Here is a 461373-nt window from a genome sequence, read left to right on the forward strand (position 1 = left end):
CCGAGTCAAGGGTTTTATAGAACACGGTTCTAGTAGAGTGCGGGCATGTCCTCCGCCAACACCGCGGGGCGTCGTACGCCCGCAGCCCAGATCAAGTCGTCGCTCATCACGGCCGGCCGCCGGATCCTGGAGGAGAAGGGACCGAACGGGCTCACCGTGCGCGACGTCGCCAAGGCCGCGGGTGTCGCACCGATGGGCGTCTACAACCATTTCGACGGCAAGGACGGACTGCTCGACGCCCTGGTCACCGATGGTTTCCGTGAGTTCGGCGAGATGACGGCGGCCACCGACAGCGATCCGACCGAACGGCTGACCGCCGCCGGTGTCGCATATCGCGCGTTCGCGCTCGCCAATCCGACGGTCTACTCGCTGATGTTCGGCGGGTTCTGCAAACCGGACGACGAGGTGGCCGATCGAGCGTTCGAAGGTCTCGTCGAGATCGTGCGGTACGGTCAGGTGGGCGGCATCATCGTCGACGGCGACCCCGCATCGATCGCGATGCAGGTGTGGTCGTGCGTACACGGCGCCGTGAGTCTCCAACTCGCATCGGGATTCCCGAAGAGAATCGAGCTGGACGAGAACTACGACAACGTGATGGCGATGGCGCTCCGCGGTCTCGCGCCGACGGCCTGAAACGACTCGGGCACTCGAAACGACCTCCGCGGTCGTTTCGAGTGCCCGAGTGCGATCAGCCGATCAGAATCAGAGGCTGATCGGCGTCCCGTCGTAGAGGACGTCGAAGAACTGGGTGGCGACGAGCGTCTCTCCCTTGTCCTTGTCCATGCCGAGAGACTTGCGGTACGAGTAGATGTGCTGCAGCGACAGCGCCTGGTACAGCAGCGGAAGCAGGTCATGCTTGCCCGCGTACACGTCCGACGACCCCTTCGCCGCGTGCAGGTCCTCCTTGAGCTTGGACGGGTGCAGGAAGATGTCGCGTACGACGGCCGATTCGACGGCCTTCTTGCGACCGGCCGGGACCACGACCAGCTCGCCCGGATCGAACATCGCGGTGTCGAACTCCTCGGCGGTCGCGATGGTGCAACCCGCCGTGGGACGCGGGTTGCACTCCACCATGTAGTGAGTGCCGTCGTCGGTCTTCATGTAGTCGAAGCTGAGCTGGCCGTGCCAGTTCAACTCCTTCGCGATCTTCTGAGCGGCGGCGAGCGCCTCGGGTGCGTCGATCGACTCGTAGACGATGCCTCCCCGGCCGTCGATGGTCAGCGCGTGCTCGTAGGTCGAATGCAGAACCACTTCACCGTGGTGCACGACGCTCCAGCTGCAACGGTCCACACCCTCCAGGTACTCCTGCACCATCCACGGATCGTCGACGGTCGGCGCGATGTCGTTCACATCGCCCTCGCCGGCGAGCGGCCCCGTGTTGGTGATGATGTCCATGCCGCCGCGGCCGTAGGCCGCACGTGCGAACCAGTGATCCCACTGCTTGGTCGCCTCGATGAACTCTTCGTGAGTCGTCGCCGTGATCGGCTCGGCGACGGGGAGTCCGAGCTGCTTGCACAGCTCGGTGAACGACACCTTGTCGTGCACCTTGAGCAGAGTCTCCAGATCAGGGAAGAACAGTTCGGCGTTCGGGTGCGCCGCCGCGATCTTGTCGCGCCCGGCCGCCAGGTAGAAGACCTCCTCGAACATCGGCACCAACCAGTTGGTGGCGTCCTCGCTCATCAACTCGATCACGGTGTCGACGAAGGCCGCGGGCTCCTGCGTCGGCGGCGGGGTCACCTCGTGTCGAGCCGCACCGCGGCCGTGCATGCCCGGTGACGCCCGGAAGCTGTCGGTGGCGAGCACGTGCCGTCCGGCCTGGCCGAATTTGCGGATCTCGTCCACCGCGAACGGCATCCGAGAGGTGGTGGCGAGAATACGGGGTTCAGCTGGCTTCATAGGCCAAACAGTATCGACGTAACCCGACTTTCCGCCCGTCTGGCACAGCGAGCACGTCTCGGTTGGCACAGACTGGTTCCCGTCTGGCACCACCTGGTCGCCGAACGTCTCGGCGGCTCACGCCGCGGCGTTGGCCCGGGCGATCTCGGCGAGCGGATACGGTGCGTGCTCGGGGATCCAATGTCCGACGTCGGGCAGGACGTGAAGCTCGTACGGCGCATCGACGTATCGTTCGACGAGGTCGGCGCCGCGACGGGCCAGCGCTGTGTCGGCCGCGCCCCAGACGTGGGCGGTCGGCACCTCGATCCGGGCGCGCATCGCGGCCATCGGCAGGAACGGCATCGCGCGGTACCAGTTCAACGCCGCGGTCAGGGCGTCGGCGTCGACGATCTCCCGATGCACCGCACTGATCTGTTCGGGATCCATGCCCGCCGACTCCAGCACCCTGTTGAACACCAGCGGAGCGCGCAGAGCAAGCGCCTCGGTGGCCGCCGGGACCTGGAAGGCCGCCATGTACCAGCTGCGTGCGACCTGATCGCTGCCGAGCATGGATCGCACGAAGGCGCCCGGGTGCGGCACGGACACGGTGGTGAGAGTCCGCACGAGATCCGGCCGAAGCGCGGCCAGACTCCATCCGATCAGCGCGCCCCAGTCGTGGCCGAGCACATGGACGGGCTTGCCGCCCGATTCGTCGATCAGCGCGACCACGTCTTCGACGAGTTCGGGCAACCGGTACGCCCGGCGGCCGTGGGGACGAGCACCGGGCGAGTATCCGCGGAGATCAGGAGCCAGTGTTCGGTACCCGGCCGTATTGAGCAGCGGCGACGTGTAGCGCCAGCACCGGGAGGTCTGAGGAAAGCCGTGCAGGAGCACGAACGTGCCCTGGTCCGGGTCTCCCTGATCGATGACGTCGAAGGTCAGACCTGCGGATTCGAACTGTTGCATGGGGCTGCTCCAAACGTGTTCGAGAAGTTCTCGCATAGAATTGACTTTTGAGTAGGTTAAGCAGCGCAGATCTATGTGTCAATAGTCGATGTAACGGTTTGGGCGCTGGTGTCTGCGGACGCGACCACGCGCTCGGGTACGGTGTCCACGTGGATAAACGCAGGTCAGGAAGCAAAGGGGTGCCGCGCGCCGAGCGCGAGTCCCAGATCCTCGACGCTGCGCGTTACGAGTTCGGGACTCGCGGCTACGCGCTGGTGCACGTCGCCGACGTCGCCGCGCGCGCGGGCATCTCCAAGCCTCTCGTCTACGAGTACTTCGGTTCCAAAGAGGGCCTGCACGCGGCGGCCTGCGCTCTCGCGGGCGCTCGTATCGTCGACGGCATCGCCACCGCGATGACGTCCTGGGCCGACGAACCGATCGACCGCGGGATCGCGGTCCTGCGCGCCGTCTTCGCCGCGCTCGCCGACCGTCCGCACGACTGGAACGTGGTGTTCGACTCCTCCCTGCCTCGCGGCTCCGACGTCCTCGAGACGGCCAAGACGTTTCGCCGTCGGCTCGTCGGCCAGGCCGCGCACGGAATCGGATCGTCGTACGGCGCGGCGCTGTCGGATCCGCTCGATCTGTCCGCGCTGGTCCGCATGTGGACGGCGACCGTCGGCGCACTGGTCGACTGGTGGCTGCAGTATCCGGAGACCACACCCGACGAGATGGCCGCCCGCACCGAGCGGATTCTGCGCGCGCTGCAGTCACCCGGCTGATCGGCGGGCGGAGGGCGCGCTCACCGAGTCCTCGCGCGTCATCGACGGCCGATGAGGTATCGCGCGGTGACGGCCACCCCTTCGTCCGAATCGTCGGCCAGCCGGTTCAGCGCGGATGCCGCCGCCGGACCAACGATCTCGCCGAGCGCCTGCGCGATCCGGCGACGCACCGCCGCATCCGATCCCAGCCGCTCGACCACCGCCGCGACGATCATGTCGGCAGCGCCGTCCGCGGCGATCACGCCGAGCGCCTCCCCCGCGTCGACGTCGGCGACACCGTCCACCACCAGATCGATCAGCGCGGGGACCACATCCGGGTCGCCGCGGTCGGCCAGCCCGAGGACCGCACGGCTTCGCACCGTCGGATCACCGTCGGCGACAGCCGATCTCAACGCGACGACGGCGCGCTCCCCCGGCGTCTCGACGAGCACCGACACGGCTCGACGCCGCACCTGCGCATCACGGTCGGCAAGCGCGGTGATCAGGACCGACGTGGGGTCGTCGCCCGATCTGGCCAGAGCCCACCGCAGCGCACCCGCGACGTTGAGATCGTCCTCGTCCAACAGGGCGCGTGCGAGACGCTCGCCCGACATCGCCTCGGCCGACAGCGCCGCCCGCTGACGACTGGACGCGTCCCCCGACTCCAGCCCCGACAGCAGTGCCACCACCTCGAGGACCTGCTCCCACCGGTCGGCGCCCGCGTCGGCGACCGTCCGTAGGCGCGCGAGCAGGTCCTCCTCACGCGCGATCCGCGCCCGGGTCCTCACCTCCAACTCGGCGACCATCTCCCCCGGCGCGAAGTCCGGATCGTCGAGCGCCTGGCCCACCTCTTTCAGCGAAAGCCCCAGTGCGCGCAGGCTCTCCACATGGAAGATGCGGACGATGTCGTCGGCCGAGTACTCCCGGTACCCGGCCGACGACCGACCGCTGGGAGCCGCCAGCCCCACCGCGTCGTAGTGGCGGAGCATCCGCGCGCTGACCCCCGACCGTCGCGCCACTTCGCCGATCCGCATGGCGGTCCTCACTCTCCGAGCGCAGCCACCCGGCGCGCCTGCTCGACGTCGAACACGAACGCCGACTCCGGGTCGGCGATCACCTGTTCGGTCGCGACGGCGTGTCCGCGGATCACGGGATCCGCCGAACGAGCGGCCCGGTGGACGACGGGCAGCGCCGCCTCGCCGAGCTCGACGAACGCACGGCTCAGACTCCGATGCAGGTCACCGTCGCCGCGGCCGAACTGCGTCGCCAGTATCTCAGCCAACGCGGCCTCCCCGCCACGGGGAACGAGAATCACCGCGGCACGCCACGCGCTGCGCGCGACCTCGTCGTCGGCGTCGGTCAGGAGTTCGCGCGTCACGGACGGCCAGGCCGCGGCGGACCCGATCTTCGACAGCGTGTGCAGCGCCTGACTGCGCGCCTGCGGGATCGGCGAGTCGAGCTCGGCGATCAATGCGGGCACCGTCGACGAGGCCGGCTGCCGGGTGATCGCCCAGGTCAACATGTCCCGGACATAGAAGTCCGGCTCGACGCGGCACCGTCGCAGCAGGGCGTCGAGCAGTCGTGCGTCGGGTTCGGTGCCCGCTGCGAGCGCCGCCCGCAGCCTGATCGCCGTCGTCGGCGCGGCGAGCGCCGCCTGTAGCCCGGCGATGTCGTATCGGGTCATGGTGACCACCTCCTGACCACCATTCGACGGGTTGTCACAGTGTGAAGGTCAAGGCCGTTCCACTGATTCGCGGCGAACATCCGGCCATACTGTCCGAATGGGACATCGCATCGTCGCGCTCGCCACGGCCGTCGCCCTGGCGCTCCTGCTCGCGCCCGCAGCCACCGCCGCCCCGACGCCGAGTGCTCTCCCGGACGACTTCCTGTGGGGTGTCGCATCGTCGGGATTCCAGTCGGAGGGCTCCTCCCCCGACAGCAACTGGACCCGCTACGTCCGCGCGGGAGAGACCGACGACGCGATCGGTTCGTCGGTCGACTTCCGGCACCGCTACCGACAGGACGTCGCACTCGCCGAGGACCTCGGCGTGACGGTGTACCGGGTCGGTATCGAGTGGGCACGCGTCGAGCCCCGACCGGGAGCGGTGGACCAGCGCGAACTGGCCTACTACGACGATCTGATCGCGAGCATCGTCGATGCCGGAATGAAGCCGATGATCACCCTGGATCACTGGGTGTATCCGGGCTGGATCGCCGATCGCGGGGGTTGGGCGTGGTCGGGGACCCCGACGGCCTGGCTGCGGCACAACCGGATGATCGTCGACCGCTACGCGAAGTACCACCCGTTGTGGATCACCATCAATGAGCCGACCGTGTACCTGGAGAAGGAGCTCCAGCACGGCGGCATCGGAGTCGGCGACGTTCCGACGATGATCGACCGACTCGTCCGCGTTCACCGCGCCGTCTACGATCACATCCACCGCCGCGACGCGAACGCGATGGTCTCGTCGAACATCGCCTACATCCCGACCGTGGAACCCCTCATCGATGCGGCGATCGCGGACCGGATGGCCGACAAGCTCGACTTCGTGGGCGTCGACTACTACTACGCCGTGTCGCCGACCGATCCGAGCGCGATCAACGCCGCACTCGGCCGCATGTGGGACGCGTCCATGGCCGCGGACGGCCTCTACTACGCCCTCCGCGACCTGCACCAGCGGTTCCCCGGCAAACCGCTGTACGTGGTGGAGGCCGGACTCGTCACCGAGAACGGCAAACCACGACCCGACCGGTACCGCCGCGCCGACCACCTGCGCGACCTCGTCTACTGGATCCAACGGGCCCGCGGCGACGGAGTTCCGGTGATGGGCTTCAGCTATTGGTCGCTCACCGACAACTACGAGTGGGGCGACTACGCCTCCCGGTTCGGCCTGTACACGGTCGATGTGAAGACCGATCCGAGCCTGACCCGCACGCCGACCGACGGTGTCGCCGCCTACCGGAAGATCACCGCGCGGAACGGCGTCGGGCCGTCGTACCGGCCGAGCCGTCCCGCGCAGTGGTGCTCACTGGTCGCCGCGCCGGACAGCTGCGCGCGGCCGGTGCGCTAACCCTTCGGCGAGCGCCCCGCCTCCTTCAATGCCAGACGCAGGGCGTATTCGAGCTGGGCGTTCACGCTGCGCAGATCGTCGGCCGCCCATTTCGCGATCGCGCTGTGCACGTCCGGATCCAAGCGCAGCAACACCTTCTTGGGAGCACGCTTGGCCGGACGTTCGCCGGCGGCGGTCATGCGTACAGCGACCCCGCGTTCACGACCGGCTGGGTGGCGCGGTCGCCGCACAGCACGACGAGCAGGTTCGACACCATGCCTGCGCGCCGCTCCTCGTCGAGTTCGACGACCCCCTGCTCGGACAGTCGGTCCAACGCCAGACCGACCATGCCGACGGCGCCTTCGACGATCTGCTGGCGGGCGGCGACGACCTGCGCGGCCTGCTGGCGCACGAGCATCGCCTGCGCGATCTCCGGCGCATACGCCAGATGCGTGATTCGTGCCTCGATGACCTCGATGCCCGCGGTCGCCGTGCGTTCGCGCAGCTCCTCGGTCAGCTCTTCGGCGACCGTCGCACCGTCGCGGAGGCTGGTGCGATCCTGCTGGTGCGCATCGTACGGGTGGATGGTCGCCAGGTGCCGGACGGCCGCCTCCGACTGCGTGGCGACGTACTGCTCGTAGTCGTCGACGGCGAACGCCGCCTTGAAGCTGTCGACCACGCGATAGACGACGACCGCCGCGATCTCGACCGGATTGCCGTCCGCGTCGTTCACTTTGAGCATCTGCGTCTCGAAGTTGCGGACCCGCAACGAGATCGACTTCTTGTCCGACAACGGCACCAGCAGCGAGAATCCCGGCTGGTTCACCGATCCGATGTAGCGGCCGAAGAACTGGATCACCTTGGCCTCATTCGGGCCGACGACGGTCAGCCCGGTCAGTCCCAACAACGCCGCGACCCCGATCAGGATCGCGACGACGGCCAGGGCGACCCAGCCGGCCGATCCACCGTCGGACAGCATCGCGATCGAGGCGACGGCCGCGACCGCGCAGACGACGATCAGTACCAGCCCTCCGAGCAGACCGAAGAATCCGTTCGTCCGCCAGGCCTGACGTAGTTCCATGACGCTCCCCTAACTATCGAAGTGATATCACTACGGTATCAGCTTCGCACCGCCGCCACCCGCTGGCCGATTCCGACCAGCGGGGAAGGGAGCGACCGGTAACCGGAGTCAGGACGAGCGCGCCGCCTTGGTCATGCGCCGGGTACCGGACTTCACCTTCCACGACTGCGCGTAGCGCTGCCCGGTCCGGCGATCGGCGAGGTCGTTGACGAAGTACCAGTCCATCTGCGCCGCAGCGGGGGTCACGGTCATGACGCCGTACCCGTGGTCGTCGGTGTTGACCCAGCGGGTGTGGTGATTGGTCACCTTGATGGCTTCGGCGGCGACGTCGCCCACCGTGTGCGGGGGGACGTCGAGGATGTCGTCGATGTTGTTCGACGTGACGGACGGGACGACGAACTCGGTGGCGACGGTGCCCGCTGCCGGATAGTTCGCCGGCGTGCGCGGAATGTCGTTGGCCCAGGACATGTGGATGTCGCCGGTGATGAACACGACGTTCTTCTTGCCGGCGTGGTCGATCGCGTCGAGCAGTCGCTTGCGGTCGGCGACGTAGCCGTTCCAGTCGTCGCCGCCGAAGGCGACACCGTTCTCCGGGATACCGATGAGTTCGGTGAGCGGCTTGGTGGTCTTCGGATCCAACGGCGGGATCAGGAACGGCGAGATCATCACCGAGTTTCCGATGATCTGCCACTTCGCGGTCGACGACGCGATCCCGCCCTGCACCCAGGCCATCTGCTTCGCACCCATGATGGTGCGCGACGGGTCGTCGGACTGACGCGAGAACTGGTCGGCGGAGATGTCGCGGTAGGTCCGCAGGTCGAGCATCGACAACTCGAGCAGCTTCCCGTACGCCAGTCGGCGGTAGATGTGCCGGTTGTCGGCGGACACCACGGGCCGCACCGGCATCCACTCGAAGTACGCCTGGTCCGCGTGCGCCTTGCGCGGCGCCCACGGCCCCTGCGACGGCTTGTGGTTCTCGGCGCCGTGCGCCCACTGGTCGTTGGCCGCCTCGTGGTCGTCCCAGGTGACGATGAACGGATGCCTGCCGTGCACGGCCTGCGTGTCGGGGTCGGACTTGTACTGGCCGTGGCGGATCCGGTAGTCCGCGAGGGAGACGATGTCGTGCGCCGGGGAGTGTCTGCGGACGGCGCCGTTCTTTCCCCCGTACTCGCCGGGGCCGTACTCGTAGATGTAGTCGCCGAGGTGGATCACCGCGTCCAGATCACTGCGACCGGCGAGGAACCGGTAGCTGCTGAAGTAGCCGGCCTCCCAGTTGGAGCAGCTCACGACGCCGAACCTCGCTTCGGCGACATCGGCGCCGGCGGCAGGCGCGGTCTTGGTCCGACCGATCGGTGACATCGCACCGGCGGCGGGACCCCCGGTCACGCGGAAGCGGTAGAAGTAGACGGTCGCCGGGCCCAGGCCCGTCGCGTCCACCTTCACGGTGTGGTCGCGGCCGGCGTCGGTCGAGGTCGATCCGGACGCGACGATCTCGTCGAACGAGCGCGCGGTCGCCACTTCCCAGGTCACCGTCGAGGCGCCTCCGCGGCCCGATCCGGGGGTCGCGTCCGGCGACGGCGTGACGCGGGTCCAGAGGATCACGGCGCCGGACAGCGGATCGCCCGAGGCCACACCGTGGCGGAACGCGGGCGACGCGGCGTCGGCCGAACCCGCGCGAGCGACGAGCGGCAGTCCGACGGCGAGCGCACCGGCGCCCGCGGCACCGATGAAACCGCGGCGGGAGAGTGTGACAGGGGTGGGATTCTCAGACATCGCCGCTCACCGTTCCACACCCCGATGACTCGTCGGTGAACGGTGAACGAACCTCTGATGCCGCCGAGTACCCCTGGTGGACAACGAATGTTCAGAAGACCGTGCCAGTATCGATCGCATGATCGAGAACAGCCCCGAATCGGTCGGAACCACGCCGAACCGTCGAACCTTCCTCGCCGGAGCGGCGACCGTCGCAGGCACGGCCGCCGTCCTGGGCGCATCCGGAACCCTTGCTCCGGAGGCGTCCGCGGCCGCACGCTTCCCCCTTCCGAAGAACGCGGACCGACTGCGAGTCCTGGTGACCGGCGACGCGGGCACCGGCGACCAGGCGCAGTACGCCGTGACCACCGCCGCGCGGAAGCTGCACGCCGCCGCACCGTTCCACATCGCGCTCGGACTCGGCGACAACATCTACGAGAGCGGCCCGAACGGCCCCGACGACGCCCAGTTCCACGCCAAATTCGAGAAGCCGAACGCCGGCTTGGACTTTCCGTGGCTGATGGCCCTCGGCAATCACGACAACACCGCGATCTTCCCCGGCGACGGCGGCTGGCTGCTCCGCGGCGACGACGAGGTGAAGTACCACTCGCGGTCGCGGCGCTGGTACATGCCGTCGCGGTTCTACTCGGTGGATCTCGGCGTCGCCGAGTTCTTCATCGTCGATCTCAACCCGCTGGCGGCCTACATTCCACCGTTCCTGTCGCCGGAGTGGGAGCCGGGTGGACACTACATGACCCGTCAGGCGCGCTGGCTCGACAAGGCTCTCGCGTCGTCGAGTGCCACCTGGAAGTTCGTCTGCACCCATCACCCGTATGCGAACAACGGACCGCACGGTCCGGCCGGCGACTACGACGGCCTGCCCGCGCCGCTCGACGGCGCGGCGGCCAAGACGTTCGTCGAGAGGCACATCGCCGGACGCGCGCAGTTCCTGTTCTCCGGCCACGACCACAGCCAGCAGGTCTTGGAGAACGTCCCGGGCCTGCGCGGCACTCGCCAGATCGTGTCGGGGGCGGCCGCCAAGACGGTGAACAAGGCGTCGTCGAAGCGTTTCCGCGCCCGCTACGAGAACCTGCGCGAGCGCGGCTTCATGGCACTCGACATCACCGAGTCGGCGGTCGGCCTGACCGCGTACGAGGTGTCGCCGGGATCGGGTTCGAGGAAGACGTTCGAGACGACCTACCGACGCTGACTCCCCACACCACGAGCCAGGCGCTCATCCCGCCGACCTGGATCCGCTGGGCCAGACCGAGGAGATGATCGCCGTCGAGCCGATCGGACACGAGCATCCAGCCGGTGCTGAGTGCGACGACGGCGAACACGAGGGCACCGGCGGTCGCCATCGGCGGCCATGCGCCGTCGCGCACGGCCGCCCACGTCGTCGCACCCATCGTCACGAACAGCGCGAACACGGCGAGTGCGCTGGTCACCGCGTGCACGACCGGGACCGCGTCGAGGGGAGACAGCGCGTCGGCCACCGTCGCTGCACCGAAGCAGCCGACGGCGACCGTGGCGATCCGTGCTGCGACGCCCGGCGTTCGCGGCGACCGCTGAAGCAGCATCGCGGCCGTGATCACCAGGACCCCGGTGACGATGTCGCCGTACTCGTACGCCTGATGCCACGGCACACCGGGCTCCTCCAACTGTGACAGGAAGGTGCGGAACCGGTCGAGCCCGGACGGCTCGATCAGGTCGAGCACCCACGACGAGTACGTGATCCCGCCGACCGCCAGGGCGACGGCCGCCGCCCACGCCCCGATGCGAGTGCGGCCGCCCCGCGATCCCCATGCCATCTGACGATTATCACCGAGTTCCGCCGGGTACCGGCGCCGTGCCGCGCCGCGGCGGCACGAGTCCTGCTCGCGCATGGGCGACGACGATCTCCGTCAGCGCGGTCACCAACGACGACCGCAGCTTCCAGTACTGCCAGTAGAGCGGGATGTCGATCGGTCGGCGAGCGAGCGGCACCAGGTCGGCACCGGTCCGCGGATCGGCGATCTCCACTTCCGGCACAGCGCCCCAACCGATTCCCGCCTGGATGGCCCGCCGGTACTCGGCGGCCGCGGGAACGTAGGTCACCGGCGGCGAGATCGGCTCGGCGACCAACCTGTTCAACGCCTTGAGCTGCAGATGGTCGTTGTGGTCGAACATCACCATCGGCGCGTATCGCATGTCACGCGCTCGGACGCCGTGCGGCAGCCAATGATCGATGAACGCCCGCGAGGCCACCGGGAAGTAGCGCAGCGAGCCGAGTCGCACCGTCTCGCAGCCGCGTACCACGGTCGGCTCGGACGTCACCGCACCGACCACGTCGCCCGAGCGAAGCATGGCGGTGGTGACGGACTCGTCGTCGCGATGCAGATCGACGTTCACCGGATGCGCGGCGTGGAACTCGGCGATCACCGGCAGGAACCAGGTGGCGAGGGAGTCGGCGTTGCACGCCACCTGCAGGTCGACGCGCGGCAGTCGACGTGGATCCAGGTCGTCGTCGTGAGCGATGCCGGTCAGTTCGCCCTGCGCTTCGGCGACGAGAAGAGACCACTGCTCGCCGAGGCGCGCCAGAACCTCGCCGTCGGCCGTCGCGGTGACCGGTTTGACACGGCGGACCAGGATTCTGCCCACCGAGTGCTCGAGCGCCTTGATCCGTTGACTCACCGCGGACGGCGTGACGTGCAACGATGCCGCCGCCGCTTCGAAGGTGCCTTCGCGTAGCACCGCAGTGAGGGTCAAGAGGCTCTCCGCCGAGACGTCCATGCCGGTAATCACAATTAGAGATTCTAAACTTTATGAAGGATCACTATCTGGACTAAGTATTTTCCTCTTCTTAACGTCGGTGGACGTGACCACCACTCTGCTTCTCGCCGCGCTCACCGGACTCGTCACCGGCGCCGGCCTCATCATCGCCATCGGCCCGCAGAACGTCTTCATCATCAGGCAGGGCATCAGCGGCGCGCACATAGCACCGGTGATCGCGGTGTGCGTGGTCTCGGACATCGTCCTGATCAGCGCGGGAACCCTCGGTCTCGGTGCGGTCGTCGCCGGACACCCGGCCATCGTGAGCGTGGCGAAGATCGTCGGCGGGGCGTATCTGATCATTCTCGGAGCACTGGCCGCCCGGCGTGCGTGGCGCCCCACCGCGACGTCGATGACCAACGACGACCCGTCGCGCACACGGGGTCTGTGGGCCGCGCTCGGCACCGCCCTGGCCCTCACCTGGCTCAATCCGCACACCTATCTCGACACCGTGTTCACGCTGGGCTCCATCGCGAACAGCCACGCCGACGCCCGCTGGGCCTTCAGCATCGGCGCCTGCGTCGCCAGCCTGATCTGGTTCCTGGCGCTGGGGTTCGGTGCGCGGAAGATGGCTCCGATGTTCGCCTCGGTGCGCGCCTGGCGACTGCTCGACGGCGCGATCGCCGTCGTCATGGCGGCCCTGGGCATCGGCCTGATCGTCATGAGCTGATTTGCAAATCGTGCGAGAGTGATTGCACCGCACCGAATACGCGCAACGAGGAGTGCCGATGACGGACGACCGCACCGAGATGATCGACGTCGGAGACGATGTGCGGATCGCCGCATGCCGGACCGGCGACGGCCCCGCCGTCCTGCTGTCGGCGGGCCTGGGCATGCCCGCGGCCACCTGGCAGTTCAGCGGTCTGCCCGCCGCTCTCGTCGATGCGGGATTCTCGGTCGTCACATACTCCGCGCGCGGGGTGTCGCCGTCATCGGCACCGCCCGCCCCGTACTCGGTCCACGACATCGCCGCCGACGCCGCGGAAGTGCTCGACCACTACGGCGTCGACGAGGCGGTCATCGTCGGCTACTCGATGGGCTGCTACGTCTCGCAGGCGCTCCTGGACGTGTGGGGCGGCACGGTCCGCGGGCTCGCGATGGTGGCCGGGCTGCGGTCGTCGACGATCGGCGTCGTGGTCAATCGGATGGAGCTCGAACTCATCGAGACGTTCGGCCACGTGCCCGCATCGGTCTCGCTGTTCGAGCAGCTGATGACCACACCGTCGCCGTCGATCCTCAAAGACGATACGCAGGTGGCGAATTGGCGCGCGATGCTCGACGGCGCGAGCGACGAGGCGTGGACGTCGATCGACGGTCTGCACGGCTGCACGCGCGCCTCGTACGACTGGATGAGCGCGGGCGAGCCGACCGTGGAGCGACTCGAAGCCATCACGTGTCCGACGCTCGTCGTCGGTTTCGGCGACGATGTGTACTTCCCCGCGACCGGGTCGGCCGAAGCGGCCTCGCACATCCCGAACGCGACCTGGACGCTCCTCGACGGCCCCGGCCACGGCGGCCTGATCTTCGACCCCGAACACCGCGCGACAGCGGCGGTGACGGAGTTCTGCCGAAGCCTGTAGCCCCCGACCGGCTGGACGACTCCGCTAGATCGGCCGACCGTCCCACTCGTGGTCGTGCATGAAGCCGCCGTCGAGACCGACGCGGTACTTGCGGGCGTCGTTCGCGATGTAGGCGTAGGCGAGCGGCATCAGCAGCCCCGGCTTCGGGTCCTTCTTACTGGCGATCACGTCGTCGGCCTTGCGCATCTCGGCGAAGAACTTCCGGAACGTGTTGTTCGGGTACGAGCTCTTCTTCCAGCCGTAGATCGCCATCCCGGCGCCGATCATCGTGGTATGACCCTTCGGCGGGGTGATCAGCTCGGTGTTCTCGCCGAAGAACGCGCGGTCCACCCGGTCCTCGTCCTTGAACATCATGATTCCGCTGGTACCGCGCGGGTTGCACTCGATGGTGACCAGACCGCGTTCGGGGTTGTCGATGAAGTCGAGCCCCATGTGTCCGGTGAAACCGACCTCCTTCACCAGGCGGCGGGTCCACTCGACGATTCCGGGATGCTCCACCTGCTCGAAGGTCAGACACGAGCTGCCGCCGATCGCGTAGGCGACGGGATAGGTGGCGTGCGCGTACATCTCACCGTCGCGGCACACCGAGTACGTGCAGTAGCGGTCGCCCTCGAGCCACTCCTGCGCGATCCACGGATTGGTCGGATCGTAGGTGAGGTAGCTCAAGTCGTCGCCCGGGTACGCCTTGTAGACCTTCTGCGAACCGCGTGAGTACGCCTGTTTGACGGCGAACGGCGTCGTGAAGTCGTTCGCCGCGGCGACGGCGTCCTCCGGTGAGGAGATCTCCCGGAACTTGAGCGTCTCGATGCCGCGGTCGACGAGCGCCTGCTGGTAGGAGAGCTTGTTGTGGAGCATCTCCTCGATCTCGAACGACGAGAGGAACAGCTCGCACGTTGCCGGGAAGAGTCCGGCCATCATCGCGAGGATGTCGGTCTCCTCGTGGATCGGGATGACGATGTCGACCTTCTCGCGTTCGACGATGGCCGCGAGTTCCCGGCAGTACTCCTGCGGCTTGTACTTGGGCGGGCTGACCCGGTGGAACGCCGTCGTGGCGTTCGACCACTTGGAGACCCCGCCCCTCATGCTGTCGACGACCGTCACCTGATGACCGGCCGCGGCCATACGACGGGCCAGGTTGAGGGTCAGAAACGACCTTGCGAACGTAATCAGCACATGTTTGCGCGCACCAGAGACCACTACTACAGAGTAGACACAGGCCGGTACCGGCCGTGTACGGTATTCCTTCGAGTGTTCTCCAAGCCAGCTGAATAGGAATCGGGTTGTTCGCAATCGGCGTCATCGCTGCGGCTATGGCCGCCGTGGCGTACGGGGTTTCGACCGTTTTGCGCGCTCTGGGCGCACGGCGGGTCGCCGTCGAGATGCGAGAGGACGGCAGAACCGGCGCAGACTCGGCGGCGGCGCCGTCGGTCGGTTCGACGATGTCGACCATCGTCGATCCCGCGTTCATTCTCGGCACCCTCATGGTGATCGTCGGTTTCGGCGGCGGCGCGCTCGCCGCACGGTTCCTGCCGTTGTTCCTGGCGCAGTCGATCGTCGCCGCCAATCTCGTGGTCACCGCACTGCTCGGCACCCTGTTGCTGAACATCACCCTCCACACTCGCGACTGGGTCGCCATCTGGCTGGTGGTGCTCTCCCTGTTCATGCTGGGCGTCTCGTCGGCTCCGCATGCCAACGACTACGCGGAGCGCAGCTTCCACTGGGAACTGTTCGGGGCGACGATCGTGGTGGCCGCCGTCGCCCTGGTCGGCGTGTACACGTTCGGCAAGTACGCGGCGGTCGTCGGCGGCGCGGCCGCAGGCCTGTTGTTCGGCATCATCGCGGTGTCGGTCCGCATTCTCGACGGCATGAATCCGTTCGATCTGGCGGCCCTGCTCACCGATCCTGCGGCCTACGCGCTCGCGGTGGCGGGTGCGGTCGGCTTCTACGTGCAGACCGTCGCGCTGCAGGTCGGCGCGGTCAACGGCGTCACCGCGCTGCTGGTGACCGGTGAGACGGCGCTGCCGAGCCTGATCGGCGTCGTGTTCCTCGGTGACATCGCCCGTCCCGGCATGGAGTGGCTGGCGATCGTCGGGTTCATCGGCGCGGTGATCGGCGCGGTCCTCGTCGCCTGGTACTCCACCGGCGACCCCGATCACTTCGGCGAGGCACCGCCCGAGAAGGGCGGCTGGCGCCGCGGCCGCGAAGAGACCGACGACGCCTCCGCCTGACGCGGCCCTGCCGGTCGAGCCCGTCGACTCCGCTCCGGAGAGCCGAAGTCGAGACCGTCAGTCCCGCGCCGGACTCGACGCCTGCGCCCAGAACCTCTTCGGAATCCGTCCGGCTCCGGCCGCGAGACGACCGCCGAGAACGGCGTGCCGCATGGCCGCGGCCATCGCCTCCGGGTCGTTGGCCCGGGTCACCGCACTGGCCAGCAGTACCGCGTCGCATCCGAGTTCCATCGCCAGCGCCGCGTCGCTGGCCGTGCCGATACCCGCGTCGAGCACGACGGGGACGCTCGCCCGGGCCACGATCATCTCGATGTTGTGCGGGTTGGCGATTCCCAGACCGGTGCCGATCGGCGAGCCGAGCGGCATCACGGCCGCCACCCCGACGTCTTCGAGACGCTGCGCGAGGACCGGGTCGTCGTTCGTGTAGGCCATCACGTCGAATCCGTCGTCGACCAACGCATCGGCGGCCTCGACCAGTTCGAGCGGATCGGGCAGCAGCGTGTGGTCGTCGGCCACCACCTCGAGCTTCACCAGGTTCGTCTCGACCGCCTCGCGACCCAGCTGCGCGCACAGCACCGCCTCGGCCGTCGTATGACACCCGGCGGTGTTCGGCAGCACCGCGATGTCCAGGCGACGCAACAGATCCAGGACCCCGGTGCCCGACGCCGGGTCGACGCGACGCATCGCGACGGTCGTCAGCTCGGTGCCGGAGGCGACCAGGGCGCGTTCGAGGACGGCGAGGTTCGACGCCCCGCCGGTGCCGGTGATCAGCCGTGAGGTGAACTCACGACCGGCGACGACGAACTTCTCAGCCACCCTGCACCGCCGTCAGGATGTCGATCTCGGCGTACTCGCCGATCTCCTCGGCCCAGCGCGTCTTGGGGCGGACCACGCCGTCGACCGCGACGGCGACGCCCGTGTCCGGGAGCCCGAGGTGCTCCAACAGACGCGGGACGTCGACGGGGCCGTCGATCCGGATGTCGTCGCCGTTGACGGTGAGTTCCATGTCAGCCTTCTCTCTCGGGGTGGTTCAGGAGTTCTCGGATGCGGGCCGCGGTCCACGGCGACAAGGCGATCCCGTTGCGGCCGTGCCCGGTCGCGATCAGAATCCGCTCGTCGACGCGCCTCACCACCGGCACGCCGTCGACCGACGACGGGCGTATCCCCGCCGCCGCCTCGGCCAGCTCGTAGGTGCTCAGCCCGGGCATCACGGCGATCGCATCGGCGAGCAGTTCGGCGACGCCGATCGCCTGCGGGGCCCGGTCGTCGGGACCGAGGGCCTCGTACTGGGTGGCGCCGACGACGACGCCGTCGGCGCGCGGGACCAGATAGATCGGCCGCCCGTGGCGTCGCCCGCGGATCACGTGGGTCGGCGGCGGCACCGACCAGCGGGTACGCCGCAGGCGCAGGATCTCGCCCTTCTCGCCGCGGAGCGGCACATCGGCGCCGACGAGGCCGGCCAACGCGGTGCTGCCGAGTCCGGCGGCGATGAGGACCTGGTCGCCGGTGAGTGCGGTCGGATCGTCGACGGTGTCGGTGACGATCGTGCCGCCCGCCTGCTCGAATCGTCGGGTCAGCGCCGCGAGGAGCAGCCGATTGTCCACGGCACCTTCGCCTTCGGCGAGATAGCCGCCCGCCGTCCCGCGCGCCAGCGCCGACTCGTGGCGTCGCAGTCGATTCCCGGTGCATCGCGGCAGATCGACGTCGGGCATGCGGCCGCGGACGAAGCGCACCTGTTCGTCGAGGTAGGCCAGATCGGTCGACGACACCCCCAGCAGGATGCTGCTGTCGGCGGTCCTGACCGCCGGATCGCCGAGTCTGGTGAGGAAGTCCGGCCAGAGCGCCGCCGACGCCGCGGCGACGTCGAGGAGTTCACCTTCGCCGGGATGTCCCTCGCCGAAGCAACCGAGCATCCCGCCCGCCACGTGAGCAGCACGTCGACGAGCGCCGGCGTCGTACACGGTGACGGTCCATCCGTCGTCGGCCGCCGCCAGCGCGCACGCCAGTCCGACCACCCCGCCGCCGACGACGGACAGTTCACGTCTCACAGAAATCGTTTCCCTTCGCCGGCATTATCCGGATCAGGTCAGACGGTCAGCGACGGTCCGTGTCGCACTCTCAGCCCGGCGCCGGCGGACTCCCGTGTGTTGTCTCGTTCACGATCAGCTTACCGTTGCTGTCATGAGCGACTCCTCCCGCACCGCGATCGTCGACGCCCGCCTGTACCTGTGCACCGATGCCCGCCGCGAGCGCGGCGACCTTCTCGAGTTCGTCGCCGAGGCCGTCGCGGGCGGGGTCGACATCGTCCAACTGCGCGATAAGGGATCGGCGGGCGAGCAGCGGTTCGGCGAACTGGACGCGTCGGCGGAGCTGGAGATCCTGGCTGGACTGCGCGAGGTGGTCCACGCCGGCGGCGCACTGCTGTCGGTGAACGATCGCGCCGACATCGCGCACGCCGCGCGCGCCGACGTGCTCCACCTCGGCCAGGACGACCTGCCGCCGTCGGCCGCCCGCGCGATCGTCGGCCCCGAGGTGGTGATCGGCCGGTCGACACACGACGCCGACCAGATGCGCGCCGCGGTCGCCGACCGCGACGTCGACTACTTCTGCACCGGCCCGCTGTGGACGACGCCGACCAAACCGGGCCGCGCGGCCACCGGCCTCGATCTGGTCCGCGCCGCGGCCGCCGAGGCGAACGACAAACCCTGGTTCGCGATCGGCGGCGTCGACCTGGAACGAGCCCCCGAGGTCGTCGCGGCGGGAGCGACACGGATCGTCGTCGTCCGCGCGATCACGGCGGCCGACGATCCGCGAGCTGCCTCTTCCGCACTGCGCAGGGCGGTGCTATCGTGATCGCCACTATGACGTGGAAGCTTCTCGTAACCCGCCGCAGCGGGGTCTGATTCGACCGACCCCCCGCTGCGGGTTCGTCGTCTCTCCACTTCTTTACCGTCGGTCACCGAATCTTCGACCGAAATGAACCGACGTGATGCACTCCATTCAGTTCCAGCCGTCAACCTGTATCCGTGACGGGCACGGCGACCACCGTTCCGGCCGATCCTCGGTCGGCCGCCGGATGCCCGCCTGGTTTCCTCAGGAGGCGGCCACGATGACCACGGCACACTTCGACACGACCTACGCCCCGACCGGTTCCATCTCCCTGCAGGCCTTCTCGATCGAGCCCGCCCGAGCCGACGCCGTCCACTGCACCGCGCGCGTCCAGATCTCCTCGCGCACCGTCAGTCTGGAGGCCACCGCATCCGGCGCCATCGGCGCGATGACCTCGATGCTCTACGATCTCGGCGCGGGCGTCGAGATCATCTCGTTCTCGCAGCAGGTCGACGAGGACGAGGTCACCACCTACCTGCTGTGCGAGGCCGACGGCCGCCGCGGCTGGTCGTACGGGATCGGCCGCACAGCCGACGAGTCCGCCGTCTCGGCGTTGATCTCGGGGGCCAATCAGCTCGTCAACGACGGCGCGCGAAAGGCCCCGTGAGACCCGTTCGCGCGCACGCGTCCGGGACCCGCTCAGCCGAGTCGGTCCACCAACCCCGGCCACGCGGCGGCGAGCCCCGGATGCAGCGGAAGCTCGGCCACGTCGGCGGCACGGACCCAGCGGAGTTCGGTCGACTCGCCGTTCGGCGTGGTCGCGATCCGCGACGCGGCGCGGGCGAGGACCGTCGTATAGGTCCAGCCGCTCGACGCACGGTGCGTGACGACCGAGTCGACGACGTCGAGTTGGTCCCCGGTGATGCCGGCCTCCTCGAACGCCTCGCGGACGGCCGCCTGCTCGACGGTCTCGTGCGAGTCGCGGGCTCCGCCGGGCAACCCCCACGTTCCGCCCTGGTGCGACCAGACCGCGCGGTGTTGCAGAAGCACCGCGACCCCGTCGTCGGCGACGGCCGTCAACAGGAGTCCGGCGGCTCCGTGCCGTCCCCAGTACCGTTGACCGTCGGCGTCGAAGACCCAGCCGTCACCGTCACCCTGCACGCGGACCTCCCACTGCACTGACCTTGAAGAAGTACGCCGCCGGTCGGCTCGCGGCGGCTCGACACTCACCGTACCGGGTGTTGCCCGTCACCCGCAGGCGTGCGGACTAGGCTGGGGGTCGACCCAAGCGAAGGGAAAGTCGTGGCCGGGCAGGTTTCGGGTGTGCGCTCCGCGCTCACGCATGCCGGTCGCACGGTGATCCCCGAACGAGGCGGCCCCGGACCCACTCTCCGGCAGGTGATCGCCGACCGTCGAGAACTCGCGGCGATGACTCGCGAACGGGTCAGTTCTCCGCTCGTGGCGTTCCGCTTCTATGCGACCACGACGCCCGGGAAGCTCGTCATCATCCTGTTGGCGATGGTGCTCGCCTGCACACTGACCGGTTGGTACGCGTCGTCGGCGTCCACCACGCGCAGTCAGACGCTCGCATCGCTGATCGATCGCAGCGAGCCGCAAGCCGAGGCGGCCGAGACGCTGTACAGCTCCCTGTCGGTGGCCGACGCCTCCGCGAACTCGGCGTTCATCTCCGGCGGTCGCGAATCACCCTCTCTGCGAAAGAGTTTCACCGACTCGATCGCGAGCGCATCGATGGCGTTGATCGCGGCGACGGACGGCTACCGGGAAGACGCGTCCGCGCACACCGTCGACGAGGAGGGCGCACGCGCCGACCTGAACACCCTCGCGGTCAAGATCCCCGAGTACACCGGTCTCGTCGAGACCGCGCGCACCAACAACCGTCTGGGCTATCCCGTCGGATCGGCGTATCTGTCCGTGGCGTCGACACTCATGCAGGACACGATTCTTCCTGCGGCGCAACGCCTCTACGAGCAGCGTTCCTCGGCCATCTCCGAGCCCCAACGAACACTGACCGTGCCGCCGTGGGGCGTGTACGTCGCGCTGTCCCTCATCATCGGCATGCTCCTCACGACCAGCCGGTATCTGGCCCGCCGTACCCGCCGCCACTTCAACATGGGTCTGCTCGCGGCCCTGACCGCATTGGTGCTGGGGACCGTCTGGCTGTTGGTCTCCGGGCTCACCTCGGTCGCCGCGGCGAACACCGCGAAGGTCTCCGGCGCGGATCCGCTGCACACGTTGACCAGCATGCGCATCCTCACCCAACAGGCCCGGTCGGCCGAGACGTTGTCGTTGGTCCGGCGCTCCGATCCCGGTGAACTGGACCGGACGTTCTCCTCCGCGATGGACCAGATCGTCGACCGCGCCGAATCGCTCCAGCGGGATTCCGATCTCGACAAGCAGTACGGCATCACCGATCCCCTCGACGAGGTGAAGTCGGCCGTCGAACGGTGGCGGTCGGCGCACTCCGAGGTCGGCAGGCTGCTGACGGCGGGCGATTTCACCAGCGCGCGAGCGCTCACCGTCGGCGACGGCTCGATCAGCACCGCCACCGGATACGAGGAGGCGAACACCGCGCTGGTCGCCGCGATCGCCGACGCGCGGAATACGTTCCGCACCAACATCAACACCGCCCAACAGGTCCTCGGATTCACCGGCACCGGCATCGCGGTGCTCTGTTTCGTCGCGGCGGCAGCCGTGTTCGGCGGCCTGTTCCCCCGGATTCGGGAGTACCGATGAGACGTCGACTCGCCGCCGCGTCGTGCGCCGCCCTTCTCACCGTCTGCCTGGCCGCCTGCGGCTCCACCACCCCGAGCACCGGCAATCCGCCGACCACGACCGCCCAGGTGCCGCTCCCCCCGAACGTCTCGTTCGAGAACTCCGTCGACGGCCCGGATTCGCCGACCGAGTCGACCGACTGCGATATGGCGAGCCTGCGACCGGACGCGTCGCTGCCCGTCCCGGGCCGGATGCCGCCCCGCACGGCGATGGCAGACATCCTCCAGCGCGGGCGACTGGTGGTCGGCACCGACCTCGGTTCGAATCCGCTGAGCTTCCGCGACCCGCTGACCGGCGACGTGGTGGGGTTCGACGTCGACGTCGCGCACTGGATCTCCGCTGCCATCTTCGGCGATCCGAACCGGATCGACTATCGGATGGTGTCGACGGACAACCGCGTCGAGGCGTTGGCGACCGGGGCCGTCGACGTCGTCATCAAATCGATGTCGATCACGTGTGAACGGATGGCGTCCGTCGCCTTCTCGACACCGTATTTCGAAGCGTCCCAACGGATCCTCGTCTACCGCCATTCGGGGATCGAGAGCGCGGCCGATCTCGCGGGCAAGCGGGTGTGCGCCACGACGTCGTCCACCTCGCTGAGCCGCGTCCGGCATCTGGCGCCGAAGGCCACGTTCGCGACCACGGTCAGCTGGGCCGACTGCCTGGTGATGATGCAGCAGGGTCAGGTGGACGCGATCACGTCCGACACTCCGATCCTCGCGGGCATCGCCCAACAGGATCCGTGGGTGCAGGTGGTCGGCGACAGCCTCGGCGACGAGTACTACGGCGTCGGCGTCGCCAAGAACCATCCCGAACTGGTCCGTTTCATCAATGGAGTACTCGCACAACGTCGGGCCGACGGCAGCTGGCAGAACTCGTACCAGCGGTGGCTGTCGGTCCTCGGCCCCGGCAGTCCACCCCCGTACACCTACCGCGATTGACACCATGACCGACAAGCCAACCTCCCCCACCCACCAGGCCGAGACGATGCCGACCGTCGACGACGACGGGCCCGCGACTCAGGCGACTCAGGTCGGCACCATGCCTGCGGCCACTCAGGCCACCGACGGAGTGTCGACGGTCGGCACCACACCCGCCGCGACCGGGACGCAGGCCACCCAGGTGCGGCGACTCTTCGAGGACATCGCCGCATCGCGGCGCAAGGTCCGCAAGGGGCCGTCGCACATCCACGACCGGCGGCTCGGCAGCGGTCTGGTGCAGCTGCCCGACGTCACCGACATCGATCCGGCCGACGCCGTGCTGGCCAATCCGCAGATCGTCGAGTCCAAACGCACCTGTTGGCAGTGCGGTGCAGAGGTCGGCCGACGCTCCGGCCCGGGAAAGGGCCCGCTCAAGGGGACCTGTCCGAACTGCGGTTCGCGCTATTCGTTCGTGCCCGGGCTGGCGCGCGGCACGATGGTCGCCGACCAGTACGAGATAGCCGGTGCCATCGCGCACGGCGGCATGGGGTGGATCTATCTCGCGGTCGACCACAACGTGTCCGATCGGCCCGTCGTGTTGAAGGGTCTGTTGAACTCGTCCGACTCGCAGGCGCAGGCGGTCGCCATCGCCGAGCGGCAGTTCCTGGCGTCGGTGAACGACCCGGGCATCGTGAAGATCTTCAACTTCGTCGAGTGGGCCGACGACGACGGCCGACTGTTCGGCTACATCGTGATGGAGTACGTCGGCGGTCACACGCTCAAGCAGCTGACGACCGGTCCCTCGGGCAAGATCAAGCCGATGCCCGTAGAGCAGGCCATGGCCTACATCCTCGAGGTCCTCTCGGCCGTCGGCTATCTGCATTCGGTCGGGCTGGTCTACAACGACGTGAAACCCGACAACATCATGATCACCTCTGATGACGTGAAGCTGATCGACCTGGGCGCGGTGTCTGCGATCAACGGGTACGGAAGACTGTACGGCACACCGGGATTCCAGGCACCGGAGATCACCGAGACCGGACCGCAGGTGGCCACCGACATCTATTCGATCGGTCGGACGCTGGCCGTGCTCACCGTCGACATGCCGATGGAGGACGGCAGGTACCTGGACGGGCTGCCCGATCCGGACACCACCGCGGTGTTCGTGGAGAACCCGTCGTTCTACTTCCTGTTGCACCGCGCGACGTCGCTCGATCCGACCGAGCGATTCGAGTCCGCGGAGGAGATGACGGCGCAAGTCCTCAACGTGCTGCGCGAGACCGTCGCCCTGCACACCGGTGTGCCGCGGCCGTCGTTGTCGACGGTGTTCACCCCGCAACGCTCCACGTTCGGCACCGAGCTGCTGCTGGCGCCGGTCGACGGGTTCTTCGATCCGAAGGACGCCGCGATCCACGACCCCGCCGACATCGCGCGGGCGTTGCCGGTGCCGCTGGTCGATCCGACCGATCCTGCTGCGAACGTCCTGACGTCGGCGGCGCTGTCGTATCCACGACAGACGCTGGACACCATCAAGGCGGCACGCGCCGAAGGCTTCTCGACGCTCATGCCTGCCGACAAGGTGCCCTATCCACGGCAGAACGCCGAGCATCCGTCGCTGGAGATAGACCTCGCCGAGGCGCGCGCCCATCTCGAACTGGGGAATCTCGACACTGCTCTGGAGCTGCTGCGCGAGGTGGCCGACAATCACGGCGAGTCGTGGCGACTGCACTGGTTCCTCGGCATCTGCGCGCTGCTGAACGCCGAACCGGAGCTGGCCTTCGAGCGCTTCCACGAGGTACTCGAGGCGCTGCCCGGCGAGGTGGCGCCCAAGCTGGCCGTCGCAGGTACTGCCGAGCTGATCGGCTACTGGCTGTCGGCCGAGGGCTACTCCACCAATGAACAAGCCGCGCAGGTGGAACGCTGGTACGACATCGCCCGTCAGTCGTACCACGACCTATGGCTCACCGACCACTCCATCGTCACCGCGGCGTTCGGATATGCACGCATGCTGTTGGCCGAAGGAGAGATCGAGCAGGCCATCGAGCCGCTCGACGAGGTTCCGATCACCAGCCGTCACTACGGGACGGCGCAGATCAGTGCGATTCTGGCACTCGTGCACGGGCGGCCGCCCGGGGCGGTGACCCAGGACGAGTTGTTCGAGGCGGCGACCCGCTTCAACCAGATCGGCACTGACGATCCGCGTCGTCGCCGGTTGAAGCTGATCGTGTTGGGCAGCGCACTCGGCTGGATCGACGCGCACCCCGAGCAGGGCGAAGGCGAAGACTTCCTCGGCTTCCCGTTCACCGAGCCCGGGTTGCGCGCAGGCACCGAGCGGTCGTTGCGTGAGCTGGCACGGGCCACGCGCGACAACCGTGCGCACCGCTTCCTGCTGGTGGACCTGGCGAATCTGGTGCGGCCGGCGACCCTGTTCTGACGGCGACCTGTTCCAGTCGGATCGCCCCGCCGCGATATCAGAACCGCAGGTCGATGGTGTCCGCTCCCGTCACCGACACCGCCGCCAGCGAGGTCGGTGTGATGCCTCGCCGGAACCTCGCACTGATTCCGGTGACGTTCTGTCCCGCCGCGAGCCGCGCTGCCTGCCCACGGGTCAGGTCCAGATCGGCGACGGCGATACGGCGCAGGTGATCGTCGCCGTTCATGTCGGTGGACGATGTCTTCATCGACAGGACCGCCCGCGCCCCGTCGACCCTGATGATCGGATCGGCGACAGCGATCTCAAGCAGGTGGAATCGCGTGTAGACGACGACGGTCCCTCGGTAACGGAGCTCGCCCCGGCCGTTGCGTATCGTGTTGTCGGTCAGCTCGAACGACATCCGGTCGGCAGTGTCGACACCGGCACCGCCCGTTCCCGCGAGGGCGCCCTGGGTCGCCTCGATCGCGGCCGGCAGCGTCGACGACCAGCCCCAGACCAGGTTCTTCGGCGCCGGCACGGGCGTGTTCGGCCCGGGCGTGGTCGAGTAGTCGAGCGGGACGAACTTCTCCTGCGCCGCATTGACCGCATTCGCCGCACCGTACGTGTATACGCCCCAGCGCTTGTCGGCCGGGGTCTTCTCCGGCGTCGCGAGGGTCAGGCGGGCGGTGAATCGTCCCCGCGCGTCCAGCCTGACCCACTGCTGCTCGACGGTGCGTCGCAGGTCGAACGGGACATCGGGAATCTTGTTCAGTGCCGACTCAGACAGCGCCCACTTGGTCTTGCTGCGGACTTCTGCGCGCGATGACGCCGGAGCGTTCTTCGACGGCTGCCAGGTCGGCGCGAAGCCGCCGAAAGTGACGAAGGTCCCGTGCGGGACGCCCGGCGGGACGGGCACCGGGAGACCCGAGGTGTTCGCGTTCGGATCGAAACCCGTCCCCTTCACGACGATCTGATCGCCCGGGTGCAACTCGACGCCACCGGCCGGGGTCACTCCGTCGGCGAGGTACACGCTGATCGCGGGCCGGAAGCGATCCGCAGCGGCCGGTCCGGTCGCGACGGCGCCGCCGACGAGCGCGACGACCGTGGCCAGCAGGAGGATGAGGAGACGGCGCAATCCAGACATGAGCAGAGCCTAGCCTGTGTACCCGCCTGGTGATCAGAGTCTTCGGTCCCCAGTCCGTGCCGAAATGTTCAAGACCCGGACGCCCGACTGGAGGGAGGATCGTACGCATGAACACACGACACGACATGAACATCTGGCCCGGACTCACCTGCGACGACGCTCTCGCCGAGCGCGCCTGGCTCGAGAAGGTCGGCTTCACACCCGGCATCCTCGTCGAGGGCGACGGCCCCGGCGAGGTGATCCACTCGGAGATGCTGTGGCCCGACGGCGGTCGGGTCATGGTCAGTTCCTCCGGCAAACAGGATTCGACGTTCGCGACTCCCATCGGTGCGGCGAGCGTCTACGTCGTCGTCACCGATCCGGACGCGGTGTACGCCAGGGCCATCGACCTGGGCGCGAGGATGGTCCGCGACATGGCCGAGGAGGACTATGGATCGCGAGGGTTCTCCATCGCCGATCCGGAGGGCAACGTATGGAGCTTCGGGACGTACGCGGGCTGACCGACGCCGTGCGGAGTGCCGGCGTCGACGTGGTGCCGTATGAGATCACGCATGTCGCACCCGGCACGCATCTGGGCATACCGTCGTCGACGGTCACACTGATCGTGGACCTGTGCGACGGTCTGGACCTGACGGGTCCGGGACTTCCCCGTCGGACCACCTTCACCTGTGGGATCGGCGAACTCCATCGCGAGGCGTTCACCGTTCACCACGACGGCACACAGATCGGCGTCCAGCTCGATCTGACGCCCGGCGCGGTGCGGCGACTGTTCGGCGTGCCCGTCGGCGAGCTGCCGTCGATGCTCGAACTCGACCGGATCGACGCCGGATTCACCCGCCGACTGCGGGACGCCGTCGGCGAGGTGCCGCACCCGGCGAGGCGCCGGGCGGCGTTCGACGTGCTGGTCGACCAGATGTCCGGTCGCCTAGCCGGCCCTGTCGGCGCCGATCCGGACGCGGTCCGCACCTGGCGGCAGATCCTCCGGACGCACGGCACGGTCACGGTGTCCCAGTTGGTCGAGCAGTCCGGCTGGTCGGCCCGTCGGCTGACCGGCGTGTTCACCGCAGAGTTCGGCATGGGTCCGAAACAGGCGGCCCGCCTCGTTCGGTTCGACACGGCACGCCGCCGCCTCGAATCGGGCCGATCCCCGGGCGATGTCGCAGCCGATCTCGGGTTCGCCGACCAGGCCCACCTCACCCGGGAGTTCACCGCGTTCACCGGGCTGCCGCCGACGCGGTTCCTGCGAGTTCGCGCGAGCGAGTTCGCCGCCGAGTGAGGGCGCCCGCCGACGCCCTACGTCTCGATCCGGTTCCCGTCGGAGTCCCAGTGCTCGGCGACCTTCTTGCTCGGCTGGACGCGGGGCGGCTCGCCCGGCATCTTCGGGGTGCCGACCATTTAAGCGGTGTGCATACCCGGGTTTACCGACGTTGATCTCTACCGCTGTGCGCAGGGTAAGGACCGCAACGACGATTGTTCCAACAATCTGACCTGTGAACATCTCTGGGACTGGATCGTGTAATTTAACGTCATCGTGGCTCTTCGCAGTTAACCGGGCAATGCCTGGTCAGGCGCTTGGCGTGTCGTTGACGTGAGCGGCCCCTGGCCTCGGTGATTCTGGATGTTGTCAAGACAGTCAGAGCACCGGAGGAACAGGGGCCGTGGATCATGGTACGTCGTTGTTGTTGGGGTTGGAAGGCGTCGAGGTCGTCGGGGTCAGTGTCGGCGGGCCGGACGGGCGAACGCGGATCGTCGATGTCGGTACCAGTGATCCGGCGGCCTCGTGCTGCCCGGGGTGCGGTGTCCGGTCGACGTCGGTGAAGGAGCGGGTCGTCTGCACGCCCCGCGACATCGGCTACGGGGATGCTCCGATCATGGTGCGGTGGAACAAGATTCGGTGGCGGTGCGTGAACTCAGAGTGCGCGCGTGGGTCGTTCACCGAAGCGATCGGGCAGGTCCCGCGTCGTCGGCGGACCACGACCCGGTTGCGGGAGACGATCGGGCGGGCGATCGGCGATGCCGCTCGGTCGGTCGCCGAGGTCGCTGCCGGGCACGGCGTGTCGTGGCATACCGCGCACGGCGCGTTCGTCGACATCGCCGCCACGGCGTTGACCGATCCGGCCCCGACGTCGGTGCTGGGGATCGACGAGACTCGCCGTGGGAAACCGAGGTGGGTCCGCGGCGGTGATGGTCGGTGGGTGCGGATCGATCCGTGGGATACCGGGTTCGTCGATCTGGCGGGCGATCAGGGACTGTTGGGGCAGGTCACCGGCCGTACCAGTGCGGTGGTGATCGACTGGCTGGCCGCGCAGCCGGCCCCGTTTCGGGATGCGATCGAGTACGTGGCGATCGATCCGGCCGCGTCGTATGCCGCGGCCGTCGCGGTCGCGTTACCGAACGCGCAACTGGTCGTCGATCACTTCCACCTCGTGCAGTTGGCCAACGCGATGGTCACGAAGGTCCGTCGGCGGGTCACGTGGGACCGACGTGGTCGTCGTGGCCGGTCGACGGACCCGGAATGGGCCAACCGCCGCAGACTGTTGATGGGTCGAGAACGGTTGTCGGACAACAAGTATCAGAAGATGATCGCCGATCTGCGAGCGCACGATCCGGGCAACGAGATCTTCGCCGCGTACATCGTCAAAGAGGAACTCCGGGCCTTGTTGGCGATGGCGCGGAGTCGGCCGCGCGTCGACGATAGCCAGATCCGCGAACGCCTCTACCGGTTCCTGGACCTGTGTGCGCAGGTCAACGTTCCCGAAGCCAACACACTGGCCCGTACCATCGAAACATGGTGGCCCGGGATCTGCGCGTTCATCCGCACCCAGGTCACCAACGCCGCCACCGAAGGCACCAACCGGCTGGTCAAGCAGGTGAAACGATCGGCCTGCGGATTCCGCAACATCGAGAACTCACGCCGCAGGATACGATTCCACTGCACCCGCAAACAACGGCGGGCGCGCATCCAGTTCCACTGCTAAAGGAACTGCCCGGTTAACTGCGAAGAGCCGTCATCGTAGATCAAGAAAGCGAGATAGAATCCGGCGGCATTGAACGCGGCCAAGAAGAACTGTTTACCTCCACTGATATCTAGGTTCACAGTAACTTAACCTTTCAGTCGTCCAACGATCAGTGAAATTGCGCCTGACGCAGAACCCTGAAATGGTGCATACGGAGTGCAACTGGTCCGCTTTCTCAGGGAGATTGATAGCTGGATTTGTGGCGGACGGACCGCGACTGCTCCGATTGTCAATTCCGCCCAGTGAGCGTCCGGCCGCCGTGCTGCGTGATAGATTCTCTAACGCTTCCAGCTGGACATGAATAGCTAGCGCCCTTCGAGGATCTTTCCCGCGGTATCCCAGAGTTCATCCTGGTCGATTGACCCCCGCGGATACCCGATCTGAATGAATGCTCGATCTGAGTCGAGTGACCAGACTTCAGTTTCGTCGTCCTTACGAGTGGTGAATGCGAACTCGCCTAGCCTTTCGCGATCCCGCTCCGGCACTCGAGCCACAGTAAACATCGGAGCTCGATAGATCTCATTCTGATTGTCGAAATCCGCAGCGGTGACTGGATGTGTCCGCTGAACGGCCCGAATCCAGGCAGACTGTCCCGACAGCTCACCAGCCCCGTGCATATTGACGCAAATTAGAGTTGTCGAGTCTATGTCCTCTTCGTTGCACTGACGTAAGTATGGTGAGAGGCGTTCGATTCCCGCAGGGACTACCGTCCTTACCTCTTCGTTTGTCCATGGAGCGCCTGAGCTTGCACGCACTGAGGGCATTGATGCTCCATTCCCAGGTTTCTGGTGTTCGTCCGACACTGACGAACAAGACGATGACGGCAGGGACGAGTGGTGTCGCGATACGACGCAACATGGTGACCCCCAAAGTATGAACAGGCCAATCAGCCTGTGTAACAACCGCTCCCGAACCGGCGATACTCACTACAGATCCAGTGTGCGGTGGAAGCGTTATGCTCCCGCACGTGATTGCACCCGCCAAGCAATCAATAAGCAAACACTTCTCTCAGTCTATCGACAAACGACCAGATCAGCCTATGAATCCATTTGTCCGGTCCGGACGCGGACCGCGGTCCGGATGCATGCGCGCCAACCGGTTAGGGCGTTTGGGCAGCCCGTTGGCTTCATCGTCGCGCGTACCTGGTCGTGACCTCCGCACGTTATCGCATCGACAGCTCACTCCTCATGCCCGATCATCGCCGTTCCCGCGGGCATCCGTATGTGAGGCACCGAGGAGGTTTCGCGGGCGTTGCAGATGAGTCAAGCCAGCGTATAGGTAATCCAGCGAACGTGCGCTACGCCAGTTCCAAACAGTAACGGCGATCAACGTTTCACCTCTTCAGATCGGTATTCCGACTCGGTTGCACACGCTTAGGCTCGCCCGGCATCTTCGGGTACGACGGCGGATACGGCAGATCGCCGAGCCCCGTCGCGTCGTCCCGGTGGACCATCTCGAGCAGTGGCTCCAGCCCCGCCGCGTGGTCCGCGATGTCGGCCCACGGATCGCCGCGTCGCTCCACCAGACCCGGCACCGTCGCGATGGTCAACGTGTTCGGGTCCACATCGGTGAGTTCGTCCCACGTGAGCGGTGTGGAGACGCGCGCGTTCGGCGACTTGCGCGCGGAGTACGGTGCGGCCATTGAGCGGTCTCTGGCGTTCTGGTTGTAGTCGATGAAGATGCGGTCGCCACGCTCTTCCTTCCACCACGACGTCGTGACGAGATCCGGTGTGCGACGCTCCAGTTCGCGCCCCAGCGCGATCACGGCGCGGCGGGTCGCGATGAAGTCCCATTCGGGACGGATCGGGACGAAGACGTGCACCCCGCGGCTGCCGGAGGTCTTCACGAAACCGGTGTACCCGAGTTCTTCCAGTAGCGGGCGGACGTGGTCGGCGGCCAACGCGCGCACGTCGTCGAAGGTACGGTTCTCCGTCGGGTCCAGGTCGATGCGCAGCTGATCGGGATGGTCGTTGTCGGGGTCGGCGGTGGGCCAGGTGTGGAAGGTGACGGTGCCGAGGTTGGCCGCCCACACGACGTCGGCCGGGATGCGCGGGCAGAACGCCTGACCGGTTCGCTTGGACGGGAACACGATGCGCGTCGACTCGACATGGTCGGGGTGGTACTTCGTCAGATGCTTCTGGTAGATCTCGTCGCCGGTGACGCCGTCGGGGAATCGCTGCAGGAAGGTCGGGCGGCCGCCGATCGCGTCGAGGATCGGTCCGGTCGTCGCCATGGTGCGGTAGTAGTCGACGAGATCGCCCTTCCGGCCGCCGTCCTCACCGAGTTCGGGGAAGTAGATCTTGTCGGGGTTGGAGAGCTTGACGTCGACGCCGTCGACGTCGAGCATGATCGGCTTGGGCTTCACCACTGTTCAGGAGCCTTCCAGGACGTCGTGGATGTCATAGGTCAACGGGACCTCAAGCTGGTCGTAGCCGCAGCTTTCCGGTTGGCGGTCGGGCCGCCACCGCAGAAACTTCACCGTGTGGCGGAAGCGTCCGGACTCCATCTGGTCGTAGGCCACCTCGACCACCAGTTCCTGTCGGATCGGGATCCACTCGGCACTGCCCGCCGCGCGCCAGCGGGACACCTCGCCCTGGGCGACGCCGTCGGGGTCGAGCCGCATGGACTCGAACAGCTCCTGCAGCTCGAGACGCTTCGCATCCGAGAACGCGCTGGATCCGCCGACCATCCGGATCTGGCCGTCGTCGCCGTGCAGGCCCAGCAGCATCGAGCCGAGTCCGGTGCCGCTCTTGTGGATTCGATAGCCGAGGACGACGCAGTCGGCGGTCCGTTTGTGCTTGATCTTGACCATCTCGCGCTTGTTCGGCACGTACAGTCCGTCGAGCCGTTTGGCGACCACGCCGTCGAGACCGGCGCCCTCGAAAGCGGTGAACCAGTCGCGGGCGACGGCGGGATCCTGTGTCACCCGGCTGACCCGCATCGACGGACCGCCGCCGACCGCGTCCACCAGCGCCGCGCGGCGCACCGGGAACGGCCGCCCCGTCAGATCGTCGTCGCCGCGGGCGAGCGCGTCGAAGCCGATGAAGGTCGCCGGAGTCTCGTGCGCGAGCTTCTCGATCCGGGACACCGCCGGGTGGATGCGCTGGCTCAGCGAGTCCCAATCGAGGCGACGCACCCCGCCGATCTCGCGGACCACGCCGACCTCGCCGTCCACCACGACGCGCTCGGGCAGCTCGGCGCGCGCGGCCTCCACCAACTCGGGAAAGTACCGGGCCAGGTCCTTTCCGCCGCGCGAAGACATGATCACCTCGTCGCGGTCGCGGAAGATCACCGCGCGGAAACCGTCCCACTTCGGCTCGTACGACCAGACGGGGCCGTCGTCGGGCTGGTCGGGCACGGCGGCGACGGCCTTCGCCAGCATCGGGGCGACGGGCGGGTTGATCGGAAGGTCCACTCGTTCATCGTCTACGACGGCACCCGTCCGGGCAACGGCATCGAGACTATCCGTCGTGCGAGTCGGTCGGGGCGACCGTCGACCGACCCCAGCCGGAGTCCTTGGCGAGTTCGGCGAGCGGCGGCACGCCGCGGGCCGGAACCGGATTGGTGAGGGTGAGCCAGGTGCTCGAATGCACGACGCCGGGAAAGCCCACGATGGTCTCGGCGAGTTCGAGCAGCTCCGGCTGCGTCGCTGTCGCGACCCGCACGAGCAGGTCCTCTCGGCCGGTCACCGTGTGCACCTCAAGCACCTGCGGCATCTGTCGGAGCTCCTCGATCACCGCCCGCAGGCTCCCCTGATGGGTCTCGAGGGCGAGGAACGCCTGCACCACCAGACCGGCCTCGCCGAGATCGAGTGTCGGGCGGTATCCCGTGATGAGCCCGCCCTCCTCCATCCGACGGATCCGCGACTGCACGGTGTTACGCGAGACGCCCGCCCGGGCGGCGAGTTCGACGACGCCGGCCCGCGCATCGGCTTCGAGGAGTCGCAGCAGCTCGATGTCCAGCCGGTCGATACTCAACATTTCGCACTCCGTGTCGTCGGATGGCCTCGGTCTGCTGATCAATCCGTTCAGTTGTCGGGCAATCAGCGGAACTGTCGGCACCGTACTGTCCAGAATAGGCGAGCACGGCAACAATGACCTGCATCACACCCTCGGATCCGGCACATCCACCGGATCCGTGGAACCGCGACGGACGAGGACGCGCCCACCGGCGCATCCGACGCCGTCGCTCCATCGGAAGGACACACATGACCACCGCCGACACCGACCGAGCCGTCGAGTTCAGCGTCTTCGCCCACCCCGACCTGACGATCGATCCGCCGCACGAGCAGGTCGTGTTCTGCCGAGACGCGGCGACCGGCCTGCGCGCGATCATCGCGATCCACTCGACGACGCTCGGACCGGCGCTCGGCGGCACCCGCTTCTACCCGTACGCATCCGAGGCCAACGCGCTCGGCGACGTCCTCCGACTGTCCCGCGGCATGACCTTCAAGTCGGCCGCGGCCGGCCTCGACCTCGGCGGCGGCAAAGCCGTGATCATCGGCGATCCGGCGGTCGACAAGACTCCCGAGCTGCTCCGCGCGTACGGCATGTTCGTCGACACGCTCGGCGGCCGGTACATCACCGCGGGCGATGTCGGGACGACGTCGCACGATATGGACGTTATCGGCGAGGGCACCTCGTTCGTCGCATCGAAGACGCGGACCAACGGAGGTTCCGGCGACACCGCCCCGATGACCACACTCGGCGTGTTCAGCGCGCTCGAAGCCGCCGCCCAGCAGGCGTGGGGATCGTCGGACCTGCGCGGACTCCGCGTGGGAGTGGAGGGCGTCGGCAAAGTCGGTGGCGAGCTCACCGGACTGCTGCTCGCGGCCGGTGCGACGGTACTGGCAGCCGATCCGAGTCCGGCGGCCCGCGAAGCGTTCGCCGCCCGCTTCCCGGAGGCGTCGATCGTCGACGACGTGCGATCGGCACGCGTCGACGTGTACGCGCCGTGCGCCATGGGCGGAACGGTGACCGACCGACTCGCGCGCGCGACCGCGGCCACGGTGATCTGCGGCGCCGCCAACAACCAACTGACCTGCCCCGAGGTCGAGACCGTCCTCGGCGAGCGCGGAATCGTCTGGGTGCCGGACTACATCGCCAACGCGGGCGGGGTGATCCAGGCGTTCAGCGAACAGCAGGACTGGACTGGCGAGCAGACGCGCGCAAAGGCGAAGGCGCTCCGCGAGCGCACCGCACAGGTGCTGGCCACCGCCGCGGGCCGGGGCATCACCGCAGGCGACGCAGCACGACTGATCGTCGCGGAACGGTTGACCGCGAAGCGATGACCTACCGTGGTGGGCGTGGTGAACAGTTCTGCGCCCGCCGGCCGATTCGCTCCGTCGCCGTCCGGCGACCTGCACATCGGCAATCTCCGGACCGCCGTCCTCGCGGACCTGTTCGCGCGGACCACCGGCCGACGGTTCCTCATGCGCGTGGAGGACCTCGACCGGGTGCGTCCCGGTGCGGAACGGCGCCAGCTCGCCGACCTCGCGTCGCTCGGTCTGGTCTGGGACGAACCCGTCGTCCACCAGTCGCGGCGACGAGCCGCCTACGACGCCGTGCTCGGCGGGCTCGTCGCCGCGGGCGCCACCTTCGAGTGCTTCTGCACGCGCCGTGAGATCCTGGAGGCTCCGTCCGCACCGCACGCCCCGCAGGGCGCCTACCCGGGGACCTGCCGCGACCTCACCGACGCTCGACGCGAGGAGCGGCGCGCGAGCCGCCCCGCCGCGATCCGGCTGCGGTCCGAGGTCGCGTCCTTCACGATCACCGACGCCCTGCACGGCGAGTTCACCGGCGACGTCGACGACTTCGTTCTGCAGCGGGGCGACGGCACACCCGCCTACAACCTCGCTGTCGTCGTCGACGATGCGGCCGCCGGCGTCGACCAGGTGGTGCGCGGTGACGATCTGCTGACGTCGGCGCCGCGTCAGGCCTATCTCGCCACTCGACTCGGCTACGCACCACCCGAGTACGCCCACGTCCCGATGGTCTTGAACTCCGACCACAAGCGGCTCGCCAAACGCGACGGCGCCGTCACTCTCGCCGACCTCGCCGAGCACGGTGTCGACGCCGCCGCCGCGCTGTCGACGATCGCCGCATCGCTGCGACTGGCCGATCCCGGCGAGTCGATCACGATGGACCGGCTCGCCGAACGCTTCGATCCGACGGCGTTGCCGCGCGAACCCTGGATCTTCGTCCCGCCTTCCTGACCGGCCGCGCCGGTCGAGCGTCCACTGCCGATCGAGCAGGCCCTACTTCTGATTGATCCGCAGCAGATTGCCGGCCGGGTCGCGGAACGCGCAGTCGCGGACGCCGTAGTCCTGGTCGGCGGGTTCGGAGATGACGTCGGCTCCTGCGGCGACGAGCTTGTCGAACAACGCGTCGAGATCGTCGGTGGCCAGGGTGACCGCACCGTACGAGCCCTTCGCGATCAGGTCGAGAACCACCTGCTTCTCGGCATCGGTGACGCCCGGGTCGACGACGGGCGGCCGCAGGACGATCGAGGTCGCCGATCCGACGGGACCGACCGTGATCCAGCGCATGTCGCCGTAACCGACGTCGCGCCGGACCTCGAAGCCGAGCGCGTCGCGGTAGAAGGCCAACGAGGCCTCGGCATCGATGTGCGGGAGGAACGTGTAATGGATGTCGATGTTCATACGGACAACGCTAGGCGCGGCCGCCCGGCTTCGCTTCTCGATTCCTGACCGGTCTGGCGGCCTGCCGAGCCAGGCACGCCGGGACACCCTCCAGGTCTGCGACGTTCTCGCGCTGGTAGACGCTCGGCGGCACCCCGACGAGTTCGGTGAATCGTGTGCTGAACGTGCCCAACGACGACGACCCGACCGCGAAACACACGTCGGTGACCGACATGTCCCCGCGCCGCAGGAGCGTCATGGCTCGTTCGACGCGCCGCGTCATCAGATACGAGTAGGGCGACTCGCCGTAGATCCTCTTGAACTCGCGGCTCAGGTGTCCGGCGGACATGTACGCGCCTCGAGCCAGTTCCTCGACGTCGAGCGGCTTGTCGAATTCACGGTCGATGCGGTCGCGGACCCTCCGGATCGCGACGATCGCCTGTGTGCGTGCCATACGCTCGCGCTCGTCCATCGGCTCAGTTGTTGCGTCCGCGCGCGGCCACCGGCCAGGTGTCGACCACCAACCCGCCCCGGACGACGGCGACCTCGTCGACCAGATTGAGCACCGTGCACACGTGATTCGGCACCACTCGGATTCGCGAGCCTCGCACGGGAAGCGTTGCATCGGAGGGGAATTCGACGGTGGCATGGTGCTCGGACAGCGCCACGATCCGAGCCTGCGGATGATCGATCAGCCGCCCGAAACCGGAGGCGTAGTCGGGGCGGTCGGCGCCGAGTACCTTGCTGCCCGAATCCAACACCACACGGCGACCGACGGGACCGTCGTCGCGGCTGACGACGGTGGCGAGCACGGTGAGCGCGATGTCGGAGGGTTCGATCCGGCCGAGCTCCCACTGCTGTGCGTCACCGAAGACGTAGACTCCCGGCCGCGCCTCGGTGAGGCTCGTGCCGTCGGCGTCGAGGGCGCTCGGCGTGGAGCCCCCGCTGCGGACGTGCTTGCGCGCGCCGACCTCCACAAGCGAGCGCGAGGCCTTCCGCAGCGTCTTCGCCTCGCCGCGCGCGGCGGGAACGGCCTGATCCGTGCCGTAGCTGTGACCGGGGAAGGTGAACACGCCCGCGACGGCGAACCCGGCGTCGATCGCGGCCAGCGCGATCTCGCCGACGTCGTCGGGGTGGACGCCGGTGCGGTGGTGACCGCTGTCGACCTCGATGAGGACCTCGAAGCTGCGCACCGCGTCGCCCAGGCGTGCACCCGCGTTGCGTACGCCGTCGACCGAGTCGACGCCGAAGCGGATCCGCGCGGTCTGGGCCACCGCGACGAGGCGAGCGGCGCTCGATCGCGTGAGCCACAACGGGTACGCGATGAACAGATCGTCGAATCCGGCGGCCGCGAACACCTCGGCCTCGCCGATCGTCGCGACCGTGAGACCGGCGGCGCCCGCATCGACCTGCTTGCGCGCGATCTCGACGATCTTGTGGGTCTTCACATGCGGCCGCAGGGCGATGCCCTTGTCGGCCATGACTCGCGCCATCGCCGCGATGTTGCGGTCCAGGATCTGTTCGTCGACGATCACCGTCGGCGTCGTGAGCATGTCACCCATCGGCCTTCGCCTGCTCTCGCTTGGTGCCCGCGTAGTAGCGGCCGAGGAACTCGTCCCGGTACTCGTAGTAGTTCCCGTCCTCGATCGCCTTGCGGGCGCGGTCGACCAACGTGATCGTGAACGACAGATTGTGCAGCGACGCCAGCGTCGAGGCGAGCCCCTCCTTCGCCTTGAAGAGGTGATGCAGATAGGCGCGCGTGTACTGGGTCGAATAGTTGTCGAGTTCGGCGTCGAGGGGTGCGAAGTCGTCCCGGTATCGCCGGTTGGTCACGTTGTAGCGACCGTCGAAGGAGTAGATCGCGCCGTTGCGTGCCACGCGCGTCGGCGATACGCAGTCGAAGGTGTCGGCGCCGTTCTCGATGGCGGTGAACACGTCGTCCGGTTCGCTGATGCCGAGGAGGTGTCGGGGTGCGTCGTCGGGCAGTTCGTCGGTGACCCATCCGACGATGGTGCCGAGGTTGTCCTTCTCGAGGGCGCCGCCGATGCCGTAGCCGCCGAAGCCCTTGCCGCCGTTCTCCCGGTCGATGCGATTCAGCTCGACGAGGTCGCGGGTGGCCTTGCGACGCAGATCCTCGTACTGCGCGCCCTGCACGACGCCCCACAGTGCCTGCTGCGGGCGGTGCGAGCGCTCGGTGGAGAGCCGATTGTGTTCGGCGAGGCAGCGGATGGCCCACTGGCGCGTGCGTTCGAGCGAGGTCTCCTGGTAGCCGCGCGTGTTCATCAGCGTGGTGAGCTCGTCAAAGGCGAAGATGATGTCGGCGCCAAGCCGGTGCTGGATTCCCATCGACACTTCCGGGGTGAATCGGTGCATCGAGCCGTCGAGGTGCGATTTGAAGGTGACACCGTCGTCGTCGACGTTCGCCAGCCGTTCCTTTCCCTCGGCGATCGCCGAATCATCCTGCGGCCCGGTCGATTCCATCGAGATGACCTTCTTGAAGCCCACACCGAGGGACATGACCTGAAAGCCGCCGCTGTCGGTGTAGGTCGGTCCGGGCCAGTTCATGAACGCGCCGAGACCCCCCGCGCGGTCGACGATCTCGGGGCCGGGCTGCAGGTACAGGTGGTAGGCGTTGGCGAGGACGGCCTGCGCACCGAGGGCGGCAACCGACTCCGGCAGCACGGTCTTGACCGTCGCTTTGGTGCCGACCGGAACGAACGCCGGAGTGTGGATCTCGCCGTGCGGGGTGACGATCGTACCGGTCCGGCCGGACGTGCCGTCGAGGGTCGCCCGCCGGATGAACTCGCTGCTGGTCACATCGTCATAGTGCCCCATCGGGGGCGTCGGTGACGCGATGACCCACGGTATCTGCATTACCGTTGAAGCCATGACGCGCACGATGAAGCTCGCCGCCACCACTGTCCTCGGCCTGTCCCTGGCCCTGACCGCCGCCGCGTGCGGCGACGAGCAGGAGGCGCCGTCCGCCGAGCCGTCGGCCTCGACGACGGTGGCCACGCCGCCGAGCGACCGCAGCGTGCCGGTGGTTCCCGGGCCCAAACCGAAGACCGGATCGACCACCACGACCCACGAGACGGAGACCTCGACCGACGACGCGAAGACCTGCGGCGCGACCAAGGGGCCCGACGGCGCCTTGCAGATCCACCTCGTCGAGGGCGACGTCACCTGCGACACCGCCAAGGCCATCGCCAAGGAGTACGGCCCACTGATCGCGACCGGTCAGCCGCAGGACGTCAAGGGCTGGAACTGCGGACCGTCGACGACACTCGGCGAACTCGCCCGCTGCACCATGGACTCACAGGCGTTCGCCCTGGTCCCGTAGGAATCGGGTCGACGACGCATCCTGCTGACCGCGTCCTCAGCCCAGTGCCGTCGCGACCCGCTCCAACGCCGCGACGCGGCTGCCCTTGACGAGCACGGCGTCGCCCTCGGCGAGTTCGCCGAGCGCGGCGACGGCCTCGTCGACGCCGGACACGTGGGTCGCGGCCGCGCCGTAGGCGGGCTCGTCGACGGCGATCACGGTGATGCCGAGGTCGACGGCCTGCCGAGCGACGTCACGGTGCGCCGAATCGCCGTCGGCGCCGAGTTCGGCCATGGTGCCGACGACGGCGAAGCGGCGACGCGCCTCGAGCCGGGCCAGAGACGACAGTCCGGCCGCCATCGATGTCGGGTTGGCGTTGTACGCGTCGTTGATGACCGTGACGCCGGAGGCGGTGGTGCTCATCTCCATCCGCAGACCCGACAGCACGGCCTCGGACAGTCCGGCGGCGAGCGCCGTGACGGGCACGCCGAGTCCGCATCCCGCGGCCGCCGCGGCCAGTGCGTTGGGAACCTGGTGCTCACCGCGCGCCTGCAGCGCGACCGACGTCGTACCCCACGGGCTGTGCAGGGTGAACGATGCGCGGAGCTGGTCGTCGAGGGTGATGTCGGTGGCGCGGACATCGGCGTCGTCGGCCACACCGTATGTGAGCACGCGGGCCTGCGTGCGAGGGGCCATGGCGCGAACCAGCGGATGGTCGGCGTTGAGGACCGCGACGCCGTCGGCGGGCAGGGATTCGACGAGTTCCCCCTTGGCCTGCGCGACGTCCTCCAGAGTGCCGAACATCTCCAGGTGGACGCCTTCGACGCGGGTGATGACGCCGACCGTGGGCGAGGCGATGTCGCAGAGCAGGGCGATGTGGCCGACGCCGCGCGCCCCCATCTCCAGCACGACGGCCTCGGTGTCGTCCGGGGCTCCGAGCAGTGTGAGCGGCAGACCGAGCTCGTTGTTGAAGCTCTTCTCACTGGCCGACGTCGCGTACGTCGTGGCCAGGACGCCCGCGAGGAGGTCCTTGGTGGAGGTCTTGCCGACCGATCCGGTGACGCCGACGACGCGCGGCGGAAGCCCGGCGCGGACCGCGCGCCCGATGTCGGCGAGCGCGAGGGAGGTGTCGGGCACCTGCACGGCGGTCGCGTTCACGGTCGGGTCCGGTGCGCGATCGGTGAGATAGACCGGTGCACCCGCGGTGACCGCGTTCGCGATGAAGTCGTGGCCGTCACGGGCGGCGACGATCGGCACGAACAGCTGACCGGGACTGATGGAACGCGAGTCGATGCTCGCCGATTCGACGGCGACGTCGGGTCCGTGGAGTGTCCCGCCGGTGGCGGCTGCGATCTGACTGGCCTGAAGGTGCACGGGAAGAAACGGTACAGGCGAACACGTATCCTGGCATCCATGAGCACCCCCCTGCTGCGGCTGGTCGTCCTCTACGGCGGAGTCTCCGCCGAGCACGATGTGTCCCGCGTGAGCGCGGCGCACGTATTGGCAGCCGCGGATCGCGACAAGTACACCCTGATCCCGGTCGGCGTCGACAAGAACGGCGTGTGGCACCGGAACGACGCGATCGCCGCCGCGCTCGCGGCCGGTTCCTCCATTCCCGGTCGACTCGACGTCGAAGGCCCCGAAGTCGATCCCCTGAACGTGGTCCGTGGCGATGCCGGCGACCTGACCGTCGTCCTCCCGCTGCTGCACGGGCCGCACGGTGAGGACGGCACCGTGCAGGGCATGCTCGAGCTGTTCAAAGTCCCGTACGTCGGATGCGGCGTGCTCGGGTCGGCGCTGTGCATGGACAAGGCGATGGCCAAGGAGCTCGCCGCACGCGCGGGAATCCCGCAGTGCCGCTGGGTCACCTTCCGCGACGGCGTCGACGACGCCCGCACCATCGTCGACCGCGCCGTCGACGAACTCGCTCTCCCGATCTTCGTCAAACCCGCCAACATGGGCTCGTCGGTCGGCGTCTCGCGCGCCGCCTCTCCCGACGAACTCGACAAGGCGATCAACGTCGCCCTCCGTTACGACGACGTCGTCGTCCTGGAGGAGGCGGTCACCGCCCGCGAGATCGAGGTCGGAGTGCTGGGCAACAGCGCACCGGACACGACGTTCCCCGGCGAGATCAGATCGGGCAGCGAGTTCTACGACTACGAGGACAAGTACGTCACCGGCACGGCCGAACTGATGATCCCCGCACCGCTCGACGACGACGCGATCGCCGAGGTCCGCGGACTCGCCGCGGACGCGTTCACCGCACTGCGCTGCGCGGGCATGGCGCGCGTCGACTTCTTCTACGAGGAGGGCGGACGCGGCTGGCTGCTCAACGAGATCAACACGATCCCCGGCTTCACCCCGGCGTCGATGTATCCGAAGATGTGGGAGTACTCGGGAATCGCCTACCCGGACCTCATCGACCGTCTGGTGACGCTGGCGTTGGAGGTGCACCGTCGCCGAAGCTCGTTCTCGACCGAGCACTGAGGGGCCACGGGGTCCTCGCTGCGAACCCTGCTCGTGACTCGTCGGGCGGTCGTTCTCGGAAGAAGCCCGGCACGGCGACGGTCTCCCGTGCGAGAGTTGTGGCGTGAATTATCTTCTCGCCGTCGACTCGTCGATCACGGGCCCCGACTCCGTCTCCGTCCCGCTTGTCGCCGAGTTCGCGCAGGCCTGGAGCGACGCGGCGCCCGACCGCACTGTCGTCTCCCGCGACCTCACCGCGAATCCGGTCCCGCATCTGACCACGTCGGGTCAGCACTACGCCGAGGCCATGCGGCGGCCGCACGAGATCGTCGACGATGCCCAGACCGCTCTGCAACGCGAACTGATCGACGAGGTCGCCGGGGCGGCCGCCGTCGTGATTGGCGCACCGATGTACAACTGGTCGATCCCGTCGACGCTCAAAGCGTGGCTCGACCACCTGCACGTCCTCGGCATGACCACCTCGGACGAGTCGGCTCCCGGTCCGCTTCACGGCATCCCGGTGGTCGTCGTGTCCCCGCGCGGTCTCTCCTACGACAACACCGTTCCGGAGCTGGCCGGCGACTACACGGTGCCGGCTATCGAGAAGATCCTCGGCGGGTCGATGGGGATGGACGTCACCAGCGTCGTCGCGGACTACACGCTCGCCGACCGGCTCCCTCCCCTGGCCGAGCATGCGGATGCCGCCGCGCTGTCGCGGGCCGCCGCCTCCGCGCGGCTGCGCGAGTTGGCAGCGGAGCTGTAGCGCCGACCGGTCGATCCGCACAGAGGACACGTCCGCGCGGTGATCACGCATCCTCATGAACGCATGGAAAAGGCCCCTGACCTGCACTGCAGATCAGGGGCCTTGCGCGGTGGCGGAGGGATTTGAACCCCCGGTGCAGGGTCACTACACACGACATTTCGAGTGTCGCACCTTCGGCCGCTCGGACACGCCACCGAGAGAGAACTATACGGTAGGTACTCGCTCGGTGCGAAATCGGCTGGTCAGAAGCAGTTTCCGCGGTGTTCTACTGCTGGCCGCCGGATGATCCCCCGCCGGTGAACTTGTCGGCGATCTCGCCGAACTTCTCCTTGGCCGTGTTCATCGCGCCCTGCACGTTCTCGTTCTTGGCGACCTCGTCGAGCTTCTCCCGGGCGGTCGAGACCGCGCCCTTGACCTGATCGCTGCTCGCGACCTCGTCGAACTTCTCCTTGGCCGAGCTGACCGCACCCTTGACCTGCTCGCTCTCGGCGAACTCGTTGACCTTGCCGATCACCTGACCGGCGAGCTTGGTGACCTTGTCCATCGGATCGGACATTACTTCCCCTTCGGTTGTCGACGCGTGCGGCCGTCGACGGCGCACGCTTCAAGTGTGCCGCAGAATCAGCGACGGCGGGCGGAGAAGAAGCCGGTGACCAGCGACGCGCATTCGGCTTCGAGGACGCCGCCGAGGACTTCGGGCCGATGCACCAGCCGCGGATCGCGCAGCACGTCCCAGAGCGAGCCGACCGCCCCCGTCTTCGGCTCCCACGCACCGAACACCACGCGGGACACGCGCGCCAGCCCGATCGCGCCGGCGCACATCGTGCAGGGTTCGACGGTCACGACGAGCGTGCAGTCCTCCAGGCGCCAGCCGTCGCCGTACCTTCGGGCCGCTTCACGCAGTGCGAGAACTTCGGCGTGGGCGGTCGGATCGCCGTCGGTCTCGCGCCGATTCGCCGCGCGGGCCAGCTCGACTCCGTCCGGGCCGTAGATCACGGCGCCGATCGGCACGTCGCCGGGCGGAGCCGCCCGCGCAGCGTCGACGGCCGATCGCATCATGACTTCGGCGTCGCGCTGAACGCTCCCTCGGTCCACTCCGGGTCAGTGACCGATCTTGTCCAGAACGGCGGAGAGTTCGTCGGCGAATCCGAGTCGTGCGGCGATCATGCCGATCTGCTCGTCGGCGTACAGGTCTGTGTCGCCGACGATCACACTCATCACCGCATCCGGGAGACCGAGGTCCGCGAGTACCGCGAGGTCGCCCTCCTCCCACGGGTCGACGTCGTCGATCTCATCGGGGTCGAGGTCGGGGACCTCGATGTTCAGGGCGTCGAGCACGTCGACGGCGACGTCGTAGTCGACGGCCGCGGTCGCATCGGAGACGAGGAGCCGAGCCCCCGACGGCGAGGGCCGGACGACGACGAAGAACTCGTCGTCGACGTCGAGAAGGCCGAACACCGCACCCGCTGCTCGGAGTTCGCGCAGCTGCAGTTCCGCGTCGTCGAGACTCTCGAGCGCGGACGACTTCAGCGCGGACACCTTCCAGCCCCCGTCTTCACGGACGACGGCCACCGCGAAACCGTCGACATCGGGGTAATCGCTCTGCGCGACAGGCTTCGCCATGACCGCAACGGTAGTCGGTTTTCGGTGCGCTCCCAAGTCGAAATCCTGTTGCGCCCAGGTCAGGACGCTGCCGGATCCATGACCACCGAGCCGAATCCGTACGGCAGGGTCAGAGCAGTCTTCGGGCCGCTGCGCGTGACGAGCACGGCCCGCCCCAGAGAGAGCAGCATCGTGATCGGCGACCACATCACGGTCGGCAGCTGGACGTCGGCTCCGAGACGCCTCTGGATCGTCAGTCGGTCGGTCATTCTCACGGCTCCAATCGGTATCGACGGAAATGCTCGGCACTGATTTTAGAGTGGCATGGATCACTATTCTCGTGTCGGCATTGGGCGAACCCGGACACGGCCGACGATCCAGCGGGCGGCGGTCGCTCCGGCCGCACCGATGTGCCACCGTAGACACATGCCCGCACCGTCGCGCCCCGTCTGCATCCTCGGCCTCGGCCTCATCGGCGGCTCGCTGCTGCGCCGTCTGGCACCCGAGGTTCCCGCCTTCGGCTACAACCGGTCCGCGGCCACCGTCGACGCCGCCGTCGCCGACGGATACGACGCGTCCACCGATCTGGCCGCGACCCTGGCGCGCGCCGCCGAGGTCGACGCCGTCGTCGTGCTGGCCACCCCGGTCACCGTGCTCGGACCGATCGTCGACGCCGTCGCCGAGCACGCCCCCGCCTGCCTGCTCACCGATGTCGTGAGCGTGAAGGAGGAGGCGGCTCGGATCGTCGCCGCACACCATCCGGGTGCCCGCTACGTCGGCGGTCATCCGATGGCCGGCACCGCGCACTCGGGATGGGAGGCGACCGACCCCGCACTGTTCGAGGACGCCATGTGGATGATCACCACCCACGACGACACCGATGCGGACGACTGGCTGGCCGTCGCGGCGATCGCGCGCGCTGCGGGCTCATACGTGGTGCCCGCGGCGAACGACGCCCACGACCGCGCGGCCGCCGCGATCTCACACAATCCGCATCTGACGGCGGCGGTCACCGCCGCGGTGGGCGCGGGAGAGAGCCTGCTTCCGCTTCGGCTGGCGGCCGGCAGCTTCCGGGACGGGACGCGGGTAGCCGGGACCGCGCCCGAGCTTCAGCGCGCCATGCTCGAAGCCAATTCCATCGCGTTGCTCAACACTCTGAGCGAGACGATCGACCGGCTCGTCGCCGCCCGGGATCGGCTCCGGGACCACGGCGACGTCGCCGTGCTCGTCGAGGCGGGTCACCGTGCACGTCTGGCGTATGAGGAGATCGCCGGCGGTGCCGTCATGCCGATCGTCGACGTGCGGATCGGCGACGACGGGTGGGCGCAGGAACTGCGCCGTCAGGCTCACCAGGCACGAGTCTGGATGGGCTAGAGCCCACCCGCACCGGATCGGTCACCGGACGGCTGGGACCGGCTGCGGCGCCGGTCACGCCCGATGCCCGTTCCTCGGACGGGCGACGGCGTCTGCCCAGCCGACAGCGGGCGGGTCGAGAGCAGACAGCTCAGATCCGGGTCGCCACGCCGGGGTAGTCGAGCACGAGTCCGAGCCCGTCGATCGTCACCTCGACCGAACCGGCATCGGTCGTCACGACCGCCCTACCGTCACCGATCTCGTACGAGGCGACACCCGGCTCGATCTCGTAGGTCGGCAGGGTCAGGCTCACCAGCGGCACGTCGGTGAGCGCTCCCTTGCCGAGGTAGGTGTGCCGGAAGATCGGCAGCGCCGACAGGAACGGCGACATCGCCACGTCGACGCCCTCGGCACCGTCGAAGTCGCTCTGGATGGTGCTGTACGGCGTCTGCACCATCCACCGGCCGTCCATGTCGCGGCTCAGGTCGAGCGGCGCCTCACCACCGGACTTCAGTAGTCGGAACGAGAGGCGGCGAGTCACGCCGATGTCGTTGGCGACCAACTCGTAGGACGAGCTGTACGCGTCGGTGTCGGCGGTCTGCGCGGCGATGATGCGCCCGTAGGCGCGGAGCCGTCCGCCCGCGGTGTTGAGCCGCACCTGTTCGAAGCGGCTGCCGTCGACGGAGCGCCACGTGAACATCGTCTTGGCTCCGCTGTCGGGCGCCGCGTCGGTGGAAGTCACACGTCTACGTTAGGGCATCGGCGACGATGCGTCGCCGATCAGCGCGGACTGGAGGACACGCGAATCAGCCGCGCGCCTCGCAGGCGAGGGAGCCGCCGGCGTCGGCGGGCAGTTCGTCGTGCGCGACGGCCTCGCCGTCGACGGTGATGGTGCACGACGCCGGTGCGCCCGGCCCCGGGATCACTCGCAGCTGAAGGAGCCCGGTCGAGGTGCGGATCGTCTCACTCCACTTGCCGTCGACGGGGGTCCGCGCGATCTTCACGCCGTCGCCGTCGATGTACAGGATGGCCGACCCCGGTGCGGCCTCGACGTCGAGGTCCGCTTCGACGGCCGCGGGCGCCGGTCGCGTGGTCTCGCCCGGGACCTCGTCGGTCGGTTCGATGGCCTTCGGCAGATACGGGTCGGTGGTGTTCTGGGACACCGGGGTGTCGTCACGCACCGCGGTGCGGTCGGAGTCGTCGTCTCCGGAGACCAGTTTGAATGCGCCGAACAGCAACAGTACGAGCACGACGACCGACGCCGCGCCCAGGAGAGTGCGGCGTCGCGGATCGCCGGGCGGCGTCGGAGGCGGCGCATACTGCTGGACGGGTTCGTCAGGGGTCTGCTCGGCCGGCGGATCCTGCCGGTACGCGTACCGTGGGGCGCCGTCGGGGCCGTATCCGAGCGCCGGGTACTGCTGGCCGATCGCCATCGGCGGCCGATAGCTCGGCTGCTGCGCGTTCGACCGTGGTGAATCCATCCCTGCCAGCGTACGCGGAACACGGTCCGCATCCGCCACAGAGACGCCGGACGGCCCCGGAGATGATCCCCCGGGGCCGCCCGTCGTGGTCCGCGTCCGACTACCAGCGCGTCCACAGTGTCAGCGGCTTGCCACCGTTGGTGTTGATGCTGACCCAGACGACACCGTTCGGGTGCGCCGCCGCCTCGCGGACCATGCGCGTCGCGAGGCCGTGGCCGTAGTACGCGTTGCGTGACGGGACGTACCAGGTCTGGTACCGCGAGTCGGAGGCGAGCGAGTACGACGTGATGTCGCGCGCCGCGGGCGAGTCGAATACCGACTGGATGCCGCTCGCCGCGATCTGCTTGGTCTCCGCGTGCGTGAACGTCAGGAACACGCGTCCGGGCAGTTGCTGTACGGCGACCGCCGACGCGTCGCCCGCCCCCGCCGTCGCCGTCGCCGAGATGAGCCCGAGGGCGCCGATCGCTGCGAGCGCCAACGCCATGATCTTGTTCTTCATTGCTTCCTCCCCGTACCGGCGAGCGCCGGCGTGCAGATTGTTCACGGCAGCCCCCTGCTGCCGAGCTCAGACTACACCACTATTAGCTGATTGTTTGCTATGGGTCGCGTGTCCGCTTCTTCGGTTGGTCACGAGGCTTGCCGGCGGTGACTACTCGTTGCCGCCCGCCCCGCGCATCCGTCGCGAGTCACCGTGCGGGGACTGATGGGAGGCGGGCTCAAGGTGGCGCAGCGGAGGGTTGGGAGGGGCCTCGGCGACTGGTCGGATGAATTTCTCGTGGGTTCAAGGAGCGGTCGGGCTATGGGTTCGCGAACTACCCGCGGGCAACCGCGGCCTGTTTGGCCGCTTCGACCAGGTGCTCGGCGGCGCGGTTCATCTTCTTCAACTCCGCAGAGGTCAGGTCCTGATGGGTATAGGCGGCCTTGTTCTTGAAGTTGAGCAGAGTGTTCAGGTGCCGCTCAGATCCGCCGTCCGCTCGCTTGAGCAGGGCGACGGCCTCGCTGTGGTTACCGGTGTTCGAATGCACCCCGAGACGCACGCAGCAGAGCACGTCGGCGGCCGCGATACCCGCACCCACGTAGAGGTCGCCCGCGGCGTTCGGGTGCGTATCTTCCCCAAGGTCTGCGAGTTCGAAGAACTCGACCGCCTTGGACAGACGCCCTGCGGTGACCACGGAGTCGCAGTTCCGTTGACTCGACATCAGGACCTCCTCGCTGAGCGCCGCTGCGCGTTGAACCAGGCCCGCGTGCCCGCAACAGTCAGCCCCTGCTTCGACACGTCATCGAGCAGCGGCTCCCCCGCTGCGGCGGCGGCGCGGAATTGGCCCTCGGTGTACTCGACGATGCGTCCGTCGTTTCCGGTCCACGCGGCGACCAGTCGTGCGAGTTCAGTCAATCGCTGCTCCCACGCATCGTCGTCGGAGTCGGCGCCGTGGACCAAGAACAGGTCAATGTCACTGTCGAGACGCATCTTGCCGGTGGCGGCGGAGCCGAACACCGCGGCGTACCGCAGCGTCGGCCCCCACCCGTCCAGGTGCTGTTCGAGACGACTGAGGAACGTGGAGTTCAGCCGAGACAGCGCCATGATCGGCCCGGCCGCGAGGTGCTCGGCGTTGAGTCGGTAGATATGGGTTCGCCCTACCTCATCGTGCAGCACCACACCCTGCGCGGTGAGCCGGTTAAGGACCTTGCGGATGCCTTCCCCCGAGGCGGTGGTGAGGATGCGCTGGACCTGGCTGATTGTGAACGTGACGTCCGCACTCGCCAGGACGGCGAGCACATCACCATCCAGGGTCGGCGTCACCGTGGCGAACGGCTTGTTCAGCTGCATGATCCACCCCATCTCTAACTAAAGTTAGAGTAACACAACTATAGTTGGAGACATCTGGGTCGCGAACCCCGCTCGTCGCACAGCCTGCCGCCTACGACACCGGCTTCAGCCGGGAAGACGGCAACGGCACCCACCACGGATGGGGAGGCCCAAGCAGATGAACCACCCCGACGCCACGCCCGGGCTGTACACACGTTTTGGCCTTTAACCCTTTAACCCCGCATCGAGGCTTGCCCAGGCAGCAGAAACGCCAGGCGAAACATCGTTTCACCTGGCGTTACCGTGGTGCGCCCGTAGGGATTCGAACCCCAAACCTTCTGATCCGTAGTCAGATGCTCTATCCGTTGAGCTACGGGCGCGTGGCCCTGATCGAGTGTACCCGATCAGATATTCAGTTCTACCAAGGGCGTTACCTCGGTCGGCGGAGGCGAGAGGATTTGAACCTCCGGTCCCGTTTTAGCGAGACAATTCATTAGCAGTGAATCCCATTCGGCCGCTCTGGCACGCCTCCTAGCGGGTGTTCGTTTCCGAACTTCCGAGGCAAAACATTACACAGACGGATCCAGCATCTGCAAATCGGCTGGCCGATGTGCATCTCACCGCTGGTCAAGCATACATTCGAGGGGTGACACCGCGTATGAGACCAGATCTGGAGTCCCTGCCCGTCTATGTTCCCGGCAAGACCTACCCGGGAGCGATCAAGTTGGCGAGCAACGAGGTGACTCATCCTCCGCTGCCCAGCGTGATGTCGGCGATAACGGAGGCGGCGGCCACCGCCAACCGCTATCCGGACAACGGAGCGGTGGAGTTGACCGAGGAACTCGCCAAGTCGCTCGGCGTGACCACCGATGAGGTCCAGGCGGGCTGCGGGTCGGTGATCCTCTGTCAGAACCTGATCACTGCGACGTCTGGCCCGGGCGACGAGGTGCTGTTCGCCTGGCGCTCGTTCGAGACGTACCCGCTCGCGACCCAGGTGGCGGGAGCGAGCGCCGTCCAGGTCCCGCTGACCGGCGACGCCGTGCACGATCTCGAGGCGATGGCCGCGGCGATTACCGATCGCACCCGGCTGATCTTCGTGTGCAACCCGAACAACCCGACCGGCACCGTCGTCGAGGCCGCGGCACTGCGCGCGTTCCTCGAGAAGGTGCCGTCCGAGGTGGTCGTCGCCCTCGACGAGGCGTATTTCGAGTACGCGCGCCTCGACGAGGCACACGCCTACGACGGGATCGAGCTGCACCGCGAGTTCGACAACGTGGTGGTGCTGCGCACCTTCTCGAAGGCGTACGGTCTGGCAGCCCTCCGCATCGGCTACGCCGTGGGCCATCCGTCGGTGATCACCGCGCTCGGCAAGATCCACGTGCCGTTCAGTGTCGGCACTCTCTCGCAGGCCGCGGCGGTCGCCTCACTGCACGCGCAGGACGAGTTGCTCGCTCGCACGGACGACGTCGCCGCCGAACGCGCTCGTGTCACGGCGGCACTGCGCGAACTCGGATACTCGGTGCCCGATTCGCAGGCCAACTTCGTCTGGCTCGCCCTCGGCGAGGACGCGGCGCCGTTCGCGGCCGCCTGCACCGAGGGCGGCGTGGTCGTGCGCCCGTTCGCCGGCGACGGCGTCCGCGTCACCGTCACCAAACGCGAGGAGGACGACGCCTTCCTCGCGATCGCACGCGACTGGGCTCAGCGGTAAGAGACGCCTCAGCCCAATGCGGGAGCCAGGGCCTGCCACGCCAGCGGCAGGTCCTGCTTCCAGTAGTCCCACCGGTGCGTGCCGATCAGGCGGAAGTTCGACTGGAACGGCACGTTCTTGGCACGCAGCTGCGCGGCGAACTCCAATGAGCAGCGGTTGGCGCCGACCTCGAGTGCCGATCCGGCCGCCAGCTGGGCGTCCTCGGGGCCTTCTTTCGGGTCGAGTTCGGCGGCCAGGTCGAGCGGGCCGATCGCACCGGACCCGGACGAGAGGAAGAGCGCCTTCCCGCGCAGCGAGTCGATGCGACGCGCCGGATCGTGCGCCGACCAGGTCTTACCCCCGGGGGTGCCCCACATCTTAGTAGCGTCCGCACCGCTCTTGGCCAGAGTGGTCCGCACGTACGCCTCATTGGCCGGACCGGACACCGGTGGGCATCCGCTCAGTGACGCGACGCCCTGGTAGAGCGCCGGATTGCGAGTGGCCAACGCGAACGCCGACTGACCGCCCATCGACAGACCGAGCACACCGTTGCGGCCCGATCCGGAGAACTTCGCGTCGATCAGCGGCGGCAGTTCCTTGGTCAGGAACGTCTCCCACTGCGGCTTGCCGACCTTGGCGTCGGTGTACTCCCAGTTCGTGTAGAACGACGCGGCGCCGCCCGCGGGCAGGACCACGTTGACGTTCCTACCTGCGAAGTAGCGCGCAGCACCGCCCTTGGTGATCCAGTCGCTGACGTCGTCCCCGGCGTCGGCGCCGTCGAGCATGTAGAGCGACGGCCGGGGCGCATCGCCGCCGGGAGTCAGCACCGTGACCTTCATCTTCTCGCCCATCGACGGCGAGTTCACCGTCAGGTCCACTCGGTGTTGGGACACCGTCTTCGCGGCGACGATCCGAGCGACGTTCCGCTTGGACGGCGCCGCGTCGGCGATCGCCGCCGGAATCAGACCTGCGGCGAGAGCGGCTGCGCTGAGCGCCACGAGGACACGAGTCGATCGAATGGACCACATGGTGGTCCAGCGTACCGAAGATTACTGGGGAGTAGGTGAGGACGGGCTTAAGTTCTCCGCACAATCCGGTGATCGACGTGCAGCGCGTTACACTGCGCGAATGGCTGAAATCTCCTACGCGTTCGTCGCTCATGTGCCGGTTCGCTGGTCCGATATGGACGCGTTCGGACACATCAACCACGCGCGTGTGGTGACTCTCATGGAGGAGGCCCGGATCGCGTGGCTGCTGAGCGCGGGCGACGAGTACGCCCCTCTCATCAAGAGCGCGATGATCGTGCACGTCGACATCCGCTATCAGGCGCAGCTGCGGCACGAGGACTCTCCGGTGCGTGTCGGCATGTGGATCAAGGGACACCGTTCGGTCGACTTCACCATCGGCTACGAGATCCGCGGTGCCACTGCGAGCGACGACGATCGCGCCGCCTGCGTCGCGTTCACGCAGATGGCCGTCGTCGACGTCGAGAACCACCGGCTGCGACGGCTCACCGACACCGAGAAGGGGTATCTGAAGGAGTGGGGCCGGGCCGCCTAACGTCCCGGTTCGTACCTCTCGGGCAGTTCCCGCTGCGCACTCGGCCCGAGCTGGGCGATGTTGCCCTGCAGCACGTCCCGGTACACCCGAAGCTGTTCCTCACCGCTGCGCACCTGCTGGGAGAGCCTGCGCGTGTGATCGGCGCCGATCTCGCGATCGCCGGACCGGGACAGCAGGTGGTCGATGCGGGCGTCGATGGTCGACGCCCTGTCGAATTCGTCGAGCAGGCGGAGTTCGATCGAGGCCGACTCGACGGTGGACGCGATCTCGCTGAACGCGTGCACCCGATCGATCAGCTCCGACCAGACCGGGCGCAGCGCGCTCTCCCGCGCCTCGATGTGCTCGATGAAGCCGCGGTCGAATCCACCGTTGTTCTTCGCCTGGTCGAGGTCGACGCGCAGAGCCCGCAGAGCGACGATGTCGGAGGCGATCTCGGCGAGTTCGGCGTGCAGGTTGACCTGTACCCGCTGCATTTCGAAATGATCCGACAGCCACGCCGGATTGTTTCGGATGCGGTCGTAGTAGTGCCCGGCGATGAACAGCAGGGTCTCGTAGCCGTCGGCGAACGACGCACCGCGCGCGGCCGTCCCGCCGCCGATGGCGTCGGGTCCGAAGACCTGCGCGGCCATCTCCTCCACCTGCCGTCGCGGGCCGCGGCCGCCGACCTGCCCGACGACGCCGACGAACTTGTCGAACACATCGGTGCCCGCCTTGCGCGCCCCCGTCGGACGGTCCGGGACCGGAGTGCAGAGCAGGCCCGAGAACAACTGTTCGCGCTCGTCGATCTCCAAGTAGACGTTCTCGCGGCGTTCGCGCCGGACTGCGCGCGTCCCGCTGGGCATCACACCCTTGGCGGTGACCACCGCGCGGTGCGCGTCCTCGCGGCGACGGTTCAAGGTCGCCAGCCGCGACCGCACGATCGGCTGGACCAGGTTCGGCAGCACCGTCGTACCGAGGTATTTCTCGGCGTGCACGATGCTGCGTTGGACTCGTCGGAGTTCGCTGTATCCGTTGGACGGTGACGGCAGCGGGAGGTTCAGGGACGCACGGCGGACCACCACGGAGCGCGCCGTCGGCGCGAGGTAGCCCGCCGCGATCAGGATGCACGCCAGGTCGGAGAGTTCGGGCGGCTGCCCGGGCACCCGGGACTCGTTCGTCCATTGCCGGAGGTCATCGGCGGTGACGGAACGGTTCGGTGCGGACATACGGCCATGTTACCGGCGGTGGCGGACAATCCCCAGGTCATGTCGGCCACACCGTCATCTCGCCCACAGCGGCGACGTGACGCGATGCAGCACCCAGGCGACCGGGACGCTGATCGCCGTCGTCACCGCGAAAGCGATGAGGATCCGACCGGTGAAGACCGGGTAGCCGAGCAGATCCATCACCAGTTCGAGGACCATGACGTGAACCAGGAAGAACTCGTAGGAGATCTCGCCGAACCACACCATCGGTCTGCTGCCGCAGAACCGGGTCCACCAGTCCGCGGATCCGACCACCAGCGGACCGATCAGTCCGAGCGCCACCACCAGGTACAGCGTGTGCTTGGCGATCGCCGCACCCGCGTCGTTCGGCACGATCGTCGGCTCCCCCGCGAATGCGCCGGCAGACGATGCGAAGGCGACGACGGCGATCGCGGTTCCGCCTGCCGCGGACCACGATCGGATCAGCTGCGCGACGACGGCCAACAGCATGCCGGCGATGAACCAGCTCGCGAACGCCGGAGCCCACAGTCGAGCGGTGAGGTCCACCCCGTCGCTGTGCGTGACCAGCGTCCAGATCGGCGAGATGAGCATGAGCCCGCCGAGCACGACGATCAGCAGATCCGGACGCCAACGATCCCGGCACACGTAGCGGGCCAGCGGGTACGCGACGACCGGCAGCGCGATGTAGTAGACCACCTCGGCGGCCAGGCTCCACATCTGGGTCAGCCCGGTGTGCAGGTGTCCGAAGCCGTACACCTGCGTCAACGTGAGATTCCGGATCAGTCCGGAGACGCCCTGTCCCAACTCGGACGTGTCGGCCCGGACCAGGTAGATCAGATACACGGCGACGACGGTGATCCAGTACGCGGGCACGATCCTTCGGATGCGGTGCCAGGCGTACCGCCCCAGCGGCGGGTGCGTCCCGGATTCGGCGCGCAACGCCGCCACCCACGGCCGGAACAGCAGGTATCCGGACAGAACGAAGAAGATCGTCACGCCGACCTCGAACCGCGCGAAGAGCCTGCCGAGGTAGTCGTCGGTGTAGTGCCCGGTCCAGAACGCGGCGTGAGTGAGGCAGACGGTCAGCGCGGCGACTGTGCGGACGCCGGTCAGCGCGGGGCGTCGACCGGTGCCTGTCGACGCGGTCAGATCCAGCCCCGCTCGTGGGCGACGCGGGCGGCCTCGGCGCGTGTGGACGTCCCCGTCTTGCCGATGGCCGACGACAGGTGATTGCGCACGGTGCCCTGCGACAGATGCACCGCGCCCGCGATCGCGGCGACGGTGCCGCCCGCGAGCGCCTCGCGCAGGACGTCGCACTCGCGGGGGGTCAGCGGGTTCTCGCCGCTGGTCAGGCTCTCGGTGGCCAGGGTGGGGTCGATGACGCGGAGTCCGGCGTGGATGCGACGCACGGCGTCGGCGAGTTGAGCGGCGGGCGTGTCCTTGACGACGAAGCCGGAGGCGCCCGCGTCGATCGCACGACGGAGGTAGCCGGGTCGACCGAACGTGGTGACGATCAACGTCCGCACCCCGGGCAGTTGCGCGGTGACCTGCGCGGCCGCGTCGATGCCGTCGAGCCCCGGCATCTCGATGTCGAGCAGGCACACCTGCGCATCGCTCGCGCGCGCCGCGTCGACCACCTCGTCGCCGCGCCCCACCTGGGCGACCACGTCGAGGTCCCCTTCCAGATCGAGGAGGGCGGCGAGTGCACCGCGGACGAGAGCCTGGTCGTCGGCGAGCAGCAGGCGGATGGTCACGATCTACATCCCACCATGCGGTGCCATCGACGCGGTGACGACGGTCCCGTCCTCGTCGGATCGGACGATCAGCTCGCCGCCCGCGTCGGCGACCCGCTCGGACAGACCGCGCAGGCCGTTCCCGTACACGAGCAGCGGCGATCCGGTGCCGTCGTCGCTCACGGCGATCGTGTCCCGCTCGACCGCCACCCGGCACGACGACGCCCCGCTGTGCCGCACCACGTTGGTCACCGATTCGCGCAGCACCCAGGCGAACAGCGTCGCGTGCGGGGTGTCGACATCGTCCGGGTCTGGGACGTCGGCGTCGATGCCCGCGGCGCTCAACGCGCTCGCCGCCGAGGCCAGCCCGCTGGGGAGCTCCGGGGTCCGCAACCGTCCGACGGTGGACCGGACCTCGGCGAGAGCGTCCCGGGACAGCTTGTTGACCTCGGCGATCTCGGCTTTCGCACGCTCCGGGTCGAGGTCGACGAGTCGGCCGGCGAGTTCGGTCTTCACCGAGATGACGGTGAGCGAGTGCCCGAGGATGTCGTGCACATCGCGCGCCACGCTCTCGCGTTCGGCGACGACGGCGAGCTCGGAGTTGAGCTGACGCTGGCGCTCCTCGCCCGCTTCGCGCTCACGCTCGCGTTCGCTGACCGCACGGATCGCGATCATCGTCGTGCCGACGGCCACCATGATGGCGAAGGTTCCGAAGTCGACGTTCCAGCCCGCCAGTTTCGGGACCGCGTAGGTCGCCGCGACCAGAAGGATCACGATGACCACCTGCAGCCGTCGCGGCGCGATGAACGACACGACCGCCATCAGGAACCCGGCGAGACCGAAGGCATCGGCGTGGATGACCGGGAACAGGGCCACCGTCAGTACGACGAGGGTCGCGGTGAACAGCCATCGCGCCCGGTCGTGCTCGCCGGAGGATTCGCGCGGCGGGCTGCTCATCAGTACGATGCACGCCGCGACGTAGACCAGGAAGAACACCCCGAGGTCGACGAAGCCGAGCACCTTGACCAGCGTCGAGTTGTCGGATTTCGCGACCGCGACCAGCGGGTACACCAGGAAGATCAACCAGACGGCGCCGAACGCCCAGCGCCAACTGCGCCAGGGCATCCGGTCGTCGTCGCGGATCCTGTCGATCCGGTCCCGGTCGAGGACGGGGCTCATGGACATCCTTCTACTGGCGGTTGCTACTGCGAGAGTAGAAGAAGGCCGCGGTGGCGGCGAATGTTCCAGCCCAGAAGATGACGTTGACGATCATGATCCAGAGCGCGACGTGGGTGCCGTACATGTTGACGCCCTCGTCGAGCGGGTACCGGGCCAACGAGACCACGCCGTACATGGGAGTGAACTGGGCGATGGTCAGCATGGCGCCGTTGAGCGGGACGAACACATTGCCCGCGAAGGCCAGGAGGGCCAGGATGCCGCCGAGCGCCTGCATCGCGCCGTCGGACTTCAGGATGCTGCCGAGCGCCAACCCCAACGCCGCGAACAGCGACGAGCCGAGCCAGCCGATCAACAGGCAGACGATCCAGATCCAGGCCGGGGCCTCGGCCCCGCTGACCGCTCCGACGACCGCCAGCACGATCACCGGGAGCGCGCTCATCACGAGGGCCAGCGCGATCTTCGTTGCGGTGTAGCCGGACGGTTTGAGCGGAGTCATCATCAGGGTGCGGGTCCAGCCCTCCTTCTGCTCGATCGACACCGACGCCGCATTCGACGCCGCGGCCAGGATCGAGCCGTAGACGGCCATGCCGATCAGGACGTAGAAGGCGACGTTGCCGTCACCGATCCGGTCGTCTCCCGACTGGGTGGCGCCGAAGACGAGGTAGAGCAGGGCGGGCATCGCGATGGTGAAGATCATCGCGCGACGGTTCCGCAGCACGCGGCGGACGTCGAGCTTGAGGTAGGTGGGCGCGATTCCGGCGCCGGTGAGAACGGACATGGTCGTAGCCTTTCTGTGGTCGACGGTCAGGCGTCGGCGGTGAGGGTGACGAAGGCGTCTTCGAGGTTGTGCGCGGCGATCTCGACCTCGCGAGCCTTCGTGCTCGTGAGCAGGTGCCGGGCGAGGCAGTCGGAGTCGGGCAGCGACAGGTACAGACGTCCGCCGCGCCGCTCGCGGACCTCGAGTCCGGGGAACACGCGCAGAAGCCCGGGGACGGCGTCGTCGTCGAGTACCGCGGAGACGACGCGGCGGCTGGCACGGGTCCGGATCTCGGCGGTCGAGCCGTCGGCGACGACGTGCCCGCCCGCGATCATCACGATGCGGTCCGCGAACGCGTCGGCCTCCTCCAGGTAGTGCGTGGCGAACAGGACGGTGCGGCCTCGGGTGGCGTCGGCCCGCATCGCGGCCCAGAATCCGCGGCGGGACTCGACGTCCATGCCCGCGGTCGGCTCGTCGAGGACGATCAGGTCGGGATCGGGCAGCAGCGCCAGCGCGAACTTGAGTCTCTGCTGCTCGCCGCCGGAGCACCGCGACACCTTGCGGTCGCCGATCTCGGCGAGGCCCGCCCGCTCCATGACCGCGGCGACGTCTGCCGTCCGGTGGTGCAGCGAGGCGACGACACCGATGGTCTCGGCGACGGTGAAGTCGGACATCAGTCCGCCGGTCTGCATGACCGCGGCGATCCTGCCGTCCCGGGCGGCCTCCCGGGCGTGTCGGCCGAAGACCCGGACGTCGCCGTTGTCCGGGCTGGTGAGTCCCAGGATCATGTCGATGGTGGTGGTCTTGCCTGCCCCGTTCGGGCCGAGGAAGGCGACGACCTCCCCCGGGCGGACCGTCAGGTCGATCCCTTTCACCGCGTCGACCACGGCGCCCTTGGGCCCGCGGAAGCTCTTGGTCAACTGCGTCGCTTGGATGGCTGGTGTGGCGTTCATGGCTTCTACGATTCCGCCGATCGGGTCGCGGCACCCCGAGCAGATGTCACAACTTCCCCATGACGTCTGTCAGGGGTCGCACCACGACCGGCGAGCACCGAGCCGGGATCGGGCGTTCTCCGTCCGCTCAGGTGTCGCCCGCAGCGGACGACCCCCGAGCGAAACCCGATGCTATGACCCGCGTCACTACGGGATTTGGCACAATCGTAGGCAGAGTGCGACCGGAGGATGCGATGTCGGACGGCAAGTCCACTGCCACCCGGGTGCGGCGCGCGTACGAACAGTTCCTGTCGGGCGTGACCCCACCCGACAACGCCGTGCGATCACTCGTGCGCGAATCGTGGGTGCGCTCGCGCAGCCAGGGGCTCGACGAGGCGCCGGAGGCGACCGCGGGCGACATGTCCGACGCCGATTTCTCCGAGTACCGCGCCGCCCACCGTCTGGCTCGGGTCCGGCCGCTCATCACGTCCCTGATGCTCGACGACATCGCCGACGCCGGCGTGGTGGTGGCGCTCACCGACCGGCGGGGGCGTCTCCTCTGGGTGGACGGCGACCGGTCGACCCGTGGCAAGGCGGCGGCGATCAACTTCGTCGAGGGCACCGTGTGGAGCGAGGACCGGGTGGGCACCAACGCACCGGGACTCGCGCTGAGCCTGAACCGCGGCGTGCAGATCCTCGGCCCCGAACACTATGCGAGTCCGGTGCAGAACTGGAACTGTGCGGCCGCTCCCGTCCACGATCCGGTGTCCGGGGAGGTGATCGGCGCCATCGACGTGACCGGCGGAGACGCCGCGGCCGCGCCGTTCGCCCTCGCCGCAGTCCGCTCCGTAGTGGCCGCGGTGGAACGGGAACTGGCCTCCGGCGCCGTCGACCTCTCGCCGGAGGCGATGTTGACGGCGTCGTCGCAGTCGCATCTGACCGTCCTGTCCGGCGAACCCGTGTGGCGAGCGCCCGGCCGGCCCGCGAAGCTCCTCTCGCCCCGGCACGCCGAGATCCTGCTCCTGTTGCACATGAATCCCGACGGGCTCTCCACCGATCGACTCGCCGACCTGCTGTCCGACGGCGATCTCGGCTCGGTGACGGTCCGCGCCGAGATCTCGCGGCTGCGCCGCGAGGTCGGCGACGTCCTCGCCTCCCGCCCCTACCGACTGACCGGCGAGGTGACCTCCGACGTGTCGGAGGTCCGTGACGCGATCCTGGCCGGCGAGCTGCGTGCGGCGATCGCCGCACTCGGCCGCGGCGGTCTGCTCGCCGACTCGCTCTCCCCCGGCCTCACCGACCTGTTCGACGAGATCCGCGAGGACCTCCGCTCGGCGGTGTTCGGCAGTCGCGACGTGGTCGCCCTGCAGGCGTGGACGCACTCACCGCACGGCCACGACGACTTCCAGGCGTGGACCGCGCTGCAGCGCGCCCTGCCGCAGGGACATCCCGATGCGGCGATCGCCGCCGGGCGAGTGCGACTGATCCATCGGCGTTTCGGAGTGTGAGACGGGTACGGCCGCATCGGGGACCGGAAGTGGAGATCTCATGATGCCCGCCCCAGCGGCCAGATGATCATCCACGCACAGTCGTCCGTCGCGCAACCAGTTCGTCAATGTCGTCGAGGATATCGAGTCGATCCGGACTCGGCATCCACCCCAGTTCCCTCCTCGTCCGAGGTGCGCGCGACCGACTGCACACACTGAACGCTATCAAAGCGGTGAACTTGTCCCAGAACTCAAGCGCCGTGCCGAGATCGACGCTGCGCGTCGACACCGCCAACCTCGCGGCGACAGCCTCGGCCAGCGTCCGGTAGTTCGTCTCACCCGACACAGCGTGGTAGAGCGCACCGGCAACGCCCTTGTCTAACGCAAGCGAATACACCTCGGCGACGTCGTCGACATGCACATTCGAATACAGATTCAGGCCGCGCCCGATGTAGCACACCGCCCCGGTCGCCTCGGCGGACCGGAACAGCCCGCGGATCATCGGACAACCACCGTGCCCCCAGATCATGCCCGGCCGGACGACCATCGCACGCACACCCCGCTCCGCAGCCGCTCGGACGAGGTCTTCGGTGTCTTTTCGCGCACCGACGTACTTCGACGGCACGAACTCGTCGTCCTCGGCGAAGGTGTTCTCGCTCCAATCGCCGTCGGTGCGTTCGGACAACACGCCCGTACCCGAAGTGAAGACCAGGGTCTTTCCTGAGCCCGCCATGCGCTCGATCACCGCCTCCACGACGTCGAACTCCGGCTGGATCAGTAATTGAGCCGCGTAGATCACCGCATCGGCAGCGTCGACATGCGCCACCGCTGCCGAGATGTCGTCGAGGTCGCCGACGACGGCATCGGCGCCGAGCGTCCGGAGATCGTCCGCCGCGTCCGCGCGACGCGCGAATCCGACGACGTCGTGCTCTCCGACGAGCCGACGCACAATCGCTCCTCCGAGGTATCCGGTCGCGCCGTAGATCAGAACTCGCATACGTGCCTTCCTCTAGTCATCATCGCTCACTCATGGACCGATGTCCGATCACTCGCCACATACGGCGTCGATCGCATCAGAATCGATGAACTCCCCAGATTCACCGACTTCAGTGCAATGAGTTAACTATATTCTAGATCACGGGGGGATCGCTGTCCGGGGAACCCGCCGGTCGACGCTGGACCATCATCAATCATTTTAGGTAAATCAGTTCAATTATTGACACATACCGGAAACCTCACTAGGCTCCTGCAACCAGATCGCGTGATCTATGCCATCCCAGACCGAAGGAAGTAACATGCGTCACCTGACACCGCAGATCGGCCGCCGCACCGCGGCAGCTCTCGCCGTTCCTCTGCTCGTCTTCGGCGCCGCTGCGTGCGCCGAGGACACATCCACCGACTCGAACGCCGCGGAAGGGGCCGTCTCGTCCGCTCCCGAGGGAACGTTCCAGGGCACCAAGGCCGAGGGCTCACCGATCAAGATCGGCGTCATCAATTCCGAGGACGGTCCCGCCATCTCGCAACCCGAGGGCAGGCTTGCCGCCGACGCCGCGGTCAAGTACGCCAACGAGAACCTCGGCGGCATCGGCGGTCACCCGATCGAGACGTTCGTCTGCAAGAGCAAGGAGGACACCGCCTCAGCCACCGACTGTGCCAACCAGATGGTCGAGCAGAAGGTCGCCGCCGTCGCCGTCCTGAACACCGCTCACGGCGACGCCATGGCACCGATCATCACCGGCGCGGGCATCCCTTACACCGGTTACAACGGTGCAGGCGGGACCGAACTGCGGTCGGACAAGTCGTTCTTCTGGACCGGCGGATTCCCGAGCGTGCTGATAGGCATGGCGCAGTACGCCGCCGAACACGGCCACAAGACCGCGACCCTGTTCGTCACCGATAACGCCGCCGTCGTCGGCTCCACCGAGGCGATGGGCAAGCCTGCGTTCGAGAAGGCGGGCGTCACTCTGACCGTCGCCCCCATCCCTCTCGGCACCCCGGACGCCTCGTCACAGGTCGCGGCCGGCGTCAAGGACAAGCCCGGAATGGTCGGACTCGTCGGTGATGCGACCATGTGCACCTCGACGCTCAAGGGGCTCACCACCGTCCAGTACTCGGGCGACATGCTGGTGGTCTCCCCGTGCATCGAGGACTCGACCATCGAAGGCGCAGGCGAGGCACTGGGGAAGTCCAAGGTCGTCACCTCGACGAGCGGCGGCGGCAGCGACAAGGAGTCGCTGATCTACCGCGCCGTGATGGCGAAGTACGCACCCGACACCAGCCTCGGCGGCGCCTCCCAGACCGGATTCCAGTCGATGCTCGGCCTCATCCGTGCGGCAGCATCGCTCACCGGCGAGCCGACGGCGGCGAACACCATGACCGCGATCCGGGCGGCGGCCGACGTCCCGATCCCGCTCGGCGGCGGCGCGACGATGACGTGCAACGGAACCGCGCTTGCGGGCCTGAAGGCACCGTGCGCCAATTACGTTCTCGTCGGCGACCTGGACGACAAGGGGAAGAGCTCCGACGTCTCCCTGATCCAGCTCAACAAGTGATCGATGCCGTAACCCGACCGCAGACGATCTGAGAGCGGACTATGACCGACCATCTGTTATTCCTGATTCTGGGCCTCGGCAGCGGTTCAGTGTTCGCGGCGCTCGCCATGGCGCTCGTCGTGACCTATCGCAGTTCTGGGGTGGTGAACTTCGCCACCGGCGCGATCGCCCTGTACGTCGCCTACACATTCGCCTTTCTTCGGAAGGGCAAGCTCCTCATCCCGATTCCGGGGCTGCCGGACAACATCGATCTCGGTGCGCCGCAGACCCTCGCCGCTTCCATGGTGATCTCGCTGGTGATCGCCGCGGTCCTCGGTCTGATCCTTTACGGACTGGTGTTCAGGCCGCTGCGGTCGGCGTCGCCGGTGACCAAGGCCGTCGCCTCGATCGGTGTGATGCTGCTGATTCAGGCCATCATGGCGCAAAAGGTCGGTACAAGTCCGGTGTCGGTGGAACGCATCGTGCCGGAGAACTACTTCACGATCGCCGGTACCCGCGTTCCCACCGACTCGCTGTTCTTCGCCGGGATCATCGTCCTGCTGGGAATCGCCCTGACCCTGCTCATCCGCTTCACCCGATTCGGTCTCGCGACCCGAGCCGTCGCCGAGACCGAGCAGGGAGCACTGGTGTCCGGGTTATCGCCCGACCGGGTTGCGGCGATCAACTGGGCGCTGTCCACCGTCGTGGCGGGTCTCGCAGGCATCCTGATCTCGCCGATAGTTCCACTGATTCCGATGTCGTACACGCTGTTCATCGTGCCCGCGCTGGCGGCCGCACTGTGCGGCAATCTGACAAAGCTCGGGCCTGCCATCATCGCGGGTCTGTTGATCGGCGTCGCGCAGTCCGAGCTCACGTATCTGCAGTCGACCGTCGACTGGTTCCCGGCCTCGGGCACCGCGGAACTCGTTCCGCTGATCCTCATCCTGATCCTGCTGGTCGCCCGACGCGACCGGCTGCCTCAGCGGGGATCCGTCACGGCACCGTCGCTGGGACGTGCGCCGCGACCGCGGAACCTATACGTCCCGCTTCTGGCGGTGATTCCGGCCGCAGTTCTGCTCGTGGCCACGCAGGGCTCGGTGCGTGGCGCGGTGGTCACGACGTTCATCCTCGGCGTGATCGCGCTGTCGCAGGTGGTGGTGACCGGTTACGCCGGGCAGGTCTCCCTCGCCCAGCTGGCGATCGCAGGCGTCGCGGCGTTCACGTTGTCCCGTCTGACCAGCGATCTGGGGATCCCGTTCCCGATCGCACCGATCCTCGCCGCGCTGATCGCCACTGTCGCCGGTGTCGTCGTCGGGCTGCCCGCGCTGCGACTCCGCGGTCTGCCGGTCGCCATCGTCACCCTCGCCATGGCGGTGGCCGTCGAGGCGCTCTGGTTCCGCAACGTCGACTTCAACGGCGGGCTCGACGGCGCACCTGTCAAAGCGCCGAAGCTGTTCGGACTCGACCTGAGCATCGGTGCGGGCGAATCCTATCCGCGGATCGGATTCGGCATCCTGTGCCTGGTGGTCCTCACCGCCGCCGCGTTCGGTGTCGCGTGGCTGCGCACCCATCGGCTCGGCGCGTCCATGCTCGCCGTCCGCGCCAACGAGCGTTCGGCCGCAGCCGCGGGCATCGATGTTCGACGGGTCAAGATCGCCGCGTTCGCGATCGGATCGTTCATCGCGGCGATCGGCGGAACCCTGATGGCGTACCAGCAGAACGGTGCGGCCCCGACGTCGTACACCGCGATCGCCGGAATCAGTCTGTTCGCGATGGTCTATCTCGCAGGCGTGTCGTCGGTGGCGGGTGGCATCCTCGCCGGAGTCATCGGAGCCGGCGGCATCCTGTTCCTCGCGTTGGACCGGTGGATCCATTTCGGTTCATACTTCGGGATCGTCGCAGGCCTGCTGCTCGTCGTCACCATCATTCGGAACCCGGAGGGGGTCGTCGGACCGCTGCACACCCTCGCCGCACGGGTCGGACGAGGACGGCAGGGGCCACAGGTCGCGGCGACTGCAGCCCCATCAACCGCCCCCGATGCACCCGTCATCGGCGGGCCCGTCCTCACCGTGCGCGACATCGGCGTCCGTTACGGTGGCGTCACAGCGCTGGAAGACGTCTCGTTCGATGTGCGCGAGGGCGAGATCCTGGGACTCATCGGCCCCAACGGCGCGGGCAAGACCACCCTCGTCGACGCGATCAGCGGCTACGCCGACTACACCGGATCGGTGAGGCTCGAGGAGCACGCTCTCGACGGCGTCGCTCCGCACCGGCGCAGCCGCGCGGGACTGGGCCGAACCTTCCAGGGAATCGAACTGTACGACGACCTGACCGTGCGGGAGAACGTCGTGGTCGGTACGACCGCCACACTCGGTCGTTTCGATGACGCGCACGAACCGGATCTGGATCGACTGTTCGCCACCCTCGATCTGAGCGAGGTCGCCGACCGTCCGGTCGACGAAATCTCTCAGGGCCGTCGCCAGCTCGTGTCTGTGGCTCGCGCCCTCGCCGGTCGACCGCACGTCGTCCTGCTCGACGAGCCCGCAGCCGGTCTCGACTCCGGCGAGAGCCAGTGGCTCGGCGAACGCCTGCGTGCGGCTCGCGCGGGCGGAGTCACGGTCGTCATGGTCGAGCACGACATGGGGCTGGTCCTCGACGTGTGCGACCGCGTCGTGGTCCTAGACCTCGGCAAGGTCATCGCGGTCGGCACACCCGCCGAGATCCAGTCCGATCCCACGGTCATCGCCGCCTACCTGGGCGGCTCCAGCTCGTCGGAACCAGACGGAGCCGACACCGTCGAAACGAACAACCACGAGGTGAATGTATGAATGCCCGGATCGACGTCACCGGACTGGCCGCGGGCTACGGCGGATCGCCGGTGATCCGAGGAGTGAACTTCTCCCTCGCCCCCGGGGAGATCCTCGCGGTGCTCGGCCCTAACGGCGCTGGAAAGTCGACGACGATGCTGTCACTCGCCGGCCTGATCGGTCGCGCGGCCGGAACCGTGACGATCGACGGCACGGAGCTCTCGGCCGGACACCCGCGCCGAGCCGCGAAACAGGGCGTCGTGCTCGTACCCGACGATCGCTCGCTGTTCACCACGTTGACTACGACCGAGAACCTCCGACTCGCCGCGACCAGCCGAGAAAAGGTCGGCGAGGTGCTCGACCTGTTTCCGCGACTCAAAGAGCGGCTGAAGGTCCCTGCGGGGGTGCTCTCGGGTGGCGAGCAGCAGATGCTCGCAATCGGTCGTGCCCTGGTTCAGGACCCGAAGGTTCTGCTGATCGACGAGTTGTCCATGGGGCTCGCACCCGTCATCGTCGAATCGCTGCTGCCCATTCTGCGCACCGTGGCGCAGACCGGAGTCGCGGTCGTCCTCGTCGAACAGCACGTGTCGCTCGCGTTGCGCACCGCGGACCGCGCTCTCGTGCTCGCACACGGTGAAGAGGTCCTCGCCGGTTCGGCGGACGAACTGCTCGCCGATCCGGCGAGGATCGAAGCCGCGTACATGGGGGCGACGCACGCGGCCTGACGCGCACTCCGGAAGACGTCAGCGCCCGCTGACCGGCCCGTCATACCACGCACCGTCCACCGCTGCGTCCACGGCGACGAGGCGGTGCGCGAACACCCAGCGGTCGCCGTCTCGGACGACGACGTCACGGTATCTGCCCCAATGATCGAGGCCACGCTGGGTGAGCACCTGAAAGTACGCGGACGACGCGATCCGATCCTGCGTCACCGTCGCGAACACGAGACTCGCGACGTAGTGGCGTATCTGCGGGGTCCAGTCCGAATCGTCGGAGCGTGCTCCGGTAAGCATCTCGACGATCGCCTCCCGGCCGGTCGCCCGCGCCCCACCCTTGATCTCCAGCACGCCGTCGGCCGCGAAGCAGGCCGCGAGATCATCGATCCGGAAGCGGTCGCCCGCGTGGTTGTACTCGGCATAGACGTTCCGGACGCCTTCGCGCGCCACTAGTTCCCAATGCTCCATATCCGTCGAACTCCTTCACATGAGTACCTTCTATATGAACTAAATTATTTATCTTAAATAGCATCGAGCACGACCGCCGACCCGAAACAGTCGCCCGGAGCCGCGCACTATGCTGAGACGGTGCAGGTACGGACATCACAGACCGAAGCAGCCGTCCAGCGCGGTCTGAGCCGACGGCGCGCGACGGCCGAGGACGAGGTCGCCCGTCTGATCGCCGCGGGCCGAAAACTGTTCGGCGGGGCAGGCGATCCCCGCATCGCAGACATCGTCGCCATGGCGGGCGTCTCCTTGGAAGCCTTCTATCGGTACTTCGGGAGCAAGTCCGCGTTCATCGCAGCCGTCGCCGACGACGGCACCAGCCGCGTCGTCACATACGTCCGACACAAGACTGAAGGCGCCGACACACCGGAACAGAAGCTCCGCGCCGTGGTCGACGCCGTGATGCGCCAGGCCGCGAGCCCGGAACTCGCAGCGGCGTCCCGGAACCTTCTGGGCACCCGCAGCGACTCGACATCGGTCCTGACGTTCCGGGGTGAGATCGCCGACCTGCTCTCGCCGGTGCTGGGCGGCCTCGGTTCGACCGATGCGCCCCGTGATGCGCGCATCGCCGCCACCGCGGTGATCGGTGCCGTTGAAGATCACATCTGGAGCGACACTCGGCCGACATCCGACGACATCGATCGCCTCGTCGACTTCATCGCTCGCGCCGTGCGTCGCTGAGTATCACGACAGCGCCGCGCGGACCTCCTCCAGAAGCGTCGGCACGCCGTCGATCATCCGCCGCATCGGGGGCGGCAGATCGCCACCTCGGCGAGCCCGCTTCAACAACAGCGCGGTCGCGGCGGCCTCCTTGTACCGCGTCAACGTGTCGAACCAGTCCATGTCCGGAAGCCTGGTCTGCGCGGCGTTCTGATACGCCTCGATCAGCTCGGCCTTGGTCGGCGTGCCCGCCGGCGTTCCCGGCTCGGCCGCCGGATGCTCGGCGTCGTCGGTGAAGAACGTGAGCCAGGTCAGATCCACTCTCGGATCGCCGACCGACCAGATCTCCCAGTCGATGATCGCCGTCACGGAGCCCCCGGCGCAGAGCGTGTTCCCGAGCCGGTAGTCACCGTGGTTCACAACCGGGTCCAGGGGCGCGGGCACCGACGCCAGAAGCAGATCGGCGCACGTTCGATAGTCGTATTGAAGGTCGCCGGGAACTGTCTCGAAGGCTCGTGTCCACCGCGCGATCTCGTCGGCGAGACCGACGACGGGCTCATCGGCCACCACCGCGCCGAGCTCGGCGGGTCGCACCGCGTGCAACTCGGCCATCACCGTCGCTGCGTCATACGCGCGCGCAGCCACCTCAGTCGGCGCCGCGCGGTCCTCCGCCCGGGTGAGCACCGGCTCCTCACAGACCCCGGCGACCATCTCCATCGCGAAGAACGGTGGCACGTCGAGGCCGGCTCCCGGAGTCGCGAACACGACCCGCGGCACACGCACTCCACCGTGACGGTTCAGTGCGCTCATCAACCGGGCCTGCCGAAGCACGTCCCGGTTTCGTACCGGTTCGATGCCCGGCGGCGCGACCTTGACGACCAGGTCGTCGCTCCCGTCCAATCGCGCAACATACGTCAGGCTCGACGACCCGCCGGTCAACGGTTCCAGTCCCACCAGCCGGCATTCCGGCCGCGTCCGAGCCAGTCCGTCGACCACACGCGGCGACATCTCATCGAGTAGATCCGTCACGCTCCACCTCCATAGAATCTTGTTTCTTATATTCAGAATGATATTCTGCCATGGCAATCGACAAGACGGAAATGAAAGCAGGACGTGATGTGGGACTTCTCGACCGATCCCGAGTTCCAGGCCAAGCTCGACTGGATGACCCAGTTCGTACGCGACGAATGCGAGCCGCTCGACGTGCTGTTTCCCCACGGAGGCGACCCGTACGACGTGCACAACGTAGCGAGCCGGGCGATCTTGCGGCCGCTGCAGGCGCGCGTCAAAGAGCAGGGCCTGTGGGCCTGCCACCTCGGCCTGGATCTCGGCGGCCCAGGGTACGGCCAGCTCAAACTCGGGCTGATGAACGAGATCATCGGCAGGTCGTACTGGGCACCGACAGTATTCGGCACCGCGGCCCCGGACACCGGCAACGCCGAGATCCTCGCGATGTTCGGTACGGCCGAACAGAAGGAGCGGTACCTGCAACCACTGCTCGACGGCGAGATCGTATCGTGCTTCTCGATGACCGAGCCGCAGGCCGGAGCGGACCCCAAGGAGTTCACGTGTCGGGCACGGCGCGAGGGCGACGAGTGGGTGATCGAAGGCGAGAAGTGGTTCTCGTCGAACGCGCGGTACGCCGAGTTCCTGATCGTCATGGCGGTGACCGACCCGGACGCGTCGCCGCATCGCCGCATGTCGATGCTCATCGTCCCCGCCGACGCCGACGGCGTCGAGATCCTCCGCAACGTCTCGGTATTGGGTGAGCGAGACGACCTCGACGAGGGAATTCACGGCTACATCCGGTACAACCGTGTGCGCGTCCCGTTGGACGCCATGCTGGGCGGACCGGGCGACGGATTCGCCGTCGCGCAGGCACGCCTCGGCGGCGGCCGAGTCCATCACGCGATGCGCACCGTCGGTCTGTGTCAACGCGCACTCGACATGATGGCCGAACGAGCACTGTCCCGCCGCACACAGGGCGAACCGCTGTACAAGAAGCAGTCGGTGCAGCAGATGCTGGCCGACTCGAAGATCCAACTCGTCCAGTTGCGACTCCTGGTACTGCACACCGCGTGGATCATCGACACCCAGCCGAACGGGACTGCTCGCAGCTCGATCGCGATGTGCAAAGTGCAGATGGCACGAGTGATGCACGACATCGTCGAACGCGCAGTCCACCTGCACGGGTCGCTGGGTGTCACGCTGGAGACCCCGCTCGCCGGATGGTGGGCGAGCGTGCCCCAACTGGCGCTCGCCGACGGGCCGACAGAGGTCCATCAGGGAACGGTCGCGAAGGAACTCCTCAAGGCATACACCGGGACCGACGATCCGTTCCCCACCGAGCACATTCCGGAGCGACTGGCGGCCGCCCGCGACAAGCACTCCGTCGTCCTCGCCGCACACGGCCTCACCTGACACCGCCCGGATCACCAGCCGGGGAAGAGACCCTCGCTATGGGTTACGCAGACCAGTTTTGTCCGACCCGACCGACAAGGCGGCGGTGCACGACCGCCGATGTCATCCAGAAGATGAGACGCCCCGACACATCACCATTAACAGTAAGCTGATCTGACTATTCATCGTGGGGCGCGTATACTGAATTACTCCGAGGATCGGCATGACCGATCGATTCCGACGCACCGGAGGGAACCCAGCATGGCGAAGCTCGACGCGGCACCGCCCATCGGACGTGTAGGCGAGGTGATGCGTGCGCCGAAGACCGCCGAACTGATCGCCGGACATCTCCGCCGTCAGATCGTTCGGGGCGACCTGGCCCCGGGACAGACCCTCCCCGCCGAAGCGGAACTCATGGAACAATTCTCGGTCTCTCGGCCGACTCTACGTGAAGCGTTCCGCATCCTCGAAGCCGAGACTCTGATCGGAGTTCGGCGCGGCGCGCGAGGAGGTGCGCAGGTCCTCGAGCCGGACCCGATGGTCGCGGCCCGCCACGTCGGACTCCTCCTCCAACTGCAGAACACGACGATTCAAGACGTCTACGAGGCCCGGATGATCACCGAACCCGTGTGCGCGGGCATGTTGGCGGCGGCGAGCACCGACGACGACGTTGCGGCCCTGCGCGCGGTGATCACCGACGTCAGAACTCTCGTCGACGGCTGGGTCGAGGCCACCCCCGACATGCACCGATGGAGTGAGATGACCTACCGGTTCCACGAGGTGATTCTGCAACGCTGCGGCAACAAGACCCTCGCCGTCCAGGGAGCGGTCCTCGCGGACATCGTCGGCACGCACCTACAGCAGACGATCTCCCAGGGAATGACCAGCCCCGACCACGAGCAGAAGGATCGGTTCCAACGGACGGTCCGCTCCTATGTCCGGCTCGCCAATCTGGTGGAGAAGCACGACAGCACCGGCGCCGAGAAGCACTGGCGGCGGCACATGGAGGTCGCGGCGCAGTACCTCTTCATGTTCGACGCTGAGAACAAGCCGCTCGTCGACCTGTTCAACTGAGCGAGCGGAGCGAAGTGTCGAAGGCGATCGCCGCGACGATGACGACCAGATGAATTGCATCGTCCAGCGTTCGGTTTCGACTCGCTCCGCTCGCTGAACTGCAGAAACAGGTGGACTATCGTCGGGTATCACTCTCCCAGGTCGCGCTCACCACTCGACCGGCCCGCTCCTTCCGCCGAGCGCGCGGCTCCAGCGGCGACCTCCTGGATCTCGGCGGCGCCGCTCGCAATCAGCGCCTCGACCTCGTCATGGGTGTACCCGGCGACGTCGACGAGGACGTCACGGGTGTGCTCGGCCATCCACGGTGCGCGGCGCAGCGGCACCGTGGCCAGGTTCTCGCTGTGTGCCGGATCCACGTGCACGACGAGCGGCTTCGGGTATCCGGGCTGATCGATAGAGCCGAACTGGCCCCGATCGATCAACTGCGGGTCGCCGACCAGGTCGAACGCGTGAATCGCGGCGCCCGCGGCGACCCCGACCGCCTGCAGCCGATCCTGTACCGCTCGTGCCTGCTGCGGGGCTGTCCACTCCGCGACCAGATCGTCGACCTCCGACCGGTGCTGACATCGCGCTTCGCGCGTGGCATACCGCGCATCGACGGCGAGGTCGGCGCGCCCCATCTCGGCGGCCAGCGCCGCCCACTGTCGATCGTCGGTGACCTCCACCGCGACGAAGCCGTCCTCGCCGAGTGTCGGGTATACCCCGGTGGGTGCATGGAACTCATTGACGTTGCCCCGAGGACGCAGTGTTCCGGGCTCCAGCGACTCACGGGTGTACCCGATGCTGAGCTGCGAGAAGACGACCTCCATCTGGGCGACGCCGATCTTGCAGCCGACCCCGGTGCTCTCCCGACCGACCAGCGCCGCGAGCACCGCGCCGACCCCGACGCGCGCCGCACTCTGGTCAGGGTAGATCGTCATGTCGTCGCCGAACGCATCATCGGTGTCCGGGTGTCGCCACAACGAGGTGAGCCCCACCGTCGACCGGACCAGCGGCCCGTAACCCATGCGTTTGCTCCATGGTCCACGACTGCCGAGCGCACTGTTCTCGACCATGACGATCGCCGGATTCACCGCGCGCAGTTCGTCATATCCCAGGCCGAGAGATTCCATGGTGCCCGGTTTGAAGTTCGTCAGCACCACATCGGATGCCGCTACGAGACGCTTGAACGCCGCCTTGCCGTCGTCGCTCCGGAGATTGAGTCCGACGCTGCGCTTACCGCGGTTGCCGATCGAGAACGGGCGACTCACCCGCTCCACCGAGTCTGATTGGCGCGCACCGTCTTTGAACGACCTGCTCTCGACCTTGACGACATCCGCACCAAGATCGGCCAGCACACGGCCGGTCTCCGCACCGACCACGATGACACCGAGATCGAGGACCCGGAGCCCGGCGAGCGGCAGCCTCGGTCCGGTCTGCGACCCGTCGGGGTCGACCGGTGCACGAGTCGCGCCCTCCCATCGAGCGCCGGCGTGCTCGTCCAGCTCGGGGGCCCGTCGCCGGAAACCGGCACGGACGTCGTCCAACTCGACGAATCCGTTCGCGACCGCAGCGGTCACCCCCGGAGCGATCTCGGCATCCACGAACGACGCGCGTTCGCGCACATGGTCGCTGGCCATCGCCTCGGCGGGCGTGTTAAGGGCCGCCATCGCGATGCCGTGGGCCGCCGCGTACTCCACCACTTCGTCGCAGGTCTTGTCGGCGAACAGTCTCTCCACCGCGAGGCGGATCGCGGTCCAATTCTTGAACCGCGTGGCGATCTGCTGATACGAGTCGTCCGCGAACTCCTCGGGGCGTCCCAACCACTCCCACAGAGCGAGCCACTGTTTGGGAGCCCCGATGAACGTCCGGACGAATCCGTCGGCGCACGGCAGGATCGGATACATCATCCGAACGTCCGGCCGTCCCGGAGGCAGGTCGGTGATCGGTCGGCCCAACGTCGCGGTGCCGGCCATACCGAGGCCGGGATCGAGATCCTGAGCAGCGAGTTCGAAGAGTGACAAGTCGATGTAGTCACCCACCCCCGACTGCCGAGCCGTGCGAAGCGCGGCCAACCCGTAGTACGCCGCACTGACCGCGGCCGTCTGCCGAGCGAGATCGCCCGGCGGAAGCAGCGGTTCGCGATCGGCCGCACCGGACCTGGTCAACGCCGAGCTGAGGGCGGTCGTCACGAGTTCGCCGCCTCGATAGTCGCGGTAGGGTCCGGTCTGGCCGAAATCGGTCAGCGAGACCACGACGAGATCGCTGTTCCGCTCGCGCATCACCGCGGGCCCGACGCCGAGGTCGCCGAGTCGCCCGACCGCCTGCGACTCGAATACCAGATCGGCCGAGTCGGTGAGCCGAAGCAGCTCGTCGCGACCTCCCTCGGTCCCGAGATCCACCGCGACGCCCCTCTTGTTGGCGTGCGTCGACGCGAATACCAGGCTGAGGCCGTCGTGCATCGGCTCGGCACGCCGGGAGTCGACGCCGGCCCGCGGCTCCACCAGGATCACGTCCGCGCCGAGATCTGCGAGAAACCGCGGCGCCACACCGGCGACACCATCGGTCAGGTCGACCACTCGAACGCCGCTCAGCGGCAGTCCATCAGTACTCATCACTTTGTGCTCTCTCGTTCACGCCGTCCGGCCGACGGCTCAGATGCCGATGCGCTGGGCGAGCTTCGCGCGATACGCGTCGGCGTCACCGAACAGCAGCTCCGACGATCGGGCCCGTTTGAAGTACAGGTGTGCCGGGACCTCCCAGGTGAAGCCCATCCCGCCGTGGAACTGGATGTTCTGGTGCGCCGCGGTGACGAAGGCCTCCGCGCAGTACGCCTGCGCGAGCGCCGCCGCCGCCGGGAACTCCTCGTTGTCCTCCGCGGCCGTCGCCACCGCGTAGTAGGCCGCCGACTTCGCCGACTCGACCTCGATCAGCACATCGGCCGCCATATGCTTCAGTGCTTGGAAGGCGCCGATGGCCTGACCGAACTGCACCCGCGTTTTGAGATAGTCGGTCGACGTGTCGAGTACTGCTTGTGCACCACCTGCCTGCTCCGCGGCCAACGCCACGACAGCGAAGTCGAGGAGTCGCTCCAGGATCTGCTGTCCACCGCCTTCGGATCCGATCAACCGGACCGGCACACCCGTGAGCTGGACGTCGGCGAACTTGCGTGTCTGGTCCAGAGTGGTCAAGCGCGTCCGGGGCACGTCGACTTCCGCCGTGTCGACGGCGAACAGCGAGATGCCGCTCGCCGTGCGGGCGGGAACGATGATCAATCGGGCGGTGGCACCGTCGAGGACGAACTTCTGATCACCGGTCACGGTCCAGCCGTCCGGGGTGTGGGTAGCGGTCGCGGAGACCGCCTCCGTTCCCCACCGTCCGCTGTGTTCCGGCACGGCGACGGTGGCGACGAGCGACCCGTCGGCGATCGCGGGCAGGTACCGCTGTTTGGCCTCTTCGTCGCCGGACTCGATCAACGCGGTCGCTGCGAGCACCACGGTCGAGAAGAACGGGGAGCCGAACAGCGCCCGTCCCATCTCTTCCAGGACGATGCCGAGCTCGATCCAGCTCGCGCCGTGCCCGCCGTACTGTTCTGGGATGGCGAGTCCGTGCAGACCGAGGTCCTGCGCCATCTGCTGCCAGAGCGCCGGATCGTATCCGTCGTCGGTCGCCATCAGACGGCGGACCTCCGATTCGGGCGACTTCTCGCGCAGGAAGTCGCGCACGAGCTCCCGCAATTGGTTCTGTTCGTCGGTGAATACGGCGAACTCAGTCATGTCTCTACTTCCCCTCCGCCGCAAGCGTTCCGCCCTTACGGATGTCCCGGAACGGCACGCCGCGATCGGGCTCGTGCCCCTTCGGCAGTCCGAGGATGCGCTCGCCGATGATGTTTCGTTGAATCTGGTCGGTGCCGCCACCGATCGAGTTGATGAACGACCACATGAGCTCGTGGTCGACCTCGTACGCCGCTTTGTCTGCGGCCTCGTCATACATCAGTCCGCGCGCACCGAGCAGCCGGAAGCGCAGCGCCCACGACGAATGCAGAATCCGCGATTTAGCCAGCTTGCCCAGCGACGCCAACGACGATCCCCCGCCCGCGGCGATCTCCTTCTTCGCGCGGACCGAGTTCCAGTCGTTGACGAGCCGCCACGTATGGATGCGCATGATCTCCTGACGCACCGCCTCGTCGTCGAGCCTGCCCGCCTCCCGGGCCGCCGCGATGAGGTCGTCGGCGTCGGTGAAGATCGCGGGCCGGTCCTCGGGGCGACGTTCCTTGGCACCCAGCACGAAGCCCATCGTGCGGCGCTCCTCCTTGAGCGCAGTCTGGAGGACCCGCCAGCCGTCGTTGAGTTCGCCGATCAACGCGCTCGCCGGTACCCGGACATTGTCGAGGAAGACCTCGTTGAAATCCGACTCGCCGGTCATCTGCTTGATCGGGCGGACCTCTATCCCTGGAAGATCCATCGGAATGATGAAGAAGCTGATCCCGGCGTGCTTCGGCTGGTCCCAGTCGGTGCGGGCGAGCAGCAACGCACAGTCCGCCTCGTGCCCGCTGGTGGTCCAGATCTTCTGTCCGTTGACGATGAAGTCGTCGCCGTCCCGCACCGCACGGGTCTGCAGGCCCGCGAGATCCGATCCGTTACTCGGCTCGCTGTACAGCAGGCACCCGATACCCCACTCCCCGGACAGGAGCTTCGGCAGGACATCGTTCTTCATCGCAGGCGAGCCGAACTCAACGATCGTGTTTCCGGCCAGTGCGGGAAACCCCCGTCGTTCGATGTTCGCGCCCTTGGCGCCCGCCGCACGGAACTCCTCACGGACGATCGTCGCATCGGCCGATGACAGGTTCCGACCGAATGCGTCGGCAGGCCACGTCGGTGCGGCCCAGCCTGCCGCGATGACGTGTTCGCGCCACTCTCGGTCGTTCACACCCGCGAAGTTCTCTGCCAGCCAGGTCCGGACGTCGTCGGCGACGCTTCCCGGTGACACGGGCGGTCGTTCGGTGCTCATCGTCATCCCTCTCGAAGTCGGTACAGGTCCTTGCCTTCGAAACTCCCACCCGATGGATCGGGAGTAAACGATCTCTATGCTCACGACTACATGAGCCGGTCGAACATGTGCTGGGTCATAGCGACGAGCGAATCGAGGTCGGCCCGGCGGGGGTCGCCGACCAGTACCGACAGCGTTCGGCAACGGCGATGGCTACCGCGCGGTTTCGCCGTCTGCCACGTCGCGGGCGGCGGCCTCCCGGTCGAGGCCGTGCGGCCCGCCGTCGTACAGCGACATGATCTCGTCGATCGCGGCGTCGCGCGCGACGTGCGGCTGCGGCTGATCCCTGCACCAGGCAAGCGCCAACTGGGCAGGCTTCCAGGTCGGATCCTCAATGGGGACGAGGGTGAACTCCGGTGGCGAGAACAGTTTGCCGAACGACGAATCGGGGGCGTACGCGACCATCAGCACCAGGCGCCGACGACGTACCTGCGCCGCGAGTTCGATCTCGCTGCCACGACTGTGCGCCGCCTCGACGATGTTGTGGATTCCCAACGACCGGAGCCGACGCGTCAGCGAATCGAGCGCGAACTGGTTGGCGCGGGCGATGTCCACGGCCACTTCGCGATCTCGGAGGTCGTCGATGGTCACTGCCGCACGACCGGCGAGCGGATCATCACTGCGGACCGCGATTCCTCCCGCCGATTCGAGGATCACCCGGAACTCGATGCGCGGGTCCGGGCACGGAAGATGGACGAAACCGAGGTCGAGATGTCCGGCGACCAGATGCGCGGCCACCTCCGCGGTGGAACCCGGAAGACTGAAACGCGTCGGCGTACAGTTCAGCCGAGCGATCGCCTCCTCGAACTCGTCCAAGAGGTCCGACCGGGCGAAGGCGGTGGCCCCCACGCTGAGCGGCCCCGCCCGCCCGGTCATCTCGTTCGCCACCGTCTCGAACTCGCGGACCACGGCGAGGATCCGGCGCGCGGGCTCGACGAGCGCCACCCCGAGCGGCGTCAGGCTGACGTCGTGGTACTTGCGGTCGAACAGTTCGCCGCCGACCTCGCGCTCGAGCAGTTTGATCTGTTTGCTCAGGGGAGGCGGCGTGATGTGCAGACGGTCGGCGGCACGTTTGAAATGGAGCTCGTCCGCGACCGCCAGAAAGTATCTGAGCCTCGTGAAGTCGATGTTCATGCGCCCCTCGCCACGCGCAGTTCTCGAAGCACGCGTGACGTCTCGAAGACCGCCACCGCAGAGTGCATGACAAGCCCCGACGGGTGGTTCGCGATCGACATCGTCGGTCCTCCAACTGTCGGCGGACGTCGGATTCCGGTGCCGATATCCACATTAAGTAGTTCTATTATATAGCTATCTATCCGGAGATTGCCGCGTTGGCGTCACCGTCAGTCGTAAGGCGACTCCGACGGAGATGCGAGTACTGGGCGGAACCGGGATCCGGGTGTCGTCGTTGCGGCACCGATCTGACCACCTTGTCGGTGGCCTTCACCATGAACCACCCGGCGGTGACGTCGACGATCATCGGCCCCCGTACCATCGAACAACTCGAAAGCCAGTTGCCCGCAGCAGATCTCGAACTGACCGCGGAGATCCTCGATCGGATCGACGAAGTGGTCGCACCGGGCACCACGTTCGCGACGGACGATCTCCCCTTCACGCCGAAGGCGTTGCGCGAGACGCTCGTCGACGTCGTTGACGCACTCGCGCCCTCGGCGTGAGCACTGCCGAGGGGAGCGAGCGGTGGAGGAGGCTCCCTACTCCGGCGCCACCGACCTCAACGGTTCCGCCACTGCGGTGCACGCTTCTCGGCGAAGGCTCGGATGCCCTCTGCCATGTCCTCGCTGACGAGGAGGTCCTCCAGCGCACTCGACCGCTGCGTGGTGGCGTCGACGACGTCGCCGACCGCCGTCGTCGCGTTCATGATCTGCAACGAGGTACGTACTGACGTCGGCGAGGCCGCGATGATCTCGGCGGCCAGTTCGCGCGCGGCATCGAGCGCACCGCCCGCAGGCGCCACCCGATTGACCAGACCCAGCCGATGAGCCTCGTCCGCATCGATCTGCTTGCCGGTCAGAATCATCTCGGTGGCCAGTTTCTGCGGGATGACGCGCGGCAGTCGCACCAGGCCGCCGGCCCCGGCGACGAGCCCGACTCTGACCTCGCTCAGCGCGAATCGAGCGGTGGCGTCGGCGACGACGAGATGGCATGCGAGGGCGATCTCGCACCCTCCGCCCATCGCGAAACCGTTGACCGCGGCGATGACGGGTTTCGCCATGTCGCGGCGACCCGTCAGCCCGGCGAATCCGTTCTTGGGCACCCAGGACGGCTTCCCGCTCGCGGTATAGCGCAGATCGTTGCCCGCGCTGAACGAGGCGTCGCCCGCCCCGGTGAGTATGGCCACCCAGAGATCCGAGTCGGCGAAGAACGCGTCGAAGATCTCATCGAGTTCCTCGTTCGCCTGGGGCGTCAACGCATTCCGCGCCTCGGGTCGATCGATGGTCACTTCCAGGAGGTGTCCGACGCGACTGACCTGTGCGAACTCGTAGTCGTCACGCAGCTTCGGCTCGGTCCGCGGATACAGCGCGTCCATGCGTCGCCGATCGAGGGCCACCCGGTTCCCTCGGCCGAACGAGCGCGCATAGATCGACCTGCCGAACACATCTCCCTCGCGCAGTGCAGCCAACAGCTCGTCGTCGCCGTCCGCCACAGTCGCGAGGAATCGGCGGCCGTCGCCGAGTCGTCCGACGACGATCCCCGTGAGTCCTGAGCGCCCGTACTTGACGGTGTACGTCTCGACGGTCGCCGGACCGTCCGCGGTGACGGCGACCTCGACCGCGGGCACCGCGTCGAGTTCGGCCTGGATACCCGCGCTGTCGTCGTCGCGCCACGACGCGGGAATCGTCGAGTACACCGCCGTCGAGTACTTGCTGAGCGTGCCGCCGTTGGCACCGACGAACCCGTAGCCGCCGGGCGTCGCCCGCAGGTGGGCCACGGTCTCAGCGATGGCGTGCATCGAATAGTTGTTGCCCGCGCCGCCGAAGAAGGGCAGGCCACCGGTCAGGGTCAGCCCGCGCGGATCGTCCGCGCAAAGTCCGAGTCCGTCCGCGACGACCTCGACCGCGATGGGAAAGCAACTGTACAGGTCGATCGACGAGAGCTGGTCCACCGTGATGCCCGCGACCTCGAGCGCATGCTCGGCCGCCCGCACCAGGGCGGGCGCCCCGCCGAGGTCGGGTCGATCGACCAGTACTTTCTCACGCAGATCCGCGTGTCCGTGCAGGAAGATCCACTTGCCCTCCGGCACACCGAGTTCGCGGGCGACCGCTACGGAGGTCACCACCACGGCAGCGCCCTGGTTCACCTGATCGCGGGCGACCATGAACCGGGGGAAGGGGTCGGCGATCATCCGGTTGCGCTCGGTGACGGTGCTGAGTTCGGCAGCGTCGCGTTCCACCGGCGCCGCGGCGTACGGATTCTTCGCGGCGACACGCGTGAACGGTGCGAACAGTTCGCCCATCGCCCGCCGATACGGCTCCATCGCCATGCCGGTGCGCGCTCGCCGCGCATTCTCCAACAGGGCGTACTGACTCGGGGCGTCGGTGAGCCCATGCCTCTTCGCGTACTGGCTCGACAATCCGGACAGCCCGTAGCCGCGATCGTCGAGGTCGCCTCCGCGCTGCTCGCTGAAGTCGGGACGGGGCTCGGCCGCCACCAGGTGTCGGGCGGTGGAGATCGCCTCGGAGCCGAAGACGACCGCACCGTTCGAATCGCCGCACGCGATATCGCGCGCGAGTTCGTTCACCAGGTGCTGCGGCGACTGTCCGCCGCTCACTTCCAGAATCGCCCGCGCCGGGTCGGCGCCGATGCGATCGGCCACCGACCGCGGGTAGTTGTCCGACCTGCCGAGCGGCGCGGACGCCACCGGCGTCGAGATCTCGAACTGTCGCACCCCGGCGATGGTGTCGATCCGCGCGGCGAGCGCGACCGCATCGACACCTGTGTCCGCGAGTGCCGCACGTGCGGCTTCGGCGGCCAACTCGACCGGCGACAGGCCGCGATAATCGGGACTGTCGATCTGTTCGGCCGCCTGGCCGACACCGATCAGCACCGGGGTCCGGGGGTCAAGGTCATGTACTGAGGTCATCTCTCACTCCTCTTCGGTGACTGCGGGAGCAGTCCAGGTGATAACGGCGTCGAGAGCCTCAATCACGGCGCCGTCGACGCGCAACGGGTTGACTTCCAGCGACTCCAAGTCGTCGCCCAGCGCCGCGGCTAGATCGCCGATACGCGCGATCGCGACGGCGACCGCGTCCAGATCCGCGGGCGCGCGCCCGCGAACGCCGGTCAGGAGGGCGCCGCCGCGCAGTCGTTCGAGCAGTCCGCGAGCGCGATCGACACCGACCGGCACCGTGGCGAGGGCGGAATCGTCCAACACCTCGACGAACACGCCGCCGATCGCGACGGCAAGCACCAGCCCCCACTGTCGGTCCCGGACGACGCCGACCAGGAGTTCAACACTCGCATCGCGCATGGGCGAGATCAGGACCCCTTCGATAGGCGCGTCCGGCGCGTGCTCAGCGGCCGCGTCGATCACGCGGCGGAAGGCGTCCGCGACGGCTTCGGCGCCCTCGACGTCGAGCACCACTCCGCCGATATCGCTCTTGTGCAGGATGTCCGGCGAGGCGATCTTCACGGCGACGGGCCTGCCCAGCGCGGCCGCCGCCGCGATCGCCTCGTCGGCGCTGGAGACTAAGTCGCTGGGAACCACCCCGACACCGGCCTGGGCGAGGACCCCTCGCGCGGTGGCCTCCGACCATGCGCCGCGCCGGGGCGCCGTCTCGGACACGATCACCGGCTCGGCCGTCGCGGGAGCCGCGGCGTTCCGCGTCACCTCCGACCACCAGGCGATGTTCCGTAGGGCGAGCACCGATTGCCGCAGGCCGGGAATCAGATGGCCGATCCCAGCGTCGTCGAGGACCGACGTGGTGTACGAGCTGATCGGCTGGAGTACCTGGTTGACCAGGGTGATCGGCGTGGCGGGCGCCGCCGCGCCGACGCCGTTGAGCACGGCCTGTGCCGCATACGGCCCGTCGCCCTCCCACGGCACGCTGGAGACGGCGGCGACGACGCCGATCGCCGGATCGTCGGCGACGATCTCGATGGCCTTGGTGAACAGTGACGGATCGATGATCGCGGCACCGGTCGTGTCCAGCGGGTTCTGCACGGTTCCGTAGTCGGGCATCACGTCGGTCAGCCGCTGCCGTGTCTGGGCGGAGAACTCCGGCACGACCGCACCGAGGTCGTCGGCTCGGTCCGCGATGATGTCACAGGCACCGCCGGAGACCGACACCCAACCGATCCCTGGCGCGTCGAGACGGCCCAGCGACGCCGCGGCGCTCGCCGTGATCATCATGTCCTCGATCGAGTCGACTCGGATCACCCCGAGCTCCCGGAACACCGTGTCGACGACTCGATCGTCGCCCACCAGTGCGCCGGTGTGCGCCGCCGCGGTGCGAGCCGCCAGTTCACTGCTGCCCGCCTTGAGCACGACGATCGCTTTGCCCGCGGCCGCCGCGCGCCGGGCCGCGGCCGCGAAGACCTCGGGTTCGCGGATCGTCTCCATGAAGACGGCGATCGCCCTGGTCGACTCGTCGTCGACCAGGAAGTCCAAGACGTGCCCGGCGGTGATCATCGCCTCGTTGCCCAGGGTGACCATGTATGACAAGTCGGCGCCGACCATCGTGCCGAAGCTCAGCATCGCCGCCGAGCTGGCACCGGACTGTGAGAGGAGTGCGACCGAACCCGCCTTACGCGGAAGCGACGCCACCGGGGTCACCGGGATCTGGTCGACGAAGTTGGCGAACCCCAGATGATTGGGGCCGAGGACGAGCATGTCCAGCGAACGAGCGTGCTCGACCAGTTCTCGCTGTGCCTGCCGCCCGGCCGGACCTGCTTCACCGTACCCGGACGACAAGATCACCGCGTTCCGGATGCCCGCCGCGGCGGCGTCAGTCAACGCATCGAGGGTGCCCGACTGCGGTACCTGCATGAAGGCGACGTCGACGGGTCGTCCGATCTCCGCACAGGTGGCGACCGATGGCTGCCCGTGCACCACCCCGCCCCGCCGATTGACCAGGAACGTCCGGTCCGCGAATCCGAAATCCGCGAGGTTGCAGTATGCGTTCGCCGAGAACATCGACTTGTCCGACGCACCGACCAGCGCGATCGAGCGAGGGCGGAACAACGTCCGAAGACGGTCCGACGAGATGTGAGTGTTCATGTCTTGGCGACCTCCCGGGTCATCGACAATATTACTAGACGCTGGCGTTCAAGAACGAAACGCGTCCATTATTTGATCGCATACGATTGCCGCGCAGAGTCAGCAATCGATGAAGGAGCCACAGTGAGCACACCGGGGCCCGGCCGACGACGTGACCCCGCCGTGAACCAACGCATTCTGAACGCGGCCGCCGAAATGTTCGGTCGCCGCGGCTGGAAGGGCTTCACGATCGAGGCGGTCGCCAAGTCCGCAGGCGTCGGTAAGGCATCGATCTACCTGCGATGGCCGAACGCCGAAGCGCTCCTGATCGATGCACTCGCGACCCTCGGTCACCTGACCGACATCGACTCCGGCCATGTCCGCACCGATCTCATCCTGCTCGCCGAACAGGTCCACGACTCGTTCCTCGGACCGGTCGGCCAGGCGTCCCGACGCCTGGCGGTCGAAGCCGACGAGATCCCCGCCGTCCGCGAACGGTGGCTCGCCGCTCGCGACGAGCAGGTGAGTATCGCCCGCACGCTGGTCCGCCGGGCGGTCGACCGAGGCGAACTGCCGCCGTCCACCTCGGTGACCCTACTGCTGGACCTGTTGGTCGGAGCGACCACGATGCATCTTCAGGCGACGCCCGCCCACCTTCTCGCCGACTCGCGCGAGTCATCCTCGGCCTACATCCGCCGGGTGGTCGACTTCCTACTCGACGCGTTGACCGCATGACCGGCCGGGCGGTTCCGCGTCACACGCCGACGACCGACCGCTCCGCGAGGTCGGCGATCGCGGCCTCGTCGTAGCCGAGGCTCTGCAGGATCGCCGTCGTGTGCTGACCGAGCGTGCACCCCGCGTCGGCCTTCGTCTGCGACCGCGAGAACCGCGTGATCGGCGCGAGGCGGCGGTGCTCGTCGAAGATCGGGCTGACCGCCGTGACCGAGTAGCCCGCATTGTAGAACTCGTCGCTCTGCATGGCCCACTCCAGATTCTCTTCGACGGCCTCGACGCACCCGACGTCCTGCGCGGTCAGCTCCTTCTCCCAGTCGATCTTCCCGCGGCGCGCGAACACATCGGCCAACACCTCGATCAACGCGTCGTCATTCGCTCGACGCAGCTCGTGACTGGCGAACCGCTCGTCCGCGCCGAGGTCTGCATAGGGGGCCAGTGCCGCGACGAGCGCCGCCCACTCGTGCTCATACGGCGCCGCGAGGAACACCCATCCGTCGGCCGCGGGGTACAGCCGGTACAGCGCGTGCAGCCCGTAGAACTCCTCATCGACGGACATCGTCTCCGGCCGCCCGTCGTACATGGTGTTGACGACCATCATCGACTGCTGGGCGGACCCCAGCATCGTCGTCGTGAGACCGGGGAGGTCGATGCCGCGACGCTTCGCGTAGAGACCGAGGAGCAGACCCGTCCCGACCGCGAGCGCCGCGATGCCGTCGGCCTGGGCACAGTTGACGGCGCCCGCCGCATGCAGCGATGCGGCGCGCAGCTTGGTCTCGGCCAAGTCGGCCGGAGGATGCACGCCGCCACCGTCGGTCGCCGACAGCCCTGCCGCGGCATCTATCGACGGCGCATAAGCCGGCCGCGCCGCATACGGACCGGTGGTCCCGTATCCGGGCGCGTTGAGATAGACCAGATCCTGGTTGATGCCCTTGAGCGTCGCCTCGCCGATGCCGAGCCGCTCCGCCGCATCGCCGCGGAAGCACTGCACGACGAGATCGACGGTCGGCACGAGGCGATGGACGATCGCCAGCCCCTCCGGCGAGGTGATGTCGACGGCGAGGCTCTCCTTGCCCTGCATCACCTTCGCGCCGCCCGCCTCGGGGAAGGCGACGAGACTCCGAATCCCGTCTCCGTCGATGGTTTCGACGTGGATCACGCGCGCACCGAGATCGGTGAGCACCGTCGTGCCGTACGGACCCGCGAACATCACACCGAATTCGAGCACGGTGATTCCGTCCAGCGGGCGTCCCGGCTCCGCGTGCCCAGCGGGATCCGCCGTCGCCCGCCGGGCGGCCGCGGCCTGGATCAGCGCGCCGAGGAACTCGTCGTCGGCGCCGACCGCGGGCGCGGGCCTCAGCTCCGACACCGGACCCGTATTGGTGTGCACCAGGGTGGACGTCTGCCTCACCGGGCCGACACCCGGCTGGTCGAGGACGTGCACTCGCTTCTCGAAGACGGTCTGCGGGTGGGTCAACGAGTCCTCCGGGGTCCGGAAGATCTCGGCGCTGACGTCCTTGTTGCGTTCGAACGTCTCCTGCCATTCGTCGAAGGTGCGCGCCTTGACCCGCTCCAGCATCATCGTCCACCACTCTTCACGCAGCTCCGCGGTGGGAAGCGCCGGGAATCCGGCCCACTTCTCGTCGGCCAGCTCACCCGCAAGCCCCAGTTCGGCGAGCCACGCCTGCATCAGGCGGGGCGCAGTCTGCGCGAACTGCATCCAGGTGCCGTCCTCGGTGGCCGCGATCAGGAGTGCGTAAATGAGATACGCCTGCGGTGCACCGTTTTCGTCGTAGGCGACGTCCATCGGAGTGAACGCACCCGGGTACCTGTGCAGGACGAGCTCGTAGAACCAGTTATAGACCTCCAGGGCGCCGAGCCCTCGGACGAGGTCGGATTCGACGATCTGGCCGAGGCCGCTCTCCTCGCGTTCGAGCAGTGCGGCCAGCACGCCGTGGATGGCGGCCTGCGACGCACCCCAGGACGCATACGGCGCCGTCACCATCGCCGGGCCCGGCCGCAACGTCAGCTGACGCTTGGACCACATGGCTCCTGTCTTGGCGTAGACCAGGCCCTCCCAACCCTTGTAGTCGCGCCACGGACTGTCCGAGCCCCATCCGGTGATATGCGCGGTGACGAGACGGGGATACAGCTCGGCGAGTCGATCGGCCGTCAGTCCGAGCCCCTCTGCTGTTCCGGGCCGCAGTGTGTGTACGAACACGTCGGCGCCCGCGAGGAGTCCGCGCAGACTGTCCCGGCCGTCGTCGGTGCGCAGGTCGAGCGTGATGCTCTTCTTGCCGCGCAGGAGAGCGGGCCAGCCTGCCAATCGCCGGACCGTCGAACCCCCGGGAGGCTCGACCATGATCACCTCGGCGCCACAGTCCGCCAAGAACTGGCTGACCTGCGCACCGGGTAGCGTCGACGACGCGTCGACGACCACGAGCCCCTCGAGTGGTCGTGGCGCGCCGACTGATTCAGCGGGATTCGATGTCACAGGTCCTCCTGTGGTGTGATGAGCGTTACCACGAATAAGTTACCTGATTTAACTAAAAAATCCAGCCTGAAGACATGACGGACCCGATCGGCTTACCATGCGGAATGCGCTCAATTAGTAATCTGATTGATATGCGTCGGGCGCTGCCCCTCCCCTGCCACCAGATCGATGAGGTAACCATCATGGAACGAGGACTCTACGAGGCCGACCACGACCATTTCCGCGAGGTGGTCCGCGAGTTCGTCCGCCGCGAAGTGGAACCCCATATCCAGCAGTGGAACGACGCCCACTCGACCGGCCGCGACATATGGGTGTCGGCGGGCGAGCACGGCATCATCGGCACCTCCGTCCCGGACCAGTACGGCGGCCCCGGTGTGCGCGACTTCCGTTACCGCATGGTGGTCTGCGAGGAGTTCGCCCGCGTCGGCGCAACGTCGCTGAACTCCAGCTTCTCCCTGCAGGACGACATTCTGATCCCGTACGTGACCGCGCTGGGCACCGATGAGCAGAAGTCGCGGTGGCTCCCCGACATGGCGGCGGGCCGCAAGATCATGGCGGTCGCCATGACCGAGCCGGGAACCGGCAGCGATCTCAAGGGCATCACGACCTCCGGCACCAGAACGGACGGCGGTTGGCTCGTCAACGGCTCGAAGACCTTCATCACCAGTGGCATCCAGTCCGACTACGTCGTCGTCGTCGCCAAGACCGATCCGGCGGGCGGGACCGACGCGTTCACCCTGTTCGTCGTCGAAGAGGGCATGCCCGGTTTCGCGCGCGGCCGTCGGCTCGACAAGATCGGACTGCAGGGCCAGGACACCGCCGAACTGTTCTTCGAGGACGTGTTCGTTCCCGACGACGACGTCCTCGGTGTCGTCGGCGGCGGATTCCGCCAACTGATGGCACACCTTCCGCTGGAACGGCTCTCGATCGCGGCCATGGCGTTGGCGTCCGCGGACGCCGCGCTGGCCTGGACGCTGACGTACACGACCGGCCGCGAGGCGTTCGGCCGGTCGGTGGCCGACTTCCAGAACAGTCGGTTCGTGCTCGCCGACATGGCGACCGAACTCGACGTGACCCGCGCCTTCGTCGACAAGTGCGTGCTCGCCTTCAACAAAGGATCCCTCACCGCCGTCGATGCGTCGAAGGCCAAGCTGTGGGCCACCGAAGTGCAGAACCGCGTCGTCGACCGGTGCCTCCAACTCCACGGCGGGTACGGCTACATGATGGAGTACCCGATCGCGCACGCCTACCTGGACGCCCGGGTGCAGAAGATCTACGGCGGGACCAACCAGATCATGCGGCAGATCATCGGCCGAGACCTGGTGGGACGTCGATGAGCACGCTCCCGCTGACCACGACCACATCGTCGTACTGCCGGATCTGCTCGGGCCTGTGCGGCATCAACGTGACGGTCGAGAATGGCCGCGTCACACGTATCCAGGGCGATCGTGATCACCCGCTGAGCAGCGGATTCACCTGTCCCAAGGGTCGACACTGGGGCGATATGCACCACGATCCGCAGCGATTCGTGAACAGTCAGCGCCGCGCGCCCGACGGCGACCTGACCCCGGTACCGGTGACGACGGCGATCGAGGAGATCGCCGGGCGGCTCACCGCGATCATCGACGAGCATGGACCCGACTCGGTCGCGTTCTTCATCGGAACGCAGGCCTACACCGCGACACTCACCTTCCCGTTCGCGAACGCCTGGCAGCGAGCACTGGGCACCCACAAGAACTTCTCGACGAACACCATCGACCAGTCGGCGAAGTTCGTCGCCGCCGAACGCCTCGGCTCGTGGCGCGGTGGCCGCCAGCGGTTCGAGGACTCCGACGTCTGGCTGCTGGCGGGCTCGAACCCGCTGGTGTCCATGCAGGGCGGCGAAGTCAGCGGCATCCCGGTGCACGGCGGTCCGCGCCGACTGCGAGCCGCACAGGACAACGGAATGACGTTCATCGTCGTCGATCCGCGCCGCAGTGAGACCGCCGCGCGGGCCGACATCCACCTCCAGCTCGTCCCCGGCACCGATGCGATGCTCTACGCGGGTCTGATCCGGGAGATCCTGACCAACGGTTGGCACGACCGGGAGTTCTGCGACGAGTACGCCGACCATCTCGCCGACCTGGGCCGCGCCGTGGAAGCAGCGACACCGGAGCGAGTCGCCGCCGCCACCGGCCTTGACGCCGATGAGTTACGCTCTGCCGCAGCCGCTTTCGGATGCGCGGAGCGGGGGATGGCTACCTCGGGTACCGGGGCGAACATGGGGCCGCAGGCCAACCTCGCCGAGCATCTCCTCGAAGCGTTGAACGTGATCTGCGGGCGCTTCCCGCGAGCGGGAGACCGGGCCGCGGGCGGGCGGCTGATCGGCGACGCCAAACCCGGGGGCGCCGCAGTCCGCGAACCGTCGCGCCCCTGGGAGAGAGGCTTCCGGAGTCGTGTGGGATCGCACGGCATGCTGTACGGTAACCAGCTGCCGACCGGGCTCCTCCCGGACGAGATCTTGTCACCGGGTCCGGATCGAGTCCGCGCCCTCGTCGTCTGCGGGGGCAATCCGGCGGCGTGCATTCCCGACCAGGAACGCACCGTCGACGCTCTGCGATCGCTGGATCTGCTCGTCACCGTCGATCCGTACCCCAGCGAGACCGCACGCCTGGCCGACTACGTCATAGCACCGACTCTCGGTCTGGAACGAGCCGATCACACGCGCCCCAACGAGTCATGGTTCAGTGACGACTTCGGACAGTGGACCGATCCGGTGCTGCCCCGGCCGGAGGGCGTGATCGAAGACTGGGAGTTCTGGCTGCGACTCGGCCAGGCCATGCGCTACACCCTCCGTATCGGATCGCGGGAGTACACCCCGGACACGCCGGTCCCCTCCGCCGAAGACGTCCTGATCTCGTTCGGTCATCGGTCACGGATCCCGTTGGACGAGATCCGCTCCCACCCGCACGGCATCGTGTGGGACGACCCGGAGCCGGCCACCGTCCAGCCGAGCGAGGCGGGCGGATTGTTCCGACTTCTTCCGGCCGACGTCGCCGATGAGCTCGCCGCGATGTTCGCCGCCGCCGACCGTCCCGTCGAACGCGGCTTCTTCCTGACCGTTCGACGGATCAAGGAGACGATGAACACCCTCGGCCGACGAATTCCGTCGCTCGACGCGGGTGCCAACCCGCTGCATGTCCATCCCGACGACGCTGCGGCGCTCGGTGTGGCCGAAGGTGATGCGGTGACGGTGACGTCCGACCACGGACAAGTCCGCGCACGCGTGCGCATCGACCGCGCGCACCGGCCGGGCACCGTCTCCATCACGCATTGCTACGGCGATCTGCCAGGCGCCGACGACGATCCAGACTCCGTCGGCGCGAACCCGGCGCGTCTACTGTCGCACACCGTGGGGGTGCAGCCGATCTCGGCGATGCCGCAGATGACGGCGGTACGCGTCGACGTCGCACCGATCGCAGCGGCGGACTCGGCGTGAAGCGCCCGGCGTGTGCTCGGCCGATCAGCGCGTGGGATCGGGCAGCATCCGCCGCGGCACCTTCCCGCTCGGGAGACGCGGGACGTCGGCGAGGACGGTCCATCCACGCGGAACCTTGAACCTCGCGATCCGCTCGCGAACGAACGAGTCGAGGACCGGGATCAGCGTCTCCGGCCGCTGTTCCGGGTCGGCGGGCTGGACATAGGCGTGCACGCTCTGGCCGAACTCGTCGTCGGCCACACCCGCGACCACGACGTCGGCGACCGCCGGATGCAAGATCAGCGCGTCCTCGATCTCGCGGGGATAGATGTTCACTCCCCCGGAGACGATCAGATCGGTCCGGCGGTCGGACAGGTACAGGTATCCGTCGTCGTCGACGTGCCCGAGGTCGCCGAGCGTGTTCCACCCGCGGTCGTTCCATGCGCCCGCGGTCTTGGTCGGGTCGCCGAGGTACTCGAACCGCTTCACGTCGCCGAACCAGACGATGCCGATCTCGCCGTTCGGGAGCTCGTCGCCCGCGTCGTCACAGATGTGGACGGTGCCGAGAACCGCTCGGCCCACCGTGCCCGGGTGCTGCAGCCACGTCGGCGAGTCGACCATGAAGAACCCCGTCGCCTCACTGCCCGAGTAGAACTCGACGAGGATCGGGCCCAGCCAGTCGATCATCCGCTGTTTGACGTCCACCGGACACCGGGCGCCCGCATGGACGACGGTCCGCAACGAGTCGAGCCGATGGGCCGCCCTCTCTTCGGCAGGCAGCTTGAGCAGCCGGACGAACATCGTCGGCACCATCTGCGTCGCCGTGACCTCGTACCGCGCGATACATTCCAGGGCCGCGCGAGCGTCGAACTTCTCCATGACCAACACGGTGCCGCCGTTGCGGATCGTCCCCATCGACCACCCCAGCGGTGCGGCGTGGTAGAGCGGACCAGGGCTCAGATACACCGAATCGCGGCCGAAGCCGAACGACGACCCCATCATGTGATCGATCGTCATCCCGGTCCCGAACCGTTCGCCGGTCAGTGCCGGCATGATCCCCTTGGGCCTGCCGGTGGTCCCCGAGCTGTACAGCATGTAGTAGCCCTCGACCTCGCCGTCGAGCGGTGTGGCGGGTGCCGCAGCCATCGCCGCGTCCAGACTCCCACCGACGGCCAGTTCCACAACGGTCCGAGACGACGTCGCGGCGCACTGCGCGGCGAGGTCCGCGAGCAGCGGGGTGGACACCAGGACCGTGGCTTCGCAGTTGTCGACGATGTACGCCGCCTCGTCGACCGTCAGATGCCAGTTGACCGGCGTGTAGTACAGCCCGGATCGCTGCGCCGCCCACACGACCGGGAAGAGGTCGAGACAGTTCTCCATCAGCAGCGCGATGTGGTCACCCGCCCGCAATCCCAGATCAGCGAAGACGTGCGCTATCCGATTCGACGCGGCCTCGAGGTCGGCGTAGGTCAACGCGTCACCGGTCTCCGCCATGATCACGGCGGGCTTGTCACCGAGTTCGGCGGCGAGAGTAGTCAGGTGCATGATCGGTCTCCTTCGAGGTCAGTCGGTCACGAGCTGCAGACTGCTGCGCGCGTACGCCTGCCTGCGGCGACCGCTCACCAGGAACGACGGCGGCGCCAAGTAGGTGATGTCGCGGGCCAGCGAGCCCTCCGCTCGACGCTGGTCGAGCCGAGTACGGGCATCCGCCGTTGTACCGCAGATCGCGATCTGGTCGAGCATCTCGTCGGTGACCGCCGCGGCGAGTCCGTCCATGTCGCCGGCCTTGAAGGCGACACGCAACGCGTCGACGGCGTCGGTCCACCCGTGGTGTTCGACGTACTGGTCGTAGGTCTTGACGGTGAGATAGAACGCGACCATGCGGCGCGCGTCGGCGATAGCGCGTTCTGAGTCGTCGTCGTCGACGGCGGTGATCAGCCATCCGTGTTCGACCGTCGACTGCTTGTCCGCAGCCGCCAGGCCCTTCTCCTCCGCGGGCCGCACCACGTCGTCCCACCAGCGGCGCGTGAAGAGGCCGTGTCCGATGACGCCGTCCGCCGATTTCACGGCGGCGGCCACCATGCCCTTGTTGAAGCCCGCGAACAGGATCGGCACGTCGAGACGACCGAGGACCGGTGCCGCGACGCGGGCGTCGATCCGATAGAACTCGCCGTCGTAGGTCACGCGCTCGCCGTTCTCCGCGGACAGCCAGGCTCGGACCGCGCCCGCCATATCGCTCATTCGCGCGACGGGGCGGTCGGCCGCGACACCGAACCAGTCACGGTTGATCGAGTACGCACCGGCCCCGAGGCCGACGAACATGCGTCCCGGCGCCTTCGCGTGCAGGGTCCGGACGGCGGACGCGTGCGCGTACGGACTGCGCGAGAAGGCGTAGGCGATACCGGTGCCGACCTGCGCCGTGGACGTCTTGTCGACCATGTCGGCCAGCAGCGCGTACGAATCGTTGTCGACGAAGTCGCCGGTGCAGAACGCCGCGACACCCGCGGCCTCGGCCTCCGCGGCGACCTCGCCATCGGGCCAGGGCAGACCAAACTTCATGACATCTCCTTAATCATCTATCTATTTGTACTATATAGTTGCCGGGACTACACCGATAGGAGTTCAAGAATGAGCGACGTGACAAGCCCAGACCAGGAGGGCTACGGCACACTGACCGATGAGGCCTTCGAGCGATCACGTCGACGGATCGGCATCCCCGAACGGCCGCTCACCCCGCATAACCACGAGGTGACCGTCGACGGCACCCGTCACTTCGCCTACGGCTACGGCGACGCGAACCCCCTCTGGTTCGATCCCGAATACGCCGCAACGACCCGGTGGGGCGGCATCATCGCCCCGCCGAATTTTCTCTACACAATGGGTGAGAACGCCGCGAAACCGGTGACTCCCGAACAGAAGGCCCTCCTCAAGGGCGATCCGTTCGCCGGTCTCGGCTCCTACCAGGCCGTGATGGAGTTCGAGTGGTTCCGCCCGTTGACCGCAGGCGACCGCTGCAAGGTGCTGCGTGCCCAGGTGGGCGTCCAGGAGAAGCCGTCGAAGTTCGGTGGCCGCACCGCGCACGTGACCAATGCGTTCCTGTTCGCCAACGGCGACGGCGACATCCACGCGACGCAGCGCGGCACCTGGATCAACGCCGAGCGCCACACTTCTAAGGCGAATGCGACGAAGACCGACCCGATCGACTTCACCACTCCCTACACCGACGAGCAGCTCGCCGAGATCGACGCCGCCTACGACACCGAGACTCGACGCGGAGCACAGACCCGCTACTGGGAGGACGTCACCGTCGGCGACGAGATCCAGCCGCGCGTGAAGGGGCCGCTGACCGTCACCGACATCGTCGTGTGGCATCTGGGCTGGGGCATGCAGCTCACTCCGCCCGGAGCGTTCGGCATCGCCCGCTCCATCCGCCGCAAGGTCCCCGGCCTGTACCCGCCCAACACACGGAACATCCCCGACACCGTGCAGCGACTGCACTGGGAACCCGAGCGTGCCAAAGAACTCGGCCTTCCGATGAACTACGACTACGGCGCCATGCGCGAGACCTGGCTGACCCACGCGCTCACCGACTGGATGGGCGACGACGGATGGCTCTGGAAACTGTCGTGCCAGCACCGCAAGTTCAACTACATGGGCGACACCACCTGGGTCACCGGCACCGTCGTCGACAAGAAGCAGGTCACCGACGAGCGGGGCACCCGCAACGAGATCCATCTCGAGGTGGCGTGCACCAACCAGCGCGGCGAGGTCTCCACGCCGGGTACCGCGGTCGTCCTGCTGCCGACTCGCGAGGCTGCCGTCGAGCTGCCTAAGCCGCCCGCCGACGACCTCGACGGGCTTCTCGCCCACGAGATCGAACTGCTTCGCACCGAAGACTGAGGAAGAACACGTGACGACTACCGCGACCGACACCACTGTGGTCCCGACGGATCCGTCCCCGGAGACGCTCCGGCTGGTCCTCGACGCGCAACGCGCGGCGCAGCAGGCCGAGGGCATTCCGTCCGCAGACGTCCGCCTGGATCGGATCGACCGATTCATGGCCGCCGTCCTGGAGGCGGCCGAGGAGATCTCCGAATCGTTGGACGCCGACTTCGGAAACCGACCGCGCGCGATCAACCTCAGCACCGATCTCGCGGCCGGGATCGGTGCCGTCTCGACGGTCCGCGCAAGCATCGTCGACTGGATGGCGGCCCGGACCGTCCCCGGATCGGAACAGACGGGCGTTCCCGCATTCGTGCAGACTCGGCCCAAGGGTGTCGTCGGCGTCATCGGTCCGTGGAACTTTCCGGTCTCGCTGGTGGTGCATCCGACGATCGACGCGCTGGCGGCGGGCAATCGTGTGATGATCAAATTCTCCGACGTCCCCGAGCGCACCGCCGAGGTCTTCGCGCGGGCCGTTGGTACCCGGATGAGCCGCGACGAGGTCGCCGTGATCCGCGGCGGGCTCGACACGGCACGCACCTTCTCGGATCTGCCACTCGACCACATCATCTTCACCGGGTCACCGGCGGTCGGTGCGCAAGTCGCCGAGGCCGCGGGGCGCAATCTGGTGCCGGTCACTCTCGAACTCGGCGGCAAGAACCCCGTCGTGGTGTCGGCCGACGCCGATCTGGCCCGGGCCGCGGGACAGATCGCGGACTTCCGATTGACCAACGGCGGGCAGATCTGTCTGTGCCCGGACTATCTGTTCGTGCCGCGGGCGAAGGTCGACGAGTTCGTCGACGCCTACCGGGCGGCGGTGTCCGCGATGTACCCGACCTATCTCGACAACCCCGCCGTCGTCTCGATCGTCAACGATCGCAACTACGATCGGGTCACCGGCCTGATCGACGATGCGGTGGCGAAAGGCGCGCGAGCGGTCACCGTGGCTCCGCCTGACGAACAGCCCCGTCTGCCCGATCGTGCATCGCGGCGGATCGCGCCGACGGTCCTCCTCGATGTGACACCGGAGATGACCATCGCGACCGAGGAGATCTTCGGCCCGGTCGTCGTCGTGTACCCGTACGACGATCTCGACGAGACGATCGACTACATCAACGCCGCACCAAGCCCGTTGGCCGCCTACTGGTTCGGCCCGGACGATGCCGAGTACCGCCGGTATCTCGATCGAGTCACCTCGGGTGGGGTCACCCGCAACGCCATCGGCTCGCACTGGGCGGTCGACGGGGCGCCGTCCGGCGGTATCGGGCGCAGTGGCATGGGCGCCTACACCGGCTACACCGGATTCCTCACCTTCAGTCATCAGCGCACCGTCGCCAGCGACGAGCGGACGAATCCCCGGCGACCGGACGCCGACGCCGTCGCCGCATTCATCGCGAAGACTGCTGCGGAGATCACGGCCCGCATCGACACGGCCTAGCGGTATCGCAGACGACACGTGTCGATCGTCCCCGACAACGGGGATGATCGACACGTGTTGTTTTCGAGTGCCGCGGCAGTGCTCAGTGAGACCGATGGAAGGCGGCGAGCTGGGCCGCCGCGGATACGAGACCGAGTCCGCCCGCGACGGCCGCTGCCCGCGTACCGGCCAGTCTCTGATCGAGCCCGAGCGATCGGTCGACACTCCAGCGGCCGGGGCCGATCGCGGCCAGCGCAATCGCGGACACGGCCAGGTTGGCCACGTATTCCCACCCCTCCGCGGTGATGAAGAACCCGTTCTTCGCGTGAACGGAGCGGCCGGCGACGGCCATCGTGCCGACGACGGCAGCCGCCGCGATCGGTGTCGCGGCACCCGCGACGATCGCCGCACCCGCACCGGCTTCGACGACTGCGCTGGCACCGGCCTGCAGTCTCGGTGATCGGAAGCCGATCGACTCGAACCAGCCCGCGGTGCCGTCGAGACTGCGCCCGTGCTTGATTCCGTGAGCGATCATGGTGCCGCCGACCGCGGCACGGAGCAGCAGTTGAACGGGTAGGTTCCCCGAACCGGAGCAGCCCGGTTTCGTCACTGTCTTCGCCATTGTCTGTTCTATCCTTCCGACCCGCCGACTATCGCAGGGTCCACTTCGGTTTGACGAACCCGTCACGGGAGACCTCGGCCGTGCCGATCGGGTTGCCGACCGCCGGATAATTCCAGGCCACTGCGTACGCGGCGTTCCGGTCCATGTCAAGGGTCTCCCAGACCGCCTTCACTGTGCCCTGCACCGCCGTCGGCGGTTTCGCCGCGATCGTCCGAGCGAGTGCGTCGACCCGCCCCCACAGTTCGGCGGCGGGGACCAGCTCGGACACGAGGCCGATGGTGTGGGCGCGCAGCGCCGACATCCGCTCGTCGAGGCCGATCAGCGCCCAACGCATCGCCTCGCCGAGCGGCACTCGGCGAGCGAGACCGATCGGTTCGAGCGCCGAGGTCATGCCGTAGGAGACATGCGGATCGAAGAACGTCGCATCGTCGGCGGAGACGATGAAGTCGCAGTCGTTCAACCAGTAGAAGGCGCCCCCGGCCACCATCCCGTGCACCGCGGCGATCACCGGCTTCCACACCTTGTTGGCCCGCGGCGACAGCCCCTGACCGGGATCGTCCTGGCTCCACACGTTCTGATGCAGGTGGAGTCCTTCGGCGACGTCGACACCGGTGCAGAACGCCTTGTCTCCCGCGGCCCGCAGGACCACGACGTGGACGTCGTCGTCGTCACGGACGTGCTTCCATACCTGTACGAACTCGTCGATCATCGTGTTGTTGAACGCGTTGAGCTTGTCCGGACGGTTGAGCGTGACGGTGGCGACATGCGCATCCACCGCATATTCGATGGTGTCAAAGTTCATGGGGTCGAGCTCCTTGGTCGATGCCATGCCGGATCACGCGGCAACCCGAGTCCGCGTTCGGCGATGACGTTCTTGAGTACTTCGTTGGTGCCGCCCGCGATCGTCCACGCGCGAGCGTACAGATACGCGTCCTGCCACCACCCGTCGTCGACGGCTGCGGTGTCGCCCTCGGTGGCGATACCGTCGGCGCCTTCCAATCGCATACCGGCCTCGGTCATCGCCAGGTTGGTGTCACTGAAGAAGATCTTGACGGTCGGCGCATCGGTGATCTCGGTCTGACCGGCGAGCATCCGCGACTGCGCTCGCCTGCTCATCAGGTCGACGACCGTCGCGTGCGTCGCGATCCGACCGACCTCCCGACGGACACTCGACTCACCGAACCGCGGACGAGCCAGGTCGACGAGCCGCCCGACGTTGAGCTGCAGTTCCGACGCCATTGCCGCGACGCCGGTCCGTTCGTGTGCGAGACTGGAATTAGCAACGGTCCACCCGTTGTCGACCTCGCCGATGACGGCGGACGCCGGAACCCTCACGCCGTCGAAGAACACCTCGTTGAAGTCAGTGGTACCGGTGATCTCCCGGAGCGGTCGGACATCGATGCCGGGCAGCGTCATGTCGATGGCGAAGGCAGTGATCCCCTTGTGCTTGGGCGCATCCTGATCGGTCCGGGCGAGAAGATAGCCGACGTCGGCATGCTGACCGTTCGTGGTCCACACCTTCTGCCCGTCTACGATGTAGTGGTCGCCGTCGAGTCGAGCGCGTGTTCGCAGCGACGCGAGATCGCTGCCCGCACCCGGCTCACTGAACAACTGGCACCAGATGTCCTCACCGCTGCGGATCCGGGGAAGGTAGTGGTCCTTCTGCGCATCGGTGCCGAAGTCGAGGATTGCGGGGGCGGCGAGCGCGTACGCGCCGATCGGCAGCCAGGTCTGACCGGTCGCCAGTTCCTCGGCGACGACGAACGCCTTTCGCAGGTCCCAATCCGACGACCCGCCGTACTGCTCCGGCCACTCCCCACCCAGGTATCCGGCGGCGAAGAGGTCGGCCGTCCATTTCCGGATCGCCGGAACGAAATCGGCGTCGGGCGCGCGGACGCCCGTATGGTGCTTGACACCGGGGTTACGGTCGGCGATGAATGCGCGCACGCGCGCCCGGAACTCGTCGAGATCGGCATTCGTGTCGGCCCGCATTCGAGACCCTCCTGTCACCCTGTCTTAAATAGTTATATGATCTTACCGTATTTGATAGTAGCGTCGCGACACGACGCGAGCCAGAACAAAGGGCAACCGCATGGATTTCGAACTCAGTGATGAACAAGAGATGCTGCGCGAGGTGTCGCGGAGCATGCTCGCCGCCCACTGCTCGCCGGAGAAGGTGCGCGACGCGGTCGCGATCGACGTCGACGATTCCCTGTGGCAGCTCGGCGCCGACATGGGGTGGACCGGTCTGCCCGTGCCCGAGAAACACGGCGGTGCCGCGATGGGCCTGGTCGAGACGACGATCGTCGCCGAGGAGATCGGCCGAGCCCTCGCCCCCGGCCCGTGGACGGACACCGCGATCGCAGCGTGGGCGGCGTCCTCGGGCGGCGCGCCCGACGATGTGATCGCCGGCCTCGCATCCGGCGATCAGCGCGCCTCGGCCGTCATCGATCCGGGTTTCATCCAGGCCGCGGCGAGCGCCGACTGGCTGCTCGTCGTCGAGGATGCGGTCCGCTTGATCCCGGCGAACGCCACACAGTTCCGGCGACGCACGACGCTCGACGAGACGCGCCGGTTCTACGCGGCCGCCGATCTCGCCGACTCCGGATACGAGCTCGCGATCCCGGCGCAACGGGTGCGGGACGCCGCTGCCGTCATGGTGGCCGCCGACGCCCTCGGCGTCGCCGTAGCGACGATGCGGATGACCATCGACTACGCGACCGTGCGTCAGCAGTTCAATCGGCCGATCGGCTCTTTCCAAGTGGTCAAGCACAAGATCGCGGACATGCTCATCGCGATCGAGGGCCTGCGATCAACCACGTACTACGCCGCCATGGCCCTCGACGTCGACCTCACCGACGCGTCGTTGACCGCGAGCGCAGCCAAGGCGTTCGCCGCCGAGAAGGTCCCGGAGATCACCGGCGAAGCGCTGCAGATCCACGGCGGAATCGGGTTCACCTGGGAACACGACCTGCACCTCTATCTGCGCCGCGCCAAGACCGACGAAGTCCTCGGCGGCGCTGCGGACTTCCATCACGATCGGGTGGCGACGCTGTTGGTGTGACCATCCCGCACGACGCGAATGGAACGGGCGGCGACTCTCAGGTCCGAAAGTCGCCGCCCGTTCGCGTACTCGGGTCGATCACCGGGCGGGCATCGCCGGATCTCGCGGCAGGCCGAGCACCTGCTCGGCGATGGTGTTGCGCTGGATCTCCGACGTGCCCGCACCGATCGTGGAGGCACGGGTGGCAATGAATCCCATCAGCCACCTGCCCTTCTGCACCGCGAGATCGCTGCCGCGCGTCACGATCCCGTCCGCCCCGAGCATCTCCACGGCGAACTCGTGCAATTCCTGCTCGAACATGGTGATGAACAGACGTGACACCGACGACGCGGCACCGGGCTCGCCGCGCACGATGATGTCGTTGATGACGCGGCTCGCGTTGTACTTCATCAACCGCACGCGGATCTCGAAGTCCGCGATACGATCGCGGATGATCAGATCGGAGCCGAGGCCGCGCTCGCGAACGAGGTCGATGAGTTCATCGAGAATCCGGCGATAATTGGTCGCCTGGTTCATCGCTCCGGCCGCGCGCTCGTGCCCCAGCGAGGTCCGGACCAGCGGCCAGCCCTCGTTCTCCTCCCCGATCCGGTTGTCGACCGGCACCTCGACATCGTCGAAGAAGACCTCCGCGAAGTGCGCGGCGCCGGTGATGTCTCGCAGCGGGCGCACGGTGATGCCCGGGGAGTCGGCGTCGATGATCAGATAGGTGATGCCCTTCTGTCGCGACTCCTGCGTTCCCGTGCGCACCAGGGTGAAGAAGACGTCGGCGTCCGAACCGTGTGTCGTCCAGACCTTCTGTCCGTTGACGATGTACATGTCGCCCTCGCGGCGCGCCGTCGTGCGCAGCGCCGGAAGATCCGAACCGGCGCCGGGCTCCGAATAGCCCTGGCACCAGATGAGATCCTGCCGAAGCATCGGTCCCAGCCAGCGCTCCCGCTGCTCGGGGGTGCCGTACTTGATGATCGTCGGGGCGACGATGCCCAGCCCCGTCCCCAACGGGGACGGAACACGGGCGCGTGCCGCCTCCTCCTGGTAGATCACCTGCCGCGCGAACGACAGTCCCATGCCGCCGTACTCGACCGGCCACGAGGGGCCCGTCATCCGCGCGTCGTACATCGACGCGTGGAACGCTCGAACCCAGGCCTTGCGCTCGTTCGGATCACGCGGTCTGCGCCCGGGGGCGTTCTCAGCGAACCAGCGGCGGATCCGCGCCCGGAACTCGTCGTCGGTCTCGGCGTCGTGATCGACCGAAGTCGTCTGCTGCGCCATGGTCATACCTCCATCAGGTCGGCGATGCGGACGCGGTGCGCGGTGGGCGCGCCCAGGACGATGGTCGACACGGTGGCCCGTCGAAGATACAGATGCGCATCGCATTCCCAGGTGTAGCCGATGCCGCCGTGGAACTGAACGTTCTCGCGACTCGACTTCGCGTACGCGGTGGCACACCAGGCAGCGGCGGCAGAGGTGGCGATCGCACCTTCCGGATCACCGTCGGCGAGCAGCGCCGCAGCGTAGAACGCGGCCGAGCGACCGGACTCGATCTGCACCAACAGGTCCGCGCACCGATGCTTGATCGCCTGAAACGACCCGATCGGACGCTCGAACTGCACGCGGATCTTCGCGTACTCCACGGTCATGTCCAGCGCTGCGGACGCACCGCCGATCTGCTCGGCCGCGAATGCGGCCGTGGCGAGGTCGCCGGCACGGGCGATCGCATCGGCGTCGCCGGTGTCGATCCGGGTCGCCGCCGCGTCGGTGAACTCGACCGACGCCACCGCGCGCGTGATGTCGAGCGTCTCGACCGGCGTGGCCCGCACACCGGACTGGTCGGCGTCGACGGCGAACAGACCCACCTCGTCACCGATGCGCGCCGCGACCAGGATCAGGCCCGCCGTCCCGCCGTCGACGACGTAACGCTTGGTGCCCGACACCGTCCACTCCGCGCCGCCGCCTCGCTCAGCCGTCGTCGCGACGTCTGTCGTGTCGAAGCCGAGGTCGGTGTCGCTGACCGCGACCGTCGCGGTCAGTGAACCGTCGGCGATCCGCGGGAGGAACGCGGCCTGCGCGGTCGTGTCCGCACAGGCGGTCAAGGCCTGCGCAGCCAACGCGACCGTCGAGAAGTACGGCCCAACGTAGAGCGCTCGCCCGAGCTCTTCCATGACGACGCCCAGCTCGACCGGCCCCATCCCGGTTCCCCCGTACTGCTCTGGCACGGCCAGACCCTGCAAGCCCAGCTGTTCGGCCATCTGGCGCCACACCGCGGGGTCGCCCGCGGCACCGCCGTCGGCCAGTTCGCGAACCCGCTCGGGGTTCGACTTCTCCAGAAGGAATCGCCGCACCACCTCGCGCAGCTGGTCGTGTTCCTCGGACCATCCGGTGATCATCGTCGTCCTCCGTCGCCTCGCGCGATGCGGAAACGAACATCGCGACTCGTACAGTTTAATCAGTTATCTGATTCTACAGGAAGGCAGAGACCGCGGCCTACGGTTCGCGACGCGCACCGCCGAGGAACACCTCGACGATCGGCCCGACATGGTCCCCTGGGACGGCACGGGCGTGTTCGCGATCTGCGGTACGCAGCGCGAGGACATGCATCAGCACCGCGCCGTAGAACTGCTCGACCATCGCCTGCACGGTCACCGATCGCGACAGGTCGCCCGCGTCGACGTAATGCTGAAACACCGCGGTCGCATCCGTGCGGTGACGCGCGACCACGCGGTCATAGAACTCCGCCACTGGCGGTTCATCCGTCGCCATGTCGACAGAGGCCCGGATCGTCGCCCAGCCCCCCGGATCCAGAAAATGACGCATGAGTGCCGCAGCCAGCGCCACCAGATCGGCTCGCACATCGCCGGCAAGCAACACCGCCGCGCGAGCGGACACCCGCTCGGAACGCAGCTCCAGCGCGTCCAGCAGAAGTCCTTTCTTGTCGGACCAGCGCCGATAGAGCGCCGCCTTTCCCACCCCCGCCTCGCGGGCCACACCGTCCATCGTGAAAGCCGACCATCCGCGCCGGGCGTATACGACCAGCGCGGCATCGACGATGCGACTACTGACGTCCGGATCTCGCGGTCGTCCACGACTCGCCTCATTTCCCACAGCCTCGATTCTGACCGATGTCGACGGACGCGGCAGCAGCGGTCGACTCCTTGCGGACGAAAGTCGTTCCGTATATGTTTCGTGATGCACGACATAGAGATAACTCATTCAGCGATTCAAGTGCCGCTGAGTTCACGATCACGAGGAGTTCTGATGACCGACCGAACACCACCTCCCGTCCACCTCCATATCGGAGACGCCACTCTCGCCACCGGATCGGCCGCCGCCTATGACCACGTCGATCCCGCAACCGGAACCGTGAACGCGCAGATCCCGATGGCTGACGCCGCCGACGTCGACCGCGCGGCGATCGCCGCCCACGAAGCGTTCGACTCGTGGCGTCGAACCACTCCGCAGGAGCGCCGAGCCCTGCTGCACAGGCTCGCCGATCTCATCGACGCCAATGCCGACGAGTTCGGACGACGGGCCGCTCTCGACAACGGCACACCGGCACAGGCGGCGGCCGCCGGCGTGGCCGCGGCAGCGGAGTGGACTCGCTACTACGCGGGCTGGGCGGACAAGCTCACCGGCGAAGTGCAGGGCGATCCCCTCAGTGAGGGAGAGTTCGCCTATTCGCTGGCTCAGCCGTACGGCGTGATCGGCATCATCATCACCTGGAACGGTCCACTGATCTCCCTCTCGATGAAGATTCCCGCCGCGGTCGCGGCGGGCAACACAGTCGTGGTCAAACCGTCCGAGATGACCCCGTTCGCACCCGAACTGTTCGCCGAACTGGTCAAGGAGGCGGGCTTCCCTCCCGGTGTGATCAACATCCTGCCGGGCACGGCCGAAGCGGGCGCACAGCTGGTGACCCACGACCTCGTCAAGAAGGTCTCGTTCACCGGCGGCCCGGTGACCGCCGCGAAGATCCTTCAGGCCTGCGCCCCGTCGATGAAGCCCGCAGTCCTCGAACTCGGCGGAAAGTCGGCGAACATCGTCTTCGACGATGCCGATCCGGCGGCGGTGTGCCCCCACGCCGCGATGATGTCCGTCGGCCTGCTGACCGGCCAGGGCTGCGCCTTCCCGACCCGATTGCTCGTGCAGGAGTCGATATACGACCAGATCGTCGAGGGGGTCGCCGCGGTGGCCCGGACCATCGTCACCGGCGACCCGTTCGACGTGGACACCGTTTCCGGGCCCGTCGTCAACGAGGCCGCCGCCGATCGGATCATGGGTGTGATCGAGCGTGCGAAGAACGACGGCGCGCGCCTGGTCTGCGGCGGCCACCGCGTCGACCGCCCGGGTTTCTTCATCGAGCCCACCGTGTTCGCCGATGTCGATCCCGGATCGGAGCTCGCGCAGAACGAGGTGTTCGGTCCAGTGCTCGCGATCACGAAGTTCCGCACCGAGGCGGAGGCTATCGAGATCGCCAACTCGACCGAGTACGGGCTCTCGGGCTACATCCAGACGGCCGACCTGAAACGCGCGACCCGCGTCGCAGCCGAGTTGGAGACCGGCGAGGTCCTGATCAACGGTGCCGCCAATCTCGCGGCCCGACGGCCGTTCGGCGGCATCGGATTGAGCGGCACCGGCAAGGAAGGCGCCCGTGCGGGCATCGAAGAGTTCTTGCAGGTCAAGAGCGTAGCGATGGGACTGTAGACCATGCTGAACCTCGAAGGACAGAAGCTGCCGCTCGACTCGCTCGTCGACCGGGTCGCGTTCATCACCGGCGCGGGGCGAGGCCAGGGCCGCGCCCACGCCGTGCGTCTGGCAGAACTCGGCGTCGACATCATCGGCGTCGACATCTGCGAAGACATCGCCTCATTCGACTACCCCTGCGCGTCGAGCGACGATCTGTCTGAGACCAAGCGCCTTGTCGAGGCCGCCGGACGACGGATGCACACCGGTGTCGCGGACGTCCGCGACTTCCCGACGCTGAAGGCCGTGTTCGACGCGGGTTATGCCGAGTTCGGCAGGATCGACATCGTCATCGCGAACGCGGGCATGATCCGGTACGGTGCCGAGATCGATCCGCAACAGGAATGGCAGGACACGCTCGACGTCATTCTGACCGGTGCGTTCAACACCGTGCGCGCCTCCATCGACGCTCTGGTCTCCGGCGGCCGCGGCGGATCGATCGTGCTGACGTCGTCGTCCGCCGGACTGAAGGGCACCGCATCGCCCGATGCCAGTCCGCAGGCGTACACCGCAGCCAAGCGCGGTCTCGTCGGCTACATGCAGACGCTGGCGAATCAGTACGCACCGGACATGATCCGAGTCAACACCGTCCATCCGACCGGTGTCGTGTCGGGTATGACCGTGAATGACGCGATAGCGGCCAAGGCCGCCGAGGCGGGCAGCAACATCCAGGCGATGCAGAACGCGCTGCCCATCTCGATCCTCGACGCCGAGGACATCGCGAACGCGGTGGCCTTCCTCGTCTCCGACCAGGCGAAGTTCATCACCGGCACGCAGTGGGCCCTCGACGCGGGATTCTCGGTGCGCTGAGTCATCACGTCACAGTAGAGAAAGAGTCGGCCCGCCGCTTGACCGAGCGGTGGGCCGACTCTTTGCTCTACTGTGTCCGGCTACGCCGTCGGCACGCTGTGATCTGCCTGCTCCGCGATCTTCTGCACCACGTTGCGGCGCACGAGCTTGCCGGTCACCGTGCGCGGAATCTCGTTCCAGAACCAGAAGTGATCGGGAGTCTTGCTCGACCGCAGCCCATCGCGAACGAAGGCGCGAAGCGCGTCTGCGTCGACCGCGTGACCGGTGCGCAACACCACGGCGGCCTCGATGCGCTGCCCCCACTCCTCGTCCGGCACACCGACCACCGCGACGTCGAGGACATCGGGATGGCGCATCAGGACCTCCTCGATCTCCGCGGGCGCGATGTTCTCCGCGCCGCGGATGATCGTGTCGTCGATGCGCCCGCCGACGAACAGATAGCCGTCTGCGTCGAGGTATCCCTGGTCCCGCGTGTCGAAGTATCCGTCGGCGTCCACAGCGCGCCCGATCCCGGCGTACTCGGCGGACACCTGGTCACCGCGCACGCAGATGTGGCCTACGACGCCCGCGGGTACCGGCCGACCGTCGTCGTCGCGGACCTGCACGTCGACGGAGGGCAGGACCTGCCCGACCGATGCCAGTCGCGCGCGCACCGCCGGGTCGTCGGACGCGAGCGCCGCCCGATGGTCGTCCGGGCCGAGAACCGCGACAGTGCTACTCGTCTCGGTCAATCCGTACGCGTTGACGAATCCGACCTCCGGCCACACCGCCAGGGCCTTCTCGATGACCGCACCCGGCATCGGCGCACCACCGTAAGCGAGGGACGTGAGCGACGGCACCGCTCCGTCGACTCCGCCGTGCACGGCCTCGATGATCCGCGCGAGCATCGTCGGAACGACGAGCGCGTTCGTGACGCCTTCCTCCCGCACGGTCTGCAGCCACTGGTCAGGAGTGAACTGCTCGAGGGTGATCGTCCGACGACCCGCGTACAGATTGGAGATCACGTTGGCGACCGCCGCAATGTGGTACGGCGGCACACTCACCAGCGCGGCGTCGTCCGGTGCGGCGTTCATGTACTCGACGGAGCCGAGGACGTACGACACCAGATTGCTGTGCCGCAACAGCACGCCCTTCGGTTCGGACGTCGTTCCACTCGTGTAGATCACCACTGCCGGACCGTCGTCGTCGACGGGTTCGGGCTCGGCAGCGCCGTCCTCGGCGGTGAGTTCCAGCCACTCGTCCATCGTGTGCGCGGACAGGCCGGACTCCGTCAGCAACGCCACACCCCGGTCGTCGCCGATGCCCAGCGCATTCGGATGTTTGGCGATCAACGCCTCGAGCTGTTCGGCCCCGAGACGATAGTTGAGCGGAACCAGCGGGACGCCCGCATACGATGCGGCGAACATGGCGACCGGGAAGGCCGGTCCGTTCGGGCCGAGATAGACGATCGCGTCGGCCTGAACCGCATCGACCACGGCCGCACCGGCCACGGCCCGATCACGCAGATTCGCCGCGTCGAACCCCGTCGCCCGACGGCCGACGACGATGCGCTCACCGAATCCGTCGGCCGCCATGTCGAGAAGCATGGAGAGTCTCACGAGTACGTCCTTCTCAGTCCGACGTCGGCAGCGGCTTGGCCTCCGCGATGACGAGGAGTTCACCGTTCACCGCGAGCGATCCATCGCCGGCCTTGGTGCACAGGACTTCGAACTCACCGGTCGCGTCGACATATCGCTTACCGATCTGCGAGCCCTTCATCTGCTCGGGATCCGCGGTCGCCTCCGGAGCGACCTGACCCTTCTCGACCATCGGCACGCCACCGCAGGTGATCGTCACGTCGGCACCCGACAGTTTCGTCACGATCACGGTCGTGGTGTCCACGGCGCTGGCCAGCGCCAGACCCATCCGAAGTTTCATGTCTTCGTTCCTCGCCTTCGGCTACAGATAAAATGTTGTGGTCCATACTACATTAATCAGTTAGATTAATGTATTGTTTATGGAAGGTGGAGTCGAGCTCGCAACGCCGACTTCTCGACCTTGCCCAGGGCCGTCCGCGGCAGTTCGGCCACCACCCTGATCACCGTCGGCGCCTTCTGGCGAGCCACACCGTGCGCGACGAAGAAGTCGGCGGCCTCGGTCGGTGTCAGGTCGCCGTCGCGCAGCACGACGAAGGCCGCGACAGTCTCGCCGAGCCGAGGGTCGGGCGCCGCGATCACCGCGACGTCCGCCACTCTCGGGTGCGCACCCAACACGTCCTCGACCTCCCGCGACGCGATGTTCTCACCGCCGCGGACGATGATGTCCTTCTTGCGATCGGTGATCGTCAGATACCCCTCGGCATCCAGATGCCCGACGTCGCCGGTGCGAAACCAGCCGGCATCGAACGCCGCGTCGTCGAGAGAACCGTCCCGATACCCCGCGAACAGTTCGTCGCCCGAGGTCAGAATGTCTCCGTCCACACCGACCGGCAGGTCGAGCCCGGCGTCGTCGACGATGCGTACCCGGTTGCCCGGCTGCACGCGACCGTCAGTACCGGCCCGCTTGTCGATCGGGTCGGCTGTCGATCCCGCCGAGACGGTCGGATGCTCGCTCGATCCGTACGCGCGATACGCCACGATGCCCGCCGCGTCCGCCCGAGCGATCAATGCTTCGGGCACCGTCGCTCCGCCCACCAGGTAGTCGCGGAGCGTCCGGAGAGAAACCGAGCCGCGATCGCGGGCGTCGAGGAAGTCCGCCAAATGCACCGGCGCCCCGCCGGTGGCCGTCACCGCGTGCTCGTCGACGAGTCCGGCGGCGCGCTCGGCGTCCCATCGATCCATCAGCACCGTCGGAGTTGCGAGCACGAGGATGCGGAGCAGCCCGTTGACACCGGCCATATGGCCCGGCGGAAACACCGCGAGGTGGCAGGTGCCCGGCCCGGCGTTGCCGGCGACGACGGGCGAGAACGTGTCGGCCAACAGCGACCGGTGCGTATGCCGGACCCCTTTCGGTGATCCAGTGGTCCCCGAGGTGTAGACGAGCAGCGCGCAGTCGTCCGGATCGCGGTCGGGCGCAACGAATGCAGCCTCGTCGGCGTGCGCGTCGGCCCAGGAGACGGCCTCATCGGGGACGTCGTCGCCGAGCACCACGACCGTCTCGACCTCGGCGAGCGCGTCGATCTCGGCCGCGGTGACCGGGCGTCGCCTGCCGAGGAACGACGACGTCAGGGCGACGACCTTCGCGCCGGAGTCACGCAGAATGAACGACAGTTCACGCGGACCGTAGTTCGGCACGATCGGTACGATCGTGGCGCCGACGAGGATCGCGGCGGCTTGCAGCACTATTCCCTCGGACCAGTTCGGCAGTTGCAGCGCGACCACGTCACCGCGTCCGACGCCGATCGACTGCAGCCAAGCGGCGACCACACGCGCCTCCCGCCCGACGCCGCCCAATGACACGATCGCCGGGCGTTCATCGCTGACAATCGTCACAGATGCGTCGGGATGGGCTCGGACCGCCTCCTCGACGGCGTCGCCGAGGGTGGTCGGCATCCGCGCGGCCGCAGCAGTCATACCGCGATCGCCCGTTTCATGTCCCGGGCCACCGACTCCAGCAGTTCGACGCGGCTCACCTTCGACGACGGCGTCCGCGGAAGTTCCGGCAGAACCGATACGTGGACGGGCACCTCATACGGCAGCAACTGCTCTCGACAACGGACCAGCAACTCCTTGACCAATTCCGACGGGTCGTCGACCACGGCGTCGTCGGTCAACTCCACAGCCGCCACCGGGACCTGTCCCAGTCGGTCGTCGGGAAGCGGAGCCACGGCGGCCTCCCCGACCGCCGGATGCGACTCCAGAACTTTACGCACGGTGTCCGGATGCACCTTGAAGCCACCACGTACGATCGCGTCGTCCGCGCGACCCTGGATCCACAAGAATCCGTCCGCGTCGATCATCGCGAGGTCGCTGGTACGCAGCCATTCGTCCGGGCCGACCGGCGACTGCGCGGTGCGGATCTCCAGCCTGCCCGATCGCCCCTGCCCGAGATCTACGCCATCGTCGTCGGCCACCCGGAGAGTCACTCCCGGAATCGCCCGACCGGCGCTGCCCGCCTTCGACGTCCACCACTTCTCGTGCATCGTCTTGGTCCAGTAGGCGACAGCTCCGGCGAACTCGGTGGCCCCGTAGGTCGGCAGCACTCGAATCCCGTAGACCTCCAGGAATTGGTCGATCATTTCGGGCGGGCACGCGGTGGTGCCGGTGGTCACCACCTCGATCGACCTGAGTTTCTCGGCGGGCACCTTCTCGGTGAGAATCGTGCGCAGCAGTGCGGGCACCAGGCCTGTCGCGCGTGGCCGGTGCCGTTCGACAGCTCGAACCCAGGGCTCGAGTTCGAACTTTCGCATGAGGCAGACCCGACGGCCGGCGTACAGCGGCCCGAGTGCACCCCAGAATCCCCCGATGTGCACCAACGGTGTCACCACCATCGTCACGCCGCGCCGAAAGAGCGTGTCGGTCGGCGGTGCGGGCACACTGGACGTGATCGCCGTGTCGAACTGCCGTTCGCGGATCAGCACCCGCTTCGGCGGCCCAGTGGTCCCGGAGGTCAGCATCTCTACGATGACGCCGGGCGACGAGTCGCTCGGCCGGACCTCGCCGAGACCCTTCACCTCCCGCACCCCGTCCACGGACAGTTCGAGAACCGCCGCATCGCCGACTGCTTCCATCACGCCTTCGCCGGCGAGCGCCACACGAGTACCCACCACCACCGGAAGCTCGGCCCGCTGGATGTCGTGGGAGAGACGTCGCGGAGGCTGCAGCCCGCTCAGGGTGACGATGCACCGGTTGCGCGCGATCAACGAGACGAGGACCCCGACATGCTCGGGTCGGTTCTCGAGGACTATGCCGACTCGTGCCCCGTCCGGGAACCCGTTGGCCGTCAGCCACGCGTCCAGTGTCCGGTCGATCGACTGCAGGTCACCCCACGTCCGCCACTGCTCCTCGAACTCGATCGCCTCGGCGTCAGTGGGAGCCTCGTCCAACAACTGTCGGAATCGCGAACGGCTGTCCATGTCAGCGGCCCTTCCAGACCGGTTCGCGCTTCTCCGCGAAGGCGCTGGCCCCTTCGCGCGCGTCCTCAGACGTCATCACCGGTGCGATGAGCGCGTTCTGCTTGTCCCAGCCCTCCGCGAACGTCCAGTCTCCCGCGGTCCGTGCTATCTGCTTGGTCACCGCAACCGCGAGCGGTCCGTTCGCGGCGATGGTCGCCGCGAGCTCGAGAGCACCGTCGATCGCGCCGCCCTCGTCGGTCAGGCGGTTCACCAGGCCGAGAGTGGCGGCGCGTTCGGCGGTGATCGGATCGCCGGTCAACAACATCTCGAGCGCGATCGCCTGCGGGAGTCGTTGCGGCAGCAGCATCGCCGCCCCCGCACCGGCCACCAGCGCCCGCTTCACCTCGGGGACTCCGAACTTCGCGTTGCGCGCGGCCACCACCATGTCGCAGGCGAGTAGAAGCTCGAAACCCCCGGCGACGGCCCATCCCTCGACAGCCCCGATCAGCGGCTTACGAGGAGGTGTCTGGGTGATACCTGCCAGCCCACGGCCGTCAACGGTCGGCGTCTCACCTCGCAGGAACGCCTTGAGGTCCATACCGGCGCAGAACGTCCCGCCCGCACCGGTCAGCACACCGACGCGGAGGTCGTCACTTGCTTCCAGCTCGTCGACGGCGGCGGCTACGCCCTGTGCGACAGCACCGTTGATCGCGTTCTTGGCCTCGGGCCGGTTGATCGTGATGACTTGAACGCCGCCCCGACGCTCGACTAGTACTTCGTTCGACATGCCGTCTCCTTGTGATCTCGCGAATGCGACCGACGCCGCACCGATCGACGGCATCAGAAACTGATTGCCGTAGACGCTAGCACATAATCAGTTTAATCATTAAGCTGTCTAAAGACAGGAACGAGAGGAAAACCATGCCCGCACCCCGTTCGGTGTACACCCCCGAACATGAAGAGTTCCGAGGGGTCGTCCGCGACTTCCTCGCCCGAGAGGTCGCCCCGCATCATGAGCGGTGGGAGGCCGCCGGCCAGGTCGACAAGAGCGTCTACGTGGCAGCCGCGCAGGCCGGTGTCATGGGATTCTCGGTTCCCGACGAGTACGGCGGGCTGGGCGTCGATGACTTCCGATACAACGCGATCGTCGCCGAGGAACTGGCCGCATCCGGACTGAGCGGGCCCGCACTCACCTTGCACAACGACATCATCGCGCCATATCTGCTGCGTCTGACGACCGAAGACCAGCGCAGGCGCTGGCTCACCGGCCTCGCCGCCGGGGAGAAGACCTTCGCCATCGGCATGAGCGAGCCGACCGCCGGATCGGACCTGGCAGGCATCCGAACCTCGGCCGTCCGGGACGGCGACAGGTGGGTGATCAACGGCCAGAAGACATTCATCTCCAACGGGATCCTGTCCGACGTCGTGATCGTCGTGTGCCGCACCGATCCCGACGCGGGCCACAAGGGATTCAGCCTCATCGCGGTCGAGGACGGCACTCCCGGATTCGAGCGCGGTCGCAAACTCGACAAGATGGGCCATCGAGCACAGGACACGGCCGAGCTGTTCTTCGCCGACTGCCGCGTCCCGGCGTCGAACCTGCTCGGCACCGAAGGCCGCGGCTTCTACCACCTGATGGAGAATCTGCCGTCCGAACGACTGTCGATCGCCATCAGCGCGATCGCCGGTGCCCGCGCCGTGTTCGATCAGACCGTGCGGTACGCACATGACCGCCACGCCTTCGGCCAGGAGATCGGGTCGTTCCAGGCCAACCGGTTCGCCATCGCCGAGATGGCCACCGAACTCGACATCGCGCAAGTCTACATCGACAACTGCATCCAGCGGGTCGTGGAGGACACCCTGACGGCCGTGGACGCCGCGAAAGCCAAGTGGTGGTGCACCGAGTTGCACAAGAAGGTCGTCGACCAGTGCCTGCAGCTGCACGGCGGCTACGGCTACATGCTCGAATACCCGGTGGCCAAGGCCTACCAGGACGTGCGAATCAGCACCATCCTGGGCGGCACCACCGAGATCATGAAGGACATCATCGGGCGCGACCTCGGATTCTGACCGCCCTTCCTCGAAACGAAAGAGAGAACCAAGAGTATGGACATCACGGACAAGCGTGCGGTCGTCGTCGGCGGCGCCTCCGGCATGGGCCGGGCCAGTGCTGAACTCCTGGCCGAGCGCGGCGCGAAGGTCGCCATCGTCGATCGGCCAGGCGGCGCGGGTGAGGCGATCGCCTCGGCGATCGGCGGCGTGTTCATCGACGGCGACATCACGGATCACAGCGCGATCGAGGTCCAACTGGCGAAGGCGGTCGAGCAGCTCGGCGGATTGAACATCGCGGTCAACACCGCGGGCGGCGGGATCGTCGGCAAGACTCTCGGCAAGAAGGGTCCGCACACGCTGGAGGATTTCAGCAGCGTCATCGATCTGAATCTGATCTCAACGTTCAACCTGAACCGTCTTCAGGCCGCGCACATGGCCGAGTCGGAGCCCGATGAGGACGGCGAGCGGGGTGTCATCATCAACACGTCGTCGATCGCGGCGTTCGAGGGGCAGATCGGACAGGTCGCGTACAGCGCGGCGAAGGCCGGTATCGCGGGCATGGCACTCACGATGGCCCGCGACCTCGGCCCGTACGGCATCCGCGCGCTCGCCATCGCGCCCAGCCTCTTCGAGACCGGCGCCGTCGCCGGACTGCCCGAGGACGCCGTCGGGCCGCTGGTCGCGGGCAACGCGTTCCCCAAGCGCATGGGCCGCCCGAGCGAGTACGCCAAGCTCGCGGCGGCGATCGTCGAGAATCCTATGCTCAACGGGCAGTGCCTGCGCCTGGACGCCGGTATGCGCTTCGCGCCGCGTTAGAATCCCTCCCAGGAATGACAAGAGGTCGTCGCCGCCGCATTCGCGGCAGCGACGACCTCTTGTCAGATTGAAGACGTACCGAAACGGACTGTCATACCTCACAGCACGCTCACGTCATCCGCAGCCGTTTCGACACGGCTCGTCGCTTATCCAGACGGACCCGTCCTCAGCGCCGCTCGTGGTAGGCCATCTCCTGCGCCAGGTTCGCCACGATCGAGCCGTCAGCGACGATCGACCCTGAATACCATCCGCGCCGCCTCCTCACCAGGCCGGGACTCAGGTCGACGAAGATCCAGTCGTTCCACTGCGGAACCTCGTGGAACCAGATCGCGTGGTCGAGACTGGGGCCGAGGTCTTCGTGGCCGATGCGGCGCACTAGTCCGGTGGAGTAGTCGGAGAGATAGGCGATCGCCGCCGCGTGCATCAACGGATCGTCCCGCACCAACGGCACCGCGGGCCGCGCCCAGAACCTGGTCGGAAACGAATTATCGCGCGCAGACCACTCGTACACCCGGACGTCCATCGCGATCGTCGGTTCGGTGGTTAGCGTTCGACACGCTTCGAGAGGCACCACTGATACCACCGGATCGGGTCCGAACTCCTCACCGCGCACGTCGGTACGGAAAGACACCGACATCGTGGATATGGTCTCCCCGCGTTGCCGGACCGTCGCGCGGCGCGCGGAGTACGACCGCCCGTCGCTGTCGGTGTCGACCCAGATGTCGACCGGCTCGGCGCTGCTCCCGCGCCGCAGAAAGTAACCGTGCAGCGAATGCGGAACGCGGTCGGCCGCGACGGTGGCCCCGCACGCGACCAACGCCTGTGCCATCACTTGGCCGCCGTAGAGCGCTCCGCCGGTCGGCGCGACGTACGTCGACCGGAACGACGCGCGACCGATCCGATCGATCGCCGATACATCCTCGAAAGACGGTGACGCGCACCGTTCGGCCGGCCCACTCGCCGCATCGGACGTTGCCATGGGACCTCCATCCGTCGTATCGACCACTCGCTCCGCCAGATCTTCTTTAATAGTTCTATTATATAACTATGTTTGATGCCACTGAACTCACCGTGAGCGCACCGCCGACCCCGCGCCCTCCACTCGGTCGGATACTCGATCTCGACGACGTACGCACCGACCTGTATGAGGGCCATTCGTACGTCGGTGCGGTGCCGCGGATCTTCGGTGGACAAGCGGTCGGGCAGGCGGTGATAGCGGCGGGTCGGACTGTCGCTCCCGACCGGACGGTTCACTCGATCCGATGCACCTTCGTACACCCCGGTCGACCGGAGACACCGATCGAATACCACGTCGATCGGGTTCGGGACGGCCGCAGCTTCACCACTCGATCCGTTCGCGCCATCCAAGGAGACGACGTGATCCTTCTGGCGACGGTCTCGTTCCAGGCGACCGAGACAGGACTCTCCCATCAGACGCCCACATTCGACGCACCGCCGCCGTCGGCGACCACCGAGTTCGACAACGGCGCCGACGGTTCGAACTCGGCGGGCGCAGACTGGCTCGCCCGCCTCCGTGAGAATGTGGCCGTCGACTTCCAGTTCCCGGACGAGCATCCGCGCATCGCGAATCTCCGCGGTGAGACCCGTCCACCGTTCCAGCAGGCCTGGGTGCGGACGGCCGAACGACTGTCCGACGATCCCCTGTCCCAGGCCGCCGGATTCGCGTACGCGTCCGACCTGTTCCTCCTGTCATCCGTGCTGCCGCCCCACGCACTGACGACCGACCGGCCGGGCCTGCAGCTGGCGAGCCTGGACCACTCGGTGTGGTTTCACGCACCGTTCCGATCCGACATGTGGCACCTGTACGAGCAAGAAGGTGTCTGGACCGGCGGGGGCCGCGCACTCACTCGCGGTCACCTGTTCAGCCGCGACGGAGTTCTCATGGCCAGCACGACCCAGGAAGGCGTAGTGCGGGTACGCGAGACCACGACGTGATCTCCGAGTGTCCCGCAGACGGAACATCCTGCGTGTCGCGGCCCTCAGAGAGTCACGACACGCAGATGTCACGTCGCACGAGACGCGTCAGGGCTGACCCGGCCGCAGTGCGATGAACAGTCCCTCCGCTTCGGCGCACAGGATGTCCTGGTCGTGGATGGTTGCCCGCAACACTCGCTTGCGTCCGTCCTCGCTGACCAGCCAAGCCCGGATGGTCAGCGTCCGGTTGACCGGGGTGATCGACCGGAAATCCGTGTTGAGGTATGCCGTGCGCTGCGGTGGACGCCCGCTCGCGTTGGCCAGTCGTCCGAGGATCTCGTCGAAGACCAGCGGAATCGCCCCGCCGTGCACCGCACCGTTGCCACCCAGGAAGTACGGTCCGAAGTACACCGTTCCGGAGGCCGAACGGTCGTCGACCTCGGCGAGGTCGACCGTCGGGGACATCGTCTGACCACGACTCACCAGATCGGTCCGACGACCGAAGACGCGATCACGCTCGGCGACCGCGAGCGGATCGAGACCACGAGCCAGCTCGGACAACGACTCGGTCATCGACGCGATGAGTTCGGTCTCCGGCCTCGCTTCAGCGAGCCGATCCAAGAAGTCGCCGAGGGCGTTGGTCAACTCGTCGTACGCGGCACTGTACTCATCGCCGCCGTACAGGTTGGCCGATCGCCACGGCCGCTCACCGGTGTCGGTGAGGAGGACCGTGCGGTCGGGCTGCTCGCCTGCGGACGTCAAGCGGGCACACTTCCGGTGTGCACGCGCGCGCCGTGCAGTCCCTCGGCGGTCGACGCGGCCTCCACGCGCCATTCACCGCACGAGCACCAGCAGTCGTAGGTGCCGGACTCGGTCGGGATGATGGCCTGACCGTCGCAACTGCCGCCGGTGTTGGCGATGGACTGCATGAACTCGAGGGGCTTCTCGTGCAGAGAGTTGTCCTCATCGTGATCACTCATCATTCGATCCTTCTTCTGTCGATGCCGGCCGGAACACGGGGAGGAGCCAGCCGTCGGTGATGGGGTGGAAGTCGACCGTCAGCTTCATGCCGATCGAGACGGCCGAGGAGTCGACATCGATCACATTGCTGACCAGCCGGGCACCCGGGGCATCCGGCAGATCGACGACCACCGGGACCAGTGTCACATCGGGGAGTCCCGGAAACCCGTGAACCACCGCGAAGCTGTAGACCTCGGCCTCGCCTGCCAACTCAGTCCAGTCGACCCGGGCCGACTGGCATTCGGGACAGTACGGGGTGGGCGGCAACCGGAACGTGGCGCAGTCGGCGCATTTCGGAGCCACCAGGCGACGTTCCTTCGCGGCCTCCCAGAACGGTTCCGTCGTCGGGCTCGTCGTGATCCGCACGGTCTCGCCGGGCAGCGCTGTCGCTGTCGCCATCAGCTGTCCCTTCCTAGAATGATGCCGGAGACGGGCAGTGACGCCGGCCCGCCCGTGACGAGTGCATGCTCGGCACCCGCGACCTGATTGATCGCCGTACCACGCATCTGCTCCACGCCTTCGACGATGTGCGTCATCCCGATGATGTATGCCTCCGACAGCTGCCCGCCGTGGGTATTGACTGGGATCGTGCCCTTGTTCGGCGTCGGCGAATAGCGGATCGCACCCGACTCGACGAAGGCGCCTCCTTCGCCGCGCTCACAGAAACCATAGTCTTCGAGTTGCATGAGAACCATCGGAGAGAAGTGGTCATAGAGAAGCGCGACATCGATGTCACCGGGCGTCAACCCCGACTGGCGGTACAGCCGATCGGCGATCGGCTTATTGCCCGCCGACGCGAAGTACTCGTCGGGCATACCCATCCAGGCGAATGCTCGCCCCCACTCCTTGGTACCGCCGTGCGCCGCGGCGACGAGCGGTACCGGCTTCTGCTTCAGATCCCGCGCTCGATCGATCGACGTGGTCAGGACGGCCACCGCACCGTCCGTCTCCTGACAGAAGTCGTAGAGGCACAGCGGCTCGGCGATCATGCGTGCCCCGAAGTAGTCCTCCTTGGTCAACGGCGTACCGCGAAAACGCGCCTTCGGACGATTCTGAGCGTTCTGCCGTTCGGCCATCGCGATCTCGCAGAACGCCTCCCGGCGGGTTCCGTACAGATACATGTGCCTGCGTGCGAGGACCGACATCAGGTGTCCCGGACCGGCGAGTCCGCTCGGCTGCAGGAACGAATTGACCGGATCCGGCGCGACCGCCGCGAAGACGGTGCCGAGGCGTTGTCTGGACTGTTGCAGCGCCATCACCGTGACGACCATCGTCGCGTCGCCTGCCACGATCGCTGCGCGGGCGAGTCCGATCGATCCGGCCGAGCCGCCGCCACCCGAGGTCAGCGACGCGGTGAAGGTGACCTCGGGGATGCCCAGAGTCTCCATGAAATCCGCGGTGTCCATCTTCTCGCCGTAGCCTGCGCCCGCACCCGAGTAGTAGGCGAAGCCGTCGATGTCCTTGACCGAGACGCCCGCATCCTCGCACGCGGCGAGAATCGCCTCGCACGCCATCTGCGTCGTCGTCTGCGGCCAACTCTCTCCGCGTTTGTAGTAGGGAGTCGCGCCGACGCCGACGATGGCGACGTCGCGCAGCCCGGTGGACTGTGTCATGGCCGGATCATCCCTCGATGACGTCGGTGCTCGCGGGCACCGACGGGACGTCAGGGAAGAGCTCGTAAAACGCGCCCTGCGTGATCCGCAGGGTGGTCTCGGGCTTCGCGTCGGCGAACAGTCCTTCGAGGGTCTTCTGCGTGTGGCCGAATGTCCCCTCCATGTGCGGGTAGTCCGATCCGAACATGACGTTGTTGTAGCCCATCGCCTCGCATGCGGCGACCGCGGTCTCATCGTGCTGGAACGATGCGTACACCTGCGTCATCAAGATCTCCTTCGGATCCCGACTGAGCTTGGGACGGACCGCCATGTGGTGCTGACGGTAGCCTTCGAGCAGACGGTCGCCGAGGAACGGAATCCACGTCGCGCCGCCCTCGGAGATCAGGACCCGCAGGTTCGGATGCCTGTCGAGCGCACCGGATGCGACGAGCTTCATCGCCGCGCGCTGCCCGGAGAACGTGGTCTCCGTGTAGTTCATGACCGCACCGCCCGGTCCGCGGTAGACCACCCCTGCACCGGCCGCGGCCATGTCGACCGGATCGGTGCCGATGTGAAACGCCGGGATGATGCCTGCCTTATCGCAGATGTCCCAGAACGGCTCCCAGTCGTTGCGGTGCCAGTCCGGTGCCGACGGATGGGGCGTCGTCGGCAGGAAGACGGCCTTGAAATCGTTCTCCGCCAACCACTCGATCTCGCCGACCGCGTCCTCGACGCGCAGGGTGGACACCTGTCCGGTGACGACATAGCGGTCGGAGACGGGCGCCAGTTCGTCACGTGCGTATTCGTTGCTGGCCCGCATGCACGCCTTCAGCAGCTCCGGGGTGCGGAACGTCGACGCCCACATGCCGAGGCTTGGAAAGATGACCTCGCCCCACACACCTTCTTTATCGAGGTCGGCTAGTCGCGCCCGCGGATCGCGGACCCCTTGCGGCCGGTGGCTCTCCTCGAGGAACTCCGCCGCTGCCGACGTCGGAAGCTTGCGACGGAACGTCTGGCCATCGACCGAGACCGTCTCCCACTCTCCGTCTGGATCCTTCTCCGACTTCGGTGTGAGATCGGCCATCTCTTTCGTGAGTCGCGATGTCCACACATCGTCCGGCTCGAGGAAGTGAGAGTCGCCCGAGTTGGTCCACATCTTGGTCATGTGCATTCCTCCACGCATTCCTTGGCTCGCGCTAGTGCGAACCGCTCGTCAAACAGTATATTCGTCTAACGGATTCGAGCAAGACTTTTTAATAACTTTCTATTATATTTTTCGATGGCACACTGATACGGCCGGCGAAGGGACGTGAACCGTGGCCAAACGAGCACACGTGACAGGGGAGGCCACACGGATCGCGCTGATGGAGGCCGCCGAACGGCTGTTCGCCGAGCGCGGCGTCGAGGGTGCGACACTGCGGGAGATCCGCGAGTCGGCGGGGCAGTCGAACACGTCGGTGATTTCGTACCACTTCGGTTCGAAACTCGGCTTGATCCAGGCACTCATCCGTTGGCGTAGCGACGATCTCGTTCGCAGGCGAACCGAGCTTCTGAACGACGCCCGGCACACCGGAACGGAGCACGACCCACGAACCGCCGTGCGGCTCGTCGTCGATCCACTCGTCGAATCGATCGCGTCCGGGTCGATGTTCACGCCGTTCCTCGCGCGCCTGAGCGAGAACCCTCGGGCGACGAAGAACTACTGGCCGCCGGACGTCTACGACTGGACGGCCGACTTGATGGAACTCATCGTCGACGCCGCCGCAGGCGACATACCGGACCGGATCCAGCGGGGACGGACCTTCCAGATGTACAACAGTGTGCTGAACCTGCTGAGCGAGCACGCTCGATCGGGCCACCCGATCAGCGAGGTCCAGCTGAGCAACTCCATCGACGGGTGGGTCCACATGCTCACGGCGCCGATGTCGGCGCAGACCCACCGACTGCTCGACGCGAACGAGGTTCAGGCCAGCTGACTCGACAGATACGGCACGTCAGCGAGGGCACGCAGCGCATCGTTGAGGTGCGTGCATCCCGCCGTTCCGCTCAGCTCGTCGAGCACCGCGCTCCGCAGGTCGGCCATCGGCGTTCCGATCAGACGATCGACGTTGAGCACTGCAAGCGGACACTCGGCGTACGGGAGGACATGGGCTTCGGGCGTCACCGACGCGAGTCGCCCGGTTTCCAGATCTGCGCTCGCGCGTAAACCGTACTCGTGTACTGCGATCCGACTCCCGGTCGGGCGGGTCGCACTGTCTTGGAACATCGCGTCGACGTACGCCGTCGAACCGTCTCGCCACACATCGATCCGCCGTGCCCGCCGCATCGATACCTCGGCGATCTCGGCGAGGTCGTGCCAGGCGAGCGGGTCCGGGACTGAGTCGAGCGGCTCCACCGGCCGCGTGCGATGTGTCCAACGCGAGGTCCCGTCGGGGGCCAGTCCACTCGATCCCGGCATGAAGCCGGTGCAGATACCGACCATCGTGCGCCGGGCGGGCCCGGGCGACCTCGGCACGTCGGCGAGAAGTTGTTCGATCGGGTACCACTGAGCGAAGGCGAACCCCGAGACGAGGGTCGCACCGGGGACGTCGTCGAGCATCAGATCCACCGGATCGTGACCGGTGATCGATGGCACGGCATCGCCGAGCCGTCGACGGAAGCCGCTGCCCGCCCCGCCGCCGACCAGATGCTCGATCCCAGGACGCCCGGGCTCGGCTTCTATCCGCAGAACGTTCCGCCGCGGATCGACGTCGAGACGCATCCGGCTCGTCGCGAGGGTCTTCGTCGAGCGGTCCTCGGCCGTCCGCAGATCTCGCCCGCGACCGTCGAGGTACAGGTCGGTGCCCCACCCGTCCGCCCAGCGCATGTCGATCGTCGTGGTGCGACGAATCGACCCCGGACGTCGTCCCGGTGCAGACTGCCCGGGGCCGTGCACCCGCGCACGCGAATTCGAGAAGTCCGGTGCGGCAACGTCGTTCGAAAATTCCTCGGTCATGTCGACACCTCATCAGCACAATGATTTACTTCTTGACTCTATGCCCGCACGCCCCGGAATCGCGGATGCCCGACGTCGATCGTCGACGCCGGGCTTCTGCATGAGACCGCGCTCAGATGCGCTCGATGATGGTGGCGTTGGCCATGCCGCCGCCCTCGCACATCGTCTGCAGACCGTAGCGACCACCAGTCTGTTCCAGGTAGTTCACCATCGTCGCCATGAGGCGCGTACCCGAGCCGCCGAGCGGATGTCCGAGTGCGATCGCTCCACCGCGCGGATTCAGCTTGGCTTCGTCGGCACCGAACTCACGCGCCCACGCCAGCGGGACCGGCGCAAACGCCTCGTTGACCTCATAGGCGTCGATCTCCCCGATCGACAGCCCCGACTTCGCGAGGGCCTGCTTCGTCGCCGGGATGACGCCATCGAGCATGACCAGCGGGTCCGAACCCGACACTGCGAACGTGTGGAATCGCGCACGCGGCTTGAGACCGAGTTCGGCGGCCTTCTCCTCGCTCATGATGAGTGCGGCCGACGCTCCGTCGGTGAGCGGCGACGAGTTGCCGGGCGTGATGGCCCAGGTGATCTCGGGAAACCGCTTCGCGAACTGCTCGTTGTAGAACGCCGACGTGAGCCCGGCGAGTCCGGCGGCAGTGGTGGTCGGCCGAACCGTCTCGTCGACGAGGTGAGTGGAACCGCCGGGCAGGGTGACCGACACCATCTCGTCGGCGAACGCCCCCTCGGCGAAAGCCACAGCCGCACGCTCATGAGAGCGCGCCGAGAACGCATCCAGCTCTTCACGGCTGATGTTCCGGCGCGCCGCGATGAGCTCGGCGCCGATGCCCTGGTGCGCGAGACCCGCCGGGTAGCGCTCGGCGAGCGGTCCCTGCGGGTCGGTTCCCGGCAGCGCCGCGGCACCCATCGGGACGCGACTCATCGACTCCACACCGCCCGCGATCACGATGTCCTGGGCGCCGGAGATGATCGCCTGGGCCGCGAAGTGGGCGGCCTGCTGGCTCGAACCGCACTGACGATCGATCGTGGTGCCGGGGACGGACTCGGGGAATCCCGCGTGAAGAACTGCGGTCCGCGCGATGTTGAGCGACTGGTCGCCGACCTGCCCGACACAGCCGGCGATCACGTCATCCACCAGCTGAGGATCGAGGCCGTTTCGCTCAACGAGTAGGCGGATGACCTGCGATAACATCACCGCCGGATGCATCTCGGACAGCGCACCGCCCGGCTTTCCTTTACCCGATCCGGTACGGATGATGTCGACGATGACAGCAGAAGTCACGAGTAGCTCCTCGGCTCGAACTTTAATAGTTATCTAATATAACCATTCGAGGGTCTGTGTCGCAACACCGATCCACACTTGAGGTCAGCAGCGAGCGGCCGCACCGATAGCCGATGCGCAGCGGACAAATGCTTCGAAAAGCACGTGATGGTGAGGATCGCGGCCAGCTCGCTGACCGCGATCCGATCTGCGGCGGACATCGTTCACAGATAGTCGACGGTGCCACCGCGCACGACACCGCCCTACTGCACCCACACGTACTGAGCCGGAGCATCGACGCAACCGAGCGTTTCGCCAACCCGTCGGCGATCCCGGCACCCCCTGTTGGTCGTACTTCCACGTCCATCCGCAATCCGCCTCTCGCACCGCGTAGGCCGCAGCCACATCCCGCAAGTCAGGCCGGATATCCGTCGAGAAGAGCAAGACGACACTCGCCCGAGAGCTCTTGCATCACCCCGCGCCACCATCCGTGATGCGCTTGCTGGCCACGCACGAGGACTACGGTTCGATCTCCGCCTCCACGGACATCGAACCAGATCTCGGCGTCGCCGACCTCCACCGAGCGTTCCAGTCCGTCGACACCTCCCGGCGGACCGATGTTGCGCAACTCACTCATATATACAGATAACTGATTGTTATAATTGTGCGGAATATTCTCCCGCCGAGTGTTTTCCACAGCTCGCTTCGAACCCGTCCGCGAGCGTTCGTATCGGCAAGAGCACTCGCCCCTCCGACCACAGGATTGACGAATGAAGATCAAAGCAGCAGTTCTTGAGGGCCCCGGCCACGAGTGGGCGGTCGAAGAGATCGACCTCCTTGAACCCGGGCCGGGCGAGGTGCGCGTCGCGAACAAGTTCGCCGGCATGTGTCACTCCGATGCACATCTGAAGCACATGGGCGGCATGGGAACCTACCCGATCGTCGGCGGCCACGAGGGATCCGGAATCGTCGAAGCGGTCGGCGACGGTGTCGATCGTGTTCAGGTCGGCGACCACGTCGTGTACTCGTTCATTCCGTCGTGCGGCACGTGCCGATACTGTGCCACCGGGCGCTCCTATCTGTGCGACTGGGGCGCAAACGCAGGCACCGGGCTGATGGCCGACGGCACCTACCGCTTTGAACGCAACGGTGAGGGAGTCGGCGGATTCTGCGCTCTGGGGACCTTCTCCGAACGGATGGTCGTCTCGCAGCGCTCGCTCGTCAAGATCGACACGAGCATTCCCCTCGACGTGGCCGCCCTGTTGTCGTGCGGGGTCCCCACCGGGTGGGGTGCGGCAGTCAACGCTGCGGAGGTTGCCCCTGGCGATGTCGTCGTCGTCTTCGGCGCAGGCGGAATCGGCGTCAACGCTGTGCAAGGCGCGGCGCACGCGGGCGCCAGCCACATCATCGTCGTCGATCCGGTGCCCTTTAAACGGGAGTTCGCGCTGAGCGTCGGCGCAACCAGGGCCACCGATGACGCTACGCAGGCCGCTCGGTGGGCGCAGGAACTGTCCGCGGGAACGGGAGCCGACTCCGTGATCGTCTGCTCTGGAGTCATGGACGCTGCGACCGTCGGCCGGGCCGCCGGATGCGCGGGCAAGGGCGCCACGCTCGCCGTGGTCGGCCTCAGCGACGTGCCGACCGACATCGCGGTCGCACTGCCCGTTGGACTCCTGGCGTACAACGTCCTCCGAATTCAAGGTGTTCTGTTCGGCCAGTGCAACCCGCAATCCGACATCCCGCTGTTCCTGCGGCTATGGGCGGAAGGCAGGCTCGAATTAGACCGCCTGATCAGCCACCGGTACACCCTGGACCAAGTCAATCAAGGGTATGTCGACCAAGAGGCCGGCACGATCATTCGCGGACTCATCGAGTTCCCGTGAAGACGGCTCCACCGTAGGACGGCCCCTCCGCCTACCCGACCAGCGGACGGACCTCAGTTCTTGTACGGCCGCATAGGTCCCGGCGTCCAGAGGCCGTTGTGCGGGACCTCGCTGAGGTCGAGCTTCGCGTTCTGCTGCGGGACGAGGGGGACGAACCGGCGCAGGGTGCCCCAGTCCTTGGCCCACGCGTTGCGCAGGTACGCCGGTTTCTGGATCGACTGCAGCATGTTCTCGGTGATGCCGAGCGGGCCGCCGTAGTCTCCCGCCATCCAGCGCTGCGAGTTGACGCGTTCGCCTTCGGCGTCGGGTGTGATCCGCCACTCGGGGACCTCGAGGATCCCGTCGACCGCGGCGGCCGGGCGCTGGCACGGGAACGCCAGGGCGACTTCCCAGTCCAACAGCACCGGGGCGTCGCTGCCGACGAGCGTGTTCAACACGGTCAGATCGGTGACGCGCGGCGGCGTGACCGCCACCCACTGCGCGGGCGCAGGCGAGACGTCGTCGGCGACGATCCGCACCACGCTGGCGCGCGGCGGCGCATCCTTCAACGGGAACCGCAGATTGCGCCATTCGGGCGCGCCGCCGACGTCGAGCGGCGTCATCGAAGCGACCGTCGTGACCTTGCCGTCCGGCTCCACCCGGCCGAACTCGAGACGCACCTTCTGGCCCGGGTTCACCACGTTCCACTCGTCGGTGTACTCGATCGTGCCGGCCACCGACATGGTGACCAGCGGAGCCGCGTCGCTGCGCTCGGGCAGTTGGTACCACCCGGAGGTCAGGTGGCCGCGGCCGTTCGGCGACCCGAAGGTGCCGAGCACCGGCACCTGGCGCTGATCCAGGCCGAACGGCAGTTTGACCGACGATCCGTTCACGCCGCGCGTGCTGACGGTGCCGCCGCTGGTGTCACCCGACGACGAGTCCTGCGAGTCGTCGGTCGCCTGGTCGTCGCCGGTCTGCTGGATGGCGCCGCTCGACTCCTCACCGGAGTCGCTCGAATCCGCCTCCAGGTTCGACGAGACGCCGTCGGGGGTGAAACCCTCCGACTCGCCCGCCAGCGCGGCCGCGACACTCATGTTCCGCTGCCCCGCGACCTCGGCGGGCCGCAGCAGTCCCTGGTTGGGGTCGGCCTCGACGAGCACGTCCTCGGCGAGGGCGCACGGCTTGCCGCGGAACGAGTCGATGTTCGAGCTGGTCCAGGTCCACGAGTCGCTGCGCGCCGCCTTGGCGAACGAGGCGAACGTGAACAGCAGCACGACGGCGCACACGATCGACAGCGAGTACGTCGGGATCCGTCCGAGGAGTCCACCGCTGTCGCGCACCGGTTCGGCACCGGTCTGCTCCCGCTGATCGTCGCGGTAGTACTGCCACGCGCCGTACAGCGCGATGAGGACGGCGACGACGAGGATCGGCCAGAACAGGCCGATGCCGTGGAAGTGGGGGGTGTCGTCCGACCACGGAATGCCGTAGCTGCCGACGTACCACCACTGGTTCCGTCCGGCGAACGAGACGGCGAGCGCGAAGACGGCGGCCGCGGCGAAGAACGTGCGGTTGCAGCGCCGGGTCAGGACGGCCGGGCGGACCATCGCCGTCGCGGCGGCCGCGAGCACACCGGTCAGACAGGCGATGGAGCCCAGCTGGTGGGTGGCCTTGGTCGGCACGAACGCGAGGACCACCACGGCGCCCGCGGTGACGGCGATGAGCCGCCACAGCGGGAAGCTCGGAATGCCCGACACCCGTCGCCTGCTGAGCAGGACCAGGACGATGAGCAGCACGGCGAGGATCGTCACGAACACGCCGATCCGGCGCGCGATGGAGCCGTCCGGTGTCGGGTTGAGCAGCACGTAGTAGCGCATGCCCTCGTTCCACCACTTGTTGGTGGGTCCGACGATGCCCTGGACCTTGACGCCCTCCATGATCGACGCGAGCGTCTGATCGGCGAATATCTCGTAGAGGATCGCCAGGCCGGAGGCCAACAGCGGCATCAGCATCGGCAGCCAGCCGTCGCGGCCGCTGCGCGAGCGGAGCCGGGCGAACAGCGGACGCAGTCCGGCGACCAGTGCGACGACGGCGATCGCCCCGACCGGGTGGATCGTCAACGTCAGGGCGGCGGCCACGATGGCCAGCGCCCACGGCACCAGGCGTCCGGTCGCGATGCCTCGTTCGACGAGGATCCAGGTGGCGAGGATGCCGACGGTGATCGCGGGCTCCACGCGCAGGCCGTTGTTGAACGGCAGCCAGACGGCTAGGAAGGCCAGCGCCGCGGCCCAGTACGCGGCGTGCGAGGTCCGCACCGCGCGTCCCAGACGGGGAAGCGCGAACCGGCTGATCAAGAACCATCCGGCCAGGCCGAACAGCAGCGGGAGCAGACGCAGCCACGGCACCGAGGTGCTGACCTGCATCCACAGTGAGAGGTACTGGTAGTGCCAGCCGAACGGGTCCTGCGGCACGCCGAAGTAACGATAGTAGTTGTCCAGATAGCCCGCGCCGGGCGCGATCCGACCGACCGTCACCTGGTAGCCGTCGTCGGCGGTGTTGCCGCCGATGAACAGCCAGACGATCAGGACCGCGGTGACCAGGACGTCGGGCACCGTCGGGCGCCACCAGCCGCGTGCCAGCATGCGCCGCAGCTTCTTACCGTCACGCGCGTCGAGGACGGCCAACGCGACGATCGACAGCACCGTCATCAGGACGCCGAAGATCAGCAGGGCGCCCTTGAGCGTGGTGGGGGTGGAGATGAACCGCGTGTCGACGGTCGAGTGGTAGCTCAGCCCCTCGGTGTCGGCGGTCTTCGGCAGGTCGGTGTAGACGCCGATGATCTGCGGACGCGACTTCGGATCGTCCGAGGAGAAGGTGGTCTGCGCACCGTCGGCGGTGAATCCCTCGACCGATCCCCGGGTTCCGGAGGTGTCCGCGTGGAAGAGGATGCGGCAGTCGGCCGACGCCTGCGCCGGAGCGCGCGGCACGTTGAGCACGACCGCGTTGCGCTGGGTCACCAGGATCCGGTCGGCGGTCGCGCGGACGAACAATCCGACGGTCCCCGCCTCCTCACCCGCCGCGGGAACCGTCGACAGGAGCACGCCCCCGTTCGCCGGCAGGTCCGCGGCGAGTCGACACGGCACCGACAGGTCCATGTCAACCGGCGCGTACGAGACGTTGGGCGCCGCGACCGACTCGACGACCGGTGTCGAGCTCTGGCCCGTGGCCTGCGGCCAGTTCAGTTCGGTCTGCGTGTACGAGACCGGCAGGATCGGCGCCACGATCGCCAGGAGCACGCCGAGCGCACCGGCGACGACGGCGACGATCTTGGCGATCTTCACGGTCCGGGCGCTGGGCCCAGCCGTCGGTTCGACGACGTCCTGCGGGATTTCCACGTTCTCCACTTCACTCATTCGGCGACACCGCCCTGATCGGTCCGGTCCGGTGCCAGCCCCATGCCTTCGAGGCGCCGGTGCTCACACGCGCGGCCGGTGCGTCCGGCATCAGGGGCGTCAGTTTGATCAACGCACCCCAGTCCTCATGCCAGTCGTTCTTCAGATAGCTGGACGCGGTCGACGGCTTGGTCACCGCGTCGACGGCGCCTTCGACGCCGCCGCCCGAGACGTGCTGCCACGACTTGGACTTGGAACCCGCCGTGATCTGATCGGGCGAGATCTGCCAGCCCGGGACGTCCCAGACACCGTCGCGCGCGGTCATCGGCTGCTGGCACGGGAACTGGGCGCCGACGGACAGGTCGAGCAACACCGGCTGATCGTGGCCGACGAGTGCGTCGAGCGTCTTCAGGCGCGGTGCGCGCGGCGGGGTGAACGCCAGCCACTCGTCCGGATTGACGTTCGAGTCGTCGGCCACGATCCGCATCGCGGTGGCCCCGGCGGGCACCTGGTCCATCGGTACGCGCAGGTTGCGCCACGGACGGTTGGCGCCCCAGTCCGGGTCGATCGGAACGGCCTGCCCGACCTTGGTGAAGCCGCTTCCGTCCTGGCGACCGAACTCGACGATCAGTGATCGTCCGGGACGCTCGGCGTCGTCCCCATCGATGGAGAAGATCGATCCGGCGGCCGAGATCACCAGCAGCGGTGACACGTTCCGGTCGGGCAGCTCGTACCACGAGGAGGTGAGCGTCGCGGTCCCGTCGTCGTACCCGTAGCTGCCGAGCACCGGCGTGGTGGCCGGATTCAGCCCGAACGGCAGTGCTGCGGTGGACCCGTTGACCGTCTCAGGTCCGCGCCCGCCGGTGGTCCCGGGCGTGCCGAGCGTCACCGAGAAGCTCTGCGACACCTTGCGTCCGGTGTGAATGGTGCCCGCGCCGATCCCGATGTTGTCCGGCACCAGGTCGTCGGCGACACCGTTCGGCGTGAACCCGTGCGAGTCGCCCGCCAGCGCCTTCGACGGGTCGTCGGTGCCGATCGGGGTCAGCATGCCGACATTGGAGTCGGGTTCGACGAAGACGTCGTCGGCCATTCCGCAGGTGTCTCCGGTGAGCGACCGCAGGTCGGCGCTGACGTGCGTGTACGTGTCCGAGCGGGCGACGGCCGCGCGCGCGAACAGCGCGAACTCGGCCAGCAGCAGCGCGACGACGATGATCAGCATCGGCGCCGACAGCATCGCGCGTCGCCACCCGGTCGGGTGGGCGGGTTCGCGCGGCGGACGCACATGGCACCAGACGGCCGCGAGGAAGCAGAGGCCGGTCAACACGAGGACGAGGGTGGGCAGCGGCTGTCCGGCCAGGCCCGGGATCTTGTCCGACCAGGAGATGCCCAGGTCGAAGCTCCAGCCCCACGCGTTGGCGCCGGCCGTCGCACCCGCGCAGGCGAGCATCAAGGCGGCGAGGTAGATCCAGAAGTCGCGGGTGGACCGTCCCGCCTGCTGCGCCATGATCACCACGACGACGGCGGCCAGCGCCGACCCGAGCCCGGTGTAGACGCCGAACTGGACGGTCCACTTGGTCGGGGTGAACGCGAGGAGCAGCACGGTCAGCAGTGTGGCACCCACCAGACGCCATACGGGGCCGCGGGCGATGCCCGGAATGTGCTTGCGCCGCAGCAGGACCGCGAGCGTCGCGAGCAGCGCCAAAATGAGCAGCAGCACCGGGAGCCTGCGGGCGAGGGCGCCGTCGTCGTGCGAGAGGGTCAGGAAGTAGAAGCGCAGCAGTTCCTGGTACCAGTCGGCGGTCGGTCCGATCACGTAGCGCACGCGGGTCGCTTCGAGCACGGTGGCGACGGTCTGCTGGCGGAACACGACGAACACCACCAGCGCGCAGGCGGCCAGGACCGGCGCGACCAACGACGCCAGCGCCACATCGCGACGGCGGGCGCGGACCGCGCGCAGCATGGGGCGGCTGCCCGCGATGAGCACGGCCACCGCGATGAGTCCGTGTGGAGCGACGGCCAGAGTGAGTCCGGCGAACAGCGCGGCGAGCGCGGCGGGCAGGAGCTGGCGGGTCGAGACCGTCCGCTCCACCATCCACCAGGTGAGCAGCGAGCCGAGCACGATGATCGTCTCACTGCGCAGACCGCTCGCGAACGGCATCCAGAACGCCACGAAGACGGCGGCCGCGGTGAGGGTCGCGAGCTGGGAGCGACGCAGCGCCACACCCAGTCGTGGCAGGAGCACACGGGAGAGGATGAACCAGGAGACGAGGCCGGCGACCAGCGCGGGCAATCGCATCCAGACGGCGGCGCTCGAGATCTCCGACCAGTGGTGCAGGAACGCGTAGTACCAGTCGAACGGCGCCTCGGGCACGTTGAACCAGCGGTAGTAGTCGCCGAAATAGCCTGCGTCGGAGGCGTTCCGACCCATCGTCAGGATGTAGCCGTCATCGGACGAGCCGGCCCCGAGGAAGTGCCAGACGACCAGCGCGAGGGTCACCAGGACATCTGCCAGACGAGGGATCAGCAGTCGCCAGCGACCGGCCGGGGCGAAACGGTGACGGTACCCGCCGAGGACGTCCAGTCGGTACGCCGCGAACAGGGCGACGACGGCGGCGATCACGCCGATCACCAGCACCAGCCACTTGACGACCGTCGGGGTGACGTCGAACCGGTTGTCGACGTCGACGTGCACGGCGAGGCCGGAGTTCTGCGCGTCCTCGACCTGCGCCGCGTCGAGGGAGGTGAACACGCCCGCGACCAGTGGCTTCTGTGCGTCGTCGGAGGTCACGGCCGGGCCGAGTCCGATGAACCGAGCGAACACCGTGGGCCCGTCGGTCCACACGTGCAGCTCTTTACATCGGGCGAGCTCGTCCCTGCTCGCGCTTGCGACCTCGGTGCCGCGGACGGTCACCGAGGCTCCGGTGCGCGACGCGGTGATCGACAACGCGTTGTCGCGGAACCCCTCGGCCGACGACGGCATCGTCGAGACGATCGTCGCCGGATCGGTCTGTCGGGTGAGCGTGTCGCAGCCGATCGTGATGTCGAGCCCGGCGGGAGTCTGCGTCGTCAGCGGGGCGACGACCGAGCCGTTGGCCGGTTCCAGTTGTTGTCCGGCGGGCCAATCGATCGTCGCATCATGCTGCGTGACCGGCAGAAACGGTGTGGCTATCGCGGCGACGATCGCGATCGCCCCGGCCACGGCCGCGATGATCGCGTACGTCCGAGCGCGCGCTGTGGTCGGAGTAGGCATCAGGGGAATCCTAGTTCGTGGCGATGAGGAAAGCCTGAAGGCCGTCGCCGCATTGCAACGTCACTGCAACCATCCGCGGCCTATCGTGTGCTTCACATCACTCAGTGACCGAAGATGTGACACGACGAAGGAGTCATCAGATGGCCGTCTACGCGAAGCCCGGCACCACCGGTTCCGTCATGAGTTACCAGTCCCGCTACGACAACTGGATCGGCGGCAAGTGGACCCCACCGGTCAAGGGCCAGTACTTCGAGAACCCGTCGCCGGTCGACGGCAAGACGTTCTGCGAGGTCGCGCGCTCGACCGCCGAGGACATCGATCTGGCGCTCGACGCCGCGCACGCCGCCGCACCCGCGTGGGGCAAGAAGTCGGTGGCCGAGCGCGCGCTGATCCTCCACAAGATCGCCGATCGCATGGAGGAGAACCTCGAGAGCATCGCCGTCGCCGAGACCTGGGAGAACGGCAAGGCCGTCCGTGAGACCCTCGCCGCCGACATCCCCCTGGCGATCGATCACTTCCGCTACTTCGCCGGAGCGATCCGCGCGCAGGAGGGCGGCATCTCGGAGATCGACGCCGACACGGTCGCCTACCACTTCCACGAGCCGCTCGGCGTCGTCGGCCAGATCATCCCGTGGAACTTCCCGATCCTGATGGCCACCTGGAAGATCGCTCCGGCGCTCGCCGCGGGCAACGCGATCGTCCTCAAGCCCGCCGAGCAGACCCCGGCGTCGATCCTCTATCTGATGAGTCTCATCAGCGACCTGCTGCCCGACGGCGTGCTGAACATCGTCAACGGCTTCGGTGTGGAGGCCGGCAAACCGCTGGCGTCGAGCCCGCGCATCCGCAAGATCGCGTTCACCGGCGAGACCACGACGGGCCGTCTGATCATGCAGTACGCCACCGAGAATCTGATCCCGGTGACCCTGGAACTCGGCGGCAAGAGCCCGAACATCTTCTTCGACGACGTGATGAGCGCCGACGACGGCTTCCTCGACCGCGCACTCGAAGGCTTCTCGATGTTCGCCCTTAACCAGGGCGAGGTCTGCACCTGCCCGAGCCGCGCCCTCGTCCAGAACGGCATCTACGACGACTTCATGGAGAAGGCCGTCGCCCGGGTCGCGTCGATCAAGCAGGGCAACCCGCTCGACACCGACACGATGATGGGTGCGCAGGCCTCGAGCGACCAGTGGGAGAAGATCCGCTCGTACCTGTCGATCGGCCGCGAGGAGGGCGCCACGGTCCTCACCGGCGGCGAGCCCGCCGACCTCGGCGGCGACCTGTCCGACGGCTTCTACATCCAGCCGACCGTGTTCGCGGGCAGCAACAACATGCGCATCTTCCAGGAGGAGATCTTCGGACCGGTGCTGTCGGTCGCGTCGTTCACCGATTACGACGAGGCGATCTCGATCGCGAACGACACCCTGTACGGTCTCGGTGCCGGCGTGTGGAGCCGCAACGGCGCCACCGCCTACCGCGCGGGCCGCGACATCCAGGCCGGTCGGGTGTGGACCAACACCTACCACGACTACCCGGCGCACGCCGCCTTCGGCGGATACAAGCAGTCGGGCATCGGCCGCGAGAACCATCTGATGATGCTCGAGCACTACCAGCAGACCAAGAACCTCCTGGTCGGTTACGCGCAGAGCGCCAAGGGCTTCTTCTAGTCCCGCCGGTCGAGCGGAATCGAGACCTACTCCACCCCGGTCGACCCACGACAGACCCTCGCCCGGGCCGGCGAACCCGGCCCGGGCGAGCTCCGATCCGCATACGCTCGATACGTACCCACCGATGAAAGGACGACGGCCATGTCCACCGCCCCCGACCGTGTCACGGCGACCCCGGCCGCCGTCGAACTCCTCACGAAACTGACCGAACTGCACGGCGGTCTGATGATCCACCAGTCAGGCGGATGCTGTGACGGGTCGGCCCCGATGTGCTATCCGGTCGGTGAGTTCCGCGTCGGTCAGCGCGATGTGCTGGTCGGCATCGTCGATCTGCCCGCCCCGCTTCCGGAGGTCCGCATCTGGATCAACGGCGACCAGTTCGAACTCTGGAAGCACACGCAGCTGATCCTCGACGTCGTGAAGGGGCGCGGCGCGGGATTCTCCCTCGAGGCCCCGGAGGGCGTACGGTTCCTCTCCCGCAGCCGCGCCTTCGACGACGACGAGATGGCACTGCTGGCGGCGAACCCGCCGAAGGTCGGCGCCGACTTCGAGTAGGTCTGCCCCAGGAGGTGTCAGACCTCCGCACGATCCTCTCCCGGTTCGGCGCCGCTCTCCGCCGACCATCGACTCGTCCGACGCCGAGCGGCCCTTCCGCGGGGTCGTCCTCGCGGCGAAATCCAGCGACACGGCCACCGCACACTGGCTCATATCCCGCATGCCGCGATGCATGGATCGGGGTGGCCCAGAACGACGGCGACCAGGCGCCCTCCTCCGCCAGACGGAGCGCGTGTTCGCGACGCTGTCCGCGCGGCACCGGTGATGAATCCGACCTTGTCCTGCACTCGTTCTGCAATGCACATCACAGCGCTCGGGATTGATGGCCATGCCAGATGATTTCGAGAAGGAAGCACATAGACTCCGACGGACCTCACGTGACGGGGTAGATCGTGCACGTCGATCCGACGCCCGCCGAAGAGATATCGCGGCTGTCGTTTGGCACGACCTCGCACGATAACGGTCTGTGATCGCCGAACGGCCGCGTCGTGAACGGCCGGATCGACCCGCGAGCGCATAGGGTCGGGCGCATGGACATGGTGCGGCACCTGCGGGTCTTCGTCGCCGTCGCCGAGGAGGGACACTTCGGCGACGCGGCGCGACGACTCGACCTGTCGCAGCCCGCCGTCTCCCAGATCCTGCGACGGACCGAGCGAGAACTGGGGGTCGACCTGATCAAGCGGACGCAGCGCGGCGCCGAACTCACCGGGGCGGGACGGGCGCTGCTGGCCCGCGCGCGTCTGTTCGTCGACGATGCGGACCGGCTGATCTCGGACGCACGACGGTCCGCGGGATCGAGCGAGGCGTTGCGGTGGGGCGCGGCCGACGTGTGCGGTCGGATCGTTGCTGCCGAATGCGCCGCCCGCCTCGCCGAGCACGTCGACGAACAGATGCCCGTCGTCGGCTCGACCGTCGAGCTCATCGAACAGGTCGGCTCCGGACAACTCGACCTCGCCGTCGTCGAACACCCCGCGTTGACGGCCGGACTGGAGTCGACGGCGACGATCCGGCTTCCACGACGGGTGATCGTGCCGACGACGCATCCGACGGCGTCGGCCGAGCGGCCGCGTCTGTCGCGCCTGGCCGATCTGTCGTTGGCGTATACGCCGAGATCGGCCGGTCCCCCGGCGTTCGACCAGCTCATCGACGAACTCCGTGCGGCGGGTGTCGATCCGTCGACGACCGTCACCGCGTCGGTTACCGAGTGCGCGGCCCTCGTCGCGGCTGGCGATGCGTTCACCGTGACAGCGGATCCGGGCGCCTTCCGCGAGGTGCCGGGAGTCTCCGTGCTGTCGACCGACCTGCCCCGCATGCGCGTGCGAATCGTCTATCGAACCGTCGCGCATCGCGACCTGGCCGAACAACTCGCATCCGACCTGTGGCGCCTCGCGAAGGCGACGCCGTGACCCGTGCACCTCTAGACCGGGCCGTGACCGACGTCTTCGCCGACGCCGGTTGCGCCGGATGGATCCACGCGAGGTCGCTGGCGCCCGGCGGCGAAGCGTACTCGTGGCGCGGCGACCAGCCGGTGGTTCTGGGTTCGGTGTACAAGACCGCTCTGCTGGTCTCGTTGTGTCGCCTCGCCGACGACGGTCTGGCCGACCTGGGAGCGATCGTCACCACCGATCCGCCGTCCGTCACGGCGGGCCCGACCGGGATCTCGATCCTGCCCGACCCGGTCACCACGACGCTGCGGAATCTGGCGATCTCGATGATGACCGTCTCCGACAACGGCGCCGCCGACCTTCTCCTCGGCGAGGTCGGGGTCGCCCGGCTGACCGCCGATCTCGAAGCGCTCGGTGTACCCGGCATCCGCATCGCGGACGGCGTGCGCGAACACTATCGACGGCTGCGAGCCGAGACCGGCACCACGACGACAGAGGAGGCGTTCGCCGTGCTGGCCGACCCGGACACCGACGTCGAGGTGTCGGCCTACGACGTCGCCTACTCGGCGGCGGGTTCGCCGGAGGACTGCACCCGTCTGCTCGCGCGCATCTGGAACGACACGGCCGCGTCGCCGTCCTCGTGCGCGTTCATCCGCGACACGATGCGCAGACAGGTGGTGCGCTCGCGGCTGGCCGCGGGCTTCCCCGCGCCGATGACGGTCGCCGGGAAGACCGGGTCGATCGGTGTGATCCGCAACGAGATCGGGGTCGTCGAAGCGCCCGGCGAGTACCCGGTCGCGATCGCAGTCTTCACCATGAGCGCCCGCGTCGGCGCCGACATGCCCGTGATCGACCGGGCGATCGGTGACGTCGCGCGGACCGTCGTCACAGAACTGAGGAGACCATGCTGATCCGACTCCGCGGCCCGGCCGCCGCTCTCGTCCTCGCCCTGGTCGCCGGGATCGCCGTCGCCTGCGGGTCCGATTCGCCCGCGGAGCGGTTGGCCGCGGCGCTCACCGCCCACGAGCCGACCACCGCGGCCCCGCTGACCACCGATCCGGTTGCCGCGAGCAAGACGCTGGTCGACACGTTCGACGGCATGGGAGATGCGACCGTCGACGTCGAGGTGAATGACGACGACACCGAGTTCACCTGGACCTGGCACCTGCCGAGGGAGCGCGACGTCTCCTATCGGACGCCCGTCGAGTTGGACGGCGACAAGGTGACGTGGTCGCCGACCCTGATCCACCGCTCGATGTCGGCGGGCGATCGGCTGCTGTACAGCGACGTGAAAGACTACGAGACTCCCGTCACCGACCGACAGAACCGGCCTCTGCTCACCTGGCGGGAGGTCACGGTCGTATCGCTCGACGCTGCGGAGTCGGCGTCGGCGACCGAGCTCGCACGCAAGCTGAGGCCGGTGACCGACGGGGTCACCGCGGCATCGATCCGCGCCGAGCTTCGTGGCAAGCGGGGGCCGCAGACCGTCGTGGCGCTGCGCGCCGCCGACGCCGAGCGGATCGGCTCGCTCGACGGGATCGACGGTGTGACCACACGTGTCGAGGGCAGACTGATCACCGCGTACAAGAACCTCCGTTCACCGACGACGAACGGGCTCGAAGAGCGGTGGCGACAGGTGGTCGACGCCGCGGCTGGTGCGGACGTGAGCATCGTGAACGGCGACGGCGAACCCGTCGCCGAGGTTCAGAAGTTTCCCGGGACCTCGCCCGACCCGGTGCGGACCACGCTCGACGTCGCACTCCAGCAGGCCGCGACCGACGCGGTCGCGGGCGAGAAGCGGCCGACGATGCTCGTGGCGATCCGTCCGTCGACGGGCGGTATTCTCGCCGTCGCACAGAACGACGCCGCGGACGAGGAAGGTCCGATCGCGTTGACCGGCTTGTACGCGCCCGGGTCGACGTTCAAGACGATCACCACCGCCGCCGCTCTGCGGGCCGGGGTGACCACGCCGGACGCGCGTCTCGCCTGTCCGGGGGAGCAGGAGTTCGGCGACCGCGTGATCCCGAACGAGGACGAGTTCGATCTCGGAACCGTGCCGCTGCACACCGCGTTCGCGCAGTCGTGCAACACCACGATGGCCGGCCTGTCGACCGAACTCGGCGACGACGCGCTCACCGACACCGCCCGAGCATTCGGCTTGGGCGTCGACTACACCGTCCCCGGACTCACCACGATCACCGGTGAGGTCCCCGCGGCGTCATCGCCCGCGCAGAAGGTGGAGAGCGGCATCGGACAGGGTGCCGTGACCGCGTCGCCGTTCGGAATGGCCGTCGTCGAGGCCTCGCTGGCGGCCCGAAAGACCGTGGTACCCAGCCTGATCGACGGCCAGAAGACCACCTACGACACCGAACCCGCGACCATCTCGGCTCCGATCGCCGCAGCGATCCGATCCGCGATGCGCGAAGCCGTCTCGTCGGGCACCGCCACGAGCCTGCGCGACATCCCCGGACTGGGCGGGAAGACCGGGACCGCGGAGTTCGGCGACAACAAGCACTCGCACGGCTGGTTCGCCGGCATCGACGGCGACCTCGCCTTCGCGACACTCGTCGTGGGCGGTGACAGCTCCACGCCCGCACTGAAGGTCAGCGGTGACTTCCTACGGGCGGCGCAGGGCGACATGCCACGCTGAGCAGGTCCTCCCCCCTGCGGCGGACGCGGACACCGCGCCGGTGCTGCCCGGCTCTGGAGTCGAGACCCCCACAAACCGAGTCAGGCGGCGTCGAGAAGCGTCGCCAGGAGCGCTTCGACGGCCGAACCGGAGCCGCGGGGTGGACCGTGGGGCAGGAATTCGGGTTCCTGCCCGACATGGTGGAGTGGATTCACCTGCCATGGGCGGGTCGATCCGGACGGTCGCCACCCGACGCGCCCGGCGTGCGGGCCGTCGGTCAGGAGCCGGGTCTCCCATTTCCCGGGTCCCTTCCCCTCGGCCCGATTGTGTTTGCCGCACGCCGCACCCAGGTTGACGATGTCGGTCGTCCCGCCGTCCTCCCACCTCGTGACGTGGTGGGCTTCGGTCCGGGAGAACGGGACATCGCATTCGGGACCGCTGCACCCGCGATCGCGGGCGAACAACGCCAGCCGCTGCGCCTTCGACGCCAACCGTTTACCCCGCCCGAGGTAGAGGATTTCACTGGTATGCGCTTTGAACACGGCCAGATGTGGGGTGGCGTGGGCGGCGACCTCGACCAGATCCTTCACCGGAACCCGCGCCCCGGTCGCCGTATACGCGACACCGGCTTCAGCCGCCAGCTCCTGATCGGTGACGGTCACAACAAGCTCGGCCGGAATCCTATCCGGACGGCCGAGCGCACCGTGTCCCAACACGAAGTCGAGCATCGCGGCCAATGCGTCGTGGTTGCGTTGGGCGGTGCTGCGGGTATCGCGTTCGACGGCGGCGGCGAGAACCTGCGGGTCCAGACCGTCCCGGTCGACGGCCCCGAACACCGGTGATTCATCGTCGGGGTTGTTCATCCCGGGTGCGGCCCATGCGGTGAGTATGACGTCGAGTTTGGCCCGGACCGCCGGGGTGAGTGATCCGCGGAGCGTGGACATCAATCGGGCATCTTGCGGGGCCACGGTGAATCCACGCGTGCGCTTGCGGTCACCGTCGTCGGTGAGTTCCCCGTCGGGGTCGAGGTGACCGAGGAGTCGCTCGCCGACTGCGCGGACTCCGTCCGGGGTGAGGTCCCGCGCCGCGGCCGCGAGGTGTTCTTCGGCCGCGGTGACGGTGTCGGCGTCGATCGCGGCGGGAATCTTGTCGATCACGTCGGCGATAGTGCGGACGTGTGCCCGGTTGATGCCGCCCTCACGAAGTGCGTGGGCGGTAGCCTCGAAACGGGCAGGGAGTCGTTGGCCGCCGATGCCGAGGAACTCGCCGGTGGCGAACATGAGTTTCATCCGGGTGTTGGCTTCGGGTGCACCCACCCGGAGACCGGTGGTCATGTACTTCTGTATGTTCTGGAAACCGCGGGTGTGGAAGGCGTACTGGTCGTTGATCTCGATCATCAGCGAGGTGGTGGCGGCTTCGTGGCGGTTGCGGATGCGTTCGTCGGTTTCCGCGGCGGCCAGGAGGTCCTCTCCGGTGAGGGCGGCGAACTTGGTGTCGTTGAGTTTGGCGAACGCGGCCTCGGCGAGCGCGAGGAGAGCTGCGGGTGAATCCGGGAGTGTCGGGCCGTCGTGGGTGGGTTCGGTCATCGGAGGGCGTGTCAGATGGTGTGTGTAAGCGGTGATGTTCAGTCCTGAAAGGAACTCACCTCGTGACCATCGAAGAGAATGTAGTTGTGGATCAACCTGTTTCGCGTGAAGAACGCCGACGACGCCAGGCAGCGACCGTCGATCAACTCGTCGCTTCCGGGGCGTTGGACGGCGTGTTCGCCCAGATCGACGCCGGCCAGCCGATCGCCGGCGAAGACGGCCTCCTCAACGCCTTGTTGAAGGCCACCCTCGAGCGAGGGCTCAACGTCGAGCTGACCGAGCACCTCGGCTACGAGACTGGTGACGCCGACGCCTCGTCGTTTCCGAACTCGCGCAACGGCTACAGCGCGAAGACGCTGGCGACCGAGGTCGGCGATGTGGAGATCAGCGTCCCGCGTGATCGGGACGGCACCTTCACGCCGATGCTCGTGCGTAAGGGGCAGCGCCGCCTCGACGGGCTCGACGGGATGATCGTGTCCCTGTATGCGGGTGGGATGACGATCCGAGACATTCAGCATCACCTGATCTCGACGATCGGCACCGACTTGTCGCACGAGACGATTTCGAAGATCACCGACGAGGTCTCCGACGAAGTGACCCGGTGGCAGACCCGCGACCTCGACGCCCTGTACCCGGTCATCTACCTGGACGCGATCGTGGTCAAGATCCGTGACGGCGGGCACGTGATCAACAAGGCCGCGCACATTGCCGTCGGCGTCGACATGGACGGGGTCAAACACGTCCTGGGCATCTGGATCCAGGAGCATGAGGGTGCCAAGTTCTGGGCTGGGGTCTGCGCCGAGCTCCGCAACCGCGGAGTCGCGGACGTGCTCATCGTGTGCTGTGACGGGCTGACCGGGTTCGCTGAGGCCGTTGAGGCCACGTGGCCGCAAGCGACGGTCCAAACATGTGTGGTGCACCTGATCCGGGCGTCGATGCGGTTCGTCTCCTACACCGACCGCAAAGCCGTCGTGCGCCTGTTGAAGCCGATCTATCAGGCCTCGACCGAGCAGGCCGCCGCCGACGCATTAGACGCGTTCGAAGACTCCGACATGGGGCGGAAGTATCCATCGGCAGTGAAGTCGTTCCGGGCAGCGTGGGACCGGTTCATCCCGTTCCTGACGTTCCCTCCCGAGTTACGGAAGGTCATCTACACGACCAACGCGATCGAGTCGTTGAACTTCCAGCTGCGCAAGGTCACGAAGAACCGCGGGCAGTTCCCCAACGACGCCGCGGCAGTGAAGCTGTTGTGGCTGGCCATCTGCAACATCGAGGACAAACGCGCCCGCGAACGCGCCAAGGAGCGCGGGAAGAACGCCGCTGATCGACGAGCCTCCGGACGCCTCGTCGAGGGTGCGGTCACCACGAACTGGAAACGCGCTCTCGAACAGTTATCGATGGTCTATCCCGAACGAATCGACCGTCACCTCTAACTCGAACACTAGACCGACTTACACAGAAAACTTGACAGGCTCTCATCGGATTCACCCCCTTGTAAGTGCTGGTCATAGCCGTTTTCGACCTTTGACCACACACTAACAAGCACCTACGACATTCTCGGATCGCTCAGCCCACCAGCAGCACACCGCCCAGCCCGAGCAGTCCCACCAGGACGGTCGCACAAGCCGCGAGGACGAATGGACGCGCGCCCACCGACCGGAACATCGTGATCCGGACGCCGGTGCCGAGTCCGAACATCGCCGCGGTCAGTGCGATCACCTGGATCTGTTTACCCACCGCGAGCACCGGATCGGGGACGACGCCGGTCGAGCGCAGCGCGACGAAGGCCAGGAAGCCGATCACGAACAGCGGTACCAGCGGCGGACGCTTTCCCGTGCCCTGTGCGTGGGTGCGCTGCCGGATGCTCAGTACGGCGAGAACCGGAGCGAGCAGGATCACGCGAGCCAGCTTCACCACCACGGCGACGGCGAGCGCGCCGCCTCCGATCATTCCTCCCGCCGCCACGACCTGGGCGACCTCGTGGATCGATCCGCCCGCCCACATTCCCGCATCGTGGTCGGACAGCCCCATCAGGTGTGCGGCGAACGGGAGCGCGGGGATCAGCACGGTACCGAATACGACGACGCAGGCGACGGCCGCCGCCACGTCCTCGTCATCCGCGTCGATGACACCGTCGACCGCGGCGACCGCGGCCGCCCCGCAGATGGAGCTCCCGCAGGCGATCAGCAGACGCTGAGCGAACGGGATACCGAGGAGCTTCCCGATGTACAGGGTTCCGAGAATGCCGCCGACCACGATGACGACGACCATCGCGATCACACCGAATCCGAGACCCAGGATGTCACCGACGACCAGTTGCAGACCGAGCAGAGCGACGCCGATGCGAAGCACGCTCTTCGAGACGATCGTCAGCCCCGGCCGCACGACATCGGGCAATGCGGTCGCATTGGCGCAGACCGCGCCCAGGACGATCGCGATCAGAAGAGAGCTCACCGCGGGCACGAAGGCGTTGATCCCGACAGCGATCGCAGTGCCGACCGCGGCCAGCGCGAGTCCTGGAACCACGTCGGCCACCTGCGGTTTGAGCATCGTCATGCTTCAAGCTTCGGCGAAGAGACCACCTGCCGGAACCCCGCCGTTCGATATGCCGTCATATCTCCTTGATATGGACGATCCATATCTGAATCGCATCACCGCAGGTTAGAGTCGACCCATGGATCTACGATCGCTCGACCTCGGAGCACTCGAACTGCTCGTCGGCGTCGACGATCACGGCAGCCTCAGCGCGGCCGCCCGCGCATGCGGCGTCGCCCAACCGAACGCGAGCCGGTCCGTCTCGCGTCTCGAACGTCAACTCGGCGTGCCACTGCTCAAACGCGCGACCGTCGGTTCGACGCTCACCGCCCAGGGCACCGTCCTCGTCCACTGGGCACGCAAGATCATCGACGACACCGCGCAGATGCTCGACGTCGCATCCGGGCTCCACACCGACCACACCGCCGAGATGACGGTGGGCGCGTCGATGACCGTCGCCGAACACCTCCTCCCCCGCTGGCTCGGCGTGTTCCGCGCGCGGTTCCCCGAGGTGACCGTGCATCTGCGTGTTCTGAACTCGTCGACGGTCTTCGTCTCCCTGGCCAACGACGCCTGCGATGTCGGCTTCGTCGAGTCGCCGACCGTGCCGTCCACGCTCTGCGACACCGTCGTCGCACGGGACCGACTGGTGCTCGTGGTCCCGCCGGACCATCCCTGGACCAGACGTCGCCGGAAGGTCACCGCCGAGGAACTCGCCGCTACACCGCTCCTCGTCCGGGAGCCCGGATCGGGGACCCGCATCACGCTCGACGAGGCCCTGGCAGGCTATGCGCGCGCCGACCCGATCCTCGAACTCGGCAGCAGCGCGGCGATCCGAACATCCGTCGCCGCGGGGGTGGGCCCCGCGGTGCTCAGTACACTCGCGATCGCGGACGAAGCGCGGTCCGGCGCGGTGCGACCGGTGGAAGTGGACGGCCTGGACCTGACCCGCCGACTCCGCGCGGTGTGGCGACCGCCCCGTGAACTGCGCGGTCCCGCAGCCGAACTCGTCCGCATCGCAAGGAAGTCGACACCGTGACCGATGTACAGCCCGGCTACGACGCCATGGCCGCCGAGTACGCGCGGGTGCTGCCCGACCCGTTCCAGACCCCGCTCGAACGGGGTGCCGTCGACGCGTTCGCCGCGCACGTACGAGCCGCGGACCTCGGTCCGACGATCGTCGACGTCGGCTGCGGCACCGGGCACATCGCCGCGCACCTCACGACCGCGGGATTCTCCGTGACCGCCGTCGACCCGAGTGCAGGCATGCTCGACCAGGCACGACTCGCCTATCGGGATCTGTCGTTCACCCGAGACGACGCGTCGTTGGGCAGCGTCGACCTGGGTGCCGCGGCCGGGGTGATCGCCCGCTACAGCTTGATTCACGTCGCTCCGGAACAGGTTCGAGAGACCTTGCGTGACTGGGCCGCTCGGCTGCGCTCCGGATCGGTGGTCCTGCTCGCGGGACAGTCGACCGATGAATCGGGTACCGCCCCGTTCGACCACGCCGTCGCACCGGCGTGGCGCTGGCATCCCGACGAGGTCGTGCGGGCGCTGTCCGATGCCGGCTTCGCGGAACTCTGGCGCACGGTGAGCCGCCCGTCCGACGGGTACGGCCGTTTTCCCGAGTTCCACGTGTGCGCGCGACGCTGATCGACGACTGATTCCACTCGGCGCTATCGCGGCTTCACCAACGGGAACGCCAGCGACTCCCGGATCGAGCGACCGGTGATCAGCATGACGACGCGGTCCACGCCGATACCGAGTCCACCCGTCGGCGGCATCGCGTATTCGAGTGCGGTGAGGAAGTCCTCGTCGACCTCCATCGCCTCGACGTCGCCGCCCGCCGCCTTGATCGACTGCGCGGTGAGCCTGGCGCGCTGCTCCAACGGATCGGTCAGCTCGGTGTACGCGGTGCCCAGCTCCATGCCCCAGGCCACGAGGTCCCAACGCTCGGCGACCCCGTCGATGCTCCGATGCGCCCTGGTCAGCGGCGACGTCGACGTCGGGAAGTCTCGGTAGAACGTCGGGAACTCGGTCTCCCCCTCGACGAGGTGCTCGTACATCTCGAGCACGATGTGCCCGGCGTCCCAGTCGGGGCGCACCGGGATGTCGTGAACGCGGCAGATCTGGGCGAGCGCATCCGCCGTCGACGACGGCGTGATCTTCGCGCCGCACGCGCGCGACACCGCGTCGTGCACGGACACCACCGGCCACGGCCCGGAGATGTCGACCCGTTCGCGACCGCCGTCGACGATCCGCTCGATCACCGGCTCACCGTGCACCGCTACCGCCGCAGCGATGATCATCTCGCGGGCCAGCCCCCGCATCGACTCGTAGTCCTGGTGCGCCGCATACGCTTCCAGACTCGTGAACTCGGGATTGTGCGAATGGTCGACGCCCTCGTTGCGGAAATTGCGGCCGATCTCGAAGACCTTCTCCACACCGGCGACGCACAACCGCTTCAAATAGAGCTCGGGGGCGATCCGCAGGTACAGGTCGAGGTCGTAGGCGTTGATGTGCGTCCGGAACGGCGCGGCGTTGGCCCCACCGTGCACCGGTTGCAGGATCGGCGTCTCGACGTCGAGGAAACCGTTGTCGGACATGTGTCGACGCAGCGCGCCCACCACCGCCGACCGGGCGACGAGCTGCCGACGCGCCGACGGATCGACGGCGAGGTCGAGGTAGCGTCTGCGCACCTTGGCCTCCGGATCGGACAGACCCGCCCACTTGTCGGGCAGTGGATGCAGGCACTTGCCGTCGAGGTGCCAGCCGTCGATGAGCACCGACAGCTCGCCGCTGCGGCTCGATCCGATCAGCCCCGTCGCACCGATCAGATCGCCGAGATCCAGCGAGGAGGCGAAGTCGGGGCCGTCGATCGCACCCGGTTCGACGAGGAGCTGCACGTCGCCGGACCAGTCGCGGCAGCGCGCGAACACCACGGATCCGAAGTCGCGGAGGGCGACGATCCGTCCCGCGACCGACACCCGGGTCCCCGCCGGCTCCGCGACGGCTGCGGCCACGGTGTGCGTCGGCGCCTGAGCTACCGGGTACGGATCGACGGCGTCGTCGACGAGTCGCTGCAGCTTGGACAGCCGCACCTTGACCTGTTCGGGACGGTGCGGAGCGGAGGCGGACGCCGCGACCTGAGTCGCCTCGACGGCGGCGATCAACTCGTCGACGTCGACGCCGTCGGGGATCGCCGCGGCGCCGCGCGTGTAGTGACGTTCCCGGCGTGCCGCCCCCGGCAACTGCACGAATCCTTCGGCGACGACGGATGCCAAACCGACCCGCGGCAGCGATCGTCCGCCGGCGTAACAGACGTAGCGCGGCACCCAGTCGGGTCGGTACTTCTCGTTCGACCGGTACAGCGACTCCATCTGGTAGTAGCGCGAGACGAAGCCCAGCACTCCGTGGGCCGCCTTGGTGACCGGGCTCGAGCCGATCTCGGCCCCTTTGACGAAGACCCCGCGGAATGTGGCGAAGTTCAGCGAGATCCGCGTGACCCCGACCGTGCCCGCGTTCCGCGCGAACTCGGACACCATCGTCTCGACGACGCCGTTGGGTCCCTGCCGGTCGCGGCGCATGAGGTCCAGCGAGGCGCCGGTGGCGCCCCACGGAACGAATCCGAGCATGCCGATGACCTGTTCGTCGTCGGTGTCGGCGTACTTCACCGCTTCGACGAGCAGGCAGTCGCCGTCCGCGGGGTCGCCGACTCGACTCAGCGCCATCGCGAAGCCGCGCTCGTCCTCGGTGTCGCGCCATTCGTCGGCGCGACGACAGACCTGTACGAGTTCGTCGACGCTCAGCTCGGCGAAGCGTCGGATGCGGACGGTGACGCCGAGACGCTTCACCCGGGCCACCGAACCTCGGACGCTCTTGCGGTCCGGACCGGACAGCGAGTAGTCGGCGACGTGCAGGATCGCCTCGTCGCCGATCGTGAGAGCGGTCAGCCCCGCGGCCTCGAACGTGTGGGCGCCCGCCGCACTGACCCCGAGCGCGGCCGGACGCCATCCGTAGCGTTCGGCGAGCGCCATGAACTCGGCGATCGCGTCGGCCCACGAATCCGGGTCGCCGATCGGGTCGCCGCCCGCGACGGCGGTCGACAACTCCACGCGATACGTGATCGCGGCGCGGCCGTCGGAGGCGAAGACGACCGCCTTGTCTCGTCGGGTCGAGAAGTACGCGAGGGAGTCGTCGTCTCCGTAGGCAGTGATCAACGCGCGGACGAGCCGTTCGTCGGCGGCGGTCATCAGCGAGGCGAGCCGTTGCGAGCGGAACAGGACGACGCCCGCGGCGATCAGCGCGAGCGCGCCGAACAGGCCGAGGAGCCAGGTGATGATGCCGGGCGCGTGGTGGTCACCGAGCCGGTGCAGTTCGAGCGAGGAGAAGGCGACGACGTGATCGAACGCGTACGGCAGCCGCTCCCCCGACCGCAATGTGCCCGGTGCGAGCGTCACCAGACCCCAGCCGACCGCGGTGCCGACGGCGAGACCACCGGTCAGGACGGCGAGTGCGGCCCGGATCGCGCCGCGGCGCACCCTCGTCGAGAACTGCCGGTACGAGGCGACCATCACCAGGAGGGCGAGGACGTCGACGACCAGACCGATCGCGGATGGGACGCGGTCGTCGTAGTAGCGTCTGCCGAGACCTGCGACCAGTACGACGAGGAGATTCACGGTCGCGGAGGCTCCCAACACGCCCACGGTGATCCACCACGCGATTCGTTTGCGCTGCCCCAGCGAGACCGCGAGGAGTCCGAGGACCACCGTCCACGCGAGACTGGTGCTCGGCAACGGGAACAGGTGACTGTCGATGTAGTGCTGCGGCACTCGAATCAGTCGGTGGAACGGCGGAATGACCGCCGACAGCAGCGAGACGACGGCGAGCAGACCGACGAGGGTGCCCGCCTTCTCCGGCACCGTGTGTCCGAAGCCCTGCGGGTGGGTGATCCTGTCGACCGCGCCGCTCGCCCGCCGGACAGCGCTGGCTCGCCGCCCGGCTTCGCGGGAGTTCAGTTCGTCGGGACTGCGCGGAGAACGTGCATCTGCCATGTCGAGAAGTTATGCCCCGATCCTGTGTCCACGCTTATGACCCCTCGCGTGGGAGAATGACTCGCGTGGACGACATCGAGATCCGGGATCAATCAATCCGACTTGGGCAGTTCCTGAAGCTGGCGAATCTCATCGATACCGGGGCGGATGCCAAGGTCGTCGTCGGCGACGGTCTGGTGTCGGTGAACGGCGACGTCGAAACGCGTCGCGGTCGTCAGTTGACGGTCGGCGACGTCGTCGAGGTGGGTGGAGTCAGCGTGCGGGTCGCAGCCGGGTGAGTTCGGCGGTGGTCGCAAGACGCTCGCTCTGCTCGGCCAGTTCCGCCGGGGCCTTCGGCCGCGCACCGAAGATGCGGGTGATGCTCGTGAATGACATGCGGCGTCGTTGACGACTGGACTGCATGAGGTTGTCTCCTCCCCGAGACTCTCTGAATTAGTCTCACTAGATCATCGTCGCTTCGGCCGCGAAACGTTAGCCGCACCGCCGCGAACGAGGGTCATTTCACATTCGGTGCCCGTCGTGGTCGCCGTGCGGGAGAGCCGGATCACGCGCTACCGTGAGACGTCGGCCGATCAGACCACGACGAGAGGCGTCGCGCACATGGCATCAGCGGATTCCGGGGGCCTCGCGGTCGTCGGGCTCAACAAGACCTTCGGTTCCCTCACCGCGTTGTCGGACGTGTCGTTCGAGGTGGGCGCGGGCGAGATCTTCGGTTTCGTGGGATCCAACGGTGCGGGCAAGTCGACCACGATGCGGATCATCCTGGGCGTGCTGGCGGCGAACTCGGGCGAGGCGCTCTTCGACGGCCGCGTGATCGACGCCGACATCCGACGGCGGATCGGCTACATGCCCGAGGAACGCGGCCTGTATCCGAAGATGAAGGTCGGCGACCAGTTGGTCTACCTGGCTCGACTCCACGGTCTGTCGGCGTCCGACGCCGCGGACGCCACCGCGTACTGGACTCAGCGCCTCGGCGTCGAGGCCCGCATCCGCGACAACGTCGGCGACCTGTCCCTCGGCAATCAGCAACGTGTGCAGCTCGCGGCCGCCCTGGTCTTCGCTCCCGACGTCCTCGTCCTGGACGAGCCGTTCTCCGGCCTCGACCCGGTCGCCGTCGACGTCATGAGCGAGGTGATCCTGGAGAAGTCGCGCGACGGCGTGCCCGTCCTGTTCTCCAGCCATCAGTTGGAGCTGGTCCAACGTCTGTGCGACCGCGTCGGCATCATCGCCAAAGGCCGGATGCGTGCGCTGGGAGCCGTCGACGAGCTCCGGGCCCGCGGCGGAGTACGGCTGCGGATCGACGCGCCGAACGCTCCGCACGGCTGGGCCGACACGCTGCCCGGCGTCGTACGCGCCGACTACGGCGGCGAGACCGTGCTGCAGGTGGACGGATCGCACGACGACCAGCGGATCCTGACCGCGGCCCTGGCGACCGGGCCGGTGCACGCGTTCGCGTCCGCCACCCCCGATCTGACCGAGATGTTCCGAGAGGTCGTGACCGCGCAATGAGCACCCCCGAACCAGCCTCCGCGTGGACCTCGGTCCGTCTGATCGCGGCTCGTGAGATCACCACCCGCGTCCGGACCCGCTCGTTCGTCGTCACCAACGTGATCATGCTGCTGGTGGCGATCGTCGGCTGCATCGTCGCCGCACAGTTCGTCGGCGACGACGGTCCGAAGACCGAGACCGTCGCGACGCAGGGTGTCAGCCCCGGGGCCAAGGCGTCGATCACCGCGACCGGCGAGCAGTTGGGCGTCACGTTGAAGCTCACCGACTCGGCCGACGCCCGGACCCAGGCCGCCGACGGCTCAGTGAAGGCCGCCGTCGTCGCCGAGCCGGGCGGCGGATTCCGCGTCTACTCCGAGGACGAACTCGATTCGGACCTCGAGGCGGCGATCAAGGGCGGCATCTCGTCGGCCGCCGTCGACGCCGCCCTGCAGAAGGCCGGCACCGATCCGGCGACGCTGCAGCAGAACACGAGCGTCACCGTCGAACGGACCAAGAAGGTCGCCGACGATCAGGGGCAGCGACTCGCGCTGTCGTACGTCGGCACCCTGCTGATGTTCATGATGGTCTTCGGCGGTGGCATGGCCGTCGCCGTCGGCGTGGTCGAGGAGAAGGTGTCGCGGATCGTCGAGATCCTGCTCGCCACGGTGAAGCCCGGTCATCTGCTGTGGGGCAAGATCCTCGGCATCGGCATCGTGCAGATGGCGTCGACACTGCTGTTCGCCGCCGCCGGGTTCATCACGGCGACCGCGACCGGGCTGCTGACCATACCCAGCGTCGCCGGTGCGATGCTCGGCGTCTCGATCGTCTGGCTGATCCTGGGCTTCCTGTTCTTCGCCGCCCTCTACGCCGCGACGGGCGCGATGGTGTCCCGTCAGGAGGAGATCAACAGCGCCTCATGGCCGTTGATGATCATCGCGATGGCAACCCTGTACGCCGGCATCTTCGGCATCACGTCTCCCGGATCGTCGCTGATGAGCGTCCTGGCATGGATTCCACCGTTCTCGTCGACAGTGATCCCGATGCGCGTGGCGACCGATGAGTCCAGCTGGTTCGAGGTTGCGGGATCATGTGTGGTGATGGCCGTCGTGACCGCGATCGCCGTCTGGGTCGCCGGACGGATCTACCGGCGGTCGGTGCTCCTCACCGGCGCGCGCGTTCCATGGAAGACGGCGTTGGGGAAGTAGGGCGTCGACAACCGCACCGGCGTTGGGTAAGCCTGTGGGATGACCTCCATCGACGTCCTCGCCGACCGCGCCCGAACACTCCTCGCTCTCCACCGCCCCGGCACCCCGGTGATCCTGCCGACCGTCTGGGACGCATGGTCGGCGAAGCTCGCCGTCGACGCGGGCTTCACCGCCCTCACCGTCGGCAGCCATCCGGTCGCCGACTCCATCGGGAAGACCGACAACGAGGGAATGTCCTACGCCGACCTTCTGACCCGCGTCGCACAGATCACCGACGCCGTCGACGTACCGATCTCGGTCGACATCGAGTCGGGCTACGGTGAGAGCCCTCAGCGGCTCGTGTCCGGACTTCTGGACGTCGGTGCGGTCGGCCTCAACATCGAGGACACCGTCCACGGCGACGGAGGCCGACTGCGTTCGTCGACCGAACACGCCGAGTTCGTCCGCGCGCTGCGTGCCGCCGCGGACGAGGCGAAGGTGCACATCGTGATCAACGCTCGCACCGATCTCTTCCTCCGCCAGGACGGCGACGACGCCGACCGCGTCGACCGGGCCATCGCTCGGCTCACGGAGGCCGCCGACGCCGGAGCGGACTGCCTGTACCCGGTGGGCCGCCATGATCCCGACACGGTGAAACGCCTGACCGACGCACTGTCGCTGCCGGTCAACGTGATCGCGCTGCCCGGCGTCGACGACCCGGCGACGTTCGGCCCGCTCGGCGTCGGACGGATCAGTTTCGGGCCGTTCCTGCAGGCCGCGCTCGCGGAGAAGGCGACGGAACTGCTGGGTCGCTGGCGCTGACGACGACGTCGGCCCTCCTCGCCGGACGGGTCCGGTGAGGAGGGCCGAAGCTCTCAGTGACGTGGAACGCTACCTCTGCGCCACCTGCGTCGGAACGATCGGTGCGGGAAGCAGCGTCTGTCCTGCCAGGTAGCGGTCCACACCCGCGGCGGCCGAACGGCCCTCGGCGATGGCCCAGACGATCAGCGACTGTCCGCGACCGGCGTCGCCCGCCACGAACACGCCCGGCAGACCGACCGCACCGAAGTCGGCATCGCGGGCGACGTTGCCACGGGCGTCGTAGGTGGCGCCCAGCTCGTCGAGCAGATCGCCCCGCTCGGGCCCGACGAAGCCCATCGCGAGGAGGACGAGGTCGGCTTCGAGCTCGAAGTCGGAGCCCTCCACCTTCTCGAAGCGGCCGTTCACCATCGTCACTTCGTGCGCCTTCAGTGCGGTCACCGTGCCGTCGGATCCGGTGAACTGCTCGGTGTTCACGCTGTAGACGCGCTCACCGCCCTCCTCATGAGCGGATGCGACACGGTACATGAGCGGGTAGGTCGGCCACGGGGTCGACTCGGCGCGCTCGATCGGCGGCTTCGGCATGATCTCGAACTGGTGGACCTGCTTGGCCCCCTGACGCAGCGCGGTGCCGAGGCAGTCGGCTCCGGTGTCGCCGCCGCCGATGATCACGACGCTCTTGCCCTCGGCGGTGATCTGGTTCTCGACGGTGTCGCCCTGCTGCACGCGGTTGGCCTGCGGCAGGAACTCCATCGCCTGGTGGATGCCGGTCAGCTCGCGGCCCGGGATCGGCAGATCGCGGCCGATCGTGGAGCCGTTGGCCAGGACGACGGCGTCGAAGTCGCCGCGCAACTGCTCGACGGTCACATCGACACCCACGTTGACGCCGGCGCGGAAGACGGTGCCTTCGGCCTCCATCTGCTCCAGACGTCGGTCGATGAACCGCTTCTCCATCTTGAACTCGGGGATGCCGTACCGCATCAGACCGCCGATGCGATCGGCGCGCTCGAAGACGGTCACATCGTGACCGGCCCGCGTCAGCTGCTGGGCCGCGGCCAGACCGGCGGGACCCGAACCCACGACGGCGACCTTGCGGCCCGACTTCTCGGACGGCAGGACCGGCGCGACGGTTCCGGAGTCCCACGCCTTCTCGATCAGCTCCACCTCGACCTGCTTGATGGTCACGGCGGGCTGGTTGATGCCGAGCACGCACGATGCCTCACACGGCGCCGGGCACAGGCGTCCGGTGAACTCCGGGAAGTTGTTGGTCGCGTGCAGCCGGTCGATGCCGGCGTCCCACTGGCCCTTGTAGACCAGGTCGTTCCACTCGGGGATCAGATTCCCGAGCGGACAGCCGTTGTGGCAGAACGGGATTCCGCAGTCCATGCAGCGGCTGGCCTGGGTCTGCAGAGTGGAGTCGGCGAAGTCGTTGTAGACCTCTTTCCAGTCCATGAGCCGCAGGTCCACCGGGCGCCGGGTCGGCGTCTCGCGGTCGGTGTGCTTGAGAAAACCTCTGGGATCAGCCACGAGCCGCCTCCATGATCGCGTCGTTCACATCTCGTCCGGTCTTCTCGGCGACGTCGATGGCGGCGAGAACCTTCTTGTAGTCACGGGGCATCACCTTGACGAAGTGCCCCTGTCGGATCGACCAGTCGTCGAGGACGGCCGCGGCCACCGTCGAACCGGTCTCGTCACGGTGCTCGGTCAGCACGCCCTCCAGGAAGAGGACGTCGTCGGCGTCGAGTTCCTCCAGGTCGACGAGTTCGGCGTTCAGATTCGCCTCGAACGTGTCCTTGGGGTCGTAGACGTACGCGACGCCGCCCGACATGCCTGCCGCGAAGTTGCGGCCCGTCGCGCCGAGCACGACGACGCTGCCACCGGTCATGTACTCGCAACCGTGGTCGCCGACGCCTTCGACGACGGCCTGCACTCCGGAGTTGCGGACGCAGAAGCGCTCGCCCGCGACACCGCGCAGGAAGATCTTTCCGCCGGTGCCGCCGAAGCCGATCACGTTGCCCGCGATGATGTTCTCCTCGGCGACGAAGTCGGCGGGAGCGTTGCGCGGCGGACGGATCACGAGCTTGCCACCCGACAGGCCCTTGCCGACGAAGTCGTTGGCGTCGCCTTCGAGGCGCATCGTGATCCCGCGCGGGACGAACGCGCCGAAACTGTTGCCCGCCGACCCGGTGAAGTCGATCGAGATGGTGCCGTCGGGCAGTCCCTGCGCACCGTACGCCTTGGTGACCTCGTGGCCGAGCATGGTGCCGACCGTCCGGTTCACGTTGGTGATCGGGCTGGTCAGGTTGACGCGGGTGCCGGATTCGACGGCCGCCCGGGCCTTGACGATGAGCTCGTTGTCGAGCGCCTTGTCGAGTCCGTGATCCTGGGTGCCCGTGCAGTACAGGTCCTGGTTCATGAACGGCGACTCCGGGCTGGTCAGAATCGGCGACAGGTCGAGCTTGCCGGCCTTGGTGCCGTTCCAACGCGCCAGCGCCTTGGTGGTGTCGAGCGCGTCGAACCGCCCGATGGCCTCGTTCAGTGTGCGGAAACCGAGGCGCGCCAACAGCTCCCGAACCTCTTCGGCGATGTACAGCATGAAGTTCTCGACGAACTCGGGCTTACCGGAGAAGCGCTCGCGCAGCAGCGGGTTCTGCGTCGCGACACCCACCGGGCAGGTGTCCAGGTGGCAGACGCGCATCATGACACAACCCGAGACGACGAGCGGTGCGGTCGCGAATCCGAACTCCTCGCCGCCGAGGAGTGCCGCGATCATCACATCGCGACCGGTCTTGAGCTGGCCGTCGACCTGCACGACGATGCGGTCGCGCAGACCGTTGAGCAGCAGCGTCTGCTGGGTCTCGGCCAGACCGATCTCCCACGGGGCGCCCGCGTGCTTGAGCGAGGTCAGCGGGCTCGCGCCGGTTCCGCCGTCGTGCCCGGAGATCAGGACGACGTCGGCGTGCGCCTTCGACACACCGGCGGCGACGGTGCCCACGCCGAGTTCGGAGACGAGCTTGACGTGGATGCGCGCGGCCGGATTCGCGTTCTTCAGATCGTGGATCAGCTGCGCGAGGTCCTCGATCGAGTAGATGTCGTGGTGCGGCGGCGGCGAGATGAGGCCGACGCCCGGGGTGGAGCCGCGGACCTCGGCGACCCACGGGTACACCTTGTGCGGCGGCAGCTGCCCGCCCTCACCGGGCTTGGCGCCCTGCGCCATCTTGATCTGGATGTCGGTGCAGTTGCTCAGGTAGTGGCTGGTGACGCCGAACCGACCCGACGCGACCTGCTTGATCGCGCTGCGTCGCCAGTCGCCGTTCTCGTCGTGACTGAAACGACGCGGATCCTCGCCGCCCTCGCCGGAGTTGGAGCGTCCGCCCAACCGGTTCATGGCGATGGCCAGCGTCTCGTGCGCCTCGGCGGAGATGGAGCCGTAGCTCATCGCGCCCGTCGAGAAGCGTTTGACGATCTCACTCGCCGGCTCCACCTTGTCGAGCGGGATCGGGTCCCGGTCGCCGAAGTTGAAGTCGAACAGACCGCGCAGGGTGCCCAGTCTGCTCGACTGGTCGTCGACGAGCTTGGTGTACTCCTTGAACACGCTGTACTGCCCGGTGCGGGTGGCGTGCTGCAGTTTGAACACGGTGTCCGGGTTGAACAGGTGGTACTCGCCCTCGCGGCGCCACTGGTACTCGCCGCTGATCTCGAGTTCACGGTAGGCGCGCTCGCTCGGGCGGTCGGTGAAGGCCACGGAATGCCTGCGCGCCACCTCGCCCGCGATCTCATCGAGTCCGATGCCGTCGAGCTGGCTGTTCAGGCCAGTGAAGAACTCGTCGACCACGTCCTGTGCGATGCCGATCACCTGGAACAGCTGGGCACCGTTGTACGACGGGACCGTGGAGATGCCCATCTTGCTCATCACCTTGAGCACGCCCTTGCCCGCGGCCTTGATGTAGTTGGTGCGGGCCTTGACGAAGCGGGCGGCGTGGTCGAGGTCGTCGGTGCCGGGCACGGTGAGTGAACCCGACTCGAGCATGTCCTCGATGGTCTCGAACGCCATGTACGGGTTGATGCCGCTGGCGCCGAACGCGACGAGCAGCGCCATGTGGTGCACTTCGCGGGCGTCGCCGGACTCGACGACGATGCTCGCGCGGGTGCGGGTCCGCTCACGCACCAGGTGATGGTGGACGGCGGCGGTCAGCAGCAACGACGGGATCGGTGCGAGCGTCTCGTCGGACTCGCGGTCGGACAGCACGATGATCCGCGCACCGTCGGCGATGGCCGCGGACGCCTTCGCTCGCACCTGGTCGAGCGCGGCGCGCAGGCCGGCGCCGCCCTCCGCGACCGGGTACAGGCCGTGAATGTGGACCGATCCGAAACCGGTCGCCTCGCCGTCGATGTCGACCAGACGAGCGAGGTCGTCGTTGTCGAGGATCGGCTGGCTCAGCACGATCTGCTTAGCCGAGTCCGCACCGGGCTTCAGCAGATCGCGCTCGCCGCCGATACGGTGCCGGATGCTGGTGACGATCTCCTCGCGGATCGCGTCCAGCGGCGGGTTGGTGACCTGCGCGAACATCTGCTGGAAGTAGTCGAACAGCATGCGCGGTCGGGACGACAGCACGGCGACAGGCGTGTCGGTGCCCATCGATCCGATGGCCTCGGCTCCGGTCGCCGCCATCGGCGAGATGAGGATGTTCAGGTCCTCGTTGGTGTAGCCGAAGACCTGCTGGCGCAGGGCGACGCGGTCGTGCGCCATATGGCGGTGCGGCGGCGCGGGCAGATCCTCCAGCTTCACCTGGTTGGCGTCGAGCCACTCCTGGTACGGGTGCTCACCGGCGAGGGAGTCCTTGACCTCCTCATCGGCGACGATGCGACCCTGCGCGGTGTCAACCAGGAACATCTTGCCCGGCTGCAGCCGCGTTCGGGTGACGATGTCCTCGGGCGCGATGTCGAGGACGCCGACTTCGGAGCCCAGTACGACGAGACCGTCCTTGGTGACCCAGATGCGGGACGGGCGCAGACCGTTGCGGTCCAGGACCGCGCCGATCACGGTGCCGTCCGTGAAGCACACCGACGCCGGTCCGTCCCAGGCCTCCATGAGGGCCGAGTGGTACTCGTAGAACGCCCGGTGCTCGGGCTTCATGTCCTCGCTGCGCTCCCACGCCTCGGGCACCATCATCAGGACCGCGTGCGGCAGGCTGCGGCCGCCGAGGTGCAGCAGTTCGAGGACCTCGTCGAATCGAGCGGTGTCGGAGGCGCCCGGCGTGCACACCGGGAAGATCTTGTCAGCCAGGCTGCTTCGAGCCGGCTCGCTCGCCGCGCTCCCGGCGCCGCCGAACGCGTCGGTGTCGATCAGCGCTTCACGGGCACGCATCCAGTTCTCGTTACCGGTGACCGTGTTGATCTCGCCGTTGTGGGCGACGCGGCGGAAGGGGTGCGCGAGCGGCCAGGACGGGAACGTGTTGGTGGAGAAGCGCGAGTGGACCATGCCGAGCGCACTCTCGACGCGCTCGTCCTGCAGGTCGAGGTAGAAGTCGCGCAGCTGCGGCGTCGTCAGCATGCCCTTGTAGACCATGGTCTGCCCCGACAGGCTCGGGAAGTAGACGGTGTCGCGGCCCGGGCCGTCCTGACCCGCGCCCTTCTCCCCGAGCTCGTACTGGACCCGCTTGCGGACGACGTAGGCCTTGCGCTCGAGGTCCATCACCTCCGCACTGTCCGGATCGCTCCCGCTCGCGTCGCTCCCGGCGAGCGCCAGGAACACCTGGCGGAACGTCGGCATGGCGTCGCGGGCGAGCGCGCCCAGCGACGATTCGTCGACCGGGACCTCGCGCCAGCCGAGGAGTTCGAGCCCCTCGTCGGCGACGATCTTCTCGACGCCCGCGACGGCGTCGCGCACGTCCTGCGCCGACTGCGGGAGGAAGGCGATGCCGGTGGCGTACGCGCCCTCGGCGGGCAGGTCGAAGTCGACCGCCTCGCGCAGGAAGCGGTCCGGAACCTGAATCATGATGCCCGCGCCGTCGCCCGTGTTGGGCTCGGCACCCGCGGCACCACGGTGTTCGAGGTTGACCAGCACGGTGATCGCCTTCTCGACGATGTCGCGGCTGCGTCGTCCGTGCATGTCGACGACGAACGCCACACCACATGCATCGTGTTCGTTGATCGGATCGTAGAGCCCGACGGGCCCAGGCAAGTGCTTCATGGAAACTGCCATTCCTGCACGCGACGCTGCGTACCGATTCTTCACTCTCGGACCCGGTCGGGCTGATGTGAATCGCACATCACCGGGGATTCAGCGTCGTTGCTGGCGTGCTCGGTCGATGCCGAGCGTGGTGCCGTAATTGTGCCACGGGTGGGCACAGGTCGGCAAAATCGGTTGGACATCCCACAGAAACAGCCGCGTAACGAGCAGGTTGCACCGTATCGTCACAGGTGTGACCGGAGCTACTGCGAGTAACACATATACCTCTTCCGGCGCGAGCGACAGCGGATCCGCCCGCGCCCGTGCACGCGGTGCATACATCTGGCGCACCACGCGTCCGATGATGGGGATCGCCGCACGTGTGCCGTTCCTCGGACCGACGGTGGTTCCGCTGATCCGACCCGCACTGAACTCGTCATTGTCGGCCATCAGTCCGGTTCCACGTGGAACGGTGACGACGACGGTCCGAACACGATCCGGCGACGGCCGGGTGCGCGGCGAGTGGACGCACGAGGGGTCGCGGTTCGGCGGCGGACTCCCGAACCCCGCGAGCGGCCGCAGCATCGTCTACTACCTGCACGGCAGCGGCTACCTGGTGTGCTCGACGCGCACCCACCGCGGACTCGTCGCCCGACTGGTGCGCCGCGAAGGCATCGGCGCCTTCAGCCTCGACTACCGACTCGGCCCCGAACACCGCTTCCCCGCCGGCGGAGACGACGCGATCCGCGGCTATCGCTGGCTCCTGGACCAGGGGTTCTCCGGCGACCAGATCATCGTCGCGGGCGACTCCGCGGGAGGTCACCTGGCGCAGGATCTGATCGCGGCGAACCACGCCGACGGGGTACCGCAGCCCGCGGCGATGATCCTGTTCTCCCCGCTCTACGATCCGCTGTTCGACGTCGCCGTCGCCCTGGAGCGCACCGGTGTCCGCGACCCGCACATCCACGCCGCTGGCGCCAAACGCCTCCTCACCATGTACACCGGCGACGCCGACGCGACTCACCCGCGCATGACGATCGACCTGACGCCCGACATGGACCTGCCCGACACCCTCATCCAGTGCGGCGCCCGCGAGGTGATGGCGGGCGACGCCCGCCGCATTCACGCCAACATCCTTGCCGCAGGCGGGAACTCGACGATCCAGGAATGGCCCGGGCAAGGCCACGTGTTCCAGATGTTCCCGTACTTCACGCCGGAGTCACGCACGGCGATGCGGGAGGCCAAGGACTTCCTGGCGCGACAGGTGCGGTGACGACCCACGGTCCTCTCCCCACTGTCTCATCACGGCGTGGACCGGTCCGTTGATGGTCTCCGACACTCCTCGTGACCGGCACGAGGGCGTGCACGATCGGCGACGGGGCGTCGCGTACCGAGGACCACAGCGCGATCCCGTGCCGTCGTTCGACGCGCGTTGTTCAACACCGCCTCGCATTGCATGACTGTCGCCATCACCCCGCGAACGCATGCAGTTCTGCACGAACCGCATGCGGCTTTGGCCGTTGACCGACCCGACACTCGTCCGCATCATGAGTGTCGACAGACTAGAGGTCCGACATCCGACCACAGGAGGACACCCGGCAATGGCATCGGCCACCGATTCCCCCGCCGTCATCACGACGGTCACCGGCCGCGCAGGCGTCATCACGCTGAACCGACCCCGCTCGATCAACGCGCTCGACCACGAGATGTGCAAGCTCATGGATGCAGCTCTCGTCGCCTGGGCCGACGACGATGCGATCGATCTGGTGATCGTCCGCGGCGCGGGCGATCGCGGCCTCTGCGCCGGAGGCGACATCGTCGCCATCCACACCGACGCGAAGGCGCTCTCGGGGGCGGGCGACGAGGCCGCGGCGGCGTCCGCGTCGGCGGCCTTCTGGCGCGACGAGTACGTGATGAACGCGCGTATCGGCGACTACCCGAAGCCCTATGTGGCGATCATGGACGGCATCGTGATGGGCGGCGGCGTCGGTGTCTCCGGCCACGCCAGCCACCGCATCGTCACCGACAAGACCCGGTTCGCGATGCCCGAGGTCGGCATCGGCCTGGTGCCCGACGTCGGCGGCACCTGGCTGCTCTCGCGCGTCCCGGACGAGCTCGGCACCTACGCGGCGCTCACCACGACGCATCTGCGCGGCGGCGACGTGATCGCTCTCGGTCTGGCCGACCACTTCGTTCCCTCGGACCGGCTCGACGCCTTCGTCGACGCGCTCACCCAGCGCCCGCTCGACGAGGTGCTCGCCGAATTCTCCGAGACCGCACCGGAATCCGACGTCGCCGCCGGACGCGAGTGGATCGCCAAGGCGTTCGCGGCGGACACCGTCGCCGAGATCCTCGAGAACTGCGTCGCCGCGGGCACCGCGGACGGTTTCACGACCGCCGAGACCATCGAGGGCAAGTCGCCCGCTGCACTCGCCGCGGCACTGGCCGCCCTGCGCGCCGCCGCGGACGACGGCTCGTTGCGCGAGTCGCTCACGCGCGAGTACCGGTCGTCGCTGCGCTGCCTGCAGCACCCCGACCTCGCCGAGGGCATCCGCGCACAGGTCATCGACAAGGATCGCAACCCGCAATGGCAGACCGGACCGGTCGACGCGGACTCGTTCCTCGCCCCGCTGCCCGCTCATCTCGAGCTGAAGTTCTGACTCAAGGAGACCCGAGAATGTCTGACACGTACGCGACGATCACCGTCGAGACCCAGGGCCGCGTCGGCGTCATCACGCTGAACCGCCCGAAGGCGCTCAACGCCCTCAACACCGAACTGATGACCGAGGTCGTCGGCGCCGCGAAGGGCTTCGACGCCTCTCCCGAGATCGGCGCGATCGTCATCACCGGCTCCGACCGTGCGTTCGCCGCGGGCGCCGACATCAAGGAGATGTCGTCGAAGAGCTTCGCCGACGTGCAGTCGGAGCGCTTCTTCGGCGACTGGGACGCGCTCGCCGCGCTGAACACGCCGACGATCGCCGCGGTGAACGGCTTCGCGCTCGGCGGCGGCTGCGAGCTCGCGATGCTGTGCGACATCATCATCGCCGGCGACTCCGCGAAGTTCGGTCAGCCCGAGATCAACCTCGGCGTCATTCCCGGCATCGGCGGATCGCAGCGGCTGACCCGCGCCGTCGGCAAGGCCAAGGCGATGGACATGATCCTCACCGGCCGCCAGATGAAGGCCGACGAGGCCGACCGCCTCGGCCTCGTCTCGCGCGTGGTGCCCGCCGACCAGACGCTGTCGACCGCCCTGGAGGTCGCCGCCACGATCGCCGGCAAGTCGGCGATCGCGTCGTCGCTCGCCAAGGAGGCCGTCAACCGCGCCTTCGAGTCGGGGCTGACCGAAGGCGTCCGCACCGAGCGCTCGCTGTTCTACTCCACGTTCGCCTCCGACGATCAGACCGAGGGCATGGCCGCCTTCGTGGAGAAGCGCGAACCGAACTTCCAGCACCGCTGATGCGACGTTGAACTGATCGACGCTCGACCCTCCCGGTGAGATCTGCTCTCCCATCGCGCACCGCAGGCGATATGCCGTCGGTGACCGATGAGAGAGCAGATCTCGTCTGAACTCCCATTCCACTCCGAACCCGAAGGCCGCACCGCTACCGTGAATCACGTGGACGTCCGAGTGAACACCATCGATTCCCTGCTGCGCCGCTCCGCGTCGCGCACCCCGAACACCATCGCCCTCCGGTTCGCCGACCGCGACTGGACCTACCGCGACCTCGACGACGCCGTGACGCGCGCGGCCGCTCGCCTGCTGTCGCTCGACGTGGCACCCGGTGCCCGCATCGCCGCCTTCGGCGTCAACTCCGACGCGTACCTGATCGGCTTCCTCGCGACGATCCGCGCCGGCCTGGTGCACGTGCCGATCAACTTCGCTCTCAAGGCCGGCGAACTGCGCTATCTCCTGGAGGACTCGGGCGCGTCGGTCGTCCTGGTGGATCCGCCGCTGCGTCCCACGCTCGACGAGGTCGCCGGCGAGCTTCCGGTGATCGCTCTGCGCGACGCCGACGACAGTCTCCTGGCCACCGCGTCCGACGGGCCGGTCCCCTCGGTCGAGGCGACCGTCGCGGCCACCGACCTCGCGCAGCTGCTCTACACCTCGGGCACCACATCGGCGCCCAAGGGCGCGATGATGACTCATCAGGCGCTCGTCCACGAGTACGTGTCGTGCCTGGTGGGACTCGACTTCGCCGCCACCGACGCACCGCTGATCGCGATGCCGCTGTACCACTCGGCGGGCATGCACGTGTTCATGCTGCCGTACCTCTCGATCGGTGCGACGATCTCGCTGATCGAGAAGCCCGACGTGAGCGAGATCCTGCGGCTCGTCCAAGAGCGTCGCATCGGTTCGCTGTTCCTCGCGCCGACCGTGTGGGTGCCGTTGGCGAACAGTCCCGACCTCGACTCGCACGACCTCAGTTCCCTGAAGAAAGCACAGTACGGGGCGTCGATCATGCCGGTCACCGTGCTGAACCGGCTCCGTGAGCGGTACCCGGACATCGGCTTCTACAACTGCTTCGGCCAGTCGGAGATCGGACCGCTGGCCTGCATCCTGCGGCCCGAGGAGCACGCCGACCGTCCGGCGTCGGCCGGCAAGGCGGCGTTTTTCGTCGAGACGCGCGTCGTGGACGGCGAGGGCGTCGACGTTCCGGTCGGCGAGCAGGGCGAGGTCTGCTACCGGTCGCCGCAGCTGTGCAGCGGCTACTGGAACAAGCCCGAGGCCACCGAGGAGGCGTTCGCCGGCGGCTGGTTCCATTCCGGCGACCTCGTGACCAGTGACGAGGAGGGCTATCTGACCGTCGTCGATCGCATCAAGGACGTCATCAACACCGGCGGCGTGCTGGTCGCGTCGCGTGAGGTCGAGGACGCGGTCTACCTGCACGACGCGGTGGCCGAGGTCGCCGTGATCGGCACACCGGACGAGAAGTGGATCGAGGCCGTCACCGCCGTCGTCGTCCTCAAGGACGGGCAGTCGGTCGGCGAGGAGGAGCTGATCGCGTTCGTCAAGGAGCGGATCGCACCGTTCAAGGTCCCCAAGTCGGTGCTCTTCGTCGACGAGCTGCCACGCAACCAGAGCGGAAAGCTGTTGAAGAGGGAGCTGCGGGCGAAGGTGTGACGCGGCGGCCGCCCGTCACGTCGTCGCGGCGCATGCTCCGGCGTGAAAAGTGCGATCCATGGAATATCCTCTGACCGATCGATAGCCTCGGTGGTGGGCGCGGCGACGCGCCCACCACAGCCCATAACCGTCACCTCACGAGGAGGACGAGCATGACCGAGGAGCGCAACCACACGACCACCGATTCGGGTGCACCCGCGGGCAGCGACGAACACTCGCTCACCGTCGGAGCCGGCGGCCCGATCGTCCTGCACGATCACTATCTGATCGAGCAGATGGCGCAGTTCAACCGCGAACGCATTCCCGAACGTCAGCCCCACGCGAAGGGCAGCGGTGCGTTCGGCACCTTCGAGACCACCGGCGACGTCACCGGATACACCAGCGCATCGCTGTTCCAGCCGGGCGTCAAGACCGAGATGGTGGCCAGGTTCTCCACCGTCGCCGGCGAGCGCGGCAGCCCCGACACCTGGCGCGACCCGCGCGGATTCGCGCTCAAGTTCTACACCGACGAGGGCGTGTACGACATGGTCGGCAACAACACGCCGGTCTTCTTCATCAAGGACCCGATGAAGTTCCAGCACTTCATCCGGTCGCAGAAGCGGCGCGCCGACAACAACCTCCGCGATCACGACATGCAGTGGGACTTCTGGACGCTCTCCCCCGAGACCGCGCACCAGGTCACCTGGCTGATGGGCGACCGCGGCATCCCGCGCACCTGGCGGCACATGAACGGCTACAGCTCGCACACCTACCTGTGGGTCAACGCCGACGGTGTCAAGCACTGGGTCAAGTATCACTTCATCAGCGATCAAGGCGTCGAGTTCCTCACCCAGGACGAGGCCGACCGACTCGCCGGCGCCGACGGCGACCACCACGTGCGCGATCTGTTCGACGCGATCGCGGCCGGTGATCACCCGAGCTGGACGCTCAAGGTGCAGCTGATGCCGTTCGACGATGCGGCGTCGTACCGCTTCAATCCGTTCGATCTGACCAAGGTGTGGCCGCACGCCGACTATCCGCTCCACGAGGTGGGCCGGATGACGCTGCACACCAACCCGACCGACAATCACGCGCAGATCGAACAGGCCGCGTTCGAGCCGAGCAACGTGGTCCCGGGCATCGGCTTCAGCCCGGACCGCATGCTGCTCGGTCGAGTGTTCGCATACTCGGACGCGCATCGCGCACGGTTGGGCGCCAACTACAAGCAGATCCCGGTCAACCGGCCGCACAACGAGGTCCACAGCTACTCGAAGGACGGTGCGATGCGCATCGATCCGGTGAGCGACCCCGTGTACGCGCCGAACTCCAAGGGCGGCCCGGCCGCCACCTACCCCGGCCAGCCGGAACCGCAGTGGGCCGCCGACGGGGAGATCGTGCGCAGCGCGTATGTCGATCACGCCGAGGACGACGACTGGGGTCAGGCGGGCACGCTGGTCCGCGAGGTGCTCGACGACGCCGCGCGAGATCGGTTGGCGGGCAACGTCGCCGGTCACCTTCTCGACGGAGTGAGCGAACCCGTTCTGCAGCGGGCGTTCGAGTACTGGCGCAATGTGGACGCCGGTCTCGGAGCGGACATCGAACGCCGGGTCCGCGAGGGCTGACCGAGAGGGAGGGTGCACACTTGATCGGTGCGCCCTCCCGCATCGGGCGGGACGGCGGTGACGAGAGGACGACGATGAATCTGCTTCACGCCGCCGGTCGAGCGATGACCGGTGTCCCGTACATCAAGCTCGGGTACGACGCCGCCACGGCTCCGGGAATGCGCGTCGACGCGGCCGCGCCGCTGCTCGACAAGCTGCCGCTCCCGGTCGACAACGAGACCGTCGTCCGTGCGAACGGCGCGGTCCAGGCCCTCGGCGGGGCACTCATCTCCGCAGGCGTCGCACCGCGGTGGGCGGCCGCGGGAGTACTCGCGTCACTGGTGCCGACGACGTTCGCCGGTCACGCCTTCTGGGACTTCGACGACCCTGCGATGCGCGGTCAGCAGCGGATCCAGTTCTTGAAGAACCTCGCGATGGCCGGCGGTCTCGTCACGATCATCGCGGCGGGCAAGAAGTAGCGGCACACCTGAACCGCGCCCGGTGACCTCCCGCGGCACTGCAACCGCACTCGATCACTCCTCCCAGCGCTCGCTCCTGCTCGGGTAGCGCACCCGTAGATGACTGTAGAGGTATGTGCTGACGAGCAGGGTCGCGGCCGATCCGACGGCCCACCACAGCCACGGGTTGAGAAGGTCGTCGCGCACCGCGGCGACGACCCAGATCAGGACGGTGCCGACGGTCATGATCGTGGCGACCAGACGCACGGTCAGTACGATCGTCGCAGCGATCGACCAGAGTGCTTGTCGCCCCGTCGTGCTCATGTCCGCCAGAATAGGGCCTACCGGCGAGTCAGTTGAGCGGTAGGTGTCTACGTGAACCCACGGCGATGGCGCCGAAGGAGACTCCGAGGAACACGATCAGCGCGAGCAGGAGCTCCAGAGTGGTGAACGGTGGAGTCAGGGCGGCAAGGACGGTCGGCATCGCGAACCCGATGTAGGCGACCGCGTAGAAGACGCCGGTGAGGCGGGCCAGTTCGTCCGGCGGCGCGATCCGCTGCACTTCCATCAGTCCCGAGGTGAGGCCGATGCCGAAGCCGACGCCGAACACGATGCTCGCGACGACGCCGACGATGAGGTCCTCCTCGGTCACCGCGACGATCATCACGACGATCCCGACGATGAGCGTGCCGAGCGACACGAGCAGTCCGCGAGCGCTGGACACCGAGTCGATGCGTTTGGCCAGCGGTTGGACGGCCGCACCGGTGCCGAGCGCGATGACGCTGAGCAGGGTGCCGTAGGCGAGCCCGAGGCCGCCCGCCGCGTCCTTCAGCAGGACCGGCTGATAGCCGTACGAGAGTCCGCACGCGATGAACAGCCACGGGCAGCAGATCATCACGATCCGCACGAAGCGACGGTGGCGAGCGGACGCGACGAGGAGCCGACCGCGCCCCGCATCGCGTCGCGTCCTCGCCGGTGCGGTCTCCGTCGGGCGCAGGATCAGCAGCAGGAACGGTATCGCGACGATCAGGTGCAGAAGGAACGGCAGGACGTGTGTCCACGGCCCCCACTGCGCGATGCAGCCCGCGACGAGGGCGCCGACCGCCGATCCGAGCGTGAAGGCCAGCGATGCCCGTCGCGCTCCGGACGACGCATCGGCGTCCTGGTCGAACGGCTCGCGGGAGAGTTCTTTGAGCCACGTCGTACCGACGGCGGTCGCGGTGCCCACGGCGATGCCGGAGAACATGCGACCCAGGAAGATCACCCAGAGGCCGAGGCCGCCGATCGCGATCAGGACGCTCCCGATCAGGGCCGCCACCACCGCCGCGATCATCGGCGGACGACGTCCCACACGGTCGGCGACCGCACCGGAGATCACCAGTGCCGGCACGAGGCCGAGGACGTAGATCCCGAGGAAGGCGGTGACCGTCGACGCGGAGAAGTGGTCCTGCTCCTGGTACATGACCAGGAGCGGACTGAACTGGTTGCCCGCCCACGCGCATACGAAGAGGGCGCCGAAGACGAGCACCCAGTCGCGCGGGGAACGGCGCACACCGCTCGTCGACGCCGCGGTCCGAGTCGTCCCGGCGGTCACAGCGCGCCCTGATAGCGGTCGAAGTGGCTCTGCAGCTGCACCGAATAGCGGTCGGCGTCGCCGCCGCGCAGGCACGCCGCCAACTCTTCGTGGTCGACGAGCGACGACCCGAGATTGGCCGGGTCGATACGCAGCAACAGGTTCCGTAGACGCTGTTGACGTGCCCGAAGCTGGTCGTAGAAGTGCTCGGCGATGGCGTTCCCGGACGCACGCACCACCAGGAGGTGGAAGTGGTCGTCGGCGGCGACGAAACCGTCGACGTCCTCGGCGCCGGCGAACCTCCGCTGACGCGCCAGGTTCTCGTCGAGTTCGGCGCGTATGCGCAGATCGGGTCCACCCGCGGCGAACACCTGCGCGGCCGCCGCCGCCTCGATCGCGTGTCGCATCGTCAGCACGTCCTCGGCCTCCGACGGAGTCATCGGGCGGACGACGGCGCCCCGCCGGGGCTGCAGATCGAGGAGTTGCTCCGTCGACAGACGCAGGAACGCCTCGTGGACGGGCGTGCGGCTGAGCCCGAGCTCTCCGCTCACCGCGACCTCGCTGAGCAGAGTCCCACCGGGCAGATCACCGCTGATGATGCGGTCTTTCGTGGTCTCGTAGGCACGTGCGGCGGCGACGTCGGAGGTGGCTGGCATGACTGCGACGCTACCTTGCGTGCAAGGTTGCATGCAAGATGCCGGATGCGCGTCACACCTGGTCGGATGTACACGAATAGTGGATGATCGACGGTATGCGCTTCTTGCTGAATCTGATCTGGCTGGTGCTGTGCGGCTTCTGGATGGCCATCGGATACGTCGTCGCGGGCATCGTCTGCTGCATCCTGATCGTCACGATCCCGTTCGGCATCGCGTCGTTCCGCATCGCCGCCTACGCGTTGTGGCCGTTCGGTCGGACCACCGTCTCGAAGCCGGACGCCGGTACGGCGTCACTCGTCGGCAACGTCATCTGGATCGTCTTCGCGGGCATCTGGCTCGCGATCGGCCACATCACGACCGGCATCGCCATGTGCATCACGATCATCGGCATTCCGCTGGGCATCGCCAGCTTCAAGATGGTGCCGATCTCGCTGATGCCGCTCGGCGTCGACATCGTCCCGGTGGATGCGGTGCGGCAGGCGTACTGAGCTCAACTCGCCGGATGCGCCTTCGTGAACGCCTTGATCGCGCTGCCCACGCCCGGGTAGAAGCTGTCGGGTGAGATGTCGGCGATGATCTTCGCGGTCTCCAGGGACTTCTTCAGTTCGGGAGTGACGCCGGCGAGCACGAAGTGCGCACCGATCGAGTGGACGAACCCGATCAGGCTGTGCATCGAACGAGCCGCCGAGTAGTCGACGTCCGATGTCGCGGACACGTCCAAGACCAGCCATTTCACCGGATCCGGCGCACCTTTCACCAGCGCGGTCACATCGTCGGCGAAACGGCCGACATTCGCGTAGAACAGGTCGGCGTCGTACCGGAAGACGATGAGCCCGGGCATGGTCTGGCGGCCCGGCGAGGCCTTCTCGTAGGCACGCCGCCCATCGTCGTCGAGGCCGATCACGAACCGTTTGGGCCGATACTGCCGGTGGATCATCTGCAGCAGCGACAGGACCATCGCGGCGACGATGCCGGTCAACACTCCGAAGAACACCACCATGAGCGTCGTCGAGACCGCGACGGCGCACTCGATCGGTCGGATCCGCCAGATGCTCACGAACGCCCGCGCGTGGACCAGCTCCACACCGACGACGAAGACGATGCCCGCGAGCACCGCCTCCGGCAGGTGCTCCAGCAGCGGTGTCGCGAAGGCCACGACGAGCAGCGTCGTGACGGCCATCGTCACGTTCGCCAGCTGCGAGCGCCCCTTCTGCTGGTCGAGGACCGCCGTCTTGGTCGGGCTGGAGTTGACGACGAACGTGCCGGTGAACGCGGCCGCCACATTCGATCCGGCGAGCCCGAGGATGTCCCTGTTCACATCGACGTGGTCGCCGTGGCTCTGCGCGAAGCTGCGCGCCGTCGCCGCGCTCTGCGCCAGGATCACCAGCACGCAGCCGAAGGAGACGGTCAGGATCTGCGGAGCCACCGACCAGACGTCGCTCATCGCCGGGAAACGGACCTGCGGAAGCCCGGTGTCGACGTGTCCGATGGTCTTGACCGATTCCGGGTGGGCGATCATCACGACGGCGATGCCGCCGCTGCGGCCGGAACTTCTTGACGCCGAACATCGCGACGACGGTGATCACCCCGAACACGACGGACGGCCAGGAGATGCGGCCGAGACCGGTCAGGATGTCGATCCACTTCCCGACGACGTGCCGTCCGCGGTCGGTCTCGAGACCGAGGATTCCCGGGATCTGCTCGGTGACGACGAGAAGCCCGATGCCGGCGAGGAACCCGGTGAGCACCGCGGTCGACAGGAAGTCGCCGAGAAAACCGAGCCTGCACACCCAGGCGATCAACAGCATCACCCCGGTGACCAGTGCGATCAACCCCGCCCACGCCAGCCACTGCGCAGAATCCGGGCGCAGTCCGGCGACCCCGAGACCGGCGATGCCCGACGCCAGCAGCGCCGCCGTCGCCGAATCGGCGCCGACGACCATCAGCCGGGACGCACCGATCACCGCGAACACCAGCACCGGGACGATCAGTGAGTACAGACCCGCACCGAGCGGGACCTGTGCGATGGAGCTGTACCCCATCGCCTCGGGAATCGCGACGGCCGCGAGCGAGACTCCCGCGAGCACATCGGCGCGCAGCCATCGGGGACGGTAACCGCGCAGCGACTCCGGAATGAGCAGTGACCTGCTGAAAGGCATACACGAGACTATCCCCGCGAGGCTCGGAGACGACGATGCCCCGCGCACCGGACGGGTGCGCGGGGCGGTGGTCTCGACTCCGCTCGACCGGCGGGCGGGAAGAGAGGACTTCTAGTGGCCTCGGCGAATCCACTCGTCGAGGTCGCCCGCCTCGGCGCCGACAGTCGTCTCGTCGCCGTGACCGGTGCACACGCGCGTGTCGTCGTCGAGCACCAGGATCCGATCGCGGATCGAGGCGATGATGTCGTCGAAACTCGAGAACGAGCGGCCCGTCGCCCCCGGACCGCCCTGGAACAGGGTGTCGCCGGAGAACAGGACCTTGGCCGACGGCGCCCAGATCACGCACGACCCCGGTGAATGGCCGGGCGTGTTGATCACCTGGAGCTCGTCGTCGCCGACCTCGATCACCTGACCGTCGACGAGCTCGCCGTGCGGTACACCGGGATGGGTCTGCTCCCACAGCATCTCGTCGGCCGCGTGCACCAGCATCGGAGCGCCGGTGGCCTCGGCCAATTCGGGTGCGACGCCGATGTGATCGTTGTGCGCGTGCGTCAACACGATCGCCACGACTCTCCGGTCGCCGACCGCGGCGAGAATCGGGGCGGCGTCGTGCGCCGCATCGATGATCACGGCCTCCGTGTCGTCGCCGACCACCCAGACGTTGTTGTCGACGTCCCAGGTACCGCCGTCGAGCGAGAACGTACCCGAGGTCACGACGCGATCGATCCGCAGCGTCACAGGACCACCACCGAACGCAGGACCTTGCCCGCCTCCATGGACGTGAACGCCTCGTCGATGCCGTCGATGCCGATCCGCTCGGTCACGAACTTCTCCAACGGCAACCGCCCCTGCAGATACAGATCCACCAGCATCGGGAAGTCACGCTCGGGCAGGCAGTCGCCGTACCACGACGACTTCAACGCACCGCCGTGGGAGAAGAAGTCGACCAACGGCATCTCCAGACGCATCTCCGGCGTCGGCACACCCACCAGGACCACCGTTCCAGCCAGATCACGCGCGTAGAACGCCGTCTTGTACGTCTCCGGACGGCCCACGGCCTCGACGACGACGTCGGCGCCGTTGCCGCCGGTCAACTCCCGCACCGCCTCGGCGACATCGTCGGTCTTCGACGCGTCGATCGTATGGGTGGCGCCGAGTTCGGTGGCCCACTCGAACTTTCCGGCGTCCCGGTCGATCGCGATGATCGTCGTCGCACCCGCGAGCTCGGCGCCCGCGATGGCCGCATCGCCCACACCACCGCAGCCGATCACGGCGACCGAGTCGCCGCGCGAGACCTGACCGGTGTTCATCGCCGCACCCAGACCGGCCATCACCCCGCAGCCCAGCAGACACGCCACGGCCGGGTCTGCGGACGGATCGACCTTGGTGCACTGTCCCTCGTGGACCAGTGTCTTGTCGGCGAACGCGCCGATGCCCAACGCCGGCGTCAGCTCGGTGCCGTCGGTCAACGTCATCGGAACGCTCGCGTTGTGGGTGTCGAAACACAGGTGCGGCTTGCCCTTACGGCACGCACGGCACTCACCGCACACCGCACGCCAGTTCAGCACGACGAAATCGCCGACCTGGACATGCGAGACGGCCTCGCCCACGGACTCGACGACACCGGCCGCCTCATGGCCCAGCAGGAACGGGTACTCGTCGTTGATTCCACCGGTCGCGTACGCGAGGTCGGTGTGGCAGACACCGCAGGTCTGCACTTTCACGACGACGTCGTGCGCCCCCGGATCGGGGATCACGATGTCGACGAGTTCGGTCGGCGCGTTCTTGGTTCGGGAGATGACTCCCTTGACCACCTCGGACACTCCGGGCTCCTATTCAGTTCGATGCATGTCTGTCCCTGACGATGTTAGGTCACGTGCATCGAACCGGCTTCGGAACTACTTCAGCGCCTCGAGCAGCTGCGCCTTGCTCATCGTCGAATAGCCCTTGACGCCCTTGGCCTTGGCCTCCGCCTTGAGCTGTACGACGGTCTTGTTACCGGTGCCTGCGGGTTTCGCCGCGCCGGTCTTGGCCGCCGTGGTCTTGGCAGTGGCAGTCTTGGCAGTCGCAGTCTTGGCTGCCGTCGGCTTGGCTGCTGCAGTCTTGGCTGCCGCCGGCTTGGCTGCCGCCGGCTTGGCAGTCGCAGTCTTGGCAGTCGCCGGCTTCGGTGTCGCAGCCTTGGGAGCATCAGTCTTGGCCGCATCGGCCTTGGCCGATGCGGCTTCAGCGGGCTTGGCGGGGGTCGGCTTAGCCGCAGCCGGTTTGGCGGGAGTCGCCTTCTTCGCCGGAGCGGCCTTCTTCACCGACGCAGGCTTGGCCGAGGTCGCCTTCTTCGCTGCCGCGGCCTTGGTCGGCGCCTTCTCGGCGGCCGCAGGCTTGGCCGGCGCGGTCTTCTTCGTCGGTGCCGGATTCTCGGCGGCCTTCGGTTCGGCCTTCTTCGGTTCGGCCTTGGCCGCAGTCTTGGCGGCCTTCTTCTCCGGCGCCTTCTCCGCGGGAGCCTTCTTCGCCGGCAGCTTCTTGGTCTCCGACTTCGTCACGGCCGCGACGATCTCGGCGCCCGGCTCGTCCTTCTTGGCCAGCGGCGAGTAGGCGATGAGGAGATCGCGAAGCGCCACGACTTCGTTCGAGAGGCGCTTGATCTCCTCTTCAAGGCGTTTGATCAGAGTCTTCTTGGCAGTCATTCGGCAGGTCCCTCCGAAGATGTCGTGTCGCCCACCGGCGGTTTCCGTGCAGGCTCGCCCAACACCCTACGACGACGAGCCGCGGATCGGGGCACCCGACGCGGTGTTGGCGTGAATTGCGGTCACATGGTCCACCTGCAGTTCTTCATCGAGAACCACGAGATCGGCGCGACGTCCCACTGCGATGAGCCCGATGTCGTCGCGCCCCAGGACACGGGCCGGCGTCGTCGAGCACATGGCCGACGCGGCGAGGAGCGCATCGTCGACGGTGGCGGCGCCGGGTCCGGACAGCAGCCCCCGCACCGTGCGCGCGAAGAGCGCATCCATCGTGGCCGTACTGCCGGCTATGGCATCGGTACTGGTCAGACGCGCGACTCCGTCGCGGACCCGGACATCGAGCGAGCCGAGCATGTAGTCTCCGTCGGCCATTCCCGCGGCGACCATCGCATCGGTCACCAGGGACACCCGTCGCTTCCCGAGGGTCCGCTGCACGTCGGCGACGAGCGCCGGATGCAGGTGGACGCCGTCGCCGATCAGCTCGACGGTCACCCGCGGATCCTCGGTCAGCGCGAGGATCGGCCCGGGTTCGCGGTGGCGCAGCGGAGCCATCGCGTTGAACAGGTGAGTTGCCACACTCGCACCCCGCGCGATCGCTTCGCGGGTCTGGTCGTACGTCGCATCGGTGTGCCCGACAGCCACCCGCACGCCGGCGGCGACGAACCTCTCGACGGCGGCGAGAGCCCCCGGGAGTTCCGGGGCGAGCGTCACCATGGCGATGGCGCCGTCCGCGATCTCGAGGAGATCGTCGATCTCCTCCGGGTCCGGATCACGGAGCCGGTCGGGTGCGTGCGCACCGCAGCGAGCGTGTGCGATCCACGGCCCCTCCAGATGGATTCCAGCACTGGCGCCGGAGCGGACGAACGGCGTCAGTCGTCGCACGATGTCCGCCAACTCGCCGCGGGACGCGCTGACCGTGCTCGTGACGGTCGTCGTCGTTCCGTGAGACCGATGGAATGCCGCGGCCGCGGCGACCTGCGCGGCGTCGCCGTCGGTGTACGAGGCTCCCCCGCCACCGTGGACGTGCGTGTCGACGAATCCGGGTACGACGATCCCGCCGGGCGCCTCCTGATCGGGTGCGGTCGGCGGACGGCCGGCACCGACCCCGTCGATCGTCCCGTCGGTCTCCGACACCCATCCGGGACGGTGCACGACCCCGTCGCCGACGACGGCGTCCGCCGCAATGATCATTCCCAGCTCCCGCCGCCGTCGGACTCCTCGCGTCCGAGCGTATCGACCGCCGGGGCGCGGCACAGTCGACCGGTGTTACTCCGTTCGATGTATTTCCCGGCCGGAACGATGCATAACGACTCTGGCCGACGATCAATCGTTGTACCTCTGCATACAGGCACGCTCGGCGAGGAAGAGACCCATGACCTACCCATCAGGCAATCCGCAGCCCCCGTTCGGATACGGTCCGGACGCCGCCACAGCGGCCTTCCACGCCGCCCGACAGAAGAGTCGACGCCGTTCTGGTCGTCGCCGTCGGCGTCGGCGGATACGCGATGTACAGATCGGCCAAGGGCGAACCGCTGATCCCGGCCCTCGCGCTGCGATCGTCCGACGATCCGGGACCGGATCCGTTCACTCGGCCGGTGCAGCTCACGAACCGGCAGGTCTCGTCCGACTCCGCGCGACGCGGCGGAAGCGAACTGGGCGTCCGTGCCGTCAGCGGCACCGAACCGGGCTTGTACGGGACCACCGGCTCTGCGGCGTGCGACACCGCGGCACTGGGCAATTCACTCGTCAACGATCCCGCCGCGGGCAACGCCTGGGCCAGTGTGTTCGGCATCCGTCGCATCGACATCCCCTGGTATCTGAACACCTTGACGCCGGTGGTCCTGACCGCCGACACGTGGGTCACCAACCACGCCTATCGCAGCGGTGTCGCGAGTCCGTTCCAGTCCGTGCTGCAGGCGGGCACCGCCGTCTACGTCGACGCCGCGGGCGTTCCGCGCGCCGTGTGCACGTGCGGCAACCCGCTGCTGCCGCCCGCCGCGGCCCCGGTCGGCGGCTACCGGGTGGTCGGACACCCGTGGCCCACCTACCGGACCACGAATGTCCAGCGCGTGTCATACACGGTGAACAACACGACGAATAACACGACGGTCGTCCCGTCGACCCCCGCCGGACTCACCGAACTCCAAGTCCGCAACATCGTCACCGACATGATCGAGGCGCTGCGCGTCGGCGACCTCCTCGAGAATCTCGGCCCGGCTCCCGCCGACCAGCACCTGCCCGATCCGTTCACGAGCAACGTCGCGCCGTCGTTCACCGGCGACGCGGCCGCCGAGAACGGCCTGCGGGACGGCAGCCCCGAAGCAGCGCCCGCGGTGCTGTCCGCCGCCCGCGACAACAACGGAGTGCCCGCCGTGGAGGAGCAGGCGGGCGAACAGCAGTCCGCTGTCGATCCGTCGAGCACGGCGAGTGCCTCGTCCGAGTCGACGGAGGCGAGCGAGTCGTCGGCCGCGCCGACACCCACCGACTTCGGGTCGTCCACCGGTGACGCGATCGGTTCGCTGACGTTCTCCGACGACGGCCACGACGTCACGTGCACACTGCCGCCGACGTTCTCGTCGTCGCAGGTCGTCGCCACCTGCGACGACGGCGGCGCACGCGAGTTCGCGGCCGCCGACCTGATGGAGTCCGCGGTCACGCAGATCGTGGCCGCGTCGGCGGACCGCGTGTGGACGGTGTCCACGGTCGCCGGCCAGACGCTGACGGTGACCAGCGCGTCGTGGCAGACGCTGGTGCCGGAGACCACTCAGGAGACGACCACGGCTCCCGAGACGACCGATGAGACGGCTCCGGAGACGACGGCTCCGGACACGACGGCGGCCGAGACCGCATCGGGGACTCCGGAGACCACGGACTCGCCGTCGGCCGAGGCGGAGTAGGGCGCTCCGGCGACACGCCCCGGCGACGAGGTGTTTGAGACGTCTCGTGATGTCAGTCTCAAATACCTTGACCGGGGCGTTCGCGCGCGGTGAGGCTCGATGGTGAACACTGTTCCGTTTACCCTTCGGAGGCACAGATGAGCACCACCGTCACCTCGTGGCTGGTCCCCGTCCGCCACCCGTCACCCGACGACCTCGAGCTGTGGCTGGAGCGCAAGGCGGCCGCCGGCGAGATCCTCAACCGGATCGACGCCGCGAGTCCACTGCGCATGACGTTCGACAAGGGCGAACCCGCCCGATACCGCTACGCGCTCGAGCGCCGCGACCGCCCGATTCCCGAGCTGTACTTCTCAGCGCGCGAGAAGGCCGGATGGGATCGCGTCGGCTCCATCTCGAACGTCCACGTCTGGCGGCGCGCATACGCGGGCGAGCGTCCTCCCGGGTTCATCGGCGAAGATCTGGGGCGCCGCGCGGCACTCGTCGGCGCGGGCCTCGCTGTGATCGCGGCGATCGCCCTGATCGCCGCGGTAGCGCTCGGCCTGGTCGCGGGTCTCACCGACTTCGCGTCGCCGCACGACTTCTGGATCCCCGCCGTCGCACTGGGTGCGATCGGTCTCGGAGCGGGCATCGCCTCGCTCGTCCTCGGGTTGTCACGGCGCTCGGCGGCAGGCGGTGCCACCGCCGCCGATCGGCGTGATCTGGTCAGCGCGAACTAGGCTGCGTTCCCGCCGGGGACGCCCCGGCGAGATAGGCCGGATCCGGTACGTCCCACACCTGGCGGAATGCGTACTCGACGGCGACGGCCGCCGCGTCGACGTGCCTCTCGTCGAAGTCGAGAATCAGCGTGTCGTCTCCGTGCACCAGCCAGCCCTGTCCGCGCAGCAGCGCCACGCGCGATGCGCGGTCGGTCGATGCCGCGGCGAGTGAGGCGATCTCGATGACTGTCCGCAGACGGCCGTCGTCGGTGATGATCGCGGTGACCTGCGGAGGCTCGGCGCCGCTCGGCGACACGGTCTCGTGTACGGCGAACGGAAGCCCGAGCATCAGGTCGGCGAGGAGATCCGCGAGCCGTATCCGGAAGTCCCGCCACCGAGAGTCGAGTTCGGCGTCGAACGAGGACTCGTCGAATCCGTTGACGTGCTTGATGATCGAATCGGTCACAACACACCTCCGCGTCAGGGACACCAGGTCGTGCACCCCACCGTACCGACGGATCCGACGCTACGGGTGACTTTCCTCACTCGGCGTGGCGTCGCCGCAGACGTCGTCGTCGATGCCGGTCCGGTACGTCGCGCGATCCGACTCGGTCATCGGGTCGGTGGCGGCGCAGATCCAGGCTCGTCCCTGCTCCGGATCGATCGACTGCGAGTACAGCTGCCCTGTCCCGTCCCCGCCGGTCACGAAGCGGTCGCCGTCGCGCATCACGGACGGAAGCACCCACTGCGCCGTCGTGGTGCTCGGCCCTGCCAGGACCGGAGTCACGGCCCGGCGGTCGGACAGTCGGCCGTCGTCGCCGAGCGAGTACGCGATGACGTCCTTCGCCGCGGTTCCCGTCAGGATGGTCCCGCTGTCGGCCAGGACGCCCAGGGTGTCGGGGTGATCGTCCGCCGCGCGGTCGACGAGTTCGCCGTCGTCGACGCTCCACACCGTCAGATCGTCGCCCGCGACGACGAGGTGGCGCCCGCTCGGATCGAAGGTCGCCGCGGCGGCCGGGCTCTCGATGGCGAGCGTGTGCAGCAGTCTTCCGTCCGCGACGTCGTACAGGTAGACACGGCCGTCGTCGGAGGCCACCGCCAGTCGTCGGCCGTCGGGGCTGGCCGTGACCGATCGGACGAGGTCGGCCGGTCCCTCGAGGGGTGTCCCGATCTTGCGCGGAACGGCCGGATTCGAGACGTCCCAGAGTTGCACCGACCGGTCTGAGGCTCCGGTCGCCAGCAGGTCCCGGTCGCCGACGAATGCGACCTCGAACGTGTACCGGGTGGCGATCTGCAGTGTGGTCGCGAGTCTCGGCCGGTCCGGGTCGGCGGTGTCCCACAGCTGGACGGTGCCGCCGTTGTTGTTCGCGGTGGCCGCGAGTTCCCCGTCGGCACTCATCGCGACGTGCGGACGGTCGTTCACCCGACGTTCGAGGGCGACGCCGCCCCGCCTGCTCCAGACCTGTCCGTCGCTGGTCCACAGGTCGAGGCGCGTGTCGCCGCCGACGGTGGCGACCCGGCGACCGCTGCCGCTCTGCGCGATGCCCGAGACGACGACTCCTCGGTCTGGGCGCACGCCCGGGGGCAGCCGCCACACGTCGAGTCGTCCGTCGTCGCGCCCGACGATGAGTTCGCCGCCATGCGGATCGAACGCCGCACTGAACGTCCGGACCGCTCCGCGCCCCGCCGAGTCCATCAGGCTCCACACATGCGGAGGCTCGGTCCGCGACAGGGTGTTCCACACCTGGACTGCGCCGTCGATCCCGGCCTGCGCGATCAGCGGTGACGTCGGATCGACGGCGACCGACCACGAGCCGCCGGTGACGCCGGGCAACGCGGCGCTCTCCACACGAGGTGCGGCGGGGTCGGTGACGTTCCACAACTGCACGTTGGGGCCGTCGCCGCCGACGGCGAGCGTCTGGCCGTCGGGCAGGAAGGCCAACGCGTGCGTGATGTTTCCGAAGCCGCCGATCGGTTCGCCGATCGGCGCCGCCGTGTCGCCGGTGATCCGCCAGAGCCGGACCGTCTGGTCCTCGCCGCCCGACGCGAGCAGTGACCCGTTCGGATCGAACGCCAGGGTGCGGACCGCGCTGCGATGACCACGCAGGACTGCCGTCTGGACCGGCGGTGCGGCGTCGCCGTCCACCCGGTAGAGGACGAGAGTCCCGTCGTCCGACGAGGTCGCGAGCAGGCGGCCGTCCGGACTGAATCGGGTGAGGTACGACGTGCCGCGGCCGGGGCGGAGCTCGGCGATCGGGCGCGGTGACGCCGGGTCGGCGATGTTCCACATCCGAACGGTGCCGTCGCCGCTGGCCGCCGCGATGATCGGACGGGCCGAGTTGAACGTCACGGAGGTCACGTAGTCGTCGAATCCGCCGACGGCGGAAATCTGGGTGAGCGGTGTCGGTCCGTCGTCGTGGTGACGCCACAGCCGCACGGTGCGATCGTTTCCCGCGGTGGCGACGAGTTCTCCGTCTTGCGAGTACGCGATGTCGTAGACCGATCCGTCGTGTCCGTCGACGGTGCGCGCCAAGGGCGTCGAGGCGGCCGCGGTCAGCAGCGCGCGGATCTGCGGGTCGTCACCGAAGCGGTGCTCGGCGGCCAGGAGGAGTCTGGACGCCAACGACGGGTCCGACCCGATGAGACCGTCGATGTTCGACATGAGTGCGGTCCGCTCGGCGTTGTTTCGCTGCCGCTCGAGATCGCCTGCCTGTCTGCTGGCGGTGACAGCGGAGACGGCGGCGACCAGAGCCAGGATCACGACGAGCGCTCCGGCCGCGATCAACGTTCCTCGACGGTTCCGTCGCCGCTTCACCGAGGCGTCGAGGAACTCCTGTCCCCCGACCGGTAGGACGTGACGCCGCAGCTCACCGAGTTCGTTGAGGTTGTCGAGCGCGTGTTCGAGTCGTCCGCCGCTGTAGAGGAGTTCGCTGTTGCGCTCGGCGTCGTTCCACGCCTGGGCGTCGACGGCCAGCTGCTGGCGCCATTGGAGCGTGTCGGCGTCCTCGGCGATGCTCCTGCTCAGTCGCGGCCACGAGGTGAGGACGGCGTCATGGATGAACGTGACCGTCTGCCCGGCGGTCAGCAGGCGAGCATCGGCGAAACAGTCGACGATCCGTTCTGCGCGGCCGGGGAATCGGCGGCGGAGATCGTCCATGTCGACCACGGCGCGCATCGGCACCCCGCGCGGTCCGAACTGGACGAGCGACAGCAGGAGCGCCCGCGCCGTGTCCTGGTCGTCGGCGTCGAGGGTGTTCCACGCGGCTTCGGCGGTGTCGGCGATCGCCGAGGCGATACCGCCGAGGCGATTGTAGGTCTCGACGGAGACGGTGCTGCCGGTCCGGTTGGCCCACAGCCGCTCCAGCGTGTGCGCCAGCAACGGCAGTCGGCCGGCCCGTTCGTCACCGAGCGTCGCCTCGTGCAGGTCGCGGATCAGGAGTTCGGCGAGTCCGGAGTCTATTCGTCCGCCGGCCAGACGGATGGGCTCGCGGATCACCTCGCCGAGTTGTTCATCGGTCATCTCGCCGACGATCACCGCGCGCTCCTGCCACGCGTGGGCGAGGAAGGGCACGTCGAGACAGGCGTCGAAGAAGTCGGCCCGAATCGCGAGCAGGACGGGAACCTCGCGGGACACCTCCTCGACGACCGACAGCCGGTCCTCCCGGTCGGCGGCGTCCAGGGCGAACACCTCTTCGAACTGATCGACGACGACGAACTCCGGCCGACCGTCGGCCGTCGAACGGAGCCGCCCGATGTCGGCGACGGCGATCCTCTCCGGTCGGCTCCACCGGTCCGAGGCGCCGGCGAGTCCCGCGCCGAGGACCGACGACTTTCCCGATCCGGACACGCCCGTCACGATCACCACGCGCGGCCCGCCCGCGTCGACCACGCGGTCGAGTTGTGCGGTGAGTGCGGTGAGTGTGGCACCTCGACCGAAGAAGAGGTCGGCGTCGTCCGCGGTCATCGCGTCGAGACCACGGAAGGGGGTGCCGCCTCGCGGTGCGGTCTTCGCATCGCCCGCTGCGCGACCCTGCGCCCGCGCCCACAGCTTCTTCCACTCCGGAAGAGGCATCACATCGGTGGCTCCCGCATCGACGGCCCGCATCGTCAACCAGGTGAGGAGGGGTTCGACCACCGCGTAGTCGTGCGGGATGTGCCGGCCGTTGCGCCAGTCGCTGACCCTCTGCCGGGACACGGTGACGTTCGGCCGGGACACCGCCTTGGCGGCTGACTCGAGTGTGGGCCGCCCGGCCTGAAGGAACAATGCCTTCAGCGCTTCACCGAACGCGTCCCCCGGCGGACTATTGGACACGTGTAGAGAATAGTCGCACCGCGACACCGGATCTGCACCCCTACAGGCGAAGTGGCCTCGCGCTGCGACGCGCGTATGCGGCCAGCAGACGACGCAGCGGGAACGACGCCCCTTCGAGAATCGATGTGATGTGCCACATCGCCCGTACGTTCGATGGATCACGAGCTCGACACATGAATTTCGGAAGAATCTCGCATACGGCCCCGACATGGGTATTCGAGTCACACGAATACGCTCCGGGCGGCGTCACAATCACTGGCCCACAGCAGGATTTCAATGGGATCTCGATGCTGTTTCCACACGGTGTCCAATCCCACATCGAGGGACGAAAGTTTCACGGGATCGTTACACGCCGATAGAGTGTCACGCGGAATCGCCCGACGGTCGACAAGTGTTACGTCGTCTGCCGAGGCCGAGGAACGCCGCAATGGCGGGGCGGACCTCAATTTCGAGTAGAGAGTAGTTTCGTATGAGTGCCTGGGACCCCAAGGTTCAGGAGATCTTCGACGCAGTCGACCACCGCAACCCGGGTGAACCCGAGTTCCAGCAGGCCGTCCGCGAGGTCTTCGACTCGCTGAACCCGGTCATGGCCAAGCATCCCGAGTACATCGACGTGCTCACCCGGATGTGCGAGCCGGAACGACAGATCATCTTCCGTGTGCCGTGGACCGATGCCGAAGGAAACGTTCGCATCAACCGCGGCTTCCGCGTCGAGTTCAACTCGGCGCTCGGCCCTTACAAGGGCGGCCTCCGCTTCCACCCGTCGGTGAACTTGTCGATCATCAAGTTCCTCGGCTTCGAGCAGATCTTCAAGAACTCCCTGACCGGCCTGCCCATCGGCGGCGGCAAGGGCGGCTCTGACTTCGACCCCAAGGGCCTGTCCGACCTGGAGATCATGCGCTTCTGCCAGTCGTTCATGACTGAGCTGTACCGCCACATCGGCGAGTACACCGACGTTCCCGCCGGTGACATCGGCGTCGGCGGCCGCGAGATCGGCTACCTGTTCGGCCAGTACAAGCGCATCACCAACCGCTACGAGTCCGGCGTCCTGACCGGCAAGGGCGTGTCGTGGGGCGGCTCGCTGGTCCGCCCGGAGGCCACCGGCTACGGCACGGTGTTCTTCGTCGACGAGATGCTCAAGAGCAAAGGCGACAGCTTCGAGGGCAAGAAGGTCCTCGTGTCCGGTTCGGGCAACGTCGCGACTTACGCGATCGAGAAGATCCATCAGCTCGGCGGCACCGTGATCGGCTGCTCGGACTCGTCCGGCTACGTCATCGACGAGAAGGGCGTCGACCTCGAGATCCTCAAGGAGGTCAAGGAGGTCCGTCGCGCACGTCTGTCGGAGTACGTCGAGCTGCGCGGCAACGGCACCAAGCTCGGCACCGACGGTTCACTGTGGCACGTCCCCGCCGACATCGCACTTCCGTGTGCGACGCAGAACGAGCTCGACGTCGACGACGCCAAGGCCCTCGTCGCCAACGGTTGCACCATCGTCGGTGAGGGCGCCAACATGCCCACCACCCCGGAGGCCATCAAGGTGCTCCAGTCGGCGGGCGTCGGCTACGCACCGGGCAAGGCCGCCAACGCCGGCGGTGTCGCCACCTCCGCGCTGGAGATGCAGCAGAACGCGTCACGCGACTCCTGGAGCTTCCAGTACGCCGAAGAGCGTTTGAACGCGATCATGCGCGACATCCACAACAACTGCCTCACGACCGCCGACGAGTACGGCGAGCCGGGCAACTACGCGACCGGCGCCAACATCGCCGGCTTCGTGAAGGTCGCCGACGCGATGCAGTCGCTGGGCGTCATCTGATCGATCCGGTCCGCCGCGCTGTCTCAGTGCGCCGACCGACAGGCCGCCGTCCCCTCTCAATGGCGCGAGGGGACGGCGGCCTCCTCTTGTTCCACAGCAGCGCGGTCCGCCCTGTGGAATTCCACCCCGGGGCGACGCCGTTCCGCGTCCTCGGCGCCGATACTTGTCCGGACCGGACAACTCGTCATCGCCCATGACCTGCGATTACACCCCGATTTCGCAATCTTTGTTTGCTGAGGTGTTGCCCCGGCGGTTGAATCGTTCTCGGGGAGACGACCTGCCCCACCCGACGGCTCGAGGGGTGCCGACGAGGGGCGGGGACGCAGTACCGCGAGTCCGAGACGAGTCGAGGGGGAACGATGACGGGACACGTCAAGGATCGTGGCCGAGCTCCGGCGACCGCCGCCCGTGAGGCGACGGTCGCCGACTCGACATCACTGCGCACCGCGATGATCCAAGTCGGCGTCCTGGTGGCCGTCGCGGTCGGAATCGTGCTCGCCGTCCTGGCGGCCCCGCCGCGCGGTGACGACTCCGGAGAGCGCCCCCTGGGCGCGTCCTCGGTCGATCGCATCGCACAGGACAGTCATGCGTGACGACGTCGCGCCGGCTCTGGCGATCGCCGTCCGCGCTCTCCTTCTGTTTCTGACACTGCTCGCGCTCGCCGCGGCCGTACTGATCGGGCTGTAGCGCGGGCCGCTACGCCTTCTCCGCGATCTTGTCGACCGCGGCGGCGAACGCCTTGTCGAATGCGGCCCGGTCGGCTTTCGCACCGGGCGTCAGGGGCGAGAACTGCATGCGGACGACGTACCCGTCGACCGACGCGATCCCGGTGAGCGACTGCGTCCTGCTCGTCTGCCCGGACGCCTTCGTGGTGCTGTCCTGACGGTAGACCAGGATCTGATCGCCTGCCGCGGTGTCGGGGGGATCGAGTACGGTGCTCTTGACCGTCGCCTTGAGACCGGCCATCGGTCCGGACGCGAGCGTCGTCGTGACCTTGGCGCATTTGCCGGTCACCGCCGCTCGGTAGTCCTTGATCGGGCGGTCGAGCGCGGTCACCGACTCCACCAGAGTGCCTTCGGTGCCCTTCATCGCGGCGGCGACGCCCACCTGGTCGGCCTTCACATCGTCGGGCAGCACGCCGCCCTTCGCGCACGATGCGGGCGTCACCTTGCCCGTCGACACCGAGTCCGCAGTCTTGGCCAGCTCGAACGCCGCGTCCTTGTCGAAGTCGAGGGACTCGTATCCCGCGGGGAACTCGCCCTTGGCCAGTACCAACGACTGAGCCTTCGAGCCGTCCGCACCCGCCTCACTCGACGACGCCGCACCGGCGCCGTCGTCCGAACCGCATCCGGCGACCAGCAGTGTCGCCGCCGCGATCCCCGCGATGCCGGTCCCCATCGTCGAACGCTTCACGCCTGCTCCATCACCTTGTCGACTGCTCGCACGAACAGTGCGTCGAAACCCGCCTGGTCGGGTCGGCCGGACGGCGTCAGCGCCGTCGACTGGACCGAGACCGTGTATCCGGCCACTTCGGCGTAGCCGATCAGCACCCGTTGCGTCACCGTCACCGACTGCACGCGCGAGGTGGTCGTCTGCTCGACGAACAGCGACTCCGACGCCGCGGTGGTGGGGCCGGCGACGATCTTCTGGTCCGACTCCGCGTCGACTCGCTGACCGTCGACGTTCATGGTCATCGTCAGGTGCGCGCAGTCGCCGCCCGCCTGCCGCCGGTACTCGTCGACGGGCACGGCCGCCACCATCACCGATTCGGCAAGAGACGATTCGGCGCCCTTCGTCGCGATGACCATTCCGAGTTCGTCGACGTCGATCGAGTCCGGCACGGCGGCGAGTTGGAGGCAGTGCGACGGTGTGACGTCCGCGGTCTTGGTCGTCCGCAGCAGCGTGTCGAGGATCTCCTGCATCTGCCCGCGCGGCACCTCTTGCGCGACGTAGCCGCTGGGAAAGTCGGCGGGAGCGAGCACCAGATCGGGGATGCGCGACGGATCTGCGTTCGATCCGTCGCCGCCGACCACCGCACCGCCCTCGGCACGGACGGGCGTCCCGTCGACGCCGCAGCCCACCACCAGTCCGGTCGCGGCGCAGGCCACGACGATCACTCCCGCGGCCCGCATGAACCTGTTCCTCACGAAGACTCCCCCGATGCGTTCGTTCTGCGAATGTCGTTCGAGAAGAGAGGATACGGCCTCAGCTCGTTGCGGCCACCTTCTGGACCGCCCTGGCCAGGGTCGCGTCGAATGCACCACGGTCCGGGGCGGAGCCGTTCGCGTTCACCGCCTGCACCGTGACGAGGTAACCGTCGACCGGAACACGTCCGATCATCATCTCGCGTCGCTCGCCGCGATCACCGGTGGTCGTCGACACCTGCGTCAGCACCACACCCCGATGTCCCTCGATCGTCGGGGTCGTGACGTCGGTCTGCTCGATCGCGACGGTGGTGCCGTCGGCGGCGCCCGCGGTGATCTCGACCGTGACCTTCGCGCACTCCCCGGTCACCGCGGCCTGCAACGCGGCGACGTCGACCGTCGACTCGGCGACCGACTGGCTGAGCGTCGAGTCGCCGTGGACGGCGACGGCACTGCCGGTGTCCGCGTCGTCGGGAGCCTTCGCATCCGACTTGCACGACGCGGGCGTCACCCTCGCACCCTTGCGGCTGTCGTCGAACTGCTCGGTGATGACGCTCTTGTCCTCCTTGCCGAGCTTCACGACGCTGTACCCGGCCGGGAACTCACCGTCGCCCAGCACCGCGTCGAGCGCGCGCTGGACGCCCGGATCGACGGCCTCCGACGTCGCGCAGCCGAGACCGCCCGCGATGATCGCTGTTCCGATGAGGACGGGGCCGACGGCCCGGAAGGTCTTCTGCGACATGCCGACCAATCTACTCAGGCGGCGTCTTTGTAGTAGACGAGTTGGTGGGTCGTCGCGAGCAGCACGTCGCCGCCCCAGATCTGCCCGTACTGGTCGAAGTGCCCGTTGCCGAACCGCGCACCGCGCGCCGTCGCCAGTACCGGATCCGATCCCTGCGCCGCGAGTTCCTCGTTGGTGGCGTGGAAGTACGTGGTCAGCGAGATGGTTCCGGCGGGAAGGTAGGTGCCCTTCCGCAGGAAGACACGCGGGAAGAACGCGTCGGTCATCGACGTGAGCGCCGGGTAGTCGAGAGGCCGCGCCGGCTCGTCGCGCAGCCACAACGTCGACGTCGAGTCGTCACTCGCCGAATCCAGTCCACCGACGACGAACCGCGTGTCGTAGTTGGCCGCCCAGGCGATGAAGTCCGGGAAGTCGACCGCGGGAACGTCCTCGACCGGCGGCGCAGTCGGTGCGCTCTGCTCGGTGTCGGCCCACGTGTCGCGGCGCACGCCGAAGACGGCGGTGCCCGTCGCCACGGTCTTCTCGTTCTGGTCGATGGTGAACGTCCAGTGCTGGTTGGTCCGGTTGGTGCGGATCACGACCAGGTCCAGGTCCCACTCGCCGTCGGCGATCGGTGCGGCGTAGTTGATGGTCAGCGCGAGCGGCTCGCCCAGCGCGTCGGGGTGATCCATCAGGGAACGGACCACGGTGGCGGCCGTGATTCCGCCGAACGGTCCCACCATGTTGTTGTAGGCGGGATGCGTCGTCGCGCGGACGACGTGACCGTCGCGGGCGTCGACCTTCTGAACTGCGGTGGCTTCATCGAAGACATGGGTCATGCTCCGAAACCATACAGAACGACTGTTCTACCGCGATAGGGTGGACTCATGGCAACCCCTTCCGTCCGTGACCGCCTCGTATCGTCCGCGGTCACCATGCTGCGCACGCACGGCGCCGACGGGTTCGGAATGTCGGCGCTTCTGCAGCACAGCAGCGTCGCCCGGCGGTCCATGTACCAGTACTTCCCCGAGGGGAAGGCGCAACTGCTCAGCGAGGCGACGGCGACCGCGGGCAAAGGCGTGTGCGCGTATCTGAAGGCCGCTCTCGCCGAGCATCACACGCTCGACGCGCTCGACCTGTGGGCCGAGCAGTGGAAGTCCTCGATGGCCGCGAGCGACTATGCGCTCGGCTGTCCCCTCGCCGCGGCATCGCTGTCGGCGCATGAGTATCCGGACGCCGCGGCCGAGTCGGCCACCGCGCTGAGCCGCGCCGCGACACTGATCGCCGAGGCGTTGACCCGCGACGGTCTCGACGCCGACGAGGCTCAGTCCGCGGGCCGCGTCGCGGTGTCGAGCGTCGAGGGCGCCATCATCGTCGCCCGAGCCACCCGCTCGGTGCAGCCGTTCGACGACTTCGCCGCGCATGCCCGCGCGGTATGGGGGCCGCGGCTGACATCTCGCACATCGTAGAGTTCGGGGTATGACTTCCTCGACCACAGTGGTGACCGGCGCCGGCCGGGGCATCGGACTGGCCATCGCCCACGAACTCTGCGCCCGCGGGCATCGACTGGTGATCACCGACGTGGACGGCGAGTCCGCCGAGCGCGCGGCGGCGGAGGTCGGCGGCGGGGCCGTCGGACTCGAACAGAACGTCCGCGAGATCGAGTCGCACCGCCGGATCGCCGCCGAGGCCGAGAGACTGGGCCCGCTGAGCGGCTGGGTCAACAACGCGGGTGTCCTGTTCGCCGGCGATGCGTGGACGCAGACCGACGACGAGCTCGCCGCGATCATCGACATCAACGTCCGCGGGGTGATGGCCGGTTCCGCGGCCGCCGTCGACGCGATGGGCCGACGCGGCGGCGCGATCCTCAACATCGCGTCGCTCTCGGCACTCGGCCCGATCCCCGGTCTCGCGCTCTATGCGGCGTCGAAGGCGGCCGTCCTCTCGTACACGACATCGCTGCAGGGCGATCTCAAGCATGCGGGTCTGCCGATCCGTGCCCGCGCACTGTGCCCCGACGTGGTCGGCACCGCGATGGTGACCGACCGGGAGAAGGACGAGGGCGCCGCGCTCCTGTTCTCGGGTCCGAAGCCGTTGAGCCCGGACGACATCGCACGCACGGGCGTCGACCTGATGGAATCACGCAAGCAGATCTTCCGCGTGGTGCCCCGCTGGCGCGGTGCGCTGGTCCGTTCCACCGACCTGGCGCCGTCGGTCGGCCTCAGCGCGCTCGCGCTGATGCGCCGGTTGGGTGATCGGCGGCAGTCGAAGAGTTGATCGACGCGCTCAGGCGCTCGTCACGCCGCCCCGACCGACTCGCCCCGCGTCCGACCGATCGCGACGTTCGCCCCGAGCGCGACGACCGCGGCGACCAGCAGAAGGACACCGACACAGGCGAGACCGCGGCCCTCATCCGGGGAGACCGTGTAGAGGGCCGCGGCGACGGCCGCCCCCAACGCGCCGCCGAGGTTGTGGAACGTCCACGACGCGCCGATCGCGAACCCGGACTCGGCGGACGGGACCGCCGACAGCGCGGCGAGAGTCGCGGGCGCCAGGATCAGCGCCCAGCCGAGACCGAAGAACACGAAGCCGATCAGGAGAACGGCGAGCGATCCCGTTCCCGCACCGATCAGGACGGTGCCGGCGGTCACCGTGAGCGCGGCGAAACCGTAGCGCAGCGGGCCGACCGGCCCCACGCGGTCTACCCACCGCCCCACCCGTGGAGAGGTGACCGCCATGGTGCCGCTCACCAGCAGCAGCGACGCGCCGACCGCCGGTTCGCCGAGGTCGTGGCGGTCGCCCAGATACGGCGGCAGTACGAGCAGCGCGGACGCGTAGAAGGCCGCGAGGAAGAAGTCCGAGAGGAGCGCGGCCCGGAACCGCGGCTGCTCGAACAGGTCGATCCGCAACAGCGGGTGGCTCGCTCGACGCTCGATGCCGATCAGGGCCGCCGCACCGACGACGGCGACCGTCGCCGCGACGTACACGCCGGCGCTACGCCAACCGAGCGTCTCCGGGAGCGAGACGAAGGCCACGGCTCCGGCCACCGTCCCCGCGAGCGCGATCTGTCCGGCGACGTCGACGCCGATCCCGCTGCTCGGCGGCGGCGACGGCACCGCGGCGACGATCAGGGCGATCGCCGCGATCCCGAACGGCACATTGATCCAGAAGACCGACCCCCATCCGAGCACCGGGACCAGCAGACCGCCGAGCACCGGTCCGATGGCGAGACCGACCCCGTTCACGGCGTACAGCCAGCCGACGGCACGTCCACGCTCTCCCTCCGGGAACAGATGTTCCACCAGCGTGGACGTGCCGGTGTACAGCACCGAGCACGCCGCGCCCTGGACGAACCGCGCCAGGATCAGCCAGCCGATGCTCGGCGCGAGCGCCGCCCCCACCGACGCGGCGACGAAGACGACCAGCCCCGCCAGCAGCATCGGACGACGGCCGTACCGGTCGCCGAGTCGGCCTGCCGTCACCATCAACATGGCCAGCGCGGTCAGGAAGCCGCTGAGCACCAGTTGGCTGGCTCCGATCGTCGTCCGCAGTTCCCGCGTGATCGCAGGCAGCGCCGTCGAGACGATGGTGAGATCGATACAACCCAGGAACGACGCCGTGGCGAGACCGATGAACCCCGCCGCGCGGCGCGGGGCCGCCTCGACCCGGACATCGCTCACCGTGCCGACCTCCGCTTCTTGAATCGCAGCGGCAGCCAGGCGGCACCGTCGTCGACGAATCTGGCCCTCGTGGCCGCCATGGCGGCCGATATCTGTTGCGGGTAGACGACGAAGTCGTATCCTTTCGCCGCCCACAGCGGTTGAATGATCGGGACCTCTTCGAGCAGATACGTGCGGCAGCCGTTCCAGATCCGGTCCTCGTCCGGGCCGCCCTCGCCGCGGCGGGCGACGAACCGATCGATCGTGGCGTCGATCGCAGCGGCGTACTCGTCGTCCGACCGATACGCCTCGCGCACCCGATCGAGGGCGCGAGGATAGTCGGGGTCGCTCAGCGCAGTGTCCCAGCGCAGAACGTCGACGTCGGCGGTGAGGAGATCCAGGAGCGGCCGATTGCGCGCCAGCCACTGATCGCCACGGCGGCGGGACAGTTCATAGGCCTCACCGGGCGCCGCGTCGACATTGTGTCGCTGCAACGTGTCGGCGACGGCGACGGTGACCCGAGCGAAGCCGCTGCGGTTGAGGAGGTCGATCGTCGCACCGAACTTCTCCCCTTCGTGATAGTCGGCGCCGACGCTGACCAGCAGAATGGTCGATCGCCCGGTGTACTCGTACTGGAGTCCCTTCAGGTCGAACGCCGCCTTGTGCGACGTCGATCCGACGGGCGCGATGGTGGTCGCGGTCATCAGCTCCACACCGCCAACGGCTCGTCGCCTCCGCGAACACCGATGAACACGCCGACGGTGACGCGCGGACGGTCGGCGGACGGCGCGACGGCGTGGACCCGGCGCGGATCGATGAAGATCGCATCCCCGATCGTCGGTCGCACGGTCAGCGCCGGTTCGCCGACGTCGGCGCGGTCGATGCCCCAGACCCGCTCGCCGGACAGCCCCCGGTAGTCGTCTTCGCTCGGGTACGCGTCCCAGATCTCCAGCTCACCGCCTGCGTCGGGGACGTCGAGGTACACGTTGACCGACAGCTGCCGTCGGATGCCGAGATCGTCGTCGGGGAGGTTCCGGTGCAGGTTGTCGGTGTGCGGTTCCAGATCGACGCCCGCCTGCTGGTATCGGGCGACTCCGACGAAGAACTTTCGGCTGTGCCACGACAGCAGCGTCGCCCCGGAGGGCCACGCCTCGTCGAGCAGGATACGGACGGTGTCGGACGGATACGGGTACGGCGCAGCGCGAGCCCGCAGGTCCCGACGATGGCCGGCGGCGTGGTCGAAGTACGTCGACTCCGCGCCGTCACGGGTCTCGGAGAACGCCTGACCGATGCGTCGGAACTGCGGATCGGTCGCGAGCGGACCGTGATCGTCACGTCCGACGAGTCTCTCGCGCAGCCCGTCGAGCGCCACCGCGTCGACGAGCCCGGTGACCCGCACCGCGAACACGTCGCCTTTGAGGAGGCGAAGCAGGTGGTCGGCGGAGAATTCCTCCGCCGTCGTCGTCGTGACCAGTTCCGATCTCCGTGTTCGGCGGTCGATGATCGTCGTCATACGCGTTCCTCCCCTGTCGGCATGCGCCGTGTCGATTCGTCTGCCTGTCGGATCATCCGATCCAGCGCACGTCGATCGATCAGGAGCGGGCCGACGAGTCGGCGCGGTTCATCGTCTCTGGCATTAGCACCTTGTGCGTCGCCGCTCCCGGCGGAGTGCGGCCCACGGTTGCTGCGGCGTCGAAGAGCCAGTCTCTCGGCCGCTCGTGATGAATCTGTGTGCAGCGCAAACCTAAGCCCCGCCGCGCCGTCGTATCAACAGATGACATCGACGGGTCTCCGGGCCGCCGCAGGTCGGCGGCTATTAATCACCGGGGGCGCAACCGCGTCGAGTGCTGGGCGGGAACAGACGGTGGCGTCGGCTCAGATCTGGCGCTCGAAGAAGATCAGGGTCCCGTCGGGATCGGTGACAGCGAGCGCGTTCGCATCGTCGACGCGATAGGTGTAGCCGTCGTTGACGGCGGTTACGAATACCGACCGGATCCGTCTCCGGTCAGAACGACGAGCGAGACCTCGATGTCGATCGTGTCGCCGCTGCTCTTGGTGACGCCGCGATAGAAGAGCGATCCGTCGTCGTTCCACCGGCAGACGGTCGCGGCCGCGTCGACGGTGTCGACCGAGGCGACGGCCGTCTGGTCCGCGTAGCACTGCGGAACGTCGGCTGACGCCTGACCGGCTCCGAACATCGCGGCTCCGACGCCGACGCCGGCGATCACCGCGGCGGCCGCACCCGTGCGGAACGTCATGCTGTTCATGTCTGACTCCTGTCGTGACGATCTCCGCACCCGGTGTGCGACGCGTTTGACGATTCCGTGCCCGAGACGGTGTGTCTATGGGGACTACTCCCCATCGACACTGGTCAACGACGGTCTTTGGCGTCGTCCGTACGAAACGCATCGCCGAGGCCGCCGTCATGGCGTCCGTTCGCCGGGCGCGTTCAGAGATCGGTTCGAGGCGTCACCACACACGCGGCCGGAATGTCGTGGACGCGTTCGGCGAGCCGACGTTCCGCCGCGGCGAGGAGCCTAGTAGGGCTGCGGCGACCGGACGGTCCGGATGCACGCGTCACGATCGTGACTCCGACGCGGCCGACGTCGTCAGTCTCGACCGCCACGTCTTCCGCGGTAGCGGCCCCATGGGGCCGCAGGAGCCAGCGGGTCGGAAGGGCGTGACGAGTTGTCGAGGATAGCTCGCGGGGTAGTCGGGTTTGGCGGCTATTCCCAGGTCCGAGCTGGTGAACCGCCGGGATCGGTCGTAGGAGAACGTTCCGGCGAGGTGATCCCAGACAAGGGTGAACAGGCCGAAGTTGACGTCACCGTCGCCGGGATGCTTCAGGTGATGGAATCGGTGTCCGGCGTTGAGCGCGAGCACGTATCGCATGGGCCCGACGCGGTAGTCGGCATTCGAATGCTGCATCAGCAGTTGCACGGCTACGCACACCGCCAGGGCGGAGGCGACGGAGGTGGGAATGCCCAGCGCTATCAACGGGACAACTCCGCCGAACATCTCGAGTGTTTGGTGCACAGGGTGCTTCATCAGGCCGTTGAGCCCATAGCAACGGGTGACACTGTGGTGGACCGCGTGCAACCGCCACATCCATCCGAAGCGGTGACTGGCCATGTGGACGACGGTGATACCGAAGTCGGCGACCACGATCGAGACGACCACCTGGGCCCAGAAGGGCCACGACGTCGGCCACCACGTGTGCGGTCCGCGTGCGGCGGCGAGAATGGGGATGATCGCAACGCTGAGCAGGATGAGCGACTCGTTGACGAGACCGTGCAAGGCGTCACGCAGACGATCGTGACGAGGTCTGTTCCAGTCACGCTGGTAAGGGATGAGTCGCTCGGCGCCGAACGAGACGGCGATCGCGACGAGCACGACACCGACGAGCAAGACTCGCGGAGCACCCGATGCCGCGAGGCAGACGGCGGTTCCGTTGACGCCGACCAGCATGACCAGGGGATATCCGTAGCGCAGCAGTGAATTGATCATGGACTCCACGGTGCATCCGCGCCGACGACCGGCGCTTGAACAGATCGATCAGACTATGACGATCGCCCGCGTCAGCTCCAGCGGCGACATGCCGAACATCTCTCGGCAGACTCTGCTGGCGTGTGCACCGTCGGCGAAACCCACCTCGTGGGCCGCATCGGTGATAGACGCACCCGCCCCCACCGAGCGCGCGGCTTGACGCAGCCGTGTCCAGCGGACCCAGGCCGGGAAGGATATCCCCATATCGGCTCGCCAGAGTCTGTTCAGGTGCGGCACGGACACGTTCACAGCCGCGGCGATCTCACCGAGCGACGTCCGCCCGGTGACCCGTTCCGACAGAACGTCGAGTGCGGCACGCACGTAGGGATGCATACCGTCGACCTCGTCGGCGCCGGGCACAGCACTGAGGTGCTCGACGAGCGGTCTGTGACGCGCCCGGTCGTCCAGTGCGTCCAACGGCACCGGCCAGCTCCCGACGACCTCGCCGAACACCTCGCTCCACTCGGCGGGAGGCCGGTCGGCCACCATCTCGCGAGTATCGGCGCCCCGCAGCGTATCGACGTCCAGGTAGATCGTCGTGGCGACCGCCGAACCGGGGCCGGGACGCAATGCGTGGGCGACGCCGCCGGGGATGACGATGCCCGATGTGGGCCCGACCGTCTCCGTTTCGAGTTCGACGGAGACTCGTCCCGTCGTCACGTGCACGATCTGATGTGCGCCGTGGCGGTGGAGATCGGTGGCACCGACGACACCGGAATACGCCAGAGCCCCCACTCCCACGGTGACAGTGCCCGCCCATTTCGCTCCGGCCACGTCGCACGGGTCCTCCGGAAGCGGACTCGGAACCCTCGTCATGAACGCATGCATAACACGAGTAGCCTCATCCGCGGCCGTCCGGCATCGCCTAGACGGTATGGGGTGATGCTCGGCTCCTGTCGGTGTTGCGGGCCTGGGCCTCACATTCGACTGGCACTCGGTGGGCGCCGTCGACGCTCAAGCGCATGCCGCGCAGCGAGACCGTGGTCCCGAAGGGCACCGTCTTCACCATGGCCGTCGTCTTCGGCAGGTCGAGTTCGCGACAGACATCACTCACCGTCCACTCGGGGACATCGGAGGAGAAGAGGTCGAGGACTCGCGTCGCTCGCTCGAGGCCCTCGATCATGGCGTAGTCCGGACAACCATGTCATGCACGATACGCGGACAGCCCTGCAGTCACCGATGTAATGATGTCGATCACCGAGGCGTGCGCTCGAGGGTTCCCATCCGAGTCACCGCCTCGGTCAGGATCGTCTTCGACGTCGCGAGGTTCAGACGCACATGTCCTGATCCACCGGAACCGAACACGTGCCCAGTACTGAGCGCGACGCGCGAGTGCTCGAGGAATGCCTTCGCCGGGCCGGCCAACTCGCTGACGATCCCGGGTCCGTCGGTTCCATCAGCGTCCTCAAAGCCGAGCGGCCGGCAGTCGAACCATGCGAGATACGTTCCCTGGGGAGGCGCGTACCGCACGTCGGGCAGATGCGTGGCGAGCAACCGCCCCAGCAGGTCCCGATTCTCGGTCAATCCAGCAAGCAGTGCGTCGAGCCACTCTCCGCCCTCCGCGAAGGCCGCGGTGTGCGCGAGGACGCCGAAGTGACTCGGCCGGACCGACACACGCCGTATATCCGCTCGGATCGGCGATGACCTGCACGTTCGCGCCATGTTGGCGGTGCTTCCCCGAGTATCAAAGGTCACCGCCGGGTTCGGACTTGGCCGCGCATCGATCAGTCGCGATCAACGTTCCGTTCAGGCATACGATCGTCCAGTTCTCGACAGCCGCGCGGGCGAGGAGGTCGTCGAGCGTCGGGGCGTGGACGGCGATGACGTCGATCGCTTCGTGGAGGTAACGGTACGCAGTGGCGATGCTCCCGCCTGCGTCGGCGGCCAGGATCTTCAGATCCGTCGCTTCGCGAAACCACCGCAGGACCATGATCGCTTGAGGAAACAGCAGTTGCCGCCAGATGGTGATGTGGGTGCCGTGTCGTGCTCGGTGTTGACTAGCCGCAGCACGCCATCGACGACCATGTGAAGACCGGGCGGTGGTCTGCGGGGCACGCCGGAGAGATTCGTGTCCTTCGGAAGTATAGGTCCATCATGAGCAGCCGCTCGTCATCGCGATCAGCCACGGTAGTGCGACTGCCGTGGTGAGCGCGACAAGGGTCATATTCTGTAGAGATGCCGCGACTATCGTGGTTCGTCGGTGTCCTTGAGCGGGTTCGTCACTGTCGAGAAGAGTGCGGATTCGGTTAGGTCCGACGGCGTGAAGTGCGAGATCGCCTGCAGCCGATGGCGCCGAGTTCGCGTCATGGTGGATCAGTTTGAGAAGTGCGGAGGCCAACGGGCGGGCGCCGGTGATCTGCCGAGCAGCGTTGTCGGCGGCGATCTCCAAATACAGCGGGACGGTCGACGCGGAGCGGCTGATGAAGGGTATCGGTTTGAAGACATGCGCGAGTTCGTGACTGATCGCTGCGATCACGTGGTGGTGTTGTGTCAGGTGCGCGCGCTCGTGGGCGAGCACTGCGTCGAGTTCGTCGCCGGAGAGGGCCGCCAGAGTCGCTGTGCTCACAACGATTCCGCCCTGGCGTCGAGGCAACGCGAACGGCGAGGCCCGGCCGTCGGGAAACACGAGTACCCGATACCCGCGAACCGTGGTTGCGTTCGATCTCATGCGGATTTCCGCCCCGGCCCGACGGGCCCGACGTCCCCTGCTGCGCACGCGTAGTACGACCGCGAGTACCGCGATGACCACGAGCAGGGCGGGGCCTGTCATCACGACGATGGTTGGAATTCCCAAACGGAACAGCGGTTCGGTCCACGGATTCGAGGATTCGAGACATCGTCGGCAGATGCCCGCCGATTCTTCACTAGTGTCGCGTGTCGTTAGATAGTTTATGGTTGTGCTTTCTTCAGGATTTCGTCGGCGGTCGTGGTCCAGACGAAGGGGTGTTTGCGGTCGTTCCAGCCGTTGATAAAGGCGCGGATTTTGGCGTTGAGGTCTTTGACTGAGGTGAAGACGCCGCGGCGGATGGCTTGGCGGTCGATGATGCCGAACCAGACTTCGACGAGGTTGAGCCAGGAGCCGGAGGTCGGGGTGAAGTGGATGTGAATGTTCGGGTGCTGCTCGAGCCAGTCGCGGACTTCAGCCTTTTTATGGGTGGCGTAGTTGTCCATCACCAGGTGTAGTTCCCGGTTGCCGTAGGCGCGGTCGATCTGCCGCAGGAACGCCAGGAACTCCTGGTGGCGATGTCGTGGCTTGACGGCTGCGGTGACTTGTCCGGTCGCGATCTCCAACGCGGCGAACAGTGTGGTGGTGCCGTGTCGTTTGTAGTCGTGGGTGCGGCGTTCGATCTGTCCCGGCTGCATCGGGAGCATCGGTGCGGTCCGATCCAGGGCCTGGATCTGGGATTTCTCGTCCACGCACAGTACGATCGCGTTCTCCGGTGGCTCCAGGTACAGGCCGACGACGTCGGTGACCTTGGCGACCAGTTCGGGATCGGTGGAGAACTTGAAGGTTCCCGACCGCCACGGCTGAACCCCGTATTCGCGCCAGGCACGGGCAACGGTGGCGTTCCCGATCCCCAAATGGCCGGCCAACAGGCGTGAGGACCAGTGCGTGACGCCGTACTTCTTCGGCGGTGGCATCAACGTAGCCGAAACGACCTCGGCATGATCGAGATGCCGCGGACGGCCCGGTCGGTCAGCATCGAGGAGGCCGTCCAGGCCGCCATGAAGATAGCGGTCACGCCATTTGAGGACCGTCGGCACCGACGTCCCGACCACCTCGCTGATCCGCGTGTTCGCCACACCCGCAGCCGCCAGCGACACGATCCGCGCACGCCGCACCAGGCCCGCCGACGTCGAGGTCGACCGCAACAGCCGGTCCAGTTCAGCAGCATCGCCCTCACGCAATTGCAGCGCCGGGGCCGGAGAATTCGCCATATCCCATTATCGCAAGCCGCAAACCATCAACTCATTAACGACACGCGACACTAGATCGGCCGGTCGTCATCCATGCGAACAGCGGTCCAGTCGAAGCGAAAGCGACGAGCCACACCGCCACACCACCGATGAGCAGAAGGGTCGCCAGTCGCGGATAGCGTGCCAGTGCGGGCGACGCCACACGGATGAGGCGCGGTCCGGCGACCGCGCTGATCAGCAGAGCAGCGAGGAGCGCGACCGGCAGCACCGCTGGAGTCACGATGATGTATCGGTGTCGTCGGCGTTGGGATCAGTGCGCTGGAGATAGTCCCGAAGCAGGTCGGCATCCTCTGCTGAGATGCGGTCGACGAAGTGCAGGATCGACGCACCGTGATCCCGACTGCTAGCGAGGGCCTGGCTCATCAGGTTGGCGGCGTGCACATCGCGATCATGGCGGGCGTGGTATTGCACGAGCCGCCGACGTCGGTGCGCGCCGACCAGGTTCTTGCGCTCGAGATTCTGCAGCACCGTTGCGATCGTTGTATAGGCGGGCGTGGTCGGCAGGCTCGCGATGATGTCGCGGATCGACGAGGGCCCCCGATCCCAGAGCACGTCCATCACCTGCTGTTCCAGCGGTCCCAGCCGAACCGGCTGTCCAGAGGTCACGACATGCCTCCGCCGACGGCTGGTCGTGGACAACGATCGCGATTATGCAGACGTATCGCCAGCGCCACCCATAGCAGCGTGATGCCGACGAGTGCGAGTACCGGCTGAAGTGGCGCGAACCAGGATTGCGCACCGGCGTACCCGAAGGCCATCAACGCAAACTTGTTGCACACCGGGCAGCCGACCGCGAACCACGACGCCACCGCACCCACCAGGCCGAACCGGCCCGGCGCCGCCCGGTCGTCGCCGGGGCCCGACGCGGGCGCCGAATCCACGTACGTCGCTGCGAGAAGACCCGTCAGCACCGCGGTGATGACGAGTACCGGGTAGTTCCACATGACCGGCGCGATGTCACGACCGAACAAGTTGTTCGGGATGAGAACGGTGACCACACCGATGAACACACCGACAACACCGGTGACGACGACGCCGACGGCACTCTCGCGCAATGACGCCTGCTGGAGGGCATCCACCACGTTCCGTGGAGCACTCCGCAGGGCCAGCCTGATCTGAGAAGACTGCATGCCCCGATTATGCACGACGCTCGACTATTCTGCATAGTAGATTACTATCCAACTTAGTAACTGTGACGACGATCGGAGCATGCGTGAACGACAGTGGGATCTCGTGGGCGAAAGTGCTGATACCGAGTGTGATCGTGGTCATCGCCGCAGCCCTGGTGGCCTTCGTGATCGTCAACGACGCGAGCGACAATCAGCCCGCGGTATCGGCGGACTCCAGCGAGCCGTTCCCCTACGACATCGGGATCGAGCGCCGTTCGGCGGCCGACCCTCTGGCGTTCGGGCGTATCGACGCCCCGATCACGATGGTGGTCTTCAGCGACTACCAGTGCCCCTACTGTGCGCAGTGGTCCCGCGACTCACTTCCGGCCATGTTGGCCAGAGTCGACACCGGGCAACTCCGAATCGAGATGCGGGACGTGAGTGTCTTCGGCGAGCCCTCACGACGAGCCGCCCAGGCCGCTTATGCGGCCGCCCGCCAAGATCGCTATCTCCAGTTCCACGATGCTCTGTTCGCCGGCGGTGAGAAGCGTCCGGCAAGCGAGCTCACCGATCAAGCCCTGATCGACACGGCGACCAGGTTAGGTCTCGACATCACCAGATTCACCGCCGACATGATGTCGGCGTCAACGCGCGTGGCGGTGGATCGCAACGAACACGACGCCACCACCGTGGGCGCATTCTCCACGCCCTCGTTCATCCTCGGTGGCCAACCGATCGCCGGAGCGGGCCCGACCTCACTGTATTTGGACAAGCTCGACGCACTGCTCCCAGGCGGCGAGTAGCGGCGTGGACATCGGAATGGTCGCCGCTTTCGCGGGCGGCGGACTCGCCCTGCTGAGCCCATGTGCGGCATTGCTGCTGCCCGCATCTTCGCATCGACGGTCGGCACCCGAGGCCGACTGCTTGTACACGGCGTCGTGTTCTACATCGGTCTGTTGACTACCCTGATCCCCGTCGGTATAGGCGTCGGCGCGATCGCCGGCCTCGTCGCACGGCATCGTTCGATGATCATCGCGGTCGCCTCCGCCGTGATCATCTTGCTCGGGTTGCTACAGCTGGCCGGGCGCGGGTTCGACATGGGCCGCATGGTCCCGGGAATTGCTCGTCTACAAGAGCAGTCATTGCATCGAGCCGGTTGGGTCAAGACACTCATCCTCGGCGCGGTGAGCGGTGTCGCAGGGTTCTGCACGGGCCCGATTCTCGGCGCGGTGCTGACCATGTCCGCATCGCGCGGGATGAGCGGCGCCGCCGTCCTGCTCGGAATATACGCCCTGGGCATGGTCGTACCGTTGATCGCGATCGCGACCGTATGGAACCGCATGGGCGATCACACCCGGAGACTCCTCCGCGGCCGCGAACTAAGGCTCGGCGCGGTCCGCATCCACACAACGAATCTCATCTCCGGGCTGCTGCTCGTCGCCGTCGGTATCGCGTTCTGGCGTACTAACGGGTTCATCAGCGTTCCCGAGCCCATCGACGCCGACACCCAGCTCAGCCTGCAGGACGCCGTTGCCCTTCTCGCCGATCCGGTCATCGACATCGTCGCCGTCGTCGCGATCGCGGCGGCACTTCTGTTCTGGTGGTGGCGGCGCGACCTCAAGCATTCGACAGACAGCTCAGCCGGGGAGAATCGATCGGGCGAGTGAGGTTGTGTGCACGCCGTCGGACCAGACGGGTTACCCACGAGCCTATGGCGCGAGGATCAGCTGTCGGCACGGTGCAGGGCGTCATCGACCGCCTTGACGAACGTTTGAGTCGGTAGCGCCCCGAGGATCGGGTGCCCGTCGACGACGAATGCCGGTGTCGAGTTCAGTCCGGTGAGTGAACCTTCGCTGGAGCTGTTGGTGATTGCACTGATCGTCGCGTTGGAATTCACGTCTCGGGCGAACCGTGTCATGTCCAAGCCGAGATCGCGCGCAAGATCGAAGAGGGCACCAGAGGTCAGCTGCCGCGCCGGCCGCGTCTGCCCGCCCGCGAACAGGCGATCGTGGTACTCGAGAAAGCGGCCCTGCAGACCAGCGGCATACGCCGCCCTCGAGGCAAGCACCGAAAGCTCCCCGTAGACGTTCAGATCACGGAACTCGATCCTCAACTCGCCGCGCTCGGTATAGCGAAGCAGCGTAGGCAGCGTTCGATCGCTCCACGCTGCACAGAACGGACACTGATAGTCGGAGTAGGCCACCATGACTACCGGCGCGTCGATCGGCCCCACGCTGATCGGATCATCGGAATCGCGACGTTCCAGCGAATCGCCGAACGGTCCCGGCGTCGCCGCTGCTCCCGATGCGGTGACCTCTTCCGAATCTCGGTCGCTGTACACAGCGTGAAGCGCGAAGACACCGACCAGCACGAGACCGACGGCGACTACCGCTAATCGCACTGCGGGTGACCGTGCCACCGTGGCGACCGCAGACATCTATGCACTCCCTACCATCGATGCCCTTGAACGGGCGTTGCCTCCATTACTATGCTGCATAGTAACGGAGAGACTGGAGCTTCCGTGCGACCGAGACGCACAGTCTGGGCTGCCGCACAATCAGGCGGCGGGTTCGGTCAAGCAGCCTGACGGGCTGGTGTGGTCATGATGGTCTCGTATGCGACTGGGGGTCTATCCGCCGAGGCGCGGCTGTCGCCGACGGCGGTGGCAGGTCCGCTCAATCCCGGCGACGATCGCGATCGGCAGTCGCTCGCCGGTCGTCCACGCCCTGCGGTCGAGGACGTCCTTCAGCAGCAGCGCGAAGAACGATTCCATCCGCGGCCGTCCGACATCGCCTAGACCACGATCAACCGATGATCTCCGCCGCCAGCTCACGTGCCTGGTCGAGCACGTCGTCTGCACCGAAGAGTTCACGATGGGTGTTCGCCGCACACAGGAACGCATCCATACGGAACGCGTCACGACGAGGGTTCACGGCGCCCGCGACCGTGAGTTCAGATTCCAACAGATCGAGCCACTCACGTTTGAGCGCGCGAATCGCGTCAGCGACAGGGCCTTCACGGCCCCCGTACTCCGCAGTCCCGGCGACGATGAAGCAGCCGCCGGGAAACACCTCCGCACGCAAGTACGAGCACCAGCGATCGAGTATCGCCCGCAGTCGCTCTCGTCCAGGCTCCCGCATCCAGACGGGCGCGATGACTGCGTCGAGATAGACCCGGCGCGCCTCGGCCACTGCTGCCACCTGGATCGACTCTCGATCACCGAACACCGTGAGGATGCCGCTCTTGCTCAGTCCGGTGGCCTTCGCCAGCGAGCCGACGGTGATCGAGTCGAGCCCGTGCGTGGTAGCGATGTCGGCGGCTTTCCGTGCGACGGTTCGGCGGGTGAGATCTCCTCGCGCGCGCCGCCCGTCAGTTGTGGACTCCGGTGACATCCCTCGATGGTATGCGACCGACTGGACGCACTGCGGGGCGTCGCCTACGATCACTAAACGTCCGATCGATCGTATAGTTTGGAGGGCCGATGACCGCCGCCTATGAAGAGCTCATCGAGGAGACGTGCGACGTCGATGCCGCGCCGGCGCTGGTGTGGGGCCTGATCAACGATCCCCGTCGGATGTCGGAGTGGAGTCCGCAGGTCGATTCCGTGCGGCTCCGCGGCGGAACCGAGGAACTCGGCCCGGGTACCGAGTTCAGCAACCTCAATCACGAGGGCGGTCTGACGTGGGCCACCCACGGCACGATCGTGCGGTTCGAGTCCGAACGCGAAATGGCCTTCCGGATCAGGGAGAACGCGGCCGTCTGGTCGTTCAGACTGGAGCCCATTCCCGGCGGCGGCACGCATATCACTCAGCAGCGTCAGACCCCGGGCGGGCTCTCGTCCTACTCCCTCGAACTCACGGAGAGCCACTTCGGAGGACAGGAACGGTTCACGCAGACGCTGCGAGCGGGAATGCGGCAGACGCTGGCGAGGATCAAAGCCGCGGCCGAAGACGCCGAGCGCTGAACAACACGCACGCACTACCCTCGACCACATGCGATTCGGAGTCTGCATCCTGCCCGACATGCCGTGGCGACAAGCACGCCCGCTCTGGGAGCGGGCCGAGCAGATGGGCTTCGACCACGCGTGGACATACGACCATCTCGTCTGGGGCGGTCTGCCCGACTCGCAGTGGTTCTCGTGCATCCCCACTCTGACCGCCGCGGCCGCCGTCACATCCCGACTCCGCCTCGGCACCTACGTCGCGTCACCCAACTTCCGCCACCCGGCGGCGTTCGCGCGCGAGATCCAGACCCTGACCGACATCTCCGACGACAGGCTGCTCGTCGGCCTCGGCGTCGGCGGCTCCCCCGACAGCGGACTCCTCGGACAGCCGGAACTCACGGTGCGCCGACGAGTCGACCGTTTCCAGGAGTTCGTCGACGTTCTCGACACCACCCTGACCGACGATCACGTGAGCATCGACGGCGACTACTTCTCCACCCGTGACATGCGTCTGGTCGGCGGCGAGGTGCGGTCCCGGATACCGCTGATCCTCGCGGGGAACGGACCGCGCTCGGTCCGCTTCGCGGCACGGCGCGGCGACGGCTGGGTCACCACCGGATCGCCCGCCGACACCGTCGACGAGTGGTTCCACGCCATCGCCGCCAACCGGGAGTTGCTGGTCGAGACCGCCGACGGCCGCGACCTGGACACCTACCTGTCCCTCGACTTCGCACCCGTCTCCCCGCTGGCGTCGCCGGCCGCATTCGACGATCTCGTCGGACGCGCCGCCGCCATCGGGTTCAGCGATGTGATCGTGCACTGGCCGCGCGACAGCGAACCGTACCGCGGCGACGTCGCCGTACTCGACGAGCTGGCATCGCGAGGTCTGGCGGGCTGACTGCTCAGTGCTCGGCCGGTTCGAGCGTCGTTCCCTTCGGCACCACGAACCACACGATCACCGCGACCGCCACCATGATCCCGCCGCCGATCAGACTCGTGGTCTGCATCGACTCGGTGAACGCGTGCCCGGCGACATCCGCCAACTGCGGGAGCCCGGCCTGCTCCGCCACGTCGACGGCGGCCCCGATCGATTCGCGCGCGGGATCCATCACAGCGCTCGGCAACGCCTCCACCTGCGACGACGAGTCGAGTTGCGCTCGGTACACGACCGAGGCGATCGATCCGAGGATCGCCACCCCGAGCACGCTGCCCACCTCATAGGAGGTCTCCTCCATGGCGGCGGCGTTGCCCGCCCGATGCTCCGGGCTGCCCGACATGATCAGCACCGATCCGACGGCCAACGAACCGATCCCCGCGCCGACCAGCACCAAGGAGGCGACGACGGTGCCGTAACCGAGATCGCCGGGAACGACGAAGAGAACGATCATCCCGATCCCGGCCGACGTGATCGATCCGGCGAGCACCGCACGGGGTCCTATCGCCTCGGCGGCTCGCGGTGCGATGAGCGAGGCCACCGCGGACGCGACCGCCAACGGCAGCAGCTTCAGCCCGGTCGCGATCGCCGAACTGCCGTCCACGCTCTGCAGCCATTGCGCGAGCAGCAGCAGGGCGGCGCCCATGGCGAACATCGAGCCGAGCGCCGCGGTGATGCCGCCGGTGAACGGCCGGATGCGGAACAGTCCGATGTCGAGCATCGGATCGGCCTGTCGCAGGCTACGGCGCACGAACACGGTCAGCACGAGAACGGCGATCACGAACACCGCCCACGCCGACGGAACCGCCAGGCTCGACTCCTTGCCGAACTTCTTGATCGACCACATCAACGCGACCATGCCGCCGAACGAGAGCACGATCGTGGTCCAGTCCCACGTCCCCGGACTGGGCGAACGCGATTCGGGCAGCAGGAAGGCTCCCGCGATCACCGCGACGACCATCAGCGGCACGTTGACCAGGAACGCCGCGTGCCAGGACAGGTGCTCCAGCAGGAAGCCGCCGACCAGCGGTCCGACGGCGGCGCCGAGCCCCGCGATCGCCGACCAGATCGCGAGGGCCTTGGCTCGCTGTCTCGCGTCGGCGAAGATGGTCCGGATCACCGACAGCGTCGTCGGCATGATCAGCGCACCGCCGATGCCGAGGGCGGCGCGGATCGCGATCACCTGACCCGCGGAGTCGGCGACAAGCACGAGCAGGGACGCCACCGCGAACACGAGGTAGCCGGTCAGCAGGGCGCGTTTGCGACCCCATCGATCGGCGACGGAGCTCGCCGCGACGAGCAGGCCCGCCAGCACCAGCGAGTACACGTCGACGATCCACAGCAGTTGCTGACCACTCGGCCGCAGATCCCGCGACATGGTCGGCAGTGCGATGTTGAGGATCGTCATGTCCATCGTCACGACGAGCAGACTCGCCGAGAGCACGGCCGTCGCGGCCCATGCCCGACGCGACGACAGGTTCGGAACTGTTGTGGCCGCGGTCATCTCGACTCCTCCTCGACGATGAACGGTGCGATGGCGTGCGCCAGGTCGGCACGATCGACCGGCTCGCCGCGGATCGCCGCATGCACGGTGGCCCCGTCGGAGATCATCGCCACGGCGACGGCGTTCGAGGCGCCGATGTGCGGGGTCAGCACGTCGACGAGTCCGTCGGTCCACGACAGCGCGAGCTCACGGACATGCTCGTCGAATGTGGCGGTCGCGGTCAGGGCCACGTCGGCGACGACATTGCGCCGCACCGACACGTACTCGTGCAGCGAGTCGATGAGCCTTCGCGCGGCGGCGCCGGGGTCGGTCGCGAGCTCGGTGCGGATCTCGTGGAGCTCGTCCTCGATCTCATGAGCGAGCAGGGCGAGTCCCTCCGCACGCAGTTCGTCCAAAGACGCGAAGTACGCCGTCGTCGAACCGAGCGGCACCCGTGCTCGCGTGGCGACGAGTCGATGGGTCAGTTTGCCGGGCCCGACCTCGACGATCAGGTCGGCCGCCGCCTGCACGATCGCAGCACGTCGCGCCTGCGGGTCGTGTCTGGCCATGAGGAGTCTCCATTTCTGTACGTTTGTACATGTACGTTTGTACAGAAATGACGTCGGCAGCGCAACCGCCCCGGCCCTTCCCTTGCTCCGCGCGCCGGTGCTACATTCGCGTCAACCATTTCCTACACAACTGTAGGAAATGATCGGACGTGGACGAGGAGACCTCATGACCGCTCAGACCGCCGCGCGCCCGGCGTTCGGCGCACCGACGATGCCGCTGCGAACACAGGACTACGGCTTCTTCGGCCCCGACTCGCCGACGTGGAAGGTGTGGACGGCGCCGACCGCCCTCATCGGTTTCCAACGCGCCGTCACCCTGGAGCACTTCGACCCGGACCTCACCGCGTCGGTCGCCGACGTCGGCGCGATCTACTCGGACCCGTACGGTCGCCTCGACCACACCTTCGCCTACTTCTTGATCGCCGCCGTCGGCGACGGCGCGATGGCGGTCACCGCCGCCGACCATCTGATGAGGGTGCACGCCCAGTCGACGGGCGTCGAGCCGATCTCCGGAAAGCGATACAGCGCCAACAGCCCGTCGTCGCAGCTGTGGATCCATGTGACCGGCTGGCATTCGGTGCTCAAGTGCTACGAGACGTACGGGCCGGGGCCGCTGAGCCCCGAGGAGGAGAAGCGGTACTGGACCGAATGCGTCGTCGCCGCCGGCCTGCAGACCTGTAAGGAGTCGGACGTCCCGACCTCACGCGCCGAGGTCCGCGAGTACTTCGAATCCGTGCGACCCCGGCTGTGCGTATCGGAGCGCGCACGGCGGGGCATGCACTACCTGCTGCACACCCCGCTCGATCGCGGCGCACGGGTGTGGGCGTCGAGCCGACTCGTCGCACCCGCCGCGATCGCGACACTGCCCGCCTGGATGCGCGTGCTCGGCGGATTCGATCAGCCGGGCGTCGTCGACGTCGGATACCGCGCGGCGACCCGGGTCGCCGTCGCCGCCCTCGCCCGCGATCCCGAACGGATGAGCAGGCTCGTCACCACCGCGATCGGCCCGATGACCGGCTCGCTCTATCGGCAGCACCTGACCGCCGGATCCCCGCTGTCGGCGCGCACGGTGACCGTCGCCGAGGCTCGCGATCGCCTCCGCACCGCCGCCCCACTCCCCCACGAGCCGGTCGACACCCGGTAAAATCGGGCGTCGCCATGACGGCGAGCAGTCACCGATCGGAGGTCGCCGTGCCCCCTTCCCGTCGATCGCGCGCCGCGCATCTCGGTCCGGGCCGACGGCGACCGCAGATCCTCGACGCGGCCCTGGCGATCGCCAATGAGAACGGCGTCTCGGCGATCACCATGGCATCGGTCGCGTCGGCACTCGACGTGTCCCGACCCGTCGTGTACTCCGCCTACCCCAGCCGCGGCGAGATCCTCACCGCCCTGATCCAACGCGAAGAGAACTACTTCGGCGAGTCGCTGTCGAGCGTGCTGCGCGACCGCAGCGTGAACGCCACCGAGCACGTCTTCGTCGAGGGCTTCCAATCGCTGTTGGAGGCGGTCGACGCCCGCCCCGAAGCCTGGCGCCTCCTGTACGGCAGCACCGATCCCGAGGCGAGCGAACTGGTCGGCCGAGGCCGCGCGTTCGTCGTCGAACGATGCTCGGAACTGCTCCGTCCCACGCTGCGGGCCTGGGGTACCGACGACGCCGATCGCAAGCTCGCGGCCCTCGTCGAGTTCTGGGTCTCGTCGGGCGAGGGCGCGGTCCGCACCCTGCTCGCCTCGCGCGCGTCGTCCGACGGCGTCTGGACCCCCTACGATCTCGGCGCCTTCGTCGGATCGGCGGTGTACCGGGGACTGCGCCAGGCCTGATCGACCGGGCGCACCCTACGCCGTCACGGTCACGGCCGTGCCGACGCGCGTCCAGTCGTAGAGTTTCGCCATCATCGGCCCCGGAACGTGAACGCATCCCTGCGATCCGCCGGTCTTGTACTTCTGCAGGTCGCCGTACGGGAACTTCTGCCACGGCGAGTCATGGAACCCGACGTCACCGAAGAACGGCAGCCAGAAGTTCACGTGCACCCGATAGCCCGGCCCCTCCAGGTATCGACCGGTCTCATGACTGACGATGGACCAGCTCCCCGTCGGAGTGCCGTGCCCGATGGCCGACCGGCCGGTGGTGACCGGCGACGAGTCGACGACCGTCGACCGCTCACACAGCCACATGTGCTGCTGCGCCAGGCTGACCACGATGCGTTTCGACGTCGAGTTGTCCGCGCAGGCGGACGCGACGGGGACCGATGTCGGGGTCGACGCCGACCGGACCATCGGCGAAGCCTGCGTGGCTCCGCTTCCACCCTGTTTGACCAGCAGCATCACCGTCAGTACGAGCACTCCGAGCCCGAGCGCACACACCCACGCGTACCGACGAAGACTTGTCGCCGTCCGTTGCAACACGTCGGTCACCGCCCATTCGCCCCGTTTCGCCCTATTACGTAATGACTTTCGTTTTCATTCACAGCGTACAAGGCGGCGACGAAGCGGTGCGGACAGACCTCGACCGGTCGGCGGGGTCGTTACAGGTTCGCCTTGACCATGTTCGCGGCGAGGTACGCCCCGTACAGGCCCAGCCCGGCCAGACCGGCGCGGCGTGTGCGAGGAAACGCGATCGCCGCGCCGATCGCGGTCTCGAGGCCACCGTTGATCGTGATCGCCTGATCGGTGTTCTCGGGGAAGACCGGCGCGGTGATCCCCCGGAACAGCTCGGGTGCGACGAAGTGGACGACACCGGCGGCGGCGAGTCCCGCACCGGCCAGCGTGACCAGCCTGTTCGACGTTGCGCAGGAACAGTTCTCGGCGGCTTCGGACATGCTCTCTCCTTCGATACGGTTCGGCGACGACACGCCTGACTACTGTCTACACCGCGATCTCGGGCTTGTCCGAAGGGGGATGCCGGCGAGGCCACGGCACCGCCGCACCGGGCACGAGCGGCGGCACCGCCCCGGAGATCGTCGCCGAGCGGGCCGTCAGCGCCAGATGCGCCGCACCGGGTCGATCCACTCACCCACCTGGTCGTCGGTGACCAGTTCGTCGTGGGCCGCGGCCACTCCGACCGTCTCGATCGGCCCTCGCAGATGAGCCGCCCACGTCGTCTCGATCGGGGTCCGCGCGTCCATCTCGGTCGACGAGTAGACCAGCACGGCGGGCACGTCGACCGCGCCGACGGTCGGCTCGGTCAGCATCCGTTCACAGCGCGCATGCGATTCGAACGACGCCGCGAGATCGGCCTCGGAGAGCCCGACGATCGGCGATCCGGCGAGAGCGTCTCGGACCACGTCCGCCACCGGCGCGTCGGGATCGGCCCCGGCGACGGCGCGGACACGGCGATACGACTCGGCGACGCTGATCTGCTCCGCCTCGGCCGGATCGACGGCGTAGGCGTCGACGACGGTCAGCGAGGCGACCCGCTCGCCGCGACGATCGAGTTCCCGGGCCACGGCGAAGGCCAGGTGCCCGCCGTACGACCAGCCGAGCAGATCGTACGGGCCGCCTGCCTGGACGGTCTGGACGACGTCGGCGTACCGCCCGACGAGGTCGGCGAACGACGCGGGCTCCACCGCGTCGGGGACCGCTACGACGTCGGAGACGCCGACCAGACCCCATCCGGCGGGCAGACGATCGACGAGAGCCGCGTACGCCGCGACGAAGCCGAACGCTTCGTGGAAGCAGATCACCCGTCGACCGGAGTCCGACTCGACGAACTCGGTGACGGCGGGATGCATCGTCGCCGACTCGCGTGCCGACGTCGTCGCGAGGGCCGCGAGCGCCCGCGGGGTCCGCGCGGTGAACACGTCGCGCACCCGGATCGCGAATCCGCGGTCGCCGTCGTTGAGTCGGGCGGCGGCCTTCATCGCGATCAGCGAGTTCGCACCCGAATCGAACACGTCCGCCGTGACCGACACCGCGGGCACGCCGATCAGGTCCGCGAAGACGGAGCAGACGAACGTCTCGGTCTCGCCGACCGGCGCGACGATCTCGTCGGCGGCGAGCGCGACGTCGGGCAGTGCCGCGATGTCGAGTTTCCCGTTCACCGTCAGCGGCAGATCGTCGACGAGCCCGATCGCGGCCGGGACCATGTAGTCCGGCAGCACGTCACGCAGTCCGTCTCGGATCGCCCCCGCGTCGACGTCGGCCGTGTCGGGCACGGCGTAGCCGACGAGCGCCGGCATCCCGGACGGCGAGGTGACGACGCGTACCGCCGCACGACTGACCCCGGGGCGGCCCGCGATCGCATCCGCGACCTCGGCCGGCTCGATCCGGAATCCCCGGATCTTGACCTGCGCGTCCGATCGGCCGAGGTAGTCGAGGGTGCCGTCGTCCCGCCACCGCGCCACGTCGCCGGTCCGGTACATCCGTTCACCGCGGCCCCAGGGACACGCGACGAACCGTTCGGCGGTCAGCCCGGGCTGCCCCAGGTAGCCGCGCGCCGTACCCGCACCCGCCAGGTACAACTCCCCCGGCGTGCCTGGCGGGACGGGCGAGAGCCCGGCGTCGAGGACGTACGCCCGGGTGTTGTAGATCGGCGCACCGACACTCGACGTCGCGCTGTCGGCGAGGTCGGCGCCGAGCGCGTTGATCGTGTACTCGGTCGGTCCGTACAGGTTGTAGCCGGACACGCCCGGCGCCTCCCGCAACGCGGTCCACACCGCGTCGGGGACCGCTTCGCCGCCCAACGACACGAAGACGACGCCGGCGGCGTCCACGGCCGCCGACAGACCGGCCGCGCGCGGACGATCGAGCAGCCCGGCGTCCAGGAGCACCTGCCCGTAGGAGGGCGTGACGTCGAACCCGTCGACCGCGACGCGGTCGTAGTACGCGAGCAGTTCGTCCGGATCCTTGCGGAGGTCCTCGTCGATCACGTCGACACAGTGCCCGTCGAGCATCCAGAACAGTTGCTCCCACGACGCGTCGAACGAGAACGACGTGGTGTGCGCGATCCGCATCCGACGTCCGCCCTGTTCGGCGACGACCCGATCGAAGATCTTCGCGCGGTGGTTCACCAGCATGTTCGTCAATCCGCGGTAGCCGACGGCGACGCCCTTGGGACGACCGGTCGACCCCGAGGTGTAGATGACGTAGGCGAGGTTGTCCCCGGTGGCCCGGGGTGCCTCGTGCGCGGTCAGCTCCTCGTCGGCGAGTCCGGCGAGCTCGGTTCCGATCGCCGGGTCGTCGAGGTCGATCACCCGGGCGCGTCCGTCCCCGACGCCCGCGGGCAGAAGTGCCCGGGTCCCCACGACCACTTCGGGGTCCGCGGTCTCGATCATGTAGGCGATCCGGTCCGGCGGATAGTCGGCGTCGACGGGGACGTAGGCGGCTCCGGCCGCGAAGCAGGCGAACATCGCGAGCACCATCCGCTCGTCGCGCGGCAGGAGAAGCACCACGCGCCGCTCCGGTCCGGCGCCGCGCGAGACGAGGAGTCGGGCGAGACGGTTCACCCGCGCGGACATCTGCGCGAACGTCAGCGTGGTGGAACCGGCGACGAGCGCCGTCGCGTCCGGGGTCCGCGCCGCCTGCCGGGTGAACAGATCGGCGATCGTCACGTCCGGGATCGCGCACGCCGTGTCGTTCCACGTGCGCAGGACGAGCTCCTGCTCGTCGCGGGTCGCGACGCCGATCCGGGCGACGGTCGCGTCGAGGTCGGCGGTCATCGCGCCGAGGACGTCGACGTAGCGATCGGTGAGCAGTCGCGCCTGCGCGGCGTCGAGGACGTCCGACCGGTAGGCGCAGCGCAGGGCGATGCGCTGGGCGGGGTCGGCGGCGAACGACACCGGATAGTGGGTGGCGTCGTTGACAGCTCGTCCCACGACGTCGAGACCGCCGTACCGTCGTCCTTCGACGCTGGCCGGAACGTTCTGGATGATGAAGAGGGTGTCGAAGAGCGTCGCGACACCGATGTCGTCGCCGATCACGGTGAGGCCGACGTGGTCGGCGTCGAGCACGTCGATCCACGAGTCCTGCTGAGCCCGGACCTGCTCGGCCACGGTCCGCACCCCCGACAGGTCCACGCGTACCGGCACCGTGTTGAACAGGAGGCCGACGACGCGGTCGGATCCCGCGACGTCCGCGGGTCGCCCGGACACCGTCGTGCCGAACACGACGTCGGTGCGGCCGGTGAGGCGTCCGAGGGTGACACCCCACGCGGTCTGCAGGAAGGTGCTGACCGTGACGCCCGCGGCGGCGGCCGCACGCCGGACGCGATCGCTGGTCTCCTCGTCGAGGATCCGATGATGATCGGCCGCGGCACGCGCGTCCGGCTGCGACGCCATCGCCTCCGGATACAGGACGGTCGGCTCGTCGACGCCCGACAGATAGCGTCTCCAGGCGGACCGCGCCGCGGCCTCGTCCCGGCCGCCGAGCCACTCGAGGCATCCGCGCATCGAGGCGGGCGATTCGAGTTCGTCGCCCGCGTAGATCGCGAACAGGTCGTCGAGGAGACGTCCTATCGACCAGCCGTCCATCAGCACGTGCTCGAAGGAGAACACGACGAGCCAGTCCGCACCGGCGGGCACCAGCGCGAATCGGATCAACGGCGCCTGTTCGGCGCGGAACGGGGCGAACCGTTCGGCGGCCAGAATCGCTTCGGCGCCGTCGCGGTCGACGTCGTCGGGACCGTACACGGTGATCGGCACGTCGATCGTCTCCGCGATCACGGCGACCGATCGACCGGACACGGTCGCGAACGCGGCCCGCAGGCTCGGATGGCGCGCGACGACGAGTCGGATGGCCTCGCTCATCGCCGCGACGTCGAGGCGCCCGCGGACGGTCACCACCGACTGCGACGCGTACAGGTCGGTCTCCCCGGCGTCGCCCGCGACCCGCAGATGGAACAGCAGTCCCTCGCCCAGCGCGGTCACCGGCCACACGTCCTCGACCGGACCGAACTCGGCGTCGAGCCGCTCCCGATCGCGCGCGGACAGGCGGACCAGATCGCGACGTGTCGACTCGCGGCGCGCCGCCGCCGCCCGGTCGAGGTGCACGGGCCCGGTCCGGTCGATGTCGCCGGGCGACGGCGGACCGTCGGCGAGGGCGGACAGGATCGCCGCGGCGTCGACGTCGACGTCGTAGTCGTGGATCAACGCCACGCGGACCTGCCGTCCGTCGGCGCCGATCGTCACCGTGACGTCCGCACGGTGACCGCCGACGCCCGTGGCCGTCGAGGCCCGACGATCGTCGTGGACCGCCTCGACGACGGTGTCCGTGTGGTGCACGCGGACCAGGACCGCGGCATCCGGTACGTCCGCGAACAGTCCCTGCGCGTGAACGCTGTGGTCGCGGAGCAGCGTGTAGTCGCCGATCTCGGCGAGCGGCGGCAGCTCGACTCCGGCGTCGTCGGCGACGAGCGCCGGGTAACGCCACACGAGGTCGCCCGGCGTGAACGACGTCTCGTCGTCGTGGCGGGCGGACTCCTCGACGTCGACGATCGCGACGTCGCCGAGGTCGACGCCTGCCGCGCGAAGGGCACGCACGGTGGCCGCGACGGCCGCGGCCGTTCCGGTTCCGCCCGGGAGCTGGGCCCGCGTCGCACTGGCGCGGATCGGCCCGCGGGCGGCGTCGGCGGGTTCGTCCGCGTCCATCGCCTCCTCGACGAAGTCGATCCAGTGTCCGTCGGTGAGCAGATCGTCTGATTCGGCGCGTGCGCCGGCGGCGGCCCACCACCGATCGACGGATCCGAGTCGCACGACGGCGTCCGGTTCGTCGAGCAGCGCGCCGACCACGGCGGCCGCGGCGTCGAATCGGCGCGGGTCGGCACCGTCTCCGAGAAGATCGAGGCGGGTCACCGCTGCGCCGTCGGCGAGCACGCGTGCGCCCCCGTCCGCGCGGACGGTGTCGTCGTCGAAGGCGCCGACCGAGTGGTGGACGGTGACGGCCGACAGCCGGTCGGCGGTCCGTCCGGCCCGAGTGTTCGACCCGTCGGCCTCGACGAGACCCCATGTACGCAGCACCGCGTCGAGAACGACGTCGAGATCACGGCCTTCGGCCGCGGGCACGGTTCGGTTCGCCGCCCAGACGCCGCGCCCGCCGGCGACGGCTTCGAGCACCGGCGCGACGGGTGCGTCGCCCGCGCGACGTGCGAGGGCCACCGCCCGGTCCATCGGGAGGTCCGGGGCGGCTCCGATGACGGCCACGACGCCCGCGGTGAGCGCGACCAGCGTGTCCACGGTCTCCTCGTCGAACAGCCCCTCGGGCACGTCGACACCGATCTCCCACGATCCGTCCGGTTGTTCACTGAGTGAGGCGACCACATCGGCGATCGCCTCGCGGTCGACTCCGGCGATCCCGCGTGCGGCGCCGTACGCCGACTCGGCGATCGGGGTGAGTCGATGCGCCCCGACCGACACCGACGTCGGTGCGGCGTCGTCGAGGTGGGCGACCATCACCTGGAAGATCGGTGAGACGCCGTTCGGCCGCGGCGGATTGACCCGGTCGACGACGTCGCCGAACGGCACGTGGCGACGCTCGAATGCGGCGAGTGTCTCGGTGCGGATCCGGTCGGCGGCGGCGCGGAACGACGGACGCGCGGTCACATCGCTGCGCAGGACGACGGTGTTGACGAAGTAGCCGACGGTGTCGGCGAACGCTTCGTCGTCGCGCAGGGAGACCGGGGTCCCCAGCGCCACCCGCGGGCCCGCGCCGAGGGCGTCGAGCGCGGCGGCCACCGCGTACTGGAGGACCATCAGCGGCGTCGTCCGGACACCGGCCGCCGTCGATCGGACGGCCGCGACGGTGTCCGCCGACAGCGCCGCGCCGCGGTAGACGACCGGGGCGCCCGTCTCTCGACCGGCCCCGTCCGCTGCGTACGGCAGGTCGGCGACTGTCGGGAACGCGTCGAAGGCGGCCGCGGCCGCCGACAGATCGGCGTCCCCGCCCTGGTCCCGCCGCCACTGCGCGTACTCGGTGTACTGCGCGGGTCGCGGCCCCCACGCCGGGGCGTTCCCGTCGGCGGCCGCCGCGTAGGCGGTCCCGAGGTCGGCGTAGATCAGCGGTGTGGAGGTCTCGTCGGTGACGGCATGGTGCAGCGAGACGACGAGGACGTCGACGGTCTCGGTGCGCAGCAGCCGTACTCGGATCGGGAGGTCGGCGGTCAGGTCGGTGTGCGTCGCGCGCAGCGCGGTGATGCGGTCGGCGACGTCGTGGTCGGCGACGTCGGCGATGTCGACCACCGCGTCGATCGCGGGATCGTCGATCGGGGTGACGCGCTGCCAGAGGTCGTCGCCGTCCCAGTCGAGAACGGTGCGGAGCACGTCGTGTCGGGCGAGCAGTGCTCGCACGGCGCCGCGCAGGGCATCGGGATCGAGTCTGCCGTCGACGTGCCAGACTCCGTGGTTCTCGTACGCGGCTCCCTCGTCCATCTGAGCCAGGAGCCACAGCGCGCGTTGGCCGTCCGTCGCGGGCGCCCGCGACATCTCGGCGCCGGTGGCGGCCGGGCCGCCGGTCTCTCGGACGTCGCCGTCGCGGGTGTCGACGGTTCGGCCGAGGAGTTCGGCGAGGTCCGCGACCGTCGGTCGTTCGAAGACGTCGCGGACGCTGAGTCGACGGCCGGTGGCGCGGCCGATCGCCGAGACGAGGCGGGTCGCGACGAGCGAGTGCCCGCCGAGCGCGAAGAAGTCGCCGTCGCGGGCGGGCGCGGGGGCGTCGAGCACATCGCCCATCGCGGCGGCGACCGCCTCCTCGAACGGGCCCCGCGGCGCCTCGCCGGTCGCGACCGCGTCGTCTGCGACCGCCTCGAACGGAGGCAGCGACCGTCGGTCGATCTTGCCCGCGGCCGAGTAGCCGAACTCGTCGATCACCGCGATCGCGGAGGGGACCAGATGCGCGGGCGGCGTCATCGCACGCACCGCGGCGAGGATCCGCGGTCCGTCGAGAGCGCTCGCGGCGGTGACGTAGGCGACCAGGCGGGTCGTCGCACCGGAGCCGACCGTCGTCGCGACCGCGGCCCGGACTCCGTCGACCGCGGTCAACAACGTCTCGACCTCTCCGGGTTCGACGCGCATGCCGCGGAGTTTGAGTTGGAAGTCGTCGCGTCCGATGAACTCGAGCGATCCCGAACCGTTCCAGCGGACGAGATCGCCGGTGCGGTACAGCCGTGCGCCGTCGCCGAACGGATCGGCGACGAACCGGTCCGCGGTGAGGCCGCGGGCTCCCAGGTAGCCGCGCGCCAGCGGGCGCCCACCGATGTAGAGTTCGCCGACCACTCCCGGCGCCACCGGCCGCAGCGACGTGTCGAGGACGTACACCCCGGTCCCCGGGATCGGTGTGCCGATCGGCACGGGGCCGTCGCGGTGACCGTCGAGGTCGGCGGCGGTCATCTCGACGGCGGCCTCCGCGGGCCCGTACGTGTTCCACAGGTGGACGTCCCACGCCTCGGCGACGTCGACGACGAGGTCGGGGCGCACGGCTTCGCCGCCCGCCGACAGTATCGGGCGGCGCCCGTCGATCGGGCCGAGTCGCACGCCGGCGTCGAGCATCGCGGAGATCATCGACGGCACGAGTTCGACGAAGGCGATCCGCTGGTCGGCGATCACCGCGCCGAGTTCGACGGGATCCCGCTCGGCTCCCGGCTTCGGCAGGACGACGGTCGCGCCGTACGCCAACGGCCACAGGATCTCCGGGACGAACGGGTCGAACGCGGGCGAGGTCTTCTGCAGGAGCCGGTCGCCGGGTGCGAGCGCGAACGTCGCCTGCCGCCACGCGACGGTGTTGGCGATCGCCGAGTGCGGTACGACGACGCCCTTGGGCACGCCGGTCGAGCCGGAGGTGAACGTGACGTAGCAGGCGTGGTCGCCGCGGACCGACGCGCGGCGTTCGACGTCGTCGATCGGGCGGCCGGACTGCTCGTGCGGCGGGAGTCCCGCCGACGGGTCGAGCACCAGTACCGGATCGGCGACGTCGACGATCGCCGCCAGGCGGTCGGCGCCCTGCGCCGGATCGACGGGGACGAATGCGGCGCCGGCGGCCGTGACCGCCATGATCGCGACGATCGTGTCGACGGTCCGGTCGGCCACCACCACGATCCGGTCGTCGGGTCCGGCCCCGACCGCGATCAGGTGGCGGGCGAGCGCGTTGGCTCGGCGCGCGAGGACCGCGTAGTCGATCTGCTCGCCGGTCCGGGCGACGAGCACCGCGTGGTCGTCAGGCATACGCGCGGCGACGGCGTCGAGTGCGCCCACGAGAGTGTCGGGGACGTCGGTCTGCGGGCCGTGCGCCCAGGTGCGGGTGACGAGTTCGAGGTCCCGGCCGCCGACGGCGGGCAGATCGCCGACGCGGGTCGAGGGGTCGGTGGCGAGTGCGCGCACGACGCTCCGCCACTGCGCCGCGATCCGCTCGACGGTGGTCCGGTCGAAGAGCTCGACGGCGTAGTCGATGCGGACGGCCAGCCGTTCGCCGTCGTCGAGGACGGTCGTCGACAGATCGAACTGGACTCGATCGGCGCCATGGTCCACTGCCGATGTCGCCAGCCCGGCGAACCGCGGTGTGTCGCCCGGAGCGCGGTAGGCGATCATGTTCTGGAACAACGGATTCCGCGCCAGCGATCGGGCGGGCGCGAGCTCGTCGACGAGCCTTTCGAACGGGGTCGACTGGTCGGCCAACGCATCCAGGTCGACGTCGCGGACGTCTGCGACGATCTCGCCCAGCGTGGCCGAGGGCTCGATCGCGGTGCGCAGCACCAGGGTGTTCACGAACAGTCCGACGAGGTCGGCGACGGCGTCGTCGACGCGACCGGCGACCGGTGTGCCGAGGACGATGTCCTCACCCGCTCCGAGTTGGGCGAGTGTCACCGCCGTCGCAACGTGCGACAGCACGAACATCGATGCGCCCGTGCGCCGGGCCAGTGCGCGCAGGCCGGACGTCTGCGCGGCGTCTACGGTGAACGCGACGGTCGCGCCCTCCTGGTCGGGGACCGCCGGACGCGGGCGGTCGCGCGGGGTCGGCAGTTCGTCGGGCGCCCCCGCCAGTCGCCTGGTCCACCGCTCGAGTGCGTCGTCGGCGGTCGGTGCGGCGGCGTAGTCGACGTACTGGATCGGCAGCGGCCGACGGTCGGGGCCGCGACCGCCGCACCGGGCGTCGTAGGCAGTGGACAGGTCCGCGAACAGCACCGGAGCGGACCACTCGTCGGCGGCGATGTGGTGCACGGCCGCCACGATCACACTGTGTCCGTCGGCGCCGCGGACCAGGCTGAGTCGAATCGGGATCCGGGCGGCGATGTCGAAGGCGTGCGCGCCGGCGGCGGCCACCGCCGCGCCCGCGGGTTCGTCGGCCCGCGCGAGGTCGACGGCCGTCGGGTCCGCCACGTCGACGTCGACGACGTCGATCCCGCGGTCGGCCTCGTCGATCTCGTCGACGGCCAGCACGCGCTGCCAGGCCGGGGTCGCATCGTCGGCGGGCACGTAGACGGTGCGCAGGATCTCGTGCCGGTCCAGGACGTCGCCGAACGCCGCCCGCAGGGCGTCCGCGTCGAGGGCCGCGGGGACGGCCAGGGCGAAGCGGATGGTGTAGACCGGATCCGGTCCCCCGAGTTCGTGCAGGAACCACATGCGTTCCTGCGCCGCGGACAGCTGCGGTCGCTCCGGACGGTCGACGAGCGGGGCGAGGGCGCTCACCCGGTGACCGTCGGCCAGGAGTTCGTCGATCCGGGCGGCGAGGTCGCCGAGGACCGGGTGGTCGAACACCTCGCGGATGCCGATCGCCACGCCGAGCTCACGGGTCAGCCGCGCGGTCAGGCGCGCGGCCGTCAACGAGTGACCGCCGAGGGCGAGGAGGTCGTCGCCCATTCCCGGCCGCGGCACGTCGAGCAGATCCGTGACCGCGGCGGCCACGGCCGTCTCGACAGCGGTCGCCGGAGCCCGGTACTCGCTCGCGTGCACCGCCGACACCGGCAGCGCGGCGAGCGCGCGACGATCGATCTTGCCGTTAGGCGAGAGCGGGATCGCGTCGATCTCGGTCACAGCGGTCGGCACGAGATGTGCGGGGAGCACGGCGCCGAGGCGCCGCCGCAGGTCGGCGAGATCGAACGGCTCGGTCTCGACCGGGTCGGCGACGACGAACGCCGCGAGAGCGTCCGACGCGCCGATCCGCACCACGGTGACCGCGGCGGCGGCCACCCCGGGCTGGGCGACGAGCGCCGCTTCCACTTCGCCGGGCTCCACGCGGAGTCCGCGAACAGAGAGTTGGCCGTCGGCGCGCCCGTCGTAGACCAGCGCGCCCGCGGGGTCGCGGTGGACGAGATCTCCCGTCCGGTACAGGCGCTCTCCGGTGCCTTCGGGATCGGCGACGAAGCGGCTCGCCGTCTCGCCCGCGACACCCGGATAGCCGCGCGCGAGTTGCGGTCCGGCGACGTACAACTCGCCGACCACGCCGTCGGCCACCGGGCGCAGCCATCCGTCCAGGACCGAGACGCGGGTTCCGGGCACGGCAGCGCCGATCGGGACGGTTCCGGCCGTCCCGACGGTGTCCGCGTCGACGGTGTGGACGGTCACGTCGCCGACCACCTCCGACGATCCGTACGAGTTGGTCAGCCGAGATCCGGGTCGCAGCGCGAGGAGTCGGGCGGCGACATCGGTGCGGAGCGCTTCACCGCTGGCCACCCATTCGTCCGGCGTCCGCCGACCGGTCAGATCGTCGGCGAGCGCTTCGAGCAGGGCGGGAACGGCGCCGAACCGATCGACCCCGCGAGTGTTCAGTGTCTCGGCGAGCGCCGCCGGCGACCGGCGCTCATCGGCGTCGGCGACGACGAGCGGTGTCGAGGTCGCCACGGCCGTCAGGATCTCGGTGAGGCCGTCGACGAAGCTGGGCGAGCTCTTCGCGATGCGGACGCGATCGTCCGAGCCGGTGCGACGATCCCAGGACAACCGTGCGGCCAGTCCGCGCTGTGTGGCCAGCACCGGTTTCGGGCGTCCGGTGGATCCGGAGGTGAACAGGAGGTAGGCGCCGTGGTCGGGCGACGGCACCGGCGGGACGGCGGGCTCGGCCCGCTCGGGAGCGTCGACGTCGAGGACGCTCGCCGGGCAGTCGGCGAACAGGTCCACGGTGGCCGCGGAGGCGACGGCGACCTGCGGTCGGCCGACGGCGATCATGGCGGCGATCCGGTCGATCGGATAGTCGGGGTCGATCGGCATCGGGACGGCGCCCGCTCGAATCACCGCGAGCAGCGCTGTGACCAGTGCCGTTCGCCGTTCCAGGGCGATCGCCACCGGAACGTCCGGTCCGGCGCCCGCCGCGACCAGACGCGCGGCGAGGGCGTCGACTCCGGTCCACAGCTCGCCGCGGGTCACCGTCGCGTCCGGTCCTTCGACGGCGGGGGCCGCGGGATCGGCCGACGCCTGCGCGCGGGCCGCGGCGAACACCGCGTCGACGGTCTCCGGCGCATCGAGGCGGCGGATCGGATTCACGGTCGGGTCCGTCGGGACGATTTCGGCGAGTCGGGTGTCTCCTCCGCGCGCGAATGCGGCGAGGACCCTCGACAGGACGGCGGGCGCCTGTGCGGCGACCGGTCCGGCGGACCGGTCGAGTTCGACGGCGACGTCGAGTTCGCCGGTCGGTTCCGGGGTGACGGTCAGCACCACCGGATAGTCCGTCTCGTTCCGGCCAGGCGTGATCTCCAGCTCCAGGCCGGACGCCTCGCCGAGCGCGACGAGCGCGGCGTCGTCGAGCGGATAGTTCTCGAAGACCACCAGGCTGTCGAAGAGTTCGCCGTGTCCGAGCCTCGCCTGCAGGTCGTGCAGTGCGACGTGGTGGGCCGACAGGAGTCCGGCCTGTTCCACCGACACCGCATGCAACAGTGAGGCGACGGTCGTCGACGGATCGAGGCGCACGCGCACCGGGACCGTGTTGATGAACAGGCCGACCGTCGATTCGACGTCGGGGAGTTCGGCCGGGCGGCCCGACACCACGCTGCCGAACACGACGTCGTCGGAGCCGGTGAGGGCCGATGCGGTGAGCGCCCACGCCGACTGCACGAGCGTGTTGAGGGTGACCCCGGCCTCGCGGGCGAGGGCGGTCAGCCGGGAGTGAGCGGCGACGTCGAGCCGTTCGCGCACGGTGACCGGCTCCCGAGGTCCGGCCGTGGGTTCGGCGAGGCGGGTCGGTCGTGGCAGTGCGTCGAGATACTCGACCCATCGGTCGATCGCGGCGGGGTCCGCCGACGCGAGCCACGAGACGTACGACCGATAGCTCGGTGCGGGTGCGAGCGTCTGTCCCGCGTAGAGCCGGAGCAGATCGCCGACCACGATCGGCGTCGACCAGCCGTCCCAGATCAGATGGTGGTTGGTGATCAGCAGGCGGTGGCGGCCCGTGCCGAGGACCGCGACGGTGAAGCGGACGAGTGGCGGTCGCCCGACGGCGAATCCGCGGCGGTGATCGGCGTCGACGATGCCGGTCCACGACGCCTCCGGGTCGGTCGCCGACCGCAGGTCGACCACCTCGACGTCCGGCTCCACGCGATCGAGGACCATCACGACGGGTTCGCCCGAGGCCCGCTGCCGGAACGCCCCGCGCAGTGCCGGGTGGCGGTCGGCCAGGGCCGTGGCCGCGGCGCGCAGACGCTCGACGTCGAGGTCGCCGCGCAGGTCCACGCTCAGCTGCACCACGTAGGGGTCCACGGCGCCGTCGGTGCTGCGCGCGAGGTAGTAGAGCCCCTGCTGCAGAGGAGACATCGGCCACAGGTCGACGACCTTCGGCGCGGCGATGGCGGTGGTGGTCACAGATCCTCCAGATCGAAGTCGACGAGGTCGTCGAGCTCGGCTTGCGAGATGGTCACGAGGGTGTCCGACGGGGTGAGGCCGCCGGAGTCGTCGGCCGACAGGTGTGCGACGAGCGCGTCGGCCGCCCGCTGCCAGGCGTCGACGAACGCGTCGAACTCCGCGGCCCGAACGCTTCGGGCGGCGCGCCAGTGCGCCCGCAGGCGTGGTCCGTCGGGCCGCTCGACGAGCTCCGCGTCGAGCTGAATGCGATGGCTCAGCTCCAGGTCGGGCGCCATCGACTCCGCGATCGCGGCGACGTCGGTGCTCGCGGCGGCGACCCGCCAGGCGGAGGTCGGGCCCCGGCCCCCCTTCTCGTCGTCGCCCACCCCGCCGGACTCGGCGCCGAGGTAGTTCACCAGGACGCGGGCCGGTGCGTGTGCGGGCAGCCCGGCGCCGTTGTGCTCGACGCCGAGTCGGGCCTCCTTCACCGCGCGCAGCAGTCCCGCGGGCGATTCGTCGGAGTCGACCGCTCGCAGCGGGATCACCGTGGTGAACCAGCCGACGGTCCGCGACAGGTCCCAGTCGCCGTGCGCGCGACCGTGGTCCTCGACGTCGGCCTCCAGGGGTTCTCCGCTCGCGGCGAGCGCGGCGAGCACCGCCGCGACCAGCGCGTCCTGTGCGGTCGCGCGATAGGTCTGGGCGGGTCGGTTCACCAGGACGTCGGTCGGCCCGGGATCGAGTTCCACGATCCGCTCGCGGGCGGTGCCGAACGTGTCGGTCGACGGTTCGGAGTCGTCAGCCGGGATCGGGTCCTCTTCGCGGCCGGCGAGGGCGGGCCGCAGCTCGGTCATCCACTCCCGATACGACGTCGGCGCGGGCTCGGGCTCCTCGCCCGCAGTCAGTGCGTTCAGATCGTCGAGCAGGACCCGCCAGGAGTAGGCGTCCACCACGAGGTGGTGGGCCACCAGGAGGAGGCGTCCGCCGTCCGCGGACGGCCACCAGTGCGCGACGAGCATGATGCCGCGCGACGGGTCGAGTGATGCGAACGCGGTGTCCAGCGCGGCCTCGACGAGGTCGGTGCTCGGCTCGTCGACGCGATCGCCGACGGTCAGCGGCACCGGGTGGACCGGATGGTCGGGTATGTCGAGGGCCCCATCGTCCACGAGTCGCGCACCGAGCACCTCGTGCGTCGAGGCGAGGTCGGCGAGCGCCTCGCGGACGGCGGCGGCGGTGGTGCCGGTAGGCGCGATCAGCAGACGCGACTGCACGAATCGCTCGACGCCCGCGCGGCGCACCGCCGCCCGCGCGATCGGCGACGCTGGTGCGCGGCCGTGGCGTTCGACGGTGGAGGCGGATCTGCGCGTCCCGGCGACCCGGACGCGGGAGGCGATGGCGGCCACCGTCCGCGCCTCGAACACGTCGCGGGGGTCGAGCTCCATTCCGGCGGCGCGGGCTCGCGCGACGAGCCGGATGGAGACGATGCTGTCGCCGCCGAGCGCGAAGAAGTCGTCGTCCACCGAGACCGCGGTGCCCAGCACGTCGGCGACGACGTCGACGAGGACCTGCTCGACGGGAGTCCGCGGTGCGCGCCCGCCGGTGCTCGCCGCGATCTGCGGTTCGGGGAGCGCCCGGCGATCGATCTTGCCGTTCGGCGTCACCGGCAGGGCGTCGAGGATCATCAAGTGGGTCGGCACCATGTATGCGGGGAGTGTCGCCTCCGCGCGCGTCCGGATCGAGTCCGCGGTGATGTCGTCGCCGGTCAGGTAGCCGACGAGTTGTGCGCCGTGTCCGAGGTCGTGCGCGACGACGACGCACGTGTGCACGCCGTCGAGCGCGGCGAGTGCCGTCTCCACGTCGCCGGGCTCGATGCGCTGGCCGCGGATCTTCACCTGGAAGTCGCTGCGGCCGACGTAGTGGAGTTCTCCCGCGGCGTCGCGGTGGACGAGGTCGCCGGTGCGGTACAGGCGTCGACCGCCGCCGGTCGGATCGGCGACGAACCGGGCGGCGGTCAGCGCCGAGCGTCCGGCGTAACCGCGTGCGATCTGGACGCCGCCGAGGTACAGCTCGCCGACCACTCCGCGCGGCACCGGCCGCAGCCACTGGTCGAGGATGTGCAGTGCGGTCCCGGCGACCGGTGAGCCGATCGGAACCGGCCCGTCGCCGTCGTCCACCCGGCAGGCGGTGACGTCGACGGCCGCCTCGGTCGGACCGTACAGATTGTGCAGGTCCGCGCCGCGGCGCCGTGCGGCCGTCGCGACCGGACGCGGCAGCGCCTCACCGCTGCACAGCACGCGCATCCCGTCGAGGACGTCGGCGCCCGGATCGAGCAGGAACGCGGCCAGCATGGTGGGGACGAAGTGCGCGGTGGTCACCCCGTGTCGGGCGAAGGCTGCGGCGAGTCGCGTGGCGTCCCGATGGGCGTCCGGTGCGATCACGAGGGTGGCCGCACCCGCGAGCGCGGGCCAGAACAGCTCCCACACCGACACGTCGAACGTCGACGGGGTCTTCTGCACCACGACGTCCGCGGGGGAGAGACGGTAGGTCTGCTGTGCCCAGCGGAGTCGGTTCGCCGCGGCCGCGTGCGAGACGACCACGCCTTTCGGCCGGCCCGTCGATCCGGAGGTGAACAGCACGTACATCGGGTGGTCGGCGCGCAGCCGGGCGATGCGCTCGGTGTCGGTGATCGGTCCGGCGGGCCGGCGGCCGATCCGGTCGACGGTCTCGGCTCGGTCGAGTTCGCCGACGCGCACCCCGCGCGCCGCGATCGCGGACGCGAGGTCGGGGTCGGCCAGTATCCGGCTCCAGGTCAGCACGTGTGTGGCACCGGCGTCGTCGAGCATTCCGCCGATCCGTTCGGCCGGGAAGTCGGGGTCGACGGGAAGGTACGCGCCGCCTGCACAGACGACTGCCCACACCGCGCGGAGAAGGTCGCCGCTGCGCGGCAGCATCACGGCGACCACGCTCTCGGGGCCGACGCCGTCCGCGATCAGATCACGCGCCAGACGCGTGATCTCGTCGGAGTGTTCGGCGAACGACGTCACGGCGCCGGTTCCGTGCACCGGGTCGTCGACGATCACCGCGCGGTGCCGCGCGTTCTCGGCGACGGCGTCGGCGAACAGGTCCGCCACAGTGCGCCCGTCGCTCAGTGCCGGCCCGCCGGTCGACGGCGGATCTCCGGCCGCGATCGGGATCGCCCGGGTGGCGGCGTCGGGCCGCTCGGCGAGCGCGGCGACCGCGGACACCAGTCCGTCCAGGAGCGCACGCGCCGTCGACGGATCGACTCCGTCGTGATGTTTGAGGATGATCCGAATGGTCGGGCCGGGGATGACGATCACGGTCACCGGGTATCCGGTGGAGTCGCGGACGCCGGTCATGGCGATTCCGCCCGGGAGCTCCTCGTCGGTGTAGTTCTCGAATACGAGCAGGGTGTCGAACAGGTCGGATTCACCGACGGCTCGGTGGATCGCGGGCAGGGCGACGTGATGGATGTCGGCGGTCGCCGCCTGTTCGGTCTGCACCCGCCTGCACAACTCGGCGACCGACTCCGTCGGATGCAGCGCGATCCGCACCGGCACGGTGTTGATGAGCAGACCGATCATCGACTCGATGCCGTCGGCGTCCACATCCCGACCCGACACCGAGGTGCCGAAGACGACGTCGCTCGATCCGGTGCGGGACGCGAGGACCGCGGCCCACGCGGTCTGGAACACGGTGTTCAGCGTCAGTCCGCCCGCGCGGGCGGCCGCGACGATCGAATCGGACCGGTCGGCGCCGATCACGGTCTCGACGTCGCTCGATCCGGCCGTCGACGCTCCATCGGGCACGAGGCGGGTCGGCGTCGACCCGGCGAGGACGGTGCGCCACCGGTCCGCGTCGGCGGCCACCCGCGCGGGATCGGTGGTCCGCGCGTGCAGGGCGCGCAGATACGCGGTCATATCGCGGCCCGCACCGGTGTCGACCGTGTCATCGGCGCCGGTGTACCCGTCGAAGAGTTCGCGGAGCAGAAGCGGGGACGACCAGCCGTCGAGGATCAGATGGTGGTGGGTCACCAGGATGCGAGAGCCGCCGCCGGGGACGTCGGCCACGGTCAGCCGCAGCAGCGGCGGCACGTCGAGTGCGAAGCCGCGGTGTCGGTCCTCGTCGATCAGGCTCTCCCAGGCGGTGTCGAGGTCCGCGCCGTTCGCGGCGAGGTCGACGTGGACGACCGGGACGTCGACGCTCGTCGGGACCACCGCGACCGGCACCCCGGCGTCGGTGGTCGCCATCGCGGCGCCGAGGTGGGGATGCCGTGCCACGAGTCGATTCGCGGCGCGCCGCAGCCGCGCGGGGTCGATGCGTTCGGGCGAGACGAGCAGCATCTGCACCACGTAGCGGTCGTCGGCGTCCGCGGCGAAGGTCGCCTCGAACAGCAACCCCTGCTGGAGGGGCGTCGTTGGCAGGACGTCGCCGATCGCGTGGTCGAGGGCTATCCGATCGAGGTCGTCGACGGTGACGTCGGCGACCACATCGGACGGGGTCGGTCCGCGCAGACGCCCGACCCGATGCTCGGCCACGATCTCACGCAGCGCTGTCCGCCAGCCGTCGGCGAGGACGCCGATCGCGTGTGCGTGGACGGCGTCCGTCGCGAACCGCCACTGCGCGGTCAGTTCGCCGGATGCGGTGACGGCCGCATTGATCTGCAGGTGGTGGGTCAGGGGCATGTCGGGATCGGAGCTCACGCCGAGCGCACCGACGCCGTCGCGGCCGGGGGCGGGCATCCCCGACCAGTCGGCCGCGGTGTCTCCGCCGCCGTCGCCGAATCGTCCGAGGTAGTTGACGAGGATCTGCCGGGCGGGTCGATCCGCGAGACCGCTGTCCGGCCGGTGCTCGGACAGCGGACCGAAGCCGACGCCGCGGTCGACGAGAGCGCGGATCTGCTCCTTCACATTCTTGACGAGACGGTCCGCCGTCGTCGCCCCCGCGCGAACCAGGCGCACCGGGTGGATCGTCGTGAACCAGCCGACGGTGCGGGACAGGTCGGCGTCGGCGCCGAGCAGCCCCGCTCGGGGCTCGCGGCCGTGCCCCTCCATGTCGATCACGACGGTCTCGGCGTCGAGCGCGCGCAGGAGTGCGGCGGCGATCAGATCCCCGACGGTTCCGGAGACTGCCGTCGCCGCGGCCGCCAGCGCGGCCGTGTCGTCGGGGTCGAGGACGACGGTGAGATCGGTCGCGGCTCCCACGGTGTCGCGGGCGACGTCGAGCGCACGGGCGTCGAGCATCCCGTCCCACGGCTCGACGGTGTCCCGCCAGAACGGGATCTGCTCGTCGAGCGCCCCGCGGACCGCCGCGTCGCGGAGTGCGGCGCTCCACGCCCGCATCGGTATCGGTTCGGCCGCGACGACGGGTTCACGGCCCGCCGCGATCTGGTCGCAGGCATCGCGCAGATCGTCGACGAGCACGGACCACGACACTGCGTCGACGGCCAGATGGTGGACCACGATCAGGGCGGCGGGCGTCCGCACCGTCGGCGACGGTGCGATGTGGACGAACCGCGCGAGGACTCCGGACCGCGGGTCGAGGGCGCGGTAGCCGCGCTCCCCGATCTCCACGGGCGATCCGCTGTCCGTGCCGATCCATCGGTACAGGCCAGTCTCGTCGATCGGCGGGATCTCCAGGCTCTGGCCGACCCGCATCCGCAGGGTCGGGTGCGCGCGGATCACCGCGCGCGCCGCGGAACCGAACGTCTCGGCGTCGACGTCGGCGGGCAGCCGCAGCATCATCGACTGCCCGTATCCGCTGGTCCACGGCCCGTCGGCGTCGAGCACCTCGGCCATGATCGGCGTCGGCTCCACCGCACCGACGGCGTCGAACTCGGGGACGGGGGCGGCGGTGTCGGCGGTCCGGGCCAGTCGGGCGAGCCGGGTGAGGGTTCCGGCGGCGAACACGTCGCCCGTGGTGAGGATCAGTCCGTCTCGGCGGCATCGCGAGACGAGCCGCAGTGCGGCGATGCTGTCCCCGCCCAGACCGAAGAAGTCGGCGGAGAGGTCGGTGACCGGACTCCCGAGGAGCTCTTCGACGCGATCGGCGACGACGGACTCCGCCGGTGTCCACGTCCGGCGATCGGCCGCGGGCTCGTCCGGGGACGACTGCTCGAGTTCGGCGAGCGCGCGTCGGTCCAGCTTTCCGCTGGGGGTGAGCGGGAGGACGTCGACGACGGTGACCGTCGCGGGCCGCAGGTGTGCGGGGGCGACGTCCGCGATCCGCGCGCGCACGTCGACGGCCCGCAGCTCGACGCCGCGGCGAGGAGCGACGAATGCGGAGAGCACGTGCTCCGCGGCGCGCCGCTGCGCGAGGACCGCGACCGCGGCGACCCCGTCGATCGCGGCGAGGAGCGCCTCGACCTCGCCCGGCTCCACCCGATGTCCCCGGATCTTGACCTGGTCGTCGTTGCGGGAGACGAAGGTAAGGCTCGCGTACGCGTCCCGGGTGTCGGGGCCGCGGCGGACGAGGTCCCCGGTCCGGTACAGGCGGTCGCCCGACGGACTGTACGGGTCGGCGACGAAACGCGCCGCCGTCAGCTCCGGGCGGCCGACGTAGCCGCGAGCGAGTTGGACTCCACCGAGGTACAGCTCGCCGACCTCGCCCGGTGCCACGGGTCGCAGCCACGCGTCCAGGACATGGGCGGTCGTGTTCGGGATCGGCGCCCCGATGGGCACTCCGGTGCCGTCCACGGCGTCCGTCACGCGCTCCGCCGTCACCTCGACCGCGGCCTCCGCGGGTCCGTAGGTGTTGACCACGTCGCAGCCCCACTCGGTGCGCAGTCGCTGGGCGAGCGCGGTGTCGAGCGCCTCACCGCCCGCCGAGACGGTGCGGATCGACCCCGGCGCAGGCCCCGATCCCGTCTCGAGCAGCACGGCGATCACCGACGGCACGAGTTCGACGAAGTCGACGCGGGTGCGGGACAGGAAGTCCGCGAACCGGTCGAGGTCGCGGTCGATGCCCGGGGGACACAGGACGATCCGCCCGCCGACGACGAGCGGCCACAGGATCTCCGGCACGAACGGGTCGAATCCCGGTGACGTCTTCTGCAGCAGTCGCTCGCCCGGCGCGAGGCCGAACTCCGACTGCCGCCACCAGATCAGGTTCTCGATGGCACGGTGCGAGACCGCCACCCCCTTGGGACGGCCCGTCGACCCCGAGGTGAAGATCAGGTAGGCCGCGTTGTCCGGTGCCACCGTCGGGCGCGATCGGCGCGGCGGTCCGTCGAGCTCGCCGACATCGGTCGCGATCGGCCCCGCGGCGTCGCGGACCCGGTTCGGCGTCGCGGCGTCGACGAGGACCAGCCGGGGCCGGGCGTCGTCGAGGATCGTCGCGATGCGGTCGGCCGGATACTCGGGGTCGATCGGCGCGACGACGCCGCCCGCGAGCAGGACGCCGACGATCGCTTCGACGAGCCGCCGACCGCGCGGTATCGCGACCGCGACGACCGTCTCGGGCCCCACGCCCTCGTCCAGAAGGCCCGCGGCGATCGACTCGGCGGCGGCGAGGACCTCGGCGAACGTCACCGAGCCGTCGACCGATTCGACGGCGACGGCGTGCGGGGTCCGCTGTGCGGCGTCGACGATCTGCGACCCGATGTCCGTGCCGGGCGCCAGATCGGGGTCGACCGGTCCGCCGATCGTCGGATGCTCTCGACGTGCGAGGGCCGAGCATCGCCGTCCGGACCCGCTCGCAAACGCGTCCACGAACGCCGCGAGGTCGTCGGCGACGCGGTCCAGGCGGGTCTCGTCGTATCGGTCGGCGTCCGCGTCGAGGAGCAGTGTCAGCACGTCATCGGCCCGTTCGACGGTGACGGACAGGTCGTCCACCGGCCCGCGGGCGAACGACACGGTGCGTCCGGCCACTCCGCCGAAACGGTAGTCGGCACCCGCCGGTTTGACGTTGACCCACAGTCCCGATCGCAGGCCTTCGCCGCGAGTACGCGCATGCGGACGTATCCGGGCCACGGTGTCGGCGACGTGCGCGGTCGCCGAGACGGGGGTGCACCCCGGCCCCAGCCGCAACGGCAGCGGCAGCACGTTGACGGTCGTGGTCGGGACGCTGAGCGCGGCGGACCGCATGCGGCCGGCGAACGGCAGCCCGATGGTGACGTCGGTGCGCGCCATCACCGACGAGGCGTGCGCGGACACGGCGGCGATCACCGCTTCGACCCAGGTGGCGCCCGCGTCGGCACCGACCGCGGACAGACCCGCCGCGTCGACCGTGCGCGTCGCCGACCGGATGCGGGACGCCGCGCCGGAACGATGCAGGCTCCCGCCGATCGTCGCCGCCGCGTCGTCGTCGACGTCGGCGAGCAGCTCCGACCAGAACTCGCCGTCGGACACCGCGTCGTCGGAGGCCAGGTAGCGGTGTTCTTCGGCGACGACGGCGTCGACCGGGCCGTACCGACCGCGAGCGGTCTCGGCCGAGTGCTCGTGGATCTGGGCCGCGCGTCGGCCGATGAGCCCGAGCGCGTGCGCGTCGACGACGATGTGGTGGGCGCGGACCGCGAGCATCACGCCGGCCGTCCCGAGGTCGAGGGCGATCGCCTCGAAGCACGCGTCCACCGCGGGATCGATGGGGCGGGGCCACCAGCTCGCGACGAAGTCGACGGCGGCGGCGGCCGGATCGGCCTCACCGCTCAGATCGCGGATCTCGATCCCGTCGACGGTGTGCGCACCGAGTTCGCACGCCACGTCGTCGTCGACGAGCGTGAAACGGGCCGACAGCATGGGCGCCTCGCCGATGGCGCGCGCGAACGCGTCGCGGACCGCCGACACGCCGCCCTCGGGCGCGGCCGGCAGCACCCACGCGTCGGCGACCACGTGGCTGACGCTCGATGCGTCGACCAGCGAGGCGCTCAGCCATACGCCGCGCTGAGCACCGGTGACGGGGAGGACGATGTCGGGTCGAGTCGTCGGGGACGGGGCGACACCGTTCATGGTGGTGACTCCTGGGGTGTGGATGATTCAGGCGAGCGTGTAGACCGTCTCGCCGCAATAGATGTGCTGTGCCGCCGCGACGGTCAGTCCGGCCCGCTCGAACAGGGCGCGATGCTCGGCGTCGGTGCGGAAACCGGAACCGTAGACGGCGAGGTTCCTCAGATCGGCCATCGTGTCGTGGTCGCTGATCTGGCTCTCCTGCATCGGCTCCTCGACGACGATGAGCCGGGCTCCGACGCCGCCGAGTCGGCGGAGCAGGTGCACCGCGTCGGCATCGGGGTTCTTGTCCATCATCGACACCAGCAGGATGCCGTCCGCGTCCGGCAGTTCCTCGAAGACCGACTGTCCGACGAACGCGATGCGCTCGAACAGCGGGTCGGCGGTGATCGTGTCCCCGAGGTCGGCGCGAATGTGCTCGATCTGCGCGGGCATGCCGACCACGGTGATCCGAAGGTCGGGGAACGTCTGTGCCAGCTGCGTCGCGTAGGTCGTGGCGCCGTCGGCGTGCACGAGGACGTGCCCGAGACCGTCGAACACGTCGGTCGTCACCAGGGTGGGCGCGATGTAGTTCGCGAACTCGTCGGCGTCGGCGAAGTACCGGCGTCCAGACGTGTGCGAACCGAGGAGCTCTCGATACCCGACACCGAACATGTCCCGGTACACCGACCCGCCGGTGCGGACCGCGTCGGCGAGCCCGAACAGCGCTCGCTCGGCCAGCGACTCCGGACTCGCAAGATCGAGGTCCTTGGCGTAGTAGTCGTCGGTCAGCTGTTCGCCCAGATTCGTCAGACGGTAGTCGTCGCCCTCGATCTCGACGAGGTCCGCGGTGATGAGGTACCTCAGGAACTTGCCGAGCGCGGCGGCGTCGGTTCCGGTCGCCGCGGCGAGCGCGTCCAGGCGGGTGACTCCGCGCGACAGCTGCTCGGGGACGTCGAGGGTCACCGCGACGCGCAGGGCGATCGGCGGGAGGAGCTCGCACATCTCGTGGAACTTGTCCTCGGCCCATTCCTCGGAGGCGTCCGGCAGCGCCGGGTCGTCGGCGAGCGTCGGCACGGTCTCGGTGCGCCAGTAGCCCGCGACCTCGAGGTGGTTCTTCGGCAGTCCGCGATCGTCGACGAGGTGCCTGCGGATCGGCTTGAGGCTCAATGTCTCGCCCGCGATCCAGGCGTAGACCACCCCGGCGGGCCAGTCCAGGCCGGTGATCTCGTCGAGCATGAGGGTGGTGGAGCCGCCCGGTGCGCCGTCGCGGACCAGCCAGCGCAGGTCGACCTCCGGCCCGGGTGTCAGATCCTGTCGGTCCGCCGCATCCCCGACCTCGATGATCACGGTCGCGGCCTGACCGGTCGGGTGCTCCTCGATCCAGCGGCCGATCGCGGGCAGCGCGGTCTCGTCGCCGACGATCAGCATGTGGTCGATGCTCTCCGGGTGCGCGTCGGTCACATGCGGTCCGACGATGTGCGCGCGGTCTCCGACACCGCAGCGGACCGCCCAGGTGGATGCGATCCCGGTGCCGTGACGGACGAAGTCGACGACGAGTCGCGCCGCCTCACGATCCCAGTATCGGACGGTGTACGCGCGGACCATCGGCCTGCGGTCCTGCGGATGGATCAGTTCACCGTCGCCCTGCACCGGCAGTGCCGCCTCGCTCTCCCCCGGCGCGGGGAAGACGAAGCGCACGGCGTCGTCGAACTCGTCGCTGCGGAACTCCGGAACGTCGATCCCGTCGCCGGTCGTGTAGCCGCGCAGGTGGTCGCCGCCGAACACGATCCGCCGCATCCCCGGGGTGACGTCGTAGGCGTCGACCACCTCGATCTCGCGGATGGCGGGACTGTAGAAGGACTTCTGTCGGACGGTGCGTGGCATGGGCGTGTTCCTCGTGCGGGCTGGGCGAACGTGCGGGTCTTCGGGCGGCTCAGGCCGAGTACGAGTACGAGACGGCGCGCGCGGCGACCACGGACTGCAGGATCTCGCCCGAGCGGATCGCGATGTTCGACAGGAGGGACGAGGTCAGTCCGTGCGTGCGTTCGGTGCCGCCCTGCGTATACACGGCGCCGCTGAGCGGCCGCGTGGTGGTCACCCGGTAGTCACGGCCCACGCCGTCGGTCAGTTCGCCCGGTTCCACCAGGTCGCCGAGGAGCTCGCTCAGATCGGTCGGCGTGAACCCGGTCGCGTAGACGACGGCGTCCACCGCCAGCTGCTCCGTCTCGCCGGTCAGCAGGTTCTCGACCAGGACGCGGACCGAGTTCGCGTCCTCGTCGACGGATGCGACCCTCGACGCCCCGCGCATGAACAGCCGGCGCTCGCCGTCGACGTGCTCGGCGTACTCGCGCCGGTACAGTTCGCGAATCAGATCCAGGTCGACGCACGAGTAGTTGGTCGCCTTGTGGTAGTCGAGCAGTGCTGCACGCTGACGTTCGTCCGCCGCGTGGAACTCGTCGACGGCGGTCGCGTCGAAGATCCGGTTCGCGTACGGGCTGTCGTCGGCCGGCACGTAACCGTATTTGGCGAACACGTTGTGTACCTGTGCCTGCGGATAGGTGGCGTGCAGGTACTCGACCACCTCGGCGGCGCTTTGACCCGCCCCGACCACGAGGAATCGGTTCTGCGTCGGTGTCGGCATCGCCGCGAGATGGTCGAGGAGCCGATGATTGTGGAACTGTCGCGTGGACGCCGTCACTCCGGCGGGCAGCGCTTCGCGCAGGCCTCCTGCGACGACGACGTTGCGCGCGTACAGCGAGATCGGGCCGCTCGGTCCCAGTGCGTCGATGACGAGGTGCCCGTCGCCGTCGCGGATCGCCTCGGCACGGGTGCTGTAGTAGACGTCGGCGCCCGCCTTCTCGTCGGCCCACTCGAGGTAGTCGGAGAACTCTCGCCGGGTCGGGAAGAACGTCTGGTGATTGATGAAGTGCGCCATCCGCCCGCGGTCGGCCAGATAGTTGAGGAAGCTGAACTCGCTCGTCGCGTTGCGCTGAGTGACCAAGTCCTTCAGGAACGAGATCTGCATCGTGGTGCCCGGCAGAAGCATGCCCGGGTGCCACGCGAAACGGGGTTTGGACTCGACGAACGCCGCCGTGATCCGGTCCTCCGGTGACGCCTCGCGGTTGTGTTCCTCGATCGCGATCGCCAAGCCCAGATTCGACGGACCGAATCCGACCCCCACGATGTCGATCACGCTTGACGAATCGGTCCGCATGCGCACGTGTCTGCCTCAATCCTGGATTGTCGTTTGGGAGGGTCTTGAGTGAAGCTGTAATCGAACACATCGCATTCGACTATTGGTTAGCCTAACCTACCCTATAATTGTCGTTCGTTCGACCTCCCGTGCCGCGATCGACTCCTCGCTGAGGGGGATCACGATGGGAGTCGACGTCTCCGGGTCGGGGATGATGCGGCACGGCAGACCGAAGACATGCTCGACGAGCTCGGCGGTGACGATGTCCGTCGGCCTGCCCTCGGCGACGATCTCGCCGTCCTTCATCACGATGATGTGGTCCGCATAGCGGCAGGCATGGTGCAGATCGTGCAGCACCGCGACGATGGTGTGGCCGTTCTCCCGCATGAGTCGCCGGCACATCGTCAGCAGGTCGATCTGGTACGACACGTCCAGGTACGTCGTCGGCTCGTCCAGGAGGATCAACGGGGTCTCCTGGGCCAGCACCATCGCGAACCAGACGCGCTGGCGCTGCCCGCCGGAGAGTTCGTCGACCACGCGACCCGCGAGGTCGGACACACCGGTCGCGGCCATCGCCGTGATCACCGCGGACTCGTCGGCCGCGGTCCATTGTTTGATCAGGTTCTGGTGCGGATACCTGCCCCGCGAGACCAGATCGACCACGCGAATGCCGTCGGGAGCGGTCGAGTGCTGCGGCAGCAGCCCGAGCCGTCGGGCCACCTCCTTCGACGGGTACGAGGAGATGCTCTCGCCGTCCAGGATCACGCTGCCCGCCTTGGGCGGCAGCAGTCGAGACAGCGATCGCAGCAGTGTCGACTTTCCGCACGCGTTGGGGCCGACGATCGCGGTGACCGCACCGTCCGGGATCTCGATCGTCAAATCAGTGCTGATGGTCCGCTTGTCGTAGCCGGTGGACAGTCCGTCCGCCCGCAGGCGCGAATCGTGTTCGCCGTCGTTCCGGGTCATCCTCGTCTCGTCCCCTCTCGGAACAGAAGCCACATGAAGTACAGACCGCCGACGGACACCGTGATGACACCGACGGGAACGGGTTGCGGGAGCAGTTGTGTGACGATGTCGCAGACGCTCACCAACAGCGCACCGACCGCTGCCGCCGACGCCAGGCCGACGGTGCCGGTCCTGGTGATCCGACGCGCGATTTGGGGAGCGGCCAGAGCGATGAACGCGATGGGACCGGTCATCGCGACGCCGAACGCGCTCAACGCCGTCCCCGTCACGAGCATGCCGACCCTGGTGCGCTCGACTTTGAGGCCGAGCGCCTTGGCCGCGTCGTCGCCCATCTCCAGCACCGGCATCCGCCAGGCGACCCAGGCGACGGCGACCACCGCGAACGGCAGCAGGACCAGGGAGGCGTTCACCGCGTCCCAGTCGGTGCCGTCGAGGGTGCCCATCCCCCACCGCTGGAGCGCCATGGCGACCTCGGCGCGACGGTACAGGAGCAGCCAGGCGGTGAGCGAGGACAGCATGAAGCTGACGCCGATGCCGACGATGATCAGCCGGAAGCCCTGGACGCCGCCGCGGAACGCGAGCAGGTACACGAGGGCGGCCGTCCCGAATCCGCCGAGGAGCGCACCGGCCACCTTGACGTCGTAGGAGCCGCCGACGTACAGGGTGCCCACCACCACGCCCAGGTAGGCGCCGGAATCGAAGCCGATCACGTCCGGACTGCCCAGCGAGTTGCGGGTCAGGGACTGGAAGATCGCACCGCTCACACCGAGGACGGCGCCTACGACCACGGCCATGATGATCCGAGGGGCACGGATCTCGTTGACGACGAGTCGATCGTACTGATCGCCGCGTCCGGTGAGGACGTCGACGACGGTCCCCAGCGGGACGGCGATCGGTCCGACCGTGAACGCGACGCATGCCGCGACCGCGGTGAGCGCGCACAGCACGACCACCGATACGACGAGCCGGAGGTCCAGGCGGATCGAGACGCCGAGAACGCCGCGCAGCGTGAGCACGCGCCTGCCGTAGTCGAGATCGTCGCCGGCGGTCACAGCTCGCTCGCCGTTCGTCGTCGGGCGAGCAGGATGAGTACGGGCGCACCGATGAACGCCGTGATGATGCCCGCCGGAATCTCCTCGTCGCTCAGAGTCACTCGACCGACGAGGTCGGCGCACAGCAGCAGGATCGCACCGCCGGCCAGGCTGAAGGGAAGGATCCAGCGTTGATCCGGGCCGACGATCCACCGCACGACGTGCGGAACCATCAGCCCCACGAATCCGATAGGGCCCGCGGCGGCCGTCGCGGCGCCGCACATGACGGTCACCGCGATCACGCCGAGCACACGCACGCGGGTCAACGGGACGCCGAGTGCCATCGCGAGGTCGTCGCCGAGCGCGACCGCGTTGAGCGCCCGCGAGACGACGAGGGCGATGACGGCGCCGACGAGGACGAACAGGCCGACCCCGATCACCACGCCGGTGCCGCGATTGGTGATCGATCCGGCCTGCCAGAATCGCATCGTGGTGAACGCCGCCGAATCGATGAGCACCATGCCCTGGGTGACGCCGCCGAGAAAGGCGGCCAGCGCCACCCCGGAGAGTGCGAGACGGACCGGCGTGGCGCCGGCCCGCCCGGTGTTGGCAAGCAGGTAGACGATGACCGCGGCGATCGCCGCGCCGATCAGGGCGAACCAGATGTAGCCCCAGTAGCTGCCGATGCCGAACACCGAGATCGCGATGACGATGGCGAACGCCGCCCCCGAGTTGACTCCGAGGATCCCCGGATCGGCGAGCGGATTGCGCGTCATCGCCTGGATGACGGCTCCCGACATGGCCAGCGCCGCGCCGACGAGGACCGCCAGCAGCCCCCGCGGGATCCGCTGATCCCAGAGGACGTTCACCTCGTCGAGATTCGGGTTGCTCGGGGACCGGTCCCGGTGGATCAAGGCGTCGACCACGTGGGAGACCGGGATGTCGCGCACGCCGACGCCCAGACTCACCACGAAGAGGACGACCACCGCGGCGATCGCGACGACCAGCGCGATCGTCCGCAGGCGGTTCGACCGCATGAGTCCCTGGGGAGCCTCGCCGTCGGTCGTGCGCGTCGCCTCGTGGTCCGGGGCGGTCAGTTCCTCACCTTCGCCGCGGCCGAGCGCAGCGCGTCGCGGACCGACGTGTCGTCGAGCACATAGTTCATGTTGAGGTACGTCGGCGTGCCCGCGGCCTCGCTCAATGCCTTGTTCTCGATGGTGCGCCCGTCGCGGACCACGGCGAGGTTCTTGAACACCGAGTTCTCGGTGATCTCCTTGCGATCGGCGTAGAAGTTGAGGATCAGGATGTCACGGTCGAGCGAGGAGAGGTCCTCCAGCGACGGCTGCGACGGATCAGTCGAGGGCGGCGGGACGAGGCCGAACATCTTCAGGTAGTTGGCGACGTAGGGCTCGACGGAGTCGTTGCTGATGCCGCCACCGATGTACTGGACGGCGAGCGCCGCGGTCTTGCCGACGACCGTCGGGTTGTCCTCACGCCACTTCGCGGACTTGGCGTCGGTGTCCTTGATCACCTTCTCCGCCTCGTCCTCCTTGCCGAGGGCCTTGGCGACCGTGCGCAGGAAGGTCGCCGCGTCCACATCGCTCGGCGAGGTGAATGGCTTCGGGAAGGTGACGACCGGCGCGATCTTGCTGAGCTGCTGGTAGGTGTCGTCCATGTACCAGCTGCCGACGGCCAGAATCAGGTCCGGGCGGGCCTTCACGACGTCCTCGGTGCGGATCTCGTACGAGGTGCCCGTCCAGATGCGCTCGGGATCGGCGTCCTCCTTCTTGAGGGCGTCCGTCGTCCACACGTTGAACGGGAACTCCTTGTACTCGGCCACGACGCTCGGGGTCACTCCGAGGACCTGCGCCGCATTGAGGTCGGCCTCCGAGACCGCGAGGATGCGCTTGGGCGACGTCGGGATCTCCGAGGTGCCGAAGGCGTTCTCCATCGCGAACGTCGACCCGGTGTCGGCGTCGGCGTCCTCGGAGCCGCAAGCGCCGAGGACACCCGCGAGCAACGCGACGAGCGCGATGAGAACGGCTGTCGTCAGAGCCCGTCGCCGCCGCGGCGCACGATTCGGAATCGTCTGATTCATGGGGAATTTTCCTCCGGTTGAGATGGTCCGATCCGTCTGCCAGACCGATTGAAGATAAGCGTAGCCTAAGCTTCTTCTCGACCTTTCGTCCAGGCGGCCCAGATCTCGCTGTAGCGACCGCCGGACGCGACGAGGTCGGCGTGCGGGCCCTCTTCGACGACCCGCCCTCGCGAGAGGTGGACGATCCGATCGGCCGCCGCGGCCTGACTGAGACGGTGCGCGATGATCAGCGCCGACCGGCCGGCGAGGATCGCATCGGCCGACTCCTCCAGGACGCCGGCCCCGACGCTTCCCGCGTCAGCCGTCGCCTCGTCGACGATCACGACGTCGGGATCGAGCAGATCGATGCGTGCCAGCGCCAGCTGCTGTGCGACCATCGCGTCCACCTGTTCCCCGTTCTCCCCGACGACGGTGTCGAGTCCCTGCTTCAGATGACGGACCCGATCGTGAGCGCCCGCCTTCTTCAGAGCCGCCCACAGGCGTTCGTCGGAGGCGTCGGGCGCCGCGAGCTGCAGGTCTTCCCGCAGGCTTCCGGAGAAGACGTGGACCTCCTGGGTCAGCAGGGCGATACGCCGTGCCCGGTCGGTGCCCGGGATGTCCTGGATCGCGACGCCGCCGAGCGTCACCGTCCCGCTGCCCGCGGGATGGATTCCGGCGAGGACCGTCGCGAGGGTGCTCTTGCCCGCACCTGACATGCCGACGAGGGCGACGTGCTCCCCCGGACCGACGGAGACCGAGACGTCGTGCAGGATCGGATGCTCGGGTGTGTAACCGAAGTCGACGCCTCGCGCCACCAGACCCGTCCCGTCATCGGTCTCGACGTCGTCCGAGGAGTCGCCGGCGCGCGGCATGTCGAGCACTCCGACGATGCGTCCGAGCGCCGCCGCACCGGACTGCAGGTCGTCGAGCACATACATGACCTGGCCGATCGGATCGAACAGCGCGAGGAAGAAGAGCATCGCCGCCGTCGTCGCACCGACCGTGACCGAGCCGTCGCCGACCAGCACGAAACCGACCAGGAGGATCACCGTCATGCCGATGAACTCTCCGAGGTTGAGGCGACCGGTCAGACGCGCCTGCAGCACGGTGGCCCGCATCGACCGCCGGACCACGGCCCACGAGTGCCCGTCGATCCGCACGCTCAGCGGTCCGCCGAGATCGAACGCGCGCACCGTCGACACGCCCTGGATGGGACCGAGCACGTGATGCGCCCGATCGGCGGCGGCGGTGCGCTCGGCGGCGTAGACGGCCGGGGCGCGTCGGATGTACATGCGCGCGGTCACCGCGTAGAGCGGTGCGGTCGCCACCGCGACCAGGAGGAAGCGCCAGTCGATCGCGGCGAGGCCGATCACCGTGACGACGACGCCCGCCTGCGCCATCAGCATCGACGGAAGCGCCTTGCCGATGGCCTCGCTGACCTTGTCCACGTCGTCGGTGGCCCGCGACAGGACGTCGCCGGTGCCGGCCGCCTCCACCCGCGCTACCGGCAGTCGCAGGACCGTGTCGATCATGTCCTCGCGGAGTTCGGCGAGCACGGCTTCGAACACCGTGGCCGCGGCCGCGATCCCGACGCCCGCACACGCCGCGCAGCCGATCGCGGCGGCCACCATGACGCCGCCGCGGGCGACGACGTCCGAGACGTCGCCGCCGTGCGCCACGAGGTCGACGATCGAGCCGAGCAGACGCGGGGTGACCAGCCCGAAGGCTCCCGACGCCGTCATCGCGACGATGACGAGCGCAAGCCTCCCGCGGTGGCGCCCCAGGTGCCTCAGGAGCGCGCGCACGGTGCGCCGCCAGTCGGCGACGGGCAGGTACTCGTGCACCGGTCGTGTCGTCATCGTGCGGCCTCCTGCGGCGTCGGCTCGGGTTCGGGACTCGAGTCGGGTTCGGGACTCGGGTCGGGGGTGAGCGGTGTGTCCAGGGAGATGACGGTGTCCGCGGCGGCCAGCCAGGCGGGCGACTGCGTGAAGACCACGGTGGCCGTCTCCGCGCGAGTGGCGCACACCCGCTCCACCACGGTCGCCTCGGTCATCGAGTCGACGGCGGTCGTCGGGTCGGTGAGCACCAGGAACGCCGATTCGGCCGCGAGCGCACGGGCCAGACCGACGCGTTGCCGCTGTCCGCCGGACAGCATCTGACCCGCTTCGCCGACCGGCGTGTCCAGCCCGTGGGACAGGACCTCTGCGACGTCGTCGCAGGCGGCGGCGAACACCGCCCTCGTCACCGCGCCGGACGCGTCCGGACCGTCGACGACCACGGCCGAGATGTTCTCCACCACCGAGCCCTCGAACAGGTGCGGGGTGTGCGGAACCACCCGGATCGTCGACCGGCCCGCCGCATGGTCGAGCGCGGCGACGTCGACTCCGCCCACACGCAGCACGACGCCGTCGAGGACGTCCTCGCGGGACAGCGCCGCCGCCAGCTGTCGACCGACGCCCTGGTCGGCGGCGATCACCGTCAGTCCTGTCTCGGGCACTCGGATGTCGGGGAGCTCCGGGTGGCCGGTGATCTCGAGCGGACCGGCCGCCGCCGGTCGGTCGCCCGCCGTGATCGCCGGTCCGGCCTGCAACACCGACAGCACGCGGGCCGCACTGGGCACCGCGCCGTTCCAGACGGCGCCGAAGTTGGTGCCCATCGCGTTGAGCGGCCCCATGATGAACTGGGTGAGACCGACCACCGTGATCAACTCGCCGAGACCGATGGCCCCGTCGACCGCCATGATTCCCGCGGCCAGACCCACGGCGATGACGAAGATCGCCGACACTGCCTGGAGCAGAGCGACGTAGGCGCCCTCGGACCGCATCGCGGCGATCGCGTGGTCGCGTGCCCGGGTGCTGGCGACACGGTAGCGCCGCGCCGCCTCGCCCTCGGCGCCGATGCCTTTGAGCACCCGGAAGCCGGCCACGAGATCACCCGCGGTGCCCGCCGCCAGACCGACCGACTCCTGCTGACGCTCGGTGCGCCGACGCAACGGTGCGCCCGCACGGTCGAGAAGCCAGAACATCGCCGGTGCACCGACCAGGACCGCCACACCGAGCGGCCACGAGATGACGAGCAGGACGACGCCCGCGACGATCACCGAGGCCATCTCACCGACCGGGAAGACGGCGAGGAGGACCGCGCGCGACAGTCGAGCCACATCGGACGTGGCGATGCTGAGCGCGGTGCCGGGCAGCCGCGCGGGTCCGTCGGTGCCCGCCGGATGCAGCATCCGGTCGGTGACGCGCATCCGGAACTGATGCTCGATCACCTGCAATGCGTACATGGCCATCCGGTCGCCGAAGCGCCAGGTGAGCGAGAGCATCATGAAGTCGGCCGCCAGGATCACCAGCCACAGGACGAGGGCGTCCCAGTCGTGAGCGAGCACGGCGCGGTCGATGGCCAGTCCCATGATCACCGGGACCAGTGCTTCACCGACGAAATGTGCGACCACGAGGATCATCGCCGGGATCGTGTAGCGGTTCGCTCCCCACATCGTCCGCAGGACGAGCGCGCGGGGCGTGGTGTCACCGTCCACCGGGACCTGCGTCCCGCGTTCGGCGGGTCGTTCCCCGGCCAGCAGGCCGGAGCCGAACAGCCGCTCGGTCAGGCTCGTCTCGGAGCCGGTCATCGTCATCAGTCCTTCTCGTCGGTCGTCGGTCGGTCGCCGTGCAGCCGGTCGCTCCACGCCCGGGCCAGTGCGCTCGCGGTGTCGTCGTCGCCGGATCCGATCACCGAGACGTCCCACCTGCCGTCGTCGGCGATACGGTACCGGGCGACGATCGGATACCTGCACTCGACGCCCTCTGCCCGCCGCTGTCCGGCCGGCGCACCGTAGAACCTGGTCACGAGGACGTCGGCGGCCCGCCGACGGCGCATCGTCTTGCGGACCGCGGGCTCGTGCAGCTGGGCCAGTGCGTGCCAGTGCCTGGTGGCCGAGGATCCCGCGTACTCCAGCGGGACGGTCGGCGTCCAGGGCCCCGCGGCGCCGCGGTCCACGCCGGGCACCGCGCGCAGGTCGGCCTCCACGTCGATCAACGCCTCCTCGCCCAGGATGCCACGCACCGCGTCGACGAGGGCGCGTTCCACATCGCTGAGCTCCGGGGCGCCCTGTCCCGCCTCGAGCGCGTATGCCCGGTAGTCGTCGTGCTGTGCGGCGCCGTCCAGCGCCGCGGCCGCATCGATCACCGAACTCGAATCACCGTCGGTGGCCGTCGCGACGGCCACGGCCACCGCGTGGAGCGACGCCCGGTCGAGTGCGAGTGCGTGTGCGGCCAGCACGAGGTATCCGGTCTCGCCGGTGACGGCGACCGCTGCGAGGCTGCGCCCGGCGGCGATGTCGACGGCCGCTCGAGCCGTCTCGGCCGCATCCGCGAGGGTCCGTTCCAATCCCGGTTCGGAGCCGTCGACGACGGTCAGCGGGATGTGCGAGTCGCCGCCCGCGTCGGCCGCCCAGATCAGTCTGTTGCGCGGGATCACGCGCATCGTCACCGCGTCCAGACGCGCGGCCAGACGTCCCAGCCGCTCACCCGCCTCGGCGACGGTGAGTTCCGGGCCGTGCTCGACGACCTCCGTGTAGACGAGATCCGCGGTCCCCTGACCGAAGGTCCGGATCTGGTGGAGCACCGGCGTCGGCGGCACCGGGCGCCGTTCGGCGACGGGGACGCACGCGGCGGCCAACGCCTGTGCGGTCCGGTGCCGGAACACGTCCCCGGTCGTCAACTGCAGGCCGCTGCGCAACGCACGTCCGACGACAGCCACCGAACTGATGCTGTCGCCGCCCAGGGCGAAGAAGTCGTCGTCCGCGGCGACCGAGGCTCGGCCCAGCACGTCGGCGATGATGTCGACGAGGGCCTGTTCGGTCGGTGTGGCCGGAGCGCGCCCCGTCGTCGCCCGATCGGCCGGATCGGGCAACGCCGCGCGGTCGACCTTTCCGCCGGGGGTCAGCGGCAACTCGTCGACGAACACGACCTGATCGGGGACGCTCTGCCTCGGCAGAGTGGACGCCAGCCGGTCGACGAGCCTCGACTCCGACGTACCGTCGCCGGGAGCGACGACGTAGGCGACGAGTCGTGCGGGTTCGCCCACAGCGGCCACGACGGCGCCGGTCACGGCGTCGTCGTTCCGGAGTGCGGCCTCCACCTCGCCGGCCTCGACTCGCATGCCGCGGATCGAGAACTGCAGGTCCGCCCGGCCGTGCAGGACCAGTCGCCCGTCGGTCATCCGGGCGGCGAGGTCGCCCGTCCGGTACATCCGCGCGCCCGGCTCGCCCGCCGGGTCCGGAACGAATCGGGTCGCGGTGAGGCCCGGTGCACCGTGATAGCCGCGTGCCGTCTGCGGGCCGGTCGCGTACAGTTCGCCGATCGCTCCGTCCGGTACCGGACGGAGCCAGCGGTCGAGGACCGTCACACGTGCGTGCGGCACCGGTCGGCCGACGGTCACGCGTTCGCCGGGGGCCACCGCACCGGCGGTGACATCGCCGGTGACCTCGGACGATCCGTAGAAGTTCACGAGTTCGCGGCCGTCGCCGGCGACCTCGGCCACGACGTCTCCGGTGAGCGGCTCAGCGCTGACCACCCATCGGTGCACCGACGCGACCTCGTCCGCGCAGGACCGGCGGAGGGCGGCGGCCGCACTCGGGATCGTCGTGACCTCGTCGATCGACCACTGTTCGATCAACGCGGCGAGCGCCCGCAGATCGTGCGTCTGTGTCGCGTCGGCGACGACGATCGTCTCGGCGGTCAGCGCGGCGGCGAGGAGTTCGGTCAATCCGTCGACGAAGCTCAACGAGCTCTTGACCAGGCGCGCTCCCGCTCGTTCGTCGGTCGGATGCTGCCAGGCGAGCCGAGCGGCCACCGCTCGCTGGGTTCCCAGCACGGCCTTCGGCACGCCCGTCGAACCCGAGGTGAACAGCAGATACGCACCGTTGTCTGGCCGGACCGGGGCGGTCGCCGCGTCGTTCCGGGGCACCGCGGGCCCCGTCCCCGGACGGTAGTCGGCGTCGATGACGGTCGTCGGCGCCGCGGTGTCGAGCATGTATGCGATGCGGTCGGCCGGATACGCCGGGTCGATCGGCACGAGGACGGCGCCCGCCGCGACCACCGCGAGGCTCGCGCACACCAGGTCGACGCCGCGACCGAGCATCACCGCGACCCGGTCCTCGGCTCCGACGCCGCGCTCCCGCAGGTCGTCGCGGAACGCCTCGGTCCGGGCGACGACGTCGGCGGCCGGGGTGATCTCGCCGGACACGACGAGGTCCGGCAGGCTCGGCAGCACCCGTGCGATCCGGTCGGCGATCGTGTCGGCGGGCGTCGACGCCGGGTCCGTCCGTCCCATCGGCTCCTGACCGGCGTGCTCCGGAACGGACTCGAGGTCCAGAACCGCGCGACCGGTCGTCCCGTCGTCGGAGCGGGCCAACACGGCGAGCACCTCGACGAACAGGGCGGCCGCCGCGTCGGCGGGACCGTCGCCGAGTTCGGCGCGCCGATTGGTGACGGTCACCGAGACCGCGTCGTGCACACCGACCATCACCGTCAGCGGATAGTGCGGTGCCTCGATCACCTCGACGTCGCCGAAGCTGAAGCCCGCGTCGGTGTCCTCCGCCCCGACGTCCGGCAGGTTCTCGACGACGAGGAGCGTGTCGAAGAGTGCGCTCACACCCGTGCTCCGGTGCAGTTCCGTGAGGGCGATGTGCGGGTGATCGACGATCTCGGCGGTCCAGCGGGCGTGCTCGTCGACCGTGTCGACGAGTGGCCGGGAAGCCGACCAGCGCACTCGGGCGGGCACGGTGTTGACGAACATGCCGACCACGTCGTCGAGGCCGTGCCCGCGTCCGGACACGACGGTGCCGAAGGCGACGTCGGTGCGTCCGGTGAGAAGTCCCAGTGTCAGCCCCCACGCCGTGTGCAGCACGGCGCCGACGGTGACTCCGCGACCTCTCGCGAACTCGACGAGGCGGGCGCGTACGCCGTTGTCCAGTTCGGCGCGTCGTGTACCGACCCCCGGGATCACTCCGTCGCGCGCCGGGTCGCCGATGCGGCTCGACGGGTCGAACGCTGCGACGAGCGACGTGGCGTCGTCGAGTCCGTCGAGGGCTCGCGTCCATGCGGTGCGCTCGGCGTCACGGTCCCGGTCGAGCAGCGTGCGGACCGCCGCCGCGTATCGGTCGGCGCCCGCGCGCGGGACGCCCGCGTATGCGCGCCGGAGTTCGGCGAGCACGAGCGGCACCGACCAGCCGTCGGCGACGACGTGGTGGACGGTCTGCACGAGCCGATGGCGGGTGTCGCCGAGTCGCACGAGCGTGTACCGGGTCAGCGGCGCCCGGGTGATGTCGAATCCCCGACCGCGGTCCTCGCGTGCGGCTCGGTCGACGGCGGTCGCGCCCGCGTCGGCGTCCTCGCGTGCGTCGACCACCCGGAACTCCGGTGCGGGCGAGCCGCCGGTCACCACGACCGTCGAACCGTCGTCGACCTGAACGAAACGTGCCGACAGGGCGCGGTGGCGAGTGATCACCGTGTGAGCGGCCCGTGCGAGCCGGTCGGGGTCCACCGGTCCGTGCACGTCGATGATCTGCTGAACCAGGTACGGATCGTCGCCGACGCCGTTCGTCGCCTCGGCCGAGTGGAAGACGATCCCCTGCTGGGTCGAGGTGGGTGCGAGCACATCGCGCAGATCCGGATCGGCGGACTCCAGGCTCGCGATGTCGGCGGAGGAGAGGCGGACCGTCGGGAAGTCAGACGGCGTGTGGCCCGCGATGTCCGCAGCCGCGATCGCGGACAGGACCTGGACCCAGCGGTCGGCGACGGCCTGGACCTCGTCCGCGGTCAGGACCCCGGACGGCCGACTGAACGCCGCGGACATCCGCGGACCGTCGGGGCCGTCGGCCACCACCGCGTTCACCTCGAGGGGTCGCGGAAGCGGCATCGCCGGGTCGCGGCCCTCGTACGGAACGGTCCCGGGCGCCATCGACCAGTCGGCGTCCGACCGCGCGAACCGCCCGAGGTAGTTGAACAGGACCGGCGCACGGTGTGCGGGCACCGGATCGTCGACGAGGTACCGAAGGGCTCCGTAACCGATCCCCTGGCGCGGCACAGCCCGCAACTGCTCTTTGACCGAGCGGACCAGCGCCGAGACGTCCGACTCGTCGACGTCGGCGAGGTCGATGTGCACCGGGTACAGGGTGGTGAACCACCCGACCGTTCGCGACAGGTCGAGATCGCCGATCGCTTCGGGTTCGCGTCCGTGCCCTTCCATCTCGATGGTGGTCCCGTCGGCACCGGTGAGTTCGCCGACGGCCACCGCGAGAGCCGCGACGAGGGCGTCGTTCGGCGATCCGTGCACTGCGGCGGGGAGGACGTCGACGAGGTGTCGGGTCAGGTCCACGTCGAGTTCCACCGTGTGCGTCCGCTCGGTGGCAACGGTGTCGCGGGCCCGGTCGCACTCCCGGCCGAGGACTCCGGCGGGCCGCTCGCAGGTGCGGACCCAGTGGTCGCGCTCATCGTCGAAGACGCCCGCGCGGGCGGCGTCGGCCAGTGCCGTCGACCACGCTCGCCAGGAGACGGGTTCGGCCGCGACCGCGTCCGGCTCGGCGATCGCCGTCGCGAGGTCCTCTGCGACGATCCGCAGCGAGATCCCGTCGACGACGGTGTGGTGAGCGATGAGGACGAGGCGTCCGGAGGCCCCCGGGCGGTCGATCCACGTCGCGGCCGTCACGCCCGGCGATCCGGTGTGGTCGATGAGGCGCGCGGTGCGGTCGGCGACGTGCGCCGCCGCCGCGGCCAGCGCGGCGTCGTCGGTCTCGCCGGGGACCGTCTCGACGGCCAGTGCCACCTCGACCGGAGCGTCGGGAATCGTGGCCGAGGTGGCGGAGGTCATCGATGCGGTGAGTGCGGGATGCGCGGCGACGACGGCGTCGAGCGCCCGCTGCAGGGTCGCCGCGTCGGCGCCGCTCGGGACCGTCAGGGCGATTCCCTGATAGAAGCCGTCGAGCCCGGCGGGCGCGGCGACCTCGTGCAGCCAGTGCAGGATCGGGGTCGGTGTGAGGGCGCCGCGCGGGGCGACGGCGGCGATCGACGCCTCCTCTGCGGGACGTAGCACCGGCGCCAGCTCGGCCGGTGTCCGAGCGGCGAAGACGTCGCGCACCCGGACGGTCATCCCCGCGCGACGGAGGGCGCTCACCACGCGGATGGCGATGATGCTGTCGCCGCCCGACGCGAAGAAGTCGTCGTCGACCGCCACGCGGTCCAGGCCGAGCACCTCGGCGAAGACGTCGCACAGGAGCGACTCCTCCGGCGTCGAGGGTTCGGCGCCGCTGCTCGAGACGAGAACCGGTGCAGGCAGCGCCCGCCGGTCGATCTTGCCGTTGGCGGTGGTCGGCATGGTCTCGAGCGTCATCACGATCTCGGGGATCATGTAGTCCGGCAGCGTGCGGGCGCACGACTCGGTGACCGCGTCGGTCGCCGACCAGTGGGCGCCGACGCCGGCGGCCGCCGTCACATACGCCACCAGTCGCTGGGTGCTGCCGTGATCGACGACGCCGACCGCGCAGTGGCGCACCCCGTCGGCGGATGCGACGGCCGCTTCGATCTCCTCGAGCTCGATCCGGCGACCGCGGAGTTTCACCTGGTTGTCCACCCGGCCCAGGAACTCGAGCGACCCGTCGTCGGTCCAACGGGCACGGTCGCCCGTCCGGTACATCCGTTCGCCCGGAGGACCGAACGGGTCGGCCACGAAGCGGGATGCGGTCAGTTCTGCGGCGTTCACATATCCGCGACCGAGCAGGAAACCCGCCGCGTACAGTTCGCCGGGCTCACCGACGCCGAGCGGTGCGAGTCGTTCGTCCACGACGTACAGGCGGGTGTGCGGGTTCGGCCTGCCGATCGATGTCGCGATTCGTTCGGCCTGTTCGCGGTAGACGACGTGGGACACCCCGATCGTCGCTTCGGCTGGACCGTAACCGTGGTAGAGGGTGGTCGTGGTCTGTTCCCGGAACCGGGCGAACAGCCCGGGTGTCAGCACCTCGCCGCCGCACCAGACGTGCCGGAGCCCCGCCATCGCGCTGCGACCGGCGGCCGCCCTCTCCCGGTCCATCTCGAGGAGGACGTCGAGCATCGACGACACGAGGTAGACGAACGTGACCCGCTCGGTCTCGATGAGGTGGAGGAGACGGTCCGGATCCGCTTCCTCGCCCGCCGCGGCCACCACGACGCGGCCGCCGGACACGAGCGGCAGCAGGATCTCGTTGACCGAGATGTCGAAGGCGAGAGGAGCCTTGAACAGCGTCGCGTCGTCGGACCCGAAGTGCAGGATCTCGTCGCGTTGCCACAGCAGTCGTTCGCAGATCGCCTCGTGCCGGATCATCGCCCCCTTCGGGTTGCCCGTCGACCCGGACGTGAAGATCACGTAGGCCAGACGCTTCCCGTCCCCCGGCGCCGGCGTGGACAGTGCGAAGGCGGCCAGGCGCTCGATCGGATCCGCGGCGCCGGTCGAGACGGGCGCCGTGACGTCGATCGTCAGTTCCGGGACCGGCCATCGGTCGCCCGCCGCGGCGGTGACGACCAGGCGCGCGTCCGCACTGTCGATCACATGTCGGCGGCGCGCCGGCGGCCACGTGGGATCGATCGGGACGAACGCTCCTCCGGCGGTCATGACCGCGAGGACGGTCACGACCATCTCCGCCGATCGAGGCATGCCGACACCGACGACGGTCTCCGGGCCGACGCCTGCCGCGACGAGATCGTCGGCGAGGTCGGCGACCCGGTGTGCGAGTTCGCGGTAGGTCATCCGGGCGCGAGCGTCCACGACTGCGACGGAGTGCGGCGTGCTCTCGGCTTGTCGGGCGAGGAGCGACGGAATCGTCGAATCCGAGGCGGCTGCGTTCATGAGGTTAGGGTAACCTACCATCAAATGTGCTCACGGCCCGCCCGGCGAGTCGACCACCGACCGTCGCACAAGCCCCGTCCGACAGGAGTCTCATTGACCACGAACCCATTCGACGACGAGACCGGAACGTTCTTCGTACTGGTCAACGACGAGGACCAGCATTCGCTGTGGCCGTCGTTCGCCGACGTCCCCGCAGGTTGGCGCGTCGTTCACGGCGGCCGGACAGGCACCGACCGGGCGGCGTGCATCGAGTACGTCGAACAGAACTGGACCGACCTCCGGCCCCGCTCGCTCCGCGAGGCCATGGCCGACGGTCCCGCCGCGAACCGCCCATCCCACCACTGACGAGAGGCTCACACTCCATGCTCCGCACGCTCGTGAACGGCAAGATCCACCGCGCTACCGTCACTCAGGCCGACCTGCACTATGTGGGATCGATCACCATCGACGCCGATCTGATGGCGGCCGCCGACCTCGTCGAAGGCGAACAGGTGTCGGTCGTCGACATCACCAACGGCGCTCGACTGGAGACCTACGCGATCACCGGAGAGTCCGGGTCCGGACGGATCTGCATCAACGGTGCCGCCGCACACCTGGTGAACCCGGGCGACATGGTGATCATCATGTCGTACGGGCAGTTCTCCGACGTCGAGGTCACGATGCACGAACCCAAGGTGGTCCACGTCGACGCCGACAACCGCATTGTCGCCCTGGGCAACGATCCCGCCGAGCCGGTACCCGGCGCGGTCGATCAGTTCGCCTCACGCTGACCGCACGACGCGGATGCGCGCCCGCTCCGTCGACGGAGCGGGCGCGCATCCGCGTCCAGGTCGTACGTCAGTCGTCGATGTATCCGCCGCGAGTGCCGAAGAACTGCTTCGCCGAGACCTCGGTCCCGTCGTCCAGGCGGAGTCGCTCGAAGACGATCGCCGGCTCCGGGACGGTGCGTGAGGAGCCGCAGACCACCGCGATCCCGCCCTCGTAGGGCACCGTCACCCGCCCCGGGGTTCCGCCGAACCGCCCGGTCGACACGTGTGCGGCGAGGACCCGCACACGCTGCCCGTCGAAGGTGAAGTGCGCGTTGGGATACGGATCCGACTGCGCCCTGACCAGGAGCTCGATGTCCGCGGCCGACGAGGTGAAGTCGATGCGCGATTCGAGGTCCGAACGCTTGTGGAAGTACGTCATCGCGGCCGGGTCCTGCGCGATCTCGGTGAGGGTTCCCGCCGCCAGATCCGCCAGCGACCGCGCGACGAGCGGTTCGATCAGATCCATCGTCGCGAGGACCAGTTCAGTGGTCGTGCTCGCCGGGCCCACCGGGACGGCCTGCTGTGCCACGATCGGCCCGGTGTCGAGCCCCTCGTCCATCCGGTGGACGGTGACCCCGACGTGGGACTCGCGGTTCAGCAGTGCCCACAGGACGGGCGAGAAGCCCGCGTATCGCGGGAGCAACGAGTCGTGGATGTTCAGCGTGCCGTGCGTCGGCGCGGCGTAGATCTCGCGCGGCAGCCAGGTGCGCCAGTTGTTGGCGACGATCACGTCGGGTTCGGCCGCGTGCACCGCGTCGATCAACGCCTGATCGGCCCGGGTCGCGACATGGACGGGCACACCGTTGGCCGCTGCGAGATCCTCCACCGAGTCGGCCCACATCTGCTCGTACGGGTGATCGCTCTGCGGATGAGTCACCGCGAGCGCCACCTCGTGCTCGGTCCGGAGCACCGCCGACAGTGTGCGGTGGCCCCAGGTCTGGTATCCGAGCGTCACTACGCGCATGTCAGCGACGCCCGGTGAGTTCCCGGACCCACGCGCCCACGCGCGGCTCCTCGGCGAGAGTCACGAGATCCACGTCCGCCGATCCCGCGGCCCGCCACCGTTCCACGAGGGCCATGAGCCGAACGGAGTCCAGTCCCATGTCGAGAACGTCGGTGTCGTCGTCGAACTCGGCGGCCGGAAGCCCGAGCATCTCCGCCAGGTCGTCGATGATCCGTTCGCGGGTCAATGTCGATTCTTGCTGGTCCATCTGTGTCTGGCCCTCCACTCTCTAGGTTCGGTGCGCGGCAGCCCGGAAGGAGATGCCGCATGTCTGGATGTCGCCCGGGCGGGCGAGGTGTCACACCCCGCCGACGGCGTTCGCACCCGGGCGGGTCGCGGCGAGCGTCTCCCTGAGCCGTCGTCGGCTCACCTTGCCCACTCCCGTCTCCGGGAAGGCGTCGATCACGACGACCGAATCGGGCAGCTTCCACTCGGCCAGGCCGCGACCGCGAGCGAACGCCCGGAGAGTCGGCAGCTTCGGGGCCGGTTCCCCGTCCGCCGCGATCACGTACGCGCAGGTCCGCTCGCCCAGGTACTCGTCGTCGATCGCGACGACGATGACGTCCCGGACCGCGGAGTGCTCGAGGAGATGCTCTTCGAGCTGTTCCGCCGACACCTTCTCCCCGCCGCGGTTGATCCGATCCCCACTGCGACCGCGCACGATCAGCTCGCCGCCGTCGGCCAACTCGACGACGTCGCCGGTGCGGTACCAGCCGTCGGCCGCGAACGACGTCGCAGCGACACCGTTCCAGTACCCGCGGATCGTGTACGGCCCCTGCACCTCCAGGAGGCCGGGGCCGGACTCCACCGGTACGCCGTCCTCGTCGACCAGTCGGATCTGGTCGTACTCCGACATCGGGCGCCCCTGGGTCGTGGTGACCACCTCGATGGGCGCGTCGAGATCGGTGTAGCAGACCAGGCCCTCGGCCATTCCGAAGACCTGTTGCAGAGTGACGCCCAGCGCCGGGCCGATGCGCCGCGCCAGCTCGTCGGGGCACCGGGCACCGCCGACCTGAATCGTCTCCAGACTCGAGATGTCGTGTTCGGTGCCGCTCTCGGCCGTCTCGGTCCATAGTCGGGCGAGCGGCGGAACGAGCCCGACCATCGTGACGCGTTCGCGTTCCACGAGCGGCCAGGCGACCGACGGCGTCGGTGACGGCGACAGGACGGTGGATCCGCCGGCGTACACCGCACCGAGGATGCCCGGTGACGACATCGGGAAGTTGTGCGATGCGGGCAGCACCACGAGGTAGACGGTGTCGGCGGTGACACCGCAGACCTCGTTGCTGCGCCACACGCTGTACAGGTAGTCGTCGTGGGTGCGCGGAATCAGCTTCGGCGTTCCCGTGCTGCCGCCCGACAGCTGGAGGAAGGCGACCTCGGACGGATCGGACCGGCCGTGATCGCGCGGGGCCGCATCGAGTGCCGCCAGTTCGTCGAGGTCGATCACGTGGCGCAACGTGGGCGCCTGCTCGGCGACCGTCCGGGCGAGGCCTGCGTGGTCGTACCCGTGGAGCACGCCGGGATGGATCATCGCGACCGCTTCGGACTCCTGAGCGATGCCGACGAGTTCGGCCTCGCGATGCGCGGGCAGGCCGAAGACGGGCAGCGCCCGGGCGCGGAAGAGCGCGAACACGGTCTCGACGTAGGCGACGACGTTCGGCAGTTGCACGATGACCCGCTCGCCGGGCACGATACCGAGGTCGGCGAACGCGGCGGCCAGTCTGCCGACCCGCCCGTCCAGTTCGCGGTACGTGAGGGACCGCTCGGCGTCCACGACCGCGACCCGGTCGGCGAGATCCGGATCCCCCGCCCGAGCCGCGAGGACGTCGTCGAACGTCTCTGCGCGCCACAGGCCGCGGTCTCGATACAGTTCGGCGAGTTCGGGAGGCCAACTAGTGAATGTCACGAGGTAAGGCTAGCCTAATGGCATGGCGATCCCATCCATCACCCCGTATCCGATCCCGACCGGCCCGTTCCCCGCTCGCGTCGAGTGGACGCTCGACGCAGGTCGTGCCGCACTCTTGATCCACGACATGCAGCAGTACTTCATCGACGCGTACGAGCGCGACGAGGAGCCGATCCGCACCGCGTTGCCGAACATGGTCCGCATCCGCGAAGCCGCCGAGAGCGCGGGGGTCCCGGTGGTCTACACGGCACAGCCCGGCGACCAGCACCCCGCGCGACGCGGACTCCTGCGCGACTTCTGGGGCGCCGGTCTCGTATCGGGCCGCGACGAGGCCATCGTCCCCGAACTCGCCCCCCGCGAGGGCGACATCCAGGTCACCAAGTGGCGCTACTCCGGCTTCGCCCGGACCGATCTCCGGCAGCTCCTGGCCCACCACGGTCGCGATCAGCTCATCGTGATCGGCGTCTACGCGCACATGGGCTGCATGATCAGCGCCACCGACGCCTTCATGAGCGACGTGGCGCCGTTCTTCGCCGTCGACGCGATGGCCGACTTCAGTGGCGCAGAGCACGAGATGGCCGCGACGTACATCGCCAAGCGTGCGGGCATGGTGATGAACACCGACGCCGTCGTCGCCGCGCTGGAGGCCTCCGACACCCGCGCGACAGCCTGAAATCATTTAGGTTAGCCTCACTTATATGACTCGAATCGTCGTGGTGACCGGCGCAGCGAGCGGCATCGGAGCCGCGTGCCTGCGCGCCCTGAACGAACGCGGATGGACGGCCGTCGGCCTCGATCGCACCGACGGCGATCGGATATCGACCGTCGCCGCACCGATGGTCGACGCGGACGCTCCGCAGCTCTGGCGGTGCGACGTCACCGATCCGGACGACGTCGCCCAGGCGGCGTCGCTCGTCGCCGACGCGGGCGGGTGCGAGGCGCTCGTCAACGTGGCAGGCGTGCTCCGCGCCGGTCCCGTCGGATCACTCGATCCCACGGCGTTCCGGGAGATGATCGACGTCAACCTCGTCGGCGTCCTGCACTGTCTGCAGGCATTCGGCCCCCAGGTGATCGAGCGGGGCGGCAGCGTCGTCACCGTCGCCTCGAACTCGGCCGGTGTGCCGCGCACCGGGATCGGGGCCTACGGTGCGACGAAGGCCGCCGCCGCGATGCTCACCAGGTCGTTCGGCCTGGAGAACGCGGGTGCGGGCGTCCGCGCCAACGTCGTCCATCCGGGATCCACACGCACCCCGATGCTCGAGAGCCTCTGGGCCGACCCGAGCGGAGAGACGTCCACGCTGAACGGCGACCTCGACGCGTACCGCCTCGGGATCCCGCTGCGACGGATCGCCGACCCCGTCGACATCGCCGACACCGTCGCCTTCCTGCTGGCCTCGGACGCCCGACACATCACGATGCAGGAGCTGTACGTCGACGGAGGCGCGAGCCTGCGCAGTTGAGCGCTGCGCTCCGTCCCCATCCACCGTGAAGACCACGACTCTAGGACTTCGATGACTCCCTCATTCCCGACGACCGAACTCGAGACGACCGAACTCGAGACGACGCCGAACGGAGCGGTCACGCCGACCGGCCCGCACCGCATGCGCTGGCGCTCGGGCGGCGCGGAGACGACCGCGTCCGCGACGATCGAACCGGGCCCGCCCGCACGCGAATCCGCCGACCTCGGTCGGGCGATGGAACGCGCCGCGGCCGAGTCCGCCGACGGTGTCGCCTTCGGCGCACTGCCGTTCGATCGGTCGGCCCCGTCCACTCTGATCGTCCCGACCCGTGTCGCGCAGGAACGCCCGTCGACACCGTTGCGCCGGGGCTCGAGCAGGCCCGCCGAACCCGCCGACTATCTCGCCGGGGTGTCGGCCGTCCTGACCCGCATCACCGACAGCGACGTCGACAAGGTGGTGCTGGCCCGGTACAGCGACGTCACGTTGCACACACCCGGTGATCCGCTCGACATCGCGGCGAGACTGGCCGACCGCAACCCGTCCGCACATGTCTTCGCACTGCCCACCGGCCCGGATCGCCACCTCGTCGGAGCGAGCCCGGAACTGCTGCTCGCCAAGACCGGTGCGCACCTGCGGTCGCACCCGCTCGCGGGGTCGGCGCGGCTGACCGGCGATCGTGCGGTCGACCGGCAGGCGGCCGACGGGCTCCGCCGCTCGGACAAGAACTTGCGTGAACACCGCTACGTGGTCGACGCGATCTGCGATCTGCTGTCCCCGCACTGCCGTCGCCTCTCGGCCGCGGACCCGGACGTCGTGTCGACCGACTCGATGCTTCATCTGGGCACCGTAATCACCGCGGAGCTCGACGATCCGAGCACCCCGTCGTCGATGCTCGCCGCCGAGCTCCATCCCACCCCGGCGGTGTGCGGCACTCCCCGCGCGGAGGCCGCCGCGATCATCGGAGCGACCGAATCGTTCGACCGCGGCTTCTTCGCCGGCGCCGTCGGATGGCAGGATCGCGCGGGCGACGGCGATTGGGCGGTGTCGATCCGGTGCGGCGAGGTCACCCCGGACCGGATCCGCGCCTACGCCGGTGCGGGAATCGTGGCGGGCTCCGATCCGACGGCCGAACTGGCCGAGACCGAGGGCAAGCTGTCGACGTTCCTCGCGGCACTCGGCTGACCTCGGCGACACGGTCGATGCAGGAGGTCGTCACCAGTTCGTGGCGATGACCGTCGGCATCGTGGGCCTCTACCACCATCCGCCGGAGAACACCGGTGGCCTGTGCATGGACGAGAAGTCCCGGGTCCAAGCACTCGACCGTTCGCAGTCAGTCCTACCGATCCCGCCCCAAGCACCCGAACGGGCCACCCACGACTACGTCGGCAACGGTGTCACGAGCCTCTTCCTGGCGGCCTTGTTGCGCACGTGTCCGCCATCGCGGATCTTGGCGATAATCACATCGAGGTAGATCACCGGATACAGCGCCTCGAGGTCGCGGGTCTGCCATTTGGCGACCTCGTCGGCGACTTCCTCGGTGATCTTCGAGATCGTCTCGTGCGACATGTCGGTGCCGATCGTCGACGCGAGATGATGTTGGATGTCGCGAATCGTCATGGCGCCGGCGTGGAGCGAGACGATCATCGCATCGAGGCCGTCGAGGCGGCGTTGGCCCTTGCGGACCAGCATCCGGGTGAAGCTGCCGTCGCGGTCCCGCGGGACCGACAACGCCACATCGCCGATCTCGGTCGCCACGGTTTTGGCGGCGTATCCGTTGCGGGAGTTCGGAAACGACGCCGCATCCGGGTCCCCGGCCTCGTAGCCGAGGTGCTCGGTCAGCTCGGTGTTCAGGCCTCGTTCGAGGGTCGCTTTGAGAAGCGAGTTCAGCAGTCCGCCCTGCCCGCCGACCGGTTCTCCGGCATCGATACGAGCGAACACGTCGTCGAGTGCTCCCGAGGCGATCAGTTCGTTGGCCATCTCGGTCTGCCGACGGCGTTTCTCTGCACGCGAATCATCCACGCTCACATCATGATTGACAGTCACTACAGCGGTTCCTTTCAGGGTTGAACCTCACCGCTTACACAGACCATCTGACACGCCCTCGAGGTCGGCGATCATCGCGTCGAGATCGTCAACGAAGTCAGTGACCGCCGGTGACTCGATCCGCTCTTTTCTACCGACTGTTCGCGCCGGGCGCACTCATCCCGGCGACCCGCCCGATTTGCTCCCATGTCCGCCCGGCGCGCCGCCCGCGTGTGATCGCCACGTCGATCGCTACTGCGGCCGCGCGGTGAGCGGCCAACGCAAGAGCGAGGGGCTGCTGCACGATCGGGTGACAGTTTCGGTTACGCAGCCTGAGTGGCTGGCGTGGTCATGATGGTCTCGAACTCGATTGGGGTCAAACGGCCGAGGGCGGCCTGTCTGCGGCGTCGGTGGTAGGTCCGTTCGATCCAGGTCACGATCGCGATCCGGAGCTCTTCGCGGGTGGTCCAGGTGCGCCGGTCGAGGACGTTCCTTTGCAGCAGGCTGAAGAAGCTCTCCATGGCCGCGTTGTCCCCGGCCGCGCCGACACGGCCCATCGAGCCGACCATGGCGTGGCGGTTGAGCGCGTGGACGAATTTGCGGCTGCGAAATTGCGAGCCGCGGTCGCTGTGGACGACGCAGCCAGCGACGTCACCGCGGCGGGCGACGGCGTTGTTCAACGCAATGACGGCGAGCCGGGACTTCATTCGCGAGTCGATGGAGTAGCCGACGATCCGGTTGGAGTAGACGTCCTTGACCGCGCAGAGGTAGAGCTTACCCTCGCTCGTCCAGTGCTCGGTGATGTCGGTCAGCCACAGCTCGTTCGGGGCGCCTGCGGTGAACTCGTGCCGGGTCACGCCGTGCCGGTCGACGTAGGCGCACAGGTCGTCGTGGACCGGTGGGCCGGGCTTCTTACCGTGCTTGCCGCGTCTCTTGCCGAACGCCGACCACCAGCGGTTGGACGAGCAGATCCGCCAGCCGGTCCGCTCAGCCATCGCCTCGCCGGCTTCGACCGCCTCGTCGACCAAGAACCGGTAACCGAACTCCGGATCGTCACGGTGGGCGTCGAATAACGCGTTCGCGCGATACGCCTCCACCAGTTCGGCGTCGGTGACCGGGCGGGCGAGCCACCGGTAGTAGGGTTGGCGAGCGATCCTCAAAACCCGACACGTCACCGCGACGGGGATCCCGTCAACGGCCAGCTCGCGCACGAGCGGGTAGATCATTTTCCCGGCAGGTTCGCCTGCGACAGATACGCCGCCGCCCGGCGGAGCACCTCGTTCTCCTGCTCCAGCAACCGGACCCGCCTGCGCAGCTCACGCTCGGTCGCGGACTGCTCGGACGTCGTTCCGGGCTTGACCCCGTCCTCGACGTCGGCGGTCCTCAACCAGTTCGTCAGGCACGACTCGCTGATCCCGAAGTCGGCAGCGATCTGCTTCAGATGGACGCCTGGTTCGCGGTTCCTGGCGACACGAACCACGTCGTCGCGGAACTCCTCGGGATACGGCTTCGGCACGATGCACATCCTTCCAGCAGCACCTCTCGGCACCACAGATCAGATGTCACCTATCCGTGCAGCAGCCCCCTGTGGTGGCCGATCTTGATCGGCTCTCCGCCTTCGGGGAGCAGGGCAGCAGCTCGCTGTTGGGCGGCTTCTGCTGCGTCGGCGGCGGCGTGTGTGCGGTCGGACTTTGCTGCGAGGGCGTCGGCGCGTGCAGCTGCTCGGGCGGCTTTGTCGGCCTCGACGTCGGCGGTGGTGCGGCGGGTGCGGTCGATGTCGGTATCGACGTCATACCCTGCGGCACGCAGCTGGGCATACGCCGAGCGCCGGATCGGTGCGGCCTGCGCGGTCCTCGGCGCTGCGGCCAAAGGCCTACACGGAGTTCGCCGTAGCGCGTGACCGATGAGTGGGGGCCACGCCCCGCAGACAGACCAGTGCGATGACGCCCAGCACCAATATCATCGCGCCTACGCGCCAGCCGTTGCTTGCGGCCCCGTCCACCAAGACGACCGAGAGCATGGGAGAGAAGCTCGCAAGCACGGCCGCCACTGAGTAACTTGTCGTCACGCCGCTGAACCGGATCTGCGGTGGGAACAGCTCAGCAAACAGAGTCGCCTGGGTTCCCTGCTGGAAGCACATCGTCAGGGTAGCGCCGCCGACGGCAATGATCAGCGGCCACACATTGGAAGGCGTCGCCTTCGACATCAGGATCCAGCAGGGCACGGCCCATCCGCCCATCACAACTATGCCGATGGCATAGATGCGAACCCTGCCGTACAGGTCAGAGAGATACCCGCACAGCGGAGTCAGCGGAATGCACACTGCGGCGGAGATCAGAACTGTAAGAAGTGCCACGTTGCGATCGATTCCTAGATTGCTGGTCGCGAACTCTAGCGAAGTGGTTGCCGTCGTATAGAAGACGACTATGCCCACGAGATAGGTGAACGCGGCCGAGATGATCAAGCGGGGGTACTGTCGAATAACCTGGAGCATCGGTGATCGCTGTGCCGCTACCTGCTCAATTTTCTGCTCCGCCTTACGAAACTCCGGGGTGTCCTCCATGTATCGGTGCACCAGGAACGAGATGATCAGAATCAGCGAGCTGGCCCAAAAGGGAATGCGCCATCCCCAGTCCAAAAACTGATCCGTGCCGAGCATAGCCGATGCTGTGACTACGGTCACGTTTGCACCAATGAGTCCGACCGGGATGCCGAGCTGGGCGAAGCTTCCGTACAGTCCGCGCCGGTTCTTGGGCGCATACTCCGTAGCCATGAGCACCGCGCCACCCCATCCCGCGCCGACGGCGAGACCCTGGCAGATACGCAGGGCGACCAGTACACTTGGGGCCAACCACACGATGCCGGTGCTCGGAACGAATCCGACAAGCGTCGTCGACAAGCCCATGAGCACAGTACCTGCAACTAGCACTGGTTTACGACCGTACCGATCGCCGAAATGGCCAGCGATAATACCGCCGAGCGGTCGCGCCAGTGCGCCGACTGCGAGTGTTGCAAAAGAATTCACCGCAGCCGTCACTGGGTCATCGCTGGCGAAGAACGTGACATTGAAAACGATGGCGGCAATGGTGGCGTAGACATAGAAGTCGTAATACTCAAGTGAAGTCGTCACCACCGACACTGCGAGCACTCGCCACCGCCTCGCCCTGCTCACTTGTTCACTTTCGGGAAGAGTTTGGATATCGACCATCGGGTGATTTTCCTAATCTGTGAGGGCATTCCCGAGCGAGGATGCGAGACATCGAGTTTCGGGATGAGGGGAAAGATGAGGGCACGCGTGTACTCGGAATGACAGCGCGCGTCTCGCGCGCTCTGCTGATTCCTGGTCGTCGTCGCCAACACCGGCGAGACGTGAATCACATATAACGTAATGCGAAGTCCAATGTCTGTCAACGTTCGCGATCGAGCTCCACCGAGGGAGGGGCACTCCCAACGATCACTCGAGTTCAGAGCTAGTTTCATGAGTATGTCGTCAGAGGCGACGCCCGTTGGCGGCGGCAGAGACTTCGAGGTCGCTCTTGAGCAGTAAGTTAAGGTTGAATCACAATTTGGCGCGATGCGCGGATCACCGGAGCCCGGGCGGGTGAGGAAGGCGTCCGGTAGTGACCGGCGATGATCGAGGGCCCCGACGTCAAGGGAGGTTCGGGGGAAAGGCCACCTAGCAGAGCAATTCTGACAGCGCCAGCCCGCACGCCATGTCGACTCTTGTGTGCCGTTGTCCTGTCTTCGGGCGCGTAGCATGGGCGAGCGCACCGGGGATCTCAAGGGTCAGGATTGTCAGGAGATACGGCGGCTCTCATTGCGCGCACATGCTTCGCCCGAGGTGGCGTATCGGCGTGCATTCTGCACCCGTGCGGCGCCGACTCTTGCGTTCCTCCGAGACTTGCCGCACCGTCATAGTAATGCGAGAAGACCTCGGCGGCTGAGTAGTTCGACATCATTTCGCTGCAGTTATCACTAGCCTGGCGGGCGCCACCCTCGTGGCTCGGCCGACTGGAACGTGCGAGTCGATCAGGCCTGCAGGTGGCGGTCCTCTCGCAACAATCGTATGGATGAGGAGCTTCGTGTTCACCCCGACCCCAGCCACCGACAATTCAGTGTCCGCCGTCGGCGTTGCCGGAGATTCGGCGACGCTCGAAGCGGTCGCGGATAGCGATGTTCTCGGTAATGACGTCGCCGCGGTTTGAGCAGTTGCAGCCTGGAGACCGTGCTTCGGTCAAGCCACATGCCTCGCCTGTGCTGCACAGCCCGAACTATCTCTTGGGCGAGCTCGATGAAAAGTATCTGACGACTCTGCGCGAGTACAGGGTTGGAGTCGTACCTGAGCCGCTCGAAGGATCCCGACACCGTCGACTACTCCACCGGATCGTCGGTATCGGCGCCACCGCTCCCATCTGGGGTACGATCCGCCCGGCGGTATGTCCAGACCACCACGGGCACAGCCGGTAGCGGCCGTCTGTACTCGCTCGTGGGCGACACAGAGCTTGCCGAGGCAGCCGTGTGGGAGGCTGTTCTCGATCCCGGAGTCACAGAACTCGGCGAGGGTGGTGTGGATCATCGATTTGAAGAGGCAGTCGCTGGACCGGGCGGTTTCCAACATTGCCGCCGGCGGTCTGGAGAAAATGTTGCGGCCGGCGTCGCGACACCGGGTCATTCGTCGGATCGTAGGTCCAGCGACATTGACGAGGTCAGCGCCTGCATGGCCGCGTGCGACATCATCACGGTGATGGACGCTCGGTCCAGCCCTTTATTCAGAGTCGCAAGCGAATTGAGCATCGCGAAGACAGAGTGAGTCAGCAGTCGGACCTGCGGCTCGGAGATATCGGGCCGCAGGGGAATCACCAAACCGATCCATTCCTCGGCGTATCTGCTCATCTCTCGCCGTATGCGCCTTCGTTCGACTTCGGAGAAGACATGTTCGTTCTTCTGGAATATCAACGGCGTCGGTGGCGCATCCATGACCGACCTGATGTGGTGGTCGGTCATCGCCTGTAGTGCGCGAACCGGATCAGCCTCGGACTCGACGGTAGTTCGGGCGAACTCCTGCAAGGCGTCCAATCCCTTCTCCACCACCGCAACCAAGAGGGCCTGCTTGTTTCGGAAATGGCGATACAGCGCCGGACCGGAGACGCCGGCTTGGGCGCAGATCATCTCAACGGTGACCGAGTCATAGGCGTTGTGCAGGAACACCTCGGCTGCCACCGCTATCAGCTGCTCACGTCGCGGCGAACTCGCGCTGCCCCCCGCCGAGCTCCTGCTCCCTGATGTCATGGGTAACACCCTATCTGGCCTTTCCTTACCGCCGGCGCACCACCTCTGACCAGGTAGAGCGCCGCACGGAGCCAAACTAATCTGGCCCCACCCAGACTCGAAGTTATGGACTATTAACCCTCGCCGCATCTGACGAGCACCCCACCACCAGGGTGAAGTGTATGGATAAAGAGGCCTGTACCTGGGCTTATTGGCTCTCCGCGAAGCGCCTGCAACCTGCCACTGGCCGCCTGTTGACAGTCGGGGTGGTCGGCTATACATTAATGGGGATTAACACAGTGAAAGGATTTTGTGATGCGATTCATCTTCATGAGCGAGGGCGAGACGCAGCCCGGCCATACTCACGAACACCGCTACCGTGAGTTGGTCGACGAGGTCTTGCTCGCCGAGGAGGTGGGGTTCGACGCTTTCGGCACTTCGGAACAACACGTCGCCATCGGCACCGCATCTACATCTGCACCCGAAGTCATTTACCCCTATCTGATGGCGTTGACCAGTCGGATCCGGTTCGTGCATCTGGTCACTCTGTTGCCCACTCGGATCAACCACGCTCTCCGCGTTGCGGAGCGATTGGCGACCGAGGACATTCTGTCCAACGGACGTGTGGAACTCGGCGTCGGCCGCGGCAACACCACGCTTGCGCTCCGCGCTTTCGAGGTTTCTCCTGCCGAGAACAAAGCGCAGCAGCTTGAGGGACTCGAGGTGATTCGACGGGCGCTGCATAACGACGTGTTCTCCTACGTAGGCGAGCACTACAAGATCCCGCCGCGCGGCCTGGTTCCCCGAGGTCTCCAGAAGCCCTACCCGCCGATCCATATGGCCACCGGCAGCCCGGAGTCTGTGCGGGCAGCGGCCGAACTGGGAGTCGGCGCGATCGTCGGAGGGTTCTATCTGGGCTTCGAGTTCATCGAGAACATGCTGCGCATCTACGATGACGCACTGGCCGGAGCAACGCATACCTACCCGCTCCAGGCGGAGAAGATCGTCGCGGTGGCCGGCGGCATGCACTGCGCCGATACCCGAGACGAGGCGCTCCGTTGGGCCCGGTCACTGACAGATACCGTGGCCCTCTCCACCGACGCCTACCAGCGACTGGCGAAACTGTCCTCCGACTACCAGTACATGGGTGCGGTCAAGGACGTCGACTTCACCGATGAGAACTACATGTTCAACGATTCCGCCGGATTCATTGTCGGCGACCCCGATGACTGTGTTGCCCAGGTCCAGCGGTTCGCCGACCTCGGGGCCGACTCGTTGGTGATGAGAATCGACGGGCTTCCACACGAGGAACTCATGAAGTCTATCGAAATGTTCGGCAAGTACGTGATCCCGAAGTTCAAGAACCCTCGCGCGGTGGTTCGTGACTCCGACGATATTCTCGCCGACATTCGCGCCGCCCGCCCGGCGCACTACGCCGAGGTGGAAGCATTCAACAACTCAAAACAGCAAGTGACCGAGACCGCCACGGCAGGAGAATCACGATGACCGACAACGACATCTTCGATCGCTACCCCAACGAGATCCAGATCGAGCGCAAGCCCGGTGGAGTACTGCTGATCACTCTCAACCGTCCAGACAAGCTCAACTCCCTGACCATGCCCATGTTCGAGTGTATGGCAGATATCTGGGCTGACATCGATCGGGATCCGGCCACTCGCGTGGCAGTCGTGACCGGAGCTGGTCGCGGCTTCTGCACCGGGATGGACGTGGCCCAGCCGGATCTTACACTCGACGAGGCGATCGCGCTCATGGAGACCGAGCGTCGTCGGCTGAACAATCTGGTCAACATGGATAAGCCGTTGATCTCGGCAATCAACGGATCCGCTGTCGGGTGGGGACTGTCGATGGGTCTACTGGCCGACATCAGCGTAGCGGCAGACGACGCGACGCTGCTCGACGGTCATACCCGGGTGGGAGTCGTGGCTGGCGACCATTCGTCGTTGATCTGGCCGCTCCTGGTCGGAATGGCGAAGGCCAAGTACTACCAATTGACTTCAGCGCGGCTCAGCGGTGCGGAGGCCGAGCGAATCGGGCTCGTCAGTCTCGCCGTCCCGCAGGATCAGGTACTTTCCCGCGCGCTGGAGATCGCCGACGGACTCTCGCATGGGTCACAGCAAGCCATCAGGTGGACCAAGCGGTCGCTCAACACCGGGTGGCTAACGAATGCGCTGCCTCAGCAGGAACTGTCGGCTGCGCTCGAAACCCTCGGATTCGCCGGCGCCGACTACCTTGAAGCGAGGCGAGCCTTCCGTGAGGGGCGTGAGGTATCGTTTCCGTCAGCACGTGGAATCGAGGAAGCGGTTAGTGAGCCGTCCCCGGATGCCGCGCCTGTCCGGTGACATCATGACCGAGGATATCGCGACAGCCGGCGTCTTGGAGCTCTCCGGGATCGATGAGTCCGGCGTTCTGATCGCCACCATGGACAACCCTCCTGCCAATGCGATGAATCGGGCGCTAATCCGGGGGCTGACCGAACTATTCGTGGATCTCGCCAGCGGCACTGATGCGCCGGCAGTCGTGCTCACCGGCCGCGGTGACAGATTCTTCACTGCCGGGGGAGACATCAAGGAACTCGAGGGCGCCGAGGCATCTGAGCTAGATGGGCGAATGCGTGATTTCCATGCGCTGCTCACCGCCCTGGACCGGTACCCACGACCAGTGGTCGGCGCAGTCAATGGCCACTGCGTCGGCGGGGGCATGGAACTGGCGCTGTTTACCGATGGCGTGCTTGCTGTCGATCATGCCAGATTCGGATTTCCGGAGATCAATCACGGGCTGCTGCCGGCGGATAAAGGGATTCAACGGGCCGTCAAGTTGCTCGGTGCGCACACCGCCCGCAATCTGTTGCTTACCGGTGAAATATTCGGTATACGCCGGGCCGTTGATATTGGTCTCGTCGAGCGCGTCGTCGAGCCCGATCGTCTGCTAACGGTCGCCGTCGAGCGCGCACGGACGTTAGCCGCTAAACCGGCTGTCCTGTATGCCGCTCTGAAATGGAGTGTAAACAAACCGGTCGACGAGGACGATGGCGAATCGTTACGTGCCACACTAAGTGCGGCGGAGAACTACTTCGACGACCCTGCCGCGGCGGCCGCTCGTGCACGCTGGTCGGGAAGGCGCGACCGATGAGCTTCTGAACCGTCACGATATACAGCTGCACTACTCGTACCCCCGCTCTGCAGGCCAAGGATCCAAGTTAAATGGCATCAACCAGACCAGTATCAACGAAGCCGTCCGGCGGCCAGAAGATCCCCGTGTTACAACACGCCTCAGGTTTTCAGGCAGTCGAGCGAACATTTGCCCAAATGCTGCACGACCGAGCACAACACGAACCGCATACGGTGGCATTCAACCAATGGAAAGACGGAGTGGTCCAGCCGACCACCTGGAGAGAGTATGACGAGCGCGTCACGCGGGTAGCGCTCGGGCTCAACGATCTTGGCGTCACGCCCGGCGACAGGGTGGCGATCATGTGCTCGGCACGACAAGAGTGGGTGATCGCGGCGCTGGCGGTACTCACCGTCGGCGGCGTCCTCGTCGGCGTCTACCCGACGAGCTCGCACCACGAACTCGAGCAGGTACTCGGCAGCAGCGAGGCGACTGCGATCGTCGCCGAGACCGCTGCTGATCTGGCTAAGGTCTCCGAAGTGGCGCCGAGGCTTCCGCATCTACGGGTGGCGATCGGTGTAGACGCCGTGCCGTCGGGCCCGGCGACGATGACGGCGGCAACCTGGCAGACCGTCATCGAAGCTGGTACCAAGCTGGGTCAATCTGCACCCGACCTGCACGACGAACTGATTCGAGACGGTGACATCGACCAGCCCGCGGTCTTGTTCTCCACATCGGGGTCGACGGGCGCGCCAAAGTACGTGGTCCATACCCACCGGTCGCTCCAGTACGCGGTGCTGAGCCAGGCGATGACCTATCCCGAGATGGGTCGTGTGCAGCACGACCTGGTGGGTTTTCTGGGACTGTCCCACGTTGCGCCGGCGCTTATGGGGGTATTCGCACCGGTCATGACCCGGCTGGTGATCACCTTCTGCACGATGGAGGAACGCTCCGAGGTGCTCATCGCGGTACGGCCGACGGCGGTCGTGTGGCCGCCGAGAATGCACGAGAAACTCGCCACGGAAGCACTGCAGGCGATCAAGAACTCGCACCCCGCGTTTCGGATCGGATACTCGCTCGCCATGCGTGTTGCGAGAAGAACGAGTGCGCTGAGATGGCGGGGTGCGTCAGTGCCGATCCACCTGCGCGCCGCCGATGACGTCTGCAGGAAACTGATCTTCCTCCCTCTTCGGGCGAAGGTCGGTATGGACCGGATCACGGTCAGCTGGACGGCCTCTGGAAGCATGACACCCGAGGTGGCGGCGCTCTGGCATACCTGGGGTCTGGATCTTCGCGAGCTCTACGGAACAACCGAGACGTGCGGGACCGTCATCGCGCAGTGGGATCGAGACTATCCGGCGCCGGGAACCATCGGTAAATGCCTTCCCGACGACCGGTGGGCCGCGCGTGTCTCACCGGATGGTGAGCTTGAACTACGGGCGCCGTGCCTGTTTACGGAGTACTGGAACAATCCGGAGGCAAGAGCGGATGCCTTCAATGACGGCTGGTATCGCACCGGCGACCTCGTCGAGATGGCCGCGGACGGGGAGGTGAAGATCATTGGGCGGGTCAAGGATCTCATCAAGACCAGCGGCGGCAAGTCGGTCAGCCCGCAACCGATCGAAATCAGGCTCAAAGCGAGTCCGCTGATCGACGAGGCGATCATCGTCGGTGAAGGCCGCAAGTATCTCACCGTGTTGCTAGCGGTCAGTGCGGAGGCGCGCGGGATGGAGCCAGGCGAGCGCGACGCCGTACTGCGGCAGTGGATCGATGAAGTCAATTCTGAGCTCGCCCGGCCGCTGCAGCTCAAGGACTTCCGGGTGCTTCCGAGGCCGCTGTCCGCGGACTCGGGGGAGCTCACTCTGAAGGGGACCATCCGACGTGCGAATGTACTGATTTCGTTCGCAGATGTGGCCCAAACGATGTACAGCGGAGACGAGCATAGTGAGATCGCCCGCCACACCCGATTCATCAGGACCGGCCGTGGCTAGCAGATCAGTGGCCGATCATGTGCCTAACCGCGAACTGCGAATAGAGAACATGAGCAGTCCGGAAATCGCCGCCGCGGTGAATTCAGGAACACGCACGGTGGTGTTGCCGTTAGGCGCAACCGAGCAGCATGGCCCCCATCTGCCGTTGTCGATGGATGCGCTGCATGCCGATGAACTCGCCTTACGAATAGCGGGCCGGCTGGGTGACGCCTTAGTGTTGCCTACCGTCAGAGTGGGATACTCGCCCCATCATCTCGGCTTCGTGGGTAGCTTATCCGTCCGCGCCTCGACACTCGAAGCGATTTGTGAGGACTATCTGAGCCCGCTCGCCGAGTACGGTTTTAAACGCGCGATACTATTTTCCGGACATATCGGAAACTACCCGGTGATGCGCGAATTCGAAGAGCGGTTGAAACGAAGCCTGACGCCATTATCAGTAACTGTATTTACCGACGGCGAGGCCATCATCGATACCTGGCAAAAGTGCGCTGACGAGGTGTCAGGGCTCGGCGCGAGCGTGGGTGGACACGCCGATGTAGCCGAGACTGCGGTGATGCTGGCAATGCACCCCGGACACGTACGAACCGAATCACTCGAGTGCGGCTACACGGGAACGGTGGATGGCGAGCTCCTGCAACGCGCCTTCAACGATGGGTTCCGGTCGGTGTCGCCCAACGGGATTCTCGGTGATCCGCGTGGGGCGTCGGTCCCGCTGGGACAGTCCTGCCTTGAGTCGGTCACGGATCTGATCGTAGCGCATGTGGAAGGGACACTGTGCTGAAACGACTCATCGTGATGCGCGCGGCGCCGCGCCGCGTGCAATCACGCTTCGGCGTACTGATATCTGAAAGGACGAGAACATAGAATGAGTGCTCTAGAACCGGTAACCTCGGGAGACGCGGTGCTGGACGCCTCACGATTGCGACGATTGTACGGGCGGTATCCCACTGGTGTTGCGGCCCTGTGCGCGTTGCGATCCGGAGATCCGGTGGGGATCGTTGCGACGTCTTTCACTCCAGTTTCTATGGACCCGCCGCTCGTGTCCATCTGCGTGCAACATACGTCGACGACGTGGCCGGTGCTCTCGGCCGATAAGCACATTGGAATCTCCGTTCTCGCTGATTCGCAAGAGGCCGTATCCCGCCGGCTCGCCGCCAAGAAGGTCGACCGGTTTGCCGATGTTCGCTGGTTCTCCAGCGATACGGACGCGGTATTCGTGGACGAGGCGACAGCATGGCTCGACTGCAGCATCTCCCAGGCGATTCCCGCCGGCGATCACGACGTCGTACTGCTGCAGGTCAACCGCATGTCGATGAACGACGCGGCGGCACCTCTGGTGTTTCACGACAGCCGCTTTCGCACCCTGGTCGGGCTCGACCGATGACCGTCGGGCAGCGCACACGCGTGGTCCGTGCCTCCGAGTCACTGGCGGCCGGCCGGCCGGTCATCATGATCGGCGGTTGTGCACCGGAGACTGCCGAGGTGGTCATTGCCGGTGAACACGCGGATCCTGATTGTGTCGCTTGGGCCATCAGGTATACCTCGGGTTTCCTCTGCGCACCGATGAAGGCCCGCCGCGCTGACAGGTTGAATCTACCCGCTTTGAAAGGGGACGGGCCGCCGGGGTCCGGGGCCCCGGCTTATGCGGTCGGAGTCGACGCGGCGCACGGAATTGGCACCGGGATCAGTGCGGTGGACCGGGCTCACACGATTCGTGTGCTTGCCGCCCCCGGCACTCGGCCGGATGACCTCACCCGCCCGGGTCATGTCGTACCGGTCAGAGCCGCTGACCGGGGTGTTCTGCAGTGCCGTGGTACCGCAGAGGCGGCCGTCGACCTGTGCGCGATCGCCGGGCTGGCCTCGGTCGCGATCACAGCGACCTTGACCAGCGATGCCGGCAATCTGCTGCAGGGCACAGAACTCGCCGCCTTCGCCGATGAACACCACGTCGAGATGGTGACGGTCGACGATCTGGCCGACTATGTCGTGCATCATGGCACCGGTGGCGGGGGCCGTGTGTGCCGACTCACAGAACAGTCGGTGCGTATCAGTGTCAACGGCCCCTTCCTCATTGACTTCCTTGATGACGTCACTGGCGCGATCCATTCGGCGCTGACAGGACCCCTAGAACCCGGACGGACTCCTACTGTGCACGTGACTACGGCCTGTGCCCGGTGGGGATCGGGGCTCGGGACCGGGCTGCGTTCTGGGCACGACGACATCGCGCGCGACGTCGGACCGGTCACCGATCACGGGGGAATCGTCCTCACTCTTCGCGATACCGCTGAGCACTTCGCCACGGAGAAGTCGGAGTTGGCGCGCGGTGCAATTCTCGCCGTGCTGAGCCGGCTCGGCGTAGAACGAGCGCGGGTGGTCGGATGGCCGGATGGCCCCGATTGCACGACGATCCAGGTTATGGATCGATCTTCGGGTACGCCTTTCTCGCTTGAAGCTCCCGCCTGATATCTGCTCCATCCGCGAAGCGCTGGGGCACTGTAATCTACATAAATTCGGCAACGTCGCCTTTAGGAGAAATCAATGACCAGTCTCGACGTCCCGCTGACGCCGCTGCGCTTCCTAGAGCGCGCAAGCGAAGTAGTACCTCACAAGAATGCGATCATCGATGGCCCTCGCCGCTGGAATTACGCGGAGTTCGCCAATGAGGTACAGAGACTTGCCAAGTCGCTTCGAAATTCTGGGGTCGGAGACGGCGCACGCGTTGCCTATCTTGCGGCCAATTCTGCCGAACTGCTCATCGCACACTATGCGGTTCCGCTCGCGGGCGGAATTCTGGTAGCGATCAATACTCGATTGGCCGCTGCAGAGGTGGAGTACATCTGCGCGCATTCGGAGGCGAAATTGCTGTTCGGAGACGAGGAGATGCTGACCGCACTACAGTCGGCAGACGTCGCAGCTGATTCGGTCGATAACTGGATCTGTCTACCAGAGAGTGACGGGCGGACGTCGAATACGTGGCAGGGATCGCACTATACCGACTTCCTAGCAGACGGTCGCGGAACCGATATCGAGTGGACTGTAGCGGACGAGCAAGCGAATATTTCTCTCAACTACACCTCGGGCACCACCGGCAGACCCAAGGGCGTCCTGTACTCGCATCGAGGAGCATTCCTGAGTTCGCTCGGCGGTGCACACCACTCGAAGTTCGACGCATCCACAAAGTACCTGTGGACATTGCCTATGTTTCACTGCAACGGCTGGTGCACGACATGGGCGGTGACCGCCGCGCTGGGAACACACGTCTGCCTCCGCAGCGTCCGAGCCGACGCGGTGTGGGCGATGATCGATGAGCACCAGATCACCCACCTCAATGGGGCACCCACAGTGCTGACGATGCTGGCTTACGCCGAGCAGGCGCACGTCCTGACGACCCCGCTGACCATATCTAACGGGGGTGCACCGCCGAGCCCGACCATCATTGCGGCGATGAGGGCGCTCGGGGCTTCAGTGGTCCACATATACGGCCTCACCGAGACATACGGGCCGTACGCCGTGTGCGAACCGCAGCCAGAATGGGACGAGCTCGACGATGACCACCAAGCCCAGCTCATGGCGCGACAAGGTGTTGGGCTGATCTCGGGCCAGCGTGTGCGGGTTGTGCGCGAGGAGCTCTCCGATGCAGGCGAGCTGGTCGACGTCAAGGCCGACGGGCAGGAGATCGGCGAGCTCGTCATGCGTGGCAACGGAGTGATGAAGGGCTACTATAAAGATGAAGAGGGGACCCGCCAGGCCACCGCTGGCGGATGGTTTCACTCGGGCGATCTCGGCGTTATGCACCCGGACAAGTACGTGCAGGTTCTAGACCGCGCCAAAGACGTCGTCATATCGGGAGGCGAGAACATCTCCACGATCGAAGTCGAACACGCGATCCTGTCTCATCCGGGCGTCCTCGAAGCGGCGGTTGTGAGTACCCCGGATGATCGATGGGGTGAGCGGCCGAAGGCATTTGTGGTTTCCGTGGATCCCGATCTCGACGATCTCGCCTTAAATCGGCACGTGCGTGCCCGTATTGCCTCCTACAAGACGCCGGATGTCTTCGAGTTTGTTCGGGAACTTCCGAAGACATCGACCGGAAAGATCCGGAAGAATAAACTCCGAGAAAATGAGTGGAGCGCCCTCGAGGTTAAGATCCGCGGCTAAGAACAAGAGCCGCATACGCTCTCAAACAATCATTCGTGCCAGTGCCGACCATCGCGACGATCAACGAGGGAAGATAAAGATGCAGAAGAATACGATCGATCAGATCGATGCCAGAATTCTTCTCGCACTCAATAGTGATCCGCGGGCGACTGCTATAGCATTGGCTACGACGACCCGGTTATCCCGAAACACCATTCAAGCGCGCATCACCAAACTCCAGCAGATGGGCGTTCTGAGGGGATTTGAACGTCGGATCGACCCTGGTTCGCTGGGGTATCCGATTGCCGCCTTCATCTTCACTCGGGTGACCCAGCAGAAGCTGTCCGCCATCTCCGACGCGCTTGCGGAGGTGCCGGAGGTCGTCGAAGTACTCGGTCTCGGCGGCGTCACGGACCTGCTGATCCAGGTAGTCGCCCGAGGCACGGATGACCTCTACCGGGTCGCCGGCCGGATTCTAGACATCGATGGCGTCGAGCAGACGACGACTGCATTGGTGATGCGGACGTTCGTCGACTATCGCCTGACCCCACTCCTCGAGTCGATCACTCAGGGGCGTATCTCAGGGCCGTCCGAATAGCGGTTAGGGAGAGCATGGCCTGGCTAGAGAAGACGGCGGGCGTCAGAACTGAGGTCGGACGAGACGATGATCGCCCGGTGACCGGGCGAGCGGGGCTCGCGGAGCGAGGCCGTCTCGCGTTTCTGTCTGGGCACGGTCGCCGTTGAGTTCCCAGCTCCGCCAAATTCCCGGCTCCGGTGAGATCCGACCTGTGTGGAACGTCTCGCGCGCGGCGTGCCCGGGTCGCGACCTACTCGCTCGAGCGGAAGCCGTCTCCGACGGGCACGCGGCGACCGCTACCGGCGAGATCCACGGCGCACGCCGACGCCGGTGCGCCAGCCGCCCTTGGAGACGGGGTCGTGCAGGGCCGCATTCGGGGTGTCAGCGGATCAGCCGACCTTGAACTGCCGCTTGCATCCCTTGATCGGACCGATCCGCCTGCCCGAGACCCGCTGACGATCGAAGCTCAGCGCGAAGCCGACCAGATCCGACAGCGTTGTTAAACATAGGATGTTTGATACACTAGCCCTGGTTAATTCGTTGACAGAAGGGTGATTAAGCGCATGGGTCCAAGAACGACGCAGCGTACAACGTTGAGTGCGCAGGTGATTGATGAGCTCGAGCGGTTGGCTGCTTCGGGCGAATGGCCCGTAGGGAGTCGGATCCCCCCGGAACCGGAACTCATGGCGGCGCTCGGCGTGAGCCGCAACACGCTTCGCGAGGCGGTCCGCGCTCTCGTCCATACCGGCGTGCTGAGCTCTCGGCCAGGGGACGGAACGTATGTCGCCGCTGCTGATGGCCTCGCTGCGGCCCTCGCCCGCCGATTCCGAAACTCTGAGTCGCTGGAGATCATCGACGTGCGGCGGATGATCGAGTGCGAGGCCGCAGGGATGGCGGCTCGACGACGTAGCGCCGAAGATGTCACTGCGCTGCGTGAGTGCGAACGCGAATGCGCTCGGGCGGCGCGGGAAGGCGACCGGGATTCGGCGATCGCGGCCGAGCTGCGCTTTCACAGTGCGGTCGTGGCCGCGACGCATAACGGGCTCCTGCTCGATCTCTATACGCATATGACAGAGGCTGTTCGGGACTCCATCGCAGCCGCGGTCGATGCCCATACCGCCTACGGTCCAGCGCATGCTCAGCACGAAAGGATAATATCCTCAATTGCGTCAAATGACCCAGTAGCAGCGGAGTTGGCAGCAACCGAGCACCTCGAATCAGTCGCTGCGATGCTCGGCGAGAACGGACTACGGTAATGGTGACGTCACTTCACGATGAGCTCGCTACCCACAAGGTGGGAAACGTCGAAAGGCGTCCGACCCTGAGCCGGACCGCGGGATTCTGGCTCGTCGTCTTCTTGATCCTGACAGGTCTACTCGGCAGCTATGCGCTGACACCGCTGTATCCGATCTATCAAGACCGCTGGGGTTTCTCCGACTTGACCCTGTCGCTCGCCTTTGCCTGCTACGCACTCGGAACAGTCTTCGCGCTCATCGCAGTCGGATCGCTGTCCGATCGTATCGGCCGCCGCAACGCCTTCGTTCCGGCGTTGGTCGGAGTCATCGTCTCGGTGATCGTGCTCGCGACGGCGAACGGTGTGCCGATGCTGCTGATCGGACGCTCGCTACAGGGAATGGCGACCGGAATCGTCACCGGAACCGCTGGGGCCGCGCTGATCGACCTTGCACCGGGAGGCCAGGTCAAAGGGGTCAAGAGGGCTGCACTCGCCAACACCGCCAGCATCGCAGCCGGGTCTGCTCTCGGCCCGCTTGTCTCAGGGTTTCTGGTGGCGCACACCAGCTGGCCAACCCTTGCTCCCTACCTGCTGGTGATGGTCCTGCTGGTGATCGGGCTCGCCGGAGTGTTCTTTCTGCCCGCGGTTCCTCATAGCCACGCTGTGAAGCCGCGGCGGGAAACACTGATTCCGCGGGCGCCTGAGAACCGCGGGACATTCGTCCTCGCGTGCCTTGGGACCGTCGTCGCAAGCGCCAGCATGGCTCTCTACGCGGCTTTCGGTACGCCGATCGCACACCAGGCACACCTCGAGGGCAAATCGACTGGCGGCTTGCTGGTGTTCGCGACGTTCGCTGCGATCGGCATAGCGCAACTCCTGTTCAGCCGGTTGCACTCGCTCACCGCTATGCGGGCTGGCGTCGTGTGCGCCTTGGCCGGCTGGGGAGTGGTTGTCACCGCATTGCTGATGCAACATGGCGCGCTCCTGGTAATCGGCAGCATCGTCACCGGCACCGGCTGCGGACTAGCGATGATGGGCGGTGCGGCCGCTGTCAACCACATTGCACACAGTGATCGCCGCGCCGAGACCATCTCACTATACCTCACCATTATGTTCATCAGCCTCGCTATTCCGGGGATCGGAGCGGGAGCACTCTCCGACACGATAGGACTGACGAACACGACCATCGTCATGCTGGTTGTGGCGGCGGTTATCGCGGCCCTGGTGCTTGCCCTATCGCGAAGCGCTCGCATTACCGGTCCTCTCACCAGCAGATAGTAGTAGTGCCCCATAGAGTGGTGTAACTCGGTGACCAGGACCGTGGCTGGCCAGCGTGTGGCTGTCGGCATGAGAGCGGTCACCGTGTGATCCTTCGAGTCAACCTTCCACAGAATCCTCGAATGGAGTCATCACGATGACCGCACCCCACATTGTCGATCCTGCCGGCCTGTTAAGCCAAGCCCTCGCCGATGCATCACCTGATCTGATGCGCGAGTTGCTGCAGACGATGATCAACGCTCTGCTATCGGCCGACGCCGACGCCGTCTGCGGCGCAGAATGGAACGCCCGCTCGGCCGAGCGCACCAACTACCGCAACGGCTACCGGCACCGATCCCTCGATACCCGCGTGGGCACCGTCGAGGTCGCCGTGCCGAAACTGCGCTCAGGATCCTACTTCCCCGAATGGCTGCTCGAGCGCCGCAAACGCGCCGAATCCGCGCTGATCACCGTGGTCGCGGACTGTTATCTGGCCGGAGTCTCGACCCGCCGGATGGACAAGTTGGTCAAGACCTTGGGTATCGATTCGTTGTCGAAGTCGCAGGTCTCACGGATGGCCGAAGACCTCGATGAGCAGGTTGCCGCGTTCCGGCATCGCCGTCTCGAGGAGGCCGGCCCGTTCACGTTCGTCACCGCCGACGCGTTGACGATCAAGGTCCGCGAGAACAAGCAGGTCGTCAAAGCCGTCGTCCTGCTCGCTACCGGCGTCAACGGTGACGGCCACCGCGAAGTCCTCGGTATGCAGGTCGCCACCAGCGAGAGCACAGCCTCCTGGAACACGTTCTTCGCCGACCTGGTCGCCCGCGGCCTGGGCGGAGTCCGCCTGGTGACCTCCGACGCCCACGCCGGCCTCATCGAAGCGATCGCAGCGAACCTGCCGGGAGCGGCGTGGCAGCGCTGCCGCACCCACTACGCCGCGAACCTGATGGCCGTGTGCCCCAAGTCCATGTGGCCAGCCGTGAAGGCGATGCTGCACAGCGTGTATGACCAGCCCACCGCCGACTCGGTGAACGCCCAGTTCGACCGGCTCCTGGAGTACACCCAAGGGCGGCTCCCTGATGTGGCCGAGCACCTCGGCGATGCTCGCGAGGACCTGTTGGCGTTCACCGCATTCCCCGACGACGTGTGGCGGCAGATCTGGTCCAACAACCCCACCGAACGCCTCAACCGCGAGATCCGACGGCGTACCGACGTCGTCGGGATCTTCCCCAACAGAGACGCCATCGCCCGCCTCATCGGCGCCGTCCTGGCCGAACAGACCGACGAATGGGCCGAAGGACGCCGATACCTCGGCCTGGAAGTCCTCAGCAGATGCCGACTCACCCTGACCACCGACACCGACACCGACTCGCAGACGGAGGTGAGTACCGACCCGTTGATGGAACTACCCGCCTGATCACCAACGAAGGATCACAAACCAGTTACACCACTACCCGGGACTTGACCCAGATAGTGGCCTGACGCGCTCGGCTGCGACGCGAGACACGCCAGTTCCGCCCGGCCATCGGTTACCGGGATCGTTCGGGCTCGGTCGTCCAGCCTGGTACTGCGCGGTAGAGCTCGACGACCTCTGCCGGCTGACGTAGCGCTTGAGGCAGCGGCGAATCTCCTTGCTGGTCTTGACTTCGGCTAGCCGTCGCTCGATATAGTTGCTGGTGGCGGGCCAGTGCGCATGCGAGTGAGGACGATGGTGTTCAGCGCCCGGTTCAGCCGCCGGTCGCCGCCATGGTTGAGGCAATGCCGGACCGCGTTGCCTGACGAGGCCGGAATCGGACATGCGCGGGCGATCTGCGCGAATGTCGCTTCGCTGCGGATTCGGCCGGGGTGGAACCACACGGTCATCACGATCGCCGCAGTGATCGCGCCGACGCCGGCCAAGCCGAGTAGCTCGGGCGCTAGGACCTCGGTCAGCGCTGTGATGCCGGCGCGGTTGGAGGCCAGCTCGTCGTCGAGGGTGCCGATGCGCTTGGCAATCCAGAGCGCTTCGGCTCGAGCCGTTGCAACTGCGAGCGACTCCTCGCGTCCTCGCCAGCTGGCAATCGTGGCGATCTGCTGTGACGTGAGGGCTCGGCGTGCGTCCAGCCCCAGGTCGTGACCACGCACGAGTGCGGTCAGCGCGTTGATGCATCGCAGGCGGTCTGCGTTGAGCTGGTCTCGAGCGTTGGTGAGCACCTGCGGGGCGGTGCGTGTGTTTCACCTGCTCGGCGATCGCGTAGTTCGGCTAGCACCATCACCAGAGTTGAGCGGGCAGCCAGAACGGCGTCGAGAGCGTCGGTCTACGTAGCGATAGAAGTCGGCCACGGTAGCGTGCAGACCCCTGGCCTGTCGGCTCGGTGTGTACTTCGCAAAGTGTCAACCTTTCTAGGTGTGGCCTGGTCGGCGATTGTGCAGAATGATCAACCCAGACGTCCAGTGTTGCGCGATCAGTTTCATGCTGCTGGACTTTCGAGTACACACCTTCTCGAGGAACATGCCGGACACAATCCGGTTACCCGTTCCGATGTCCTTGCGACCTGTCTGCCCAGCGATCCTGATCGTCTACGCGGCCTGCAGGCTTCTTCAGCGCCTCCACTTCGATGGCGATTCCCTCTTCATTTCCAGGAGAACTCTGATGCCCCACACTGCGCCTGCTGGTTCCGCTGCCACGCACTCGTTCAACTCTGAGTCCGAGGTCCTCCGAAATCTCGAGCAGATTCAGCAGCAGGTGTTGTGGTTGTCCACGTCGATGATTCATCACGCAAACCGGGTGCGTCCGAACACGAGTGGCCTCAAGGTCGGCGGCCATCAAGCCTCTTGCGCTTCGATGGTGGCAATCATGACCGCACTGTGGTTCGAACAGTTGCAGTCCGGCGACCGGGTGTCGGTAAAGCCACACGCCTCGCCCGTGCTGCACAGCATCAACTACCTCCTGGGCAACCTCGAAGAGAGGTACCTGACCACGCTCCGCGAGTACAAGGGACTGCAATCCTACCCGAGCCGCTCCAAGGATCCCGATACCGTCGACTACTCGACAGGATCGGTCGGAATCGGTGCCACTGCACCGATCTGGGGGGCCATTGCGCGCCGTTACGTGCAAACTGCTGTAGGAACCTCCGGCAGCGGTCGACAGTACTCGCTGGTCGGTGACGCCGAACTCGACGAAGGCGCAGTCTGGGAGGCGATCCTGGATCCAGGCGTCGCCGAACTCGGCGAGGTAGTCTGGATAGTCGACCTCAACCGCCAGTCACTGGACCGTGTCGTGCCCAACCTCGCCGCTGGACGCCTGGAGAAGATGTTCGGTGCGGCCGGGTGGCAGGTCATCACCGTCAAGTTCGGCGCACTGTTGGAGTCACTTTTCGCCCAACCCGGCGGACATTCCTTGCGTACCCGCATTCTGGAGATGCCCAACGCCGAGTACCAGCGACTGCTACGCTGCACGCCCGAACAGGTTCGGGACCGCTTGCCTGGCGACGGCCCGGGCCGCAGCGAAATAATGAGCTTGATCGCCGACCTCGACGACTCGACACTGTCCGCAGCGATCCGCAACCTCGGCGGCCACGACATGGAGGCCTTGATCAGGGCGTACCGACAGATCGACGATACTCGCCCGACCGCGGTCATAGCGTACACGATCAAAGGTTATGGGCTTCCCACCGAAGGCCACCCGCAGAACCACTCGTCGCTACTGAGTGTCAAGGAGTTCGAACAGTTCGCCGAACGCCTCGGACGCGACCCGAACAATCCGTGGGAGCGTTTCAACGAGGACTCAGAACTCGGCCGACTCTGCGCCGCAACCGCCGAGCGATTGCAGCGCGGTCCGATCCCGGCGCTGAACACACCCGAGGTCCCCGTCGATAGCGGACGGACGCCAAAGGGCACGGCCAGCACGCAGGCCGCGCTGGGTCGGGTGCTCCTCGACCTGACCCGGAGTGCGCCCGAGGTCGCCGAGCGAGTGGTCACGGTCAGTCCCGACGTCAGTAGCACGACGAACCTCGCCGGTTGGGTGAACAAGGTCGGCGTGTGGTCGGCCGCCGAACGCAAAAACTGGTTTGACGACGACGCCGAGACCCTGATGCACTGGCGCGAGAAGCCAACCGGGCAACACATGGAGCTCGGCATCGCAGAGACAAACCTGGTGGGATTGATAGGGGAGCTAGGTGCGACCTGGAGCCGCTGGGGAGAGCCGCTCTTCCCGATCGGGGTGATGTACGACCCCTTCGTCGAGCGGGCTCTCGAGCCATGGTCGTACGGCATCTACGCAGGGGGGCAGTCAATCCTGATCGGCACCCCGTCAGGGGTGACCCTTGCCGCCGAAGGCGGCGCACACCAATCGATCACAACCCCGTCGATCGGGTTGGAACAGCCCAGTTGCATCTCCTACGAACCGGCCTTCGGCATCGACGTCGAGTGGACCCTACTGACCAGCATCGGACGCCTGGGACGCCCGGATGGGACCTCAGCCTACCTCCGACTATCGACGCGTCCGGTCGACCAATCCTTGGCGAACGTCCCGACTGATCAGGCCGCACGCGAACGTCGTCGTCGCCAGGTCGTCGCAGGCGGGTACCCGTTGATCCGCCGGGCGGACGCGAGGCTGACCATCGTCGCCATGGGCGCGATGTTGCCAGAGGCTATCGCGGCAGGCGAACGCCTAGAGCAGGCCGGGGTCAACGCCGACATTCTGTGCGTCACCAGCCCGGGACTCCTGTTCGACGCCATGCAGGCGCGACGCGGCCAGGGCGAGGCGGACACCTGGATCCTCGATCAGCTGCTACCTGCAGACCGGGCGACGCCGATGGTCACCGTCCTCGACGGCCACCCGCACACACTGGCGTTCCTCGCCGGAGTGAACCGCGTTCCCTCGGTGTCGCTCGGCGTCAGCCAGTTCGGACAGGTCGGGTCCCTTGAGGACGTCTACCGCCATCACGGCATCGACACCGACAGCATCGTGCGGGCCTCGCTCGACGTCCTGCCCTGACGTTGTTCCGTCCGACTCGAAGCGACCCTGCCACAACCGATTCACACTCAGCCACCCACCGCGCAAGGACACACGATGACCAGCACCCAGTCCGCGATGACCGTTCGCATGCCCACCCTCGGTGAGAGTGTCGAAGAAGGCACGATCACCCGATGGCTCAAAGAGCCCGGCGACCGAGTGGAGGCCGAGGAGGCACTCCTCGAGGTCTCGACAGACAAAGTGGACACAGAAATTCCGTCACCGGTCGGTGGAATCCTGTTGAAGGTCCTGGTATCCGAAGACGACGTGGTCGCGATCGGGGCAGATCTGGCCGTCATCGACACAGAAGGGCCATCGTCGCCGCGAACTCCGGAAACAACCGACGGTGACACGGATCTAAGTCCGTCGTTGGATGCCGAGGGCCAGGCACCGGGACGCACTCGGCCGGAGTCGCCAGCTCCTGAGCAGTCGGAGTCCGAACCGGCTAGTCCGGAGCGTGAGGTAACTCATTCGAAGGCAACGACCGGTTCGCGCTCCTCGGGTGAATCATCGGCCAAGGGCGCGACGACAGAAACGCAGCAGGCTACAGCAGAGCCCCAAACCTCGAGATCCGGTGCGGAAGCGACTGTTTCGACGTCCTCCGCCGCCTCGCAGGATAATCCGACGACGGTTAGCGAAAAGCTCCCGCGTATCCGACGCACCATCGCCGCGCGCATGGTCGAATCACTGCAGACCGCGGCACAGCTCACCACGGTACTTGAGGCCGATGTCACCTCGGTCGCCGACCTCCGCCGCGCGCACAAGGATGAATTCTATGCCCACACGGGCGTAAAGCTTTCGTTCCTGCCCTTCTTCGCGAAGGCAGCTGTCTCCGCTCTGTCCGATCACCGGGTCCTCAACGCCTCGGTGAACGCCGACGTCACCGAGATCACCTACTACGGTCGGGTCCACCTCGGAATCGCAGTGGACAGCGACAACGGGCTCATGGTCCCGGTTGTCCGTGATGCCCAGGATCTCGACATCGAAGGCCTGGCCCGCGCGATCGCGGACAAAGCCGAGCGCGTACGAACGGGAAAGATCGGACCAGACGAACTCGGCGGCGGCACCTTCACTCTCACGAACACCGGAAGTCGCGGCGCGTTGTTCGACACCCCGATCATCAATCAGCCACAAACGGGAATCCTCGGCACCGGCGCCGTGGTCGAACGGATCGTACCGACCCGCCGAGATGGTGCCCTGAGCCTGGAGGTGCGTTCGATGGCCTACCTGTCGATCTCCTACGACCACCGCGTCGTCGACGGAGCAGACGCCGCCCGGTTCCTCACCACGATCAAGCAACGACTCGAAGGCGGCTTCCATGCGAGTGACCTCTACTAAACCAAGTGGCACACGTGGACTCCCCATTGCTACCGACCGAGAGATGATCTGGTGGGCGATCAAGTGGCTCCCGTTCGAGACGGGCGACGAGTATATCTTCCCCGACTTCGGCGTGACGCCGGCAGTGTTCTACCACCGGATCGTCATGCTGATTTCCATGGGCGCTGCGAACCATATCGAACCCGGGCTGCGGATGCGCCTATGTAAACAGTGCTCCGACAAAATTGCCCGACTCAAAGATGCGGAACGGCTCGCCTCACTCGTGGGCTGATGTGTTCCGCCGCATTCACCGGCCGTCTCACTATGAGGACAATCTGTCATGGCAATCCTGCACACAAAGGCGCCAGCTCCCCGCGGCGTGCGCACCACGCCTGCCAACATCGCACGCGACGACGGTGCCAGCACCGCCCCAATGTCCGGCGCCCTCGCACTGGTCCGCAGTCTGGAGGCATTGCGAGTAGAGGCCGTGTTCGGGGTACCCACACGAGACCTACTCTCTGTGTGGACACAGCTCGTCTGCTCGCCCGCCGTGCGCGCTGTCCGTGCCCGGCACGAGCAGGGATCCGGCCACGCCGCGGCGGGTTACGCCACTGCAACTGGACGAACCGGTGTGTTCGTGGCGGGCGCGGGAGCCAGCACGACCAACTCGATCACCGCGCTGGCCGATGCCAACATGGATTCGGTCCCGGTCGTCGCGATCGCTGTTCAGGTCGGCCACGACGACATCGGCAGAGACTCGTCCCGCGACGTCGATGTCATCGGCATCACGCGTTCGATCACCAAACATAGTTTCCTGGTGACCGACGCAGGCAACCTACCGAGGATTCTGGCCGAAGCATTCCACATCGCAGCAACGGGGCGGCCCGGCCCAGTAGTGGTCGCTGTGCCGTCGGACGTGCTGTCGGACACAACCACGTTTGACTGGCCAGCCGAGGTTGATCTACCCGGATACGACTACCCCACGACGGCTTCCGAAGATTCTATCCGGCCCGCCGCTCAGGAGATCCTCGCAGCAAGCGCGCCCGTACTGTACGTCGGGGGCGGTGTGGTCCGAGCGTCAGCCGCCGGTGCGCTGCGTGAACTCGCCGACCTCACCGGCATCCCGGTGGTGACCACCCTGATGGCCCGAGGAGCCTTCCCAGATGGACATCCGCTACACTACGGGATGCCCGGAATGCACGGTTCCGTTGCCGCAGTGGCGGCGCTGCAGAAGAGCGATCTCATCATCGCACTCGGCGCGCGATTCGACGATCGTGTGACCGGCGCGACACAGTCGTTCGCTCCGGACGCACGAGTGATCCACATCGACATCGATCCCGCCGAGATCGGTAAGAACCGACGTGTGAACATTGGGATCGTCGGACACGCGCGGACCGCGATCCGAGACCTGAGCAAAGTCCTGCAATCCGAACTCGCCCGCGGGCGGAAATGCGACATCGGCGTCTGGGTCGGTTACCTGGATCGGATGCGCACCAACTATCCGCTGAGCTACAACGATCCGGCCGACGGCTCGCTCTCACCCGAGCGTGTCGTTGAAACCGTGGGCAGACTGTCGAGCAATGGAACGATTTTCGCGTCCGGCGTCGGACAGCACCAGATGTGGGCGGCGAACTTCATCCAGTTCGATACACCGAGAACCTGGTTGAACTCTGGAGGTCTCGGAACCATGGGGTACTCCGTACCGGCAGCTATCGGGGCCCAGGTCGGAAACCCTGACCGCGAGGTCTGGGCGGTCGACGGCGACGGCTGCTTTCAGATGACGGGCCGCGAACTCGCCTGTGCCGCCGAGGAAGGTCTGCCCATCAAGGTCGCACTGATCAACAATGGGAATCTAGGGATGGTCCGTCAGTTGCAGAAAGTCCACTACGGAGGGCGTCACCATAGCGTCGACCTAGCCACCCCGACCCGGCGAGTGCCAGACTTCGTCGCCTTCGCCGAGGCTCTGGGCTGCATCGGCCTTCGCTGCGAACGACGCGACCAACTCAAAGAGACGATCGAACTGGCGCGGGCGGTCACCGACCGTCCCGTGATCATCGACTTCGTCGTCGGCGACGACCTCATGGTATGGCCGATGATCGCAGCGGGGGCGAGCAACAACGAGATCTCCGTTGCCGACGGGATCCGGCCGCTGTTCAGCGACGCTGGCAAGTAACAACTATGTCAGCTAAACGCGAATACGCCTGCGGCATAGCCGATTTAAAGTGCCGATAATAATCGTTATGTTAAGTAATGGTTAATCCAGGAAGTTTCGACGTCTGTATTACTTAACATCATACTGCTACCCTAGCAGTCATGGGATGGATGCACAGCACAGACGACACCAGCCACGAGATGTGGATTCGGCCCGAGTTCGTCGACGGTGTCGGTACCAGCGCATCGACGATGCGCGAGGGCGTGACGATGGTCGGACTCGGCGGCGACTCGTGGCGGCCTGCCGGTGAGGTCGTCGGCTGGCGGGTCGTGTGCGACTGTGAGCACGAGACACAGACGATCAGTCCGACACGGTCACAGTGGGTGTCAACAGACCTGTGGGTGCGGGTGCCGTCGCCGAGCTTGGAAGATGTCGCTGCCGGGCGCATCTTCGCCGGCGATGATGCAACATCGGATCTGGAGTTCCGAGAGGACGTCGCCGACGCGGCGAAAGCGATCTGGCGGAGTCAACATATTCGGTTGGTCGACGTCGACGAGGAGATCGCTCTTGCGTTGGCCGCTCACCGCGCGGCCGCAGTAGCGATCGACGTGGCGATCACACGCGGGCGGCGCGCCGGGCGGACATGGGAACAGATCGGTCGAGTCGCCGGGATGAGTGCGCCGGGCGCGAACAGTCGATGGAAAGAGCGGATCGAGTCACCGGCGGTCACTGACTTCGTTGACGATCTCGACGCGATGATCTCCGACCTCGACGGACGGGTCCTGACGGCCGCTGAGCGGGTCGGCTTGTCGAGCATCTACCAACTCGCCGCGCGCACGAACGACGGGCACCGGCCCAGCATCGCGGACGTGCTCACGATGGCAGCTCGCCTACGACCAGCCACGAGCGAATAAACCAGACTCTGGCTATGGCCGAATCACTTGACCCAGAGTTCGTCGACCTAATCGACACGGTCGGGCACCGACGATCGGTGTTACTGGCGACCGCCGCGCAATCGGTAGCCAATGATGTGCGCCCGCGACGCCGACTACCTCGACACCGCGGCCGTGCGCAGTGACGACACGGCACTGCAGGTTGTGCACCTCCTGCCGGAGATCACGTGGTCACAGAGCAAGTTCTGGCGATATCAACTAGCCGCGGCCGCCGACCGGATCGCGCACGACACCCGACGATGGGGTGCACCAGTCCCCCGCTGCACAGCGGAAGAAATGACCGTGCACCTGGCATTGCGCCGCGCCGCGGTCCTCGACACCGGGCCCCCGACGAGCCGGGCGATGACCGTAAGCGATCAGGGTGGACTCCCCGACACGTGGGCAGAAATCGCTTCGACGAGAGTAAGGACACCACAAGCGTGGCAGTGCTCAGCAAGGCCGAGAGCCAGCACTGAGGCCACATTCCATTCGTGTCAGCCGATCGCGTCACCGATGGTGACCGCGATCCAGATCGCGGCGATGGCCACCAGCGCGAGACAGATCCACAACAGCACCCAGAAGCCTCGATGGATGTTGCGGGAACCGCGCACCGCCCAGAGCAGGGCGATGCCCACTCCGACGCCGCTCACCGCAATACCGAGCGCTACGGCCGGTAAGCGAATCACGCAGGCTATGACGAAGAGCACGAGGACGACGGTGAGGACCGCCACCGCAGTACGCGGCCAGGCTGACGCGGGGTCGCCCCGACGGCGAAGGAATGATTCGACGATGACGAAACCGAGAAACGAGATGACGAGGCCGACCATCACGGTCACGGCGTAGAACGCTGGAGCGAACGCGACGGTTCGATGGTCCGAGGGGACCGAATCGGTGGCGATAGCCAGTGCAAACAAGCCCAGGAACAGCAGCGCGAGCAGGATGAGCAGCACCGCGCCAGAGATGGACGCGTGTTCTGTCTGGGAGTGACCCGGCGTGGACCGTTGGCCGATGGTCGGGCGTGATTGATGTCCGGGCCGGTTCGGCAGATGATTCATGCGGTGTCCTTGACAGTCAGCTCGGTGATTCTTCGGGGTGCTGGCGGGTACTTCTCCAACGCTTCGGGGTCGCACAGTCCTGCAGGATCGGCCTCGATCAGCACGGTGACGCCTGTCGGAAGATCGGTGTGCTGGTCGTGGATGACCACGACCGTTCCGCCGACGACAGGAGCCTGCTCGCGCAGGATGCACAGTTTCTCAGAGACGACGTGTGCCTCCGGCGAGTCGCCGAGGCGAGCGGCCACCGTGAACACCGGATCGTCATCGAGATACCTGCGTTCCCACACCATTTCGGTGATGGTCGCGACCGGGAGGATCACTCAACCGCGTGACTCGGTCGGGTGAACGCACTGCCTGCTCCCACACCGCAGCCGGGTCGGCGGGCCACGACGTGGTGATGGTCTCGGGAGCGCCGCTGGTCATCGTTCTCTTCTCACTGTCATGCCCTCACGTAACCTGTCGCGTCGGGTGAGGCAGACACAGCCGAGGAACACGCCTGCCGGTATCACTCCGACGCTCACGGCGGCAGCGACGGCCGGGTGAAGGCCGGGAAGGATATCGGCGAGCAGGTTCGTCCCCATGAACAAACCGACAGTCAGGGTGCACAGCAGGACCGGGGTGAACATCACCCCGGCGCACCCGATGACGAAGAAACAGCCCGCAAGAACGTTCCAGATGCGCGCACGGAACGTTCCCGGGCCTTCGTAGCGGATGGGCGTGAGGGCCTCTGTGACGTGCGCCGGCCATCGCGCCACGAGGATGTCATTGTCGTAGTCGGTATCGAGAGTGGTGTGGCGGACGATGACCTGCTGTCCGATGAGCTGCTGGCCCGCCCCGGGACCAGGCAACGGGCACATGACCGTCCGCGGCAACGTCAGGGACTGGCCGTGGTCGCTAGTGTCGATGTGGATGACGAGATCATCGTCCATCTGCCCGCCCTCGGGAGCGTCGTTCTGCACCGCAGAGCAGACGATGCCGAGGGCCGCGCGGCCCTCGGCGAACTCCTTCTTGCTCGGGGTCGGGCGCGGCGTCGATGGCGGCGTGAACTCGTCGAGCACCTTCCAGATGCGTCGGAGCAGGGACGGCTTCGCTGTCTGCGTCTCGGTCATGCCAGCTCCTGTTCCTGGCGGGCGCGCTGAGCCCGGTACATCCTCCGATGCCCATCAGGGTCGATGAGGATGCTCAGAACCTCACGCACCACGGCAAGGTTGGGGCTACGTCGTTCCAGTCCGGCAACCACCTGGCCGCCTTCTGTGTGGAAACCCTGGTCGTCGTCGGTGAGGATGTGGAACCCGTCGGCCCGCGCGGGATCGTCGGTGATCCGGTCCGCGCTGCCGTCGCCGGATGAGATGGAGTACTGGACCCGCATCCTCGGCAATGCCAACTCCTGCCCATCGGGGAGCCGCAGCCGGTCTGGTGTCAGCGTGATCCCTGGTTTCCCCGCACGCCTGCCTGGGAAGGCGACATTCTGTCCGGACCGCAGTTGCGTCAAGGCTTCTCGCACCAGAACTGCCTGCGCGGCAGCCCGAATCTCGAATGGCGCTTGTTTCAACTCGCCTTTCCACGGGGCAGTGAGCCGGCCCGGGCCGACGTCAGGCCGTGGCGAGGTGAACAGTTCCCGGCCTTGACCGATGACGCCGCCGGAGAACGGCATCGCCTGCCGCACTGTGCCGAAACGCGATTCGACGACACCACGCTCATAGACATCCACCGACCAGCCCACACGCCGCCAGGCGGACAGCAGCCCGAGAAACTCGAAGATGCCCCACAGCAGCAGCAACCAGGCGGCGATACCGGGGACCAAGACCCACCAGGGCGGGGCGCCGCCGCCAGGTTCCGCAACCCGGACGACCCACAGCACCACCCCGGTCGCCATGACCAGAGCGAGGACGACCAGCAGCACCCAGCGCACCATCCGCTTCCGCACCCTGCCAACGGGGTTCTCGTCATGAAAGAGCAGATCGCCGTAATTCATCAGACCTCCTCGTCACCTGGCCGCTGAACCGTGCCATCGATGAACCCCAGGAACAGGATGTCGTCGAGATCCTCAGGATCACGGGTGTTGTGGCGGAACCGGACGCGCTGTCCAGGGAGGGGCGCCTCACGCGGATACTCGCGCGCGGCACGCCGGATCTGCCCGCCGCCAGAGAGCTCCGCGACGAGCAGCATGTCGTAGGCGGGATTCGACTCCGGACCCATGCGGTCATCGGCGGTGACCTCAACGAGGGTTCCCTCCGCCTCCTCGCCGTCGAGGTATCCGGCCGCCTCACACATCGACAACGCAAGGAACCACGCGATGAGTGCGATCAGCAGCACGCCGAGAGCGGTGACTGGCCCCCACCAGGGTGGATCGCTCGCGAACAGCGCCAGGACGATGGACACCGTCAGCGTCGCGATGAACCCGATAGCACTGGCGACCATCACCACGAACAACACGCGACTGAGAATCGCCCACCGACGGATTCGCGCCCGCGTCTCGGGCGTGCGAGCCCGAGTCAACCATAGTGAGGTCTTGCGGTTCGCTAGCCTCATGACCGCCTCGTCTTGTCGCCTGCCCAGCCGTCGAAGCGCACGTCGAAGAGATCGTCAGGGTCGAGGGTGTTGTGGCGGAACCGGATGCGCCTGCCGATCCAGCGTTCGGGCCCTGCACCCCAGCTGTCGTCCTCGCCCCAGTACAGCCTGCGGCGCAATGTGCGCGGCTCGGTGTCGTCGGTGCCGGATAGTTCTGCGCTGAGCAGGAACTCGTAGGTGGTCGGGTCATCGCCGCCACCGGGGTGGGTGATGACCTCGTCGAGACGTCCGATACAGGCGTGCCCGTCGGCGTACAACGCGGTCAACCGGCGGTCTTGCGCGTGCGAGCCCAGTGCTGCTCCGCAGAGGAGCAACGCGCAGCCGACGCCGACAGAGCCGAATGTTCCCCACATCCAGGAAGGGGCCCGGTCGTCGAACTCACCCCAGATACCGAATCCCATCCCCAGTCCCGGCGCACACACGCAGACAGCAACCAGTCCGCCCAGTAGCAGCCAGATGCTGACTGTCTCCCAGCGTGCCCAGCGACGGATCTGTGCGCGCGTGCCGGGGGTGTGGGCGCGGCTCTGCCACGCGTCCACCTGCCGCCTGCGCACACCACGCCGGCCCATCACGCTGACGTGGTCGTTCCACCAGCCCTCGCTCTGCTCCGCAGTCATGACCCAACCCCCTCGCGAACTCCTGCCTCGGCGCGATTTCGATGGCTTCTCATCCGCCCACCCGTCGAAGCGCGCATCGTTCACATCATCGGGATCGAGGGTGTTGTGACGGAACCGATAGGCCGCCCGACCCACGACCCGTCCGGTACGTCAGCGGAGCCTGCTCCTCCGTGGAGCTGCCGGGTGAGCGTGAGATCGTCTGCGAGGCGGGCAGTCAGGTGGACGCGGTAGACGGTGACAAGATCCCCCTCGCCATCTCGCTGCTGTTCACTCGTGACGCGCTCGACGATCCCAACGGTGGTATCCGCATCTGCGAACTGGGCACTGTGGAGCCGGTCGCTGACGATCATCTCCGGGACCGCGCCGAGGAGGAGGTCTGAAACGATGGACGCAGGGAGGACACGTGAAGGGCCTACTTGGCCGACTGCGCGATCCTAACGAGGTCTGGTCGCGGATCCTTGTTCTGCTTCTCGGCTGCTTTGACTGCGAGTTTGGCAGCTGCGAGCACGGCGGGACTGTATGCCCTCGTCTTACGCCGAGTGGACGTTGTCGAGCGTTTGGAGCTTGCTGCGGTAGTCACCTGCCGTCTCCTTCCTGTTGCGTTTCATTATCCTCGACACCGGCTTCTGTGGCTAGTGCGTCTTCGACGGCCTGGGTTGCAATCGCCTCGATGATCGCCTGTTCGGTGCTTGTCGCCAGGTCCGAGTCCGAAAGCGCGTCGAGAATCGACCATCCAAGCGTGTCGGTGTCGTCGGTGTTGTCGATGTGTTCGAGCGCCCAGGCGGCTCGCCGCCACCACTCCGACCTTCGGTCGTGGCGGTCCTTCTGACCGATCGTGAGTCGGAAGCCGAGGACAGCTACTCCCGCAGCGAGGAACGGGGAGGCGATTTGCGCGACTTTGAGCGCGATGTCGAGAGCACTCACTCTTACCGACCACCGGTCGGTGTTTCGCCAGATCCAGGCCGCTCAATGATGAAGACCGCGTCGCCAGAGTAGTCGGTGCCCGACACTCAGCCCTATCGAGCGCCGAACATGCTATTAGCAGTCTCCTGGAGAGAGTGCTAAGTTGAGTGTGTAACGATCAACATGGCGTCTCGACGTCAGTATCGGGGCGCCTTCTCGGGAGGAGGATTCCTTGACTACCGCGACAACTGTGCATGATTGCTATCCGACACGACTGACCCAAGCCGCGCCGATGATGCGCAGGACCGACCCCACCGTGTGGGGTCAGGCCGACAACGGTCCATTTACCGATACCGAAGTCGCAGCGTATGTCGTGAAGGGATTCCATATCGAGCCGGGTCTGCTGACACCTGCTCAAGTGCAGGCATGCTGGACTGAATTCGAGAGGTTGGCCAACGACTCCGAGGTGGAGGCATCAGGGGCCATCATCCGCGAACACGGCAGCGACGCCGTCCGGTCGATCTTCGCCGTCCACCGACACAGTCCCGTGATCGACGCGTTGGCACGCACGCCCCGCATCCTCGACCGAGCCCGCCAGATCCTCGGCTCAGAGGTCTACATCCACCAGTCTCGGATCAACGCGATGCCAGGCATGGTCGGCACCGGTTTCGGCTGGCACTCGGATTTCGAGACCTGGCATGCCGAAGACGGCCTGCCCGCTCCGCGCACCGTCAGTCTGTCGATCGCATTGACGGATAATTTCGCGTTCAACGGCGGACTGATGCTGATGCCGGGCGCACACCGCGTGTTCGTACCGTGCGTCGGTCAGACGCCGGACGACAATTTCCGCGAATCACTGCAGAAGCAGAAGGTCGGGGTGCCGTCCGACGACGCAGTCACCGAACTCGGCCTCGAGTACGGGATCGAACAGTTCACCGGACCCGCCGGCCATGCGCTGTTCTTCGACTCGAACTCGATGCACGCGTCGAGCAACAACATCACACCCTATTCACGGGCCAACGTGTTCCTCGTGTTCAACAGCGTCGAGAACGCACCCGCCGCCCCCTACGGCGCCGCAGCGCCGCGTCCGGCCCACATCGCCGACCGCGACACCACACCACTCACACCGATTCACAACTCAGAATTCGCGTGACACGCGCTCGGGGCCCGGCATGATCGCCAGGCCCCGAGCAACCAGCGGTCCAGCTGTAATGCCCAGGCAAGTTGGTCAGCCGAGTGTGCAACACAGCCACTCCGACCGCCTACAAGTGGCTCCGGTCACGTATCGGTATCCCGTTGGTGCACACATAGTTTCGCCGCACATAGCGTTAGACCATGAGGACGTCGATCCGGTGGACAGCATGGTCGATCGCCGTGTCGATCGTCCTAACGATACGAATCCTGACGACCCTGTCGACTATCGCAACAACATTCGCCGCAGTCGTAGCCGCTCCCCGACACGGACTAGCCACCGGATGGACATGGTGGGCGATCGGCTCGGCAACGGTCTTGCTCACCGTCACCTTCCTTTACGGTCTCCTGCGCGTCCCACACGAACAGAGCCCGTCCTGACCGTGCTCACCCGCTCCCGCACAGACACCCCCCATTAATGTCGGAGGGGCTGCTGCACGATCGGGTGACAGTTTCGGTTACGCAGCCTGAGTGGCTGGCGTGGTCATGATGGTCTCGAACTCGATTGGGGTCAAACGGCCGAGGGCGGCCTGTCTGCGGCGTCGGTGGTAGGTCCGTTCGATCCAGGTCACGATCGCGATCCGGAGCTCTTCGCGGGTGGTCCAGGTGCGCCGGTCGAGGACGTTCCTTTGCAGCAGGCTGAAGAAGCTCTCCATGGCCGCGTTGTCCCCGGCCGCGCCGACACGGCCCATCGAGCCGACCATGGCGTGGCGGTTGAGCGCGTGGACGAATTTGCGGCTGCGAAATTGCGAGCCGCGGTCGCTGTGGACGACGCAGCCAGCGACGTCACCGCGGCGGGCGACGGCGTTGTTCAACGCAATGACGGCGAGCCGGGACTTCATTCGCGAGTCGATGGAGTAGCCGACGATCCGGTTGGAGTAGACGTCCTTGACCGCGCAGAGGTAGAGCTTACCCTCGCTCGTCCAGTGCTCGGTGATGTCGGTCAGCCACAGCTCGTTCGGGGCGCCTGCGGTGAACTCGTGCCGGGTCACGCCGTGCCGGTCGACGTAGGCGCACAGGTCGTCGTGGACCGGTGGGCCGGGCTTCTTACCGTGCTTGCCGCGTCTCTTGCCGAACGCCGACCACCAGCGGTTGGACGAGCAGATCCGCCAGCCGGTCCGCTCAGCCATCGCCTCGCCGGCTTCGACCGCCTCGTCGACCAAGAACCGGTAACCGAACTCCGGATCGTCACGGTGGGCGTCGAATAACGCGTTCGCGCGATACGCCTCCACCAGTTCGGCGTCGGTGACCGGGCGGGCGAGCCACCGGTAGTAGGGTTGGCGAGCGATCCTCAAAACCCGACACGTCACCGCGACGGGGATCCCGTCAACGGCCAGCTCGCGCACGAGCGGGTAGATCATTTTCCCGGCAGGTTCGCCTGCGACAGATACGCCGCCGCCCGGCGGAGCACCTCGTTCTCCTGCTCCAGCAACCGGACCCGCCTGCGCAGCTCACGCTCGGTCGCGGACTGCTCGGACGTCGTTCCGGGCTTGACCCCGTCCTCGACGTCGGCGGTCCTCAACCAGTTCGTCAGGCACGACTCGCTGATCCCGAAGTCGGCAGCGATCTGCTTCAGATGGACGCCTGGTTCGCGGTTCCTGGCGACACGAACCACGTCGTCGCGGAACTCCTCGGGATACGGCTTCGGCACGATGCACATCCTTCCAGCAGCACCTCTCGGCACCACAGATCAGATGTCACCTATCCGTGCAGCAGCCCCGATCGTCAGGCCCTTCGATGAGGGAACGGTGGCTTCGGTCACGTATAGATGTCCCGTTGGTGCACACACAGTTTCGCCGCACATAGCGTTAGACCATGAGGACGTCGATCCGGTGGACAGCATGGTCGATCGCCGTGTCGATCGTCCTGACAGTACGAATCCTGGCGACCCTGTCGACTATCGCAACGACATTCATCGCAGTCGTAGCCGCTCCCCGACACGGACTAACCACCGGATGGACATGGTGGGCGATCGGCTCGGCAGCGGTCTTGCTCACCGTCACCTTCCTTTACGGTCTCCTGCGCGTCCCACGCGAACAGACCCCGCCCTGACCGGTCTCGCCCATTTCGCATCGATACCGGACCTCGATGCCGCACATCTGGCAGACAAGCACAACGCCCGACCCCTGCCGCACGAGAGGTCGGGCGTAGTGCTGATCGAGTCTGTCGGGTATTCTATTCAGAGGCCGCAGTCAGCTCGCGGAGCTCGCTATCGTGCTCGACCGAGATCTTGCGGGGTTTGGCCGCTTCAGCCAGCGGGATCGTCACGCTCAGAACCCCGTTGTCATAGCGGGCACTGATCTTGCCCGCATCCACACCATCACCCAAAGAGATCTGACGACGCAACGACCCCGAGAACCGTTCGGTGGTCAACCACTTCACCGACTCGGCCGACCGGACCGACCGTTGCGCCGACAACGTCAACACACCCCGGTCCACATCGATATCGATTGAACCACCCTAGGTTCTCTGCCGCTCCTATGCGGGCTGCGGCTCGGGGTTGAGGGCAGCGTAGTGGCTGTGTTCGCACTCGATGGGCGGGATGTGCCCGAGGTGCGAATGCAGCCTGCGATTGTTGTACCAGTCGACCCACTCTGATGTCGCGTACTCGACGTCGGAGAGTGTCTTGAACGGCCCTGGATGGAAGATCGTGGTGCGGATGCACTCGGTCTTGTACAAGCCGTTCACCGACTCGACGAGCGCATTGTCATAGGCGTCACCGATCGACCCAATCGACGCCGAAATCCGTTGCAACGCAAGCTCACCGGTCAGATCCGACGAGGTGTACTGGGCGCGTTCAATCGGTCGTTGCAACACCGGGTTGTTGGATCGAGCATAGCTGCTCGGCGAACACCTCGGCGGGAGTGCGCCAGCCCAGGCTCTTGCGGGGCCGGTTGTTGAGCGCGAGAGCGACGGCTTCGAGGTCGTCGGCGGACCACCGGGACAGGTCCGTGCCCTTCGGGAAGTACTGACGTAACAATCCGTTCGTGTTCTCGTTCGTCGGCCGTTGCCAGGGCGAGTGAGGGTCGGCGAAGAACACTTTCGTGCCCGTTTCGAGCGCGAACTGGGCGTGGGCGGACAGTTCCTTGCCGCGGTCCCAGGTGAGCGTCCTACGGAGCTGTTCGGGAAGCTTCATCATCGACGCTGTGAGCGCGACGTTCATCGCGACGGCGCCATAGCCGGCGAGCGCCGGGCCGTTCTTCACCGGCGGGCTCTGGCCATAGCCCTCCAGCCGCGGCAGATGCACCAGCAGGGTCGAGCGGCTCGCGCGTTCGACGATCGTGCCGATCGCGGACCGGCCCGTACCGATGATCAGATCGCCCTCCCAGTGCCCGGGAACGGCGCGGTCGGCTGCCTCTGCGGGGCGTTTGGAGAACACGACGTCGGCGGTGACATGCCCGTGTGGTCGGTTCTGTGCTCGAGCCCGTGGCCGACGCAGTGCACGGCCTGTTCGCAGACAGGTGACGAGCTCACGTTCGAGGGCGCCACGGCCCTGGATGAACAGCGACTGGTAGATCGCTTCGTGGCTGATGCGCATGGACTCATCATCGGGGAAGTCGACCTTCAGGCGGTGCGATATCTGCTCCGGGCTCCACGCCAGCGCCCACCTACGGTCCTGCCGGTGCGGCTTGTTCAGCCCCTTCCATGCCGGCGGCTCAGGCCCGACGACAACCCTGCCGTCCGGTCGACGGATGTTGCCGGCCAGTCGTTCCTGGACGTACCCACGCAACCGGTCGTTGGTCACCAGCTTCGCTGTCTTCGGTCGCTTCGCCGCCTGCTGGGCTTTCCACTGCGCCACCAACGCGCGGTACTCCTGCTTCCCACCGCGCGTGGCTGCGTTGCGGCGCAACTCACGCGAGATCGTTCCCGGGTCGCGGCCAGTCCTGCGTGCGATCTCACGCACGCCGACCTGCCTGGCGCGCAGGAGCGCGATCTCCTCACGCTCGGCGAAAGACAGATAGCGGCCGGTAGGTTCAGCAAGCGAGATCGGAGCCATACCGCCAGCGTGACGGAACCAGCGAGCGCCAACCGGCACAGACACGCCCACCGTCAACGCCGCTTCGGCCGAGTTGATGCCCGTCGCGATCAGGCGCCAGAACTGCCGCTGCACCGCCCGAGAGGGTTCGGGCCGTCCGGGCGAGCGCATCGGCGGGCGCAGTGCCCGATCGGCACGCCACTGCCGCCGAGCCCCTTCCAGAACCCCGCTCGTCTTCGCAGACCAGTCCTTTGTCGCCACTGCTGAACACCTCCACAGTCAAGGTGTTGCGACGACCATTTGAATCCGCCCTGGCTGCCCGCATCGCTGTGATGGACGAGCCTACCGGCGAGCACCGGATGGCCTTCGTGGCGGCGGACCCATAACGCCATCCGCAGCGGGATCAGTACCAGTGAGGTCTCCTTGCTTGTTTGGGCGTGCCAGGAGACGATCCGGCGGGAGAACACGTCGACAATGAACACCACGTACACCCACCCTGCCCGGGTCTTGACGTAGACATCCCACGCCAGTCAGATGTCAAGTAGGCAGTGGTGGTGGTTGGTGTTCGGGGTTACGCGGCGGCGGGTGTGGCAGCTCGCGGCCACGCGGCAGTGTCGTCCCAGGATTGATCGTGCTGCAGGCACCACCACAGGCGCCCGAGGAGCTTGTTGGCCAAGGCTCGCAGTGCGGCGTTGTGGTGGTCTCCGACAGCACGGCGATGGTCGTAGTACTCGCGGGCCGGCGCTGACCATGTCAGCGCTGCGAACGCCCACCAGTGGCAGGCATCGGCCAGACGCCTGTTGCGGACTTTGCGGGCCTTGACGTAGTGCGAGCGGCCTGACGCGATCGTCACCGGCGCTGTTCCTGCGAAAGATCGCAGTCCCGTTGGTGAGCTGAAACGCGTCGGGTCATCGCCGATTTCGGCGAGAATACGCGCACCGAGAACACCTCCGAGGCCGGGGACCGAGTCGATGATGTCCGCTTGAGGATGCTCGGCGAATGCGGTGACGAGTTCACGCTCGAGCACTGCGACGGCATCGAGCATCGCCACGATGATCGCGACCAGACTGGCTACGGTATGACCTAAGGCCACCTCCACAGCATCCGGCTGCCGCAGCCCGGGGGCGTGCAGATCGCTATGGATCTGGGTTACCAGGGCGGGGTCGTTGCGTCGGCCAACCCTTTTGAGCGCGTTGCTGATCCGCGGGCGAGTCAGCTTCGCCGCATCCGTGGGGGTGGGCGCTATTGAAAGAACCTCCATCGCCGCTCGGTGCTTGAGCTTCGGAAATGCTTGCAACGCTTGAGGATAGAACTCCAGTAGCACCGAACGCAGCCGACTGATCGTCTGATTCTGCGCCCAGATCGCTTCCTGATGCTGACGCGCCAGCGCCTTGATCGCCTGCTGCTGCTCGCTGTTGGCTGGCAGCCGACGATGCTGGTGACGGTCAGTGCGCACGATGTCGGCGAGCACCGCGGCATCACGCGAATCGGACTTGTTGCCCGCCTGTCCGTGGCGTTCGCGGTACCGCGCGACGGCCCGCGGATTGATCGGATACACGGTGAAACCCGCGCCAGCCAACGCCACAACCAGAAGATTCTTATCGGTCTCGATCGCGATCGGCACGTCGTCCGCAGTGCCGCCATGGTCAGCGACCATCGCCAGGAGTTCGGCAAAACCGTTGGGGTCATGAGTGATTCGCCGACGTTCAATGATGAAGCCGGAGTCGTCCATCAACGCTATGTCGTGATGGTCCTCGGCCCAGTCGATACCGCACGTGATCATCGAGCACATCCTTTCCGATGCCATCCGCCAGTAGGTCCGGCGAATCGATGAGCTCGGAGAGCGGGCGGCGACCTAATGGCGGCACTCTCGGTGCGGCATCTCACAAGCCGAACACGCACCTCCGCGGCGGACTGATGGGGTCACCGTCTACGTTCAGACCTCGGCACGCATCCGTGAACTCAACTGTCAGTAATCACCCACCAGCAGCTCGGTTCAACCATGCACCGGAATCGGTAAAATCTCAGTGACCACCCACCAGCCGCCATGTCGTCCCGCCCAGATGTGCGGACCCGACACTCCCATTACGTGAAATCGGTAACCCACAGCTGATCGGGGGCGGTCGCGGTGAAGTCCCGGTTCACCAGGTCACCGGCCCGGATGCCGTCCTCTGCCGGAATCGTCGTGCGGACCTTCTTGTTGCGGACCGCCCCAGACAGGCCCAGCAGCCGCATCGCCCGATCAACGGCACCAGGAGTGACCACGACACCGTTGCGCCGCAGATAGTTGGTCATCTTCACCCGCCCGTACAGGCCTTCCGGGGTCATCTTCCGTCGCCCGTCTGTCATGGTGGCCCAGGCCGCTGAACGGACCGCGTCGACGGTTTTCGCGTCGGTGACGGTGCGGGCGGCCGGGCGCGTGGTGCGCCAGGACCGGTAAGTTCGTGCGGCAATCTTGCAGCCCTGCTCGGTGAGCACTCGGCAGATCGACTCGACCGCAAATCCCTTGTCCCGCAGGGATTCTATGAATCCCATGATCATCGGCTTCGGGGGTCGAGTGCCCCCGCGAAGAAAGTCGTTGCCGCCTGCAAAATCGCGACGTCCTCACGCAGGCGCTTGTTCTCGGCCTTGAGACGCTTGAGCTCGGCTGATTCCTCGCTCGTGGTGCCCGGACGGGCACCGGCATCGATATCGGCTTGGTTGATCCATCTTCGGACCGTTTCCTTGCCGACACCGACCCGCCGGGCGATCGCCGTCGCGGCCGCCGTGGGATTCGGATACTCCTGGCCGTGCTCGGCGTACAGGCGCAGCGCCCGCGCCTTCACTTCGGGGTCGATCTTCTTGGGCATGATTGTCATCCTTCCTGACTCAGAAAGGAACGGCATCAAACCTGGTGTGGTTCAGACTGCCAAAACAGACGCGCCACGGGACACGCCCCGATCGGCGGCGATCCCCTTGAGCGTCGCGCTCGGCGTGGACTCGTACAAGTCCACCGCCTGACAGTGGAACTCGTCGGTGTAGTGCTTCCTGGCCATCCTTGGATTCTCGCTTCCCCAGCAGTGTGCTGGATTCCGCGCGTCCACGATCAGGGGTCAAGCTCCGAGCCTCGGCCCATACGTTTACGTACTCGCGACGATGCATTTCGGAGCGATTGGACCCGCCAAAGCCGTGGGTCGGCCTGGCTACCATCGATCCCGATCCCTGGCGGACTACATGGAAATGAATGCCTATGGCATGTTCCCCGCGAAGTGGTCCATGGTGTTTTTGAGTCCTGATTGCCCTGGTGAGGGCTGAGAAGGGACGATGAGGATCATGGCAGGACGTAAGCGTCACACGGCGGAGGACATAGTGCGTAAGCTGCGCCGGGCCGACGAGTTGGCCGCCGAAGGCAAGACCGGCGAGCAAATCGCCGCGGACCTGGAAGTGTCCGCGGCCACGCTGTACAACTGGCGCCGCCAGTACGGCGGCATGGACCGAGACGCAGCGAAGGAACTCAAAGAACTCCGCGAGCAGAACGGCCGGCTCAAACGGCTACTCGCCGACGCCGAGTTGGAGAAGGACGCACTCCGGGAGATCGCGAAGGGAAAATTCTGAGCCCAACGGCCAAACGCGCCGCTATCGGCATGCTCAAGGACGTCAAGAAGCTGTCCGAGCGCAAGGCGTGCAAGGTTGTTGGGCTCTCCCGGTCGGCGTACCGGTCGCTGCCGCGGGCGCAGACATCAGCCGACCCCGACGCCGGTCTACGCGAGCAGCTACGCACCTACGCCCATAAGAATCCCCGTCACGGGTTCCGGCGGGCGTGGGCGCACCTGCGGTTCGACGACGGCATCGAGGTGAACAAGAAGAAGGTACATCGGGCTATGGAAGGAAGAAGGGCTGCAGGTCCGGCGCGGGCCGCGTCGTAAACGAGCCGGGCAATCGTCGGTGCCGGTCGTAGCCGCCGACGCACCCAAGGTGGTGTGGGCGTTGGACTTTCAGTTTGATTCCACCGTTGACGGGACCAAGATCAAGATCGCCTCGATGGTCGATGAACACACCCGACAGTCGTTGCTGAGCATCGTGGACCGTTCGATCACCGCCGAGCGGCTGATCGAGGAGTTGGAGAAGGCATTCGCGCTCTGGGGTGGGCCGCCGATGGTGCTGCGCATGGACAACGGCCCGGAGTTCATCTCCGAGACGCTGCGGGACTTCTGTGCAGGGACGGTAGGCATCTCCTACATCCCGCCCGGTACGCCGTGGAACAACGGGTTCATCGAGTCGTTCAACAACCGGCTCCGCGACGAGTGCCTGAACCGTAACTGCTGGCCCACGCTCCTGGAGGCACGGGTGGTCATCGAGGACTTCAAAGACGAGCACAATCACCGGCACCGGCACTCGGCGCCGGGCTACCAGACACCGGCCGAGTACGCTGCCCGATGCACCCACCGGCACCACCCCGTCGGGTGCGAGATCAACTGACCAACAACAAGTAGGAACTGGCTCTAGTGTCGCGTGTCGTTAGATAGTTTATGGTTGTGCTTTCTTCAGGATTTCGTCGGCGGTCGTGGTCCAGACGAAGGGGTGTTTGCGGTCGTTCCAGCCGTTGATAAAGGCGCGGATTTTGGCGTTGAGGTCTTTGACTGAGGTGAAGACGCCGCGGCGGATGGCTTGGCGGTCGATGATGCCGAACCAGACTTCGACGAGGTTGAGCCAGGAGCCGGAGGTCGGGGTGAAGTGGATGTGAATGTTCGGGTGCTGCTCGAGCCAGTCGCGGACTTCAGCCTTTTTATGGGTGGCGTAGTTGTCCATCACCAGGTGTAGTTCCCGGTTGCCGTAGGCGCGGTCGATCTGCCGCAGGAACGCCAGGAACTCCTGGTGGCGATGTCGTGGCTTGACGGCTGCGGTGACTTGTCCGGTCGCGATCTCCAACGCGGCGAACAGTGTGGTGGTGCCGTGTCGTTTGTAGTCGTGGGTGCGGCGTTCGATCTGTCCCGGCTGCATCGGGAGCATCGGTGCGGTCCGATCCAGGGCCTGGATCTGGGATTTCTCGTCCACGCACAGTACGATCGCGTTCTCCGGTGGCTCCAGGTACAGGCCGACGACGTCGGTGACCTTGGCGACCAGTTCGGGATCGGTGGAGAACTTGAAGGTTCCCGACCGCCACGGCTGAACCCCGTATTCGCGCCAGGCACGGGCAACGGTGGCGTTCCCGATCCCCAAATGGCCGGCCAACAGGCGTGAGGACCAGTGCGTGACGCCGTACTTCTTCGGCGGTGGCATCAACGTAGCCGAAACGACCTCGGCATGATCGAGATGCCGCGGACGGCCCGGTCGGTCAGCATCGAGGAGGCCGTCCAGGCCGCCATGAAGATAGCGGTCACGCCATTTGAGGACCGTCGGCACCGACGTCCCGACCACCTCGCTGATCCGCGTGTTCGCCACACCCGCAGCCGCCAGCGACACGATCCGCGCACGCCGCACCAGGCCCGCCGACGTCGAGGTCGACCGCAACAGCCGGTCCAGTTCAGCAGCATCGCCCTCACGCAATTGCAGCGCCGGGGCCGGAGAATTCGCCATATCCCATTATCGCAAGCCGCAAACCATCAACTCATTAACGACACGCGACACTAGAACGACCTGGACCGGATATCGGGGACCTGCCACAGTGAGTCAGCCACTACGAGACTCCTTCTTTCGTCACCGTGATACGCGGTCGACTCGCCACGAAGAGTCAGCACCCCCCGGGGGGGCGACTCGCGCAGGCTCAGGGGGGGGCAAGCGCTGCGCGAGTCTCGCCCCGCCAGGGGGGCAGCGGGACTATCCAGGAGACTACCGACACCGCAGTCACCGAGCCGATATCTCCGGAGCGACAGTCGAAAGAACTGCTGATCGACGGTGCCGATCAGGTCGACGAACTCTGGATCAAGTGCTGGTCATGTCTGCATGCTTAATCGAAGTAGCTGGTATCGAGATCGTCGACCCTGCGCCTACTCATGAGCTCGCCTGCTGCCGAGAGCGTAATTCGTCCAATCGAGTTCTTGCGGCAGTGGCACTAGGGGTGCCCGCTCAACCGTTTCCTGACTCGTGGTTGGGGAGGTGGGCTCGGCCCGTGTTCATCCAGTGGCGAACGAGGACGCGATTGCCGCGCATGCGGTTACAAGCGCCGCAGATCTGGCGAATACACGATGTTTCACGGGTTTCCTGTTCAATTTGAATGTCCAATTCTTTGCGTTCAGCGGGCCCTCGCTGCCAACGTGTTGCGTTGCACGGCCATGAACGCCTGATCGTGCGGCAGCGTCCAGTGCTTGCCGACGAATATCCGATTCGCGTTTTGGTCGTCTTTAGCCAGGTGTTCGAACCAGGCCGTCGACAGCCCGGCGGCCGGGTTGTTAGGGATGTCGGCGTTGACGAAGAAGTGTGTGCCGTTCAACGCCGTTGCGATGTAGGCTGGCGCCTGAAATATTGTCGCGTGATCGAGTCGCGGCCACAGGAAGTCCGGGGTAATGACGTCGAGGTTTCCGGTGATGGTGAGCATGGGCACGGTGACAGCCAACCCGGTTGGCGCCTGGATGCCGGTTCCGACGCTAAGCGCGCCGATGATCTTCAAGTCGGGGTCGATGAGTCGTTCATGCGTCGGGATGTAGCTGGCACCCCAGAACGCTGCTCCGGCGCCACCCGAGTGGCCTCCGAGAATGGTGCGCGAGAGGTCGACGTGGCCATGGAGTGCAGATCCAGGCCGTTTCGTCTCAGCGATGAGTGCCTGGACGCCCCACAACGGGTCCGTTGGAAACGAGTTGATGAAGTTGTAAGGGATTGCTACCACGTATCCGCGGCTGGCCCACAGGCGTGCGATGGCATCGTACTGGCCAGCATCACCGTCGAGCCCGGGAGTCCATACAACCGTCGGCGCTGGCGCGAGAGACGGTAGATCTTTGGGATAGTAGTACATCATCCCGATCGGCGACTCCAGACCATGTGGGAACGCGTGCGTGCACCGCATCTTGTCGACGTCGTTTCCGCCGAGGAGCCAGAAGAAGAACTTCTGGAGGCTGCCGTACAGGTCGTCACACGAGTGCAAACTTTTCGAAGCCACCACGCGGTGTGGGCCGGCAGCGGCGAACTCCGAATGGATGTCGCCTTGCACGGTCTTCGGCCACGCACCGCCGGGTCCTGTCGAGTTCGGCGCCCTGTCGTAGTCCGCGTCCCGTGATGGCGCTGCGGTCGCGCTGCCACCATGGACGAGGGTCAGTGCGATGATCGCGATCACGACTGTTCGCAGACCTCTGATGCGGTTCATGCGATTGCCTCCTTGCTCGACACGGTCACCCAACTCGGGTGAGCTGGGTCGATCACCACGTGTTCGGGTCGCAGCCCGGTATCACGACTGATCACGCCGAACGAGATTGCTCGCGGAGCGTTAAAAGCGTAGATACTCACGCGTAGCCGATGCCCCGGTTTAAGCAGCGCATCGGTCGGCAGCAGTCCGATGTCGACTGTGTGCGAACTCCCCGGCTTCACCGGTTGTCGACTCGCTCCGTCGAACGCGTAATAGGGATCGACGAGATCGCCGCCGGTCGCGTACTTGGACCGGCTGCGGTCGAGTTGGCCCCGGATGGACAGGCTCATCGATCCCGTAGAGATCACCTCCGACCGTCCGGACGGAGCGACGTCGCTGGCCACCGCGACGTAGAAGCCATCACGGGCGTCGACGCGGGTACGCAAATGGACGTTGACCGGCCCGCTGATCCGCGTCGACGTCGATACTCGGGGAGAGGTAAAGGTAAGCGCGCCGCGCTCGGCGATCCGATTGTCTTTACTGCACACGTCTAGGAATCCGACGAAGCCGATCAGGTCTCGGTTCGTGTCACCTGAACACAACGTCGTAATGCCGGGTCTGACCGTCCACTGTTCGCGGTTCACAGGCGGAGACGCTGATAGCGAACCGTCACGCACCGACGTCGGCGATGTGTGACTGGTCTTCCCTGTCAGATACAGCCGTCGATACTGCGATGTCGGAAGCGGGAACTCCGAGGACTGTCGCCATCCGCCTCCCAGGAGATGGCTGGTCATCGCCGGGAACTCATCGATTCCGTTATCCTCGTTTTTGATCCAGCGGTCGAACCACGCCTTCTGTAAGACCCCGATGGTCGGCGGCTGGCCACGCCCGCCCATATCCCACCCGTTGGTCAGGTGCTGACCGGTCCCCATAACGAGCTTTTTCTTGTCGGGCGTGAGGCTGCTGAGCTGATTGAGCATGTCTGCCTCGGCATTGGTAAATAGGTCTTGCCAACCGCCGATCGAGAAGGTCGGCACGTCGACCTTCGGCATGTCTGTAGTGAGCGACTCTCGGTACTTCGACCTGTATGTGACCAATTGTCGAGCCTCGGGACTTAGAGCCCGCATGGTCGGTGCCGCGATCGCTTGTAGGTACTCGCGCGCAAAGACTGCAGGGTCCGTCACCCGATCGCGAAGCCATCGCGGATCGAATCGGCCGCGGAGAAGCCTTGGCAAGTCCGGGATCATCTTGCTCCCGTTGACCGCGAACAACCACAACCCCAGGAAGCCAGCACCGAAGCCGGATCCGGGCGCCACCACATCAGAGACGATGTCAGTCATTGGCGCGACGGGAAAGATCGCGTCAAGACCTTTCGCGCCATCAGCCGCCGCCTGCAGCTGGTTGACCGCGGAGTACGACACTCCGCTCATGCCAAGGTGCCCATTGGAGTACGAACGGGTACGTGCCCACTCGAGGACCTCGAGCGTGTCCTTGCGTTCGCGCGGACCGAATACCTGCCACTTGCCCTGCGAGGTCCCTGTCCCCCGGACATCGACGACGACCTGCGTGTATCCACTCCGAACGAGTTTCGGATCCATCGACAGTGCACTAACCATGCCGCCGCGGAGCATTTTGAGTAGCTTCTCGGTCCCGGAGATCGGAGTCCCGGACAGATTGATAGATGCCAGGAAGTCGATCACCGGCTTCGAAAGTCGGGGAATGTTGGTCGCAGTCGTCGCGATCATGCTGATCAGCTTGTTATACGGAGTCATGTTGACGATCACCGGCGTCTTGTCGGTTGTTGGCCGGTTGTGGCGATCGGCAGGACGGTACACGTCCGCTCTCAACACCACACCGTCGGACATCCGGACCGGCACGCTCGTACTAACGTGAACTCCCGCGTACTCGTGCGATGCCTGATAGTCACGGGTCCACGCCTTCGAGTTCGACGATCCCGGCGCGGCCGACACCGACGGAGCGAAAACTGTAACGACGAGCGCCGCCGATAAAGCGACGCACACGAGCGCCCGCACCCCCACCCAAGCGACGGATACGCCTCGCTCAGCCTCGCCGGCCACTTGTGTCTCCGTAACGCGCCACCGAATCATCCGCCCCAACCACTCCTTGTGTATGCCGCCACGTCCCAGCCCCTCAATGGCGGAGATCACTTGAGTGAACCACCGATGGCCGATTAAAACAAGGGAGAGTTTCTACAACATGCCTCCGTTTCCAAATGTGTCGAGCCGGTAGTCTGACTCGGTGTCGACAACAACGCAGCACGGCGCGAGAGGCGTCCGGTGACGAGACGAATCCGCGGACTGAGCGCTAGGGAGCGAGAAGAACAACGACGAACACAGCTGCTCGACGCGGCGCTGGATCTGTTTCCCGAGCGCGGCTTCGGCAACACCTCGGTCGAGTTGCTCTGCCAAGCTGCCTACGTCAGCACAAAGAGCTTCTACCAGCTATTCAACAGCCGAGAGGACTGCTTTCTCGCCTTGTACGAGAGGACCACAGGCGCTTATCAGGAGAGCATTCTTGCCTCCAGCTCTGCTGGCGCTGCGGGCCACGGCGAGTCTGACGGGCCAGCCCAGGAAGAAGACCTCATTCGGACGTACGTAGATCTGGTCGTAGCTGACCGCCGTAAAGCCCTCGTCGCGTTCAGCCTGTCTCGAACTGTTTCCGACCCGGTCGAGCGCGCCCGCCGTCGCAAGCGCGCGTGGACCACGGACTTCGTTGAAGCCGTCTGGGCCTCCCATGGCTATCGCATACCACCGCGGCGAGTGACTGCGGCTCTGGTAGCCGGCATGTTCGAAGTGGTCATCGACTACCTGAACGACATCCACAGCGATGGCACAGCAGAGTCCCCCCAATCGTTAGCCGACGACGTCCTACTCTTCTACACCACTTTCCGCGCCGGACTAGCCGCTCACGGCCAGCGATGACAGAGGGCGGCCACCAGCCGCCAGATCGTCGCCGAGGGCAAACCCTAAAACGGCCCGCAACGACCTGATGGGACCTGCTGCACCGTCATGAGGCCATCATCCCCGTACGGACAGCCGATACGAACGAGAGAACCTCCCCCTCCAACTGGCTGGCGTCATGCGCGCTCGGCGCTCCGCCGCTGCGGTCAAGGAGGTCAGCAACGAGATCAAAGATCCCGCCAATCACAGCGACGGCCATGGCATCGGAGAACGAAGTCCGCTCCAGTCCCGATCGTGCCCACACAGAGTTGAGGAGGCTGGCCGCTTCGCGACGGTTGATCCGACGCTGCCTCTCTATGGCGGCCGACACTCCGGCCGCTTGACCGAAGAGGACAATCGGGATGCGAGGGTCCGCCATCATTTCGCCGACGAACGCTCGGACAACCCCGTCTGTTGGGTCTGATCCGTCGGCATCTGCCTCTTCGAGCGCGGCCGTCGCGACGTTGAGCAGATCACTCGTGCACCTCTGAAATAGAGCCAGGTAGCAGTCTTCCTTGGTTGCGAAATTCTCATAGAACGCCTTGTTTCCGACGTAAGCGGTCTGGCACAGCGCCTCGATCGACGTCTGAGAGAACCCGTTCTGAGAGAACAGCTCCAATGCGGTGTGCAGGAGCAACTGGCGACGCTGCGCGGCCCGCTCGGCAGCGTCGAGCCCATGTATACGTCTCCCAGCACGGGGTGACCCGGTGTCCTTCACTGTCATAGACGAAAGATTACCGGTAGTTTGAAACAAGTAGACTTGTTGCAAACATGGGTGTGTGCTGTAATTCATCAACACCATTCCCATGAAGGGCATCACACATGCGTTATCAGGCATACCGGGTGCAGCGTCGCAGCGTCAGGCTCAGCATTGTCGGTGCCGCAGCCTTGCTCGCTCTGGCTGGCCCACCCACCGTTAGCGCGAAACCCGCTTTTCCGCAGCACTTTCCGTCCAGTCAGAATCAGTTACCACAGCTCCCCACCGAGCCCGACATCTATGACCTGTTGCCGATCCGCACACCGGAACAGGATCGCTGGTACCGAGACCCTCCGAACATCGATGCCTACCGACCCGGGCAGATTGTGCGCACTAGGATCGTGCAGACCCGCATCTTGGGCGTTCCGTTCCCAGTGCACACCAAGCAAATCCTCTTCCGTTCCGAAGATGCACACGGACGTCCGATCGTCACGGCGACGTCGGTGATTGTCCCGGGAATTCCCTGGATTGGAGGCCCCCGACCGGTGGTGTCGTTCCAGGAAGCAATCGACGCGACGGCGTCAGCGTGCAACCCTTCTCACACACTGCAGGTCGGGACGTTCAAGGAGGCGCCACTGGCGGCAGCGTGGCTTGCCCAGGGTTTTGCGGTCAACGTGCCCGACTTCGACGGCAAGTACAACACTTTCAACACGTGGGACGAGGGAAAGATGGTCCTCGACAGCCTGCGCGCGGTGAAGAACGACAGGGCGTTGAGCCTCAAGGATTCGCGCTTCGCTCTGTACGGATACTCAGGTGGAGGGTCCGGATCCATCCGCGCCGCGGGACTCCGTGAAACATACGCACCCGATATCGAACTGGCAGGCACCGCTCTGGGAGGAACCCCGGGCGATCTGCTAGCCGTGGCCGAGTACGGCGTCAAACAGCAGCCAGGTGTCACCGGAATCGCGAACTTCACCACGTGGTTGGCCTTCGCTTCGCTGTCGCGCAATTATCCTGATGTCTTCGACGCGAAGAGGCTCCTCACTCGTGCGGGCCAGAAGATCGTGGCCGACATGTCCCGCCGCTGTCTTTATACGTCGGTCGCGACTGGCATGTACCGGCCGATCAGTGAGTACTTCCGTCCTGGTCTGACGCTGTTGACCGCGCCAGGGGTCAAGCGGGTCCTGCGCGAGATCAGCCTCGACCGTCATGTCCCCGACTCACCCGTTCTGTGGTTTCACGGAGTCTGGGATGAGTTGATTCCTCCGTCGGTGGTCGTGCCGACGGTGAGAGAGTATCGCGCCGCGGGCGCTAACATCCGGTTCATCACTTCGCCGCTGCCTGAGCACGTTGTCAACGCTGGCGTCACCTGGGCGCCGGCACAGGCCTGGATCAGCGCGATACTTCGGGGCGCTGACCCGGGACCGACGTTCATGCTCGACTACCCGGCACCACTGCCCCAGGGATTCCCGGGCACCTGATCTAGCAAGCCTCAACGGCGAACGGATTCGGAGAAGTCGTGATTCACGAGAGTGCCGACAACACCTGTGTGTCCTGACCTGAACCGTTCGTTGTGAGCTACCTCTGATGTGATCTTGCTCGGCCGAAATCGGGCGAAGAAGGGTGAGGACAAATGAGTCCCAACGCAAGCAACCGGACACGCGTACAACGCTCCCGAGTAGCGCGCCTGCTGCTGGCGGTCCTTGTGGTCGTGCCACTCGCGTTCGCTGCGCTCTATATGTGGGTGGTCTGGGACCCCACGAAGACAGTCAAGGACATGCCTGTCGCGATCGTCAACGCCGACGTTCCTGCCGGCGAAGGAGACGACCAGGTCCACGCAGGTGCCGATGTGACGGCGAACCTCATCGATTCGGGTTCACTGGCTTTCGAGTCCGTCGACTCGTCAGCCGCATACGACGGGCTGCGCAGCGGGCACTTCTACTTCGTGATCGACATCCCGACAGACTTCAGCACCACGTTGTCGGAGATCGGCGACGCCACTGTGGCCCCCGCGCTGATGACGGTGACATACAACGACAACAACACACTCAAGGCGTCGAGCATCGGCGCCGCGGCGATGTCTAAGATCAACGCAGCGGTACTCAAGGGTGTGTCGAGTACCACGGTCGGGACGGTTGTCGACGGCGTCCAGTCGCTCGGGGACGGACTCCGTACAGCTGCGAACGGCTCAGGTCAGCTGCGCGATGGCACCTCCCAATTGCGTGACGGAGCAAACGATCTCGCTGACGGTATTGTTGGACGTCTGGCCCCCGGCGTGACAGCAGCGGCCCGCGGAGCGGAGAAGGTCGATGACGGTGCGCAGCAGGTCTCCGACGGGCTGCGCCGCCTCCAGACTGGTACCGATGAGCTCGGGGCGGGAGCCACTCGTCTGGCGGATGGCATAGATGATCTCGTCGGCACCGTCAATCTCCCGACTGTTGACCGCACCGTGGCGCAGCTACAGAAGGCCGCGCCCGGAGTAGACCTCAGCAAGCTCACGGCACTCCTCGACGGCCTCAGCCAGTTGCAGAGCGGCAGCAGGCAGATCGCTACTGAACTCACGGATCCGTCGGCGGCCTACCGGTCAGGCGTCGACACACTCGTGGTCGGCAGTCGAACTGATCCATCCCGGTGTTTCCGGAGAGCTCAGGTCGTGAGTGCCTCCTCCGGATTGAGGGTGGCGATCCGATCGTAGTGGAGTCGCTCGGCGTGGTCGGGGGTGAGGTCGTGGCAGTAGCTGTGAGGCCGCTGCCGGTTGTAGAACGCGACCCATTCGGCGGTGGCCAGTGACAGTTCCGCGACGCCGTGGAATCGGGGCTGGTTGTCGACGAGTTCGTTCTTGTAGTCGGCGTTGACCGATTCGGCTAACGCGTTGTCGTAGCTGTCACCGATGCTGCCGATCGAGGCGGCGATCCCCGCTGCGGCCAGCCGTTGCCCGAACGCGAGAGCCGTGTACTGCGACCCCGCATCGCTGTGATGAATCAGATGATCGAAAGCCGTTGTGCCACAACGTTTCCGGTTGTCAATCGCGTTGTCGATAGCGGTGGTGACCAGGTCGGAGGTCATCTCCGCGGCGACTTTCCAGCCGACGATCTTGCGGGCGAAGACGTCGGTGACGAACGCGGTGTAGGCCCAGCCGCCGACGGTGCGGCAGTAGACATCCCACGCCAGTCATATGTCAAGTAGGTAGTGGTGGTGGTTGGTGTTCGGGGTTACGCGGCGGCGGGTGTGGCAGCTCGCGGCCACGCGGCAGTGTCGTCCCAGGATTGATCGTGCTGCAGGCACCACCACAGGCGCCCGAGGAGCTTGTTGGCCAAGGCTCGCAGTGCGGCGTTGTGGTGGTCTCCGACAGCACGGCGACGGTCGTAGAACTCGCGGGCCGGCGCTGACCATGTCAGCGCTGCGAACGCCCACCAGTGGCAGGCATCGGCCAGACGCCTGTTGCGGACTTTGCGGGCCTTGACGTAGTGCGAGCGGCCTGACGCGATCGTCACCGGCGCTGTTCCCGCGAAAGATCGCAGTCCCGTTGGTGACCTGAAACGCGTCGGGTCATCGCCGATTTCGGCGAGAATACGCGCACCGAGAACACCTCCGAGGCCGGGGACCGAGTCGATGATGTCCGCTTGAGGATGCTCGGCGAATGCGGTGACGAGTTCACGCTCGAGCACTGCGACGGCATCGAGCATCGCCACGATGATCGCGACCAGACTGGCTACGGTATGACCTAAGGCCACCTCCACAGCATCCGGCTGCCGCAGCCCGGGGGCGTGCAGATCGCTATGGATCTGGGTTACCAGGGCGGGGTCGTTGCGTCGGCCAACCCTTTTGAGCGCGTTGCTGATCCGCGGGCGAGTCAGCTTCGCCGCATCCGTGGGGGTGGGCGCTATTGAAAGAACCTCCATCGCCGCTCGGTGCTTGAGCTTCGGAAATGCTTGCAACGCTTGAGGATAGAACTCCAGTAGCACCGAACGCAGCCGACTGATCGTCTGATTCTGCGCCCAGATCGCTTCCTGATGCTGACGCGCCAGCGCCTTGATCGCCTGCTGCTGCTCGCTGTTGGCTGGCAGCCGACGATGCTGGTGACGGTCAGTGCGCACGATGTCGGCGAGCACCGCGGCATCACGCGAATCGGACTTGTTGCCCGCCTGTCCGTGGCGTTCGCGGTACCGCGCGACGGCCCGCGGATTGATCGGATACACGGTGAAACCCGCGCCAGCCAACGCCACAACCAGAAGATTCTTATCGGTCTCGATCGCGATCGGCACGTCGTCCGCAGTGCCGCCATGGTCAGCGACCATCGCCAGGAGTTCGGCAAAACCGTTGGGGTCATGAGTGATTCGCCGACGTTCAATGATGAAGCCGGAGTCGTCCATCAACGCTATGTCGTGATGGTCCTCGGCCCAGTCGATACCGCACGTGATCATCGAGCACATCCTTTCCGATGCCATCCGCCAGTAGGTCCGGCGAATCGATGAGCTCGGAGAGCGGGCGGCGACCTAATGGCGGCACTCTCGGTGCGGCATCTCACAAGCCGAACACGCACCTCCGCGGCGGACTGATGGGGTCACCGTCTACGTTCAGACCTCGGCACGCATCCGTGAACTCAACTGTCAGTAATCACCCACCAGCAGCTCGGTTCAACCATGCACCGGAATCGGTAAAATCTCAGTGACCACCCACCAGCCGCCATGTCGTCCCGCCCAGATGTGCGGACCCGACACTCCCATTAGGTGAAGTCGGCCACCCACAGCCGGTTGGGTGCGGCCGCGTAGAAGTGGCGGTCGACCAGGTCGGCCGGCCGGTGATGCTCGGGGTTGGGGGTCGTGGTGCGCGGGGACTTTTTCTTCGACGCCCCGCGCCAGCCCATCTCACTCATGAGACGCTCGACGGTGCAGCGCGCCACATCAATTCCATTGCTGCGCAATATGATCCATGTCTTGCGTGAGCCCAGGACGCGGGTCAGCGGGTGCTGCCGGCGCATGGTGAAAATCGCGTCGATGACGCGAGCATCCGCCCGCATGCGCGCCGACGGACTCCGCCGACGGTACTCGTAGTACGTGGACGGGGCGATGGCCATACCGTGCTCGGTGAGCACCTGGCACATCGAATCGACTCCCCAGACAAGACCATCGGCGCCCACCCGGTTTCCCTGGTGAGCGCCGATGAACCCCACGATCAGCGATGTGGCCGGTCGATCTCGGCCGCGAAGAAAGCTGATGCCGCCTTCAGGATGCCGTTGGCACGTTTGAGTTCGGCGACTTCCTTGCGGAGCCGACGCACCTCCTCAGCCGTATCGGCCGAAGCGCCGCCCGAGGAGACCGAGGCGGCCCCGACGCCGGGGGCCTTACGCACCCACTGGCGCACCGTTTCGGCTGCGCCCACACCGAGCAGGTCCGCGGTCTTCTTCATCGCCGCCCACTCCGTCGAACCCTGACCCACCAACTCCACCACCATCGTCACCGCGTCACGCTTCAACTCCGCCGAGTAGTGCTTCGTTCCTGCTGCCATGAGATCCATCTTCCCTTGAGACGAACCCTCCGGAAATCCCGGGACGGATCATCCTGTCGTTCCGCGGTCACCGATACCTGACTGGACACGACGATCCTCCGACGATCCGAACGGTCTTGCGTCGTGCCGCTGCGGTCGGCGCGGTCTCACTCGCCGTGATGACAGTGGTAGGGGGCATCCTGTGGGCGTTCCTCGACCCGTCGCCGTCGCCAGGATCGCTCGGACAGGTCGTTGCCATAACGGCGGCCGCGACACTGATGAACGTGGCACTCGTCTCGATCCTGTTCACCGCGTTCGGATATGTGGCGGGGGCCGTGGCGTCACTGGCTGCCTTGATGTTGCAAATGTTTGCGTACGGCGGCATATGGATGGTCGAGACCTTGCCTGCCCCCCTCCGTGCTCTTCATCCAGTCAGCCCGCTTACCTACGTGCGCGACGGACTCATCTCCGGGTTCAACGGAACACCCGGATTTGGTGCGGCAATCGCCACGATCACGATGATCGGCGCCATCGCGGCGGCCGTGAACCTGGCAGCAGTGAGGCTGGCTCGTCGACGATTCGAGGCGAAGTCGACTACGAAGGCAACGGCGACAGTAGCCACGTGAGTCGAGGACACTCACGGATCGGGCGCGCATTCAGTGTGAACACACTGACAACCGCGCGGTGATCAGGAGCGTGCTCGTCAGCCAGGACGCCTTAATTCACGACCCTTTTCGGCATCCCTACTCTCCAGATAGTTCCAGAAAATCGCACCCAAGGCTTAGTGTCTGCCTGTCGGAGAATCGAACAATATACTCGTCAGCAAGAGCATTCCTCCAAACAATTGTGCCACGCATTCCTTTCATGGCACCTTTTATGGCCACGACTTCGTCTCCGACGCTATGGTGCACCAGTTACACCCGATCCAATCCATTCCGGCATGCTCGTCGCTGCGCTATAGTGCGACAACTCGGGGTGCGCCCGAAGCAGTGTCCCACTAAGGGGCGACGGTGACATAAGGCGATAACGTCTTCTCGTCGTTCGCGCCACGGGCCCTCGTCGCGTTCCGGTCGTGCGGTGTCGACCCTAGTATGGGCACTGAAGTCAGCGATGCCCAGCGTCCAACAGTTGCACCCGAGGAGTCTGATACTGGGACGGGGCGCAGCCGCCATTGATTGTCACGATGAGTTCCTGAGCATGCGAGACGTAAACATTCGCTCAGAAATCCTTCTAGTTCAACGCACCTCGCGCGCATGAATATTGAAGTTCCCGAACCCACTCCACTCGCGCACGGCACGACCCTAGTGTTGTGCTTAGAGATTCTTCCACTCCTTACCAGCTCGCCACCCTGGGTGCCAACACTGAACGAAACGAATCAGTACCGCCCACCACGGTAAGGCACCATTCGCGTACAAACAAGAACCCGTGTCTCGGAAACGAGCGCATGTTAGTATTATTCCTGGGCACATGCTGCGCGTGATTCGCGCAGACGTCTGCGGCGTATGCGCTGTGGCACGTCTTGCATGTCCAGTTAGGAGTGAAGTGACTGAATGGGTTCTGGTGCGCGGGTTGACTCGCGAGCAACGTCACTGGCATGACTTACCGATCATTCTGGCTGAATTGGGCGAACGCGTGACTTGCATTGATGCGCCCGGATTTGGGACTGAGCACACAAGACGCTCACCGTCGACTATCCGGGAGATCACCGACGACATGCGCGATCGCCTTCCTTTCGCGCACGAGGATCGAGCGATCTTGGGTATTTCGCTCGGCGGAATGGTGGCCTTGGATTGGTGTTCGCGGTATCCATACGACTTCTCGCTGTGCGCTGTAGTCAACACACTTGCCCGCGACGTGTTCCGCCCCAAGTACCTCACGCGCGGTGCCCTCACGGTGCTGGCTCTCAGGCGGTTCCGGTCGCTCCGGGGACACGAGCGGGCGGTTGCCCAACTGACAGTCGCCAGCGCGAGCGTAGACAGTGAAGAACTGGTGCGACAGTGGGTGAATTTCCATCACGATGCGCCACCGACAGAAGCTAGCGTCCGAGCTCAAGCATTGGCTGGCCTAAGATTCCGTCTGCCTGAGACGCTGCCGACCCCCCTCACTGTTGTCGCCGCGCGCGGCGACCGTCTCGCCGACCACCGGATGTCGCAGCACATCGCAGAACGCTACGAAGCGCAGATGTTTCTCCATCCGTGGGCTGGCCACGACCTCCCGGTCGACGACCCCGCGTGGCTCTGCAGCGTTCTACAGGCAGCAAAAGGTGGCAACCGTTAGACGCTCATACACGTCCACGCCTGGCCACCCGCCACCGCGCGATTTCGTAGTTACGGCGTCACTAACCGTCCAGTCGCTTCACCCAGAGAGTTGCAGGCGCATGAGCGTCCAGCGCCCCTCGCCTTACGAGCACGGTCCTGGGACCTGATCAGCACGGGATCGTCACACGGTGGGGCGTAGACGACAACGAGGTTGTGGCCGAGGCGTCGTTCAGTCTCTTCGACAAGAACCGACAGATCTCTGTTCCTCGGCTTCTCACGGAACTTTTGCTTCCTGAATTTCTCCAGGTGGACATTGACACTGCGAACGATGGCGTGAATCGCCCCGACGTGTCCGGAGACTCTGATCTGCCCCGGGTTGCCCGAAGTCGATGTCTTGGTTTTCCGGCTTTGACGTCCACCTCGACACCGCCGCCGACCGTGGCATCGACGTCGAACCCATCATCGAACGCGCCGCCGCGCACCACCCGCTCCCCACCGAGACACCCGCGGCCGCGCTGTACTGGCGCGCTGCCGACGACCTCGCTGCCGACTCCGTCGTCACTGCCCGTGACGCTCTCGACGCCGCGAACCTGCACCTAGCCGATCAACGCCTGACATCACTGTCCACGGTGGTCGCCGCTGAGAGCACCAGCCGGTGGGCACAGCACCCTGATCGCGACGACCTCACCGCCGCGCTCGCGGCCGCGCACGCCCACACCGGACTCGCGCCCGAACACCTCGTCCACGCCGCCGGACGCCACCGCGACGTCGACGACCTCACCGGCATCCTCCGCAACCTCGGTGCCGTCACCAGCTCGCGCACCGCACCCGCCGCACTCCCCGGCGACGACCCCGCCGCCGTAGAGGCAGCACGCGCCGCGCACCAGCGCTACCAGAACATCGTCGAGGTCGCCCGCCGCGAACTCGACCACACACCCCCAGCCTGGATCAGCCAACTCGGCCCCTGAATCGCCCCGGCGTGTCCGGAGACTCTGTTCCTTGGGAAGGATGGAGTCATGTCAGGAAGCACGTCGAAGAGGTGCCCGTCGGAGTTGCGTGAGCGGGCGGTCCGGATGGTCGCTGAGATTCGGGCTGAGCATGAGTCGGAATGGGCGGCGATGACCAAGGTCGCTGAGCTGCTCGGAGTGGGCACGCCGGAGACCATCCGGAAGTGGTGTCGTCAGACCGAGGTCGATGCTGGCCACGGCCGGGGACGACGACCGAGGAATCAGCGGAGCTTAAGCGGCTCAAACGCGAGAATGCCGAGCTCAAGCGCGCCAACGCGATCCTCAAGTCCGCATCGGCTTTCTTTGCGGCCGAACTCGACCGGGACTGCCAAGTCACGGCTTGGGCGGCCGAAACCGATAACCCACCCCGACGCCACGCCCGCTACATACACGCATTCTGGCAATTAACCCGCGGACTGCGACTCCGGGAGGGAGCAAGAGACACGAGTCCCCGAAACCGACGACCACAGGCAGACCAATCAGACGGATCAACAAAAGAAGAGGTCAGGACAAATTTCTGCATCCTGACCTCTTCTGCGGTTTCGGCCTGAACCGCTCACTGTGGGCGAAGGGGGACTTGAACCCCCACGTCCCGAAGGACACTGGCACCTGAAGCCAGCGCGTCTGCCATTCCGCCACTCGCCCGTGGCGTCGCACATTCGACGTATGTCGCGTGGACTCGAAAACGATAGCATGCAGTCGGCGCGGAACGTAAATCGTTACCCCGCGATACTGCTGACCTGGGCATAAGCCGGTGAGTCGACGTCCGACGGTCGCTCCCCGCGGTGTGACATCAATTGCGCGCGTGACGGACAGGAGGCGCAGGGCTTGCCTGGTCGGTAACATCGACGGGCACGGTACGCACGCCGACACGCCATGAGACCGCTGAAGGGAGACGGGACGGGTGGGAATCCTCAAGCGCTTCGATCGCCTCGAGCGCAAGCTCGAATCCGCCGTCGACGGTGGCTTCGCCCGGGTATTCGGGGGCAAGGTGGCACCGCAGGAGATCGAGCAGAGCCTACAACGTGAGGCCGAGAGCACGCTCGAGAACCTCGGCGACGGAGCGAGTCTCGTCGCCAACAGTTACGTCATTTCGCTCAGTCCGTCCGACCTGGAGCACGTGTCCGGCGAGTACGAACTGAACAGGAAGATATTCTCCCGCCATTTGGAGGACTTCATCCGCGACAATGGGTGGCAGACTTACGGACCAGTGGTCGTAGAGTTCGATCAGATACCGTCACTGCACACCGGACAGTTCCATACCGACGGCGTCGTCAATCCCGATGCCACACCACGCCCGGTCCCCGCACCAGCAGCGGCTCCGGGACCAGCTAGTCACCGAGGAGCCCCAGCCATGACCAATCCCCCCGGAAACGATCAGGGCGGCCAGTACCCCGGCTACCCGCAACAGGGCGGACAGTACCCCCAGTACGACTACGACCAGCAGGGCTACGACGCCCAGCCCGGGTACGACCAGCAGGGCTACGCACCGCAGCAGCCCGCGTACGACCAGCAGGGTTACGCGCCTCCCGCCGCCGACCAGGGCTACGGCCAGCAGCCCGCGTACGACCAACAGGGCTACGGTCACCAGCAGGCCTACGACTACAACCAGCAGGGTTACGGTCAGCAGGCCGGGTACGACCCGGCTCAGCAGGGCTACGCCGCTCCCGCCGACCAGGGCTACGCACAGCCCCAGGCCTACGACCAGCAGGGATACGCCGCACCGGCCGATCAGGGCTACGCGCCGCAGCCCGGCTACGAGCAGCCGGCATACGACCAGGGCTACGGCCAGCAGCAGGGATACGCCGCACCGGCGGACCAGGGTTACGGTCAGCAGCCCGGCTACGAGCAGCCGGTGTACGACCAGGGCTACGGCCAGCAGCAGCCCGCATACGACCAGCAGAATTACGCGGCTCCCGCCGAGCAGGGCTACGGTCAGCAGCCCGCCTACGACCAGGGCTACGCCGCTCCGGCGGCCGGCGGCGGCTACGCCCCGTCGGGCATCACGCTCGTCCTCGAAGACGGCAGCAACCGCACGTTCTCGCTCCGCCAGGGCTCGAACGTCCTCGGTCGCGGACAGGACGCGCAGTTCCGCCTGCCGGACACCGGCGTGTCGCGCCGTCACGCGGAGATCCGCTGGGACGGTCAGACGGCGATGCTGACCGATCTGAACTCCACGAACGGCACCACCGTCAACGATCTGCAGGTCAGCGCCTGGGAGCTCGCCAACGGCGACCGCATCCGTTTGGGGCATTCCGACATCACGGTCCGCTTCCAGTAGACCGAGTCCGCATAAGATGCTGTCGGGGGATCACCGAGTCCCCCGACAGCTGATGGCATTCCGGCGCACGGCCGGGATGCGGAACGTTCATCGTGAGGGAGGTGACGCGCAGGTGCAGGGCATCCTGTTGCAGGTGACCCGGTTCGGGTTCCTGATACTTCTGTGGCTGTTCGTCTGGGCGATCATCCGCACCATGCGGAGCGACCTCTCCGCGGCCACCAGCGGCCGCATCCCCATCGGCGCATCCCGATCGGGTCGTCGCGCGCGGAGCACCCGCTCGCGCGGCTCGGCGAAGTATCTCGTCGTGACCGCGGGGGCGCTCGCGAACACCCGCATCACCCTCGGCACGCAGCCGGTCCTCATCGGCCGCGCCGACGACTCCACCCTCGTCCTCACCGACGACTACGCTTCCGAACGTCACGCTCGGCTCTCCCCGCGCGGCGACGACTGGTATGTCGAAGACCTCGGGTCGACGAACGGGACCTACCTCGACCGCTCCAAAGTGACGACCGCCGTGAAAGCCCCGATCAACACCCCGATCCGGGTCGGCAAGACCGTGATTGAGCTACGCCCGTGACACTCGTCCTGCGCTACATAGCGCGAAGCGACCGCGGACTCGTGCGGTCGAACAATGAAGACTCCGTGTACGCGGGAGCCCGCCTGTTGGCACTCGCCGACGGCATGGGCGGACACGCGGCCGGCGAGGTCGCCAGCCAGCTCGTGATCCAAGCGCTCCGGACCCTCGACGACGACGAACCCGGTGGAGACCTCCTCGCCGCCCTCGAACAGGCCACCCGCAACGGCAACGAGGCCATCGAGCATCAAGTGGAGCAGACGCCCGAACTCGAAGGCATGGGCACCACGCTCACCGCCATCCTGTTCGCGGGCAGCCGCATCGGCCTGTGCCACGTCGGCGACTCCCGCGGCTACCTGTTCCGCGACGGGGCACTCACCCAGATCACCCGCGACGACACCTTCGTGCAGTCACTGGTCGACGAGGGACGCATCACGCCCGAACAGGCCCACTCGCATCCGCAGCGCTCGCTCATCATGCGGGCCCTGACCGGCCAACCCGTCGAGCCGACCCTGATCATGCGCGAGGCGCGGGCGGGCGACCGCTACCTGCTGTGCAGCGACGGACTCTCCGACGTCGTCAGCGAGGAGACCCTGGCCGACACGCTCGGCGGCATCGAGGACCACAAGGCGTGCGCCGACCGGCTCATCGAGCTCGCCCTGCGCTCGGGCGGTCCGGACAACGTGACCGTCGTGGTGGCCGACGTCGTCGACGATCAGTACGGCGAATCGCGCCCCATCGTCGGCGGAGCCGCGGGCGACGACGACCAGGACGGCTACGTTCCCGACCCGAGGACGGCCGCCGGCCGCGCCGCCGCGCTGCGTCCGCCCGCCCCGGCGACCGCCCGACCCACCATCACCATGGCCCCGCCGCCGGAGAAGCGCCGGTGGGGACTCCCCTTGGCGATCATCGGCGTCCTGCTGGTGATAGCCGCCCTGGTGACCGCGTTCTTCGTGATCCGGGCCCAGGCCATGAACAGCAACTTCGTCACCGTCGACGACGACGGCAACGTCGAGATCCATCACGGGACTCCCGACAAACTGCTGTTCTTCACCGTCGAGTCGCCGAACAAACAAGCCTGCGTAGACGATCGCCACGCCGAACACCCGACCGTCGCATTCGTCGACGCGGGCGCTTCGTGCACCCCGATGGCCGTCGCGGATCTGACCGAGGTGAGCCGCAACGCCGTCACCTCCCAGAGCATCAAGAACCTGTCGCTGGCGGCCGCGGAGGAGCGAGTCCGCAACGAGCTCGAGTTCCTGCCGTTGTGCACTCCGCCCGCACCGGAGCCGCCCAAGACCACGCCGCGCGGTCCCGGCGAGCGTCCGTCGACCCCGACCTCGACCTCGCAGGTACCGGAGCCGACCACCACGACCACCGACGACGAGGGCGTACGCCACTGCCGGGAGGCCGGATGACGGCCGCTCCCGCCGGGCACGCACCCCCTACGACACCGCCGACCAGCACGGGCCGCACCACCGAGCTGGTGCTGCTCGTATTCGCCGTGGTTCTCGTGGCCGCCGCCCTCATGATCGTCGAACTCGCCCAAGGTGAGCCGCTGACCTGGGAGGTCGCCAAGTTCGTGGCCGCCTTCGCCGCGCTCTGCGCGGCGGCCCATCTCGTCGTACGACGGTTCGCACCGTACGCCGATCCGCTGCTGCTGCCCGCGGTCGCCGTGCTCAACGGTCTCGGTCTGGTGATGATCCACCGGCTCGATCTGGGCTCGTCTCGGTCGGACGAACTGCTGAAGGCCACCGAGCGCACCCACAACGCCGACCAGCAGTTGGTCTGGGCGTTCATCGGCATCGGTCTGTTCGCGCTGACCCTGATCCTGCTGCGCGATCATCGAGCCCTGTCCCGGTACGCGTACACCCTGGGCCTGGGTGGATTGATCTTCCTCGCGATCCCGGCGATCCTTCCGTCGTCGATGTCGGAGATCAACGGCTCCAAGATCTGGATCCGCGCCGGCTTCTTCAACATCCAGCCCGGCGAATTCTCCAAGATCCTCATCATCATCTTCACCGCGTCGTTCCTGGTGTCTCGCCGCGACCTGTTCACGACGGCGGGCAAGCAGTTCGCGGGCATCGACTTCCCGCGCGCCCGCGACCTCGGTCCGCTGATCGCCGCATGGGCCATCGCCGTCGGGGTGTTGGCGTTCGAGTCGGACCTGGGCACGTCGCTGCTGATCTTCGTGACCGTGTTGGTGATGCTCTACATCGCCTCCGGCAGAGTCAGCTGGCTGATGCTCGGATTGACCCTGTTCGCACTCGCCGCGGTCATCGCCTACCAGCTGTTCTTCCACCTCCAGGTGCGCGTGGCCGTGTGGCGGGACCCGTTCGAGCAGTACGACACGTACGGATACCAGGTGGCGCAGAGCCTGTTCGGGTTCGCGACCGGAGGGTTGTTCGGCACCGGACTGGGATCGGGTCGACCCAACATCGTGCCGTTCGCCAACACCGACTTCATCCTGACCAGCTTCGGTGAGGAGATCGGCCTCGTGGGGCTGACCGCCATCACCCTGATCTACCTGATCCTGGTGGTGCGCGGACTGCGCACGGCGATCACCGTGCGCGACAGCTTCGGCAAGCTGCTCGCCGCGGGCCTCTCGTTCACGATCGTCTTCCAGCTGTTCGTCGTCTTCGGCGGCGTGTCCAAGCTGATCCCGCTGACCGGTCTGACGACGCCGTTCCTCGCGTACGGCGGATCGTCGCTGCTGGCCAACTACCTGCTGCTCGCGCTGCTGATCCGCATCTCGAACGCCGCGCGAGAACCCGACTCCCCCAAACCCAAGCCGAAGCGCAGCGTCGACTCGATGGCGACCCGGGCGGTGCAGCGGCCGTGAACAAACCCATCCAACGCGTCGCGGTCGCGGCCATGGTCCTGGTCCTGGCGCTGCTGGCCAACGCCACGTACATCCAGGTCTTCAAGGCCGACGAACTGCGCGACGACTCTCGCAACGCCCGCGTCCTCCTCGACGAGTACTCACGCCAGCGCGGAGTGATCGTCGCCTCCGACGGCACGGTCATCGCGCAGTCGGTCCCGACCGACAGCAAGTTCAAGTACCTGCGGCAGTATCCGGCCGATCCTCGGGCCTTCGCCCCGGTCACCGGGTACTTCTCGTTCGTGTACCGCGCCGACCGCGGGATCGAGGCCGCGCAGGACTCCGTGCTCAACGGCAACGACGACCGGCTGTTCACCCAACGCTTCATGGACATGTTCTCCGGCCGGGACCCGCGAGGCGGAAACGTCGTCACGACTGTCGACCCGAGCCTGCAGCGCACCGCCTACCACGAACTGGCGAACGCCGACTGCGCCGGACCGTGTCGCGGCGCCGTCGTCGCGATCGAGCCGGGCACCGGCAAGATCCTGGCCATGGCGTCGACGCCGAGCTACGACCCCAACAAGATCGCCACCCAGGACTTCACCGAGGCCGAGAAGGCGTGGACCGCGCTGACCGGCGACGACGCCGACTCGCCGCTGGTGAACCGCGCGATCTCGTCGCTGTACCCGCCCGGGTCGACGTTCAAGGTGGTCTCGACCGCCACGGCACTGCACGCAGGCCTCGGTGCGAGCACCCGACTCACCGCGGACGCACGGTGGCGTCTCCCGGACAGCGACACCTACCTGTCGAACGACTCGGGATCCACGTGCCCCGACGCGTCGGGTGGCACGGTGACGTTGACACAGGCCTTCGAGCACTCGTGCAACACCGCGTTCGCGCAGCTCCTCACCGAGAAGGTTCCCGGTAAGAAGGTCGACGAGTTCACCTCGACCGCCAAGTCGTTCGGCGTCGGCGAGGATCCGGCCGGCATTCCGATGCCGGTCGCCAAGAGCTCGGTGGGCGACATCGGCAACGACCTGGCCGCGCTCGGACAGAGTGCGATCGGTCAGCGCGACGTCCGGCTGACCGTCCTGGAGAACGCGGTGATCGCCGCGACCGTCGCCAACGGCGGCACCCGCATGCGCCCCTACCTGGTGGACAAGCTGCAGACCGCGGACCTGCGGACCATCTCGACGACGTCGCCGACCACGGTGAACAGCCCGCTGACGACCGATCAGGCGAACACGATCACCGACATGATGCTCAAGTCCGAGCAGAGCACGGCGGGGTCGCAGTCGGGTATCGCGTCGAAGACCGGCACGGCCGAGCACTCGGACTCGTCGGACGGCGGCGAGACGCCCTATGCGTGGTACATCGCTTTCTCGCCGAACACGAACCGAAGGATCGCCGTGGCTGTGATCCTGGAGAACGGCGCGCAGGGACAGAACTCATACGGCGGCGTCGTTGCCGCCCCGATTGGACGTGCAGTGATCAACACTTATACGGGAGGTGGCCGATGAGCCTGCAGAACGGGACCATCATCGCCGACCGGTACCGCCTGGTCCGGCTGATCGCGACCGGTGGCATGGGGCAGGTCTGGGAGGCGCTCGACACCCGCCTGGGCCGACGCGTCGCCGTCAAGGTGCTCAAGGCCGAGTACTCGAACGACTCCGAGTTCCTCGGTCGGTTCCGCACCGAGGCGCAGACGACGGCCCGCCTCAACGACCCCGGCATCGCGAACGTCTTCGACTACGGCGAGACACCCGACCGCAACGGCGGCGATCCCCTCGCCTATCTGGTGATGGAGCTCGTCGACGGCGAACCCCTCAACTCGGTGATCAGCCGCATGGGCCAGCTCGCCCTGACGCACACCCTCGACATGCTCGAGCAGACCGGCCGCGCCCTGCAGGCCGCGCACACCGCGGGTCTGGTGCATCGGGACGTGAAGCCGGGCAACATCCTGATCACCCCGACCGGCCAGGTCAAGATCACCGACTTCGGCATCGCCAAGGCCGTCGACGCGGCTCCGGTCACCCAGACCGGCATGGTGATGGGCACCGCGCAGTACATCTCACCCGAGCAGGCGATGGGCGGCGAAGCCACCGCGGCGTCGGACGTCTACGCGCTCGGTGTGGTCGGCTACGAGGCGCTGACCGGACGCCGCCCGTTCCTGGGCGACGGTGCGATCACCGTCGCGATGAAGCACATCCAGGACACGCCGCCACCGCTGCCGTCGTCGATCCCGGCGCCCGTCCGCGAGCTCATCGACATCACGCTGTCGAAGGATCCGGCACAGCGCTACGCCACCGGCGGTGAGTTCGCCGACGCCGTCGCCGCGGTCCGCGCCGGTCACCGACCCCCTCGTCCGCGCAGCGCGGGCGGCGTGGCTCCGGTCCCGGCACCCGTGCCCGGCGGGACCCGCGCGATGACCTCGCCGACCCCGGCGCCGATCACTCCGCGGCCGATGTCCGCTCCGTCGACGGCGGCCACCCCCGTCGAAGAGGGCGGCTGGAGCACCACGCACAAGGTGCTGACCGCCGTCGCCGTTCTGCTGTTGCTGGCCGCCGTGATACTCGTCGCGTTCTGGGTGGTCAACAGTCCGAAGGACTCTCCGGCACCGACCGAGAGCACCCCGCCGGTGACCGTCACCCAGACCCAGACGCCGGAGGAGACGACCACCACCGACGAGACGACCACCCCGAGCACACCCGACGAGACGACGACCACCGACGAGGAGACCACCACCACGACCGACGAGACGACGACCGACGAGGAGTCGCCGACGACGTCCCAATCGGGCGGCGGGATCGAGATCCTCCCCGGTGTGACGATTCCGGGACGATGAGGCGAGCGATGTGAGCGACTTCGATCCGCATTACCTCTCCGAGCGCTACGAGCTCGGCGAGACCCTCGGCTTCGGCGGCATGTCCGAAGTCCAGTACGCACGCGACCTCCTGCTGCACCGCGACGTCGCGATCAAGGTGCTGCGCGCCGACCTGGCCCGAGACCCGTCGTTCTATCTGCGTTTCCGCCGGGAGGCCCAGAACGCCGCGAAACTGACGCACCCGTCGATCGTCCAGGTCTTCGACACCGGTGAGGCCGACACTCCCGAGGGACCGCTGCCGTTCATCGTCATGGAGTACGTCGACGGCGACACCCTGCGCGACATCCTGCGCGCCAGCGAGTCCGGCGTCATCGCGCCCAAGCAGGCGATGACCTGGATGGCCGACGTCGCTGCGGCCATGGACTTCTCGCACCGCGCGAACATCGTGCACCGCGACATGAAACCCGCCAATGTGATGATCGACCGGACCGGCGCGGTGAAGGTGATGGACTTCGGCATCGCCCGCGCCATGGACGACACGTCGGCCACCATGACGCAGACGTCCGCCGTGATGGGCACCGCCCAGTACCTGTCGCCGGAGCAGGCGCGAGGCATCAAGGTCGATCCGCGCAGCGACATCTACTCGATGGGCTGCGTACTGTTCGAGCTCGTCACCGGCGAGCCGCCGTTCACCGGCGACTCGCCCATCGCCGTGGCCCACCAGCACGTCCACGAGGACCCGCGGCGTCCGTCGTCGATCCGCTCGGAGCTCACACCCGAACTCGACTCCATCGTCATGCAGGCGATGAGCAAGAACCCGGCCAACCGGTACCAGACGGCGGCCGACTTCCGGTCCGACCTCATCAAGGTGCTCGCCGGCGGCAAGCCGTCCGCACCGATGCTCCTGACCGATCAGGAGCAGACCGATCTGATCGAGTCGACTCGGATGCCGGTGCGCAACGAGACGCTGCCGTCGCGCCGCAACAGCCATCGCCTCGCCGAGGTGATCGAGGACGACGGGCCGACCCCGATCCACCGACGCAAGGGCGTGCTCGTCGCCGTCGCACTGCTGCTGATCGCCGTGCTCGTCGGAGGGCTGTTCGCCTGGGCGCCGTGGTCCGGTGAGAAGACCCAGATCGCCGTGCCCAAGGTGGCGGGCCTGACCGCCGACGCCGCCAAGGCCAATCTCCAGCAGGCCGGTTTCAGCGTCGAGGAGCGGCGCGAGGCCAGCGCGGACATCACCGAAGGACTCGCCACCCGGACCGTCCCCGGGGACGACGTGCCGACGCCGGAGGGCTCCGAGGTGACGCTGTACATCTCGTCCGGACCGCAGCGCGTCGCGATCCCCGACCTCCGGGGGAAGTCCGAATCCGATGCCCGGTCGCTGTTGGCGACGCGCGGCTTCAAGACCGTCAAGACCGAGAAGATCGAATCGACGACGGCCCTCAAGGACAAGGTGGTCCGATCCACCCCGCAGACCAATGCGAACGTCGCCGTGACCAGCACCGTCGTCCTGTACATCGGTACCGGTCCCAGCGAGGTGACCCTGCCCGACCTCACAGGTCAGACCGAGGACGAGGCCACCACCGCGCTGCGCCAGCTCGGACTCGAGGTCGTCACCGTGCGCGCCGACTCCGACCTTCCCGAAGGCCAGGTGGTCAACTCCTCCCCCGACGGCGGCACATCGGTCCGCGTGGGCAGCACGGTTCAGGTGATGATCTCGCGCGGCAACCAGTTCACCGTGCCCGATCTGAAGGGCAAGTCCACACGCCAGGCGCAGGACGCACTGGTGGAGGCCGGTTGGGATCCGAACACGCTCACCATTCGCGAACGCAAGGTCCCGCTCGGCAGCCGGGACGACGCCCGCGTCATATCGCAGACACCGCCCCCCGGAAGCAAGCTCCGCAAGAACGAATCGGTGACCGTCGTGGTCGGCAAGGCCTCACTGTTCTGACCGCCCTTCGCCGGTCGAGCGGAGCCTTCCCGCCGACCGGTGTCAGGCGCCGAGCGCCCGAGCCATCTCGTTCTCGAGCCGCGACACCAGTGCTTCGGGTACCTCGAAGCCGCAGACTCGCAGCCAATTGGCGAGCATGCGGTGTCCGCCTTGGGTCAGGACGCTCTCCGGGTGGAACTGGACACCGTGGATCGGCTCGTCCCGGTGCCGGAACGCCATCACGATGCCGGTGTCGGTGGTTCCGGTGACGACGAGTTCGTCGGGAATGGTCTCGGGCGACACCGTCAGCGAGTGGTATCGGGTCGCGACGAACGGGTCGGGCAGCCCCGCCAGGACACCGGTGCCGTCGTGGGTCACCATCGACGTCTTCCCGTGCAACAGTTCGGGCGCGCGGGTGACCGTCGCACCGAACACCTCGCCGATCGCCTGATGGCCGAGGCACACGCCGAGCAGCGGGGTCCCCGCGGTCGCCGCGATCGGAATGATCGCCTCGGTGGCTCCCGCACGGTCCGGTGTGCCCGGCCCCGGGCTCAGCAGAACGCCGTCGAAATCGGCGACGACCGCGTCGAGGTCGGCGAGCTGATCGTCGTCGTTCCGCCAGACGACGGCCTCGACTCCCAACTGTCCGAGATACTGGACCAGGTTGTAGACGAAGCTGTCGTAGTTGTCGATGACCAGGATGCGCACTCGTAAAGGTTATCGTTTTGGCTGCTGACCGTGCAGCTGGGATACCGTAGAGGGCATGCCTAAGTCAAAAGTCCGGAAGAAGACCGACTACACGGTCAACAGTGCGAGCCGCACCCCGGTGAAGGTCAAAGCGGGACCGTCGGGCGTCCTCTATCAGTCCGTCATGTTCGGTCTCATGCTGATCGGTCTGCTGTGGCTGCTCGTCTACTATCTGGGCGCCACCCAGGACACTTTCGGTGCCGAGGGCAAGTTCCTGCACTGGATGTCCGAGTTGGGCCCGTGGAACATGCTGATCGGTTTCGGGATCATGGTGGTCGGTCTGCTCATGACGATGGGCTGGCGCTGACCGCCGGGGCTGTGCACACACCCGTGAACTACATGTGTGTAATTCATCCCCAGTGTGGATAACTCCTGTGGACAACCCTGTTAACCCTGTGCACAAGACGTGGACGACCCCCGTCGCCGCGGGCGTGGTGCTGGTCGTCGGCGGCGTCGCTCTGATCGCCGCGGCCGCCGCCTCTTATGCCGATCCACCTGCGATGACGTTCATCGGCATCGCAGCTCTGATCGTTCTGGCGGTGGGTGCCGTGACACTGATCCGGCGTCCGCGCCTGGTGTTGACAACGGGTCCGACACTGATTGTGAAGACTCTCCGCGGTCCCATGGAGTTGACGCCGGACGACATCGAGCGCGTCTCGATCTTGAAGACTCGCCGTCTGGCGGCACGTGGTCGTCAGCTGGTGATCGATCTTCCCGACGACAGGTTGCTGATCTTCGGCCGATGGGACCTCGGCGTCGACCCGACCGTCGTCGCCGGGGAACTGCGTACGGCCGGCTTTCGAGTCGACGACTGACCGCTTCTTCTCGCGGACGATATGTCTGCGCGGTTCCGACCCGAGACAGCGGTGGGTCCGGTCCGGACGTGCCGTACGCGATCCTCTTCTCTCACACGCTCACGCCGAGGCCGATGCCGGCACCGATCGCCAGGGCCACGACGGCGAGTGCGATCAGCCCGTACCAGCCGATCCGGTCGACGGCGGCCTGGGTCCGCTTGTCCGGGGCCAGCACGACCGTCGGCAGCCAGATCACGGCGCCCGCGGACGCGGCACCGAAGACGAGGCCGCCGAGGTGCGCGAAGATCGAGATGTTCGGAACGGTGAACGAGAACACCAGGTTGATCACGATGACGACGACCACCGTGGTGACCGGCGCCTTCATCTTCAGCAGGATCACCAGCAGGGCGCCCATCAGCCCGTAGATGGCTCCGGAGGCGCCCGCGGTCAGTGAGACCCCGGATTGGAGCGCCATCACGGCCGCGCTGCCGCCGAGTAGCCCGACGAGGTAGATCGCCAGATAGCGGGCTCGGCCGAGGGCCCGCTCCAGGTCGGCGCCGATGATGTACAGCGAGAACATGTTGATCGCCAGGTGCGGCAGGCTCTGGTGCAGGAAGCCGGACGTGAGCAGTCGCCAGTACTGGTTCTCGAAGCCCGCGCCGTTGACGAGCACCGTGTGCTGGTAGATCGAGGAGTAGCGCAGGTCGCTGCCGCCTGCCTGCAGCATGACACTCGCGAACACGACGACGTTGATCGCGATCAGCGTGTAGGTGACGACCGGCTGCATCGCCCGCCGCGCGACGGTCGGCGCGGGCGTCGTCGCACGCTGCGCCGCCTGTGCCTGCGCTACGCAGTCGACACAGTGCTGACCCACCGATGCGGGCCGTAGACACTCCGGACACGCCGACCGCCCGCACCGCGTGCAAGACAACGCGGTGGGGCGGTCGGGATGCCGGTAGCAGACCTGACTCAACAGGTGCTCCCGAGTTGTTTCAGGAGAGCTCGATGCTCTCGATGACGACGTCCTCCACCGGGCGGTCGCCCGGTGCGGTCTTGGTGTTGCCGATGGCGTCGACGACGGCCTGCGACGCTGCATCCTTGACCTCGCCGAAGATGGTGTGGCGACGGTTCAGGTGCGGGGTCGGCGCGACGGTGATGAAGAACTGCGAGCCGTTGGTGCCCGGTCCGGCGTTGGCCATCGCGAGCAGGTACGGGCGGTCGAACTGCAGCTCGGGGTGGAACTCGTCCTCGAACTGGTAGCCGGGGCCGCCGCGGCCGGTGCCGGTCGGGTCGCCGCCCTGCAGCATGAAGCCCGCGATGACCCGGTGGAAGACCGCGCCGTCGTAGAACGGGCCGCTGGCCTCGCCCTTCGCGTTCTTGGTGGAGTAGTCCTTCGAGCCGTCGGCCAGACCGACGAAGTTCGCCACGGTCTTGGGCGCGTGGTTCGGGAAGAGTTCGATGACGATGTCGCCGCGATTGGTGTGCAGGGTCGCGGTCTTGTTCTGCTCACTCACGATGTCCATACAACCACGTTCCACCGACACCGCGCCCGGACTGTTCGCGACGAGCGGACGTGCCGGGCGCCACGCGGCATCTGCTGGCGTCGGCCGGAATCACCTGGCAACCTGGAAGGATGCCCAATAAACTTCTCGTGGCCGCCACCTCGGCGCTGCTGCTGGTGCTCGCGGCGATCGTCGTCGTGCTGCGTCGTGCACGCACCGAGCATCCGCCGGTCTCCCCCGTCGTTCCGCGTGTCGACACGCTCACGGTAGAGGCTGACTCCTCCTCGGCAGGTAGTTTGTAGGAGTGACCACCGACGATCCGCAGGGCGGCCTGCCCCGACCGCAGGGAGCGCCGCCGCAGCACGGCCCGCGCCCGACGGCGCCCGCACCCGGCGATTCCGGTTCGATGCCTCGGCACGGTGGACCGACGCCGACGCCGCGTTCTGGAGGTCCGGCACCGTCGCCGCAGCCCGGACGTCCCACCCGACCGCAGGCCCCCGGCGGCACTCCGCCGCCGCGGCCGGCGCCTGCTCCCGGACAGGGCACCACACCGCGGCCTTCGACACCGCGGGTTTCGACACCGCCGCAGTCGTCCGGTGCGCCGTCGCCGTCGCTCGCCTACTCCGCGGTTCCCGAACCGGGCCCGCTGGCGGGCGCCCGCACTCCGCCGACCACGGCTTCCCCGACTCCTGCTCCCGCGGCGGCAGCCGCCCCCGATCCCTCTCCGAAGGAGCCGACTGTGGCCACGTCGACGCGCGGAGCCGCTTCGTCCGACACGGTGAACGTCCTCGCGATCGTGGCGCTCATCCTGTCCGCCGTCGGCATCCTGTCGCCGTTCGGCATCTGGCTGGGCTACCTCTCCCGCGGGCAGATCGACCGCGAGGGCGGCCTCGGGCGCGAGTTCGCGACCGCCGCGATCATCATCGGCTGGCTCTGGATCGCGTTCCTCGTCCTCGGCCTGATCGCCTTCCTCTGGATCCTCACCTGAGAACCGGGCGTCAGCGCCCCACCTCCCGCGCGAAGAAGCGGTCGAACGCCGCCCACTGCGCCGCGTTCATATCGGTGTGTCCGCCGTTGCCGACCACCGTGGTGAACGGCACGCGGTTCACCGCGAAGTCGGCGACGAGCTTGGCGTGCAGCGGAGACGGGACCGTCGTGTCGAGCGTGTTGAGCAGCAGGAGGATCGGCGCGTCGTAGCCGTTGACCGGCACCGCCATGTAGCGATTCAGCGCCGCGGACATCCGCGGAGTGTTCAACGGCCGGGACAGCAGCGATCCGAAGGCCAGATTCTTCGGCAGGGTCGGTCCGTCGCAGGTCTTCCCGACCCGGTCGACGAGCGAGCGTCCGTACGGCGTCAGATACGAGTTCACGTTCGCACCCGGATCGGCCACGCGGAGTCCGGCGAGGGTCGCCAGCAGGAATCCGTAGGAGTGGTCGATCGGGGCGGGCATCGCGGGAACGTACGGGCCGAGCAGCGGCATGATCTTCTCGACGTCCGACTCGGGATCGATCGCGACCGCGCCCCGGAAGTCGGTGCGCGGGCCGTAGGTCTGCTGGCGGTGGGCGGTCGCGAGGGCGGCCTGCCCGCCCTGCGAGTCGCCGGTCACCGCCCACCGGTCCGACAACGTCGGCTCCACGGTGTGAGCCGCGGTCAGGAGATCGATCGTCGCCGCGGATTCGCTGCGTTTGTCGAGGTACGGATGCACACCCACGTCGTCATGGCCGAGTCCGACGTAGTCGGGCGCGACCACCGCGTAGCCGTGCTCCACCAGTCGAGTGATGTAGACGTTGGGCTCGGCATCGATGAAACTCTGCCCGCCGCAACCAGTTCCGTATCCCGATGTGCCGTGCGTGTAGGCGACGACGGGCCAGCCGCCCTTCGGTGCCGTACCGGACGGAACGATCAGGGCTCCGCTCGCCCGCACCGGCCTCCCGCGCGCGTCCTGCGTCCAATAGTCGACGGCACGCCCGTTCGACAGACCACGCCAGCCGTCGGGGCGGGCGGTCACCGAGATCGCGGTGCCGTGGTCGTCGCCGACCGCCGACGCGACCGGCGCCGACACCACGGGAGCCGCCAGCGCGATCGCGACAGCCGACCCGACGAGACTTCGACGAATAGTGAACACTGATCGACCTCCTGGTGAACCGTACGGATGACAGTACGCCGTCGCCCGCACGGTTCACCGGAAGACGATCAGACGCCGATCTGCCCGCCGCCGGAGCGCCACACCGCGACGACCGCCGGGCGCGGCTGCGAGTCGCCGCCGTCCGGCCAGTGCGAGGCGGGCTTGTCGGGGGTGGCGTCGTCGTCCTCTCCCGGATGCTGGACGCAGACGATCACACGCTTGTCCTGAATGATCGGACCGCAGGTCTCGGCCTTGGCCGGAACGGTCAGGAACTGCTTGGTCTCACCGCGGCGGTCGCCCTCGAGGGCGACGGCGAACAGTCCGTCGTTGCTCTCGAGTGCGTTGCCGTCGGTGGAGATCCACAGGTTGCCGTGCGGGTCGAACGCGACGTTGTCCGGGCACGAGATCGGGCTGACCTGGCTCTTGTCGAAGCCGCCGAAGTAGGTGTCGGCCGCTTTCGGATCGCCGCAGACCAGGAGCAGATCCCAGGTGAACGACTCGCCCGCGTGGTCGTCGGTCATCTCGAGGATCTGACCGTTCTTGTTCTCCTTACGCGGGTTGGCCGCGGTCGGGCCCTCCTCGCCGTCGACACCGCGGTCGTCGTTGTTGGTCAGTGCGCAGTACACCTTGCCGGTCACGGGGTGCGGCTCGATGTCCTCGGGGCGGTCCATCTTGGTGGCGCCCGCCTTGTCCGCGGCCTCCCGGGTGAAGACGGCGACCTCGGCCGCGGTCATGCCCTTGATATGGGAGACGGCCGAACCGTCGGCGTTCGTGGTGAGCAGTTTGTGCCAGGTACCGCTGCCCGCCGCGTCGTCGGTGGTGACCGGCTTGTCACTGGAGAACGACGCGACATACAGGGTTCCCTCGGTGAGGATTCCCATGTTGGCGCGCTTGTCGCCCTCTTTGATCTTACGGCTGGAGACGAACTTGTAGATGTACTCGAACTTCTCGTCGTCGCCGGTGTACGCGACGACGGTCCCCGCCTGCGGACCTTCCTTCACGACGTGGATGGTCGCCGACTCGTGTTTGAGACGACCGAGAGCCGAGTGCTTGAGCGGCGTCGACTGCGGGTCGGTCGGGTCCACCTCGACGACGTAGCCGAAGCGGTTGGCCTCGTTGGGCTCCTGTGCGAGGTCGAAGCGGGTCTCGTACTGGCCCCACTGGTGATAGTCGGCGTCGTCGTCGAAACCGTAGCGTTCGAGGTGGCCCGCGGCCGCCTTGTCGGTCACCTTGCTCGCGTTGGAGAAGTAGTTGTTGTAGTTCTCCTCGCCCGAGAGCATGGTGCCCCACGGGGTGAGACCGCCCGAGCAGTTCGCGATGGTGCCCGCGATCGTGTTGCCCGACCGATCGGCGGACGTCTTGACCAGATCAGTCCCCGCGGCCGGACCGGTCAGCCGGAACGGGGTGCTCGCGGTGATGCGACGGTTGCGGGATCCGACGACCGGTGTCAGCGATCCGTCTTTGTCCGATTCGGTGACCTCGAGGACGGTGATGCCGTGCGCGGCCATCGATGTCCGCGCCTGCTCCTCGGTGGGCTTCTTCTCGACGAAGCCCCGGAACATGTGTGCTTCGGTGGTGTACTCCTGGTTCACCACCAGGTAGTAGTGCCCGGGCTGTCCGTCGATCGGGATGAGGCCGGCGAAATCGTTGTTGAAGCCGAACTGCTTCGACTGCGCGTCGGCGGTCTGGTTCTCGAAGTCGAACTCGGGTGCGCCGGGCAGAACCGGATCGCCCCACGCGATGACGACCTTCTGCTCGTAGCCGTCGGGGATCACGACGGCGTCCTCGGTGTTCGGCTTCACGATGTCGAACTTCATGCCGTCCACGGGTCCGCCGCTCGCCGCACCGGACGACGGCGCCCCGCTCGACGACGCTCCGTCGTCACCGCAGGCGGCCAGCAGCGACGTGGCGCCGACGGCCAGGACGGCGCCCGCACCGCCCCGCAGAATCGTCCGTCGCGACAGCGCTGCGCGCGCCACGTCCCGGAAGTAGGCGTTGTCGCTCTTGTTGCCCGGCTCATGCCAGCAGGCCTCACCGCACTTGTACTTGCACGTGATGCGAGCGCGGGCGGAACGACCGACGTCGTCGCCGCCGGTTGTGAACAACTGCAGAGGGATTCGCATGAGATCGCCTTCGATGTAGGTGTCTTCTCCGCATTGGGCAGTACGCGGATTCCCGAGTGACCCTATGGAGGTCGATACACGGTTTGTCGTCCATCGAATGAATGACAGACGAACAGGTCTCTACTCGGAGGAGGACACCACCGCGTGTCGACGACGACGCGCCGCAGCGGCGTCCCGCGCCAACGACAGAATCCCTCTCCCACGACGCGGTGAGTACGTCGTGGAAGAGGGATTTCGCGGGAGGGCACCGTACCGCAGGCCATGTGGATCACGGATGCAGCGAGCAGTCGCCGGACGCATCCATGCCGTAGAAGGCCGAGGGCGTGATCGTCGGCGCCCGTCAGACGCGTGCGCGCACTACTTGCCCAAGAACTCGCCGAGTTGCTGGACCATGAGGTTGGCGCCGATCGGGCCGAGGCCGAGGAACCAGACACCGTCGTCGACGCGGAACGCCTTGCCGTTCTGCACGCCGGACAGCTGCTTCCAGCCGGGGCCGTTGATGACTGCCGACTCGCCGGTCACCGCGGGCTGGCCGTAACTGGAGTAGAAGATGTAGTCGCCATTGGCCTCGGCGATGTTCTCCGGCGAGATCTCGACGGCGAGCTCGTCGACGTCCTGGATCTCGGGGCGGGCCAGACCGGCGTCCTTGAGGACGACGCCGGCGAACGACTTGTTCGCGTACAGCCGCAGCTTGTTCGGCATGAAGCGGACCAGCGAGATCGTAGTGGCCGGGTCGACCTTCTCCTTGAGCGCCTTGGCGTTGTCGGAGTATTCGTTGAGGATCTTCACCGCTTCGTTCTCCTTGCCGAGCGCGTCGGCGGCGAGCAGGAAGTTCTCCTTCCACGGGAAGCCCGGGCGGATCGACAGCACGGTCGGCGCAACGGTGCTGAGCTGGTCGTACAGCTTGTCCACCCGCAGCTGGCTGCCGAGGATCAGATCCGGCTTGAGAGTCGCGATCTTCTCGATGTTGAGGTCGTTGATCGTGCCGACCACCTCGACGCCCTTCACCTTGTCGGCAAGATACGCGGGGACCGGGTCGGCGCCTTCGGTCTCGACCATGCCGACCGGGGTGATGCCGAGGGCGAGGACGTCGTCGAGTTCTCCGGTGTCGAGGACGACGACGCGCTCGGGCGCTTCCTTCAGCTCCGTGGTGCCCGCGGCGTGCTTGATCGTGCGGGGGAACACACCCGGCTCCGCATCGCTGCCGAGTTTCGCGGTCTCCGCGTCGGCCGTGCCGAATCGCTCGCCGTGCAGATCGACGTCGGTGTTACCGGTGCCGGTGTCGGCGCTGCTGTCGTCAGACGAGCAGGCGGGGACGGCGACCGCCAGCCCCGCAATCATCAAGATCGCCGCCATACGGCGGAAACGTCCAGGCCTGGCCATGCCCACTTCTTTCTCGGGAGGGAATCACTTTGGAAAGCCTCACATTAGCAAGGGCAGGACAGCCTATATAACTGTCCCGCCGTCGCCTACGACACGCACTCCGGTCGATCGACCGTCAGCCGCCGTCCGATGACGCTCGAAGTCGGTCCTTGCGGATCTTTCCGGTCGCGGTCTTCGGGAGATCGGTGAAGACCACTTCCCGCGGAACCTTGTACCCGGCGAGAACTTTGCGCACATGCGCTCGAAGTCCGTCGACATCCGGCTGAGCATCGGCCCGCAACTCGACGTAGGCCACCGGAACCTCACCCCATTTCTCGTCGGGCCGTCCGATCAATGCCGACTGGACGACGTCCGGGTGCGAGTCGAGGACTCTCTCCACCTCGACCGATGCGATGTTCTCCCCACCCGAGATGATGACGTCCTTTGCTCGGTCGGCGATCTCGACGTACCCGTCGGGGTGCATCACCGCCAGATCCCCGGTGCGCAGCCACCCGTCGACCGTCGTCGACGCCACTGTCGCCGCACGATCCCGGTAGTAGCCGAGCATCACGTTGTTTCCTCGGACCACGAGTTCCCCGATCGTGCTCGCATCGCCCGGGATGTCGTTGCCCGACGCGTCGACGACACGCGCGGCCGTGGCCGAGATGTTGCCGATCCCTTGGCGCGCCTTGAGCTTTGCGATCTCGACGGGATCTAGCGCATTCCAGTCCGGTTGCCACTGGTTGACGATGACGGGTCCGAAGGTCTCGGTCATGCCGTAGAGGTGCTCGACGTCGAATCCGAGTCCGGCCATGCGCTCGAGCAGTGTCGGAGACGGAGGCGCCCCGCCGGTCTGCACCGACACCCGCTTCGACAGCCCGGTCGCGGCACTGCTCTCCGCGAGCATGGTGAGGACCGTCGGTGCAGCACTGAAGTGCGTGATCCCCTCGGTGTGAAGTAGGTGCCAGATCTCGAGGGGGTCGATGGCACGCAGACAGACATTGGTTCCTCCCGCCGCGGCGACCGCCCAGGTGAACGACCACCCGCAGCAGTGGAACATCGGCAGAGTCCACAGATATCTCGATCCGGGTTCCAGACGCGCGTGGTAGGCCATCGCCAGCGCTTGAAGGTACGCGCCGCGGTGGTGGTACATCACGCCTTTCGGACGCCCCGTGGTGCCCGATGTGTAGTTGATCGCCAACAGTCCGCGCTCATCGATGGACGGTGCCACCGGAACGTCCTCCCCGATCAAGTTCTCATACGCCGGGCCTTCGACGATGGATTCGATGCCGACGTCAGCCGCGACCTCCCCCGCCGTGACCGCGAGTTCGGCGGTCGCGATCATCAGAGTCGCCCCGGAATGCTCGACGATGTAGGCCAGCTCCGCGACGGACTGCCTCGTGTTCAGCGGAACGAGAACGGCCCCGGCGGCCGGGACCGCGGTGTGCAGCTCCAGCATGAGGTGACTGTTGGAGCACAGCACGGCGACCCGGTCGCCCGGTCGCACCCCCGACCTCGCGAGGCCGCCGCGGAGTCGCTCCACGCGGTCGGCGAACTCGGCATAGGTGAACTGCCGGTCACCGTCGACGACCGCGATCCGCCCGGCGAAGACCCGCGCCGCACGGGACAGGAACGCCGTCGGCGTGAGCTCGGCGAATGCGAACTCCCCGGCGAGTTCAGACGTCGGCATGTGCACCCTCGCGCTCGACGACGGCGATCGCCGCACGGATGCTGTCGGTGTCCGCGACCACCCAGGTGTTGGCGGTATGCGGCGCGGCCGCGGCCGCGGCCGCCAGGCCGGTGAGTTCGGCATCGGTCGGATCGGCCATGCCCAGGTCACCCAGTCGGACGGGTAGGCCCACGGCGACCAGGAACGAACGGATCCGCGCGCGAAGATCGTCGTCGTAACCCTCCAAGGCGAGCTGAACCAGAAGCCCGTACGCGACGTGGAATCCGTGTAGATACGACGAGGATCCGCGACCGGTCTGCAGACCGCGGGTCATGCAGTGGGCGATCGAGAGCCCACCGTTCTCATAACCGATCCCCGACTGCAGCACCACGGCTTCGATCACCGCTTCGAACGCCTGTCCGGGAATGCCCCGGGCCGCCTGGCTGACCGCGTCCTCGCCGTACCGCAGGATCGTGTCGGCACAGCCGCTCGCCACGATCTCGCCGATCGCCAGCGGGCGCGTGCCCTGAGTGGTCAGCCCGGTCCCGCGGCCGCAGGCGTGCGCTTCGAACCGTTTCGACAGTGCATCGCCGATCCCGGCGATCAGGAACTTCGTAGGCGCGGACGCGATCAGCGCGGTGTCGACGACGACCGACGCCGGATTGTCGGCCATCCGTCCGAGTTCACTGAGGGTTCCGGTCTCGTCGTACATCGCATAGATCGCGGCGGTCGGGCCGTCGTTCGACGCGATGGTGGGAACCGAGACGAACGGCGCACCGACCAAGTCGGCGACTCCCTTCGCCACATCGATCGTCGCACCTCCTCCGACGCCGACCACGACATCGGTGTCCGCGGGCGCCCGCCGATAAGCCCCGACGATACGGTCGCGTGTCACCGTGCTCGCGGCGAGATCGATCAGTGTCGGCCGGACGTCCGCCGAAATCAGGCTGTCGTGCAGGCGCGGCGAGATCAGGTCGGACACTCCGGCGTCGACGTATACGGTCGGCGTCCGGCCGTGCCGGGCCGTCTCGGCGCCGACCGTGTCGAGCGCGCCCGCGCCCTGCAGATACCGTCGGGGCGCGGCGAACGTCCGGATCGCCGCGGTCGCCGGAGCCTGCGCGGTACTCACGCGAACTCCCATCGGTTGCTGATCACTGCTTCGGTGATGGCCGCATCGTCGAGCCCGAACCGCGCTTCGTTGTACGCCTGCGAACCGCACGGGTGGAATCGGTCGCCGAGGCCGATCCGCAGTACCGGCACGTGGATCCCCGCATCGTGGAGTGTCTCGACGACCGCCGACCCGAGTCCGCCGACGCGCAGACCGTTCTCCACCACGACGACGCGTCCCACCGCGGACGCCGTCTCGCAGATTGCCTCCGTGTCGAGCGGCTTGATCGTCGGAACGTGCAGCACCGCAGCGGAGACACCCTGTGCGGCCGCCGCATCGGCGGCCGTGAGCGCCCGCTCGGTCATGAATCCGGTGCCGATAACGGCGACGTCGTGGCCAGGTCGAAGCAGCCGCGCCTTACCGATCTCGAACTGGAAGCCGTCCTCATCGAAGACCACCGGAACCTTGCCTCGCAGATTTCGGATGTAGAAGGTCCCGTCGGTCTCCGCAGCGGTCCGCACCACGTGACGCAACTCCACCGCGTCACAGGGATCGATCACCGTGATGTCCGGGATCGATCGAAGGACGACGAGATCTTCGAGCGACTGGTGGGTGGCACCGTACGGGTTCACCAGACCGGGTGAGCCGGCCAGAATCTTCACATTCGCCTTGCTGTGCGCGCACGAGACGGCGATGAAGTCGAGGGCGCGCCGAGTCAGGAACGCGGCGTACGTCGCACAAAACGCGACCTTGCCGACCTTCGCCAAACCCGCCGCCATCGTGACCGCGTCCTGTTCGGCCATGCCCGCGTTGAAGTAGCGATGCGGGAAGCGGTCGCGGAACGGAATGATGTCGGAGAACTTCGACATGTCGGCGCTGAGTCCGACGATGCGTTCGTCGATCTCGCCGAGACGAGCGAGCTCCGTGCCGAACGGTGCCACCTCGTACGGTCCGTCGATGTCGGCGATCTCTCCCATGCCGCCTGCGCGGTCGTCGAGCTTAGCCACGGTTCTCCTCCAGCTCCGCGATGAGGTTCTGCCATTCGGCGTCCCCGATACGTACGAAATGCGCCCGGTCGCGTGCGACGATGGTCGGCACACCGGTGCCGGGCGTGGTGCGCGCGATGAGCACCCGTGGCGTGTCGTCCGGCCGCACCGCGAGGCGGTCGAACGCCTCCACGATCTGCTCGATCGAGTTGCCGTCCACTTCTTCGACCGCCCAGCCGAATGCGCGCCACTTGGCGGCGATCGGCTCCATGTCGAGGACCATCGGACCGTCGGCCTGAATGCCGTTGGCGTCGACGACGGCGGTCAGGTTGCCGACGCCGAAGCTGGCGGCCGCCATGGCGGCCTCCCAGGTGGAGCCCTCCTGCAGCTCGCCGTCCGACAGTTCGCAGATGATCCGCTGGTCGCCGCCGTCCAGGCGCAGACCGAGCGCCATGCCGACCGCCTGGCCGAGGCCGTGGCCGAGCGAGCCGCCGGTGATCTCGACGCCTGGCGTCTCGTCGAACGTGCTCATCGGAAGCTCGCTGCCGTTGAGTCCGTATGTCGCGAGAAGCTCGTCGTCGAGTATCCCGAGTTCGCCGAGGACCGCGTAGAGCGCGATCGAGTAGTGGCCGGTGGACATCAGGAAACGGTCGCGGCCGATCCATTCGGGGTTCGCCGGATCGAAACGCAGCTGACGGAAGTAGATCACTGCGAGGACGTCCGCTATGCCCAGGCCCTGTGCGATGTATCCCTCCCCCTTGTCCGCGGCCATCGTCATCATGCGTTCACGCAGGCGGTAGGCCGTATCGGCCAGCTTCTGGACCGTCGGCGCCACGTGGGTGGTCGTCATTTCGAAACTGCTCTCATTCGTCGAGTAGGTCTTACTGTTCATTGTGGAAAGTGCCGTCGACGGTGATTCCTCCGTCGACGCACAAGACGGTGCCGGTGACGAACGACGCGTCACTCGACGCCAGGAACGACGCCGACGATGCGATCTCGTCGGGTCGCCCGAGTCGCCGCAGCGGGGTCCGCTGTAGGAGACGGTCGCCGTCGAGCACGCCGGTCTCGATGCCCGAACGTGTCATGGCGGTGTCCATGTATCCGGGAGCGATCGCGTTGACCCGGATGCCGTCGGGTCCCCACTCGGCAGCCAATGTCCTGGTCATACCCGTGATCCCCGACTTCGCGGCGGTGTACGCCAGGCGCATCGGAAGGCCGAGCGTCGAGCCCACCGATGCGAGGTTGATCACCGACGCCGAGTCGGATGAGGAGAGCAGTCGGTGCGCCTGACGCGAACAACGCATGGTTCCGCCGAGGTGCACGTCGATCTCTCGGGTCCACACCGCCGAGTCCACGTCGTGGGACGCGGTTCGCGAGATGATGCCCGCATTGTTGACCAGGACGTCGAGCCTGCCCAGCTCGTCCTCGATCCAGGTGATCGTCTTCTCGACCGACGCGTCGTCGGTGACGTCCAGCACGTGTGCGCGGCCGTCGATCTCCTGTGCTGACTCGGTGACGGACGACACCGCGAGGTCGGCCAAGACGACAGTGAGACCGTCCTCGGCGAGCCGCCGCCCGATCGCGAAGCCCAGACCTCGCGCTCCGCCCGTGACGAGTGCGACCCGGCCGTCTCTCATCGGGTCGCCCTCTCGGCCGGGTCGGTGACGCCCTCGGCTTCAGCGTCGGCGTCAGTGTTCATCGGCTCCCACCGGATCACGGTGCTGACCAGGGCGCCGAGGAGCGGGACGACGACGAAGATCGTGATGGTGGTGCCGAGACCGATCGCGTCCATCAGGCGCGGGAACAGGTACAGACCGACGATTCCGCCGATCGACTGCGAGATCGACGCCAACTGCGATCCGCGGCCGCGAAGATCACTCGGATACGCCATGGCGGCCATCGTGAGTTCGGAGGCGCCCGGGCCACCCGAGTGGAAGAAGATGAACGCCGCCGGAACGATGAAGGCGAGGACGGTCGGCAGGGAGTCGACGCCGACGCCGAGGATGAAGATCATCACCGCGACGGCGAGGAAGCCGTAGCGAGCGGCACCGGTCACGCCGAGCTTGGCTGCGAACCATATCGAGGCGAGACCGCCGACGATGCCGAACAGGTTGAAGACGATCGATCCGAACGTCGCTTCTCCGAAATCGTCACCGAACAGGGACAGCGCGATGACCGGCAGATAGTAGGCCACCGCGTAGTACTGCAGGCCCTGCAGCATCGTGACCAGGTTCGCGAGGATCGTACGCGGCAGGTAGCGGCCTTCGAAGAGCGCGGACCACTTGGGCGTGTCGGTGGGAGACTCGACCACCGATCGGATCTCACCCGTCGGGAAGACCGCATCGATTCGATACATCGCCGACAGTGCGTCCTCGACTCCGTCGACGTCACCGCGGCGGGCGAGCCAGCGCGGGCTGTCCGGCATCAGGGTCCACTGAGCGACGGCCACACCGAACGCCAGAATCGCCGCCGTGACCAGACCCCAGCGCCAGATGTTCAGACCGACGTCGAACTGGTAGAGGACGAGCATGATGACCAGGGCGAACACGGTCGAGATGTACCACTGCGCCTGCCAGAAATTGAGGAGCGTGCGCCGCTTCTTGGGGAGGTTCTCCGACAAGTACGCCATCGCGACACCGAGGTCCACGCCGTATGCCGCACCGGCGATGCACCGGGCGATAACGAGGACGGCGAACGACGGAGCGGCGGCCATGAGAAGGGCGGCGACCACGGCGATCAGTTTGGCGATGACCATGAGCCGCACCCGGCCGAAGCGGTCGGCGAGAAGACCGCAGGTGGCAGCCGTGACCAGTGTCGCGATGTAGCCGAACGCACTGACCAGACCGACGCCGTTTCCGTCCAGGTGGAGCTGTTCCTGCATCGGAGCGGTGCCGCCGCTGAGGACGGCGAGGAAGTAGGCCTCGAAGGCGATGCCCGCAAGGCCCAGCACGAGCATCGTCTTGTGGCGCCGAGTCCTGATGTCCTCGGTGTCGACGACGTTGTCGACATCGGTGACCGTCCGGAGTTCGACGCTCCGAGTGGTGATGGATTTCGTCATGGGAGTTCCGTTTCAGACGGGCTCTCGTCGGGTGACGGGAGCATGACGGGATGAGGCGACGGGCTCCGAGCCCGCCACCGATGGGAGGTTTCTGCGAAGGTCGCTACACGGCCGTGACGATGTCCGCGAGCGACCGCGCGATCGTCGTCGGCGAGGCCGCGCTCAAACGCTCGGCACCGTAGTAGCCGTAGCCCGCGCCGATGGTTCGGGTTCCGGCCGCGGAGCCGGCTTCGACGTCGTGCGGGCCGTCGCCGACGTACCACGAGCTCACCGGATCGAGACCCGCACGTTCGAGTCCGATCTCGATGGGACGCGGATGCGGTTTACGTTCGACGCTGTCGTCAGCGGTCACCACTGTCGCGAAGTCCGATTCGGCCAGTCCGAGGAAGTCGAAGTCGGCTTCGACGCGGCTTCGACGCTTGTTCGTGACGATGCCGACGACGATGCCGCGGTCGTTCAGCGCCGCCAACATCTGGTGAAGTCCCGGATAGACGACGCAGAACCGGTACGCGCCGGACTCGTAGTGGGCGCCGTAGGCCCGCTCGAGTTCGAGCGGATCTCCGTCGCCGGGCGCCCACTCGGCGAACAGCTCCGGAGGTCTGGGCGCCATGAGGTTGCTCGCATCCTCCAGCGGTGCGGGCAATGGCCGACCGATGTCCTGCTCGAACGTCTGCCGGTATGCCTCGATGATCGCCTGTCGTGAATCGATGAGTGTCCCATCGAGGTCGAACAGAACGCCTTCGGTCTCGACCATCAGACGGCCTCCTTCGGTTCGAAGGCGAAGAATTCGCGCGGATTCGTGATCGTCGCCTGCTCGATGATCGAGGCCGGGAGGCGGTCACGGACCTGAGTGAGGAGTCCGGCGAATCCCGGAGATCCACCGTGGTGCGGCTGATACGACGGTCGTCCGAGGTCTCCGGAGATCATGATCCGGGTGAATCCCTCCTCGAACAGACGGCGAACGAAGTCGACGCGGATCTCGTCCGACGGATACTTCGGCTTGGTCCAGTGGTCGAATCCGAGCCATGCACCGGTGACGGCGATCGACCGGATGTAGTCGTAGTCGAGATTCCGATCGAGATGCCCGATCAGAATCCGGTCCGGTGCCACTCCGAGGTCTCGGAAGCGCTCGACCTGGGCGTCACCCAGGGTTCCCGCTTGGCAGTGCGTCGCGATCGGGGCGCCGGTCTGCAGGTGCGCGGACGCGACCGCCTCTTGAACCTTCCGCTCGTCACCGCGGATCTCGTCGGTCCGGCAGGTGCCGAACTTGATCACGCCGGAGCGAGCGTCCGTATCGTCAACGCCCTCGACGATGTCGGAGACGAACCGAGCCGCGATGTCGTCGACGCTCTCGGTCTCGGCCGATTCCGGGTAGTAGATTCCCTTCTGGTAGCCGGTCGCGGAGATCAGATGTGGTGACGCTGCCCGTGCCACGGCGAGGAGTCCTTCGATGTCACGGCCGTAGTCCTCGGTCGTCATCTCGATCAGTGCACCGCCGTCGACGGCAGCGAAGTCCCTGCTCTCGCCGATCGCGGCATCGACATCGGCAAGGACCATGTCGGAGTCCTTCGATCGCGCCCACAGCGGCGGACCGGTGAAGAGATGTTCGTGACAGAGCGTGACACCGAGTTCCTCGGGTTCGATGTCGCGCAGAACGGTGCGGATGATCGCCATACGAGTGTTCGTCCTTAATCGTGGTTCAGTGATCGGAATGCGCGTCGCCGGTCAGACCGGTACGGTCGTCCGGGCTCGCGCCAGCGACGGCCACAGCCGCCGCAGCGCGGGCAGCGTGTCTCGGTACTCCGCGAAGACGCGGTCGTAGAGGTCGGCATTGGCGGGGTTCGGCTCGTGGACGCGGCCGATCGGGATCGTGTGGTCGGCCGCCGTGTCGAGATCGGGGAACTCGCCGGCGGCCACCGCCGCGAGGAGGGCCGCGCCGAGAGCCCCGGACTCGGATACGTCGGGCACGATGATCGTCTTCTGCAGCACATCGGAGATGATCTGCGCCCACACGCGGCTGCGCGCACCGCCACCGGTCAGCCGGATCGTGTCGATCGGCACCGGCATCGCCTCGTAGCAGTGTCGGATCGACATGGCCGTGCCCTCCAGGACCGCGCGGATCATGTGGTCGCACGTCATCTCGGGTGTGAGACCGACCAGGCTTCCCCGCGCGTTGACGTCGACGAACGGTGCCGTGGCTCCGGCGGTGTTCAGATAGGGATGGAACAGCAGACCGCAGGCTCCGGGCTCGGTGTTCGCGATCGCCGCGTCGACGACGGCGCCGAGAGTGGTCTCGTCCGCCGCGATCCGCTCGACGATCTCGGGACAGAACGTCTCGACGACCCAATCGAGACACAGGGTGCCACCGCCGGAGTTGCTGATCTGTCGCTGCCATCGACTGTTCGGCATGAGGAATCCGAACCCGACGCCCTCGGGCTCGAATATCGGATGGTCCGTCGAGGTCCCGTTCATCAGACTGGTTCCGAGTGTGGTGACCGCCTGTCCGTCGGCGGTCGCTCCGGTACCGAGCATGTTGGCGGTCGCGTCGCCGGTGCCCGCGCCGACGGGTGTGCCGGCCGGCAGACCTGTCTCGGCCGCCGCGGACTCGGTGACGTAGCCGAGGAGATCGATGCTGCGTCCGATGCGGGGCAGCTTCTCGACGGCGTCGTCGAGGCCGAACATCGCGAACAGTTCGTCGGAACGACACCGACCGGCGAAATCGCAGGGGGCGAACGAGAGATCGGACTCCTCGGTCGCGATGACCCCGGTGAGGCGGTAGTTGACGTAGTCCTTCGCCATGAAGAAGGTGCTGATCCGGCGGTAGTTCTCCGGCTCGTGCTCTTTGATCCACGCCAGCAGCGGATACGGAGTTCCCGGCACGATCGCGTTGCCACCGATCGCGAACATCCGACCGTCGTCGGCTTCGACGACCCGGTCGAGGATCGACACGGCCCGCGAGTCCGGCCAGCAGATCGCCGGTCTGACCGGCTCGCCGTTCTCATCGATCGCCCATACGCCGCCCATGTGTCCGGTCACTCCGACGGCCACGATCGCAGCCTCCTCGGGCAGCGCACCGACCACGGTCCGGATGGTCGACGCGACCGCCGACCAGGTACCGTCCGCGTCCTCCTCATGGAAGCCCGGATGCGGGAACGACGACGGTGTCCTCGCTCCGGCCTCGGCGACGAAGCGGCCGCTCGCGACATCGATCGCGGCGGTCTTCAGGGTGCTCGTCCCCTTGTCGATACCGATCACCACGCGCAATGTCATGATGCAGTCCTCCGTACGCATTCGGCCTCGGAAGACGACGCGGCACGCACCAATCGGTCCATCTCCATCAGCTCGCCGACCTGTTCAGTCGACGACTCGCCGCGGATGTCGATGCCGCGAGACGCCAGATCCCGCGCGAGACTGTCCGATCCCGGGTGATCTGAGCGGAGAACGACCTCGCCGTCCGCCCCGCGAGCGACCGACTCCGCCGCGATCCCCCGGCAGAACCCGCTCCAGACCGCCGATGCGACATCACGGCGTGTCGACTGGTACGACAAGCCGTGAATCGAGACCGTTCCGCCGACGAACGCACACGTGACACCGGTATCGGCGAATGCCCATTCGGCCACCGCCGCCGCGAACGCTGCGGAACTCCCGAGATCGGCCACCGGCCGGAATCTGTCGACCGCCGCCTCGAACGCCGCCCAGCCGGGCATCTCGGCTCGGGGCGACGACCCGATGTCACCGCACCTCCACAACCTGGCCGGACCGAGACGGGGAACCTCGAGAACGTGCACGACATCGGTCTGCCGAAGGTTCTCTCCCCTTTCGGGAGTTGTCCGGAATCCGGATTCTATGTGCGCCATACGGAACATTGGCATACCCTGTTACCGAGTGTCAAGCATCACAAGTAAAGATGTGTGTGGGGCGCCCCGCCCTCTTCGCGGGCAGACGGGGCCAACACGCGGAGGAGTGTGCAGTGGGGACTGATGAGCAGCGTCGAGTCGTCGACCCGAAGAACCACATCGCGTCGGTCGTGAAGGCGATCGAGGTGCTCGAATGCTTCAAGAACGGTGGACCGGAACTGTCGTTGACTCAGGTCATCGATCAGACCGGGTACACGCGAACGACCGTCTACCGGCTCCTCGGAACGCTCGAACTCGCCGGGTGGGTGGAGCGGACCGATCGCGGCGCGTACCGTCTCACTCTCCAGGTGTTCGAACTCGCGACCACCGTCCTGGCCGGATTCGACCTGCGAACCGTCGCGAGTCACGTCATGTCCGAGCTGGCAACGGCATTCGACGAGCACGTATATCTCCTGGTCCCCGACGGGACGCGCGCGGTGTGCATCGACTTGATCGAGAGCAGCCAACCGATCCGCGTCATGGTCCTCACGGTGGGGCGTTCTCTGCCCATGTACTTGGGCGGCGCACCCGTCGCCCTGCTGGCGGCGATGGAGAAGACGCTGCTGCCCCGCCTTCTCAAGGAGGGGCCGATGGTCACCCCAGCGGGAAACGAGATCCCCGAGGCCGAGCTGAGACAGACCCTCGCCGAGACCAGGGACCGCGGATACGCGATCAGTTCCGGCGACGTGACACCGGGTGTGGTGGCACTCGGCGCCTGCATCAAGGATCGACGCGGCCAGCCGGTGGCGGCCATGAGCATCGGAGGTCTGTCCGCGGACATATCCGATCAGCGCCTCGACACGATCGCCTCCGCACTCATGGACGGCGCCGATGCGGTGTCACGCAGACTCGGCTACGTCGGAGACTGAATCGGAGACCGCAACGTGATACCGCACGCGAACGGCCGTCGCGTACTGCACGGAGCCGACTGCGCACATTCGTTCATCGGGCGAGAGCCTGTCGACCGGCCCACATCGGAATCGGATCGTCGGGACGATCGACGACGAGGAGCGGTCTCGCCGGATCCAGGAACGTCGTCCGGCCGAGTACGGTGATCGCCTCGAATCGGCCGCCGACGTCGTCGAACGTGACGATGACGACGGAGGCGTCGTTGAGCGGCGACGGACCGTCGGACATCGTCTTGACGGTCAGTCCGGTGTCGGCGACGGCGATGAGGATCGCGGGCCGGAGGGGTGCACCGGATGCGGCGAGCGCCCGAGCCTGCTCGTATCGCCGGACCGCCGTCATCGCGGTCCGCCGCGATACCGTCCGTGACTCATGGGCGTCGGCTTTGAGCATGCCGCGCATCATCTTCCGCGTGAACCGCTCGGAGAAGGTCGACACGCCCTCGACATCGAGAGAATCCGCACCGTACTCCCACTGCTTCGGCACCCAGCCGCCCTCGGTGGGTGTCTCCCAGTAGTACCGGTGTTCGGGCACGTACCGCATCCATCGCCTCTCGCATGCCCCCTGCGATCATCGTCGCACCGAACGGCGTGGCCCGCGCGGCGAGAGAGCACCCGGCAGAACATCTCGGCGATCCGCGTGATCCGGTCAGTCGGCCCGCGTCCGCGCGGCCCAGCCGTCGGCGACGGACACTCCCACGCCGGATGCCATGACGCGCGATGCACGCAGATCTATGTCGGCGGCGTCCCGGTGGCGCAGGATTGCACCCCCGCCGTACCAACACATCATAAGGAACCACCGCGCCCTGATCGTCGTCCGTCTATCGCAGGTCACCAAAGCCACGACCAGCCCAGAACGCCAGCTAGAACCCTGTCGGACGCTCTGCGAACAGCGCGGGTACGAAGTCGTCGGTGTGGCCGAAGACCTGGACGCGTCGGCGGGCAAGGCCTCACCGTTCCACCGTCCGCAAATTGGGCCGCTGGCTGGACGATCCCATACTGTACGGCGTGATCGTGTTCTACCGGATGGACCGTCTGGTTCCTCATCTGCTGGACCTCGCGACGTGACCCGGTGGGCGCAACAGCGCAACGTCGCCATCGTGTCCGCGACTGAGTCGTTCCTGGACCTGACCGCCCCGTTCGGTGACATCATCGCGCTGCTGCTCGCCAAGGTCGCTGAGATGGAGCTGGAAGCCATCAGCGACCGGAACGCTTCGGCCTTCAGGCACAACTTCCGAGCGGGTAAGTGGCGCAGCGTGACTCCCAGGGCCACCGCATACAGGGACCGGAAACGATGGTGGTCGGTGACGACGGTTCGCCCATCATCCGCGATGAACCGATCCTGTCGCGCGAGATGTTCGATCGGGTCGGCGTCGAACTGTCGGGCCGGGAGAACCGGAAGGAACCCACGAAACGGAGTTCTGGCCTGTTACTTCGGCCACCTACTGCGGGTGTGTGGGAGCCCCGCCTATCGACTCAAGGGTGGGCCGGGCCGGAAGCCCCGATAGCGGTGTGGGTCCGCACAGAACCGGCCTCGATGGTGGCGAAGACGACTACGGCAACACCATCGAGGACTGGGGCGATCCCATCGACCGGAAGTGCTACAGATTCAACTTCCCCGACAGTCAGGAACCACTCACCGAAGGTCACAACCGGCTGGTCGTGGATCGCGTCATGTTGGCTCCCCGGTCGTGGGTCGATCAGGTCGGTAGTCGGGACCGATTCCGCCCGCCTGATGAGCCAGACACCACGTACGAAGTCCAGGGCGTGCCCGGCTCAGGCAAGTACAACCCGCTGGGCTGGCAACCCGGTGGTGTGGTCCTACTTCAGCGGTGGACGGATTAATCCCACACCGCCCGCGCTGCTGACAATAGTGAAAGTCATTGGCTCGCAACTGGATACGTCTTCGCTGCCCGTACACGACGACGTACCGACACGGAGACGAGCGGAGTTCATCGAGGTGTCGCTGACCGGGGGGTAGCGAAGACCGGACCGGCGTCCTGGCCACACCGACCTTCACCGTCGCGGTCTACGCACTCGATCAGGCGCGGGCCGAAATGCTGGCCGGTCTGGTCCTCGCACTGGTGAAGTCCAGCCAGTACCGCGTCGAGATGGTGGGCGGTGTGGGCTAGGTCCAGGTATGGGCCTGGCAGACCACCGCGCTACCGGCCCCGTCGCCCGACCCCCGTGTGGCCGACCGTCGCCGCTGGACCTTCAGCGGGTCGCTTGGGTGTCCAACCTTGCTCACTGAAGGAACCGCCGATGACCGTTGCCGAAGTCGCCGCCATGCTGGGCACCACAACCCGGGCCGTCCGTCGCCGCCTTCGTGACGCGGGAATCAGGCCGGGGGCCGGTGGGTACGTCCTGGCTCAGTACGACGTGGACGCGATAACCGGGTGTCAGCCAGTCCGCTGACCCCTACCGGTTCCCTGACGACCCAGGAATGCCGCTGAGCGCCCTGGGCGACCCCGCCATGCGCGAAGCCTTCACCATGCTTCGGTTCCAGCGCGAACACCGGCTGATAGACCTTGTGTCGGGCAGTCGGCACGCTGCCAGAAGAGAATGAGAACATCGAGAGATGTCGAGTAAAGCGGGTCGCCCCGTTCAGTTGGGCTGTTTGATGGAACCATATCAGACCTGGCTTGAATACTCCGAAGGCACCGAAGCGCTCGTTCACCTGACACACGAAGGCTACTGGCACATTTCGCGGTATCCAGAGACGTTGCACGCGCTTGGCTATTCGGAGGAAGAAACGGCGGGACACCGATGGAAGGCTGATACCGCCGCTGTGGAAGCGAACGAGGGCTTCCCTACTCTTCACGCACACGCCTTGCTTGGGCTGTGGGGGGCGTTTGAGCGATTGGTAGAAGACACGTTCGTGGCGCTAATAGTTGACCAGCCGGAATTGCTCGAAAGCGAACAGTTCGCGAAGGTAAAGCTGATCCGTCCCGGGATTTCCGGAGGGTTCGTCTCAAGGGAAGATGGATCTCATGGCAGCAGGAACGAAGCACTACTCGGCGGAGTTGAAGCGTGACGCGGTGACGATGGTGGTGGAGTTGGTGGGTCAGGGTTCGACGGAGTGGGCGGCGATGAAGAAGACCGCGGACCTGCTCGGTGTGGGCGCAGCCGAAACGGTGCGCCAGTGGGTGCGTAAGGCCCCCGGCGTCGGGGCCGCCTCGGTCTCCTCGGGCGGCGCTTCGGCCGATACGGCTGAGGAGGTGCGTCGGCTCCGCAAGGAAGTCGCCGAACTCAAACGTGCCAACGGCATCCTGAAGGCGGCATCAGCTTTCTTCGCGGCCGAGATCGACCGGCCACATCGCTGATCGTGGGGTTCATCGGCGCTCACCAGGGAAACCGGGTGGGCGCCGATGGTCTTGTCTGGGGAGTCGATTCGATGTGCCAGGTGCTCACCGAGCACGGTATGGCCATCGCCCCGTCCACGTACTACGAGTACCGTCGGCGGAGTCCGTCGGCGCGCATGCGGGCGGATGCTCGCGTCATCGACGCGATTTTCACCATGCGCCGGCAGCACCCGCTGACCCGCGTCCTGGGCTCACGCAAGACATGGATCATATTGCGCAGCAATGGAATTGATGTGGCGCGCTGCACCGTCGAGCGTCTCATGAGTGAGATGGGCTGGCGCGGGGCGTCGAAGAAAAAGTCCCCGCGCACCACGACCCCCAACCCCGAGCATCACCGGCCGGCCGACCTGGTCGACCGCCACTTCTACGCGGCCGCACCCAACCGGCTGTGGGTGGCCGACTTCACCTACTGCCGCACCGTCGGCGGCTGGGCCTACACCGCGTTCGTCACCGACGTCTTCGCCCGCAAGATCGTCGGCTGGAAAGTCGCCGCGGAGATGACCTCCGACCTGGTCACCACCGCTATCGACAACGCGATTGACAACCGGAAACGTTGTGGCACAACGGCTTTCGATCATCTGATTCATCACAGCGATGCGGGGTCGCAGTACACGGCTCTCGCGTTCGGGCAACGGCTGGCCGCAGCGGGGATCGCCGCCTCGATCGGCAGCATCGGTGACAGCTACGACAACGCGTTAGCCGAATCGGTCAACGCCGACTACAAGAACGAACTCGTCGACAACCAGCCCCGATTCCACGGCGTCGCGGAACTGTCACTGGCCACCGCCGAATGGGTCGCGTTCTACAACCGGCAGCGGCCTCACAGCTACTGCCACGACCTCACCCCCGACCACGCCGAGCGACTCCACTACGATCGGATCGCCACCCTCAATCCGGAGGAGGCACTCACGACCTGAGCTCTCCGGAAACACCGGGATGGATCAAACTCCAATATCCTGATCTTCATGTCAGAAGAAATGCCCGTGGACGGGATCAACTCGCAAGAGTTCTTACAGGTGGGGTTCGAGGGCAATCTACCTAGTCAGCTAGCCGACCTCCGGTCACTCGTCAGCGACTTCACCTTCGCGCAAAACTGCGTTACGGCCTACCTAAACTCAGGAAAACTCAACTGCGATGAAGAGTCGCAACAGATCGTTGCGAAGTCACTGTGGACTTCCGCCGCAATCGCGTACCGGCGTGGGTTCACCACGGGCAAGGCCCAACTCGTTCCCCAAGGGAGTCGACTGAAGATCACTGAAGGTTGGTATCAATCGCTGACGCCCGAGTACAAGGAAGCGCATGACGACCTGTTAGAGATAGCGAACCGTCAGATAGCACATCACACAGGCAAGCACGACCAGTACAAAATTCTCGCTTTCCTGACGCCGCCCCCGATGCCTCGCGCTGTTGTGGGTACCGGAGTGTTAAGCGCTTCGTTGGCAGCTCCCACGGAAGAACGCCTTCGGCAGCTTGGGGAACTGTGCCAAAGCTTGATCGTCGGACTTGAAGATCGCTTCAAGGTAGTGTCCGCCGAGTTCGACGAGCATTTGGCGTCCCGCGACTTGGACGACCTGTATAGGGCCGCCAACGGCGGGGTGTAAATCGCGATCTTCGCGCAGTCTCGCCGACTCATACCGGGCACCGGAGGCCGGACCGGGAGAAGGCCGACGAGTAACGAGCCGACCGCGGTGATCCCAGACGGTCGGGATCCACCGACGGTCGAGGCGTCACCCGGCGCGCGGAGGCACCCAGCCGCCCAAGCGGCGTTCGATCTCGAGTGCGGCGGCGATCGTCACGTGGTCGTTGCCGGGTGCACCGACGACCTGCGTGCCCAACGGCAGCCCGCGGCGATCGAGGCCGAGCGGAACCTGAGTGACGGGCAGACCCAGCAGGTTGAACACCGCGGCGCCACCGAACAGCCACGGTCGCGCGAGTGTCCCGTTGTGTCGGGGCGCCGGCCGCGGGAACGGCGGGTGCACGAGCACACCGTCGCCGATCGCGTCGTCGATCTCGGCGGCGAGGGCGTCACCGGCCGCGCTGATCCGCCGTTGCGCGACGTCGGGGAGCACACCGGCCAGACGATCGCCGATGATCGCCAGTTTCAGTTGGGGGCTGTGGGCGCGTGTCCACGCCGGTCGCCGACCCCGATAGGGCGACTCGGCGAACAGGTCGAAGAGCTCTCCTACGGACGTTCCCGCGTGTCTGCGCAACTCGAACAGATAGAACTGGGCGGCGCGACGCAGGCCGGGAAGCGGGACATGCCGCACCTCGCCGCCGGCGTCGGCGAGGACCTGCACGGCCCGGTCTCGGGCGGCAGCGAGTTCCGCCGAGATCGGCCGCAGGTAGGTGCTGCCGTCCGGGACGACGACGGGCCTGCCGTCGAGGTCGACTGACGCCGGATCGGGCAGCACCGCGTTGTCGACATCGGCCATGATGCGCACGAGCGGCATCAGGTCGGCCGCACGGCGGGCGAGCGGGCCGATGGTCTCCATGGCGTCGGACTCGGCACCGGAGTATGCGGTGAGCGACGGGATCTGCTCGGTGCTGGGCACCAGTCCCGGCGTCGGCTTGTGCCCGAACACCCCGCAGAAGAACGCCGGGATTCGGATGGAACCGCCGGTGTCGGCACCGACGCCGAACGGGACCGCCCCCGCTCCGACCGCGGCGCCTTCCCCACCGGAGGATCCGCCCGCCACCCGCGCACGGTCGTAAGGATTCGTGGTCCGGCCGTACACCGCGTTGTAGCTCTCGATCCCGAGACACAGCTCGGCGGTGTTGGTCACCGCGATCACGATCGCCCCGGCGGCGCGGAGCCGCGCCACCGCCACCGCGTCCGACTCCGACCGGACGCCTCGGCGGCTCACCAGACCGCCCGTATACGGCATGTCGGCGACGGGTATCGACTCCTTCACCGTGAACGGGACGCCGAGCAGTGGCGGCAGCGTCTGATCCTCGGCCGCGGCGGTGATCGCCCGGTCGGCCGCGTCGGCCTCGGCGAGCGCCGTCGCGAAACGATCCTGCGCCACGGCTCCCAGTTCGGGACGTCGGCGGAGTATCTCGATGTGCTCGTCGACCACACGACGCGATGTGCGTCGACCCGACCGAATGGCCTGCGCGAGGTGGAAGGCCGATTCCGTCGTGGCGGTGTCGCCGTCGGCCGGGATCGAGTCGTCGCGATGCTCGCGGCTGGATTGCATCGCTAGACCCTAACAGGGCTCGGTACTCGGTCGGCCCGGCGTCGCCCGAGCGAACACTCCCGGTTACGACCGTCGCCGCCGACCCATCGGTGACAGACTGGACGTCATGGGCACAGAATCTGGGCTGAGCACTGTACTGAATGGTCTATCCGGCATCCGGGAGTGGCAGGAGGACTGCTACCGCCGTCTGCACAGCAGCCCAGAGTTGTCGCATCACGAGTACGCCACCGCCGACGAGATCGTGAAACGTCTCGAACAGACGTCGTTCGAGGTGCACGCCGGGGTCGGTGGCACAGGAGTCGTCGGCGTTCTGCGCAACGGCGACGGCCCGGCCGTCCTGCTTCGCGCCGACATGGATGCACTGCCGGTACGCGAAGCGACTCGACTCCCCTATGCGAGCGCAGTGACTACGACCGACGACGACGGCGCCGAGGTTCCAGTCATGCACGCCTGTGGACACGACGTCCACGTGACCTGTCTTCTCGGCGCGGCCCAACTGCTGTCCGACGGCGCCCACGAGTGGAGCGGCACCGTCGTCCTGGTCTTCCAGCCCGCCGAAGAGACCGGCGACGGCGCACGCACCATGCTCGACGATCGGCTGGCCGAACTCGTCGGCGACGTCGACGTCGCCTTCGCTCAACACGTGCTTCCGATGCCCGCCGGGTACGTCGGGACCAAGGAGGGTCCGGTGCTGTCGGCCGCGGACAGCATGCGGATCACCGTGTACGGACGCGGCGGTCACGGGTCGATGCCGCAGGCGACGATCGATCCCGTGGTCATCGCGGCGATGATCGTGGTCCGCTTGCAGACCGTCGTCTCTCGGGAGACCCCGCCCACCGAACCCGCGGTCCTGACCGTCGGACGGATCGCTTCCGGCAGCAAGAGCAATATCATTCCCGATCAGGCCGTGATCGAACTGAACGTTCGGACGTACAGCCCCGCGGTGCGCACCGCCGTCCTGGACGCGATCCGTCGGATCGTCGTCGCCGAATGCCAGGGATCGGGCTCGCCGAAAGACCCGGACTTCGAGTTGTTCGACCGGTTTCCGCCGACCGTCAACGACGCCGACGTCACCGCCCGGATCACCGAGGCCTTCACCGCGCACTTCGGCGACAGTGCGGGACCGCTCCCCTTGCAGACCGCGAGCGAGGATTTCAGCGACATTCCGACTGCGCTGGCCGTGCCGTACTCGTACTGGGGAATCGGCGGAATCGACCCCGACGTGTACCGAGCAGCCGAGGAGGCCGGGCGGGTGTCCGCCGACATCCCCGTGAATCACTCCGCCACGTTCGCACCCGTCATCCAGCCGACACTCGACACCGGGACTCGGGCGCTCGTCGTCGCGACGCTGACGTGGCTGGGGCGGCACGACGACTGAGGCCCGCGCGCCGGACGGCCGCCGACCGCATCGGGCACCGCGCGCGTGCTCGACGTCGAGGCCGTCGGCCAGTCGCGGGCTACAGCGTCGCCGTGTCGATGACGAAGCGGTATCGCACGTCGCTGGCCAGAACGCGCTCGTATGCGTCGTTGATCGCGTCCGCGCCGATCACCTCGACCTCGGGTGCGATGTCGTGCTCGGCACAGAAGTCGAGCATCTCCTGGGTCTCGGCGATGCCGCCGATGTTCGAGCCGGCGAACGAACGGCGATTGTTGAACAGTGAGAAGACGCGCATCGAGATGGGCTCGGCGGGCGCTCCCACGTTGACCCACACTCCGTCGAGGGCCAGCAGCCGAACGAAACCGTCGAAGTCGAGAGGTGCGCTGACCGTGTTGATGACCAGGTCGAAGCTGTTGCGGAGGTCCTTCAGCGTCTTCGGGTCGCTGGTCGCGTAGTAGTGCTTCGCACCGAAGGCCAGACCGTCGTCCTGCTTCGACAGGGTCTGCGACAGCACGGTGACGTCGGCACCCATCGCTGCGGCGATCTTGACGGCCATGTGGCCGAGTCCGCCCATCCCGACGACGGCGACACGCTTGCCCGGGCCCGCATTCCAGTGGGCCAGCGGCGAGTACGTGGTGATCCCCGCGCACAGCAGCGGTGCCGCGGCCTCGTACGGAATCGACTCGGGCACACGGAGAACGAAGTCCTTGTCGACGACGATGTGCGTCGAGTATCCGCCTTGGGTGATGGTTCCGTCGTGGTCGACCGACGCGTACGTTCCGGTGTTGCCGGCGGCGCAGTACTGTTCGAGACCGGCCTTGCATGCGTCGCACTCGCGGCACGAGTTCACCATGCAGCCGACGCCGACACGATCACCGACCGCGAACTCGGTGACGCCGCTGCCCACCTCGGCGACCTCGCCGACGATCTCGTGGCCGACGACCTGCGGGAACGTGATCTCGCCCCACTCCTCGCGGACGGTGTGGATGTCCGAATGGCAGATTCCCGCGTAGCGGATCGCGATCAGGACATCGTGCGCGCCGACGTCGCGGCGTTCGATGGTGGCGGGCGCGAGCGGATCGGTGGCGGACGTGGCGGTAAAAGCCTTGACAGTCAGCAATGTGTCTCCTGAATCGAGCTGGTGGACCGAGGTCTGGTCGTGAACGTCGTCGTCGAATCCGGTTGTGCCGTCGACGACTTGCGAGTCAGTCGGCGCGCGACGACGCCCGTCCTTCGATCGTACTCATGCGCGAGTACGCATGCCGTGTCAGCCGACCGCCGAGAACACGGTTCCCCGGCGCCGGGCAGACCTTGCGGACTCGGTGAGACAATCGCACTCATGACCACATCTCTGCCCATCGTCGACATGGCACTCCTCGACGGCGACGACGCCGATCGCGCCCTCTTCCGCGATCGACTCCTCGAGGCGACGCACAGCGTCGGCTTCTTCTACCTCGTCGGCCACGGCGTCTCGGAGGAGGCGATCGACGACATGTTCGCGGTGAGCCGTGAGTTCTTCGCGCTGGACGACGACGCGAAGAAGTCCGTCGAGATGGTCAAGAGCCCCCACTTCCGCGGCTACACCCGATTCGGCGGCGAGTACACCGACGGGGGCATCGACTGGCGGGAACAGATCGACATCGCCGCCGAGTATTCGCCGCTCGACGGTGACGAGGACTACCTGATCCTGGACGGCCCCAACCTGTGGCCGGACCGACTCCCCGGGCTGAAGACCGCGGTACGCGACTGGCAGGAACGCTGCGGCCGCATCGGACTGCGTCTCATGCGCGAATGGGCCACGGCCCTGGGTGCTTCCCGCGACGCCTTCGACGAAGGGTTCGCCGACCGACCGTCGACCCTGATCAAACTGGTGAAGTACCCCGGCCGCGCCGCGTCCGACAAGCAGGGCGTCGGCGCGCACAAGGATCCCGGCGTGCTGACCCTCCTGATGGTGGAACCGGGCAAGGCCGGCCTGCAGGTCCTGCGCGACGAGGAGTGGGTCGACGCTCCACCGGTGCCGGGGGCGTTCGTCGTCAACATCGGCGAGCTGATGGAGTGGGCCACCGACGGCTACTTGAAGGCGACGATGCACCGCGTCGTCTCCCCGCCCGCGGGCGACACCCGCCTGTCGATCCCCTTCTTCTTCAACCCGGCGCTGTCGTCGACGATGCCTCACCTCGAACTACCGGCAGCCCTGAAGGACGAGGCCCCCGGCGTCACTCAGGACCCGGCCAACCCGATCTCGGGCACCTTCGGCGAGAACATGCTCAAGGCACGCCTGCGCGCGCACCCCGATGTGGCCCGGATCCATCACCCGGAGATGGTCTGACCAGGCGATCGGCCGGGTGCACGCGACGGTGCATCGACAACAGGGAGAGAGTGAGTGTACAGTCACTCTCATGTCAGAAGGGAAGCTGTCGACCGCCGAGCAGCGTCGTCCGATCGTCGCCGAAGCAGCGCTGACCCAGTTCGCGCGCGGCGGCTATCACGGAACGACGGTGGCCGACGTCGCCCGCGAGGCGGGGATCTCACCCGCATACGTCTTCAAACTGTTTCCGTCGAAGGAGTCACTCTTCGGTGTAGCGCTCGAGACCTGTTTCGCGAAGGTGGTCGCGGCGGTGACGTCGGCCGCGGCCCGTGCGGACACCACGGACCCCGACGAGATCCTGGAAGCGATGGGCGACGCGTACGCGCTGCTCATCCGCGACCGCGAACTGCTGATGCTGCAGGTGCACGCGCAGGCCGTCGCCCACATACCCGACATCGGCGCCGCCCTGCGCACGGGAATCGCCGATGTCGTCGACACCGCGAAGAGACTGTCCGGCGCCGCCGACGACGCGGTTCAGCGCTTCATGGCCTACGGACAGCTGTGCCATCTGATCGTCACGACCGGCATGACCGACGTGGACGACCAGTGGGCTCGGCTGCTCACCGCAGGCATGTTCCACCCCTGATCACCCGCCACCGCTCGCAGTCATAGACACATCACCAATAGTGAGTGAACAATCACTCTATATCGAGAGGAATCACCATGACCACGACGACCGACACCGTCCTACGCATCGTTCTCCCCGGCCTCGTCGAACCGAACGGCCTCGAACTCGACCGCGGCCGACCACCGACGCCCGGCTCCGATCAGGTACTGCTGCGCATGGAGGCGACGGGGGTGTCGTTCGCCGAGCAGCAGATGCGGCGCGGCAAGTACTTCGACCAGCCGCCGTTCCCGTTCGTGCCCGGTTACGACGTCGTGGGGACCGTCGTCGCCGTCGGCAGCGACGCCTCCCCCGATCTGATCGGTCGGCGGTTCGCCGCGGTGACCAAGACCGGCGGATGGGCGCAGGTCGTCGCCGTCGACGCGGCCGACCTGCTCGCGGTGCCCGCCGGAGTCTCGGCCGACGAGATCGAGACCGTCGTCGTCAACGGCATCACCGCGTGGCAGATGCTCGCCGAGGCTCGAGTTCCCGACGGCGGAACGATCGTGGTCTTCGGAGTCAGCGGCGGTGTCGGCGGCATGCTCGCCCAGCTGGCGGCACTGCGCGACATCACGGTGATCGGCACGGCGTCGGCGCGTCACCACGACGATCTGACGGCGCACGGAATCCGCGTCGTCGACTCCCGCGCCGGCGACGTCCACCGCGAACTCGCCGCACTGGCCCCGAACGGAGTCGACGCGGTCTTCGACCACATCGGCGGCGACGGCATCGTCGCCTCGTGGCGACTGCTCCGACGCGGCGGATCGCTGATCTCCTACGGCACGGCCGCCACCAAGGACGATCCCGGAAACGCCCGGCTCCCCGTACTGAAGCTCTTCGGACGCCTGTACCTCTGGAACATGGTCCCGAACGGCAGGCGCGCTCGCTTCTACAACTTCTGGAAGGGAAAGAAGCTGAACGCCAAGCGTTTCCACTCTAAGCAGCGGGACGCAGCGGCGGCTGTGTTCAGCGCGCTCGCCGACGGCCGTCTCACCCCCGCGATCGCCGCACGGTTTCCCCTCGCCGAGGCCGGTCGCGCCCTGGCCCTCGCGGAGAGTCGCACGACGAGCGGCAAGATCGTCCTGACGCCGTGACTCGTCTACGCCGACGGGCGCCGTCGAGGCGTCACTGCTCCCGGCTGAGCGCGAACTCCTCCGCGACCATGTCCCGCAGCCGCTCGGCGGGCTGCGGGAGCCGCACGTCCGTCCGCCAGGTCATCCCGATGTTCCGGACCGCGTTCGGGGCGTCCAACTCCACACCGACCGTGTCCGAGGCGCCGGCATACGATTCCGGCGCGATCGCGACGCCCAGCCCCACCGACACCAGGCCCTCGATCGTCGCCGGATCCTGACTCTCGAACGCGAGAGTCGGCGACACTCCGGCCGCGTCGAACAGCGCGTCGACCTGCGATCGGAAGTGCAACTGCGACGGGGTGGTGATGAACGGCTCATGCGCGATCTCGGCCAGCCTCACGCGGGTCCGGTCGGCCAGTCGATGTCCGCGCGGAACGAGGAGGACCAGTCGGTCCGTGCGCAACGGCAGCCAGCCGGCACCGGGGTTCGGACGCGACGAGGTCAGGGCGAGATCGACCCGTTGCGCCAGAAGATCGGCGGTGATCTGATTGCTGCGCTCCTGGGTGAGCAGTACTCGCACTCCGGGCGCCACCTCGCGGAACCGTCGGAGGAGTCGTGGAACGACGGACGCGCCCATCGAGTCGAGGAACGCGAGCCGCACGATCCCGGTGTCCGGGTCGACGGCGTTCGCGATATCCGATTCGAGACGTCGGTACCGGACTTCGATGTCGGATGCGGCGTCGAGCACGAGCGCGCCGAGCGGCGTCGTCGTGAGGCCCGATTGTCGGCGTTCGAAGATCTGCACACCGAGTTCGTCCTCGACCCGGCTCAGCGCGCGAGACAACGTCGACTGCGGAACACCGAGGACGTCGGCGGCCGCGGTCATGTGCTGCTGATCACCGAGAGCGAGGATCCAAGACAGATCGCGTATCCGCATACTGCAATCATGCACGAAACGCATCAACAGGGAACAGTCCGTTCATTGGACGCATAATCGCCGAACACGAAGACTCGGACGGGTACCCGATACCGTTCCCCGAGGAGGCCGTCACCAGTGTCGACCATGCACGCCACCCGATCCGACACCGGCATCATCGCCTCCCCGCCGCCGTCGCGCGTGCGCATGCTGGTCCCGTCGTTGGTCTTCGCGTGCCTGGTCTCCGCTGTCGTCAGCAGCCTCGGTGCCCCGCTGCTACCGGCCATCGCCCGACTGCATCACGTCGACGGGTCGACGGCACAGTGGGCGCTGACCGCCACCCTCCTGACCGGCGCGATCGCCACCCCGACCATGGGCCGTCTCGGCGACGGCCCGCTGCGCCGCAAGGTGGTCCTGGTGACGCTGGCGCTCATCGTGTTCGGCTGTGCGCTCGCCGCGTTGCCGGTCGGTTTCGAACTCTTCCTAGCCGGGCGGGTGCTGCAGGGTCTCGGTCTCGGCCTGACACCGGTCGCGATCGCCGCCGCGCGCGACGCCCTGCCCGCCGACAAGTCCCGGTCGGCGGTCGCACTGCTGTCGATCACCACGGTGACCGGCGTGGGACTCGGCTACCCGATCACCGGCCTCATCGCCCAGCTGGGCGGCGTGCACGCCGCGTACTGGTTCGGCACCGCGGTGGCCGCCGTCGCACTCGCGGTCGCGTTCTTCGTCGTCCCCGAAGCGAGCGTCCGCGAGTCCAAACCGCTCGACGTGGCGGGCGCGGTGCTGCTGGCCGTCGCGCTCTGCGCCCTGCTGCTCGGCATCAGCGAGGGTGAGACGTGGGGTTGGGGCTCGGCCGCCGTCCTCGGCCTTCTCGTCGTCGCGGTCGTCCTGATCGCCGGGTGGATCGTCTGGGAGCTCCGCGCGGACCACCCGCTCGTCGATCTGCGCCTGGTGCGCCACCGGTCCGTGCTGACCGCCGATATCGCCGCCCTTCTGGCGGGCGTCGGCATGTACCTGCTGCTCTCCCTCGCCGTCCGCTACGTCCAGGCGCCGACCTCCACCGGCTACGGTCTCGGCGCCTCCGCCGTCGTCGCCGGTCTGGTCCTCGTTCCGTTCTCGGCAGGCAGCTTCGTCGCCACGCGGATCGCTCCGCACCTGGCCGAGCGCACATCCCATCGCGCGGTCCTGCCGATCGCCGCAGTGGTCCTGCTCGGCGGAATGCTGATGTTCAGCTTCGCCCGCGGCTCCATGTGGCAGATGCTCGTGGTGATGGGCATCGAGGGCATCGGTGTGGGACTGGTGTTCGCCGTGGTGCCCGGCATGCTGCTGCGGGCCGTCGCCGTGTCGGAGACGGCCAGCGCCATGGGGTTCAACCAGGTGCTCCGCTACATCGGCTACTCGATCGGCAGTGCGATGGCCGGGATGATCCTGCAGATCCACACCGCTCCCGGCGCGACCGATCCCGACGACGGCGGCTACACCGCGTCCGGCCTGCTCGCCTGCGGCATGTGGATCGTCACGCTCGTCGTCACGCTGGTGCTCCCGGAACGACGTACCACGCGCGCCGCCGTCGTCACCGAGCGCGACGACGAGCTCATGGCGGAGGAGAGCCTGGCGGATGCGGAGGGGCGCTGACCTCGACCGGCTCGTCCCGATCGGCGCGCGGGGGTATCCACCGCCAGAACGCGAGCGCCGCCGCGACTCCGAATCCGCCGGTCACCACGATGCCCGCGCCGAGGGACGCCAGTCCGGTCACCAGGGACAGCACCACCGGCCCGGTGGCCGCGCCCACGTCGGAGAACTCGCGCCACAGCCCGAGGAACATCGGACGTCCCACCGACGGCGACATGTCGGCGCCGAGGGTCATCACGATGCCCGACCCGATCCCGTTCGCGAACCCCATCAGCAGTGACACGCCGACCAGCGAGGCGAACCCGTGAGTCAGCGGCATGAGCACGAAGCTCAGCGCCATCAACGCCATGCACGGGATCGCGACGGCTTTGCGTCCGTACCGGTCCATCACCTTGCCCGCCGGACAGAAGGTGGCCGCGTCGATCGCACCCGCGACGCCGTAGATGATCGACACCGCCGAGCCGGACAGTCCGATGTGAGCGGCCCACAGCGGGATCACCACTTGGCGGGACTGGCGGATCGCCGAGAGCAGCAGAATCGCGGTGCCGAGAGTGAGGAAGACGCGCCGGTGATCGCGCAGCATCCCGCGCGTGGTCGCCTCCGTCGAGGCCGCGCGGTCGGAGGCTCGACTGTCCAGATCCGGCACACCGTAGGCGATGACTCCGGCCCCGACCACCGCGACGAGCGCGACGGCATAGGCACTCGACATCCCGAAGAAGTGCATGACGGCCGCGGCGAGGAACGGGCCGAGGAAGACGCCGATGCGCGCCGATCCACCCAGTGTCGACAGCGCTCGGGCCCGCATGTGCACGGGCACCGCCTCGGTCAGGTACGACTGCCGGGCCAGGGAGAACACCGACGACGCCGATCCCATCAGGAACACGCCCACCGCGAGAGTCCACACCGAGATCGGCAGTATGCACAGGATCAGGCCCGACGCCGACACGACGGCGGCCACGACCATCGACAGCCGCTCCCCGATCCGTGTGGCCAGCATGCCGGAGGGGATGTTGGTCAGGATCGACGCGATGCCGATCAGCGCGCCGATGAAGGCGGCGACCGCGACCGATCCGCCCCGATCGATCGCGGTGAGTGTGATGACCGGCAGCGTCGCCCCCTGCGAGATGCCGAAGAGCAGCGACGGGCCGAAGGCGGCGACCGCTATGTCGCGGAGGCGGAACTCACCGGTCTGCGACGGCGGTCGCGACATGCGACGCCCCACACGGAGACGGGCGATCTTGAACTACCGGGCATCGACCACCAGAATACTTGTGAAATGACAACTGTTGAACCACAACAGTCGGCGGTTCCCGCTCGCTACCGGCATCCCCGGCTGATTCTGATCATCTGCTGCACGAGCCTGCTGCTCGTGTCGATGGACGCCGTCGCGATCAACGTCGCCCTACCGTCCATCAGCCGCGACCTGCATGCGGGCGTCGCCGAGCTCCAGTGGTCGGTGGACGCCTACACCCTGGTGCTCGCCAGCCTGCTGATGCTGTCGGGATCCACCTCCGACCGGATCGGGCGACGGCGCACCTTCCAGATCGGCGTCGGGATCTTCACGCTCGGTTCTCTGCTGTGCAGTCTCGCACCCAGCGTCGGATGGCTGATCGCTTTCCGCATGGTGCAGGCGGTCGGCGGGTCGATGATGAACCCGGTCGCCATGTCGATCATCACCGCGACGTTCCCCGACCGCGCCGAGCGGGCGAAGGCCGTCGGCATCTGGTCGGCGGTCATCGGGATCTCGATGGGCATCGGGCCGATCGTCGGAGGTGCGCTCACCGAGACGGTCGGCTGGCGCGGCATCTTCTGGATCAATGTGCCGATCGGCATCGCGGCGATCGTGTTGACCGCGGTGTTCATCCCGGAGTCCCGGTCGTCGCACCGTCGGCGGTTCGACCCGGTCGGCCAGCTCCTGATGATCGTGATGCTCGCGTCCCTGGTCGCCGGACTCATCGAGGCTCCTCGCCGCGGCTGGACCGAGCCCGAGTCCATCGTGCTGTTCACGACGGCCGCGATCTCGCTCGCCGTCTTCGTCGCCTACGAACGACGTCGTCGCGAGCCGCTGATCGACATCCGTTTCTTCCGCAGTCTGCCGTTCTCGTCGTCGGTCGTCACGGCGGTGTGCACGTTCACCGCGAACGGCGCGTTCCTGTTCATCATCACCCTCTACCTGCAGGAGGTGCGGCAACTGTCACCGCTCGAGGCCGGTGTGCACACGCTGCCGTTCGCGGTGGCACAGCTGATCTGCGCCCCGCTCTCGGGCAGACTCGTCGCCTCGCGAGGCACCCGCCCGCCGGTCGTCATCGCCGCGGTCGCCCTGGCGGCGGCCTCCGGCGCACTCACTCTCCTCACGTCGTCGACGCCGATGCCGTACCTTCTCGTCGTGTTCTTCGTGTTCGGGGTGGCGATGGGACTGCTCAACGCGCCGATCACGACCACGGCCGTGTCGGGGATGCCGGCGTCGCAGACCGGGGCCGCCGCGGCCATCGCCTCGACCAGCAGACAGGTCGGCACATCGCTCGGCATCGCGCTCGCGGGCGCACTGACCGGGATCGGCGCCAGCACATCGTTGTCGTCGACGTTCGCCGAGGCGACCGCTCCCCTCTGGTGGACCGTCGTCGGACTCTCTGCGGTGATCCTGTTCCTGGGCGTCCTCGCGACCGGTCGGATCGGGCGACGCAGCACCGATGCGATCGCCTTCCTGTTCGGCGAGTCGCCGACCGGTTCGGCGGACGAGGAGGGTGTGCGATGACCGACGAATCCCTCGATCCCAACCGCGTGTGGGAGCGCCTCGTCCATATCGTGATGGACAGCCGCGGGAACTGGCAACGTCGCGTCGTGGACGCGTTCGGGATGAGCTTCACTCGTGTTCGCGTGCTTCGCCGTCTGGCGACCGCCGGGGAGCTGACGATGTCCGAACTGGCGCACGACCTGGAGATCGACGGTCCGGCGACCACCGTCGTCGTCAACGCACTCGAAGATCAGGGACTGGTTGCGCGCCGCGCGCACGAGACCAACGGGCGGGTGAAGCTCGTGAGCCTGACCGACTCCGGGCGCGATCTGCTCGCGCGTGCACGACGGATCGAGCTGCCCGCGCCCGACGACTTCCGCGATCTCGACCAGGCCGATCTCGCGGCGTTGATGCGAGTCCTGGATCGCCTGGGCTGACAGGCTCCGCGCCGCGTCGCACGTGCCACGGTTCTCCCCGATCGTCGATGGACCACCGTCTGATGTACCCCGTGTCCACCTTCCGATGTACTCCTGACCTGCAATGATGGACCTCGCGATCGATGTGCGGCCCCCTACCTGCGCCATATCGTCAACGACATGAACATCACTCATGCAGCCCGTGCCCTGGTCCTCGGGGCCGTCGCCGTCGCGGCGACGGTCGCGCTCACCGCGTGCGGCGATCCGTCGACGCCGAACCACGTCGAGTCCAAGTCCTCGGCCACCGGCACAGCGGCCAAGGCCGACCACATCGCACCGTCGTGGCTCCCCGACGAAGCCCACGAAATCGAGGTCACGCGCCGGACCACCGGCAACGAGCGGATCCTCGTCGCCTCCTACGACGGTCGTCTCGACTCGCGATCCTGCTTCCCGATCGCTCGTCCCGGCGACCCGAGCATCGACGAGCTCACTCGCGCGTACTCGTCGGATCCCATGACCCACGGCGTGCAGCCGCGCTTGCTGACCAGTCGTCCGTCGCTGACCGCCGCCTGGTGGCCGACCGGACAGGAGACGAAGGCGACACTCCTGTGCGACCGCTGGTGGGTCGGCGTCGACGGCGGCAGGATCTACGCGTTCTCGCCGGAGCTGACGAGCATCGCCGCCGATCCGCGCGCGAACTGAACCAGTGGCGACACTGGCGTTCATCGACGTCGGCGAGGCGAGACGTGCCCACTCCGCAAAACCTGACTCGAGAGTAGGTTCAGGGTATGAGCATCGACGAGACCTCCGGCCCCTGGACGCGCCTGGACGTGTCCTTCACCTCGGACGGCGACACCTGCGCAGCCTGGCTGTATCTGCCTCCCGCGGACGGGCCGGTTCCGGTGATCGTGATGGCGCACGGACTCGGCGCGGTCCGAGAGATGCGGTTGGACGCGTTCGCCGAGCGTTTCACCGCAGCGGGCTACGCGTGTCTGGTGTTCGATTACCGCCATTTCGGTGCCAGTGGCGGACAACCGCGTCAGCTCCTGGACATCGGCCGGCAGCTCGTCGATTGGCGCGCCGCGGTCGCCTACGCGAGAACCAGGCCGGAGCTCGATCCCGACCGGGTCGTGGTGTGGGGCACCTCGTTCAGCGGCGGGCACGCGATCGTGACGGCGGCCGCCGACGACCGGCTGGCCGCGGCGATCGCCCAGTGTCCGTTCACCGACGGGTTCGCATCGCTGCGCGCGATTGAGCCGCGGACCGTAGCGAAGATCTCGGCCCGCGCGGTGCGCGACGTCGCCCGACGTCTGCGGAGACGCCCGCCCGTGATGATCGCGACGTCCGGCCCGGTCGGGTCGACGGCGCTGATGACCGCGCCCGATGCGATGGACGGCTATCTCGCACTGACTCCCGGCGCTCCGACGTTCTCGAATCAGGTCGCCGCCCGCATCGGTCTGGCCATCGGCCTGCACTTTCCCGGCCGGTCGGCGGCGAAAGTCACCGTCCCGATCCTGTACTGCGTGTGCGACCGAGATTCGGTCGCACCCGCGCCCGCGACCCTCCGCCACGTCGCGAAATCGCCGCGCGGTGAGATCCGCCGTTACGACGAGGGCCACTTCGACATCTACGTCGACGAGGCGTTCGAGCAGGTCGTCACCGATCAGCTCGACTTCCTACGACGGCACGTCCCGGTCGCCGGCTGACCTGTCACGCCCAGTACGGCTCGTACTCGGAATCGGGTTCGTCGTCGAATCGGGCCCGTGGCATCTCCGCCGAACGCGTCTCGGCGGGGAGCGCGAGCAGCCTCTCCCGCGCCTGCTCCGATGCCGTCGCCGGCAGGTCCAACGCGTCTCGCAATCGGTCACGATCGGTTGCCAGGTCGGGGAAGTCCTCCTCGAGCTCACGAAGCAGGTCCTCGAGCGAGTGGCGACCGCCACCGACGTCGTGCCAGATCGTGGGGAGTGCGACCAGCACGTCGAGCGCGGCATGCAGCGAATCACCAAGCCACGCCGCTGATCCCGCCGACGACGCGTAGACCACGGACCGCTGAGCTCGGTCCGGATCGCCGACGAGGAGGAAGGAGCCTCCTCCCGCGTCCCCCGCAATCACCTCGAACGCCGTGCCAGACGCGAAGTACAGGTCTTCGACGGGGTCGAGGCGGTCGATCGACACGTCGGCGACGGTGTCGAGGAGATCGGCGATCTCATCGTCGTCACGGAGGCGGTCGAGGAGCGTCGAATCATCCATGGGCGCCACGATAGCGAGCGTCGCCGGAACCGCGTCGTCGTGCGCCGAACGTTCACTAGGAGTTCCCGCGACCGCGATGCCATGACATGTCGCGCGAACGGACGCGGCCTCGACCTGTCCGATTCAGCGGTGCCCAATCTCGGCGATCGATTCGTGATCGATCGACCTCCAGATAGGCACCGATGCTCAGGCTCGTGTTCTTGGCCTCCCACCCGGTGAATCCGAGGATCAGTGCCACGAGGGGCGGCCTGCATAACGTTGGGATCAGTCCCAGACGGAGCGTCTACGCCGACTCCAACACACCAGCCGATCGCGCCATCGCCCCATGGGAATGCGACGCCGACGCATCACCTGACCGGCCTGCATTTCCACAAGCCCTCAACTATCCCCAGCTCACGATCGAAATATGCACAACATGATCCGGACTCGGCCTCATCCCCTGATCGGCGGCCATCCACCAAGCAACGACGTGCACGCCGAACTCGGACGATTCGCTTCGCTCAGCGGTCAGAATCGTCGGGCGGCCGCGCACCTCCCACAGATAGACACAACTACCGTACCGGTGGCCCAGTGACGACCATCGCGACGGACTTACGGACTCCGGAGTCACGCCGCGGTCCTCGCGGACCATGCGGCCGACCGGAGTACGGCCGGTGAATCCTAGAAAATTGACGTTTGATTTGGCGCACGCCGGCCCACAGTTCACCGGCGAGCGGCTCAGTCTGGTTGCGCTCCTGGATCTCCTCCGTGTGCCCCGGTACATCGACATGGGGCGGCTCATTGAGACGGACGGTCCGGTGCCGCTCCCGGGTTCCCGCGTCAGCAGCCAATGTCCAGTCCCGCCGGACTCCGCTGCCACGAGTGCAACAGACCGGACCGTTTCGCACTGGTGCACACCGGTGCGGCCGCGGACTCCTAAGACCTCGGTGCACCCCCTGCTTTCCCGGTAGGGTGAAGCAATCAGCCTGAGGCTCGACGACCATTCGGCCTCACCCGTCTGATGTGTGTTGTCAGACAGAAGGGTTCCACCAATGCGCACCTTGGGACAGCGGCACCCATGACCTCCACGAGTCCGCACCGGCACCTGTCGGAGGCGCGCCGTATTGCGCCGAACCCATCGATCCATGGCGTTCCCCGCGAGGTGACGAGCTTCGTCGGCCGCCGGCGCGAACTCGACCAGCTGGCCGCGTTGCTGCGCACCTCCTCACTCATAACCCTGACCGGCACCGGCGGCGTCGGCAAGACGCGACTGGCCACCCGGCTGGCCACGGACCACGCCGCCGACTACCTCGACGGGGTGTGGTTCTTCCGGCTGAACGATGTCGCCGAGGATGCCCTCGTCGAGCCGCTCGTCGATCGCGCCCTGATGTTCGGCGACGGCGAACATCAGGCGCTGACACCGCTCGTCGACCGACTCGCCGAACGGCGGGTCCTGATCGTGCTGGACAACTGTGAACACGTCCTTGGAGGTGCGGCCCGGCTGGCGCACGATCTACTACACAGCGCGCCCGGTGTTCAGATCGTGACGACCAGCCGGGAATCATTGAAGATCCTCGGCGAAGCTGTGTTCGAGGTCCCGCCGCTGTCCACGGCACACACCGAGTATGGGACGACACCGCTGACAGACAACATCGTCCCCGAGTCAGTCCAGTTGTTTCTGGACCGCGCCGGGTCATCTTACCCCGGCTTCCACCCCGCTCCGGAGGAGCTCACCGCCATCGCAACGCTCTGCGAGCGGCTCGACAGTCTTCCCCTGGCGATCGAACTCGCCGCGGTCCGAGCACGTGCGATCTCTGCCAGCGACCTGTTGAGCCGGCAGGGAGCCTTCCTAGACTTGCTGACCAGGGGTAATACCGGCGACGAGCGGCATCAGACCCTAAGGGGCACCATTCAATGGAGCTTCGACCTCTGTTCCCCGAAGGAACAGGAACTGTGGAAGCGCCTGGCAGTGTTCGCCGGAGGCTTCGAAGTCGACGCCGCCGAAGCAATCTGCACCGACGACATGATCGCCCGGCACGACGTCCCCGTGTTACTCGCCGACCTGGTGGACAAATCCGTCCTGGCGACCAGCCACCTCGCCGGCCGTGTGCGGTACCGCCTGCTCGAAAGCATCCGGGCCTTCGGTTTCGAAAAGCTACGGGCATCCACTGAGACAGCCCGATGGCAGCAACGGCATCTCGAGTTCCACATCGGGCTCGCCGAGATCAGTGAGACGGACTCCATGGGTGTGGCCGACTCAGAGATCAACCGACGCCTGCGCCGCGAGCTGGCCAACCTCGAGGCCGCGATCACCTTGTGCCTGGACAATCCGGAGAACGCCGGCGCGGGAATGCGACTCGTCGGCAGCCTGTGGTTCTTCTGGAATGCAAACGGGCATCTGCGGGCGGGTCAGTTCTGGCTGACCCGCATCCTCGAAGTCGATAGGAGGCCGAGCCCGGAGCGAGCCAAGTGCCTGTGGGTGCTCGGCTGGTTCGAGAGCATCCAGGGCGGCAATAACGAGGCACGCCTCCACCTCGAGGAATCCATCGACACCGCTGCCGAGGTCGGCGACCAAGAGTCTCATGCGCTGGCGACTCAGTTCCTCGGCACCGTCGAGCACATCGCCGGGAACCTCGAACGGGCAATGGAACTGCTCGAGATGTCGAGCTGGGAGCACAACGAGCGGCATGCCTACGGCTCTCTACCCAGCCTGGGTACCGTGCAGAAAGCGTTCGTGTACGCCCTTTCCGATGAGCCGGACCGGGCCGTCGAGCTGAGCGACGCCGCCCTCGCCGACGCGCTGCGTAGTGGCGAGCAGTTCTCCGCCTCCTGGGCGCTGTGGACCAAGGGCATCGCGTTGTGGTTCACGGAGCGGTACCCGGAAGCCGGGGAGACGCTCCGCCAAGCGGTCGAGATCAAGCGTGAACTGCACGATTGGCTCGGGGTCTCGGTCTGCCTGGACGTGTTGGCGTGGGTGGCAGTGCGCGAGAACCGGATGGCCGAGGCCGCCGGTCTATGGGGGCAGGGCCGTCGGCTCTACGGCGAAGTCGGCAGCCTCCCGTTGTTCGGCAGTGCCAAGCACGTCGAGATCCGGGAGGAGCATCAGCGGTTGGCCAGGAAAGCGCTCGGTAGAGAGGAGTTCGACCGGCTGGTCGACGATGCCGCCGATCGCGGCACCTCCGGAGACGACCGGTCGGGCGAGACACACCCGGCACACCGGCCCGCAGCGGTGACGGTGACTAACCGAGAGCGGGAAGTCAGTGAGATGGTCGCCCTAGGCATGAGCAACCGAGAGATCGCCGCTCGCCTGGTGCTATCGGTCCGGACCATCGAAGGGCACGTACAGAATATGCTCAACAAGCTCGGCTTCCACTCCCGGCAGCAGCTCGCCGATTGGGTGCACAGCTATCACAACCGGTAGAACCCCGGAGGCTTGGAAGCGCCGCAGTGCGCGCCGCGGAGGTGACGTTCCAGAAGTCCGATGACAGCTTATGTCTCCGGCTTCGGTGCCGGTCACGATAAGTCGTCGCGACGGGCCTGGGCACCTCCGTTGCTGATAATTGATCGCTCGTTCCTGCGGCCACGGCCCGACTGCGATCACAGCGTCGTCCCGATCGGTGATTGCGTCGACGGCGAGTGCTTCGACGTGATGGAACGAGTGCGCCACCGGTCGGACCGCAGCCCTCCGTGTTCCAACGCCGTCCGGACCCTGCATGGCCTGATCTCCTTCGCGCTCTCAAGGACAGCCGATGGTGAGGACTTCGGTCGCCGCGACCGGGCTCCGACTGAGCTATTCAGTCCTGACGAGCGATCACCCGAACCTCAGAGAGGATCTGCCACGAGATACCGCGCTCGACGCAGAACACCCGGGCGGCACGTGAGGTGGATCGTCAGACCACGCTGCTGTCGCGACGCTGGCCCGACGATCGATCGGTTCGGCGGCATCCACCCGATCAGACGGGCAGAACTGTCATCGGTGTCCTGTGATGTAGCAGGGGCACACCGCGGGTCAACTGCGCAGCATAATGAACAGGCCGCTGGCCTCAACGGTGATCCGACCCGCGGCCTCGATGCTCCCACGCAACCACAGCTTGCGGCCTTCGCGCCGGTCGATGGCTGAGCGGAGGGTTAGCTCGGCGTCGATCGGCGTGGGCGCCCGATAGTCTAGGGTCAAATTCGCCGTCCGTGATGTCAGGTCCAGTTCTTCGATCAGCAGCCCACACATGCAGTCCATCAGCCAGGCGGCGGTGCCGCCGTGCAGCAGGCCGGCGGCGCCCTCGAGAAGCGGATCCGGGTGGTATCGGGCAACGGCACCGTACGTGTCGACTTCGATCTCCAGCGGCGCCACCAGGGTATTGGTTGCACCTATACGGCGGCCGTTGTCTACCGAGATGCGGCCCTGGTCGAAGTCGCCTAGCAGCGGACCGGAGCGCCGACGCTCATCGAGCGCCGCGGTGGCCGCGGCGATCGTTTCCGAGACCGTCCGCAACGCATCCCCATCAACCTCAGTCAGCGCGGCCGCGCGAGCCAGTCGCCGGATGCGCTCAGTCAACTCGGCCAACGCCGAGACCCACGAGCCGTCGAGATCATCCCGTCGGGTCCGCTGCTCGCGCGCCGCCTGATAAGCCGGTTCAGGCACTGGTCTTGTCAGGCGTGAACAGCGGCAGCACCTGACCGTCGCGTTCGACGAAGTGAATCCGGACCGCGAGACCGATGCGCACCTGCGTCACATCCAACGGCGCCGCGTCGGTGCCGACGATATTCGTCATCATCGTCGGGCCTTCGGCGAGCTGCACTATAGCCACCGCGTACGGCGTGAGTTCGGCGAAGATCCCTTCTGCCCGATTGACGATGCTGAAAGTGTGTACCTCAGCGCTGCCCGCCGCTGGCGCCCACTCCAGGTCACGAGACCCGCAGTGCCGGCACAGATAACGCGCATAGAACTGCCACTTCTCGCAGTCACAGCACCGCTGCAGCCGTAGTTCCCCGTCCCGGCACGCGTTCCAAAAGATCTCTCGCACGTCGTCGACGTGCTGTTCTGCAGTCATCGGATCTCTCCTCGTCTCACGCCCGGCCCAAGACCAGGAAACCGTTGTTAGCGAGCCAGCTGCCTTGCCCGTGAACCATACCGACCTGCGCATCGGCCACCTGGCGGTCGCGGGCGGTGCCGCGCAACTGATGGACGGCCTCGACCACCGAGTCCAGAGCGGCGCCCATTCCCGGGTGCCGGAAGGCCATGGTGCCGCCGTGGGTGTTCATTGGGAGGGTGCCGCCGAGTTCCGCGTTGCCTTCGGCGACGAACGCCCCGGCTTCACCCTTCGCGCAGTAGCCGATGTCCTCGAGGATGATCAGCGGCACGATCGACGCCGGGTCGTACACCTGGAGGAAGTCCAGATCGCGCAGGGAGACGCCGGCCTGACGAAGTGCGAGGTCGGACGCCTTCCGTAGATTCGGGAACTCGACCAGACTCGGTGCCTGACTCAAGCTCATGAAACTGCACGACTCGCCGTAGCCGAGGATGCTCACCGGCCGGTCGCCGGTCGGTTCCGCGGTCACCACGAATCCCTGCCCACCGCCGGTGGAGATCAGCGCGAGCATGGATCGGGTCAGCGGACTGCTGGTCACCGGGTCGGCCAGCACCGACTCGACGGTGAGCTCTCCGCGTACTTCAGTGTCGGGATTCAACAGACCGTGCCGACGAATGGTCACCGCGACCGCCGCCAACTGTTCCATCGTGGTGCCGAAATCGTGCATATGCCGCTGGGCCATCAACGCGAAGGCCGTGGGAATGATCGGGCCGTAGGGCCGCTCGTAGACCTGGTCGAAGCTGGTCATGTAGAGCTTTACGGCCCCGTCGATGCCCAGCCGGGTGGCGAAATCGTCCGCCGACAGCACGAGCACCTTGCCGGCCTGACCGGAGGAGATCGCCGCATCAGCCAGGTGCAGCACGTCCACCGCGGGTCGGCCACCGTACGGTGCCATGGCGACGTAGGCCAGTTCGATGCCCAGGTGTTCGGCCACCTCGGCCGGATTCAGCTCGAACGGCTGCGGAATGGACGATGACAGGATCAGCCCGTCGATGTCGTCCTTCACCAGGCCAGCATCGGCAATCGCGTCGAGCGCGGCGTCGACGAGGATCTTCGCATACGGCGGCGCCGCCCGGCCCCGACCGACGATCACCTGTGAAACACCGGAGATGTAGCTAGTCACAGCAACTCCTTCATACTTGTCGAGACTGCGCCGTGCGGGTCAGCCGCGCGGCCGGGACCACTTATGAATGTTGTTACGCTGGATGGCAGACGAGCCGCCGATGATGGGCATCGCCAGGATGTCTCGCACGTACCGTTCGCAGTCGAAATCCTTCGCATAGCCGTACGCACCCATCACGGTCTGCGCGTCGAGCACGATCGTCTTGGCCGTCTCCGTGGTGAACAGCTTGGCCATCGACGTCTCGACCCCGGATCGGGTCTGTGCATCCGCGAGCCGGGCGGCGTCGTCGAGCACCAGGCGCCCGGCGTAGAGCCCAACCTGCATGTCGGCCAACATGTGCGCGATCGACTGGTGATTCTCGATCGAGACACCGAACTGCTCGCGCTGTCGGCTGTAGTCGTGGGCATCGGCGTATGCGGCCTGAGCGATGCCCAGCGACATCGCGGCGACCTCCAGCTTTTCGATGTCGAGGCCGACCCCGGTGATCAGCTCCCAGCCGCGGTTCCACGCGTCCTCACCACCCATGAGATTCCCGATCGGGACCCGCACGTCGTCGAAGATCACGTCGGAGGTGTGCGTGCCCTTGAGGCCCATGGTGTCGATCGCGGTGATGGTGATGCCCTCGCTCGAGGTCGGGACGACGACGGTCGACAGATTCCGGTACTTCGGAGCCTCGGCATCCGATCGGCCGAGCACGTAAATGGCATCGCTGAAGTCGGCACCGGTGCAGAAGCGCTTCGCCCCGTTGATCACCAGGGTGTCGCCCTCTCTGGTGATGGTGGTCCTGACATTTGCCAGATCGCCGCCGATCTCGGGTTCGGTCCACCCGTACGCGAAGAGCATCTTGCCCGCGGCGACGTCCGGTAGCCACCGCCGCTTCTGTTCTTCGGTGCCGCAGTCGGTGACTGTCATGCCGGCGTAGCAGCTGGCCATAATGTACGGAATCGCCACGGCCATACTGCGTTTAGACAGTTCCTCGATCACCATCAGGGTCAGCCGGATGTTGCGCCCGCTGCCCCCGTACGCTTCCGGGACGGTCAAACCCATCACGCCGAGTGAGGCGAGGCGATCGAGTACCTCCCGCGGATAGTAGTTCTCACGATCCCAGCGGCTCGCCTCCTCCCGCGGCATTACGGTCGAGACGAACTGTTGCACCACGGACCGGAGTTCGGCGAGCGCATCATCGGCGTCGGCGGCCGGAGTCATGGACATGGTCACCTCCCCTGGAATGTGGGAGTCCGCTTCTCCCGAAAGGCGGCCACTGCCTCGGCGTGGTCGGCGCTGCTGTTGGTGATCGTTTCGTACGCGATCGACACATCCATCGCCGCGTGCGCTGCCTGCTTGAGCGCGATGTTGGTGGCGATCTTGGTGAACCGGATCGCTTTAGTGGCCCCGTGGCGCAGCCGCTCGGCGAACTCGTCGACTCGCGCGTCGAGGCCTTCAGCGGGGACCGCATGGTTGATCAGCCCGATATCGGCCGCATCGGAGGCACTGATCAGATCGCCCGTGAACAGGTACTCTTTGGCCCGGGCATAGCCGATCAGCTGCGGCCAAATGATCGCGCCGCCGTCGCCGGCGACGAAGCCGATGGACACGTGCGGGTCACCGATCTTGGCCTTCTCCGAGGCGAAGATGACGTCGCAGAAAAGTGCGAGGGTCGCGCCGAGGCCCACGGCGTGACCGTTCACCTTTGCGATAATCGGCTTCTCCAGGTCGAGCAGCGAAAAGATGATCCGCTTGGCCTCGTCCCGGGTCTGGTCGAAGGATTCCGGATCGTCGACGGCGTCCTGCATCCAGGCGACGTCCCCGCCGGCCGAGAAGGCCCGACCAGCGCCAGTCAGCACCACGACGTCGACCTGTCGGTCACGCTGCAGGTCGGTGAAGATCGTCGACAGTTCTGTGTGCATCACCGCATCAGCCACGTTGAGTTGGTCAGGCCGGTTGATAGTCACAGTTGCGATCCGGTCGTCGACCGCGACGTCGAGCTGGGTGTATGTCGAGTAATCCATGGTCATTCCCTTCAGAGGCCCGCGGGAGCCGTCTTGTAGGTCTCGCGGGCGATGATGATCTTCTGAATCTCGCTGGTGCCCGCACCTATCTCGTGGTGCTTGGCGTCCCGGTACAGCCGAGCCGCCGGGTACTCCTCCATCAGGCCGTATCCGCCAAGGATCTGAACCACTTCGCGGGAGGCCTCGACGGCCGCCTCCGAGCTGTAAAGCTTGAGAATCGATGCCGCCCGGGTCACTTCTTCGCCGCGTTCGAGCGCCCGCACCAGGTGGTAGAACATCACCCGGCTCATCTCGACGCCCGTGGCGATCCTGGCGATCTTGTCCTGCGTCATCTGGTACTCGGACAGCTGCTGTCCGAACACCTCGCGCTCCTGTGAGTACGAGGTGGCCAGATCCAGACAGGCCTGGCCGATGCCGGTGTTGGAGGCACCCTCGAAGACACGTTCCAGGTCGAGACCTTCGAGCATGTAATAGAAGCCTTCGTCCACCTTGCCGAGGATCTGGTCGTCGCGGACCCTGACCTCGTTGAAGAAGACCTCGCCGGTCGGCGAGCTGCGCAGTGACAGCTTATCGAAGGGCTTGCCCGTCGAGAGCCCCTCGGCATCCCGATCGACGATGAAGCAGGTACCGCCGCGTGCGCGCCGGTCCTCACCACTGGTCCGCGCGAACACCAGGAAGAAGTCGGCGATCGGCGCATTGGTGATGAACGTCTTGGAGCCGTTGATCACCCACTCGTCGCCATGCTTGCTCGCGACGGTCTTGGGACTGAGCGCGTTGGAGCCACCGTGCGATTCGGTCAGGCAGATCGACGCGCTGGAGGTTCCGTTGATCAGAGGAACCAGGTACTTCTGCTTCTGCTCCTCGGTCCCGCGCTTGATCAGGTGCCGGGCCACCAGACTGATGTTGACGAAGAGCGTAGCGTCCAGGCCGGCGTCGACGCGCGCTGTCTCCTCAGCCAAGATCGCGCGGGTCATCAGTGATCCGCCGCCTCCGCCGTACTCTTCCGGTGCGAAGGAGCCGAGCAGCCCCTGCTTGCCCATGTCCTCTAGGAGCTCGGCCGGCGGCCTGCCGGCCTTCTCCATGTCGGCCACGATCGGGCGCACGTTCTTGTCCATGTACCGCTGCACGGAGTCCTGCCATTGGCGCTCTTCGTCGGTCAGCATCGCGAGGGCGCTGGAGTCAAATTTCATAGTGGTCTACTTTCTTGAAGGATCGGGTCGGGGGTCAGAGCCCGAACAGTTCCCGCACCCGATCGATGTCGGCGTCGGGCAGTCGGGTGGTGTAGCCGCTGCGAGCGGTGGGCGGGAGTCCGAATCGACGGCTCAGGTCGACCCGCATCTCAAGCGTCTTGAGACCGACGACCAGGGTGTCGAAGACCGGGACATCAAGTCCAGACAGCTTCTTGAGGCCGCCGGCGGAGGCGATGGTGCTCAGGCCAGCGCTGCCGATGCATATGGCACTGGCACCGCGGTCCACCAACGCACGCGCCTGCTTGTCGATCTCGGCGACCACGCGGTCCGGGTTGGCGAAGCCCTCCGTGAAGGCCTCCGCCGAAGGGATCGAGATCGGCTGCACCCCGACACATCGATCGATCAGCCCGGACTTCACGACGAGGCTGTGGCAGGTCTCGACCCAGGCCGGGTCTTCGACCGTCACCACGCCGAAACGGTAGCCGTACATGGTGGCCAGGTGCAGCGAGGCCTCCCACGGTCCGACCACCGGCACATCGACCACGGTGCGGGCTTCGATGATCCCGGGATCTCCGGAACAGGCGACCATGCATCCATCGGCGCCGCCGCGGCCGGCGTCGACGATGTTGTTGACCACATCGACGGCGTTGAGCATGTACGGGTACCCGAACACGGTGTCGGTCGCCCGCTTGAGCTTGGCAAACCGGTGCTCGATCTCGGTGTCCGGCCTCTTGACGGAGTTGAACACTTCGTTGACCAACTCAGCGTACGGGCCGGACCCTCGCTCAGCGTTGATGTGAACTACAGACAGTTTCACGATTGACTCCTATTAATCGAACGGACGATTCATTCATACATCGCGGCCGCCTCGGAAGCAATAGCCGCGGGTCGTCTTGGGGCGTCCGAATAGTTGACGGAGAAATGACCAACAGTTATGGTAATTGAATCAACCGATCGATTCAATTTCTTGGCGCTTCGGCCGCCGATCACCCGGTCGCCGGGAGGAGAACTGTGTCCCCGAAACCATCGCCACGCCTGTTCGACCCATGGACGTCACGCTCGGTGACCCTGCGAAATCGAACTGCGGTCTCGCCAATGTGTCAGTACTCGGCCGTCGACGGCATCGCCACGGACTATCACCTGGTGCACCTTGGCCGCTTCGCGATGGGCGGCTTCGGGCTGGTGATGACCGAGGCCACCGCGATCTCTCCTGAAGGTCGACTGACACATGGTGATCTGGGGCTGTGGGGCGATCATCAGATCGCGCCACTACGCCGGATCGTCAACCTGGTGCATGACCACGGTGCGGCCGTTGGAATCCAGCTCGGTCATGCCGGCGCCAAAGCCGCGACCCTCGCGCCGTGGGAAGATCCCGAGGACCACGACGAGCACACCCGCTGGCCCATCCAGTCGGTGACGGATCAACCGCACGCCCCCCGCTGGCAGCAGCCGCGTGCGCTCACCGCAACCGACTTGCAGGCGCAAGTCGACCAGTGGGTCACGGCCGCGCAGCGGGCGGCCGCGGTCGGATTCGACGTCCTGGAGATCCATGGCGCGCACGGCTATCTGCTGCACGGCTTTCTCTCGCCGTTGAGCAACACCCGCATCGACGAGTACGGCGGGTCCTTTGAGAACCGGATGCGGTTCCCGGCGGCGGTCGTGGCCGCTGTGCGCGCCGTCTGGCCCGCAGACCGCCCACTGTTCGTACGCCTGTCAGTGGTCGACAGTGACACCGCCGGCCTGAGCCTCCAGGACTCCATCGCGATCGCCCGGCGGCTGGGAGAGCTCGGTGTCGACGTCATCGACTGCTCGTCGGGCGGTATCGGTGGCAGCTATGAGCGCCCCATCGGTCCCGGATATCAGGTCGACTACGCCCACACCATTCGCCAGGAGACCGGGCTTGCGACCGTGGCCGTCGGCATGGTTATGGATCCCCAGCACGCCGACCAGATCATCGCGGGAGGGTCGGCAGATCTGGTCGCACTGGGCCGGCAGGCGCTGGCCGAACCGGCCTGGCCGTACTCCGCCGCAAACGAGCTCGGCTACGTCGAGGACGGAGAACGCTACGAACTACTCCCCCTGCAGAGCCGCAGCTGGCTGGCTAAACGGGATCGGCAGCTAACTCGCTTCGAGAACGCGATACAGGAACATCCATCCCCGACACCACAGAAGGCTGCAGCCTCGGATCCGGCGGTGCGGTCATGACCACACCCGACGGCCGAACTGCAGATCGCGCAGTGATCGTCGAACTCGGCGCCCGATACTGCGTCGGGATCGACCGCCGCGACCTCGACGTCTTCCTGCCTATCTGGACGACCGACGGCGAGTATCTTGTCGGCCGACGTTCCGGTCGCTTCCAGGGGCCCGACGAGCTGCGCACCGCCCTGGACTTCGTGGCCCAGGCCTATGTCTCGACCCGCCACTGGACCACCAATCACCTCATCGAGTTCCAGTCCGCCGACGAGGCTACCGGAATGAGCGATTCGTTCGCCGTCTGTGTGACCGCCGACGACCGTCCCTGCCTTGTTGCCGCAAGTTACGATGACGTCTATTCGTGCCGGAACGGCCGCTGGCTGATCCGCCGGCGTGAGGTGACGCGATGGTTCGTCTCCGAACCGGTGGACGTGCAGTTGACCTACCCGCCACGGCTCACCGCCGACGGCCTTTGAGACGATGCAGAAGACACTCACGGTCGAGACGAGGGAAACACGATGGTAAGAACGGTCGGTTCGACCCGCGAATCCACCTGGCCGAGAATACGTGCCGCCGGGATCGATCTGCTATACGAGATCGGCTACGACGGGATGAACACCCGCCAGCTCGCCGAAGCCGCGGGGCTCACCTCCAGCGCACTCTACTATCACTTCTCCAGCAAGGAGGAGCTGCTGTTCCGGGTCCTGACTGATCTACTGGAGGAGATCGTCGATGATCTGGACACCAGCCTGGAGGCGGCCGCCGACGACGGTCCCGCCGTGCAGCTCGACGTCTTCGTCGAGGTCCTGGTCAAATGGCATGTTACGCGGCGCAAGGAGACGTTCATCGCGAGTATCGAGACCCGGTCGCTCTCCCAGGAGCGAAACGAGGAGTATCAGCGGTTACGCGACCGGTTCGACCAACACCTCCATGACATCCTCGAACATGGTGCCGCCGACGGCGTCTTCTCTCCGATCGACGTCACCACCACCAGTGCTTCGCTCATGGCGATGCTCACCGCGATCTCCCGGTGGTACGACCCCGAAGGGCCTCTCGGCCTCGAGGTGATCAGCGAACGCTACGTCGCGCTCGCCCGCAGGATGGTAGGGTCCGACGAGCGCTGAGTCGGACCGTTGTTTGAAGCTCCACTGACTCGGTAGCGTGCAGGATCGAACGCTGGCAGACGACCGCTGCTGAGCCCACGTTGTTGGCGATGCTCGTGTTGATCAGGGTGCCGACCTGCCACGGCAGTCGATCTGACTCATATCAGCCGACGCGGTGAACGCACCAGTTCGTGTGTCCGGGCCGTCGGAAACCGACCCTACGGACTATGCGGTCGCCTTTCGCCGCGCTACGACCGCAGCCGTGCGAATTGTGCAGACCACAGCGTGATCGTCACTTAGCCTCGATCCACCGATGAGTCCTGGGTGGGCGGGGTCGGTGTGATCGCCGCCTGGTGAGGTAGCGGGGGCAGGGCTGGGTTCCGGGCGTCGCATCCCGGTCGTCCACTGGGTCTCGGTCGTGCCGCGGGTTGCGGCGGTGGTCAGCTGGCCGTTGCCGGTGGTGGTGCGTGCGTGACGGCGAACAGTCGTGCGAAGGCGGTCTGCCAGGGCCAGGCCTCGGGCAGGTGCAACGTGACCCGGCGCGCGGAGCGTGCCAGGCGTGCGGGAATGTGGATGAGGGTGCGGCGGATGGTCGCGGTCGTGGCTCTCGCGAGTCGTCCGGCGCGGTCGGCGATGACCCCGGCCGTGCGGGTGAGGTTGAACGTGATCACGGCGAGGACGAGCCAGGCGCTGTTCGCGGTGAACACCCCGGAGGGCAGGTGCGCGAGTGGCCCGTTCTTCAGGTCGGCGTGGACTTGCTCGATGATCGCGTGGCCGCGGTGGGTCTTGTCCGCGGCAACGGTGTCCGTGACGTTCTTGTCGGTGGTGGTGAAGAACGCGTGGTGCCGCCAGGTGTCGAACAGTGTCGGCTGCTCCACCTTGTTCGGGTTCAGGTCAGGGATCCGGCGCACCACGAGCCGCCCCGCGATTTGCTCCGCCTTCTTCCTCGAGCGGAACGCAGTGAACGGGATCTCGGCGACCTCGGCCTTCGAGATCAGTTGCCCGGTGGTCTCGTCACGGATCGCGTCGGTGTACTCGATCATCTCCCATGCGTCATCGGGGATGGTAGCGATCGCGGCTTTCACCGCCGGATCCATCCGCACCGTGACCGACACGTCCGCGCCAGCGCTGATCGCGGTGCCGATGGTGGCGTGGCCGTAGAACGCGGAGTCCGCGCGCAGCAACGGCCTGGCACCGCTGCCGGGGTTCGAGCGGCGGAGGGTGGCGAGGGCGTCGCCGACGATCCGCGCGGCGCCTTTCGGGGACCCGATCTTGCCCTGCCGCAACCGCTGGGCGAGGATCACCGGCGCCGACGAGGTCGTCGATGCCGTGGCGAGGAGTGCGTTCAGGCCGCGGACGCCGGAGTACCCGAACGAGGCGCCCTGCTTTTGATACCCGTGGACTTCGATGATGGTGTCGTCCAGATCCACCATCACCTGCTCATCGCCGTGCGCGTGCAGCAGCGGCGCCGTCGAAACGAGGCTCTGAAGCACCCGGGAGGCGATGGCGTCGAGTTGGCGGACATGTCCGAAGGTGAACGCGCGCAGGAACGATCCCAGCGTCGACGGCGCGTAGGTCCTCGCGAACAACCGGCCCATTCCGCCGTGGCGGAGCAGGTTCATGTCGTCGATCGAGTCCGCCCCGGCGAGCATCCCCGCCACCAACGCCATCACCTTGCCGCCGGCGTTGGAGCCCTTGTCCGTCGGCACCGTCAACCGGGCCTGCGACAGCGAAACGAGCCCCGCGGCCCGCGCGAGTCGCAGCATCGGGACCAGGCCGACCGCCGACACGACATTCGGGTCATCGAACACTGCCGACACCGCGGCGGGAGCGTGCTTGAATTGCATCTACGAGATGCCTCTCTGGCTGGGCGAATAGGACCTTAGACAAGCTCTATTCTTCCCGGTCAGAGGGGCATCTCTGCGTCAGGACACCCGCTGAACACCCCGACTCATCGGTGGATCGAGGCTTAGGCCCAATGGGCACGCCACGACACCGTGGCGGTGGGTTTCCCGGGCACGGCCGTGGCGGCTACTGAGTTTCAGTAGAACCCTATTTGAGCGGACCGACCGACAAGCCGCCGCACACGGTCAGCGTCTGCCCGGTCACGTACGACGATTCCGGCGACGTCAGGAAGCTCACACAGTCGGCGATCTCGTCCGGTTCGGCCGCTCGCTTCATCGGGATCGAGGCGAGCTGCGCGTCCCGGAACTCTTCGGGGGTGTTCAGGAACATCCCGGTAGCGACAACGCCGGGCGCCACGCAGTTCACCGTCACCCCGAACGGGGCGAGTTCAATCGCCGCCGATCGGGTCAGCGCCTCGATCCCACCTTTGGCCGCTCCGTAGCTGATGCCGGCGACGGTGCCGCGTGCAGCCACCGAACTGGTCGTGACGACCTTGCCGTGACCGGCCTTCTTCATCGCCGGGGCGAAGATCTGCAGACAGAGCAGGGTGCTGCGTAGGTGCGTGTCGAGTACCAGCGAGAAGTCCTCGTCCGTGATCTTCGATAGCACGGCGTTGCGAACCGCGCCGGCCAGCGTCACCAGTGCTGTCGGCGCCTCGAACTGCTCGGTGATGTCGCGGGCGGCGCCGGCGACGAACTCGCGGTCGGTCAGGTCACCAGGGTAGCCGGAGGCCTGGCCGCCCAGCTCGCACAGTTCAGTGACAGTAGCCGCGGTGGCGTCCGCGTCGATGTCGAAGACGCCCACGGCCCATCCGTCGGCGACGAGGCGCCGGCACACCGCGCGCCCCAATCCCCCCGCTCCGCCGGCCACCACTGCCACCCGTGGCGTCTGTGTTTCGTCGACTGTCACCATCGTGTTCTCCTGTTCCGACCGTTGCCGGCCGTATTCGCGGTCGATCTTGTTCGCGATCTGTGTGGGCTTGAGGTCAACAGCACCGGTGGTCACCGGCGCCGGTACGCCGGGACCCGGCCTTCAAGGAAGGCGGTGATGCCCTCACGGTGATCCTCCGTGTCGAACAGGGCCGAGAAGATCTCCACCTCGCGCCGGTGCCCTTCGTCCAGCGAGTGCCGTAGTCGATAGTTCGCGGACCGTTTGGCCGCTTCCACGGCCAGCGGTCCAGACTTGTTGATCCGTTCGCAGACCGTCAGCGCCGCAGCGAGAAGCTGATCTGGTTCGTGCACCGAATCGATCAGCCCAATTCGCTGCGCCTCCTCGGCGGTGAGTCGGTCACCGGTGAAGAGCAGCCTCTTGGCGGTGCCTGCCGGCAGCGCGGTGAACAGCATCTGGGTGCCGCCGGCACCAGGGATCAGCCCAAGACTCACCTCGGTCATCCCGATCTTCGCTGCACTGGAGGCCATCGTGAAGTCACAGGACAGCAGCAGTTCCAGGCCGCCGCCGAGCGCGTGCCCGTTCAACGCCGCGATCACCGGGACGCGCAGCGAGAAGATCCTCTCCTGCATCTCCTGAACTCGCAGCGCCATCTCAGCGGCGCCCCGTCGGTCGATACTGGTGAAATATTTGATGTCGCCGCCCGCCACAAAGCACCGGCCCTTGCCCGTGAGGATCATCGAGCGGTAATCCGTGTCCTTGTCCACCGTCGACACCGCCGACGCGATCGCATCAGCGACGTCCGGATGCAACGCGTTGACCGGCGGGTTGTCGATGGTCACCACCGCTGTGGCGCCGGCCCGTTCGATGCTCACGTAGTCAGTCATGGAAGTCGTCTTTCTTAGAGGATGCGAGTGAGGAGTTGCCGCGGCGCGTGGTTCACCAGCTGCCGGTATCCGGTCCACGGCCAGCGCGGAACGCATTCGGTGTTGCGGCCCCGTTCGATGGCGTCGACCAGGGCCCGAGCCCCGGTGTCGGCGTCGACGAGCAGCCTGTGCCGCCGACCGGTTCGGTCCTGCATTTCCGATTCGATGTATCCCGGGTGCAGGCTGGTGACGGTGATTGGCACACCCTTTTGGGCTACGTCGAGCCTGATGCCGTCGGCGAGCCGGGTGACCGCGGCCTTACCGGCGGCGTAGGCGTTCATCGGCCCGGGCAGACCGCGGCCGGAGGTGACCGACGACATCAGCACCAGATGCCCGGCACCCTGCTGATAGAAGATCTCCATCGCGGCTTCCATCTGCGCGAGGGCCCCGATCACGTTGGTGGCCAGGGTGTCGCGGTTGGCGGCGAACCTACCGGAGCCTATCCGTGCGCCCTTACCAATACCCGCGTTCACCACGACGCGCGCCAGTCCGCCACGCTGCTCGGCCGCGTCCCGGAAACGGGCGAAGATCGCATCGTGGTCAGTGACGTCCAGGGCGTCAGCCCGCACATCGGTGCCGGTCTGAGCGGTCAGTTCGACCGAAAGTGCCCCGAGCCGGTCGGTGCGCCGGGCGAACAGCGCCAGCGGATACCCGCGCCTGGCGAGTTCCCCCGCCATCCCGGCACCGAGACCAGAGCTAGCTCCGGTCACGATGGTCACGCCGCCGGTGGCCGTCACGAACGGCCCCTTCCGGGCTCGGCCGGCGCGGACATCTTCTCGGTGAGTACGAACTTCTGAATCTTGCCTGACGGGGTACGCGGCATGGCGTCGACGATCTCGAGGCGCTGGGGCCACATCGGCTTAGCCAGGCCCACCTGTTCGACGTGTGCGACCAGCTCGGCCAGTTCGGGCGGCTCGCCGTTCGGAACAACCACGGCGCAGACCTTCTCGCCGAGCCGTTCGTCCGGGTAGGGCACCACCGCTACCTCTTGAACCTTGGGGTGACCGAAGAGCGCATTCTCCACCTCTTGGGCGGAGATGTTCTGGCCACCGCGCACGATGATGTCCTTGGTGCGTCCGGCGACCCGGATCCCGCCGTCGGGCGTGATACGCCCGAGGTCGCCGGTGTCGAACCAGCCGTCTTCGGTGAACGCGGCTGCCGTCTGCTCCGGCTGCCGAAGGTAGCCGAGGAAGATGGCCGGTCCGCGCACCTGCAGCTTGCCCACCTCGCCAGGCTCGACAGGCGTGCCGGTCGCATCGACGATGCGCAGGTCGTACCACGGTGTCTGGAATCCGTCGCTGGCGGCGAGAGTATCTACAGAGGCGCCGAACTCGTGGATTGAGGCGATCCCGGTCTCCGAGCAGCCCCACAGCGAGACCAAGCTGCAGTCGAAGACGTCCCACATCGCTCGGGCCAGCGGTGGCGGGATCGCCGCGCCACCGCAGGCGAAGGCCCGCAGTTTGACGCCACGTAGGTTCGTGCGCTTGGCGACGTCGAGCATGTCGAGTGCAAACGTGGTAGCCGACAATGTCCAGGTTATACCCTCAGCCTCGATCAGCTGCAGCATCTCCTCCGCATCCCAGATGTCCTGATATACCACCTTCTGCCCGGTCGACAACGGGACCAGCATGCCGTGAATGAAGCCCGTCAAGTGGCCGATCGTCGACGCCATGAATGCGACGTCGTCGCCGGTGAGCCCGAGGGCCATAACGATCACGCGCTGGTACCCGCACCACGCGGTGTTGTACGAGTGGACAGTGGCCTTGGGAGTACCGGTGGTGCCGGAGGTGAATACCAGCATCGCCATGTCTGTCGGCGCGGGCCGACGATGTTCGAGCTCTTGCGCGACTGTCTCGTCGAGTACCGTCCGGCCGAGTTCGTCGAGCTCGGCAAAAGAGCGCAGCCCCGGATGCCTCCCATGGTCGCCGACAACGAAGACGTTCTCGAGAGCATCGATGTCGGCCTTGAGCCTCGAACCCATGGCCGCGTAGTCATAGCCGCGGAAGATGTCAGGAACGACGAGAACCTTGGACCGAGCGTGGCGCACCATGAATGACAGTTCGTGTTCGCGGTAGATGATCGGGATCGGGTTGGGGACCCCCCCGACGCGCATTGTGGCCAGCGCAAGCGCCGGGCCCTCCCACCCGTTGGCGACCTGGATTGTGACCACGTCGCCGCGCTGCACCCCGAGGCCGAGCAGCGCGGCGGCGTACCGGTCGACCCGCCGGCCGAGCTCACCGTAATCCAGCGACTCCGGCGCTGCGCCGCGCCGAGAGGTCACGATGGCCGTGTGTTCGGGCTTCGCCTGCACCTGAGCCAGGAAGTCGTCAAGGAAGGTGACCTCGCGCCAGTCACCCTGGTCAACGAATCTCGCTTGTTCTTCCAGAGACCACGCAGCGCCACCGAAATGAGCGTTCTGTGCGTCGATCACTATTTCTCCTCAATTATGAATCGGTAGAACGATTCATTCGAATCGCTATTGCTTTGCCCGCTGAGCCTCCGGTGCGACGTCAGTACGCCATGATCAGAATCTCATCGCGCCCGTAATCGAGCCCGGAGTGACGTTCAGCGAGGTGGCTTCTGGCCTTGTCGACAAGGTCGTCTTCGTCAGCGCCGACGAGGTGTTCGCCGCACGGGCATTGCAGTCGCGTCCGCGCCATAGTCATCGCCCTCCCTCAGTACCGGTGTTCGGCACGGTCACAGGATGCATGGAGATCGCCATGTTCGGGCAGCTGGCGATCGCTCGCCGCAGATCGACGGCGTGCTCGTCGGAGACGACCGTCGCGATCGGCTCGCTGAATGACTGATCATTGGGCTCGAATAGGTCCGGATGGTTCAGATAGCAGACTCCGTGCCCTTGACACTGGGCACTGACCTCGATGGAGATCACGTTGACTTCCTTTCAGTTAGTGTCCGCGCACTGCGGGCTGTGGACTGGAGAATGGATAGGTCGGCTCACCAAGGCGATCCGGCCGCCCCTGATCTTGGCGAGTCGTTCCTGGGTGAGTCGTTCGTGGGCGGCGCGGACATCGCGTAGCCCGAATCTGACCGTCGGATCCAGACGCAGCTCGCCGCGCGCGACCATGTCGAGCAGGTCGGCGAGCATCTCTCCGGATTCTCGGGTGATGATCAGCTTCGCAGCCTCGGCCGCGCTGCCCGGTACCACGGTGATGTGCCGACCGCCGGACCGGAGCGCCGTCGACGCATCGATGCCGGCCGTGTCCAGGATCGCGTCCACGCTGCCGGCGTCCGGGGTGTCGGTTTCAACCTGTACCCCGGCGGGCACCTGTCCGACCTGTGTCGTGTCACGGATCAGCGCCCGGACCGGGTGTCCGCGACCGAGCAGAACCTGGACAGCGAGCTTCCCGACCGCCCCGGCCGCACCAGTGACGAGGACCTCGTCTCCGGCCTGCAGCTTCAGCGCATCGATGCCCTGCCACGCGGTGAGGCCCGCGAGTGGCAACTGGGCGAGCACCGCCGGCTCCGGCTCACCGGGAGCCGGGGCCACCGAGGCGGCCGACAGTCGAACGTACTCAGACCAGGCCCCGACCCCGGTGATCGCCAGCGCCGACATCGCCGCCACTCGGGTGCCCACCTCGAGACCAGTGACGTCCACACCGACCGCAGCGATGCGGCCGACGAGGTCGTAGCCCAGGGTCACCGGAAGGGAGCCACCACGAACCGGGATCTGACCGCTGCGGATCTTCACATCAGCCGGGTTGATCACAGATGCCTCGAATGCCACGATGACCTCATCCGCGCCAGGGACCGGTCGGGCGATCTCGCGGACCCGTAGCACGTCGAGGCCGCCCGGTTCGTCGAACTGCACGGCAAGCATCTGGCCATCGGTCACGCGCGAATTCGGTTCGGTGGTCACTGCGGGACCCCTACGCCGACGGCACGCAGCGACGGCCAGTCGGTGACTTTGACCCGCTCCCGTCCACTCTGAGATCCGCGTTCGATTTCGGTGGCATTGATGCGTCGCCATCCCTCGTAATCGACGACGCAGACCGTCCGTTCGCGCAGGCTCTGATTCACTGTCACCGCGTCCGCGGATCTGCGCGGCTCGGCGGCAGCAAGATCGTCGACGATCTGCTCAACGGTCTGCTCCGAGCACATGCGATTGGTACCGATCACGCCGGACGGCCCGCGTTTGAGCCAGCCAGCGACATAGGTGAAAGGGATCACCTTTCCGCCGGTGTCCAGCACACGGCCGTCGCGATTGGGAACCACGCCGCGGTGCGAATCGAAGGGCAGTTCCGGCAGCGGATCGCTGCGATAGCCGACCGACCGGATCACCAGCTGTACCGGCAGGTGCTCTCGCTCGCCGGTGCCGATCACCGCACCATCGGCATCCGGAACGGTCCGCTCGACGCGCAGGCCTGTCACCTGCGTCTCTCCAGTTATCTCCACCGGTTTCCGCCAGAAGTGCAGGTGCACCGTCTTATGGTCGGGACGGCGCACGGCGTGGGCCATCTCCCGGAATACCTTCAGGTTCGCGATGGTCGCACGCGGCAAGTCCGTCTCGTCGATCCGACTCAGATCGGCTGGGTCGATGATCACGTCGACCTCGTCGAGGTCGCGCAGCTCGCGAAGCTCCTTGGTGGTGAACTTGGCGTGCTCGGGACCGCGTCGGCAGACGACGTGCACCTCGCGGACGCCGCTCCCGCGTAGCACCGCAAGCACCTCGTCGGGCATGTCGGTGGCCGCCAGCTCGTCGACGGACTTGGTCAGGATGCGGGTGACATCCAGGGCTACGTTGCCCGCGCCGACCACGGCGACGGCGCTGCCGGACAACCGCGGTTCGAAGCTGCTGTCGGGGTGGCCGGAGTACCAGGAGACGAGTTGCGTCGCCGCGATGCTCCCGTCGAACTCTTCACCCGCGATCCCCATCTTCCGGGCGTTGGCCGCACCAGTGGAGAAGACCACGGCATCGTAGTGGCGGCTCAGCCAGTCAAGGTCGATGTCCGAGCCGTATTCGACGTGGCCGAGAAAGCGCACCGTCGGATTCTCCAGGATGCCCTCGAATCCGCGAATCACCGATTTGATTCTCGGGTGGTCGGGGGCGACCCCGTACCGCACCAGTCCGTAGGGGGTGGGCAGCCGGTCGAACAGATCTACTTCGACAGCAACCTTGCTTGCTCGGCTGAGCTCCTCAGCGGCGAAGAGCCCGCCGGGACCTGCCCCGATCACCGCGACACGCGCCTTGTCCATTTCCGTTCTTCTCCTCGATCTGTGTTTCCCGCCGTCGGGCGGCGCGACCCGGGGCGGCGCGATACACGCACTCGCCGCCGCCGGCCGCTACTCCTTCGCAGGCAGGCCCGCAACGAGCGCTGTGTCGACACCGATCGGGCCGATCCGACGGGCCCCTCCGACGTAGCCGAGCGGTTCGTCCCGCCCGGGCAGAACCTCATCGAAGAAGGCTTTCCCGTCCGCGATGTGTGCCTCCTCGCCCTCGGCCACGTCGAACTCCTGCGTGATGGCCTCGACCGGGCATTCCGGCTCACAGGCACCGCAATCTATGCACTCCTCGGGGTTGACGTACAGCTTTCTGGATCCCTCGTAGATGCAGTCGACCGGACAAGCCTTCACGCAGCTCTTATCCATCACGTCGACACAGGCGCCCGAAACCACGAATGTCATCTCAAGTCCTTCCCTCGCTATTGCGGTCTGCCTGCGCGGATCAGTGCTCGTGCACGATCACACCACGCAAGTTCCTGCCTGCCTCGAGATCCTCGTAGCCCTTGTTGACCTCTTCGAGCGAGTACGTCGAAGTGATCAACTCGTCGAGCTTGAGGTGGCCACTCTTGTACAGACCCAGCAATTTTGGAATGTCGTAGACCGGGTTGCAGCCTCCATAGAGCGCGCCCTGGATCCGCTTACTCCAGAGCGCCAACTGGACCCCCGACAGCTGGATGGTGGCGTCGGCATACTCGCCCATCGACACCACCACCACGGTCCCGCCTTTGGAGGTGGCCTCCGCGGCATTCGAGACCGACTCGGCGGTGAGCGAGTTGATGGTGATGATCGTACTGTCGGCGCCCACACCGCGGGTCACCTCGGTGACGATGCGCTGGGCCTCCTCGGCGGTCGCAGCCGTGTGGGTCGCACCGAACTTCTTGGCGCTGTCGCGCTTGAACTCCACGGGGTCGACGGCGATCAGGTTCTTTGCGCCGGCGAAATGGGCACCCTGGATGGCATTGATACCCAGACCGCCGATTCCGTAGACCACCACGGTGTCACCGGCTCGCACGTTGGCCTCGTTGACCGCCGAACCCCAGCCCGTCGGAACGCCACAGCCCACCAGGGCCGCCTTGTCCAGCGGCATGTCGTCCTCAACCTTGATGAGCGAATCCTCATGGACGGTGGCGTACTGGCTGAAGGTACCGACCGACATCATGGCACCGACCTCTTCGCCCTTGGCGCCGCGGAACGGGAACTTTCCGCCGGGAAGGAAACCGTCGAGGCCGTTCGCACCCATGTCGCACAGTCGCGAATTACCGGACACGCACCACCGGCAGCGACCGCAGACCGGGAAGAATGAGGCGACGAAGTGGTCGCCCGGCATTACGTTGGTCACCTTGGAGCCTACTTCGAGGACCTCGCCCGCCGCCTCGTGGCCGAAGACCATCGGCGCACGGAATGGCAGGTGGCCCTTCACCATGTGGAGGTCGGAGTGACACAAGCCGGAATAGTCGTAGCGGACGAGTACTTCGCGATCGCCCGGAGCGACCACCTCAAGCTCCTCGATCTCGAAGGGCTTGCCGGCTTCGTACAGAACTGCTGCTTTGGTCTTCATATCTACGGTGTTCCTTTCTTGGGATGCGGTGCCGAGCGCACCGGCGTGACATTCAGTTGCAGGCGGTGCACCAGGTTCGACGGTCACATTGGCGTGACGCCGAGGTCCCGGTCGTCAGTTGTCTGGAGGCGTCGAGAGCACCATCGCGTAGGCGCGGTTCTCGAGCTTCTTTTCCACGCCGACCTGGATCGACTTTTGTTGGGTGTATGCGCTGAAGGCGTCGCGGCCCAGTTCCCGGCCCTGACCGCTCTGTTTGAAGCCGCCGAACGGATAGACCTGGTTGATCATGTGCCAGTCGTTGATCCACACCGACCCGGACTCGAGCTGCTCGGCGACGCTGACAGCTGTGGCGAGGTCCTCGCTCCACACGCCCGCCGAGAGACCGTACTCGGAGTCGTTGGCGATCTTGATCGCTTCATCAACCGAGTCGTAGCGGATCACCGCGAGCACCGGACCGAATACCTCTTCGCGGGCGACGGTCATGTCATTAGTGACGCCGGTGAGAACCGTCGGCTCCACCCAGAAGCCCTTGGTGAAGATGTCGCCTGCCGGAACGCCGCCGCCGTAGGCGATGGTCGCACCCTCTTGCTTGGCGATGTCAAGGTACTTGAGGACCCGATCACGCTGGCCAGCACTGATCAGCGGGCCGATGTCGGTGGCCGGGTCACTCGGGTCGCCGATCACGATGGTCTTGAGCCGCTCGATCAATCGCTCGACGAACTCGTCGTGGATGGACGACGGCAACAACAGCCGGGTGCCCGACTCGCAGGCCTGGCCAGAGTGCATGAGAAAAGCCCAGATCGAGCCATCGACGGCAGTCCGGATATCGGCGTCTTCGAGCACGACGTTCGCGCCCTTACCGCCGAGTTCGAGGGTAACTCGCTTGAGATTGCCGACACTGCTCTCGACGATCTTCTTACCGACCTCGGTGGAGCCGGTAAAGGCGATCTTCCGGACGTCCGGGTGAGCCGAAAGCCGGGCGCCGACGGTCTCGCCGTCGCCGGTGACAACGTTGAACACACCGTCGGGCAGGCCTGCCTCGCTGAGAATCTCAGCGAGGATCAGCGAGGTGATCGGGGTCTTCTCGTCCGGCTTGAGGACCACCGAGTTGCCCATCGCCAGCGCCGGCAGGACCTTCCAGGCGCCCAGGGCGACCGGGAAGTTCCACGGTGTGATCGCGGCACAGACACCGAGCGGCTCGCGGCGAACCTTGCCGGCCTGGTACGGCGGGCCGACCAGCTCACCCGGGGAGTCCGGGTTGTAGCGGCGCAACTCGTCGGCGAAGTATCGCAGGTTGCCAGACGGCATAATCACCGAGAAGACGTTGGCCAGCCGGACAGTGGTGCCGTCTTCCATAGTGGTGAGCCGGACCATCTCGTCGGCGCGGGTCTCCAGCAGGTCGGCGGCCCGATCGAAGACCGCGGCACGCTCGGCAGTCGGCAGATTCCGCCATATGCCGGCCTCGAAGGTCTTCTTGGCCTCGGCCACCGCAGCGTCGACATGGCTCGCGTCACCCTTCGCTGCGGAGGCGATCACATCTTCGGTAGCCGGGTTGACAAGTTCGTACCGGTCGTCGGAGTCGATCTCCGTGCCACCGATGATCATTCGGTAATGGGGGGTAGTCATATTCCTACTCCGTGTTTGTCAGATTCGTTGCATCGATCGGCTGCGCGGCCGGGGCCGGGGCGATCATGTGAGATTGACCAGAAGGTCCTTGGGACCGCGAGTGAACATGCCCTCGTCTTCGGGCTCATAGCCGTCGGCGAATCGAATGTTGGGGAACTTCTCGAGCAGCTGGGTGACAGCGGTCTCGCTCTCCCGCTTCGCCAGCAGCGAGCCGACACAGAAGTGCCTGCCGAGAGCGAACGCGATGTGATCAGCGGAGCCGCCGAAGGCGCCCTTGATCGGGATGTCGTCGCGGTAGATATCGAACGTGTCCGGGTCCGGGTAGCGGCGCTCATCACGGTTGGCCGCGCCGTTGACCAGCCCGATCACGCTGCCGGCGGGAATCTTCGTGCCGGACACCTCGATGTCGTTGACGGCGGTGCGCAGGATGATCTGCACCGGCGGGTGGTAGCGCAGGTTCTCGACGAGCGCCTTAGTCGCCAAGCTGGGATCCTTCTTGACGGCCTCAAGCTGGTCGGGCCGCTGCAGCAGATGTTTGAGTGTGCTGGCGATGGCCTTGTCGGTGGTCTCGCCACCCGCGATCAACAGCAGCCCCACCAACGATTTGATCTGCTCGTCGGTGTACTTCTCGCCGTCGACCTCGGCATCGAAGAGACGCGAGATGAAATCGTCGCCGGGGTTCTTCCGGCGCTCAGCGATCAGCGGGAGCATGTAGGCGGGGAATTCCTTCTGCGTCCGCATGCCCCAGGCGTGGATGTCCGGGTCCTGGGTCAGGTTACCCAGGAAGGCCATCAACGACGAGTACCAGTCGTGGAACCTCGGAATATCCTCCTTGGGGAGGTCGAGCATCCGGACGATCACGTTGATCGGGAACCACCTGGTGAAGCCCTCTACGAGATCCACCGACTCGCCGGGCTCGATCTCGTCGATCATCTGGGTGGCGATCTCGTCGACTTGCGGAATCAGTTCCTGCAGGTAGCTGCCGCGCAGTGTCGGGGCGACCAATTGACGGTGGACCACGTGCTCACGTCCGCCCATCTGGATCACCGTGCGGCCGATCACCGGCTCCATCTGGAAGCCATAGTTCTCGTTGCTGAACGCCTCGGAATCCCGGTAAGCGTTGGCGACGTCCTCGAAGCGGCTGAGGAAGTAGTACCCGCTCGCCTCGTGGTACACGACCGGGTAGTGGTCGCGCATGATCTTGTAGTACTTGTGCGGATCTCGTGCAAATTCCTCCGACATCATGTCGGGCATCTCGGGAACGGTTGCAGTCATAACCTGACTCACCCTCTCTCTGATTGACTCGGATCGCAGATTGAATCGAACGCCCGCTTCAATCTGTGCGTGACTAGTCTTACACATTTGTCGCTGTGATGGCGTAGAACACATACGTAATGGGCTACGTGTTCACGGCTTGCGCGCACTACCCGGGTAGTGCGGCGGGTCGCCACGTAGTCCTGGTGTCAGGCGTTCGACCTGGTTACGACGACGAGATCTACCCAGAGTCTGCGGCGCAGCGGTCAGTCGGGCAGCAGAATGTAGAGCTGAGGACCAGCACAAGCGGTGGCGACAGTGTCAGAGTGACTGCGTAGCCCTTCCGAAAGGCGGTCGCGGTTATGGCGTTGGAAGACAGCATGATTGACAGCTTGATAGCTGATCCAGATGTCACCTCGGCGATCGATGTGTTAGTGACTTCGACCCACGCTGACGGCGTCGCGGTCACCGCCCGCGACTGTGCTGAGTGAGTTGATCAAGACTGAGCGACGACGAACGACAGACAACGATCTCTACTGTGCCAACCACGACGTCGCCGTGCGCGGGCTGGCAGCTCGCGCAACCACACCGGCCCGACGACGATTCGCACCAACCCGGATACGGTCGATCTGAAATCTTGTCGTGCACCCACCGCGGACACCCGCCGGCAACGCCGCCGAGTGGCTCTTAAACAGTTACACCACACGACCCGCAGGCCCTGATGCATCCCAAGCACTACCGGCTACACCTGCCCTAGACGCACCCGGGTCGTACATACTTTGGCCTTCAAACCCAGTCAACGCCCACCCAGTGAATATCGGATAGGCGTTGACCTGATGTTTATCTTGTGGAGCCTAGGAGATTCGAACTCCTGACATCCGCCTTGCAAAGGCGGCGCTCTACCAACTGAGCTAAGGCCCCGGACTCCGACCGAGGTCGGAAAGGGAGTTCATGGTGGGCCTAGGAGGACTTGAACCTCCGACCTCTTCGTTATCAGCGAAGCGCTCTAACCGCCTGAGCTATAGGCCCTTGAACCGAGATGGAACATTACCCGACGAGTCGGAAACTTACAAAACGGCTGCTCAGAGGGTATCGGGTGGGGAGGCGGGATCTCGACTCCGCTCGACCACCGGAGGGGGCGCGGACGGCAGAAGGCCAAGCCCGATCGACAGCGAAACGACGACGCTCCCTCACCCGATTCGGGAGGGAGCGTCGCCGGACGTCGTGTTCAGTCGAGATCGGCCAACGTCACTTCGACGCCGCCGACCATGTCCGCGCACACGTTGTAGATGTACGCGGAGATCGTCGCCAGGCCGGTCAGCAGGACGGCCGCCACCACACCGAATCCAGCGGAGAAGCCGAACACCATACCGGTGCTGATCAGAGCACCGCCGCTGTCGCCTTCGACGACGCTGGCGAACGAGTTGTTGATCTGGTCCCAGAGTCCCATACCCGCCAGGACCGCGTACAGGACGGCGATCGCGATCATCCAGATGAAGAACCCGACGATCGAGAGCACACCGGTCACCTTGAACACCGACCACGGGTCGACGCGACGGACCTGCACCGCGGCACGCAGTGGGACGCCGACCGACCGCGACGGGATCGTCTGGCTCTGCGCGCGGGCCGCGGAGGCGGCCTCCTTCGACGCCTCCACGTGGTGGATGGCGTCGAGGTCGGGCAGCTCGTCCTTCTTGGCCAACTCGTTCCGCGGAATGTTACGCGTGTCCGACTCGACGAACTTGGACGTCTCGACACCGCTCCCGTCGGCCGCGGGCGACGGCTTGCTCTGCGGACCCGGTACGGGCGCATTCACGGCGGGCTTGGCCTGCGGCTGCTGCCCCGGCTTGCCCTGCCCCTGCGCCGCCCCCTGCGGCGGCTTCGGCGCACCGGCCGGGACGTTCTTCGGCCCCGACGGCGGCTGCGTCGGCGAAGCGGTCGAGCCGGGAGCGATCGGTCCCTGCACGGGTGCCAGCGGGCCGCTCTGCGGCCCCGCCTGTCCGCCCCCGCCCGTACTCGCCGTCGACGACGAGACGGTCGGCCGAGACGCTCCCGCCGGAGCACCGCCGCGTGGCGCGGGACCGGCAGCCGGTCTGCTGCCGGTGTCCACGCCCGCGGCCTTCGCCATATCGCCGGCGGTCAGGCCGGTCGACGAGGTCTTCTCGCCGCGCTTCCACGGCGGAACGACCTGGCCGCGTTCGACGTTCGTGCGGTCGACGTTCTGGTCGTCAGGTGTGCTCACAAGCGGATCCTCACTGGACGGATGATGACACCCACCCTAAACGCTTCACGCCGTCATTCGGCGTCTGCCGCGCCCTCTTCCGGCTCATCGGCGTTGCGTGCGATGGCGAGCAGCGTGTCGCCGTCGGACAGATTCATCAGGCGCACGCCCTTGGTCTGCCGTCCGGCCTTGCGGACCTGCTTGGCCAACGTGCGGATCACGCCGCCGCTCGACGTGATCGCGTACACCTCGGAGTCGAGGTCGACGATCAGCGCGCCCACCAGGTCACCGCGCTTGGGATCGTGCTGAATCGTCAGCACGCCCTTGCCACCGCGTCCCTGCGCCGTGTACTCGGCGATGTCGGTCCGCTTCGCATAGCCGCCGGACGTCGCGACCAGCAGGAACGTGTCGTCCTGGACGACGTTGAGCGAGAGCAGCTGATCGTCGTCGTTGAAGCGCATGCCCTGCACACCGGAGGTCTGACGACCCATCGGACGGAGCGTCTCGTCGTCGGCGGTGAACCGGATCGACTGACCCTTCTTCGAGACCAGCAGCAGATCGTCGGCGCCGCTGCACAGCTGGGCGCCGACGAGTTCGTCCTCGCCGCGCAGGTTGATCGCCGCGATGCCGCCGGAGCGGTTCGAGTCGAACGCATCCAGCCGCGACTTCTTGACCAGACCGTTGCGGGTCGCCAGCACCAGATAGTCGGCGTCGTTGTACCCGGAGATCCGGATGACCTGCGCGATCTTCTCCTCCGGCTGGAACGCCAGGAGGTTCGCCACGTGCTGGCCGCGCGCGGTGCGATTCGCCTCTGGCAGCTCGTACGCCTTGGCCCGGTACACGCGACCCTTCGTGGTGAAGAAGAGCAGCCAGTCGTGCGTGCTGGAGACGAAGAAGTGCGCGACGATGTCGTCCTGCTTGAGCCCTGCGCCCTGGACGCCCTTGCCGCCGCGCTTCTGGCTGCGGTACAGGTCGGTCTTGGTGCGCTTGGCGTAGCCGGTCTCGGTGATCGTGACGACGACGTCCTCGCGGGCGATCAGGTCCTCGTCGTTCACATCGCCTTCGGCGGCGATGATCTTGGTGCGGCGGTCGTCGCCGTACTTGTCGACGACCTCCTTCAGCTCGTCGCGGACGATGGCGCGCTGCCGCTCCGGACGCTCCAGGATGTCCTTCAGGTCGGCGATCTCGCGCTCGATCTCGTCCAACTCGTCGATGATCTTCTGGCGTTCCAGAGCCGACAGGCGACGCAGCTGCATCGCCAGGATGGCGTCGGCCTGGAGCTCATCGATGTCGAGCAGATCCATCAGGCCGCTCCGTGCGGCCTCGGTGTTCGCCGACGCACGGATCAACGCGATGACCTCGTCGAGGGCGTCGAGCGCCTTGACCAGACCGCGCAGGATGTGCGCGCGCTCCTCGGCCTTGCGCAGCCGGTAGCGGGTGCGTCGGACGATCACGTCGATCTGGTGCGCGACGTAGAAGCGGATCATCTGATCCAGGCGCAAGGTGCGCGGCACGCCATCGACGATCGAGAGCATGTTGGCGCCGAAGTTGGTCTGCAGCTGGCTGTGCTTGTACAAGTTGTTCAGCACCACGCGGGCCACGGCGTCGCGACGCAGCGTGATGACGATGCGCATGCCAGCACGATCGGACGACTCGTCGTCGATCTTGCTGATGCCTTTGAGCTTGCCGTCGTTGACCTGCTCGGCGATCGAACCGATCAGGTTGTCCGGGTTCACCTGGAACGGGAGTTCGGTCACCACCAGCGTGGTGGTGCCCTTGTTCTCCTCGATCTCGACGACGCTGCGCATGCGGATGCTGCCGCGTCCGGTCATGTAGGCGTCCTTGATGCCCTGGGTGCCGACGATGAGCCCCGCCGTCGGGAAGTCCGGCCCCTTCACGGCGTCCATACACGCGGCGAGAGTCGTCTCCTCGTCGGCGTCCGGGTTCTCCAACGCCCAGAAGACGGCGTCGGCGACCTCGCGGAGATTGTGCGGCGGAATGTTCGTGGCCATACCGACGGCGATGCCGCCCGAACCGTTGATCAGCAGGTTCGGCACACGCGAGGGCAGCACCGTCGGCTCCTGCGTCTTGCCGTCGTAGTTCGGGATGAAGTCGACGGTCTCCTCGGTGATGTCGCGCAGCATCTCCATGGCCAGCGGGGTGAGGCGGGCCTCGGTGTAACGCATGGCGGCCGCACCGTCGTTGCCGCGCGAACCGAAGTTGCCCTGGCCGTCGATCAGCGGATAGCGCATCGACCACGGCTGCGCCAGGCGGACCAGCGCATCGTAGATCGAGCTGTCGCCGTGCGGGTGATAGTTGCCCATCGTCTCCGAGACGGGGCGCGCCGACTTCACATAACCGCGGTCCGGCCGGAAACCCGCGTCGAACGACGCGTACAGCAGTCGACGGTGCACCGGCTTGAGGCCGTCGCGGACCTCCGGCAGGGCACGGCCGACGATGACGCTCATCGCGTAGTCGATGTAGGAGTTCTGCATCTCCTGGCCGAGGTCGACCGGGTCGATCCGGTCGCCGGCACCGTCGCCGTTCAACGGTGACAGATCGGATTCGTCGCTCATTGCATCACTTTCTTGAAGGTCTCGACTCCGCTCGACCGGCGGGGAAGCGCCCGGCCGGCTCGGCAGACGCCCAGTCGGCTCGGGAAACGCTCGACCAGCTCGCGAAGCGCTCGGTCACGAAATCGGGTTCGATGGTCGGTCGGTCAGGACTAGACGTCGAGGAAGCGGACGTCCTTGGCGTTGCGCGCGATGAAACTGCGGCGTGCGCTGACGTCCTCACCCATGAGGATCGAGAACAGCTCGTCGGCGGCCGCCGCGTCGTCGAGCGTGACCTGCTTGAGGACACGGACGTCGGGATCCATCGTCGTCTCCCACAGCTCACTGGCGTTCATCTCGCCCAGCCCCTTGTAGCGCTGGATGCCGTCGGCCATGTTGATCTTCTTGTTCGCGGCGAGACCGGCCTCGAGCAGCGCGTCGCGCTCGCGGTCGCTGTAGGCGAAGTCGGGAGCGGCGCCCTTCTGCCACTTCAGCTTGTACAGCGGCGGCTGCGCGAGGAACACATGACCCTGCTCGATGAGCGGACGCATGAATCGGAACAGCAGCGTGAGCAGCAGCGTCGCGATGTGCTGACCGTCGACGTCGGCGTCGGCCATCAGGACGATCTTGTGGTAGCGCAGCTTCGCGATGTCGAACTCGTCGTGGATACCCGTGCCGAACGCGGTGATGATCGACTGGACCTCGGCGTTCTTGAGCACACGGTCGATGCGCGCCTTCTCGACGTTGATGATCTTGCCTCGCAGCGGCAGGATCGCCTGGTACATCGAGTCGCGACCGGACTTGGCGGAGCCGCCTGCCGAGTCGCCCTCCACGATGTAGACCTCGCACTTCTCCGGGTCCTTGCTGCGGCAGTCGGCGAGCTTGCCGGGCAGGCCGCCGATGTCGGTGGCCGTCTTGCGGCGGACGAGGTCCTTGGCCCGACGAGCCGCCAGGCGCGCCTGCTGGGAGTCGGCCGCTTTGCGGATGATGGTCTTCGCCTCAGCCGGGTTGGCCTCGAACCAGTCGGCGAGGTGCTCGTTGCACGCCTTCATCACGAAGCTGCGGACCTCGGTGTTGCCGAGCTTGGTCTTGGTCTGCCCCTCGAACTGCGGGTCCGCGACCTTCACCGAGATCACGGCGGCGAGTCCCTCGCGGATGTCGGCGCCCTCGAGTTTGCCGTCCTTGTCCTTGACGAGCTTCTTATCGGACGCGTACCGGTTGACGGTGCTGGTCAACGCCGAGCGGAAGCCCTCCTCATGGGTGCCGCCCTCGTGGGTGTTGATGGTGTTCGCGAAGGTGTGGACCGACTCCGAGTAGCCCTCGTTCCACTGCATCGCGATCTCGACCTCGTGGCCGGTGCCCTTCGCGGTGAAACCGATGACCGTCCGATGGATCGGCGACTTGCTGCGCGCATTGAGGTGCTTGACGTAGTCGACGATGCCGTCCGGGTAGTGGTAGGTCCGAGTCTTGACCTTCGCCACCTTCTCGGCCTTCTCCTCGGCCGATGCGATGGTCTCCGCGGCCTCCATGGTGTCCGCGTCGGCCTCGACCTCGGCTTCCGCCTCCGAATCGGTCATCCGCTCATCGGTGAGCGTGATGGTCAGTCCCTTGTTCAGGAACGCCATCTCCTGCAGGCGACGGGCGACGGTCTCCGCGTCGAACTTGGTGGTCTCGAAGATGCTGCCGTCCGGCCAGAAGGTGACCGAGGTGCCGGTCTCCGCGGTCTTCGCGCCCTCGACCAGCGGCCCCGGTTCGGCATCGGTGTACGTCTGGTTCCAGAACGAGCCCTTGTTGCGGATCTCCAGATCGACGCGCGTCGACAGCGCGTTCACGACCGAGATGCCGACACCGTGGAGACCGCCGGACACCGCGTACGAGTCGGAGTCGAACTTACCGCCCGCGTGCAGCTGCGTCATGATGACTTCGACGGCCGGAACGCCGGTGGCGTGCATGCCCACCGGCATGCCACGACCGTCGTCGACGACGCGGACGCCGCCGTCGGCCAGCAGAGTCACATCGACGCGGGTCGCATAGCCGGCCATCGCCTCGTCGACCGAGTTGTCGACGACCTCCCAGATCAGATGGTGCAGACCGCGTTCACCGGTGGAACCGATGTACATGCCGGGTCGTTTGCGGACGGCTTCGAGACCTTCCAGGATGGAGATGGACTCGGCACCGTATTCACCGGGCTTGGACTTCTTCGGCTCTTTACTGTCGGCCACGGAGGGTCCGCTCCTGTTCATGTAGAGGGCAGTTACCCAACAGTGTACTGGTCACTCGTACTCAGCGGCATCGCGGCGCGCCCTATCAGCCCCGCAGGGCGACTTTTTTCATCAGTGGCGGGTCCGTTGGCATCGGCGCTCAGATAATTGCGCTCACGCGCGAAATACGGCCGGTCGGCGCGATCAGCCGTACGTGTCGCGCGGCCCGCGCCCCGGAACGTGCCGCGGACCCTTCCGCCACGACGGCGCCTGCGGACCGAAGATCCGCAGGCTCGTCACCACGTTGTGGCCGACGGCCTTGGCGATCTTGGCGATGATGTCGCCCTGCATGTAGCGCAGCTGGGTGGCCCACGCCGTCGACTCCGCGCGCACGTACAGCGTGGTCTCGACGAGCTTCTCCGGATGGGCGTGCGACGAGATGTCCTCGCCGACGATCGACGGCCACATCCCGAAGACCGTGCCCTCGGAGATCTTCGAGTCCCAGCCGCGGTCCTTGGCGATTCCGCCGGTCAGCCGTCCCAGTGGCTGCGGATCACGACCGTCCGGTCCCGCTCCGGACCAGGTACGACGGGATCGATCTCCGCCGCGTCGCCGCGAGCGAATCGGCGCCGACCGGCCCATGCCGACCGATTTTCCGGCCGCCTTCGCCTCGGCGCGCGCCTGCTCGAGGGCCTTGCGCGCCATCTCGTATCCGCTGCGCCCGGCGAGCGGGTCGGGAGTCTCGTCGGTCATGAGGATCTCGACTCCGCTCGATCGGCGGGCAGATCCGCTCGATCGTCGCCGACCACGACCGAGCGACGAGGACCGTCGTCGTCGGTGACGCCGACCGAGATGCGGCGGCCGCCGACCGCGGCGGGAATGTCGTCGGCGACGGCCGCGGTCACCAGCAGTTGCTCGGCGTCCGCGGTGAACTCGGCGAGTTTCTCGCGGCGACGGACGTCGAGTTCGGCGAACACGTCGTCGAGCATGATGACCGGATCGACGCCGTCGGCGCGCAGCAGATCGACGCTGGCCAGGCGCAAGGCGAGCGCGAACGACCACGACTCGCCGTGACTGGCGAATCCCTTCGCCGGCTCGTCGCCCAGGATCAGTTCGAGGTCGTCGCGGTGCGGACCGATCAGACACACGCCGCGGTCGATCTCCTTGCCCCGCACCTCGATCAACCGGTCGGCGAGGATCTCGCGAATCCCCTCGATCGACGGATCCCCGCCGTCGGAGGAGTCGACGTCCGGACCGGCCGCCGACCGGTACGTGATGTGCGCCGGACGCGAATGCGGAGCGATCGACGCGTATGCCCCGGTCACCAGCGGCGCCAGTTGTCGGACGACGGCGAGCCGCGCGGCCGTGACCTGGGCGCCGAAGTCCGCGAGCTGCGCGTCCCAGACGTCGAGGGTGCTCATCACGGAGTCGGTCTCGCCCCGGCGCATGGCCGCACCCGCAGTCTTGAGGAGCGCCGACCGCTGTCGGAGCACCCTGTCGTAGTCGGCTTTCGCGCCCGCGGCCAACGGCCGCAACTGCGCGACGAGTTCGTCGACGAAACGCCGCCGCTCACTCGGGTCGCCGCGCACCAGCGCGAGGTCCTCCGGTGCGAACAGCACGGTACGCAGAATTCCGAGGACCTCCCGCGTACGGCGTACCGGCCGGGTGTTGATGGCGGCCTTGTTGGCGCCGACCGCTGCGATCGACAGGTCGACGGTCAGCTCGCGACCGTCGTTCTCGACGGTCGCGGAGACCTTGGCCGCATCGGCACCGGACCGGACCAACGGTGCGTCGGTCGAGACTCGGTGCGATCGCAGGGTCGCCACGTAGAACATCGACTCCAACAGATTCGTCTTTCCGAATCCGTTGCGGCCGACGAAGATCGTGGTCTCCGGGGCCAACGTGAACTCGACGCTAGGCCAGGAGCGGAAGTCGCGCAGCGCCAGGTCTCGAACGAACACGACGAAGGTGTCAGCCCGGCAGACGGACCGGCATCAGCAGGTAGCTGAACTCGCTGTCGGGTGCGGCGTACAGGCCGGACTCGTCGGCCGAGGGCTCGTCACCCGACGACGGACGGAGCACCGCGGGCCGGATCGCCGCGCGCGGCTTGCCGCTGCCGTCCGGTTCCGGGTTGGTGAATCCGAATTCGACCGTCTCCGAACCGATGGCGGCCAGGCCGTCGAGCAGGTAGCCGGGGTTGAACGCGATGATGATCGGTTCGCCGTAGAACGAGACGGGCAACTCCTCCTCGGCCTTACCGGCCTCGTCCCCGCCAGCGGTGAGCATCACCGAGTCGCGGGTGAAGTCGAGGCGCACCTGGGCACCGCGCTCGGCGACCAGCGACACGCGTTTGATCGCCTCGATCAGCGGGGCGCTGTCGATGGTCGCGACCGACGTGTGACCGGCCGGGAACAGCTGCCGGAACTTCGGGAACTCGGCGTCGAGCAGACGCGTGGTGGTCTTCTTCGCGTTGTTCGTGATGCCGAGGATGCCGTCGGATCCGATCGCGTGCGCCGAGCCGAAAGCCAGGTCGACGGTGCCGGTGCCGTCCGAACCCGCCGACTTCGCGGCCTCGGAGAGTGTCTTCGCCGGGACGAGTGCGGCACCGGAGGTGCCTGCGTCCGAGGGGTTCCACTGCAGCTCACGGACCGCCAGGCGGAAACGGTCGGTGGCCGCGAGGACCACCTTGTCGCCGTCGATCTCGACGCGCACGCCGGTCAGCATGGGCAGGGTGTCGTCACGTCCGGCAGCCACGGCCACCTGCGAGACGGCCTGGGAGAACAGATCCGACGGCACGCTGCCCGTGGTCTCGGGCACGTCGGGCAGATCGGGGTAGTCCTCGACCGGCATCGTCGGCAGCGAGAAGCGCGCGCTGCCGCAGGCGATGGCCACGCGAGCGCCGTCGATGGTCACATCGACGGGCTTGTGCGGGAGGGCCTTGGTGATGTCCGCGAGCAGACGACCGGACACGAGTGCCGTACCCGGCTCGGCGACCTCCGCGGAGATCCTCTCCGTCGCCGACACCTCGTAGTCGAATCCGGAGACCTGCAGGCCGTCGTCGCCCGCGGTGAGAACGACACAACCGAGGACCGGGACCGGCGGGCGCGACGGCAGGCTCCTGGCCACCCATGCGACGGCATCGGCGAACTCGTCACGCACGACACGAAACTTCATCTGCGGTGATTGCCCTTCTGCTGGTGGCGATCGGACTCGTGGGCGCGATCGACTGCGGCGACGCGGTCGCATCGCTCGGGTCCACTTTAGAGCGCCCCGGGCGGGGGGACGCAACATCGCACCCGATTCGACGTCACGCAGACGCTCGACGGACGGCGAGTCGGCTGTGTATGCACACCGCTGCTTTTAAAAGAAGATCTCTTTAGAGAAATCTTTAAAAGCAGTAGGGGCTGTGGAATCTGTGGATAACTCGATTCATCGCAGGTCACAAGCTCGATCCGACTGTGTTGCCATGGTGCACACAGGCTGTGGACAACTCCGGACCCTTGTGGACCGCGAAAGTTATCCACACTGTGCACAACTCCTGTGCACAGTGTGCGCGGCACTCGTCACCAAGTTGTCCACAGCCTGTCGGAAACATGGACCTGGGGTTTCTCTGTCGCGACACGCCGACGGTGCTCCTCAGCCGAACGCGAGTCGTGTCGCGTCGGGCGAGCTCGACACGACCATACCGGTCACCGATTCGCGCGCTGCTTGATGCGCGCGGTCAGCTCCTGAACGTGGTCGTACACTTTGCGCCGCTCGGGCATCTCCTTGTTGATCTTCTTGACCGCGTACATCACCGTCGTGTGATCGCGGTCGAACGCCTCGCCGATCTTCGGCAGCGACAGATCGGTGAGCTCGCGGCAGAGATACATCGAGATCTGGCGCGCCTGTGTCACCGGCCGCATCTTGCTGGGGCCGCGCAGATCGTCGATGGAGATGTCGAAGTACTCGGCGGTGATCGCCAGGATGCTCGCGGCACTGATCTCGATCGCGCCGTCGTCCGGGATCAGCGCCTTGAGGACCACCTCGGCGAGGGAACGGTCGAGCTCGGCGTTCTGCAGGGACGCGAAGGCCGTGACGCGGATCAGCGCCCCCTCCAACTCACGGATGTTGCGCTCGATCTTGGAGGCGATGAGTTCGAGGACGTCGTCCGGCGCAGCGAGTTTGTCCATTTGCGCCTTCTTCCGAAGGATCGCGATGCGCGTCTCGAGGTCGGGAGGCTGAACGTCGGTGATCAGACCCCACTCGAAGCGTGTCCGGAGACGATCCTCGAGGGTCGCCAGCTGCTTGGGCGGGCGGTCGGAGGACACCACGATCTGCTTGTTGGCGTTGTGCAGCGTGTTGAACGTGTGGAAGAACTCCTCCTGGATGCCTTCCTTGCCCTCCAAGAACTGGATGTCGTCGATGAGCAGCATGTCGATGTCGCGGTAGCGGCGCTTGAAGCCGACACGGCGGTCATCGCGCAGCGAGTTGATGAAGTCGTTGGTGAACTCTTCGGTCGAGACGTACTTGACCCGCATTCCCGGATAGAGGCGTTGCGCGTAGTGACCCGCGGCGTGCAGGAGGTGCGTCTTGCCCAGGCCTGACTCACCCCAGATGAACAGCGGGTTGTACGCACGCGCCGGGTTCTCGGCGACGGCGACCGCGGAGGCGTGCGCGAATCGGTTCGACGCGCCGATGACGAACGAGTCGAAGGTGTAGCGCGGATGCAACGACGTGGTGCTGCTCTCGGCGGGCGTCGCGACGTCGCGGTCGGAGAAGTACGACGTCCACTCGCGCGGTCCCGGCTGCGGTCCCTGCGGTGTGTCGGCGTAGTTCAGCGACGAGAACTCGTTCGAGGAGTGCGGTGGTGTCGGGGCCGGCGTCTCGACGTTCGCGGGACGAGTCGGCGCGACGGGCGCCTCCGGGTCTGCGGCCGGCGGGGCGATCTCGGTCGGCTCGGCGACGCGGACCGCGATGTCGACGGTCTGATTGAGCCGTCGACCGAGGGCGGTGCGGATCACATCGCGCAGATTGCGTTCGATCTGCTCTTGTACGAGAGGTGTGGGAACCGCGAGGAGTGCGAAGCCCTCGGTCATCGTCAACGGCTGGACCAGCGACAACCATGCCTTCTGCTGTCGCGAGAGGGACTGGCCTCCCGGTGTCGTGGACTCGCCGGTGAGCTCGGTGACCACCTGATTCCAGACATCGCTGAATGACTCGCGGTCACTCGTCATACATGTCCCTCGTTCTGATCGTTCCACAGTCCTGCGCCCTAGAGGTTGCCACGAAGTGCCACGAAAATGCGAGTTGTCCACACAGTTATCCACATCTGTGGACAAAGCTGTGAACAAATTCCACGCGTGTAATTCCTGGTCCTGCGACTGCGGTGGGTTCTCACCGGGTTTGATCGGGCGGCGCGAGTCCAGTAGTCTCGAAAGGTCGCCTGAGCACGTGTGCGGGTCATCCCTTCATGGAATGAGACCGGTATGCAGCGCCGGGTAAGGAACCACCTGCAGTATCGACTCAAGGAGCACCCAGTGGCTAAGGGGAAGCGTACTTTCCAGCCGAACAACCGTCGTCGCGCACGCGTTCACGGTTTCCGTCTTCGCATGCGCACCCGCGCCGGCCGCGCGATTGTGAACGGTCGCCGTTCCAAGGGTCGCGCCAAGCTGACCGCCTGAGCAGGCGCGTATCCGATCGCAGCGATCGGTGACCGCCACGTCGAGGCGGATCTCGCGGAGATCCGATTTCACCCGCACACTTGGTAAAGGTGTGCGGGTTTCGGCACGTGACCTGGTGATACATCTCGCGCCCGTCGGCACGACGTGGCCCGATCCGTCCGACGTCCGGACCGATGTCGCGTCAGTCGGTGGTCCGTGGCTCGGCCTCATCGTCTCGAAGAAGGTAGGAGACGCCGTCACCCGTCACCGGGTCGCACGGCGTCTTCGGCATGCCTTCGCGGCAGTACGGGACGAACTGCCCGTCGCGGAGACGTTCGTGGTGCTGCGCGCGCATCCGTCGATCGCCACATTGTCGACCGACGAGATCGGTGCGCAGTTGTCCACCGGTTTCGCACATCGCCGAGCACAGGCCGCTTTCGCACGGGCCCGTGGCGAGGTCGTAGCGAGTACGAGGTCACGGTGAGCATCTCGTCGCAGCTGTACATGCTCCCTCGCCGTGCGCTGGTGTTCCTCATCGAGCTGTACCGCACTTGGATCTCACCCACCCGCATGCCGACCTGCCGGTTCGAGCCGACATGCAGTGGATACGCGGTAGAAGCGTTGCAGAAGCACGGATTCCTCTGGGGAACAGTGCTCGCGACGTGGCGCCTGCTCAAATGCGGACCCTGGCACCGCCCCGGATACGACCCGGTGCCGGAGAACGGTCCGCGCCAATGGCTCGCCGCGATGTTCGGCAAGCAGCAGACTTTGGAAAGCGGCGCCAGCGCGCCAACTTCAGATAGGGGTCAGTGAGCCGTGCTCAACTTCATCTACTACCCGGTGTCCTGGATCATGTGGGTCTGGCACTGGCTGTTCGACCACATCTTGCCGGACAGTCCGGGTGGTTCGGGCGTCGCCTGGGCACTGTCGGTGGTGTTCCTCGTGTTCACCCTGCGCGCGATCCTGTACAAGCCGTTCGTCAAGCAGATCCGCACGACGAAGCAGATGCAAGAGATCAACCCGCAGATGCAGGCGATTCGTAAGAAGTATGCGAACGACCGGGTCAAGATGACCGAGGAGATGCAGAAGCTCCAGAAGGAGAACGGATTCAATCCGCTCCTCGGCTGTCTGCCGATGTTCATGCAGATCCCGGTCTTCATCGGTCTGTTCCACGTTCTGCGTTCGTTCAACCGCATGGGCGGCGGCACCATGCTCGGCGGCGGTCACATGAATCTGTCGGTCGACGAGACGCGGAGCATCGGGAACTACGCGTTCAGTCCCGAGCAGGTGCAGGACTTCCTCGACGCCCGACTGTTCGGTGTCCCGTTGTCGTCGTTCATCACTCAGCCGGAGGAGCAGTGGCGAGCGTTCGTGGAGTCCGGCAAGCTGGCCGACATCGACTTCACCCGCTGGCAGATCGCCGCGGTCGTGATCCCGTTCATGATCATCGCGTCGTTCGCCACGCATATGAACTCACGGGCGTCCGTCGCCCGGCAGACCGCGGCGGCCGGCGACAATCCGCAGACGCGCATCATGAACAAGCTCGCGCTGTACGTGTTCCCTCTGGGCATCCTGGTGACCGGTCCGTTCTTCCCCCTCGCCATCCTGCTGTACTGGGTCAGTAACAACCTCTGGACCTACGGCCAGCAGCACATCGTGTTCGGTCGTATCGCGAAGGAAGAAGAAGCGGCCAAGGCCGAGAAGGAAGAGCGACTCAAGGCGAACGCTCCTAAGCCGGGCGCCAAGCCCGGCGCGAACAAGCGCGGTGCGACCGCCGTCGTCGACGGTGACGTCGAAGTCGACGAATCGGAGTCTGCTGACGGCGCCAAGCCTTCGCTGAAGAAGGAGCAGACCGCATCGGGAGCGAAGACGACCGCACGTGGAGGCACCGCCGCGGCGGCCAAGCAGAACAAGCCGTCGCCGGGGCAACGCCCCAACAAGCCGGGCGGTGCGCGCCAGTCAGGCAACAAGCGGAACAAGAAGAACCGCCAGGGCCGCAAACGCTGACGCTCCGACTCCCCAAGCACATTCGCAGAAGATAGAGGTACTAGATCATGACTGGTGATGCCGTGCAGACTCCCGTCGAATCCGACGAGCCGGTGACCGAAGCGGTCGACGACGAGGATCGTCTGGTCGAGGAGGGCGAGATCGCAGGCGACTACCTCGAGCAGTTGCTCGATGTACTCGACTTCGACGGTGACATCGACCTGGACGTCGACGGTGATCGTGCCGTTGTCAGCATCGACGGGGGCAAGGACCTGTCGAAGCTCGTCGGACGGGACGGAGAGGTACTCGATGCCCTCCAGGAGTTGACCCGACTCGCTGTACAACAGGCGACGGGTGACCGGAGCAGGCTGATGCTCGACGTCGCCCGCTGGCGCGCGGATCGTCGCGACCGGCTCGCTCGATTGGGGACCGAGGTCGCCGAACGTGTGCGCGACAACGGCGGCCGCGAGTCGCTGGATTCGATGACTCCGTTCGAGCGCAAGATCGTGCACGACGCCGTCGCTGCTGTGGACGGGGTCTACAGCGAGAGCGAGGGTGCTGAGCCCAAGCGTCGCGTGGTCGTCATCAAGGAATGACGACGCCCCTCCCTCCCGATGTCAGATGAGAGAAGTCCCGGCCACCCGCCGGGGCTTCTCTCATTTCGTCCAGGGAGAATGACAGTGATGTGATTTCACGCAGTTTCACGTGGAACGGCGACTGACGAATGAGGACTGGATGGCCGACGACGATAGTGCAGTCGAGTGTGAACCGATGCCGACTGTGGCAGCCGATGTGTTCGGGGATCGGCTCGAGCTGGCGGAGGAGTACGCGCGACTTCTGGCGGACGAAGGGGTGCTTCGCGGGCTGATCGGACCGAGTGAGGTTCCTCGGTTGTGGACGCGGCACCTTCTCAACTGCGCCGTCCTCGGTGAGGCCATCGACGACGGATCGACGGTGTTCGACATCGGCAGTGGTGCGGGACTGCCGGGGATACCCCTCGCGATTGCGAAGCCGAACGTGCGGATCACGCTGATCGAGCCGCTTCTGAGGCGGACTGCATTCCTTGAGGAAGTGGTCGCCCACCTATCTGTCGACAACGTCACTGTGACGCGAGGCAGGGCCGAGGAGAAGGCGGTCATCGCTCACGTCGGAACCGCAGACGTGGTCACGTCGCGTGCGGTAGCGCCGCTGGCTCGTCTTGCGGGATGGTCCGCTCCACTGATCCGTGTCGGCGGACGACTCGTCGCGCTGAAGGGTAGATCGGTCGGCGAGGAGATCGAGCGAGACAGGTCCGCGGTGCGCAAGCTCGGGATCGTCGATCTTACAGTTGCGCAGTGTGGTGTCGATGTTCTCGATGAGCCCACCACACTGCTCGTCGGCTCACGAGTGGAGACCGAGCGGGACGCGGCGGCGGCACGCCGCGCAGCCCGCCGTGCGAAGAGAAAGCGATAGAAGATTGGTGTCATTTCGCCGCAGGGCGCACAATGGACACAACGACTTAAGGAGTCCAGGGGTGTCTGAATACGAACAGCCAGTTTCACGTGAAACGCCGATCGTACCGTCCTATCAGTCCTACGCCGATACTCCGATCGCCGCCGCAGCCGAGCGGGCCAGTCAGGTTCTCACGCCCGGTGGAAGCGGGACACTCCCCCGCCCCGCGCGGCCGCGGATCATGACCGTCGCCAACCAGAAGGGCGGCGTCGGAAAGACGACGTCCGCAGTCAATCTCGCAGCCGGACTGGCTATCCATGGACTCGGGGTCCTCGTCGTGGACCTCGACCCACAGGGCAATGCGAGTACCGCACTCGGTATCGATCATCGCCAGCCCGGTGTCGCCTCCGTGTACGAGATGCTCCTCGACGACGTCGCGCTCCGCGACGCGATACAACGATCGCCCGCCGACGAGAACCTCTACTGTGTGCCGTCGACCCTCGACCTCGCGGGTGCGGAGATCGAACTGGTCTCTCTGGTGGCGCGCGAGAGCCGGTTGCGGAATGCGCTCAATGAAGAGGTTCTCGCCGAGTTCGGTATCGACTACGTCCTCATCGACTGCCCCCCGTCACTCGGCCTTCTCACGGTGAACGCGATGGTCGCGGCGCGTGAGGTACTGATCCCGATCCAGTGTGAGTACTACGCCCTCGAGGGCGTGGGACAGCTCCTCCGGAACATCGAACTCGTCCAAGCTCACCTCAATCGTGATCTCCACGTCTCGACGATCCTGCTGACGATGTATGACGGTCGCACCAAACTCGCCGATCAGGTGGCAGCGGAGGTGCGCAATCACTTCGGCGACAAGGTTCTGTCGACCATCATCCCGCGCAGTGTCAAGGTCTCCGAAGCGCCCGGCTACGGGATGACCATCATCGAATACGATCCAGGATCCCGTGGGGCAATGAGTTATCTCGACGCAGCGAAGGAACTCGCGCAGCGTGCAGCGATCGAAGGCGGTCTGGCGTAATGGCACCCAAGGACACTCAGCGACGCGGGGGTCTCGGCCGCGGCCTCGCCGCGTTGATCCCGACCGGACCGACCGAAGACGAGCCCGGTACCAATACTCGACGGATGGGGTCGGCGGCAGCGGATGTGCTTCTCGGTGGCGGACCGCAGGCGCCCGCGAGGCCGACGGAGACCGACCTGATCACCGACACGACGACATCCGCCGGTGGCCGGCAGCGCCCGAAGTCAGCTGGTACGGCAGCGGCGAGCGAGGATGTCGATGTTTCACGTGAATCATCCGAAGCCATCGGCGCCGTGTACCGCGAGATCCCGCCGTCGCAGATCCAGCCGAATCCGCAGCAGCCGCGCACAGTCTTCGATGAGGACGCGCTGGCCGAGCTCGAACACTCGATCCGAGAGTTTGGGCTCATGCAGCCCATCGTGGTCCGAGAGCTCCCCTCCCCCACGGCCGACGGTGTGCGTTACCAGCTCATCATGGGTGAGCGACGGTGGCGCGCCGGTAGCAATGTGGGTGTCGAGGCTCTGCCGGCCATCGTCCGTGAGACGCCAGACGGCGACATGCTGCGAGATGCACTGCTCGAGAACATCCATCGCGCACAGCTGAACCCGCTCGAAGAGGCCGCGGCCTACCAGCAACTCCTCGAAGAGTTCGACGTGACCCACGAAGAGCTCGCGAACCGGCTTGGTCGGTCGCGGCCGGTCATCTCGAATATGATCCGACTGTTGAGGCTTCCCATCCCGGTGCAGAGCCGCGTCGCCGCCGGTGTGCTCTCGGCGGGACATGCTCGCGCCCTTCTCGCGCTGGAGACAGGAGCGCAAGCGCAAGCCGACCTGGCCGCGCGGATCGTCCGAGAGGGCATGTCCGTCCGTGCGACAGAGGAAGCCGTCACCCTGGCCAATCGCGACGGTGGGGACTCGCCCGCGAAGTCTCCGCGCAAGCGGGAACAGGTCGAGATACCGGGGCTGCAAGCAGTGGCCGATCGACTCTCCGATCGCCTCGACACCAAAGTGACGGTGAGTCAGAGCAAGCGCAAGGGCAAGGTCGTGATCGAGTTCGGTTCCGCCGACGATCTCGAGCGCATCGTCACGATGATCGCCGTGCATACGGACGATAGTCAGTAGACCGAAAAGTCTGTTTGTGCGGCACTGATATACCGCACCGACACGAAACGTCACAGTGACATGATGACGTCGGAGATCGATCATGGGAGCATCAATGGGCGTCGTGGTGGTACCGATCGAACTCGACATGTTCCGATCACTGCCGCCCCATACGCGCCGCTGTGTCTTCTGGGAGATGGACGCGTCCGGCGACGACGATCCGTTCGACACGGCGGCGCCACCGAGTACCGACAGCGAGTTCGACAAAGAAGCGTGGATCTCCGGACTGCTGCTCGAATGGGGAACCTGCGGACAGGTCGCCGTCGAGAGCACCACCCAGCGCATTGTCGGCACCGCGTTCTACGCACCGCCCGGACGTGTTCCCCGGACCCATCGCTTCCCCACCGCGCCTGTCTCATCGGACGCGGTCCTCCTCACGACCGTGACCACCGAACCGGGCTTCGATGAAGCGGCCGTCGCACTGATGGACGCGGTGACCGCCGACATCGTTCACCGTGGAGTACGTGCTATCGAGGCGTTCGGACTCAGCGGCTCGCGCGAGCCGCTCGAACAGGATCTCGTATCCCTCGTGCTCGGCAACGGGATCAGTACCGGCGCCTGTCACGACTGCCTGATTCCGACCCGTCAGCTCATGGACAACGGCTTCGAGATCGTCGCCGACGACCTCTACCTTCCCCGCCTGAGGCTGGAGCTGTCCGAAGGTTTGGCGTGGAAGTCCGCGGTCGAGCGTGCCCTGAATAAGCTCGTCGTAGAGGCCGCGGTGGATCTCTCGGGAGTCGCTGCGCCCGTCGGCTGATACTGCCGTCCGTTCGTCGTCGATCGATCGGGCCGCGCGGGGCGTGGACGATGTCACTTGTATGCGGCGCGGCTGTTTCCCGTGAAACACTCGGGTGTCGCTGCGGATCGGTGGTGGCGGCGCCGATCATCGTCCGCTCCCCTCTCCTAGACGAGAAGAGGCCCGACTCGTCGATGAGTCGGGCCTCGTTCGGGTCTGTTTCACATGAAACAACACGGATGTGATTTACGGGCTCATGCGCTCCGCCGCGAGGAGATCGGCGAACGTGTAGGTACCTGTCGGACGGTCGTTCTCCCCGAGCAAGTACAGCCGCTTCACGGCGACGAGGATCGCCTCGGCGATCGTGTCGCGCTGCACCGGGTCGGCGAGGATCGCCGCGTCGTGCGGGTTGGTGATGTACCCCGTCTCGATGAGCACGACCGGCATTCGAGTGAGTCGAAGAATCGTCCACGTACGCTCGTGCGTCCGGCAGTCCAGAAGGTCGGTACGAGCCACGAGCTCGCGCTGAATGAAGCTGGCGAGGTTGCGACCGATCGTGGAGAACGACCCGTGCGTGTTACCGAAGTAGAACGAGGCGGCGCCGTTGGCGTGGGCGTTGCGATAGTTCCCGGCGCGCAACGAGATCATCAGATCAACGTCGGCGAGATTCGCGACCCGGGCGCGCTCGTTGTCGTTCGGCATGGATCGACCGTCGTGCGAGAGGAACGTCTCCATGCCCGCGGCGGACATGCGGCCCTCGAGACGAGAGGCGAGATCCCACATGATCGCGGCGTCGGCCTCCGTGTCCGAACCCGGGTCGATCAGAATGCGCTTACCCGTCAGCTGCGGACCGGAGCGGCGAACGTGCTCCTCTTCCCGGATCGCGTGCGGGGATCCACCGGTGATCCGGGTGCCGAGACGGTTCAGTGAGCGAAGGGTCTCGGGGCCGCAGATGCCGTCGGACGAGAGGCCGTACTCGGTCTGGTAGAGACCGACCGAGTTGTGCGTCACTTCACCGAAGACGCCGTCGACGAGACCGTGATAGAAGCCGAGATTCTGAAGACGGGACTGGAGGGTCGCGACGTCGTCACCGGCCATCGGCGCGGAGAGTCGATACAGCAGGACCCGGCTGCCCAGCTGATACGACGCCTCCCGGAGGGCCGTATAGGTGGCGCTGCCGACGAGGCCGTCGACGATGAGACCGCGCTCCTGCTGGAAGGCGCGCACCGCCCGATCGCAGGCTGCGTCGAAGACCGCCTCCGGCGGCGACCACGGGCTCCGCTCGTCACCGGGTGCGGCAGTCGGCGCCGGAGGAAGCAGTCCTCGAAGGACAAGGATGGCCCGAACCTCGGCCACTGCTGATCCGTGATCGCCGAGTCGCAATACCGGCATGGAGACCCCACTCTCTCGCATAAGGGTGACGGCCGCCGACCGGGTGGACGGCGGCCGTCACTGCACCGCTTTATTCTCTCAGGTCCGCGCCGGTGCCGACAAACGACGCCGAGATCGAGACCGAGTCTTTCCTCAGTCGATGACCGAGGCGAGCTCCCGCAGAATCGCGGCCTTCGGCTTGGCGCCCTGAATGGTCTTGGTCGGCTTGCCGTTCTCGAACAGGATCATGGTGGGAATCGACATGATCTGGAAGTCACGGGCGATGGCCGGGTTCGCGTCCACGTCGACCTTGGCGACGGTCAGCTTCTCACCGTTGTCGCGGGCGATCTCGTCGAGGACGGGTGCGACCATCTTGCACGGACCGCACCAGGTGGCCCAGAAGTCGACGAGCACGGGCTTGTCGGACTCGAGCACATCGGACTTGAAAGTGGCGTCGGTGACGTCGACGGTGTTGCCTGCCATGGAATTACTCCTTGTTCGAGGTTGAAGGGTGAAGTGTCAGCCGGCGTGCTCGGCGAGCCAGCGCTCGGCGTCGATGGCCGCGGAACAGCCGCTGCCGGCCGCGGTGATGGCTTGGCGGTAGGTGTGGTCGACGAGATCGCCGCAGGCGAACACACCGGGAACATTGGTGTACGTGGAACGGCCGTCGACCTTCACGTAACCGTCCTCGTCCAGGTCGACCTGTCCCTTGACGAGACCGCTGCGCGGGTCGTGGCCGATGGCGACGAACATCCCTGTCGCCTCCATCGTTCGGGTCTCGCCGGTCACGGTGTCCGTCAGCTCGAGTTCGGTCACGGAGGCGTCGCCCTTCACCGCGGAGACGGTGGTGTTGGTGACGAAGTCGATCTTGTCGTTCGCACGAGCGCGCTCCAGCATGATCTTCGATGCACGGAACTCGTCGCGACGGTGCAGCAGGGTCACCCGGCGGGCGAACTTGGTGAGGAAGGTGGCCTCCTCCATCGCGGAGTCGCCGCCGCCGATCACGACGATGTCCTGCTCCTTGAAGAAGAAGCCGTCGCATGTGGCACAGGAGGAGACGCCGCGGCCGAGCAGCTCCTGCTCCCCCGGCACCCCGAGGTAGCGGGCTGCGGCGCCCATGGCGAGGATGACGGCGCGCGCGCGGTGCACCTCCCCGCCGACCTCGACCTCCTTGATGTCGCCGTCCAGGCGCATCGCGTCGACTTCTTCGATACGGAGGTCGGCGCCGAAGCGGATCGCCTGCTCGCGCATCTCGTCCATGAGCGCCGGTCCCTGGATGCCCTCGCGGAAGCCCGGGAAGTTCTCGACCTCGGTCGTGGTCATCAGCGCGCCACCGAAGGAGACGCCCTCGAAGACGACGGGCGACAGTTCGGCTCGTGCCGCATAGATCGCGGCCGTGTAGCCGGCGGGTCCGGATCCGACGATGATCAGGTCGTGGATCTGGTTCTCGGTGTCGCTCATCTATCCTCCGTGTAGCGTGTGCGCCCGCCGCTTCACGCGGGCTTCTCGTTCAACACAAGGATATGGGCTGATGTTCCCAGCCGTGTTCCGGAGGTGACCGCCGTCAGTCGGTACCGGATTCGCCGATGACGCGAAGCATGCGCGCCCGTACGTCGGGCGGTATCGGGATCTCCTCCCCGCGGAGGGAGGCGAGGTCTTCTGTGGTCGCATCGAGCGCCGCCAGAATGCGTTGCGCGTCAGGGTCGTCGGCGACTCCCACACGGACGTGCTCGGCCACATCGGGATCGAGGAGGCCGGAATGGAAGTCGACGAGAAGGTCGGTCGAGAACGGCGGCGTCGGATAGCCGTCGCGTGGTCTCTCGAACCCGTTGATGCCCATCAGAGTGTGTCGCCTTCCAGTACGTGGTGCTAATGATTCCATCACTGTTTAGACGCGCGGGAAGCGCTTTCGGTTCCACCGCGGTGATTTCGGGCGTGGCGCGGCCGTCATCCCCCGCTCTGAAGATGTCCGAGAACGAGTGCGAGCTTGTGTCTCGCGCGGTTGGATCGCGACTTCACGGTTCCCTCCGGGATGTCGAGAGCGGCGGCGGTCTCGGCGATGCCGAAGTCGAAGATGTGCATGAGGACGATGACGGCTCGCTGGTCGGGAGGAAGGACGTCCAGGGCACGTCCGATGGACAGCGACAGATCGACGTCGCCGGTGTGATCCGACGGGTCGATGAGCGAGTCGTCCTCGTCCATGAGCGGTGTGGTGAGGTGATACTTGTTGCGGCGCAGACGGTCGAGTGAGGCGTTGAGCACGATGCGGTGCAGCCAACTCGACACGGTCGCGTCGAATCGGAAACGACCCGCTGTGCGATGAATGGACTCCATCGCGTCCTGGAGGGCATCGGCGGCGTCGTCCTTGTTGCCGGTGGTCCGGAGCGCTACGGCCCAGAGCTTGTTCTCGTGCCTTCGAAAGAGAACTTCAAAGGCCGGCAGGTCCCCGTCAGCGTAGTCCCGGAGCAGCTCGTCGTCGCTGCGGGAATCTGGTCTCCCCCGTTGCATGTCGATGAATCTAAGCCTGCGATCCGGTGAAAATGTCGGTTTCTGTGTAGTTGTGGATAACTACCGGAAATTGTGGATCACGCGGGCCGATTTTGTGGATTACTCGCGGGTAGCTGCACATCGATGTGTGCGGTCTGTGGATGAATAGTCGCTTATGGACGGTTCTTCCGATGGCGTCGGCCTGTCCTATCCTCATATGCATGGACGACGAGCAGCCCTTGGCTAGATGGAAGGCCGCGCGATCGATGGATCGTGTCGCGGTACCGGGCGAGTTGCAGCTGACGAAGACCCACGTGGTCTTCGAGCCGAAGGGACGCCGGGCGCTCGGTGCGCGCTTCTCGGTGGCGAAGACCTTCATCGCGGGAGTCGGCACCGCCCCGGGGACCGGCAAGCTCTTCTCCGGCGGCAAGCAGGATCGTCTGTGCATCACTCTCGGGGACGGATCCGAGTGGCTCTTCGTCGTGCCGGAGCTGTCCGTCGCGATCGAGCGGATCCGCGGTGCGCTCGTGCACTGACCGTCCTCGAGTCGGCACTACTCGGGCGCGAGTGACCGCTCGTAGGTCGCGATGAACATGTCGGTCACGACGCGGTGGATCGCATCGATCTCGAACAGATCGGTGTCGTAGCCGTCCTCTGTGGGCTCGGCCACGGCGGTCTGCCAGTCGACGAGCATCTGCGTCAGTGCACCGACGAGCCCGATGGATGCCAATCGCTGATCGGAGGTCGGTTCCGTGTCACGCGTGGCGAGCGACAGAATGAGGTCCGCCCACGCATGGATCGCCTGCAGGCGCAGCTTCTCCAGCTCCGGGCTCACCCCGACGACCTCGATCATGATGATGCGGGCGCGACGGGCGTCGGCGGAGAGGTAGTCGATGAAGCCGCGCAGGGTGACCGAGGCGAGCTCCGGGACGAGATCTCCCGGAATCGGTCCGTCGCCGATGTCCGCGTCGTCGAGCACACGGGCGGCGGCCGTCAGGGTCGCGTCCCGCGCATTGTCGACGCAGTAGGTGTACACGGCGCCGAGCAGTGCGGCACGGTCGTCGAACGATTCGTAGAAGTACCGTTGAGTGAGTCCTGCGAAGTCGCAGATCCGCTTCACCGAGACATTCGGATAGCCGAGGGCTCCGAAGAGTTCGAATCCGGCCTCGACCAGTGATTCGCGCCGCTGGCTGGCCCGGTCCTGCGCTGTCAATCCCCCGTATGTGCGTCCCCCGGCAGTCTTCGTCATCGATAATCATGGTAGGCGGCTAACCCGAAAATGTCTGCAAAGCGGTCGAGACAAATAATCCGCACCACAGCGAAACATCTTGACGCAGCGAGTATTTCGGTCCGGATTGGACGATGTGGTGTGGTCAGGGCCTGGACGGAGCATTTGTGACACGCTATCGTGTCAAATTATGTTGGAGGCCGTTCCGGAACAGTTGCGCGAGCCCACGGTGTTCGCGATCCCGTTCTTCGTGCTGATGCTCGCACTCGAGCTGTTCGCCGCGGCGAGGCTCGAGAACGAGCACGACGACGGGCGGCCGGTTCCCGGCGCGTACGAGAAGCGTGACGCTCGGGCGTCGATCCTGATGGGTCTCGTGTCCATAGCGACATCGGCCGTCGGCAAGTTCCTCGCGCTGTTCGTGTACGCGGCGCTGTTCGCCTACGTCGCGCCGTGGCAGCTGCCGATCGGCGCCTGGTACACGTGGGTGATCGGTTTCGTCGCCGTCGACTTCCTGTTCTACTGGGAGCATCGGATCGCCCATCGCGTGCGTCTGGTCTGGGCGACGCACCAGGCTCATCACTCGAGCGAGTACTTCAACTTCGCGACGGCGTTGCGGCAGAAGTGGAATCCGAGCATGAGCCTGATCATGTGGCTTCCGCTTCCCGCGCTCGGCGTTCCGCCGGCCGTGGTCTTCGCGTCGTACTCGTTCAACCTGATCTATCAGTTCTGGGTGCACACCGAGCACATCGGAACCATGTGGCGGCCTGTCGAATTCGTGATGAACACCCCGTCGCACCACCGCGTGCACCATGGCAGCGACGCGGAGTACCTGGACCGCAACTACGCGGGTACGCTGATCGTCTGGGATCGGATGTTCGGCAGCTTCCAGCCGGAGGTCCACCGGCCGACGTACGGTCTGACGAAGCCTGTCGAGACCTACAACATCTGGAGACTTCAGACCCACGAGTACGCGGCGGTGATCCGCGACGTGCGGTCGGCGTCGTCGTTGCGGGCCAGGCTCGGCTACGTCTTCGGTTCGCCCGGGTGGGCGCCGAAGGACCAGCCGGAATCGGACGAGCGAGTTCCGCTCGGCTGATCGTCTCGCCGTCAGATCCAGACGAATCCGTCCGGATCGGTGAACGCGGCGGTGTCACAGGCGAACCGGACTCGGTGCGAACCTGTGCCCGCCGACATGCCGGTGACCTTGGACAGGTTGGCCTGCTTGGTCAGAGCCAATGTGACCGGACCCGCGTCGAACTCGACGTACTTCGAGCCGTAGCTCTTGGCGACGTCGAACCCTCGGGCGGTGTAGAAGGCCTTGCTCGCCTTGACGTCCGACGGCCCGAGTTGGACGACGAAGCGGTCGATCTCGCCGGCGGACGTACCGGAGTCCTTCTTGCCCGAGGCGAACGTCCAGACGCTTCCGTCGGGTGCCTGCACCGCTCCCCCGTAGCCCCAGAGCGACTTCTTGCCGGGTTTGAGGACGGTGGCGCCGGCACTTCGAGCTCGGTCGATGAGGGCGTCGACGGCTGCGGGTCGCGGAGCGACGATCGAGAACGTGAATCCGCGGAAGCCGTCGGTCGGCTCGGCGGACCGCTCCACTCGAACAGGTATGTCGATATCGAATGCTGTTGCAGCGTAAAATTTCTCGGCATCATCGGGGTCGTCGGCCTCGATGATCAATGCGGTGATCGTGGTCATGGCGTCAACGTTAGGTGCGGGTGCGTGCTCGGGGCTTCTCGATTCCTGACCCTTGTGTGGAGCATGCGGTCCGATCGACGAAGCTCAGCTCTCCCACACTCCGGACGCTCCTCGGCAATGCGATCCGAGCACATGGGTGTCGACGATGCCGAGAGCCTCCATGAGCGCGAACATCGTCGTCGGGCCGACGAAACGGAAGCCCTTCTTGCGCAGTGCCTTCGAGAGCGCGACGGATTCCGGCGAGGTGGTCGGGACGTCGGCCATGGTCGCCGGTCGCGGCGTGGCCGCGGGTTTAAACGACCACAGGAACGCCTCGAGGCCGCCCTCGTCGCGTAGAGCGATCGTCGCCCGCGCATTGCCGATCGTGGCCTCGATCTTGGCGCGGTTGCGGATGATTCGAGCGTCGCCCATCAGCCGTTCGACGTCGCCGGCTCCGAACTCGGCGACGCGGTCGGCGTCGAAGTCGACGAACAGCTCGCGGAAGGCATCGCGCTTGCGCAGGATCGTCGCCCAGCTCAAACCGGCCTGGAAACCCTCCAGGCTGAGGCGCTCGAAGTGCGCGGACTCCCCCGACACCGGCAGGCCCCACTCGGCGTCGTAGTAGTCGCGCATCATCCCGGGTGCCGCACCCCACGGGGTTCGGCGCAGCCCGTCGTCGCAGAGGACGGCACCGTCGTCGGCCGTCATCAGCGGAGTGTGACCCGGTTGACGATGGCCTGGAATCCGCCGCTTCCCTCCGGCAACGAGGTGAGCCACACGATGAAGTGCGGCGCCTTCTTCGGCGAGTCGACCGTCAAGGTACTCGTCTTCTCGTCGACCGAACCGCTGCCGACCTCGGTGGTCGCATCCAGACTCGACGGCTGAGCCTGATCGGAGGTCCGCAGTTCGACGTTGAATCCCGGAGTAGGCGTCTCGATGCTCACCGAGTGCACCTCGCCGGGCTCCTTGAGCCGGAACACCAGTCCCAGACCGCTCTTGAGTCCGGCGAAGTCCGGGGAGCCGCGGTAGACATCGGTCTTCCAACCGGGGGCCTCACCCGTCAGAACGTGGCCGATGTTGGCCGTCGAGTCGGCCGGTTGATCGGAGACGTCGAGCACGCTCACCGACCGCGCGGTGATCGGCGCGGCGTCCTCGCCGTCCGGCGTCTGCTGCGCACTCGTCGATTCGCCCGGCAGGATCGAATCGATATCGGTCTCCTCGTCCGACGAACCGAACAGATTCGTCGCGGCGACGATGACGGCGATGATGACGAACAGGATGAACAGACCACCGCCCGCGAGCAGCGCGGTGTTCTTCTTCCCGGCCTCGCCCTCGCCCATCAACCGTTCCTTGCGCGATCGGCTGATCGGGGCGACCGACACCGGAGCGGGTGCGTCGGCGACGCGCGGCAGCAGATCGGTCTTCAAATCGACGACCGTCGCCTGATCGAGCACATGCTGGACGGTGGCGGCGGTCCGGATGCCGCGGTCGCCTTCCAGCGCGCGTGCGGCCACCGCCGAGATCTCGAACGGGATCCGCGCGTCCACGTCGCGAGGCACACGTGGCTGAGTCGGCTCGGCCGGATCGGGTTCGGCGACGGCCATGCCGCCCACCGGATCGGTCGTGATCGCCGTGGTGATCAGATTCTTGCCCGTCGGCTCGTCCAGGGTCCAGCGGCCGAGCAGGAGCGCGTACAGGACGGCCCCGAGACCGCGCACGTCGCTGCGGCGGTCGTCGTCGGGCATGATCGCCGGGAACGCCAGGACGGCGTCGCCGGTCGTGCTGACTCGGATGCGATCGGGGTGGTCGATCGACAGGACGGCGCCGGCTCGATGCGCGGCTTCGGCACCGGCGGCGAGTGCGCGGACGGCGCGGGCGGCGCCGGTCGCCGACGGCGAGGTGGCCGCCACGTCGGCGAGCCTGGAGCCGGGGATCCACTCGGTGACGATGATGCCGCCGGATGCACTGCGCACCACGTCGAGGACGCGGGCGACACCGGCGGTGTGGAGCTGGCCGAGTCTGCGGGTGCGATACAGCACGGCCTGCGGACCCTCCCGGCCGGGATCTCTCCTGCCGGGCGTCACCGGGGGCGCCTTCTGATCGGGATCGACGAAGGTCAGTCCCACTTCGCGGTCGAGTCCCGTGTCCTTCGCGCGCCAGAACGCGAGGCCGCGCGCGCCGCCCTGCGGTTCGAGCAGCCGGTACCGACCGCCGGCGACCGCGGCGCCGGGGATCAGACGGGGACCGCGCGGAGCCTGAGTCATCGCACGCGTCGGTTCCGTGGACGGGCGCGTGGCCTCGTCGTCGGAACCGGATGCGGTCATGGGCGGCACTCCTCTGGAACCTTGCGGCGGCTGTGGCGGTCCGGGACGGCGTTGGGGACCACGCGGGGGACCGGTTCGCACCACCGGTATCACCGCCGTCTCGCCTGCGGCGCCCCCGGAGAACGCGGAGTACTCCTGCCAGGTGGCCGTGCCCCGGTCGAAGCGGCGTCGGACGTCTACCTGCCCAGCGTACGGGAACGACTCCTCCGACGAGACCCGCGGGAACTGCACCGTCATGGTGCGCGAATCCTGGTCGTCGCCTTCGATGACCGGCGGCGCGAGCCTCGGCACGAAACGGCCGACGATGCGCATCACCGCGTTGCTGATCGAGACCATCTCGGGGATCTTCGCGGCCACGAGCAGCAGGTAGATCACACCGAGTGAGACCACTCCGGCGATGATCAGATAGACCAGCGAACCGATCTTCCCGGCGTGCGTCGACATGCGGGCGAAACCGGTCAGCTCGGAGATGCCCCACACCGCCCCGGCGATGGCGATCGAGATGCCGAGCGTCATGAGGGTGGGCCGGGTCACGTTCCTCATCGCGCGGCCCCCGAGCCGCTTCTTCAGCAGGAGGTGTCCGACTATCGCGCCCACCAGATAGCCGAGACCGTTCGAGAGCGACAGCCACCGGACGACCATCTCCGGGTCGTCGAACAGGACTGGACCGAGATAGGACGCCCCGACCTTCACCGCGGTGATTCCGACGACCATCACGGTCGGCGTCCACGCGTCCTCGCGGGCGTAGAACACGCGCAGCTGGACCAGTGTCATCGCGTAGGGGATGAGGGTGAACGCGCCCCATGCGAGCACCGATCCGACCTGGGATGCGGCGTCGGCGTTGTAGTTGCCGAAGTTGAAGATCGCGACGCCGATCGCCGGTCCGAAGAATGTCATGAACGCGACGACCGGCACTAGCGCGACGATCGTCAGACGGGTGGCCAGCGACATGTCGTCGACGACGGCCTCGGTGTCGTCGGCGGCGGCGTTGCGCGACATGCGCGGCATGATCGCGGTCAGGATCGTCACACCGAGCACACCGTAGGGCAGCTGCAGCAGCTGCCAGTGGGTGGCGTACGCGGAGATTCCGCCTGCGCTCGCGCCGGCCGCGATCCGGTAGGTGATCATCAGACCGACCTGTAGGACGAGCACATAGGCGATGATCGCGACGGCCATGTTGCCGAAGGTCCGCAGCCGCGCGTCGATGCCCCACTTCCAGCGGAGTCGGACTCCGACCTTGCGCAGGAACGGCAGCAGGATCATCACCTGTGCGATGACGCCGAACGTGGTGCCGATGCCCAGGACCAGCAGTTTCGGATCGGACATGCGGACCGGGTTCAGGGTGATGTCGCCCGGAAGCACGAAGAACAGGACCAGGGTCACGATCTGCACGATGTTGTTCAACACGGGCGCCCACGCGCCCGGCTTGAACAGGCCCTTCATGTTGAGGATCGCGATGAACAGGGCGGTCAGCCCGTAGAACATGACCTCGGGAAGCAGGAGGTACGCCAGGGCGGTCGTGACGTCGCGGTTCACCACGGCGCCGTCGCCCACGTTGAGTCTGGTGAGCAGCGGTGCGGCGATGATGGCGATCACCGTCGCGAGCCCCAGCACGACGATGGTGAGCGTGAAGATGCGGTTGATGAAGTCGGCGCCGCCGTCGTCGTCCTCCGATTCGGCGCGGACCAGCACCGGGATGACGATCGCGGTGAGCACTGCGCCGAGGAGCACCTCGGAGATCATGCCCGGCAGCACGTATGCGGCCTGGAAGGCCGACGAGGTCGCGGTACCGAGCATCGCCAGCACCAGGACGGTGCGGATGAACCCGGTGATACGACTGGTCAGAGTGCCGATGGCGATGGAGCCGCCGGTCCGCATCACGCTCTCGTCGGACGGCGTCTCGACCTTCGGGTGCTCGGGCTTCTGGTCGGTGGTCATTCACGCTCTCCGGGGTCGGGCTGCTCGCGTTCGTCTGTGTCGGTCACGCGCTCGGCGGCCAGTCGTTGCTGGTAGCCGGTGGAGGCGAGGTGACGTTCGTGTTCATCGGGTTCGGGCCGGTCCTCGTCGGCGGGGTCGGGTTCGCCGCGGAATCTGTGCCACAGGCGTCGTGCGGTCAGCAGTACCAGGATGACAGCCGCGCCGATCGTGATCCAGAACAGCGGTTTGCCGTAAGCGTTCGCGTACACCGACAGATCCACCGGGCTGCTCAGCGGTACGTCGTTCGAGGTGACCAGGGCGATCCGCACCGTCGCCGGCTGCGAGTTCGACGCGTGCGTCGGCAACTGGAGCTGGCGGGTGCCCTGCGCCGGGATCTCCAACACTCCCCCGTCGCCGACGCTCAACTCCTCGGGTGCGGTGATGTCCAGTCGCACCATGATCGGCAGCGACAGTTCGTTGCGGACCACCAGCAGCAGCGGGCTGCGTTCGGACGCCAGCGTGTAGCGACCGCTCGGGTCGAGCAGCGACACCGACTGCTGCATGTGCGTCAGGGTGAGACCGAGCGCGGTCAACCGCTGCGGCCGTTCCACCAGCGCCACCGCCCGATTGGTCGTCGACGGCGTCGACACCGCGCGCAGGATGTCCGCGCGCAGCGGATTCAGGTACTCGGCAGGGGTGAACGGAAGCTCGTGGCCCGTCGCGAACGAGTCCTGGAGGCGATCGATCAGCTCCAGCTGTCGGCGCACCTCGACCAGATCCTTGGACGACAACGGGTAGCCCTCGGCGGTCAACCGGTCGACGTCGCCGGGAACGACGAGATCGGCGGATCGGTCGGCTCGGTGCAGCCCCGACACCACATCGGTGAGCGGTACGGGGTCGGCGACGCCGGAGGCCACCATCAGTCCCGCGGTGTCCAGGAGGGCGCGCGCATCGGCGGCGGTCGGCGACCAGTAGGTCGGGGCCATCGTGAACGCGCTGCGCCCGGTCACATTCGTCGGCGCGGAGTCGTCGTCGCCGGTGGGCGACGGCACGTCGAGCATCGGGAACGCCAGGGAGGCCGCGGCGGTCTGCCGACGGCTCACCTCGGACTCTCCCGTGAGGCCGGTGCGCTGCCACTCGGGTAGGAACGACGGTGTCACCGGCCGTCCTCCGAGACCGCCGAGAGCGGCGCTGACGCCGGGATCGTACGTCTGGACGGGCAGCCCGCCGGAGGTGTACCGGCCGAGGAGCGCCGAACCGGTGCGCGGCCCGCCGTCGGACTCGACCGATGTCGTGATGACGGCCGCGGTGTCCGAGCCGTCCCGGCCCACCAGGAGCTTGCGGGCGTCGGCGGAGACGGCTCCGACGGCGGGCAGCGTGATTCCACGGACGCTGTGCACGCCCAGAATCGCGTCGACGGTGTCGTACGCGCCGCTCAACGCCATATTCGACAGGGTGTCGTTGCCGATGCGTTCGAGTGAGTCCAGGCCGGCCTGCGCCCCGGGGAGCGCGGTGACGCACATCGACGATGCGACCCGCGTGAGACGTTGCAGCCATCGGCGTGCGGTCGACTCGCCGTCGCCGTCGACGGTGGCCGCATCCGGGTCGGCCGGATCGTCGGTGATCGTGTACCCGGTGGCCATCGACGAGACGGTGGTCAGCAGATCGGGGTCGACGGCGATGCAGATCGCGTTCCGCACCTTCTCGTCGGGTCCGTCGGCGCCGGAGTCGTCGATCCCGGCTACGGTCTCCAATGCCTCCAGCGACTGACCGAGCCGACCGTCGTCCTCCAACGAATCGGTCAGGTCGTCGCTGATCAGCCGGATGTCGGCGGTCTCGCCGCCGAGGGTTCCCGCGGCCTGCTGCGGCGGAGCGGCCAGCGGCCAGACGAAGGTGAACGCCGCGGGCCGCGTGTCGTTCGCGGCGACGGAGCCGTCGCGTCCGAGCAACGGCTGCTCGGATCCTCCGGAGCCGGGTTCGACCCACCGCGTGGCGCGGGCCCGGTCGGCGGGCAGGGACAGGACCGGAAGCATCGTCCGCGAATCGGCGATACGCGCCTGACCGCCGTAGTCGGGGGTGCCGTTGACGTTGATCAGCAGCGGATACACACCGGCTTGTCCGATCTGCAGCCCGCCCGCCGACAGCGGCACCTCGATGCTGAAGTCGGCGGTCTGCTTGGGTGCGAGATCGGATACGACCTTCTCGAAGTCGGTCGCCGTCTCGTACACGGAGGGGTCGGCGCCGAGCACCGTCCGCAGATCGGTCGAGGTGACCGCGCCGGCGCGTTGCAGGCGAACGATGACATCGTGGATCGGCCGATCGAACGTGTTGGTGACGCGCCCCCGCACCGTCACGGTCCTACCCGACGAACTCGTCACCGTCGACGGCGTCACTTCGGTGAGACCGACGGACGCGTAGTGGGTGTCCGGGGCGTCGCCGGGCGCCGCGACCGCCGGGCCGACACCGGCGAAGGCCAGCACGAGACCGAGGAGGAGTACGACGGCCGCCACCGCGGTGATCCTCGCGCCGGGGCGCGCATGATCAGGTGTCACCGTTGGCCGGTCGCCGCGGTCGCCGTCTGCGCCGCCGGGGTTTGACCGGTGGCGGCGGCTCATTGCGGCGTTGGTTGCGGGCGGCTGCGGCTTTCTCATAGTCGTTCGGCTCGGTACGGATGCAGTTGGCCTCCGACTGAGCCAACCGCTTCGGATCGCTCCGGAGGTCGGTGATCACCGATTCGGCCATCCGTGCGAGACGTCGTTCGTCAGAGTACGTGAGCCTACGTGGGAGTTCGCTGAGAGGCACCCATGCGACCTCGCTGACCTCGTAGTCTTCGGCCGACAGCTCGCCACCGGTGAAACGCAGCAGGTAATGGTGCACCGTCTTGTGGATGCGCCGTCCGTCGCTGACGAACCAGTAGTCGATCTTGCCGAGCGGTGCGACGACGGTCCCGGAGATGCCGGTCTCCTCGGCCACCTCGCGCATCGCCGTCTGCTCGGCGGTCTCCCCGGTCTCGATGTGGCCCTTGGGCAGCGACCACATGGTGCGGCCGCGACGGTCCACCCGGCCGATCAGCGCGGCGCGCAGGTCCTCGAACGGCGCGTCCAGATCCGAGAGGACCAGTCCGCCGGCCGACGTCTCCCGGACGGTGCGCAGCTTCGGGGCGTTCTCACCGTCGGCGGGACGACGTCCGCCCCGGCGCTGATTGTTCGGCGTCGACGACGGCGACTTCTGGTGGTTGCCGTTGCCACCGTTGCTCCCGCCGGTCTTGCGGCGATTGCGATTCGCCAGATCGGACGGCTTCGGGGTGGTGTCGGCGGGTGCGGCGTCCGGCTTGTCGTCGGTCGTGGCGGTCTCGGCGGGGCGAGACGAGCGGCGCCCGCGCCTGCGACGGCCCCGACGATTGCGCCGATTCCGGTTCGGTTGGTCGGATCCGCCGTTCTTCGCCGGTTTTCCGGCATCGCCTGCTGCCGGAGCGTCGGATGCGACGTCCGTATGGTGCAGCGATGGTTCGGCGGACACACTCCGATGCTAGCCGTTCGTTACCGTCCGTTAGCCATGGCAGGCTGACCGCGCAAGCCGCGACGGCGAGTCGGTACTCTTCTATCCCATGACCGACAGCGCGCAGAGCAGCCGGATGAGCGACGAACAGCGCGCCGAGCGCCGCAACCGTCTCCTCGCCTCCGCAGCGCAGACGTTGGGCGCGCTCGACGATGTACTCACCCCGCTGGCCGCGCGGTTCGCCGACCGCGGATACGCGTTGTACCTGGTGGGAGGCTCAGTTCGGGACGCGGTCCTCGGCCGGCTCAGCAACGATCTGGACTTCACGACCGATGCCCGCCCGACGGTGATCGCGGAGATCCTCGCCGCGAGCGCATCGGCGGTGTGGGACACCGGCATCGACTTCGGGACGGTCAGCGCACAGATCGCCGACCAGACGGTGGAGATCACCACCTTCCGATCGGACATGTACGACCAGGTGAGCCGTAATCCGATCGTCAGCTTCGGCGACACTCTCGAGGGCGATCTGATCCGGCGCGACTTCCGCGTCAACGCCATGGCGGTGCGTCTGCATCCGGACGGCCGACAGGAGTTCTGCGATCCGCTCGACGGTCTGTCGGATCTGCTCGCCGGAGTCATCGACACGCCCTCGGCGCCGGAGAACTCCTTCAATGATGATCCGCTGCGGATGCTGCGCGGGGTGCGCTTCGTCGCTCAACTCGGCTTCACGCCGGCGCCGCGCGTACTCGAGGCGACGCGCGCGATGGTCGACCAGATCGACCGGATCACCGTCGAGCGGATCCGGGTGGAGCTGGACAAGATGATCTGCGGTGAGTATGCGATCGAGGGCGTCGACCTGCTCGTCGAGACGGGGCTGGCCGACCGTGTCCTGCCGGAGGTGCCGGGTATGAAGCTGACGATCGACGAGCACCATCAGCACAAGGACGTCTATCAGCATTCGTTGACGGTGCTGCAGCAGGCCATCGATCTCGAAGCGCTCGACAGCCGCGGCGAGCCGTATCCGGAGACCGGCGACGAGGCGGTCGACGCCGACCAGTCGCGTTCGCCGGACCTGGTGCTGCGCTGGGCGGCCCTGCTGCACGACATCGGCAAGCCCGCGACGCGGCGGCACGAGGACGGCGGCGGTGTCAGCTTCCACCATCACGAGGTGGTCGGCGCCAAGATGGTCCGCAAGCGGATGCGCGCGCTCAAATACCCGAAGGCCGTCGTCGATGACGTATCGCAGCTGGTGTTCCTGCATCTCCGTTTCCACGGTTACGGCGACGGGCGATGGACGGACTCCGCCGTGCGGCGCTACGTCAACGACGCCGGTCCCCTCCTCGGTCGTCTGCACAAGCTGGTGCGGGCGGACTGCACCACCCGCAACCGGCGTCGCGCTCGCAAGCTGCAGGAGACCTACGACGACCTGGAGCACCGGATCACCGTGCTCAAGGAGGCCGAGGACCTCGATCGGGTTCGACCCGATCTGGACGGTAACGCGATCATGGAGCTCCTGGGGCTCCCGCCGGGGCCGCTCGTCGGCGAGGCGTGGCGTTTCCTGAAGGAGCTCCGCCTGGACGCCGGCCCGATGACCCGCGAGGACGCCGAGGCCGCGTTGCAGCAGTGGTGGGCCCGGCGCGAGGGCTGACCCGAGACTGCTCCGCAGGTCGAGCGGAGTCGAGCCCCCTCCGGTCGCCCCGGGTAGATTTATCGCATGTACTGCAGTGAACTCGGCGAGCAGTGGCACGCCGCGCGCGTGGAACCGTCGCTCGCCCACCTGGATGCGGCCGCCGCCGGCCGATCGTCACGAGCCGTCATCGAGACGATCACGAAACACCTTGAGCGCGAGGCGGAACGGGGTTCGTACGTCGCCGCCGCCGAGCAGGCGGACACGTTGGCCGCGGGTCGTCGGGCACTCGCGTCGTTGATCGGTCACACGCCGGACGAGCTGTCGTTCCGCGACAGCGCCCGGACGTCGCTGCGCGCGCTTCTCAACAGCTGGACACTGCCGATGTCGCCGACGGTGTGGGTGGCCAAGAACGAGTTCGGACCGAATCTCGCCGAGTTCGAGCACCGCGACTTCGCGGTCCGGGTGCTTCCCGAATCCGACGTGTACGGGCACGTCGACGTCGACGCGTTGGAGAACATGCTGCAGTTCGAGCAGCCGGACTTCATCCACATCTGCCACATCGGGTCGGCCAGCGGACTGGTGCAACCGGTGGCCGAGATCGTCGCCGTCTCGCACAACGCCGGGGTTCCCGTGGTGGTCGACATGGCGCAGTCGGTCGGTCACGTTCCGACGGTGACCGGTGCGGACATCGTGTACGGCACGTCGCGCAAGTGGCTGACCGGTCCGCGTGGAGTCGGCTTCGTGGCCGTTCGTGCCGATTCGCTCGCGGATGTGCGGGTCGAGTCGTCGGACTCGTTCATCGCGGGCCAGCTGGGGCTCGGTGCGGCGGTCGCCGAGGTCCTCGCGATCGGCCAGCAGAAGGTGTTCCGTGAGCTCGCCGCGATCGGCAGGATTACTCGCGAACGGCTGCGCGGTATCGGCAGCTGGGAGGTCATGGAGCCGGTCGAGGAGGCTTCGGCCCTGGTCACGCTCGCGACACCGCCCGGTTGGGGATTCTCCGATCTGGAGGCAGCGCGGGACAAGCTTCTCGAGACCGGGATCCTGGTGACGGCCGCGGACTCGTGGCGGGCACCGTTGGCCGCCGACCAGCCGCATCTGCGTGTGAGCCCGCATCTGGACGTCCGTCCCGAGCAGCTCGACGCGCTCGCGACCGCCATCCGCACGATGGGCTACTGAAGCGATCAGACGCTGCGTCCCGGCGTGTCGTGGAACCCGACGGCCGCCGCCCGCGTCTAACCGAGTATGGACGGGGTTATCGAGTACGGCTTCGGGACCGGTGACGGTGACGTCTCGACGTGGCGGTCGTCCGTCGACCTGGATCTGGACGGCGACGGTGTGCTCGATGCGGTGTCCCTCGACTTTGACGGAGACGGCCGGGCCGACGACGCGATGTGGGATTCCGACGGTGACGGCGTCGCCGACCGGTCGGCCCTCGATCTCGACGACGACGGCGTCGCCGAGACGTGCTTCGTCGACGGGGGATCCGGTCTATGGGAACTCCCCGTCGACGCGGACGACCCGGTCCCGGCGTCGGAGGGTCGCCCGCACGAATCGTTCCTGGACGTCGACGGCGACGGTGTGCCGGACACGGTCCTGCTCGACACCGACGGCGACGGTTACGCCGACGAGCATCGACCGATGTCCTGATCCCTCACACCTGCGCCTGCTCCCGCTCCACCGTCGCTCGGTCCGGGCCTTCGACGACGGTCGCGTCGACGCGTCTGATCAGCAGAGCACCCACTAGATAGATCGCGCTGCCCGCGACGACGATCGGGATCGAGAATCCGTCGGCGGGGATGGAGAAGGCCGCGACGAACATGGCGGCCACATAGGCGGAGTTGAACAGGGCGTCCTGAACGGCGAACACCTGGCCGCGATACGAGTCGGGCACGTCGCACTGCATCGCGACGTCGCCGCACAGTTTCACCGTCTGCCCGACGAGGCCGAGGACGACGGCCGCGATCAGCACCGTGTACGAGGTGAGGGTGCCGACAAGCGCTTCGGCCGCCGCGCCGCCGATGAGCGCGCCGCCGATCGTGGTCCGTCGCCCGAACCGATGAACCGACCAGGGGGTGGCGACCGCGGCCGCCAGCGCGCCGACGGCCACGGCGCCGCCGATCGCGGCGATCGCCGGAACACCCGTGCCCAGCGGCGGTCCGAGGTCCATCCGGCGCACCACCATGAACAGCATCAACGTGTTCATGCCGAAGACGAGCCGGTGCACCCCGATGGCGCCGAGAGCGACGCCGACGCTCGGATGCGCGGCGACGGCCCGCACCCCGTGCGCGAGGCCCCGGCCGAGCGAGTACACCGCCGAATGGCCGGAACCGTCTGGTCTGTCCGGCCCGAGTCGTCGGGCGGCGAACGTCGCCGCGATCAGACCCGAGCACGCCGCGAACACGGATCCGGCCACGAGCGTCGCGCCCGACCCGCCGTTATCGGCGCCGAAGAGCACGCGCAGCAGCGCCGACACCCCCGCTCCGACGGCCAGCATCGCCGCGCCGAGGGTCGTGAAGACGGCATTGACCTCGATGATCACCGACTGCGACGCCACGTGGGGCAGACCGGCCGACAGTCCGGACGCCACGAAGCGGCTGCACCCGGTCACGAGCAGGGCGGCGAGCAGGACGACGGTGTCGGGCGCCCCCGAACTCGTGGCGATCGCCACGCCGAGCACCGCCACGGCTCGCAGCACATTGACCCAGACCAGCACCCGTCGTCGATCCCAGTGGTCGAGGAGTGCGCCGGTGAACGGGCCGAGCACCGAATACGGGAGCAGGAGCACGGCGAATCCGCCCGCCACGGCAAGCGGATCGGTGTGGCGATCGGGATTGAACAGAATGGAGAATGCGAGCGCCGCCTGAAATGCGCCGTCGCTGATCTGACTGAGCACCCGGACGCTCAGAAGACGAAGCAGGCCGGGACTCTTGACCTGCGTCCAGAAGCTCACCGATCGAGCCTACCGACCGTTTCTGTGGTACCGGTGAGTACAGATGCACCTCACAGTTCCGCGATGATCGCGACCCGCGCGGTCGTCTCCGGGCGTCGGTGATGACATGATGAAGTGGTGTCCGACGGTGAATTCGCAGACGATGCACCCGAGGTGGCTCCCGGGTCGCTCCTGATCGCGTCGACGGCGCTGTCGGCTCCGGCCTTCGCGCGGACCGTCGTCTACATCATCGAACACGACGAGCAGGGCACCCTCGGTGTGGTCCTGAACCGGATGAGCGACGCGGCCGTCTACAACATCCTCCCCCGGTGGGCGGATCTCGCGGCGAGCCCCCGCGCGGTGTTCGTCGGCGGGCCGGTGGGCACGTCGTCGGCGTTGTGCCTGGGGGTCGCGAAGAGCGGCGTGGTGGTGGCCGACCAGCCCAAGCTCCACCAGGTCCTCGGGCCGGTCGCGATGGTCGATCTCGATGCGGACCCCGACCAGATGGCGGAGGTGCTCGCCGGCGTCCGCATCTTCGCCGGGTACGCGGGATGGGAACCCGGTCAACTCGACGAGGAGCTCGCCGACAACAGCTGGATCGTCGCACCCGGACTGCCGACGGATCTGCTGTCGGAGCCATCGGTGGACGTGTGGCAACAGGTGCTGTCGCGGCAACCGTGGCCGTTACCGCTGCTGTCGACGTATCCGCTTCGACCGGACGACAATTGAGCACACGGCGGTTAGTTGACACATGGATGCTTTGACCGGTCAGCTGACCTCGCTGATCGAAGCGGTTCCCGCATGGGCGGTCTATCTCATAGCCATCGGCGTGGTGTTCCTCGAGACGGCCGTGATCCTGGTCGGCCTCGTCGCGCCGAGTGAGGCGATACTGATCGCGGCGGGCGTGTTGGCGGCGGTCGGCACTCCGCACATCTGGATCCTCGTCGTGGGTTGCGGGTTGGCGGCGGTCGCCGGGGATTCCACCGGATACCTGGTCGGCCGTGGTCTCGGACCGCGTCTCGGAGCGTCCAAGCTGGGACGCAAGCTGGCCCGGCGCGCGATCCGTTCCGGCCATAACGCGCCGAGTGGCGGTGACGCGGTGATCGCGGTGGCCGGTGCCCGCTGGGTCGGCTTCGTGCGCAGCGTGAGCCCGCTGGTGGCCGGTGCCCGGAGGATGCCGTACCGACGGTTCGTCCTGGCCAGTGCGATCGGGGGCGTCTCGTGGACTGCCACGGTTCTGATGGTGTCCTACGTGGTCGGCGAGACGCTCGGAGCGGAGGTGGCGCTCATCGTCGCGATCGGCGTCGGTGCTCTCGCTCTGGCGCTGTTGATCTTCCGCCGGTGGCGAGCGATCCGTCAGACGCCGTCGTCGACCGGCTCGCCCTGACGGTGGTACCGGTTCGCCATCCACGCGCAGATGATCAGCTGGAGCTGATGGAAGATCATCAGCGGCAGCACCATGAAGCCGACCACTGATCCGGCGAACATGACGCTGGCGAGCGGCAGCCCGGTGGTCAGACTCTTCTTCGTGCCGCAGAACTGCACGGCGATCATGTCCTCGCGGCTGAATCCCAGACGTTTGGGCACGTACCAGGTGACGACCAGCATCACCACGATGAGCAGGGTCGACACGATGATCACCAGTATCACGTCGAGTACGCCGACCTTGCTCCAGAGGCCGGACTTCACACCCTCGCTGAAGGCGACGTAGACGACCATCACGATCGATCCGCGATCCACGAGCTTGGTGGACTCGGCGTGCTTGCCCAGGAACGGATTGACCAGCGGCCGAGCGATCTGCCCGACGATGAAGGGGACGAGGATCTTCAGTACGATCTCGAGGATCGACTCGCCGCTGATATGCACGCCCGCATCGGTACTCATCAGCAAGACCACCAGGGCCGGTGTCACGACGACGCCGAGAAGATTCGACGCCGACGCACTGACGATGGCTCCCGGCACGTTGCCGCGGGCGATCGAGGTGAACGCGATCGACGACTGCACGGTCGACGGCACGAGTGTCAGGTAGAGGAATCCGTCGGCCAGGGCGGAGCCGATCAGATGCGTCAGGAGGGGGTGGAGCGCCAGCCCGATCAGGGGGAACAGGACGAATGTGAACGCGAGGATCACGGTGTGCAGACGCCAGTGGGTGAGACCGTCGAGGGCCTCGCGCGGGGACAGCCGCGTCCCGTACAGGAAGAACAGCAGGGCGATGAGCGCGGTGACCACCCAGTCCATGACGTCGGCGAAGGCTCCCCCGGCGGGGAAGATCGCGGCGACGACGACGGCCAGGAAGATCGAGACGATGAATCCGTCGATCGGTGAGTTCGCGAGGAGTCTGCGCATACGTCAGCGCGCGGCGTCGACGGCTTCGTCGGCTGCGTGCTCGGTGGTGCACATCCCCTGCAGCGCGCAGGAGCCACAGCTGGACGTACCGCAGTCGGCGGCCGGATCCCCCGGCTGGGCGGACGTGCCGCACGAGTCGGCGGACTGATCGTCGGATCCGCCCGAGCAGCAGTCCGCGCTGCAACCGCCCTGATCCTCGGGCTCGGGGACCGTCGCGGCCACCCGCACGCCGATGCCCGCGACGATCGACACGATCACGAAGCTCACGAGCACGGCGCCGAAGCCGAACAGGAAGCCGAGGTCGCCGCCGAAGGCGAGTACGCCGCCGATCAGGAGAACCAGTGCGGCAGCGCAGAATCCGGGAGCAGCCACCTTGTTGCCGAGGGCGAAGGCTTCGGCCGAGCGCATGGTCTCGGCCGAGCGGACACCGAACCAGCGGTTGCGCTCCAGACGGCCGGTCAGTCCGCCAATGCCCACAGAAGCCCAGAAGACGGCGAGCACGAGTGCGATGACTGCGGAGACCATGGACAGGATATGCACGGCTCTCACTGTACGACGACGGGTCGGCCGGTGGGGAATCGTCGTCATGCGGCAGTGATGCAGGTCGCGGTGCACGGTCGACGGCGCTCCGCCGGCCGGAGTCGCAACGCTCGGATCGCTGTGAACCGAAACTGTCGGACCCTCGGTCTATCCTTATGGCGTGAGTAACAGAGTATTCGAACCCACGACCGATTCGGCGCTCGAATCCCGGGTCGACCTGCTCTTCGCGAAGGGCACGTCGGCCGCCGGCGCCGCCCGGGGTCTGGACGCGGTCGGCGACACCGACCATCTCGCGGCGCTCCTCGCCCACTACGGCGGCGTCCGTGCCGCGGCCGACTATTCGATCCTGGCCACCGCGTCGCACTTGGCGGAGGCCTGCGAGGAGGAGTACCTCGTCGCCATGGCCGCCCACCGCGAGCAGGTCGAGGCCACGGCCGCGGGCTTCACCGAGGCGGCTGCCCGCGCCGCGGCCGGCGAGGATCCGTTCAGTCGGTACGGCCCGACCGGCGACGAGCGCGCGATCGCGCAACTGGGCGCGGCGTTCAACTGCACTCCCGGCCTCGCCCGACGCCTCATCGAGTCCGGCCACGCGCTGCGGTACCGGTTCCCGGAGACCGGCGCGCTGTTGGCCGCGGGGCGGATAGACAAGCCCCGGTTCGACGCGGTGGTCTCACAGGCCTCTCTCGTTGCCGATGAGAAGATCGTCGATTTCGACGCGACGCTCGCCGAGGCGATCGCCTCCCGTCCGGCCATGGGGTTCCAGCGCTTCGCCGCCATGGTCGATGCCACGATCGCAGCGGTCGACCCCGAGGCGCTCGAACTCCGCAAGGAGAACGTCGCCCGGGATCGGGGAATCACTGTTCGGCCCGACCGTCGAGTACCGGGCCGGTCCCGGGTCAGCGGTCGACTCACCACCGAGGGCGGCGCGACCTTCGACGCCGCGCTCGACGGTCTCGCGGCCGCGGTCCACGCCGACGACCCGCGGACCAAGGCGCAGCTGCGCGCCGATGCGGTGGTCGCTCTCGCGCAGGGCACGACCCTCGACTGCGGGTGCGACGCGTGTGTCGCGGCCCCCGGGCCGACCACTCCCGCCCCGGCTCCGCTCGCGGCCGGCTGGTTCCACATCGTCGTCAACATGTCCACGCTCGTCGGCGCCGACGACGCTCCCGCCTATATCGACGGCCACGGCGTCGTCGACGCCGAGACCGCGCGAGGGCTGCTCGCCGAGGCCAAGCGGTCGTACGTCCACGCGGACGCCGCGACCCCGGACGGGCTCACCTACACGCCCTCTCCCCGAGTGGCCGATCTCGTCCGCTGCGGCGACCTCTGGTGCTCCTGGCCCGGATGCGACGCCCCCGCGTGGCAGTCCGATCTGGACCACCTCCAGGAGTTCGACCACGCGAACCCCGCCGCCGGCGGGAGGACCACCCGTGCCGGACTGGCACCCCTGTGCCGTCTTCACCACCGCGTGAAGACGTTCACCGACTGGCGCGACTACCGTGACAACCTCGGCCGCATCGTTCTGGTCTCCCCCGAAGGCCGACTGACCGTCGGCACCGGATTCACCGGCGCCGACCTCTTCCCCGCGCTCAAGCAGGGCCGAGCCGGGCCCACCGGCGCGGACTGTCTCCGCGACAAGGCCGGTCGCGAACGCGCCCGACTCCGCCGCCTCCGTGAGCGGCGCGAGGCGGACGAGCCGCCACCGCTCTTCTGAGATTCGGCCGATCAGGTGGCCATCTGTGCCCGATCGAGGCGAAGAACTGTGCCTCCCCCAGGTGGGCGGTTCATTCGATCCGTATCGAATGTCGGTAATCGATAGCCTCCACAGATGACCTCCCCCACCCGGACCGATGCGGACGACGAGGCCCCGGCCCAGATCGACCGCAAGGTCGTCTACGTCATCTTCAGTGCGCTCGTCGCCGCCATGTTCCTGTCCTCGCTGGATCAGAGCATCGTCGGAACCGAACTCCCGACCATCGTCGGCGACCTCGACGCCGTCGACCACGAAGGCTGGATCGTCACGTCCTACCTCGTGGCGATCGCCATCGTGATGCCGGTGTACGGCAAAGTCGGCGACCTCTACGGGCGACGTTGGCCGTTCCTCATCTCCATCGGGATCTTCCTCTGCGGGTCGCTCGGATCGGCGCTGTCGACATCGTTCGCCGAACTGGTGATCTTCCGCAGCCTGCAGGGGCTGGGTGCGGGCGGACTGATGATCCTGTCGCAGGCGATCATCGCCGACATCGTCTCGGCTCGCGACCGCGGCAAGTTCATGGGTCCGATCGGTGCGATCTTCGGCATCGCCGCGGTCCTCGGACCGCTGCTGGGCGGCTGGTTCGCTCAGGGGCCGGGCTGGCGCTGGGCGTTCTGGCTCAACGTGCCGATCGCCGCCATCGCGCTGATCATCGCCTTCTTCGCGCTCAAGCTTCCGCGTCAGCGCAGTGGCAAACGGTTCGACTTCGTCGGCACACTGTTCCTGGCCCTCGCCACGGCGGGCATCGTCCTGGTGACGTCGTGGACGTCGATCGTCTCGAGCGAGAAGTACGACTGGTCAGATCCGTGGCTGCTGGCCCTGCTCATCGGCGCCGTCGTCTGCCTCGGCGTGTTCATCGTCGTCGAGCTCAGAGTGGCCGAGCCGCTGATCCCCCTGCATCTGTTCCGCGACCGGGTGTTCTCGGTGTCGACGGCCATCGCGTTCGTCGTCGGCGTCACGATGTTCGCCGCTCTGGCCTACCTGCCGACGTTCCTGCAGATGGCGCACGACGTCGACCCGACCGACTCCGGTCTGCTGATGCTGCCGATGACGATAGGTCTGATGATCACCGCGATCGGTTCCGGTTTCCTGATCGCCAAGACCGGCAGGTACCGGATCTACCCGATCATCGGTCTGGCCATCACCACCGCGGGCATCGCCTGGCTGACATTCATCACCGCCGACATCTCGATGGTGATGTTCGGCGCGATGATCTTCGTCCTGGGCTTCGGCATGGGTCTGGTGATGCAGACCATCGTCATCGCCGTCCAGAACGCCGTCCCGTCGGCCCAGGTCGGAACGGCGACGTCGACGAACAACTTCCTCCGCGAGATCGGTGCGGCGATCGGCACATCCGTGTTCGGCACCGTGTTCACCACGAGCCTGGCGGGCAAGCTCGACGACCTCAAGAACTCGATGCCGTCGGCGGCGAAGGCCGGGGCGGCCTCCGACCTCACGCCGGAGTCGGTCGGTGCGCTCAAGAACACCGACCCGAACCTCTACCACGAGATCATCGACGCGTACGCCGACGCGATGGCGCCGACGTTCTGGTTCCTGGTCCCGATCGCCGCGGTGGGCTTCGTCCTGTCACTGTTCCTGCGCGACAAGAAGCTGTCGACCACGGCGGGCCTCGTCGACCGCGGGCAGGCGGGAGAGCTGGCGGGTGCCGGCGCGCGCTGATCGTCCTCGGGCGCGTGGTCGATGCGGCAGCGGTGAGCCTCCGGTTTCGGCACCGACTCGTGCGCCGTTTACCCTGGTTGCGTGAGCTCCGCTGATTCTTCGTCCCGTCCCGCCGAGTCCGTGCCCGGTCATCGGTACACCGCCGCCACGGCCGGTGAGATCGAGTCGCGCTGGCAGGAGCGCTGGAGTGCCGACGGCACCTTCCACGCACCGAACCCGGTCGGCCCCCTCGCCGGTGACTTCAGCGGCTTCGACGGCCCTCAGGCCGACGCCCCCGACAAGCTGTTCGTGCAGGACATGTTCCCGTACCCGTCGGGCTCGGGACTGCACGTCGGGCACCCGCTCGGCTTCATCGGCACCGATGTCTTCGCCCGATTCCAGCGGATGACCGGCAAGAACGTCCTGCACACGATGGGCTTCGACTCGTTCGGTCTGCCCGCAGAGCAGTACGCCGTGCAGACGGGCACTCACCCGCGCAGCACCACCGAGGCCAACATCGAGCGCTATCTCGCGCAGATCCGGCGCCTCGGCCTCGGTCACGATGAACGGCGCCGCGTCGCCACCACCGACGTCGAGTTCTATCGGTGGACGCAGTGGATCTTCCTGCAGATCTACAACTCCTGGTTCGACGCCGATGCCGGTAAGGCGCGCCGGATCTCCGAGCTCGTCGACGAGTTCGCCTCGGGCGCACGCACACTCGACGACGGCCGCGCATGGGCCGAGCTGTCGGCCGCCGAACGCGGCGAGATCCTCGACGGCTACCGCCTGGTCTACCTGAGCAACTCGCTGGTCAACTGGTGCCCGGGGCTGGGCACCGTGCTGGCCAACGAGGAGGTCACCGCGGACGGCAAGTCCGAACGCGGCAACTTCCCGGTGTTCCGGAAGAACCTGCGGCAGTGGATGATGCGAATCACCGCGTACTCCGATCGCCTGCTCGACGACCTGGACCTGCTCGACTGGCCGGAGAAGGTCAAGACGATGCAGCGCAATTGGATAGGTCGTTCGCGCGGCGCCCAGGTGAAGTTCGCGACCGCCGTCGGCGACGTCGAAGTCTTCACCACCCGCCCGGACACCCTGTTCGGCGCGAGCTACATGGTCCTGGCACCCGAGCACGATCTGGTCGACCGGCTCGTCGCCGACGCGTGGCCGGCGGACGTCGACCCCCGCTGGACGGGTGGCGAGAGCTCTCCGAAGGCCGCCGTCGCGGCCTACCGTGCGTCGATCGCCGCCAAGAGCGACCTGGAGCGCCAGGAGAACAAGGAGAAGACCGGCGTCTTCACCGGCGCGTACGCGACCAATCCGGTCAACGGCGCGCAGGTCCCGGTGTTCATCGCCGACTACGTGCTCATCGGTTACGGCACCGGCGCCATCATGGCCGTGCCCGCCCACGACACCCGCGACTACGAGTTCGCCACCGCCTTCGGCCTGCCGCTGCTCGAGGTGATCGGCTCGGACGAGGGCATCGCCGAGGCCGCGTACACCGGCGACGGACCGCTGGTGAACTCCGAGTTCCTCAATGGTCTCGACGTCGCCGCCGCCAAGGCCGCGATCATCGAGCGTCTCGAAGCCGACGGCACCGGCACCGGGACGATCCAGTACAAGCTGCGCGACTGGCTGTTCGCCCGCCAGCGCTACTGGGGCGAGCCGTTCCCGATCGTGTACGACGCCGACGGCGCACCACATGCGCTGCCGGAGTCGATGTTGCCGATCGAACTGCCGGAGGTGGCCGACTACGCGCCCGTCGCCTTCGATCCGGACGACGCCGACAGCGAGCCGTCTCCCCCGCTGGCCAAGGCCACCGAGTGGGTCACCGTCGACCTCGACCTGGGCGACGGAGTGCAGACGTACACCCGCGACACCAACGTGATGCCGCAGTGGGCGGGCAGTTCCTGGTACCAGCTGCGCTACATCGACCCGACGAACGACGACGCCCTGTGCGCTCCCGAGAACGAGGCGTACTGGATGGGTCCGCGTCCGGCCCTGCACGGAGCGAACGATCCGGGCGGCCTGGACCTGTACATCGGCGGTATGGAGCACGCGGTGCTGCACCTGCTGTACTCGCGGTTCTGGCACAAGGTGCTGTTCGACCTCGGCTACGTCAGCAGCGTCGAACCGTACCGTCGCCTGTTCAACCAGGGCATGATCCAGGCGTTCGCCTACACCGACTCGCGCGGCGTGTACGTGCCGGCCGAAGACGTCGTCGAGCGCGACGGGAAGTTCTACCTGGGCGACGACGAGGTGTTCCAGGAGTACGGGAAGATGGGCAAGTCGCTCAAGAACTCCGTCGCTCCCGACGACATCTGCCGCGACTACGGCGCCGACACCCTCCGCGTCTACGAGATGTCGATGGGTCCGCTCGACCAGTCGCGTCCGTGGGCGACCAAGGACGTCGTCGGCTCCCAACGCTTCTTGCAGCGTGTGTGGCGTCTGGTGGTCGACGAGGAGTCGGGTGCGGTCCGCGTCACCGACGATGAGCCGTCGGTCGACACCCTCAAGGTCGTGCACCGCACCGCCGAGGGCGTGCGCGACGACTTCGCGAACCTGCGCACCAACACCGCCGTCGCCAAGCTCATCGAGCTGACGAACCATCTCACCAAGACGTGCCCGGACGGCGCTCCGCGCTCCGCCGTCGAGGCCGTGGTGCTGATGCTAGCTCCCCTGGCGCCGCATCTGTCCGAGGAGCTGTGGAGCCGCCTCGGCCACGACGGCTCCCTCGCGCACGGTCCGTTCCCGGAGGTCGACGCGCAGTACCTCGTCGAGGACTCCGTCGAGATCCCCGTCCAGGTCAAGGGCAAGGTCCGCAGCCGCATCACGGTCGCTGCCGACGCGGACGAAGCGACCGTCGTCGCCGCGGCGCTCGCGGACGAGAAGATCGCTGCGTTGCTCGACGGCGAGCCGCGCAAGGTGATCTACGTGCCCGGGCGCATGGTGAACGTCGTTCCGTAGCGAGCGACCCGGAATCTCACACGGTTCAGCCCATTGGCCAGATCCTTGTTAGATTAGAGATGTCTTAATCTAACAATCCCCAGATGGGGGAGGTGTCGCCGTGTACATCACCGGTGTCGACCGTCGACGTGAACTGGAGCAGACCGTCGCCGGGCTGCTCGCGTCGGCCGTCGACGGTCGCATTCGCTCGACGAAGGAGACTCAGTCGGTCGACTTCAAGGAGGAGGCCGGACGGCGCAGTGGGCGGGGAGAGATCGATCCGGGGCTGTCGAAGAATCCCGCCGCTGCGGTTGCGCTCGGCGACGAGGTCGCATGCATGGCCAACTCGCCGGGCGGCGGTGCTCTGGTCTACGGCGTTGAGGACGGGACTGGGGAGATCATTGGGACCGAGCTCGACGTCGACTGGCTGAGGGACACGATCTTCGCGAAAGTCGGTGTGGCGCCGGATATCCAGATCGAGACAGTAGAGGGGCACCGCCTGCTGGCGGTGTACGTGGCCGAGGCGCGTGAACCAGTAGAGGACACCGGCGGTCGTATTCGCTGGCGTGTCGGGGACGCTTGTTCGCCGGTCGATCGATCGGAGTGGTGGGAGCACAGGGAGCGAGCATCGCACGCGGACCCGATGGCTGCACCGTCCCATCGAACGATGGACGATGTTCGGGCCGGCGCGATGGAGGTGATTCGAAGTTATCCGGGCACCGGCGACGGGACCGATGAGGAACTTCTTCGCCGACTCGGTGCACTGCGGTCGGACGGAGCGCTGACCCAGGCGGGAGCATTGCTGGTCGCCCCGATGGACCGAATCATCATCGAGTTCACCGAGTTCGACGTTCCGGGAGGATCGGTGACGAACCGTGCCGCCCCGCGGGCCGAGACTTCACTTCTCGAGCAGCTGGCCGAGACGGAGAGAGTGGTCGCGGCAGTCAATACGTCGATTACGATCGAGCGGGGCATCCGGCATGAGGCGTTGCGCCGTATTCCGGAGCTGTCGGTACGTGAGGCGCTGCTCAATGGCGTGGTGCACCGTGATTGGAATCGATCGGAGCCCACGGAAGTCCGTTGGTTCGAGGCCGACAGTATGCTTGTCGTCTCGAGCCCAGGAGGCTTTCCCGGAGAGGTCACGGCTTCGAACATCTTGAGTAATCGTGAGGCGCGGTACCCGGCGCTCGCAGATCTGTTCCGTGCCCTCGGGCTCGTGGACAAACAAGGCGTAGGTGTCGACCGAATGTATCGCGAGATGATCACCATCGGGCACCGTCCGCCGGAGATCGTCGAGGCCGCTGGCACGCGTGTGGAGTGCACTCTGGTCGGCGGGCGTCCCGTCTATCCGGTGATGGAATGTGTCCGGGCCATCACTCCTGCGGAGCGGCAGAAGGACTACCGCATCGCGATCATCCTGTACGAGCTGATGCATGCGTCGTTCGTCACGACGGCTCGCGTGCAGCAAGCGCTTCAGTCGTCCGCAGAGGCTGCGCGGGTGGCGATCGAGGCAGCACGGCAGTCGACCGTCGAGTCGGAGGCGCTGATCGTCAAACACAAGAAGGCATGGCTTCTAGGTGGCTCTGCTCGTCGGCGGCTGGCCTCCGCGTACGACGGAGACAGCGCGTTTCCGATCGTCTCCTATCTGACGACGGACATTGGAAACCAGTCCGCGGCGGCCTTGGACTGGGTCGACACCTTCAGCGCTATTACGACCGGTGATCTGCAGGCGCTGACCGGAACAGCGCGGGGCACCGCCAAACGCACCTTGGATGCGCTCGTCGACGACGATCAGCTGGCCACCGCTGGATCCGGCCGATCGAGCCGTTACGAGCGACCGTAGCGAGCGACGTGGGATCTCACACGGTCCGGCCCATTGGCCGATTCCTTGTCAGATTAGCGGCTTCGTAATCTAACAATCCCCACGTCAGACCTAGATCGTGATGCGCTTCTGCTCCCCGACGCCGAACATTCCGTCGACCGACAGCGTCGCATCGCGGCCGTGGATGACGCCGGAGAACCAGCCGTACGGCGCGTAGTACTCCGCGAGGGCCTTCATGGGACCGACGTGCATCGTGGAGCGGACCGTCGGGGTGAACGTCACGTCGACGGCGCCCTGATCGTCGCGGGCGTGCCACGGTCCCCACGGTCCGTCGGGTCGGGTGAAGGTCACCGGCGGCAGTCGGTGCAGCGTGTCGCCCATCCAGATCGCGTTCTCGTTGTACGTGGCCGGATCCCGGATCTGGTTGTCGGTGAGGTTGAATCCTTCGACGACGCCCGTGTCGCCGCGTCGTGCCGCGGTGATCCAGTCGTAGCGCATGGGGCGCGGATAGTCGCCGTGGTGGTCGTCCAGTATGAGGAAGCCGCGGTCGTCGTCGAAGCCGATCCGCTCGTCGTCGATCACCAGTGAGCCGTGCATCGGCATCATCGCCTTGTGCGAGTACAGCGCATCGGTGTCCGAGAACGGATGCACGATCACCAGGTGCGCCGCCTCGTCGTCATCGCAGACTCCGGTCGCGTGCAGGGCCATGGACGGCGCGTCGCCCCGAGCGTCGCGCACGGCGTCGACGGTCACCAGACCGTCGTCGATCTCGTTGCCGATGGCGATCCGCAGTCCGGCGAAGTCGCCGTGCGACGAGGTGCCGCTCAGGCCGCGCGCCACCGACAGCATCGGCGACGGCAGCCTGGTCTCGAAGCGCGCGATGGTCGCCGCGTGCTTGTCGACGACGAGGACCTGCAGCAGCCCGAGCGACTTCGCGTTGTAGACGGCGCCGAGGACGAAGTGATCGTCGTCGCCGAGTTGGAACGCCTCCCACTCCTTGAGACCGAAGTCGCGGGCGATGCGACGTGCGCCCGACAGCAGTCCGGATCCCGCGGCGTCGAGCGGGTTGATCCTCGCAATCGGGCCGTCGTAGGTACCGAAGGCGTAGCGGCCGTCAGTGACCAGGGCTGCGGGCGGCGCGGTGGCCGCCGGGGGGAACGTCGCGGTGGTCATGCCTCATTGTGACCACACGCCCTGATCCGCTGTCACGCGGCCGCGCACTGTGGTGCAGGGAGCGTGCTCATGTTCGTGCCCTCAAGGGATGGTTACTGTGCCCGACTTGTCCTTAAGACGAGCGTCTTCGGAGAGGTGGCTCGAATCTGTAGTCGAGGGCCGGGCGGAGTCGCTCGGACCGTCGTATGCGTTCACATTCGTATTCCGTCCATGGAGGAGCAACTCATGCCGCAAAGGCCCCCTGTCAGTACCGATCCGCTGCGCAACCGTGGTACTGCGTTCACCGTCGAGGAGCGTGCGAATCTCGGCCTGGTCGGGCGACTGCCCTCCGCCGTGGAGACTCTCGACCAGCAGGCCGAGCGGTGCTACCGACAGATCAGCAGCTACTCCACCGACCTGCAGAAATACACGTATCTCGACCAGCTGCACGACCGCAACGAGGTTCTCTACTACAAGGTGATCGTCGATCACCTCGCCGAGATGCTGCCCATTGTGTACGACCCCACGATCGGCGACGCGATCAAGCAGTGGAGCAACGACTACCGGGATTCGCGGGCGGTCTACCTGTCCATCGACCGGCCCGACGATGTGCGTGAGTCGTTCACCGGTCTGGGCCTCGGCCCCGACGACGTCGACCTGATCGTCGTATCCGACGCCCAGGAGATCCTCGGCATCGGTGACTGGGGCGTCAACGGAACCGATATCTCGATCGGCAAGCTCGCCGTGTACACGGCGGCCGCGGGTATCGACCCGTCTCGTGTGGTCGCGGTGAACCTCGACGTCGGCACCGACAACGAGATGCTGCTGAACAGCCCCGAGTACCTCGGCAACCGCCACGCCCGCATCACGGGACAGCGCTACGACGACTTCATCGACCTCTACCTGCGCACCGCGTCGGAGTTGTTCCCGAACGCGCTCCTCCACTTCGAGGACTTCGGACCGAGCAACGCCCGCCGAATCCTCGAGGACAACCGGGACTCGTACCGGATCTTCAACGACGACATGCAGGGCACCGGCGCGATCGTCATGTCGGCGGTGTTCTCCGGTCTCAAAGTCACCAAGCAGACTTTCGCCGAACAGCGTCTCCTGGTGTTCGGTGCGGGCACCGCGGGCACCGGCATGGCCGACCAGATCAGTGCCGCGATGATCCGAGACGGGCTGACCGCCGAGGAGGCCAAGGCGCGCGTGTGGCTCGTCGACGTCAACGGTCTGGTGACCGACGACATGGCCGATCTGCCGAATTACCAGGCCGCATACGCGCGCCCGGCCGCCGAGGTCGCCGACTGGGCGCGCACCGACGGTGTCATCGACCTGCTCACCGTTGTCACCGAGGTGAAGCCGACCGTCCTCATCGGCACGTCGACGATGCACAACGGCTTCCCGCAGGCGGTGGTCGAAGCACTCGCCGCCGGGGTCGAGCGGCCGATCCTGTTGCCGTTGTCGAATCCGACCGAGCGCATCGAGGTGATGCCGGCCGACGCGGTCCCGTGGACCGACGGCCGCGCACTGATCGCCACCGGCATCCCGGTGGATCCGGTGAACTACAACGGGGTGGACTTCCACATCGGTCAGGCGAACAACGCGCTGCTGTACCCCGGACTCGGTCTGGGCACCATCGTCTCCGGCGCCGCCCGCGTCACCGACGGGATGCTTCTCGCCGCCGCGAAGGCCGTCGCCGACCAGGTCGATCCGACCGGTCTCGGGGCATCACTGCTGCCCGACGTCGACAATCTGCGGGCGTCGTCGGCGACCGTGGCTCTCGCCGTCGCCAAGCAGGCGATCGAGGAGGGCGTGGCCACCAAGAGCCACGACAACCTCGTGCAGGCCGTGGAGGACGCGATGTGGCAGCCGATCTACTCGGGGAACCCCGAATGAGCGACGACACGGCACCGGAGGTACGCGATCTGCCGATCGGTATCGACGCCGCGGGAACGCGCCACGAGACCGACTCGATGGGCGGCATCGACGTGCCCGCCGACAAGTACTGGGGCGCGCAGACGCAGCGTTCGCTGCAGCACTTCTCGATCGGTAACGACAAGATGCCGGTCGAGGTCTACCGCGCCTACGGCTACGTCAAGAAGGCCGCCGCCCGGGTGAACGGTGCGGCGGGCCGCCTGCCCGCATGGAAGGCCGACCTGATCGAGAAGGTCGCCGCCGAGGTGATCGACGGGGATCTCGACGAGCACTTCCCGCTGTACGTCTGGCAGACCGGGTCGGGCACGCAGTCGAACATGAACGTCAACGAGGTGATCAGCAACCGCGCGATCCAACTCGTCGGCGGGACGTTGGGCTCGAAGGATCCGGTTCACCCGAACGATCATGTGAACATGGGTCAGTCGTCGAACGACTCCTTCCCCACCGCGATGCACATCGCGGTGGTCAAGGAGTTCAGCGAGCGGCTGCTTCCGGCGATCGAGGCGCTACAGGCCGCTTTCGCTGCGAACTCCGCCAAATGGAGCGACGTGGTTAAGATCGGCCGCACCCACCTGCAGGACGCCACCCCGCTGACTGTCGGCCAGGAGTGGTCGGGCTACGCGCGACAGATCGAGCAGGGCATCGAGCGGCTGAAGAGCTGTATGGAGGGCCTGTACGAGCTCGCGTTGGGTGGCACCGCGGTCGGGACGGGGCTGAACGCACCGGAAGGCTTCGACGTCGAGGCGGCCGCCGCGATCGCCGAGCTCACCGGCTTCCCGTTCGTCACCGCCGAGAACAAGTTCGCGGCCCAGGGCGGACTGGACGCGATGGTCGGGGCGAGTGCGGGTCTTCGCGCGCTGGCCGTGCCGCTGATGAAGATCGCCAACGACATCCGCTGGCTGGCGTCCGGACCCAGGTGCGGCTTCGGCGAGCTGACCCTCCCGGCGAACGAACCGGGCAGCTCGATCATGCCGGGCAAGGTCAATCCGACCCAGTGCGAAGCGATGGTGATGGTCTGCATCCAGGTGCTGAGCGAGGACTCCTGCGTGGCCTTCGCCGGTTCGCAGGGCAACTTCGAGCTCAACGCCATGCGGCCGATCATCATCAACAACGTCCTGCACTCGGCGCGCATCCTCGGCGATGCGGCCGTGAAGCTGCGCGAGTACTGCATCGAAGGAACCGAACTGCACGAGGAGCGGATCGCCGAACTGCTCGACCAGTCGCTGATGCTCGTCACCGCGTTGTCGCCGGTCATCGGATACGACAAGGCGTCGGCGATCGCCCACAAGGCGAACAACGAGGGCTCGACGCTGCGCGAAGCGGCACTGGCGACGGGATACATCGACGCGGCCACGTTCGACGACGTCGTCGACCCGCACAAGATGATCGGTCGGTAGAAGACGGCGATCGGTCTCGATCACGCGTGGAGTCCACCGCGTGGTCGAGACCGACGTCGTCGTGGGGGCAGATCGGACGGTGTCGGGTGCGCCGCGCCGATCCAAGCGGTATGCGAGGTGGTGCGAATGACGACGGTCGCCGACACGAAGAGGTCGGACGTCTGGCTGGGATGTTGCCTGCTCGGCCTGGCGGGCATGGTCGACGCAGTGGCGTTCATCGTTCTGAAGGGGACGTTCGTCGCGTTCATGTCGGGCAACACGACGATCGCCGCGGCGTCGTTGGCGGGCGGCGACTGGCACTTCGTCTGGCTCACGGTTCTCCTGCTGACGCTCTTCGTCAGCGGTGTGGTCTGCGGCGCGGCGATCAGTCGGTGGGGCGGGGACGCCGCCCATCGGACGGCCATGGTCCTGATCACCGCGGTGACGGCGGCCGGCGCCGCGGTGGCCAACACGGTCTCGGAGACGGCGGGTGTCATCGTGATCGCGTTCGCGGCAGGCCTGGTCAACGCGGTGCTGGCGTCGAACACCGACGTGCACGTGGGATTGACCTTCGTGACCGGCACCCTGGTCAAAGCCTCCCATCAGCTCGTCGACGGGATCGGGACGGTCCATCCGTGGGCGTGGCTCAAGACGTTCGGGTACTGGGCGGTGTTCGCGGTCGGTGCGGCGGCGGGTGGTCTGGTCTATGCGTGGTGGCACGCGGTCGCGCTGATCATCGCCGCCGTCGTCGCAGCGGTCGCCTGTGTGCTTCCCCATCGGCGATAGGCCACGCACTCTCGCGGATGCGACCGAGCTGCTGCAGGGAGGCGCTCATCTCCGACATCGCCAGCACCGCGCCGAACCGCAGCGACATGCCGTCGACGTCGATGCCGTTGACGCCGTCGAGTGCCGTCGTGTCGGCCTCGGTGTCCGACGTGTCGGCGGCGACGAGTGTCTCGCACGCCGCGGCAGTCTGCGTCCGGAGTGCGGCGACACAGGCGTCGATCGTGGCGGCGTCGGCTCCGGTGAACACGTCTCCGGAGCGGTTGAGGCGCACGGCGACCTCCGCGAGGCGCTCCGCCTGTGTGCCCGCGTTCCGGATCAACGTCGTCGCCTTGCGTCGCAGTCGACGGTTGTCTCGATCGGCGAGCGACATCTCCATCAGTGCGACGAACGATCTCAGGTCGTCGTGCGCGATGCCGAGGGCGTTCGCCGCGGCCACCACATCGTCGGCCCGACCGGCTCCGGTCATCGCCCGACCGGACCGGGCGAGCAGCGTGTCGAGCGAATCGAAGTATCCGCGGAGCTTGGACTCCAGAGCGGGGCGCGAACTCGTCGAGAAGATCACGAACGCGGCCACGACGCCGATCGCGGCGCCCGCCGCGGTCTCCTCAATGCGCCATTCGAGGACCTGGCGGTTCAGGACGCCGAGGAGGCCGTACATGGACGCGATCAGCACCGTCACGAAGAACGCCATGAACGCGTAGTTCAGGGGTCCGAGGTAGACGATGAAGAAGACGCAGATCACGCACGAGATCGCGAGCGTGTAGTCCAGTCCGTCGGCGAACCAGGCGATGCCGAATCCGACGACCACGCCCAGCGCGGTGCCGAGGACGCGACGGTACGCGCGAGTGAGGATGGCGCCGCGGGTCGTGGTGCCGACGAAGACCAGGAACGCGGTCAGGACGGCCCAGTACCAGCGGCTCGCGGAGATCAGTTCGCCGACGAGGGTGGCGAGCGTCGTCGCGATGGCGACCTGCACCGCCATCCGGGTGGTGGGCGCCCACGAGTCCCAGAAGTGACGGTGCGGCGTCGGCACGGACGGCGGAGTGGACATCGGCGCGGCGGGCGCCGGGGCGGTGTCCGGTTCCGGATCAGGGGTCCAGGTCGGGTCGGTGAGCGCACGTTGCAGTGTCGACTGCGAGAGGACCGCCTTGGCGAGCACCGTCCGCACGAACGTCGGGTCGTCGGCGAGAGCGGACTGGGCGTCGGCGAGGGCGTCGGCGGGTGCGCCGCGACCATCCGAGCGCACCGTCCGGTGCAGGGCGTCGACCAGGTCGCGGTGTCGTTCCGTCGGGGGGCGGGCGGCGATCTGCAGGCACGCCTGCACGGTGTCGGTGCGCGCGTCGAAGACCAGCCGGGACAGTTCGGCTTCGTCGAGGCCGGTGCAGTCGCGCGTGTCGTACCCTTCCTGCCAGCCGTGGACCGCGACGGAGACGCCGCTGATGCGGTCGAGCGCCTTCTGCAGCGCGGGCGACGATCCCTTCTCCGCGGCCGACAGCCCGGTGTCGCAGGCACCGCGGAACTCCCGCATCAGCACACGCAGCTCGTGTCGCGGGAAACCGTGCAGCAGGATCAGCCGGACCAGGACGTTGCACGCGGTCGTCGCGACGACGATCAGTGCGAGGACGCCCAGGTCGTCGACGCTCGGGCGGATGATCAGCCCGAAGAAGCCCGCGATGAACGCGACCATGCCGATCGCCGTCGCGCGTGGACCGTAGCGGCGTACCCATGTAGCGGCGGTGCAGACCGCCACGAGGAGGGCGATCTCCACATACCGCCACTGATCGAGCAGGGCGGTGGCGGAGAGCATCGCGAGGGCGGGCAGTGCGAGCAGGGCGGCGGTCGCCAGTCGTTTGTGCGCGGTCGCGTCTTTGACGCTGAGACCGCCGATCATCGCCAGGAACGATCCGACGGTCACGTACTCGGTGGACGCGTGCATCAGGCGAGTGATCCCGATCGCCGAGCCGGTCGAGAGGAGGACGGCGGAGGCGATCGCGATCGCATTGGTCAGGCGTACCCGCCCGGGATCCGATCCCGCCAGGGCCCGCACGGGATTCGCCGGTAACGACAGCATAGTTTCGATTGTGCCGTATCGGACGAGTTCGCAATGACTGTCGACATCGACCTTACTCAGTAGTAAGATAACGCCATGGCTATCAACCTTGAGCTCCCGGAGAAGCTGAACTCCACGGTCGAGCGCGCCCGTCTCGCTGCCGAGCACGTCTTCCGCCCCGTCTCGCGCAAGTACGACAAGGCCGAGCACGAGTACCCGACCGAACTCGACGAGCTCGGCAGGATCGCCAAGCAGGCCCGCGGCGGCGACAAGACGGCCGACTCCGATGACGCGGACGCGGAGACCGTCAACGGTGCGAATCTCCGGTCGGTGCTCAACGCGCGCGAACTCAGTTGGGGCGACGTCGGATTGATGCTGTCGATCCCCTACCAGGGCCTCGGGAACGCGGCGATCGCCGCGGTGGCCAATGAGGAGCAGCTCGAACGCTTCGCCGACGTGTGGGCCGCGATGGCGATCACCGAACCGGGCTTCGGCTCCGACTCGGCCGCCGTCTCGACCACCGCGGTGCTCGACGGCGACGACTACGTCATCAACGGCGAGAAGATCTTCGTGACGGCGGGCTCGCGTGCCGATCACGTCGTCGTATGGGCGACGCTGGACAGGTCGGTGGGCCGTGCGGCGATCAAGAGCTTCGTCGTGCCGATGTCGACCGACGGTGTGACCGTGGCACGACTCGAGCACAAGCTCGGCATCAAATCGTCCGACACCGCCGTCGTCCGATTCGAAGATGTGCGCGTTCCGGCGGAGAACCTCCTCGGTTCACCGGAGATCAATGTGCAGAAGGGTTTCGGCGGCGTCATGCAGACGTTCGACAACACCCGCCCCGTCGTCGCGGCGATGGCCGTGGGTCTCGGTCGGGCCGCGCTCGAAGAAGTGCGTCGCATGCTCGAGGAGGCGGGCCACGACATCGACTACGACCGCCCCGTCGCGGCACAGCATGCGGCCGTCGCCGAGTACATCCGCCTCGAGTCCGACTGGGAGGCGTCGTGGATGCTGACCCTGCGTGCGGCGTGGATGGCCGATAACAAGCAGCCGAACTCGACCGAGGCGTCGATGTCGAAGGCCAAGGCCGGGCGCACGGTCACCGATCTGACGAACAAGGCCGTCGAGATCGGTGCGACGGCCGGCTTCTCCGAGACGCAGATGCTCGAGAAGTGGGCGCGCGACTCCAAGATCCTGGACATCTTCGAGGGCACTCAGCAGATTCAGCAGCTGATCATCGCTCGTCGCGTGCTCGGGAAGAGCAGTTCCGACCTGAAGTGACCATCACGTGCGCGGCACGTACATGATCACCGCTACCCCGGCCAGACAGATGAGGGCGCCTATCACGTCCCATCGGTCTGGCCGGTAGCCGTCTGCGACCATGCCCCACAGGAGCGAACCGGCGACGAACACGCCGCCGTACGCGGCCAGGATCCGTCCGAACTCCGAGTCCGGCTGCAGGGTGGCGACGAATCCGTACGCGCCCAACGCGATGACGCCCGCGCCGATCCACAGCCAGCCGCGGTGCTCGCGCACACCCTGCCAGACGAGCCAGGCGCCGCCGATCTCGGCGACGGCGGCCAGGGCGAACAGAAGCAGGGATCGGAGCACCATGGCGTCGATCCTGCCAGTTCCCTGGCCCGTCGCCGGAACCCCTGCTAGCGTCAAACTAGAACACGTTCCAATTCAGGAGTTTTCATGACCGCTGAGCAGCACGAAGCAACCCTGCCGCAGAAGATCGCCGCCGTCGTCGACGCTTATATCGATGCGCTGAACAACGGGTCCGCCGACGACATCGCCGACCTCTACGCTGCCGGCGCGACCGTCGAAGACCCGATCGGTGCGCCGCTGCGCACCACCCGCGCCGAACTCGTGGAGTTCTACGGGATCATCACCGGTATGCCGCATCGCGATGCGACGCTCGCGTGGAGCAAGATCGCCGGCGACACCGCGGTCTTCGAATTCACCCTGGTCACCGGCACCGACGACGGCAAGTTCTCCATCACACCCGTCGACGTCATGGTCTTCGACGACGACGGGAAGATCGCGTCGATGCGGGCTGTCTGGGATCCGGCGGATCTGACGCAGGTCTGAACCGTCGCGTGGCGGAGTCCCAGCACTGCCGCGTGCCGCGATGATCGATCACCCGAATCCGCGAGACCCGTAGCGGTCGAACCGCGGGAACGTGGCATCGACTGTCTGACGGACACCCTCGTCATCGGCCCGCGAATCGGTTCGCGATCGCCGTCGCGAGTTCGGCGGGAGCCTCCTCCGGTGTGTAGTGATTCGAGTCTGGAAGCTCGACTACCGCGAGGTCGGAGAACATCGCCGACAGCCGACGGATGGACCTCTGCGCGGGGAACACGCGGTCGCGTAGTCCCCATACCGCGAGGGCCGGTCTGTCCCCGAGGACCTCGGGCACGGTGCGAGTCAGCTCCTCCAGGAGCGGGCGAGCCGCACAGATCTCGGTGGGAATCACCGCGAGCCCGGCGCGTGCGCCCGGCGGCTGGACGCGACGATAGTGGTCGGCTTCGTCTGGCGTCATCGGTGGTCCGGCCCGGCCGAGCAGGACTCTCTCGACGAGCATGTTGTTCTCGACGATCCTGCGCTGCATCGATCTCGTACTCATCGCGCGGCTGAACACTCTGTTCGGCAGCGCATCGATCGGCCACAGCGCGGTGTCGGTGAGAGCGACACCGACGACCCGATCCGCACGGGCGGTCGCAGCTGGGAGAGCCGTGACAGAAGAGAATCGGCGGCCCGCTCCCCTCGTCGACGTAGTGGACGCGTCCAGCCGACGAGGAGAACCAGCGTGACTGGAAAGGGTAGAGCGTTCGGTCGATCTCGACGTCGATCATCATGGGAAGCCCCTCGGAGTCGCCTCATCCGCAGATGTGTCCCGGTAACGCTACACCTGTAGTATCGATACATGGTGCCAGAAGCGAACTCGAACTCACGAAGAGACCTGATCGCGGAGAGTGCGATCCGCATCATCGCTCGTGACGGCGTCCGAACTCTGACGCATCGTGCGGTCGATGCGGAGGCAGGCATTCCGTCGGGGTCGACGTCCTATCACGCTCGGACCCGGTCGGCTCTGCTCGGCATCGTCGTCGATGCGCTCGCGGATCGGACCGTCGACGACGCGCTGCTGATCGCCGTCCCGGACGCGATGTCCATCGACGATGCGGCAGATGCGATCTGCGGTCTCGTGCGGGCGCTGGCCGCTCGGCGCGACGATATGCGAGCGCGGTATGCGCTCGTGCTCGAACTGGACGACTCCGACCTCCGGCAACGCCTGACGGACCGCGGACCGGTCCATGACGTGAGCACGACCGTCGCCCGGCGACTGCTGCGCTCCGCCGGACTGGCCGCGACGGACGCCGACGTCGAAACCGTGATCGAGCTGACCGACGCGCTGGTGCTGCAGTGGACGATCGCCGATCGGGAATCGCCGTGGATGCGCCGAATCGTCGTCGGCCACCTACGGGGCGCGGGCGTCGGCGACGGGTGACACGGCTTCGGCCAGAGCGCCGATCGGCGGCGCGCGTCAGCGCCTCGTCGGCCGCAGCACCACATCCGTCGGATGAGCATCGGCGGGGGTCGCGATCGCCTGGGCGACGGCGGCCGCGACGGTCTCCGGGGTGAGGAAGTTCGCCGCGTCGTACTGGTCTCCCTCCCGGGCGACGATGTCCCGCTGCATGTCGGTGTCGATCCGGCCGGGAAAGATCGAGGTGACACGCAGGGACGGCTCTTCGGCGCGGAGCCCGTCGGCCAGTGCGCGCAGACCGAACTTGCTGGCCGCGTAAGCCGTCCATCGCCCATTGACCCGCATGCCCGCGCCGGAGTTGATGAAGACGACGTGACCGTCGCCCGATGCGCGCAGCGCGGGAAGCAGCAGACGGGTCAACTCGGCGGCCGCCACCAGGTTCACGTCGAGGATGTATCGCCACTCGTCGACCGGTGTGTCGGCGACGGCCTCGAGGCTGCTCATCGCACCCGCGTTGTGCACCAGGACGTCGAGGGAGTCGATCGATTCGACCGCGGCCTCGACCGCCTCGTGATCGGTCAGATCGACCGGGAGGGTCACCGCGCCCTCGAGTTCGGTCGCGAGGTCATCGAGTTCGCTGCTCCCCCGACCTCCGAGCAGGAGATCGTGCGTCGGATTCAGCGCGCGGGCGATCTGAACTCCCAGGCCGCGACTGGCACCGGTGATCAAGGCGGTAGGCATGTGTGTGATGGTCCTTTCGTCAGCGCCGGTCGCCGACGCCGATTCGGCCGGAGCTCGACGATCCGCCGAACGACGCGGGACTGCGTCCGCCGTGGCTGTACCCGCCGTTGTGCATGGCGCCGTTGAGCACGGTGTCGACGAGCACTCCGGACAGGACGGGGGCGAGGTCGCCGTATTCGCCGGACGACATCCCCTGCGTCATCAGCCATTCGGCGACGTCCACGCGCGCGGCGTCGACGGCCTGGGCGGCGAGATCGGATGAGCGCGCGGCGGTTCCGTGCGACGCGTCCTCATCCGATTCGGCGAGGTCGGCGGCCTCGTCGGCCAGTCGGCGCGCCTCGGACAGGCGGGTCAGCGCGATCGAACCGATCACACCGCGACGCGTCGCGATGTAAGCGGAGGCGGCGCGGACTCGTGCGACGACGTCTGAGAGCTCGGTCGACTCGGTGAGAACGTCGGCGTCGTCCGCGGCGTCGAGGAGCCGACTCGCCTGGTCGAGGGCGCCTTCGGCCGAACGGATCGCGCCGATCACCGATCCGTGCTGGTCGGCGGCCGCGGCGTCCCTCCCTTGCGCGATGCAGTCGTCGGCGAACCCGACGTGGTCTCGAGCCAGGACGATGTTGTCGGCGACCGTGACCGGCACGGCCGACAACTCGCCGAGACCGGTCTCGACGTCTGGAACACGGGCGGCGACGGCCGAACTCCGTTCCGCGAGAGCGTCGAGCCGGGACGTCGCGTCGTTCGCCAGATCCCGTACCGCGTCGAATGTCGGCACCTGGCGGTCGAGCATCGCGTCGGCGTCCGAGCAGGTCGTGATGATCTCGACGAGCAGTCGACGATGCTCATCGGCGTCGGTGGCGAGGCCGTCGTCGATGCGTTGACGCAGCGCGAAGGAGGCGGCGAGCGCGGCCCGGGCGGCCGCGACGGACTCCGCGTAGGGTGCGACGGCACCGGCGCCGAACTCGCCGACGGCCGCGGCGACCTCGTCGGCGCTGGTGCGGACAGCGCGATCCACGGTGGTCAAGACCTCCCGCGACCACGGTTCGAGTTCGTGGAGGGGCCGTCCGGCGAGCTGGTCGGCCGTGAACGACGCATCCGGCTGGTTCCGGGTGCTCCGGCTGCGCGCGTACAGGAGAAGACCGAATCCGGCGATCAGGATCACCGCGACGATGACCACGGTGACGATCGTCCCGGTATGGGACGTCTCCTCGCCGCCGACGTCCTCGAGATCGTCGCCCACGGTCACCGCGGCGTCGGCGAAGCGCCCGTCCCGCACCGCGGGGGCGAGATCGTCGTCGATGATCTTCTGGATCTCCCCGCCGGTGAGTCCCTCCACCTCGAGCGGAGCCTGAAGATCGAACTTGCGCTGGTCGGTGGCGATCGCCAGAATGACGTCGTGCGCACCGAAATCGCTCTTGGCGACGGTCTGGTCGGTCCAGTCCCGCGGTGACAGCCCGCCGAAGTCGTTCACGAACACCACCCAGTAGGCGATGTCGTGAGCGGACTCGACGCCGTCGACGGCCCGCTGCACGTCGGCCAATTGCGCGCCGGAGAGCGCACCGGCCGGATCGACCACCTGCGTGGGCAGATGAAACGGCTCCTTGGCGGCCGCGGGAGCCGCGATGACCGCCGCGCCGACGATCACGGTGAGGAGCGTCGAGACGAACGCCGGGACCCGCCGGATATGAACAGACGACATGGACACAATCTACTGTCTGGGTACGACGGTGCAGCCCGGCTGTTTCAGGAGTGAAGAGTGCGTGACGAGTTCGATGCAGTGGTCATCGGTTCCGGCCCCAACGGGTTGACGGCCGCCGCAGTCCTGGCGCGGGCCGGTCGACGGGTCCTGGTGATCGAGGCCGCCGACACCATCGGCGGAGGTGCACGCACCGACGAGGCGTTCGGCGGCGGCATTCGCCGCGACGTCTGCTCCGCGGTCCACCCGACCGGCTACGCGTCCCCGGCGTTCGCCGACCTCGACCTCACCGCTCACGGATTGACCTGGGCGGTGCCGGGCGTGTCGGTGGCGCACGTCGGCGGGTTCGGCACGGTCGGCATCCACCGCGACCGACAGGCTACGGCCACCGAACTCGGCGTCGACGCCGCGCGCTGGCGGCGGATCGTCGATGCGAGGGACCCGACGGCTCTCGCCGGCCGGATCCTGGAGCTGCCCGCCCTGTCGGCGCGCCGCCCGTTCAGCGTGGCCGGAGCCGCCGCGGCGGTGCTCCCCGTCGACGTCGTGGCCAGGATGTTCGCGACCGAACGAGCGGCGACGGTGTTCGCCGGGATCGCCGCCCACGCCGCGCGCCCGACGACGTCGGCGGGGTCGTCGGCCGCGGGCGTGCTGCTGGGCATGTTGACGGCCACCGGATGGCCCGTCGCGGTCGGCGGATCCGAGTCCATCGCCGACGCGCTGGCAGCGGTGATCCGCGGCCACGGCGGTCGCATCGAGACCGGTTGCGCGATCACCGAACTCGGCCAACTGCCCACCGGGTGCGATCTCTTCTTCGACACCTCGCCCGACCTGATCGCCCGGCTCTTCGGCGAGCGGCTCCCCCGCCGATACGCCCGTGCGCTCCGCCGATTCGACTACGGCGTCGGCACCTGCAAGGTCGACTTCGTCCTACGCGAACCGATCCCGTGGACTCGACGACCGGAGTTGATGGCGCAGACCGCGACCTTCCACCTGGCCGACGACACGATGCAGATCCGGCGCACCGAACGCCAGGTGGCCGCGGGACTGCTCCCCGAGCGCCCGTGGGTGCTGGGCGGCGAGCCGACCCGCGTCGACCCGTCGCGGGCACCGGCGGGTACGCACCTGGCGTGGGCGTACTGTCATGTCCCTGCGGGCTGCGACGTCGACGTGTCCGATCGGATCATTGCGGAGATCGACGCGGCCGCACCGGGATTCCGCGACCTGATCGTCGACCGGATCGTCACGACGGCCACCGATCTGGCCGCCCACGACGCGAACTACGTGGGCGGTGACATCAACTGCGGCGCCGCCAGCCTGCGCCAGCTGCTGGCCCGTCCCGTCTTGGCGCGCACCCCGCAGATCACCGGGATCGACGGCGTCTACCTGTGCTCGTCCGCGACGGCGCCCGGCGGCGGCGTCCATGGAATGTCCGGCTACCGGGCGGCCCGCGCGGCGCTGCGGAGAGTCACCGCTTGATCTTCTCCAGGTGCACGAACGCCTGCACGTGGACGTCCGCGCCGGCCACGGCCTCCCGGATCTGATCGGTGACGGCGCCGACCCTCTCGGCGACCTCGGGATAGGTGTGGACCGAGTTCGCGGTCACTTCGAGTCGGATGATGCTTCGGGCGCGATCGTCGAGCGCACGCGCGGACACCGCGGTGAACATCGGATCGCCGGACAGCTCGTCGGCGACGGCGGACGCGATCAGCTTGGGTGCGATGTTCATCGTGCCGGTCTCGTCCGATCCGGCGAGGTCCAGATCGTCCACCGCGCCGGGACGGACGGCCGAGACGATGAGCGGCAGCGCCCACACCAGGGTCAGTACGACGATCCCGACCAGGACCAGGGTCCACCAGCCGCTGTCGGCGAATCGGCCGACGGCGTCGTTGTCGACGCGATCGAGGGCGTCGACGACCGGTGAGACGCCGATGTTCCACAAGACGGCCACGGCCCCGATGACGACGAGGACCAGGCCGATGAGTCCGGTGGAGAGTCTGTGGAGTACTGCGGGCAGTCGGTTCATCGTCGTCCCCCTCCGTGCCGCGACGGGAACCGGACCACCGCGCGCAGCGGCGGCTCCACTTCGCGTGCGACGGCGCCGACGACCTCGCGGACTCGCTCGCGGTCGGCCGAATCACGCGCGATGACAGTGCATTTGGCCTTCCGCCTGGTTACGACCGTCGTCGCGTGGTCGACGCCGGAGATCGACTCGGCGGCCGCGCTGGCGCGTCGGGCGACGTCGACGCGCCTCGTCCACATCACATCGTGATCGGCCAGGCGCATATGCGTGGGTCGTCGCGGCTTGACCGCGGCGGCCAGCAGCGCGAGACCGATCACCAGGCAGGCGATCGCCGCCGCCCACATCCACCCCTGCCACGGGGTCTCGACCGCATCGTGAGCCGCTCGACCCAGCCACGGATCGCCGTCGGTCCAGCCGGCCTTCACGACCAGGTCGCGGATCGCGACCCCGCACAGGACGAGCAACGCCAGTCCCAGAACCGCACCCGCGATCGCGGCACCGGGCCGTCCCGATGGAGCGAACACACTGCGATCGGCGATGTCGTCGGTGCTCGAACGCTCGCGGTCAGTGCTCATCGTCATGATCGTCCTTTCGCTCTCGCTCGGGTTCTGCCGACTCGGCGACGGCGGGCAGATCGATGTACCCCTGTTTGCGTCGAGCCACCTCGCCGCGCGGGATCAACTGCCGCACCGTGACGTCCACCCGCACGGGCCGATCGCCGGTGAACTCTTCGAGATCGTCGGCGACGGATCGGCGGACCTGCGCGCACACCGACGTGACCGGACTCGGCCAGGCGAGGGCGAGGGTGAGCGAGAGACGGCGCGCGGTGCCCGCCGAGTCGACCTCGGCCTGTGGCAGGTCGCCGCCCAATCCGAGAAGCTCGGTGGTCGACGAGCCGAGGACCGATCCGACGGCGCCCTGCTGTCGCACGACGCCGTCGACGTTCAAGGCAGCGCGCTCGGCGATCCTCTCGATCACCCGATCGGCGATGACCAGTGCGCCCGCGGCGGTCTCAGCCACGGCCTCTGCTCCGCACGATCGCGGTGAGGTCGAGCCGGCCGTCCAGCTGCAGTCCGACCACCACACCGATGAGTCCGAAGACCAGTGCGAGGACCAGTCCCCAGAACCCGCCGACGAGTGCGGCGATGGCCAGGAGCAGGCCTGCGAACAATCCGATCACGGTCTTACTCATCAGCTCGCCCTCCGAGTCTGGTCGACGTCCTCGACGACCACTGTGAACGGTAGTCCGGTGACCGCCTCCGCGGTGTCCCGAACGGATTCGGCCACCTCGCGGAGATCGTGTGCCAGATCGACGACGATGTGGACCTCTCCGTCCTCGGCGCGAACCGCGATCCCCGACACGCGTCTGCCCGGCAGGTAGGTCGCGACCTCACCGAACAGCCCGCTGTGCAGGTCGACGACACCGGGTGTCGCGAGCACCGCGTCCGCGAGCTGCTCGGCGAGCGAGCCCTCGTCCACATCGTCGGACGGCGCGGTCATCACTCGACCCTCCGCGTTCCGTCCGACTGGTCGGCGTCGTCGCCGAAGTTGACGTCGTGCACGGTCACGTTCACCTCGGTGACCTCGAGGCCGGTCATCTGCTCGATCGCGGTGATCACGTTGCGGCGGATCGCGGCGGCGAGCTGGTGGATGGCGACGCCGTAGTCGGCGACGATCGAGACGTCGACGGCTGCCTGTCGCTCGCCGACCTCCACGTCGATGCCCTGGGTGGCGCTGACGGTGGCGCCGGGGATCACTTCCCGGACCTTCCCGACGACCCGTTCGGTGGTGCCGCCGACGTCGTACACGCCGTCGATCTCGCGGGCCGCGATGCCCGCGATCTTCGCGACGACGATGTCGGCGATGGACGTGCGGCCGCGATCGCTTCCGGTGTCCCGGCGAGCGATCTCACGCGTGCTCTTCGCGGTGCGTGTGCTCTTTCCGGTGGCGGTCTGAGTCGAGGACTCCTCCGTGGTCGCGGCAGCCTCTGTGGTGGCGGTGTTGTCTGACACGTGAACTCCTTCTTCTGGTGGGTCTTTCACACCGATCGCGACCCCTCGTCCGGCCGGAGCCGAAATCGCACGATCCGTGTGTAGAGTCAGTCGCATCGAGGCGGGGAAGTTGCACGGATGAATGTATGTGATATGGATCACCCAGGCACGCTCGACCTGGAGGAGCTGAGCGACGACGAGCTGGCCGGCGCGGCCGCGGCGGGCGACACCGAGGCGTTCGACGTGCTCGTTCGACGCATGTCACCGGTGCTCCTGCGGTACATGCGCCGCATGGTCGGCGAGCCGCAGATCGCCGAAGACCTAGCTCAAGAGACGTTGCTGGACACGTGGAAGGGCTTACCGGACTTCGCCTTCCGGAGTTCCTTCCGAACCTGGATGTTCGCCGTCGCACACCGCAAGACGGTCGATCACTATCGACGCAGGCGTGATCTCCCGACCGACGGCGAGCGGTTCGCCGAACTCGTCGCACAGGGGCCGCTGCCCGCCGACAAAGCCGAGCATTCGGCTTTGGTGGACGCGTTGCGGGTCGAGCTGGGACACTTGCCCCGCATGTCCCGGGCGGCGTGGTGGCTCAAAGAGGTCGAGGGTCTGACGATCATCGAGATCTCCGAAGTCCTGCGGATCAGCACCGGATCGGTGCGCGGGCATCTGCAGAGGAGCCGGAAGTTTCTGGTGTCCAGGCTCGCACCGTGGCAGCCTGGGGCGAGGGCCGACGACGGCGGACGGTCAGCGGTAGCGAAAGGAGGCCGGTCATGAGCGACGTGCACTGTGACGATGCGACCGACGACCTCACCGATGCCTGGCTCGTCGATGTGATCCGTGACGACACCGAGTCGGACAGCGATGTGGAGCGCCTGATCTCGTCGATCTCGTCGGGTCTGCGCCGAGTCCGTCGACCGGCGCGGACGCTCGCCGCCGACGCCCGCGGTGTGGCCGTGAGCGATCGCGTCGTGAAGCAGCAGATCGCGGTGGGAATCCGACGCAGTCTGGGGCGTCTCGTCGTCTTCGCGTCGGTCGACGGAACCGACGATCGCGTCGACGGAGTCCGCATCGGACTCATCGCACGGTACGGCGACGACATCCCGGCGTTGTCGGACCGGGTCCGAGACCTCGTCGAGGACGTCCTGGTCTCCACGATCGGCGTGCGGACCAGTGCCGCGGCGCGTGCCGACGTCTCCGTGCGCTGGCAGGATCTCTACACGCGCGAGTGGCTCGACTGACCCGAGCGACGCGCACCCGGTCGTCGCCCGCCGGGATCGGTCGGTTGCGCTGTTCTACTCCTCAGTCCTGCCGCGCATCACGCCATTTCACGAGTCGCTCGACGGTCGACAAGTCGTAATCGGGGCCGCCGACGGCCAACGTCAGCAGTGTGACGCCCTCGGCGGTGATCGCATCGCCGAATCGCAGGAGATCGTCGGTGTCCCCGTCCGCCTGCAGTTCGGCGGACCGTTCGATGGTCGACGGATCACGTCCGAGCGCCGCGCAGTGCTCGGCGAGAACCGCGGACTTGTGCCGGTAGGTCTCGACGTCGACGAACGAGTGCCAGATGTCGGCGTGAGCGGCCACGTGGCGCAGCGTCTTGCGTTCGCCGCCGCCGCCGATCAGGATCGGGATCGGGCGTGTCGGCTGCGGGTTCAGTCGTGCCATACGGGATTCGATGCGGGGGAGAGCTTCGCCGAGGGCGTCCAGACGTGAGCCCGCGGTGCCGAAATCGTAGCCGTACTCGGTGTAGTCGCGCTGGAACCAGCCGCTGCCGATACCCAGGATCACCCGGCCGCCCGAGACGTGGTCGACGGTGCGCGCCATATCGGCGAGCAGCTCGGGATTTCGGTAGCTGTTGCAGGTGACGAGCGGGCCGAACTCGATGCGCTCGGTCTGCTCGGCCCATGCGCCCAGCATCGTCCAGCACTCGAAGTGCGCGCCCGCCGGATCGCCCGACAACGGGAAGAAGTGATCCCAGTTGAACGCGATGTCGACGCCGACGTCCTCGGCACGTCGGACGGCGTCGCGAATGAGCGCGTAGTCGGGGGCATGCTGCGGCTGGAGCTGGACGCCGATGCGGACACGTGAAGTCATGCGACCATTGTGCCCCGCCGAGCGGCTCCCGGTGATCGAGCAGTGTCTCGCCGTCCCTGCTGGGCGAGCGGATGCGCGACGTCATCTTGCCAATTCCGCAAGGCATGATGACAGATGAGCAACTGGCTGGCACCGTGGACGTCATGACCTCGAAGCATGAGCACGGACCCGCAGACATCGGACGCCACCCGGAGACCGCTCAGGAATGGGATGAGAAGTACTCCGAGGCCGACCGCCTGTGGACGACGAACGTCAATCCCGCCCTCGTCGCCGAGGTCGGCGGGCTCGCACCGGGGACGGCCCTGGACATCGGCAGCGGGGAGGGGGCGGACGCGCGATGGCTGACGGAGAAGGGCTGGCGGGTCACTGCCGTCGACATCTCGCAGGTCGCCGTCGACCGTGCGCGCGCGGCCGACCCCGACGGGACGATCTCCTGGAACCGCGTCGACCTGACGACGGAGTCGGTCCCGAACACTCCGTTCGACCTCGTATCGGCGTTCTACTTCCCCATCGCGCGCGTGCAGGAGTCGCTGGCCGAGGTCCTCGTCGGCGCCGTCGCACCGGGTGGTCGGCTTCTGGTGGTCGCGCACGCGGCCGCCGGAATGGCGGCGCACGGCTTCGACGCCTCCGACTACGTCTTCCCGTCCGACATCGCCGAGGGGCTCGGCGACGACTGGGAGGTCGAGGTGCTTCAGACCCGCCCGCGCGGCGTGCCCGCGGGCAACGGCGCGCATATCGACGACGAGGTGCTGCGGGCCCGTCGCATCCGCTGAGACCGGGGGAGAGGCGACCCTCAGATCCAGCCCAGATCCCGAGCCTTGACCGCGGCCTCGTAGCGGTTCGCGACGCCCAGCTTGGTCATCGCCGACGAGAGGTAGTTCCGCGTCGTCCCCGGTGAGAGATGTGCGCGGGCGGCGATCTCGTCGACCGACGAGCCGTCGATGGCGAACTCGAGGACGTCGGCCTCGCGCGGGGTCAGCACGGAGTCGCCGGTGCTGATGGCTTCGGCGGCCAGTTCGGGATCCACATAACGTCCGCCGCCGTACACCGTGCGGATGACGGCCGCGAGTGTCGTCGCCGACGCCGTCTTCGGGAGGAACCCGCGCACGCCCGTCGACAGCGCGCGTTTGAGATAGCCGGGGCGGCCGTGGCTGGTGACGATGAGGCAGCCGGCTCCGGGGGAGAGTTCGAGCAGTCGCTGCGCGACGTCGATTCCGTCCATACCGGGCAGTTGGAGATCGAGGACGGCGACGGGTGTGGGGAGTCCCTCGTCGACGCGGGTCCGCCACAGGTCGACGAGATCCTCACCGGTGCCGACGTGCGCGATCACCTCGATATCGTCTTCGAGGTCGAGCATGGTGGCCATCGCCGCGCGGATCAGGGTCTCGTCGTCGGCCATCAGTACCGGAATCATGCTTTCTCCCAACGGATCTCAAGAGTGAATCGGCCGTCGTCCGCCGCTGTGGCGAGGTGCGAGCCGACGTGGTCGAGGCGCTCGGCCAGGCCGCGCAGTCCCGAGTGCTCGCCTTCGACGGCCGTCGCCCCGTCGTTGGTCAGACTCATCCCGGCCGGTCCGAGTGTCAGGGTGGCGGCGGTGGCCGACGAGTGTCGCACGATGTTCGTGGTGCCCTCGCGCACCACCCACGCCGCCGCCTCGTGGAACTGCCGGGGGACGGAGTCTGCGTCGCCTTCGACGACCAGGCGACATCCCGCGGCGGCGAGCAGGGAGCGGGCGCCGGCGATCTCCCCGGTCAGATCGATGCCCCGGTAGCCGCGCACCAGTGAGCGCATCTCCTCCATGGAGGAGACGGCGACGGCCTTGACCTCGTCCATCTCCGCGGCGGCCCGCTCGGCGGCCCCCGCTCGGGACAGTCGGGAGGCGAGTTCGCTCTTGACGGCGATGGTGGAGAAGCCGCGTCCCACCACGTCGTGCAGATCGCGAGCGAAGCGGAGACGTTCCTCGGCGACGTCGAGTTGGGCCTGTGTCTCACGCGCCTTGTCGAGGTCGTCGACCACGCGCAGCGCCCACACGGACAGGCGGGTGAGGAACAGGCAGAACGCGGCGATGAGCGCGAGGGCGAGCATGTGGCGCAGGTAGCCGGCGGGGGAGCCGTAGGCGAGCGCGGTCACGACGCAGAGTCCGGCGGCGATGAGCCAGCGACGGGCGGCGAAGGCGATAGACGACAGCGATGCGAATCCGACGACGAGCCAGCCGACGGCACGCGCGGTCTCCTCGTCGATGAAGGTCCGTACGAGGAGACCGCAGATCCAGGCGACGAGGAATGCGAGCGCCGACCCGACGGCGAGCCGCTGATCGCGGCGCGGGGCGTTCCGCCCGGTCAGCTCGGGCCTGGACTCGAAGGCGAGGACCGCCGCCAGCATGGTCACCGTCGCGGCGGCGATCACACTCGGGAAGTGCCTGCCGGTGACGATCGTGGTGACGCCGACCACGACGGCGCTGCATTCGAGGGACCATCGCGTGTACGAGCGATATTTGGCGGATTCGGACAGCCCGCGCCACCGGTCGAGCGGAGCGATCACCCGCGGTCGTCCCAGCGGAACGATTTGTAGACGAGGGCGATCGCGACGACGGTCCATACGACCAGTGTCGCAAGGGGACGTCCCATATCGGCGAAGGTGCCGGCGAAGTCGGCCGCGGGAGCGTCCTCTCCCGCCGTCGCCGGGATCCCCGCGGTGCCGAGGTGCATCAGGTCGGAGACGGCGGCGTACGGTGTCCAGCCGAGGATCTCGGCGGCGCGGTCGGGGAGTGTCGCGCGGATGCTGCCCATGCCGATCATCGCGAGGGCGATGACAGGTAGTGACGTGATCTGCGCGGCTTCGGCGTTCTTGGTGAAGCCGCTCGTGGCCAGGGCGAGGAGGCCGAACACGACGGCCCCGCCGGCGAGTGCGACGACCATGGCGATCACGTTGGCCGGGCCCGGCGCGCCTGTCGCGTAGACGACGAGGGCGATGAGCAACGACGATGCGGCCGTGATGATCAGTCCGGGGACGTTGGGCGCGGTGAGGATCTGCCAGTCGGCCGCCTCCCCGGTGCGCAGGCGTTTGAGGACGCCCTCGCTGCGGCGTGTCGTGACCATCGACAGCACCGTGTAGTACTGCACGAACATGAGCGCGAACAGGGCGAACATGTCGAAGGCGGCGGCGACTCCGGAGCGTTCGACGACGCCGTCGTTCCCGGCGCGTCCGAGGAAGTACACGGCGAGCGGCATGAGGATCGGGAAGACGACACCGGTCACCACGAGGGTCTTGTTGCGGCGGAACTGGACGAACTCGGCGCGGGAGAGGGCGGTCAGCGGACTGCGTCGAAAGGCGGGGGTCGTCGCGGTCATCGGGTGGCTCCGATCGTCTGGTCGTGTGCGGGTTCGCCCGCGAGGTCGAGGAACACCGACTCCAGTGACGCGGCACGCGCACCGAGGCCGGACAGGGGCAGATTCTGGCGGTCGGCCCAGGTCAGGATGTCGAGCAGATCGTGCTGGAGCCGGTGGGTGGCCAGTGCGACGCGGCTTCCGTCGACGGTGAGTCCGTCGATCGGCGGCAGTGCGACGCCGGGGTGGTCGAACACGATGGTCGACGGATGGCCGTCGACGATCTCGCGGAGCGTGCCGGCGCGGGCGACGGCTCCCGCGTGCATGATCGCGATCCGGTCGGCGAGCGCTTCGGCCTCGTCGAGGTAATGGGTGGTCAGGACCATGGTGACCCCGCCGGCCTTGAGGTCGGCGAGCAGTCGCCATGTCGCGCGGCGGCTCTCCGGGTCCAGCCCCGTCGTCGGTTCGTCGAGGAACAGCAGGCGGGGCTGCCCGAGGAGGGCGCATGCGAGATCGACGCGGCGCTTCTCGCCGCCGGAGAGCGATCCGACGCGGACGTCGGCGCGGTCGGTCAGATTCACCTTGTCCAGAACGTCGTCGACCGTCGTCGGATGGGTGCAGGTGCCGCGCCACATGGTCAACGTCTCGGCAACGGTCAGCTCGCCGGGAAGTCCTCCGGCCTGCAGCATGATGCCCAGATCGGGGCGGACGCGACGTCGGTGGCGCACTGGATCGAGCCCGAACACCTCGACGGTGCCGCCGTCCGGGGAGGCCAGTCCTTCGAGGAGGTCGAGGGTCGACGTCTTGCCCGCGCCGTTGGTGCCCAGGAGGGCGAACACCTCGCCCTGCTCGACGTCGAGGTCGACCCCGCGCACGGCGTGGTAGGCGTCGTCGCCGTGTCCGTACCAGCGCTGCAGGTCACGTGCGGTGATGACCGGGCTCATCGGGCGGCCCACACGGTGCGCTCGCCGTACGCCCAGCGTCCGATCATGTATGCCGCGACGATCGCCCCTGCGGTCGCCGCGAAGAGCAGTCCGGCCTGCACCGCGATGAGGACCGCCGCGAGGAGCACCGCGGTCGCCGCGATGACGAACACTTCGCGGCCGCGGGTCGGCGCCGGTCCGAGACGGCAGCAGTCGATGAACAGTTCGTGCATGGAGGCCTCCCGGAATCCGGGGGCGCGACGGCGGTCGGCTGGGGGTTGCGATGTCGTTTTCATGCCTCCAGCCTCGTCGGGCGGGGGCCTCGCCAGTAGTGTGCGCAGTCATCGGTCCGTGTGGGTTCCGCACGGGTCGGCGATGACGTCTGTCATGGGCGGGTCAGCGCAGGAGCGCCCCCAGTCGGTGTGCGGCCGCGACGACGGCGTCGCCCAGGCGGTCCTGGTGACGGGCGTCGAACACCGAGACGCCGATGCTGACCGGTCCGGACACTCGGGTCATGACGGCGGCGGAGATGCCGGTCACGGACTGTGTCACTTCGCCGGATGTGACGGCGTAACCGCGCGCGCGGGCCAGGGCGATCTCCTCCCGTTCGCCGTCTTTCGGCGGCATCGTCGCGAGCATCGCGAGTCCGGCCGACCCCTTGTTGATCGGATCGACCTGGCCGGCGTGGAAGCCGACGTGGGCCCGAGCGTTACGCGGTTCGATCACCAGGAGTGCGCGCACGGCGTTCTCGCCTTCGCGGACCGCGACGTGAGCGGTCGCCGATGTCGCGTCGGCGAGCTCCTCGAGGAGCGGCTCGACCAGTTCACGCAGATCCTGCTCGACCGCGCCCGCCAGGGACACCAGCGCACCGCCGAGGACGATTCGCTTGCCCTCGGCTCGCCGGCACATGCGGTGGGCCTCCAGGGTCCTCACCAGCCGGTCGGCGACGGTGCGGTGCACGCCGACGCCTTCGGCGATCTCCGTCACGGTCAGTCCGTACTTGTGCGCGGCGAGCAGCTCGAGGATCTCCAGGCCGTTGTGCAGGGTCTTCGACATTCGCGAGTCGAGTTGTACGGCAGGTGATTCGGCGTCGATGGGGTCCAGGTCTCCATGAGAACCGAGCGATGTCATTGGGCCGCCTTCTTGACGTATGTGAGTCGAGACACTTAGAGTAATCGTTAATCGCACGACACGTTCGATTATCGCACACATTCAGACGAACCGCAATGTTGTTCGTCTGACCGATCGACAATGACCGGGAGGTCCCGCCAATGGCTGTGAGCGGCACGCGCACCGACGTCACTCCGGGCGACCTCGCGGAGATCCATCAGCTCTACGGGCGGCAGAGTCATCTCATCGACGGGGGGCGAGCTCTCGCGTGGGCGCAGACGTTCACCGTCGACGGCGAGTTCGTGTCGCCGAGCTACTCGGCACCGGTCGTCGGGGAGAAGGCGCTCGTCGAGTTCGCGCAGGCGTTCGCGAAGAACGCCGCGGCCGCGGGAGAGGCGCACAGACATGTGCTCACGAACCTCGCCGTCGATCGGGTCGCCGACGACGAACTCGTCGTCGGCGGCTACCTGCAGATCGTCGCCACCCGGCACGGGGGAGAATCCCGTCTCCTCCGCATGACGACGATCACCGACCACGTCGTCCGAGTAGGCGGAGCCTGGCGCATCGCGCGTCGCGTCGTCCGCCGTGACGATCAGCCCGCCTCATGACGCGGGTCGATCGCATTCGACGCAGAGACAATTCTGGAGGAAGACCACAATGACCGACACCACTGACGCACAGAACCCCGGCCGCACCGATTCGGCACAGATGACCGCGGTGTACCCGGAACTGGCGGGAAGGGCCGCCGTCGTGACCGGAGCGGCGCGGGGCATGGGCGCCGCGTTCGCCGAGGGACTGGCGACGCGCGGGGTGAACGTCGTCGGCGCCGACATCAACGACGAGCAGATGAACGCCACCGCGGCCGAGATCAACACCTCGCTCGCCGCACAGTCGCTCGCCGACACGCCCGGACGAGTGGTCGGTGCACGGGTCGACGTCACCGACGTCGCCGACCACGAGGCGCTCGCGCAGATCGCACTGAAGGAGTTCGGGCGCATCGACTTCTGGATCAACAACGCGGGCATCTTCCCGTTCGCACCGGTCGACGAGATCTCCCCCGAGCAGATCTCGGCCGTGCTCGACGTCAACGTCGAAGGCGTCTTGTTCGGTGCGCAGGCCGCCGCGCGCCATATGGAACCGGGTGGCGCGATCGTCAACATGTCGTCGGTGTCCGCGCTGCGCATCCGCCGCGGTCGAGGCGCGTACTGCACGTCGAAGGCCGCGGTCGCCCACCTCACCGAGTCCCTGGCCGTGGAGTTGGGCGACAAGGGGATCCGCGTCAACTCGATCGCACCCGGATACATCGACACCGAGATGACCCGCTGGGTCCAGGAGGACCCGGCGGCCCTCAAGCACGCGCTCGACGTGGTGCCCCTCCACCGCCTCGGGTCCCCGGAAGAGGTCTTCGGACCGCTGCTGTTCCTCCTCTCCGACAGTGCGCGGTACGTCACCGGGCACTCCATCGCCGTCGACGGCGGTTCCCGGCATGTCTGAGTCCGTCACGTATCCGCGCGTGGTTCTGGTGACCGGGGCCGCGGGAGGCATGGGCGCGGCGCACGCCACGGCGCTCGCCGCACGCGGTGTCCACGTGTGCGTCGCCGACGTCGCAGACGCCTCGGCGGTGATCGGCGAGATCGAGGCGGCCGGCGGGAGTGCTTCGGCGCACGAACTCGACGTCGCCGATCCGGCCGCCTGGACTCGCGTCGTCGACGAGATCGCCGGCGCGCGGGGCGAACTCGGCGGTCTCGTCAACAACGCGGGCATCAGCCGCCGCCTGGAGTTCCTCGACACCCCGGACGACGTCTGGGAACTGACCATGAGAATCAACCTGTTCGGCCCGTTCTACGGTATGAAGGCTGTCACGCCGCTGATGCGCGACTCCGGTGGCGGATCGATCGTCAATATCTCGTCGATCTCCGGTCAGATCGGCTACTTCTCTCCGGCGTACTCGTCGAGCAAGTGGGGGCTCACCGGCTTGTCGAAGTCGGCCGCGGGCAACTTCGCCAAGTGGAACATCCGGGTGAACTCCGTGCACCCCGGCCTCGTGGGGACGGCGCTGCTCGGCGGTGCCGACGCATTCGTAAAGGCCGCCGTCGACAGCATCCCCATGAACCGCATGGCCACCCCGGCCGAGATCACCGACGCAGTGCTTCACCTGCTGTCGGACCGGTCGACCTATATGACCGGCAGTGAGCTGACCGTCGACGGCGGACTGGTCTCGAACGGTCTGTATCACCGCATCATCGAAGAGACTGGAGACCTGTCGTGAGCGACGAGGAGACCGTGGACGTCGTCGTCATCGGGGGTGGCGGCGCGGGGCTCGCGGCGGCGGTGTCGGCCGCCGAAGCCGGGGCGTCGGTCCTGCTGTTCGAGTCGGAGACCGAGCTCGGCGGCTCGACGCAGCTGTCCGCAGGCCTGTTCACGGCGGCGGGCACGAGCGTGCAGAAGGGTGTCGGCATCGACGACACCGCCGAGAAGTTCTTTCAGCACTACATGGACCTCAACCAGTGGATGCTCGCACCCGGACTGATCCGCACCTTCTGCGAGAACGCCGGACCCACCCTGGAGTGGCTGATCGGGCTCGGCGTGGACATCCCGGCGCGCGAGTCGTCGAACGCCCACATGCCGGGGCTGTCCCAGGCGGGCGTCGAGGACGTCTGGCGCGGTCACGTGCCCAAGGACCAGGGCTACGGCCTGGTCCAGACCCTCGACCGTGCACGGAAGGCCAACGGTGTCGACGTCGTGCTCGCCACTCGGGTGCAGTCGCTGCTCGTCGAGGACGGGCGAGTGGTCGGCGTCGTCGCCGACGACATCGATGTCCGCGCGAAAGCAGTGGTCGTCGCCTCTGGTGGATTCGCGCAGAACCGTGAACTGCTCGAACGCCACTACCCGACCGCACTGCAGGCCGACGAGTCGCTGTTCGTGGTCGCGGCACCGGGCAGCCGCGGCGACCACCTCGCGTTCGGCGATCAGGTCGGAGCGTCGGTGACGGGCGACGGCTGGGGGCTCATGCTCCCCACCGCGTACTTCCAGCGTCATCACCACTGGCAGGCGGGGTTCCCGCCCAAGTCGAGGATCTACGTCAACCACTCCGGTCGACGATTCATGGACGAGGACGCGTCGTACGCGGTGTCGTCGGGCATCATCGACGCCCAAGGCGGCCGGGTGTGGGCGGTCTTCGACGAGAAGGCGCGTGTCAACCTTCCCGCTGGATACGCCGACTGGGATGCGAACAGGATCGCCGAGGAGGCGGACGCCGGCCGCACGGTCCGGGCCGAGACGCTCGACGACCTGGCCGCACAGATCGCCGTGCCCGCCGGTGCTCTCAGGGCCGCGGTCGATCGGTGGAACACTCAGTTGCCCAACGGATTCGACGACGACTTCCTTCGCCACCGGACCCTCGCGAACAAGGGGTCGACGGCGAATCCGGAGCCGATCGACGCGGGACCCTTCTACGCGGTGCGGATGCTGCCCGCCGAACTCGTGTGCACCCACGCCGGTCTCGAGATCAACGGCGACGCGCAGGTCCTCGACGCAGACGGCCGAGCCGTCCCCGGGCTCTTCGCCGCGGGCGAGGCCGGGGCCGGTGTGCTCGGCCTCCGCTACGTGGGCGGCGGAAACGCCGTCGCGAACGCTCTCACCATGGGGCGTATCGCCGGGCGACGGGCCGCGGCGGTCGCCGAGGCCTGATGAACCTCTCTTCACCCTCCCTCCGGCCCGGCGCGGCGACGACCTCACCGCGCCGGGCACCCCTCACCGCCAAGGAGTAGTCGGCATGGACGCCACCACTACCGCCGCCCAGGCCGCAGACGCGGCCGTCGGGCGTTCGACGATTCGGAAGGTCGCCTTCCGAGTCATGCCGCTGGTCATGTTGCTGTACATCTTCAACTACATGGACCGGACCAATATCAGCTATGCCCAACTCGGCATGGAGGACGACCTCGGAATCACGACCGCGACCTTCGGCGCGGTGTCGTCGATCTTCTTCCTCGCGTACGTCGTGTTCGAGATTCCGTCCAACATGGCGCTCAAGAAGTTCGGCGCCCGACTCTGGCTCGCGCGCATAGCGATCAGCTGGGGCATCGTCACGGTGATCCTCGGATTCGTGAACAGCGTGACCCACCTGTACATCGTCCGCATCTTGCTCGGCATCGCCGAAGCCGGTCTGTACCCGGGTCTGCTGCTGTATCTGACCTTCTGGTTCCGTCAGCGTGAGCGGGGGCGTGCGATCGCCGCGATGGCACTCGCGCAGCCGATCGCGATGATCGTCGGCAGCTTCACCGGTGGTCTGATCCTCGACCACATCCACTGGTTCGACATGAGCAGCTGGCGATGGGTCTTCATCCTGCAGGGCGCACCGACCATCATCCTCGGCATCGTCATTCTGTTCTACCTGCCCGACACTCCGTCGAAGGCGAGGTTCCTGACCAAGGACGAGTCCGCCTGGCTCGAGGGCCAGATCGAGTCCGAGTACCCCGACGGCCGCGAAGAGGAGACCGTCAAACAGCAACTCGGCGCGATCAAGAACCCGAAGATCCTGCATCTGGCGGTCGCGAACCTGTTCGCCGCCTGCGGCCTGTACGGCTTCACGTTCTTCCTGCCGCAGATCATCAAGCAGATGAACCCGGACTACTCGGCCACCAACATCGGCTTCCTCGGCACCCTGCCGTTCCTCGTCGGCGCCGTCGGCATGGTGTTGATCGCGCGGTTCTCGGATCGCACCGGTGAACGCAAGTACCACACGATCGTCTCGCTGCTGGTCGCCGCGGTCGGCCTGTTCGGCACCATCCAGTGCGTCGGCACACCCGCCGTCGCCATGGTGTTCCTCTCGATGGCCGCGATCGGTGTGCTCGGCTACCTCGCGCCGTACTGGGCGATGGCTTCGCAGGTCCTGTCGAAGAAGGAGACCGTCGTCGGTCTCGCCGCGATCAACACGATCGCCGCACTGGGCGGCTTCTTCGGTCCGTATGTGATCGGCAAGAACGCGTCGGCCGACGACGTGACCATCGGCCTGTACTTCCCGATCGGCTGCCTCATCCTCTCCGGGATCATGCTCGCCTTCGTCAAGGTTCCGAAGATGGTGCGCGGCGCCGGAGATCGTTCCGTCACGTCGCCCGTCGAGGCCTGAACCGTATCCGCAGAATCTCGCCTATCACGACAGGAGGTCGGCCATGG

Annotated in this window: 400 protein-coding genes, 6 tRNA genes, 14 pseudogenes and 2 riboswitches (1 of these 422 cut by a window edge); of the genes and pseudogenes, 174 read left to right on the top strand and 246 right to left on the bottom strand. The window is 67.1% G+C overall.

What is annotated here, in order from left to right; translation table 11 throughout:
* The first annotated feature begins 45 nt into the window (after positions 1-45).
* Positions 46-633 carry a TetR/AcrR family transcriptional regulator gene (locus BKA16_RS01555; RefSeq protein ID WP_183368915.1) on the top strand — a complete coding sequence of 196 codons (588 nt, stop codon included), beginning with the start codon at positions 46-48 and terminating at the stop codon, positions 631-633.
* Between the two features lie 69 nt (positions 634-702).
* Here the strand turns inward: BKA16_RS01555 and BKA16_RS01560 are convergent, their stop codons facing one another.
* Both BKA16_RS01560 and BKA16_RS01565 read right to left on the bottom strand, forming a co-directional pair.
* Positions 703-1896, bottom strand: a complete 1194-nt coding sequence (locus BKA16_RS01560; RefSeq protein ID WP_183368916.1) for an ATP-grasp domain-containing protein — start codon at positions 1894-1896, stop codon at positions 703-705.
* A gap of 117 nt (positions 1897-2013) precedes the next feature.
* Complete coding sequence (locus tag BKA16_RS01565) at positions 2014-2841, bottom strand: alpha/beta fold hydrolase (protein ID WP_183368917.1); 828 nt, start codon at positions 2839-2841, stop codon at positions 2014-2016.
* 149 nt (positions 2842-2990) lie between these two features.
* Between BKA16_RS01565 and BKA16_RS01570 the strand changes: the two genes are divergently transcribed.
* Positions 2991-3599 carry a TetR/AcrR family transcriptional regulator gene (locus BKA16_RS01570; protein WP_343067238.1) on the top strand — a complete coding sequence of 203 codons (609 nt, stop codon included), beginning with the start codon at positions 2991-2993 and terminating at the stop codon, positions 3597-3599.
* A gap of 38 nt (positions 3600-3637) precedes the next feature.
* Here the strand turns inward: BKA16_RS01570 and BKA16_RS01575 are convergent, their stop codons facing one another.
* Both BKA16_RS01575 and BKA16_RS01580 read right to left on the bottom strand, forming a co-directional pair.
* Positions 3638-4612 carry a HEAT repeat domain-containing protein gene (locus tag BKA16_RS01575; protein ID WP_183372824.1) on the bottom strand — a complete coding sequence of 325 codons (975 nt, stop codon included), beginning with the start codon at positions 4610-4612 and terminating at the stop codon, positions 3638-3640.
* Positions 4613-4620: 8 nt separating this feature from the next.
* Positions 4621-5262 carry a HEAT repeat domain-containing protein gene (locus BKA16_RS01580; protein ID WP_183368918.1) on the bottom strand — a complete coding sequence of 214 codons (642 nt, stop codon included), beginning with the start codon at positions 5260-5262 and terminating at the stop codon, positions 4621-4623.
* A 97-nt stretch (positions 5263-5359) separates the two neighbouring features.
* Between BKA16_RS01580 and BKA16_RS01585 the strand changes: the two genes are divergently transcribed.
* The gene (locus BKA16_RS01585) at positions 5360-6649 is read left to right on the top strand and encodes a family 1 glycosylhydrolase (protein ID WP_183368919.1); all 1290 of its coding nucleotides are present in this window, start codon (positions 5360-5362) and stop codon (positions 6647-6649) included.
* Here BKA16_RS01585 and BKA16_RS01590 read toward each other — a convergent pair.
* The 3 genes from BKA16_RS01590 to BKA16_RS01600 form a co-directional block, all read right to left on the bottom strand.
* On the bottom strand, positions 6646-6828 hold the full coding sequence (locus tag BKA16_RS01590; RefSeq protein WP_183368920.1) for a type II toxin-antitoxin system antitoxin: 183 nt from the start codon (positions 6826-6828) through the stop codon (positions 6646-6648). The genes BKA16_RS01585 and BKA16_RS01590 overlap by 4 nt on opposite strands.
* A complete protein-coding gene (locus tag BKA16_RS01595; protein WP_183368921.1) occupies positions 6825-7709 on the bottom strand; it encodes an SPFH domain-containing protein in 885 nt (294 codons plus the stop codon). Before BKA16_RS01595 ends, BKA16_RS01590 begins: the two co-directional genes overlap by 4 nt.
* Positions 7710-7817: 108 nt before the next feature.
* Entirely contained in the window at positions 7818-9482 is a 1665-nt protein-coding gene (locus tag BKA16_RS01600; protein ID WP_183368922.1) for an alkaline phosphatase D family protein, read from the bottom strand.
* A 118-nt stretch (positions 9483-9600) separates the two neighbouring features.
* Between BKA16_RS01600 and BKA16_RS01605 the strand changes: the two genes are divergently transcribed.
* Entirely contained in the window at positions 9601-10671 is a 1071-nt protein-coding gene (locus BKA16_RS01605; RefSeq protein WP_183368923.1) for a metallophosphoesterase, read from the top strand.
* Here BKA16_RS01605 and BKA16_RS01610 read toward each other — a convergent pair.
* Complete coding sequence (locus tag BKA16_RS01610) at positions 10583-11272, bottom strand: DUF998 domain-containing protein (RefSeq protein WP_183368924.1); 690 nt, start codon at positions 11270-11272, stop codon at positions 10583-10585. The two genes, BKA16_RS01605 and BKA16_RS01610, sit on opposite strands and share 89 nt — an antisense overlap.
* 10 nt (positions 11273-11282) lie before the next feature.
* Positions 11283-12233: a LysR family transcriptional regulator ArgP gene (locus BKA16_RS01615; protein ID WP_183372825.1), complete on the bottom strand. Its 951-nt coding sequence runs from the start codon at positions 12231-12233 to the stop codon at positions 11283-11285.
* Between the two features lie 79 nt (positions 12234-12312).
* Here BKA16_RS01615 and BKA16_RS01620 point away from each other — a divergent pair, with 79 nt between their 5' ends.
* On the top strand, positions 12313-12942 hold the full coding sequence (locus tag BKA16_RS01620; protein WP_343067239.1) for a LysE/ArgO family amino acid transporter: 630 nt from the start codon (positions 12313-12315) through the stop codon (positions 12940-12942).
* A 58-nt stretch (positions 12943-13000) separates the two neighbouring features.
* The gene (locus BKA16_RS01625) at positions 13001-13852 is read left to right on the top strand and encodes an alpha/beta fold hydrolase (protein ID WP_183368926.1); all 852 of its coding nucleotides are present in this window, start codon (positions 13001-13003) and stop codon (positions 13850-13852) included.
* A 24-nt stretch (positions 13853-13876) separates the two neighbouring features.
* Here the strand turns inward: BKA16_RS01625 and BKA16_RS01630 are convergent, their stop codons facing one another.
* Positions 13877-15049: an ATP-grasp domain-containing protein gene (locus BKA16_RS01630; protein ID WP_183368927.1), complete on the bottom strand. Its 1173-nt coding sequence runs from the start codon at positions 15047-15049 to the stop codon at positions 13877-13879.
* Positions 15050-15132: 83 nt separating this feature from the next.
* Between BKA16_RS01630 and BKA16_RS01635 the strand changes: the two genes are divergently transcribed.
* Positions 15133-16080 (top strand): EamA/RhaT family transporter, encoded by a 948-nt coding sequence (locus tag BKA16_RS01635; RefSeq protein WP_183368928.1) that lies wholly within the window; start codon positions 15133-15135, stop codon positions 16078-16080.
* 57 nt (positions 16081-16137) lie between these two features.
* Here BKA16_RS01635 and thiG read toward each other — a convergent pair whose 3' ends face one another.
* From thiG to BKA16_RS01650, 3 genes are all read right to left on the bottom strand, one after another.
* Positions 16138-16896 (bottom strand): thiazole synthase, encoded by a 759-nt coding sequence (gene thiG / locus BKA16_RS01640; RefSeq protein ID WP_183368929.1) that lies wholly within the window; start codon positions 16894-16896, stop codon positions 16138-16140.
* Positions 16889-17086, bottom strand: a complete 198-nt coding sequence (gene thiS, locus BKA16_RS01645; protein WP_183368930.1) for a sulfur carrier protein ThiS — start codon at positions 17084-17086, stop codon at positions 16889-16891. The genes thiG and thiS overlap by 8 nt, the downstream gene beginning before the upstream one ends.
* 1 nt (position 17087) lies before the next feature.
* Entirely contained in the window at positions 17088-18128 is a 1041-nt protein-coding gene (locus tag BKA16_RS01650) for an FAD-dependent oxidoreductase (protein WP_343067240.1), read from the bottom strand.
* A riboswitch (TPP riboswitch) is annotated at positions 18121-18234 on the bottom strand. (Overlaps the previous gene by 8 nt.)
* 27 nt (positions 18235-18261) lie before the next feature.
* On the opposite strand from BKA16_RS01650, the gene thiE reads away from it, so the two are divergent.
* Together thiE and BKA16_RS01660 are read left to right on the top strand one after the other, a co-directional pair.
* Positions 18262-18933, top strand: coding sequence for a thiamine phosphate synthase (gene thiE, locus BKA16_RS01655; protein WP_183368931.1), 672 nt, complete (start codon positions 18262-18264; stop codon positions 18931-18933).
* Positions 18934-19189: 256 nt separating this feature from the next.
* Entirely contained in the window at positions 19190-19576 is a 387-nt protein-coding gene (locus BKA16_RS01660; RefSeq protein ID WP_246371565.1) for a hypothetical protein, read from the top strand.
* Between the two features lie 32 nt (positions 19577-19608).
* Here the strand turns inward: BKA16_RS01660 and BKA16_RS01665 are convergent, their stop codons facing one another.
* Positions 19609-20070 (bottom strand): NUDIX domain-containing protein, encoded by a 462-nt coding sequence (locus BKA16_RS01665; RefSeq protein ID WP_183368932.1) that lies wholly within the window; start codon positions 20068-20070, stop codon positions 19609-19611.
* A gap of 141 nt (positions 20071-20211) precedes the next feature.
* Between BKA16_RS01665 and BKA16_RS01670 the strand changes: the two genes are divergently transcribed.
* Genes BKA16_RS01670 through BKA16_RS01680 form a run of 3 tightly spaced genes read left to right on the top strand, consistent with a single transcriptional unit; the run spans position 20212 to position 25056 of the window.
* The gene (locus tag BKA16_RS01670) at positions 20212-21663 is read left to right on the top strand and encodes a hypothetical protein (protein WP_183368933.1); all 1452 of its coding nucleotides are present in this window, start codon (positions 20212-20214) and stop codon (positions 21661-21663) included.
* A complete protein-coding gene (locus BKA16_RS01675) occupies positions 21660-22643 on the top strand; it encodes a glutamate ABC transporter substrate-binding protein (RefSeq protein ID WP_183368934.1) in 984 nt (327 codons plus the stop codon). Before BKA16_RS01670 ends, BKA16_RS01675 begins: the two co-directional genes overlap by 4 nt.
* Positions 22644-22689: 46 nt before the next feature.
* On the top strand, positions 22690-25056 hold the full coding sequence (locus tag BKA16_RS01680; protein ID WP_246371909.1) for a serine/threonine-protein kinase: 2367 nt from the start codon (positions 22690-22692) through the stop codon (positions 25054-25056).
* A gap of 37 nt (positions 25057-25093) precedes the next feature.
* Here BKA16_RS01680 and BKA16_RS01685 read toward each other — a convergent pair whose 3' ends face one another.
* Complete coding sequence (locus BKA16_RS01685; RefSeq protein ID WP_183368936.1) at positions 25094-26179, bottom strand: HtaA domain-containing protein; 1086 nt, start codon at positions 26177-26179, stop codon at positions 25094-25096.
* Between the two features lie 107 nt (positions 26180-26286).
* On the opposite strand from BKA16_RS01685, the gene BKA16_RS01690 reads away from it, so the two are divergent.
* From BKA16_RS01690 to BKA16_RS01700, 3 genes are all read left to right on the top strand, one after another.
* Positions 26287-26679, top strand: a complete 393-nt coding sequence (locus BKA16_RS01690) for a VOC family protein (protein WP_183368937.1) — start codon at positions 26287-26289, stop codon at positions 26677-26679.
* Positions 26652-27455: a helix-turn-helix domain-containing protein gene (locus BKA16_RS01695; RefSeq protein WP_183368938.1), complete on the top strand. Its 804-nt coding sequence runs from the start codon at positions 26652-26654 to the stop codon at positions 27453-27455. The genes BKA16_RS01690 and BKA16_RS01695 overlap by 28 nt, the downstream gene beginning before the upstream one ends.
* A gap of 382 nt (positions 27456-27837) precedes the next feature.
* The gene (locus BKA16_RS01700) at positions 27838-29157 is read left to right on the top strand and encodes an ISL3 family transposase (RefSeq protein ID WP_183368939.1); all 1320 of its coding nucleotides are present in this window, start codon (positions 27838-27840) and stop codon (positions 29155-29157) included.
* Between the two features lie 1372 nt (positions 29158-30529).
* Here BKA16_RS01700 and BKA16_RS01705 read toward each other — a convergent pair.
* From BKA16_RS01705 to BKA16_RS01715, 3 genes are read right to left on the bottom strand one after another with little or no spacing between them, the layout of a single operon-like run.
* Positions 30530-31564, bottom strand: coding sequence for a DNA polymerase domain-containing protein (locus BKA16_RS01705; protein WP_343067241.1), 1035 nt, complete (start codon positions 31562-31564; stop codon positions 30530-30532).
* Between the two features lie 3 nt (positions 31565-31567).
* Positions 31568-32611 carry an ATP-dependent DNA ligase gene (locus tag BKA16_RS01710; RefSeq protein ID WP_183368940.1) on the bottom strand — a complete coding sequence of 348 codons (1044 nt, stop codon included), beginning with the start codon at positions 32609-32611 and terminating at the stop codon, positions 31568-31570.
* 46 nt (positions 32612-32657) lie between these two features.
* Positions 32658-33176 carry an Lrp/AsnC family transcriptional regulator gene (locus BKA16_RS01715; protein WP_183368941.1) on the bottom strand — a complete coding sequence of 173 codons (519 nt, stop codon included), beginning with the start codon at positions 33174-33176 and terminating at the stop codon, positions 32658-32660.
* A 227-nt stretch (positions 33177-33403) separates the two neighbouring features.
* Here BKA16_RS01715 and BKA16_RS01720 point away from each other — a divergent pair, with 227 nt between their 5' ends.
* Positions 33404-34486, top strand: coding sequence for a Glu/Leu/Phe/Val dehydrogenase (locus tag BKA16_RS01720; protein WP_183368942.1), 1083 nt, complete (start codon positions 33404-33406; stop codon positions 34484-34486).
* 15 nt (positions 34487-34501) lie between these two features.
* Positions 34502-35410, top strand: a complete 909-nt coding sequence (gluQRS, locus tag BKA16_RS01725) for a tRNA glutamyl-Q(34) synthetase GluQRS (protein WP_382426052.1) — start codon at positions 34502-34504, stop codon at positions 35408-35410.
* 42 nt (positions 35411-35452) lie between these two features.
* Here the strand turns inward: gluQRS and BKA16_RS01730 are convergent, their stop codons facing one another.
* Genes BKA16_RS01730 through tgt form a run of 4 tightly spaced genes read right to left on the bottom strand, consistent with a single transcriptional unit; the run spans position 35453 to position 38671 of the window.
* Positions 35453-35857, bottom strand: coding sequence for a VOC family protein (locus BKA16_RS01730; protein ID WP_183368943.1), 405 nt, complete (start codon positions 35855-35857; stop codon positions 35453-35455).
* A 10-nt stretch (positions 35858-35867) separates the two neighbouring features.
* Complete coding sequence (locus tag BKA16_RS01735; protein WP_246371566.1) at positions 35868-36290, bottom strand: helix-turn-helix transcriptional regulator; 423 nt, start codon at positions 36288-36290, stop codon at positions 35868-35870.
* Between the two features lie 22 nt (positions 36291-36312).
* Positions 36313-37398, bottom strand: coding sequence for an alanine racemase (locus BKA16_RS01740; protein ID WP_183368945.1), 1086 nt, complete (start codon positions 37396-37398; stop codon positions 36313-36315).
* On the bottom strand, positions 37391-38671 hold the full coding sequence (gene tgt, locus BKA16_RS01745) for a tRNA guanosine(34) transglycosylase Tgt (protein ID WP_183372830.1): 1281 nt from the start codon (positions 38669-38671) through the stop codon (positions 37391-37393). The genes BKA16_RS01740 and tgt overlap by 8 nt, the downstream gene beginning before the upstream one ends.
* 52 nt (positions 38672-38723) lie before the next feature.
* On the opposite strand from tgt, the gene BKA16_RS01750 reads away from it, so the two are divergent.
* Positions 38724-39176, top strand: a complete 453-nt coding sequence (locus BKA16_RS01750) for a hypothetical protein (RefSeq protein WP_183368946.1) — start codon at positions 38724-38726, stop codon at positions 39174-39176.
* 36 nt (positions 39177-39212) lie between these two features.
* Here BKA16_RS01750 and BKA16_RS01755 read toward each other — a convergent pair whose 3' ends face one another.
* Positions 39213-40529 (bottom strand): UDP-N-acetylmuramoyl-tripeptide--D-alanyl-D-alanine ligase, encoded by a 1317-nt coding sequence (locus BKA16_RS01755; protein ID WP_183368947.1) that lies wholly within the window; start codon positions 40527-40529, stop codon positions 39213-39215.
* Positions 40530-40568: 39 nt separating this feature from the next.
* On the opposite strand from BKA16_RS01755, the gene BKA16_RS01760 reads away from it, so the two are divergent.
* Positions 40569-41642 (top strand): D-alanine--D-alanine ligase family protein, encoded by a 1074-nt coding sequence (locus tag BKA16_RS01760; RefSeq protein WP_183368948.1) that lies wholly within the window; start codon positions 40569-40571, stop codon positions 41640-41642.
* Between the two features lie 103 nt (positions 41643-41745).
* Positions 41746-42384, top strand: a complete 639-nt coding sequence (locus tag BKA16_RS01765; protein WP_183368949.1) for an NAD(P)H-dependent oxidoreductase — start codon at positions 41746-41748, stop codon at positions 42382-42384.
* A 107-nt stretch (positions 42385-42491) separates the two neighbouring features.
* Here BKA16_RS01765 and BKA16_RS01770 read toward each other — a convergent pair.
* The 5 genes from BKA16_RS01770 to BKA16_RS01790 all read right to left on the bottom strand — a co-directional run bounded on the left by BKA16_RS01770 (position 42492) and on the right by BKA16_RS01790 (position 44255).
* Positions 42492-42579: transfer RNA gene (locus BKA16_RS01770), tRNA-Ser, on the bottom strand.
* A 70-nt stretch (positions 42580-42649) separates the two neighbouring features.
* The gene (locus tag BKA16_RS01775) at positions 42650-42940 is read right to left on the bottom strand and encodes a hypothetical protein (RefSeq protein WP_183368950.1); all 291 of its coding nucleotides are present in this window, start codon (positions 42938-42940) and stop codon (positions 42650-42652) included.
* Positions 42941-43005: 65 nt separating this feature from the next.
* Complete coding sequence (locus BKA16_RS01780; protein WP_183372831.1) at positions 43006-43443, bottom strand: nucleoside deaminase; 438 nt, start codon at positions 43441-43443, stop codon at positions 43006-43008.
* A 42-nt stretch (positions 43444-43485) separates the two neighbouring features.
* Positions 43486-44043, bottom strand: coding sequence for a tRNA adenosine deaminase-associated protein (locus tag BKA16_RS01785; RefSeq protein ID WP_387996616.1), 558 nt, complete (start codon positions 44041-44043; stop codon positions 43486-43488).
* Positions 44044-44066: 23 nt separating this feature from the next.
* Entirely contained in the window at positions 44067-44255 is a 189-nt protein-coding gene (locus BKA16_RS01790; protein WP_183368952.1) for a hypothetical protein, read from the bottom strand.
* A gap of 157 nt (positions 44256-44412) precedes the next feature.
* Between BKA16_RS01790 and BKA16_RS01795 the strand changes: the two genes are divergently transcribed.
* The gene (locus BKA16_RS01795) at positions 44413-45360 is read left to right on the top strand and encodes a prephenate dehydrogenase (RefSeq protein WP_246371569.1); all 948 of its coding nucleotides are present in this window, start codon (positions 44413-44415) and stop codon (positions 45358-45360) included.
* Between the two features lie 130 nt (positions 45361-45490).
* Here the strand turns inward: BKA16_RS01795 and BKA16_RS01800 are convergent, their stop codons facing one another.
* The 7 genes from BKA16_RS01800 to BKA16_RS01830 form a co-directional block, all read right to left on the bottom strand.
* Complete coding sequence (locus BKA16_RS01800; RefSeq protein WP_183368954.1) at positions 45491-46081, bottom strand: putative glycolipid-binding domain-containing protein; 591 nt, start codon at positions 46079-46081, stop codon at positions 45491-45493.
* A 64-nt stretch (positions 46082-46145) separates the two neighbouring features.
* Positions 46146-46820 carry a hypothetical protein gene (locus BKA16_RS01805; protein WP_183368955.1) on the bottom strand — a complete coding sequence of 225 codons (675 nt, stop codon included), beginning with the start codon at positions 46818-46820 and terminating at the stop codon, positions 46146-46148.
* 100 nt (positions 46821-46920) lie between these two features.
* The gene (locus BKA16_RS01810) at positions 46921-47319 is read right to left on the bottom strand and encodes a hypothetical protein (RefSeq protein ID WP_183368956.1); all 399 of its coding nucleotides are present in this window, start codon (positions 47317-47319) and stop codon (positions 46921-46923) included.
* A gap of 313 nt (positions 47320-47632) precedes the next feature.
* The gene (locus BKA16_RS01815) at positions 47633-48019 is read right to left on the bottom strand and encodes a hypothetical protein (RefSeq protein ID WP_183368957.1); all 387 of its coding nucleotides are present in this window, start codon (positions 48017-48019) and stop codon (positions 47633-47635) included.
* Entirely contained in the window at positions 48019-48648 is a 630-nt protein-coding gene (locus BKA16_RS01820) for a nucleotidyltransferase domain-containing protein (RefSeq protein WP_183368958.1), read from the bottom strand. The genes BKA16_RS01815 and BKA16_RS01820 overlap by 1 nt, the downstream gene beginning before the upstream one ends.
* A 283-nt stretch (positions 48649-48931) precedes the next feature.
* Positions 48932-49007 (bottom strand) — tRNA-Arg (locus tag BKA16_RS01825).
* Between the two features lie 63 nt (positions 49008-49070).
* Positions 49071-49159 (bottom strand) — tRNA-Ser (locus BKA16_RS01830).
* A gap of 114 nt (positions 49160-49273) precedes the next feature.
* On the opposite strand from BKA16_RS01830, the gene hisC reads away from it, so the two are divergent.
* Complete coding sequence (gene hisC, locus BKA16_RS01835; RefSeq protein WP_183368959.1) at positions 49274-50335, top strand: histidinol-phosphate transaminase; 1062 nt, start codon at positions 49274-49276, stop codon at positions 50333-50335.
* 8 nt (positions 50336-50343) lie between these two features.
* Here the strand turns inward: hisC and BKA16_RS01840 are convergent, their stop codons facing one another.
* Complete coding sequence (locus BKA16_RS01840; RefSeq protein WP_183368960.1) at positions 50344-51342, bottom strand: alpha/beta hydrolase; 999 nt, start codon at positions 51340-51342, stop codon at positions 50344-50346.
* 100 nt (positions 51343-51442) lie between these two features.
* On the opposite strand from BKA16_RS01840, the gene BKA16_RS01845 reads away from it, so the two are divergent.
* Positions 51443-51874, top strand: coding sequence for an acyl-CoA thioesterase (locus BKA16_RS01845; protein ID WP_183368961.1), 432 nt, complete (start codon positions 51443-51445; stop codon positions 51872-51874).
* Here the strand turns inward: BKA16_RS01845 and BKA16_RS01850 are convergent.
* From BKA16_RS01850 to BKA16_RS01875, 6 genes are read right to left on the bottom strand one after another with little or no spacing between them, the layout of a single operon-like run.
* On the bottom strand, positions 51871-53079 hold the full coding sequence (locus BKA16_RS01850) for a hypothetical protein (RefSeq protein ID WP_183368962.1): 1209 nt from the start codon (positions 53077-53079) through the stop codon (positions 51871-51873). The two genes, BKA16_RS01845 and BKA16_RS01850, sit on opposite strands and share 4 nt — an antisense overlap.
* A gap of 54 nt (positions 53080-53133) precedes the next feature.
* Positions 53134-54228 carry an acyltransferase family protein gene (locus BKA16_RS01855; protein ID WP_183372832.1) on the bottom strand — a complete coding sequence of 365 codons (1095 nt, stop codon included), beginning with the start codon at positions 54226-54228 and terminating at the stop codon, positions 53134-53136.
* Complete coding sequence (locus tag BKA16_RS01860; protein WP_343067242.1) at positions 54225-54833, bottom strand: response regulator; 609 nt, start codon at positions 54831-54833, stop codon at positions 54225-54227. The genes BKA16_RS01855 and BKA16_RS01860 overlap by 4 nt, the downstream gene beginning before the upstream one ends.
* Before the next feature lie 3 nt (positions 54834-54836).
* Positions 54837-55991 (bottom strand): sensor histidine kinase, encoded by a 1155-nt coding sequence (locus BKA16_RS01865; protein WP_183368963.1) that lies wholly within the window; start codon positions 55989-55991, stop codon positions 54837-54839.
* Positions 55992-56001: 10 nt separating this feature from the next.
* Positions 56002-56769, bottom strand: coding sequence for an ABC transporter permease (locus tag BKA16_RS01870; protein WP_183368964.1), 768 nt, complete (start codon positions 56767-56769; stop codon positions 56002-56004).
* A gap of 26 nt (positions 56770-56795) precedes the next feature.
* Positions 56796-57701, bottom strand: coding sequence for an ABC transporter ATP-binding protein (locus BKA16_RS01875; RefSeq protein ID WP_183368965.1), 906 nt, complete (start codon positions 57699-57701; stop codon positions 56796-56798).
* A gap of 233 nt (positions 57702-57934) precedes the next feature.
* Here BKA16_RS01875 and BKA16_RS01880 point away from each other — a divergent pair, with 233 nt between their 5' ends.
* Entirely contained in the window at positions 57935-59188 is a 1254-nt protein-coding gene (locus BKA16_RS01880; protein ID WP_183372834.1) for a transcriptional regulator, read from the top strand.
* Between the two features lie 67 nt (positions 59189-59255).
* Here BKA16_RS01880 and BKA16_RS01885 read toward each other — a convergent pair whose 3' ends face one another.
* Positions 59256-60164, bottom strand: coding sequence for an NAD-dependent epimerase/dehydratase family protein (locus tag BKA16_RS01885; RefSeq protein ID WP_183368966.1), 909 nt, complete (start codon positions 60162-60164; stop codon positions 59256-59258).
* 298 nt (positions 60165-60462) lie between these two features.
* On the opposite strand from BKA16_RS01885, the gene BKA16_RS01890 reads away from it, so the two are divergent.
* From BKA16_RS01890 to BKA16_RS01900, 3 genes are read left to right on the top strand one after another with little or no spacing between them, the layout of a single operon-like run.
* On the top strand, positions 60463-61719 hold the full coding sequence (locus BKA16_RS01890) for an ABC transporter substrate-binding protein (RefSeq protein ID WP_183368967.1): 1257 nt from the start codon (positions 60463-60465) through the stop codon (positions 61717-61719).
* A 41-nt stretch (positions 61720-61760) separates the two neighbouring features.
* Positions 61761-64526 (top strand): branched-chain amino acid ABC transporter permease/ATP-binding protein, encoded by a 2766-nt coding sequence (locus BKA16_RS01895; RefSeq protein ID WP_183368968.1) that lies wholly within the window; start codon positions 61761-61763, stop codon positions 64524-64526.
* Positions 64523-65230, top strand: coding sequence for an ABC transporter ATP-binding protein (locus BKA16_RS01900; RefSeq protein WP_183368969.1), 708 nt, complete (start codon positions 64523-64525; stop codon positions 65228-65230). Before BKA16_RS01895 ends, BKA16_RS01900 begins: the two co-directional genes overlap by 4 nt.
* 18 nt (positions 65231-65248) lie before the next feature.
* Here BKA16_RS01900 and BKA16_RS01905 read toward each other — a convergent pair whose 3' ends face one another.
* Positions 65249-65689 (bottom strand): nuclear transport factor 2 family protein, encoded by a 441-nt coding sequence (locus BKA16_RS01905; RefSeq protein WP_183368970.1) that lies wholly within the window; start codon positions 65687-65689, stop codon positions 65249-65251.
* A 120-nt stretch (positions 65690-65809) separates the two neighbouring features.
* On the opposite strand from BKA16_RS01905, the gene BKA16_RS01910 reads away from it, so the two are divergent.
* Positions 65810-66409 (top strand): TetR family transcriptional regulator, encoded by a 600-nt coding sequence (locus tag BKA16_RS01910; protein WP_183368971.1) that lies wholly within the window; start codon positions 65810-65812, stop codon positions 66407-66409.
* A 3-nt stretch (positions 66410-66412) separates the two neighbouring features.
* On the opposite strand, the gene BKA16_RS01915 is transcribed toward BKA16_RS01910, so the two are convergent.
* Entirely contained in the window at positions 66413-67417 is a 1005-nt protein-coding gene (locus BKA16_RS01915; protein WP_221246716.1) for a phosphotransferase family protein, read from the bottom strand.
* A gap of 87 nt (positions 67418-67504) precedes the next feature.
* On the opposite strand from BKA16_RS01915, the gene BKA16_RS01920 reads away from it, so the two are divergent.
* Both BKA16_RS01920 and BKA16_RS01925 read left to right on the top strand, forming a co-directional pair.
* Positions 67505-68809 (top strand): acyl-CoA dehydrogenase family protein, encoded by a 1305-nt coding sequence (locus BKA16_RS01920; protein ID WP_183368972.1) that lies wholly within the window; start codon positions 67505-67507, stop codon positions 68807-68809.
* A gap of 240 nt (positions 68810-69049) precedes the next feature.
* Positions 69050-69862 carry a FadR/GntR family transcriptional regulator gene (locus tag BKA16_RS01925; protein WP_183368973.1) on the top strand — a complete coding sequence of 271 codons (813 nt, stop codon included), beginning with the start codon at positions 69050-69052 and terminating at the stop codon, positions 69860-69862.
* A 128-nt stretch (positions 69863-69990) separates the two neighbouring features.
* Here BKA16_RS01925 and BKA16_RS01930 read toward each other — a convergent pair whose 3' ends face one another.
* The 4 genes from BKA16_RS01930 to BKA16_RS01945 all read right to left on the bottom strand — a co-directional run bounded on the left by BKA16_RS01930 (position 69991) and on the right by BKA16_RS01945 (position 76024).
* Complete coding sequence (locus BKA16_RS01930; RefSeq protein ID WP_183368974.1) at positions 69991-72456, bottom strand: CaiB/BaiF CoA transferase family protein; 2466 nt, start codon at positions 72454-72456, stop codon at positions 69991-69993.
* A 39-nt stretch (positions 72457-72495) separates the two neighbouring features.
* Positions 72496-73617: an acyl-CoA dehydrogenase family protein gene (locus BKA16_RS01935; protein WP_183368975.1), complete on the bottom strand. Its 1122-nt coding sequence runs from the start codon at positions 73615-73617 to the stop codon at positions 72496-72498.
* 4 nt (positions 73618-73621) lie between these two features.
* A complete protein-coding gene (locus BKA16_RS01940; RefSeq protein ID WP_246371572.1) occupies positions 73622-74851 on the bottom strand; it encodes an acyl-CoA dehydrogenase family protein in 1230 nt (409 codons plus the stop codon).
* Positions 74852-75043: 192 nt separating this feature from the next.
* Positions 75044-76024 carry a LysR family transcriptional regulator gene (locus BKA16_RS01945; RefSeq protein ID WP_183368977.1) on the bottom strand — a complete coding sequence of 327 codons (981 nt, stop codon included), beginning with the start codon at positions 76022-76024 and terminating at the stop codon, positions 75044-75046.
* 197 nt (positions 76025-76221) lie between these two features.
* On the opposite strand from BKA16_RS01945, the gene BKA16_RS01950 reads away from it, so the two are divergent.
* The gene (locus BKA16_RS01950) at positions 76222-76566 is read left to right on the top strand and encodes an aldo/keto reductase (RefSeq protein ID WP_221246717.1); all 345 of its coding nucleotides are present in this window, start codon (positions 76222-76224) and stop codon (positions 76564-76566) included.
* A 56-nt stretch (positions 76567-76622) separates the two neighbouring features.
* Here the strand turns inward: BKA16_RS01950 and BKA16_RS01955 are convergent, their stop codons facing one another.
* The gene (locus BKA16_RS01955) at positions 76623-78992 is read right to left on the bottom strand and encodes an acetyl-CoA acetyltransferase (protein ID WP_183368978.1); all 2370 of its coding nucleotides are present in this window, start codon (positions 78990-78992) and stop codon (positions 76623-76625) included.
* A 3-nt stretch (positions 78993-78995) separates the two neighbouring features.
* A complete protein-coding gene (locus BKA16_RS01960; RefSeq protein ID WP_183368979.1) occupies positions 78996-81128 on the bottom strand; it encodes an acetate--CoA ligase family protein in 2133 nt (710 codons plus the stop codon).
* A gap of 123 nt (positions 81129-81251) precedes the next feature.
* Here BKA16_RS01960 and BKA16_RS01965 point away from each other — a divergent pair, with 123 nt between their 5' ends.
* Positions 81252-81842: a TetR/AcrR family transcriptional regulator C-terminal ligand-binding domain-containing protein gene (locus tag BKA16_RS01965; protein WP_183368980.1), complete on the top strand. Its 591-nt coding sequence runs from the start codon at positions 81252-81254 to the stop codon at positions 81840-81842.
* 19 nt (positions 81843-81861) lie between these two features.
* Here BKA16_RS01965 and BKA16_RS01970 read toward each other — a convergent pair whose 3' ends face one another.
* Entirely contained in the window at positions 81862-84333 is a 2472-nt protein-coding gene (locus BKA16_RS01970) for a CaiB/BaiF CoA-transferase family protein (protein ID WP_343067243.1), read from the bottom strand.
* A gap of 182 nt (positions 84334-84515) precedes the next feature.
* Here BKA16_RS01970 and BKA16_RS01975 point away from each other — a divergent pair, with 182 nt between their 5' ends.
* Both BKA16_RS01975 and BKA16_RS01980 read left to right on the top strand, forming a co-directional pair.
* The gene (locus BKA16_RS01975; protein ID WP_183368981.1) at positions 84516-85670 is read left to right on the top strand and encodes an acyl-CoA dehydrogenase family protein; all 1155 of its coding nucleotides are present in this window, start codon (positions 84516-84518) and stop codon (positions 85668-85670) included.
* Positions 85667-87811: a molybdopterin-containing oxidoreductase family protein gene (locus BKA16_RS01980; protein ID WP_183368982.1), complete on the top strand. Its 2145-nt coding sequence runs from the start codon at positions 85667-85669 to the stop codon at positions 87809-87811. The genes BKA16_RS01975 and BKA16_RS01980 overlap by 4 nt, the downstream gene beginning before the upstream one ends.
* A 24-nt stretch (positions 87812-87835) precedes the next feature.
* Here the strand turns inward: BKA16_RS01980 and BKA16_RS01985 are convergent, their stop codons facing one another.
* Both BKA16_RS01985 and BKA16_RS01990 read right to left on the bottom strand, forming a co-directional pair.
* On the bottom strand, positions 87836-89335 hold the full coding sequence (locus BKA16_RS01985; protein WP_183368983.1) for an AMP-binding protein: 1500 nt from the start codon (positions 89333-89335) through the stop codon (positions 87836-87838).
* Positions 89336-89353: 18 nt separating this feature from the next.
* Positions 89354-90349 carry an LLM class flavin-dependent oxidoreductase gene (locus BKA16_RS01990; protein ID WP_183368984.1) on the bottom strand — a complete coding sequence of 332 codons (996 nt, stop codon included), beginning with the start codon at positions 90347-90349 and terminating at the stop codon, positions 89354-89356.
* A gap of 69 nt (positions 90350-90418) precedes the next feature.
* Between BKA16_RS01990 and BKA16_RS01995 the strand changes: the two genes are divergently transcribed.
* Entirely contained in the window at positions 90419-91690 is a 1272-nt protein-coding gene (locus BKA16_RS01995) for an FAS1-like dehydratase domain-containing protein (protein WP_183368985.1), read from the top strand.
* 10 nt (positions 91691-91700) lie between these two features.
* Positions 91701-93170 (top strand): aldehyde dehydrogenase family protein, encoded by a 1470-nt coding sequence (locus tag BKA16_RS02000; RefSeq protein WP_183368986.1) that lies wholly within the window; start codon positions 91701-91703, stop codon positions 93168-93170.
* A gap of 82 nt (positions 93171-93252) precedes the next feature.
* Here the strand turns inward: BKA16_RS02000 and BKA16_RS02005 are convergent, their stop codons facing one another.
* The 3 genes from BKA16_RS02005 to BKA16_RS02015 are packed head-to-tail and all read right to left on the bottom strand — an operon-like array spanning position 93253 to position 95763.
* Positions 93253-93771, bottom strand: coding sequence for a DoxX family protein (locus BKA16_RS02005; RefSeq protein ID WP_183368987.1), 519 nt, complete (start codon positions 93769-93771; stop codon positions 93253-93255).
* 28 nt (positions 93772-93799) lie between these two features.
* Positions 93800-94573, bottom strand: coding sequence for an enoyl-CoA hydratase/isomerase family protein (locus BKA16_RS02010; protein WP_183368988.1), 774 nt, complete (start codon positions 94571-94573; stop codon positions 93800-93802).
* Positions 94570-95763 carry an acyl-CoA dehydrogenase family protein gene (locus tag BKA16_RS02015; RefSeq protein WP_183368989.1) on the bottom strand — a complete coding sequence of 398 codons (1194 nt, stop codon included), beginning with the start codon at positions 95761-95763 and terminating at the stop codon, positions 94570-94572. Before BKA16_RS02015 ends, BKA16_RS02010 begins: the two co-directional genes overlap by 4 nt.
* A 100-nt stretch (positions 95764-95863) precedes the next feature.
* Here BKA16_RS02015 and BKA16_RS02020 point away from each other — a divergent pair, with 100 nt between their 5' ends.
* Positions 95864-96835 (top strand): acyl-CoA dehydrogenase family protein, encoded by a 972-nt coding sequence (locus BKA16_RS02020; RefSeq protein WP_183368990.1) that lies wholly within the window; start codon positions 95864-95866, stop codon positions 96833-96835.
* A 78-nt stretch (positions 96836-96913) separates the two neighbouring features.
* Here the strand turns inward: BKA16_RS02020 and BKA16_RS02025 are convergent, their stop codons facing one another.
* From BKA16_RS02025 to BKA16_RS02035, 3 genes are all read right to left on the bottom strand, one after another.
* Positions 96914-98104, bottom strand: coding sequence for an acyl-CoA dehydrogenase family protein (locus tag BKA16_RS02025; protein WP_183368991.1), 1191 nt, complete (start codon positions 98102-98104; stop codon positions 96914-96916).
* A gap of 2 nt (positions 98105-98106) precedes the next feature.
* Entirely contained in the window at positions 98107-99219 is a 1113-nt protein-coding gene (locus tag BKA16_RS02030) for an acyl-CoA dehydrogenase family protein (protein WP_183368992.1), read from the bottom strand.
* A gap of 97 nt (positions 99220-99316) precedes the next feature.
* On the bottom strand, positions 99317-100042 hold the full coding sequence (locus BKA16_RS02035) for a TetR/AcrR family transcriptional regulator (protein ID WP_221246718.1): 726 nt from the start codon (positions 100040-100042) through the stop codon (positions 99317-99319).
* A 45-nt stretch (positions 100043-100087) separates the two neighbouring features.
* Here BKA16_RS02035 and BKA16_RS02040 point away from each other — a divergent pair, with 45 nt between their 5' ends.
* Together BKA16_RS02040 and BKA16_RS02045 are read left to right on the top strand one after the other, a co-directional pair.
* On the top strand, positions 100088-101533 hold the full coding sequence (locus BKA16_RS02040) for an aldehyde dehydrogenase family protein (protein WP_183368993.1): 1446 nt from the start codon (positions 100088-100090) through the stop codon (positions 101531-101533).
* A gap of 3 nt (positions 101534-101536) precedes the next feature.
* Positions 101537-102382 (top strand): mycofactocin-coupled SDR family oxidoreductase, encoded by an 846-nt coding sequence (locus tag BKA16_RS02045; protein WP_183368994.1) that lies wholly within the window; start codon positions 101537-101539, stop codon positions 102380-102382.
* An 80-nt stretch (positions 102383-102462) separates the two neighbouring features.
* Here the strand turns inward: BKA16_RS02045 and BKA16_RS02050 are convergent, their stop codons facing one another.
* From BKA16_RS02050 to BKA16_RS02070, 5 genes are all read right to left on the bottom strand, one after another.
* The gene (locus BKA16_RS02050; RefSeq protein WP_183368995.1) at positions 102463-103980 is read right to left on the bottom strand and encodes an AMP-binding protein; all 1518 of its coding nucleotides are present in this window, start codon (positions 103978-103980) and stop codon (positions 102463-102465) included.
* A 13-nt stretch (positions 103981-103993) separates the two neighbouring features.
* Complete coding sequence (locus BKA16_RS02055) at positions 103994-104299, bottom strand: hypothetical protein (RefSeq protein ID WP_183368996.1); 306 nt, start codon at positions 104297-104299, stop codon at positions 103994-103996.
* A gap of 77 nt (positions 104300-104376) precedes the next feature.
* Positions 104377-105933, bottom strand: a complete 1557-nt coding sequence (locus tag BKA16_RS02060; protein ID WP_246371574.1) for a class I adenylate-forming enzyme family protein — start codon at positions 105931-105933, stop codon at positions 104377-104379.
* The gene (locus BKA16_RS02065) at positions 105930-107435 is read right to left on the bottom strand and encodes a class I adenylate-forming enzyme family protein (protein ID WP_183368997.1); all 1506 of its coding nucleotides are present in this window, start codon (positions 107433-107435) and stop codon (positions 105930-105932) included. Before BKA16_RS02065 ends, BKA16_RS02060 begins: the two co-directional genes overlap by 4 nt.
* A 1-nt stretch (position 107436) precedes the next feature.
* A complete protein-coding gene (locus BKA16_RS02070; protein ID WP_183368998.1) occupies positions 107437-108201 on the bottom strand; it encodes a crotonase/enoyl-CoA hydratase family protein in 765 nt (254 codons plus the stop codon).
* Positions 108202-108335: 134 nt separating this feature from the next.
* On the opposite strand from BKA16_RS02070, the gene BKA16_RS02075 reads away from it, so the two are divergent.
* Positions 108336-109484: an acyl-CoA dehydrogenase family protein gene (locus BKA16_RS02075; RefSeq protein WP_183368999.1), complete on the top strand. Its 1149-nt coding sequence runs from the start codon at positions 108336-108338 to the stop codon at positions 109482-109484.
* A 36-nt stretch (positions 109485-109520) separates the two neighbouring features.
* The gene (locus BKA16_RS02080) at positions 109521-110282 is read left to right on the top strand and encodes an SDR family NAD(P)-dependent oxidoreductase (protein ID WP_183369000.1); all 762 of its coding nucleotides are present in this window, start codon (positions 109521-109523) and stop codon (positions 110280-110282) included.
* Between the two features lie 166 nt (positions 110283-110448).
* Here the strand turns inward: BKA16_RS02080 and BKA16_RS02085 are convergent, their stop codons facing one another.
* The gene (locus BKA16_RS02085; RefSeq protein ID WP_183369001.1) at positions 110449-111261 is read right to left on the bottom strand and encodes an acyl-CoA thioesterase; all 813 of its coding nucleotides are present in this window, start codon (positions 111259-111261) and stop codon (positions 110449-110451) included.
* A gap of 68 nt (positions 111262-111329) precedes the next feature.
* Between BKA16_RS02085 and BKA16_RS02090 the strand changes: the two genes are divergently transcribed.
* Positions 111330-112238, top strand: coding sequence for an acyl-CoA thioesterase (locus tag BKA16_RS02090; RefSeq protein WP_183369002.1), 909 nt, complete (start codon positions 111330-111332; stop codon positions 112236-112238).
* Positions 112239-112325: 87 nt separating this feature from the next.
* On the opposite strand, the gene BKA16_RS02095 is transcribed toward BKA16_RS02090, so the two are convergent.
* The 5 genes from BKA16_RS02095 to BKA16_RS02115 are packed head-to-tail and all read right to left on the bottom strand — an operon-like array spanning position 112326 to position 115994.
* The gene (locus BKA16_RS02095; RefSeq protein ID WP_246371576.1) at positions 112326-112979 is read right to left on the bottom strand and encodes a PaaI family thioesterase; all 654 of its coding nucleotides are present in this window, start codon (positions 112977-112979) and stop codon (positions 112326-112328) included.
* A complete protein-coding gene (locus BKA16_RS02100) occupies positions 112976-113197 on the bottom strand; it encodes a hypothetical protein (RefSeq protein ID WP_183369003.1) in 222 nt (73 codons plus the stop codon). The genes BKA16_RS02095 and BKA16_RS02100 overlap by 4 nt, the downstream gene beginning before the upstream one ends.
* A complete protein-coding gene (locus tag BKA16_RS02105; protein ID WP_183369004.1) occupies positions 113190-113636 on the bottom strand; it encodes a Zn-ribbon domain-containing OB-fold protein in 447 nt (148 codons plus the stop codon). The genes BKA16_RS02100 and BKA16_RS02105 overlap by 8 nt, the downstream gene beginning before the upstream one ends.
* Complete coding sequence (locus BKA16_RS02110; protein WP_183369005.1) at positions 113636-114850, bottom strand: thiolase C-terminal domain-containing protein; 1215 nt, start codon at positions 114848-114850, stop codon at positions 113636-113638. The genes BKA16_RS02105 and BKA16_RS02110 overlap by 1 nt, the downstream gene beginning before the upstream one ends.
* Before the next feature lie 7 nt (positions 114851-114857).
* Positions 114858-115994 (bottom strand): amidohydrolase family protein, encoded by a 1137-nt coding sequence (locus tag BKA16_RS02115; protein ID WP_183369007.1) that lies wholly within the window; start codon positions 115992-115994, stop codon positions 114858-114860.
* A 169-nt stretch (positions 115995-116163) separates the two neighbouring features.
* Here BKA16_RS02115 and BKA16_RS02120 point away from each other — a divergent pair, with 169 nt between their 5' ends.
* Entirely contained in the window at positions 116164-116805 is a 642-nt protein-coding gene (locus BKA16_RS02120; RefSeq protein ID WP_343067244.1) for a TetR/AcrR family transcriptional regulator, read from the top strand.
* Here the strand turns inward: BKA16_RS02120 and BKA16_RS02125 are convergent.
* The 3 genes from BKA16_RS02125 to BKA16_RS02135 all read right to left on the bottom strand — a co-directional run bounded on the left by BKA16_RS02125 (position 116793) and on the right by BKA16_RS02135 (position 119734).
* Positions 116793-117824, bottom strand: coding sequence for a DUF2889 domain-containing protein (locus tag BKA16_RS02125; RefSeq protein ID WP_246371579.1), 1032 nt, complete (start codon positions 117822-117824; stop codon positions 116793-116795). The two genes, BKA16_RS02120 and BKA16_RS02125, sit on opposite strands and share 13 nt — an antisense overlap.
* A gap of 112 nt (positions 117825-117936) precedes the next feature.
* The gene (locus BKA16_RS02130) at positions 117937-119118 is read right to left on the bottom strand and encodes an acetyl-CoA C-acyltransferase (protein ID WP_183369009.1); all 1182 of its coding nucleotides are present in this window, start codon (positions 119116-119118) and stop codon (positions 117937-117939) included.
* 394 nt (positions 119119-119512) lie between these two features.
* Positions 119513-119734: an alpha/beta fold hydrolase family protein gene (locus BKA16_RS02135; protein WP_183369011.1), complete on the bottom strand. Its 222-nt coding sequence runs from the start codon at positions 119732-119734 to the stop codon at positions 119513-119515.
* A 133-nt stretch (positions 119735-119867) separates the two neighbouring features.
* Between BKA16_RS02135 and BKA16_RS02140 the strand changes: the two genes are divergently transcribed.
* A complete protein-coding gene (locus tag BKA16_RS02140) occupies positions 119868-120980 on the top strand; it encodes an NDMA-dependent alcohol dehydrogenase (protein WP_183369013.1) in 1113 nt (370 codons plus the stop codon).
* Between the two features lie 53 nt (positions 120981-121033).
* Here the strand turns inward: BKA16_RS02140 and BKA16_RS02145 are convergent, their stop codons facing one another.
* Positions 121034-124369, bottom strand: a complete 3336-nt coding sequence (locus tag BKA16_RS02145; protein ID WP_183369015.1) for an arabinosyltransferase domain-containing protein — start codon at positions 124367-124369, stop codon at positions 121034-121036.
* The gene (locus BKA16_RS02150; protein ID WP_183369017.1) at positions 124362-127598 is read right to left on the bottom strand and encodes an arabinosyltransferase domain-containing protein; all 3237 of its coding nucleotides are present in this window, start codon (positions 127596-127598) and stop codon (positions 124362-124364) included. The genes BKA16_RS02145 and BKA16_RS02150 overlap by 8 nt, the downstream gene beginning before the upstream one ends.
* 140 nt (positions 127599-127738) lie before the next feature.
* On the opposite strand from BKA16_RS02150, the gene exaC reads away from it, so the two are divergent.
* The 5 genes from exaC (at position 127739) to BKA16_RS02175 (ending at position 133852) form a co-directional block, all read left to right on the top strand.
* Positions 127739-129262, top strand: a complete 1524-nt coding sequence (gene exaC / locus BKA16_RS02155; RefSeq protein ID WP_183369019.1) for an acetaldehyde dehydrogenase ExaC — start codon at positions 127739-127741, stop codon at positions 129260-129262.
* Positions 129263-129403: 141 nt separating this feature from the next.
* Entirely contained in the window at positions 129404-129817 is a 414-nt protein-coding gene (locus BKA16_RS02160) for a DUF779 domain-containing protein (RefSeq protein WP_183369021.1), read from the top strand.
* A gap of 530 nt (positions 129818-130347) precedes the next feature.
* Positions 130348-131223, top strand: a complete 876-nt coding sequence (locus BKA16_RS02165; protein WP_183369023.1) for a LysR family transcriptional regulator — start codon at positions 130348-130350, stop codon at positions 131221-131223.
* Positions 131220-132113 (top strand): serine hydrolase, encoded by an 894-nt coding sequence (locus tag BKA16_RS02170; protein WP_343067245.1) that lies wholly within the window; start codon positions 131220-131222, stop codon positions 132111-132113. Before BKA16_RS02165 ends, BKA16_RS02170 begins: the two co-directional genes overlap by 4 nt.
* Complete coding sequence (locus tag BKA16_RS02175; protein WP_183369027.1) at positions 132107-133852, top strand: penicillin-binding transpeptidase domain-containing protein; 1746 nt, start codon at positions 132107-132109, stop codon at positions 133850-133852. Before BKA16_RS02170 ends, BKA16_RS02175 begins: the two co-directional genes overlap by 7 nt.
* 80 nt (positions 133853-133932) lie before the next feature.
* Here BKA16_RS02175 and BKA16_RS02180 read toward each other — a convergent pair whose 3' ends face one another.
* Positions 133933-135417 carry an HNH endonuclease signature motif containing protein gene (locus BKA16_RS02180; protein WP_183369029.1) on the bottom strand — a complete coding sequence of 495 codons (1485 nt, stop codon included), beginning with the start codon at positions 135415-135417 and terminating at the stop codon, positions 133933-133935.
* A gap of 86 nt (positions 135418-135503) precedes the next feature.
* Here BKA16_RS02180 and BKA16_RS02185 point away from each other — a divergent pair, with 86 nt between their 5' ends.
* Positions 135504-136850, top strand: coding sequence for an IS256 family transposase (locus tag BKA16_RS02185; protein ID WP_183372843.1), 1347 nt, complete (start codon positions 135504-135506; stop codon positions 136848-136850).
* Between the two features lie 133 nt (positions 136851-136983).
* Here the strand turns inward: BKA16_RS02185 and BKA16_RS02190 are convergent, their stop codons facing one another.
* Positions 136984-137973 carry a YeiH family protein gene (locus tag BKA16_RS02190; protein ID WP_183369031.1) on the bottom strand — a complete coding sequence of 330 codons (990 nt, stop codon included), beginning with the start codon at positions 137971-137973 and terminating at the stop codon, positions 136984-136986.
* 118 nt (positions 137974-138091) lie between these two features.
* On the opposite strand from BKA16_RS02190, the gene BKA16_RS02195 reads away from it, so the two are divergent.
* On the top strand, positions 138092-138991 hold the full coding sequence (locus tag BKA16_RS02195; protein WP_183369032.1) for a LysR family transcriptional regulator: 900 nt from the start codon (positions 138092-138094) through the stop codon (positions 138989-138991).
* On the top strand, positions 138988-139605 hold the full coding sequence (locus BKA16_RS02200; RefSeq protein WP_343067246.1) for a class I SAM-dependent methyltransferase: 618 nt from the start codon (positions 138988-138990) through the stop codon (positions 139603-139605). Before BKA16_RS02195 ends, BKA16_RS02200 begins: the two co-directional genes overlap by 4 nt.
* Before the next feature lie 23 nt (positions 139606-139628).
* Here the strand turns inward: BKA16_RS02200 and lysX are convergent, their stop codons facing one another.
* Entirely contained in the window at positions 139629-143006 is a 3378-nt protein-coding gene (lysX, locus tag BKA16_RS02205) for a bifunctional lysylphosphatidylglycerol synthetase/lysine--tRNA ligase LysX (RefSeq protein WP_183369033.1), read from the bottom strand.
* 56 nt (positions 143007-143062) lie between these two features.
* Between lysX and BKA16_RS02210 the strand changes: the two genes are divergently transcribed.
* Positions 143063-143284, top strand: coding sequence for an RNA-binding S4 domain-containing protein (locus BKA16_RS02210; protein WP_183369035.1), 222 nt, complete (start codon positions 143063-143065; stop codon positions 143282-143284).
* Here BKA16_RS02210 and BKA16_RS24030 read toward each other — a convergent pair.
* Positions 143259-143381: a hypothetical protein gene (locus BKA16_RS24030; protein ID WP_281378381.1), complete on the bottom strand. Its 123-nt coding sequence runs from the start codon at positions 143379-143381 to the stop codon at positions 143259-143261. The genes BKA16_RS02210 and BKA16_RS24030 overlap by 26 nt on opposite strands.
* Positions 143382-143606: 225 nt before the next feature.
* Between BKA16_RS24030 and BKA16_RS02215 the strand changes: the two genes are divergently transcribed.
* Genes BKA16_RS02215 through BKA16_RS02225 form a run of 3 tightly spaced genes read left to right on the top strand, consistent with a single transcriptional unit; the run spans position 143607 to position 146500 of the window.
* The gene (locus tag BKA16_RS02215; RefSeq protein WP_183369037.1) at positions 143607-144515 is read left to right on the top strand and encodes an ABC transporter ATP-binding protein; all 909 of its coding nucleotides are present in this window, start codon (positions 143607-143609) and stop codon (positions 144513-144515) included.
* Positions 144512-145699, top strand: a complete 1188-nt coding sequence (locus tag BKA16_RS02220) for an ABC transporter permease (protein ID WP_183369039.1) — start codon at positions 144512-144514, stop codon at positions 145697-145699. The genes BKA16_RS02215 and BKA16_RS02220 overlap by 4 nt, the downstream gene beginning before the upstream one ends.
* A gap of 39 nt (positions 145700-145738) precedes the next feature.
* Positions 145739-146500 carry an isocitrate lyase/PEP mutase family protein gene (locus BKA16_RS02225; protein ID WP_183369041.1) on the top strand — a complete coding sequence of 254 codons (762 nt, stop codon included), beginning with the start codon at positions 145739-145741 and terminating at the stop codon, positions 146498-146500.
* A 69-nt stretch (positions 146501-146569) separates the two neighbouring features.
* On the opposite strand, the gene BKA16_RS02230 is transcribed toward BKA16_RS02225, so the two are convergent.
* Both BKA16_RS02230 and gltB read right to left on the bottom strand, forming a co-directional pair.
* Positions 146570-148024: a glutamate synthase small subunit gene (locus BKA16_RS02230; protein ID WP_183369043.1), complete on the bottom strand. Its 1455-nt coding sequence runs from the start codon at positions 148022-148024 to the stop codon at positions 146570-146572.
* Positions 148017-152690, bottom strand: a complete 4674-nt coding sequence (gene gltB / locus BKA16_RS02235; RefSeq protein WP_183369045.1) for a glutamate synthase large subunit — start codon at positions 152688-152690, stop codon at positions 148017-148019. Before gltB ends, BKA16_RS02230 begins: the two co-directional genes overlap by 8 nt.
* A gap of 232 nt (positions 152691-152922) precedes the next feature.
* On the opposite strand from gltB, the gene BKA16_RS02240 reads away from it, so the two are divergent.
* From BKA16_RS02240 to BKA16_RS02265, 6 genes are all read left to right on the top strand, one after another.
* Positions 152923-153942 (top strand): alpha/beta hydrolase, encoded by a 1020-nt coding sequence (locus BKA16_RS02240; RefSeq protein WP_343067247.1) that lies wholly within the window; start codon positions 152923-152925, stop codon positions 153940-153942.
* A gap of 328 nt (positions 153943-154270) precedes the next feature.
* Positions 154271-155329, top strand: coding sequence for a 3-hydroxyisobutyryl-CoA hydrolase (locus tag BKA16_RS02245; RefSeq protein WP_183369047.1), 1059 nt, complete (start codon positions 154271-154273; stop codon positions 155327-155329).
* Positions 155330-155346: 17 nt separating this feature from the next.
* Positions 155347-156126 (top strand): enoyl-CoA hydratase, encoded by a 780-nt coding sequence (locus BKA16_RS02250; RefSeq protein ID WP_183369049.1) that lies wholly within the window; start codon positions 155347-155349, stop codon positions 156124-156126.
* 159 nt (positions 156127-156285) lie between these two features.
* Positions 156286-157791: a fatty acyl-CoA synthetase gene (locus BKA16_RS02255; RefSeq protein WP_343067248.1), complete on the top strand. Its 1506-nt coding sequence runs from the start codon at positions 156286-156288 to the stop codon at positions 157789-157791.
* A 152-nt stretch (positions 157792-157943) separates the two neighbouring features.
* Positions 157944-159392, top strand: a complete 1449-nt coding sequence (locus tag BKA16_RS02260) for a catalase (RefSeq protein WP_183369053.1) — start codon at positions 157944-157946, stop codon at positions 159390-159392.
* Positions 159393-159466: 74 nt separating this feature from the next.
* Complete coding sequence (locus BKA16_RS02265; RefSeq protein ID WP_183369055.1) at positions 159467-159850, top strand: DoxX family protein; 384 nt, start codon at positions 159467-159469, stop codon at positions 159848-159850.
* A 54-nt stretch (positions 159851-159904) separates the two neighbouring features.
* Here BKA16_RS02265 and BKA16_RS02270 read toward each other — a convergent pair whose 3' ends face one another.
* From BKA16_RS02270 to BKA16_RS02280, 3 genes are read right to left on the bottom strand one after another with little or no spacing between them, the layout of a single operon-like run.
* Positions 159905-160153 carry a hypothetical protein gene (locus BKA16_RS02270; protein WP_183369057.1) on the bottom strand — a complete coding sequence of 83 codons (249 nt, stop codon included), beginning with the start codon at positions 160151-160153 and terminating at the stop codon, positions 159905-159907.
* Between the two features lie 28 nt (positions 160154-160181).
* Complete coding sequence (locus BKA16_RS02275; RefSeq protein WP_183369059.1) at positions 160182-161423, bottom strand: MFS transporter; 1242 nt, start codon at positions 161421-161423, stop codon at positions 160182-160184.
* On the bottom strand, positions 161420-162058 hold the full coding sequence (locus tag BKA16_RS02280) for a GntR family transcriptional regulator (protein WP_183369061.1): 639 nt from the start codon (positions 162056-162058) through the stop codon (positions 161420-161422). The genes BKA16_RS02275 and BKA16_RS02280 overlap by 4 nt, the downstream gene beginning before the upstream one ends.
* A gap of 95 nt (positions 162059-162153) precedes the next feature.
* Between BKA16_RS02280 and BKA16_RS02285 the strand changes: the two genes are divergently transcribed.
* Positions 162154-162546, top strand: coding sequence for a YccF domain-containing protein (locus BKA16_RS02285; protein WP_183369063.1), 393 nt, complete (start codon positions 162154-162156; stop codon positions 162544-162546).
* Between the two features lie 2 nt (positions 162547-162548).
* Here BKA16_RS02285 and BKA16_RS24130 read toward each other — a convergent pair whose 3' ends face one another.
* From BKA16_RS24130 to BKA16_RS02310, 6 genes and pseudogenes are all read right to left on the bottom strand, one after another.
* Entirely contained in the window at positions 162549-163577 is a 1029-nt protein-coding gene (locus BKA16_RS24130; protein WP_343067249.1) for a SulP family inorganic anion transporter, read from the bottom strand.
* A 76-nt stretch (positions 163578-163653) separates the two neighbouring features.
* Positions 163654-164217 (bottom strand): annotated as a pseudogene (locus BKA16_RS24135) (SulP family inorganic anion transporter); the annotation flags it as partial.
* Between the two features lie 111 nt (positions 164218-164328).
* Entirely contained in the window at positions 164329-164955 is a 627-nt protein-coding gene (locus tag BKA16_RS02295; protein ID WP_183369065.1) for an MBL fold metallo-hydrolase, read from the bottom strand.
* Entirely contained in the window at positions 164952-166040 is a 1089-nt protein-coding gene (locus tag BKA16_RS02300) for an S-(hydroxymethyl)mycothiol dehydrogenase (protein WP_183369067.1), read from the bottom strand. The genes BKA16_RS02295 and BKA16_RS02300 overlap by 4 nt, the downstream gene beginning before the upstream one ends.
* Before the next feature lie 75 nt (positions 166041-166115).
* Positions 166116-166898, bottom strand: coding sequence for a Rho termination factor N-terminal domain-containing protein (locus tag BKA16_RS02305; protein ID WP_183369069.1), 783 nt, complete (start codon positions 166896-166898; stop codon positions 166116-166118).
* Between the two features lie 66 nt (positions 166899-166964).
* On the bottom strand, positions 166965-168146 hold the full coding sequence (locus BKA16_RS02310) for an N-acetylglucosamine-6-phosphate deacetylase (protein ID WP_183369071.1): 1182 nt from the start codon (positions 168144-168146) through the stop codon (positions 166965-166967).
* Between the two features lie 314 nt (positions 168147-168460).
* Here BKA16_RS02310 and BKA16_RS02315 point away from each other — a divergent pair, with 314 nt between their 5' ends.
* Positions 168461-169852, top strand: coding sequence for a DUF6777 domain-containing protein (locus BKA16_RS02315; RefSeq protein WP_183369073.1), 1392 nt, complete (start codon positions 168461-168463; stop codon positions 169850-169852).
* A gap of 137 nt (positions 169853-169989) precedes the next feature.
* On the top strand, positions 169990-170568 hold the full coding sequence (locus tag BKA16_RS02320) for a DUF2812 domain-containing protein (protein ID WP_183369075.1): 579 nt from the start codon (positions 169990-169992) through the stop codon (positions 170566-170568).
* On the opposite strand, the gene BKA16_RS02325 is transcribed toward BKA16_RS02320, so the two are convergent.
* A complete protein-coding gene (locus BKA16_RS02325) occupies positions 170555-171013 on the bottom strand; it encodes a TY-Chap domain-containing protein (protein ID WP_183369077.1) in 459 nt (152 codons plus the stop codon). The genes BKA16_RS02320 and BKA16_RS02325 overlap by 14 nt on opposite strands.
* 60 nt (positions 171014-171073) lie before the next feature.
* Positions 171074-174859, bottom strand: coding sequence for an nSTAND1 domain-containing NTPase (locus BKA16_RS02330; RefSeq protein ID WP_183369078.1), 3786 nt, complete (start codon positions 174857-174859; stop codon positions 171074-171076).
* A 469-nt stretch (positions 174860-175328) separates the two neighbouring features.
* Here BKA16_RS02330 and gdhA point away from each other — a divergent pair, with 469 nt between their 5' ends.
* Positions 175329-176672: an NADP-specific glutamate dehydrogenase gene (gene gdhA / locus BKA16_RS02335; RefSeq protein WP_183369079.1), complete on the top strand. Its 1344-nt coding sequence runs from the start codon at positions 175329-175331 to the stop codon at positions 176670-176672.
* A 359-nt stretch (positions 176673-177031) separates the two neighbouring features.
* Positions 177032-177265, top strand: coding sequence for a hypothetical protein (locus BKA16_RS02340; protein WP_183369081.1), 234 nt, complete (start codon positions 177032-177034; stop codon positions 177263-177265).
* 103 nt (positions 177266-177368) lie between these two features.
* Here the strand turns inward: BKA16_RS02340 and BKA16_RS02345 are convergent, their stop codons facing one another.
* The 4 genes from BKA16_RS02345 to BKA16_RS02360 are packed head-to-tail and all read right to left on the bottom strand — an operon-like array spanning position 177369 to position 180376.
* A complete protein-coding gene (locus tag BKA16_RS02345) occupies positions 177369-178085 on the bottom strand; it encodes a DUF5642 family protein (RefSeq protein WP_183369083.1) in 717 nt (238 codons plus the stop codon).
* Positions 178082-178819 (bottom strand): hypothetical protein, encoded by a 738-nt coding sequence (locus BKA16_RS02350; RefSeq protein ID WP_183369085.1) that lies wholly within the window; start codon positions 178817-178819, stop codon positions 178082-178084. The genes BKA16_RS02345 and BKA16_RS02350 overlap by 4 nt, the downstream gene beginning before the upstream one ends.
* A gap of 58 nt (positions 178820-178877) precedes the next feature.
* Positions 178878-179558 carry a hypothetical protein gene (locus BKA16_RS02355; RefSeq protein WP_183369087.1) on the bottom strand — a complete coding sequence of 227 codons (681 nt, stop codon included), beginning with the start codon at positions 179556-179558 and terminating at the stop codon, positions 178878-178880.
* Positions 179559-179572: 14 nt separating this feature from the next.
* Positions 179573-180376, bottom strand: coding sequence for an acyl-CoA thioesterase (locus BKA16_RS02360; protein ID WP_183369089.1), 804 nt, complete (start codon positions 180374-180376; stop codon positions 179573-179575).
* 48 nt (positions 180377-180424) lie between these two features.
* On the opposite strand from BKA16_RS02360, the gene BKA16_RS02365 reads away from it, so the two are divergent.
* Complete coding sequence (locus BKA16_RS02365; RefSeq protein ID WP_183369091.1) at positions 180425-181006, top strand: TetR/AcrR family transcriptional regulator; 582 nt, start codon at positions 180425-180427, stop codon at positions 181004-181006.
* Positions 181007-181016: 10 nt separating this feature from the next.
* A complete protein-coding gene (locus tag BKA16_RS02370; protein WP_183369093.1) occupies positions 181017-181814 on the top strand; it encodes an SDR family NAD(P)-dependent oxidoreductase in 798 nt (265 codons plus the stop codon).
* 20 nt (positions 181815-181834) lie between these two features.
* Here BKA16_RS02370 and BKA16_RS02375 read toward each other — a convergent pair whose 3' ends face one another.
* The 13 genes and pseudogenes from BKA16_RS02375 to BKA16_RS02435 all read right to left on the bottom strand — a co-directional run bounded on the left by BKA16_RS02375 (position 181835) and on the right by BKA16_RS02435 (position 191850).
* Positions 181835-183217, bottom strand: a complete 1383-nt coding sequence (locus tag BKA16_RS02375) for an MFS transporter (protein WP_183369095.1) — start codon at positions 183215-183217, stop codon at positions 181835-181837.
* Positions 183214-183900, bottom strand: coding sequence for a tRNA-dependent cyclodipeptide synthase (locus BKA16_RS02380; protein WP_183369097.1), 687 nt, complete (start codon positions 183898-183900; stop codon positions 183214-183216). Before BKA16_RS02380 ends, BKA16_RS02375 begins: the two co-directional genes overlap by 4 nt.
* A complete protein-coding gene (locus BKA16_RS02385; RefSeq protein WP_183369099.1) occupies positions 183900-184709 on the bottom strand; it encodes a 2OG-Fe(II) oxygenase in 810 nt (269 codons plus the stop codon). The genes BKA16_RS02380 and BKA16_RS02385 overlap by 1 nt, the downstream gene beginning before the upstream one ends.
* 105 nt (positions 184710-184814) lie before the next feature.
* Positions 184815-184924, bottom strand: a riboswitch (SAM riboswitch).
* A 248-nt stretch (positions 184925-185172) separates the two neighbouring features.
* Entirely contained in the window at positions 185173-185463 is a 291-nt protein-coding gene (locus BKA16_RS02390; protein WP_183369101.1) for a hypothetical protein, read from the bottom strand.
* A gap of 310 nt (positions 185464-185773) precedes the next feature.
* Positions 185774-186703: a sterol desaturase family protein gene (locus BKA16_RS02395; RefSeq protein ID WP_183369103.1), complete on the bottom strand. Its 930-nt coding sequence runs from the start codon at positions 186701-186703 to the stop codon at positions 185774-185776.
* A 48-nt stretch (positions 186704-186751) separates the two neighbouring features.
* Positions 186752-187558, bottom strand: coding sequence for a helix-turn-helix transcriptional regulator (locus tag BKA16_RS02400; protein ID WP_183369105.1), 807 nt, complete (start codon positions 187556-187558; stop codon positions 186752-186754).
* Between the two features lie 49 nt (positions 187559-187607).
* Positions 187608-187865, bottom strand: a complete 258-nt coding sequence (locus tag BKA16_RS02405) for a helix-turn-helix domain-containing protein (RefSeq protein ID WP_183369107.1) — start codon at positions 187863-187865, stop codon at positions 187608-187610.
* Positions 187866-187936: 71 nt separating this feature from the next.
* Positions 187937-188344, bottom strand: a pseudogene (locus tag BKA16_RS02410) (cystathionine beta-lyase); the annotation flags it as partial.
* A gap of 82 nt (positions 188345-188426) precedes the next feature.
* A complete protein-coding gene (locus BKA16_RS02415) occupies positions 188427-188672 on the bottom strand; it encodes a hypothetical protein (RefSeq protein WP_183369109.1) in 246 nt (81 codons plus the stop codon).
* A 162-nt stretch (positions 188673-188834) separates the two neighbouring features.
* Entirely contained in the window at positions 188835-189512 is a 678-nt protein-coding gene (locus BKA16_RS02420) for a M56 family metallopeptidase (RefSeq protein ID WP_183369111.1), read from the bottom strand.
* 119 nt (positions 189513-189631) lie between these two features.
* The gene (locus tag BKA16_RS02425; protein WP_183369113.1) at positions 189632-190681 is read right to left on the bottom strand and encodes an IS630 family transposase; all 1050 of its coding nucleotides are present in this window, start codon (positions 190679-190681) and stop codon (positions 189632-189634) included.
* A gap of 255 nt (positions 190682-190936) precedes the next feature.
* Positions 190937-191326, bottom strand: a complete 390-nt coding sequence (locus BKA16_RS02430; protein WP_343067250.1) for a BlaI/MecI/CopY family transcriptional regulator — start codon at positions 191324-191326, stop codon at positions 190937-190939.
* Positions 191323-191850, bottom strand: coding sequence for a hypothetical protein (locus BKA16_RS02435; RefSeq protein ID WP_183369115.1), 528 nt, complete (start codon positions 191848-191850; stop codon positions 191323-191325). The genes BKA16_RS02430 and BKA16_RS02435 overlap by 4 nt, the downstream gene beginning before the upstream one ends.
* A gap of 83 nt (positions 191851-191933) precedes the next feature.
* Between BKA16_RS02435 and BKA16_RS02440 the strand changes: the two genes are divergently transcribed.
* Both BKA16_RS02440 and BKA16_RS02445 read left to right on the top strand, forming a co-directional pair.
* Positions 191934-192632, top strand: coding sequence for a thioredoxin domain-containing protein (locus tag BKA16_RS02440; RefSeq protein ID WP_183369117.1), 699 nt, complete (start codon positions 191934-191936; stop codon positions 192630-192632).
* A 60-nt stretch (positions 192633-192692) separates the two neighbouring features.
* Positions 192693-193496 (top strand): cytochrome c biogenesis CcdA family protein, encoded by an 804-nt coding sequence (locus BKA16_RS02445; protein WP_345300964.1) that lies wholly within the window; start codon positions 192693-192695, stop codon positions 193494-193496.
* A 56-nt stretch (positions 193497-193552) separates the two neighbouring features.
* Here the strand turns inward: BKA16_RS02445 and BKA16_RS02450 are convergent, their stop codons facing one another.
* From BKA16_RS02450 to BKA16_RS02460, 3 genes and pseudogenes are all read right to left on the bottom strand, one after another.
* Positions 193553-194266: a DsbA family protein gene (locus BKA16_RS02450; RefSeq protein ID WP_183369119.1), complete on the bottom strand. Its 714-nt coding sequence runs from the start codon at positions 194264-194266 to the stop codon at positions 193553-193555.
* 192 nt (positions 194267-194458) lie between these two features.
* Positions 194459-194602, bottom strand: a pseudogene (locus BKA16_RS02455) (IS3 family transposase); the annotation flags it as partial.
* 31 nt (positions 194603-194633) lie between these two features.
* Positions 194634-195221: a TetR/AcrR family transcriptional regulator gene (locus tag BKA16_RS02460; RefSeq protein ID WP_183369122.1), complete on the bottom strand. Its 588-nt coding sequence runs from the start codon at positions 195219-195221 to the stop codon at positions 194634-194636.
* Between the two features lie 89 nt (positions 195222-195310).
* Here BKA16_RS02460 and BKA16_RS02465 point away from each other — a divergent pair, with 89 nt between their 5' ends.
* A complete protein-coding gene (locus tag BKA16_RS02465) occupies positions 195311-195793 on the top strand; it encodes an SRPBCC family protein (protein ID WP_183369123.1) in 483 nt (160 codons plus the stop codon).
* Positions 195794-195821: 28 nt separating this feature from the next.
* The gene (locus BKA16_RS02470) at positions 195822-196670 is read left to right on the top strand and encodes an LLM class flavin-dependent oxidoreductase (RefSeq protein ID WP_183369124.1); all 849 of its coding nucleotides are present in this window, start codon (positions 195822-195824) and stop codon (positions 196668-196670) included.
* 4 nt (positions 196671-196674) lie between these two features.
* Here the strand turns inward: BKA16_RS02470 and BKA16_RS02475 are convergent, their stop codons facing one another.
* Together BKA16_RS02475 and BKA16_RS02480 are read right to left on the bottom strand one after the other, a co-directional pair.
* Positions 196675-198210: an MFS transporter gene (locus BKA16_RS02475; protein WP_183369126.1), complete on the bottom strand. Its 1536-nt coding sequence runs from the start codon at positions 198208-198210 to the stop codon at positions 196675-196677.
* Positions 198207-198758 carry a TetR/AcrR family transcriptional regulator gene (locus BKA16_RS02480; protein ID WP_183369128.1) on the bottom strand — a complete coding sequence of 184 codons (552 nt, stop codon included), beginning with the start codon at positions 198756-198758 and terminating at the stop codon, positions 198207-198209. The genes BKA16_RS02475 and BKA16_RS02480 overlap by 4 nt, the downstream gene beginning before the upstream one ends.
* Positions 198759-198924: 166 nt before the next feature.
* Here BKA16_RS02480 and BKA16_RS02485 point away from each other — a divergent pair, with 166 nt between their 5' ends.
* Positions 198925-199902, top strand: a complete 978-nt coding sequence (locus tag BKA16_RS02485; RefSeq protein ID WP_183369130.1) for an oxygenase MpaB family protein — start codon at positions 198925-198927, stop codon at positions 199900-199902.
* A gap of 14 nt (positions 199903-199916) precedes the next feature.
* Positions 199917-200576 (top strand): TetR/AcrR family transcriptional regulator, encoded by a 660-nt coding sequence (locus BKA16_RS02490; RefSeq protein WP_183369132.1) that lies wholly within the window; start codon positions 199917-199919, stop codon positions 200574-200576.
* Positions 200577-200591: 15 nt separating this feature from the next.
* Here BKA16_RS02490 and BKA16_RS02495 read toward each other — a convergent pair whose 3' ends face one another.
* The 15 genes and pseudogenes from BKA16_RS02495 to BKA16_RS24240 form a co-directional block, all read right to left on the bottom strand.
* On the bottom strand, positions 200592-201170 hold the full coding sequence (locus tag BKA16_RS02495) for a L,D-transpeptidase (RefSeq protein WP_343067252.1): 579 nt from the start codon (positions 201168-201170) through the stop codon (positions 200592-200594).
* A gap of 110 nt (positions 201171-201280) precedes the next feature.
* Complete coding sequence (locus BKA16_RS02500; protein WP_183369134.1) at positions 201281-201574, bottom strand: hypothetical protein; 294 nt, start codon at positions 201572-201574, stop codon at positions 201281-201283.
* Between the two features lie 46 nt (positions 201575-201620).
* The gene (locus tag BKA16_RS02505) at positions 201621-201764 is read right to left on the bottom strand and encodes a hypothetical protein (protein WP_183369136.1); all 144 of its coding nucleotides are present in this window, start codon (positions 201762-201764) and stop codon (positions 201621-201623) included.
* Positions 201731-214462 (bottom strand): non-ribosomal peptide synthetase, encoded by a 12732-nt coding sequence (locus BKA16_RS02510; RefSeq protein ID WP_183369138.1) that lies wholly within the window; start codon positions 214460-214462, stop codon positions 201731-201733. Before BKA16_RS02510 ends, BKA16_RS02505 begins: the two co-directional genes overlap by 34 nt.
* The gene (locus tag BKA16_RS02515; RefSeq protein ID WP_183369140.1) at positions 214459-223401 is read right to left on the bottom strand and encodes a non-ribosomal peptide synthetase; all 8943 of its coding nucleotides are present in this window, start codon (positions 223399-223401) and stop codon (positions 214459-214461) included. Before BKA16_RS02515 ends, BKA16_RS02510 begins: the two co-directional genes overlap by 4 nt.
* A 27-nt stretch (positions 223402-223428) precedes the next feature.
* Positions 223429-225264 (bottom strand): siderophore-interacting protein, encoded by a 1836-nt coding sequence (locus BKA16_RS02520; protein WP_183369142.1) that lies wholly within the window; start codon positions 225262-225264, stop codon positions 223429-223431.
* A 49-nt stretch (positions 225265-225313) separates the two neighbouring features.
* Entirely contained in the window at positions 225314-226594 is a 1281-nt protein-coding gene (locus BKA16_RS02525; RefSeq protein ID WP_183369144.1) for a lysine N(6)-hydroxylase/L-ornithine N(5)-oxygenase family protein, read from the bottom strand.
* A gap of 96 nt (positions 226595-226690) precedes the next feature.
* Positions 226691-227539, bottom strand: coding sequence for an ABC transporter ATP-binding protein (locus tag BKA16_RS02530; protein WP_183369145.1), 849 nt, complete (start codon positions 227537-227539; stop codon positions 226691-226693).
* Positions 227536-228591: an iron chelate uptake ABC transporter family permease subunit gene (locus BKA16_RS02535; protein ID WP_183369146.1), complete on the bottom strand. Its 1056-nt coding sequence runs from the start codon at positions 228589-228591 to the stop codon at positions 227536-227538. The genes BKA16_RS02530 and BKA16_RS02535 overlap by 4 nt, the downstream gene beginning before the upstream one ends.
* Positions 228588-229607, bottom strand: coding sequence for a FecCD family ABC transporter permease (locus BKA16_RS02540; protein ID WP_183369148.1), 1020 nt, complete (start codon positions 229605-229607; stop codon positions 228588-228590). The genes BKA16_RS02535 and BKA16_RS02540 overlap by 4 nt, the downstream gene beginning before the upstream one ends.
* Before the next feature lie 56 nt (positions 229608-229663).
* Positions 229664-230668, bottom strand: coding sequence for an ABC transporter substrate-binding protein (locus BKA16_RS02545; RefSeq protein ID WP_183369150.1), 1005 nt, complete (start codon positions 230666-230668; stop codon positions 229664-229666).
* 65 nt (positions 230669-230733) lie between these two features.
* A complete protein-coding gene (locus BKA16_RS02550) occupies positions 230734-232506 on the bottom strand; it encodes an ABC transporter ATP-binding protein (RefSeq protein ID WP_183369152.1) in 1773 nt (590 codons plus the stop codon).
* Positions 232503-234278, bottom strand: a complete 1776-nt coding sequence (locus tag BKA16_RS02555; protein WP_183369157.1) for an ABC transporter transmembrane domain-containing protein — start codon at positions 234276-234278, stop codon at positions 232503-232505. Before BKA16_RS02555 ends, BKA16_RS02550 begins: the two co-directional genes overlap by 4 nt.
* Before the next feature lie 5 nt (positions 234279-234283).
* Positions 234284-238309: a non-ribosomal peptide synthetase gene (locus BKA16_RS24235; protein WP_425489503.1), complete on the bottom strand. Its 4026-nt coding sequence runs from the start codon at positions 238307-238309 to the stop codon at positions 234284-234286.
* Positions 238310-238351: 42 nt separating this feature from the next.
* A pseudogene (locus BKA16_RS24240) lies at positions 238352-241549 on the bottom strand (amino acid adenylation domain-containing protein); the annotation flags it as partial.
* Between the two features lie 72 nt (positions 241550-241621).
* Between BKA16_RS24240 and BKA16_RS02565 the strand changes: the two are divergent.
* Positions 241622-241873, top strand: a complete 252-nt coding sequence (locus tag BKA16_RS02565; protein ID WP_183369162.1) for an MbtH family protein — start codon at positions 241622-241624, stop codon at positions 241871-241873.
* Positions 241874-241890: 17 nt separating this feature from the next.
* On the top strand, positions 241891-242298 hold the full coding sequence (gene panD / locus BKA16_RS02570) for an aspartate 1-decarboxylase (RefSeq protein WP_183369164.1): 408 nt from the start codon (positions 241891-241893) through the stop codon (positions 242296-242298).
* Positions 242299-242365: 67 nt separating this feature from the next.
* On the opposite strand, the gene BKA16_RS02575 is transcribed toward panD, so the two are convergent.
* The 3 genes from BKA16_RS02575 to BKA16_RS02585 form a co-directional block, all read right to left on the bottom strand.
* Positions 242366-243301, bottom strand: a complete 936-nt coding sequence (locus tag BKA16_RS02575; RefSeq protein WP_183369166.1) for a methionyl-tRNA formyltransferase — start codon at positions 243299-243301, stop codon at positions 242366-242368.
* 1 nt (position 243302) lies between these two features.
* Positions 243303-243548, bottom strand: coding sequence for a phosphopantetheine-binding protein (locus BKA16_RS02580; RefSeq protein WP_183369168.1), 246 nt, complete (start codon positions 243546-243548; stop codon positions 243303-243305).
* Between the two features lie 90 nt (positions 243549-243638).
* A complete protein-coding gene (locus BKA16_RS02585) occupies positions 243639-245249 on the bottom strand; it encodes an AMP-binding protein (protein ID WP_183369170.1) in 1611 nt (536 codons plus the stop codon).
* 22 nt (positions 245250-245271) lie between these two features.
* Here BKA16_RS02585 and BKA16_RS02590 point away from each other — a divergent pair, with 22 nt between their 5' ends.
* The 3 genes from BKA16_RS02590 to BKA16_RS02600 are packed head-to-tail and all read left to right on the top strand — an operon-like array spanning position 245272 to position 247891.
* Entirely contained in the window at positions 245272-245922 is a 651-nt protein-coding gene (locus BKA16_RS02590) for an isochorismatase family protein (RefSeq protein WP_183369172.1), read from the top strand.
* A gap of 25 nt (positions 245923-245947) precedes the next feature.
* Positions 245948-246709: an SDR family oxidoreductase gene (locus tag BKA16_RS02595; protein ID WP_183369175.1), complete on the top strand. Its 762-nt coding sequence runs from the start codon at positions 245948-245950 to the stop codon at positions 246707-246709.
* 51 nt (positions 246710-246760) lie between these two features.
* On the top strand, positions 246761-247891 hold the full coding sequence (locus BKA16_RS02600) for an isochorismate synthase (RefSeq protein ID WP_183369177.1): 1131 nt from the start codon (positions 246761-246763) through the stop codon (positions 247889-247891).
* A gap of 228 nt (positions 247892-248119) precedes the next feature.
* On the opposite strand, the pseudogene BKA16_RS02605 reads toward BKA16_RS02600, so the two are convergent.
* The 4 genes and pseudogenes from BKA16_RS02605 to BKA16_RS02620 form a co-directional block, all read right to left on the bottom strand.
* Positions 248120-248686 (bottom strand): annotated as a pseudogene (locus BKA16_RS02605) (transposase); the annotation flags it as partial.
* Positions 248687-249054: 368 nt separating this feature from the next.
* Positions 249055-250247 (bottom strand): IS3 family transposase gene (locus BKA16_RS02610; RefSeq protein WP_183369180.1). Its coding sequence is split into 2 segments (ribosomal slippage): positions 249055-249960 and positions 249963-250247, totalling 1191 coding nucleotides; the frame shifts between segments, so codons are not numbered across the junction.
* Between the two features lie 50 nt (positions 250248-250297).
* A complete protein-coding gene (locus BKA16_RS02615; protein WP_221246721.1) occupies positions 250298-250600 on the bottom strand; it encodes a DUF3560 domain-containing protein in 303 nt (100 codons plus the stop codon).
* A gap of 4 nt (positions 250601-250604) precedes the next feature.
* Positions 250605-251879, bottom strand: coding sequence for an MFS transporter (locus BKA16_RS02620; protein ID WP_183369183.1), 1275 nt, complete (start codon positions 251877-251879; stop codon positions 250605-250607).
* 934 nt (positions 251880-252813) lie between these two features.
* Here BKA16_RS02620 and BKA16_RS24035 point away from each other — a divergent pair.
* On the top strand, positions 252814-252936 hold the full coding sequence (locus tag BKA16_RS24035) for a hypothetical protein (protein ID WP_281378509.1): 123 nt from the start codon (positions 252814-252816) through the stop codon (positions 252934-252936).
* A pseudogene (locus tag BKA16_RS23725) lies at positions 252902-253386 on the top strand (thiamine pyrophosphate-dependent enzyme); the annotation flags it as partial. The gene BKA16_RS24035 and the pseudogene BKA16_RS23725, both read left to right, overlap by 35 nt.
* Positions 253387-253399: 13 nt before the next feature.
* Here BKA16_RS23725 and BKA16_RS02625 read toward each other — a convergent pair.
* Complete coding sequence (locus tag BKA16_RS02625) at positions 253400-254020, bottom strand: TetR/AcrR family transcriptional regulator (RefSeq protein ID WP_183369186.1); 621 nt, start codon at positions 254018-254020, stop codon at positions 253400-253402.
* Positions 254021-254314: 294 nt separating this feature from the next.
* Between BKA16_RS02625 and BKA16_RS02630 the strand changes: the two genes are divergently transcribed.
* The 12 genes from BKA16_RS02630 (at position 254315) to BKA16_RS02685 (ending at position 267741) form a co-directional block, all read left to right on the top strand.
* Entirely contained in the window at positions 254315-255505 is a 1191-nt protein-coding gene (locus BKA16_RS02630; RefSeq protein WP_183369189.1) for an LLM class flavin-dependent oxidoreductase, read from the top strand.
* Entirely contained in the window at positions 255502-256359 is an 858-nt protein-coding gene (locus BKA16_RS02635) for an enoyl-CoA hydratase/isomerase family protein (RefSeq protein ID WP_183369191.1), read from the top strand. Before BKA16_RS02630 ends, BKA16_RS02635 begins: the two co-directional genes overlap by 4 nt.
* A gap of 4 nt (positions 256360-256363) precedes the next feature.
* On the top strand, positions 256364-257149 hold the full coding sequence (locus BKA16_RS02640; RefSeq protein WP_183369194.1) for an enoyl-CoA hydratase/isomerase family protein: 786 nt from the start codon (positions 256364-256366) through the stop codon (positions 257147-257149).
* Positions 257150-257220: 71 nt separating this feature from the next.
* A complete protein-coding gene (locus BKA16_RS02645) occupies positions 257221-259119 on the top strand; it encodes an AMP-dependent synthetase/ligase (protein WP_183369196.1) in 1899 nt (632 codons plus the stop codon).
* A 49-nt stretch (positions 259120-259168) separates the two neighbouring features.
* Entirely contained in the window at positions 259169-259900 is a 732-nt protein-coding gene (locus BKA16_RS02650) for a creatininase family protein (protein ID WP_246371585.1), read from the top strand.
* Positions 259901-259984: 84 nt separating this feature from the next.
* Positions 259985-260503, top strand: coding sequence for a flavin reductase family protein (locus BKA16_RS02655; RefSeq protein WP_183369199.1), 519 nt, complete (start codon positions 259985-259987; stop codon positions 260501-260503).
* Positions 260500-261582 (top strand): 3,4-dihydroxy-2-butanone-4-phosphate synthase, encoded by a 1083-nt coding sequence (locus tag BKA16_RS02660; RefSeq protein WP_183369201.1) that lies wholly within the window; start codon positions 260500-260502, stop codon positions 261580-261582. Before BKA16_RS02655 ends, BKA16_RS02660 begins: the two co-directional genes overlap by 4 nt.
* Positions 261583-261657: 75 nt before the next feature.
* On the top strand, positions 261658-263277 hold the full coding sequence (locus tag BKA16_RS02665; protein WP_183369204.1) for an AMP-binding protein: 1620 nt from the start codon (positions 261658-261660) through the stop codon (positions 263275-263277).
* Positions 263278-263356: 79 nt separating this feature from the next.
* Positions 263357-263854, top strand: a complete 498-nt coding sequence (locus tag BKA16_RS02670) for an Lrp/AsnC family transcriptional regulator (RefSeq protein WP_183369206.1) — start codon at positions 263357-263359, stop codon at positions 263852-263854.
* Between the two features lie 572 nt (positions 263855-264426).
* Positions 264427-265089: a FadR/GntR family transcriptional regulator gene (locus tag BKA16_RS02675; RefSeq protein ID WP_183369208.1), complete on the top strand. Its 663-nt coding sequence runs from the start codon at positions 264427-264429 to the stop codon at positions 265087-265089.
* Positions 265089-266345 (top strand): MFS transporter, encoded by a 1257-nt coding sequence (locus tag BKA16_RS02680; RefSeq protein ID WP_183369210.1) that lies wholly within the window; start codon positions 265089-265091, stop codon positions 266343-266345. Before BKA16_RS02675 ends, BKA16_RS02680 begins: the two co-directional genes overlap by 1 nt.
* Before the next feature lie 136 nt (positions 266346-266481).
* Positions 266482-267741, top strand: coding sequence for an IS256 family transposase (locus tag BKA16_RS02685; protein WP_183369212.1), 1260 nt, complete (start codon positions 266482-266484; stop codon positions 267739-267741).
* 233 nt (positions 267742-267974) lie between these two features.
* Here BKA16_RS02685 and BKA16_RS24140 read toward each other — a convergent pair whose 3' ends face one another.
* Positions 267975-268517 (bottom strand): transposase, encoded by a 543-nt coding sequence (locus BKA16_RS24140; protein ID WP_183369214.1) that lies wholly within the window; start codon positions 268515-268517, stop codon positions 267975-267977.
* A 439-nt stretch (positions 268518-268956) separates the two neighbouring features.
* On the opposite strand from BKA16_RS24140, the gene BKA16_RS02695 reads away from it, so the two are divergent.
* The 5 genes from BKA16_RS02695 (at position 268957) to BKA16_RS02715 (ending at position 275703) form a co-directional block, all read left to right on the top strand.
* Positions 268957-271302 (top strand): transketolase-like TK C-terminal-containing protein, encoded by a 2346-nt coding sequence (locus BKA16_RS02695; RefSeq protein ID WP_387996403.1) that lies wholly within the window; start codon positions 268957-268959, stop codon positions 271300-271302.
* Between the two features lie 75 nt (positions 271303-271377).
* Complete coding sequence (locus tag BKA16_RS02700; protein ID WP_183369216.1) at positions 271378-272658, top strand: 2-oxo acid dehydrogenase subunit E2; 1281 nt, start codon at positions 271378-271380, stop codon at positions 272656-272658.
* Positions 272659-272701: 43 nt separating this feature from the next.
* The gene (locus BKA16_RS02705) at positions 272702-272929 is read left to right on the top strand and encodes a hypothetical protein (RefSeq protein ID WP_246371588.1); all 228 of its coding nucleotides are present in this window, start codon (positions 272702-272704) and stop codon (positions 272927-272929) included.
* 48 nt (positions 272930-272977) lie between these two features.
* Positions 272978-274810, top strand: coding sequence for a biosynthetic-type acetolactate synthase large subunit (gene ilvB / locus BKA16_RS02710; protein WP_183369220.1), 1833 nt, complete (start codon positions 272978-272980; stop codon positions 274808-274810).
* A gap of 140 nt (positions 274811-274950) precedes the next feature.
* Positions 274951-275703, top strand: coding sequence for a hypothetical protein (locus tag BKA16_RS02715; protein ID WP_183369222.1), 753 nt, complete (start codon positions 274951-274953; stop codon positions 275701-275703).
* 512 nt (positions 275704-276215) lie between these two features.
* Here the strand turns inward: BKA16_RS02715 and BKA16_RS02720 are convergent.
* From BKA16_RS02720 to BKA16_RS02745, 6 genes are all read right to left on the bottom strand, one after another.
* A complete protein-coding gene (locus BKA16_RS02720; RefSeq protein WP_246371590.1) occupies positions 276216-276776 on the bottom strand; it encodes a hypothetical protein in 561 nt (186 codons plus the stop codon).
* Positions 276773-277066 carry a hypothetical protein gene (locus BKA16_RS02725; RefSeq protein WP_183369224.1) on the bottom strand — a complete coding sequence of 98 codons (294 nt, stop codon included), beginning with the start codon at positions 277064-277066 and terminating at the stop codon, positions 276773-276775. Before BKA16_RS02725 ends, BKA16_RS02720 begins: the two co-directional genes overlap by 4 nt.
* Before the next feature lie 129 nt (positions 277067-277195).
* Positions 277196-277885: a hypothetical protein gene (locus tag BKA16_RS02730; RefSeq protein WP_183369226.1), complete on the bottom strand. Its 690-nt coding sequence runs from the start codon at positions 277883-277885 to the stop codon at positions 277196-277198.
* Entirely contained in the window at positions 277882-278751 is an 870-nt protein-coding gene (locus BKA16_RS02735) for a hypothetical protein (protein ID WP_183369228.1), read from the bottom strand. Before BKA16_RS02735 ends, BKA16_RS02730 begins: the two co-directional genes overlap by 4 nt.
* Positions 278751-279212, bottom strand: a complete 462-nt coding sequence (locus tag BKA16_RS02740; RefSeq protein ID WP_183369230.1) for a hypothetical protein — start codon at positions 279210-279212, stop codon at positions 278751-278753. The genes BKA16_RS02735 and BKA16_RS02740 overlap by 1 nt, the downstream gene beginning before the upstream one ends.
* A 92-nt stretch (positions 279213-279304) precedes the next feature.
* On the bottom strand, positions 279305-279916 hold the full coding sequence (locus BKA16_RS02745; RefSeq protein ID WP_343067593.1) for a hypothetical protein: 612 nt from the start codon (positions 279914-279916) through the stop codon (positions 279305-279307).
* A 218-nt stretch (positions 279917-280134) separates the two neighbouring features.
* Between BKA16_RS02745 and BKA16_RS02750 the strand changes: the two genes are divergently transcribed.
* A complete protein-coding gene (locus tag BKA16_RS02750) occupies positions 280135-280344 on the top strand; it encodes a hypothetical protein (RefSeq protein ID WP_183369232.1) in 210 nt (69 codons plus the stop codon).
* Between the two features lie 196 nt (positions 280345-280540).
* Here BKA16_RS02750 and BKA16_RS23735 read toward each other — a convergent pair whose 3' ends face one another.
* A complete protein-coding gene (locus BKA16_RS23735) occupies positions 280541-280888 on the bottom strand; it encodes a hypothetical protein (RefSeq protein WP_246371594.1) in 348 nt (115 codons plus the stop codon).
* A 271-nt stretch (positions 280889-281159) separates the two neighbouring features.
* Between BKA16_RS23735 and thpD the strand changes: the two genes are divergently transcribed.
* On the top strand, positions 281160-282020 hold the full coding sequence (gene thpD, locus BKA16_RS02760; RefSeq protein WP_183372852.1) for an ectoine hydroxylase: 861 nt from the start codon (positions 281160-281162) through the stop codon (positions 282018-282020).
* Between the two features lie 496 nt (positions 282021-282516).
* Here thpD and BKA16_RS02765 read toward each other — a convergent pair.
* The 8 genes and pseudogenes from BKA16_RS02765 to BKA16_RS24040 form a co-directional block, all read right to left on the bottom strand.
* Positions 282517-283709, bottom strand: a protein-coding gene (locus BKA16_RS02765; protein ID WP_183369180.1) for an IS3 family transposase whose coding sequence is annotated in 2 segments (ribosomal slippage) — positions 282517-283422 and positions 283425-283709 — 1191 coding nt in all. Because the reading frame shifts where the segments join, the coding sequence is not laid out codon by codon here.
* A gap of 524 nt (positions 283710-284233) precedes the next feature.
* Positions 284234-284515, bottom strand: a pseudogene (locus tag BKA16_RS02770) (Hsp20/alpha crystallin family protein); the annotation flags it as partial.
* Between the two features lie 21 nt (positions 284516-284536).
* Positions 284537-284851 (bottom strand): annotated as a pseudogene (locus BKA16_RS02775) (integrase core domain-containing protein); the annotation flags it as partial.
* A 4-nt stretch (positions 284852-284855) separates the two neighbouring features.
* Entirely contained in the window at positions 284856-286205 is a 1350-nt protein-coding gene (locus BKA16_RS02780) for an IS30 family transposase (RefSeq protein WP_425489504.1), read from the bottom strand.
* Positions 286145-286549, bottom strand: a pseudogene (locus BKA16_RS24145) (DDE-type integrase/transposase/recombinase); the annotation flags it as partial. The gene BKA16_RS02780 and the pseudogene BKA16_RS24145, both read right to left, overlap by 61 nt.
* Before the next feature lie 56 nt (positions 286550-286605).
* The gene (locus BKA16_RS02790; RefSeq protein ID WP_183369236.1) at positions 286606-287817 is read right to left on the bottom strand and encodes an IS110 family RNA-guided transposase; all 1212 of its coding nucleotides are present in this window, start codon (positions 287815-287817) and stop codon (positions 286606-286608) included.
* A gap of 305 nt (positions 287818-288122) precedes the next feature.
* Positions 288123-288883, bottom strand: a pseudogene (locus tag BKA16_RS23740) (transposase); the annotation flags it as partial.
* 72 nt (positions 288884-288955) lie between these two features.
* Positions 288956-289069: pseudogene (locus tag BKA16_RS24040) on the bottom strand (transposase); the annotation flags it as partial.
* Positions 289070-289346: 277 nt separating this feature from the next.
* On the opposite strand from BKA16_RS24040, the pseudogene BKA16_RS02805 reads away from it, so the two are divergent.
* A pseudogene (locus tag BKA16_RS02805) lies at positions 289347-290492 on the top strand (IS3 family transposase).
* A gap of 48 nt (positions 290493-290540) precedes the next feature.
* Here the strand turns inward: BKA16_RS02805 and BKA16_RS02810 are convergent.
* The 3 genes from BKA16_RS02810 to BKA16_RS02820 all read right to left on the bottom strand — a co-directional run bounded on the left by BKA16_RS02810 (position 290541) and on the right by BKA16_RS02820 (position 295367).
* Positions 290541-291590, bottom strand: a complete 1050-nt coding sequence (locus BKA16_RS02810; RefSeq protein ID WP_183369113.1) for an IS630 family transposase — start codon at positions 291588-291590, stop codon at positions 290541-290543.
* Positions 291591-292245: 655 nt separating this feature from the next.
* Entirely contained in the window at positions 292246-293310 is a 1065-nt protein-coding gene (locus BKA16_RS02815; RefSeq protein WP_183369242.1) for an alpha/beta hydrolase, read from the bottom strand.
* Positions 293307-295367 carry a CocE/NonD family hydrolase gene (locus BKA16_RS02820; protein ID WP_343067253.1) on the bottom strand — a complete coding sequence of 687 codons (2061 nt, stop codon included), beginning with the start codon at positions 295365-295367 and terminating at the stop codon, positions 293307-293309. Before BKA16_RS02820 ends, BKA16_RS02815 begins: the two co-directional genes overlap by 4 nt.
* A gap of 219 nt (positions 295368-295586) precedes the next feature.
* Between BKA16_RS02820 and BKA16_RS02825 the strand changes: the two genes are divergently transcribed.
* Positions 295587-296231, top strand: a complete 645-nt coding sequence (locus BKA16_RS02825) for a TetR family transcriptional regulator (protein ID WP_183369244.1) — start codon at positions 295587-295589, stop codon at positions 296229-296231.
* An 85-nt stretch (positions 296232-296316) separates the two neighbouring features.
* On the opposite strand, the gene BKA16_RS02830 is transcribed toward BKA16_RS02825, so the two are convergent.
* Positions 296317-296973 carry a TetR/AcrR family transcriptional regulator gene (locus BKA16_RS02830; protein ID WP_183369245.1) on the bottom strand — a complete coding sequence of 219 codons (657 nt, stop codon included), beginning with the start codon at positions 296971-296973 and terminating at the stop codon, positions 296317-296319.
* 98 nt (positions 296974-297071) lie between these two features.
* Between BKA16_RS02830 and BKA16_RS02835 the strand changes: the two genes are divergently transcribed.
* Together BKA16_RS02835 and BKA16_RS02840 are read left to right on the top strand one after the other, a co-directional pair.
* Positions 297072-298427, top strand: a complete 1356-nt coding sequence (locus tag BKA16_RS02835; RefSeq protein ID WP_183369246.1) for a lipase family protein — start codon at positions 297072-297074, stop codon at positions 298425-298427.
* A gap of 152 nt (positions 298428-298579) precedes the next feature.
* Complete coding sequence (locus tag BKA16_RS02840) at positions 298580-299641, top strand: YhgE/Pip domain-containing protein (protein WP_183369248.1); 1062 nt, start codon at positions 298580-298582, stop codon at positions 299639-299641.
* Here BKA16_RS02840 and BKA16_RS02845 read toward each other — a convergent pair.
* The 4 genes from BKA16_RS02845 to BKA16_RS02860 form a co-directional block, all read right to left on the bottom strand.
* The gene (locus tag BKA16_RS02845) at positions 299593-300117 is read right to left on the bottom strand and encodes a DDE-type integrase/transposase/recombinase (RefSeq protein WP_183372856.1); all 525 of its coding nucleotides are present in this window, start codon (positions 300115-300117) and stop codon (positions 299593-299595) included. The two genes, BKA16_RS02840 and BKA16_RS02845, sit on opposite strands and share 49 nt — an antisense overlap.
* A 41-nt stretch (positions 300118-300158) precedes the next feature.
* Complete coding sequence (locus BKA16_RS02850; RefSeq protein ID WP_183369250.1) at positions 300159-301370, bottom strand: IS110 family RNA-guided transposase; 1212 nt, start codon at positions 301368-301370, stop codon at positions 300159-300161.
* Between the two features lie 302 nt (positions 301371-301672).
* A complete protein-coding gene (locus BKA16_RS23745; protein WP_183369252.1) occupies positions 301673-302086 on the bottom strand; it encodes an IS3 family transposase in 414 nt (137 codons plus the stop codon).
* 35 nt (positions 302087-302121) lie between these two features.
* Entirely contained in the window at positions 302122-302454 is a 333-nt protein-coding gene (locus BKA16_RS02860) for a transposase (RefSeq protein WP_183369254.1), read from the bottom strand.
* Positions 302455-302717: 263 nt separating this feature from the next.
* Here BKA16_RS02860 and BKA16_RS02865 point away from each other — a divergent pair, with 263 nt between their 5' ends.
* The 4 genes and pseudogenes from BKA16_RS02865 to BKA16_RS02880 form a co-directional block, all read left to right on the top strand.
* Positions 302718-303059, top strand: coding sequence for an ABC-2 transporter permease (locus BKA16_RS02865; protein ID WP_183369256.1), 342 nt, complete (start codon positions 302718-302720; stop codon positions 303057-303059).
* A gap of 916 nt (positions 303060-303975) precedes the next feature.
* Complete coding sequence (locus BKA16_RS02870) at positions 303976-304710, top strand: alpha/beta fold hydrolase (RefSeq protein ID WP_183369258.1); 735 nt, start codon at positions 303976-303978, stop codon at positions 304708-304710.
* Between the two features lie 370 nt (positions 304711-305080).
* Positions 305081-305659 carry a hypothetical protein gene (locus BKA16_RS02875; protein WP_183369260.1) on the top strand — a complete coding sequence of 193 codons (579 nt, stop codon included), beginning with the start codon at positions 305081-305083 and terminating at the stop codon, positions 305657-305659.
* A gap of 48 nt (positions 305660-305707) precedes the next feature.
* Positions 305708-306020, top strand: a pseudogene (locus BKA16_RS02880) (IS3-like element IS987 family transposase); the annotation flags it as partial.
* Between the two features lie 240 nt (positions 306021-306260).
* Here the strand turns inward: BKA16_RS02880 and BKA16_RS02885 are convergent.
* Positions 306261-306343, bottom strand: a tRNA-Leu gene (locus BKA16_RS02885).
* A gap of 259 nt (positions 306344-306602) precedes the next feature.
* Here BKA16_RS02885 and BKA16_RS02890 point away from each other — a divergent pair.
* The 7 genes from BKA16_RS02890 to pknB all read left to right on the top strand — a co-directional run bounded on the left by BKA16_RS02890 (position 306603) and on the right by pknB (position 316152).
* The gene (locus BKA16_RS02890) at positions 306603-307979 is read left to right on the top strand and encodes an FhaA domain-containing protein (protein WP_183369262.1); all 1377 of its coding nucleotides are present in this window, start codon (positions 306603-306605) and stop codon (positions 307977-307979) included.
* Positions 307980-308091: 112 nt separating this feature from the next.
* Positions 308092-308556 (top strand): FHA domain-containing protein FhaB/FipA, encoded by a 465-nt coding sequence (locus tag BKA16_RS02895; protein ID WP_183369264.1) that lies wholly within the window; start codon positions 308092-308094, stop codon positions 308554-308556.
* The gene (locus BKA16_RS02900) at positions 308553-309971 is read left to right on the top strand and encodes a protein phosphatase 2C domain-containing protein (protein WP_183369266.1); all 1419 of its coding nucleotides are present in this window, start codon (positions 308553-308555) and stop codon (positions 309969-309971) included. The genes BKA16_RS02895 and BKA16_RS02900 overlap by 4 nt, the downstream gene beginning before the upstream one ends.
* Positions 309968-311395, top strand: coding sequence for an FtsW/RodA/SpoVE family cell cycle protein (locus tag BKA16_RS02905; protein WP_183369268.1), 1428 nt, complete (start codon positions 309968-309970; stop codon positions 311393-311395). Before BKA16_RS02900 ends, BKA16_RS02905 begins: the two co-directional genes overlap by 4 nt.
* Complete coding sequence (locus BKA16_RS02910) at positions 311392-312894, top strand: penicillin-binding transpeptidase domain-containing protein (RefSeq protein ID WP_183369270.1); 1503 nt, start codon at positions 311392-311394, stop codon at positions 312892-312894. The genes BKA16_RS02905 and BKA16_RS02910 overlap by 4 nt, the downstream gene beginning before the upstream one ends.
* Positions 312891-314219: a serine/threonine-protein kinase gene (locus BKA16_RS02915; RefSeq protein ID WP_183369271.1), complete on the top strand. Its 1329-nt coding sequence runs from the start codon at positions 312891-312893 to the stop codon at positions 314217-314219. The genes BKA16_RS02910 and BKA16_RS02915 overlap by 4 nt, the downstream gene beginning before the upstream one ends.
* Positions 314220-314298: 79 nt before the next feature.
* Complete coding sequence (pknB, locus tag BKA16_RS02920; protein WP_246371946.1) at positions 314299-316152, top strand: Stk1 family PASTA domain-containing Ser/Thr kinase; 1854 nt, start codon at positions 314299-314301, stop codon at positions 316150-316152.
* A 42-nt stretch (positions 316153-316194) separates the two neighbouring features.
* Here pknB and BKA16_RS02925 read toward each other — a convergent pair whose 3' ends face one another.
* Positions 316195-316839 (bottom strand): aminodeoxychorismate/anthranilate synthase component II, encoded by a 645-nt coding sequence (locus BKA16_RS02925; protein WP_183369273.1) that lies wholly within the window; start codon positions 316837-316839, stop codon positions 316195-316197.
* Positions 316840-316894: 55 nt separating this feature from the next.
* On the opposite strand from BKA16_RS02925, the gene crgA reads away from it, so the two are divergent.
* Together crgA and BKA16_RS02935 are read left to right on the top strand one after the other, a co-directional pair.
* Positions 316895-317185, top strand: a complete 291-nt coding sequence (gene crgA / locus BKA16_RS02930) for a cell division protein CrgA (RefSeq protein ID WP_183369274.1) — start codon at positions 316895-316897, stop codon at positions 317183-317185.
* A gap of 67 nt (positions 317186-317252) precedes the next feature.
* Positions 317253-317693, top strand: a complete 441-nt coding sequence (locus BKA16_RS02935) for a PH domain-containing protein (protein WP_343067254.1) — start codon at positions 317253-317255, stop codon at positions 317691-317693.
* Positions 317694-317784: 91 nt separating this feature from the next.
* Here the strand turns inward: BKA16_RS02935 and BKA16_RS02940 are convergent, their stop codons facing one another.
* Complete coding sequence (locus BKA16_RS02940; RefSeq protein WP_382427797.1) at positions 317785-318648, bottom strand: rhomboid family intramembrane serine protease; 864 nt, start codon at positions 318646-318648, stop codon at positions 317785-317787.
* A gap of 16 nt (positions 318649-318664) precedes the next feature.
* Positions 318665-319195, bottom strand: coding sequence for a peptidylprolyl isomerase (locus tag BKA16_RS02945; protein ID WP_183369276.1), 531 nt, complete (start codon positions 319193-319195; stop codon positions 318665-318667).
* A gap of 110 nt (positions 319196-319305) precedes the next feature.
* On the opposite strand from BKA16_RS02945, the gene BKA16_RS02950 reads away from it, so the two are divergent.
* Together BKA16_RS02950 and BKA16_RS02955 are read left to right on the top strand one after the other, a co-directional pair.
* On the top strand, positions 319306-319476 hold the full coding sequence (locus BKA16_RS02950; protein ID WP_183369277.1) for a hypothetical protein: 171 nt from the start codon (positions 319306-319308) through the stop codon (positions 319474-319476).
* Between the two features lie 2 nt (positions 319477-319478).
* The gene (locus BKA16_RS02955; RefSeq protein ID WP_183369278.1) at positions 319479-320162 is read left to right on the top strand and encodes a DUF4190 domain-containing protein; all 684 of its coding nucleotides are present in this window, start codon (positions 319479-319481) and stop codon (positions 320160-320162) included.
* A 10-nt stretch (positions 320163-320172) separates the two neighbouring features.
* Here the strand turns inward: BKA16_RS02955 and BKA16_RS02960 are convergent, their stop codons facing one another.
* From BKA16_RS02960 to BKA16_RS03020, 13 genes are all read right to left on the bottom strand, one after another.
* On the bottom strand, positions 320173-321300 hold the full coding sequence (locus tag BKA16_RS02960) for an alpha/beta hydrolase family protein (protein ID WP_343067256.1): 1128 nt from the start codon (positions 321298-321300) through the stop codon (positions 320173-320175).
* Between the two features lie 68 nt (positions 321301-321368).
* Complete coding sequence (locus BKA16_RS02965; RefSeq protein ID WP_183369279.1) at positions 321369-323423, bottom strand: PhoX family protein; 2055 nt, start codon at positions 323421-323423, stop codon at positions 321369-321371.
* A 357-nt stretch (positions 323424-323780) separates the two neighbouring features.
* Positions 323781-324806, bottom strand: a complete 1026-nt coding sequence (locus tag BKA16_RS02970) for an ABC transporter substrate-binding protein (RefSeq protein WP_246371624.1) — start codon at positions 324804-324806, stop codon at positions 323781-323783.
* Positions 324807-324921: 115 nt separating this feature from the next.
* Complete coding sequence (locus BKA16_RS02975; protein WP_183369280.1) at positions 324922-326475, bottom strand: AMP-binding protein; 1554 nt, start codon at positions 326473-326475, stop codon at positions 324922-324924.
* Positions 326462-327583 carry an iron-containing alcohol dehydrogenase gene (locus tag BKA16_RS02980; protein WP_343067257.1) on the bottom strand — a complete coding sequence of 374 codons (1122 nt, stop codon included), beginning with the start codon at positions 327581-327583 and terminating at the stop codon, positions 326462-326464. Before BKA16_RS02980 ends, BKA16_RS02975 begins: the two co-directional genes overlap by 14 nt.
* A complete protein-coding gene (locus tag BKA16_RS02985) occupies positions 327580-328569 on the bottom strand; it encodes a transketolase C-terminal domain-containing protein (RefSeq protein ID WP_183369282.1) in 990 nt (329 codons plus the stop codon). Before BKA16_RS02985 ends, BKA16_RS02980 begins: the two co-directional genes overlap by 4 nt.
* The gene (locus BKA16_RS02990; RefSeq protein ID WP_183369283.1) at positions 328562-329398 is read right to left on the bottom strand and encodes a transketolase; all 837 of its coding nucleotides are present in this window, start codon (positions 329396-329398) and stop codon (positions 328562-328564) included. Before BKA16_RS02990 ends, BKA16_RS02985 begins: the two co-directional genes overlap by 8 nt.
* Before the next feature lie 31 nt (positions 329399-329429).
* A complete protein-coding gene (locus BKA16_RS02995; protein WP_183369284.1) occupies positions 329430-330185 on the bottom strand; it encodes an SDR family NAD(P)-dependent oxidoreductase in 756 nt (251 codons plus the stop codon).
* Positions 330182-331606 (bottom strand): MFS transporter, encoded by a 1425-nt coding sequence (locus BKA16_RS03000; protein WP_183369285.1) that lies wholly within the window; start codon positions 331604-331606, stop codon positions 330182-330184. The genes BKA16_RS02995 and BKA16_RS03000 overlap by 4 nt, the downstream gene beginning before the upstream one ends.
* 103 nt (positions 331607-331709) lie before the next feature.
* Positions 331710-332360, bottom strand: a complete 651-nt coding sequence (locus BKA16_RS03005) for an HAD family hydrolase (protein ID WP_183369286.1) — start codon at positions 332358-332360, stop codon at positions 331710-331712.
* Positions 332360-333280, bottom strand: coding sequence for a phosphotriesterase family protein (locus BKA16_RS03010; RefSeq protein WP_183369287.1), 921 nt, complete (start codon positions 333278-333280; stop codon positions 332360-332362). Before BKA16_RS03010 ends, BKA16_RS03005 begins: the two co-directional genes overlap by 1 nt.
* A gap of 51 nt (positions 333281-333331) precedes the next feature.
* The gene (locus BKA16_RS03015; RefSeq protein ID WP_183369288.1) at positions 333332-334876 is read right to left on the bottom strand and encodes an FGGY-family carbohydrate kinase; all 1545 of its coding nucleotides are present in this window, start codon (positions 334874-334876) and stop codon (positions 333332-333334) included.
* On the bottom strand, positions 334873-335394 hold the full coding sequence (locus BKA16_RS03020) for a hypothetical protein (RefSeq protein WP_221246722.1): 522 nt from the start codon (positions 335392-335394) through the stop codon (positions 334873-334875). Before BKA16_RS03020 ends, BKA16_RS03015 begins: the two co-directional genes overlap by 4 nt.
* A 182-nt stretch (positions 335395-335576) precedes the next feature.
* Here BKA16_RS03020 and BKA16_RS03025 point away from each other — a divergent pair, with 182 nt between their 5' ends.
* The gene (locus tag BKA16_RS03025; protein WP_343067258.1) at positions 335577-336371 is read left to right on the top strand and encodes an IclR family transcriptional regulator; all 795 of its coding nucleotides are present in this window, start codon (positions 335577-335579) and stop codon (positions 336369-336371) included.
* Positions 336372-336444: 73 nt separating this feature from the next.
* Here the strand turns inward: BKA16_RS03025 and BKA16_RS03030 are convergent, their stop codons facing one another.
* Positions 336445-336942: a hypothetical protein gene (locus tag BKA16_RS03030; RefSeq protein ID WP_183369291.1), complete on the bottom strand. Its 498-nt coding sequence runs from the start codon at positions 336940-336942 to the stop codon at positions 336445-336447.
* Between the two features lie 199 nt (positions 336943-337141).
* Between BKA16_RS03030 and BKA16_RS24245 the strand changes: the two genes are divergently transcribed.
* The 4 genes from BKA16_RS24245 to BKA16_RS03050 all read left to right on the top strand — a co-directional run bounded on the left by BKA16_RS24245 (position 337142) and on the right by BKA16_RS03050 (position 341370).
* Positions 337142-337915, top strand: coding sequence for a recombinase family protein (locus BKA16_RS24245; RefSeq protein WP_425489505.1), 774 nt, complete (start codon positions 337142-337144; stop codon positions 337913-337915).
* A gap of 1070 nt (positions 337916-338985) precedes the next feature.
* Positions 338986-339441, top strand: coding sequence for a hypothetical protein (locus tag BKA16_RS03040; RefSeq protein WP_183369293.1), 456 nt, complete (start codon positions 338986-338988; stop codon positions 339439-339441).
* Positions 339398-340686, top strand: a protein-coding gene (locus BKA16_RS03045) for an IS3 family transposase (protein ID WP_183369294.1) whose coding sequence is annotated in 2 segments (ribosomal slippage) — positions 339398-339692 and positions 339692-340686 — 1290 coding nt in all. Because the reading frame shifts where the segments join, the coding sequence is not laid out codon by codon here. The genes BKA16_RS03040 and BKA16_RS03045 overlap by 44 nt, the downstream gene beginning before the upstream one ends.
* Before the next feature lie 48 nt (positions 340687-340734).
* Positions 340735-341370 carry a hypothetical protein gene (locus BKA16_RS03050; protein ID WP_183369295.1) on the top strand — a complete coding sequence of 212 codons (636 nt, stop codon included), beginning with the start codon at positions 340735-340737 and terminating at the stop codon, positions 341368-341370.
* A 126-nt stretch (positions 341371-341496) separates the two neighbouring features.
* Here the strand turns inward: BKA16_RS03050 and BKA16_RS03055 are convergent, their stop codons facing one another.
* Entirely contained in the window at positions 341497-342966 is a 1470-nt protein-coding gene (locus BKA16_RS03055) for an amidase (protein ID WP_183369296.1), read from the bottom strand.
* 106 nt (positions 342967-343072) lie between these two features.
* Here BKA16_RS03055 and BKA16_RS03060 point away from each other — a divergent pair, with 106 nt between their 5' ends.
* Positions 343073-344344, top strand: a complete 1272-nt coding sequence (locus BKA16_RS03060) for an amidohydrolase (RefSeq protein ID WP_183369297.1) — start codon at positions 343073-343075, stop codon at positions 344342-344344.
* 79 nt (positions 344345-344423) lie between these two features.
* On the opposite strand, the gene BKA16_RS03065 is transcribed toward BKA16_RS03060, so the two are convergent.
* Entirely contained in the window at positions 344424-345464 is a 1041-nt protein-coding gene (locus BKA16_RS03065) for an NAD(P)-dependent alcohol dehydrogenase (RefSeq protein ID WP_221246723.1), read from the bottom strand.
* Positions 345465-345683: 219 nt separating this feature from the next.
* On the opposite strand from BKA16_RS03065, the gene BKA16_RS03070 reads away from it, so the two are divergent.
* The 3 genes from BKA16_RS03070 to BKA16_RS03080 all read left to right on the top strand — a co-directional run bounded on the left by BKA16_RS03070 (position 345684) and on the right by BKA16_RS03080 (position 348410).
* The gene (locus BKA16_RS03070; RefSeq protein WP_183369298.1) at positions 345684-346673 is read left to right on the top strand and encodes an isopenicillin N synthase family dioxygenase; all 990 of its coding nucleotides are present in this window, start codon (positions 345684-345686) and stop codon (positions 346671-346673) included.
* A 70-nt stretch (positions 346674-346743) separates the two neighbouring features.
* Positions 346744-347298: a TetR/AcrR family transcriptional regulator gene (locus BKA16_RS03075; protein WP_183369299.1), complete on the top strand. Its 555-nt coding sequence runs from the start codon at positions 346744-346746 to the stop codon at positions 347296-347298.
* Between the two features lie 77 nt (positions 347299-347375).
* Positions 347376-348410: a zinc-binding dehydrogenase gene (locus BKA16_RS03080; RefSeq protein ID WP_183369300.1), complete on the top strand. Its 1035-nt coding sequence runs from the start codon at positions 347376-347378 to the stop codon at positions 348408-348410.
* Between the two features lie 31 nt (positions 348411-348441).
* On the opposite strand, the gene BKA16_RS03085 is transcribed toward BKA16_RS03080, so the two are convergent.
* Positions 348442-349326, bottom strand: a complete 885-nt coding sequence (locus BKA16_RS03085; RefSeq protein WP_183369301.1) for a LysR family transcriptional regulator — start codon at positions 349324-349326, stop codon at positions 348442-348444.
* 126 nt (positions 349327-349452) lie between these two features.
* Between BKA16_RS03085 and BKA16_RS03090 the strand changes: the two genes are divergently transcribed.
* Entirely contained in the window at positions 349453-350940 is a 1488-nt protein-coding gene (locus BKA16_RS03090) for an MFS transporter (RefSeq protein ID WP_246371950.1), read from the top strand.
* Here the strand turns inward: BKA16_RS03090 and BKA16_RS03095 are convergent.
* A complete protein-coding gene (locus BKA16_RS03095) occupies positions 350900-352147 on the bottom strand; it encodes an MFS transporter (RefSeq protein ID WP_183369302.1) in 1248 nt (415 codons plus the stop codon). The two genes, BKA16_RS03090 and BKA16_RS03095, sit on opposite strands and share 41 nt — an antisense overlap.
* A gap of 66 nt (positions 352148-352213) precedes the next feature.
* Here BKA16_RS03095 and BKA16_RS03100 point away from each other — a divergent pair, with 66 nt between their 5' ends.
* From BKA16_RS03100 to BKA16_RS03115, 4 genes are all read left to right on the top strand, one after another.
* Positions 352214-353692 (top strand): DHA2 family efflux MFS transporter permease subunit, encoded by a 1479-nt coding sequence (locus BKA16_RS03100; protein ID WP_183369303.1) that lies wholly within the window; start codon positions 352214-352216, stop codon positions 353690-353692.
* Positions 353689-354108, top strand: coding sequence for a MarR family winged helix-turn-helix transcriptional regulator (locus BKA16_RS03105; protein WP_183369304.1), 420 nt, complete (start codon positions 353689-353691; stop codon positions 354106-354108). The genes BKA16_RS03100 and BKA16_RS03105 overlap by 4 nt, the downstream gene beginning before the upstream one ends.
* 159 nt (positions 354109-354267) lie before the next feature.
* On the top strand, positions 354268-354789 hold the full coding sequence (locus tag BKA16_RS03110) for a hypothetical protein (protein ID WP_183369305.1): 522 nt from the start codon (positions 354268-354270) through the stop codon (positions 354787-354789).
* An 86-nt stretch (positions 354790-354875) separates the two neighbouring features.
* On the top strand, positions 354876-355793 hold the full coding sequence (locus tag BKA16_RS03115; protein WP_183369306.1) for an alpha/beta hydrolase: 918 nt from the start codon (positions 354876-354878) through the stop codon (positions 355791-355793).
* Positions 355794-355797: 4 nt separating this feature from the next.
* Here the strand turns inward: BKA16_RS03115 and BKA16_RS03120 are convergent, their stop codons facing one another.
* Complete coding sequence (locus BKA16_RS03120; protein WP_183369307.1) at positions 355798-356337, bottom strand: hypothetical protein; 540 nt, start codon at positions 356335-356337, stop codon at positions 355798-355800.
* Between the two features lie 1057 nt (positions 356338-357394).
* Here BKA16_RS03120 and BKA16_RS03125 point away from each other — a divergent pair.
* Positions 357395-359737, top strand: a complete 2343-nt coding sequence (locus BKA16_RS03125; protein ID WP_183369308.1) for a LuxR C-terminal-related transcriptional regulator — start codon at positions 357395-357397, stop codon at positions 359735-359737.
* Between the two features lie 588 nt (positions 359738-360325).
* Here the strand turns inward: BKA16_RS03125 and BKA16_RS03130 are convergent.
* Genes BKA16_RS03130 through BKA16_RS03160 form a run of 7 tightly spaced genes read right to left on the bottom strand, consistent with a single transcriptional unit; the run spans position 360326 to position 366542 of the window.
* Positions 360326-360955 carry a PaaI family thioesterase gene (locus BKA16_RS03130; RefSeq protein ID WP_183369309.1) on the bottom strand — a complete coding sequence of 210 codons (630 nt, stop codon included), beginning with the start codon at positions 360953-360955 and terminating at the stop codon, positions 360326-360328.
* The gene (locus BKA16_RS03135) at positions 360948-361364 is read right to left on the bottom strand and encodes a Zn-ribbon domain-containing OB-fold protein (RefSeq protein WP_183369310.1); all 417 of its coding nucleotides are present in this window, start codon (positions 361362-361364) and stop codon (positions 360948-360950) included. The genes BKA16_RS03130 and BKA16_RS03135 overlap by 8 nt, the downstream gene beginning before the upstream one ends.
* Positions 361365-361380: 16 nt before the next feature.
* Positions 361381-362526, bottom strand: a complete 1146-nt coding sequence (locus BKA16_RS03140) for a thiolase family protein (RefSeq protein WP_183369311.1) — start codon at positions 362524-362526, stop codon at positions 361381-361383.
* A 39-nt stretch (positions 362527-362565) separates the two neighbouring features.
* Positions 362566-363738, bottom strand: a complete 1173-nt coding sequence (locus BKA16_RS03145; protein WP_183369312.1) for an acyl-CoA dehydrogenase family protein — start codon at positions 363736-363738, stop codon at positions 362566-362568.
* Positions 363739-363740: 2 nt separating this feature from the next.
* Entirely contained in the window at positions 363741-364541 is an 801-nt protein-coding gene (locus BKA16_RS03150; RefSeq protein ID WP_343067259.1) for an enoyl-CoA hydratase/isomerase family protein, read from the bottom strand.
* A 5-nt stretch (positions 364542-364546) separates the two neighbouring features.
* Positions 364547-365725 carry an acyl-CoA dehydrogenase family protein gene (locus BKA16_RS03155; protein ID WP_183369314.1) on the bottom strand — a complete coding sequence of 393 codons (1179 nt, stop codon included), beginning with the start codon at positions 365723-365725 and terminating at the stop codon, positions 364547-364549.
* Between the two features lie 34 nt (positions 365726-365759).
* Complete coding sequence (locus tag BKA16_RS03160) at positions 365760-366542, bottom strand: aspartate/glutamate racemase family protein (protein ID WP_183369315.1); 783 nt, start codon at positions 366540-366542, stop codon at positions 365760-365762.
* A 194-nt stretch (positions 366543-366736) separates the two neighbouring features.
* Between BKA16_RS03160 and BKA16_RS03165 the strand changes: the two genes are divergently transcribed.
* Genes BKA16_RS03165 through BKA16_RS03175 form a run of 3 tightly spaced genes read left to right on the top strand, consistent with a single transcriptional unit; the run spans position 366737 to position 369042 of the window.
* Entirely contained in the window at positions 366737-367930 is a 1194-nt protein-coding gene (locus tag BKA16_RS03165; RefSeq protein ID WP_183369316.1) for an oxidoreductase, read from the top strand.
* Positions 367927-368394 carry a nuclear transport factor 2 family protein gene (locus BKA16_RS03170; RefSeq protein WP_183369317.1) on the top strand — a complete coding sequence of 156 codons (468 nt, stop codon included), beginning with the start codon at positions 367927-367929 and terminating at the stop codon, positions 368392-368394. Before BKA16_RS03165 ends, BKA16_RS03170 begins: the two co-directional genes overlap by 4 nt.
* Positions 368395-368436: 42 nt before the next feature.
* Positions 368437-369042 carry a TetR/AcrR family transcriptional regulator gene (locus BKA16_RS03175; protein ID WP_221246725.1) on the top strand — a complete coding sequence of 202 codons (606 nt, stop codon included), beginning with the start codon at positions 368437-368439 and terminating at the stop codon, positions 369040-369042.
* A gap of 419 nt (positions 369043-369461) precedes the next feature.
* Here BKA16_RS03175 and BKA16_RS03180 read toward each other — a convergent pair whose 3' ends face one another.
* The 21 genes from BKA16_RS03180 to dnaA all read right to left on the bottom strand — a co-directional run bounded on the left by BKA16_RS03180 (position 369462) and on the right by dnaA (position 394609).
* Entirely contained in the window at positions 369462-370868 is a 1407-nt protein-coding gene (locus BKA16_RS03180) for an IS1380 family transposase (protein ID WP_183368742.1), read from the bottom strand.
* A 205-nt stretch (positions 370869-371073) separates the two neighbouring features.
* Complete coding sequence (locus BKA16_RS03185; protein WP_183369318.1) at positions 371074-371838, bottom strand: SDR family NAD(P)-dependent oxidoreductase; 765 nt, start codon at positions 371836-371838, stop codon at positions 371074-371076.
* Positions 371839-371927: 89 nt separating this feature from the next.
* A complete protein-coding gene (locus BKA16_RS03190; RefSeq protein ID WP_343067260.1) occupies positions 371928-372797 on the bottom strand; it encodes an enoyl-CoA hydratase/isomerase family protein in 870 nt (289 codons plus the stop codon).
* The gene (locus BKA16_RS03195; RefSeq protein ID WP_343067261.1) at positions 372716-373477 is read right to left on the bottom strand and encodes an SDR family oxidoreductase; all 762 of its coding nucleotides are present in this window, start codon (positions 373475-373477) and stop codon (positions 372716-372718) included. The genes BKA16_RS03190 and BKA16_RS03195 overlap by 82 nt, the downstream gene beginning before the upstream one ends.
* On the bottom strand, positions 373474-375171 hold the full coding sequence (locus BKA16_RS03200; protein WP_221246730.1) for an AMP-binding protein: 1698 nt from the start codon (positions 375169-375171) through the stop codon (positions 373474-373476). The genes BKA16_RS03195 and BKA16_RS03200 overlap by 4 nt, the downstream gene beginning before the upstream one ends.
* Before the next feature lie 231 nt (positions 375172-375402).
* A complete protein-coding gene (locus BKA16_RS24250; RefSeq protein ID WP_183369320.1) occupies positions 375403-375630 on the bottom strand; it encodes a ferredoxin in 228 nt (75 codons plus the stop codon).
* 12 nt (positions 375631-375642) lie between these two features.
* Positions 375643-376593 (bottom strand): alcohol dehydrogenase catalytic domain-containing protein, encoded by a 951-nt coding sequence (locus BKA16_RS03215; protein WP_183369321.1) that lies wholly within the window; start codon positions 376591-376593, stop codon positions 375643-375645.
* 20 nt (positions 376594-376613) lie between these two features.
* The gene (locus BKA16_RS03220) at positions 376614-377954 is read right to left on the bottom strand and encodes an FAD-dependent oxidoreductase (RefSeq protein WP_183369322.1); all 1341 of its coding nucleotides are present in this window, start codon (positions 377952-377954) and stop codon (positions 376614-376616) included.
* Between the two features lie 87 nt (positions 377955-378041).
* Positions 378042-378383, bottom strand: a complete 342-nt coding sequence (fdxA, locus tag BKA16_RS03225; RefSeq protein ID WP_183369323.1) for a ferredoxin — start codon at positions 378381-378383, stop codon at positions 378042-378044.
* A 40-nt stretch (positions 378384-378423) separates the two neighbouring features.
* Positions 378424-379539: a Zn-dependent alcohol dehydrogenase gene (locus tag BKA16_RS03230; protein ID WP_183369324.1), complete on the bottom strand. Its 1116-nt coding sequence runs from the start codon at positions 379537-379539 to the stop codon at positions 378424-378426.
* A gap of 114 nt (positions 379540-379653) precedes the next feature.
* Complete coding sequence (locus BKA16_RS03235; protein WP_183369325.1) at positions 379654-381165, bottom strand: aldehyde dehydrogenase family protein; 1512 nt, start codon at positions 381163-381165, stop codon at positions 379654-379656.
* Positions 381166-381228: 63 nt separating this feature from the next.
* Positions 381229-382440, bottom strand: a complete 1212-nt coding sequence (locus tag BKA16_RS03240; RefSeq protein ID WP_183369326.1) for a cytochrome P450 — start codon at positions 382438-382440, stop codon at positions 381229-381231.
* An 827-nt stretch (positions 382441-383267) separates the two neighbouring features.
* Positions 383268-383340, bottom strand: a tRNA-Ala gene (locus BKA16_RS03245).
* A 31-nt stretch (positions 383341-383371) separates the two neighbouring features.
* Positions 383372-383448, bottom strand: a tRNA-Ile gene (locus BKA16_RS03250).
* 199 nt (positions 383449-383647) lie between these two features.
* On the bottom strand, positions 383648-384661 hold the full coding sequence (locus BKA16_RS03255; RefSeq protein ID WP_183369327.1) for a DUF3566 domain-containing protein: 1014 nt from the start codon (positions 384659-384661) through the stop codon (positions 383648-383650).
* A gap of 53 nt (positions 384662-384714) precedes the next feature.
* Complete coding sequence (gyrA, locus tag BKA16_RS03260; protein ID WP_183369328.1) at positions 384715-387216, bottom strand: DNA gyrase subunit A; 2502 nt, start codon at positions 387214-387216, stop codon at positions 384715-384717.
* Between the two features lie 149 nt (positions 387217-387365).
* Positions 387366-389435 carry a DNA topoisomerase (ATP-hydrolyzing) subunit B gene (gene gyrB / locus BKA16_RS03265; protein WP_183369329.1) on the bottom strand — a complete coding sequence of 690 codons (2070 nt, stop codon included), beginning with the start codon at positions 389433-389435 and terminating at the stop codon, positions 387366-387368.
* A gap of 162 nt (positions 389436-389597) precedes the next feature.
* Positions 389598-390146, bottom strand: coding sequence for a DUF721 family protein (locus BKA16_RS03270; RefSeq protein ID WP_183369330.1), 549 nt, complete (start codon positions 390144-390146; stop codon positions 389598-389600).
* Positions 390143-391354 carry a DNA replication/repair protein RecF gene (recF, locus tag BKA16_RS03275; protein ID WP_183369331.1) on the bottom strand — a complete coding sequence of 404 codons (1212 nt, stop codon included), beginning with the start codon at positions 391352-391354 and terminating at the stop codon, positions 390143-390145. The genes BKA16_RS03270 and recF overlap by 4 nt, the downstream gene beginning before the upstream one ends.
* A gap of 10 nt (positions 391355-391364) precedes the next feature.
* On the bottom strand, positions 391365-392567 hold the full coding sequence (gene dnaN / locus BKA16_RS03280) for a DNA polymerase III subunit beta (RefSeq protein WP_183369332.1): 1203 nt from the start codon (positions 392565-392567) through the stop codon (positions 391365-391367).
* A gap of 515 nt (positions 392568-393082) precedes the next feature.
* Positions 393083-394609: a chromosomal replication initiator protein DnaA gene (gene dnaA, locus BKA16_RS03285; protein WP_183369333.1), complete on the bottom strand. Its 1527-nt coding sequence runs from the start codon at positions 394607-394609 to the stop codon at positions 393083-393085.
* Positions 394610-394912: 303 nt separating this feature from the next.
* Between dnaA and rpmH the strand changes: the two genes are divergently transcribed.
* From rpmH to BKA16_RS03330, 9 genes are all read left to right on the top strand, one after another.
* Positions 394913-395056 (top strand): 50S ribosomal protein L34, encoded by a 144-nt coding sequence (gene rpmH, locus BKA16_RS03290; RefSeq protein WP_006337454.1) that lies wholly within the window; start codon positions 394913-394915, stop codon positions 395054-395056.
* A gap of 28 nt (positions 395057-395084) precedes the next feature.
* A complete protein-coding gene (gene rnpA / locus BKA16_RS03295) occupies positions 395085-395519 on the top strand; it encodes a ribonuclease P protein component (protein ID WP_183369334.1) in 435 nt (144 codons plus the stop codon).
* Positions 395516-395848 carry a membrane protein insertion efficiency factor YidD gene (yidD, locus tag BKA16_RS03300; RefSeq protein ID WP_343067263.1) on the top strand — a complete coding sequence of 111 codons (333 nt, stop codon included), beginning with the start codon at positions 395516-395518 and terminating at the stop codon, positions 395846-395848. Before rnpA ends, yidD begins: the two co-directional genes overlap by 4 nt.
* Positions 395849-395851: 3 nt before the next feature.
* Entirely contained in the window at positions 395852-397042 is a 1191-nt protein-coding gene (gene yidC / locus BKA16_RS03305; protein WP_183369335.1) for a membrane protein insertase YidC, read from the top strand.
* A gap of 47 nt (positions 397043-397089) precedes the next feature.
* A complete protein-coding gene (locus BKA16_RS03310; RefSeq protein WP_183369336.1) occupies positions 397090-397617 on the top strand; it encodes a Jag family protein in 528 nt (175 codons plus the stop codon).
* Between the two features lie 139 nt (positions 397618-397756).
* The gene (gene rsmG / locus BKA16_RS03315) at positions 397757-398473 is read left to right on the top strand and encodes a 16S rRNA (guanine(527)-N(7))-methyltransferase RsmG (RefSeq protein WP_183369337.1); all 717 of its coding nucleotides are present in this window, start codon (positions 397757-397759) and stop codon (positions 398471-398473) included.
* Positions 398474-398534: 61 nt separating this feature from the next.
* On the top strand, positions 398535-399479 hold the full coding sequence (locus BKA16_RS03320; RefSeq protein WP_343067264.1) for a ParA family protein: 945 nt from the start codon (positions 398535-398537) through the stop codon (positions 399477-399479).
* Entirely contained in the window at positions 399479-400600 is a 1122-nt protein-coding gene (locus tag BKA16_RS03325; RefSeq protein WP_183369338.1) for a ParB/RepB/Spo0J family partition protein, read from the top strand. The genes BKA16_RS03320 and BKA16_RS03325 overlap by 1 nt, the downstream gene beginning before the upstream one ends.
* Before the next feature lie 82 nt (positions 400601-400682).
* Positions 400683-401396 (top strand): hypothetical protein, encoded by a 714-nt coding sequence (locus BKA16_RS03330; protein ID WP_343067265.1) that lies wholly within the window; start codon positions 400683-400685, stop codon positions 401394-401396.
* A gap of 225 nt (positions 401397-401621) precedes the next feature.
* Here BKA16_RS03330 and BKA16_RS03335 read toward each other — a convergent pair whose 3' ends face one another.
* The 5 genes from BKA16_RS03335 to sigM all read right to left on the bottom strand — a co-directional run bounded on the left by BKA16_RS03335 (position 401622) and on the right by sigM (position 405254).
* The gene (locus BKA16_RS03335; RefSeq protein WP_183369339.1) at positions 401622-402767 is read right to left on the bottom strand and encodes an N-acetylmuramoyl-L-alanine amidase; all 1146 of its coding nucleotides are present in this window, start codon (positions 402765-402767) and stop codon (positions 401622-401624) included.
* A 132-nt stretch (positions 402768-402899) separates the two neighbouring features.
* Entirely contained in the window at positions 402900-403229 is a 330-nt protein-coding gene (gene trxA, locus BKA16_RS03340; RefSeq protein ID WP_183369340.1) for a thioredoxin, read from the bottom strand.
* 36 nt (positions 403230-403265) lie between these two features.
* A complete protein-coding gene (trxB, locus tag BKA16_RS03345; protein ID WP_183369341.1) occupies positions 403266-404207 on the bottom strand; it encodes a thioredoxin-disulfide reductase in 942 nt (313 codons plus the stop codon).
* A gap of 103 nt (positions 404208-404310) precedes the next feature.
* Positions 404311-404586, bottom strand: coding sequence for an anti-sigma factor (locus BKA16_RS03350; RefSeq protein WP_183369342.1), 276 nt, complete (start codon positions 404584-404586; stop codon positions 404311-404313).
* Between the two features lie 107 nt (positions 404587-404693).
* Positions 404694-405254, bottom strand: a complete 561-nt coding sequence (gene sigM, locus BKA16_RS03355) for an RNA polymerase sigma factor SigM (RefSeq protein WP_183369343.1) — start codon at positions 405252-405254, stop codon at positions 404694-404696.
* A gap of 200 nt (positions 405255-405454) precedes the next feature.
* Here sigM and BKA16_RS03360 point away from each other — a divergent pair, with 200 nt between their 5' ends.
* Positions 405455-405769, top strand: coding sequence for a hypothetical protein (locus BKA16_RS03360; RefSeq protein ID WP_183369344.1), 315 nt, complete (start codon positions 405455-405457; stop codon positions 405767-405769).
* Positions 405770-405786: 17 nt separating this feature from the next.
* Here BKA16_RS03360 and BKA16_RS03365 read toward each other — a convergent pair whose 3' ends face one another.
* Complete coding sequence (locus BKA16_RS03365; RefSeq protein WP_183369345.1) at positions 405787-406482, bottom strand: TetR/AcrR family transcriptional regulator; 696 nt, start codon at positions 406480-406482, stop codon at positions 405787-405789.
* A gap of 169 nt (positions 406483-406651) precedes the next feature.
* Between BKA16_RS03365 and BKA16_RS03370 the strand changes: the two genes are divergently transcribed.
* Positions 406652-407557 carry a sterol desaturase family protein gene (locus tag BKA16_RS03370; RefSeq protein WP_183369346.1) on the top strand — a complete coding sequence of 302 codons (906 nt, stop codon included), beginning with the start codon at positions 406652-406654 and terminating at the stop codon, positions 407555-407557.
* 11 nt (positions 407558-407568) lie between these two features.
* Here BKA16_RS03370 and BKA16_RS03375 read toward each other — a convergent pair whose 3' ends face one another.
* The 5 genes from BKA16_RS03375 to BKA16_RS03395 form a co-directional block, all read right to left on the bottom strand.
* Entirely contained in the window at positions 407569-408162 is a 594-nt protein-coding gene (locus BKA16_RS03375; RefSeq protein WP_183369347.1) for a VOC family protein, read from the bottom strand.
* Between the two features lie 84 nt (positions 408163-408246).
* Positions 408247-408849 (bottom strand): DNA-3-methyladenine glycosylase I, encoded by a 603-nt coding sequence (locus tag BKA16_RS03380; protein ID WP_183369348.1) that lies wholly within the window; start codon positions 408847-408849, stop codon positions 408247-408249.
* Positions 408849-412403 carry a murein biosynthesis integral membrane protein MurJ gene (gene murJ, locus BKA16_RS03385; RefSeq protein ID WP_183369349.1) on the bottom strand — a complete coding sequence of 1185 codons (3555 nt, stop codon included), beginning with the start codon at positions 412401-412403 and terminating at the stop codon, positions 408849-408851. Before murJ ends, BKA16_RS03380 begins: the two co-directional genes overlap by 1 nt.
* Positions 412400-414892, bottom strand: a complete 2493-nt coding sequence (locus BKA16_RS03390; protein ID WP_343067266.1) for a DUF6049 family protein — start codon at positions 414890-414892, stop codon at positions 412400-412402. Before BKA16_RS03390 ends, murJ begins: the two co-directional genes overlap by 4 nt.
* A 31-nt stretch (positions 414893-414923) precedes the next feature.
* On the bottom strand, positions 414924-415901 hold the full coding sequence (locus tag BKA16_RS03395) for an NUDIX domain-containing protein (protein ID WP_183369351.1): 978 nt from the start codon (positions 415899-415901) through the stop codon (positions 414924-414926).
* 88 nt (positions 415902-415989) lie between these two features.
* Here BKA16_RS03395 and BKA16_RS03400 point away from each other — a divergent pair, with 88 nt between their 5' ends.
* The 3 genes from BKA16_RS03400 to BKA16_RS03410 all read left to right on the top strand — a co-directional run bounded on the left by BKA16_RS03400 (position 415990) and on the right by BKA16_RS03410 (position 419157).
* A complete protein-coding gene (locus BKA16_RS03400; protein WP_246371629.1) occupies positions 415990-417528 on the top strand; it encodes a CCA tRNA nucleotidyltransferase in 1539 nt (512 codons plus the stop codon).
* A gap of 66 nt (positions 417529-417594) precedes the next feature.
* Complete coding sequence (locus BKA16_RS03405) at positions 417595-418686, top strand: aminotransferase class V-fold PLP-dependent enzyme (protein WP_183369352.1); 1092 nt, start codon at positions 417595-417597, stop codon at positions 418684-418686.
* Positions 418687-418764: 78 nt separating this feature from the next.
* Positions 418765-419157, top strand: a complete 393-nt coding sequence (locus BKA16_RS03410) for a hypothetical protein (RefSeq protein ID WP_183372870.1) — start codon at positions 418765-418767, stop codon at positions 419155-419157.
* 4 nt (positions 419158-419161) lie between these two features.
* Here the strand turns inward: BKA16_RS03410 and BKA16_RS03415 are convergent, their stop codons facing one another.
* The gene (locus BKA16_RS03415) at positions 419162-420460 is read right to left on the bottom strand and encodes an MFS transporter (RefSeq protein WP_183369353.1); all 1299 of its coding nucleotides are present in this window, start codon (positions 420458-420460) and stop codon (positions 419162-419164) included.
* A 114-nt stretch (positions 420461-420574) separates the two neighbouring features.
* Between BKA16_RS03415 and BKA16_RS03420 the strand changes: the two genes are divergently transcribed.
* Positions 420575-421168 (top strand): YqgE/AlgH family protein, encoded by a 594-nt coding sequence (locus tag BKA16_RS03420; RefSeq protein ID WP_387996289.1) that lies wholly within the window; start codon positions 420575-420577, stop codon positions 421166-421168.
* 22 nt (positions 421169-421190) lie between these two features.
* On the top strand, positions 421191-421826 hold the full coding sequence (locus BKA16_RS03425) for a DedA family protein (protein WP_183369355.1): 636 nt from the start codon (positions 421191-421193) through the stop codon (positions 421824-421826).
* Here BKA16_RS03425 and BKA16_RS03430 read toward each other — a convergent pair.
* Positions 421796-422785, bottom strand: coding sequence for a bile acid:sodium symporter family protein (locus BKA16_RS03430; protein WP_183369356.1), 990 nt, complete (start codon positions 422783-422785; stop codon positions 421796-421798). The two genes, BKA16_RS03425 and BKA16_RS03430, sit on opposite strands and share 31 nt — an antisense overlap.
* 3 nt (positions 422786-422788) lie before the next feature.
* Positions 422789-423325: an SdpI family protein gene (locus BKA16_RS03435; protein WP_183369357.1), complete on the bottom strand. Its 537-nt coding sequence runs from the start codon at positions 423323-423325 to the stop codon at positions 422789-422791.
* Positions 423326-423485: 160 nt separating this feature from the next.
* On the opposite strand from BKA16_RS03435, the gene BKA16_RS03440 reads away from it, so the two are divergent.
* From BKA16_RS03440 to BKA16_RS03455, 4 genes are all read left to right on the top strand, one after another.
* Entirely contained in the window at positions 423486-425039 is a 1554-nt protein-coding gene (locus BKA16_RS03440; protein ID WP_183369358.1) for a DUF222 domain-containing protein, read from the top strand.
* Between the two features lie 114 nt (positions 425040-425153).
* Positions 425154-426758 (top strand): MDR family MFS transporter, encoded by a 1605-nt coding sequence (locus tag BKA16_RS03445; RefSeq protein ID WP_183369359.1) that lies wholly within the window; start codon positions 425154-425156, stop codon positions 426756-426758.
* 81 nt (positions 426759-426839) lie between these two features.
* A complete protein-coding gene (gene leuS, locus BKA16_RS03450) occupies positions 426840-429704 on the top strand; it encodes a leucine--tRNA ligase (RefSeq protein WP_183369360.1) in 2865 nt (954 codons plus the stop codon).
* A gap of 100 nt (positions 429705-429804) precedes the next feature.
* Positions 429805-431526 carry a DUF5635 domain-containing protein gene (locus tag BKA16_RS03455; RefSeq protein ID WP_343067267.1) on the top strand — a complete coding sequence of 574 codons (1722 nt, stop codon included), beginning with the start codon at positions 429805-429807 and terminating at the stop codon, positions 431524-431526.
* A 90-nt stretch (positions 431527-431616) separates the two neighbouring features.
* Here BKA16_RS03455 and BKA16_RS03460 read toward each other — a convergent pair whose 3' ends face one another.
* Positions 431617-432678: a DUF2804 family protein gene (locus BKA16_RS03460; RefSeq protein ID WP_183369361.1), complete on the bottom strand. Its 1062-nt coding sequence runs from the start codon at positions 432676-432678 to the stop codon at positions 431617-431619.
* A gap of 210 nt (positions 432679-432888) precedes the next feature.
* Between BKA16_RS03460 and BKA16_RS03465 the strand changes: the two genes are divergently transcribed.
* The 3 genes from BKA16_RS03465 (at position 432889) to BKA16_RS03475 (ending at position 436754) form a co-directional block, all read left to right on the top strand.
* Entirely contained in the window at positions 432889-434553 is a 1665-nt protein-coding gene (locus BKA16_RS03465) for an NAD-dependent malic enzyme (protein WP_221246740.1), read from the top strand.
* On the top strand, positions 434550-435989 hold the full coding sequence (gene fumC / locus BKA16_RS03470; RefSeq protein ID WP_183369363.1) for a class II fumarate hydratase: 1440 nt from the start codon (positions 434550-434552) through the stop codon (positions 435987-435989). Before BKA16_RS03465 ends, fumC begins: the two co-directional genes overlap by 4 nt.
* Before the next feature lie 126 nt (positions 435990-436115).
* Positions 436116-436754, top strand: coding sequence for a YoaK family protein (locus BKA16_RS03475; RefSeq protein WP_183369364.1), 639 nt, complete (start codon positions 436116-436118; stop codon positions 436752-436754).
* Here BKA16_RS03475 and BKA16_RS03480 read toward each other — a convergent pair.
* Positions 436702-438825 carry an FUSC family protein gene (locus BKA16_RS03480; protein WP_183369365.1) on the bottom strand — a complete coding sequence of 708 codons (2124 nt, stop codon included), beginning with the start codon at positions 438823-438825 and terminating at the stop codon, positions 436702-436704. The two genes, BKA16_RS03475 and BKA16_RS03480, sit on opposite strands and share 53 nt — an antisense overlap.
* Positions 438826-438900: 75 nt before the next feature.
* Here BKA16_RS03480 and BKA16_RS03485 point away from each other — a divergent pair, with 75 nt between their 5' ends.
* Entirely contained in the window at positions 438901-440088 is a 1188-nt protein-coding gene (locus BKA16_RS03485; protein WP_183369366.1) for an acyl-CoA dehydrogenase family protein, read from the top strand.
* 3 nt (positions 440089-440091) lie between these two features.
* Here the strand turns inward: BKA16_RS03485 and BKA16_RS03490 are convergent, their stop codons facing one another.
* A complete protein-coding gene (locus tag BKA16_RS03490; protein WP_183369367.1) occupies positions 440092-440421 on the bottom strand; it encodes a YnfA family protein in 330 nt (109 codons plus the stop codon).
* Between the two features lie 84 nt (positions 440422-440505).
* Between BKA16_RS03490 and BKA16_RS03495 the strand changes: the two genes are divergently transcribed.
* On the top strand, positions 440506-440901 hold the full coding sequence (locus BKA16_RS03495) for a nuclear transport factor 2 family protein (protein WP_183369368.1): 396 nt from the start codon (positions 440506-440508) through the stop codon (positions 440899-440901).
* 121 nt (positions 440902-441022) lie between these two features.
* On the opposite strand, the pseudogene BKA16_RS03500 reads toward BKA16_RS03495, so the two are convergent.
* Positions 441023-441668, bottom strand: a pseudogene (locus BKA16_RS03500) (hypothetical protein).
* Between the two features lie 68 nt (positions 441669-441736).
* Here BKA16_RS03500 and BKA16_RS03505 point away from each other — a divergent pair.
* Complete coding sequence (locus BKA16_RS03505; protein ID WP_183369369.1) at positions 441737-442318, top strand: TetR/AcrR family transcriptional regulator; 582 nt, start codon at positions 441737-441739, stop codon at positions 442316-442318.
* 36 nt (positions 442319-442354) lie between these two features.
* Here the strand turns inward: BKA16_RS03505 and BKA16_RS03510 are convergent, their stop codons facing one another.
* Both BKA16_RS03510 and BKA16_RS03515 read right to left on the bottom strand, forming a co-directional pair.
* Complete coding sequence (locus BKA16_RS03510; protein ID WP_183369370.1) at positions 442355-443035, bottom strand: SDR family oxidoreductase; 681 nt, start codon at positions 443033-443035, stop codon at positions 442355-442357.
* A gap of 19 nt (positions 443036-443054) precedes the next feature.
* On the bottom strand, positions 443055-444734 hold the full coding sequence (locus BKA16_RS03515) for a TPM domain-containing protein (RefSeq protein ID WP_183369371.1): 1680 nt from the start codon (positions 444732-444734) through the stop codon (positions 443055-443057).
* Between the two features lie 57 nt (positions 444735-444791).
* On the opposite strand from BKA16_RS03515, the gene BKA16_RS03520 reads away from it, so the two are divergent.
* Complete coding sequence (locus BKA16_RS03520) at positions 444792-446207, top strand: NAD(P)-binding protein (protein WP_183369372.1); 1416 nt, start codon at positions 444792-444794, stop codon at positions 446205-446207.
* Here BKA16_RS03520 and BKA16_RS03525 read toward each other — a convergent pair.
* The 6 genes from BKA16_RS03525 to BKA16_RS03550 are packed head-to-tail and all read right to left on the bottom strand — an operon-like array spanning position 446197 to position 448763.
* Entirely contained in the window at positions 446197-446754 is a 558-nt protein-coding gene (locus tag BKA16_RS03525; protein ID WP_183369373.1) for an Asp23/Gls24 family envelope stress response protein, read from the bottom strand. The two genes, BKA16_RS03520 and BKA16_RS03525, sit on opposite strands and share 11 nt — an antisense overlap.
* Positions 446751-447326 carry a DUF6286 domain-containing protein gene (locus tag BKA16_RS03530; protein WP_183369374.1) on the bottom strand — a complete coding sequence of 192 codons (576 nt, stop codon included), beginning with the start codon at positions 447324-447326 and terminating at the stop codon, positions 446751-446753. Before BKA16_RS03530 ends, BKA16_RS03525 begins: the two co-directional genes overlap by 4 nt.
* Positions 447316-447771: an Asp23/Gls24 family envelope stress response protein gene (locus BKA16_RS03535; RefSeq protein WP_183369375.1), complete on the bottom strand. Its 456-nt coding sequence runs from the start codon at positions 447769-447771 to the stop codon at positions 447316-447318. The genes BKA16_RS03530 and BKA16_RS03535 overlap by 11 nt, the downstream gene beginning before the upstream one ends.
* On the bottom strand, positions 447764-447943 hold the full coding sequence (locus BKA16_RS03540) for a DUF2273 domain-containing protein (protein ID WP_183369376.1): 180 nt from the start codon (positions 447941-447943) through the stop codon (positions 447764-447766). Before BKA16_RS03540 ends, BKA16_RS03535 begins: the two co-directional genes overlap by 8 nt.
* A complete protein-coding gene (locus tag BKA16_RS03545; protein ID WP_183369377.1) occupies positions 447943-448251 on the bottom strand; it encodes an Asp23/Gls24 family envelope stress response protein in 309 nt (102 codons plus the stop codon). Before BKA16_RS03545 ends, BKA16_RS03540 begins: the two co-directional genes overlap by 1 nt.
* The gene (locus BKA16_RS03550) at positions 448251-448763 is read right to left on the bottom strand and encodes an Asp23/Gls24 family envelope stress response protein (RefSeq protein ID WP_183369378.1); all 513 of its coding nucleotides are present in this window, start codon (positions 448761-448763) and stop codon (positions 448251-448253) included. Before BKA16_RS03550 ends, BKA16_RS03545 begins: the two co-directional genes overlap by 1 nt.
* A 132-nt stretch (positions 448764-448895) precedes the next feature.
* Between BKA16_RS03550 and BKA16_RS03555 the strand changes: the two genes are divergently transcribed.
* Positions 448896-449519, top strand: coding sequence for an RNA polymerase sigma factor (locus BKA16_RS03555; protein ID WP_246371632.1), 624 nt, complete (start codon positions 448896-448898; stop codon positions 449517-449519).
* Complete coding sequence (locus BKA16_RS03560; RefSeq protein WP_183369380.1) at positions 449516-449983, top strand: hypothetical protein; 468 nt, start codon at positions 449516-449518, stop codon at positions 449981-449983. The genes BKA16_RS03555 and BKA16_RS03560 overlap by 4 nt, the downstream gene beginning before the upstream one ends.
* Before the next feature lie 61 nt (positions 449984-450044).
* Here BKA16_RS03560 and BKA16_RS03565 read toward each other — a convergent pair whose 3' ends face one another.
* Positions 450045-450839, bottom strand: a complete 795-nt coding sequence (locus tag BKA16_RS03565; protein ID WP_183369381.1) for an LLM class F420-dependent oxidoreductase — start codon at positions 450837-450839, stop codon at positions 450045-450047.
* Positions 450840-450982: 143 nt separating this feature from the next.
* On the opposite strand from BKA16_RS03565, the gene BKA16_RS03570 reads away from it, so the two are divergent.
* Entirely contained in the window at positions 450983-451612 is a 630-nt protein-coding gene (locus tag BKA16_RS03570) for a class I SAM-dependent methyltransferase (RefSeq protein WP_183369382.1), read from the top strand.
* A gap of 20 nt (positions 451613-451632) precedes the next feature.
* Here BKA16_RS03570 and BKA16_RS03575 read toward each other — a convergent pair whose 3' ends face one another.
* The 6 genes from BKA16_RS03575 to BKA16_RS03600 all read right to left on the bottom strand — a co-directional run bounded on the left by BKA16_RS03575 (position 451633) and on the right by BKA16_RS03600 (position 456219).
* Positions 451633-452253: a response regulator transcription factor gene (locus BKA16_RS03575; RefSeq protein ID WP_183369383.1), complete on the bottom strand. Its 621-nt coding sequence runs from the start codon at positions 452251-452253 to the stop codon at positions 451633-451635.
* The gene (locus BKA16_RS03580) at positions 452250-453380 is read right to left on the bottom strand and encodes a sensor histidine kinase (protein ID WP_343067268.1); all 1131 of its coding nucleotides are present in this window, start codon (positions 453378-453380) and stop codon (positions 452250-452252) included. Before BKA16_RS03580 ends, BKA16_RS03575 begins: the two co-directional genes overlap by 4 nt.
* On the bottom strand, positions 453377-454189 hold the full coding sequence (locus BKA16_RS03585) for an ABC transporter permease (protein ID WP_183369385.1): 813 nt from the start codon (positions 454187-454189) through the stop codon (positions 453377-453379). Before BKA16_RS03585 ends, BKA16_RS03580 begins: the two co-directional genes overlap by 4 nt.
* The gene (locus BKA16_RS03590; RefSeq protein ID WP_183369386.1) at positions 454186-455109 is read right to left on the bottom strand and encodes an ABC transporter ATP-binding protein; all 924 of its coding nucleotides are present in this window, start codon (positions 455107-455109) and stop codon (positions 454186-454188) included. Before BKA16_RS03590 ends, BKA16_RS03585 begins: the two co-directional genes overlap by 4 nt.
* Positions 455106-455384, bottom strand: coding sequence for a hypothetical protein (locus BKA16_RS03595; RefSeq protein WP_183369387.1), 279 nt, complete (start codon positions 455382-455384; stop codon positions 455106-455108). Before BKA16_RS03595 ends, BKA16_RS03590 begins: the two co-directional genes overlap by 4 nt.
* A gap of 100 nt (positions 455385-455484) precedes the next feature.
* Positions 455485-456219, bottom strand: coding sequence for an IclR family transcriptional regulator (locus BKA16_RS03600; protein ID WP_246371634.1), 735 nt, complete (start codon positions 456217-456219; stop codon positions 455485-455487).
* Between the two features lie 140 nt (positions 456220-456359).
* On the opposite strand from BKA16_RS03600, the gene BKA16_RS03605 reads away from it, so the two are divergent.
* From BKA16_RS03605 to BKA16_RS03630, 6 genes are all read left to right on the top strand, one after another.
* The gene (locus BKA16_RS03605) at positions 456360-456806 is read left to right on the top strand and encodes a nuclear transport factor 2 family protein (protein WP_183369388.1); all 447 of its coding nucleotides are present in this window, start codon (positions 456360-456362) and stop codon (positions 456804-456806) included.
* A gap of 49 nt (positions 456807-456855) precedes the next feature.
* Positions 456856-457692, top strand: coding sequence for an SDR family NAD(P)-dependent oxidoreductase (locus tag BKA16_RS03610; protein ID WP_183369389.1), 837 nt, complete (start codon positions 456856-456858; stop codon positions 457690-457692).
* Positions 457685-458467 (top strand): SDR family NAD(P)-dependent oxidoreductase, encoded by a 783-nt coding sequence (locus BKA16_RS03615; protein WP_183369390.1) that lies wholly within the window; start codon positions 457685-457687, stop codon positions 458465-458467. The genes BKA16_RS03610 and BKA16_RS03615 overlap by 8 nt, the downstream gene beginning before the upstream one ends.
* Positions 458464-459888: an FAD-dependent oxidoreductase gene (locus tag BKA16_RS03620; protein WP_183369391.1), complete on the top strand. Its 1425-nt coding sequence runs from the start codon at positions 458464-458466 to the stop codon at positions 459886-459888. Before BKA16_RS03615 ends, BKA16_RS03620 begins: the two co-directional genes overlap by 4 nt.
* 85 nt (positions 459889-459973) lie before the next feature.
* Positions 459974-461326 carry an MFS transporter gene (locus BKA16_RS03625; RefSeq protein ID WP_183369392.1) on the top strand — a complete coding sequence of 451 codons (1353 nt, stop codon included), beginning with the start codon at positions 459974-459976 and terminating at the stop codon, positions 461324-461326.
* Positions 461327-461369: 43 nt separating this feature from the next.
* Positions 461370-461373, top strand: the start of a protein-coding gene (locus BKA16_RS03630; RefSeq protein ID WP_183369393.1) for a homogentisate 1,2-dioxygenase. 1196 nt of this gene lie beyond the right edge of the window; only the first 4 of its 1200 coding nucleotides appear in the window; the start codon lies at positions 461370-461372; its stop codon lies beyond the right edge, outside the window.

The organism is Gordonia humi (assembly GCF_014197435.1).
Classification (GTDB): domain Bacteria; phylum Actinomycetota; class Actinomycetes; order Mycobacteriales; family Mycobacteriaceae; genus Gordonia; species Gordonia humi.

Bases quoted from the DNA above. Each gene is read 5' to 3' on its own strand.
- BKA16_RS03175 (WP_221246725.1), top strand. From the start codon at position 368,437: ATGGTAAGAACGGTCGGTTCGACCCGCGAATCCACCTGGCCGAGAATA.
- BKA16_RS03540 (WP_183369376.1), bottom strand. From the start codon at position 447,943: ATGAGTAAGACCGTGATCGGATTGTTCGCAGGCCTGCTCCTGGCCATC.
- BKA16_RS02415 (WP_183369109.1), bottom strand. From the start codon at position 188,672: ATGGTCCTGCGGTGGTTTCGCGAAGCGACGGATCTGAAGATCCTGGCC.
- BKA16_RS01715 (WP_183368941.1), bottom strand. From the start codon at position 33,176: ATGTTGAGTATCGACCGGCTGGACATCGAGCTGCTGCGACTCCTCGAA.
- BKA16_RS03515 (WP_183369371.1), bottom strand. From the start codon at position 444,734: ATGTCGTCTGTTCATATCCGGCGGGTCCCGGCGTTCGTCTCGACGCTC.
- BKA16_RS01935 (WP_183368975.1), bottom strand. From the start codon at position 73,617: ATGACTGAGTTCGCCGTATTCACCGACGAACAGAACCAATTGCGGGAG.
- BKA16_RS01870 (WP_183368964.1), bottom strand. From the start codon at position 56,769: ATGTCCGTTCTCACCGGCGCCGGAATCGCGCCCACCTACCTCAAGCTC.
- BKA16_RS02085 (WP_183369001.1), bottom strand. From the start codon at position 111,261: ATGGCAACGTCCGATGCGGCGAGTGGGCCGGCCGAACGGTGCGCGTCA.
- BKA16_RS02700 (WP_183369216.1), top strand. From the start codon at position 271,378: ATGACCAGCACCCAGTCCGCGATGACCGTTCGCATGCCCACCCTCGGT.
- trxB (WP_183369341.1), bottom strand. From the start codon at position 404,207: ATGAGCGACACCGAGAACCAGATCCACGACCTGATCATCGTCGGATCC.
- BKA16_RS02950 (WP_183369277.1), top strand. From the start codon at position 319,306: ATGCCCAATAAACTTCTCGTGGCCGCCACCTCGGCGCTGCTGCTGGTG.
- BKA16_RS02210 (WP_183369035.1), top strand. From the start codon at position 143,063: ATGACTCGCGTGGACGACATCGAGATCCGGGATCAATCAATCCGACTT.
- BKA16_RS02695 (WP_387996403.1), top strand. From the start codon at position 268,957: ATGCCCCACACTGCGCCTGCTGGTTCCGCTGCCACGCACTCGTTCAAC.
- BKA16_RS01905 (WP_183368970.1), bottom strand. From the start codon at position 65,689: ATGGAGCATTGGGAACTAGTGGCGCGCGAAGGCGTCCGGAACGTCTAT.
- fdxA (WP_183369323.1), bottom strand. From the start codon at position 378,383: ATGACATTCGTGGTTTCGGGCGCCTGTGTCGACGTGATGGATAAGAGC.
- BKA16_RS03445 (WP_183369359.1), top strand. From the start codon at position 425,154: ATGACCTCCCCCACCCGGACCGATGCGGACGACGAGGCCCCGGCCCAG.
- BKA16_RS02840 (WP_183369248.1), top strand. From the start codon at position 298,580: ATGAGTCCCAACGCAAGCAACCGGACACGCGTACAACGCTCCCGAGTA.
- BKA16_RS02705 (WP_246371588.1), top strand. From the start codon at position 272,702: ATGATCTGGTGGGCGATCAAGTGGCTCCCGTTCGAGACGGGCGACGAG.
- BKA16_RS02790 (WP_183369236.1), bottom strand. From the start codon at position 287,817: ATGATCACGTGCGGTATCGACTGGGCCGAGGACCATCACGACATAGCG.
- BKA16_RS02630 (WP_183369189.1), top strand. From the start codon at position 254,315: ATGCGATTCATCTTCATGAGCGAGGGCGAGACGCAGCCCGGCCATACT.
- thiE (WP_183368931.1), top strand. From the start codon at position 18,262: ATGAGCGACTCCTCCCGCACCGCGATCGTCGACGCCCGCCTGTACCTG.
- BKA16_RS02545 (WP_183369150.1), bottom strand. From the start codon at position 230,668: ATGAATCAGACGATTCCGAATCGTGCGCCGCGGCGGCGACGGGCTCTG.
- BKA16_RS03325 (WP_183369338.1), top strand. From the start codon at position 399,479: ATGGCACCCAAGGACACTCAGCGACGCGGGGGTCTCGGCCGCGGCCTC.
- BKA16_RS02550 (WP_183369152.1), bottom strand. From the start codon at position 232,506: ATGACGACACGACCGGTGCACGAGTACCTGCCCGTCGCCGACTGGCGG.
- BKA16_RS01810 (WP_183368956.1), bottom strand. From the start codon at position 47,319: ATGAAGAACAAGATCATGGCGTTGGCGCTCGCAGCGATCGGCGCCCTC.
- BKA16_RS02360 (WP_183369089.1), bottom strand. From the start codon at position 180,376: ATGACCCATGTCTTCGATGAAGCCACCGCAGTTCAGAAGGTCGACGCC.
- BKA16_RS01760 (WP_183368948.1), top strand. From the start codon at position 40,569: ATGAGCACCCCCCTGCTGCGGCTGGTCGTCCTCTACGGCGGAGTCTCC.
- BKA16_RS02860 (WP_183369254.1), bottom strand. From the start codon at position 302,454: ATGGCAGCAGGAACGAAGCACTACTCGGCGGAGTTGAAGCGTGACGCG.
- BKA16_RS24030 (WP_281378381.1), bottom strand. From the start codon at position 143,381: ATGTCATTCACGAGCATCACCCGCATCTTCGGTGCGCGGCCGAAGGCC.
- BKA16_RS03565 (WP_183369381.1), bottom strand. From the start codon at position 450,839: ATGACTTCACGTGTCCGCATCGGCGTCCAGCTCCAGCCGCAGCATGCC.
- BKA16_RS02280 (WP_183369061.1), bottom strand. From the start codon at position 162,058: ATGCCAGCCACCTCCGACGTCGCCGCCGCACGTGCCTACGAGACCACG.
- BKA16_RS02600 (WP_183369177.1), top strand. From the start codon at position 246,761: ATGACTCCCTCATTCCCGACGACCGAACTCGAGACGACCGAACTCGAG.
- BKA16_RS02420 (WP_183369111.1), bottom strand. From the start codon at position 189,512: ATGACAGGCCCCGCCCTGCTCGTGGTCATCGCGGTACTCGCGGTCGTA.
- BKA16_RS03330 (WP_343067265.1), top strand. From the start codon at position 400,683: ATGGGAGCATCAATGGGCGTCGTGGTGGTACCGATCGAACTCGACATG.
- BKA16_RS03125 (WP_183369308.1), top strand. From the start codon at position 357,395: ATGACCTCCACGAGTCCGCACCGGCACCTGTCGGAGGCGCGCCGTATT.
- tgt (WP_183372830.1), bottom strand. From the start codon at position 38,671: ATGGGGCACTATGACGATGTGACCAGCAGCGAGTTCATCCGGCGGGCG.
- BKA16_RS03010 (WP_183369287.1), bottom strand. From the start codon at position 333,280: ATGGCGATCATCCGCACCGTTCTGCGCGACATCGAACCCGAGGAACTC.
- BKA16_RS03400 (WP_246371629.1), top strand. From the start codon at position 415,990: ATGACCGACAGCGCGCAGAGCAGCCGGATGAGCGACGAACAGCGCGCC.
- BKA16_RS01805 (WP_183368955.1), bottom strand. From the start codon at position 46,820: ATGGATTCACCACGGTCGAACGCGCAGCAGCCGAGCTATCGGCCGCCG.
- BKA16_RS02520 (WP_183369142.1), bottom strand. From the start codon at position 225,264: ATGCCACGCACCGTCCGACAGAAGTCCTTCTACAGTCCCGCCATCCGC.
- BKA16_RS02460 (WP_183369122.1), bottom strand. From the start codon at position 195,221: ATGTCACCGGAGTCCACAACTGACGGGCGGCGCGCGCGAGGAGATCTC.
- BKA16_RS02815 (WP_183369242.1), bottom strand. From the start codon at position 293,310: ATGAACCGCATCAGAGGTCTGCGAACAGTCGTGATCGCGATCATCGCA.
- BKA16_RS01555 (WP_183368915.1), top strand. From the start codon at position 46: ATGTCCTCCGCCAACACCGCGGGGCGTCGTACGCCCGCAGCCCAGATC.
- BKA16_RS01735 (WP_246371566.1), bottom strand. From the start codon at position 36,290: ATGGCACGCACACAGGCGATCGTCGCGATCCGGAGGGTCCGCGACCGC.
- BKA16_RS03095 (WP_183369302.1), bottom strand. From the start codon at position 352,147: ATGTCGCGACCGCCGTCGCAGACCGGTGAGTTCCGCCTCCGCGACATA.
- BKA16_RS03060 (WP_183369297.1), top strand. From the start codon at position 343,073: ATGGGCACAGAATCTGGGCTGAGCACTGTACTGAATGGTCTATCCGGC.
- BKA16_RS03465 (WP_221246740.1), top strand. From the start codon at position 432,889: ATGGAGGAGCAACTCATGCCGCAAAGGCCCCCTGTCAGTACCGATCCG.
- BKA16_RS02175 (WP_183369027.1), top strand. From the start codon at position 132,107: ATGCTGATCCGACTCCGCGGCCCGGCCGCCGCTCTCGTCCTCGCCCTG.
- BKA16_RS02395 (WP_183369103.1), bottom strand. From the start codon at position 186,703: ATGATCAATTCACTGCTGCGCTACGGATATCCCCTGGTCATGCTGGTC.
- BKA16_RS01565 (WP_183368917.1), bottom strand. From the start codon at position 2,841: ATGCAACAGTTCGAATCCGCAGGTCTGACCTTCGACGTCATCGATCAG.
- BKA16_RS03475 (WP_183369364.1), top strand. From the start codon at position 436,116: ATGACGACGGTCGCCGACACGAAGAGGTCGGACGTCTGGCTGGGATGT.
- BKA16_RS01750 (WP_183368946.1), top strand. From the start codon at position 38,724: ATGACGCGCACGATGAAGCTCGCCGCCACCACTGTCCTCGGCCTGTCC.
- BKA16_RS02355 (WP_183369087.1), bottom strand. From the start codon at position 179,558: ATGTCGCAGAAGACCTTCCGGGCCGTCGGCCCCGTCCTCATCGGAACA.
- BKA16_RS02595 (WP_183369175.1), top strand. From the start codon at position 245,948: ATGACTCGAATCGTCGTGGTGACCGGCGCAGCGAGCGGCATCGGAGCC.
- BKA16_RS02635 (WP_183369191.1), top strand. From the start codon at position 255,502: ATGACCGACAACGACATCTTCGATCGCTACCCCAACGAGATCCAGATC.
- BKA16_RS02830 (WP_183369245.1), bottom strand. From the start codon at position 296,973: ATGACAGTGAAGGACACCGGGTCACCCCGTGCTGGGAGACGTATACAT.
- BKA16_RS02665 (WP_183369204.1), top strand. From the start codon at position 261,658: ATGACCAGTCTCGACGTCCCGCTGACGCCGCTGCGCTTCCTAGAGCGC.
- BKA16_RS01730 (WP_183368943.1), bottom strand. From the start codon at position 35,857: ATGAACATCGACATCCATTACACGTTCCTCCCGCACATCGATGCCGAG.
- BKA16_RS02780 (WP_425489504.1), bottom strand. From the start codon at position 286,205: ATGCGCTCGCCCGGACGGCCCGAACCCTCTCGGGCGGTGCAGCGGCAG.
- BKA16_RS03425 (WP_183369355.1), top strand. From the start codon at position 421,191: ATGGATGCTTTGACCGGTCAGCTGACCTCGCTGATCGAAGCGGTTCCC.
- BKA16_RS01690 (WP_183368937.1), top strand. From the start codon at position 26,287: ATGAACACACGACACGACATGAACATCTGGCCCGGACTCACCTGCGAC.
- BKA16_RS02575 (WP_183369166.1), bottom strand. From the start codon at position 243,301: ATGCGCGTAGTGACGCTCGGATACCAGACCTGGGGCCACCGCACACTG.
- BKA16_RS02975 (WP_183369280.1), bottom strand. From the start codon at position 326,475: ATGCCGACGTCTGAACTCGCCGGGGAGTTCGCATTCGCCGAGCTCACG.
- BKA16_RS03460 (WP_183369361.1), bottom strand. From the start codon at position 432,678: ATGACCACCGCGACGTTCCCCCCGGCGGCCACCGCGCCGCCCGCAGCC.
- BKA16_RS03480 (WP_183369365.1), bottom strand. From the start codon at position 438,825: ATGCTGTCGTTACCGGCGAATCCCGTGCGGGCCCTGGCGGGATCGGAT.
- BKA16_RS03270 (WP_183369330.1), bottom strand. From the start codon at position 390,146: ATGACCGACGAGACTCCCGACCCGCTCGCCGGGCGCAGCGGATACGAG.
- BKA16_RS03150 (WP_343067259.1), bottom strand. From the start codon at position 364,541: ATGACCATGGATTACTCGACATACACCCAGCTCGACGTCGCGGTCGAC.
- BKA16_RS01890 (WP_183368967.1), top strand. From the start codon at position 60,463: ATGCGTCACCTGACACCGCAGATCGGCCGCCGCACCGCGGCAGCTCTC.
- BKA16_RS01615 (WP_183372825.1), bottom strand. From the start codon at position 12,233: ATGGACGTCTCGGCGGAGAGCCTCTTGACCCTCACTGCGGTGCTACGC.
- BKA16_RS02080 (WP_183369000.1), top strand. From the start codon at position 109,521: ATGGACATCACGGACAAGCGTGCGGTCGTCGTCGGCGGCGCCTCCGGC.
- BKA16_RS01990 (WP_183368984.1), bottom strand. From the start codon at position 90,349: ATGAAGTTTGGTCTGCCCTGGCCCGATGGCGAGGTCGCCGCGGAGGCC.
- BKA16_RS02385 (WP_183369099.1), bottom strand. From the start codon at position 184,709: ATGACGACGATCATCGACCGCCGAACACGGAGATCGGAACTGGTCACG.
- gyrA (WP_183369328.1), bottom strand. From the start codon at position 387,216: ATGAGCGACGAATCCGATCTGTCACCGTTGAACGGCGACGGTGCCGGC.
- BKA16_RS02500 (WP_183369134.1), bottom strand. From the start codon at position 201,574: ATGTCCGAAGCCGCCGAGAACTGTTCCTGCGCAACGTCGAACAGGCTG.
- sigM (WP_183369343.1), bottom strand. From the start codon at position 405,254: ATGCAACGGGGGAGACCAGATTCCCGCAGCGACGACGAGCTGCTCCGG.
- BKA16_RS02450 (WP_183369119.1), bottom strand. From the start codon at position 194,266: ATGTCTGCGGTCGCCACGGTGGCACGGTCACCCGCAGTGCGATTAGCG.
- BKA16_RS02445 (WP_345300964.1), top strand. From the start codon at position 192,693: ATGTGCGGCATTGCTGCTGCCCGCATCTTCGCATCGACGGTCGGCACC.
- BKA16_RS02810 (WP_183369113.1), bottom strand. From the start codon at position 291,590: ATGGCGAATTCTCCGGCCCCGGCGCTGCAATTGCGTGAGGGCGATGCT.
- BKA16_RS03350 (WP_183369342.1), bottom strand. From the start codon at position 404,586: ATGGGCATCAACGGGTTCGAGAGACCACGCGACGGCTATCCGACGCCG.
- BKA16_RS03610 (WP_183369389.1), top strand. From the start codon at position 456,856: ATGACCGACACCACTGACGCACAGAACCCCGGCCGCACCGATTCGGCA.
- BKA16_RS01590 (WP_183368920.1), bottom strand. From the start codon at position 6,828: ATGACCGCCGCCGGCGAACGTCCGGCCAAGCGTGCTCCCAAGAAGGTG.
- BKA16_RS03525 (WP_183369373.1), bottom strand. From the start codon at position 446,754: ATGAACCGACTGCCCGCAGTACTCCACAGACTCTCCACCGGACTCATC.
- BKA16_RS01850 (WP_183368962.1), bottom strand. From the start codon at position 53,079: ATGTCCGCACCGAACCGTTCCGTCACCGCCGATGACCTCCGGCAATGG.
- BKA16_RS03590 (WP_183369386.1), bottom strand. From the start codon at position 455,109: ATGAGCCCGGTCATCACCGCACGTGACCTGCAGCGCTGGTACGGACAC.
- BKA16_RS02190 (WP_183369031.1), bottom strand. From the start codon at position 137,973: ATGACGATGCTCAAACCGCAGGTGGCCGACGTGGTTCCAGGACTCGCG.
- gltB (WP_183369045.1), bottom strand. From the start codon at position 152,690: ATGAAGCACTTGCCTGGGCCCGTCGGGCTCTACGATCCGATCAACGAA.
- BKA16_RS02735 (WP_183369228.1), bottom strand. From the start codon at position 278,751: ATGAATTACGGCGATCTGCTCTTTCATGACGAGAACCCCGTTGGCAGG.
- BKA16_RS02650 (WP_246371585.1), top strand. From the start codon at position 259,169: ATGAGCAGTCCGGAAATCGCCGCCGCGGTGAATTCAGGAACACGCACG.
- BKA16_RS01975 (WP_183368981.1), top strand. From the start codon at position 84,516: ATGGAACGAGGACTCTACGAGGCCGACCACGACCATTTCCGCGAGGTG.
- BKA16_RS02365 (WP_183369091.1), top strand. From the start codon at position 180,425: ATGGCAACCCCTTCCGTCCGTGACCGCCTCGTATCGTCCGCGGTCACC.
- BKA16_RS02305 (WP_183369069.1), bottom strand. From the start codon at position 166,898: ATGACTGCCAAGAAGACTCTGATCAAACGCCTTGAAGAGGAGATCAAG.
- BKA16_RS03080 (WP_183369300.1), top strand. From the start codon at position 347,376: ATGACCACGACGACCGACACCGTCCTACGCATCGTTCTCCCCGGCCTC.
- BKA16_RS02040 (WP_183368993.1), top strand. From the start codon at position 100,088: ATGACCGACCGAACACCACCTCCCGTCCACCTCCATATCGGAGACGCC.
- BKA16_RS02720 (WP_246371590.1), bottom strand. From the start codon at position 276,776: ATGAATCATCTGCCGAACCGGCCCGGACATCAATCACGCCCGACCATC.
- fumC (WP_183369363.1), top strand. From the start codon at position 434,550: ATGAGCGACGACACGGCACCGGAGGTACGCGATCTGCCGATCGGTATC.
- BKA16_RS01865 (WP_183368963.1), bottom strand. From the start codon at position 55,991: ATGAGCCCCGTCCTCGACCGGGACCGGATCGACAGGATCCGCGACGAC.
- BKA16_RS02655 (WP_183369199.1), top strand. From the start codon at position 259,985: ATGAGTGCTCTAGAACCGGTAACCTCGGGAGACGCGGTGCTGGACGCC.
- BKA16_RS01560 (WP_183368916.1), bottom strand. From the start codon at position 1,896: ATGAAGCCAGCTGAACCCCGTATTCTCGCCACCACCTCTCGGATGCCG.
- BKA16_RS02315 (WP_183369073.1), top strand. From the start codon at position 168,461: ATGTACAGATCGGCCAAGGGCGAACCGCTGATCCCGGCCCTCGCGCTG.
- BKA16_RS03040 (WP_183369293.1), top strand. From the start codon at position 338,986: ATGTCGAGTAAAGCGGGTCGCCCCGTTCAGTTGGGCTGTTTGATGGAA.
- BKA16_RS01795 (WP_246371569.1), top strand. From the start codon at position 44,413: ATGCCCGCACCGTCGCGCCCCGTCTGCATCCTCGGCCTCGGCCTCATC.
- BKA16_RS02070 (WP_183368998.1), bottom strand. From the start codon at position 108,201: ATGTCGAACGAAGTACTAGTCGAGCGTCGGGGCGGCGTTCAAGTCATC.
- dnaN (WP_183369332.1), bottom strand. From the start codon at position 392,567: ATGAAGTTTCGTGTCGTGCGTGACGAGTTCGCCGATGCCGTCGCATGG.
- BKA16_RS01780 (WP_183372831.1), bottom strand. From the start codon at position 43,443: ATGATGCGATCGGCCGTCGACGCTGCGCGGGCGGCTCCGCCCGGCGAC.
- BKA16_RS03595 (WP_183369387.1), bottom strand. From the start codon at position 455,384: ATGAAAACGACATCGCAACCCCCAGCCGACCGCCGTCGCGCCCCCGGA.
- BKA16_RS02045 (WP_183368994.1), top strand. From the start codon at position 101,537: ATGCTGAACCTCGAAGGACAGAAGCTGCCGCTCGACTCGCTCGTCGAC.
- BKA16_RS03050 (WP_183369295.1), top strand. From the start codon at position 340,735: ATGTCAGAAGAAATGCCCGTGGACGGGATCAACTCGCAAGAGTTCTTA.
- BKA16_RS03220 (WP_183369322.1), bottom strand. From the start codon at position 377,954: ATGGACAAGGCGCGTGTCGCGGTGATCGGGGCAGGTCCCGGCGGGCTC.
- BKA16_RS03120 (WP_183369307.1), bottom strand. From the start codon at position 356,337: ATGGATGATTCGACGCTCCTCGACCGCCTCCGTGACGACGATGAGATC.
- BKA16_RS02475 (WP_183369126.1), bottom strand. From the start codon at position 198,210: ATGACCGCGGCCACAACAGTTCCGAACCTGTCGTCGCGTCGGGCATGG.
- BKA16_RS03135 (WP_183369310.1), bottom strand. From the start codon at position 361,364: ATGACTGCAGAACAGCACGTCGACGACGTGCGAGAGATCTTTTGGAAC.
- BKA16_RS02530 (WP_183369145.1), bottom strand. From the start codon at position 227,539: ATGACCCGGAACGACGGCGAACACGATTCGCGCCTGCGGGCGGACGGA.
- BKA16_RS02540 (WP_183369148.1), bottom strand. From the start codon at position 229,607: ATGCGGTCGAACCGCCTGCGGACGATCGCGCTGGTCGTCGCGATCGCC.
- BKA16_RS01740 (WP_183368945.1), bottom strand. From the start codon at position 37,398: ATGGGTGACATGCTCACGACGCCGACGGTGATCGTCGACGAACAGATC.
- BKA16_RS03375 (WP_183369347.1), bottom strand. From the start codon at position 408,162: ATGACCACGATCACCGCATTGATCATCGAGGCCGACGACCCCGATGAT.
- BKA16_RS02470 (WP_183369124.1), top strand. From the start codon at position 195,822: ATGCGATTCGGAGTCTGCATCCTGCCCGACATGCCGTGGCGACAAGCA.
- BKA16_RS02970 (WP_246371624.1), bottom strand. From the start codon at position 324,806: ATGGCCAGGCCTGGACGTTTCCGCCGTATGGCGGCGATCTTGATGATT.
- BKA16_RS02035 (WP_221246718.1), bottom strand. From the start codon at position 100,042: ATGAGTTATCTCTATGTCGTGCATCACGAAACATATACGGAACGACTT.
- BKA16_RS01820 (WP_183368958.1), bottom strand. From the start codon at position 48,648: ATGCAGCTGAACAAGCCGTTCGCCACGGTGACGCCGACCCTGGATGGT.
- BKA16_RS02555 (WP_183369157.1), bottom strand. From the start codon at position 234,278: ATGACCGGCTCCGAGACGAGCCTGACCGAGCGGCTGTTCGGCTCCGGC.
- BKA16_RS02905 (WP_183369268.1), top strand. From the start codon at position 309,968: ATGACGGCCGCTCCCGCCGGGCACGCACCCCCTACGACACCGCCGACC.
- BKA16_RS03190 (WP_343067260.1), bottom strand. From the start codon at position 372,797: ATGCGTTCCGCGCTGGCCGTGGACCGGATACCGGCAGCTGGTGAACCA.
- BKA16_RS02715 (WP_183369222.1), top strand. From the start codon at position 274,951: ATGGGATGGATGCACAGCACAGACGACACCAGCCACGAGATGTGGATT.
- BKA16_RS01595 (WP_183368921.1), bottom strand. From the start codon at position 7,709: ATGGAACTACGTCAGGCCTGGCGGACGAACGGATTCTTCGGTCTGCTC.
- BKA16_RS02195 (WP_183369032.1), top strand. From the start codon at position 138,092: ATGGATCTACGATCGCTCGACCTCGGAGCACTCGAACTGCTCGTCGGC.
- BKA16_RS02625 (WP_183369186.1), bottom strand. From the start codon at position 254,020: ATGACATCAGGGAGCAGGAGCTCGGCGGGGGGCAGCGCGAGTTCGCCG.
- crgA (WP_183369274.1), top strand. From the start codon at position 316,895: ATGCCTAAGTCAAAAGTCCGGAAGAAGACCGACTACACGGTCAACAGT.
- BKA16_RS01685 (WP_183368936.1), bottom strand. From the start codon at position 26,179: ATGTCTGGATTGCGCCGTCTCCTCATCCTCCTGCTGGCCACGGTCGTC.
- BKA16_RS02480 (WP_183369128.1), bottom strand. From the start codon at position 198,758: ATGGCCAGACACGACCCGCAGGCGCGACGTGCTGCGATCGTGCAGGCG.
- BKA16_RS03185 (WP_183369318.1), bottom strand. From the start codon at position 371,838: ATGGTGACAGTCGACGAAACACAGACGCCACGGGTGGCAGTGGTGGCC.
- BKA16_RS02390 (WP_183369101.1), bottom strand. From the start codon at position 185,463: ATGAACAGCATGACGTTCCGCACGGGTGCGGCCGCCGCGGTGATCGCC.
- BKA16_RS02005 (WP_183368987.1), bottom strand. From the start codon at position 93,771: ATGGCGAAGACAGTGACGAAACCGGGCTGCTCCGGTTCGGGGAACCTA.
- BKA16_RS02055 (WP_183368996.1), bottom strand. From the start codon at position 104,299: ATGAAACTTCGGATGGGTCTGGCGCTGGCCAGCGCCGTGGACACCACG.
- BKA16_RS02835 (WP_183369246.1), top strand. From the start codon at position 297,072: ATGCGTTATCAGGCATACCGGGTGCAGCGTCGCAGCGTCAGGCTCAGC.
- BKA16_RS02965 (WP_183369279.1), bottom strand. From the start codon at position 323,423: ATGCGAATCCCTCTGCAGTTGTTCACAACCGGCGGCGACGACGTCGGT.
- BKA16_RS02115 (WP_183369007.1), bottom strand. From the start codon at position 115,994: ATGACCAAGATGTGGACCAACTCGGGCGACTCTCACTTCCTCGAGCCG.
- BKA16_RS02945 (WP_183369276.1), bottom strand. From the start codon at position 319,195: ATGGACATCGTGAGTGAGCAGAACAAGACCGCGACCCTGCACACCAAT.
- BKA16_RS02220 (WP_183369039.1), top strand. From the start codon at position 144,512: ATGAGCACCCCCGAACCAGCCTCCGCGTGGACCTCGGTCCGTCTGATC.
- BKA16_RS24130 (WP_343067249.1), bottom strand. From the start codon at position 163,577: ATGATCGCCCACCCGGAATCGGTCAAGACCATCGGACACGTCGACACC.
- BKA16_RS03055 (WP_183369296.1), bottom strand. From the start codon at position 342,966: ATGCAATCCAGCCGCGAGCATCGCGACGACTCGATCCCGGCCGACGGC.
- BKA16_RS03005 (WP_183369286.1), bottom strand. From the start codon at position 332,360: ATGGTCGAGACCGAAGGCGTTCTGTTCGACCTCGATGGGACACTCATC.
- BKA16_RS01955 (WP_183368978.1), bottom strand. From the start codon at position 78,992: ATGACCTCAGTACATGACCTTGACCCCCGGACCCCGGTGCTGATCGGT.
- BKA16_RS03230 (WP_183369324.1), bottom strand. From the start codon at position 379,539: ATGAAGACCAAAGCAGCAGTTCTGTACGAAGCCGGCAAGCCCTTCGAG.
- BKA16_RS03145 (WP_183369312.1), bottom strand. From the start codon at position 363,738: ATGTCCATGACTCCGGCCGCCGACGCCGATGATGCGCTCGCCGAACTC.
- BKA16_RS01875 (WP_183368965.1), bottom strand. From the start codon at position 57,701: ATGAACGCCACACCAGCCATCCAAGCGACGCAGTTGACCAAGAGCTTC.
- ilvB (WP_183369220.1), top strand. From the start codon at position 272,978: ATGGCAATCCTGCACACAAAGGCGCCAGCTCCCCGCGGCGTGCGCACC.
- BKA16_RS03490 (WP_183369367.1), bottom strand. From the start codon at position 440,421: ATGGTGCTCCGATCCCTGCTTCTGTTCGCCCTGGCCGCCGTCGCCGAG.
- rsmG (WP_183369337.1), top strand. From the start codon at position 397,757: ATGGCCGACGACGATAGTGCAGTCGAGTGTGAACCGATGCCGACTGTG.
- BKA16_RS03605 (WP_183369388.1), top strand. From the start codon at position 456,360: ATGGCTGTGAGCGGCACGCGCACCGACGTCACTCCGGGCGACCTCGCG.
- BKA16_RS01815 (WP_183368957.1), bottom strand. From the start codon at position 48,019: ATGTCGAGTCAACGGAACTGCGACTCCGTGGTCACCGCAGGGCGTCTG.
- BKA16_RS02015 (WP_183368989.1), bottom strand. From the start codon at position 95,763: ATGCGGGCCGACACGAATGCCGATCTCGACGAGTTCCGGGCGCGCGTG.
- BKA16_RS03430 (WP_183369356.1), bottom strand. From the start codon at position 422,785: ATGCGCAGACTCCTCGCGAACTCACCGATCGACGGATTCATCGTCTCG.
- pknB (WP_246371946.1), top strand. From the start codon at position 314,299: ATGTCCGAAGTCCAGTACGCACGCGACCTCCTGCTGCACCGCGACGTC.
- BKA16_RS02110 (WP_183369005.1), bottom strand. From the start codon at position 114,850: ATGACACAGTCCACCGGGCTGCGCGACGTCGCCATCGTCGGCGTCGGC.
- BKA16_RS03380 (WP_183369348.1), bottom strand. From the start codon at position 408,849: ATGACGGCCGACGACGGTGCCGTCCTCTGCGACGACGGGCTGCGCCGA.
- BKA16_RS03360 (WP_183369344.1), top strand. From the start codon at position 405,455: ATGGACGACGAGCAGCCCTTGGCTAGATGGAAGGCCGCGCGATCGATG.
- BKA16_RS01680 (WP_246371909.1), top strand. From the start codon at position 22,690: ATGCCGACCGTCGACGACGACGGGCCCGCGACTCAGGCGACTCAGGTC.
- BKA16_RS03240 (WP_183369326.1), bottom strand. From the start codon at position 382,440: ATGACTGCAACCGTTCCCGAGATGCCCGACATGATGTCGGAGGAATTT.
- BKA16_RS01605 (WP_183368923.1), top strand. From the start codon at position 9,601: ATGATCGAGAACAGCCCCGAATCGGTCGGAACCACGCCGAACCGTCGA.
- BKA16_RS01720 (WP_183368942.1), top strand. From the start codon at position 33,404: ATGACCACCGCCGACACCGACCGAGCCGTCGAGTTCAGCGTCTTCGCC.
- BKA16_RS02135 (WP_183369011.1), bottom strand. From the start codon at position 119,734: ATGAGTGAGTTGCGCAACATCGGTCCGCCGGGAGGTGTCGACGGACTG.
- BKA16_RS03530 (WP_183369374.1), bottom strand. From the start codon at position 447,326: ATGAGCACTGACCGCGAGCGTTCGAGCACCGACGACATCGCCGATCGC.
- BKA16_RS01610 (WP_183368924.1), bottom strand. From the start codon at position 11,272: ATGGCATGGGGATCGCGGGGCGGCCGCACTCGCATCGGGGCGTGGGCG.
- gyrB (WP_183369329.1), bottom strand. From the start codon at position 389,435: ATGAACAGGAGCGGACCCTCCGTGGCCGACAGTAAAGAGCCGAAGAAG.
- BKA16_RS03615 (WP_183369390.1), top strand. From the start codon at position 457,685: ATGTCTGAGTCCGTCACGTATCCGCGCGTGGTTCTGGTGACCGGGGCC.
- BKA16_RS01775 (WP_183368950.1), bottom strand. From the start codon at position 42,940: ATGTCCGATCCGATGGACAAGGTCACCAAGCTCGCCGGTCAGGTGATC.
- BKA16_RS03405 (WP_183369352.1), top strand. From the start codon at position 417,595: ATGTACTGCAGTGAACTCGGCGAGCAGTGGCACGCCGCGCGCGTGGAA.
- BKA16_RS02215 (WP_183369037.1), top strand. From the start codon at position 143,607: ATGGCATCAGCGGATTCCGGGGGCCTCGCGGTCGTCGGGCTCAACAAG.
- BKA16_RS02060 (WP_246371574.1), bottom strand. From the start codon at position 105,933: ATGACTGCTGCGGCCGCGCGGATGCCGACCACCCTCGGCGACGCCGTC.
- BKA16_RS01940 (WP_246371572.1), bottom strand. From the start codon at position 74,851: ATGAGCACCGAACGACCGCCCGTGTCACCGGGAAGCGTCGCCGACGAC.
- BKA16_RS02425 (WP_183369113.1), bottom strand. From the start codon at position 190,681: ATGGCGAATTCTCCGGCCCCGGCGCTGCAATTGCGTGAGGGCGATGCT.
- BKA16_RS02490 (WP_183369132.1), top strand. From the start codon at position 199,917: ATGACGGCGAGCAGTCACCGATCGGAGGTCGCCGTGCCCCCTTCCCGT.
- BKA16_RS02225 (WP_183369041.1), top strand. From the start codon at position 145,739: ATGACCTCCATCGACGTCCTCGCCGACCGCGCCCGAACACTCCTCGCT.
- panD (WP_183369164.1), top strand. From the start codon at position 241,891: ATGCTCCGCACGCTCGTGAACGGCAAGATCCACCGCGCTACCGTCACT.
- BKA16_RS02370 (WP_183369093.1), top strand. From the start codon at position 181,017: ATGACTTCCTCGACCACAGTGGTGACCGGCGCCGGCCGGGGCATCGGA.
- BKA16_RS01960 (WP_183368979.1), bottom strand. From the start codon at position 81,128: ATGAACACTCACATCTCGTCGGACCGTCTTCGGACGTTGTTCCGCCCT.
- BKA16_RS03600 (WP_246371634.1), bottom strand. From the start codon at position 456,219: ATGACATCGCTCGGTTCTCATGGAGACCTGGACCCCATCGACGCCGAA.
- BKA16_RS03570 (WP_183369382.1), top strand. From the start codon at position 450,983: ATGACCTCGAAGCATGAGCACGGACCCGCAGACATCGGACGCCACCCG.
- BKA16_RS02850 (WP_183369250.1), bottom strand. From the start codon at position 301,370: ATGATCACGTGCGGTATCGACTGGGCCGAGGACCATCACGACATAGCG.
- BKA16_RS02685 (WP_183369212.1), top strand. From the start codon at position 266,482: ATGACCGCACCCCACATTGTCGATCCTGCCGGCCTGTTAAGCCAAGCC.
- BKA16_RS02580 (WP_183369168.1), bottom strand. From the start codon at position 243,548: ATGGACCAGCAAGAATCGACATTGACCCGCGAACGGATCATCGACGAC.
- BKA16_RS03585 (WP_183369385.1), bottom strand. From the start codon at position 454,189: ATGACCGCGACGACCCCCGCCTTTCGACGCAGTCCGCTGACCGCCCTC.
- BKA16_RS03070 (WP_183369298.1), top strand. From the start codon at position 345,684: ATGACCACATCTCTGCCCATCGTCGACATGGCACTCCTCGACGGCGAC.
- BKA16_RS02680 (WP_183369210.1), top strand. From the start codon at position 265,089: ATGGTGACGTCACTTCACGATGAGCTCGCTACCCACAAGGTGGGAAAC.
- BKA16_RS01675 (WP_183368934.1), top strand. From the start codon at position 21,660: ATGAGACGTCGACTCGCCGCCGCGTCGTGCGCCGCCCTTCTCACCGTC.
- BKA16_RS02285 (WP_183369063.1), top strand. From the start codon at position 162,154: ATGCGCTTCTTGCTGAATCTGATCTGGCTGGTGCTGTGCGGCTTCTGG.
- BKA16_RS02725 (WP_183369224.1), bottom strand. From the start codon at position 277,066: ATGGTGTGGGAACGCAGGTATCTCGATGACGATCCGGTGTTCACGGTG.
- BKA16_RS01930 (WP_183368974.1), bottom strand. From the start codon at position 72,456: ATGAGTACTGATGGACTGCCGCTGAGCGGCGTTCGAGTGGTCGACCTG.
- BKA16_RS02165 (WP_183369023.1), top strand. From the start codon at position 130,348: ATGGACATGGTGCGGCACCTGCGGGTCTTCGTCGCCGTCGCCGAGGAG.
- BKA16_RS01585 (WP_183368919.1), top strand. From the start codon at position 5,360: ATGGGACATCGCATCGTCGCGCTCGCCACGGCCGTCGCCCTGGCGCTC.
- BKA16_RS03100 (WP_183369303.1), top strand. From the start codon at position 352,214: ATGACAACTGTTGAACCACAACAGTCGGCGGTTCCCGCTCGCTACCGG.
- BKA16_RS02590 (WP_183369172.1), top strand. From the start codon at position 245,272: ATGGCGATCCCATCCATCACCCCGTATCCGATCCCGACCGGCCCGTTC.
- dnaA (WP_183369333.1), bottom strand. From the start codon at position 394,609: ATGACGAGTGACCGCGAGTCATTCAGCGATGTCTGGAATCAGGTGGTC.
- BKA16_RS01790 (WP_183368952.1), bottom strand. From the start codon at position 44,255: ATGACCGACCGACTGACGATCCAGAGGCGTCTCGGAGCCGACGTCCAG.
- BKA16_RS02065 (WP_183368997.1), bottom strand. From the start codon at position 107,435: ATGGACAGCCGTTCGCGATTCCGACAGTTGTTGGACGAGGCTCCCACT.
- thiS (WP_183368930.1), bottom strand. From the start codon at position 17,086: ATGGAACTCACCGTCAACGGCGACGACATCCGGATCGACGGCCCCGTC.
- BKA16_RS03505 (WP_183369369.1), top strand. From the start codon at position 441,737: ATGGTGCCAGAAGCGAACTCGAACTCACGAAGAGACCTGATCGCGGAG.
- BKA16_RS03155 (WP_183369314.1), bottom strand. From the start codon at position 365,725: ATGAAATTTGACTCCAGCGCCCTCGCGATGCTGACCGACGAAGAGCGC.
- exaC (WP_183369019.1), top strand. From the start codon at position 127,739: ATGGCCGTCTACGCGAAGCCCGGCACCACCGGTTCCGTCATGAGTTAC.
- BKA16_RS02025 (WP_183368991.1), bottom strand. From the start codon at position 98,104: ATGGCGCAGCAGACGACTTCGGTCGATCACGACGCCGAGACCGACGAC.
- BKA16_RS02465 (WP_183369123.1), top strand. From the start codon at position 195,311: ATGACCGCCGCCTATGAAGAGCTCATCGAGGAGACGTGCGACGTCGAT.
- BKA16_RS01925 (WP_183368973.1), top strand. From the start codon at position 69,050: ATGGCGAAGCTCGACGCGGCACCGCCCATCGGACGTGTAGGCGAGGTG.
- BKA16_RS02250 (WP_183369049.1), top strand. From the start codon at position 155,347: ATGTCTGACACGTACGCGACGATCACCGTCGAGACCCAGGGCCGCGTC.
- BKA16_RS02310 (WP_183369071.1), bottom strand. From the start codon at position 168,146: ATGATCATTGCGGCGGACGCCGTCGTCGGCGACGGGGTCGTGCACCGT.
- BKA16_RS03115 (WP_183369306.1), top strand. From the start codon at position 354,876: ATGAGCATCGACGAGACCTCCGGCCCCTGGACGCGCCTGGACGTGTCC.
- BKA16_RS03555 (WP_246371632.1), top strand. From the start codon at position 448,896: ATGGATCACCCAGGCACGCTCGACCTGGAGGAGCTGAGCGACGACGAG.
- BKA16_RS02645 (WP_183369196.1), top strand. From the start codon at position 257,221: ATGGCATCAACCAGACCAGTATCAACGAAGCCGTCCGGCGGCCAGAAG.
- BKA16_RS03085 (WP_183369301.1), bottom strand. From the start codon at position 349,326: ATGCGGATACGCGATCTGTCTTGGATCCTCGCTCTCGGTGATCAGCAG.
- BKA16_RS02140 (WP_183369013.1), top strand. From the start codon at position 119,868: ATGAAGATCAAAGCAGCAGTTCTTGAGGGCCCCGGCCACGAGTGGGCG.
- murJ (WP_183369349.1), bottom strand. From the start codon at position 412,403: ATGACCACCGACCAGAAGCCCGAGCACCCGAAGGTCGAGACGCCGTCC.
- BKA16_RS02660 (WP_183369201.1), top strand. From the start codon at position 260,500: ATGACCGTCGGGCAGCGCACACGCGTGGTCCGTGCCTCCGAGTCACTG.
- BKA16_RS01625 (WP_183368926.1), top strand. From the start codon at position 13,001: ATGACGGACGACCGCACCGAGATGATCGACGTCGGAGACGATGTGCGG.
- BKA16_RS02100 (WP_183369003.1), bottom strand. From the start codon at position 113,197: ATGAGTGATCACGATGAGGACAACTCTCTGCACGAGAAGCCCCTCGAG.
- BKA16_RS02515 (WP_183369140.1), bottom strand. From the start codon at position 223,401: ATGAACGGTGTCGCCCCGTCCCCGACGACTCGACCCGACATCGTCCTC.
- BKA16_RS01980 (WP_183368982.1), top strand. From the start codon at position 85,667: ATGAGCACGCTCCCGCTGACCACGACCACATCGTCGTACTGCCGGATC.
- BKA16_RS01895 (WP_183368968.1), top strand. From the start codon at position 61,761: ATGACCGACCATCTGTTATTCCTGATTCTGGGCCTCGGCAGCGGTTCA.
- BKA16_RS03015 (WP_183369288.1), bottom strand. From the start codon at position 334,876: ATGACATTGCGCGTGGTGATCGGTATCGACAAGGGGACGAGCACCCTG.
- BKA16_RS02010 (WP_183368988.1), bottom strand. From the start codon at position 94,573: ATGAACTTTGACACCATCGAATATGCGGTGGATGCGCATGTCGCCACC.
- BKA16_RS03000 (WP_183369285.1), bottom strand. From the start codon at position 331,606: ATGACGAAATCCATCACCACTCGGAGCGTCGAACTCCGGACGGTCACC.
- BKA16_RS01845 (WP_183368961.1), top strand. From the start codon at position 51,443: ATGGCTGAAATCTCCTACGCGTTCGTCGCTCATGTGCCGGTTCGCTGG.
- BKA16_RS02995 (WP_183369284.1), bottom strand. From the start codon at position 330,185: ATGAGAGACGGCCGGGTCGCACTCGTCACGGGCGGAGCGCGAGGTCTG.
- BKA16_RS02990 (WP_183369283.1), bottom strand. From the start codon at position 329,398: ATGACGACCACCCACGTGGCGCCGACGGTCCAGAAGCTGGCCGATACG.
- BKA16_RS02915 (WP_183369271.1), top strand. From the start codon at position 312,891: ATGAGCCTGCAGAACGGGACCATCATCGCCGACCGGTACCGCCTGGTC.
- BKA16_RS03485 (WP_183369366.1), top strand. From the start codon at position 438,901: ATGGCTATCAACCTTGAGCTCCCGGAGAAGCTGAACTCCACGGTCGAG.
- BKA16_RS03110 (WP_183369305.1), top strand. From the start codon at position 354,268: ATGAACATCACTCATGCAGCCCGTGCCCTGGTCCTCGGGGCCGTCGCC.
- BKA16_RS03575 (WP_183369383.1), bottom strand. From the start codon at position 452,253: ATGATTCCGGTACTGATGGCCGACGACGAGACCCTGATCCGCGCGGCG.
- BKA16_RS02340 (WP_183369081.1), top strand. From the start codon at position 177,032: ATGACGGGACACGTCAAGGATCGTGGCCGAGCTCCGGCGACCGCCGCC.
- BKA16_RS01885 (WP_183368966.1), bottom strand. From the start codon at position 60,164: ATGCGAGTTCTGATCTACGGCGCGACCGGATACCTCGGAGGAGCGATT.
- BKA16_RS03365 (WP_183369345.1), bottom strand. From the start codon at position 406,482: ATGACGAAGACTGCCGGGGGACGCACATACGGGGGATTGACAGCGCAG.
- BKA16_RS02670 (WP_183369206.1), top strand. From the start codon at position 263,357: ATGCAGAAGAATACGATCGATCAGATCGATGCCAGAATTCTTCTCGCA.
- BKA16_RS02030 (WP_183368992.1), bottom strand. From the start codon at position 99,219: ATGATCACCGGATGGTCCGAGGAACACGACCAGCTGCGCGAGGTGGTG.
- BKA16_RS01920 (WP_183368972.1), top strand. From the start codon at position 67,505: ATGTGGGACTTCTCGACCGATCCCGAGTTCCAGGCCAAGCTCGACTGG.
- BKA16_RS02145 (WP_183369015.1), bottom strand. From the start codon at position 124,369: ATGAGTGAAGTGGAGAACGTGGAAATCCCGCAGGACGTCGTCGAACCG.
- BKA16_RS03310 (WP_183369336.1), top strand. From the start codon at position 397,090: ATGACTGGTGATGCCGTGCAGACTCCCGTCGAATCCGACGAGCCGGTG.
- BKA16_RS02405 (WP_183369107.1), bottom strand. From the start codon at position 187,865: ATGATCGAGGGCCTCGAGCGAGCGACGCGAGTCCTCGACCTCTTCTCC.
- BKA16_RS01575 (WP_183372824.1), bottom strand. From the start codon at position 4,612: ATGCGGATCGGCGAAGTGGCGCGACGGTCGGGGGTCAGCGCGCGGATG.
- BKA16_RS02320 (WP_183369075.1), top strand. From the start codon at position 169,990: ATGAGCACCACCGTCACCTCGTGGCTGGTCCCCGTCCGCCACCCGTCA.
- BKA16_RS01985 (WP_183368983.1), bottom strand. From the start codon at position 89,335: ATGCACCTGACTACTCTCGCCGCCGAACTCGGTGACAAGCCCGCCGTG.
- BKA16_RS02435 (WP_183369115.1), bottom strand. From the start codon at position 191,850: ATGCAGTCTTCTCAGATCAGGCTGGCCCTGCGGAGTGCTCCACGGAAC.
- BKA16_RS01695 (WP_183368938.1), top strand. From the start codon at position 26,652: ATGGAGCTTCGGGACGTACGCGGGCTGACCGACGCCGTGCGGAGTGCC.
- BKA16_RS02260 (WP_183369053.1), top strand. From the start codon at position 157,944: ATGACCGAGGAGCGCAACCACACGACCACCGATTCGGGTGCACCCGCG.
- BKA16_RS02075 (WP_183368999.1), top strand. From the start codon at position 108,336: ATGCCCGCACCCCGTTCGGTGTACACCCCCGAACATGAAGAGTTCCGA.
- BKA16_RS02640 (WP_183369194.1), top strand. From the start codon at position 256,364: ATGACCGAGGATATCGCGACAGCCGGCGTCTTGGAGCTCTCCGGGATC.
- BKA16_RS01995 (WP_183368985.1), top strand. From the start codon at position 90,419: ATGAGCGACGTGACAAGCCCAGACCAGGAGGGCTACGGCACACTGACC.
- BKA16_RS02265 (WP_183369055.1), top strand. From the start codon at position 159,467: ATGAATCTGCTTCACGCCGCCGGTCGAGCGATGACCGGTGTCCCGTAC.
- BKA16_RS03105 (WP_183369304.1), top strand. From the start codon at position 353,689: ATGACCGACGAATCCCTCGATCCCAACCGCGTGTGGGAGCGCCTCGTC.
- BKA16_RS03335 (WP_183369339.1), bottom strand. From the start codon at position 402,767: ATGCCGGTATTGCGACTCGGCGATCACGGATCAGCAGTGGCCGAGGTT.
- BKA16_RS02020 (WP_183368990.1), top strand. From the start codon at position 95,864: ATGGATTTCGAACTCAGTGATGAACAAGAGATGCTGCGCGAGGTGTCG.
- BKA16_RS24245 (WP_425489505.1), top strand. From the start codon at position 337,142: ATGTCGGCGGCGTCCCGGTGGCGCAGGATTGCACCCCCGCCGTACCAA.
- BKA16_RS03495 (WP_183369368.1), top strand. From the start codon at position 440,506: ATGACCGCTGAGCAGCACGAAGCAACCCTGCCGCAGAAGATCGCCGCC.
- BKA16_RS03510 (WP_183369370.1), bottom strand. From the start codon at position 443,035: ATGCCTACCGCCTTGATCACCGGTGCCAGTCGCGGCCTGGGAGTTCAG.
- BKA16_RS01600 (WP_183368922.1), bottom strand. From the start codon at position 9,482: ATGTCTGAGAATCCCACCCCTGTCACACTCTCCCGCCGCGGTTTCATC.
- BKA16_RS01580 (WP_183368918.1), bottom strand. From the start codon at position 5,262: ATGACCCGATACGACATCGCCGGGCTACAGGCGGCGCTCGCCGCGCCG.
- BKA16_RS01840 (WP_183368960.1), bottom strand. From the start codon at position 51,342: ATGTGGTCCATTCGATCGACTCGTGTCCTCGTGGCGCTCAGCGCAGCC.
- BKA16_RS02180 (WP_183369029.1), bottom strand. From the start codon at position 135,417: ATGACCGAACCCACCCACGACGGCCCGACACTCCCGGATTCACCCGCA.
- BKA16_RS01900 (WP_183368969.1), top strand. From the start codon at position 64,523: ATGAATGCCCGGATCGACGTCACCGGACTGGCCGCGGGCTACGGCGGA.
- BKA16_RS03370 (WP_183369346.1), top strand. From the start codon at position 406,652: ATGTTGGAGGCCGTTCCGGAACAGTTGCGCGAGCCCACGGTGTTCGCG.
- BKA16_RS03560 (WP_183369380.1), top strand. From the start codon at position 449,516: ATGAGCGACGTGCACTGTGACGATGCGACCGACGACCTCACCGATGCC.
- lysX (WP_183369033.1), bottom strand. From the start codon at position 143,006: ATGGCAGATGCACGTTCTCCGCGCAGTCCCGACGAACTGAACTCCCGC.
- BKA16_RS02525 (WP_183369144.1), bottom strand. From the start codon at position 226,594: ATGCGGACCGATTCGTCAAGCGTGATCGACATCGTGGGGGTCGGATTC.
- BKA16_RS02730 (WP_183369226.1), bottom strand. From the start codon at position 277,885: ATGACCGAGACGCAGACAGCGAAGCCGTCCCTGCTCCGACGCATCTGG.
- BKA16_RS02090 (WP_183369002.1), top strand. From the start codon at position 111,330: ATGTTTGATGCCACTGAACTCACCGTGAGCGCACCGCCGACCCCGCGC.
- BKA16_RS01660 (WP_246371565.1), top strand. From the start codon at position 19,190: ATGACCACGGCACACTTCGACACGACCTACGCCCCGACCGGTTCCATC.
- BKA16_RS02105 (WP_183369004.1), bottom strand. From the start codon at position 113,636: ATGGCGACAGCGACAGCGCTGCCCGGCGAGACCGTGCGGATCACGACG.
- gdhA (WP_183369079.1), top strand. From the start codon at position 175,329: ATGAGTGCCTGGGACCCCAAGGTTCAGGAGATCTTCGACGCAGTCGAC.
- BKA16_RS02875 (WP_183369260.1), top strand. From the start codon at position 305,081: ATGTCTTGGTTTTCCGGCTTTGACGTCCACCTCGACACCGCCGCCGAC.
- trxA (WP_183369340.1), bottom strand. From the start codon at position 403,229: ATGGCAGGCAACACCGTCGACGTCACCGACGCCACTTTCAAGTCCGAT.
- BKA16_RS01880 (WP_183372834.1), top strand. From the start codon at position 57,935: ATGTCGGACGGCAAGTCCACTGCCACCCGGGTGCGGCGCGCGTACGAA.
- BKA16_RS02270 (WP_183369057.1), bottom strand. From the start codon at position 160,153: ATGAGCACGACGGGGCGACAAGCACTCTGGTCGATCGCTGCGACGATC.
- BKA16_RS02400 (WP_183369105.1), bottom strand. From the start codon at position 187,558: ATGACGAGGGTTCCGAGTCCGCTTCCGGAGGACCCGTGCGACGTGGCC.
- BKA16_RS03235 (WP_183369325.1), bottom strand. From the start codon at position 381,165: ATGACTACCCCCCATTACCGAATGATCATCGGTGGCACGGAGATCGAC.
- BKA16_RS02485 (WP_183369130.1), top strand. From the start codon at position 198,925: ATGACCGCTCAGACCGCCGCGCGCCCGGCGTTCGGCGCACCGACGATG.
- thpD (WP_183372852.1), top strand. From the start codon at position 281,160: ATGATGCGCAGGACCGACCCCACCGTGTGGGGTCAGGCCGACAACGGT.
- BKA16_RS03625 (WP_183369392.1), top strand. From the start codon at position 459,974: ATGGACGCCACCACTACCGCCGCCCAGGCCGCAGACGCGGCCGTCGGG.
- BKA16_RS02745 (WP_343067593.1), bottom strand. From the start codon at position 279,916: ATGGGCCGGCGTGGTGTGCGCAGGCGGCAGGTGGACGCGTGGCAGAGC.
- BKA16_RS03075 (WP_183369299.1), top strand. From the start codon at position 346,744: ATGTCAGAAGGGAAGCTGTCGACCGCCGAGCAGCGTCGTCCGATCGTC.
- BKA16_RS02245 (WP_183369047.1), top strand. From the start codon at position 154,271: ATGGCATCGGCCACCGATTCCCCCGCCGTCATCACGACGGTCACCGGC.
- BKA16_RS02160 (WP_183369021.1), top strand. From the start codon at position 129,404: ATGTCCACCGCCCCCGACCGTGTCACGGCGACCCCGGCCGCCGTCGAA.
- BKA16_RS03180 (WP_183368742.1), bottom strand. From the start codon at position 370,868: ATGCAATTCAAGCACGCTCCCGCCGCGGTGTCGGCAGTGTTCGATGAC.
- BKA16_RS03090 (WP_246371950.1), top strand. From the start codon at position 349,453: ATGCACGCCACCCGATCCGACACCGGCATCATCGCCTCCCCGCCGCCG.
- BKA16_RS01945 (WP_183368977.1), bottom strand. From the start codon at position 76,024: ATGAACATCGACTTCACGAGGCTCAGATACTTTCTGGCGGTCGCGGAC.
- BKA16_RS03545 (WP_183369377.1), bottom strand. From the start codon at position 448,251: ATGACCGCGCCGTCCGACGATGTGGACGAGGGCTCGCTCGCCGAGCAG.
- BKA16_RS03170 (WP_183369317.1), top strand. From the start codon at position 367,927: ATGACCACACCCGACGGCCGAACTGCAGATCGCGCAGTGATCGTCGAA.
- BKA16_RS02125 (WP_246371579.1), bottom strand. From the start codon at position 117,824: ATGACCGAGGAATTTTCGAACGACGTTGCCGCACCGGACTTCTCGAAT.
- BKA16_RS02380 (WP_183369097.1), bottom strand. From the start codon at position 183,900: ATGACCGCGACCACCATCGCGCCCGTCGGATCGACGTCGCACAAGGCG.
- BKA16_RS02150 (WP_183369017.1), bottom strand. From the start codon at position 127,598: ATGCCTACTCCGACCACAGCGCGCGCTCGGACGTACGCGATCATCGCG.